A 339,594-nucleotide genomic window follows, 5' to 3' on the forward strand; every position below is an offset into this window, starting at 1 on the left:
ACGCCCATCGCGACGGCGAGGACCACCACCCAGCCGGGCAGCCGCTGGGCGCTGTGCACCAGCCACGAGGAGCGGCCCGTGCTGATCCAGTGAAGAGTGCCCAGGAGCCTGCCGCCGACCACGACGACGGGCAGCACCCACACCGTGGTCAGCAGGACCGCGCTCAGCAGGCCCAGCGGGCTGATGGTCTGCACGAGCAGGAGCAGCGTCTGGGTGTCCTGCTTGCTGGCGTACCACAGCCGCATCACCAGCAGGACGATCGGGAACACCGGCAGCAGCGTGAGGAACCACTCCTGGTTCCTCGGCGCGTCCCTCACCCGCGCGTCGGGTTTCAAGGGGCGGAGGGACAATCCTGGACGGGGAGGGTCCGCTCCCACGGCCAGCGGCGCACGTCCGGGGGAAGCGCGCACGGCTGCCGCGCCTGCGCCACGTCCACCCCCGGGTTGGCCGCCAGCAACGGCCGGATGTGTTTCTCGTACGCCTCCTCCCACATCTTGTTCTCCGGATCGGCGTAGGAGCGGTAGAGCGCGAGGTCGACCAGGGTGCGCAGCGCGCCGTTGGAACCCGCGTTCACCGCCCACATCTCCGTCTTCTCCAGCGCGATGTCGTGGTGGCGCAGCTTCCTTCCCGGTTCCGCGACGAACCCGGCCAGCAGGGCCGCGTCGGTGGTCACCGCGTCGGCCGTCCTGTTGGCCGCGAGGCCGTCCGCGAGACGGTCCACGCACTTGCTGATCAGGAGCTCGGCGATGGGATCGACCTTGATCGCCTTTTTCAGCTCGACCAGGGAGGTCGAGGTGCCGAGCGAGCAGACCCTCTTGCCCTCGAGCTGTCCCAGGGAGGCGACGTTGTCGTCGGGGTAGTCGGCCCTGGTCACCACCGACTGCTCGGTGTAGAGGTAGGGCGTCGAGAAGCCGACGGAGGGGTCGGTCCTGCGTTCCGGCGTCACGCTGAAGGTCGCCACCACGAGGTCGACCTTGACGAACGCGCCGTCCGTGTCGCGGGCCTGCATGCGCGCCCTGTCCTCGGTCTCGATGGACAGGAAGTCGACCTGGTCGGGCCGGAAGCCCAGATCCGCCGCGATCATGTAGGCGATGTCGATGTCGAAGCCGGTGAAACCGGTCTCGCCCGGCTTCCGCAGGGCGATGCCCGGGGTGTCCTCCTTCACGCCGATCAGCAGCCGGTCCTTGTTGAGGAGCCCCGCCTTCTCCCGCAGCTCGGCCTCGGTGGGAGGCCCGCTCACCCACGCGACGGACACCCCGACCACGACCGCGGCGAGGACCAGCGCGATCCAGGCGGCCAGCCGGAAGCGGCGGAATCTGCGGCGGCGGGGCGGGCCGGACGGTCCGGGCGGGCCGATCGGCGGCCCTGGGCGGGGGCCCTCGGCGTCCGCGTCCTCGGACCGCGCGTCCCGGTCGTACCGGTCGTCGTCCCACCGGTCACGGTCATGGTCATACCGGTCGTCGGGCCGCCGGTCGGGCTCGTGTCGGTCGTCGTCCCAGCGGTCGCGCTCGTAGGGCCCGCGGGAGCGCCGCCCACGCCCGTACCGGTCGTCGTCCCACCGGTCGGAGTCGTGGCGGTCGGGCTCGTGGCGGTCATCGGGCCACCGGTCACGCTCGTCGCCCGGCCGCCGGTCACGCCCGCCCGCGGCCCGGTCCCGGCGCTCGCCGGTGGGCGGCTCCCCGGTCCCTCGGCCGATTCGCCCGCCGGGAACGTCACCCGCCGGCTCGCCGGCCGCGCGGCCGGGCCGTGCCTCACGCTCGTCACCGGCCGGGCCGCCGGTCTCCTCGCGGGAGGAACCGGTCTTGCCACGGGAGGAGCCGCTCTCCCCGCGGGAGGACCGGCCCCGCTTCGCGGGAGGCTCGGAGGGCTCGGGAGGGGAGGACACCCCCTCCGGCCGCTCTTCCCCGTCCGCAGGTTCCTTCGCCATGACACCCCCGGACTCCGCTTTTCTGGGCAGGTTATGTCGTCATCACCCACGGCGGGAGCCTCTTCATCAAGAAGTGATCAAACACGGCCTTCTTGATACGGAAAGTCCGATTCGGAGCTTTAACGGTCAGACGGCGAGAAGGCGGTGAATTCCCTCCCCGCGCAGTTCCTCGGCCTCCCCCGAGTGGACGACGTGCCCGGCGTCGAGAATGAGGAAGCGGTCGGCGAGGCGGAGCGCCAGGTCCAGATACTGCTCGACCAGCAGGAGCGACAGGCCGGTGGCGTGCAGCCGCTCGATCGCCTCCTCGATCTCGATGATGATCGACGGCTGGATGCCCTCGGTGGGCTCGTCGAGGATGAGCAGCTTGGGCCGGGTGACCAGGGCGCGGGCGATGGCGAGCTGCTGTTGCTGCCCGCCGGACAGGAATCCGGCGCGCCGCTTGAGCAGCGGCTTCAGCCGCGGGAAGGTCTCCAGGGCCTCCTCCAGCGCCTCCTGCGGCCCCTTGGCGGCCTCCAGCGTGACCTGGAGGTTGCCGAGCACGCTGAGCTGGGGGAAGGTCTCGTGCCCCTGGGGGACGTACGCCATGCCGAGCCGGACCCGCTCGTGGGGCGGCAGGCGCGTCACGTCACGCCCCTCGAAGACGACCGACCCCGAGGTGGCGGGCAACACGCCCATCACGGTGTTGAGCAGGGTCGTCTTTCCCACCCCGTTGCGGCCCATCACGCACATCAGCTGCCCGGGTTCCACCTCCAGGGAGACCCCGAACAGCACCCGGGCCCTGCCGTACCCCGCGTCAAGTTCCCGTACCGACAGCATCGCTGCGCTTCCTTCCGATGTAGACCTCCTGCACGCGCGGGTCCTCGCGGACCTGGTCCACCGATCCCTCGATCAGTACCTTGCCCTCGTGCAGGACGGTGACCTGCGAGGCGTACCTGCGCAGGAACTCCATGTCATGTTCGATCACGATCACCGTGTGGTCGTTCGCCACGGACGTCAGGAGCTCGCCGGTGCGCTCCCGCTCGTCCTTGGACATGCCGGCCACCGGCTCGTCCAGCAGGAGCAGCTTGGGGCGCTGGGTGAGCAGCATGCCGATCTCCAGCCACTGCCGCTGCCCGTGGGAGAGCACCCCCGCGGGCCGGTCGGCCAGTTCCTTCAGGCCGGTGGTCTCCAGGGCCTCGGCGACGGCGTCGGAGACACCTCGCCTGCGCCGGGCCAGCGACCAGAGCGGGCGGCGGAAGGACGCGGCCAGGTCGAGGTTCTCCAGGACGGTGAGCTCCTCGAAGACCACCGAGGTCTGGAAGGTCCGCCCGACGCCGAGCCGGACGATCCGGTGCTCGCGCAGGCCGGCCAGGCTGCGCCCGTCGAAGACGACCTCGCCGGTGGTCGGGCGGGTCAGGCCGGTGATGACGTCGATGAGCGTGGTCTTCCCGGCCCCGTTGGGGCCGATCAGGAATCGCAGCTCCCCCTTCTCGACCGTCAGGTCGACGCCGTCGATGGCGCGGAAGCCGTCGAAGACCACCGACAGCCCGCGTACCTCGATCATCGGGCTCATCCGACCTCCTCCATCACTCTCGTACCGGGAGCGTCCGCGGGCGGCGGTTCGGGGTCCGTACGGCGCCTCGACCTGCGCGCCCAGGCGTCGCGCGCCGACGCCGCCACGCCGAGGATCCCCTTGGGGGCCAGGGTCATGACGAGGATGAACAGCGCGCCCTGCAGGTAGAGCCAGCCGTCGGCGAACTGCTCGCTGAAGGACGTCTTGGCGTACCCCATCACGACCGCGCCGAGGATCGCCCCGGCCAGCGCGAACCTGCCGCCCACCGCGACCGCGACGACGAGCTCGAGGGAGGGCACCACGCCCAGCAGCGCGGGCGAGATGATGCCGACCACGGGCACGAACATGGCCCCCGCGAGCCCGGCCATGCCCGCCGACAGCGCGAAGGTGACGGTCTTGACCCTGGCCGGGTCGTAGCCGAGGAACCTGACGCGGTCCTCGCCGTCCCTGATGGCGACGAGCAGCCGCCCGAAGCGGCTTCTGACCAGCTGGCGGGCGCCGAGGTAGAGCAGCCCGGTGACGATCGCGACCGCGAAGTACAGCCCGCGCTGGGTGGAGTCGGCCGCCAGGTCCTGGCCGAACAGGTCGTAGAAGTTGGTCAGGCCGTTGGTGCCGCCGGTCAGGCCCTGCTGGCCGACGAGCAGGATGACGAACGCGGCGGCGAGCGCCTGGGTGAGGATCGCGAAGTACGCGCCGCGCACCCGCTGCCTGAACACCAGCAGGCCCAGCACCGTGGCGATCGCCATCGGCCCGACGACGACCATGGCCAGTGCGAACACCGGGTTGGCGAACGGTTTCCACAGGGCGGGCAGCTGCTCGACCCCGCTCCACACCATGAAGTCGGGCAGGTCGCCCTGGGCGTCCACCAGTTTCAGGTGCATGGCCATGGCGTAGCCGCCGAGCCCGAAGAACACGCCCTGGCCCAGGACGAGCATGCCGCCCTGCCCCCAGGCCAGGCCGATGCCCAGGGCGATGATCGCGAAGCAGAGGTACTTGGCCAGCAGGCCGAGGCGGAAGGGCTCCAGCAGGAGCGGTGCGACCACCAGGGCCAGCACGGCCACCACCGCGAAGACCCCCGGTCCCTTGAGTCGTGCGAGGTTCATGTCAGCGCCCTCGATCGGAGTACGAACAGGCCCTGCGGCCGGAACTGGAGGAAGGCGATGATCGCGGCGAACACGATGACCTTCGCCAGGCTGGCGTCGCTCCAGAACTCGGCGTAGGAGTTGAGCAGGCCGAGTCCCGCGGCGGCGATGACGGCGCCGCGCAGCTGGCCGAGCCCTCCGGCGACGACCACCAGGAAGGCGTCGACGATGTAGTAGGTGCCGAGGGCGGGTCCGACGGGGCCGATGAGGGTGAGGGCCACTCCGGCGACCCCGGCCAGGCCCGAGCCGATGAAGAAGGTGCGCTGGTCGACGTGGGCGGTGTTGATGCCGCTGACCGCGGCGAGCTGCCGGTTCTGCATCACCGCCTGCATCCGGCGGCCCTGGCCGGTGCGGTTCATGTAGGCCCAGACGCCGACGACGGTGGCGACGGCGAGGGCGAAGATGAACAGCCGGTTGTACGGCAGGGAGGCGATGCCGCCCTGCAGCCAGGTGGGCGCCTGGACCTGCACGTTGGGCGCGCCGAACAGGTCGCGGGCGAGCTGCTGCAGCACGAGGCTGACGCCCCAGGTGAGCAGCAGGGTGTCGAGCGGGCGGCCGTAGAAGTGCCGGATCGCGGTCCGCTCCAGGATGAGCCCCATCAGCCCGGCGACCAGGAAGGCCACGGGCAGGGCGACGATCACGGCCATCCGGCCGGTGAGGTCCTGGAGCAGGTAGGCGGTGTACGCGCCCGCCATGATGAACTCGCCGTGGGCCATGTTGATCACGCCCATCTGGCCGAACGTGAACGTCAGGCCGAGGGCGATGAGAAGCAGTACGGCGCCGATGGACAGGCCGATCGGGAGCTGGTTGAGAAACGCCTCCACCGAAGGTCCCCTTCCTACGAGTGTTTGGCTCCGGGGCGGGCCGCGCCGCATTGTGGGTGCGTCACGGTGCTGCCCGTGATCTGGTCACGGCCCGGCCCGGAGCCGGTCTGAGAGGGGGTCAGCCGTTGGCCAGGCCGCTCGCCCAGGGGTAGCCCTTGAGGTAGGGGTCGGGCTTGATCGGCTCGCCGGAGTTCCAGACCTCCTTGATGAGGCCGTCGGGCTGGATCACCCCGATTCTGGCCGTCTTGTACATGTGCTGGTTCTCGCCGTCGATGGTGACCTTGCCCTCGGGGCGCTCCAGGGCGATGCCCCCTGCGGCCTTCCTGACGGCCTCGACCTCGACGGACCCGGCCTTCTTGGCGGCCTCGGCCCAGAGGTAGACGGCGTTGTACCCGGCCTCCATCGGGTCGGAGGTCACCTTGTCGGCGCCGTACTTGGCCTTGAACGCGGCGACGAACTTCTCGTTGGCCGGGTTCTCGGTGGTCTGGTAGTAGTTCCAGGCGACGGGGTGGCCGGCGATGTTGTCGACGCCGATGCCCTTGACCTCCTCCTCGGCGACGCTCACCGACAGGACGGGCATCTGCTCGGCGGTGACCCCGGCGCTGTTGAGCTGCTTGAAGAAGGCGACGTTGCTGTCGCCGTTGAGGGTGTTGAAGACGGCGTCCGGTTTGGCCTGGACGACCTTGTTGGTCAGCGTGCTGTACTCGGTGTGGCCGAGCGGGGTGTACTCCTCGCCGAGGATCTCCATCCCGTTCGCCGCCGCGTACGCCTTGATGATCTTGTTGGCGGTCCGCGGGAAGACGTAGTCGCTGCCGACCAGGAAGATCTTCTTCTTGCCCTGTTCCTTGAGGTAGTCGAGGCCGGGGATGATCTGCTGGTTGGTGGTCGCGCCGGTGTAGAAGATGTACGGCGAGCTCTCCAGGCCCTCGTACTGGACCGGGTACCACAGCAGGGCCTTGCTCCGCTCGAACACCGGCAGCATCGCCTTGCGGCTGGCGGAGGTCCACCCGCCGAAGGTGGTGGCGACCTTGTCCTGGCGGATGAGCTTGGTGGCCTTCTCCGCGAAGGTGGGCCAGTCGGACGCTCCGTCCTCCACGACGGGGATCAGCTTCTTGCCGAGCACGCCTCCGGCGGCGTTGATCTCCTCGATGGCGAGCAGTTCCGAGTCCCGGACGGTCACCTCGCTGATGGCCATGGTGCCGCTGAGCGAGTGCAGGATGCCGACCTTGATGCCGTCCTCACCGCCGCCGGCGGAGGCCGCGCTCGTGCCCGAGGGGGCTTCGCCTCCGCAGGCGGCCAGCGCCGTGGCCAGCGCCGCGACGACGATCCCGGAGCGCCATGCTGTGTTCCTCAATGACTTTCCTCCTTGCCGGTACGGCCCCCGCACCGATCTATCTGCCGTCAAGGTGACTGAGTGAGGTTTCCCGCCTAGTTCGTGATTGTTAATTGCGCTTTACCGGGACTTCACCGCCGTGACAGGACGCGGCGGCGCGGACACCACACCATTTTTTATCCCGACATATCACCAAATTTCGTGATATCTGCTTCGGAATGCGGCGGCATACCCGCAGGAAAGAGCGCGCCGAGGAACGCTTCTTCCCCGTTCGCACCACTCGCGGCACCTGGAAACCGGCACGACATCGACGCGCAACATCATGGAAACCGCCGGTTCCTATGGTCCGGGAATGCGGCTCACACCACACGAGCAGGAACGCCTGCTCATTCACGTCGCCGCCGGTGTCGCCCGCGACCGCAGGTCACGGGGCCTCCGGCTCAACCACCCCGAGGCCACCGCGATCATCGCGTCCTTCCTCATGGAGGGCGCCAGGGACGGGCGCACCGTCGCCGAGCTGATGGACGCGGGCCGCAAGGTGCTGTCCCGCGACGACGTCATGGACGGGGTGCCGGAAATGCTGTCTTCGGTGCAGATCGAGGCCACCTTCCCCGACGGCACCAAGCTCGTCACCGTCCACCAGCCCATCCCGTGAGCCCCGGCCGACCCCGTGAGAACCAACCACCCGCCCACGTCGGCCGACCCCGTGAAAGCCGGCCACCCGCGCACGCCGGACGGTTCCGTGAGAACCAACCGCCCGCGCACGCCGGGCGGCCCGCGACACCCTGCCGCACCCCAGGACTGCCGCACCCCCAGGAACGGTGAACGCCGATGACACCCGGTGAGATCCAGTACGGCGACGCCCCCATCCCGCTCAACCCGGGCCGCGAGCGCGTCACCGTCCGCGTCGTCAACACCGCCGACCGGCCGATCCAGGTCGGCTCGCACTACCATTTCGCCGCGTGCAACCCCGGCCTGGAGTTCGACCGCCAGGCGGCCTGGGGCACCCGGCTCGACGTCCCGGCCGGCACGGCGGTGCGCTTCGAGCCCGGCGTGGAGCGCGACGTGACCCTCGTGCCGATCGGCGGCCTGCGGATCGTCCCCGGTCTCCGCCCGGAGTGGGCCGGACCTCTCGACGGGAGCCCCCGTGTTCATTGAACGATCCCGCTATGCCGCGCTCTACGGCCCCACCACCGGCGACCGGATCAGGCTGGCCGACACCGACCTGCTCGTCGAGGTCACCGAGGACCTGTCGATGGGCCCCTCGGGGGCGGGCGACGAGGCCGTCTTCGGCGGCGGCAAGGTCATCAGGGAGTCGATGGGCCAGGCCAGGACCACCAGGGCCGAGGGCTCGCCCGACCTGGTGATCACCGGCGCGGTGATCCTCGACCACTGGGGCGTGGTCAAGGCCGACATCGGGATCAGGGACGGCCGCATCGTCGCCCTCGGCAAGGCCGGGAACCCCGACACCATGGACGGCGTCCACCCGGACCTGGTCATCGGCCCCTCGACCGAGATCCTCGCGGGCAACGGGAAGATCCTGACCGCCGGGGCGATCGACTCCCACGTCCACCTGATCTGCCCGCAGATCCTCGACGAGGCCCTCGCCGCCGGGGTGACCACCATCGTGGGCGGCGGCACCGGGCCCGCCGAGGGCACCAAGGCCACCACCGTCACCGGCACCTGGTATCTCGCCCGGATGCTGGAGTCGCTCGACTCCTACCCGATCAACGTCGCGCTGCTCGGCAAGGGCAACACGGTCAGCAGCGAGGGCCTGCTCGAACAGCTCCGCGCCGGGGCCTCGGGGTTCAAGCTGCACGAGGACTGGGGCACCACCCCCGCCGCCATCGACGCCTGCCTGTCGGTCGCCGACGCCACCGGCACCCAGGTCACCATCCACACCGACACCCTCAACGAGGCCGGATTCGTGGAGTCGACGCTGGCGGCGATCGGCGACCGGATGATCCACGCGTACCACACCGAGGGAGCGGGCGGCGGCCACGCGCCGGACATCATCCGGGTCGCCTCCTACGGCAACATCCTGCCGTCCTCGACCAACCCGACCCGCCCGCACACCGTCAACACGCTCGACGAGCACCTCGACATGCTGATGGTCTGCCACCACCTCAACCCGTCCATCCCCGAGGACCTGGCGTTCGCCGAGTCCCGGATCCGGCCGTCCACGATGGCGGCCGAGGACATCCTGCACGACATGGGGGCGATCTCGATGATCGGCTCGGACTCCCAGGCGATGGGCCGGGTGGGCGAGACGATCATCCGTACCTGGCAGACCGCGCACGTGATGAAGCGCCGCCGCGGCGCGCTGCCCGGCGACGGCCCGGCCGACAACCTCCGCGCCCGGCGCTACGTCGCCAAGTACACGATCTGCCCGGCCGTGGCCCACGGCCTGGACGGCGAGGTCGGCTCGGTGGAGACCGGCAAGCTGGCCGACCTGGTCCTGTGGGACCCGGCCTTCTTCGGCGTCAAACCGGACCTGGTGGTCAAGGGCGGTGTCATCGCGTACGCCCAGATGGGCGACGCCAACGCCTCCATCCCGACCCCGCAGCCGGTCATGCCGCGCCCGATGTTCGGCGCCGCCCCGGTCACCGCCGCCGCCACGTCGGTCCACTTCGTCGCCCCCCTCGCGCTCGAGGACGGCCTCGCCGACCGCCTGGCCGTACGCAGGCGCCTGCTGCCGGTGGCCGACGTCCGCCGCAGGGGCAAGGAGAGCATGCCGCTCAACGGCGCCATGCCCAGGATCGACGTCCACCCCGACACCTTCGCCGTCAGCGTCGACGGCGAGGTGATCGAACCCGCCCCCGCCGAGACCCTGCCCATGACCCAGCGCTACTTCCTGTTCTGACCGGCCCCCGATCGACCGCCGCGCCGTCTCGTCCGGCCGGTCTCGTAGAGCCGGTCCCGTCCAGCCGGTCCCGTCCAGCCGAAAGGGGAACCCGTAGCGCATGAACGCCGCGTTGCTGCTCCTGGCCGACTCCCGGCTGCCCGCCGGGGGTCACGGCCACTCCGGGGGCGCCGAGGAGGCGGTCAGGATCGGCGCGATCCACGACCTTCCCGGCCTCGCCGCCTTCCTGCGGGGCCGCCTGGCCACCGCGGGCCTGGTGACGGCCGCCCTCGCCGCCGCGGCCTGCGAGCTCGGCGCGGCCCACCTCTCCGCGGGCCCCCCGCCCCCGGCGGACGGCCCACCGGCGGAGGTCCCCGCGCGGGCGAACGGCGTCGCCCCCGCCCTCACTCCCGCGAACGGTCCCGCTCCCGCGAACGGCTCGTCCCCCCGTCCGGAGACGGGCCGTTCCGAGTGGGTACGGCTGGACGCGGAGGCCGACGCCAGGATCTCCTCTCCCGCCCAGCGGGAGGCGAGCCGCACGCAGGGCAGGCTGCTGCTGCGTACCTCGCGGAGGATCTGGCCCTCCCCGGTGCTCGACACCCTGGCCCTGGCCGTGTCCCAGGGCGTCCACCACCCGATCGCGCTCGGCGCGGTGGCGGCCGTGGCCGGGTGCTCCCCCGCCGAGGCCGCCCTCGCGGCGGCCTACACCTCCGTCACCGGACCCGCCACGGCGGCGGTGCGACTGCTGGGCCTCGACCCGGTCGCCGTCCACCGCCTGCTCGCCGATCTCGCCCCGGCCCTGGAACGGGTCGCGGCCACCGTCTCCACCGGGGAGGCCCCGCGTTCGCGGAAGCCCTGGGGATCGCAGGAAGCGGAGGGGTCGCGGGAGTCGTGGGAGTCGTGGGAGTCGTGGGAGTCGTGGGAGTCGTGGGAGTCACTGCCCGCGCACGCCGCCCCCGCGCTCGACCTGCTCGCCGAACAGCACATCCGCGCAGATCTGAGGCTTTTCGTCTCCTGACGACCACCTGGAAGGACGGTGACCCCCCATGGGCGCCAACCACGACGACCACCATCACGCCGCCGACCCTCACGGACGAGCGCTGCGCCTGGGCATCGGAGGGCCCGTCGGCAGCGGCAAGACCGCGCTGACCGCGGCCCTGTGCCGGACGCTCGGCCCCTCGATGCGCCTGGGCGTGGTGACCAACGACATCTACACCACCGAGGACGCCGACTTCCTGCGCAGGGCGGGCGTGCTCGACCCGGAGCGGATCGTCGCCGTGCAGACCGGGTGCTGCCCGCACACCGCCATCCGCGACGACATAGCGGCCAACCTCGACGCGGTGGAGACCCTGGAGGAGCGGTTCGGCCCGCTCGACCTGGTGATCGTGGAGAGCGGCGGGGACAATCTCACCGCGACCTTCAGCAGGGGCCTGGCCGACCGGCAGATCTTCGTGCTGGACGTGTCGGGCGGCGACAAGGTTCCGCGCAAGGGCGGCCCGGGCGTGACGACGGCCGACCTGCTCGTGGTCAACAAGACCGACCTGGCCCCGATGGTCGGCGCGGACCTCACGGTCATGTCGCGCGACGCGGCGGCCGTACGGGAGGGCAGGCCCGTGCTGTTCACCTCGATCAGGGAGGATCCGAGCGCGCACGCGGTCTCCGAATGGGTCACCGGCCTGGTCGATTCCTGGTCCCACGAGCACTCCAACGCCTGATCCCATGCCCGTCACCGACTCCGTCCCGACCCCCGGCCGCGCGCCCGCGCCTGTCCACGACGACGCCCCCACGCCCGCACGGCCCGTACGGCCGGAGCCGGGACCTGCCGGGCGGCGGTCGATGAGGGCGCGGGCGGCGATCGTCACCCGACGGGACTCCGGCGGCCGGACCGTCCTCGCCACGATGCGTTCGAGCCCGCCGCTCACGGTGCGGGCGACCGCGCCGGGCCGAGTGCACCTGGTGTCCACCGCGGCGGGTCCGCTGGGCGGCGACGACCTGGCCCTCGACGTCGAGGTGGCGCCGGGAACCGCGCTGGAGGTGCGGTCGGTCGCGAGCACGCTGGTGCTGCCCGGCTCCGCGGGGGCCGAATCGGTGATGACGATCACGGCCAGGGTCGGCGCGGGCGCCTCGCTGCGGTTCGCGCCGGAGCCGACGGTGCTCGCGGCGGGCTGCCTGCACCGCACGGTCGTCCGGCTGGACCTGGCGGAGGACGCGCGGGTGCTCTGGCGCGAGGAGATCGTCTTCGGCCGGTACGGCGAGCGGCCGGGACGCTGCCACTCGCGCTTCGACGCCGTCCTCGGCGGGGTGCCGCTGCTCCGCCAGGAGTTCGTGGTGGGCGACCCGGACATCGACGGCAGCTCCGCCGTCTACGGCGACGCCCGCTGCGTGGGCAGCACCCTGATCACCGGACGGGCGCCGGAAACGGTGGTCGGGGACGGCTGGGCCGTCCTTCCCCTGGCCGGCCCCGGCACCCTGGTCTCCGCACTCGGCCGGGACGCCGTCGAGCTGCGGCGACGGCTCCGGCACGGCGAGGAGGCGACCACCCTTGACGGCGCGGGGCCGGACTCCTGGTCGTGGAACCGCCCCTGAGGGGACGGAGCCGGGCGCTCAGTCGTAGAAGCCCAGGCGGCGGAGCTGCTTGGGGTCGCGCTGCCAGTCCTTGGCGACGCTGATGCGCAGGTCGAGGTAGACGCGGGTGCCCAGGAGCGCCTCGATCTGCCGGCGGGCGCGGCTGCCGACGTCCTTGAGCCGGGAACCCTTGTGCCCGATCACGATGGCCTTCTGGGACGGGCGCTCGACGAACATGTGCGCGTAGATGTCGAGGAGGTCGTCGCGGCCCTCTCTCGGCATCATCTCGTCGACGACGACCGCGATCGAGTGCGGCAGCTCGTCGCGCACGCCCTCCAGGGCCGCCTCGCGGATCAGCTCGCCCACCAGCACCTGCTCGGGCTCGTCGGTGAGCTGTCCCCCCTCGTACAGCGGCGGGCTCTCCGGGAGGCGCTGGACCAGCACGTCGGCCAGCACGTCGAGCTGCTCGCCCGACTGCGCGGAGACCGGGACGATGTCGTCGAAGTCGGCGAGCTGGGAGATCGCGAGCAGCTGCGCGGCGATCTGCTCGCGGGTCGCCAGGTCGCACTTGGTGACCACGGCGACCACCGGGGTCTTCCTGATGCCCGCGAGCTTCTCCGCGATGAAACGGTCGCCCTTGCCGATGGGCTCGTTGGCGGGCACGCAGAAGCCGATCACGTCGACCTCGGTGAGGGTGGAGAGCACCAGGCTGTCCAGCCGCTCGCCCAGGAGCGTGCGCGGCCGGTGCAGGCCCGGCGTGTCGACGATGACGAGCTGGGAGTCGGGGCGGTGCACGATGCCGCGGATGGCCCGGCGGGTCGTCTGTGGCTTGGAAGAGGTGATCGCCACCTTCGTGCCGACCAACGCGTTCATCAGCGTGGACTTGCCGACGTTGGGCCGGCCGACGAAGCAGGCGAAACCGGCATGGAAATCAGCAGCTGAGGAACTCACGTCAACCATTGTCGCCGATGCCGGGCTCAGCTCTGACGCGGTGTCCCGTCGGGACCGGCCACGAGCACGGTCTCGCCGCCCAGTTCGCGGACCGCCCGTGTGTCGGCGTCGGAGGGACCGTCACCCGCCGTGACCAGCGCGGCGGCCTCCAGCGACTCCGCTCCGCTGGACACGGCCATCGCCACGGCCACCTGGAGCGCCGACAAGGTCAGCGACGGCAGTGCCACGTTGGTCGCCGAGTAGGTCCGGCCGGTCTCGTCCCGCACGGCGGCCCCCTCGGCGGCACCGTTGCGGGCACGGGCGGAACGGGCCAGCACGATGATCTTCTTGTCCTCGGGATCGAGGGTCGCGTCACTCACGGCACAAGGGTATTCAGCTCCCGGCCCTCACGGCGACCCGGCCTCGCCCAGGCGTAGATCCACTTCGAACAGCGGCACCCCGGCGGCCTCACCCGGACGGTGCTCACCCGGACGGTGACCTCCCAGAGGGTGGCCCCTTCACCGGACGGTGGCCTCACGCGGCCCGGACGGTGACCTCTCACGCGCCGGCCTCACCGACCAGCAGGCGGGCGAGCTGCCCGGTACGCGCGGCGTCGACGTCCCTGACCCCGGCGTGCACCAGCGAGATCAGGGTGTGGCCGCTGAGGGCGAACACCAGGTGGATCTCGTACGGGTATCCGTTCAGCCTGCCGTTCAGCCGCCTGGCCTGCACCCCGTCGCCGACCGGGCCCAGGTCCAGCTCGGAGACCCTGAAGGCGGTGCCGCGCCCGGCGACGGGGGCCCGCGCGACCGGGCAGCCGCCCAGCGCCTCGGCGAGCTCTCCGAAGTGGAGCGCCGCGTCGTCACCGTCGTAGGAGGCGAGGCCGAATCCGGCCAGTTCCCCGACCCCGTCGCCCTGGTAGGTCACGGCGGCCCGCGCTCCCAGCGCCCGCTTCGGCGGCCTGCCTCCGGCGGCGTCGAGGACGAGCCTGCAGTCCTCGTCGACGGCCTGGAAGGGGGCGCGCCAGCCGTTGCGCGGGCGGGCCGAGAACCCGTCCGGCAGGTCCCGGGTCTCGCTGAGAACCCCCCGCAGCCGGTTCAGCTCCGCGGCGCGGTCCGTGGCGCCGCCGGGCCCCGCTTCACCGCCACACCCAACTGAAACTCCTGATAAAAGCCCACATAACACCGCAAAAACGACAAAATTCGTTCCCCGTGTCATGAGCATTCCCCCGATGTCATGGGCGAGGCGTCCCGTCCCCACCGACTCGCTTTCTTCCCCGTCGGCAAAAGCGGCAATCATCCAATAAACGCCTAAGGGTGCCCTCAACCACATTTCACGGTCGAGAACACCCTTGAGCGAGTGACGCAGAACAGCCTCGGAGCCCTGCGTGACTCTGTCTCCCCCTGAAGCCGATCCCTCGCACCGCGAACCCCTCCGGGCGCCGGGATCTCCTTCACCGGCCCCCGCGCGACCGGGTGCCGTGGGAGAAGCATCGCGCACCCCGCTTGCAGAAGGCTTGCGGGCGGCTTGGCAACGGATCGCCCACCGGATCCGCCCGTCCCGGGCGATCCCCGGGCCGGTACGGCGGTCCGGGAGCCCTCACTGGTCGGCGGAGGCGGAGACCGAGTCGGGCTCGGCGGGAACGGCCCTGGTGACGAGGACCGTACCGATCCGGTTGCGGCGGCCGGCGAGGCTCTCGGCCGTCAGGCTGAGACCTTCGACCACCGCCTGGGAACCGGCGATCGGCACCCGGCCCAGCGCGTGCGCCAGCAGCCCGCCGACGGTCTCGACGTCGTCGACCTCCAGCTCGATGCCGAACAGGTCCTCCAGGTCGCCGACCGGGAGCCTGGCGGTCACCCGGACCGCGCCGCCCTCCAGCGGCTCCACCCTGGGCGCCTCCTGGTCGTACTCGTCGGCGATCTCACCGACGATCTCCTCCAGGATGTCCTCGATGGTGACCAGGCCGGCCGTGCCGCCGTACTCGTCGATGACGATGGCCTGGTGGATCTGGCGGGCCTGCATCTCGCGGAGCAGCTGGTCGATCGGCTTGCTCTCCGGCACGTAGGTGGCCGGGCGCATGAGGGACTCCACCGGCTCGGCACGCCCGTCGTCGCCGGTGTCCTGCACCCGGCGCGCGATGTCCTTGAGGTAGGCGATGCCGATGACGTCGTCCTCGTTCTCGCCGACCACGGGGATCCGCGAGAAACCGCTGCGCAGGGCGAGCGACAGGGCCTGGTTCAGCGTCTTGCCGCGCTCGATGAACACCATGTCGGTACGGGGCACCATGACCTCGCGGACCAGGGTGTCGCCGAGCTCGAAGACCGAGTGGATCATCTCCCGCTCGTCGGGCTCGATGACCCTGCGCTCCTCGGCCAGGTCGACCAGGTCGCGCAGCTCGGCCTCGGAGGTGAAGGGCCCCTCGCGGAAGCCCTTGCCGGGCGTCACCGCGTTGCCGAGCAGGATGAGCAGCTTGGGCAGCGGCCCGAAGATCCGGGTCAGGCCGTACACCAGGGGCGCGCTGGCGAGCGCGATCGGCTCCGCGTGCTGGCGGCCCAGCGTGCGCGGAGAGACCCCGACGATCACGTAACTGACGACGATCATGACGGCCGCCGCGGCGGTGTAGGCCCAGCCCTGGTCACCGAGCCAGTCGATGAACAGCAGCGTGGCGATCACCGTGGCGACCAGCTCGCAGCTCAGCCGGAGCAGGAGCAGCAGGTTCAGGTAGCGCGGCGGGTCGGCGACGATGACCTGCAGGCGCTCCGCGCCCCGGCGGCCGTCGCGGACGAACTCCTCCGCGCGAACCCTTGAGATGCGGGTCAGGGCCGTCTCCGCGCTGGCGATCAACCCGCCGACCACGACGAGGACGACGGCCGAGAACAACCACCCGTTGGCGAAGTTCACCGCTGGGGGCGCACCTCCCGCCACGACTCCAGAAGCTCGGCCTGCAGGCCGAACATCTCTTTGTGCTCCTCGGGTTCGGCGTGGTCGTAGCCGAGCAGGTGGAGGATGCCGTGCGTGCACAGCAGCTCCAGCTCGGCCTCGGTGCCGTGCCCGGCCTCGGCCCCCTGCTTGGCGGCCACCTGCGGGCAGAGCACCACGTCGCCGAGGAGCGCCGGGTCGGTGGGCGCGTCGCCCTCCTGCCTGGCACCCGCGCCGGGACCGGGACGCAGCTCGTCCATCGGGAAGGCGAGCACGTCCGTGGGGCCCGGCTCACCCATCCACTGCTCGTGCAGCACCGACATGGCCTCTTCGTCGACGACCAGGATCGACAGCTCCGCGAGCGGGTTGATGCCCATCCGCTCCAGCACGTGCCCCGCCAGCGAGACGATGAGCCCCTCGTCGATCTCGACGCCGGACTCGTTGTTGACCTCGACGCTCATCGGCCGTTCACCGCTCCCCGCCCGCCGCGCGACCGGTTCGTGCCACGCGACCCGATCCGCTTCCCGCGCCGGAGTCGCTCCGTGCTCATCGCTCGCCCACCGCTTCTCGACCGGCCGCCGGCCCGTCCACTCTCATGATCTCCCCCGGGGGCGCTGCTTGACCACGCCCTTGATCTGCTCCACCGCGCTGCTCTGGCGCTGCGTCTCGTCGTAGCGCCCGTATGCGTCCACGATGTCTCCCACCAGCTTATGCCGCACCACGTCGGCACTGGTCAGGCGACTGAAGTGGATGTCGGAGATGCCCTCGAGGATGTCCTGGACGACCCTGAGGCCGCTCTGGGTGCCGTTCGGCAGGTCGACCTGGGTGACGTCACCGGTGACGACGATCTTCGAGTTGAAGCCCAGCCTCGTCAGGAACATCTTCATCTGCTCCGGCGAGGTGTTCTGCGCCTCGTCCAGGATGATGTAGGCGTCGTTGAGCGTACGGCCGCGCATGTAGGCCAGGGGGGCGACCTCGATCGTGCCCGCGGCCATCAGCCTGGGGATCGAGTCGGGGTCGAGCATGTCGTGCAGCGCGTCGTAGAGCGGGCGCAGGTAGGGGTCGATCTTCTCGTAGAGCGTGCCGGGCAGGAAGCCCAGCCGCTCGCCCGCCTCGACCGCGGGGCGGGTGAGGATGATCCTGTTGACCTTCTTCTCCTGAAGTGCCTTCACCGCCTTCGCCATGGCGAGGTAGGTCTTGCCCGTGCCGGCCGGTCCGATGCCGAAGACGACGGTGAACTTGTCGATCGCGTCGACGTAACGCTTCTGGTTCACGGTCTTCGGGCGGATGGTCCGGCCCCGCGAGGAGATGATGTCCAGGGAGAGGACCTCGGCGGGCCGGTCGGAGGTCATCCGCAGCATGGCGATGCTGCGCTCGACCGCGTCGGCCGTGAGCTGCGCGCCCCCGCGGACGAGTTCGGACATCTCCTCGAAGAGCCGCACCACGGTGCTGCTCTCCTCGGGGCTGCCGGTGACGGTGATCTCGTTGCCCCGGACGTGGATGTCGGCGCGGAAGGCGCCCTCGATGACGCGCAACAGCTCGTCGCGCGAGCCCAGCAGGCTGACCATCGACTGATCGTCCGGAATAACCACCTTCGCCTGGGTCCGGCTGGCACCCCGGGACCGCGGCGGCGTTCTGCTGGAATCGTTTGTCTCGGACATGAGCGGGCCTTACGGCCTGTTCGCCTCCAGATATAGGCGCGGAACTTCAACGCCATGCTAGCCGCGATCGCCGGGATCGCGCCTACCGGTTTTCAGCCGGGCGGCCACTGCAGGCCGCGCCCGCCGAGCACGTGTCCGTGCACGTGGAAGACGGTCTGGCCGGCACCGGGCCCGGTGTTGAACACCAGCCGGTAGCCCGACTCGGCGACCCCCTCACGCAGGGCGACCTCGTGCGCGGCCTTGATCACCTCGTCGGCCAGGCCGTGGTCGGCGGCGGCCAGGGCGGCCGCGTCCCGGTAGTGACCCTTGGGGATCACCAGCACGTGGGTCGGCGCCTGGGGATTGACGTCGCGGAAGGCCAGCGCACGATCGGTCTCGTAGACGATCTCCGCGGGAATCTCCTTGGCCACGATCCTGCAGAACAGGCAGTCGGCTTCGCTCACCATGACAGGCACCATACCGCCGAGGACGTTGCGAATCGGTGATGGTTCCCGTCCGCAAACAAAGATCCGCCCGGATATGGTGGGTGTGCAAAACTTCAACCACGACAGCCCTTTGCGCGCAGCAATATATGGCCGCCTGGCGAGGACACGACTGGGTCATGCCCCCTAATGAACCGGAAGAGCGTAAACCCTCTGGGAAGGCCAAGCGTCCCACTGATGTGACCACCGAGACCCTCGTGGCCGACAGGTCGCTCGGGGCGGTGCCCGTCGGATGGGATGCCGACATGGCCGTTACCGCGCTCTACAGCGCGCACTATCGGTCTCTTGTCCGTCTCGCCGTCTTACTCGTCCGCGACATGGCAACCGCGGAGGAGGTCGTGCAGGACGCGTTCGTCGCCATCCATGGCGCCTGGCGTCGACTGCGCGACACCGACAAGGCACTGGCCTACCTGCGACAGTCGGTCGTCAACCGATCACGTTCGGTGCTTCGGCATCGGGCGGTCGTCGAGAAGTACGCGCCCAAGGGCATGCCCGACGCGCCGAGCGCCGAGAACGGGGCGATCGGCGAGTTCGAGCGTTCCGCCGTCATCGAGGCGCTCCGCGGGCTGCCCGCACGCCAGCGGGAGGCCCTGGTGCTGCGCTACTACGGAGACCTGTCCGAGGCGCAGATCGCCCATGCGATGGGCATCAGCAAAGGCGCGGTCAAGAGCCACACGGCTCGCGGCATGGCCGCCCTACGAACCTCACTGGAGCAACTGTCATGACCGACTCCCCGGATGAGTACGGCGAGCTGCTTCGCCGCGCGCTCAGCGCGGAGGCGAACTCGGTCGTTCCCTCCCCCGACGGGCTGGAGGTGATCCGCGGCCGCATCGAGCGGCGCGGGATCCGCCGGCTGGTGTGGTGGCGCGCCGGGGCCTCCGTCGCGGGCGCGGTCCTCGTCGCGGCGACCGTCGTCATGGTGGTTCCCCAGTTCCGCGAGGAGGTGGGCCGCCAGGTGAGGGTCGAGTGGATCAAGTTCGCCGAGTCGACCCCTCCCGTCGACGGGTCCGCCACCTCACGTCCACCGGCGCCCTCCTCGCAGCAGCCGTCCGACCCCGCCCCGCTTCCGGCCGCCAGCAAGTCGGACCCCGGCGCCACCATGCTCTCGCCGAGGCCCGCGCCGTCCAGGAGCGCGGCGCCCAGCGCGCGGCCCACCTCCAGGCCCGACCCGGCGACGACGGCTCCCAAGCCGACGCCGACACCGACGCCCACCTGCCCCACCCCCCTCGACAGCCCCACCGTCGAGCCCAGCGGGGTCTTCAGGAGGTGCGAGGAGATCGAGGCGACACCGACGCCGGCGAAGACGAGGCCGGCTCCCTCGGAGAGCCCGTGCTCGCCCGACGAGTGCGCGCCCTCGGGCGACGCCTCGCCCCCCATGCCGACGGAGGCGAGCACCCCGATTCCGATCCCCACCCAGAGTTAGCACGGTGACCGGTCACGGCGGCCCCTGACCGGTTCTCTCCTCCTCACCCGCTCGCGGGGGCGGGTTCCCGGAGGCCTCACGGACGCCTCCCGGTGGTCTCACGCTTCCCGGGGCCTCACGACACCGCTTCCCGGCGCCTCACGCTTCCCGAGGCCTCACGACACGGATTCGCCGGGACCGGCCGACCGCCGAGGGCGACCGGCCGCACACCGGCGGGATGTCACCAGCGGCCACTGCGCGTCTGGAGCACCGCCGCCGCCACGACCCCTGCGGTCGAGGTGCGCAGCACCGTCGGCCCGAGCAACGCCGGCACCGCCTTGGCCTCGCGGAACGCGGCGATCTCCTCGCCCGAGACCCCGCCCTCGGGGCCGACCACCACGACGATGTCGCCGCCGGCCGGAAGGGGCAGGCCGGACAGCGGGGCGGCGGCCTCCTCGTGCAGCACCACACCCAGCGCCGCCGCCGACAGCAGGCCGGCGACCTTCGCGGTGGACGCGAGCTCCGTCACCTCCGGCAGGTGGAAGCGGCGCGACTGCTTGCCCGCCTCGCGTGCCGTGGACCGCCAGCGGGCCAGCGCCTTGGCCGCCCGCTCGCCCTTCCACTGGGTGACACACCTCGACGCGGCCCAGGGAACGATCACATCGACCCCCGCCTCGGTCATCATCTCCACGGCCAGCTCGCCCCGGTCGCCCTTGGGCAGGCCCTGGACCACGACCAGGCGCGGCGACGGCACGGGCACGTCGCGGCGGCGCAGCACCTCGACCCGGAGCGAGTCCCTGCCCGCCTCGGTCACCACGCACTCGGCGACGGAGCCCGCCCCGTCGGTCAGGTCGAGCCGCTCCCCCGCCCGCAGCCGCCGCACGGCCGCCGCGTGGCGCCCCTCGGGACCGCCGAAGACGAACTCCGGCCTGGCCAGGTCGGCGGGTTCGGCCAGGAAGACCGGGACGGTCATGGGCCGTCGGAGCCGGACGGGCCGGGACGCCACGCCCCGGAGCCGGCCCGGCCCGGGTGACACGACCCCGGGACGGCCGGGGCGGGACGCTCCGGCCGGAGGTGGGCCCGGCCGCGGCGCGACCGGGCTCGGGCCGGGTCAGCGGCCATTGAAGGCGTCCCGCAGGCGGGAGAAGAAGCTCTGCTGCCCGGGGGCGAACTTGCCCGGCGGGCGCTCCTCGCCGCGGAGCCTGGCGAGCTCCTTCAGCAGCTCCTCCTGCTCGGCGTCGAGGCGGGAGGGGGTCTCCACGTTCACGTGGATCAGCAGGTCGCCGCGGCCGGTCTCGTTCAGGCGCTGCACGCCCCGCCCGTAGAGCGGAATCGTCTGCCCCGACTGCGTGCCGGGACGGATGTCGAGCTCCTCGGCGCCGTCGAGCGTCTCCATGGTCAGGATGGTGCCGAGCGCGGCCGCGGTCATCGGGATCTGCACCGTGCAGTGCAGGTCGTCCCCGCGCCTCTCGAAGATCTCGTGGGGACGCTCGACGATCTCCAGGAACAGGTCGCCGGGCGGACCTCCGCCCGGGCCGATCTCGCCCTCGCCGGCGAGCTGGATGTGGGTGCCGTCCTCGACGCCGGCCGGGATGCGGACCTTGATGGTCCGCCGGGTGCGGACCCGGCCGTCGCCGGAGCACTCCTGGCAGGGGTTACGGATGATCGACCCGAAGCCGCCGCACTGGGGGCAGGGGCGGGAGGTCATCACCTGGCCGAGGAAGGACCGGGTGACCTGGGACACCTCACCCCGGCCGTGACACATGTCACAGGTGTCGGGGTGGGTGCCGGCCGCGGCGCCCGAACCCGTGCAGACCTCGCAGACCACGGCGGTGTCGACGACCAGCTCGCGGGTCGTGCCGAAGCCCGACTCGCGCAGGTCGAGCTCGACCCGGATGGTGGCGTTGCGCCCGCGCCGGGCACGGGAGCGGGGACCGCGGCCACCGCCGCCACCCGCCGCGCCGAAGAAGGCGTCCATGATGTCGCTGAACGGGAAGCCGGCACCGAAGCCCCCGGCCCCCGCGCCGCCGCCCGAGGCGAACGGGTCGGCACCCATGTCGTACATCTGCCGCTTGCTGGAGTCGGACAGGACCTCGTAGGCCTGCGTGATCTCCTTGAAGCGTTCCTGGGTCTCGGGGTCGGGGTTGACGTCGGGATGCAGCTCGCGCGCCAGGCGCCGGTACGCCTTCTTGATCTCTTCCGCACTGGCGTCACGGCGCACCCCGAGGGTGCCGTAGTAGTCGCTCTTAGCCACTTTTCGTTGACCTCTTATGATGCAGCCAGGATCTGGCTGACGTAGCGTGCCACCGCGCGCACCGCGCCCATCGTGACCGGGTAGTCCATTCGCGTCGGGCCCAGCACACCGAGCCGGGCCAGTTGCTTGTCCCCAGAACCGTATCCGGCGGCGACGATGGACGTGCCCTGGAGTCCGGTGTAGGGGTTCTCCGAGCCGATCCGCACGGTCAGCGCCGAAAGGTCGGAGGTCTCACCGAGCAGGCGCATGAGCACGACCTGCTCTTCCAGAGCCTCCAGCACGTCGCGGAGCCCGACGGTGAAGTCGGCTCCCGCGAGGTTGGCGGCTCCGGCGAAAACGATCTTCTCATCGTGCCGGTCCACCAGGGACTCCAGCAGCACTGACAGGATAGTGGCAGCGAGCGGCCGGTCTTCCGGGGGCAGCCGCTCCGGCAGGTCGGCGACCTTGTCGGGGACGCTGGTGAGCCCGCACCCGTCGAGGGAGGCGTTGAGCATCGCGCGCAGATGGGCCACGCGCTGCTCGTCGACGACGTTGGGCAGCTCGACCACGCGCTGCTCGACCCTGCCGGTGTTGGTGATGAGCACGAACATCAGCCGGCGCTCGCTCAGCGGCACCAGCTCGACGTGCCTGACCGTCGAGTGGGTCAGCGTCGGGTACTGCACCACGGCGACCTGCCGGGTGAGCTGGGCGAGCAGCCGCACCGTCCGCATGACGACGTCGTCGATGTCCACCGCGCCCGCGAGGAAGCTCTCGATGGCCTTGCGTTCCGCGCTCGACAGGGGTTTCACCTGCGAGAGGCGGTCGACGAAGAGCCGGTAGCCCTTGTCGGTGGGCACCCGGCCTGCGCTGGTGTGGGGCTGGGCGATGTAACCCTGCTCCTCCAGCACCGCCATGTCGTTGCGGATCGTCGCCGGGGACACCCCCAGGTTGTGCCGGTCCGCGAGGGCTTTCGAACCCACCGGCTCGTTGGTGGACACGTAGTCCTCGACGATGGCGCGGAGCACGGCGAGCTTGCGGTCGTCGACCAACGTGGTCACCTCCCTGCCTGCGTTCAGAGGGAAACACGAGGTTTGGCACTCTGTGTTCCCGAGTGCCAAGTGTACGGCCCCGGTGCGTAAGGCGCGATAAGCAAGAGCCGCGGATGATGACGGCAAGCCGTTGTCAAGTCAACTGCTATCGCGATCCAAGCGGCACCCACCAGAATTCGGGCATGTCCAACGATTTCGGTTCTTATCCGGGTGACGCCCCCCGCGGCCCCGGTCACGGCGGCCCCCAGCAGCCGTATGGCCAGCAGCAGTACGGCCAGCAGCAGTACGGCCAGCAGCCCCCCTCGTACGGTTACGCGCCTCCCGGCTACGGCGCCCCGCAGGGACCGCCGCCCCCCGCCGGGAAGATCAAGCCCGGCATCGGGTGGATCGTCGGTGTCTGGCTGCTCGCCCTGGTCAGCATCATCGTCGGCATCGGCGGCTTCGCCGGCGGCCTCATCGGCGTGGTCACCGACGCGGCCCCGACGCAGACCTTCGCTCCCGGCCAGGCCACGACGGTCACGATCGACCCGGCGGACAAGCCCGCGATCTACGTCGCCACGGGCGGGCCCACCCGGTTCGAGTGCACGCTGAAGGGCGGCACGGGCACCCCCAGGCTGCAGAAGCCGGACCTCCAGCAGACCGTCGCGGGGTCCGACGGCGTCACCTGGGAGATGGGCCTGCGGGTCGGCGTGGACCGGGCGGGCGACTACCAGGTCCAGTGCTCCGCCGAGCCCGCCGAGGGCACCAGGTTCGGCGTGGGCAAGGAACTCGCCGCCGAATCGCTGGTGGGCGGGGTGATCGCCCTGTTCGTGATCCCCGGCGTCGGGATCCTGCTCGCCATCGTCGTGACGATCGTCGTACTGGTGAAGCGGAGCAACGCCCGCAAGCGCCGGGCCGCCGCGGTGCCGGCGGGACAGTGGGGACAGCCGGGACCCTACGGCAGGTGACGGTGGTGTTTGCTAGCGTCCCACCTGATCCCCGGCGAGAGAGGGTGGGCGGTCGGTGATGTACGAGCGTGACGTTCTGGCGGGAGACTGGCGGCGCCCGCGCAGGGGGACGATCCCCCAGGTGCCCGCGGAGCTCGACCTGGTCGTCGAGGACGCCGACGGCGGCTTCTGCGGCGCCGTGGTGGCCTGCGACAAGGAGGCCGTCACCCTGGAGGACCGCTTCGGGCGCCGGCGGGTGTTCCCGCTGGAGCCGGCCGCGTTCCTCCTGGAGGGCAAGGTGGTGACGCTCGTACGGCCCGTCGCGGCACCGCGCGGTCCCCGGCGGAGCGCGTCGGGTTCCATCGCGGTGGAGGGCCTGCGGGCGCAGGTCGCCAAGGAGAGCCGGATCTACGTGGAGGGCGTGCACGACGCCGCGCTCGTGGAGAAGGTCTGGGGGCACGACCTGCGGGTCGAGGGCGTGGTCGTGGAATACCTGGAGGGGGTCGACCACCTGCCCTCGATCGTCGAGGAGTTCGGCCCGGGGCCGGGGCGGCGGCTGGGCGTGCTCGTCGACCACCTGGTCCCCGGTTCCAAGGAGAGCCGGATCGCCGCACGGGTCTCCTCCCCGCACGTGCTGATCGTCGGGCATCCGTTCGTGGACGTCTGGCAGGCGGTCAGGCCGCACGTGCTGAAGATCCCTTCCTGGCCGTCGGTGCCGCGCGGCGTGCCCTGGAAGGAGGGCGTCATCGCCGCGCTGGGCTGGAACGTGGAGCCCGGCGCCGCATGGCGCCACATTCTCGGATCGGTCACGACATATGCCGATCTGGAGCCCGAGCTCCTCGGCCCCGTCGAGGAGCTGATCGACTTCGTGACGGCTCCCGGCGAGGACGGCCAGGCCGTCTGACCCGTCAGGGCCGTCAACCCATCAGGAGGGGACATGAGCGAGAACCCCGAGGACCCGCCGGGCGACGACCGGACGCGGCGCATCGGCGATCCCCCGCCCGGCCACACGTGGCCTGGCCAGAGCGCCCCGCCCCCCGGCCAGGGCTACGGACAGCCGAGTCAGGGCTACGGACAACCCGGCCAGGGGTACGGACAACCCGGCCAGGGGTACGGACAGCCGGACCAGGGTTACGGACAGCCCGGTCAGGGGTACGGGCAGCCGAGTCAGGGGTACGGGGGCTACCCGCCGCCCGCCGCCCCGTACGACGCGGGCGGCTATCAGGGCGGCCCCGCGGGCGGTCACCAGCCCGGACACCCCCAGTACGGCGCGTACGGCGCGGCACAGGGATACGGCTACCAGGCTCCGCCGGGCACGTACGGCCCGCGGCCCGGCAGCGACGACACCACCATGTCGATGCTCGCCCACCTGCTGGGGCTGCTGACCTCCTTCATCGGGCCGCTGGTGCTCTATCTGGCGAAGAAGGACGAGTCGCCCTACGTGCGCGACCAGGCCGCCGAGGCGCTCAACTTCCAGCTCACGGTGCTGATCGTCTACTTCGTCTCCTGGGTCCTGGCGTTCGTGCTCATCGGTTTCGTGCTGATGTTCTTCCTCTGGGTCGCGTCGATCATCATGACGATCGTCGCCGCGGTGGCGGCCAACCGGGGAGAGAGATACCGCTATCCGATGAACATCCGCTTCGTCAGCTGACCTGTCCGGACCCGGGGTGGGGCCTCAGGTGAGATCGCGGACCAGGGCGTCGGCCAGCAGGCGGCCGCGCAGGGTGAGCACCGCGCGGCCCGCCTTGAACGGCTCCACCTCCAGCAGGCCGTCGGCCAGCGCGCGGGCGACCACCGGGGGACGTTCCAGCTCCTCGAGCGGGAAGCCCCGGGCGAGCCGCAGCTCCAGCATCAGCCGTTCCACCGCCCGGTCCTGGGGGCCCAGCACCTCGCGCGCGTGCGCGGGCGAGATGCCCGCGGCCAGGCGCTGGGCGTAGGCGGCGGGATGCTTGACGTTCCACCAGCGGGTGCCGCCGACGTGGCTGTGCGCCCCGGGGCCGACGCCCCACCAGTCGCCACCGGTCCAGTAGAGCAGGTTGTGCCGGCAGCGCCCGGCCTCCGAGGTCGCCCAGTTGGACACCTCGTACCACTCGAACCCCGCCTCGGCCAGCATGGCGTCGGCGATCAGGTAACGGTCGGCGGCCACGTCGTCGTCGGGCATCGGGAGCTCGCCGCGCCTGATCCTGGCGGCCAGCCTCGTCCCGTCCTCGACGATCAGCGAGTACGCGGAGACGTGGTCGGGGCCCGCCTCGATCGCCGCGGCCAGCGACGCGCGCCAGTCGTCGTCGCTCTCCCCGGGCGTGCTGTAGATCAGGTCGAGGTTGACGTGGTCGAACCCCGCCTCCCTCGCCTCCCGTACGGCCCGCGCGGGGCGGCCGGGGGTGTGGCGGCGGTCCAGCACCTGGAGCACGTGCTCGCGGGCGCTCTGCATCCCGAAGCTCATCCGGTTGAACCCGCCGGCGCGCAACTCCGCCAGGTAGGCGGGATCCACCGACTCGGGGTTGGCCTCGGTGCTCACCTCGGCGCCGGGGGCGAGCCCGAACTCCTCCTCGATCGCCCGCAGGATCCGTACGAGGTCTCCGGCGGGGAGCAGGGTGGGGGTTCCCCCGCCGAAGAACACGGTCTCGACGGGGAGGTGCGCGGCGCCGAGGTTGGCCCGCGCCCGTCGCACCTCGTCGACGGCGGTGTCCGCGTAGTCCTTCTGCGACGCGCCGGGACCGAGCTCGGACGCCGTGTAGGTGTTGAAGTCACAGTAACCACACCGGGTCACGCAGAAGGGGACGTGGACGTAGAAACCGAAGGGGCGATCGCCGAGCCCGGCGAGCGCGCTCTCCGGGAGCTCGCCCGAGGCGGGCGCGGGGTCCCCGTCGGGAAGTGTGGATGGCACGCCCCAAGTCTGCCGCCTCCTCCGCGATGCCCGGTACGCCGGGGATCCGGTGCTCAAAGACGCCGAACGGCTCGGGGCTCAGGGACGCCGAACGGCTCGGGGACCAGAAACGCCGGACGGCCCGGTGCTCAGGGAAGCCTGACGGCCCGGGGCCGGACCACCGGAGGAGGACCCCGGCCCCGCGGGCCTGTCCGATCGACCCGGCCCCGTGCCGCGGGCGGGAACCGCGCTCCGCCGGATCGCCTCCCGCGGCCCTCCCGGGCGTCAGATCTCGTGCTCGTCCCGCACCGGCAGGCCGTACCGCCGGGCGAGGGGGTTCCACAGCTTCAGAAAGGCCCGTTTGGCGGTGGTCGCCTCGCCGGAGAAGGCGAGACCGCGCCGGTAGTCGTCGTCGCCGCTCCAGGCGCGGCTGCACCCGGCCTCCTGGCGGGTCCCCCAGGCGAGGAACGCCTCGTCGGCGTTGAACGAGGCGGTCAGGGCCCTGGTGAGGCGCGCCTTGACCGCGTCGCCGCCGTCGAGCTCGCCGGTGCCCAGCGCGTCGACCTGGATCACCTGCTCGCGGCGGGCGGCGGTGATCCGCTGGAGCGTGGCGAGCCCGGTGGCGGTGCCCTCGCAGGAACGCAGCTGGTCGAGGGCCGAGCCGAGACCCGATCTGGAGCCGCCGCTGTCGGCGAGCAGGGCGTCGAGGACCCTGGCCTGGGTCTCGGCGTCCTGGGGCCCCTGAGGAGCGCGCCCCGCCGGGGGTGCCCCTGCCTCGGCCTCCGCCCGGTCGCCGGTCGTCGCCGCCCGGACGCCACCCGCCACGGACGTCCCGCCGTCCCGCGGGGTGAGCCAGAAGGACCCCGCGGCGGCCAGCGACATCGCGAGGACCGTGGCCGTCGCCACCAGTGGCCAGACCTTGCGGTCCCCTCGGGGCGGCCGGTCCCGGCCTCGGTCCGGCGGCGGTGCCGGAGCCCGGTCCTCCGCCGGGGGCCGCCAGGGCCGCTCGTCCCGCTGGAGGGGACGCTCGTCCGGGGGGAGATGCTGCTGCCAGTCGGCGGGGTCCTGCCGCCACTCTTCCGGCGGGACCCTGGTCCCGCCGGCGGGAACGTCCCGCGAGGGTTGAGCCGGTGGGAACCGGGCCGGTGAGGACTGATCCAGCGGAGGTCGCCCCCCCGTCGACGCCCCGCACCTGGGGCATCGCGACAGCCCGCTCACAGGGGTGCCACATCGGTTGCAGAACGCCTGCTGCTCCATGCCTTACCAAGTTAGCCGAAGCATCCCGCCGTCCACCGGTCAAAACGCCGTTGGCCGTTGACGGCCAGATCCCGCAGGTCTACGATCCGGGAAAACTTAAAGGAAAGTTTCCTATAAGTTACTTATTTCAAGCAGTGGAGAAGCCCGTGCAGAGACTCCTCCGTAAAGTGCTCGCGGCAGCCCTCGCCGCGGGTCTCGCGGCCGTGGCCGTGCCGGCCACGGCCCAGGCCCAGACCCCCCGGGAGCACGGTGACCGCTACAAGCGGGTCGCCTACTTCATCCAGTGGGGCGTCTACGGCCGCAACTACCACGTCAAGGACATGGAGACCAGCGGCGCCGCCGCCAAGCTGACCCACATCAACTACGCCTTCGGCTTCGTCAACGCCGGGGGCGACTGCTACTCCCCCGACCCGTGGGCCGACTGGCAGCGCCCGGTGCCCGCCGAGCAGAGCGTGGACGGCGTCGCCGACGCCGAGGGCCAGGCGCTGAACGGCAACCTGAACCAGCTGAAGAAGCTCAAGGCCAAGCACCCCGGTCTCAAGGCGCTGATCTCCCTCGGCGGCTGGACCGGTTCGAAGTACTTCTCCGACGCGGTGCTGACCCCCGAGGGCCGCGCCAAGCTGGCCTCCTCCTGCATCGACCTGTGGCTCAAGGGCAACCTGCCCGGCACCGCGGCCGGTACCGGGGCGGGCGTGTTCGACGGCATCGACCTCGACTGGGAGTGGCCCGGTTCCTCCGGCGAGGTCGGCAACATCATCCGTCCCGAGGACAAGCGGAACTTCACGCTGTTCGTCACCGAGCTCCGCCGCCAGATGAACGAGTTCGACCGGCGCACCGAGCTGACCGCCTTCCTGCCCGCCGCCGCCGCGAAGATCGACGCGGGCTTCGAGGTCCGCGACGTCTTCAGGCAGCTCACCTTCGCCACCATCCAGGGCTACGATCTGCACGGCTCGTGGGAGACCGTCACCGGCCACAACGGCAACCTGTTCAACGACCGGCGCGACCCCAACCCGGTGAAGTACAGCGTGGACCAGACCGTCCGCGACTACCTGACGCGCGGCGCGCCCGCCAAGAAGATCGTGGTGGGCGTACCGGCGTACGGCCAGGGCTGGACCGGCGTCACCGGCGGGAAGAACGGCCTGTACGGCACCGCCACCGGGCCCGCTCCCGGCACCTTCGCCGCCGGAAGCGAGGACTACAAGATCCTCGTGAACAAGCCGGGCAAGCGCTACCGCGACCTGCTGACCGGGTCCGTGTGGCTCTACGACGGCAACGAGTTCTGGTCCTACGACGACCCGGCCTCGCTGCTCCAGAAGGCGGCCTACATCCGCCTGAAGGGCCTCGGCGGCTCGATGATGTGGTCCATCGACCAGGACGACACCAAGGCGTCGCTCACCTCGGCGCTCTACAGCGTCCTGCGCTGAGCGACCCCCTCATACCGGGCGAGGCCGCAGGATCTGGGTCACCAGCGGCCTCGCCCGCACGTTTCCCCTCCCCGGGCACCCGTCCCCCGGGCGCCGTTCACGACCCGGCCCCCGGGCGCCGTTCACACCCGTTTCCCGGTCGCCGTTCACACCCGGCCGAGCCGGTGCGGGGGCGGTCCGGGGCGGACCCGGGCCGGCCTGGGGGGAGTGCCTACTTCTTGGCCTTGTCCGTGGAGGACTCGGTGGACAGCGCGGCGACGAACGCCTCCTGGGGCACCTCGACGCGGCCGACCATCTTCATCCGCTTCTTGCCCTCCTTCTGCTTCTCCAGCAGCTTGCGCTTGCGGGAGATGTCGCCGCCGTAGCACTTGGCGAGGACGTCCTTGCGGATGGCGCGGATGTTCTCCCGGGCGATGACCCGGGCGCCGATGGCCGCCTGGATCGGCACCTCGAACTGCTGCCTGGGGATGAGCTCGCGCAGCTTCTTGGCCATCTCGACCCCGTAGGCGTACGACTTCTCCCGGTGGACGATGGCGCTGAAGGCGTCCACGGCCTCGCCCTGGAGCAGGATGTCGACCTTGACCAGGTCCGACTCCTGCTCGCCCGAGGGCTCGTAGTCCAGCGAGGCGTAGCCGCGCGTACGGGACTTGAGCTGGTCGAAGAAGTCGAAGATGATCTCACCGAGCGGCATGGTGTAGCGGATCTCGACGCGGTCCTCGGACAGGTAGTCCATGCCCTGCAGGTTGCCCCGGCGGTTCTGGCAGAGCTCCATGATGGCGCCGATGAACTCCGAGGGGACGAGCACGGTCGTCTTGACCATCGGCTCGAAGACCTTCTCCACCTTGCCGGTGGGGAACTCCGAGGGGTTGGTGACGACGACCTCCTTGCCGTCCTCCATGATCACCCGGTAGACCACGTTGGGCGCGGTGGAGATGAGCGAGAGGTTGAACTCGCGCTCCAGCCGCTCGCGGACGATCTCCATGTGGAGCAGGCCGAGGAAGCCGCAGCGGAATCCGAAGCCCAGGGCCGCGGAGGTCTCCGGCTCGTAGTCCAGGGCGGCGTCGTTGAGCTGGAGCTTGTCCAGGGCCTCGCGAAGGTCGGGGTAGTCGTCGCCGTCGATCGGATACAGGCCGGAGAAGACCATGGGCTTGGGGTGCTCGTACCCGCTGAGCGCCTGGAGGGCCGGCCGCGTCACGGAGGTCACCGTGTCACCGACCCGCGACTGGCGGACGTCCTTCACGCCGGTGATCAGGTAGCCCACCTCGCCGACACCCAGCCCCTTGTCGGCGATCTTCGGTTCGGGCGAGATGACGCCGATCTCCAGCGTCTCGTGGGCCGCGGTGGTGGACATCATCAGGATGCGCTCGCGCTTGCCCAGATGACCGTCCATCACCCGGACGTACGTGATCACGCCGCGGTAGGTGTCGTACACCGAGTCGAAGATCAGCGCGCGGGCGGGCGCCTCGGCGTCGCCGACCGGGGCCGGGACGTTCGCCACCACGTGGTCCAGCAGTTCGCGGACGCCGATGCCGGTCTTGCCGGAGACCTTCAGCACGTCCTCCGGCTCGCAGCCGATGAGGTGGGCGATCTCCGCGGCGTACTTCTCCGGCTGGGCGGCGGGCAGGTCGATCTTGTTGAGCACCGGGATGATCGTCATGTCGTTGTTCATGGCCAGGTAGAGGTTGGCCAGGGTCTGCGCCTCGATGCCCTGCGCGGCGTCGACCAGCAGGATCGCGCCCTCGCACGCCTGGAGCGACCGGGAGACCTCGTAGGTGAAGTCGACGTGCCCGGGGGTGTCGATCATGTTGAGGACGTAGTCGGTGTCCCCGACCTTCCACGGCAGCCTGACCGCCTGCGACTTGATCGTGATGCCGCGCTCGCGCTCGATATCCATCCGGTCGAGATACTGGGCGCGCATGGAACGGTCGTCGACCACTCCGGTGATCTGCAGCATTCGGTCGGCGAGCGTCGACTTGCCATGGTCGATATGCGCGATGATGCAGAAGTTGCGGAGCACAGCGGGGTCGGTCTGGCCAGGCTGAATGCGCACCGGGGTCCGTTTCAACAGATTGATGACGATCACACGGCTGGCATGCCAGCCGTCTTCCATGGTGACATGTCCGGGTGATTGCCCGGACCAGAGCACGGCGCGGCCTGCGGTTCCTCGCTATGGTGGCGGCCCTGCTCCTCGCGCTTCCAGGGGTGGCCGTGGCCACCCTCACCCTGCAGTTTACCGGGACACCCGCCCCATGGGCGAAGACGACCGGCCACGACGCCCTGTGGCTGGGCCACGCGTGGGTCGACGGCCGCAAGACGGCCGACGACGTGCGCACCCTCGCCGCCCGGCTGCGAAAGACCGGGATCAAGGACGTGTACGTCCATTCTGGCCCGTTCGACCCGGACGGGACACTACCTGTCAGCAAATATCCGAAAGCGGCCGACTTCCTGAAGTGGTGGCGCGAGGAACTCCCCAAGGTCAGGGTGTCGGCCTGGCTCGGCCAGAAGGTCGACGGCGTCCTGGACCTCGACGACGCGGCCTCCAGGCAGCGCGTCCTGGACGGCGCCCGCGCGATCACGGCGCTCGGCTTCGACGGCGTCCACTACAACTTCGAGCCGATCGGCGACGGCGACACCGACTTCCTCGACCTGCTCACCCGGACCCGCGCGATCGTGGGCGGCGGCCTGCTCTCCACCTCGACCCCGCAGATCGAGCCGTTCCCGCTCGTCCGCCCGGCCGCGCGCGCCGCCATCGGCCACGACAAGTACTGGTCACCCGACTACTTCCGCCAGGTGGCGAAGCTCACCGACCAGGTGGCGATCATGACCTACGACTCCTACCTCCCCTTCCCCTCCGTCTACGGCGGATACGTCGTACGGCAGGGCTCGCTGGCGCTGGAGCTCGTCCCCGAGGAGAAGACGGTGCTGATCGGCGCCCCGGCCTATCACGACCACAACGTCTCCTGGGCCGACGCGGCCGAGAGCGTCGAGAAGGCGGCCAGGGGCGCCCGGCTGGCGCTGACCTCGTACGGCAAACCACGCGAGCGGTTCGGTCTGGCGCTCTACGTCGACTTCGCCGCCACCAAGGAGGACTGGGCGGAGTACGAGAAGTTCTGGTTCAAGCCGTGAGCATTCCGGTCCGAGCCATCACGACCACACGCTAAACTGATCAGGCATCCTTCTGCCCGGCCTGTTGATTTGAGTGTCGGCCACGGCAGTTGGTAGCCTAGTCAACTGCGTGTGGCGCGCCCTCTCTGCCCGCGCGCCCCATCCAACGACATTCACCGAGGCTTCTTCGTGGCGAACATCAAGTCCCAGATCAAGCGCAACCGGCAGAACGAGAAGGCCCGGCTGCGTAACAAGGCTGTCAAGTCTTCCCTGAAGACGGCCATCCGCAAGTTCCGCGAGGCCGCCGACCAGGGTAACGTCGAAGAGGCCGCCGTGCTGCAGCGCGCCGCCTCCCGCCAGCTGGACAAGGCCGCCAGCAAGGGCGTGATTCACAAGAACCAGGCCGCCAACCGCAAGTCGGCGATCGCCCAGCGCGTCGCCACCCTGTCGGTCGCCAAGTAGCTCCACGTTTCGCGAACGCCGCACCCCTCGGGGATGCGGCGTTCTTGCGTTTCAGGCCGGCTCTCCCCGGTGCGCCCGGCACCGCCTTCCCCCGGTGCGCCCGACGCCACGTCTTGCGTCTCAGGCCGGCTCTCCCGGAACGAGGCCGGCTCTCCCGGAACGCCTAACGCCCCGTGCGGCTGGCGACCACGGTCTGGACCATGTGCTCCAGCGCGTACGCGGGGTCGGCTCCGCCGCCCTTCACCTGCGCGTCGGCGGTGGCGGCGGCCTGGATCGCGCGGGCGAGACCTTCGGGGCCCCAGCCTTTCAGCTGCCGCTGGACCCGGTCGATCTTCCAGGGCGGCATGCCGAGATGGCTGGCGAGCTGGCCGCCCCGGAGGTTGCGGGGCGCGCCTCCCACCTTGGCCAGCGAGCGCAGGCCCCCGGCGAGCGCGCTCACCAGCAGGACCGGTGCCGTACCGGTCGCGAGCGCCCAGCGCAGCTGCTCCAGGGCGTCGCCCAGCCGTCCCTCGACGGCCGAGTCGGCCACGGTGAACCCGCTGACCTCGGCCCTGCCCCGGTGGTAGCGCGCGACGGCGGCCTCGTCGATCGTCTTGCCGGGGGTGTCGAAGGCGAGCTGGCTGCACGCCGCGGCCAGCTCACGCAGGTCGTTGCCCACGGCGTCGAGGAGCGCGGCGGCGGCGTCGGCCCCGATGGTGCGTCCGGCACGCTTCAGCTCCGCCTTGACGAACGCCAGGCGCTCGGCCGGCTTGGTCACCTTGGTGACGGAGACCACCTGGGCTCCGGCCTTCTTGACCCCGTCGACCAGGGCCTTCCCCTTGACACCTCCCGGGTGGACGAGGACCAGCACGGTCTCGTCCGCCGGGTGGGCCGCGTAGGAGACGACCTCGGCGATGACGTCCTTGCCGAGATCCTGGGCCGAGCGGACGACCACCACGGATCTGTCGCCGAACAGTGAGGGCGACGTCATGCGGGTGAGCTCTCCGAGCTCCATCTTCGAGCCGGGCAGATCGTGCACCTCGGCGGTCGGATCGGCGGCCTTGGCCGCCGAGGTCACCTCGCTCACCGCGCGGTCGGCCAGGAGTTCCTCGTCGCCGAGTATCAGGATCACGGGTGCCGGATCGGTTGCCGCCATGACGAGCAGCATGCCACGTCCCGGCGACCGGGTGAGCCGTCGGCAAGTCGTTCGCAATCGGAATGCAGGTGCCGCGAGGCACTCTGGGAACAACACAGGAGGTGAGAACCATGACAAACTCCACTATTCGCCGCTACGCCTGCCCACGCTGCGGAGCGTCCCTCGACGAGGGTCCGATCATGTACCGTTGCGCGCGCTGCAGCCGGTCGGTCTACGCCGCCGACGTGGACACCGAGTTCCGCCGCCCGGCCAGAACCGGGAGCTGACCCACACTCCCCGGGCAGAACCGGGATCCGGCCCGTACCGCCCGGCCGGAACCGGGACCCGCCCCGCACCGCCCGGCCAGAACCAGGACCCGGCCCGTACCACCCGGCCAGGACCAGGACCCGCGCCGCCCGGCCGGAACCGAGGCCTGACCCGCGCCGCCCGGCCAGAACCAGGACCCGGCCCGTACCGCCCGGCCAGGACCGGGACTCGCCCCGCACCGGCCCCGCCCATCCGGGCCGTGCCCCATGGGACGCCCGCCAACGGGGTCGCGCGCCCTCGGGCGACGACCGCCAGAGCCCCCTCGCGGACCACCACCGCGAGGTCTCCCGACAGGTCCGTCCGGTAGGCGCGCATGCCGAGCCGGTGCAGCGCGGTCAGGGTCGACGGGGCGGGGTGGCCGTAGCCGTTGTCCGCCCCCACACTGATCAGAGCGGCACGGGCACCGGAGGCGGCGAGGAAGGCCGGGTCGTACCTGCCAGAGCCGTGGTGCGGGACCTTGAGGATCTCGGCGGGCGGCAGGCCGCGCCGGAGCAGCTCCGCCTGGGCCTCGGTCTCGATGTCTCCGCTGAGCAGAGCCGCCCCCGCGGCCCAGCGGACGTGCACCACGACGCTGGCGTTGTTGACGGCCGCCCCCTCCCCCGCGCCGGGCGGGGGGTCCTCGGCCACCGGGCCGATGACCGTGAGCTCCGAGGGTCCGAACCGCCAGCTCGCACCGGGCCTCGCCGCCCACTCGACCACGTGGCGGCGGGCGAGATCGGCGCTCAGCCTCACCCCATCGCGCTCTCCGGCACCGTGCGGGGTCACAATGACCGCTCCCACGGCGCGCCCGCGGAAGACGCCGTCGAGACCGCCCACATGGTCGAGGTGCGGATGGGTGAGAATGACCAGCGGCACCTCCCCGATCCCCATGGAGCGCAGGCAGCGGTCCACCGGCACCGGGTCCGGTCCCGCGTCCACCACCACGGCCCGCCCCGGCCCCGCCGCGACGAGCAGAGCATCCCCCTGACCGACGTCGCAGGCCACCAGTAACCATCCGCGAGGCGGCCAGCGTGCCACGATCGGCGCGGCCACCGTCACGGCCAGGACCAGCCCGGCGAGGGCCGCCAGGGCGACCAGGCATGGCCGCCGGTGCCGCAGCACCAGCACGGCGAGTGGCACGGCACCGGCCAGCAGGAGCAGGCCGGTGACGCCGCCCGGCCACGGGATCACGCCCAGCGGGAGCGCCGCGATGTGCTCGGCCACCTCGATGATCCATCCGGTGGCCAGCCCCGCCGGCCGGACCAGCAACTGGGCGAGCCCCATGTGCAGGGGCGCGACCAACGCCACCGCGAAACCGAGCAGGGTGGCGGGGGCCACGGCCGGGCCCGCGAGCAGGTTGGCCGGGATCGCCACCGGTGCGAGCTGTCCCGACATCAGGACCAGGACGGGGGTGACCGCGACCTGGGCGGCGGCGGCCACGGCGGTCGCCTCGGCGAACCATCGGGGCATACGGGCCGAGAGCCGGTCGCGCCAGCCCGGGGCGAGGACCAGGATGCCCGCGGTCGCCGAGACCGACAGGGCGAAGCCGTAGGAGCGGGCGAGGTCGGGGACGAAGAAGACCAGCCCCAGGACAGTCGCCGACAGGGCCGCGACACCGTCGCGCGAGCGGCCCGTGCCGAGGGCGAGGGCGGCGACCCCGCCCATCAGGAGGGCCCTGAGCACGCTGGGCGAGGGCCGGGCGACGACCGCGAAGGCGACCATGGCCGCCATCGCCAGCACCGCACGCGCCGCGAGAGGCAACCCGGCCACCCTGGCCAGCGCGACCGCCGCCCCCGCCACGACGGCGAGGTTCGCGCCGGAGACCGCGAGAAGATGGCTGAGGCCCGCCGCCTTGAAATCGGCTTTGACCTGCTCGTCCATCCGGGACACGTCGCCGACCACCAGGCCGGGCAGCAACCCGCGCTGCGCCGGCGGCAACACGCCGGCCGCCTCCCGCAATCCCGACCTGAGTGCCCCGGCCGCGCGCTGCTCCCAGGAGGGCCCGCTCAGGACTCGCGGTGCTCCCCTGACCAGCACCACCGCCGTGAGCAGCTCTCCGGGGTCGGCCCGGCCGAAGCGCCCGCTGACCTCCACCCGCTGGCTGGGCAGCAGGGAGCGCCACCCGGTGCCCGAGACGAACAGCACCACCGGAGCCCGCAGCGCCACCCTGCCCGCTCCCGTCCCGACCGACTCGACCCGGGCGGGCACCACGAAACTCTCGCGCGGGAAAGGCCCTCCCCTTCGGTTCGTCTCCCGGGGATCGTCGGTCACCACCACCTCGGCCACCGCCGAGGCGTTCCTGCTCGCGAGCTCGGCGACCGGCCCCGTACCGGCCGCGTGCACCCGGAAGGCCACCGACCCCGCCACCGCGGCAGCGCATCCCAGGACCGCGATCGCGGCGTTCCGCCGGCCCGTCGCCCCCTGGGCCCGGGTCAGGACGGCAACGGCCAGGGCGCCCGCGGCCGTGAGACCGGCCGCCACCGCACCGGTCGCGGCCGAGCAGCCCAGCAGGACGAGGGCGGTCATCCATGAGGCCGCCGCCGGCAGGACCAGATGCGTGGCATGTGTGCGCCACTCCTTTCCTGAACCGTCCAGGACTCCCAGCCCCCCGGACCCGCCGAGGGGCGCGGAGCCGCCGGAGCCGCCGGCCGTGGCGAACCGCGTCACTGCCCTCCTCGCGGCCGAGGTGTCAAACACGGGCCCTGTCCCGCATCTCGGCGTACTTCCGGTCACCTATCCCGCTCACGTCGCGAAGCTGCTCGACGGAGCGGAAGCCGCCGTGTGCGTCGCGATATTCGACGATGCGCCGGGCGAGCACCTCGCCCACGCCCGGTAGCTCCTCGAGCTGCTCGGGGGTGGCGGTGTTGAGGTCGACGACGGCGGTGGCGGGATCCGTCGGATTCACCGGAGCGGGCGCCGCCGCGACGGCGGCCGTGCCGGAAAGGCCGACGACGATCTGCTCGCCGTCGACGAGCCTGCGCGCGAGGTTGAGGGATCCCGTGGCGGCCGCTCCACGGACGCCCCCGGCCTCCCGGAGCGCGTCGGCGACCCGTGAACCGCCGGGCAACGTGATCACCCCGGGCCGGCGGACCTTACCCGTCACGTGAACGGTCAGCTCCGCGACCGGCGTGGACTCCCGCCGCGAGACGGTGACGGGCGCCGACAGCGGTGACCCGGCGATCGGCGTCGGCGGGGCCAGGGGCTCGGGCTCCGGCTGGGACCGCCAGGCGTACAGACCGCCCGCGACGGTGGCCACCAGGGCGACGAGCAACAGGAGGCGCAACCCCCGGCGGTCAGGACCGAGCGCGACCTTCTGGGTGGCCACGACCTTGCGAAGCGCCTCGAAGGACGGGGGGATCGGCGCCGAACGCATGCGCGCGGCGGGACCGTCGTGGACGACGACGTCCTCCGGCTCGCCCTGACCGCCGGCCCGCGCATGCCTGCCCTGGCACGGCATGCCGGCCGGGCGGCACGGCGTGGGCACCCGGCCGGGTGATCCGCCCCCGGTCAGGGTCCGCAGTCGCGACTCGGCTTGGAACCGCTCGGTGTTCTGGCCTGTGGTCCGCACCCGCAGGACGTTACGGAGACGGCAGGCGGCGCACTTTCGCCGAATCTCGTTCTGGGGATAAGGGAACAGCCGGCGGATCGCGTACCGGAGCGCGGGAACACAGACCGGCCTGATCAGCGTGCAGGCCAACGAAACGAGCCATCAGAGCGAGCCGTCCAGGCAGATCACCGCAGCGGAGCACCGAAGCCGGGTACCTCGGCGGACCTCACGGGTCGGTGGACACCAGGGGCTCGCCCGCGGAGACGGTGACGCCGAGCATGCCCGGACCGACGTGCGCGCCGATCACCGAACCGACCTCGACGACGATGACCCTGGCAAGGGCGGGAATGCGCCGGTGCAGTCGTGCGGCCAGGGTGTCCGCGCGGGACCGGGCGGCGAGGTGCTGGACGGCGACCTCCACCGGGCCCGTGCCCGCGGCCTCGACCGCGAGGTCTTCGAGGCGGGCGATGGCCCGGCTCGCCGTACGGACCTTCTCCAGAGGAACGATCGCGCCGTCGGAGATGTGCAGGATCGGCTTGATCATCAGCGCCGATCCGAGGAGGCTCTCCGCCGCGCCGATCCGGCCTCCCCTGCGGAGATACTCCAGGGTGTCGACGTAGAAGAAGCTGCGCACCGACTCCGCGCGGCGGCGGGCGGCGTCCGCCACCTCGGTCCGTGTCGCGCCCGCCGCGGCGGCGCTCGCGGCGGCGAGGACGGGGAACCCGAGACCCATGGCGATGGACCTGCTGTCGACGACGTCGACCGGGACGGGGGAATGCTCGGCCCCCGCCCGGGCGGCCTCGACCGTACCTGACATCTCCGCTGAAAGGTGGATGGAGACGATGCCGGTCGCGCCCCGGGCCGCCGCCTCGTTGTAGGCGTCCGTGAAGCGGCGCGGGGCGGGCATGGAGGTCGTCACCTGGCCTCGTCCCCGCAGAATGTCGCCCATGCTCGCATCCTCGATCCGCGGCATGTCGTCGAGCGGTCTGCCTCCCACGATCATCTGGAGCGGCACCACGACGATTCCCCGGCGGGAGATCTCCTCAGGCGGGAGGTAGGCGGTGGAGTCCGTGACGACGGCGACCGGTGGAGACATGCCCAGAGGTTACGTGGTGGAGATCACGCGAAGGAGACGGGATCGGCCTTTTCCCCAGGTGAACGACTTCCCTGGTGAACGACGAGGAGCCCTTCGCGAACGGAGGGAAGCCGCGGGCGCGAGAGAAACGGCCGTCCGAGGGGAGTGGCCCGCCGGAAGGAGGGATCGTCGTAAGGGAGGATCCCGCGGGCGAGGGTTCCGGGAGCGGAACCCCCGAGGGGGAGACCTACTGGACGGGGGTGCCGCCGCGCCAGACCCGGCGGGGCTTGAGGCCGAAGGCCCAGGCGAAGGCGCCCTCGTGGTCGGCGTCCCACTGGACGATGTCGGCCAGGCGGCCGGGGGCGAGAACGCCGCGATCGGGGGCGCCGAGGACCGTGGCACCACCGAGGGTGGCGGCTCGGAGGGCGTCGCCGACGCTCATGCCGAAGGCCGCGACGGCGAGGCTGATGACCAGGGACATCGAGGTGATGCCGCAGTGGCCCGGGTTGTGGTCGCTGCCGAGGGCCACCGTGACCCCCTGGGCCAGCATCCGGCGGACCGGGGGCAGGCTGCCACGCTGGAGGGCGGTCCCGGGGCAGACCACGGCGGGGACGCCGTAGCGGGCCAGTATCGCGATGTCCTCGTCGGTGGTGTGGTGAAGCAGGTCGGCGGAGGCGCAGCCGAGTTCGGCGGCGAGCTGGACGGCGCCGCGCCGGGTGTAGGCGCCGGCGTGCAGGCGTGGCAGCAGGCCGACGTTGCGTCCGGAGGCCAGGACCCAGCGGGCCTCCTCCGCGGTGAAGTGGCCCTCGTCGCAGTAGACGTCGACACCGTCGGCTCCCGCCGCGGCGGCGTCGGCGCACCAGGCGCCCACGGCCTCGACGTAGTCGCGCTGGCGGCCGAAGTATTCGGGCGGGACGACGTGCGCGGCCATGAAGGTCACGTGCACCCGCGGCATCATCGGCTCTTTCTCCAGCTCGCGCAGGAGTCGCACGTCGGCCAGCTCGCCGTCACGGGTGAGGTGGTAACCGGTCTTGGCCTCGATGGTGGTGGTGCCGCTGAGCAGCCAGTCGCGGAGTCGCTCACGGACGCCGTTGCAGAGCGTCCAGGGGTCGGTGCCACGGGTGACCGTAACGGTGGAGCCGATGCCGCCGCCCGCCGCGGTGATCGCGGAGGGGGTGGAACCGCTGGAGCGCATCGCCATCTCGGCGTAGCGGTTTCCCGCGTAGACCGGATGGGTGTGCGCGTCGATCAGGCCGGGAGTGACCAGCGCGCCGCCCAGGTTCTCGACATGGTCGACGTCGACGATGTCGTCGACGACACCCGGCACGCTCTGCGGAAGATCCGCGGCGCGGCCGACCCAGGCGATCCGGTCGTTGTGGACGAGGATCGCCGCGTTGCTGAACACGTCGTTTCCGGTCCAGAGCCGGCCGATGTTGGTCAGGAGGCGGACCGTCATCGCATCACCGCCTTGTGTTCAGGGGAAGACACCTGGAGGAGGACCTCAGCCGGACGGGGCGAGCCGCCCCGGACGTCGCCGGGCACCGTGCCCTTCAAGCCCGCTGTGAGTCCGGACGGCATCGGGGGGTCTCCTGCTCTCATCCGCGTATCCGCTGTGCGGCGACAGTATCGCCGAGATCATGATCGGGCGATTTCAGTTCAGTTACGTTATTTCACAAGTCGGCCCGCTGTACAGGCTAATTGGGAAGAACGCCGCCCCTCCGCGATCGCACCTCACCAGCCGGCTCGACGATCACGCGTGGCGTTGAGCAACTTTCCACAGCTCAGACTACTTCTTCATCGCCCGTAACAGTAGTCACCAGAGCAACTTGCGTCATAACATCTCGCTAGATTTGCCTTATGGTAGCAATCCAAACCTTGGGCGACCACTGTCACTTTTGAGGCTTTTGTACGTTTTCGCCCTCTTGTAGTGCAGCCATCTCCGGCCTTCTGGTGCAAGTTTCACCATTGAAACGCCGTTCGCCACCACTCTAAGCTGACATCCACAAGGCTCGCCCCTCGGCCCTTCTTCCCCCCCGAGGCCCCCTACGGCCCCCCAAGGCCCTCCCGCGGCCCCCGTGCGACCCCTGCGCTCACCCGCGATCTTCCGGGGCTCCGCGCGGCACGGCACCGCACCCTGAGATCACCCGCGACGCCCGTGATGTGATACGGCCGCACCGGCCGCCCGACCCGGTCGCCCGCCCTTTCGAAACTCTGGCGACAAGCGGCTCACCCGGCCCTCGAAAAAGGTCGTAAGCAGAACGTGCCCTGTAGCCTTTCGTGCGAGTTGTCTCCAGGTCGTACGCATGGGAGTTGCCTTGTCCGTCCACGCGGACGCCGGTCGGCGTCGCATCGAAGAACTTTTCCAGGAGCACGAAGCGCGCGTCCTCAAGCGCTGGCTTGAGATCGCCCGTTCGTCCACCGGCGGCACCGGCAATCAGGCGGATCGCGGAGGTCTGTCCGACCAGTTGGGCGAGCTCTACCAGGCGCTGCGCCAGTCGTTCAGCGACTCCGGCGACCTCAGCGACCTGCGCGGCCTGCTCGCCGAGCTCTCCCGTGACCGTGCCCGCCAGGGTTTCACCCCGACCGAGACCGCGGTCGTGGTGTTCGGCCTGAAGGAGGCGCTCTACGAGATCGTCGAGGAGGACGGCTCGCCGGAGGCCGTGCGAGGTTTCATCTGGTTCTCACGGGTAATCGACGACCTCGGGCTCTTCACCATGGAGAGCTACGCGGCGGCCAGGGAGAAGATCATCATCGATCAGGCGGAACAGCTGCTCGAGCTGTCCACCCCGGTGGTCAAGCTCTGGGAAGGCATCGTCGCGGTGCCGCTGGTCGGCACGCTCGACTCGGCCAGGACCCAGGTCGTCATGGAGAAGCTGCTGCAGACGCTCGTCGACACCGGCTCCGAGCACGCGGTCATCGACATCACGGGGGTGCCCGCCGTCGACACCGAGGTCGCCCAGCACCTGCTCAAGACCGTGGTGGCGGCCCGGCTGATGGGCGCCGAGTGCGTGATCTCCGGCATCCGCCCGCAGATCGCCCACACCATCGTCACCCTCGGCATCGAGTTCGGCGACATCGTGACCAAGGCCACCCTCGCCGACGCGCTGGCCCACACGCTGCGGGCGAGCGGGGTCAAATTCGTCAAGGGCGGGGAGTCGCGCATCGCGGTACGGACGGTGGAGAGCTGATGGATCGCGTCCCCATCCTCAAGCTCGGCGACATCCTGATCGTCTCCATCCAGATCGACCTGCAGGACATGAGCGTGCTCGCGCTCCAGGAGGACCTGTCGGAGAAGGTGGTCGAGACCGGCGCGCGAGGGGTGATCATCGACATCACCGCCGTTGAGATCGTCGACTCCTTCATCGGCCGGATGCTGGCCACCATCGCGGCGATCTCCCGCATGCTCGACGCCGAGACGATCGTCGTCGGCATGCGCCCGGCGGTGGCGATCACCCTCGTCGAGCTCGGCCTCTCCCTCGGCGGCGTGCGCACGGCGCTCAATCTCGAGAAGGGCGTCGCGATGCTGAACCAGATCGAGAGCTCCCAAGCCTCCACGGCCGCCTGGTGACGACCGTGGAGGAGTTGCCCATCAACGTCAACGGCGACGTCGTGCTGGTCCGCCAGCACGTCAGGACCGTCGCCGTGAACGTGGGCCTGTCCCTGGTCGACCAGACCAAGGTGGTGACCGCGGCCAGCGAGCTGGCCCGCAACGCCCTGGTGTACGCGGGAGGCGGGCAGGTGCGCGTCGAGGTCGTCCACAAGGGCATGCGGCGGGGCCTGCGGATGGTGTTCAGCGACAACGGGCCCGGCATCCCGGACATCGAGCAGGCACTGACCGACGGATGGACGACCGGCGGAGGCCTCGGCCTCGGCCTCAGCGGCTCCCGCCGCCTGGTCGACGAGTTCGACCTGGAATCGACTCCCGGTGAGGGCACGTTGATCACGGTGACGAAATGGGCGCGCTGATCCACTCCCAGCACGACACCTGGGTACGGGCGGAGGACGCCAGCGCGATCGGCGCGCTCCGCCGTACCGCCGTGACGCTCGCGGAGATCCGCGGGTTCAGCGAGGAGGACACCGGGCGGGTCGCCGTCGCGGTGAGCGAGGCCGCGTCGAACCTGGTCAAGCACGCGACCGAGGGGATCATGCTGATCCGCCCGCATCCGGAGCTGGACTCGGCCGTGGAGGTCCTCGCGATCGACCGGGGGCCGGGAATGCGGGACGTCTCGCGCGCCCTGCGCGACGGCTACTCCACCACCGGAACGCTCGGCATCGGGCTGGGCGGCATCGCCCGGATGGCCAGCGGGTACGAGGTTCACTCGATACCCGACCGGGGCACCGTGCTCGGCATGTACTTCGTCGCGCAGGGCGCCCCACGTCCTGCGTGCCGGGTGAGCGGCCTGACCCGCCCGATCGGCGAGGAGACCGTCTGCGGCGACGCGTTCGTGATCACCGAGGAGGGCACCACCGCGACCGTGATGCTCTGCGACGGCCTGGGCCACGGTCCCGCGGCCGCGCAGGCCTCCCAGGAGGCGGTACGGCTGTTCCTGCGGCACGCCGGCCTCGCCCCGGTCACCGTCCTGGAGCGCATCCACGCCGGCCTCGGCCACACCAGGGGCGGCGCGGTCGCCGTGGCCCGTATCGACGGCGCCGCGGGCACGGTGAGCTTCGCCGGCCTCGGCAACGTCTCCGCGTGGATCGCCCACAACGACGGCCGTCAGGGAATGATCTCCGTCCCGGGCATCGCCGGGCACAAGGCCAGGACCCTGCGCCAGTACGAGTACGCGCTGCCCCGGCACAGCGTCGTGCTGCTCCACTCCGACGGCCTGACCGAACGCTGGGACGTCACCTCCTATCCCGGGCTCGTCACGCGCCTCCCCTCCGTCGTCGCCGGCACGCTGCTGCGTGATGCCGGCACCCGCAGGGACGACGCCTGCGTGGTCGCCGTCAGGCCGGGCGTATGACCGGGGACGAGCTGATCCGGATCCACGTCCAGGACGACCAGGACGTCTTCGCCATGCGCAAGCTGGGTCGCGAGGTGGCGGAGAGCGTGGGGCTGGAGGCCCAGGACCAGATCCGGGTGGCCACCGCGCTGAGCGAGATCGGCAGGGAGTTCGTCGAGGCGGGCGCCGGCGTCTCCGTCTCCTTCCGGCTGGAGCGGGACGCCCTGCTCGTCGCGGTCGACTTCTCGGCGAAAACCGACTTCCGTCCCTCGGACGGCGTGACGCTGGCGGGGCGTCTCGTCGACCTCATCGAGCTCGATCCCGCCGAGGGAAGAATAAGCATGGTCAAACGGCTCCCGCAGGGCCGCAAGCCGAAACTTTCGGCCGAGGAGATCCGCGCCAGGATCGCCGCTTCGGCGCCCACCACCGCCCTCGACGAGCTGCGCAGGCAGAACAGCGAGCTCGCCGAGACCCTGGAGGAGGTCCTGCAGCTCAACACCGAGCTGCAGGAGACCAACCAGGGGGTGCTGGCGCTCTACAACCAGCTGTCCGAGGAGCTGGAGGAGACCAACCGCGGCGTCGTGGCGCTCTACGCCGAGCTGGACGAGAAGTCCGCGCAGCTCCGGGTGGCGAGCGACGCGAAGAACCGGTTCTGGACCACCGTCAGCCACGAGCTGCGCACCCCCCTCAACTCGATCATCGGCCTGGTCCGCCTGCTGGTGGGACCGGGCGGGGATCCGCTGGCCGCCGAGCAGCTCCACCAGATCAACCTCATCGGCTCCTCGGCGGAGACGCTGCTGTCACTGGTGAGCGAGTTGCTCGACATGGCGAAGGCCGAGGCGGGGAGACTCGATCCCCAGCCCTCCATGGTCGATCTGGTGGCCCTGGCCGAGCGGCTGCGCATGACGCTGCACCCCACCACCGGCGACGACGGGGTGACGCTCACGATGGAGGTCTCGCAGGCGCCGCCGGAGATGCTGGTGGACGAGGTGATGCTCACCCGGATCCTGCGCAACCTTCTCTCCAACGGGCTGAAGTTCACCGAGCGCGGCGAGGTCAAGCTGGAGGTGAACCTCGACGCGACCACCCAGGACCTGGTCTTCACTGTGACCGACACCGGGATAGGCGTGCCCGAGGAGCACCTGGAACGCGTCTTCGAGGAGTTCTTCCAGGTTCCCGGGCCGATCCAGGTGCGGAGCAAGGGAACCGGGCTCGGCCTGCCGTACGCCCGGCGGCTGGCGGAGGCGCTGGGCGGCGCGCTGCACCTGGCCAGCGTCGCCGGGTCCGGCACCACGGCCACCCTGAGGCTGCCCTACCGGCACGACGGGACTCCCGTGGTCGGCCGGGTGCTCGTCGTGGACGACGACGAGGAGTTCCGCGCCACCGTACGCCGGATGCTCACCGGGTTCGCCGCGCACATCGACGAGGCCTCCGACGGGCTGATGGCCCTGGAGATGATGACGGAGAACCCGCCCGACCTCGCGCTGGTGGACCTGCTGATGCCCCGCCTCGACGGCACCGCGCTGATGTTGCGGATGTCGGACGACGAGCGGTTGCGCGAGGTTCCGGTGGTCGTCGTGACCGTCGCCACGTCGCGCCAGGTCCCGGAGAGGGCACACATGATGATCTCCAAGCAGGGGCTCCGCCGCGACACCCTTCTGGAGGCCATCGGAAGCGCCCTCGGACACGTCGATGGGTGACAACGGGGCGACGGTACTCGTCGTGGACGACACCCCGACCAAGCTGTACATCCTGTCGAGCTGGCTGCGACGCTCGGGGCACCAGGTCGTGCAGGCCACCGGCGGCGTGGAGGCGCTCGTCAAGGTCAGGGAGCTGCGGCCGGACCTCGTGGTCCTGGACGTGCGGCTGCCCGACATCAGCGGCTACGAGGTCTGCGAGCAGATCAAGGCGGACCCGGCGACGTCCTCCATCCCGGTCATCCAGATCTCCGGGGCCGCGATCACCCCGGCCGACCGGGCGCAGGGCCTCGAACGCGGGGCCGACGCCTACCTGGCGGAGCCGGTCGAACCGGACGAGTTCGCCGCGACGGTCGAGGCCACGCTGCGCTACTACCGCGCCCGGAAGCGGGCCGAGCTGATGGCCCTGCGGCTGGCCGCCCTCACCGAGGTCACGCTCTCGATGAACTCCGCCGAGACGTTCGACGAGCTCCTCGCCACGGCCGTCGAGGGAACCTCACGGATCCTGGGCAGGCAGGCGGGCACGCTCGCCCTGCCCCCCGACGGCCGGACCCGCAGGTTCTCCGCCTTCCCCTCGAAGGCCTCCGTGACCAAGGTCGCGGCGTCGGACACGCTGCCCGGGCTGAGCGCGATGTCCCTGGGCGCCGCCGCCGGTACGCAGGTCTTCACGGTGCCGGCCGCCGATTGGCTGAAGCTGATGCCCGACGCGACGCTCAGCGGCGACGTCTCGGCCGTGGTCTGCCGCACCAAGCTGGGCAGGCCTCCCGTCTACCTCGGGGTGGAGGGGACATCGCCACTCGACGCCGACGAGTCCAACGTGCTGCGCCAGCTCGGTCAGGCCCTCGCCCTCGCCGTCGACGCGCTGCGGGCGTACGCCGAGGAGCACGCGATCGCCCTCACCCTGCAGCGCAGCCTGCTGCCGACGCGGATCCCCGAGGTCCCCGGGCTCGCGATCAGCTGGCGGTACCAGCCGGCGGTCGACAACGTCGAGGTCGGCGGCGACTTCTACGAGGTCCTGCGGATGGGCCCGCGGGTGCTCATCGCCATCGGCGACGTCCAGGGACACTCGCTGCTGGCCGCCACCGTCATGGCGGAGCTGCGCCACGCGCTGCGCGCCTCCGTCATCGGCACCTCGGACCTCGGCGCGTCGATGGCGCTGCTCAACGAGGTGCTGCGGCGCTACCACCCCGGCATGACCGCCACCGTGTGCCTGCTCCTGCTCGACCCGGCGACCGGGGAGATGGAGATCGCGAACGCGGGGCACATCCCGCCCTTGTTCATCGCGGACGACCGGGCCGGCTATCACCGCCTGGGCAATCTCCTGCTGGGGGTGGCCGCGGAGACCTACCGGGTCGACCGGGTGAACGTCCCCGAGGGAAGCTCGGTGCTGATGTTCACCGACGGGCTCATCGAGGACCGCGACAAGCTGCTCGACGAGAGCCTGGAGATCGTGCGGCACCTGGCGGAGCGGGTTGAGGAGGACCAGGAGGTCTTCTGCGACCGGCTGATCGAGCGGTTCGGCGCCAGGGAGGACGACGTGGCGCTGGTGATGTTCCGCCGCGGGGCCCGTCGCTGAAACCCTCGGAAAACCTTCGAAACCCTCGGAAAACCTTCGCCGTACCGTCCCGGAGGGGACGGTACGGCGTGCCGGAAGGGCGGGTCAGACGGCGGTCTCGACCGGCTTGGCGGTCTTCTCCAGCTCGGCGAAGAGGCCGGGCAGGACCCTGGCGTGCAGGACCGTGCCGTCCCCGGTGTGCTCAACGCCGAGGACCTCACCCTCCTTGTGCGCCCGGGAGATCAGGTCGCCGCGATCGTACGGCACGAGAAGCCTGACCTCCTGGTCGAAGCGGGGCAGCTCCCGCTCGATCACGGCCCTCAGCTCGTCGAGCCCGGCACCGGTGCGGGCCGAGACCACGACGGTGCGACTCTCCTTCGCGGTCAGCTGGGCCAGCACCACCGGGTCGGCGGCGTCGGCCTTGTTGATGACCACGATCTCGGGGATGTCGCGGGTGCCCTCGATGTCGCCGATCACCTCGCGCACGGCGGCGAGCTGCGACTCGGGGTCGGGGTGCGAGCCGTCGACCACGTGCAGGATCAGGTCGGCGTCGCCGACCTCCTCCAGCGTGGAGCGGAACGCCTCGACGAGCTGGTGCGGCAGGTGCCTGACGAATCCGACGGTGTCGGCCAGCGTGAACAGGCGGCCGTCGGGCGTGTGCGCCCTGCGGACCGTCGGGTCGAGCGTGGCGAACAGGGAGTCCTCGACCAGCACTCCCGCGCCGGTCAGCCGGTTCAGCAGCGAGGACTTGCCCGCGTTGGTGTATCCGGCGATGGCCACGGCGGGGACCTCGCGCTGCGTGCGCCGCGAGCGCTTGGTCTCGCGGGCGGTGGTCATTCCGCCGATCTGGCGGCGCAGCTTGGCCATCCGCTCGCGGATCCGGCGGCGGTCCAGCTCGATCTTGGTCTCACCGGGACCGCGACCGCCCATGCCGACGCCGCCCGCGGCGCGACCGCCGACCTGGCGGGACAGGTTGCCACCCCAGCCTCGCAGGCGCGGCAGCAGGTAGTTGAGCTGCGCGAGCTCGACCTGCGCCTTGCCCTCGCGGCTCTTGGCGTGCTGGGCGAAGATGTCGAGGATCAGCATGGTCCGGTCGATGACCTTGACCTTGACGATCTCCTCGAGCTGGCGGAGCTGGCCGGGGCTCAGCTCCCCGTCGCACACCACGGTGTCGGCGCCGGTGGCGGAGACGATGTCGGCGAGCTCCTGTGCCTTGCCCGAACCGATGTAGGTAGCGGTGTCGGGCTTCTGCCGGCGCTGGATCAGTCCCTCCAGCACTTCCGAACCCGCGGTCTCGGCGAGGAGCTTCAGCTCCAGGAGGGAGTTCTCGGCGTCGATCGCCGTTCCGGAGGTCCAGACGCCGACCAGGACGACCCGCTCAAGCCGCAGCTGGCGGTATTCGACCTCGGTGACGTCTTCCAGCTCCGTGGAGAGGCCCGCCACCCGGCGGAGTGCCTGGCGCTCGGCCAGATCCATCTCGCCGTTGTCGAGCAGGTCGTCGAATCGGTCGATGTCCAGCGGCTCACGAGTGTCTATGTCGTCGCTCCATTCAGATGGTTGGTGCCTGTGCGTTCTTCTCATATGAGTGAACGCCCGAACACCCCGGGTCTCTTCCCCCCGATGGTGCCACGGGAACCCCTACGTCATCACCTGGTTATCACCACTTCGTCCCCGAGGGGCCCAGGCGCCCCGATCGGGCGCCGGGGAACGCCCCGGGACCGCGGCGTCAGGGAAGCAGGACCTGGGCGTCACCGGAGCCGGTCTTCAGCGTGACCTTGCGGGGCGAGGCGGGGTCCTTCGTCACCTCCACGGCCCTGTCGCCGGAGCCGGTCTCGGCGGTGACGTCGTAGCCGCCCTGGGGAAGGTACGCGACGACGTCGCCGTTCCCGGTCTCGATCCGCACCCCCTCGGGCGCGGCGGAGAATCTCGCCTCGACGTCGCCGGAGCCGGTCTCGGCGGTGAACCGCTTGGAGGTGAGGCTGCCGGCCTCGATGTCGCCGGAGCCGCTCACGGCGTTCACCTCCCCGGTCAGCCCGCGCATCGTGATGGTGCCCGAGCCGGTGTCGAGCTTGGTCGTGAGGCCCCGCGGGATCTCGACCTTGTAGTCCACCGTGCAGTTCCCGCGGCACTCGTCGCGCAGGGTGAGCGTGCCGCCGTCCACCGGGTGCTTGGGGGCGGGCTTGTCGCCACGCCAGTGGATGGTCTCGGTCACGTGGACGGCCGGCCGGTCCGACTCGGTGACCACGATGTCGCCGGAGCCGGTGGCGACGTCCAGTTTCGTCAGCTTGGCGGTGACGTCGTAGGAGACGACCTCCTGCTGCCGCTCGCGGAAGTCGAGGGCGAAGTCGCATCCCGAGAGCACGAGCACCGACCCCACGACCGCTCCGGCGACGAGCATGTTCTTCCTCATGCGCTCAACCCTCGATTTCCCGGGAAGCTCTCGCTCCCCACGTGCGACCGGTCCGTTCTCCCCCTCTGCCGAGGGCGCTGACCTCACTCTGTCCGAGTCCGCCTCCCAGATCATCGGGGACCTCCCCGAGCGAGCCCTGAGGAAGACCCTGCCTTTGACCCGCCACCGACCCTCAAGTAGCGTCGATTCCACAATTCAGAATTACTTTTCCACCCTGCGGAAAATTGCACGGAAATGAGGGACTCATGGACGGTGTGGAGATCGGCGGCCCCATCCAGGACCGCTTCGACGAGATCCTCACGCCGGAGGCACTGGCCTTCGTGGCCACCCTCCAGCGCGAGTTCGACGGCCGGCGCCTGGAGCTGCTGGAGGCCCGCCAGGCCCGCCAGGCGGAGCTGTCGGCGGGCGGCACCCTCGACTTCCTGCCCGAGACCAGGCACGTGCGCGAGTCCGAGTGGCACGTCGCCCCGCCCGCGCCCGGGCTGGTGGACCGCCGTGTGGAGATCACCGGCCCCGTCGACCGGAAGATGACGATCAACGCGCTGAACTCGGGTGCCAAGGTCTGGCTGGCGGACTTCGAGGACGCCAACGCCCCCACCTGGGAGAACACCATCAGCGGCCAGCTCAACCTGCGCGACGCGCTCGACCGGACCCTGGACTTCTCCGCCGGGGAGAAGAGCTACGCCCTCAAGCCGGACACCGAGCTGGCCACCATCGTGGTCCGTCCCCGCGGCTGGCACCTGGACGAGAAGCACCTCACCCTCGACGGCAGGCCGTTCTCCGCCTCCCTCGTCGACTTCGGCCTCTACTTCTTCCACTCGGCGCAGCGGCAGATGGCCAAGGGCAAGGGCCCGTACTTCTACCTGCCGAAGATCGAGTCGCACCTGGAGGCCCGTCTCTGGAACGACGTCTTCGTCAGGGCCCAGGAACTGCTCGAGATCCCCCAGGGGACGATCCGGGCGACGGTGCTCATCGAGACGTACCCGGCCGCGTTCGAGATGGAGGAGATCCTCTACGAACTCCGCGACCACTGCGCGGGCCTCAACGCGGGCCGCTGGGACTACCTCTTCAGCGTGATCAAGAAGTTCCGCACCCGCGGCCGCGAGTTCCTGCTGCCCGAGCGCAACGCCGTGACGATGACCGCGCCGTTCATGCGCGCCTACACCGAGCTGCTGGTCAGCACCTGCCACCGGCGCGGGGCCCACGCCATCGGCGGGATGGCCGCGTTCATCCCCTCCCGCCGCGACCCCGAGGTCAACAAGGTCGCCCTGGAGAAGGTCACCGCCGACAAGACCCGCGAGTCCGGCGACGGCTTCGACGGCTCGTGGGTGGCGCACCCCGACCTCGTGCCGATCTGCCGCGACGTCTTCGACGCCGTCCTCGACGACCGGCCGAACCAGCTCCACCGCCTGCGCGAGGACGTCTCCGTCTCCGCCGCCGACCTGCTCGCGGTCTCCAAGACCCCCGGCGACATCACCGAGGCGGGGCTGCGCAACAACGTGGACGTGGCGCTGCGCTACCTGGCCGCCTGGATGGGCGGGCAGGGCGCGGTGGCGATCCACAACCTGATGGAGGACGCGGCGACCGCCGAGATCTCCCGTTCCCAGATCTGGCAGTGGATCCACAACGGCATCGAGCTCGCCGACACCGGCGCCGTGGTGACCAGGGAACTGGTCGAGAAGATCATCGACGAGGAGCTCGCCAAGATCGAGGCGGAGCCCGGCTACGACGGGACCCTCTACGGCCAGGCCACCGCCCTGTTCAAGGAAGTCGCCCTGGACGACGACTTCGCGGAGTTCCTTACTCTCCCGGCGTATGCGCGTATGCCGTGACATGACCATTCCGACGGTGAGGAATCCTCATCCCCTGGCGGGGATTCCTCACTCCGGGCGGCCACCGGGGGCGGATGCGGACGCCGGACCGAGTGGATACTTTGCGTGCATGAGCGATGACAGGAACGGCGAGGGAGCCGGCCAGGGCGGGTACGAAGCGCTGCTCGACGCCGTCAAGCGCGAGATCATCGGCAGCAGGGGGCGGGTGGCACTGCTCACCACCGACACCGAGCTGATCCGGCAGTACTGGCGGATCGGCCGCCACATCCTCGACCGGCAACCGGACGACGAGTGGGGCAGGAAGGTGGTGCCCCGGCTCTCGGCCGACCTGCGCGGCGCGTTCCCCGAGGCGATGGGTTACTCGCGGACCAACCTCCTCTACATGAGGGCCTTCGCGGCCGCCTGGCCCGACTCCGTCCCGCAGACGGCGCGGCCGATTCCCTGGGGTCACCACATCGTCCTGCTGGATATGCTGGACAACAGGGCGACCAGGGAGTTCTACGCGCGCAAGACCGCGGACGAGGGATGGGCCAGGGGCGTCCTGATCACGATGATCAAGGGCCGGCTCCACCTGCGCATCCGCCGCTCCCCGGCGGGGCCCGTCCGCGTGCCGCCCTCCCCCGACTGCCGGGTGTCGCAGCGGGCGGCCGGTGAGCCCCGCTTCGCCGGTCTCGTGGACGAGGGCCCCAGGCACGGCAGGAATGCCGGCGCCGCCGCGCTGAGCGAGAATTCGAGACGAGGATGACGAGGGTGCCGTCCTCGATCGGCCGATGGACGCCGGCGGGCACCGGCGGCGCCGGACCGCCGGGCACGCCGGAGGAGGAACGATGTCGACGAAGACCCTGGACGAGCCGGCCCGCAGGTTCGAGGAACTCCTCGGACCCGGGTCGGTCATCACCGATCCCGTACGGCTGCGCACCTACGAGTGCGACGGGTTGACCCACCACCGGGTCACCCCCGGCGTCGTGGTGCTGCCCGAGAGCACCGAGCAGGTCGCGGCCGTGGTGAGGATCTGCAACGAGTACGGCCTGCCGTTCGTGGCCAGGGGCGCCGGGACGGGACTGTCGGGCGGCGCCCTGCCCCGGGCCGACGGGGTGCTGGTCGTGACCTCGAAGATGCGGCGGATCCTCTCCGTCGACCTGCCGAACCGGCGGGCGACCGTGGAGCCGGGGGTCACCAACCTGGCGATCACCGAGGCCGTCCGCGACCTGGGCCGCTACTACGCGCCCGACCCCTCCAGCCAGCAGGTCTGCACGATCGGCGGCAACGTGGCGGAGAACTCCGGCGGCGCGCACTGCCTGAAGTACGGCTTCACCGTCAACCACGTGGTCGGCCTGGAGATCGTCACCCCCGACGGCGACATCGTCGAGCTCTCCGACACCGACCCCGGCTACGACCTGCTGGGCGCGTTCGTCGGCTCGGAGGGCACCCTCGGCATCGCGACCAAGGTCGTCGTACGGCTGAGCAGGCTGCCCGAGTCCGTCACGACGCTGCTCGCGGCGTTCGAGGACATCGAGCGGGGCGGGCAGGCGGTGTCGGCGATCATCGGCGGCGGCATCGTGCCCGCCGCGATCGAGATGATGGACGCCCTCGCGGTCGAGGCGGCCGAGGCGGCCGTGGCGTGCGCCTATCCCGAGGGCGCGGGGGCGGTGCTCATCGTGGAGCTGGACGGCCCCGCCGAGGAGGTCGCGCACCAGTTCGGCGAGGTGACGCGGCTCTGCCGGGAGAGCGGCGCGTTCGAGATACGGGTCGCCGACGACCCGGCGGAGCGGGCCGCGATCTGGCGGGGCCGCAAGTCGGCGTTCGCCGCGGTGGGCCGGATCAGCCCCGCCTACATCGTCCAGGACGGCGTCGTCCCCCGGACCGCGCTGCCCGGGGTGCTGGCGAGCATCGACGCCCTCTCCCGCGAGTACGGCATCAGGGTGGCGAACGTCTTCCACGCCGGTGACGGCAACCTGCACCCGCTGGTGCTGTTCGACGACGCGGAGCCGGACGCGGGCGAGAGGGCGGAGATCGTCTCGGGGAGGATCCTCGACCTGTGCATCGAGCACGGCGGCTCCATCACCGGCGAGCACGGTGTCGGCGTGGACAAGTCCCGATATATGACCAAAATGTTCTCCGAGGACGATCTCAACACCATGCAGCTGGTGCGCTGTGCCTTCGACCCCCGCGGCCTGTCGAACCCGGGCAAGATCTTCCCGACCCCCCGGCTGTGCGGCGAGGTCCCCGGGGTCCGCAAGGGCGTGCACCCGCTGGTCGAGTCGGGACAGGCGGAGCACTTCTGATGGGAGCACCTTTGGAGGCGCTGCGCGAGACGGGCGTGACGATCAGGGAGGCGACCGCCGACGACGCGGTGGGCGGGGTCCGGCCGCGCTGGGTGGCCCTGCCGGAGAACACCGGGGAGGTCGCCGCGCTGATGCGCGTCTCGGCCGCGCACGACCTGGCCGTGGTCCCGGTGGGAGACGGCACCAAGCTCGGCTGGGGAAACCCTCCCGAACGGTGCGACCTGCTGATCGACACCTGCTGCCTGCTCCTGGGGACCGGGGCGGGGGTAGAGCACTCCTCGGGCGACCTCGTGGCGCGGGCCGGCGCGGGGCTCCCCCTCGACGTCCTCAACGACACGCTCTCGCGATCGCGGCAGGAACTCGCCCTGGACACCCCGCTGGGCGCCGGCACGGTCGGCGGCACGCTCGCCACCGCGGTCGCCGGACCCCGCAGGTTCCGCTACGGCACCGCCCGCGACCTGCTGATCGGCATCACGGTCGTGCTGGCCGACGGCACGATCGCCACCTCGGGCGGCACCGTCGTCAAGAACGTCGCGGGCTACGACCTGGGCAAGCTCTTCACCGGCTCGTACGGCACGCTCGGCGTCATCACCGAGGCCGTCTTCCGCCTCCACCCGATCCCCGCCGACCGCCGCTGGGTCACCGTGGACCTGCCCGCCTCCGTCGGGCCGGGTTCCCCCGAGGCGAAGGACGCGCCGGCCGCGCTGTCCGCGCTGGTCGCCGAGCTCGCGGCCTCGCAGGCCGAGCCGAGCGCCGTCGAGCTGGACTGGCCGGACCTCACCGGCGGGCCCACCGTGTCCGCGCTCGTCGAGGGGGTGGCGGCCGTCGCCCGGGCCGAGGCCGTACGCAAGACGATGGACGAGTGCGGGAGCGCGCGGATCACCACCGAGGCGCCCGGCTGGTGGACGGCGCCGCCCGACGAGGAGGTGCTGCTGGAGCTGCGGGTCCCGCCCGCCGCCGCGTACCCGGCGCTGCGGGCGGTCGCCGCACGCGGGCTGCCCGCGCGCGTGCGCGGGTCGGTGGCCTCCGCGGTCCTGCTGGTCGCCCTGCCGGAAGATGTCGGAGAGGCGGAGCTCGCCGGGTTCGTGACGGGCGTGCGCGACGACCTCCGGCGGCTCGGCGGCGGGCTGACGGTGCTCGCCGCGCCCGCCGCCCTCGCCCGCGGGATCGACCGCTGGGGCCCGTCGGGCGCCCTGCCGCTGATGCGACGGATCAAGGAACGGTTCGACCCCGGCCGGAGGATGTCCCCCGGCCGGTTCGCGGGAGGGATCTGACGTGGACCCTGAGCTGATCAACGACTGCGTGCACTGCGGGTTCTGCCTGCCCTCGTGCCCGACGTACGTCCTGTGGGGCGAGGAGATGGACTCCCCGCGCGGCCGGATCCACCTGATGAAACAGCACGTCGAGGGCACCCCGCTGACGCCGGAGATGGCCGGGCACTTCGACGCGTGCCTGGGGTGCATGGCGTGCGTGACCGCCTGCCCGTCCGGGGTGAGGTACGACCGGCTGATCGAGCAGACCCGGGCCGAGGTGGAGCGGGTGCACGTGCGGGAACCGGACGACAGGGCACTGCGGGCGCTGGTCTTCCAGCTGTTCCCCTATCCCCGGCGGCTGCGGGCGATGCGGCTGCCGCTGCGGCTCAGCGCCGGGCTGCGCCGGGCGGTCGCGCCGAGGCTGGAGCGGATCAACCCGTCCCTGGCGGCGATGGCCGACCTCGCTCCCCCGGCCGCCGCCAGGGTGCGGCTGCCGCGCAGGGTCGCGGCGCGGGGCTCGCGCAGGGCCACGGTCGGGATGCTCACCGGCTGCGTGCAGGGGGAGTTCTTCCCGCAGGTCAACGAGGCCACGGCCCGGGTGCTCGCGATGGAGGGCTGCGACGTGGTGATCCCGCCCTCGCAGGGCTGCTGCGGGGCGCTGTCGCTGCACTCCGGCCAGGAGAGGCAGGCCCTGCGGTTCGCGAAGCGGACGATCACCACCTTCGAGCGGGCGGGCGTCGACACGATCGTGGTCAACGCCGCCGGCTGCGGGTCGACGATGAAGGACTACGCGGAGATCCTCGAGGGCGAGGGCGGCGACTGGGCGGACAGGGCGCGGGCGATCAGGACCGTCGACCTGGCGGAGTATCTCGTCGCGCTCGGCCCGGTGGCCGAGCGGCATCCGCTGCCGCTCACCGTGGCCTACCACGACGCCTGCCACCTGGCCCACGCCCAGGGAATACGGTCGGAGCCCCGCAAGCTCCTGGAGGCCGTGCCCGGCCTGGAGCTGAGGGAGATCGCCGAGTCGGCGATCTGCTGCGGCTCGGCGGGGACCTACAACCTGTTCCAGCCGGAGACCGCGAGGGACCTCGGTGACCGCAAGGCGGAACGGGTGCTCGCCACCGGCGCCGACCTGCTGGTCTCGGCCAACCCCGGCTGCACCATGCAGATCGCCTCGGCGATCCGCCGCCGGGGCGCCGAACCCGTCCCCGTGGCGCACACCGCCCAGGTCCTCGACGCCTCGCTGCGCGGACTGGCGAGGGTGCCGTGAGCGGGGGCCTTCCAAGCGGCAGGGTCCCGGTGAGCGGGGGTTTCGTGAGCGGGGGTCTTCCAAGCGGCGAGGTCCCGGTGAGCGGGAGTTTCGTGAGCGGGGTCCCGGTGAGCGGCCCGCCCGGCCGGTGCGGGATCGAGGGGGGCGTATGAGCGCGGTGCAGTCGGTCGACCGGGCGCTGGACGTGCTGGAGGCGCTGGCCGAGCGGGGCGGCGAGGCCGGGCTCTCGGAGATCGCGGCCGGCACCGGGCTGCCGTACGGGACGATCCACCGGCTGCTGCGCACGCTGCTCGCCCGGGGCTACGTACGCCAGGAGTCCGACCGCCGCTACGCCCTGGGCGGCGCGCTGGTGCGGCTCGGCGGGGTGGCCGAGCGCATGGTCGGCGTGTGGGCGCAGCCGTACCTGACGAGGCTGGTCGAGCTGTCGGGCGAGACGGCCAACCTGGCGGTGCTGGAGGGTGACTTCGTGGTCTACGTCGCCCAGGTGCCCTCGCCGAGGCGGCTGCGGATGTTCGCGGAGGTCGGCAGGCGGGTGCTGCCGCACAGCACGGCCGTGGGGAAGGTCCTGATGGCCGGCAGGGCGGACACCGAGGTGGCGTCGCTGGTCGAGCGGACCGGCATGCCGCGCAGGACCGCCAACACGATCACCGACCTGCCCGGGATGCTCGCCGAGCTGGAGCGGGTGCGAGAGCACGGGTACGCGATGGACCTGGGCGAGGAGGAGCTGGGCGTGCACTGCCTGGCGGTGGGCGTACGGGACGGGGCGCGGACGATCGCCGCGCTGTCGGTGTCCGGACCGGCCGAGCGCATCACCGCGCTCGACCGGCGCGACCTCGCCGAGGGCATGCGCAGGATCGCGCACGACTTCGGCGCCGAACTGGGCCCGGTCATGCCCGGCCGGGCGGACCGCACGTCGTGAGCCGGTCCCCCGCCCCGGCGGGTACGGCGTGAGGCGACCGCGGGAACGTCCGGCGACGGCGGCGGGACGAGGACTCCGGGATACGGCGTGAGGCGACCGCGGGAACGTCCGGCGACGGCGGCGGGACGAGGACTCCGGGGTACGGCACACCTTCCGCCTGGGCTCCCCGGCCGTCCGTCTCCGGCGGCCGCCGCCGGACGAGGGTCCGGGCGCCGGGGTCAGCGGCCCTGGGGGGTGATGTTGAGGTCGCTGCCCTGCGGCACCGGGACCACGCTGACCTGCCCCTTCTGGATGGCCTGCCAGAGCACGGCGCCCTGCGGGCCGAGGACCCTGACCAGGTCCTTGATCGATTCGATCTCGGTGCGGACCTTGGCGTTGCGCTGGGTCTGCGCGATGTTCTCCGCCTTGGCCGCCTGCTCCGAGGCGAGCGCGGCGACCAGGGCCTCCGGCGGCTCGGGCTTCTGGATGGTGAGGGAGATGTCACCGCACTGCCCGCTGCCCGCGTAGTTCTGGTTGCAGAAGTAGTCGCCCCCGGCCGTCGCCTTGATGAACTCCCTGGCGAGCTGGCCGACCCGCGCCTCCCACGCCTGCTTCACCTTCGGGTCGTTGAACAGGCCCCGCCACTCGAACTCCTGCGAGGCGGCGTCCATCGCGCGGTCCAGCGGCACCCGCATGTAGATGTTGAGCATCCGCCGCCAGCCGTCGGACGACTCGCCCTCCTCGTAGTAGGCGCGGAACTTCAGCCCGATCTTCTCGTGGAACTGCTGCAGCGTCCTGCAGTCGGTGTTCAGCGTGAACGTCGCCACCCCGGACACGGTCATCTCCACGTTGTCCTTCGAGACGACCGACAACGGCTTGGACTCGGCGTCGTCCGCCCCGGAGAAGTCGAAGGTCCGCTGGCCGAACGGGTAGGAGTATCCGTTGTCGCCGGGGCCGAGGAGCGTGGCGCCGCTGGAGGGGTTGACGCACCTCTCGAACTTGATGGCCTCGAAGACGCCGCCCGCGTAGTGCAGGACCACCTCGTCGGGCTGGGTGCTCACCCGCGAGCACGCGCTGAGGGCGAACCCGGAGACCACCAGCAGGGCGACCGCGAAAAGGAACCCCTTCAGCAACAGCCGCCTGCCGCCACCGGCCTTCTGAGCGCTCATCATCTCTCCCTTTGCACCCGTTTCGTGAAGGCGGATCCTAATGGCGGCCGATCACGGGCAGTGGAGCCTCCGGCGACTCGACACCCAAGGGAGACATGTCCGTCTATGGAACCCTGTGACGGTGACCGGCGGAGTAGGGGGTGAGAGCGCGGACGCGCTCCGGAAGGATTCCCCTTGATGACGACTGGACGAAGCGGGTGGTGACACTGGGTCTCCCCCAGCGGGCCGGAGCCCTCCCGCCGCCCACGCCCGCCGGCGACGCGACCGCCGCGACCGACGCGACACTGATCGGGGAGTCCCTGGCGGACCCCGACAGGTTCGCGGGACTCTTCGACCGCCACGCCGACGAGATCCACCGGTACGTGGCGCGGCGGCTGGACGACGTGACCACGGCCGACGACGTGACGGCCGAGACGTTCCTCGTGGCCTTCCGCAAGCGGGCCCGGTACGACCTCGGCCGCGCCGACGCCAGACCCTGGCTGTACGGGATCGCCTCCAACCTGATCTCCGGCCACCGCAGGTCGGAGACCCGCAGGCTGAAGGCGCTCGCCCGGCAGGCTCCCGAGCGCCCTGCCGGGTTCGAGGACCGCAGCGCCGAGCGCGTCACCGCCGACCGGCTCAGGCCCGCCCTCGCCGCCGCGCTGGCCGGGCTCGGCTCCGCGGAGCGGGACCTGCTCCTGCTGGTGGCCTGGGCCGACCTGACCTACGAGGAGGCCGCGCAGGCGCTCGGCATCCCGATCGGGACCGTCAGGTCCCGCCTCTCCCGCACCCGGACCAAGATCCGCCGCTCCCTGGAGTCGCACAGATGAACGATGACGAGATCCAGCTGGTGGCCTCCGTCCGGCCCGACGCTCCCCCGTACGACGCCGAGGCCAGGCAGGCGGCCCGGCGGGGGCTGGCCGCGGCCGCCGCGCCGCGGGCCCGGGGTTGGCGGCCGCGGTGGCGCGGACCGTACGCGATGGCGCTGGCCGGGGCGCTCGCGGTGGCGGTGGGGGCGACCGCGATCACCCTGGCACGGGCTCCCGGCGGTTCTCCGGGCCCCGCGGAGGAGGTCGTGGTGACGATGCCGAAGATCGCCGCCGTCTCGGCGAGCGAGGTGCTCGACAGGGCGGCGCGGGCGGCCGTGAGGACGGACCTGGCGCCGCGTGACGACCAGTTCGTCAAGGTCGAGTCGGAGACGATGTACGGCTCCTTCAGCGGCGAGGCGACGAACGCGGAGACGGGTGAGGCCGGCGGGGAGACCCGCTACCTCTACCGGACCAAACGGGCCATCTGGCTGTCCGCCGACGGCACCAGGAACGGCGTGGTGCGGATCGAACACCTGGAGCCCAAGGCCTACCCGGGCTGGCCGATCCCCGAGGTGGCGTACGAGCGGACCGGCGTCGAGACGCTCCCGCTGGTGAACTGCGGGAAGGTTCCCGAGTACATGCGCACCGACCACGCGGCGCTCAAGAGGCTCCCCGCCGACGCGGAGGGGATGCGCGCCCACCTCTACACCGGCGACCGGGGCGGCAGCTCCAAGGACGAGGCGGCCTTCACCGCGGCGGGCGACATGCTCAGGGAGACCTACATGCCCCCGGCGCAGCGGGCGGCGCTGTTCAAGGCGGTCGGCACCATCCCCGGGGTCGACGTCACCGAGCGGGCCGAGGACGCGGCGGGACGCCAGGGGATCGGCGTCGGCAGGATCGGCCTCGACGGCGTCAGAGAAGATCTGATCTTCGACGCGAAGACGTACGAGCTGCTCGGCGAGCGCGGGATCGTGGTCGACGAGAAGGCCGCCAGGTCTCCCAAGGGCAGCCTGGTCGCCTCGACCGCCCAGCTCTCGGTCACCGTGGCCGACGAGGCTCCCGAGGTGGAGATCACGGACGCGGACAGATGCGGCTGACGGCCGCCCTCCCGGTCCCGCCCGCACCGCGGGCCCGGGGTTCCCTGCGCCGCTGACCGGCCGGACGGCGCGCGCCCGGGGCCTCCGGTCCTCCGGCCCCGCCCGCCGGCCGGACGGTGCGCGGGACGGGCCCGGGGTTCCCGGCCCCGTCCTTCGGGGTCAGGTGTGAACGCTGTGGACGGGTGATCCGTCGGACGCGCAGCGGACCTCGACCTTGATCTCGTCCTCCTCGGTCTCGAACTCGACGCGGGCTCGGGCGGCGGGCCCGCGCTCGACGTCGTCGGCCTGGAATCCCTGGGCGGGGCTCCAGGACCGGAGGGTGACCAGGCCGTTCTCGCACCGGGCGATGACCTTGCCGCCCACCGTGGTGATCAACCGGCTCTTGCCGGGCTCCGCGACGGGTGTGGCGGTGGTGGTGACGGTGACGGTCGGCTCGGGGGTGGGCCCGGCGGGATCCGGGGTGCCCTCGGCGGGAGGAGCGGACGGGGGAAGGGCACTGGGCAGGGACGAGGCGAGGGCGAGCGCCTCGTCGACCTCGGCGGCGGAGAGCGGCCGGAGCCCGGTGTCCGTCAGCGGCTCGCTGAGCCGGTCGATCACCGCCACCCCCACTCCGATCGCGATGAGCCCGGTGATCAGCCATCCGGCCACGACCAGGGAAAGACGCTTGCGCATGCCCTCACTGTGCCACCGGAAACGATAAGACAACGCTAAGGAGCGACTAACCCGCTTTTGACGCGGTACGGAAGAGGGCTAACGTGGCGGCAAATGTCGAACGTGCTGCTCATCGAGGACGACGTCGCGATCCGCACCTCCCTCACCCGGGGCCTGCGCGACCGCGGCCACGCCGTGTCGTCCGCCCCCGCCGCCCTCGACGGCCTGCGGCTGGCCGTCGAGGAACGCCCCGACCTGGTCGTCCTCGACCTCGGCCTGCCCGACATGGACGGCCTGGACCTGCTGCGGATGCTCCGCGCGGTGAGCCGGGTCCCGGTGATCGTGGCGACCGCGCGGGACGGCGACGCGGAGATGGTCAGGTTGCTGGACGCGGGTGCCGACGACTACGTGGTCAAGCCGTTCAGCGCGGCCCAGCTCGACGCGCGGATCCGGGCGGTGCTCCGGCGGATGGCCGGGGAGAGCCGCGCCGACAGCGCGGTCACCGTCGGGGGCCTGCGGATCGACCCGCGTACCCGGGAGGCGACCCTGGACGGGACGCCGCTGGATCTGAGTCCCCGGGAGTTCGACCTGCTCCACTACCTGGCGGCCAGGCCCGGCGAGGTGGTCACCAAGCGGGAGCTGCTCACCCACGTCTGGCAGATCCCCTACGGCGGGGCCGACAAGACGGTGGACGTCCACCTCTCCTGGCTGCGCCGCAAGCTGGGCGAGACGTCCCAGGAGCCCCGCTACCTGCAGACCGTCAGGGGGGTCGGCGTGCGACTGGCCGCCCCGGCATGAGGCGCTGGCTGACCCTGCTGGTCGCGGCGACCACCTCCCTCGTGCTGATCGCGCTGCTGGTCCCGCTGGCCCTGCTGGTCCGCACGGTGGCGGTGAGCGGGGCGGTCAGCGAGGCCGAGAGCGAGGCCGAGTCGGTGGCGGTCGTGGTCGGCGCGGTGGACACCGAGACCCTGCGGCTCACCGCGGAGCAGGCCGAGCATCCGGTCACGGTCTTCCTCCCCGGTGGCGAGGTGGTCGGCGATCCCGCCCCGCGCTCCACCGCCGTGGAACTGGCCTCCCGCGGTCGCAGCGTCACCGCCGCCGCCCCCGGCGGGCGGGAGATCCTGGTCGCGGTCCAGGGGGCACCCGGGGGTACGGCGGTGGTCCGGGTGTTCCTGGACGACGGCCGCCTGACCAGGGGCGTGCCCCAGGTCTGGGCCGGGCTGGCGGCGCTCGGCCTGGCCCTGGTCGGGCTGGGCGTGCTGGTCGGCGACCGGCTGGCCCGCGCGGTGATCAGGCCGATCACCGCGCTGGCGGGGGTGTCGCACCGGCTCGCGGCGGGCGACCTGTCCGCCAGGACGGTGCCCGACGGCCCTCCTGAGGTGCAGGCGGTCGGCGTCGCCCTCAACCACCTGGCCGAGCGCATCACCGGCCTGCTCGCGGAGGAGCGGGAGAGCGCCGCCGACCTGTCCCACCGGCTGCGCACCCCGCTGACCGGGCTGAGGCTGGAGGCGGAGTCGCTGGCCGACCCCGAGGAGTCGGCCAGGATCGAGGCGAGGGTGGACGCCCTGGAACGCGCCGTCACCTCGGTGATCACCGAGGCCAGGCGGCGGGTGCGTGAGCGGGCCGAGTGCGACGCGGCGGCGGTGACCGGGGCGCGGGTCGCGTTCTGGTCGGTGCTCGCCGAGGACCAGTCGCGGCACTTCACCCTCGACCTGGCCCCCGGCCCGCTGCCGGTCAAGGTCGCCGCGGACGACCTCGCCGCCTGCGTGGACGCCCTGCTCGGCAACGTGTTCGCGCACACGCCGGAGGGGGTCTCGTTCTCCGTACGGCTGGAGGCGACCGGCGGCGGCGCGCTGCTGACCGTCGCCGACGCCGGTCCCGGCTTCGCCACGCCCGATCCCTCGCAGCGCGGTGAGAGCGGTGCCGGGTCGACCGGTCTCGGCCTCGACATCGCCCGCCGGACGGCGGAGTCGGCGGGCGGCTCGCTGTCCCTGGGGGCCTCCCCCGAGGGCGGGGCGAGCGTGGTCCTGTTCCTGCCCGCCGTCACGCCCTGAGGCCGGGGGCGGAGGCTAGTCCCGCTCCTGCTGGAGGAGGTTCATCACCATGATCACTCCATGGGGTGACATGTCGTCGGTGTGCAGGCGGGAGAGCTCGACGTTGAGCCGGGCGGGGCGTCCCCTCCGGTTCACGCCGTCCAGGGTGACGCCGTCGCCGCGGCCGTTCCCCGGCTCGGGCCCCGTCTCCAGAATCCGCTGAGCCCTGGTCAGAAGCTCCCCGACGGGGAGGCCGATGTCGAGGGAGGCCAGCCGGCAGCCGATCGCCTCGTCGGCGCGGAGCCCCCACAGCTCCTCGGCTCCCGGGCTCCAGACCAGCACCCGCATGTCGGTGTCGATCACGGCCACGGCGTCGCCGAGGCTGCGCACCACCGAGGAGACGAGGAGGGTGGCCCGCTTGAGCTCGTCACTGCGGGAGTTGAGGGTGTCGTTGATCTGCTGGAGCTCGTCGTTGGTCGACTGCAGCTCCTCGTTCATCGTCTCCAGCTCCTCGTTCGTGGACTGCAGCTCCTCGTTGGTGGTCTCCAGCTCCTCGTTCGTGGACTGCAGCTCCTCGTTGGTGGTCTCCAGCTCCTCGTTGGTCGACTGGAGCTCCTCGTAGGCGTGCTCCAGCTCCCGGTTCGTCTGCTCCAGCCGGTCGCGGAGCTGGCGGTAGCGCGTCACGTCGTGGAAGGTGACGCCGACGCCGACCAGCTCACCGCCCGGTTCCAGGAGCGGGACGACGGCGATGTCGAAGACGCTCGGCTCCGGCGTGTTCGGCCGGTGCCAGCTGACGTCCTGCAGCTCGGCGACGCGCAGGTCCAGCTCCACCTGCTCGATCACCGAGCGGAGCTCGACCGGCCGGTAGGACACCTCCAGGTCCTGGAACGGCCGCCCGATGTCGCGGGGGTTGAGGTTGAAGAGCAGCTCGGCGCGCGAGTTCGCCAGGGCGAGGTTCCTGGAGCGGTCGAGCGCGATCTGCGCGACCGGGCCGGTGGCGAGCGCCGCCGCCTGCAGCACCGTGTGCCGCACGTACGGCCGGGCCTGCGACACGCCGGCACCCGGGGCCCAGGTGGTCCGGCTGCCCGGCGGCGGCGATCCGATCTTCTTGAACAGCCTCATCCTGAGGTTCACCGGCTCGAACCTGTCACCGTGGTTCAGCAGCATCTCCGCCTTGCCCAGGAAGAGGTAGCCGGGGTCGGAGAGCGCGAAGTGGAACCGGCGCACGATGCTGAGCTGGGTCTCGCTGTTGAAGTACATCAGCGTGTTGCGGGCCAGCAGGAGGTCGACCCGGGAGATCGGCGCGTCGCGCGTGAGATCGTTGCGACCGAAGATCAGCTGGCGTCGCAGGTCGCGCCGGAACCCGAAACCGGCCTCCACCGACTCGAAGTAGGTCTGGCGCAGATCTTCCGGCACCTCTGCTAGCTGCCGCTCGCTGTACACGGCCGCCCGCGCCGTCTGGAGGGCCTTCTGGTCGAGGTCGGTGGCGTATATCTTCACCCGCTCGCGGAACTCGTCCATGCCGAGCTGCTCGGCCAGCACCATCGCGAGGCTGTAGGCCTCCTCGCCCGTCGCGCAGCCGGCGCTCCAGACCCGGATCACCTTGCCGGGCCCCTTGCTCGCCAGCAGGCTGGGGATCACGGTCTCGCGGAGCGTCTGCCAGGCGGCCGGATCACGGAAGAAGGCGGTGACGTTGATCAGCAGGCTGTCGAAGAGCCGGTTGAACTCCTCGGGTTCCAGCTCCAGATAGTCCCGGTACTCACCGTAGTCACGGAGCTTGAGCGCCTCCAGACGCCTGCTGATGCGGCGCATGAGGGTGGTGCGCTTATATCCCGTGAAGTCGAAGCCACGCGTCTCCTTCAACATGAGCAGGAGGTCGTCGAATTCACGTTCGTCGCCGAGCATCACACTGCCAGCCTAGGCCCGTCACCGACCGCTACGTGAGGGCAAGGGTGTCCCCGGTGCCGCCGATGCGGCTTTGTAGCATTCGCATCGTCTCCAGTGCCTGCCTGGTCTGCTCCGCGTCCTCCAGCAGGCGCCGCGACGAGTGGCTCCTACCCTGGGCCTCCGCGCGCTCCTGCATGCGCTCCAGCATGCGCAGCCGCTCCTCCAGCCGCAGGGTCGCCGTCCACAACGCCCGCTCCACGGCCTCGGCCTGGCTCGCGGCCATGCCCTGCGGGGACCATCCGTGCCCCACCCGGCAGCCGTAGTGGGCCTCGCCGCCGTTCTTCGCCTCGTACACGGGCCCGCCGCACTCCGGGCAGCTCAACCCGGTGAGATCGCCCCCGTACGGGCCGATCTCACCGGATAACAGGTAGAGGGCGACCTCTTTCTCGATGCCCGGATCCTTCACGACCTCGTCCTCGACGGTCGTGCGGCTCTGCCGCACGACCCACTCGGCGATCTCCTCCACCGGGAACGCCTCCGCGCTCCGTGCCGCGGCCAGGGCGGCGCGGGGCATCCCGTCGAACGCGCTCTGCCGGGGGTCCTGGACGACGACCGCGCCGAGATGGCGTTCCACCACGGCGCACCCCCTCGCCCCGTCGTCGAGCGTGCCGCTCAGCACCACGGCGAGCGTACGGGGACCCGCGTCCAGCGCGGCGCTGAGGAACAGCGGGTCGGCGGCCGGCCGGTGACCGTTGTAGCGGGGGCCGCGCGAGAGCCTGATCTCGCCGTCCTGGACCATCAGGTGGCGGTCGGGAGGCGCCACGTAGACCCGGCCGTGCCGCAGGGACTCGCCGTCTCCCGCGGTGGCGGCCTCCAGCGGCCCGGCCCGGTCGAGGATCCCCGCGAGACTGCTCCCCGCCCGGGGGGGCAGGTGCAACACCACGAGGACGGAGGCGGCGAGATCGCCGGGCAACCGCGCGAGCAGGGCGCGCAGAGCCTCGACACCGCCGGCCGAAGCCGCGACGACCACCACATCACGCCCGCTGGAACCTGCCACATTTAGCTTCTATCCCGTCGGGACCCATTCATACTGGGGAACCGTAGGATTGTCGGCGGGGCCTCAGTAAAGACCCTTGAAGGGTATGGCCAATATGGATATGTCGGTGTACGTCATTCACCAATATGGTGACACGGCTCTGGTGGCCGTGATGGGCGAGATAGACGCCTTCAACTATCGGCTGCTGGAGTCGGAGCTGGAGTCGCTCATGCTCGGAGGCGCACGACATATCCTCGTGGACGCCGGGGAGCTGCTCTTCTGCGACGTCAGCGGGGCCCGGGCGCTGGAGCGGATTCACGAGGGCCTCCGCGCGGCCGGAGGAGAGCTGTTCGTCGTCCCCTCCCCGACCGTGATCCGGCTGTTCACCGTGCTCTGGGGAGCGCAGGAGCCCGAGCACCCCGGCCTGGTCGACACCTCCGGCATGGACGATTTCCCCGAGGTCCCACCGGTCCCCCCGCGGCACGTCCCGGCCCTGCGGCGCATCGGCGGCAGGCGCCGCACCCGCCGGGACACCCCCCGGCGCGCCGGGATCCCCGACGCCGAGAAGCCCTCCCCTCGGGAGACCGGCCCGCCGGAACGCACCTCCTCCTGGGAGCGGGAGAGCACGACGCTCCGAGGGCGCATCGCGTCCCTCAGGGAGAGCACGCAGCCCCGGGCCGAGCCGGACGCGGGACACCCGCCCGCCGAACGCGCGGCGCATCCGGCGCTGGAGAGGGCCGCGCGCCTGAGGCGGGAGGCGGCGGCACGCCTGGAGACGCTCCACCTCCAGACGCAGACGACCTGCGCGACGCTGGCCGAGATCCACGACCGGATGGCCGCCCTCCAGGCCGGGCTGGACACCCACCTCGCGATGCGGGCCGCGGTGAGGCTGGCCTGCGAGAACCACGTCAACCTGGCGAAGGCGGATCGGGCGCGCGAGCTCGCCGTCTCCCTCCCCGCCGGGTCCGCCTGAGGCGCGCCCCGGCAGGGGGGCCGAGCGAATGATCAGGCTCCTTCGCGGTTATCCGCGGCCATGCCGGAAAGCATGATGTCGTGACTTTTCCACTCCCCTGAGGGAGAGGAATTCCGCTGAGCCGCTACCGCGGCTCCACGAAGGGCGAGCCGTATGGCGGGCGATCCCGAGATCCACGACAGCTCAGAGGCCCACGACGAACCACAGGACGAGCGTCGCGAGGCCCGCAGGGAATGGAGCGAGCGCACTCGCGAGCGCATCGCCCAGGCCGGTGAGCGGGCCGGGCAGGCCGCCGAGCGCCGGCACGAGCTCGCCCGCGGCGAGACCACGCCGATCTCACCCGACCTCCCGTCGCCCCCGTCCCCGTCGTACGCCGCGTCCCCCGCACCCCCCTCGTCTCCCGTGTCCCCCGACTCACTCTCGCCCTCCGAGCCGCTCTCGTCGCACACCGAACGGACGGACCGGGCCGACGCCCACCTGGGAAAGGCGCGCCTGCGGGCCGACCAGGCCAGGGAGCGCGCGGTGGCCGGATACCGGTCGGCGGCCCAGGCCCACCGGAACGCGGCCGCGAGCCACGACCGGGCCGCGGCGGCGGGAAGCGGGGACGCGGAGACCCACCGGCTCCAGGCGCTGACGCATCGCCGCCAGGCCGCCGCCGACGAGCACCGGGCGTCCACGGCCGAGCGGGCGGGTCCCGATCTCCGGAAAGACGACCCCGGGCGGACCGGCCCCTGATGCGGCCCGCCTGAAGTGGCGTACGAAAACGGGCCGGAATTCGGCGACGGGCCGAACTCGCCTTTGGTTAACGGTTTCTTAGCGCGCCCCTAGCAAAGTCTCCACAAATCTTGGCATATGACACGAATTGCCAAGATTACTGTCGGAACCCTCGCAGCCACCGCCCTCTTGATCGGTGGAGGCGGCATCGCTCTCGCCGCGCAGACGGACGGCGCGGCGATCACCGCCACCGCGGCCGGCACCGGTACGACCGGTGCGACCGCGACCGGCGCCACGGGTACGGCCACCGCACCGGTCACCACCTCGGCGGGCATCTCCTCCGGCAAGGCCGTGCAGATCGCCAGGAAGCGCGTTCCCGGCGCGCGCGTCAGCAAGGTCGAGCGCGAGTGGGAGCACGGCCGGCGGGCCTGGAAGGTCGAGCTGCACAAGGGTGCCTGGGAGTACGACGTCTACGTGTCGGCGAAGACCGGAAAGATCATCAAGTTGAAGCGCGACTACGACGACTGATCAGCAGGACTTGAGAACGCCCTCCATGGCGTCCTTCTCACCGGACGTCACCCACAGGTCGTACTTGACCTTCACCCTGATCTGACGCTCGACGTAGGGGCACCGGTAGGCGCGGCGCGGCGGCAGCCAGGTCGCCGCGTCTCCGGCACCCTTCTGGCCGTTCAGCGGCCCGTCCACGGCCAGCAGGTTCAGCGGGTCGTTGGCGAGTTCCTTCCGCTTGGACGCGGACCACTGCTGGGCGCCCTTCTGCCATGCGTCGGCGAGCGCGACCACGTGGTCGATCTGCACCGCCATGCTGGTCCGCGTCCCGCGCTCGAACTTGATGGTCTTGCCGCTGTACGGATCCTCGAGAATTCCGGACTGCACGACGCAGCCGTCCTCGCCCTTCTTGAAGACCTCTTCCTTCAGGTCGCGAATGAGAATGTCGTTGCGGGTGTCACAGCCGTTCCCGTCAACGTCCGACCACGCGGAACCGAATTCGTCGCGGTCGAACCCGGTCATCGAGGCGCGCCCCTTGACCTGCAGTTTCTTCAAATCCTTGAGCGCCTCGGACGCGGACTTCCCTCCGCCGGAGGACTGCGCCCCGTCGTCCACGCCTCCGCCCGGCACCGGGCCGCAGCCCGCCACCGTGAACGCGATCGTCGCGACGACCACACCTCGTACCAGCGCAGCCCGCACCATGCCACCTCTCACGCGCGTCATTCTCTGAAGCGGCAAATTACCCCAGATAACGTCCTCAATCTTAAAAGCCTCAAGCAGTCTTTGGGGGAACGCAAGAATTTCCGGCCCATCAATCCACGCCTTAACGACATATACCGCGTGACCTGCACAAAGACGCTCACAGGCGCGCCACGATCACCGGACCAGGTGATCGGTTCCCGGAGATCAGGTGATCAGGATCCCGCCGTCGACCGGGATCACCGCACCGGTGACGTACGAGGCGGCGTCCGAGGTGAGGAAGATCGCGGCGGCGACGAGCTCGGCCGGATCGCCGGGGCGCTTCATCAGCACCCGGTGCTCAAGGTGCCAGTTCAGATAGCCCTCGGCGTACTGGTCGGTCATCTCCGAGGCGAAGAAACCCGGCTCGAGGCAGTTGACCCGGATGCCGCGCCGTCCCGTCCACTGCTGGGCGAGATCGCGCGTGAGGCCGACGACCCCCGCCTTGGAGGCGCTGTAGGCGGCCTGCGGCAGCCCGGCGGTCGTCTCGCCCAGGATGCTCCCGACGTTGACGATCGAGGAGCCCGGCCGCATGAGCCTGGCGCAGGCCTGCGCCATCCAGTAGGTGCCGTGCAGGTTGACGTCCACGATCTGCCGGAACTGCTCGGGCGTCTCCTTCAGCGCCGGGACCGCCGAGCCCGCACCCGCGTTGTTGATCAGGATGTCCACCGCGCCCAGCTCGGCCACCGCCGCCTCGGCCAGCGCCTGGCAGTCCTGCGGCCTGGTCACGTCGGTGGCGAGGGCCACGCATCGTCTGCCGGTCTCCTCGACCAGGGCGCGGGTCTCCTCGAGGCGGTCCTTCCTGCGGGCGCCGATCACGATGTCCGCGCCCGCCTCGGCCAGGCCCCTCGCGAACGCGACCCCCAGCCCCGAGGACGCGCCGGTGACGATCGCGACCTTGCCGTCCAGCCGGAATCGTTCCAGCATCCGGATTCTCCTTCGTCCGCCCAATGCGCCGAATGAGATTCTAGGGACCGCGACGAGAATCGCCCGTGAGGGGTCTCCTCACGGGCGAGGCGTTGTCCTGTGCCGCCGACGGCGCGAGCGGTTCACGGACGGTACGGCTTCCCGGGCTCCGAGACGGTCAGGCGGGCGCCGCCCCCTTCCGGGGGCCGGACGACGCCACGGACCGCCGGGCGCGGCCGTGGCGAGCCGTCCTACAGGCCGTACTCCTTGGTGATCCTCTCGTGCCGCTCGACCTCAACGTCGACGGCCTTGGCCAGGTCGAGCCAGGCCAGCGGGTGCACCCAGCGCTCGGTGGCGTCGTCCAGGAGCGCGTCGAGCTCGACCGGGCTGACGTCCGGCGGGACCGCGATCCAGCCGAACACGCCGGGCAGCGGCTCGCCCGAGGTCGGGTGGTTCACGGTGTAGTTGTCGTCGCTGTAGACCCACATCGGCCAGCCGCGCTCGGCCATGACCTCGTTGAACTCCGTCCAGTCGGCCTGGCTGGGAGCGGCGCCGTCGAAGAACCAGCTGGTGTAGCCGCCCGGACGGAGCATGCTGACCGCGGCGAAGGGCGGGACGAAGTTCTCCTGCTCCTCGGCGCTCTCCGGGATCGGCTCGAGCAGCTGCGGCTCGAAGACGACCAGGTCACCCGCGTTGTACTCCATGCCGGGAGGCTGGGGGATGGCCAGGCGCGCCGTCGCGGGGCCGGTGCGCACGCTCAGGACCTGGCGCTGGCTGCCGTCGGGGGCGGGAAGGATGATGCGCACCAGGCCCATCTCCTCCTCGATCGGCCCCTCGCTCGACTTCAGCGGCATCCCGATCTTGGCGGCGCCCAGGCGGACGGTCTCCCAGTCTTCGGCGGCCGTCGCCATGACGACCATCCGCCAGACGTCCTGCTGCTCGATCTCCCCGGAGTCGAGGAGGTCGCGCAGGATGCCCGCGCCCTTGGCGTTGTCGCCGAGCTGCTGCACCGCGGCCGACCACAGGCGGGCCGCCTCGATGCCGGCGCCCGCGGCGGCCGCCGCCTCTCCCTCGGCCGCCGCCTGCTCCCAGCGCTCCCGCGCGGTGTACAGGCGGCCCAGGGCGAGGTGGCGCTGCGCGGCGGGCAGCCGCTCGGCCATCTGCTCCAGGCGCTCGTCCTGGCGCGCCTCGATCAGCAGGCCGCTGAGGTACGCGGCGTCCTGCGGGTCGGCGTTCTCGATGTCGCCGGACTCGACCAGCATGGTCCAGTAGATGTCGGCGCCCCTGGCCGGGTAACCGAGGAAGCCCAGCGTGGTGGTGTGGCGCCGGGTGGCCTCCACGTCACGGCCGGACAGCGGGGTCAGCCAGCCCACCCAGCGCTCCGGGTCGGCGTTGAAGCCGTCGGCGGCGTCGAAGGAGCCGACCAGCTCGGACTCGGGGCCCGGAGCCGGAAGCGGGGTGGCCTCGTCCGCGGCGGCGCGCAGCTCGGCGATCCGCTTGGCGATGTCGCCGGGGTTCCTGAGCTCGCCGGCCGCCGACTCCGCGAGGTCGGCCAGGAGGCGCGCCTGCCAGAGTCCCTGGCGTGCGACCGCCAGGTGCCCCGCGACGAGCGACAGCTCGACCCGGGCGCGGTAGCCGCCCATCATGGCGAAGTAGTCGATCCACTGCTTGAGCACCCGGCCCAGCTGCCAGGTGTTGGTGATCTGCGCCGTTCCGGCGAGCGCGCGGATGGCGTAGGACCACTCCACCCAGACGCGGGGGTGGTCACCCACCACGTCGAGGTCGGGCAGCGCGTCGACGGACTCCTGCACCCGATCGAGGGTGGCGAGCACGAGCGCGCGGAGCACTCCCTCGCGGTGTTCCTTGGCCACCGGGTCGTCGGGCTTGAAACCGGTCGCGGCGTCGAGCGCGGTGAGCGCGTCCTCGGCGCGGCCGGCGGCCAGCAGCGCGCGGGCCGAGGCGGCCCCCAGCTCCCAGCTCGCCTCGCGGCCCGCGCCGCCCAGCGCCGCCACCGCGGCCTCGGCGTGCGAGACGGCCTCGTCGACACGGCCCGCGTCGATCAGCGCCGCGACGTAGTGCTCGGCGACGGAGGCGAAGGCCAGCGAGTCCGGCCCGACGTCCAGCGCCGAGAGCGCGGCCAGCCGCTCGGCGGCGTAACCGGGACCGTCGGCGTTCGCCTGCGCGACGGCCAGCGCCACGACGGCACCGGGCACGGCCGGGCACTCTCGCACGTCCTCCCGCTTGGTGAACTCCACCAGCGTCTCGGCGTCGGCGATCGCGACCGTCCCCTGCGCACGGTCGCCGACGCGGCCGATCAGGTGCCAGTAGCGGGCGTAGAACTCCAGCCAGGGCAGCCGCAGGTTCTCCGCCTGCTGCGCGATGGCGGGCGCGAGCACGTCGAGCTGCGCGTACCGGCCTTCCAGCGCCTGCGCGGGCACATCTCCGATCGCCATAGCCAGACCGGTGTTACCTGCTTCATGCAGTTGCCGCTGGGTGTCGCCCACCCAGGCCCAGATGTCCACGTCCATGAGACGTCAGTCTGCCAGGTCGGCGAGCATGCCCCAAACGGCTTGGGCGAACCCGCACAACCCCGAGGCCTCACGGTATGGACCCACGCACGTGCGGATGAGCGCGGACCCGCCGTGCTCGACGTCCGCGGGGCACCGCGGGGTCACGGAAGATTCACCCGTGCGCCCCGTGGCGTGACCTCCGCGGACACGACACGCCCACGGCGAACGCCGCGCGGGTCGGCGGGGGATCCGAGGTCCCGCGCACGCCTCGGAACGTGACCTCACCGGACACGACCATAAGGAGGCGGCAGGTGGCACGCACAGCTCAGAGAGTGACCTCACCGGACACGACCGGGAGGAAACGACAGGTGGCGCGCACGGCTCAGAGCGTGACCTCACCGGACGCGACGAGGACGGCGGGACCCGCCAGGTAGCTGGTGTGCTCGTCGAGGGTGACGGTGACGGTGCCGCCGAGCACCTCCACCGCCCAGGTGCCGCTGGTCTCACCGGCCAGCCGCGCGGCCGCCACGGCCGAGGCGACGGCACCGGTGCCGCAGGACCTGGTCTCGCCCGAGCCGCGCTCGAAGACCCGCATGACGACCCGGCGCGGGCCCACCGGATTGAGCAGCTCGATGTTGACCCCCGCCGGGAACACCTCGGGGTCGAACGCGGGCTGGTGGCTCAGGTCGAGCTGGGCCACCGGGTCGCCGATGACGCAGGCCAGGTGGGGGTTGCCCATGTCGACGTGGAGTCCCTCGTACTCGTGGCCCGCGACGGTCGTGCGGCTCGCCCCCAGCACCCGGGGCGGGCCCATCTCGACGGTCACGTCACCCGTCTCCGCGAGCCGCACCCGCTTGACGCCCCCCCTGGTCGCGATGCCGAACTCCCCCGGCGCGGCGAGGCCCGCGTCGACCAGGTATCGGGCGAAGACACGCGTCCCGTTGCCGCACATCTCGGCAATGCCGCCGTCGGCGTTGCGGTAGTCCATGAACCACTCGGCCTCGCCCGCCTGGCCGGACACCTCCGGGCTGAGCTTCGTCCGCGTCACGCGCAGCACGCCGTCCGCGCCGATCCCCGCGCGCCGGTCGCACAACGCCGCCACGAGCGTCGCGGACAGCTCCAGCTCACCGTCCGGGTCGGGGAGGATGACGAAGTCGTTCTCGGTGCCGTGTCCCTTCGCGAATCGCATGGGACCAACTCTATCCAGGCACGCGTCCGCCCCCGCCGCCCCGCCCTGCCCCGCCGCCCGGCCGGTCTCCGGGCCGGGGAGCGGTCAGCCGCGGATCGCGGCGAGCGCGCGGCCCAGGAGGTCCGGTTCCCGCTGGGGCAGCCAGATCACGCGGGGATCGCGGCGGAACCACGACTCCTGACGGCGGACGAACCTGCGCGTCGCCCGTACCGTCTCCTGCTTCGCCTCCTCCTCGGTGCACTCACCGCCGAGGAAGCTCAGCACCTGCGCGTACCCGAGGGCGCGGCTGGCCGTACGGCCTCCGGCGAGCCCGCGCGCGGCCAGTTCCCTGACCTCGTCCACCAACCCGGCCCGCCACATGTGCTCGACCCGTGCCTCGACCCGGGCGTCCAGCACCTCCCTGGGCACCTCCACCCCCAGCTGGACGCTGTCGTAGACGGCGTCGTACGACGGCATCGTGGCCGAGAACGGCCGCCCGGAGATCTCGATGACCTCCAGGGCCCGGACGATCCTGCGCCCGTTGCCCGGGAGGATGGTCTCGGCGGCCTTCGGGTCGCGCTCGCGGAGCCGCTCGTACAGCGGGCCGGGGCCGCTCAGGTCGAGCTCGGCCTCCAGCCGGGCACGCACCTCCGGGTCGGTGCCGGGGAACTCCAGGTCGTCCAGGGCGGCCCGCACGTACAGCCCGGATCCGCCCACCAGGATCGGCACGATCCCCTTGGCCCGCAGGCCGTCGATGATCGGCCGGGCCAGCGACTGGTACTCGGCCACGCTGGCCGCCCTCGTCACGTCCCAGATGTCCAGCAGGTGGTGAGGCACCCCCCTGCGCTCCTCCACGGAGAGTTTCGCCGTCCCGATGTCCATTCCTTGGTAAAGCTGCATGGAGTCGGTATTGATCACCTCGCCCCCCAGTTCGAGGGCGAGATCCACGGCCAGGTCGGACTTTCCGGCCGCGGTCGGGCCGACGACGGCGATGACGGGTAGCTGAGGCACGGGGTAAGTCTGCCAACTACCCGGGTATGGGTGAGAAACGATGCGTCCTCGCATCGGAATTGGGGGATTCACCATGTCGATCCTCGACAAGGTCAAGCACATGCTGGGTGGCAGCGCCAAGACCGAAGAGCTCGCCAAACAGGGCATCGACAAGGCGGAGCGGATCGCCAAGGAGAAGCTGGGCGGAAAACACGCCCGGCGCATCGACACCGCCGCGCAGAAGGCCAGGGAGATGGCCGACAAGATCGACGAATCGGACACCAGGCCCCCGGGTACGACACCCGCGCCCGAGCGGGACGACAGCACGTCCGGACCCGGCCGGCCCGGCACGACACCCGCGCCCGGCCGCGCCACGCCTCCCGGACGGGACGACAGCACGTCCGGACCCGGCCAGCCCGGCACCACGCCACCGCCCTACGGGCCGTAGGCGGTCGGCGAGGCCGATCGCAGGTCCCGGTCAGTCCCAGTCGAGCATCGGCTGCAGGTAGCCCTCCAGGGTGAGCAGCCGGCGCTTCGACTCCACGCCGTCGCCCCCGCTGAACCCGCCGAGCCCGTTCCCGGCGACCACCCGGTGGCACGGCACGATGACGGGGACCGGGTTGGCTCCCATGATCGACCCGATGGCCCGCGCCGGCACACCCGTCCCGCTGCGGGCCGCCAGCTCCCCGTAGGTCACCACCTTGCCGTACGGAACCGTCTCGTAGAGCGTGCCGAGCACCCTGCGCTGCACCGGCGAGGTCAGCCGCCAGTCCACCGCGACCCCGAAGACCTTCAGCCTGCCCGCGTAGTAGTCGCCCAGCTCGCCGAGCACGGCCGCCGTCCTGCCGGGGTCGTCCGCCTCATCCAGCCCCAGCCGTTCGAGCAGGCGGGCCCTGAACCGGGACGGCTCTCCCCAGCCCACACTCGCCACACCGTCCTCGGTCACGGCGACGGCCATGTCCCCCAGCGGTGTCGGAACGCTCCCGAACGCCACGCTCCCCGCCATCGGCCTCCGCCCCCTTCGCGAACCCGTCGTCCCCGGCGCCCCGGGCACCGTCCTCTCCCGCCACCGTAACCGCCCCGGGCGGGATCACTCCGTCCAGCGGGCGGCGAAGTAGCCGACGCCGTAGGGCGCGTCGTCGTAGAGGATCTCACCGCGCAGGGCGCTCCCGCACCCGCCGAGGACCTGCAGGGCCGCGCGACCGGCGACCCACAGCTCGGCGGCCTCGCCGGGGTCGAGCACCGGGACCTCGCCGCGGGCGAGCGCCTCGACGATCGCCCTGTCGTACGGTTTCGCGCGAGGGTCCAGGTATCCGGGGGACTTCTCGGTGAGGCGGGCCGAGCCGTCGGCCATGACGAGCATCGCCACGCGACCGGCCGTGGCCGCCAGACGCTCCCCCAGGGCCGCGCACTCCCCCGGAGCCGCGTCGAAGGAGATCGCGTGGAATCCCGAGGCGGTCAGGCGCTCTCCTTCGAGGAGCCGGCGGCCGATCGTCAGGGACAGCGGCAGGACGGGCTCCCCCTCGCCGCTCCGGACGTCGACGCCCCAGGGCGCGAGGCTCCCGGCGGAGTCCGCGCCGTACGCCGCGGTCCGGTCCGCGCCTCCCACCACCACGATCTCGTCGGCGCCGGCGTCGCGCAACGCCCCGACCGCGGCCGCGCAGGCCGCCCTGAGGTCGTCGAGCTCCGCGGCCGCGGTCCCGGCCAGCTCGGGGACCAGCAGCGGGGGATGCGGGCACACGGCCGCGGCGACAAGCACCTCGCCAGACTAACGGAGCCCTGCCGGCGCGGCCCTCTCCGGGAACCGCCCCGCCGTCTCGCCGTCTTGCGTCGTCGTGTCTCGCGTCGTCGTGTCTCGCTGTCTCGCGTCGTCGCGTCGTCGCGTCGTCGCGTCGTCGCGTCGTCGCGTCGTCGCGTCGTCGCGGCTCGTATTTCGCGGCTCGAGGCGAGAACGGCCGTGCGGGACAACGGCTCGCGGGATGCCGGAACGCGGCGGGGCACGGTGATCCGCTCACCGTGCCCCACGTGCCGAACGTGTCCGGCGGGCCGGAGACGTGCGGCTTTCCGATCTCGGTCAGTAGCCGCCGATGGGCCCCTGGGGATGCACGTAGCCGGCGGGGTCGTCGGTGCTGGAGTCCTGCGGCCGCTGACTGCTCTGCGGCTGCTTCGACGGTTTGTCCTTCGAAGGGCTTCCGGCGGCCGACTCGGCTCCGGGCTCGCCCTCGTCCGCCCCACCGGTGCCGGCGCCGGCACCGGAGTCGGCGCCGCCTCCGGCGGACGTGTCATCGGCTCCGGAGGCGGCGTCCGCCCCCTTCCCCTTCTCCGGCTTCCGCTTCGTGGCCTGCGGCGGGCTCTGGTCCGGCGCGGGCTCCTGGGACGCCTCCTGGGCACTGTCCGGCGCCGGCGGCACCCGGGGGTCGTCGCCCCCGGCGTTCATGAAGGCGAAGACCGCACCCCCGCCCAGGAGGGCGGCGGCGAGGACGGAGAAGACGGCTATGGCCAGGCCGTTCATCCGCTGGGGCTTGCGCTTGCGCTTGCGAGGCTTCTTGGGCCCGTCGGCCGGGCCGACGAGGATCTCTGGCTCTCCGGGACTGCCCGGAGATGGAGGGACGTGCATGAGGAAGAACTCCCTGCGGCTCTCGGGGGGAAACCTCCACGGCTTCCGAGGGTGCCGAACCACAGTAGTCACAGCAGGGAAATGCTCGCACACCAATCACAGGCGAATCACGAAATATCGTTCTTCAGGGAAGTCGCGGCGACCCCGCGCGCATCCCCCCTGGCAGGGACGGCGGTGTCGCCGGAATCGCCGCCGCCATCGGGGATTCCGGAAATTCGATCATGGATTCGCGCCACGTGGAGGGGTGCCTTCGAAAAAGCGCCCGGAAGATCTCGGCCGAAGGGAGAAACTCGGGAGAGACGCTTCCGGGCGCGGCGCCCGAGGGGCGGGACCTCAGGAGACGGAGCAGCCCGAGGTCTCCGGGAGCGGGGCGGGACGGCCGATCGAGGGCATGCCCAGCATGACCCCGGGACCGGCTCCGGCCGGGGCGCCCTGGCGGGCCTCCCAGGCGTCGCCCGCGCGGGTTCGGCGGAGCCTCAGCGCGGGACCGTCGGCGACCAGGTGGTGCGGTGCCGCGTACGTGACCTCGGCGCTCACCACGTCACCCGGGCGCGGGGTCTCGGCACCGGGGGTGAAGTGCACCAGACGGTTGTCGGGGGCCCGCCCCGACATGCGGTGGGTCGCCTCGTCCTTGCGGCCCTCGCCCTCGGCGACCAGCACCTCGAGCGTCCGGCCGACCTGCTTCTTGTTCTCCGCCCAGGAGATCTCGGTCTGCAGGGCGACGAGCCGCTCGTAGCGCTCCTGCACGACCTCCTTGGGAACCTGGTGCTCCATGGTGGCGGCGGGGGTGCCGGGCCGGATGGAGTACTGGAACGTGAAGGCGTTGGCGAACCGCGACTCGCGCACCACGTCGAGGGTGGCCTGGAAGTCCTCCTCGGTCTCGCCGGGGAAGCCCACGATGATGTCGGTGGAGATCGCCGCGTCGGGCATCGCCGCGCGGACCCGTTCGATGATACCCAGGTAGCGCTCGGCCCGGTAGGAGCGGCGCATCGCCTTGAGGACACGGTCCGAGCCCGACTGCAGCGGCATGTGGAGCTGGTGCATCACGTTGGGCGTCTCGGCCATCGCCGCGATGACGTCGTCGGTGAACGCCGCCGGGTGCGGGCTGGTGAAGCGGACCCGCTCCAGGCCCTCGATGTCGCCGCAGGCCCGCAGCAGCTTGCCGAAGGCCAGCCGGTCGCCGAACTCCACGCCGTAGGTGTTGACGTTCTGGCCGAGGAGGGTGATCTCCAGCACACCCTGGTCGACCAGGGTGCGCACCTCGTTGAGAACGTCGCCGGGGCGGCGGTCCTTCTCCTTGCCGCGCAGGGCGGGCACGATGCAGAACGTGCAGGTGTTGTTGCACCCCACGGAGACCGACACCCAGGCGGCGTAGGCGGACTCGCGCTTGGTCGGCAGCGTGCTCGGGAAGGTCTCCAGGGACTCCTTGATCTCGACCTGGGCCTCCTGCTGGACGCGCGCCCGCTCCAGCAGCACCGGCAGCGAGCCGATGTTGTGGGTGCCGAACACCACGTCCACCCAGGGCGCCCTGCGGACGATCTCCCCCTGGTCCTTCTGCGCCAGGCAGCCGCCCACGGCGATCTGCATGCCGGGGTTGCCCACCTTCGAGGGGCGCAGGTGGCCGAGGTTGCCGTAGAGCTTGTTGTCGGCGTTCTCCCGTACGGCACAGGTGTTGAACACGACCACGTCGGCCGTCTCCCCCTGGGCGGCCGGGACGTATCCGGCGTCCTCCAGGAGGCCTGACAGGCGCTCGGAGTCGTGCACGTTCATCTGGCACCCATAGGTACGGACCTCGTACGTGCGGGCGCTCTCCACGGTGGCAGTCATCTCACGACAAGGGTAGGCGCTCCGCCGAACCTTCAGGTACGCCCCCAACCTCTCGAACTCCAGGTAATCGATCAGTCACTCAACGTCAATTCTCTCGCTAAGCTGGGACTCCAAAGCCGCATGCGAGAATTAGGACTCGACCGACAGCTGAGAGTGGTGAGCCACGGTGGCGATGCTCGTGCAGACCTCGGAGGCCCCGGTGAAGGCCAAGAAGCCCGTGAAGAAGCCGCGCAAGAAGCCGCAGAGCACCGCGGTCCCGGCGGCGGGCTTCTGGGAGACACCCGGCGAACTCGGCATCGACGAATGGTTCGAGCTCAACTCCCGCGATGACGGCGGCCGCTACGAGCTCATCGACGGGAGCCTGATCGTGTCTCCTGCCCCATCCGCCCAGCATCAGTGGATCGGCGACCGGCTCCGCCGGTTCCTGGAGGACTCCGCCCCCGAGGAGTTGATGGTCGTCACCGGCACCGGGCTCCTCCTGGACTCCCGGCCGGGCGTCATTCCGGACGTCATGGTCGTGGAACGGAAACCGATTCGCGACGGCGCCCAGGTCGTCGACCCGGAATGGGCTCACCTCGTCGTGGAGATCGTCTCCAGGTCCACCACGGCCGTGGATCGGATCATCAAGCCGGTGAAGTACGCGGAGGCCGGGATCCCTCACTTCTGGCGCGTCGAGATGAAACCGTTCCGGGGGCAGGGCGCCGACGAGCTTCCGGTGATCTTCACGTACGCCCTTGACGAGAACGACGACTATCAGCTCATTCACCGTGTCGCCACCGGAACGGCCGTGAACCTGACGGAACCGTTCGCGTTCAGGGTTGACCCCGAGGCCCTGAGCAGGATTTGATGATCAAGGTGTGAGCAGGCCGTGATCTGATCGGTACCGCAGGGTTAGCCCCAGGTGCCCTTTACAGAATTACCTTGTCCACCATGACGGAGAACGGGGACAAGACTCCTCTGGTCGTGCTCGAAGGCGTCAACAAGCACTTCGGCAGCCTGCACGTCCTTCGGGACATCAATCTGACGATCTCCCGCGGCGAGGTCCTCGTCGTCATCGGCCCATCGGGCGGCGGCAAGTCGACCCTCTGCCGGACGATCAACCGGCTGGAGGCGATCGACGAGGGAACCATCACCTTCGACGGGCAGCCGCTCGCGGCCGAGGGCAAGACCCTGGCCAAGCTCAGGTCCGAGGTCGGGATGGTGTTCCAGTCCTTCAACCTGTTCGCGCACAAGACGATCCTCGAGAACGTCACTCTCGGGCCGATCAAGGTTCGCGGCATCGCGAAGGGCGAAGCGGAGCGGCGGGGCATGGAGTTGCTGGAGCGGGTCGGCATCGGCGCCCAGGCGTCGAAGTACCCCGCGCAGCTCTCGGGAGGTCAGCAGCAGCGCGTGGCGATCGCCCGCGCCCTGGCCATGGACCCCAAGATGATCCTGTTCGACGAGCCGACCTCGGCGCTCGACCCGGAGATGGTCCAGGAGGTGCTCGACGTCATGATCGGCCTCGCCCAGGAGGGCATGACGATGATGGTCGTCACCCATGAGATGGGCTTCGCCCGCCGCGCGGCGAACCGCGTGGTGTTCATGGCCGAGGGTCAGATCGTTGAGGAGAACACCCCCGAGGAGTTCTTCACCAACGCCAGGACCGGCCGGGCCAAGGACTTCCTCTCCAAGATCCTCACTCACTGACGGCTCTGCTCATCCCTGATATGTCCCTGATGAAAGACGAGGTAGCAAGAATGCGTGTACGTCGTATTGGAGCCGTGGTGATCGCAGCCGCGGCGGCGATGGCCGGTCTGACCGCGTGCGGCGACGACGCCGGCGGCGGAAGCGACAAGTTCGTGGTGGGCATCAAGGTCGACCAGCCCGGCCTCGGGCAGAAGCAGCCCGACGGCTCCTTCAAGGGGTTCGACGTCGACGTTGCCCGGTATGTCGCCAAGGAGCTCGGCTACACGGACGACAAGATTGAGTTCAAGGAGGCCATCTCGGCCAACCGCGAGTCTTTCATCCAGCAGGGCCAGGTCAACGCCGTGATCGCGACCTACTCGATCACCGACGACCGCAAGAAGAAGGTGGCCTTCGCCGGCCCGTACCTGGTCACCGGCCAGGACATCCTGACCCGGGCGGACGACACCACGATCAACAGCGTCGAGGACCTCAAGACCAAGAAGGTCTGTGGCGCCCAGGGCTCCTCCTCCCCCGCCCGCCTGGTCGAGAAGTTCGGCGACGAGTGGAAGAGCGGTTTCCTCACCGAGCAGCAGGGCTACGGCGCCTGCCTGCCGCTGCTGGAGAACAAGCAGGTCGACGCGATCTCCACCGACGCGACGATCCTGGCCGGCTTCGCCACCCAGTCCCCCGGCAAGTTCCGCCTCGTCGGCAAGCCCTTCTCCGAGGAGAAGTACGGCATCGGCCTGAAGCTGGAGGACAAGGAGACCCGCGAGAAGGTCAACGCGGCCGTGGAGAAGATGTTCAAGGACGGCGCCTGGAAGAAGGCCATCGACGCCAACTTCGGCGAGTTCGGGAAGTTCTTCACCACCCCGCCGGCTGTCGAGCGCTACTGATTCGGTCACACCTCGGCCGGGGCGTACGGACGCCCCGGCCTGTGACCTCTGGAGGGATGAGTGCAGGCACTCTTCGATGAGTTCCCGATCATTCGGGACGCTTTCTGGTTGACGATACGGCTCACCCTCGCCAGCGGGCTGGTGGCGCTCGTGCTCGGGACGATCCTCGCGGGCATGCGGGTGAGCCCGCTGCCGATCCTGCGCGGGATCGGCACGGCGTACGTGAACGTCCTGCGGAACACCCCGCTGACGCTGGTGATCGTGTTCTGCGGGCTGGGCCTCGGCCTGGTCCTGGACGTCTCGTTCTCCGAGAGCCTGTCCACCAACTACCTGTGGCTCTCCATCATCGGACTGTCCGCCTACACGGCGGCGTTCGTCTGCGAGGCGATCCGGGCCGGGATCAACACGGTCCCGGTCGGCCAGGCGGAGGCGGCCCGCGCCATCGGGCTCACGTTCGGCCAGAACCTGAGGCTGATCGTGCTGCCCCAGGCGTTCCGCGCGGTGATCGCCCCGCTGGGCAGCATCCTGATCGCGTTGACCAAGAACACCACGATCGCCGCGGCCATCGGGGTGGGTGAGGCGTCCCTGACCATGAAGACGCTGTTCGAGGCGCACGGCGACGCGGTCATCCAGATCTTCGCCGGGTTCGCGCTGGGCTTTTTGATCCTGACCCTGCCGACCGGACTGCTGTTCGGCTGGCTGGCCAAGCGCCTGGCGGTGGTCCGATGACCGCGGTCACCGCCGAGCGGCCCCCGGCGCGCAAGCGGCGCGCCGAGAGCTCGGAGAACGTCAGCGTCCTGTACGACATTCCCGGCCCCAAGGCCCGGGTACGCAACAACGTGCTCACCGTGCTGGTCGTCCTCGCCGTGCTGTTCGCGGTGTACGTGATGGTGACCAAGCTCGGCGAGAAGAACCAGCTCAACGCCGAGTTGTGGACGCCGTTCCTGCGCGGCGACGTGTGGATCAACCTGATCCTGCCCGGCCTGGTCAACACGCTCAGCGCGGCCGCGGTGGCGGCGCTGATCGCGGTGCCGTTCGGCTTCGTCTTCGGCATCGGCCGGCTCTCGGCGAACGCCTGGATCCGCCGCGCCTCGGGTGCCGTCGTCGAGTTCTTCCGGGCGATCCCGCTGCTGATCATGATCTTCGCGGTGATGTTCGGCGGGAGCGCGGTCTTCGGGCTCACCGTGACGCCCTTCTGGGCGGTGGTGATCGGCCTGGTCCTGTACAACGGCTCGGTGCTGGCGGAGATCGTACGGGCGGGCATCCTGTCCATCCCCCGGGGGCAGAGCGAGGCCGCGCTCGCGGTCGGCCTGCGTCCGGGCCAGGTGATGCGGATGATCCTGCTGCCGCAGGCGGTCACGGTCATGATGCCGGCGATCGTGGCGCAGCTGGTGGTGCTCCTGAAGGACACCGCCCTGGGCTTCATCGTGTCGTTCGAGGACCTGCTGAACGCGGGGGCACGCGTGCTGCCCTCCAACTTCAACAACATCATTCCCGCCGTGATCGTCATCGCGATCATCTACATCATCATCAACGTGATGGTGGGCGCCGTCGCCACCTGGCTGGAGAGGCGGAGCCGTCGCAGCAGGAAGACCGCGGCCAAGCCGATCGCCCGGCCCGACTCGCCGACGGCGGTCGAGGGCGGCCTCGGAACTCCCACCACCCCGGCTCCGTAAAAACACGGCGGCCTCGTACAAACACGGCGGCCTCGCAGGAACACGGCAGCCCAAGGGCGGTCACCGGATCCGGTGACCGCCCTTTCGCGTGCCGGGCGGGCGAAAACATCCGCAGGCCGGCTTATGGCGGAGACCGGACCAACGGCCCTCATCTCATCATTCCCCTCGATCTCACGGCCCGCGCGGTTCACCGGCGGCATATCTCGGGTGACGCGAGCGTGATACCGGCGACACGCGGCGGGTTATCGGGCAGGATTGCGCCATGTCCCCCGAGCAGGTCGTCCTGCCGTACGCCACCTGGCCGTCGCCGGTCTCCACCTCCGACGTGGCCCGTTCCGGGCTGCGCCTCGGATACCCGACGGTGCTCGGCGAGGAGGTCTGGTGGACCGAGGACCGTCCCGCCGAGGGCGGGCGGACCACCATCGTGCACCGGAGCGCCGACGGCGCCCAGCGCGAGCTGCTGAGCGCGCCCTGGAGCGCCAGGACCAGGGTCCACGAGTACGGCGGACGCTCGTACGCCGTGGTGCCCGGCCAGGGCGTGGTGTTCGCCAACTTCGTCGACCAGCGCCTCTACCTGCTGCCCACCGGTGGCGAGCCCAGGCCGCTCACGCCGGAGCCCGAGGAGCCGGCGGCCCTGCGCTACGCGGACCCGGTCCTCCACGACGGGCAGATCTGGTGCGTCAGGGAGCGCCACGACGGCGGCCGGGTGAGCCGGTCGATCGTGTCCGTCCCGCTGTCCGGCGAGGGCGAGCCGCGCGAACGGGCCGGCGGGCACGACTTCTACGCCTCCCCCGCCGTCTCCCCCGACGGCGAGCACCTGGCCTTCGTCTGCTGGGACCACCCCCGGATGCCGTGGAACGGCACCGAGCTGTGGATCTCCCGGCTCGCCGACGGCACGTCCTGGAAGGTCAAGGGCGGCATCTCGGAGTCGGTGCTCGCCCCGCGGTGGCGCGACGAGCAGCACCTCTATCTGGTCTCCGACTGGTCGGGCTGGTGGAACCTCTACCTGGTCGGGATCCACGGCACCTCGGCGAAGGCGCTCCACCCGGCGGAGCAGGAGTTCGCGGGGCCGCTGTGGCAGCTGGGCGCGATGCCGTACGCGCTGCTGGACGACGGGAGCCTCGCGGTCCTGCACGGATGGGGCGACCTGCGGCTGGGGGTCCTCGACCCGGACAGTGGTGTGCTGAGCGACCTGGACGTGCCCTACGACGGCTGGGAGGTGGTGCTGGCCACCGACGGGCGCGCCGTGGTCGGGATCGGGTACGGCGCGGCGCTGCCCCGGTCGATCGTCCGGATCGACACCGTGACCGGGCGGGTGGAGGAGCTGCGCCGGGACGTCAACGAGCTGCCCGACCCCGGTTACCTGCCGCGCGCCAGGCCCGTGGAGTTCGAGAGCCGGTTCGGGCGCGAGGTGCACGCGTTCCTCTACCCCCCGTCCAACCCCGTGGCGCGTGGCGAGGGCCCCGCGCCGTATGTCGTGTTCGTGCACGGCGGGCCGACCGGGAACAGCGTCGGCGCGCTCGATCTGGAGAAGACGTTCCTCACCAGCAGGGGCATCGGCGTGCTCGACGTCAACTACGGCGGCTCCACCGGCTACGGCCGCGTCTACCGCGAGCGGCTGCGCGGTCAGTGGGGCGTGGTCGACGTCGAGGACGCGATCGCCGCGGCCGAGTGGCTGGCCGCGGAAGGGCTGGGCGATCCGGCGCGGATCGCGATCCGGGGCGGTAGCGCGGGCGGCTGGACGGTCATGGCGGCCTGCTGCGCGTCCGACGCGTTCGCCGGAGGCGTCTCCTACTACGGCGTGAGCGGGCTCGCCAACTTCAGCGCGACCACCCACGACTTCGAGTCGCGCTACGTCGAGTGGCTGATCGGCCCGGAGGACCCCGCCCTGTACGCCTCGCGCGAACCCGTCGGCCGGGTGGCGGGGGTGAGCTGCCCCATGCTGCTCCTCCAGGGCCTGTCCGACCCGGTGGTCCCCCCGGCGCAGTCACAGGCCTTCGCCGACGCTCTCGCCGAGCGCGGCGTTCCCTGCACCTACCTCACGTTCGAGGGGGAGGCCCACGGCTTCCGCCGCGCCGAGACCCGTAGCGCGGCCCTGGCCACCGAACTCGCCTTCTACCAGCAGATCTTCCATACCTGAGCGAGAGGCCGGGTGAACCGGCGGATCGCCGGACGGATCAGCGAACCGGGCGGATCGACGTGCTCCCCGGTTGGCCACGTACTCCCCGGTTGAGCGGGCTGGTCCGGCGGGTTGGGCGGACCCGGCTGGTCCGGCCGGTTGGGCGGACCCGGCTGGTCCGGCCGGTTGGGCGGACCCGGCGCGCAGCGGGTCCGGCCGGTAGGAAGGGTTCAGCGGGCGAACTCGGTGGCCCGCGATTCGCGGACGACCGTGATGCGGATCTGGCCGGGGTAGGTGAGCTCCTCCTCGACCTGCTTGGCGACGTCGCGGGCGATCACCTGGGCCTGGATGTCGTCGACCGCGTCGGGCTTCACCATGACCCTGATCTCCCGGCCCGCCTGCATGGCGAAGACCTTCTCCACGCCCTCGTAGGAGGTGGCGATCTCCTCAAGACGCTCCAGCCGCTTGACGTAGGCCTCCAGCGACTCGCGGCGGGCGCCGGGACGGCTGCCGCTGATCGCGTCGGCGGCCTGGGTGAGGACGGCCTCGACGGTCTTGACCTCGACCTCGTTGTGGTGGGCCTCGATGGCGTGGACGACGTCCTCGTGCTCGCCGTATCGTCTGGCGATCTCGGCGCCGATGAGCGCGTGGCTGCCCTCGACCTCGTGGGTGAGGGCCTTGCCGATGTCGTGCAGGAGCGTGCAGCGCTTGAGCAGCGTCGTGTCGAGCCGCAGCTCGGCCGCCATGATGCCGGCGATGTGGGCCGACTCGATGAGGTGGCCGAGCACGTTCTGGCCGTAGGAGGTGCGGTAACGGAGCTGGCCGAGGAGGGTGACGAGCTCGGGATGCATGTCGGTGATGCCGAGTTCCACCAGGGCGTCCTCGCCCGCGCGCACGCACAGCTCCTGGACCTCGGCCTTGCTGCGCTCGTGAGCCTCCTCGATGCGCTGCGGATGGATGCGGCCGTCGAGGACGAGCTTCTCCAGGGTGAGCCGCGCGGTCTCGCGGCGGACCGGGTCGAAGCACGACAGCAACACGGCTTCCGGCGTGTCATCGATGATCAGGTTGACGCCGGTGGTCGACTCGAAGGCCCGGATGTTGCGGCCCTCACGGCCGATGATGCGCCCCTTCATCTCGTCACCGGGCAGGTGCAGGACGCTCACCACGGACTCGGCGGTCTGCTCGGTGGCCACCCGCTGGACCGCCAGCGTGACGATCTTGGTGGCGCGCTTCTCGCCCTCCTTGCGGGCCTCCCCCTCGATCTCCCTGATGATCAGCGCGGCCTCGCGCTTCGCCTGGTTCTCGATCTCCCTGACCAGCTCGGCCCTGGCCTGGTCGCTGGTGAACCCGGACACCCGTTCCAGAATGGCCTTGCGCTCCTCGGCGACCCGCTCGAGATCCTCGCGACGGTCGGCCAGCTCGGTCTCCGTCTCGGCGAGCTTGCGGGCCCGGTCGGCCTGGCGCCTGGCCTCCTCGTCGAGACGCTGCTCGCGCTCCGCCAGCCGGTTCTCCCTGCGTTCGAGGTCGGACCGGAGCTCCTTGAGCTCGTACTTCAGGATCTTGCCCTCGGCCTCGGCCTCCTTGCGCATCTCGGCCGCAGCCTCGATCGCCGTCTCCGACTTGCGCAGCAGCTCTCCGGCGTCGTCCTTGGCCTTCGCCCGGATGTCGGCGGCCTCGCGCCTGGCCTCCTCCAGGTGGGCCTGGACCTCGGCCTCCTGCTCGGGCGTGGGGCCCTTCGCGGCCCCGGCCCCACCGACACGACGCAGCAACACGACCAGCACGGCTGTCATCACGGCGAGAGCCATAACCGCCACTGTCAACATGACGACCACGACCGGATCCATGCGCGCCTCACCTTCCTCGCGTCGCAAATATCAGGCACACGAGGGGTCACACGCACGGCACGGAAAGCCCGAGAGACGGCACCGTCGGGACAGAAGTGAACCCAGAGGGAACCACCCACCGGCTGTTCCCGCCGGTCCGCCGTCCCGTCCTCATCCGCCAAGCCTGCTTGTCCGTATTACACCGCTATGACAATCCGCGCTGCGCGGAGTAACTCCTCACTGCCGTTGAGATTAAGCGTCAGAGAGGTAACGAGCAAGCAAAGACCCGCTGTCAAGCTGCTTTGGACTAGTCGAGTGGATAGCCCTGATCCTCCGCGAATGGCGACGTTTCCGCCCCTTCGTCCTCCAGCACTTCGCGGATCACGCGAAACGCCAGGCCGGGGCCGTACCCCTTGCGGGCGAGCATGCCGGCAAGCCTGCGGGTCCTGACCGCGGGCTCCAGACCCCGGGTCGAGGAGAGTTTGCGCCGCACAAGGCGACGGGCGGTCTCCGCCTCCTCCTCGGGATCGAGCCGATCCACCGCTTCCTTCACGGTCTCCTCGTCCACCCCTCGGTGGCGGAGCTCCGAGGCGAGGGCCTTTCTGGCGAGACCCCGCCCGGCGTGACGCGAGCTCACCCATGCCGCGGCGAACGCCTCGTCGTCGATGAGCCCGACCTCGGAGAAGCGCTCCAGCACGGCGTCCGCCGCCTCCTGGGGCACCTCGCGCTTGCGCAGCGCCTCCGCGAGCTGGGCCCGGGTGCGCGGCGCCATGGTCAGCAGCCGCAGGCAGATGCCTCGCGCAACCGCCTGCGGATCGGATCCGGCCCCCCGGCTCGTCGCGGACCCCTCGGCCGGCCCGTCGGACCTGCCACGCCCACCGAAACCGTCACGTCCGCCGGACCTGCCGCGTCCGACGGGCCTGCCGGATCCGCCAGGCCCGTCGGATCCGTCTCCATCGGATCCATCGAACCGGTCAGATCCTTCGAACCGGTCAGGAAGAAAGCCCGGGGTGGCACTCCCGGACCGCCGCCCACGCCGTGAGGCACGCTTCTTCCGGCCTCGCGGCCCGTCACTCGCCGGGTCTGCGGCTTCCTCGCGAAAGCCTCCCTCCGAGGCGGACGGACCGTGGTCGCGCCCGCGCCGGCCCGATGAACCCGCCCGAGGTTCGTCGGGCCAGGCTCCCCAGTCTCTCGGCCCGGCCTCGCCGGCCGGACCGGAGTCAGGTCCCGTGGTCATCGATCAGCCCGGATTCAGGCGTCACCCGGCTTGGGGGCGGCGGCCTTGGAACCACGACCGGACGCGGCGGGAGCCGAAGCGGCACCGGACGCGCGACCGGACGCGGCGGCGGGGGCCGAGGCCGCGGGGACGGGCGACGGGACGGCCGGGCTGTCGACGCGCGGGCCGACGCCGAGCTTCTCCTTGATCTTCTTCTCGATCTCGTTCGCCATGTCCGGGTGGCTCTTGAGGAAGTTTCGCGCGTTCTCCTTACCCTGACCGAGCTGGTCACCCTCGTAGGTGTACCAGGCGCCGGACTTGCGGACGAAGCCGTGCTCGACGCCCATGTCGATCAGGCCACCCTCGCGGGAGATGCCGACACCGTAGAGGATGTCGAAGTCGGCCACGCGGAAGGGCGGGGCCATCTTGTTCTTGACGACCTTCACCCGGGTGCGGTTGCCGACCGCCTCGGTGCCGTCCTTCAGCGTCTCGATGCGGCGGATGTCGAGGCGGACCGAGGCGTAGAACTTCAGCGCCTTTCCACCGGTCGTGGTCTCGGGCGAGCCGAACATGACGCCGATCTTCTCGCGGAGCTGGTTGATGAAGATCGCGGTGGTGCCGGTGTTGTTGAGCGCGCCGGCGACCTTGCGCAGCGCCTGGGACATCAGGCGGGCCTGGAGGCCGACGTGGCTGTCGCCCATCTCGCCCTCGATCTCGGCCTTGGGCACCAGGGCCGCGACCGAGTCGATGACCAGCAGGTCGACGGCTCCGGACCGGATCAGCATGTCGGCGATCTCCAGCGCCTGCTCACCGGTGTCGGGCTGGGAGACGAGCAGCGCGTCGGTGTCGACGCCCAGCTTCTGGGCGTACTCCGGGTCGAGCGCGTGCTCGGCGTCGATGAACGCGGCGATGCCGCCACCACGCTGGGCGTTGGCCACCGCGTGCAGGGCGACCGTGGTCTTGCCCGAGGACTCGGGACCGTAGACCTCGACGATGCGGCCGCGCGGGAAGCCGCCGATGCCGAGGGCCACGTCGAGCGCGATGGAGCCGGTGGGGACCACCTCGATGGGCGCCCGGGTCTCGTCGCCCAGGCGCATGATCGAGCCCTTGCCGAACTGCCGCTCGATCTGAGCGAGTGCGGTCTCAAGCGCCTTCTCGCGGTCGTTAGCTGCCATGGGAGCCCCCTGAAGGGTCGCGGGTTGGATCGGTTGCCAGAAAGCTACGGGGTGCCGCCGACAATTTCGGAAGGGCACGCCAAGAGTGGTGGCTTGTTCAATATAGCCGAACGACTGTTCGATCGCCGCCCGTTGGCACCATACGTTGCGGGAGTCTCGAACCGCCGCGGAGTCCTCCCCCGCACGACCGGGCGCGGCCGGGCAGGCCGCCAGGCCACGGCTTCGGGAGATGCGGACCCCATCCGGGAGGAGACATTTCCAAGAATTGCCCAGGACCTGTTGTAACCGGGTTGACCTGGAGTGATCCTGAGGGGAAACGACCCGAGGTGCCCGACGTGCCCAACACGTTCACGCAGCAACGTCTAGCCCATCTCGATTCCCTCGCCGCCGAACTGCGACAACGGGGGCTGGCGAGCCGCACCCTCGGAGGCGCCGCCCCGGTGCTGTGGGTGTGGCATCCGGACAGCCGCCGGCAGACCATCGTCTTCGCCACCCCGGTCAGGGACGGCTGGCTGTTCCTGTGGGCGCCGGACGGTGAGGAGAGCGCCGACGATCCCGCGCGGGCGGCCGACTCTGTGGAGAAGCTCCTCGCCCCGCTCACGGAACCGTCCTGACCGGCCCTTCCGGCTCCCCGGCCCTTCGAAGGGCCCCTCGGGCCTTCCCCCGACCCCTCTGATCTTTCACCGTGGGCTCAGGGCTTTCACGAGCTCTTGAGCTCTTGAGCTCTCGGGCTCTCGGGCTCTCGGGCTTCCACCGTGGCCTCAGGCTCTCCGGCCTTTCACGCTTCCCGGCCGCCCTCCGCGCTCTCCGCTCACCGGACCGCGTGCTTAGCGGCTCTCAGCGGAGCCCGGGCGCGACGTCGGTCACCCCGCACACGGCGTGCCAGACCTCCTTGGCTCCGACCCCCTCGGCCAGCGCCTGGATCACGGTCCGGCCGCCGAGGTCGGCGATGACGTAGTCGCGGGCCCACGACTCGGCGTACTGGTCGCCGAAGTGTGACTTCATCCGCTTCCAGAAATCCGATAGACGCATGCCCCAAGTATGGATCCCCTCCGCCGTGCAGCGACCCACCCCGGCGCGCCGCCGGGCCGCGGGCCGCCCGCGTCCCGCGCTCCCGGCCGCCGCCGGACGGGGCGAGCCGTAGACGGAGCAGGCGAGACGGCAGCGGGGGCGAGGGCCGGGGGCGGGGGGCGGGGGGAGCGTCGCAGGCGAGGACAGGGGGCGAGGGCCGGAGCGGCCGGAGGCGGAGGAGAGGCGTCAGAGCACGCGGGAGCCGTACATCTCGCCGAGGGGGTCGGCGAGCAGTTCCAGGCGGGCCCCGTCGGGGTCGGCGAAGTAGATCGACGCGCCGCTCTCGACCTGGTGCGGAACGCCCGCCGCCTCCAGCTTGCCCCGCAGGCGCTCCCACGTGGAGGGATCGACGGAGATGGCGACGTGGTGGAGCCCGCCGAGGACCTCCTTGTAGGGGCCGAGGTCCAGGTCGGGGAAGTCGAAGAAGGCGAGCAGGTTGCCGTTGCCGATGTCGAAGAAGAAGTGGTTCGATCCCCGGTAGTCGCGGTTCTCGAAGATCTCCGTCAGCGGGAACTCCAGAAGGTCCTGGTAGAACGCGATCGTCGTCTCGACGTCGGAGGAGATCAGCGCGAAGTGGTGCAGACCCCTCGCACTGCTCGGCGGGCGGTGCGCCCTGAGGTGCTCCGCCTTGATCCGCTCGCGTGTCGCCTCGATGGCCTGATGGTCGATGCTCACCGTTAGCTCACCACTCAATACGTCGTGTGTTCGTCAAAGCCATGTCCTCGACGGCAGGGAGCCAACCTATCCCGGACGTCACGTCATGGTGGCGAATGGTCACCGTCCCGGCGAACGCCGCGGATCCGGTCTCCCGCGGGGGCCGCGGCACCGGTGGGCCACGCGTCCGCAGGCGATGCGCGGACCGGCTGCTCCCGTCCGCCACCCGGTCATCGGCCGGGCGCCGGCCGGGCGGTGACGGGTTCTGTCGGTGGGGCCGTGCAGTATGGGCGGTGAGCCGGTCGGTCGTCCGGACCGGGAGCTAGGGGGCGGCGATGAGCGAGACGGCGAGCACGGGCGGGGCGCTCGATCACTTCACCCGGATGACCAGGGACTGGTTCACCGGGGCGTTCGCCGCGCCGACCGCCGCGCAGGAGGGGGCGTGGGCGGCGATCGCCCGGGGTGACAACACGCTGGTGGTCGCGCCCACCGGATCCGGCAAGACGCTGGCCGCGTTCCTGTGGTCGCTCGACCGGCTCGCCTCCTCCGCTTCCGGCTCCCCCCTGGACGCCGGATCCTCCGGCACGGACCCGACGGCCGGTACGGGTGGCACCGGTGGTACGGACGGTACGAGCGCCCGGGGCGGGCGAGGGCGTTCGCGGGGGGACCGGGGGGACGGCGAGCCGGTGAGGCGTTGCCGGGTCCTGTACGTCTCGCCGCTCAAGGCCCTGGCGGTCGACGTCGAGCGCAACCTCCGGGCGCCGCTGGCCGGGCTGAGGCAGACCGCGCGGCGGCTCGGGCTCCCGGTGCCGGAGATCTCGGTGGCGATCCGGTCCGGGGACACCGCCCCCGAGGAGCGGCGGCGGTTCGCGACCCGGCCCTCCGACATCCTGATCACCACCCCCGAGTCGCTGTTCCTGTTGCTCACCAGCCAGGCCCGCGAGGCGTTGCGCGGCGTGGAGACGGTCATCGTCGACGAGGTGCACGCGGTGGCGGCCACCAAGCGCGGCGCGCACCTGGCCCTCAGCCTGGAGCGGCTCGACACCCTCCTGCCCCGGCCCGCCCAGCGGATCGGCCTGTCGGCGACCGTCCGGCCGGTGAGCGAGGTGGCCGCCTTCCTGGGCGGATCGCGCCCGGCGACCGTGGTCCAGCCGCCCTCGGAAAAGGAGATCGAGGTCGAGGTGGTCGTCCCGATCGAGGACATGACCGAGCTCGACACGCCTCCCGCCCCGCCCGCCCCCGACGACGACCGCTGGCTGACCGAGACCCCGGCCAGGCGGTCGATCTGGCCGCACGTGGAGGAGCGGCTGTTCGAGCTGATCGGAGACCACAGCTCCACGATCGTGTTCGCCAACTCCCGGCGCCTGGCCGAGAGGCTGTGCACCCGCCTCAACGAGCTGGCGTGGGAGCGGCGGGAGACCGGCGAGGAGCCGGCCGGGCAGGACGCGGGGGCGGGGGCGGAGCCGGTGCACTGGGCCGAGGGGTTCCCGGTCCCGCCGGCCTCCCTCTCCACCCCGGCGGAGACGATGGCGCAGGCCGGCGCGACCAGGGGGGTCGTCCCGGAGATCGTGCGGGCCCACCACGGTTCGGTGTCGAAGGAGGAGCGCTCCCAGATCGAGGAGGCGCTCAAGTCCGGGCGGCTGCCCGCCGTGGTCGCGACCTCCAGCCTGGAGCTCGGCATCGACATGGGCGCGGTCGACCTGGTGGCCTGCGTCGGGGCGCCGCCGAGCGTGGCGAGCGGCCTGCAGCGGATCGGCCGGGCCGGGCACCAGGTGGGAGCGGTCTCGCGTGGCGTGATCTTCCCCAAGTACCGGGGGGACCTGGTCCAGACGGCCGTGGTGGCCGAGCGGATGAGGAGCGGGGAGATCGAGGACCTGCGCTACCCGCGCAACCCTCTCGACGTGCTCGCCCAGCAGATCGTGGCGATGACCGCGCTGGACGAGTGGACGGTCGACGAGCTGGAGGAGGTCGTGCGGCGGGCCGCCCCCTACCGGACGCTGCCCAGGAGCGCGCTGGAGGCGACGCTCGACATGCTCGCCGGCCGCTACCCGAGCGAGGAGTTCGCCGAGCTGCGGCCGCGCATCGTCTGGGACCGGGTGACCGGCACCCTGCGGGGCCGCCCCGGAGCCCAGCGGCTGGCGGTCACCAACGGCGGCACGATCCCCGACCGGGGGCTGTTCGGCGTGTTCCTGGTCGGGGAGAAGTCCTCCCGGGTGGGCGAGCTGGACGAGGAGATGGTCTACGAGTCGCGGGCCGGGGACGTGTTCGTGCTGGGCGCGACCTCCTGGCGGATCCAGGAGATCACGGCCGATCGGGTGCTGGTCACGCCCGCCCCCGGCCAGCCGGGCAAGCTCCCCTTCTGGCACGGCGACACCGCCGGGAGACCGGCGGAGCTGGGCAGGGCCATCGGCGCGTTCCTCCGCGAGATGTCGGCGGCGGGCGCGGACGCCGAGCCGGGAGGTGGGCGCGCCCCGGGCGCGGGGACGGGAGGCGCGGGAGCGGAACGCGCCGAAGCGGGAAACGGGATGGCGGAGAACGCGAGACCGGGGGGCGCGGCGGCGGGGGGCACCGCGCGTGAGGGGGCCCTGGAGAGGATCAGGGCGGCGGGGCTGGACGAGTACGCCGCCGCCAACCTGCTCTCCTACCTGGCCGAGCAGCGGCAGGCGACCGGCTACGTGCCGGACGACAGGACGTTGCTGGTCGAGCGGTTCCACGACGAGCTGGGCGACTGGCGGGTGGTGGTGCACTCCCCGTACGGGGCGCGGGTGCACGCGCCGTGGGCGCTGGCGATCGGGCGGCGGCTGCGGGAGCGCTACGGCGTCGACGTGCAGGCCCTGCACTCCGACGACGGGATCGTGCTGCGCATCCCCGACACGCTCTCCGATCCCCCGTCCGACGTCGCGGTCTTCGACGCGGACGAGATCGAGCGGATCGTCACCGAGGAGCTGGGCGGTTCGGCGTTGTTCGCGGCGCGGTTCCGCGAGTGCGCGGGGCGGTCCCTGCTGCTGCCGCGCCGCGTGCCGGGCAGGCGGTCGCCGCTCTGGCAGCAGCGGCAGCGCGCCTCGCACCTGCTGAGCGTGGCGGGCCGCTACGGGTCGTTCCCCGTGGTGCTGGAGACGATGCGCGAGTGCCTTCAGGACGTGTTCGACGTGCCGGGGCTGGTCCGGCTGATGCGCGACATCGAGGCGCGGCGGGTCCGGCTGGTGGAGGTCGAGACCGACAAGGCGTCGCCGTTCGCGGCGTCGCTGCTGTTCAACTACATCGGCGCGTTCATGTACGAGGGCGACGCCCCGCTGGCCGAGCGCCGCGCCCAGGCGCTCGCGCTCGACACGACCCTGCTGGCCGAGTTGCTGGGCCAGGCGGACCTGCGCGAGCTGCTCGACCTCGACGTGATCACCGACGCCGAGCGGGAGCTGGCCCGGCTGGACCGGCCGCTGCGCGACGCCGAGGACCTGGCCGACCTGCTCCGCTCCCACGGCCCCCTGGTGGCCGAGGACGTCGGCGTGCGCGAGGGCGACCCGGCGTGGCTGACCGTGCTGGAGGGCTCCCGGCGGGCCATCAGGGTGCGGGTGGCGGGGCAGGAGCGGTGGGCGGCGATCGAGGATGCCGCCCGGTTGCGCGACGCGCTCGGCGTGCCGCTGCCCGTCGGGGTTCCGCACGCGTTCCTCGAGCCGGTCGACGACCCGCTGGGCGATCTGCTGGCCCGGCACGCCCGTACGCGCACCCCCTTCCTCGCGAGCACCGCCGCGGCCAGGTTCGGTCTCGGTCCCGCGGTCGTCACCGACGCGCTGCGCCGCCTGGCCGCCTCGGGGCGGCTGGTGAGCGGGGAGTTCCGGCCGGGTGGCCGGGGCGAGGAGTGGTGCGACGCGGGGGTGCTGCGGATGCTGCGCCGCAGGTCCCTGGCCAGGCTCCGCAAGGAGGTGGAGCCGGTCCCCCCGGAGACCCTGGCCGCCTTCGCGCCCGCCTGGCACGGCATCACCGGCGCCCCGCAGCGGGGCAGGCCGCCGATCGACGCGCTGGTGGGAGCGATCGAGCAGTTGCAGGGCGCGTCGGTGCCCGCGTCGGCACTGGAGACGCTGATCCTGCCCTCGCGGGTGCCCGGGTACGACCCGTCGTTCCTGGACGAGCTGACGGCCTCCGGCGAGGTGATCTGGGTGGGGCAGGGGTCCCTGCCGGGCGGCGACGGCTGGGTGTCCCTTTACTTCGCCGACACCGCGCCGCTGCTGATGCCCGGCCCCGCCGACATCACCCTGACGCCGGTGCACGAGGCGGTGCTGGAGGTTCTGGGCGGTGGGGGCGCGCTGTTCTTCCGCGAGCTGGGCGGCCGGGCCGGCGCCCTCCTGGCCGGTGCCGTCCCGGACGACCGCGCCCTGTCCGCCGCCGTGTGGGACCTGGTGTGGTCGGGCCGGATCACCGGCGACACGCTGGCGCCGCTGCGTGCCGTCCTCGGGACGGGACGCCCCGCGCACCGCCCGGCCCCGACCCGGCGACGGCGGGCGGTGCTGCCGACCAGGAGCGGCCCGCCCACGGTGGGCGGGCGCTGGTGGGCACTGCCCGCCCTCGCGGAGGACGCCACCCAGCGCGCCCACGCCCAGGCCGAGGTGCTGCTGGAGCGGCACGGCGTGGTGACCAGGGGTGCGGTGACCGCCGAGCGGCTGCCGGGCGGGTTCGCCGCCGTCTACCAGGTGCTCCGCGCCTTCGAGGAGAGCGGCCGGTGCCGCAGGGGTTACTTCGTGGAGGGGCTGGGCGGCGCCCAGTTCGCCCTCCCCGGTGCCGTCGACCGGATGCGCGCCACGTCCCCCTCCCCCACCCACCCGGACACGGCACCGGCGCTCGACCCGTGGAGTGCGCCGAAGCCGGAGAGGGCTGGGGGGGACGCCCGGCGGGCGGTGGTGCTGGCGGCCGCCGACCCGGCCAGTCCGTACGGGGCGGCCCTGCCGTGGCCCGCGCATCCCGGGGAGGTGTCCCACAAGCCCGGCAGGAAGGCCGGTTCCCTGGTCGTGCTCGTCGACGGGCACCTGGTCCTCTACGTCGAGCGCGGTGGCAAGACCCTGCTGTCCTTCTCCGGCGACGACCGCCTCCGGCCCGCCGTCGACGCCCTCGCGCTCGCCGTGCGCGACGGTGCGCTGGGCAAGCTGACCGTCGAGCGGGCGGACGGCACCGCCATCAACGACTCCCCCCTGGGCGCCGCCCTGGAGGCCGCCGGTTTCCACCCGACTCCCAGGGGCCTGCGCCTGCGGGCCTAGTCGTACTGACCTGGGAGGTCGGGTACGCGGCCGGCGGATGGCGGCCACCGAGCGCGGTGTGTGCTCGGTTCGTCTCGACCACCGGCCTCCCACGGCTCCGGCCTCGCCGGACTCGCCGTTCTTGCTCCTCGCCTCCCGGCCGCAGCGAGGGACCGAAGCACAGCGGGGACCGTTCTGTTGGGCGCTCTTGGCGGACGTCCTCGTTCCGGCGAGCCGGGCCGCCATCGCGCTGCCGGGTTCGGAAAACTGTCGGTGCCCGCCACTACGATCCCAGCCGTTCGCCATTCACTCACGCGAAGGAGCCGTCCCATGGGGTCCAAGCTCAACCCTTACATCGCTTACAACGGGAACGCGCGGCAGGCGATGGAGTTCTACCAGGGGGTCTTCGGCGGCGAGCTGGAGATCATGACGGTCTCGGAATTCGGCTCACCCGACTCGCCCGACGCCGACAAGCTCATGCACGCCCGGCTCGACACCCCGGACGGCTACACGCTGATGGCGTGGGACGCGCCGGAGAGGGTGCCCTACAACCCGGGCAACAATGTTGCGGTTTACCTCGGAGGCGACGACGGCGACGCACTCCGCGGCCACTTCGAGAAGTTGTCCTCTGGCGGCACCGTGGCGATGCCCCTGGAGAAGCAGGTCTGGGGTGACGAGGCCGGCACGCTGGTGGACCAGTTCGGGATCACCTGGATGTTCAACATCACCCAGCAGCAAACCTGATCGACCACGGAGCCGACGCGCTCGGAGTCTCGGACCGGTCCCCGCGGAATCCCTCAGGTCCTGTCGCCGGCGGCCCCGTCTGACGCAGTAGTCGGTCAGCCGGCCGGTCCCGAGGCCGACGGGAGGCGCGAGCGGATCCACGACCACCTCGAACGCTCCTTCCACCCCGGTGCGTCCCGGCCGGGGTGGAAGGAAGGTCCGGGGTGGAAGGAAGGTTGTTCCCCACCGCCCCGGGGCGCGCCGGCACTCCAGCGACACTTCGCGATCACGCTTGGAATCGGCGCCGGTGTGGCAACGGCGGGCGAGGAGCCTGGCCGAGTTGATATGCTGACCAGCAGATTTTTGAGCCTTCCCAGCCGGGTCCAGCCCGCCGGGGAGGCTTTTTTCATGCCCGGATCCGGCCAGACTCCGATGACCGCGGCACGTAATCACACGAAGACGTAAGGATGATCATGACTTTTGCCACTCCCGCCGCGGCGGCGGGGACCTGGAACCTCGGTGATCTGACCATCAACCGGATCGGGTTCGGCACGATGCGCCTGACGGGCAGCGTCGCCTTCGGCCCGGGCGTCCCCGGCGACCGCGACCGCTCGATCGCCGTGCTGCGCCGCGCGGTCGAGCTGGGCGTCGATCACGTGGACACTGCCGCGTACTACTTCTCACCGCACCTGGCGGCCAACGAGCTGATCCGCCAGGCCCTGGCCCCCTACCCGGACAACCTTGTCATCGCCTCGAAGGTCTGGCCGTCCCGGGACCCGTCAGGCGCGTGGTCGTGGGCCGCCCCAGAGGAGTTGCGCGGCCAGGTGGAAAAGAATTTGCGCGCCCTCGACCGCGACCATCTCGACGTCGTCAACCTACGTATCCCACCGAGCAGGCGAACCGGCTCGATCGCCGACCACTTCGGCGCACTGGCCGACCTGCGCACCGCCGGCCTCGTCCGCCACCTGGGTGTCTCCAACGCCACTTCCGCGCATCTGGCCGAGGCTCAGGCCATCGCGCCGGTGGTCTGCCTGCAGAACGCCTTCGGCGTCGGCGCCCCGCCCAGCGAGCAGGAGCTCCTGCGAAGCTGCGCCGAGCAGGGCATCGCGTTCGTGCCGTTCTTCTCGATCGCCGGCGCCGGGCGCGAGACGGGCGCCGGCGGCACGGAGCACGAGGAGGTACTCGCCATCGCCCGCGCCCGCGACGCCACCCCCGCGCAGATCCGGCTGGCCTGGACGCTGCATCAGGGACCGAACGTGCTGGCCATCCCGGGCACCGGCAACCTGGAGCACCTGACGGAGAACGTGGCCGCCGCGGCGCTGCGGCTGTCGGACGACGAGGCAGCCCGCCTCGCCTCCCTGGGTTAGGGCCCACCGGCAAGGCTACGCGCACGCCTGGCCCGCGACGCGGGCATCTCCCGGTATCCGGTGACACTTCGCGATCACGGCTGGGATCTGCGCCGGTAGTGGCAACGCCGGGCGGTGGCCTGATGGCGTCGGCGCCATTGCGACCAGTGCAGTACCTGCCGACCCCGGCCCGGGTCCGCGGAGCAACCGCCCACTTCATCATCGACCCGGGCGAATGCGAAGGTCGGCGGTCAAGCGGCAAGCCAACCTCACCGACGTCGTGCTCCGCGCCCTGCCCGACTCGGGCACCCACCGCCACACCGTCGACGTGACCTACCGGTCAGCGTGGGCGGCTGAGGGCGGCCTCGGCCAGATCCGCCCATTTCTCGACCGAGGAGTGGGGCACGACCACCCAGTCCTTTATCGTCCTGCCCCGCCCCGAGGGATCGAACAGGGACGCCCCGGCCAGCTGGAGCGCGGCTGTGTGTTCGGGGGTGTCCCTCACCAGCCGGAACACCATCGCGCCGTCGCGCTGCAGGCTCGCGAACACCTTCCCCGCCTGGTCTTTCAGCGCGGGATTCCCCATCATCCTGGAGATCCCCACACCCAGGTCGGCCAGCTCGGCGCCGACCTGTTTGAAATCCTCTTCCGCGCTCATCGTCAGTCGATCCCAAACTCCATGGCGACATGGTCGAGCGGCTCGTCGTGATCGGGGCTCTTCGCGCGTGACGCGCTCGCCTCGGCCCCGCCTTCCGGCAGCACGGCGATCAGGCTAGCCGTCCTGGCGGCACCGATCAAGGCCGGACGCGGGGTGCCGACCGTGCCGAGCAGGCGCCGCGGCGCCGCGGGGCCGGCCGGGCACGCCGCCAAAAAAACCTGGTGCGCCCGCACCCCGTGGTCGAACCGGCGCGACCGAGCCGACCAGATGGGCCGCCAAGCGTCCGAGCAGTGCGGGAATCGGCTGCGGACGCGTCGGCCCGATCGCCCCGCCACGCGGGAAACGTGACCGTTTCCACTTGTGTTCTCACGGTGGAAGAAGTGTCGGCCCGCACGTCGGATTGCGTTTACCCAGTAATTCTGCGCCACCCTGCGCTGCACCGGACCGATAGGCGGCGAGGTCCGGTCCAATGTCTCGAAGTCAAGCCCTGCAACGGAAACTCCGCGGCGGGAAAGAATCGTGAACCATATTGTGGGATAAGGATCACGGCCCATATTGTGGTATTCAGCGGCGCCGGCGGGGGCGATTTCTCGAAGAGAATGCAGTGCCGTCCTGACAGTGCGTGATCGCCGCACGGTTCAGGTTTTTCTCGGAGGTTCTCATGACTGATCTGACATTTTGTTCCGCCGGTGAACTCGCTGCCGCCGTCGCGGCGAAAGAGGTGTCGAGCGTCGAGTTGCTCGACCACTACCTGTCCCGTGGAGAGCGGTTCGGTCCGCAGGTGAACGCCATTGTCGCCCTGGACGTGGAAGGGGCGCGGGCCGCGGCGCGGGAAGCCGACCGCGCGGTCTCCCACGGCGAGCCGCTCGGTCGCCTGCACGGCGTCCCGGTGACCGTGAAGGACAGCCTGGAGGTCGCGGGCATGCGGACCACCGGGGGCACGACCCGCTGGGGACACCACGTCTCGACGCGGGACGCCGAGTCGGTCGAGCGGCTCAGGGCCGCGGGAGCGATCGTGTTCGGCAAGTCCAACCTGCCGGCCGACGCCCGGGACTACCAGACCTTCAACGAGATCTACGGGACCACGAACAACCCGTGGGACCCGGCCCGCGTTCCCGGCGGTTCGTCGGGCGGATCCGCCGCGGCGCTCGCCGCAGGGCTGACCGGTCTGGAACTCGGCGGCGACACGGCGGGCTCGATCCGGGTGCCCGCCCACTTCTGCGGCGTCTACGGGCTGCGCACGTCGTACGGGATCGTGCCGAGGTTCGGCAGCGTCTCCGGACACGCCCCCGGGACGCTGGCGGAGTTCGACATGGCGGTGCTCGGCCCGCTCGGCAGGCACGCCGACGACCTCGACCTGGGTCTCGACGTCCTCGCCGGGCCGGACCGCGACCTCGCCCCGGCGTGGCGGCTGGAACTGCCCGCCTCCCGGTCGGAGGCGCTGCGGGGGTTCCGGGTCGCGGCATGGCTCGACGACCCGTTCTGCCCCGTCGACGGCGAGGTGGTCGCGGTCATGCAGGCGGCGCTGGAAGCGGTGCGCGCCGAGGGCGCCGTCGTGGTCGAGGGCGGGGGCCCGGTCGGGCTCGCCGAGACGATGGCCCTCTTCTGGCCGTTGCTGATGGCGCAGAGCGGGCTGATCGAGCCGGAGGAGTCTTACGCCGGGTTGGTGGAACTCGCCGCGGCGGAGGGGGCCGCGGGCGGGTTCGCGTCGGATCAGACCGTCCGCTTCCGCGACTGGCACGCACTCGACGACCGCCGGCAGCACTCCCGTCGCCGCTGGGCCGAGTTCTTCGACGACGTCGACGTGCTCCTCTGCCCGGCGGCCCCGACCGCCGCCTTCCCCCACGACCAGAACCCCGACCTCGGCCGGGCCGGCCGGACCCTGCGGATCAACGGCGCCGACCGCCCGTACCTCGACATGTTCACCTGGACGACGCCGGCGGCGCTCAACCACCTGCCCGCCGCGGTGGCGCCGATCGGGACGACCCGGGAGGGCCTTCCTGTCGGCATCCAGGTGATCGCGCCCTACCTGCATGACCGCACCGCGGTCCGGTTCGTGCAGCGCCTCGCCGAGGTGATCGGCGGATTCCGCCGCCCGCCGGGATTCTGAACGCCGTCACCGGCCCGCCTCGAGCGGGCAGGCGGGCCGGTGAGCGGTGTTCCAGGCTCGGCACGTACGCGCGGACGCGCGCGGGCGGGCGCCGGGGGGACAGGATCGCGGACGCGCCGGAGGTGGATGAGCCCTTCGGCCGGGAATCAGGGCTGGAGCCGGACGGCCCGCCAGCCGTCCTCGGCCAGTTCGTAGCGTAGCCTGCGGTGCAACCGGGACGAGGCCGCGGCCCAGAACTCCACCGCGGTGGGTTCCAGGCGATAACCGGCGAACCGGTCGGGCCTCGGCAGCGGTTCCCGGAGTAGGGCCAGGCGCTCGGCCTCCTTCAGCACCGCCTCCGGATCGTCCAGGGAGTCGCTCTGCCAGGAGGCGGTGGACATGGGGAGCAAGGGGGCGGGCCTGGCCGCCCAGAGCAGGTCGGCCTCGGCCGCGCCGAGCCGTACGACCGGACCAGAGAAGATCAGTTGCTGGGCGGTTTCCCGCCAGTAGAGCAGTCCGGAAGCCCAGCCGTTCTCGGCGATCTCCCGGCCCTTCTGGCTGGTGGCGTGGGTGACGAAGAGCAGGCCGCGCCGGTCGAGCTCCTGCACGATCACCGTCCGGCTGGAAGGACGGCCGCGGCTGTCGGCGGTGGCCAGGGCCAGCGCCTTGGGTTCGCGCACGCCGGCGTCGACGGCGGCCGCCAGCCATCGGCCCGCCAGCTCCAGCGGCTCGGGCGGCGGGGAGCCGTACTCCGGGAAGTCCAGGTCCGTGGGGCCCGTGAGACTTTCGTATCGGCTAGACAAGGATCACTCCTCTGGCCACGGGTGCGGCGGCGCCGGAAACCAGGGTCCGGCCGCTCTCTTCGGCGTGGGCCCGCATCAGGGAGGGGCGGCCCATCTCGACGCCCTGGTGGATCTCGATCCACGTGTCGAACCCGACGCGGCCGTGCCGTCCCAGGTGCAGGGCGAGCGGGCCGGCCGCGGAGCCGGTGGCCGCGTCCTCCTGCACCCCGTACGCCGGGGAGAACATGCGGCTGCGCCAGTACGTCCCCGATCCGGCGAAACAGTTGGTCGCCATGTCCTCGAAGGCCGCCAGCGCCCGATGGTCGGGGCGGAGCCCGGCCAGCGCCTCGATGCTCGGCAGGCCGACGAAGACGTGGCGCGGTCCGTTGACGTAGATCTCGACCGGGAGGGTGGAGCTCTCCAGCCCCAGCGCCGCCAGCAGTTCCTCCTCCCGCGCGAACCCCGCGAAGGTGGGGATCGGCTGTTCCATCGTCGCCGCGACCACCGCGTCGCCCTCGCGCACCAGGTCGAAGGGGATGACGCCCATCTTGGTCTCCAGCCGCAGCCGGTCGCCGTCGAAGAACTCGCCGAGTGCGACCGCGGTGCCCAGCAGCGGATGGCCCGCGAAGGGCAGCTCGTTGACCGGGGTGAAGACGCGGACGTGGTAGTCGCCGTCCTCGCGGGCGGGCAGGACGAAGGTCGTCTCGGAGAGGTTCATCTCCTTGGCGATGGCCTGCATGCGGTCGGCGGTCAGGTCCTCGGCGTCGAAGAGGACGGCGACCGGGTTGCCGGACAGCGGGGTGTCGGTGAAGGAGTCGACAACCACGTAGGGATGCGTCATGAGTCCTCTTTCATCGGCCTCATGGCGAGGTCGTGGTGTTCGCGGATGACCCGGGCAAGCTCGGTCATGATGGCATCGCCCTTCTGATCAGGGAGGAGAGGATGCGCGGGCCGTTGCGGGTGAGCACCGACTCGGCGTGGAACTGGATCGAGGCGAAGTGCGCGCCGCGCAGGGCGTGGATCTCGCCGTTTTCCGGATCGAGGCAGAGCTCCAGGTCTCCCCTGTCCTCGGCGTCCGGGCGGGCGGCGAAGGTGTTGTAGAAACCGACGCGCTCGGTGGCTCCGAACAGGTCGATCGTGCGCGGCGCTCCCTGGTTCGGTACGGCACGGCGGCCCAGGGGGAAGCCGAGCGCCCGGGAGAGCACCTGGTGGCTGAGGCACACGGCGAGGAAGGGGGTCTGACCGTCCAGAAGCTCGCGAACCGCCCGGTCCAGGTAGGCGATCTTGGGGTGGGTGAGGTCGCGCGGGTCGCCCGGGCCGGGGCCGAGCACGATGAAGTCGTGGCCGCTCAGGTCCGGGTCCTCGTCGTAGCGGCGGACGGTGACCGCCATGCCCAGGGAGCGGAGCTGGTGGTCGAGCATGGAGGTGAAGGTGTCCTCCGCATCGATGATCAGTGTGCGCACCCCGGTGAGGTCCCGGCCCTCCGCGTCGCCGTGCCCGAGCCAGAAGCCGGAGATGTCGCTGTTGCGGCGGGCCAGGGCCGCGCGGACGTCGGGATGGCGGCCGAGCCCCGTCCTGGTGCCGGGGGCGAGTGCGGCCAGCAGCCCGGCCACCTTGGCACGGGTCTCGGCGATCTCCGACACCGGGTCGGAGTGGCGCACGAGGGTTGCGCCCACCCCGATCCTCGTCTCACCGCGAGCGTCGACCTCCGCGGTACGGATGAGGATCGCCGAGTCGAGCGTCCGCGCGCCGGCGGCGTCGCGGCCGATCAGAGCCATGGCGCCGCTGTAGTAGCCCCGGCTGTGCGGCTCGTAGCGCTCGATGACGCGGCAGGCGTTCTCCAGCGGGCTGCCGGTGACGGTCGGGGCGAACATGGATTCGCGCAGGATGTCGCGGACATCCCAGTCGCTCGTGCCCTCGATGTAGTACTCGGTGTGCGCCAGGCGCGACATCTCCTTCAGCCGCGGGCCCGCCACCCGCACGCCGGGCGCGCAGAAGCGGGTCATCATCTTCAGCTCCTCGTCGAGGACCATGTAGAGCTCCTCCGACTCCTTGCGGTCGGCCAGGAAGTCCATGAGGTCGCCGAGCTCGGGGCCGGTGGGCGGATAGCGGTAGGTGCCGCTGATCGGGTTCATCGTCGCCACGCCGTCGCGCAGCGTCAGGTGCCGCTCGGGGGTGGCGCCGACGAAGGTGCGCTCTCCGGTGTGGACGAGGAAGGTCCAGTAGGCGCCCGACTCCATCTCCAGCAGCCTGCGGAACAGGGCCAGGGCGTGGGCGGGCGTGTAGTCGTCGATGGTGGTGACGAAGGAGCGCTTGATGACGAAGTTGGCCCCCTCGCCCTCACCTATCGCCTCCTTGAGCACCCGGCGGACGATTTCGGCGTACTGGTCGTCCGAGACGTCGAACTCGCCGCCCGTGGTGGAGATGGGCCGGTCGGGAAGGCGGGTGAGCGCCTGGCCGGCCGAGATGACCTCCTGGTCCGTCACCTTCATCGCCAGCAGGGGCACGCCGTCGTCGGAGCAGGCGTAACCGCGCTCACGTATCTGCCGGAACGGGATGATCGCCAGCACCTCGTGCCACGGCCCCTCCCGGGCGGGCGCCTGGTCCTCCAGGGGCAGGTCGGCCAGGCGCGTCACCTCGGTCACCTCGCCCAGCAGCACGTCGACCGTACCGGGCGCGCCGGACTCCGGCCGGTGCAGCAGGGCGAAGGCGGGGGCCTCGCACAGGCGGCTCAGCAGGTCCGTCATGGCCAGACCTCCTTCGCGGTGAGCAGTACGGCGCAGCGCTCGGCGGCGTAGGTCAGGGCCAGCCGGTGGTAGTCGGGCGAGAAGTCGGCCACCGCGTCGGCGACCAGGAAGGTCTCCAGGTCGTGGGTGAAGGAGTCGACCGCCGTCATGAGTACGCCGACGTGGGCGTACACGCCACAGACGATCAACTGGTCGCGCCCGGCGGCACGCAGCCGCTCCAGCAGGTCGGTGCGGGCGAAGGCGCTGTAGCGGAACTTGGTGAACTCCCAGTCGCCCGGCGCCGGGGCGAGCTCGTCGGCCATGAGCCGGTCCTCCGGGGCGCGGCGCATGCCGGATCCCCAGAAGTCCTTGAGCAGGCCGCGTTCCTCGTCGGTCATCGAGCCCGGCTGGGCGGTGTAGGCGACGGGCACGCCCTGCGCGGCGCTCTGCTCGCGGAGCCGGGCGACGGCCCCGACGAGTTCTTCGCGCATCAACGGCGAGAAGGGCTTGAGGAAGTAACGCTGCATGTCGTGAATGAGCAGGACCGCGCGAGCAGGGTCGGGAGTCCAGCGGGCGGTGTTGCGGGGCAGGTCTCCTGCCGTGGGCAGCGGGTAGGGGGTGATCGGGGGGATCCCGGGCATGATCGTCCTCCATCGAGGGTCCGGTGAGTGCCCGGGGCGCCAGTCGCTCCAGGCGGAGATGACCTGTACGGCCTGTCAGAGGGTTGAGAAACGAGTCACACGTCGTGGTGTTGCGCTCCCTCGCCTGGTCGAAGCGGCTCTCGTCGGCGACGCCGTCCGAGGCGGCCTCCAGGTGGAGCCCGCCCGGCACGCCGCCGGCCGGGACGAAGGCGTGCGCCTCGCGCCGGAGGGTCTCCGCCGGGCGCGTCTTGTGGCTGTCCGGAGCGCGCACGGTGCTGCCGCGCATCGGGTGACGGAGTCGGGTGACAGAGTCGGATGACCCGGTGCCCGGACCGGCGCGCCGCCACGACCGGCGGAGACAGACGCGAGGCGGCCAGGTCGGTGCCCGTCCGGGCGATGGGCCGCAGGCGGCCGGGATCGCGGCCCAGCCGCTCACAGAGCGCGGGCGTCCACCCCGCCGCGCTCGCGTGCGATGTGCTCCGCCGTACACTCCGCCGGATCCTCCGCGCGGTCGCCCGCCTGCGGAACCAGGGTCCGCCCGGCGGCGAGCACGCCGCGCGCGTCACCCGCCCGAGCCGGTGCCGGCCGGTCGGCCGGCACCTCGGTCACCCGGCGGACCTGCGCGGGGTTGTCCCGGACCGGCTGCCGCGGCGTGGCGCTGAGCTGGATGTCTGCCGTCGTCCGAGCTCCGCTCAGGTCGGGATGCCCTCGCGCCTGACCTGCGGCACCGGGATGCCGAGCGCGCGCAGCTGCTCGAAGGGGTTCATGAACTCGCGCTGCCGCTTGATCAGGCCGTCGGCGAGCTCGAAGGAGTGAAGGAAGTGATTCTCATACCGTCCTTCCGGGTAACCGGGGAATCGGATGGCTCCTACCCCGTCGCACTCGACCCAGAAGAAGTTCGGATCCTGCGTCTCGAAGATCTGGATGTTGATCCACACCCAGTCGGGAAAGCATTCCAGCGACCAGACCGCGTGCGCCGCGAGCCGATCTTTCCCGTTGATGACTATCGGCTTTCCGGTGTCGTTCGTCCAGAGGCCGCCGACGCCGTCTTCGGTGAACAGCAAATGGCGCTTGAGCCGATCCTGGCCGGTCGTGTTCATGTATTTCTCGACCGTGGCCCGGTTTTTCCGGCGAAGTTCAGCGTGGTCGTCATTCCACATGACTTTCCCTTTCCCTGCCCATTGACTGCGGTGTTCGGAAGTCATATTCCGGCCTTGTCGGAGACCGGAACCTTGCGGTGGTGCGACTTCTTGGTCGGCCGCGCGGTCCGGCCAGAACGGTTGACCGCCGTGGCCGTCCGGTGGACCCGGGCCGGGGCGTCGGGTCGGACGGCCCCGGGCGCGGGCGGCGGCGAGTGTCTCAGGACCGCGCGGCGACGGCTTCGACCTCGAACAGGATGTCGGGCATGGCCAGGCCGGCGACCCCGATGACGGTTTGCGTGGGAGGGCTGTCGCCGCCGCCCTGCACGACCTTGGCGATCGCCCCGAGCTTGTCGAAGTCGAGGTTCACCACGTACGTCCTGAGCTGGACGACGTGGCCGAGGTCGAGCCCGTGGGCGGCGAGAGCGACGCCGAGGTTGCGGAACGCCTGCCGCACCTGCTCGGTGAAGTCGGTCGAGACGACCGCGCCGTCGGCGCCCGATCCGTACTGACCCGAGACGAACACCAGCTCCGTGCCGGCCGGGGTGGCGGCGGTGTGGCTGTAGCCGAACGGGATCGGGTCGTGCAAACCGTCAGGATTGACGATGGTGTGTGGCACGTGCACTGCCTCTCTTGTGTGGCCGGGTGTTCGTGTCCTGGTGATCGGCCGGGCGCGATCGGCGTGCTCCGCGACGGCCCGCGCGACCGCTTCCGGTGGCCGGCCCGGACGTCGCCCCGGACATGCCGGGCGGCGGCCGGTGGGTCGGTGTGGCCCCGGCCGGCCGGCCCGATGTGTCAGAGCAGCCGGAGCTGGGGACGGTAGATGTCCAGCCAGGTGCTCAGATCGAGTACTCGCTCGATGCCGTTGCGGACGTCGATGGGCATCGTGACCGACTCCTGCCGCGCGACACCGTCCAGCCAGCTGCGGTCGACAAGATCGAACACCGGATCGTCGGTCGCGAGCAGTTCCTTGGCCTGCTGCAGCAGGACGCTGGTGTAGAGCGGGTCCCGGGTGGCCGGGTAGGGCGCCTTCGCCCGGTACAGCACCGACTCGGGGAGCAGGTCGGCGCTCGCGGCGCGGAGCAGGCTCTTCTCCCTGCCGTCGAAGGTCTTCAACGACCACGGGGTGTTGTAGACGTACTCCACGAGCCGGTGGTCGCAGAAGGGGACCCGGACCTCCAGCCCGACGGCCATGCTTATCCGGTCTTTCCGGTCCAGGAGCATTCTGACGAACCGGGTCAGATGCAGGTAGGAGATCACCCGCATCCGCCTCTCGTGGTCGGTCTCACCGTCGGCCCGCTCGACCTCGGCGACCGCGCCGGCGTACTGGTCGCGAATGTAGCCGGGCAGGTCGAGGGCGGCGGTGATCTCGGCGTTGAACCGGTCGGATACCTGGGCTCGCGCGCCGGTCACGAAGACGGCCATCCACGGGAAGGTGTTCGCGGCCTGCACCTCGGGCTGGTGGAACCAGTTGTACCCGCCGAAGACCTCGTCGGCGGACTCCCCGGACAGGGCGACCGTGGAGTGCTCACGGATGGCCTTGAACAGCAAGTACAGCGAAGCGTCCATGTCGCCGAGGGTGAGCGGGCTGTCCCGAGCGGTGATCACCGCGCGGCGCACCTCCGGATCGGCCATCGCGGAATGCTTGAGCATGATGTTCTGATGCTGCGAGCCGACGTGCTTGGCCACTTCACGCGCATAGGGGGCGTCTGGCGTGCCGCGCAGCTCGTCGCCGACGAAGTTGTCCGTCTGCCCGACGAAGTCCACCGCGAAGCTGCGCACCTGCTCTCCGTGCTCGGCGAGCTGGGCGGCGGCCAGTGCGGTGGTCACGCTGGAGTCCAGCCCACCGGAGAGCAGCGTGCAGCGCGGCACGTCGGCGACCAGTTGACGGCGCACGATGTCCTCGAGCAACGAGCGCACGGTCTCGACGCTGGTCTTCCGGTCATCGGTGTGCTCACGGGTCTGCAGGGTCCAATAGCGACGTTCGCGCAGGCCGGCACGGTCGACGATGACCAGGCCACCGGGTGCCACCTCGCGCATCCCGCACCACAGCGCGCCTCCGGGCGGCTGCGTGAAGCTGAACAGCGCACGCAGGCCGTCGAGGTCGATCGCGCGGTCCGCCAGCGGATTGGCGAGGATCGCCTTCGGCTCGGAACCGAACAGCACCCCGTCAGCGGTATTGGAGTAATAGAGCGGCTTGATACCCATCCGGTCGCGGATCATGACGAGCTTGTCGGCCCTGGCGTCCCAGATGGCGAAGGCGTACATGCCGTTGAGCCGTTCGGCGACCGCTTCGCCCCACTCCAGGTAGCCGTGCAGCACCACCTCGGTATCGCTACGGGTCCGGAACCGGTGACCACGGCGGAGCAGCTCACTGCGGAGCTCGGCGAAGTTGTAGGCTTCGCCGCTGTAGGTGATCGCCACCTCACCGTCGTCGGTACGCACCGACATGGGCTGGCTGCCGCCTTCGATGTCGATGACCGCCAGTCTCCGGTGGCCCAGCACCGCGTGCCGATCAAGCCAGGTGCCTTCGGCGTCCGGTCCCCGGCAGGCCATGGTCGCCGTCATCGCGTCGAGGTCCGCCTGGTGCCCGGTCAGATCTCGATCGAACGAGACCCAGCCAGCAATTCCACACATAGTTTTACCCTTCTACGTCTCATGCGTACTGTGCAGGGCACGGGTCAAGATCGGGGTCGATCGGTGCGCCAGCCGGAGCCGGCGCGCTCGTAACGCAGCTTCTGACGCAACCGGGTCGGGTCGGCCTGCGAGAACTCGACCGAATCCGGCTCAAGCAGGTAGCCCAGCCAGGCGGCCGGGCGCGACAGCGCCAAACCGGTGCGACCCAGCTGCAGGGCCCGCGCCCGCCAGGTGGTCCACAGAACATCGGATTCCGCGTCGGGCAACGCGTGGGTGGGACCGGTGACGATCACCTGCCGGCCGTCCTCGCGCCAGTACAGCACGCCCGACGCCCAGCCCGTCTCGGCCATGTCGCGGCCCTTGCGGCTGCCGGCACGGCTGGCGAACACCAGCCCCGTGTCGCGGACCGCGAGCACCCGCACCATCCGGTTGGAGGCGTGGCCGCGGGCATCGGCGGTGGCCAGCGCCAGCGCGCCAGGCTCGCGAACGGCGTGCGCGACCGCGCTGTCGAACCAGGCCTGGACCAGGTCCATCGGTTCGGCGGGCGGGGCGGAGAACTCGAAGGCCTCCAGGGCCGGGTTCGGTACGCTCACGGCGACTTCCCGGCCGGCTCGAAGGCCAGGCCGAGATCGACCAGCCGACCGGAGTGGGCACCTTCGACGATGGCCTCGACGTCGGTCGCCATTCGGTGGGTCGGCGGGTATCCGATGAGCTCGGTGGCCCGGTTCGGCGGCATCGGCACCGTGAGGTCTGCCGTGGACTCCCACAGCATCACCGCGCCCCAGCGGTTGGTCAGCCGATCGGAGATCCAGAACTTCAACCGCAGCCCGTGAATCTGCGCCCACGGCGCCACGCCCTCTTCTCGCAGATGGGCGCGCAGGGAGTCGATGGTCTGGTCCGACCTGGAGAGATCCCACCAGGAGATGGTGGCTTTCATGCGTTCAATGCCTCCTTGGTCACCGTCAGTGGCGTCAGGCGCGGTGAGGACGCGCGGCCCGTCCTGGGGCACATCGGTTCGAGGGGGAACCACATCGAGCCGAATGCGACCCGCCCAGGACGCGCACCTCCCCCGCGCCTGGCATCCGGGCTGACCCGCATCTCGCCGACGCCGGGACACTCGGGGTGCGCGGCGCGTGCGAGGGCCACATGGGTGTTGTGGAAGCCCGCCCGTTCCGGCGAGCCGTACAGGTCTGTTTCGCACTGGATGCCCTGGTTCGGGACCTTCCGATGACCGGATGTCGCCGGTGAACGGCTCTCGAACCGTTCACCGGCACACCGGCCTGTGCGTACACCCCGCAGACGATCAGCCGGGCGCGGCCGCGCCAGGAGGTCCGAGCGGAGAAACGCCCTGTGGCGCCACGTGGTGAGCACCCTGCCCGCCGTGATCGGAGCGAGGCCCGGCACGATCTTTCCCCGGGCCGGTCCGTCACCCGCGCACGCCAGGCCGAGACCGCGGAAACGGCCCGGCTGGGGGTTGAGCCGCGGGTCACGGAGCGCCGTGCGCTTCTCCCCGATCCGGGCCGTGCGCTTCTCCCCGATCCGGTAGGCGCCGTACCGGGCCCCGGCACATTCGGTCACGTCGTCATTTTGGGCATGGCGAATTGAGCCCCCGTTTGTACAGCTGGTTGAGCTCCCGTTTGTACAGCCGACTCACCGGCCAGCCGGCTGAGCACAAAGAATGACCAGCCGGCTGAGCACAAAGAAGACGAGACCGCCGAGGCGGTCCGGTCAGTGGTGCCGCGTCTGCTGCGCGCCGCCATGGGGCGGGTACGGGTTATCCTGAACGTACAGCCATGTGCCGTCCGGCTGCTCACTCACGGTGTCGCAGAAATTCCCGGTGAAACTTTCGCGGGTACCGTCGGGCGCGGTCTGCTCCAAGGTGTAATCACCCATGATGGCCGCCGTGCGGCCACGCACCTTTCCGTCCCATCCGCGCTTTCCTCCCGCCTCCACGGTTTGGAGGGGATTGACTTTGAGAATCGGATTCGACTTGAACCAATCGACGTACATCGCCCGGATTTCCTTGTGGCCCCTGGCAATTGTTCCGTCATACAGGACAACCGCCGCTTCGGGCTCATGGAGAGCGATGATTCCGTCCAAGTCCTTGGCCTGAATCCTCTCGCCCAAGATCTTCAGCAGCTCGGCGGGGGACTTGGCACCGGACAGCGCCTTGACGCTGGTGCCGGCATGCGTCGCGGCGTGGGCCGGCGGATGGGGTTCCTTCACCGCCGACGGAGCACCCGTCGCCACGGACACCTGGGCGGCGGTGGGACCGACGGGATAGCCAACGACCAGCAGAAGGGCTGTGGTGACGACCGATAATTTGCAGACGACTCTCTTCATGTCAGCTCCCTGAACTAGAGGTGGCGGCATGGGGAAATGAGGCGTCTTGCTGCGATGCTTGAAGCCCCCGTTTTGCCGCCCGGTTCTAAGATGCCCGGACCCCCGTCCGTTTTGCCGTCCGGATTGACGATGCCCGGACCCCGCCCGTTTCGCCGTCCGGATTGACGATGCCCGGGTCCCCACCCGTTTTTTTCCGTCCGGATCGACGTTAAGGACCAGATAACACTCTGGAGGTGGCGCCTGTCAACGGTGAAAAGATGAGAAATCACGGGCTGAGCGTGCGATTCGGACATTGAATAGGAGCTGGTACTACAACACTGGAACCAGGACGGCTACGGGTTTCCGGACCTAGCGATTTTGGACTTCCGGACCCGCCCGATCATCCTTCGCGTGACCATAAACACATGACGTCGAAAGGTCGGCGAGCCACGTTCGAGGAATGACTACACACCGTGCGTGCGCCACAGAAAGGGAGTCCGCCGATGACCTCCCTCTCGAACCCCCAAAGTATCCGGGGCGTCACTCTTCGCATGACGTCGTGATCACCGTGAGTACGGCGAAGCCGATCCGAAGGCGAAGAAGGACGCGCGGCCCCGGACCGCGGCGGTGACCCTACCCTCCCCGGACGGCGCGGCGGAACTTCTCGAGGCGCTCGTGCAGGGTGCGTTCCCCGCCGTGCCGCGTAGGACGGTAGTAGTCCTTCCCCACCAGCGCGTCCGGCGGGTACTGCTGCTCCAGGACTCCGTCGGGATCGGCATGGGGGTAGCGGTAGCCGACCGAGTTGCCCAGTTTCTTGGCGCCTGAGTAGCGGCCGTATCGAAGGTGGGCGGGCACCGCGCCGACGGCGCCCGCGCGGACGTCGGCCATGGCCTCGTCGATCGCGACGATCATCGAGTTCGACTTCGGCGCCGTCGCCAGGTGCACGGTGGCCTGCGCCAGGGCGAGGCGGGCCTCGGGCATCCCGATCAGCTCGACGGTCTGGGCCGCGGCGACGGCGGTCTGCAGCGCGGTGGGGTCGGCCAGCCCCACGTCCTCACTGGCGTGCACCACCAGCCGCCGCGCGATGAACCGCGGGTCCTCCCCGGCCACGAGCATGCGGGCCAGGTAATGCAGGGCGGCGTCGGGGTCCGAGCCGCGGATCGACTTGATGAACGCGCTGATGACGTCGTAGTGCTGGTCGCCCTGCCGGTCGTAGCGCACGGTGGCCTCGGTGACGGCCCGCTCCACGGCCGGCACGTCGATCACCGAGCCACCCGTGGCCGCCACCCCGTCAGCGCTCGCCTCCAGCGCGGTCAGCGCGCGGCGGGCGTCGCCGGCGGCGAGGCGCACCAGGGCGTCCTCGGCCTCGCCCGACAGGGAGACCGCGCTGTCGAGGCCGCGCAGATCCGTCACCGCCCGGCGCAGCAGCTCGCGGACCTCGTCCTCGGTCAGAGACTGGAGCTGCAACACCAGCGACCGGGACAGCAGCGGCGACACCACCGAGAACGACGGGTTCTCCGTGGTGGCCGCCACGAGCAGCACGAGACGGTCCTCAACGGCCCCGAGCAGCGCGTCTTGCTGGGTCCTGGAGAAGCGGTGCACCTCGTCGATGAACAGTATGGTCTGCTGGTCGTGATGGTCGCGGCGACGGCGCGCGTCGTTGATCACATCGCGTAGTTCCTTGACGCCGCTGGACAGCGCCGAGAGGGCGACGAAGTGCCGGGTGCCGACGGTGCCGAGAAGGCGCGCGATCGTGGTCTTCCCGGTGCCGGGCGGGCCGTAGAGCACCACCGACGCCGCCGCCCCGCCCTCCACCAGCCGCCGCAGCGCCGCGCCGGGACGCAGCAGGTGCGTCTGGCCGACGACCTCGTCGAGCGTGCGCGGCCGCATCCGCACCGCCAACGGCGCGGTCGCCCGCACCCGCTCCGCAGGCGGAGTGTCAGACGGCGCCAACTCGAACAGTCCTTCCGCCCCGGCGGTCACCGCTCCCCCCTGCGATCGGCACGGAGTACGCCTCGGGGCCGGGGCCGGGGCCGGCCGCCGGCGGCGTGGCGGTGTGGCTCGGCCCGCCGAACCACCTGATCGGCCGGCCGCGCCCTGAAACGGTCGACGTCCTCCAATATCTCGACCAGGTAACGGTCGTCGATGAAAAAGCCGTGGGTGTTGGCAGGGATAAGGTCGGTGGTTAATACTCTGCTGGACACGCGCGTGGGACCTCCTTCTGTAGGTTCGTAGCTCATGATGGGACCCTAGTCTGTTGTCATTTACAACGTGGCCAGGACGCGAACGGCCAAGAACTTTCCAGTTCAAGGATTCCTGTGCATCGGGTGGACGTGCACTGGGTGAAATCAACCGGGTCGCCGTGACGCCTTGATGATGACGGCGTCGACGGGCAGGCGGACGGGCCGAATGAAAGAGTGTTGACAGGATGGTCCGAGATGGGATCGCCGGGGGCGTCGTCGACAAACTCTTCGGCCTTGTCCGTCGAAGCCGGCCGGCCCACGATTACCGGGAGCACCGATCGATCGCCGATGCGACGTAGCCGAACCCCGGCCACGACGGGAGACGCATGAAAAAGGCGGTCCGGGCCTGATCGGACAACTGCGCGCTGAAACACCGATTCAGCCGCCCACCGGTTCGCACGCTTTTCCCGGCCAGGATCGCGGCGCGGGCCGAACAGCCCTTGACCAGGCCATTCATCCCTTTCCGGCACGCCTGCCGGCCCACTGGCGCCACCCTCGGCAACGGCGTGACGGGCGGTGAGGATCTTGTTCAACCGGATCGTCGTCTTCCGGCGCCTGTCCTTGATCGGTACTGTTAGAAAAATCTGTCGTAAGGTCGGGAGGTCGGAATGACGGTCGACGTTCAAACGACTCGGAATGTGATTGAGATGATCACCGGGGGGTGGAGGGCGCAAGCCCTCTATACCGCGGTCAAACTCGGGCTGCCGGATCATATCGAAGCCGGCCGGACCACCTGCGGCGAACTCGCCAAATCGACCGGGGCGAAGGAAGAGGGCATTCACCGCCTGATGCGACTTCTGGTGGCCATGGGCGTATTCGAGGGCAACGGGCGGACCGGTTATCGGAATACCCCTATGAGCGCGGCATTGCTCGACGATCCTCAGTCCCTGCGCGACATGTGCCTGCTCCACGGCGAGGAGTACTATAACGCCTGGGGTCACGCCCACCACGCCATCAGCACGGTCGGTTCGGGTTTTGAGGTTGCCTACGGCCAGTCGTTTTACACCTATCTCGGTCAGGACAAGGACACCGCAAAGCGTTTCCAGCACACCATGAACGCCGGAAACATGTTCTTCGACCAGGTGCCGGAGGTCTTCGACTTCTCCGGCAAGAGGGTCGTGGACGTGGGCGGAGGGGGCGGGCACCTGCTCACCGCGATCCTGGGCGCCACACCCGATGCCAGGGGCACGCTCTTCGACCGCGAGCACATGATGCCCGCGGCGCGTGAGCACCTGGCCACCACGGTCGGGCTGGACCGTGTCCAGCTGGTCGGGGGTGACATGTTCAAAGCCGTCCCGGAGGGTGGGGACGTCTACGTTCTCTGCCGGGTACTGGCAGGCTGGGAGGACGACGCGGTCGTCGAGGTCTTCGAGAACTGCCGGCGTGCCATGGCGGACTCCTCGTCGCGGCTGCTGGTCATCGATCGTGTCGTCGTGGACGAGGACTCCACCGTGCTGCCCGCCCTGTGGGATCTGCACCTCCTGATGACGACCGGTGGCAGGCACCGCACTCTCGACAGGTTCGAAGAGATGCTGAACCGGGCCGGCCTGGACGTCGAACGGGTCGCCGAGCTGCCCATGGAGACAACCGCCATGATCGCGGCGCCACGTCCTTCGGCGTAACACCGAGGTCGTTGTTCCTCGCCGATCCCGCGGCGGACGATGGCGACGCTGCCTGGGGGACAGCCACCGCCGCGGGAACGGGGGCCGTACGCCCGCGTGCTTCCAGGCCACCGCCGCCACGAACTTCAGGAGTCGGGTCAACGCGTCACAGCGGGAGCAGGTGCTCAACCGCGACGGGGTGCTGCTCGGCCAGCCGCTGAGCGATCAACGAGCGATGGCAGGCCTCGGCGTCGCGCTCGACACAGAGCAGCGCCGCGGTCCCGGTGCTCGACACCGCCGACACGATCGGCACGAGGTCGGCACGGTCGAGGATCTCGGTGGTGTAGCGGCGGGTGTACTCGGCGGCGAGTTCGCGGCGCGAGCGCTTGCCGACCCCTTGACGGTCATCCTCGGCGTACTGGAGCTGACGCAACTCCGTGGTCGGAGCGAGCTCGAGGTGGTGCTCGTAAGCGATCCCGGCACGAGCGAGAGCCGCCTGCAGCCGGAGTGAGTTCGCCCAGGCGTACTCAGAGCCCCGGACACCACGGCGCTGGCGTACATCGAGCAACAGACGGACATCCGCCTGCCGCAGCCGTCGCAGAAAGGACTCGCCGTCGAAACCGTAGACACCGATCGTCGCCATCTTGAGCACCGGAAATCACCCACCTGCCTACTGATCGTGCCGCCTCCGGCACTGCTGCCGGAGGCGGCGGTGTCGCACCACCGCCGGAGGGCGGCGGTGTCGCACTGCTGCCGGAGGCGGCGATGTGGTGCTACGCGACGGCGGTTCCCTCGAGCTCGACCAACAGGTCGGGGATCGCCAGCCGTGTCACTCCGAGCATCGTGGTGGACGGCGTCACCCTGGCGGCGCCCAACCGCGCCGCCAGCACGCCGTAGTGCTGGAAGAGGCGATCGACGTCGGTGGTGTAGACGTTGAGCCGGACGAGGTTCGCGAGGGACATGCCGGCCTCGCTGAGTACGGCCTCCAGGTTGTCCAGGCTCAGCGCCAGCTGTGCCTCCATGTCATCGGTATGCTGGGGCTTGCCGTCGCCGCTCATCGCGGTCTGCCCGGAGATGTACAGGGTCCGGGTGTGGCCGGAGACGACCTCACCCTGGTTGTATCCCAGCTCCGTCGACCATGTCCACGGATTGACCGCCGTTCGCTCCACTGCCACATTCGCTCCATTCGATTCGTCGACACCACGCATGTCGATCGGCTCGGTAGCCGACGTCTTTTCGGTCGCGTTGACGAGCCTCCCAAATAATCACGACACCTTGTGTCGTATATCGCGGTTAAAGTTCTTGCATGCGCGCCGACCGGTTGGTCTCGTTGGTGCTGCTGCTGCGGCAGCACGGCCGGTTGTCCGCGGCCGCGCTGGCCCGCGAGCTTGAGGTCTCCACCCGCACCGTGCTGCGCGACATCGAGGCGCTGTCCGCGGCCGGCGTCCCGGTCTACGCCGAACGCGGCCGGCACGGCGGTTTCGCGTTGCTGCCCGGTTTCCGGACCGAGCTCACCGGGCTGAACCCCGACGAGGCCCTGGCCCTGCTGGTCGCCGGATCGCGGCGCGGCGCGCAGGCGTTCGGCCTCGGCTCGGCGCTCGCGTCGGCGATGCTCAAGGTGGTCGACGCGCTGCCCGAGGGCTATCGGGACACCGCGGCCGGCGCGGCCGAGCGGCTGCTCATCGACCCGGAGAGCGACCTCCTCTCGCGCCGACTGGCCGCCGAGGAGGTGCCCGACACCGTAGCGGCCGAGGTCCTGCGCGCGGTGTTCGCCGGACACAGGCTGCGCATCCACTACGCGGCCGTGGACCAGGTCCCCAAGTGGCGCACGGTGGACCCGATCGGGCTGGTCACCATACGCGACCGGGGCTACCTGCTGGCCACCAGATCCGGCGCGGACCGCACCTACCGGCTGTCTCGGGTCCTGGCCGCCGAGGAGCTCGACGAACCCGCGCAGCGACCGGACCGGGTCGATCTGGACCGGGCCTGGCAGGAGCGCAGCACCCGGTTCCGGGCCGGCGGCGACCAGGTCACCGTGCTGGTACGGGTGGACCCGGCTCGGCGCGAGGACCTGCTGGGCACCGCGCTGGCCGTCCTCTCCGAGGAGACCGATCCGGACGGCCTGCTGCGGCTGGAGGTGACCTTCCAGGATCCGAGACACGCCGAATGGGCGCTGTGGCAGCTCACCACGAACGCCGAAGCCCTGGCCCCGCAGTGGCTGCGTGACTCCCTGCGCGACCGCGCCGTCGCGATCGCCGCCCGCTACGGGGTGTCGTCCTGAGAGTCGGGGATGCGGATCGTCTCGGCGACCTCGGTCAGGCGGGCGCGGGCGTAGATTCCGGTGATGGACGAATTGGACGCCAGGTTGCACCGGATCGGACAGCACCCCTTCCGCGCGAGGTTCCGGCTGCGTGGCCGGGACCGCGCGGTGGTCGACCTGCGCGGCATCACAACCGTCCGCAGACACGCCGAGGAGCTGATCGGCCGCAGGCTGGCCCCGGCCGAACCGCGCAACGACGGCCGTCAGACGCCCTACCGCGGGCATCCCGTCTTCGTCGCCCAGCACGCCACCGCGACGTGCTGTCGCACCTGTCTGGCGCGCTGGCACGACATCCCCGCCGGGCACGAGCTCGACGACGCCGAGCGCGGCTACGTCGTGGAGGCGATCTGCCGGTGGATCACGAATCAGTACGCCTCCCACCCTCCGCCGCAGTGACACCCGCACGCGCCCCGGCCGCCCGATCGCCGGCAGGGGCTGTTCCACCGGCGCCGTCCGAGCCTGTCTCCGTCGCCGGAAGATCAGCGATACCGTCCCCGGACGCGGCGGCCGGCTGACCGCCCGCGCCGCGGTGTCATCTCCGGGCCGAGATCACCTCGGCGACCGGCTCGTCACCCTCGCTTTCCTGACGCTCGCGCTCCTGACGCCTCTGGATGGCCTGGAAGCCGACCAGGTCGTCCGGGAGCGCGTCGGGGACGTCCGTGTCGAACCTGGACAGCGTGCGGGTCCGCATCGCGACCAGCGCCGTGGCCGCGATGGCGACGGCGAACAGCACGTACATCAGGCCGACGCCCCGGCCCTCGCCGGTGCCGAGCACGAGACCGGCCGTGCCGGCCAGCGGCCCCCCGGGGACGAGCAGCGGTTCGAACAGCTTGCTGCCGTACGGGGCGACCAGCCCGAAGCCGACCGGCAGGGTGGACCAGGCGATGAGCGTGTTGAGCGCGATGACGCGGCCGTGGAAGCGCTGCGGCACCTTGACCTGGATGATCGTCGCATAGACGCCGTTGAGCATGGTCAGCCAGAACGACATCCCGAAGGCGCCGGCCGCGATCAGGATCAGGTTCTCCTGCAGGCCGGTGACCAGGCAGAAGAGGCTCAGCACCAGGGTGGAGAGCATGACGCCGCGCAGCCGGTGCCGTCGCGGGCCTCCCCAGACGGTCATGGTCAGGCCGCCGAGGAAGACCCCCAGGCCACCGAAGAAGGAGATCCAGCCGACGTCCTCCAGCGTGGCGAAGCCCAGGACCAGCGGCGAGATGAGCAGGAACAGCGGGGACAGGAAGATGTTCAGCACCGCGAAGAAGAACAGCATGCCGCGGAAGCCCCGGTTGCCCCAGGAGAACTTCCAGCCCTCGACCATCTCGGCGACCAGCGACTCCCTGCGCTTCCACGCCATGGTCCTGGGGAAGCGGACGAAGACCAGCACCCCGATCGCGAAGACGTACGAGACGACGTCCAGGACGAGGATGCCCTCCAGCCCGATCACGGCCATCAGTCCGACCGCGGCCAGCGGGACGACCAGCTGAGCGGTGCCGGTGACCATCTGGACCACGCCGTTGGCGTGGCCGAGGAAGCGCTTGGGGACCAGCTGCGGGATGGCGGAGTTGTAGGCGAGGCGCTGGAAGGTCAGCGCGACCGACAGCAGGACCAGGAGCGGGTAGATGTGCCAGATCTGCAGGTTGCCGGTCCACAGCAGCACGCCCAGTGCCAGCTGGGTGCCGAACGCGCCGAAGTCTCCGGCGAGCATGACCCTGCGCCGGTCGTAGCGGTCGACGAGGGCACCGGCCAGGGGGGACACCAGCATGCCGGGGACCAGCGCGAGGACGGAGAACAGGGCCATCATGGGGAGGGAGCCGGTGGTGATGTAGATCCACAGCGGGATGGCGAACTCGGTCAGCGACGACCCGACGATCGAGACGAGCTGTCCGGCCGCCACGGCGGCGAACCGCTTCATGCTCGGCTGCGGGCCGGAACGCGCCGGGGGGTCCACCGCGGCCGGGTGTCCCGTCCCCGGTGGAGCCCCGCCCGTGCCCGGACCGGCAGGGGCGGACGTCTCCGCCTCCGTACCGGGAAGAGCGGGCGCGGACGTCCCCGGACCGGTGGAGGCGGGCGCGGCCGGTCCCGGACCGGTGGAGGCGGGCGCGGCCGGTCCCGCACCGGTGAGCGCGGGCGCCGCCGTCGCCGGGGCGAGCTCCGCGAGGGCGTCCTGGGTGGAGACGCCGCCGAGCCACCAGGTGGACCGGTGGGTACGGGCCAGCTTCGCCGTGTCGCGGGAGGCGATGGCCCGGTGGGTGCCGGTGACGATGGCGGCGAGCTCTTCCGCCCGATATTTCAGGAAAAAGTGCCCGGCCTCGTCGAGGACGACCACGGCCGTGGAGTCGCTCAGCAGGTGCCACTCGCGGTAGCGCTCCTGGTGGAACTCGGTGGCCGGGTCGCGGTCGCCCACCACCGAGATGATCGGCGCCCCGAGCGGCTCGACGCCCTCCTCGAAGAGGCGGGTGAAGTAGCGTTCCGCCTCCCTGGTGCCCTTGCGACGGTTGTCGATCACCAGTTTGAGCTGGTCGGGCTCCAGGTCGTCCACCTCCAGACCGGCGGCCCGCAGGGCGTTGGCCCAGATCTGGTCGCTGCGCAGGCGGTCGGTCAGGTTCGACAGCTTGGCCAGCACCGAGGCGGGACGGGCGAAGGGGAAGACACCGCCGAAGTAGATCGCCTCGATCGGGCGGCCCATCTCCTCCAGACGGCGGGCGATCTCCACGATCAGCATGACGCCGAGCCCGCAGTGCCCGTACAGCGCGAGCGGGCCGCGGACGTCCTTGAGGATCTCCTCCACGCAGTCCCGCGCGACCTCCCCCACCGGCCTGGTCTCCTCGACCAGCCCCATCTCCTGGCCGGGGACGGCGACCGCGTGCAGCGCCCAGTTCTGCGGCAGCGCGTCGGCCAGCGGCTGGTAGATGGCCGCGCTGCCGCCGCCGTACGGCACGCAGACCATGGTCGCGGTGGCCGCGCGGGGCGGGGTGAGCCGGTGCAGCAGCATCCGCGGGCCGTCGTCGGCCGTCTCGACGAGCCGCGCGAGCTCGCGGACGGTCCGGTTCTTGAACAGGTCCAGGATCGTGACCTGGCGCCCGCCTTCGGGAATGGCTTTCCGAAGGCGGGCGACCACCTGTGCGGCGAGCAGCGAATGACCACCCAGGTCGAAGAAGTCGTCCAGCACGCCGACCTGGACCAGTCCGAGCACCGTCGCCCACACCGCCGCGATCGCCTCTTCGAGGGGCGTCTCCGGCGGGACGAATCCGGCTTCCTGGTCGGGTCGCGCCTCGTCGGGTTCGGGCAGCCTGGCCCGGTCGACCTTGCCGTGCGACTTCAGGGGTAGCTCGTCCAGCCAGACGAACCGCCCGGGGATCATGTACTCGGGGAGCCGCTCGCCGAGCCGTGCCCGCAGCTCGCTGACGCTGACCCGCTCCCCCGCGACCTCGCCGACCACGTACGCGACCAGCCGGTCCGCGCGCAGCTCGACGACGGCGTGCGCGACTCCCGGCTCGCCGGCGAGAACCGACTCGATCTCCGACAGCTCCACCCGGTAGCCCCTGACCTTGACCTGCAGGTCGCGGCGGCCGAGAAAGCACAGGTCGCCGGAGGGCAGCCAGCGGCCGAGGTCGCCGGTCCGGTACATGCGGGCGCCGGGCCCGCCGTACGGGTCGGGCAGGAACCTCTCGGCGGTCAGGCCGGGGCGTCCGAGGTAGCCGCGGGCGAGCCGGTCGCCGCCGAGGTAGATCTCGCCGGTCATGCCGGGCGGGACCAGCCTCAGGTGCTCGTCGAGCACGTAGACCCCGGCGCCGGGCAGCGGCCTGCCGATCGGCAGGTTCAGTGCCCGTTCGTGCTCGCCGGTGACGGCGTGGGTGGAGATGCCGACCGTGGCCTCGGTGGGGCCGTAGTGGTTGACCACCGTGGTGTGCGCGGTCAGCTCGCGCGCCCAGCTCCACCTCGAGGCCTCGCCGCCGAGGACGAGGAGCTTGCGCGGGAGCAGCTCGGAGGGGTCGTCGACCGCGCTGAGCAGCGAGGCGAGGTGGGAGGGGGTCATCTTCAGGTAGTCGGTGCCGCTCAGCAGCCCGGCGAGCTCCTCGGCGGGGGCCTGGGGGTCGGCCAGGTGCAGCTCTCCGCCGGTCATGAGCGACAGGTAGAAGATCGTCACCCCGAAGTCGAACGAGAGCGACTGCAACAGCGTGTAGACCGCGCCGGGCTCCACCTCGAAGCGCTCCGCGACCCCGGCGAGGTAGTTGAGCACCTGCCGGTGCTGCACCCCGACGCCCTTCGGCCGCCCGGTGGTGCCCGAGGTGTAGATCACGTACGCGAGGTGGCCGGGCGAGACCTCAGGGGGCTCGAACCCGGTCTCGTCCAGCGCCTCGGAGTCCAGGCAGATCACCGCGACGCCGGGAACGCCGGGAAGCAGGTCGCGCAGCGCGGAGGTGGTCAGGACGGCGACGGCCCCGGCGTCGGCGAGCATGTACCCCAGCCGGTCGCGGGGCTGCTTGGGATCGAGGGGCACGTAGGCGCCGCCGGCCTTCAGCACGCCGACGACGGCCGCGGCCAGGTCGGTGGACTGTTCGAGGAAGACGCCCACCCTGGTGTCGGGGCCCACGCCGTGACGGTTCCTCAGCAGGGCGGCGATCCCGGTGGAGCGCTCGTCGAGCTCGGCGTACGTCAGCGAGCCGCCGCCCGCCTTCCCGGAACCGGAGCCGCCAGGCGCCCCGGACGCCGGACGCGAGCCGCCACCCGCCGCGGACGCCTTCCGCGGGCCGGAGCCGCCGCGCGCCGCGGGCACCGTGCCCGGGCCGGGCGAGCCCTCGTGGACCACGGCCGTCGCGCCGGGGGTGAGCGCGGCCTGCGCGGTGACGAGGTCGTGCAGCAGGTCGTGGCCGGACGGCCGCAGGGCCGGTCCCGTGCCGAAGCCCAGCACCAGCTCCCGCTCGTCGCCGGAGAGCAGCGACAGCTCCCCCACCCGCGTGTCCGGGTCCGCCACGATCGAGCGCAGCAGCGTCTCGAAGCGCGCCGCCAGCAGCTCGACGGTCTCCGGGTCGAACAGGGCGGTGCTGTAGGCGAGGTGGCCGGCCAGCCCGCCGTCCGGGCTCTCGAACAGGTAGAGGCCGAGGTCGAAGCGGGTGGTCCTGGCCGGGAGCGTGAGGTAGGAGACGCGCCCGTCCTCCTGGCCCGCCTTGAAGTTCTGCAGCGCGAAGGTGACCTGCGCGAGCGGCGACCGGCTCACGTCGCGGACCACGTTCAGCTCGCTGACCAGCTGGTCGAACGGGAGCTCCTGGTGCGCGTAGGCGTCCAGCGCGGTCTCGCGCGTCCGGGCCAGGAAGGCGGTGAACGACGGGTCGTCGGCCAGGTCGGCGCGCAGGACCAGGGTGTTGACGAACATGCCGACGACCCCGTCCAGCTCGGGCAGCCCGCGCCCGGCGACCGGGGAGCCGACCGCGAAGTCCGTCTGCCCCGAGTAGCGGGCCAGCAGGACCTGGAAGGCGGCGAGCAGCGTCATGTACGGCGTGGCACCGGCCGCGGCGCCCAGCTCGGCGAGCCGCCGGGTGAGGTCCGCGTCCACCCGGACGTCGAGGGCGGCTCCCTCGTGGCGCTGCTCGGCGGGGCGCGGCCGGTCGACGGGCAGCTCGATGGCGGGCAGCCCGGCGAGCCGGTCGCGCCAGTGGTCGATCTCGCGGCGGTGGTCGCGGCCCCGCTGCCAGAGGGCGTAGTCGCCGTAGCCGACCGGCGCGGCCGGCGGGGTGGCGCCGTCGTGCAGGGCGAGCAGCTCGCGGATGAGCAGGTCGCTGGACCAGCCGTCGATGACGGTGTGGTGGGCGGCGATGAGGAGGACGTGGTCGTCCGGCGCGATCCTGACCAGCACGGTGCGAAGGAGCGGGCCGCGCTCCAGGTCGAACGGGACGGCGAGGTCGGCGTCGAGCAGTTCGATCGCGGCGTCCACGCCGTCCGCCTCGACGACGCGCAGCGCGGCGGGACCCGGCTCGTCGATGACCAGCTCGGGGGTGCCGTCGTCGGTGGTGAGGAACCGTGTCCGCAGGGCCTCGTGGCGCGCGACGATCTCGTCCAGCGCCCGGCGCAGCGCGCCGGCGTCCAGGTCCCCGCGCAGGCGCACCGCGACGGGGACGGTGTAGGTGGTGGTGCCCGGCCGGTACTGCTCCAGGAACCACAGGCGTTCCTGGGCGTGGGACAGGGGCGGGACGGTTCCGGGGGCGCGGCGGGCAACGGTGGCCCGCGCCTCTCCCCGGCTCTTCAGCCGCCTGGCCAGAAGCGCCTTCTTGGCGTCCGACAGCGTTGTCTCGGTCACGCGTGTAACTCCGTCCGGAGGGCCGCGAGGAAGAGCGCGGCGTCCCTGCCGTTGATCAGCCGATGGTCGTAGGCGAGGCCGATGTTGGCGACGGTCCTCGAGGTCACCGTGCCGTCCTCGGCGAGTGCCGGTTCGGGCTGCGGCGAGGTGATCGCGAGGGCGCAGACCGTACCGGGGAAGATGAGGGGGATCGCGAGGACGACGTCGGCGTCGGTGTGCAGGGTGACGGCGATGTTGGCACCGGTGAGGTCCTTCTCACGGAAGTCGCCCTCGGTGGCGGCGAGCCGGTAGCGCATGAGCGCGTCGGCGATGGCCTTGAGCGAGCCGGTGTCGTGGACGACCGGCACGTACAGGCCCTCGCCCATGTCGAACGTGACGCCGACGCGCGGGGCGTCGGCCGGATGCGCCCGGTCCCCGTCGAGCGAGGCGAAGAACAGCGGGAACGCGGGGTGCAGCGCGGCCACGGCCTGGACGAACAGCTCCGCGAGCCCGACCGGCCTGCGTACCTCCCTGCTCAGCCCCCTGGCCCGCTCCAGCAGCGGGCCCACCTCGAACCTCACGACGGTGTACGCGGCGGGGATGGTGCCGTGCGAGGTGGTGACGGCGCGCGCGACGGCCCGCTGCACCCGCGAGAGGCGGTGCGCGCCCACGTTCACGACCGGTTCCGGCACGTCCTCCAGCACGTCTCCCGGCACGGCCTCCCGCACGTCCTGCCGGGTGTCCTGCCCCGCGCCCTCCCGCGCGTCCTCGCGCACGTCGGAGGCCGTCTGCCCGGTACGGCGGGAGGCCACGGCCTCCACGTCGGCCCTGCGGACGACGGTCAGCCCCAGGGACGCGACCTCGGCGAGGGAGACGCCGAGCTCCTCCATGGCGGCGCGGGCGGGAGCGGTGACGACCGGCTCCGCCACCGGCGCGTCCTGCTGCCCCACCGTCTCCGCGGGGGCCACGACCTCGGGCACGTCATCGGACACGGAGGCGGGCGCGGGGGCGGGCGGTGGGGCCGCCTCGGCGGTGACGCGGGCGAGGAGCGCGCCGGGAGCGATCCAGGTGCCGAGGGCGGCGGCGTGGTGCAGGTAGCCGGTCTCCCCCGACTCCAGCTCGTCGGCCGCCTTGGAGGTCTCCAGGACGGCGATCGGCTCCCCGGCGATGACGGGCTTGCCGTTCCCCACCAGCCACTCGACGATCAGGTACTCGGTGTCGTTGTTGTTGAGCTTGGGGACGTGGATGTCAGCCACGCAGGGCCTCCCGTACGGCGTGGTGGATCGTGGACTCCCCGGCCAGGACCTCGTTCTCCAGGTGCGCGGCGGTGGGGATGACGGAGGCTCGCGAGTGGACGAGGCGGACGGGCCCGCGCAGGCGACCCCAGAGGCGGGCGTGCAGCAGGTGGGCGACCTCGCTGCCCCAGGTGCCCCCGGCGGTGCTCTCCTCCGCGACCAGGACGACGTCCCCGAGGTGGGGCAGGAGCGCGTCGGCGTCCAGCGGGTAGAGGCGGGAGGGGACGAGCAGCCGGACCGAGATCTCCTCCTCCATCATCAGGGAGCGCATCGCGCCCAGCACCCGGTGGACCATCCCTCCTGGGGCGATGACCACGCAGTCGGGACGGTCGCCCGCGTCGCGGATGTCCACCATCGCCAGGTCCCCGTCGCGGCGCGTCAGGAACAGCGGGTCAACCCGCTCCATCTGCCGGGTGTAGAGGACCTTGTCCTCGAAGAACACGCACGGCTCGCCCCGTTCCAGCATCGCCGCGAACACCGCGCGGTTGTCGTGGAAGGGGGACATCTCGTACAGCGACAGTCCCGGCATGCCGACGAAGTGCTTCTGCAGGCTCTGGCTGTGCGTGGGACCGTAGCCCCGGCCGCCGCCGGTCGGGCAGCGCACCACCATCCGCAGCGGCAGCCGCCTGCCGTACATCGACACCGACTTGCTCGCGAAGTTGCAGAGCTGGTCGAAGGCGAGTGCCACGAAGTCGCCGAACATGATCTCGGCCACGGCCGTGTTGCCGGTGAGCGCCAGTCCCGCCGCGACGCCGGTGAGCGCGCCCTCGCTGATCGGGGTGCCGATCACCCGCTCGGGAAAGCGGGTGGACAGCCCCTTGGTGACCTTGAAGGCGCCGCCGTACGGGTCGAGGATGTCCTCGCCGAGCACGTAGGCGGTGGGGTCGTCGTCCAGCAGCCCGTGCAGGGCGGCGTTGAGGTTCTCCGCTACGCGCACGACCCCTCCCATCGGGAGGGCGGGCGCGCGGCCACCTCGTCGGCGACGGCCTCGACCTCGGCCTTGACGGCGCCGTCGAACCGGTGGAAGTGCTCGGGATGGTCGTGGGCGTAGCGGGCGTACCAGTCGTTGTCCCTGGCGGCCCGTACGACGTCGGCCGGGCGGATGTCGTCGCCCTTGCTGTGCGGCCCGAGGCGGTGGGTGACGAACTCGACCACCAGCGGCTGCCCCTCGCGCACCCGCGCGATCTCGCGTTCCAGTGAGAGGCGGATCTCGTTGACGTCGCTGGAGAGGACCGGCCGGTGCGGGATGCCGAAGGCCGCCGCCCGGCCGGCCACCGTGCCGGCCATCTGCGCGGAGGTCGGGGTGGACTGGGCGATGCCGTTGTTCTCCACCACGACGAGCAGCGGGAGCTTCCAGAGCGCGGCGAGGTTCAGCGCCTCGTAGACCGCGCCCTCGCCCCAGGTGCCGTCGCCGATGTGCACGCAGGCCAGGGTGCCGGGTTCGGAGCGCTTGAGGTGGAGCGCGACCCCGGCGGCGACCGGCATGCTCTCGCCCTGCACGCCGGTGGACATGTAGCGGTCGCGGTGGATGTGCTGGCTGCCGCCGACGCCTCCGCAGACCGCACCCTCCCTTCCCATGATCTCGGCGAGCAGGCCGTGCGGGTCGCGGAACCTGGCCAGGTAGTGGCCGTGTCCCCGGTGGTTGCTGAAGACGTGGTCGGCCGGGCCGAGCAGGGAGCGCAGCGCGACCGGGACGTACTCCTGGCCCAGGCAGGTGTGCGTGGTGCCGTTGAGGTCGCCCCTGCCGTACAGCTCCAGGAGCTTGAGCTCGAAGTGCCGGACCAGCAGCAGGAGCTCCAGGTCTTCGTCGGCGAGGGGGGAGAGACGGAGGCCGTCGAGGGTCTCAGTCATCGCCGAGTGAATCCACGATCCCGGCGATCGTCGGGTTGTCGAAGAAGGCGTCCAGGGAGACCTCGATGTCCAGGCGCTTGCGCATGCGGGCGATGATCTGCGTGATGGTGAGGGAGTGGCCACCCAGATCGAAGATGTCGTCGTCATCGGCGATCGGTGAAATGCCCAGTACTTCTTCCCAGATCTCGCGCACCTGGTCGGTCAGCGTGGTGACGGAACCCATCTCGTTCTCCAGAATTTCGTGCAGTGACAGGTCAGGGTCATGCATGGCGCGTTCCAGAAGGAGACGCAGGTCGTCGGCGACCCGGGCGGCGTCGGGCACCGTCTCGGGATCGTGACGCAGGCTGATCCGCAGCCCGCCGGGGCCGTCCACGCACTGCAGGTGCAGCGCGCCGCGTACCGCGTGGTTGAAGACGGTCCACTCCACCGACGTGTCGAGCCCGGCGAACACCGGGTCCGCGTCGCGGCGGGTGCGGTAGCTGACGGAGACGGGGACCAGCGCGGCGTGCGGCCGGAGGCGGGGCATCGCCCGGGAGAGCGGCACCTGGCGGAACCGGTAGACCTCCCGCAGCTCGGCGCGCAGTGCGGTGGCGAACTCGCGGAAGGTCGCCTCCGGGGACGGGCTGGAGGCGACCGGGAGTTCGTTGACGAACAGGCCGATGTGGCCGGCGGCCTCGGGAGGCCGGGTGGACAGGTCGACGGCGGTGGTGACCGCGGAATTGCCGTAGCCGAGGAGCAGGGTGTGCAGCGCGGCGAGCAGCACCTCGAACCGGGTCAGGCCGGGAGGCTGCGTGGGTGAGGAGGAAGAGGGGGTCGAAGACGGAACGGACACGGAAGGGGAATCCGAAGACGGAACGGACGCCGAGGAAGAGCCCGAAGACGGAACGGACGCCGAGGGAGGATCCAAAGACGGAACGGACGGCGAGCGGGGCGTGATCGACGGATCGACGGTGAACCGCAGCACCCGGCCCTCGCCCGCCCGCCGGGATCGCAGCGCGCGGCCGAGTACGACGGTCTCACCCGGATCGCGCCAGCGGGGCTTCCAGAACTCCCGCGCGCCGGGAAGCAGGGCGGCCACCCGGTCGCGCTCGGCCCGGCCGTGGTCGATCGCGGGCAGCGGGGGCGGCGGCTCGCCGTTGTAGAAGGCGGCCAGGTCGCGCACCAGGATGTCCTTCGACTGGCCGTCGAAGACCAGGTGGTGGGCGACGAAGAGGAGCAGGTGCCGCCCGGGGCCGATCCCGAACAGGGTGAACCTGGCCAGCGGCCCCTTCTCCAGGTCGAATTCGCGCAGGATCTCCTCCCGCACCGCCTCCTGTACGGCCCGCCCGTACCGCTCGCCGCTCTCACCGTCCTCGCCGCTCTCGGACGAGGAATCCGGCGGGGAATCTCCGGCGACGGCATCGGAGTCGACAGGGCCGGAGGAGATCGACACCTCGCGTACCGGGACCTGGGCGCCGGGCACGAGCCGCAGCTCGGTGTCCACCTCCGCCACCACGCTGCCCAGCATCGGGTGCCGGGCGGCCACCGCCGCGCAGGCCGCCAGGAGCGCACCGGTGTCCAGGTCGCCGCGCATGTGGACGAGTATCGGCATGTGGTAGGCGGCGCCCCCGCCCACGGTCTGCTCGGTCACCCACATCCCCTGCTGGGTGAACGTGACCTCCGGCAGGCCCGCGGACGCGGGTCCGGGCACGGGCTCGGAAGCGCTCGCGGGCACGGGTCCGGACGGGCTTTCCCGCGGCGCCCCGGAGGTGTTCCCGGACGGGACCCCGGCCATCACGCGCCCTCCATCGTCCGGCGCAGGGCCTTCTTGTCGACCTTGCCGCCGGCGTTGCGCGGCAGGGCGTCGACCGTGATGACGTGCGCGGGCAGTTCGTGCGGGGCCAGGCGGTCCTTGAGGAAGATCCGCAGGTCCTCGGGCGTGAGGGGTTCCCTGGTGGCGAGGGCCACGGTGACGACGGTTCCGAGCACGGGGTGCGGGACCCCGAACGCGGCGGCCTCGATCACGGCCGGATGCCGGTAGACGACCTCCTCGACGTGGATCGTGGAGACCTTGAAGGCCCCGGACTTCACCACGTCGCTCTCGCGGTCGACGAGGTAGAGGTAGCCGTCGGCGTCGATGTAGCCGAGGTCGCCCATCCGCACCCAGCCGTCGCGGAAGGTCCCGCTGCCGGGGTCGCCGTAGTAGGCGCGCGGCGCCGCGGGAGATCGCATCCATACCTCCCCGGTCTCCCCCGGCGCCAGCGGTTCCCCCTCCGCGGTGGCGATCCTGACCCGTCCCCCGGCGATGGCGCGGCCGACGCTTCCCGGCCGGTCCGGGTCGAACATCATGATCGTCTGAGCCGGGGCGGCCTCGGTCGAGGTGTAGTAGTTGGTGATCGTCGCGTTGGGGAAGGCCGTGGTCAGCGCCTGGGCGACGGCCGAGGGCAGCGGCGCGGCGGCCGAGCCGAGCAGCAGCACGCTGGACAGGTCGTGCCGTTCGGCCACTTTCGCGTTGATCAGCTCGATGGCCATCGCGGGGACCAGGAAGACCGTCCCCGCGCGGTAGGACTCGATCAGCGAGGCGAAGCGGGCCGGGGTGAAGCGCGGCAGCGTCACGACGGCCGGCCGGGCGTCGAGCGCGTTGATCAGCATCGCCTGCCCGGCGTTGGTCCCGATCGGGAAGGCGTGGACGAGATGCCGGGAGTGCGCGAACGGGCGGCGCTTGGCACCGCAGCCGTAGGCCAGATTGGCATGGGTCGCCGAGACGCCCTTGGGACGGCCGGTCGTACCGGAGGTGTAGAGGATCTGGGCGAGATCCCCGGGCTCCGGGGGCTCCGGAGGCGCGATATCGGCCATCTCATAGGACGTTTCGACGTTCAGGCCGTCGACCGTGGCGCTCCAGCCGATCTCCGGCACGGCGAGGCCCGCGGCGTGGACGACGCCGGTCGCCCGGCAGTTGTCCAGCATGAAGCGCAGGTCGTCGAGGGTGAGGCGGTCGGAGAGCGGTACGGCCACCGCTCCGGCCGCCAGGACCCCGCAGAACGCCACGGCGTAGTCGGCCCAGTCCGCGGCGCCGAACACCAGGCCCACCCGGTCGCCCCGGCCGACACCGCGCGTGACCAGGCTGTTCGCGAGCGCGACGGAACGCTCGTGCCACTGGCGGTAGGTGAGCTGAGCCGAGCCGTGCACGATCAGCGCGACCTCGTCGGGGTCGGTGAGGGCCCGGTCTCCGAGCAGCTGGGGGACGGTCAGGTTCACCAAGTGAACCTCCCATTAAAGATCGGATGTATATGCCCTTGGTGTGTGCGGACACCGAGGGCACTACAGGAAAGAATCTTTACTATTTAAAATCGAGCGTCAGTCTTACATGATCGTAAGGGGTGCGCAAGACTTTGGGGAGAGGTTCACAGAGGCAACAAAACCCACGCGAAAGTGACCCTTGCGCCCTCAGGGCGAAGGTGTAACACTGACGACCGCAGAACTAACTGAAAGGTTTCTTTCCAGAAAGAGACCCTTCCCGATGCCCGCCCAACTGGTCATACGTGCACAGAGCGGGCCTTTTGCGTACTAACCTCCAGCGCGATTGCGTGAAATAACGGGCCCGCGGCCGAAAAAGGAGCCCTGCGTGTTCCCACCGGAGACCGTTTCGACCGGCCAATCAGGGATGGAATACCCCCTGTCGTACGGCCAGCAGCGGCTTTGGTTTCTCCACCGGCTTGATCCAGGCGACTCCGCCTACAACACCTCCTATGTTTACAGGTTGAAAGGTCGCCTTGACAAGATTGCCCTGGAGGCCGCTTTCACCGCGGTGGCGGCCCGGCACGAGAGCCTGAGGACCCGGTTCCGCGAGGTCGCCGGGGAGCCCGTGGCGATCGTCGAGCCGCCGTCACCGGTGACGGTCCATCGGCTCGCCGTCCAGGGCGAGCATGAGGTCGCGGCCCTGGTCTCGGCGCTCACCAACACGGCCTTCGACCTGGCCGCCGCACCGCCGTTCCGCGTCTCGCTGATCGAGCTCGGCCCCGCCGACCACGTGCTCTGCGTCGTCCTGCACCACATCAACGGCGACGGCTGGTCGCTGAACGTGCTCCGCTCCGAGGTGGCCACCCACTACGGGAGCCGGGGCACCGCCCCGCTGCCCGAGCTGCCCCTGCAGTACGGCGAGTACGCGCGCGCCCTGCGCCCCGCGGACTCCGATCTCCGCTGGTGGACCGAACGGCTGGCCGGGGTGCCGCCCCTGGAGCTCCCTGCGGACCGGCCGCGTCCCGCCCGGCGGACCGGCGCGGGCGCCGAGGTCGAGTTCCGGATCTCCTCCGACGTGGCCGCCTCGATCGGCGACCTCGCCCGCCGCGCCCGGTGCACGCCGTTCATGGTGCTGCTCTCCGCCTACCAGGTCCTGCTGCACCGGCACACCGGCCAGACCGACTTCTGCGTGGGCACCCCCTCGGCCGGCCGCGGCAGCACCGAGCTGGAGACCATGATCGGTTTCCTCTCGACCACGCTGGCCCTGCGCTGCGACCTGTCCGGCGACCCCACCTTCGAGGAGCTGCTCAGGCGCACCCGCAGGGTCGTGCTGGACGGGCTCTCGCGGCAGGACGTCCCCTTCGAGCGCCTCGTGGTGGAGCTCGACGTGGAGCGGGATCTGAGCCGCACGCCCCTGTTCCAGACCCTGTTCGCCTTCCACACCCACGGCGACCTGGCCGATCCGCTTCCCGGCCTCGACGTCACGGACTTCCCCAACGGCTGGGCCCGCGCCAGGCTCGACCTGTCGGTGGACATCTACCACGGCGACGACGGCGAGCTGCACGGCACCGCCATCTACAGCACCGAACTGTTCGACCGCGAGACCGTGGAACGTTTCGTCGCCCGCTTCCAGGAGCTGCTCGCGGCCGTCGTGGCGGACCCCGGCTCCCCGGTGGGCGCGCTGCGGATGCTGCCGGACGCGGAGCTCGCCCGGCTGGAGGAGTGGAACGACACCGCGGCCGAGCTGCCCGAGGTCACCCTCGTCGACCTGCTGCTCGAACAGGCCGCGGCGACCCCCGGCGCGGTCGCGGTACGCGCCACGTCCGCTCACGCCTCCACGCCCGCTCACGCCTCCACGTCCGCGACCGCACCGGTGAGCGCGCCGGCCGACGGGCCGGCGGACGGGGCCGGCGTGCGGGAGCTGACCTACGCGGAACTGGCCGGGCGGGCGGCGGAGCTGGCCGGGCGGCTGGGCGCGGCCGGGATCGGGCGCGGCTCGCTGGTCGCGGTCCGGATGGAACGCGGCACCGACATGCTCGTCGCCCTGCTGGGCGTGGCGATGAGCGGCGCGGCCTACCTCCCCGTCGACCCCGACTACCCCGAGGCGCGCGTCGCGTACGTGATCGAGGACTCCGCGGCGGCGCTGGTGCTGACCGGCCTCGACGACCTCCCCCCGGTGACCGGCACGGTGACCGGCATCGCGACCGGCACGGTGACCGCCGCGCCCGCGCGGCCGCTTCCCGGCGACACCGCGTACGTGCTCTACACCTCGGGATCCACCGGACGGCCGAAGGGCGTGGTGGTCCCCCATCGGGCGCTGGCCAACTTCCTGCTGGCGATGCGCGACCTGGTGCGGTCCTCGCCGCGGGACGTGTGGCTGGCACTGACCTCGCTGTCGTTCGACATCTCCGCCCTGGAGCTCTACCTGCCGCTGGTGACGGGCGGGCGGGTGGTCGTCGCCGACGCGGAGACGGCCCGCGACGGGGTACGGCTCGCGCGCCTCGTCGGGGACGAGGGCGTGACGCACGTCCAGGCGACGCCCTCGGGGTGGCGGGTCCTGCTCGCCGGGGACCTGCCGCGCGTGGTGGGGCTGACCGGCGGCGAGCCGCTCGCCCCCCGTCTCGCCCGCGAGCTGCGTCCCCGGGTGGACCGGCTCGTCAACGTCTACGGCCCGACCGAGACCACCGTCTGGTCCACGGCCTGGGACGTCCCCGAGGACCCGGGGGAGATCGTCATCGGCCGCCCGATCGCCAACACCGTCGTCCACGTCTCCGACCCCGGTGGCGGGCCGTGCCCGATCGGGGTGGCCGGAGAGCTGCTCATCGGCGGCGAGGGGGTCGCCACCGGCTACCTGGGCCGCCCGGCCCTGACCGCGGAGCGCTTCGTCCCCGGTCCCGGCGGCTCGCGGCACTACCGGACCGGAGACCGCGTCCGCCTCCGCAACGACGGCACCCTGGAGTTCCTCGGCCGGACCGACAACCAGGTCAAGCTCCGGGGTCACCGCATCGAGCTGGGCGAGATCGAGGCCGTGCTGGACGCCTGCCCCGGCGTGCGGCAGGCGGTCGTCGCGGTGCGCGGGGACCGGCTGGTGGCCTTCGTCGTGCCCGCCGTGCCCACCTCGTCATCAGAGGTGGAGACGGAGGGCGCGGGAGCGCTGGACGGGCTCGGGGAGCGCGCCGCGCGCGAGCTGCCCGGCTACATGGTGCCCAGCGTGTTCGTCGAGGTGGAGGCGTTGCCGCTCACCCCCAACGGGAAGATCGACCGCAACGCGCTTCCCGACGTGGACGCGACGCCCGCACGGGACGCGATCGCTCCCCGGACCCCGGGCGAGCGGATGGTCGCGCAGGTCTTCGCCGAGGTGCTCGGAACGGCGGAGGTGGGCGCGTACGACGACTTCTTCGCCCTCGGCGGGCACTCGCTGCTGGCCACCATGGTCACCGCGCGGCTGGCGGCGCTGTCCGGGACGGAGGTGCCGGTCCGGGAGGTGTTCACCCGGCCGACGGTCGCCGGGCTGGCGGAACTGATCGCGACCGCGTCCGGCGGGAGGAGCGACGGGCCGAGGCCGAGGCCCGAGGGAACCGTACCGCCGCTCTCCTTCGGCCAGGAGCGGCTCTGGTTCCTCAACCGGCTCGACCCGGACGACGCGTCGTACAACATGTGCCTGGTCAGGCGGCTGCGCGGGCCGCTGGACCGGGAGGCGCTCGCCGGGGCGCTGGCCGGGACGGTCGCCAGGCACGAGAGTCTGCGCACCCGTTTCCCCGAGGTGGACGGCGTGCCGGTCGTGGTCGTCGACCCGCCGGGTCCCGTGACCGTCGAGGAGGCGGACGCGGCGGGCGAGGCCGGGGCGCTGGAACTGGTCGCGGCCCTGACCAACGCGCCCTTCGAGCTGGGCGCCAGGCCGCCGCTGCGCGTCACCCTGATCAGGGTCGCCGAGGACGACCACGTCCTGTGCGTCGTGCTCCACCACATCCTCGGCGACGGCTGGTCGCTCAACCTCGTCTTCGACGAGGTGTCGCGGCTGTACTCCGGTGCCGCCGCCCTGCCGCCGGTCCCGCTCCAGTTCGGTGACGTCGCCCTCTGGCAGCGCGGGCGCGACCTCGGCGACCTGCTCGGCTACTGGCGGGACAGGCTCGCCGACCCCACCCCGCTGGACCTGCCGGTCGACCGGCCGCGCACCTCCGGGGCCGCCAGGCGCGGCGACGTGGCGAGCGTCCGGCTGGACGCGGCGGAGGCCGCCGCCCTGGCCCGGCTGGGCAGGGAGCACGGCGCCACCATGTTCATGGTCCTGCTCGCCGCCTACCAGGTCCTGCTGTCGCGGCACACCGGGCACGACGACATCCTGGTCGGCACGGCCACCGCGGGCCGGGACCGGGTCCAGCTCGAACCGGTCGTCGGCTACCTCAGCGACACCCTGGTCATGCGCGGCGACCTGTCGGCCGACCCCACCTTCGCCGATCTGCTCCGCGAGACCCAGATCGGCGTCCTGGACGCCTTCTCCCACCAGGGCGTGCCGTTCGAGGAGCTGGTGACGGCCCTGAGGGTCGAGCGCGACCTGACCCGCACGCCGTTGTTCCAGACCATGCTCATCCTGCACACGCAGGACTTCGCGCAGGCCCCCGACGCCTTCGCGGGACTCACCACGACGGGGTTCGAGCACGGCATGCGGCAGGCCAAGCTCGAACTGATGCTGGAGGCCTGGCACAACGAGCACGAGTTGGCGCTCAGCTTCGTCTACGACGCCGAGCTGTTCGACCGGGCCACGATCGAGGCGATGGCCGCGCGGTTCCGCCTGCTGCTCACCGCGCTGCCGGCCGCGTCCGGCGACCGGGTCTCCGAGCTGCCGCTGCGCACCGGCGACGACGACGTCCTGCTGCGGCGCCTGTCGCGGGGCCCCGAGCGACCGCCCGCTCCCCCGGTGCCGGACCTGTTCGCGGCGGCCGTACGGGCCACGCCGGGCGCGGTGGCGATCGGATGCGGGGACACCACGCTCACCTACGCCGGGATGGACGCCCGCGCGGACGAGCTGGCGGCGCTGCTGCGCGGGCGGGGCGTCATGCCCGGCGACGTGGTCGGCGTCTGCCTGGACAGGTCGCCCGACGCCGTCGCGGCCCTGCTCGCCGTCTGGCGGGCGGGGGCGGCCTACCTGCCGCTCGACCCGGACCACCCCGCCGAACGGCTCGCGTTCATGCTGGACGACAGCGCCGCCTCCCTCGTCCTCACCACGGCGGGCCTGGGCGACCGGCTGCCTCCCGGCACGCCGCGCGCGCACGCGGACGAGAGCCCCCTGCCCGCCGGCCATGCGGCCCGTACGGACGGGTTCCCCCTCGTCCCGGTGAGCGCCCCGGTGCCCGGCTCGGCCGCCTACGTGATCTACACCTCCGGGTCCACCGGAACGCCCAAGGGGGTCGTGGTCTCGCACCGCAACCTGGCCTCCCGCGTCGGGTGGATGCGCGAGGCGTACGGGCTGCGGCCCGACGACCGGGTGGTCCAGTTCGCCTCGCTGAGCTTCGACACCCACGCCGAGGAGATCTATCCGGCGCTGGCCGCCGGGGCCCGGCTGGAGCTGCTGCCCGGAGGCGGCGTCACCCTGCCCGACCACCTCGACCGGGTCACCGTGCTCGACCTGCCCACGGCGTACTGGCACGCGCTCGTCGACGACATCGGCGCCATCGCCTGGCCGGCGACCCTGCGGCTGGTGATCCTCGGCGGCGAGCAGGTGCACGAGGCCGCCGTGATCCGCTGGCGGGAGCGCTTCGGCGACCGGGTGCGGCTGGTCAACACCTACGGCCCGACCGAGGCGACGATCATCGCCACCGCCGCCGAGCTGGACGGCTCCCCCGGGCGCCCGCCCATCGGCGTCCCGATCGCCGACACCTCGATCCTGCTCCTGAACGGCTCGGGCGAGCCCGTGCCGCCGGGGGCACCGGGCGAGCTGTGCGTCGGCGGGGCCGGGGTGGCCGTCGGCTACCTGGGCAGACCGGACCTCACGGCCGAGCGCTTCCCCACCCTTGACGACCCCCTCGGCGACTCCGGCGATCCCGATGCCCCCGGTGTTCCCGGTGTTCCCGGTGTTCCCGGCGGGGAGCGGATCTACCGGACCGGCGACCTGGCGCGCTGGCGGGCCGACGGGCGGCTGGAGTTCCTCGGCCGCCTCGACGACCAGGTCAAGGTCCGCGGCTTCCGGATCGAGCTCGGCGAGGTCGAGGCGCGGCTGCTGGCCCACCCCGGCGTCGGCCAGGCGGCGGTGGCCGTGCACAGGGAGACGCTGGTCGGCTACGTCGTCGGCACGGCCGCGGGAGACGAGCTGGCCGGATACCTGGCCGGGACGCTGCCCGCCTACATGGTCCCCGCGCTCTGGGTGAGCCTCACCTCGCTGCCGCTGACCGCGAACGGCAAGCTCGACCGGGCCGCGCTGCCCGCGCCCGAGGCCGGGCCCCGGACGAGGACCGCCCCGCGCGGCGACGCCGAGGAGCTGGTGGCCGAGATCTTCGGCGAGGTGCTGGGCATCGAGGAGATCGGCGCCTTCGACGACTTCTTCGCGCTGGGCGGGCACTCGCTGCTCGCCACCCGCGCCGTCGCCAGGCTCCGTGCCGCCGTCGAGGTGGACGTGCCGATCCGCACCCTGTTCGCGCGAAGCACCGTGGCCGACCTCGCGGCGGCGGTGGAGGAGCTGCTCGTCGCCGAGCTGGCCGAGATGTCCGACGAGGAGGCCGAGCGCCTCATGGGAACCGGGAGCTGAAGATGGGTCACCGCGTCGTGGTCAACCACGAGGAGCAGTACTCGATCTGGCCGGACGGCCGGGACCTCCCGGACGGCTGGCGTGAGGAGGGCGTCTCCGGCACCAAGGAGGAGTGCCTCGCCCACATCGACCGTGTCTGGACCGACCTGCGCCCGCTCAGCGCGAGAAGGACGTGAGATGCACGGCGACTGGATCCGGATCCCGGCGAGCGACGCCGGAGACCGCACGAGAGGGGCTGGCAATGGTTAGGGAACGGCTGGCGGAGATGGTGGCCTCGGCCTCCGACGGGGCCGTCACGGCCAAGGAGGCGCTGGCCGCCACGGTCCCGCTGTCCGCGCTGGGGGTCACCTCCCTGGCGCAGATGCGGCTGATCGACGCGGTGGAGACCGAGTTCGGGGTGGAGATCGACCTGTCGGGCGACGGCCTCGACCTGCTGGACGACCTCGACGCGCTGGCAAGGCACATCGACGAGGCGCAACGCGCGCACTCCTGACCTCACTTCCGAACGGGGGAAGCACGTGACTCCTCCGCTCCCTGAAAGGAGCGGCTTTTCGTTAAGCCGCTTGCGCGACGTCGCGAAGGGCAAGCCCTGCCCTGAGGATGTTGGTTGCCGCGTTCACGTCGGCGTGCGCGACGTGTGCGCACCGCTGACAGTGAAACTCCGCTTGGGTGGGACGGTTCTCCTTCGCGCGATGCCCGCAACGGGTGCACGTGCGGGAGGTGTTGGCGGGGTTCACCACGATCAACTCCTTCGCGGCGCTTTCAGCCTTCGAGCGGAGGATCGTCAGAAACACCCCCCAACCCGCGTCCAGGATGCTCCGGTTGAGGCCGGACTTGGCCGCCACGTTGCTGCCAGGCGCTTGGAGCGTGCCGGACGCCGAGCGGGTCATGTTCGCGATGCGCAGGTCTTCACAGGCGATGACGTCGTAGTCGCGGACCAACGCGAGTGCGGCCTTGTGCGCGCCGTCGAGGCGTTGACGGCGGACCGTGCCGTGCAGGGCGGTGACGCGGGCCACCGCCTTACGGCGCCGTGTGGAGCCGCGTTTCTTACGGGCGAGGTCCCGCTGGGCGGCGGCGAGGCGCTCGGCGGACGCGGCCAGGTGGCGCGGGTTGGCCAGGTGCTCACCGTCGCTGGTGGTGACCAGCGAGGCCACGCCCAGGTCGATCCCGACGGATGCGCCGGTGGCGGGCAGCGCCTCGGCGGGCACGTCGTCACACGACAGCACGACGTACCAGCGGGAGCCTTCCCGCTTGACACCGATCGTCTTGACGGTGCCGCGCACCGGCCGGTGCCGGTGGACGCGGATGTGGCCGACGCCCTGGAGACGGACGAACGTCACGGTGGGGTGTTCGGGCTGGGAGTTCCACCGGCAACCGTCACCGTCCTTGGGCCATTCGACGGTATCGAACCGGCCCTTACCCTTGAAACGGGGAAACCCCGGAGTGCGCCCGGCCTTGACGCGAGCGAAGAACGCCTGAAACGCCTTGTCCAGGCGGCGCAGCGTGGCCTGCTGGGAGGAGAACGACCACCGGCCCTGACCGTCCGGGTCGTCGGTGCGGATGTGTTTCAGGTCGGCGGACTGGTCACCGTAGCGGATGCTCACCTTCGCCTTGGCATAGGCGGTGCGGCGGTGCTCCAGCGCGGCGTTGTACAGAGCGTGGTGATCATCCAGGCAGGCGATCAACGCGGCGCTCTGGCGGACAGTGGGGCGCAGCAGGAACTTAAACGACCTGCGCACCACACCACCACCCTCGCTCGAACCTTTGTTCCCACCGTATCGAATAGCGGAAAGAGGCGACGCGGAATGCGCGAACCTGTCAGGTCACTACACGCTCGGGCCTGGATGGCCCTCCGGCTCCCGATTCCCCCGTCGCTTAAAGGCGACGGTCCCCTCGGGAGAAACTGATGGACATCCGGTTCTCGGGGGGCCGATCGGAGACGGCACCGCTGACCTGGGGGCAGCGGGCCATCTGGGACACGATCCGGAAGACGGCGCCGGACGACCACTACTTCAACTTCGGCCGCGTGCTCGCCGTGCCCCGCCGGGCCAGGCCGCTCACCGTGGCGGGGGCCGCCGAGGTCCTGCGCGCGCTGGTGGAACGGCACGAGTCCCTGCGCACCAGGCTGGGCGAGGCGCCGCGCGGGAGCGCCGGCCGCGCGAACGGCACGGAACCGTACGGGAAGGTCGTCCACACGAGCGGCGCGGAACCGTACGGAGGCGGCGCCCGGGAGGGCGGCGGCGCGGAGCCGTGGCAGGTGCTCGCGACCGGCGGTTCCATCCCGGTCACCGTGTCGGAGGGCGGCGACCCCGAGCGGCTGCGGGACACGCTGGCGGAGACGGCGTTCGACTACGGGAACGAGTGGCCGCTCAGGATCGGGCTCGTCGTCGACCGCGACGAGGTCACCCACATCGTGCTCGTCTTCTGCCACCTGGCCGCCGACGGCCTCGGAGCCGAGGTCGCGGTCACGGACCTGCGGCTGCTCCTGCTGCGCGGCTCCGTACCCGGGCCGCCCCCGCCCTCCCCGCTGGAGCTGGCCCGCTGGCAGGGCTCGGAGCAGGGCCTGAAGGTCGCGGCGGTGGCCGCGGAACACTGGGAGAGCGAGTACCGGCGCATCCCCCCGACCATGTTCGACCGGCGGGCGGGCGTCCCCGCGGATCCGCCGATCTGGCGGGCGCACCTCGTCTCCCGGGCGATGGACCTGGCCGTGCGGCGGATCGCCGCGCTGAGCGGCACGAGCACCTCGACCGTTTTGCTGGCCGCCGCGGCCACGCTGACCGGAAGGGTGACCGGCCACGACGTGAGCGCGATGCTGCCGATCGTGGGCAACCGCTTCCGCGGCGACACCGTCAACGCGGTCACCACGCTCTCCCAGGAGGGCCTGTTCGTGCTGGACCTGCGCGAGGGTGGCTTCACCGAGCTGCTGCGCGCGGCCAGGCCCGCCGCGCTGCGCGCCTACCGGTCCGCCTACCACGACCCGGACGACCGGGACCGGCTCACCGAGCGGGCCGGCCGGGAGCGGGGTGTGAGAGTCCACCCGTACTGCTGCTTCAACGACATGCGCTTCACCGACCGGGTGGACGCCTCCCCCGACGAGCGCAGCGTGCGGCGGGCCCTGGACGAGACGACGCTCACCTGGCCGCTCAGCCAGGAGCGGCTCAACTGCCGGTTCTGCCTGCACGTGACCGGCGAGCCCGGCGGGCTGGGCGTCTCGCTCACCGCCGACACCGGCCATCTCCCCCGCCCCGCCATGGAACGCTACCTGCTCGATCTGGAGTCGCTGCTGGTCGAGGCCGCGTTCCGCGAGGTGCTGGAGCCGGTCGGTTGAGCGTCCCGCCCAGCGTCGAAGCGGGCCGGCCGGACGCCCGGTCCGGAACCGGCCGGCCGAGCACTCTCCCCAGGACCGGAGCCGGTCGGCCGGACGCCCTTCCCGCGGCCGGATCCCGGGGGCCGTACGCCGGAGGTGCCCGATGACGGTCCACGCCTACGCCGAGTCGACGTCCTGCGTCCAGGGCGGCGCGCTCCGCTTCCACCTCGCCCGCGCCTCCCGCGCCCCGCTGCGAGGCTCGGTGCTGGTCGAGGACGTCGCCACCGAGGTGGCCGTACTCGACGGGGAGTTCACCGACCCGGTGTGGACGCTCGAGGTCTCCGCGGGCTGGTCCAGCTCGCTCTACCGCGCGGTCTTCACCGCCGACGAGGAGAGCAGCGAGGTCTACTTCGTCGTACGGGCCGCCCGTCCCCGCTCGCCGATCCTGCTGTCGATCCCGTTCCCGACCTGGCAGGCCTACAACCGGGCGGGCATCCCCGGCGAGTCCATCTACTGGAGCGAGCAGCCGACCCGCGCCTCGCGGGTGTCCTTCGACCGGCCGGGCGGCGGGCCGCCGCCCGAGCGCTGGGAGGAGGGCATGATCCGCTGGCTGGGCCCGGCCGGGTACGACGTCGACCACTGCTCGGCCCTGGACCTGCACTCCGGGCGCGAGCTGCTCTCCGGCTACCGGCTGCTGATGGTCAGCGGGCACGACGAGTACTGGTCGGCGGGGATGCGCGACAGCGTCGAGGAGTTCGTCCGCCGGGGCGGCAACCTGGCCGTCTTCTCCGGCAACACCTGCTGGTGGCAGTTCCGGCTGGAGGACGACGGGCGCACCATGGTCTGCTACCGCGACGCGATCGCCGACCCGATGGCCGCCGTGGACCCGGCCCTCACCACGGTCGAGTGGTCCAGCGCGCCGGTGAACCGCCCGGAGAACGGCCTGACCGGGGTCAGCTTCCGGCGCGGCGCCGGGACCTGGGGGCCGTACATGCAGCTCATGCACGAGGAGTCCTACACCGTCCGCTTCCCCGAGCACTGGGTGTTCGAGGGCACCAAGCTGGGCGAGGGCGACACGTTCGGCAAGGGCGCGATCGGCTACGAGACGGACGCCTGCGACTTCGTCGAGGAGGACGGCGTGCCGGTGGCCAGCGGGCGCGACGGCACCCCGCCGTCCTTCGTCATCCTGGCCACCGCCGACCTGCGGCACTGGCACCGGTACGGCCAGGGCGGCATGGCCACCATGGGCGTCTTCGGCCTCGGCGCCGGGACGGTGTTCACCGCCTCCACCGTGAACTGGGGCAACACCCTGCACGACCCGGCCGTGGACCGGATCACCCGCAACGTGCTGGACCGGCTGTCGGTGCGCGCGGGCGGCTGGGAGACCATCGGCGGCGCGGACGAGGTCGGCGCGCTGACCGTGTTCGGCTCCCTGCTGTACGGCGCCACCTCCGGCGGCTCGCTGCTCACCCGCGCGGTCTCGGACCAGAACCTGCGCTGGCGCCCCGCGGGGACCGCCCCCGCGCTGGTCGCCCTGGCCACCCCCAGGGAGGCCACCGCCGTCCACCCGATCGGCCTGTACGGTCTCACCGCCGACGACCGGCTCGTCTTCCGCGACCCCGGGCACGGCTGGGTCACCCTCGCCGACGGACCTCGCGGCGGGGTCGGCCTGGGCATGGTGAACGGCGAGCTGTTCGCCGCCGCCGCGGACGGCCTGTGGCTGTTCGACCCGGAGACCTCCGCCTGGAGCCTGGTCGAGGCCGCCGCCGGAGCCGGGGCCGTGGCGCTGGCCGCGATGAACGGCCGGCTGTACATGGCGGACGCGGACGGCCGGATCCGCACGCGCCTGCCGGTGGCGACCCCGGCCGGATGGACCGACCTGTGCGACGCGGGCGGCTGCACCGTGCTGACCGGCCACGCGGGCACCCTGATCGGCACCGCCCGCGACCGCCCCCTGCTGCGGCGCGCGAACTTCCTGGAGGAGGCGGCCTCCGGCAAACAGGCGGCTCTCCCGGGACAGGGGGCGCCCGCACCGTGACCCGTTCCCCGGGAGCGAAGGCGTTCAGGTCGCGGTGGAGGTCCCGGTGAGCGCCGGGTAGTCCTTGAGCTCGATGTCCGTGGCGAACATGTCCGTCATCCTGAGCATCGACCACAGCAGGAACCGGCTCTTGAACAGCCGGTTCCGCATCCTGATCCCCCGCCGCGTCGCCGGGGCGAGAAAGGAGCCGGCGCCGCCCTGCCGGGCCACCTTGGCGTAGCCTCGGAAGGCCTCCTCGTACGCGCGGAACGCGGTCCGGTGGTCGCCACCGGCCGTCGCGAGCTCCCCGGCCAGCACGTACGCGCCCACGACGGCCAGGCCGGTGCCGAAGCCGCCCAGGGTGTTGCCGTAGGCGGCGTCGCCGAGCAGCACCACCCGGCCCCTGGCGTAGTGGCCGATCCTGACCTGGCTGATCGAGTCGAGGTAGAGGTTCCGCGCCTCCGGCAGCCTGGCCACCAGCTCGGGGACCCGCCAGCCCATGCCCCGGTAGGCGTCGGCCAGGATGCGCTTGTGCCGCTCCACGTCGTAGCGGTCGTAGTCGAGCCGCTCGGAGGCGAAGACGAAGAACGCGGGTGACTTGGGTCCGCCGAGCGCCACCATCCGGCCGGGCTCGTTGTACATCCCGCCGCCAGGACCCGTGTCGAGGTCGGCCAGCGCGTAGTAGTACCCGAGGAAGCGCACGTGGTCGGACTCGGGACCGAAGGCGAGCCGCCGCACGTTGGAGTGGATGCCGTCGGCGCCCACCACGAGGTCGAAGGTACGCGGCGCGCCGCGCTCGAAGGTGACGTGCACGCCGCCCGCCGTGTCGGTCAGCGAGGTGATGGAGTCGCCGAAGACGTACTCGCAGCCCTCCTCGGTCCTCTCGTACAGCAGGGCGGCGAGGTCGCCGCGGAGGATCTCGACGTCGCCGCCGGTGAACGCGCCGGGCAGGACCGCCAGCGGCCTGCCGTCCGCGTCGACGATGGTCTGGTCGGTCCCGCCGGTCTGACGCCGCCGCACCTCGCCGAGGATTCCCATCCGCTCCAGCACGACGCGATGGGTCTCGCCCTTGAAGTCGACGGCCTGGCCGCCGGGGCGGAGCGCGGGCGCCCTCTCGACGACGGTGACGGCGTGGCCGGAACGGCTCAGCCAGTACGCGAGCGCGGGTCCCGCGATGCTCGCACCGGAGATGAGGACCGTGGTGTTCTTCATGTTCACGAGCGTCGAGGGGGGCGCTGACAGTTCGCCGACCATCGGCTGACAGCCGGACGCCCTCAGCGCCGAGCGCCGTCAGCCGCCCTCGGCGTCGAGCCCTCGGCCGTTCCCGACACCGGGCGCTTTCGGCTTCAGCCGTCGCCCGCGCCGCCCGCATCGAGCGCATCGCCCGCGTCATCCGCGTCGAGTGTGCCGTCCGCGTCGAGTGTGCGGTCCGCGTCGTCCGCGTCATCCGCGTCGAGTGTGTCGAGTGCGTCGTCCGCGTCGAGCGCCGCGAGCACCTCGTCGCGGCGCATCGCGGCCCCGCGGGCGTACGCCGACGCGAACGCCTCCGCCCCGGCGAGGTCTCGGGCGCCCGCGGTGACCCGGGCGACGTCGCGGTCACCGGCCACGGCCGTCCCGCGCAGCGCCACCGCCATGCCGAGCAGCAGCGCCGCCCGGGTCCCCGCCCCTTCGAACGCTTGTGTCCCCGCCCCTTCGAGCAGGGCGGCTCCCGCCAGGCCCTCGACGGCGTCGGCGAGGTCCATCGCCAGTGGCGACCTGCGCGCGCGGGCCCGCGCCCGGCGATGGTGGAGCAGGGCACCGGCGCGATCGCCCTCGGCCTCGGCCAGCCGTCCCAGCGCGGTGAGCGCGCGCGTCCGCACCGACTCCGCGCCGAAGGCCCCGGTCTCCGCCCCTCGAAGCGCCAGGCCGATCCGGCGACGGGCCTCGGCGGGATCACCTTCGAGCCGCGCGATCTCCCCCAGCCCCAGATGCGTCACGGCGGGCACGTCCGGCATGCCCGCCTTCCCGGCGAGTTCCCCGGCGCGCCCGTGGTCGGCGGCAGCGGCGGCGAGGTCACCCTCGCGTACCAGCGCCTCGGCCCGGTGCCCCAGCATGTCCGCGGTCTCCTCCAGGGCCCCGAGCTCCTCCAGCAGCTCCAGCGCCTCCCGCCACAGGTCCCGGGCGCGCGCCCACTCCCCGCGCCGGCCCGCGACGAGGGCCAGCCAGTCGAGTCCCTGGGCCGTCCCCCAGCGTTCCCCCAGGGACCTGAAGCGCTCCAGCACCTCCTCCAGCTCCCGCTCACCTCCGGCCGGATCGCCGCCGAACACCTTCAGCAGGGCGCGGCCCAGCCCGGCCAGGGCCAGGCTCCACGGATCGGAACCGAACAGCCGGTCGGTCTCGGGCCCGGCCGGCGGCGTCGACCTCGGCGGCCCGGCGGACATGCCCCACAACGCTTCGGCGAACGGGTACCGCAGCGGCCGGTCCCGCGACCGCATGATCGCCTCGGCCCGTTCCCAGTGTTCCGGCAGCGCTCGGGGTACGGCGTGTGCCACGCACATGACGTACTCCTCCTCCAGCCCGGGGAGGGGACGACCGGTCGCCTCGAGCAGCTCGGCCGCCGCCTCCCCCGCGTCGCCGCGCCGGCCGCCCAGCCACCAGTACGCCGCCAGCGCGGCGACCAGCCGCAGTCCCGTCTCCCTGTCGTCGCGCACGGCCCAGCGCAGCGCGGCCGTCAGGTTGTCGTGCTCGGCGGAGAGCCTGGCCAGCCACCGGAGCTGCTCGGCCCGGCGCAGGTGGGGATCGGCGCGCCGGGCCAGGTCGAGGAAGTGGCGGGCGTGGCCGCCGCGCAGGCGGTCCTCCTCGCCCGCCTCCACCAGCCGTTCCGCGCAGAACAGCCTGATCGTGTCGAGCATCCGGTAGCGGTCGCCGTCCGCCACGACCAGCGATCTGTCCACCAGGTCCGCCAATAGCCCGGCTGCGTCCTCCACCTCGCAGACTCCCTCGGCCGCCTCCAGGGACGCGCTTCCCGCGAACACGGCGAACCGCCTGGCCAGCACCTTCTCACCGGGCGAGAGCAGGTCCCAGCTCCACTCCACCACCGCGCGCAGGGTCCGGTGGCGGGCCGCCGCCGTGGGGTCGCCGCGCGACAGCAGCCGGAACCGGCCGTGCTCCTCCAGGCGCGTGGCGATCTCCTCGACGGTGAAGGAGCGCAGCCGCGCGGCCGCCAGCTCGATGGCCAGCGGCAGCCCGTCCAGCGCCGCGCAGATCCGGACGACCGTCTCCACGTTGGCCCGCCGCACCTCGAATCCCGGCCGTACGGCCGCCGCCCGGTCGGCGAACAGCCGCACGGCCGGACAGTCCAGGGCTGCGGACGGCGAGGAGTCCGGCGGCGGGGTCTCCAGCGGTGCCAGCGGCACCAGCGTCTCGCCGGTGATGCCGAGGGGCTCGCGCCCGGTGGCCAGCACGGCCAGCCCGGGGCACTCGCCCAGCAGCCCGCGGGCCAGCGTGGCGGCGGCGTCGTTCACGTGCTCGCAGTTGTCGAGGACGAGCAGCAGGTCCCGCCCGCGCAGAGCCGCCACCAGGTGCTCCACCAGATCGGCCGGGCGCGGCGCGTGGAACCCGGGCTCGCGCAGCCCGAGCGCGCCGAGCACCGCGCGGACCACCTGGTCACCGTCACCTGCCGTACCGTGACCACCGGACGGGCCGAGACCACCGCGCAGAACGGGACCGCCAGGCGGAACGGGACCACCTGCCGTACCGGGACCACCGGGCGGAACGGGACCACCGGACGCGGCGGAGCCGCCGAGCGGGGCGGGGCCGCCGAGCGGGGAGAGGTCGACGAAGCACACCTCCCGCCGCCCGCGTCCGGCCGCCTCGATCGCCAGCCGGGTCTTGCCGATGCCGCCGGGCCCGGTGATCGTGACCAGCCGCGAGTCGCGCAGCGCGGCGATCCGTTCCAGCTCCCGCTCGCGTCCCACGAAGCTGGTGAGCTGGGCCGCGAGTCCCCGTCGTGCCGGTGGCGCGGGCCGCTCGGCGCGCAGGACGGCCAGATGGATCGCGGCGAGTTCGGGTGAGGGATCGGCGCCGAGCTCCTCGGCGAGCAGCCGCCTGGTCTCCTCGAACACCGTCAGCGCCTCGGCCTGCCGCCCCGCCGCCCGCAGGGCGAGCATCAGCTGCCCCGTGAGCCGTTCCCGCAGTGGATGCGCGGCCACCAGCCGCCGCAGCTCCGCCACCGAAGCCGCCGAAGTCACCGAGCCGCCCTCGGGAAGGGCCGACTCCGCCTCCGCGAGATCCTCCGTCGCGGTCAACCGGAGCTCCTCCAGCCGGTCCGCCCACGCCCGCCCGAAGGGCAGGTCGGCCAGCGCGGGCCCGCGCCACAGGGCGAGCGCCTCCCGCAGCAAGCCGCCGGCGGCGGCGTGACGCCCCTCCGCCAGCAGCCGCCGCCCCTCGCGGGCCAGCCGTTCGAACCGGTGGGCGTCGACGTCGTCGGGATCGGCCACGAGCCGGTAGCCGGTCCCGTGGAACTCGATCACCTCGGCGGGCAGGCTCCGGCGCAGCCGGGAGACCTGGGCCTGCACCGCGTTGGCGGCACCGGCCGGGGGATCGTCACCGTACTGGCCGTCGATCAGACGCCGTACGCCGACCACCCGGCCCGCGTCGAGCAGCAGCATCACGAGCAGGGCACGCGGCCTGGGCCCGCCCACGGAGATCTCCTCACCGGTGGGGGACCGCACCTCCAGGGAACCGAGGACGCCGAACCGCATGGCCTCGATTGTCCCTCACGCCTCCGGCGAGAGACGGACGCCGCGGGCGGCACGAGGCCGCGGTTCCCCGGGATGCGGGACGGCCTGCCGGTTCACCGGCCGGATCGGAGAAGGGGTGAGCGAGCCCGATGGAGGCGCCGGTGGTGGTCAGCCGGCCGACGGTGCCCGCAGCTGCTCACGATGCGCCCGGTTCACGGCCATCAGCCCGTCGAGCGCGTCGCGGGTGCGGATGAGGTCGCCGATGTGCGCGGAGAGCCGGTCGCGCTCCTGCGCCATCCGTTCCAGGGCGGCGTCGGAGTTCTCCGTGCTGGGCGATTCGGTGCACGGGAGCAGTTCGGCGATGGTGCGGCTGGACAGGCCGGCGGTGTACAGGCGCTGGATGAACGCGACCCGCTCGACCTCGTCGTCCGTGTAGTGCCGCTGTCCGCTGGCGCTGCGGGTGCTGGTGAGCAGCCCCTGCTCCTCGTAGTAGCGCAGCGACCGGACGCTGACCCCGGTCCGTGACGCGAGCTCGCCGATGCGCACATCGTCCTCCCGGTGTGATCTGCGACACAGGGCTTGCCTCTGACATGGATGTGAGCTTCTAGCGTACTCGCCGTACCCGCGATCCGGGATCGACGACCATGGAGGACGACGTGACGACCCTTTTCGACAACTACCGGCTCGGCGACCTGACGCTCCCCAACCGGATGGTGATGGCCCCGATGACGCGAGTCCGGGCCGCCGCCGGCGGGCTGGCGACGCCGTCGATGGCGGCGTACTACGCCCAGCGCGCGACGGCCGGGCTGATCGTCTCCGAGGGCGTGCAGCCGAGCCTGATCGGACAGTCCAACCCGGGCACGCCGGGACTGCACACCGATGAGCAGGTCTCCGCGTGGCGCCCGGTGACCGCCGCCGTGCACTCCAGCGGCGGGCGGATCTTCGCCCAGCTCATGCACGGCGGACGGGTCTCCCATCCCGATACCACCGGCATGCAGCCGGTCGGGCCCTCGGCGGTCCCGGCCGTCGGCGACGTGTTCACCCCGTCGGGGCCCCGGCCCGCGCCGACGCCGCGCGCCCTGGACACCGCCGAGGTGCCCGAGCACGCCGAGTCCTACGGCCGGGCCGCCCGCCGGGCCGTCGAGGCCGGCTTCGACGGCGTGGAGTTGCACGGCGCGAACGGCTACCTGATCTCACAGTTCCTCTCGTCGAACGCCAACCTGCGCACGGACCGCTACGGAGGCTCGGTGGCCAGCCGGATCCGGTTCGCCGTCGAGGCGGTGTCCGCGACCGCCGAAGCCGTCGGCGGGGCCAGGACCGGGATCCGCCTCTCCCCGGGCGGGACGTTCTGGGGGGTGCGGGAGACCGATGTCCCGGAGCTGTACACCGCGCTGCTGACCGAGCTGGCCCGCCTCGACCTGGCCTACGTCCACCTCGAGGCCACCGCCGACGAGGACGTGCTGATCGGGCTGCGCCGCGCGTGGCCGGGCACCCTCATCATGAACCCGGTGCTGCCGATGGGCCCGAAGCAGACCGGACGGGCCGAGGCCGACCACTGGCTCGGGCTGGGCGCCGACCTCATCAGCTTCGGCCGCGGGTTCCTCGCCAACCCCGACCTGGTCGAGCGGCTGCGTACCGGCCTCCCCATCGCTCCCGTCGACGAGGCGACGTACTACCAGGGCGGCGACGCGGGCTACCTGACCTACTCGACGTACCAGCACACCGCCTGACGCCAGCCGGATCGCGCGGCCTGCTCCACCGATCGATCATGACGGTAAACGGGTGGCCTCTCCCGTGCGGCCGGGCCCATCCTGTCCGCCATGGAAGAACCGAAGCACAGGATCCGGGCGGTTCACAGCGCGTCCACGATCACCGTCTACCAGGCCTACACTCCGGAGATCGGTCTCCCCGCCGCTCGTCTCGGCCGCTTCCCGGCCACCTGGAAACGAGACCGGATGACGTGGGTCAAGCCATCGTTCCTGTGGATGATGTACCGCTGTGGCTGGGGCAGCAAGGAGGGGCAGGAGACCGTCCTGGCCATCGAGATCACCCACGAGGGGTTCGAATGGGCCCTGCGCCACGCGTGCCTGTCACACTACGAGCCAGGGCTTCACCCCGACCGGGCCACCTGGAAGCGGCGATTGCGGCAGGCGCCGGTCCGGGTGCAGTGGGACCCCGAACGCGATCTCCACCTGCGCCCGCTGCCCTACCGCTCCCTGCAGCTCGGCCTCTCGGGCGAGGGCGCTCGCCGGTACGCGGACGAGTGGACGGTCGCCATCACCGACGTCACCCAGCTCGTCCGCGAGATCCACGCACTCCTGCGCGAGGGCGAACCGGAGGCCGCGGCCCGGCTCCTGCCCGAGGAGCGTCCCTACCTCGCCGGGGACGAGCTTCTGGCTCACCTACGTCCGTAAGCGCGGCGGCGCAGGCCCCCTGGATCCCACACCGCCGCACCGGACTCGACCGGTCCGGCCAGGCCGGTTCTCCGTGTCCCCCGCCTCCATGGAGTCGGATGGACCGTCACCGGCTTCTTCCCGATCCGGCCGATCAAGCAAGGGCCTGCCGTGACGAGATCGAGATGATCACCCGTGATGATCGGCGCATGAAACGCATGAGCGTCGCGCTGGTGTTAGCCGGCCTGCTGAGCATCGCGATTCCCGGCGGCGCCGTGCACGCGGCTCCCGAATCGACGTCTCTCGACTCCGTCGTCAAAGCGATCAAGAAGCAGTTCGCGAAGAAGAGCAGCGTGCGCTTCTCCGTCAAGTGGCGTGGCGGACCCCCACCCATCTGGGACATGAAGGCGTCCGGCGCGTACCGCTTCAGGGCTTCAGGCGTGTACGCCGCCGACACCACGACGATCACCCAAGATCCGGAGGGAACAGGCCGGTCCCGGGCGATCAGCATCGGCCGGGAGTTCTGCTCACAGGCCTACGTGCGTTCCAATGACGGTAACTACGTCTGGAAGTCACCGTCGGCGGTGGGGAGATGGACCTGCGCGCGGAACCTGGCCGGGGTCATCTGGGGGGAGGACCTGATCAACGGGATCAACCCGGGCTTCCTCAAACTGGTCGCCGCCCACGGCGCGACCAGCGCCGACGGCGGAACGTTCGAGGGAGTGAAGACGACCCTCCACAGCGGCACGGTGACGGTTCCCGGCCTGGGCGAGAGACAGGCCGGGATGTACTTCAGGACCGAGGAGGAAGAGGGGGCATCGTGGAACGAGCCGATCACCTGGAAACTCTGGGTGGGCCCGGACAACCTGCCGAGACGTTTCCACGCCATCATGAGGTTCACCCCGAAGTACGTCGGCGATGAGGTCGAGACCATGACGATGAACATCATCTATCGAGGATGGGGAACCCCCGTAAAGATCACGGCCCCTCCCGAGCGCCTCATCACCGTCGACTGATGATCGACACCCCCTATGAAAGCCTCGCTCTCACCTGTCCGCCGCGAATGGCGCCATGAGTCGACCGGCGTCGGTGACCACGCGGGTGGTGTCGATCCACCTGGCCGGCAGCCCCGCCGTCGGCGGGTGATCACCGCCCAGCACGATCCCATGACACCGCTGCCCGGCGGTGCCGTACGAGGTCAGATGGAGATCGGGCCGTAGAGGGCGACCGGGGAGCCGGTGGTCATGGCCCAGTAGCGGTCGCCGTAGGACCAGTGCCACCACTCGGTGGGGTAGTTGACCAGTCCGGCCGCCTCCATGGCGACGCCGAGGAGCTTGCGGTGGTGGCGCGCCTCGGGGGACAGCCCGGGGGCGTCGGTGTAGCAGGCGCCGTCGCTCTCCTCGGGGGTGGCGTTGAGCCGGGTGCCCATGTCGAGCTCGGTCCCGTCGTCGGCGGCCAGGGTCAGGTCGACCGCGGCTCCCGCGGTGTGCGGGGCGATCTCGACGGGCGACACGTAGCGGCTCGCCGCGGCGCGCAGCTCCGCGGGCGACATCTCCGGATGCAGCGCCCGCAGCTCCGCCGAGTATCCGTCGAAGATCTCTTTCTGTGTCGCCGGTGGCCGGTATCCCTCCACGACCAGCAGCCGGTATCCCCCGGGAAGCTGCGCCTGCGCCTCCTCCAGCCTGGTCAGCAGCCCGAGCCTGAGATGGGCGAAGGCCCCCTCGGGGTCGGCGAGCCGCTCGTCCGTCCGCAGCCGCCCCCGGACGTCGACCAGCCGCTCCCCCGACTCCTCGACGGGGATCGCGGCGACTCGGGCATCGGAGATCAGAACGATGTCAGGCATGGTGGCAATTCTTCCCCAAGCGCCACAGTGCGCAGACCCCGCTCACGGGGAACGGGAGTGCCGGACCGTGCCCGCGCCTGCGATCGGGCCCATGCCCGGACAATCCGATACGCCGCTCCGGCCCGGGTCTCATCACGACGGGACCCGGGCCGGTCCCGTCCGCGCGGGACGTCAGATCGTGTCCGAGAACACCTGCTCACGGGCCTGCTGCAGCGCCGACACCAGGGCGCCGCGCAGTACGGGGTTGCCCTGGACCCGCGAGACCACGACCTGGGGCTGGCTGGGGCAGACCCGGGCGACCGCGTCCTGCACCCTGGCGGCGAGCGCGTCTCCCCCGGCCCTGCCGACGTCGCCGCTGAGCACGATGAGTCCGGGGTCCAGGACCACCGCGACGGCGGCGACGCCGACGGCCAGCCGCCCGGCCAGCTCGTCCAGGAACGCCTCGGCGCCCTCCGCGACGGCCGTACGGACGTGTTCTCCCACGGAACCGGCGTCGGAGTCGCCTCCGGAGGCCCCCGAGGCCCCGGAGGCGGAGACGGAGGTGCCGATGCCGTGGGCGTTCGCGAGCCCGGTCACGGCGTCGCCGCCGACCAGGCGCTGGAACGAGCCCGACTGGGGCTCGCTCACGTCGGTGGGGAGCGGCTCGCCGGGCACGGGGAGCCAGCCGATCTCGCCCGCGCCGCCGGTGAAGCCGCGGTGCAGCCGCCCGCCCAGCATGACGCCGAGCCCCTGCCCGACCCCCGCCCAGACGAGCACGAAGTCGTCGACGCCCAGCGCGGCCCCGTACGCGCGCTCGGCCAGCGCGGCCAGGTTCACGTCGTTCTCTATCGTCACCGGGACCCCCAGGTCGCGGCGGAGCTCGGCGAGCACGCCGTTGTGCCAGGAGGGCAGGTCGAAGGAGAAGCGCACGTCGCCGGTGCGGGGGTCGACGACGCCCCTGGTGCCGATCACGAAGGCGCGCAGCCGGTCGGCGCCGATGCCCGCCGACGCGCACGCCTGGCTCACCGCGCTCCGCACCAGCCGTACCGGGTCCTCGTGCCCGCTGGGGTCGACGGAGACCTCGGCGACGAGGGTGCCGGTGATGTCGGCGATCCCGGCGCTGATCCTGTCGGGCAGCACGTCGAGCCCGGCCACGTACGCGCAGGAGGGCACCACCCCGTAGAGGGCGGCGTTGGGGCCGCGACCGCCCGCCTGCTCGCCGACCACGGCGACGAGGTCGCGCTCCTGGAGCCTGGAGAGCAGCTGACCCGCGGTCACCTTGGACAGCCCGGTATGTTCTCCCAGCTCAGCCCGGGTGAGAGGGCCGCTGGACAGCAGGAGTTCCAGTGCCGCGCGGTCGTTGAGCCGGCGCAGCAGCCGGGGGGTCCCCGGGCGTGTGGGCAAGGTCGTCCTCCCCGTCACGATCCGCTAACGATCGTTTCTTTTAAGAAAGTTTCTTGTTAGTTTAACCCTAGTCAGCCCGCAGGCAAGCGATCGGAACCGCGGGTTGCGGTAGTTCCGACCGCTCCCAGTGAGTGCAGAGGGTCGCGGGGACCCCGGCCATAACAGATGAGCGCAAACCCCGGCGAAAGCCTGAAAGGGAGAACTCCAGTGAAGTTCGCGAGAATCGCCACCACGACGGCAACCACCGCCGCCCTCGCCCTGGGTCTCGCCGCGTGTGGAAGCAGCGAGCCGGCACCGGCCGCCGAGAACCAGGCGTCGGCGCCCGCCGCGTCCGGTCCCAAGTTCGCGGGTCAGACGCTGACCGTCTGGCGCCTCGGCGCTCCCGACGAGAAGCAGAACAAGCTGATGGCCGACCTGAACGCCAAGTTCAAGGAGACCACCGGCGCCGACGTCAAGCTCCAGTGGGTGCCCTGGCCCGACGCGCAGGCCAAGTGGACCGCCGCGCTCGCCGGCGGCGAGGGCCCCGACGTCACCGAGTTCGGCAACGACCAGGTGGCCGCGTGGGTCGCGCAGGACGCGCTGACCGACATCACCGACGTCGTCAAGGCCACCCCCGACTTCCAGCAGATCCCGCAGAACCTGTGGGGCTACGAGACGGTGGACGGCAAGATCTACGCCGCCCCGTGGGGCGGCGGCACCCGCGCCGTCCTCTACCGCAAGGACTGGTTCGAGGACCTGAAGATCGAGGTGCCCAAGACCTGGGAGGACCTCGTCGCGGCGGGCAAGAAGATCGTCGCCGAGAAGGGCAAGGACGTCGACGGCTTCGCCTTCAACGGCGGCTCCGACGCCAACATGTCGCTGTCGCCGTTCGTCTGGTCGGCCGGCGGCGACTTCGCCGCCTTCGAGGGCGGCAAGTGGACCGGCAAGCTGACGGAGCCCGGCTTCAAGGAGGGCTTCCAGTACTACACCGACCTGGTGACCAAGCACGGCGTCTCGCGCAAGTCCGCCCTGACCCAGAACTCGGTGGACATCGCGACCCGCTTCGCCAACGGCAAGGTCGGCATGTACGTGACCGGCGGCTGGGACATCACCACCATCAAGGAGCAGAGCGGCGGCAAGGTCGACGACGCGAAGATGGCCTTCTTCTCACTCCCGGCCAAGGACGGCAGCGGCCCGGCCCCGGCCTTCCAGGGCGGCAACGACATCGCCATCTGGAAGGACACCAAGAACGTCGAGCTGTCCGCCGAGTACGTCAAGCTCGCCGCCGGCAAGGAGTTCGGCACCCGCTACGCCAAGGAGGGCGGCCTGCTGCCGCTCTACCCGGAGGCTCTGACCGAGTACGCCTCCGACCCGGTGCAGGCGCCGTTCGCCGAGACCTTCAAGGTCGCCAAGGGCTTCCCGAACGACACCAACTGGGCCGAGGCGAACGACACCAAGGCGGTCCTGCAGAGCGCGGCCCGCTCGGTCATCGAGGGCAAGAAGGACGTCGACACCGCGCTGGCCGACGCCAACAAGGAACTCGAAGAGATCCTGAACCAGTAACCATGGCGAACACCTCAACCATCGCCCGGGACGGGGGCACCCCCTCCGTCCCGGCGCGGGGGCCCCGAGGCGCCACGCCCCCGCGCAGGTCAGGCGGGCTGCCCGCCTGGGTCGTCCCCTACGCGCTGCTCGTCCCCGGCCTGCTCGTCATCGCCGGCCTGCTGCTCTACCCGCTGTACCAGATGGTCGTCATGTCCTTCCAGAACGTGGGACTGCGGCAGATCCGGGGAGTGCCGGCCGAGTCCGTCGGCTTCGAGAACTACCAGAAGCTGGTCGAGTCAGAGCTGTTCTGGACGTCGCTGCGCAACACCGTCGTCTTCGCCGTCGTCACGGTGGCGGCCACCCTGATCCTCGGCACGCTGGTCGGCCTGCTCCTGCACAAGCTGGGCAAGAAGATGTCGACCTTCCTCATCGTCGGCATCATGGCCGCCTGGGCCACCCCGCAGATCGCCACCGCGATCATCTGGCGCTGGCTGTTCGACGCGGAGTCGGGCGTCATCAACTGGCTGCTGAACGCGCTGCCCGACTGGTTCTCCTCCCTGCTGTTCGGCCGTTCCGACTGGACCGGCGAGCCGTGGCTGAACGACGCGTTCACCATCTACGTCGTGCTGATCATCGCGGTGGTCTGGGCGTCGTTCCCGTTCATCGCCGTCTCGATCCTGGCGGGGCTGAAGAGCATCTCCCAGGAGCTGTACGAGGCGGCCAGGGTGGACGGCGCCTCCGCGTGGCGGATCTTCTGGAAGATCACCTTCCCGCTGCTGAAGCCGGTCTTCGCGGTGCTGACGGTGCTCTCGGTGATCTGGGACTTCAAGGTCTTCACCCAGCTGTTCGTGCTGGCGGGCGGTACGTCCAACCGGGAGGCGTTCAACCTGTCGCTGTTCGCCTTCACCCAGGCCTTCAGCGCACCGCCCAAGATGGGCATGGGCGCGGCCATCGCGGTGGTGCTGACGCTGATCCTGCTCGTCATCACCTTCTTCTACGTCCGCCAGATCGTGAAGACGGAGGACGTGCGATGACCACTTACGACACGCGGGCCCCGCGAAAGACCCCTCGGGGAAATCCCAAAACGCGCAGGCGGCTCGGCCGGATCGGCCTGAACACCACCGCCGTCGTGGTGTTCCTGTTCGCGGTGTTCCCCGTCTACTGGATGGTGACCACGGCTTTCAAGAGCAGCGAGCAGATCTTCACGACGGACTTCATCCCGTTCCCCACCGACCCCACGCTCGAACACGTGAAGCGGGTCTTCACCGAGGGCGTCGCGGGCCACTCCATCTGGCAGTATCTGCTCAACAGCTCCGTCGTGGCCGTCGGCACCGTGCTCATCGGCGCGGTGTTCTCCCTGCTGGCGGCGACCGCGGTGGCCCGCTTCCGGTTCCGCGGGCGCACCTCGTTCCTGATCCTGCTGCTCATCGTGCAGATGGTCCCCGGCGAGGCGCTGCTCATCCCGCTGTTCATGATGGTCAGGCGGGCCGGGTTGTACGACCAGTTGCTCGGCCTCGTCGTGGTGAACGTCGCCATGACGCTGCCGTTCGCCATCTGGATGCTGCGCACCTTCGTCGCGGCGGTGCCCAAGGAGCTGGAGGAGGCCGCCTGGATCGACGGCGCCAGCCGGTTCGCCACCTTCTGGAAGGTGCTCTTCCCGCTGGTGGCCCCCGGGCTGGTGGCGACCAGCATCTTCTCGTTCATCACCGCGTGGAACGAGTTCGTGTTCGCGCTGACGCTCATCGGCGACCAGGGCAACTACACCATGCCCGTGGCGCTGCGCTACTTCGTCAGCCAGCGGTCGGTCGACTGGGGCGCCATCATGGCCGCCTCCACCTTGATGACCATCCCGGTCATCGTCTTCTTCCTTCTGGTGCAGCGGCGGATGGTCTCCGGACTCGTCGCGGGTGCCGTCAAGGGCTGATCCCATCGGTGCTGGTACGGCACGCACCCACAAGGCGCGGGCCGTACCAGCCCTGCTCTGTTTTGCTTGCTTACATCCATGTCCGACACCCCCCTACATCTCAGGTAAGGAACACCTACCGCCATGTCTGAGTTCATCGCGGATCGCGGCGATCAGGGGCTGCGTCGTCTCGCGGCCGGCACGCTGCTCGCCGCGTTCCAGGGCACCGAGGCACCCGAGTGGGTCCTGCGGGAGCTGGAGAACGGTCTCGGCGGCGTCACCCTCTTCGGTTTCAACGTCGCCGACGCCGCACAGCTGTCCGCTCTCACCTCCCGGCTGCGCGAGGCCGCCGATCCGGTCATATCGCTGGACGAGGAGGGGGGTGACGTCACCCGGCTCGCCTACCACGTCGGCAGCCCGTACCCCGGCAACGCCGCCCTCGGCGCCGTGGACGACGTCGAGCTCACCCGGCGGGTCTACCGGTCCATCGGTGACGACCTGGCCCGCTGCGGCGTCAACCTGGACATGGCCCCCTCCGCGGACGTCAACACCGCCGCGGACAACCCGGTGATCGGCACCCGCTCGTTCGGGGCGGAGAGCGCGCTCGTCGCCCGGCACACCGTCGCCGCGGTCCACGGCCTGCAGTCGGCGGGAGTGGCCGCCTGCGTCAAGCACTTCCCCGGCCACGGCGCGACCCGACAGGACTCCCACCTGGAGGTCCCGCTCGTCGACGCCTCCGTGGAGCTGCTGCGCGAGCGCGAGCTGGTGCCCTTCCGTGCCGCGATCGACGCCGGGACCAGGTCCGTCATGACCGCGCACGTCCGCGTGCCCGCCGTCACCGGGACGCTTCCCGCGACACTCTCCCCCGCCGCCCTGACCGGCCTGCTCCGCGGCGAGATGGGCTACGAGGGTGTGATCGTCACCGACGCCCTCGACATGAAGGCCGTCACCGCCGCGTACGGTCTCGCCGGGGGTTCGGTGCTCTCCCTCGCCGCCGGGGCCGACCTGCTCTGCCTCGGCCCGATCCCCACCGAGGACGACGTCCGCCGCATCGTGGACGAGATCGTCGCGGCCGTCCACGACGGACGGCTTCCCGCGGCCCGCCTGGAGGCGGCGGCCGAGCGGGTCGCCGCCCTGCGCGGCTGGTTCGGCACGCCCCGCACCGGTGAGGCCGAGCGGGACGTGATCGGCCTCACCGCCGCCCGCCGCGCGGTCAGCCTCACCGGCTCGGCGTCTCCCCTGGTCGACCCGCTGGTGGTCGAGGTGGACACCCCGCCGACCATCGCGGTCGGCGACGTGCCGTGGGGCTTCACGCCGCTGCTGCCGCAGGCGGAGGTGCTGCGGGTCAAGCCGGAGGCGGCCGACGTGGCGGACATCCTGGAACGTGCCTCGGGCCGGTCCCTGATCGTCGTCGTCAAGGACGCCCACCGCTACGAGGCCAGCCAGTCGGTGGTCTCCGCGCTGCTGGCCGCCCGCCCCGACGCCACGGTGGTCGAGATGGGCCTGCCGATCTGGCGCCCGGAGGGCGTCACCTACCTGGCCACCTACGGCGCCGCCCGCGCCAACGCCCAGGCCGCCGCCGAGCTCCTCGGCGTCTGACGGCACCGGCCACACCCCACGGCCCGTCCCGCCGCCCGGAGACACCGGGCCGGCGGGACGTACCGGCGACGGCACGGCCCGCTCCCGCGAGAACCGCGGGGGCGGGCCGTGCCGTCGCTCGTTTTCTCGCCGGAACGCCGAGAACGGCCAGGACGGTCAGGACGGCCAGGACGGTCAGGACGCTGTCAGGGACGGCGCGCAGGACGTGTTCGCGGGCACCAGGCCGTAGCGGCCGGCGACGGCCCGGATCTCCGCCCTGAGGGCGGCCGGCGGGCGGTCGCCGAAACGTTCCAGGTACGCCGCGACCTGCGCGGGGTCGTCGCGCAGGAACGGGAAGTCGGTGGCGACCATGTGCCGGATCGCCAGCAGCGGGACCGGGCTGCCCAGCGGCAGGAAGGCGGGGTTCCACAGCCCCGCCTTGGGCGGCGGGCCGGGGTAGAACTCCCCGATCATCAGCCCTTCGGAGACGTATCGCGACTTGAGCGCCTCCTGGGCGTGGTCGATCACCGCGGCGGCCTCGGAGTCCGGCAGGTCGGGGAAGAGCACCAGGATCGTCCGGTACTGCGCGGACACTCCCGGCGTGGCGGGCAGCCTCGGGAACCAGTCGCGGTAGCCGGCGAGGGTCTCGGCCGCCTCGGGCCCGCCGGGCCGCCCGGGGCGGACCGCCAGGTAGAAGGTGCCGCGGTCCAGCGCGGTCTGGGCGTACGGGCAGACGGGCCCCTTCCTGCCCAGTTCCTCGTGGGGGCGGCAGAGATACTCTCGTGCCCAGGTGACGATCTCCCTGAGCGGGGTGCGGTGGCGCAGGACCAGATCGTGGTCACCGGCCAGATCGGCGGTCTCCAGGAGGACGCGAGAAGGGTCTGCGGGATCGGTCAGCATGGTGGTTCGCCCTTCCGGGTGTTTCGCTGTGCGAGACGTGCGCGACGTGCGAAATGCGAGAGGCGTACGAGACGTGCGACAGACGGAACGGCGGCGAGCAGCCCGGCGACGGCCACCGCCGCCCCCGCCCCGCGCAGGAACGTGTCCTGCCGCCGGGCGCGGGCGAGCGCGTCCGCGTACGGGACGGTGGTGTGGGAGATCATCGTGTAGAGCGGGACCCACCGGCCGGGGAACGCCCGGGCGAGCAGCAGGTCCGCCTTCTTGCGCAGCAGGTGCAGCGGGGAGCGGAGCCGGTCGCGCAGCTCCACGAAGTTCTGCTTGGAGAGCTCGTCGAGCACGTCGGTGTGCGGTTTGCGCAGCCGCTGGTACTCGGCGAAGGCGGCCCCGAGGTCTCCGGGGTGGTCGCCCACGCAGCGGTCGAGGACCGTGCAGTCCTCGAGCGCCGAGTTCATGCCCTGGCCGTAGAAGGGGTAGACGGCGTGGCAGGCGTCGCCGATGAGCGCCACCCGGCCGCGGTGGTGCCAGGGCGAGGTGCGGATCGACACCAGGTGCCCCACCGGGTGCTCGGCGTACTCCTTGGCCAGGTGGGGCATCAGGTCGGGCGTGTCCGGGAAGCGTTCCCCGAGGAACTCCCCGGGATCGGTGATCTCACCGAACCGCTCGACGGGCAGGAAGAGCGTGCCGGTGAGCGAGTTGTCGCGGTTGGGGTGGGCGACGATGAGGGCGTCCTCGCCGGGCCAGACGTGCAGGGCCTCCAGCCTGGTCCTGGCCGACCCGTCGCCGGCGGCGGGGATGGTGAGTTCCTTGTAGCCCCACTCCAGGATCTCCTGGCGGTGCTCGGCCCGCAGCCCGTGGTGCATGTGCGCCCGCACCTGCGAGAACGCGCCGTCCGCGCCGATCACCGCGTCGCCCGCGACGGTGCTCGCCACCCCGGTCTCCTCGTGGACGAGGCGCGCGGCGGCCGTCTCGCGGTCCAGGCCGGCCAGCCGGTGCCGGAAGTGGAAGGTCACCCCCGGCTGGGCCTCGGCGTGGTCGACGAGCGTGGTGATCAGGTCGCGGCGCAGGACCGAGTGGAGGATCTCCCCCTCGTGCGCGCCGTAGGGCTGGAACGGCACCGCGCCGCCGGGCAGGTGGATGGCCCGGCCGCGCATCGGGACGGTGAGCGGCCACAGGGTGTCCATCAGGCCGATGTCGGTGAGCGCCGCGATGCCCCTGGCCGACAGCCCGAGGTTGATCGACCTGCTCTCGTCCTCGTCGAGCAGCCGGGGGTCGGCCCGCCGCTCGTAGACCTCCACCCGGAAGCCGCGCCTGGCCAGGTAGCAGGCGAGGAGGGTCCCCGCGGGACCCGCTCCGATGACGGTGATCTTCATGTGGTCTCCAGGCGGGCGACGAGCAGTTCGTTGGGGCCGTCGACGTGCCGCCGCTCGATCCGGCCGAATCCGGCGCCGGACAGCCAGGCGGCGATGTCGGCGAAGGAGTGGATCCCGCCGCCCTGGGTGGTGGCGAGGTTGAGGCCGAAGGCGCGGACGAACGCCTCGGCCATCGGGGGCGTGCCCTCGGGCAGGTCGGCGAAGGTCTCCAGCACGACCACCGCGCCGCCGGGGCGCAGCGCGCCCGCCACCCTCCTGAACAGCGCGCGGTTGCCCGCCTTGTCGAACCCGTGACAGAGGTTGAACAGCAACGCGGTGTCGTACCCGGTGCCGAGGTCGGCGGCGGGGCCGGACAGGTCGCCGGGGAGGGCGGTGACGCGGTCGCCCAGCCCGGCCGCCTCGATCCTGGCCCGGCCGCCCTCCAGGGCGTTCGGCAGGTCGACGATCGTCGCGGTGAGCCCGGGGTGCGCCCGGCAGAACGCGACGGTGTAGCGGGCGTGCCCGCCGCCGACGTCGAGCAGGCGCTCCCCGGGGTGGGGCGCGGCCGCGGCGACCAGCGGGGCGAGCCCGGCGGCCATCCCGTCGAGCATGCTCTGGAACTCCGCCAGCGTCCCTGGCCGTTCCTCCAGCCAGGCGTAGAAGTCGGCCTGGGGCGCGCCGGTGCGCACCGACTCCTCCAGGCCGTCCCAGAGCTCGGCCAGCACGTCCTGCCAGAAGGCCAGCGCGGGGGCGTAGCTCCACGGGCTCCGCCGGTCCAGGGTGCCCGCGGCCATCGGGCTGTTGCCGTACACCCCGCCCGGCGCCCGGTCGAGGTAGCCGAGGGAGGCGAGCGCCTCCAGCAGCACGGCGAGCCCGGCCGGGTCGGTGCCCGTCCTGGCAGCCAGCTCCGTCACGGGCAGCGGGCCGGGCATGAGCGCCTCGAAGACCCCCAGGCGCTGGGCGGCCCCCGCCGCCCGGAACGCCATCGCGCCGATCAGGTCGACATGGGGACCCGGCGCCCCGCGGAGTTCCTCAGGGTCGAGATAGAGCGGCATCGCTGTCTCCTTGCGCGACGTGCGCGACATCGGTTCCCGGGCCGGCCTCACCGCGTCCCGCGGCGGGTTCCGCAGGGGCGTGCACGTCCTCGGCGTCGGGCAGTTCGGACTCCACCTTCCGCAGGCGCGGCTGGAGGTAGGCGAGCGGTGCGAGCAGCACCAGGCACAGGCCGGTGATCAGGAAGATCGCCGCGATGCCGCGCCCCTCGCCCGTGCCGATCACGGCGCCGAGGGTGCCGGAGAGCGCCCCGCCGGGGGCGAGCATCGGCTCGAAGACCCGGTCGGCCAGCGGCCCCGCGGCCAGGTAGGTGAGCACCGTGGCGGTCTGGGTGAGCGCGCGGACCGTGCTGAGCACCCGGCCCAGCGCCGCGGGGTCGGTCTTGACCTGCAGCACGGTCATCCCGGTGCCCTGCACGAACGGCAGCGTGAACAGGAAGGCGGGCGCCACCACCGCGATCAGCCAGGGCGAGGGCGCGAGGCTGTGCAGGGCGAGCAGCGCCCCTCCCAGCGCGACGAACACCGCGACGCCGCGCACCCGCCGCCTCGGCCCGCCCCACGCGCTCAGCACCAGCCCTCCGGCGAAGACCCCCGCGCCGCCCGCGAACATCAGCGCCCCCAGCACCGCGGCCGACCCGAACGACAGGATCAGCGGCTGGACCAGCACCCCGGACATCCCGAAGAACAGGTTGTACGCGGCCAGCACCACGACCAGCTGGAACAGCCCGCGCCTGGCCCGCAGGTGGCGCCAGCCGAACAGCAGGTCCCCGCGCAGCGGCTCCGGCGCGGCCGCGGCCCCGGGGCGGGTGACCTCGCGCGGCAGCCGTACGGCGAACATGACCACCCGGGTGACCAGGAAGGTGACCAGGTCGATCACGACCACGCCGGTGACGCCGACCGTGACCAGGAGCGTTCCCGCCAGCAGCGGAGCCGCGATCTTCACCGAGTCCGCGACCTGCATCAGGCCGTTGGCCCTGCCCAGGTGCCGCTGCGGCATGATCAGCGGCATCATCGCGTGGTACGCGGCCATGTGGAAGGTCCCGAACACGGCCCCGGCCACCGTGATCACGTAGACGTGCCATACCTCCGGCGAGCCGAGGACGAGCAGCAGCGCGAGGGCGCCGGTGACCGCGGCGGCCCCGGCGTCGGCGACCATCAGCATCCGCCTGCGGTCCCACCTGTCGGCCAGCGACCCGGCGAGCGGGGAGAGCAGCACCTCGGGCAGCACCGCGCACAGCATGATCAGCACGAACTCGGTGGCCGAGCCGTTGCGCTGGTAGACCCAGACGCCCAGCACGAACCCCGTCAGGCTCGACCCGATGATCGACAGCAGTTGCGCCGCCCAGATGACGACGAACCGGCGTATCCCGTCATGCACGGTTGTCTCCCGGGAGGACTCCGGTGACGATGTGGTCACCGAGATAGAGGTCGAGCAGCTTCCCGTCCGCCGGAGGGCAGACCAGCCCGGCGGCGGCGAGGATCTCCTCGGTGGCCGAGCAGTCGAAGGACGGGCCGGGCAGCGTGCCGTACTCGGCGAAGAACGCCGGGTAGGGAGCGATCGGCAGGTCGTCGCCGAGCTCCAGCCGGTCGCGGACCAGCCGCCGCCATCGGACGCCCGGCATGAGCCGTACCGGCAGGCCGTGCTCGCGCAGTCCCTCGGCGAGTTCCTCCGAGGTCAGCACGCGCGGGTTGTGGTAGTGGAAGTCACCGGTGGCCCGGCTCGTCGCCAGGTGCACGATCGCCGAGGCGACGTGGTCGACCGGGGCCATGTCGATCCGTTCCCCCTCGGGGACCGCGCCGAGGCGGGCGCAGGTCGCGAAGAGGCGGCCCAGGAAGTCGCCGGGCGCCGACCGGCCGGTGCGGCTGTCGGCGGAGACCCTGGCCGGACGGTGGATCGCGACCGGCAGCCCCCTCTTCCTGGCGGCGTCCGCGAGCCGGTCGGCGACCCACTTGCTCTGGTCGTAGCCCAGGTGCAGGGGGCCGGGATCGGGCAGCGGGTCGTCCTCCCTGACCGTGCGCTCCCCGGGGGTCAGGTGCACGCCGAGCGTCGAGACGAGGTGGACGGGGGTGGTGACGCGGCCGGACGCGGCCAGCCGCAGGACCTCCAGGACGGCGTCCACGTTCGCCCGGCGCAGCCGCCGGTAGGGCAGCGCGAAGTTGACCAGGGCCCCGTTGTGCAGGATCAGGTCGGCCGAGTCCGCCAGCTCCGCGAACTCCCCGGCGGGCAGGCCGAGTCCCGGCAGGCCGAGGTCCCCGGCGTGCGGGACGATCCTGCCGTCGAAGCGCTCGTCCCAGAGCCCGTACCGGTCGAGGTTGTCACGCAGCCGCCCGGCCGCGCCGTCGCCCCTGACCAGGCAGTGGACCTCGGCCCCGGTGGTGCCCAGCAGCCCGGCGAGCAGGTACGCGCCGAGGAAGCCGGTGGCGCCGGTGAGCAGCACCCGGCGCGGCGGCCCCTCGGGGACCGGCGCCCCGGTGTACGCGATGTCGCCGGGCAGCACCGCCTCCGCGTACAGGCCCACGGCGGCCGGGGTCCACGCCCCGGGAGCGGGGAGGCCGATCCGCTCGTCCACCGCGGCGGCCAGCCCCGCCAGGTCGGTCGCGGCGAAGAGCGCGGTCATCGGGACCGGCACCCCCAGCTCCGCGGCGATCCTGGAGACGATCTGCGGCGCCAGCAGCGAGTGCCCGCCCAGGTCGAAGAAGTTGTCCCCGCGACCGGGAGCCACCTTGAGCACGTCGGCCCAGATCCCGGCGATGACCCGCTCGGTCCCCTCCCGCGGCGGCTCGTACGGCGGGGCCTCGCCGTCCGCGTCCGGCTCGGGCAGCGCCCGCAGGTCGACCTTGCCGTGCGAGGTCAGCGGGAGCGCGGGCAGCGTGACGACCGCGCCGGGCAGCATGTAGCCGGGAAGCCGTCCGGACAGGAAGGCGCGCAGCTCGGCGACGGTGAGCCGGTCCCCCACCAGGTAGGCGACGAGCCGCCGGGTGTCGGCGGTGACCACGGCCTCTCGGACGCCGGGGTGGGCCAGGCAGGCCGCCTCGACCTCTCCCGGCTCGATCCGGTTGCCGTGAATCTTCACCTGCCGGTCGGTGCGCCCCAGGAACTCCAGGTTCCCGTCGGGCCGGTATCTGCCCAGGTCGCCCGTGGCGTACATCCTCGCCCCCGGCCGGGGCGAGAACGGGTCGGGCAGGAAGCTCCCGGCGGTCCGCCCGGGACGGCCCAGGTAGCCGCGTGCCAGGCACTCGCCGCCGATGTGGATCTCGCCCGGCACCCCGATCGGGGCCGGGTTGCCGTGGCGGTCGAGCACGTAGACGCGGGTGTGCGGCAGCGCGGTGCCGATCGGCAGATGCGTGGCCGTGCCCAGCTCGGCGCCGTCGATCGTGCGGTACGAGGCGGCGCAGACGGTCGCCTCGGTCGGGCCGTAGTGGTTGTGGAACGCGACCCGGCCGCCGGTCAGCGCGGCCCAGGCGCGCAGGCGCTCCACCGGGACGCCCTCGCCGCCGACCATCATCGTGGTGATCGGGGCGGTGATCTCGTCCAGTTCCTCGACCCACTGCTGCCACAGCGCCGAGGCGGTGTCGACCATGGTGATCGAGTGCTCCGCGCACAGGGCGGCGAGGGCGGGACCGGTCAGCGTGGCGGGAGCGGGGTGCAGCACCAGCGCGGCGCCGCTGATCAGGGCGGGGAAGACGTCCCCCGCCGAGGCGTCGAAGCTGAGCGGCGGGACCGTCAGCACCCGCTCCCCCGGCCCGAACCCGTGCAGGTCCCTGAACGACCGGGCCAGGTGGGACAGCGTGCGGTGACCGACGACGACCCCCTTGGGGCGCCCGGTGGATCCGGAGGTGTAGATCACGTAGGCGGCCCGGTCGAGGTGCCCCGGCGCGGGCTCGCGCGCCGCCACCTTCTCGGCCGTCGTGTCGTCGTCGGCACGCGGACCCTCGAGCCTCTCGACCGTCGTGTCGTCGGCACGCGGGCTCTCGAGGCCGGGATGCCCCAGGCCGGGCTCGGGCGCCGCCGCCCCTCCGGTGGAGCCGCCGTCCGTCCAGCGAGCCAGGTCGGCCCGGCTGACGACCGGCCCGGTGAACCCGGCGAGCTCCGCCCCGTCCGCGATCACCGCACGCGCGCCGGAGTCGGCCAGCAGGTACGCCAGGCGCTCGGCGGGCTGTGCCGGATCGAGCGGCAGGTAGGCGGCGCCCGCCTTGAGGACGCCCAGCAACGCCACGATCGCCTCGGGCCCGGCGGCGAGCGCCAGCGCGACCAGCGCCTCCCCGCCCTCGGTGGCACCGGAACCCGCCGGCCGCTCCAGCAGCGGCCGGAGCCGGTCGGCCACGGCGTCCGAGGCCCGGTCGAGTTCCCCGTACGTGAGAACGGCGCCCGCCTCGCCGGGAACGCCGGGAGTGATCACGGCGGGGGCGCCGGGGGTACGGGCGGCCTGCCGGACGATCAGGCGATCGAGGAACTCCCCCGCCCCGTGAACGGACCGAACCGGCCGGACCGGACCGTCCGAGAGCACGTCCCCCGGATCCCAGGCCGGACCCTCCGAGAGCACGTCCCCCGGATCCGGCGCCGCTGCGCCGCCGAGCACGACCGCGCGCTCGGCGGCGGGCAGGATCTCCAGCCGCGACAGGCGGCGGCCCGGGTCGGAGACGATCGAGCGGAACAGCGTCTCCAGCTGCGCGCCCATCCGCTCCACCGTGGACCGGTCGAACAGGCCGGTGTCGTAGGCGAACATCAGCTGGACGTGCGCGGGATAGACGATCACGTCCAGGGAGAGGTCGAACTTGGCCACGGCCAGGCCCGACGCCACCGGCTCGGTGCGGATGCCGTCGAGGTCGAGCGATCCGGCGTCCGGGTTGCCCAGCATCAGCATCGTCTGGAACACCGGCGTCCTGGCCGGGTCGCGGTCGACGCGCAACTCGCTCACCACGTGCTCGAACGGGACCGAGGCGTGACCGTACATCGTGAAGGCGCGCCGCCGCACCCGCTTGAGCGTCTCGCGGAAGGTCGGGTCGCCCGCCAGGTCCGCGCGGAGGGCGAGGGTGTTGATGAAGACGCCGAAGACCTGCTCGAACTCCTCCTCGGCGCGGCCCGCGACGGGGGTGCCGACGCAGAAGTCGTCCTGACCGGTGTAGCGGGAGAGCAGCACCTGGTAGGCGGCCAGCACGGCCATGAACGGCGTGCACCGCTCGGCCCGCGCCAGCCCGGTGATCCCCCGCCACAGCTCCAGCGGGATCCTGCGGACCACCAGGCCGCCCTCGGTGGTCCGCACGGCCCGGCGCGGCCGGTCGGTGGGCAGTTCCAGCACCGGGACGCCGTCGAGCTCGCGCGCCACTTCGGCGACGTCCACCGGATGCTCGCGCTGCCCGCGCACGTAGTCGGCGTACTGCCGTGCGGGCGGCGGGAGGGGGGACGGCAGCCCGAGGGTGAAGGCCGTGTACAGCGACGCCAGCTCCCCGAACATGACCTGCTCGATCGACCAGGCGTCCCCGGCGATGTGGTGCACGACGACCAGCAGGACGTGCTCGTCGAACCCGGTACGCACCAGGGTCGCCCTCAGCAGCGGCCCGTTGACCAGGTCGAACGGCCGGTTGCTCCGCTCGGCGAGCAACGCCTCCAGCGCCCGCTCCCGCGCAGTCCCCGCACCCCCGTCCGGCGGACCGGGCGACGAACCGCGCCGCGTCCCGTCCGGCGAACCGTGTCGCGTCCCGTCCGGCGGACCAGGCGGCGAACCGCCCGATGGCCCGTCCAGGCCGTCGTCCGTCCCCCGCTCCGGCGTCCCGTACGGCGGCTCGCCGGTCAGGTCGAGCCTCTCCATGACCAGCGGCACGGGATCCAGGACCGTCGCGGACGGGAGGCCCCCGACCTCGGGGAAGACGGTCCGCAGCGCCTCGTGCCTGGCCACGACCTCGCCCAGCGCCCGTTCCAGGGCGCCGGCGTCGAGCGACCCGATGAGCCGCTCGCAGACGACCATGTTGTACGTCCCGTCCCCGGGAGTGAGCCGGTCCAGGAACCACAGGCGCTCCTGGGCGTACGAGAGCGTGCTCACGCGACCTCGCCCCGCAGACGCGTGACCTCCTCGGCGACGCCGGCGATGGTGGGGTTGTCGAAGAAGACGTCCAGGGACATCTCCACGCCGAGCCTGCGGCGGGTCCTGGCGATGATCTGGGTGATGGTCAGCGAGTGACCGCCGAGGTCGAAGAGGTCCTCGTCCGGCCCGATGTCGTCGAGGCGGAGGATCTCCTGCCAGATCTCCCGCACCTGCGCGGTGACCGGATCCTCCTCGGCGGGGGGTTCCGTCACGTTGCCGGGGGCCGGGACGAACAGGTCGGTCACGGAAGGCTCCTCATGGGGAGTGGGGTGGGGTGGCTCCGCCAGATCCGCGACCTTCGCGCGGGGTTCCGCGGAGATGGCGCGCAGCAGCGCGCGCAGGTGACCCGCGATCCCGGACACGTCGTCGTGGCCGATCGCGGCGGGGTTGAAGCGGAGGCCGAGGGTGAGGCTCGGGCCGGCGTCCACGGCCTGGATGTGCAGCGCGCCGTGGGCGGCCCCGTTGAAGACCGTCCACTCCACACCCGCCCCGACACCGGGGAACTCCGGGACGGCCGCCCTCCTGCGGTAGCTGAGCAGGACCGGCGAGGAGGGCGGATCCGGCGGCGCGTGCCGGAACCGGTACATGGCGCGCAGCTCGGCCCGGACCGTGCGCAGGTGGCCGGGAAACCCCTCGTCGAGCTCGGGGTGCGGGACGAACGGCACCCGTGCCACGAACGGCCCGATGCGGTCGCGCGTCTCGCGGGTGCGGGTGCCGAGGTCGAGGGCGAGCGGCGACGCGGAGGTGCCGTACCGTCGCAGCAGCACGCCCACGGCCGCCAGCAGCAGCTCGAACCTGGTGGCGCCGAGCACCGCGGCGGCCTCGGTGAGGGCCCCGGACTCCGGGCCGCCGAGCACCATCTCGACGATCTCCCCGGGACCGGTGCCGTGCGGGACGGCGCGCAGGCCGGGCAGGACCAGCTCCGCGGGCGCGCGGTCACGCTCCCTCCAGAACTCCTCGGCGCCGTCGGGCGGTGCCGGGGACACCCAGCCGTCCACCCCGCAGCCGCCGGGCCGGTCCGCCCGCCCGGACGGCGGGCCCGGTGACGGCCCGTACGGCTGCGGCACCGGGCAGGACGGCGACGCCGGCCCCGGCAGGGCGGCCCGCGCGAAGTAGGCGTCGGCCAGGTCGCGGATCAGGACGTCCTTGGAGCCCGCGTCGAACACCCGTCCGTGCGCCGTGAAGAGCAGCCTGACGCGCTCTGGACCCATCGTGACCAGCGTGAACCGGGCGAGCGGGCCGCGCTCCAGGTCGAACGGGCGGGCGGCCTCGGCCGTGGCGACCCGGGGATAGCGCTCCGGGGTCGACTCCGTGCGGGTGACCCTGACGCGGCCGAGCACCGGGTGCCTGCCGGCCACGGCGGCGCACGCTCCCAGCAGCGCCGGAACGTCGACGGGACCGTTCAGGTGAAGCGCCAGCGGGATTCCCCGCAGGTCGAAGGGGGCGTGCGACATCCTGTCCGTCTCCCTCGTGGGTGACTCACCTCGGGCAGGCGCCGGGGGCTGCGTCGCCCCTGACATGCGGTCCTGACAAAGAATTATTAGGAAAGTTTCCTGTCTATTTACGCAATCCGAATGCTACACATGTGGTACGCCTGAGACAAGCGACTTGCCACGAACCGACCTGGAGGCTTCGATGATCGTTCGCGGTGGCCGGACGAGCGGCCCGAGCGGCGTGAGCCCCGAACTGGCCGGGCTCGCCGACACCGTGCTGCAACCCGGGTTCGTGGGCGTGGAGGTGCCCGACTGGCTGCGCAGGCGGCTCGCCGAGGGACTCGGCGGGGTTGCGCTCTACTCACGGAATCTTGTGGACAGCGAGCAGATCAGGGCACTGACCGCCGCGCTGCGCGCGGAGAACCCGGACGTGGTGATCGCCACCGACGAGGAGGCGGGCGACGTCACCCGGCTGGAGGCGCTCACCGGCAGCTCGCGTCCTGGCAACCTCGCGCTCGGCGCGGTGGACGACCCCGGGCTGACCGAGCGGGTCGCCCGCGAGATCGGGCTGGACCTGGCCGCGGCGGGCGTCACCCTCAACTACGCCCCCGTGGTCGACGTCAACTCCGACCTGGACAATCCCGTCGTGGGCACCCGCGCGTTCGGCGCCGACCCCCGGCTGGTCGCCCGGCACGCCCGCGCCTGGGTCACCGGCCTCCAGTCGGCGGGGGTGGCCGCCTGCGCCAAGCACTTCCCCGGCCACGGCGCCACCGCCGTCGACTCGCACGACGACCTGCCGACCGTCGCCTCCTCGGCAGAGGAGCTCGCCGCCACCACGCTCCCGCCCTACCGGGCCGCCATCGAGGCCGGGGTACGCGCCGTGATGACCGGCCACCTGCTCGTCCCCGCCTACGACCCCGACCACCCCGCCACCATGAGCGGCCGCATCCTGGCCGGGCTGCTCAGGCAGGAGCTGGGATTCGACGGGCTGATCGTGACCGACGGCGTGGAGATGCCCTCGGTGGCCGAGCGGTACGGCGTGACCGGGGCGGCGGTCCGCGCCCTCGCCGCCGGGGCCGACGCGATCTGCGTGGGCGGCGAGCGCAAGGGCCCCGGGGTGGTCGGCTTCATGCGCAACGCCATCATGGGCGCGGTGGCCGACGGGACGCTCCCCGAGGAACGCCTGGCCGAGGCCGCCGCCCGGGTCCGGCGCCTCGCCGCCTGGTCGGCGGAGCGACGGCGGGCGGCCGGCGAGACGGGCCCGGCCGGTGAGCCCGCGGGGCTCGACGCGGCCAGGCGGGCGCTGCGGGTCCGCGGCGACGGGCTCCCGCTGCCCGCCGCGCCCCAGGTGATCGAGTTCGTCTCCGAGACGAACATCGCCGTCGACCGCGCCACCCCGTGGGGCGTCGCCGCGCCGCTGGCCGAGCTGCTGCCCGGCACGACGGCCCTGCGGCTCGGCTCCGGCGACCCGGTCCCGCCGCCCCCCGAGGGGCGCCCGCTGGTGATCGTGGTACGCGACGCCCACCGGCACGCCTGGGTCACGGACCGCCTGGGCGCCCTGCTGTCACGGCGTCCCGACGCGATCGTGGTGGAGATGGGCCTGCCGGGTCCGGCCACCCCGGGCGCCGTCCACATCACCACCCACGGCGCCACCACCGCCTCGGGCCGGGCCGCCGCCGAGCTCCTCTCGGGCCGCCGTGGGACGTGACCTGCGGCGCCGTGGGCGGGTCAGCCGTCGAGGACCCACACCAGCTCGTGCTGGAGGGGACCCGGCATCGCGAGGAACTCCCCGTGGTCGCAGGCGAGCGGCGCGATCTGCGAGGCGTACGCCAGGACCGCGCGCCGCTTGAGCGCCCACTCCTCCCCCTGCAGTCGCGGCCGCGGCCTCGTTCCGAGGCGGTACCGCCCGGCGAGCGCGCGGACCGGCGGCCTGTCCGCCAGGGCCCGCCCGGCCGCCGGGCTCCCCCACTCGCGTACGGCGGCGGCGTAGGGCAGGTCGGCGTAGGCCCAGAGCTCCAGGGCCTCGACCTTCTCCAGCGCGTCGAGCGCCCGGTCGCGCACGGCCTCGTGGTCGGCGTTGCCGATCCCCATCGGGACGAGCACGCGCGTGCGCGGGGTGACGTGCCCGGTGAGGAACGTCTCCAGGTCGTCCAGCGGGAGCCGGGCCGCCGGCACATCCGGATTGTCCAGCACCACCTGGTCGACACCGAGGATCTCGCACGCCCGCGCGTCCTCGGCCCGCCGCTCGCGCGCCGTCTCCTCCGCCGAGGCGAACCCGCACAGCCGGTCCCACGCCGAGAGCACCCCGCCGGGCGCGCCGCCCAGCACCGTGACGATCACCGCGCCCCCCTCGCGGCGGGCGAGCAGTCCCGCCACCGACAGCACCGCGTCGTCGAAGTGCGGCGAGACCACGACCGTCTCCCAGCTCATCGCCGCCACCCCGCCCTGGCCAGGACGAGACCGCGGCTGCCCCGCTTGCGCAGGTAGGCGAGCCCGTCGCAGACGGACTCCAGGGTCGGCGGCGCGAGCTCGACGCGCTCGGCGACCCGCCAGGTGGACTGCTCGCGCAGCCAGGGCCAGATCCGCTCGTTGAGCTGACCGCTCTCCAGCGCGACGAGGAGCAGGTCGGTCGGCAGCCTGTCGAGGAGCGCCAGATCCTGGTCGTAGTAGAGCATCTCGACGAGCAGGTACGCCGCCGCCTGGCGCTCACCGTGGTCGGCGAGATCCTCCAGGCTGTCCGGGAGCACCTCCACGCCCGGCTCCGCCCGCTCGGTCAGGCGGGCGCGGAAACCGGCGTTGGGCTCGGTGGCCTGGACCCGGTATCCCTTCCCCGCCAGCCGCCGGGTGAGCTCGCCCTGGCACGCCCCGACCTCCACGATCGGCCCGTCCTGGGGGGAGCACCAGCGGGCGGTCCACGCGGCGGTCGCGTCCAGCCGGGCGGCCTCGTAGGCCGAGCGCCCGAACTCCCACGGGTCGTCGGCCACCGCGGCGTCGTCCCCGAGGCTGGAGATCAGCGCGTACAGGCGGTTGGCCTGCGCGGCGCTCGCGGTGAAGAACCTCTCGACGGCCGGCACCCGGTCGGTGGTGACGAGCCGGTCGGCCACCCGGCTGCGCAGCAGCTCACCGGCGCGCCGGTTGATGAAATCGATCTTCGCCTCGGCCTCGGCGCCGGTGATCGCGGTCGCCGTACCGGAGATCGTCTGCAGGAAGGGATTGTCACCGACCGAGCAGGTCACAGCCGGTAAGGACAGCGAGGAGGGCGAGGAGGACGGAGACGCCGAGGACCCGGGGAACGGTGACACGGCGCGGGAGACGATCCAGCCGAACCGGGCCCTGCGGATGCGGTGGTCGGCGGGCGAGTGGGTCCAGATCTCATCGGGCGCCGGCGCCGCGCCGAGCAGGGCGGCGACGTCGGCGGGGACGGGCAGCTCCGCGGTGTTGCCCCCGGGCTCCACCAGGGGTCCGAGCAGCTCCAGGCGCTCCCGGAGCGACAGCCCTCCCGGCAGGGTCACGCTCGCCCTCGCCTGCCCGACGACCACCAGGACGTCCTGGTCGGCGTGGTCCCGCAGGACGGAGACGAACTCCAGGGCGACGTCCTCGGCATGCAGCACAGCGATGACAGCCGTCATTTGTCCCCATCCCCGATCACGGAAAGATGTCTTTTTCATGACATTTCCGCGCCAGCATAGGGGATCTTGCCCGCCGCGCGACGGTCGTTCGCCGAGAAGGGTCCCCGGCCCGCCGGACATCCCGGATCCGGGGCTCAGGAGGTGAAGATCTCCTCCCTGGCCTGGTCCAGGGCGGCGATGACGGCCCCGCGCAGCACCGGGTTGCCGCCCACCTCGCTCGCCACCACCTGCGGCCGGACCGGGCAGCTCCTGGCCACCGCCTCCTCGATCCTGGAGGTGAGCTCGTCGCCCCCGGCCCTGCTGACCTCCCCCGCGAGCACCACGAGCCCCGGGTCGAGCACGACGCACACCGACGCCACCCCCAGCGCCAGCCGCCCCGCGATGTCGTCGATCAGGGGCTCTCCCCGCTTGCCCGCCGCGACCGCCGCCGCGACGCACTCGGCTGCGCTACCTCCCTCGAAGCCGTACGTCGCGGCGAGCTCGGCGACCGCCTCGGCGCTGACCAGGGACTGCAGGCCCCCGGCGAGCGACGGCAACCTGCCGGGCACGGCCCGCACGTCCTCGGCCAGCGGCACCCCCGGCACCGGCAGGTAGCCGATCTCGCCCGCGCTGCCGGAGCGCCCCCGGTGCAGCCGCCCGCCGAGCACGACGCCGAGGCCGATGCCGCGGCCCACCCACAGCAGCACGAAGTCGTCGACCTCGCGGGCGGCACCCAACGTGCGCTCGGCGATGGCGACGAGGTTCACGTCGTTCTCTATCCTGACGTCGCGGCGCAGGTCACGCGCGAGCGCCTCGTGGATGCCCTCGTGCCAGCCGGGCAGGTCGAAGGAGAACCGCACGTCGCCGGTGCGGGGGTCGACCACGCCCGGGGTGCCGATGACGACCGAGCGCAGCTTGGAGAGCGCGACCTTGGCCGACCGGCACGCCTTGACCACCGCGTTGTGCACGAGGGCCACCGGATCGTCGTGCCCGCTCGGCGCCACCCGCACCTCGGCCACGATCTCCCCGTGGATATCGGCGATGGCGGTCGTCACGAATTCCGGGCCGACGTCCAGACCCGCCACATAGGCCGAGGAGGAAATAATCCCATAAAGCGCGGCATTGGGCCCGCGACCCCCCGCCTGCTCCCCCGCCACCTCGACCAGCCCGCGCCCTTCCAGACGGGCGAGCGTCTGCGACGCCGTCACCTTGGACAGGCCGGTGAGCTCGCCGATCTGCCCCCGCGTCAGCGGCCCGGAGGCGAGCAGCAGCTCCAGGGCGGCCCTGTCGTTGATCTCCCTCAATAGCCTGGGCACGCCAGGACGTCGCTCCATACGCATGCTCTCTTGTTCGCCGCTTCCCCGTCGCGATACTTTCAATGAAGAATAACGCTTCTATTCTTAATAAGGCTTCCTGATAGTTTAGCGCCGCCCGGGCGCCACGGCGGGCTACCGGGACCGCCCCGGCCGTGTCGCGCCCCTGCTCATCGCCGTTTCGCCGCCACCTTCGGCACGCCCATCACCGCGATGCCCGGAAATCAAGGGCTTGCGACGCCGGCCCGGCGCGTGGAACACTCCCCAAAACGGTAAAGGTTCTTTTCAGTAAGACCCTTGCCGTCAGGTGGCGAGGCAGGTTTCGACATGGACACCGTCATCACGATCCCGGCCGAATACACGGGTCCGCGGACCCGGCAGGGGCCCGTGACCATGGGCCAGGCCAACATGGCGCGTTGCGTGCTCCGCGACCCGCCGCTCCACATGAACTTCCGCGTCACCAAGCGCCTCCCCGAGGGAACATCCCTGTCCGCCGTCACCGAGGCGGTCGGACGCCTGCTCTCCCGGCACGAGGGACTGCGGGCCACCATCCACTCGGACGTCCAGGTCGTGTCCGGCTCCGGCCTCCTGCCCGTCGAGGTGCACGGCGCGGGAACCGGGCTCCTCGACGAGGTCGCCGAGGAGGTGGGCCTGCGGATGCAGGGCACCCGGTTCGACCTGCGGAACGAGCTCCCGATCAGGGTCGCCGTGATCACGGATGGGGAGGCGCCCCGTCTGGTGGCCTTCGTCCTGCCCCACACCTCGGTCGACGCCATCGGGCTGGCCACCGTGATGAGGGAGTGGGAACGCCTGATCCGGGGGGTCGCCGTCCCGTCACCGTGCCCGATACAGCCGCTGGACCTCGCGACCGCGGAGGGCACTCCGGCCGCCCGGCGCCGGAGCGAGGCCGCCCTGCGGCACTGGGAGAACGGGCTCAGGCGGGCACCGCAGTCGATGTTCGCGATCGACGATGCGGCCAGGGCCGACGCCGACGCGATCCGGCCCCGGCTGCGGGTCCGCTCGGCGGTGGCGGCCAGGGCGCTGGACGCCGTCGCGAGCCGCACGGGCGCCAGCCGTTCGGCGATCACGCTCGCCGCCCTGGGGGTCCTCATCGGCGTGCGCACCACCCAGCGGTCCTGCGTGATCGCGTCGCTGGCGAGCAACCGGGTACGACCCGAGCTGCGCGACTACGTCGGGCCACTGGCCCAGGACGCGCTGATGACCGCGGACCTCGACGTCTCCACCTTCGACGAGGCGATCCGCCGCTTCCGCGCCGCGTCCCTGTCCGGATACCAGCACAGCCGTTTCGACTCCGTCGCCCTCTGGGAGGTGATCGAGGCCGTCAACGCCGAGCGCGGGGTGGACTTCGCCCGCGACTGCGTCTTCAACGACATGAGCGGCGTCACCGTCCCCGAAGCCGAGCCCGGGCCGTCCGCCGAGGTCGAGTGCGACTGGCTCCCGGCGGCCTCGCTCCCCGCGCACCTCGCGCTCTGGGCCAACCGGCTGGAGGACGTGGTCGACCTGACGCTCTGGATCGATCCACGGGTGATGAGCCGGGCGGAGGCGGAGGGCTTCGGGACCGGGATCGTCCGGCTGCTGATCGCGGCCGGAGCCGGGGACGTCCAGACTTCCGACATTTCGGAAATATCAGGAATTTCACCTATCGAGCGCGGTCCGGAGTGGATCTACACCGATTCCTGCTGGGTGGACCTCGGCGCGGTGGAGCGGCTCGTCGGTGAAGCGGTTCAGGGACGCCCCCACCTGGTGACGCACGACCCGGAAGGGCGTCTGACCTGCCACGTCACCTCCGGAACCCCCGAGGAGATCCGCGTCGCCTGCCTCGCCCTGCTGCCGGGCCGCACCTCCGCGATGGCACCTCACCGCTACGTCGTGCACGCGCCGGAGCCCACCGGCGCGTCGCTCCACGGGCCCGTCGTCACCGAGGGCGACGGGCGCCACTCCGTCTCCGTCGGCCCCGCGCGCGTAAGGAACCAATAGCAGGCGGGATAATCGGTTACATGCGCCTATCCGCTCGTGTCGACTATGCCCTCCGTGCCGCCGCCGAACTCGCCGCCGCGGGTGACGGCCCTACCACGGTGGGTGAGCTGGCCAAGGAGCAGGACATGCCTCCCAAGTATCTTGAGAACATCCTGCTCCAGATGCGCCGCGCCGGGCTGGTACGCGGCCAGCGCGGCCCCGAGGGGGGCTACGTGCTGGCCCGCCCGCCCGCCGAGATCAGCCTCGCCGACGTGATCCGCGCCGTTGACGGCCCGCTCGCCAACGTCAGGGGGGAGCGGCCCGAGCACGTCGGCTACCGGGGCCCCGCCGAGTCGCTGCAGCAGGTCTGGATCGCGCTGCGCGCCAGCGAGCGGGCGATCCTGGAGGAGGTCACCCTCGAGAACGTGGCCACCGGAGCCCTCCCCGACCGGGTCCGCAGCCTGTCGGCCGACCCCGCGGCCTGGGACTGACCATGCCGGTGCGGCCGCCCACGGGAATCCGGCCGGCCCGGTCCGCGCGGAACCGGCCCGCGTCCCGGAACCGGCCCGCGTCCCGGGAGGGGCGCCGTGCCCGAGGGTGACGTCATCCACCTCTCCGCCCTGCGGCTCGGCCGGGCGCTCGACGGGCGGGTGCTGACCCGCTCGGACTTCCGCGTGCCGCGTCACTCCACGGCCGACCTGACCGGGCGCGCGGTGCTGGAGACCGTCTCGCGCGGCAAGCACCTGCTCACCAGGGTCGAGGGCGGGCTGACCGTCCACACCCATCTGCGGATGGAGGGCAGCTGGCAGGTCTCACCCGCGGGGCGGCGGCTGCCCGGGGGCGACGTCGTCCGCCTGGTGCTGGCCAACGAGCGATGGCAGGCGGCGGGGGTGCGGCTGGGCATGGTCGACCTGGTCTCGACCGCGGAGGAAGAGCGGCTCGTCGGGCATCTCGGACCCGATCTGCTCGGGGAGGACTGGGACGAGGCGGAAGCCGTGCGACGGCTGGCAGGACGGCCTGAGACGAGCATCGGGGTCGCGCTGCTCGATCAGCGCAACCTGGCGGGAATCGGCACCATCTATCGCGCCGAGACGCTTTTCCTCGCCGGAGTGTCGCCATGGCGACCCGTGGGAGCGGTTGAGGACCTGAGAACGATCGTGTCGATCGCGTGGCGACTGCTGGACGCCAACAAGGAACGCCCGAGCAGGACGACGACAGGCGACCTCCGTCCGGGACGGAGCACCTGGGTCTACGGCAGGGCCGGGCGGCCTTGCCTGCGCTGCGGGCGTCGGATCAGTCGTGGGGAGATGGGCGCACAGCCGCAGGAACGGCTGATCGTCTGGTGCCGTCACTGCCAGCCGGAAGAACCGACCGGCTAGGCGGCGACCATGTCGTTGACCTCGGGAAACACGGAATCAGGCACGGTTTCGGGAATCGGCAGACGCTCCCGTTCGGGGACGTCTCCCGCCAGCACCGGAGCATGCTGCAGCTCGGCCAGGGCGAACTGATCGGAAACCTCACGGAGAACCTGTGAAAGCGGCACGCCCAAGGCACCGCAGATCGACGCGAGCAGCTCTGAAGAGGCCTCCTTCTGACCACGCTCCACCTCGGACAAATAGCCGAGAGAAACCCGAGCCAGTGTGGACACCTCACGCAGGGTGCGACTCTGCCGCACCCTCAGCCGCCGCAGCACGTCACCGAGCAGCTGACGCAGCAGGACCATCTGTCGCTCCCTCCCCGGCGCGGATGTCTTCACGACACTCCGCGCTATCGGTTCGTGCCGCCCGTTCTTCGAACGCGACCCTTGGTACATACTCCTCGCCGTCATCATCGCTTGACCTTTACCTCACTCACCGTTCCACCGTACCTGTATGGACCGACAACGCGGCAGACCATGTGGAGCATGTTCGCTGGGGACGTAACGCGGTAATCATCCTGAATGTTCCCTCACGTTCGTCTCCAGCACACCTCGGAGAAGGTCCACGGCCTCGTTCACGGTCATCTCCCGGATCTGGTCTCGCGTCCCGGCGAGCTGCGGATCACGGTGCCATACCCGCCCGTCCGGTCCGCTAACGGCGAGATGCACGGTGCCCACCGGTTTACCGTCCTGGGGGTCCGGGCCGGCCACTCCGGTGGCCGCCAGTCCGTACGTGGCACCGGTGAGGAGGCGCACCCCGTCGGCCATGGCGGCGGCGACCTCCGGGTGCACCGCCCCCTCGCGGGCGAGCAGGTCCGCGGGGACGTTCAGCAGCCGGTGCTTGAGCTCGGTGGCGTAGGAGACGACCCCGCCCAGGAAGGCCGCGGAGGCCCCAGGGGGGCCGGTGAGGGACGCGCAGACGAGCCCGGCGGTCAGCGACTCGGCCACCGCCACCGTCTCGCCCCTGCGGACGAGAAGGGCGAGGACCTCGGTGGCCGCGAGCAGGTGCCGGCTCATACGGCCCGCCCCGTGCCGCGGCCCATGCCGTCCGCCCTCACTCGGCCCGCCTTCATAGGGCCCGCGCCCGCTTCGCGACCTGCCGCAGCTTGATCGCCCGGATCACGTAGTCGAGACCGGTGGCGACGGTGACCAGCGCCGCCGCGCCCATCACGATCCAGCGGATCAGGTCGGGCACGCCCGGCCAGATGTAGGAGACGATCGCGGCGATCTGCAGGACGGTCTTCACCTTGCCGCCGTAGCTGGCCGGGATGACGCCGTGCCGGATGACGGCGAACCTCAGCGCGGTGACGCCCAGCTCCCTGCCCAGGATCACGACGGTGACCCACCAGGGCAGCTCCCCCAGCACCGAGAGGCTGATCAGGGCGGCGCCGATGAGGGCCTTGTCGGCGATCGGGTCGGCGATCTTCCCGAAGTCGGTGATCAGGCCGTAGCGGCGGGCCAGCTCGCCGTCGAGCAGGTCGGTGAGCGAGGCCACCATGAAGACCACCAGTGCCGCGGCCCGCCAGCCGGATCCCGGCAGGAAGAGGCAGGCCACGAAGAACGGAACCATCGCCAGCCGTATCACCGTCACGACGTTGGCGATGTTCCAGGCGCTCACCTTGGGGCGCGCGGATGCCGAGGTCGAGTCGGTGCCGGTCTCTGGCGTGTTGGTCATACGCTCTCCCGGCCCGGCGGCGCGCTCATGGGGCCGCCTTGATGCGGGCGATCAGGTCGACCCCCTCCGAGTCGACCACGACGGCCCGGACGATCTGGCCGGGGACCAGCCCGATGCCCTGGACCGTTACAGAACCGTCGACCTCGGGCCCCTGGTGGGCGGCACGGCCCTCGTAGCCGCCGTCGCCCAGGTCCTCCTCGATCAGGACGTCGACCTCGGTGCCGATCCGTTCCTCGGCCCGCTGGGCCATGAGCTCCTCGGCCAGCTCGGTGAGCGCGGACACGCGGGCGTCGACGACCTCCTGGTCGAGCTTGCCGGGCAGCGAGGCCGCCTCGGTGCCGTCCTCGTCGGAGTAACCGAAGATGCCGATCACGTCGAGCCTGGCCTCCTCCAGGAAGCCCACCAGCTCGCCGAACTCCTCCTCGGTCTCGCCGGGGAATCCCACGATGAAGTTGGAGCGCACCCCGGCCTCGGGGGCGTGGGCGCGGATCGACTCCAGCAGGTCCAGGAAGCGCCGGGGGTCGCCGAAGCGCCGCATCCGGCGCAGCACCGGCCCGCTGGCGTGCTGGAAGGACAGGTCGAAGTAGGGGGCCACGCCCTCGGTCGAGGCGATGATCTCCAGCAGCCCCGGGCGGAGCTCGGCGGGCTGCAGGTAGCTGACGCGCACCCGCTCGACGCCCTCGGTCGCGGCGAGGGAGGGCAGCAGCTTCTCCAGCGCCCTCAGGTCGCCCAGGTCCTTGCCGTAGGAGGTGGAGTTCTCGCTGACCAGCACCAGCTCCTTGACGCCCTGCTCGGCCAGCCAGGCGGCCTCGCCGAGGAGCTCCTCGGCGCCGCGCGAGACGTACGCCCCGCGGAAGGCGGGGATGGCGCAGAACGTGCAGCGCCGGTCGCAGCCGGAGGCCAGCTTCAGCGAGGCCACCGGGCCGTCGCCCAGGCGCTTGCGGAGCGGCCGGGGGCCGCTGGCGGGGGCCAGGCCCTCGGGCAGCTCACCGTGGCCGGGAATGGCGGTCTTGGGGGCGGCGGCGCGTTCCACCGGCGAGATGGGCAGCAGGGTCCTGCGGTCGCGGGGACTGTGCGGGACGAGCGACCTGCCCGCCAGCACGTCGTCGAGGCGCGTGCCGATGTCGGTGTAGTCGTCGAAGGAGATGACGGCGGCGGCCTCGGGGAGCGCGTCGGCGAGCTGGTCACCGTAACGCTCCGCCATGCAGCCCGCGGCGACCACTTTGGCACCGGAGTCGGCCGCGGCGAGCAGCGTGTCGATGGAGTCCTTTTTCGCCGAGTCGATGAAGCCACACGTGTTGACGACGACGACATCGGGGTCGTCGTCGCCCAGCTGCCAACCGGCAGCCTCAAGACGAGCGGCGAGTTCCTCGGAGTCGACCTCGTTGCGTGCGCAACCAAGCGTGATCAGCGATGCGGTTCGGCGGGATGACATGGTGAACACTACGGTATCGGGAGTTGGCCACTACCCGATGCACCTCCCCCCATTCAGGCACCGCCGCACCCCCCGCCCCGCCCCGGACGCCCCGCCACCGGGACGGCCCAAACGCCCGGCCGGACCCCGGCGCCGGCGGGCGTCCGGAGAGGGCCCGCAGAGGGCTCCGACGGCCTGACCTAGCGCTTCTTGGTGGCGGGAGCCTCGTAGGAGCGGTTCACGACCTGCCCCCGGCGGCCGGGGGCGCCCAGGTCCTTGCCGTTCACCTTCAGCAAGACGGCTCCCCCGTCGCCGAAGGTGACCCTCATCCCGGTCTTCGCCTTCCAGGTCGAGGTCTTGCCCGCCGCGAGCGTTCCCGAGAAGAGACGCCGGCCGCCCGCGTCCTGCACGTCGAGCCAGGAGGTGCGCTTCGCCCTGACCTGGAGGACGACGATGTCGCGCCGCCTCTCCTCGGCCAGCGACGAGGCCCGGCGCGGCGAGTCGGGGCCGGGACCGGCCGAGGGCGGCGGCGCGGCGGGCACCGGCATCGGGCGCGGGTCCGCCACGGGAGTGTCGCCCCCGCCCATGGTCCGCACCACGCCGAAGATGACCACGATGCCCAGAGCGACCGCCATGGCCGTCGTCCAGTTGGGCGAACGGCGCTCGCGGATCTTCAGCGGCATGTCGGCCTGGAAGACGCTGGAGGCCCGCACCGGCAGCGGCACGCCCCCGTGCTGCTCGTCGTAGCGGTGCACCAGCGCCTCGGGATCGAGGTCGACGATCTTGGCGATGTTTCTTATATGGCCCCGCGCGTAGAAATCTCCTCCGCATTGGGAGAAGTCATTCCTCTCGATTGCCTGGATGAGCACCTCGCGAATGCGTGTCCGCGCGCTCAACTGCCCGACGGTCATCCCCTTTGACCGCCGGGCATCCGCCAGATCGCTTCCAATGCCCATGGCGCACGCCTCTCAGCCCCCGACGTTGCGTAGCGATACCTATTCAATCAGTAACCGCGTGGAGGATGCGCGGCGGGGGTCCCATTCCCGCACGGCGCCGTCATCCCCGGGCGAGCCGGTTGTGGGGGCGGTATTCCCTGATATGTACCGGCACTTCCCGGTACGGGCGGCCGGAGCCCCCGTACGGCCCCCGTCAGCCTCCGCGCAGGTCGGCCAGCAGGCCCGGAAGCTCGTCCGGCTTGACCATGACCTCTCGCGCCTTCGACCCCTCGCTGGGCCCGACGACGTTCCTGCTCTCCAGCAGGTCCATCAGGCGGCCCGCCTTGGCGAAACCGACCCGCAGCTTGCGCTGGAGCATCGAGGTCGAGCCGAACTGGGTGGTCACGATGAGCTCGGCCGCCTGGACCAGCAGGTCGAGGTCGTCGCCGATGTCCTCGTCGATCTCCTTCTTGGCGGTCGCCACGGCGGCCACGTCGTCGCGGTACTCGACCGCCATCTGGGCCTTGCAGTGCCCGACGATCTCGCCGATCTCCTTCTCGGAGACGAAGGCGTTCTGCAGCCGCATGGGCTTGCTGGCCCCCATCGGCAGGAAGAGCGAGTCGCCCTGCCCGACGAGCTTCTCGGCGCCCGGCTGGTCCAGGATGACCCGGGAGTCGGCCAGCGAGGAGGTGGCGAAGGCGAGCCGGGAGGGCACGTTGGCCTTGATCAGGCCGGTGACCACGTCCACGCTGGGGCGCTGGGTGGCGATGACCAGGTGGATCCCGGCGGCGCGGGCGAGCTGGGTGATGCGGACGATGGAGTCCTCGACGTCGCGCGGGGCGACCATCATCAGGTCGGCGAGCTCGTCGACGATCACCAGCAGGTACGGGTAGGGCTGGTAGATCCGCTCGCTGCCCGGGGGCGGCACCAGCTTGCCGGCGCGGACCGCCTTGTTGAAGTCGTCGACGTGCCGGAAGCCGCTGGCGGCCAGGTCGTCGTAGCGGCGGTCCATCTCCCCGACGACCCACTCCAGGGCCTCGGCGGCCTTCTTGGGGTTGGTGATGATCGGCGTGATCAGGTGCGGGATGCCCTCGTAGACGCTGAGCTCGACCCGCTTGGGGTCGACCAGGACCATACGGACCTCGTCGGGGGTGGCCCGCATCAGGATCGAGGTGATCAGCCCGTTGACGCAGACCGACTTTCCCGCGCCGGTGGCGCCCGCGATGAGCAGGTGCGGCATCTTGGCCAGGTTGGCCACTATCGTGCGCCCCTCGACGTCCTTGCCGAGCCCGACGATCATCGGGTGGTGGTCGGCCTGGGCGACCGGGGAGCGCAGGATGTCGCCCAGCGAGACGAGATCCTTGTCGGTGTTGGGGATCTCGACCCCGATCGCCGACTTGCCGGGGATCGGGGACAGGATCCGGACATCGGCCGACTTGACCGCGTACGCGATGTTCTTGGTGAGGGCGGTGACCTTCTCGACCTTGACCGCCGGGCCGAGCTCGATCTCGTAGCGCGTCACCGTCGGCCCCCGGGTGAAGCCGATCACCTGGGCGTCGATGGCGAACTGCTCCATCACGCTGGTCAGCGCGTTGACGACGACGGTGTTGGCCTTCGTCTGCGGCTTGGGCGCGGTGCCCGGGCGCAGCAGCTGCGACTCTGGCAGGGTGTACGGGCCCGCCTGGGGCGACAGGACGAGCTGCTCGACCTTGCGCGGGGCGGGGGTCGGCTCGGGGGGCGCCGACGACTCGGCCCTGACCACCGCGTCGGCCGCCTCCTCGTCCACCAGGCCGGGCACGATCTCCGGGGAGTGCCCGGAGGGGCCGCCGGGGGTCTCGGCGACCAGGGGCGTGTCGTAGGGCTTGACGTGGTCGCCCAGCTCGCCGCCCTCGGGCTCCGACTTCTTGCGGGTGGAGGGCTTCTTCCTGGACACCCGAGGCGTGGGGGGCAGGTCGCGGTTGAAGAGCATGTGCCGGATCTCGGCCAGCCGCTCGGGGACCCGGTGCACCGGCGTCGCGGTGATGACCAGGATGCCGAAGCCCGACATGATCAGCAGCAGCGGGATGGTGATGAAGGACGGCAGGATGCTCGCCGGGGGCGCCGAGACGATGAAGCCGATCATCCCTCCGGCGGCCGACACCTTGTCCATGCCGTCGGAGCTGCCCCCCGAGGGGTACGGCGTGCCGTGGACGACGTGCACGACGCCGAGCACGCCGATGGTCAGGGCGGACCAGCCGATGATCATCCGGCCGGTGTCGGCGTTCTGGTCGGGGTGGCGCAGCAGCCGCCAGGCCAGCAGCATGAGAAGGATCGGGATCACCCAGGTCAGCGAGCCGAAGACGCCGCGCATGACGCCGTCGACCACGGTGGAGACCGTGCCGGTGTTCTTGCGCCAGGTCATCGCGGCCAGCACGACCGCCCCGGCGAACACCGCCAGGCCGAGCCCGTCGCGACGGTGCACGGGGTCGAGCTCGCGCGCGTTCTGCCCCAGGGCCCGCGCCGCGCTGCCGATGCCCCCCGCCAGGAGCATCCAGATGCCCATGAACAGCTTGCCGATCATGATGAGCACCCAGCTGATCGGGTCGTGCTGGGGCGAGGGCCTGCGGGCCTGACTCGCGCTCCTCCCCCGGCCGGCGGGCGCCCGCCTGGCGGGGGCCGTACGGGCCCGGGAGACGCCCGAACGGCCGGAGGACCCCTTGCCGGGGGGCTTTCCTGAGGAGCCTTTAGACGTACGGGTGGCCATGTTAGGGAGGTTAACGAGACGGGTGGTGGATTGCGCGCCGACTCGCCGCAGCCGCCCGACCCTCGCCGACGTTTCACAAGATCGGTCGATACTTCGTGAACAGTGATGCGCGGCACTAAAGGTCCCATTGGTCTGCTGGAAAGCGTCTTCCATTCCATGTATTGACATTGCGTTTCATGTAGTAGAACCTCCTCACCAACAGGGCGTTGGGAGGAGACACATGTCCGCACTCGACTGGTCCGTTCTGGGCGCGTACTTCCTTGTCATGATCGGTATCGGCGTGTGGTCGAAGCGCCGCATCAAAACCGTGATCGACTTCTTCACCGCCGGGGGCCGTATCCCCTGGTGGCTGTCCGGCATCTCGCACCACATGTCGGGCTACAGCGCGATCATGTTCGTGGCGTTCGCGGCCGTGGCCTACAACTACGGGCTCGCGATGTACGTCTGGTGGGCGCTGACGATCGGCCTCGGCGTCGGGATCGGCGCCTTCGTGTGGGCGGCCCGCTGGAACCGGCTCCGTTCCAGGCACGGCGTGGTCTCCCCGCTGGAATACCTCGCCCGGCGCTACAACCTGCCGACCCAGCAGGTGCTGGCCTACAGCGGCGCGCTGCTGAAGGTCGTGGACATCGCGGCCAAGTGGGTGGCGATCGCCATCCTACTCAGGGGCTTCGCGGGCATCCCGATCCAGTGGGGCATCCTGATCACCGGGGCCGTCACGCTGGTCTACATCACCGCCGGAGGGCTGTGGGCGGACGTGCTCACCGACTTCGGGCAGTTCGTCATCCAGGGCGTCGCGGGCGTCGCCATGTTCGTCGCGATCATGGCCCAGCTGGACGGCGTCGCCACCCTGTGGACCATGTGGGACAGGCTGCCCCCGGGCCACGGCGACCCGTTCGCCGGGCCGTACACCACCACGTTCTTCCTCGCGATGCTCTTCATCAAGACCTTCGAGTACAACGGCGGCATGTGGAACCTGGCCCAGCGCTACATGGCCTCGCCCTCGGGTTCGGCCGCGAAGCGCTCGGCGCTGCTGTCCAGCGCGCTGTGGCTGGTCTGGCCGCTGGTCCTCTTCATCCCGATGTTCGCCGCGCCGCTCATCGTGCCGGGCCTGGCCAACGCCGAGGAGGCGTACGTACGGCTGGCGCAGACGCTGCTGCCGCAGGGCCTGATCGGGCTGGTGCTCGCGGGCTTCTTCTCGCACACCATGGCCATGGTCGCCTCCGACGCCAACGTGATCTCCTCGGTCATCACCAGGGACATCGCCCCGGTGATCGTCCGCAAGGTGCGCGAGCTGTCGGCGCGGGCCGAGCTGACCTTCGCCCGGGTGACCACGTTCACCTTCGTCCTGATCAGCATGGTGATCGCGATCTCGACCGAGGGTCAGGGCGTCGTGCTGAAGATCGTCGTCGACCTGGTCGCCGCGACGATGGGACCGATCTCGATCCCGCTGATGCTGGGCATGCCGCCGTGGTTCAAGCGGAGCGGCCCGACCGCGGCCATCGTCTCCTGGGCCGCCGGCCTGGGCGTCTGGGCGTACGTCAAGTGGATCATCGAGTCCAAGGACACGGCGATGGTCGTCGGCGTTCCGCTGGTCACCTCGCTGATCCTGTACGTGGCGATCGGGTTCCTGAAGCCGGAGAACCGCGAGGACCGCGACGCGCTCGTCGACTCCCTGTCCACCGAGCCCGGGTCCACCGACCCGGAGCAGCACCAGCGGGCCGGAGCGGTCGGCTGACGCCCTCCCCCGGTACGGCGTGGGCCCCCACGGCGTGGAGTGCCCCACGCCGCGGGCCCGCACGGCACGGCGTGGATCCCCGCAACGTCGCGGGGCCTCGACGAGGGCCTCCACGGCGCGGCGGCCGCGCGGCTGCTCCCGGGCGCGGCGGGCTCCAGGACCCGCCCGCCCGGGAACATGCTCCTTCCACCGGGAGGGGAGGGGAAACACGCGGACCGGGAATTCAGCGGGTCCGGGAGCCGGCCCCCCGCCGGACCCCGGCTGCTCGTCGGACCTCGGCTACTTGTCGGACTCCAGGACGCCGCCGTTGGCCACGTCCGACTTCTCGATCTCGGTGAAGACGATGCGGACCGCCTCGCGGCGCGCCTTCAGGATGTCCACGGCCGCCTCGGTCAGCGCCGCCACGAACTCGCGGCGCTGGTCGAGGGTCCGGCCGGACAGGAGTTCCACGGTGATGTTCGGCATGCTGAATCCTCCAGGTCAGATTGTTGCATAACATGACATCACATTCCATTACATGGAACAACTGAAGGGCGTAGCCATCTTAGCAATAGAGACGCAGGCGGATCGGCTCAGCCGTTGAGCGCCGGGGCGGCGGGAGCACCGGGGGCGCCGAGGGCGGCGGAGACCTCGCGGGCCGCGGCGACGACGTCGGGCGCGAACCGCTCCAGGTCCTCGTGGCCCATGTCCATCGCGAGGGCGGAGATGGAGATGCCGCCGAGCACCTGGCCGGTGTGGTCGAAGACCGGGGCGCCGACGCAGAGGATGCCGGGCAGGTTCTCCTCGTTGTCGACCGAGTAACCGCGGGACCGTACCAACTCGAGATCGGCCAGCAGGGCCTCCGGCGTCGCCAGCGTGGTGGGGGTCGGGGCGGGCATGCCCGTACGGGCGCAGATGGCGCGGACCTCGTCGGCGCCGAGCTGGGCCAGGACCGCCTTGCCGATCGCGGTGCAGTGCAGGCGCAGGCTCATCCCGACGCGGGAGGGCATCTGGTAGGGCCGCCGGCCCTCCAGCTTGTCGACGTAGACGGCCTCGTCCCCGCTGCGGATCGCGAAGTGCGTGGTGTAGCCGATCCGCTCGTGCAGGGCGTTGAGCGCGCCGGAGGCCTGGCGGGCCGGGTCGAAGCGGTTCATGACCCGGCCCGCCAGTGTGAGGATCCGGGGACCCGGCTCGTAGCCGCCCCGGCCGTCGGCCCGCGCGAACCCCCACTCGACGAGCGACTGGAGGATGCGATGGACGGTCGACTTGGACACGCCCGTCGCGGCGGCTATGTCGGTCACGCGGTGGTGCTCGGCGATCGCCTCCAGCACCGCCAGCGCCTTGTCGATGGAACTGCCTTCCCTGACCACGATCGTGAGCCTACTGGTCAGCGTGCCAACCAGCCTCCGTCGACCGCCAGCAGGTGCCCGTTGACGTAGTCGGAGGCGCCGGAAGCCAGGAAGACGGCGGCGCCCACGAGATCCTCGGGCCTGCCCCAGCGCCCGGCGGGGATACGGCCCCTGATCTCGGCCTCCCGCGCCGGGTCGTCCCAGAGCCGTTCGGTGTTGCCGGTCCTGATGTAACCGGGGGCGATCGCGTTGACCTGCACCCCCGAGCCCGCCCACTCGCAGGCCAGCGCCCGCGTGAGACCGGCGACACCGTGCTTGGCCGCGGTGTAGCCGACGACGTTGACACCGCCCTGGAAGGACAGCATGGAGGCGATCATGATGATCTTCCCGGAGCCCCGGGCGAGCATCCGCGCCCCCAGGACCTGGCTGAGCAGGAAGACCGCGTCCAGGTTGACGTCGAGCACCTCGCGGAAGGACTCGTGGGAGTGCTCGGCGGCCGGGGCCCTGCGGATGATCCCGGCGTTGTTGACCAGGACGTCGACCGGGCCCAGCCGCCCGGCCGCCTCGGGGACGGCCCGCGGGTCCGACAGGTCGAGGATCCACCGGGAGACCTGCCTGCCGGTCTTGCGGACCTCCGCCTCGACCTCGTCCAGGTCGTCGTCGCGGCCGTGCAGCACGATGTCGGCCCCCGCCGCCGCCAGGCCCACGGCGAGGGCCCGGCCGATCCCGGTCCGCGCGCCGGTGACGAGCGCGGTCCTGCCCTCCAGCGAGAACATCAGCGCAGCTCGCCGATCTCGACCTGCTCCATGTCCTCGAAGGCCTGGTTCTCCCCGCCCATCGCCCAGACGAAGGAGTAACTTCTCGTGCCGAAGCCGCAGTGCACCGACCAGGGCGGGGAGACGACCGCCTGACGGTCGGCGACGACGAGGTTGCGCGTCTCGTCGGGCCGTCCCATCAGATGGATCACCCGCTCGCCGGGCGGCAGGTCGAAGTAGAGATAGACCTCGGTCCTGCGCTCGTGGGTGTGGCAGGGCATGGTGTTCCACATGCTGCCGGGCTCCAGCACCGTCACGCCGAGCACGAGCTGGCAGCTCTGGATGCCCTTCGCGTGGACGTACTTGTAGATCGTCCGGTCGTTGGAGCCGTCCTGGCCGCCCAGCCGTACCGGCTCGGCGTCCTCCAGGGTCGCGGCGACCGTCGGGAGGGTCGCGTGGGCGGGGGTGGAGACCAGATAGAACGCGCCGCCCTCGAAGACCACCTCGCGGGCGCCCCTGCCGGCGTAGAGGCACTCCTTGGGGGCCAGGGGGTACGCGGTGCCGTCGACGGTCACCGTGCCGGGCTCGCCGATGTTGACCACGCCGAGCTCGCGGCGCTCCAGGAAGTACTCCGACCTGAGCGGGTCGGGGCAGTGCAGTCTCAGCGGCCCGTCACCCGGCAGGGCTCCGCCGACCACGATGCGATCCTCGTGGGAGTAGAGCAGCCGGACCTCTCCGGGCACGAAGAGCTGTTCCACCAGGAACCGGCGGCGCAGCCAGTCGGTGGTCGCCCCGGTGATCTGGTCGGGTGCCGTGGCGTACCGTACCTCCATCGCCCCTCCATTGTTCTATTACATGAAATTAGAAGCTGCTACATAGAACACTGTGAGCATACAACGGCCCCCTTCCCCGCGCACTCACCGCAATTCCCGCCACGCGCGGGCACCTGGAAAACGATCCCGGAAACGAGAACTTTTCCCGCCGGAGCCGGGTCCCACATAGAGACCACGTAGGGAATCGCCGCCGAGCGGACCACCGAGCAGACGGGAAAGACCGATGACGACTGGCATGGCACGGACGACGATCCGGCTGGTAGCGGCCGGAACGGTCGCGGGCACGGTCCTCGCGACCGCCCTCGCTGGCGGCATCGCCCTCGCCGAGACGGGCGGACCGGACGGAACGGGCGAGACGGGAAGGACCGCCGCGGGAATCCCGAGGAACTTCCTCCTGCACGAGCCCCAGGCCCGCAAGCCGGTGAGGTATCCGGGCGAGGAGAAGTGGACCATCAGCGACAGGCTGGGAGCGAACCTGGAGGTCAACCCGTGCGGCCTGCGCCGCCCCGCCGATCGCGGCCGGGTGGCCATGCGGACCGTCGACTACCAGGCCCCCGAGCACCACTCCGGCGAGCAGCTGGTGATCTACCGCTCCACGGCCGCCGCGCGCGGGGCGCTGGCCGGTCTTCTCAAGCAGGTCGAGAGGTGCGCCCGCGTCAAGTCCGAGGGCACCGTCACCAGGACCTGGGCCGAGCCCGTCCGGGCCGGGGACCGGGCCGTGCGGATCACCCTCCAGGGCTACGACGCCAAGGGCGTGCACCCGGTCATCGGCGGGCAGCGGGCCGTCGTCGTCCGCGAGGGCCGGGCCCTCGCGATCTACCTGCTGGCGGGCGAGTACGGCAAGGTGCGCGGCTCCGACTTCACCCGGCAGCTGAAGGACGCCAGGAAGATGGCGGCCAAGGCCTGCTCCCTGCGCGGCGTCTGCTGACCGATACGGGAGCGGCGTCCGCCGACCGATACGGGAGCGGCGTCCGCCGACCGGTACGGGAAAGGCCCGGCGGGCCGGCGCGCGCCCGCACGACGACGGGCACGGCGCGGCAGGGCCGCGCGGGACGGGGCGGGCCGCGCCGAGCCGGGCGGCCCTGCGGCCCGTACGGCGACCGGTGCGGCCGCCGTACGGTGCGGAGGTCAGACCTCGACCACCACGGGGATGATCATCGGGCGGCGGCGGTAGGTGTCGCTCACCCAGCGCCCCACGGTCCTGCGGACCACGCGGCGGACCTGCTGGATGTCCACCACCCCGTCGGCCGCGTTCTCCTGCAGGGCCCTCTCGACCTGCGGCAGGATGTCGTCGAACATGGCCGGGTCGATGCCGGATCCCCTGGCGTGGATCTCCGGGCCGCCGGCGAGCTTGCCGGTGGCGGTGTCGACCACGATGACGATGGAGATGAAGCCCTCCTCGCCCAGGATGCGGCGGTCCTTCAGCGCGAAGTCGGTGACGTCGCCCACCGAGGTGCCGTCCACGTAGACGTAACCGGCGGGAACCGCGCCCACGATCTTGGCCCGGCCGTCGACCAGGTCCACCACGACGCCGTCCTCGGCGATCACGATGTGGTCGTCGGGCACCCCGGTCAGCGCGGCGAGCTTGGCGTGCGCCCGCAGGTGGCGCCACTCGCCGTGCACCGGCATGAAGTTGGACGGCCGCGTCAGGTTGAGCACGTACAGCAGCTCACCGGCGGCCGCGTGCCCGGAGACGTGCACCTTCGCGTTGCCCTTGTGCACCACGCGGGCGCCCCAGCGCGACAGCCCGTTGATCACGTTGTTGACCGCGGTCTCGTTGCCCGGCACCAGCGAGGAGGCCAGCAGGACCGTGTCGCCCTCGGCGATGCGGATCGGGTGGTCGCGGTTGGCCATGCGCGACAGCGCCGCCATCGGCTCGCCCTGGGACCCGGTGCAGATCAGCACCACGTCCTCCGGCGGCCAGCCCTCGATCTCCTTGGAGTCGACGATCAGGCCCGGCGAGACCCTCAGGTAGCCCAGGTCGCGGGCGACGCCCATGTTGCGCACCATCGAGCGGCCGACCAGCGCGACCTTGCGGCCGTGCTTCTCCGCCGAGTCGATGACCTGCTGGACGCGGTGGATGTGGGAGGCGAAGCTCGCCACGATCACGCGCTTGCCCGCGGTGCGGATGACCTCGTCGATGACCGGCGCGATCTCCCGCTCGCTGGTGACGAAGCCCGGCACCTCGGCGTTGGTCGAGTCGGACATCAGCAGGTCGACGCCCTCGGCGCCGAGCCTGGCGAACCCGCCCAGGTCGGTCAGCCGCCCGTCGCTGGGCAGCTGGTCCATCCGGAAGTCGCCGGTGTGCAGGACGATGCCCGCGGGCGTCCTGATCGCGACGGCCAGCGCGTCGGGGATGGAGTGGTTGACGGCGAGGAACTCGCACTCGAACGGCCCGAACCGGTGCCGCTCCCCCTCCACGACCTCACGCTTGGTCGGCTGGATCCGGTGCTCGGTGAGCTTGGCCTCGATCAGCGCCAGCGTCAGCCTGGATCCCACGATCGGGATGTCGCGGCGCTCGCGCAGCAGGTAGGGCACGGCACCGATGTGGTCCTCGTGCGCGTGGGTCAGGACCACGGCCTCGATGTCGTCCAGGCGGCCCCGGATGTATTCGAAGTCGGGCAGGATCAGGTCGATGCCGGGCTGGTCGGGCTCGGGGAACAGCACCCCGCAGTCGACGACCAGCAGACGGCCTTCGTACTCGAACACGGCCATGTTGCGGCCGATCTCGCCGAGACCGCCCAGCGCGACGATGCGCAGGGCACCCTCGGGCAGCGCGGGCGGCAGCCCGAGTTCGGGATGGGGGTGACTCATCCGGCCACACCTCTCTCAGAGGTCTCACATGCGACGGAGGCCCTCGTGGGCAGCAGGACTACTCCCTCGCCGAGCACTCCGTCCCCCAGCGGACCGACGTGTCTTCTTTCTCGCAAACTCTCGTTCCTCCCGATGCGGCCGGTGAGGGCCGCGGTGCTTTATCTCATGTCACAACTTCGTCGGGCAGCTTCACACCGCCCGCGATCAAGTCTTCGCGCAGCCTCGTGAGCTGCTCCCGGGTCGCCTCCACCAGAGGCGGCCGCATCGGCCCGGCGGGCTGTCCGACCAGGGACAACGCCGCCTTCGCCATGATCGCGCCACCGGCCTGCATCATGATCCCGGAGACCACGGGAAGCAGCCTGCGGTGGATGGTGAGCGCGCCCGCGACGTCCCCTGAGCGGTACGCCTCGATCATCGCGGCGATCTCCGCGCCCGCGACGTGGCCGATCACGCTGACGCACCCCACGGCCCCCACCGACAGCCACGGCAGGTTGAGCGTGTCGTCACCCGAGTAGTAGGCCAGGCCGGTGGACGCGATGATCTGCGATCCCTCGAACAGGTCCGCCTTGGCGTCCTTCACCGCGACGATCCGCTCGTGCCCGGCGAGCCGCGCCAGCGTCTCGCTCCGGATCGGCACGCCGCTCCGGCCGGGAATGTCGTAGAGCATGACCGGCAGGGCCGTCGCGTCCGCCACGGTGGTGAAGTGGCGGTAGATCCCCTCCTGGGGGGGCTTGCTGTAGTACGGCGTCACCAGCAGGAGACCGTGCGCCCCGGCGCGCTCGGCGGCTTCGGCCAGCCCCACGCTGTGGTGGGTGTCGTTGGTCCCGGCTCCGGCGACGACCGTGGCGCGGTCGCCGACCGCCTCGACGACGGCGCGCAGGAGGCGCTCCTTCTCGTCGTCCGTGGTCGTCGGGGACTCCCCCGTCGTGCCGCTCACGACGATGCCGTCGTTACGCTGCTCGTCCACCAGGTAGGTGGCGAGGCGCCCCGCTGTCTCGTAGTCGACCGCTCCGTCACTCGTGAACGGTGTGACCATCGCGGTCAGCATGCGGCCGAAGGGGGCGTCGGAGGTTCCAGTTGGCGCTGCCATAGACCGAACGCTACCTGGATCCGCTGAAACGGTGGACCCCGCCACCCCGCCTAACCTCCGTCCACCGATGGGCCCAAGAGCGAACATCCCCCCGAGGTGCCCGCTGCACACCGTACACGCGGATATACACCGCCGCCGCGACGGACCCCGGCCGACGCTCCGCGCGGGCCGCTCCGGTCCTGCCGTACAGGGGGCGGAACGGCGACCGGGCCGGGTGTCCCGGGCGGCGGGAGGGCCGCAGTGATCGGGACGCGGATCCGGGCGGTCTCCGCCGACGGGGGTGAGGCCGGTCACCGCCGGGAGGAGGGAGGCGAGGCGGCCGGAAAACGCCATTCGCAGGCCTCATGCCCGATTACGTGAAATAACGAGAACTTTGTCCGCTTTGGCGGCGGCAAGGACGTCCTTGAACGAGAAAGAGGCCGCCGATATGTGCTCGGGGGTACACACATCGACGACCTCTACCGTTGAATCGGCGATCCTTACGCGGGCGTTACAGGGTCTCTGAGATATTTTTGGCCACTTCTGGGAGCGGCGGTAAAGTTGGAGCTCCAAATCGGAGCCATTACCCTGCGTTGTGCATTGAATACGACAGGATGGGACAACGCCCCAGACCCCCAGGGATGGACACGTGGCAAGCTCCGATCCTGTCTACCTGCGCGTCGTCGCCGACATCCGGCGCCAGATCGTCGACGGCTCCCTTCCCCCCGGCGCCCCGATCCCCTCACGCGCCCAGCTGACCAGAAAGTACGGCGTGGGCGAGACCGCCGCCCGGCACGCGCTGCGCGTGCTCGTCGCCGAGGGCCTGATCGTCGGCCGCGTCGGCTCGGGTCACTACGTACGAGAACAGCCGGTGCTGCTCCCCCTGCACCGATGGCGTTTCCACGACCACCACGCCCCCTTCGGCGCGGACATCCAGTCGCAGGGCACCCGGGCCACCTGGGACTGGCGGGCCGAGCCCACCGGCGCCACCCCGGACATCGCCCACCGCCTCCGGCTGGACGAGTCGGCCCCGGTCACCCGCACCCACTACGTCTTCCGCGGCGACGGCAAGCCGATCCAGCTGGCCACCTCCTACGAGCCCGCCGAGTTCGGCGAGACCGCGGAGGAGAGCCCCCGGAGCCTGATCGCCCGCCTGTCGGCCATCGGCGTCAAGGTCACCGAGATCGTCGAGCAGGTCTACACCCGCGTCCCGCAACCGGCCGAGAGCGACGCCCTCGCCCTGCCCGCGGGCGTCCAGGTCCTGCACGTCGAGCGCACCCACTGGGCCGGAGACCGCCCGGTGGAGACCAGCGACATCGTCGTCCCCGGCGACCGCTTCCGCCTCGTCTACACCCACCCGCTGCACCCCTGACCCCCCTGCACCCCTGACCCCCCTTGCACCCCTGACGCCTGCCCCGAAGGCCGGCACCTCCCTGCGGCGCGGCGGGCGAGGGCGTTTCCGCGCGGCCGGGGGCGGGTCCTCACCGTCTGGTGACGCGGCATCCGCCTCCGCCTCCGCATCGCGGCATCCGCGCGTCGCCCGTCGCAGAAGCCCGGGAAGTCCTGCAAGCCCTGGGAAGCCCTGCAAGCCCCGGGAAGCCCTGCAAGCCCTGGGAGCCGGAAGGACGCCCGCCGGCTCGCGACGCCATGCCGGGCAGCGAAACGGTCATAAAGCTTTAAAATTCCCTTCAGTCCCAATACCCCCTCTGGCCGCACGTGTGGCTGATTCTCGGATGGAACCGATCATTCGACCATGATCCGGTCACCTGACAGATCAGCCACGAAGAGGGACAACAGATGCGTAGATGGCGTGCGGCCGCAGTGATCGCGACGATCGGTGTCGCGATGGGGGCGCTGTCCGGGACGGCGGTCGCCGACGGGCACGGCGACGGCGACAGGCACCACCGCCGCGCCTTCGACCTGCAGGCCCACCGGGGTGGGCTGGGACTGGTCGTGGAGAGCACTCTCGCCTCGTTCGCCAACGGGCTGGAGGTCGGGGTCAGCACGCTCGAACTCGACGTGCAGATCACCGAGGACGGCAAGGCGGTCGTGACCCACGACCGGCAGATCAACGGCAAGAAGTGCCGGGACACCGCCCCCGCGTTCGACGGCGACCCCGAGTTCCCCTACGTCGGCAAGTTCATCAACACGCTGACCCTGGCGCAGGTCAGGACCATGGACTGCGGCAGCCAGACGCTGCCGGAGTTCCCCGGCCAGCGGCCGGACCCCGGAGCTCGGATGCCCCTGCTGAGCGAGGTGTTCGACCTGGTCAAGCGCTACCGCGCGCACGACGTCATGCTCAACGTCGAGACCAAGGTCGAGGCCGGGGCGCCGCAGCAGACGGCCCCCAGGGAGCAGTTCGTCCAGGTCACCGCGGCCGAGATCCGCAAGGCGGGGATGCGGCGCCAGGTCACCATCCAGAGTTTCGACTGGGGCTCCCTGATGCGGATGCGCCAGGTCGACCGGAAGCTGCCTCTCGTGGCCCTGACCAACCGGGACTTCCTGCAGACCGGGCAGCCCGGCGCGTCCCCCTGGCTCGGCGGGATCGACATCGACGACTTCGGCGGCGACCCGCTCAAGGCGATCAAGTCCTTCGGCGCGACCGCCTTCTCCCCCGTACACGGCACCCCGCAGAACGGGAAGATCACCGACCCCGGTTACCAGCCCTACGTCACCAAGGAGATGGTCGACCAGGCGCACCGCCTCGGCATCAAGGTGATCCCGTGGACCGTCGACGACGAGCCGACGCTGAACAAGCTCATCGACGACGGCGTCGACGGCATCATCACCGACTACCCCGACCGCCTGCGGAAGGTGATGTCGGAGCGCGGTTTCAAGCTCCCCCGGCAGTACTCCCTCAGGTAACCCCGGCCGGAATGTCGGCGCCACCTGGTACAACCGACCTGGTTTCCCGAGCCGGAGGTGCCGATTGCGCGTCAAGGACATGCCCGCCAACGACCAGCCGCGCGAGCGCCTCCTGGCCGGCGGGGCGACCGCGCTGGCCGACCGGGAGCTGCTCGCCCTGCTGATCGGCTCCGGCAGCCGGGGCACCAACGCGATGGAGCTGGCCTCCCACCTGATCGCCCACTGCGGCGACCTGCACGGCCTGGCCCGCTCCGACGCCCACCGCCTGATGCGGGTGCCGGGCATCGGCCCCGCGAAGGCCGCCCGGGTCATCGCCGCCTTCCATCTCGTACGGCAGGCGCAGGCGGAGCCCGAGCGCCGCCGCGTCACCTGCTCCGGGGACCTGGCCGCCGTGGCGGCCCCGCTCCTGCGCGGCCTCAGCCACGAGCGCGTGGTCGTCGTGGTGTGCGACCCGAGCGGCGCGGTGACCCGCAAGGCGATCGTGAGCGAAGGCGGCAGCGACCACGCGCCCGCCCCGGTCCGCGAGATCATGAGCACCGTCCTCACCTCCGGCGGTTCCTCCTTCGGCCTGGCTCACAACCACCCCAGCGGCTCCCTCGACCCCAGCCCCGCCGACCTTGAGGTCACCGCCCGCCTGCGCGACGCCGCCGAGACCGTCGGCCTCCGCTTCCTCGACCACCTCGTCGTCACCGACACCGCCTGGCGCCGCATTCCCCCGTGACAGGAGAACCGGGCCCGCGTTCCTCCGTGACAGGAGAACCGGCGCCGCGTTCCACCGTGACAGGAGAGCCCGTGACGTGAGACGGAGCCCGGCAGGTGAGTGTGGGAAGGGACGCCTGCCGGGCCGCTGTCCGGTGGTCCCGCACCGGACCCTCCGACCGATGCGGGACCACCGCCCGACCTCCCTGGACGACATGGCCTCCTTCAGGGGGTCGGGGGCTTTTCGCGGGCGCCGGTCCGGAGTCGTCCTCCTCCCGGCGCCCGATCGTCAGTGGGCGGCTCCCATCAGGAGCCGAAGCCACAACTCCTGTGTCCGCTTGGCGACCACCCAGGGCGACTCGTGCACGACCACTCCCTTTCTCGCCCGTTCCGTTCGCCGTACGAACATCAGCCCGCCCGCCTGACAGAGCTCGTAGAAGGTGGGCAGACAGTCACAGGTGTGCTCCTTGATCCGCAACCGGTCGGCCCTCGGCCGCTCGGGCCTCCAGTCGATCGGCTCGTATCCCACCTGCAACGGCGCCACGTGATGCCCGTGATGCCGCCCGACCGGCACCCCCGCCACCACGAGGACTCCCATCCCCCACGTGCTCACCGAGTCACCTTAGTTCACCCACTCACTACTGGTCTAGGTCACCTATCTATTCGTTTGCTAGGTGTCTTATTTGTGGGTATACGTACCTTACGGTCTATGATGCGGGCATGCTTGACCGCGAAGGCCCCGTCCCGGTCTACAAACAGGTCGCCGAAATGATCCGTGCGCGCATCGAGACGGGCGATCTCGGCCTCGGCGAGGCTGTGCCCAGCGAGACGGAACTCGAGGTCGAATACGGCATCGCCAGGACGACGGCACGTCGAGTCGCGAGGGAGTTGCGCGAGCAGGGTCTGGCGTACACGGTCCAGGGAGAAGGAACCTTCGTCGGCGAGCCCGGGACCCCACGGCCAGAGGACCAGATCCCCATATATCAGCAGATCGCAGCCGATGTACGGCGTCAGATTCAGTCGGGCGAGCTACGCCCGAACCGGCGGGTGCCCAGCGAGAAAGAACTCATGCAGAAGCACGGCGTCGCCAAGGCCACCGTGCGCCAGGCGATGGCGTTCCTGCGCGACCAAGGCTGGGTCTTCACCGTGTCGTATCGCGGCACATACGTGTCGCCCACCGAGGACTGGCCCGAAGCGACAAAGTAGCAGCTATGCCCACAAACCCATCCCTATAGGTTTAGCACTCGTATCGGCCGGTTGAAGGCCGTCTCCAATGCAGCGCCTACATGTCACTACCGGAGAAAAGGCCGGCAGCGCGCACACAAGGACGCTGTTCCCGGACGAACGATCACGGGTGAGGGCGGGAGCGGAGGGCTTCCAGGGCGCGGTCGGCGTGGGCCTCCATCGAGCTCTCGCTGTGGATCACTTCCAGGAGGCGGTGGTCCACGTCGATGACGAAGGTCATCCGCCGGGTGAGGAAGGGGCCCACCGCGACGGTGCGGCGGGCGCCGAGGCGCCGGGCGACGGTGCCGTCGGGGTCGGAGAGCAGGGGATAACCCAGCTGGTTGGCCTGGGCGAACCTCGCCTGCCGGTCGACCTGGTCGCGGCTGATCCCGATCCTGGTCGCCCCCACGGCGGCGAAGTCGGCCGCCAGGTCGCGGAAGTGGCAGCTCTCGGCCGTGCATCCGGAGGTCATGGCCGCCGGATAGAAGAAGAGCACCACCGGCCCCTTGGCCAGGAACTCGCTGAGCCGCCTCGGCGTGCCCGTCTCGTCGAGGAGCTCGAAGTCCTCGACCACATCTCCCACCGCGAGGCTCACGCCCACGAGTCATCTCCTTATGTCATCGGAGGATCTCCGCTCGCCTCCGGCCGTCGTGATCGGCGAGAGTGGAAGTCGGAGTCCCAACCTCATTTCTAAGCGATTCACCGGCCGAGTGACAGGCCCAACCGACCCACCCTGGAATATCCGCTCTCGTCCCGCGAAAACCCCGTGAACCGACCGCGAATCACCGCTGCCTCTCAGCGATTCTGAGGACCAAAACCCCATACGTGTAGATTTACGACAAAAAGTGCGAGAAGTGTGCATACCGGAGCGACCGCATCGGCCCAGGGTGGCGCGAAGCGCAGGAGCAGGGACGCGCAGAGCGCACCGAGGACGAGAGCGACGACGATGGCGGCGCGACACCGGTTGTCGGTGGACCAGCCCGACGCCGAGGTCTCGAACAGCGAGGTGAGGGTGCCCGTGACGAACGTCGCCGTGATGCCTGCGAGGTTGACGCGACGGGCCGCCGCGGCCTGCATGCCCATGGCGCAGGATCCCGCCCCGATCAGCGCGAGGATCGCGACAGGGCCGGGCGCGCCCCCGCCGAGCGCCCAGCCGGCGAGAAATGCGCTCTGGAGGGCCAGGTCGGCCCACAGGAGCCTGATGACGGCCAACGGCCACAACACGTTGCCCTCGTGACGCCCAGGCATCGTGAAACCGATGAGCAGCCCCGCGTAGAACCCCGCGCAGGCGAGTCCGGAACGCAGCGCGTGAAGCACCCAGTCCTCGCGGCCGGCGAGGGCGAAGAGGATGAGATTGCCGCTCATGTTCGCGGTGAAGACACCACCGAGCCCGAGGAAGGCGATCGCGTCCGTCGCCCCCGCCGCCAGCGTCAGCAACACGAGGGCGACATGACTTCGCCGTTGGACGGACCTCGTCCCAGGCGTCCGTATCGGACCGGACGCGGAAGCCGGATCGGGAGCGGGCGCGGAAGGCGGGCCGAGGGGTGTAGAAGGGTCCTCTCCCTCACCGCGAGTCATGGGGCTGATCGGCCATCTGCCATCCTCCGAGGGTCATGCGGTTACACGCATGGTGAATTTTCCCAGCTCGGAGCGGTTTCACCCGGCTTCCCGCCTTCGAATGCGAGTGATACGACGCTTCCTATCGAATCGGCCTCATGCTCGCGGGGGATCGTCCTATCCTGGTCGCATGCCGTACATCGAGGATCGGATCGACCCCGTCGAATCCGACATCGCTGAGATCAAAAGCGACATCGCAGCGATCAAAGCCGGGCAGAGCGGTATGGAACTGAAGCTCAACCGCGTATCCCAGGACGTCGCCGAACTCAAAGCCGGGCAGATCGAGATCCGCGACCTGCTCGCTCGCGTCGTCACGCGGCTGGAGGGCGTGGCCTCGTAGCCCGCACGAGACCCGGACAGCGGCGAGCCCCGGCCCAAGGAAGGCCGGGGCTTTCGTATGTCCGCATCCGCCCGCGCCGACGCCACATCAGGGTCGCCATCGCCGAGAGGAACGGCCAGGTGGCCGGCCGGCCCGTCGCGCCGGCTCGGCGGGGGGCGGGTCAACCCACCAGCGACCGGGCGTAGAACTGCGCGGGGTCCGCCGCGAGCGAGGCCTTCACGTAGCGGCTCGTGTCATCGACCAGCACCTCGATCGCACCGGACCGCACACCGTCGAGGCTGGCTCGGGCGACGTCCAGCGGGTCGATCTTCGGGATGTCGTAGCCGGCCATCATGTCGGTGTCGGCGGCTCCGAGGTGCACGCCCTGCACCAGGGTCTTCTGACCGGCGAGCTCGAGGCGAAGGCCGTTCGTCATGTTCCACTCGGCGGCCTTGGCCACCGAGTAGGCGCCCGCTCCGTCGGAGGCGAACCACGACAGCGCCGACAGGATGTTCACGATCGCCCCGCCGCCGTTCGACGCGAGAACCGGCGCGAACGCGCGGATCACGCCGAGGGTCCCGAAGAGGTGCGTGTCGAGCTCGAGCCGGATCGTGTCGAGATCGCCGGTCAGAAGGTTCGTGCCAGTCGTGATGCCGGCGTTGTTGACCAGCAGGGTGACATCTGGGGCAGCGGCGGCCGCGTCCGCCACCGACCGCGCGTCGAGGAGGTCGAGGCGCAGCGCCTCGACCCGCGGGTCGGACACCTCGATCAGCTCGGGGCGGCGGGCCGTGGCGTAGACCTTCGCGGCGCCGCGCGCGAGCAGCTCGTCGACGAAGCGGCGGCCGATGCCGCGGTTGGCCCCGGTGACGAGTGCGATCGAGCCGGTGACATCCATGGGGGTTCCTTTCGATCCGTGACGGACGCGGTCGCGTCCGCCCTCTGCCGCGTACGGTAAGACTTGACGTTGACGTCAAGGGCAAATCGGGCGCGGCGACGGATGCCGCCGGTCGAGACGAGAGACGAAACCGGAGGGTGGGCGCATGCGGATCGGTGAGCTGGCCGGCAGGGCGAAGGTGAGCACGCGCGCGCTGCGCTACTACGAGGAGCAGGGCATCCTCAGCTCCGAGCGCACGCCGAGTGGCCAGCGGCTCTACGCGGACGCGGCGATCGACCGGGTGCGGCTCATCCGGCAGTTGTACGCAGCCGGGCTCAGTAGCCGCACGATCGAGACCATCCTGCCCTGCGTCGATGCCGGGCACGCGGAACCCGAGGTGATCGAGATCCTGCGCGCCGAACGTGCCCGCATCACCGCGAGCATCGCCGAGCTGGAGGAGGCGGGGCGGAGGCTGGATCAGGTGATCGAGCACGCCGTGCACCCGGATCCGGAGCACTGCCCGGCACTGCGCGAGCGGCCGGCCGCGGGGAACACCGAGAACGCCGGGACCACGGCGACGCGGGAGGGGTCCGGAGTCCGTACGGGCTCTAGAACACCGGGATGATGTCCTCCGGGTCGAGGGCGTCGACCTGGACGCCGTCGATGTCGAGTTCGGGGATGGCGGGGAACTCGATGCCCCAGCGTTCGACGATGACGCGGATCCTGGCCATGGCCACCCGCCAGTTGTCGGCCTGTTCCTCGTACGAGAGCACGCCGAGGCCCGCGTCGCGGGCGTGGTCCATCAGGACGCGGTGGTTGTGCAGGAAGTACGGCGGGAGCTCCCAGAAGCCGCCGGGAGGCTCCCAGAGGATCATCGAGAGGAAGACGAAGCCCGCGCGCAGCTGGCGGGTGATCAGGGAACGGGTGTCGTCGGTGAGGCCCGGCCACTCGTTCTCCAGGATGGTCATGCAGATCTGCAGGTGGCGCGACTCGTCGCGGCCGATGCGGTGGAACATGTCGCCGAAGACGGGGTGCCTGGTCGCGGTGGCCATGCCCCGGAACAGGGTGGACGCGGCCATCTCCCCCATCATGAAGCTGGTGAACAGCACCGACAGGCTGTATCTGCCGACGGCGCCGCTGTAGCCCGTCCAGTAGCGGCCACCGTTGTGATAGAGCCAGCCGATGTTGTTGTGGGCGGCCTTCTCCAGGTCGGTGGCGGGGGTCCAGCCGAGTGGCCCGCCCGGCCAGAGCCTGGCGATGGTGCGCTGGCAGCACTCCTCGTGGTTCATCTCGTCACGGGTGATCGAGAAGAAGCACTTCCTGACCGGGTCCTCCTCGTGCTTCTCGAACGCCTGGATGGTGGCGCGGGCGAAGACGGCCGGGCCCGAGGCGTCGAAGTTGGCGAGCACCGAGAACCAGTACATGATCCCGAGCCGCTGCTCGTGGGTGAAGTCGCTCGCCCTGAGATCCTCCCAGGGCAGGTCGGCCGGGTTCCAGACCGTGCGCTTGGACTTCTCGTAGATGGCGGCGAGCTTCTCGGTCTCGACCCGCCACTCCATCGGGTAGATGTTCGGCTGGGGGATCTCGGGAGCGGGCCAGAAACCGCCCTCGGGAATCGTCAGGTCCGCCATGGCCACACCCCCCTGTGACAGCTTCGTTTCACATCTTGCGCCTGTATGTCACGTCTTTCAAGGACGCCCGGGGGTCCGGCCCGGCGCGCCCCGCTCCGGAATCCGCCCCGCTCCGGAATCCGCCCCGCTCCGGGATCCGGCACGGGAACGACGGCCTCAGGAGCGGGCCCGCTGGGTCAGGGCGACGCATGCGAGGACGGCCAGCGCCGCCGCGATCGTGACCGGGCCGAAGAGCTCGCCGAGCAGCAGCCAGGCCCACAGCAGCGTCAGCAGCGGCTGGGCGAGCTGGGTCTGCCCGGCGCGGGCGATGCCGCCCATGGCCAGGCCCGCGTACCAGGGGATGAAGCCGAGGAACATCGAGACCAGGCCGACGTACGCGAACCCGGTCAGTGAGGCGGCGGTGGGCCGGAGGTCGGTGGTGAGCGCGAGCGCGACGGTGATCGGCACGGTCAGCGGGGTGGCGAGGACGAGGGTGTGGGAGATCACTCGCCAGCCGGGGGTCGTACGGGCCAGGCGCCCGCCCTCGGTGTAGCCGACGGCGGCCGACAGCAGCGCGCCGACGAGCAGCAGGTCGGCCCCGGTGACGTGGCCGCCGCCCATGCTGAGGGTGAAGGCGGTGATCGACACGGCCCCGAGGCCGCAGGACACCCAGAACAGCGCCCTGGGCCACTCCCCCGCCCGCAGCACCGCGCAGGCGGCTGTGGCCGCGGGCAGCAGCCCGATCACCACGGCGGCGTGCGAGGTGGAGGCCCCGGCGTAGAGCGCCAGGCCGCTGAAGAGGGGGAAGCCGAACACCACGCCCGCCACGATGACGCCGTACGACCGGAGCTGGGACCTGGGCGGCAGCAGCGGCACCCCGGCCACGAGCAGGAACGCGGCGGCGGCGACGGCGGCGACGGCGGCCCGGCCGACCGCCACCAGGTAGGGGTCGAAGCCCTCCATCGCGAAGACCGTCGCCGGGAACGACCCCGAGAACGCCAGCACCCCGAGCCCGGCCAGCAGGGTCCCCCGCCACGCCCTGCCCGGCGCCCCGGGCGGCACCGCGCCGGCCGGCCGCCGGTCGTGACGCGCCTCCCGCGGAGACACCACCCGCACTGGCGAGACCGCACCCGCCGCTATCCGATTTGGTACGATAGCGCTACTCTTTTCACTCATGAATGACGATAGCAGTATCGTCCGGCTCACCGCCACGCTCCGTGAGGAGGTGTCGCGGCTCCGTCCGGGCGACCGGCTGCCGTCGAGCCGGGAGCTGGTCCGGCTGCACAACGTGAGCCCGGTGACCGTGTCGCGCGCGATCGGCAGGCTCACCGCCGAGGGACGGGTGATCACCAGGCCCGGCAGCGGCGCCTACGTGGCCCCGGCGATCACGCGGAGCGGCGACAGCGCCGACATGTCCTGGCAGACGGTGGCGCTGGGCGACAGGGTGGTGGACGACAGCGAGGTCAGCGGCCTGCTCACCGCCCCGCCCGAGGGGGTCATCCCGCTCACCGGCGGCTACCTCAACCCGATCCTGCGACCCTCCAGGGCCCTGTCGTCCGCCGCCTCCCGGGCCCTGCGCCGCCCCGACGTCTGGGCGATGCCGCCGCTGGCCGGTCTCCCCGAGCTGCGCAGGTGGTTCGCCCAGGAGCTGGGCGGCGACGTCACCCCCTCGGACGTGCTCATCGTCAGCGGCGGGCAGGCGGCGCTCATCCACGCCTTCCGCGCCCTCGCCGCCCCCGGCACCCCCGTACTCGTCGAGACCCCCACCTACCCCGGCGCGCTCGCGGCGGCGCGGGCCGCCGGGCTCCGCGCGACGGCCGTGCCCGTCGACCGCGACGGGGTACGGCCAGAGCTCCTCGCGGAGGCGTTCGCCGTGACCGGCGCGCGGGTCTTCCTCTGCCAGCCGACCCTGCACAACCCCACCGGCGCGACCCTGCCCCTGGAGCGCCGCGAGCAGGTGCTGGCGATCGCCCGCGCCGCCGGGGCGTTCGTGATCGAGGACGACTACGCCCGCTACTTCGCCACCTCCCCCGCGCCTCCGCCGCTGGTCGCGCTGGACGCCCACGGCACGGTCGTGCACATCAACTCCCTGACCAAGGTCCTGTCGCCGAGCCTGCGGGTCGCCGGGGTCGTCGCCCGGGGGCCCGCCGCCCGGCGCCTGCGGGCGAGCCAGCTCGTGGAGTCGTTCTTCGTGGCCAGGCCGCTCCAGGAGACGGCGCTGGAGTTCGTCGGCTCGCCCGCCTGGCGACGTCACCTGGCCGCGCTGGGCACCGAACTGGCGCTGCGCAGGGACACCCTCGCCGCCGCCCTGACCGCCCGGATGCCCGGCGCCGGGATCCACCTCGTCCCCCGTGGCGGCCTGCACGTGTGGGTACGGCTCCCCGAGGACCGGGACGAGGAGACCGTGGTGGAGGCCGCCAGGAGGGCGGGCGCCCTGGTGAGTCCCGGGCGCATCTACTACCCCGCCGAGCCGCCGGGCCCGCGCATCAGGGTGACCCACTCGGCGTCCGTCCACACGGCCGAGCTGGTCGAGGGCGTACGCAGGCTGGCGACGGCCCTGGACACCTCCTGACCGCGCCCGACCCGTCCTCCGACGTGACCGGTCCCGTTTTCTCCCACCGGTCCCGCTTTCTCCCACAGGACCTGAACGGCCCCTGGCCGCCTGGTCACCCTCGCGGGGGTTCGGGGGCGCCCCCTGCTCCCGAACCCCCGCGAGAGCGGTCAGGCGGCCGCGAAGACCTCGTGGTGGGTGACCGTGAGCTCGCGCTCGACCAGGAAGCGGTCGTCCTCGTCGTAGAAGACGGCACGCGACGGATCGTCCCCCGCGAAGGCGATGATCGCCTCCCACGACTCCCAGAGCGAGGTCAGCAGGAACTCGGCCCGCTCCCCCACGTCCCGGCGGGTGAAGCACACACCCAGGTTGCCCTCGGTCGAGGTGTAGCCGACGTATCCCGTGGCCAGCAGGTATCTCTCACAGGCGGCGGCGTCCTCGGCGCGGGTCCAGCCTCGCCACACCCTCATGATCATGGTTTCTCCTCCGGTACGACGCGCGCCTGCCGGTCTCCCTGAACGCGAGATAGACCAGGTACCACATGACGACCTCCCTGAAACACCATCTATGACCTTATGAAGGTGTCGCAGAGAACACAACCCCCTAATGGCGTACAGTGGTTGCGAAAAGGGAGGAGGTAAGCGACGACATGGGCGACCCCTCCGAGCTGGTGATCGACTTCGTGAACACCTACGACGTCGAGGATGAGGCCGACTCGATCCCCTCCCCGGCCGCGCTGACCGCCTGGCTGGCCAGACGGGGCCTGATCGGCCCGGGAGACACGGCCACCGAGACGGATCTGGCGACGGCCGTCGAGCTCCGCGAGACCCTCCGCGAGGCCCTCCGCCACAACCACGACCGGCCGGGCAGCGGTGATCACGGCCCCGGGCCGTCGCGGTCCTTCGGCGCCCTCCCGCTGCGCGTCGCCCTGACCTCCGGCGGGCCGGTGCTCGAGCCGGTCGCGACGGGGGTGCCCGGCGGCCTAGCCGGGATCGTCGCCGCCGTGATGGGCGCCCACTCCGGCGGGATGTGGCCGCGCCTGAAGGTCTGCACCGAGAGCACCTGCCAGTGGGCGTTCGTCGACTCGTCCAAGAATCGTTCACGCTCGTGGTGTTCCATGAGGGTCTGCGGCAACCGCACGAAGACAAGGGCATATCGGGCCCGACGGCAGACGGAGCCGGGTTCACGTCATCTCTGAGTCGGATTCCCCGATACGGTGTAAGAGCCTGCCTCACGGATCCACCCGCCTGATGCCCGCTCGCGTGGCACGAGATCCACGAGACAGCGCGTTTCGAGGCGACGGCAGACGGCAGAGAAGGAGCGGGCCGAGATGGCAGACGTAGGCGTGCGGGCGGCTCGGCACGAGGATGTCGCCGCGGTGACGGGCACCCAGATCCGCGCGTGGAAGTACGGCTACCGGGACTTCCTTCCCGAAGGACCGCTGGAGCAGATGACCGGCCCGGCGGCCGAGAAGATGTGGCGCCAGCAGTGGGAGGACGCGATCACCTCGCCGCCCAGCCGCCGGCACCGCGTGCTGGTGGCCGTGGAGCAGGTCGTCCTCGACACCGACGCCTTCCCGGCGCTCGGTCCCGGCGGCATCGAGGCCATGGCCGCGCTGCAGGGCGCGGAGAAGGTCGCCGGTCTGGCCTCACACGCCCCGGCGGAGGATCCCGACCTCGACCCGACCACCGCCGGGGAGATGCTCACGTTCCTGATCGACCCCGACCACGTCCGGCGCGGCCACGGCAGCCGGCTGCTGAACGCCACGGTCGACTACCTCCGTGACGACGGTTACCACACCATCGTGACCTGGGTCTTCGCCGACAACTACGCGGTGCTCGGCTTCCTGGAGTCCGCCGGGTGGGGCGCAGACGGGGCCGAGCGGGTCATCGACATGGGCCGTACGGTGCGGATGATCCGCCTGGCGACCGACATCAGCTAGAGCCGGAGAGGAACCTCGCAACACCATGGCCACCCCGAGCCAGTGGATCGCCGGAGCACGTCCGCGCACCCTTCCCGCCGCCGTCGTCCCCGTCGCCGTCGGCACCGGAGTCGCGATCGGATACGCCGGGGGGGTGTGGTGGCGGGCCCTGCTGGCCCTGTTCGTGGCCCTCGCCCTCCAGGTGGGCGTCAACTACGCCAACGACTACAGCGACGGGGTGCGCGGCACCGACGAGGACCGGGTCGGCCCGATGCGCCTGGTCGGCTCGCGTGCCGCCTCGCCCCGCCAGGTCCTCACCGCGGCCCTCGCCTGCTTCCTGGCCGCCGCGGTGGCCGGGCTGGTGCTCGTCGTGGCCACCGGGGCCTGGTGGCTGCTGCTGGTCGGCGCGCTGGCGATCGCCGCGGCCTGGTTCTACACCGGCGGCTCCAGCCCGTACGGCTACCGGGCGCTCGGCGAGGTCTCGGTCTTCGTGTTCTTCGGCCTGGTGGCGGTGACGGGCACCACGTACGTCCAGCTCGAGTACCTGCCGTGGCTCGCGGTGGCGGCGGCCGTCCCGGCGGGCCTGCTGGCCTGCGCGATGCTCGTGGTCAACAACCTGCGCGACATCGTGACCGACGGACCGGCGGGCAAGCGCACCATGGCCGTGGTGCTCGGCGACCGCCGCACCCGCGTCCTGTACACCCTCTGCCTGGTCCTGCCCCTGGTGATCGCGCCCGCGCTGGCGCCGTGGCGGCCGTTCGCGGCGCTGGCGCTGCTCGCCGCCCCGCTCGCCGTCGCCCCGGTGAAGGCCGTACGGGCGGGCGCGACCGGTCCCGCGCTCATCGCCACGCTCCAGCAGACGGGCCGCTTCCAGCTCGTCTACGGCCTGCTGCTCACCATCGGCCTGGCCCTCTGAGCCGGGCTCTCCGAGCCCGGCCCCCTGGCCCAGCCGCTCTGAAGCCCCCCCTGAAGCCCAGCCACTCTGAGCCCGGCTCCCCGAACCCGACCTCCGAGTTCGCCGCCGAGGCCTGACTCCCCGATTCCCGTCGGATCAGAACATCGATCGGGAAGCCGCGTGACCATTCCCGCCCGGATCGCGTCTGGTCTGTTGTGACCATCACAAGAACGCGGGGGGCATCATCATCGAGGAGCTGTACCGCGAGCACTGGGCGCTCGTGTGCGGGTTCCTGTTACGCCGCACCCGCGACCCCCACCTCGCCGAGGACCTGGCCCAGGAGACGTTCGTCAAAGCGACCAGGGCACTGCTCGGCCGGCGCGGCGGGAACGCGGCCGCGTGGCTGCTCACCGTCGCTCGCGACGTCCTGGTCGACCATGTCCGGCGCCACCGCCGCGAGCCGGCCCTGCCCGACTCCGACGAGCTCGGCGTGCCCGCGCTGCACGTCGAGTCGCTGGACGTGCGCGACGCCCTGGATCGGCTGCCCGAGCAGCATCGCAGGCTGCTCACCCTGGTCTATTTCGAGGGCTTCTCGCTGGTCGAGGTGGCCGCGATGACCGGCAGGAAGCACGCCACGATCAAGACCGCCGTGTGGCGGGCCAGAGCCGCCTTCGCCGACATCCACGGAGTTCCCCATGACTGAAGCCGAGCTGCCGCCCATGCCCGACTTCGACCCCAGGGCGACCCGCCGGGCGGTCCGGCGGGGCCTCGCCCGTACCACGATCATGGTGCTGGCGGCGCTGATCGTCCTTGTCCCGGTGGCGACTGTCGGCTCCGGCCTGATCCAGCGGCGCGGCGACCGGGAGGAGCGCGTGACGGATGTGCTCGGCACCGCCTTCAAGATCTATAACCCCGGTTACGGCATCGAGGTCCGGAGCTGGGGTGCCACCACGCCGCTGTCGATGTCGTTCACCGTGGCCGTCAATCCGATGCGGGCCGTCGGCGGGTTCGTCGCCGGCTACGGAGGCGTGGGACACGTCATCACCCAGGACTTCTTCGGCCACGTCGGCAGGCTGCTGCTCGGCAACGGCGCCCACACCACCCTGAGCATGGCGCTCGTCAACCTGAGCACCGGCAACCAGCCCAGGCGGCATCGCCCGACAAACCAAGATCTTCATCGGCCTTCTAGGCGCGCGGCCGGACCACACCGGTCTCGTAGGCGTACACCACCGCCTGGACCCGGTCCCGCAGTTCGAGCTTCGTCAGCACCCGGCTCACGTGGGTCTTCACCGTTCCCTCCGACAGGAAGAGGTGGTCGGCTATCTCGGCGTTGGACATGCCGCAGGCGATCAGCGTCAGCACCTCCCGTTCCCGCTCGGTCAGGACACCGGGATCCGGTACCGCGGGCGCCGGAGATCCGCTCCCCGCCGGGAGGTAGCGCTCCAGCAGGCGGCGGGTCGTGCTCGGCGCCACCACCGCGTCGCCGGCCGCCACCACGCGGATCGCGGAGAGCAGGTCGGCGGCGAGCGTGTCCTTGAGCAGGAACCCGCTCGCCCCGGCCCGCAGTGCGGCGTACACGTACTCGTCGAGATCGAACGTGGTCAGGATCAGTACCCGCGTCGGGCCGCCGTCCGCGTGGATCCGCCGGGTCGCCTCGACGCCGTCCACCTCCGGCATCCGGACGTCCATCAGCACCACGTCCGGCCGCAGTTCGCGGGTCATCGCCGCCGCCTGTGAACCGTCGGCCGCCTCACCGACCACGGAGACGCCGGGTGCCTGCTGCAGGATGAGCCGGAAGCCCATCCGGACAAGTGCCTGGTCGTCCGCGAGCAGCACCCGGATCATGCGTGCGACGCTTCGATCGGCAGTGTGGCGCGCACCTCGAAGCCTCCACCCGGAAGGGGGCCGGCCCTGAAGTGCCCGCCCAGCAGGCGGACCCGCTCCCGCATGCCGCCGATCCCGTTGCCCGGCCGGGTCCCGCGGACGGGAACCGCCACGCCGTCGTCGGCCACGCGGATGTCGAGCGCCGATGCGGCGTACGCCAGCACGACGGAGGCGGATGCGCCAGGTCCGGCATGTTTCATCACGTTGGTCAACGCCTCCTGCACGATGCGGTATGCCGAGAGGTCGAGCGGTGCGGGCAGCGCCGCCGCGACGCCTTCGATGTCGAGCCGTACGCCGGTACCGGTTCGCCGTACCTGGTCCACGAGGGCGGGCAGGTGCGCGAGTCCGGGCTGCGGGTGCCAGGCGTCGCCGACCTCGCCCAGCGCGCCGAGCACGCGGCGCATGTCGGCGAGCGACTCGCGGCCGGTGTGCACGATCGCCGCGAGCGCCGCCCGGGTCTCGGCCGGCTCGGCGTCCAGCGCCGCCGCCCCGCCCTGGGCCTGGATCACGATGAGCGACAGGCCGTGCGCCACGACGTCGTGCAGTTCCCGGCTGATCCGCCCGCGCTCGGCGGCGACGGCGAGGGCGCCCGACTGCTCGCGCTCGCGCTCGAGGTCCCGCGCCCGCGCGGCGAGCTGGTCGAGATACGCGCGCCGGGTGCGGGTCCCGGAGCCGGCCGCCCACCCGGCAACCAGCAACGAGCCGAGCACCACCGGGCCGCTCCACCGGGCCGCGCCGCCCGGACGGTCACCGGCGACGAACTCGACCCGGCCGGGAGCCGAGTGGGTGACCTGGAAGGCGAGCACCGGAAGGCCGGGCACCAGCCGTCCGCGCAGCGCGTACGCGCCGCTCCAGCAGGCGAGGGTCAGCAGCAGGCCGGCGAGTGCGGCCGCCGACACCGTCCGCGACCGATGGACGCCCACCGCGTACAGCACGATGAACAGGCAGCCGTCGACGACTCCGACGGGTCGGCCCTGGAACAGGTGCGCGGCCGTCGAGAGCGTGCAGATCACCAGCATCGCCACCGGCCATCGGTTGCGCAGGCCCACCGCGACCAAGGCCGCGAGGGTGGCGGCCCACCAGGGCACATCGTGCTCCGGCGACTGGCCGGACAGCAACGCCACGGCGAGCAGGCCGGCAGCGGGTGCCGCCTGGCGTACCGCCCACCGCGTCTGTTCTCCCATGACCATCCGAGGGTACGGTCTCTTGACCGGGCGACGCGTCTGTCTCCGGACGGAGTCCGCGTACCTCCTGCGACAGACCGAAGTCGCGACCCGGCGCCGATGCCGGCGGCGGATCGCGAACCGCAGGCTTGCCCGCATGACCACACATCGAACCTCGCGGCGCGCCGCGCTCGGACTGATCGGCGCGGGCGGACTGCTCGCCGTGAACACCATGCCCAAGGCCGCCGAAGCCGGTGACAGGGCGCCCGGGAAGCCGGTGCCCGCCGATCTGCTCCCGGGCGGGGCGCTCGACAGGCTGATCGCACAGCGGGCGGCCGCCGACCAGTACTCCGGTACGTACCTGCTCCTGCGCAACGGCCGCCCGGTTCTGTCGCGCAGCTACGGCATGGCCGACAGGAGCCGCTCGCTGCCCAACAAGCCGGACACGATCTTCGGGCTCGGCTCGATCACCAAGATGTTCACCGGCATCGCCGTCTCACAGCTCGTCCAGCAGGGCAAGATCGCATACCACGAGAAGCTCGGAACCTACCTGGACGGCTTTCCCGCCGAGGTCGCCGGCACCGTCACGGTGCACCAGCTCCTCACCCACACCTCGGGCATGGGCGACATCTACGGTCCGGTCAACGGCCCGGTCATCCAGGGCTGGTCCAGCGAGGCGGAGGTGACCGCCGGGCTGCTGCGCCTGGTCCGCAAGGCCCCGCTCGGTTTCCCGCCCGGCACCTCGCATGTGTACAGCAACGCCGGCTACGTCACGCTGCAGTTCATCGTCGCGGCCGTCTCCGGCCAGACCTTCTACGACTTCGTACGGCGGCACGTCTTTCGGGCGGCCGGTATGACGAGCACCGACTTCTACGATCGCGACCAGTGCCGGAGCAGCCGGCGGATCGCCCATCCGTACGCCCCGCAGGACCCTCGGGCGGGCGGGCCACGCGTCGACCACCTCGAACGCGTGGAGTTCCTCGGCAACGGCGCGGGCGGCGCCTACTCGACCGCGGCGGATCTGGTCGCCTTCATGACGGCGCTGACCGGAAACAAGCTGCTCGACGCCCGGCACACCTGGCTGGCGACGAGCCCGAAGAACCCCGTGCCCCCGCAGGGGCCGCCGCCGGCCGGAAAGCCCCCGCAGTTCCTGTTCGGATGCTACGGACCCAGCGCCACCCTGACCGGCGGCCACTGGATTCTCGGCCACAACGGCGGCAGCAGCAACGGTGTCTCCACCGACCTGGCCTGGTACCCGGACGACGGCTACCTGGCCATCGACCTGTGCAACTACGAGGGCGGCATCACGAGGGACGTCGACAGCCTCTGCAAGCAGCTGATCACCCGGTAGCCGCGATCGTACGGGCCGGTGACCGTGCCGACGGGTTCCGGTGTCAGGTATCGGCGCGGCGAGGTCTTCGAGATGCCGATCTCGGCGGCGATCGCGCCGAGGCCGGCGCCTTGGGCCTTGAGCGGTCGGACGACGTCACGTCCCCGGTGATCATTCGAAGAAGCAGGGAAGCGACTCGAGCACCGCGACGTCGGCCGGCGGAAACCGGTGCGGAGGACCGACGGAACCCTCCTCGTTCGCTCGCAGGTGCCGGTCGACGAAGCGTTGCGTTCTGCGAAGGACCGTGGCGCACTGAGCGGCTGTGATCTGGCCCCGGCAAAGGGCGTCGGCGAGCTCGTCGAGGTCCAGGACGTGGTAACGATCGGCGCCGGGTGGCACCAGGAAGTCGACGTAGAGGTCATGGACGACAAGGCCGGCCTCGGTCGGTTCGACCTCGACCAGGTCGATGTACCACCAGCCCTCCACCGGGCCCTCGAACGCGACCGGCCTGGTCAACTGGATGCCCTGGTCGAGCAACAGGAAGCTGCGATCGACGGTCGGCCGTCCGGCCACTTGATACTCGGGCAGGAGGCGCGCGTCGTAGGCGACGACCTCTCCGATCCGCCGGCCGGGGCACCGCTGACCTGTTCGGTGAAGGACCCAGACATTCTCGACGAGCGGCGTCGCGGTCACCTCGCGCCCCTCCTGATGAGCCGGCCAGGTTCGGCCGTCACAGGTGACCTCTGAGGGCCCGGGTGAGGTTGAGGAGAGCGATGGCGTTTTCGTCCTCGTGGATGGCCCGCGAGGGCTCGACACGGCTGGCGACGCGGCGGAAGAAACATGAGCGGCATGATCACAGCTCACCGGGCCGGCACGCAAAGGCGTTTCCGCTGATGATTCCGGTCATCCATCTCGCACCTGACGACGGAGTCCCACGCTCGCCGCGGCGGCTACGGCCTGATGACCTGTCGGCACGTCGAGCGGCTCCATCCGGCTCCACGTGCCGAGGCCGGTCCGAACCGTCGGATTCTGCTTCATCACGGACCTTGTGGTGAGGGCGACGACGTCGGAGGCCGGTGAGGTCACCGCCGGGCTGATCGGACCGGTAGTGGTCAGCGGCGTCGTCGCGGCAGGGGCGGCGCCGAGGCCCGGCCCTCCGATCCGCCGGACCGGCCTCGTCACAGGACGCGGCGCATCACGACGCGGGGAGCGATCTCGATGCCCAGCTCGCGCTCGTGGCGCACCAGCTCGACCATCTCCGGCCCCCACTCGGCGGGGTCGAGCACGGAGAAGCCGCGCCGGGCGTACCAGGGCGCGTTCCAGGACACGTCGCGGTAGGTCGTCAGCGTCACGGCGGCGAAGCCGGTCGAGGCCGCGTGCTCGCAGACGGCCTCCAGCAGGCGCCCACCGGCACCCCTGCGCCCGTGGTCGGGGTGGACGGCGAGCTGGTCGAGGTGGACCTGCCCGTCGACCAGGCCGAACAGGGCGAACCCGATCGGCGGGTCACCCGCGACGAGCACCCGGGAGGGATCGTCGGCCTCCTCGACCATCGTGGTCCCCGGCGGGAAGGTGATCCCCACCTGGGCGAAGACCCCGTCGGCCGCCAGCTCCACCGCCACCAGCCCGGCCAGCTCCTCCGGCCGCGCCCAGCGGACCTCAGTCGAAGTCGAAGATGGAGTGCTTGTCATAGAAGTGGAGGATATAGCGGCACCGCTCGCAGATCATCAGGGTCAACCGGTGCGAGGTGATACCCCAGCGGCTGTCGAGCCTGCCCTGCTCCTGCTGGAACGCGGTGCCGTGACAGAGCGGGCAGGCGAGCTCGGAAGGCGTCATGGTCGTGCAACGAGCGGCGCAAGGCCCGGGGTTCCGGAGACGGCGGAACCGGCGGGCCCGGCGGGTCACGCGCTAGAGGTCGAGAAGGTGCTCCAGGCCGACGGTGAGGCCGGGGAGTTCGCGCACCCGTCGCACGCCCAGGAGCACGCCCGGGGTGAACGACGAGCGGTTCATGGTGTCGTGGCGGATGGTGAGGATCTCGCCGTCGCCGCCCAGGATGACCTCCTGGTGGGCGATGAGCCCGGCGAGCCGCACCGCGTGCACGCGGACCCCGTCGACGTCCGCGCCGCGCGCGCCGTCGAGCTCCGTGCTGGTGGCGTCCGGCATCGGCGCCGACCCCGCCTTGCGCCGCGCCTCGGCGACCAGCTCGGCCGTACGGCGGGCGGTGCCCGAGGGCGCGTCGGCCTTGTTGGGGTGGTGCAGCTCGACGATCTCGGCCGACTCGAAGTAGCGGGCCGCCTGCTGGGCGAAGTGCATCATGAGCACGGCCGCGATGCCGAAGTTGGGGGCGATCAGCGCGTTGACGCCGGGGTTGGCGTCCAGCCAGCCCTTCACGGTCGCCAGCCGCCCCGCGTCGAAGCCGGTGGTGCCGACCACCGGGTGGATGCCGTGGGAGACGCACCATTCGAGGTTGCCCATGACGACGTCGGGGTGGGTGAAGTCGACCACCACCTCGGCGCCTTCGAGCTCCTCGATCGGGTCGCCCTGGTCGACGGCCGCGACCAGCTCCAGATCGTCCGCCGCCTCGACGGCCCTGCACACTTCGACACCGACGCGCCCTCGGGCGCCGAGAACTCCAACCCTGATCACGGGCCCAAGGCTATACCGAAGGCCCCCTGGACGACGGACGGCCCCGGCACGGGAACGCCGGGGCCGCGCGTACGTGGAATCGGGAAGGACCATCACAGGACGACGGACGGCCCCGGCGCGGGACCACGGGGGCGCTCGTACGCGGAGCCGGTGAGGACCGTCACGGAACGACGAACGGCCCCGGCGCGGGAACGCCGGGGCCGTTCGTACAGGAGTAGTGAAGGAACCGTCAGCCGGCGACGACCGCGCTGAAGTCCCTGTCCTCCTTGTAGGGGCCGATGACCGCGAGGGACATCGGGCGGGTGAGGACGTCCTGGGCCACCTCGGCGATCTGCTCCGGGGTCACCGCGTCGATCCTGGCGAGCAGGTCGTCGACCGAGAGCAGCTCGTCGAAGACCAGGTCGCCCTTGCCGATCCTGGACATCCGGGAACCGGTGTCCTCCAGGCCGAGCACGAGACCGCCGCGCATCTGGCCCTTGCCGCGGACGATCTCCTCCTCGGTGATGCCGTCGGCGACCACGCGGAGCACCTCCTCGCGGCAGATCTTCAGCACGTCGTCGATCTTCGACGGCAGGCAGCCGACGTAAATGCCGAACTGGCCGGTGTCGGCGAGGGCGGAGGTGTAGGAGTAGGCCGAGTAGGCCAGGCCCCTCTTCTCCCTGATCTCCTGGAACAGCCGTGAGGACATGCCGCCGCCCAGCGCCGCGTTGAGCACGCCGAGCGCGAAGCGGCGCTCGTCGGTGCGGGTCAGCGCGGTCGTGCCGAGGACCAGGTTGGCCTGCTCGGTCGGCCGGTGCACCACCCGCGTGCCGGAGCGGAGCTCGACGCCGGGACCCGACACGCGCGGGGGCACCGGCGAGGCGTCCCCGCCCAGGGCCCCGGCCCGCTCGTAGGCCGCGGCGACCAGGGCCACCACCTGCTCGTGGTCGACGTTGCCCGCCACCGACACCACGGTGTGGGTGGGCAGGTAGTAACGCCGGTAGTACTCGGCGATCCGGTCGCGGCTGACCGCGGTGATCGAGTCGACCGTGCCGAGGATCGGCCTGCCGACCGGCGTGTCACCGTACAGCTCGGCGGAGAACTGCTCGTGCACCACGTCCGAGGGATCGTCGTCGTGCATGGCGATCTCCTCCAGGATCACGCCACGCTCGGCCTCGACGTCCTCCTCGCTGATGAGCGAGGAGGTCACCACGTCGGCGAGCACGTCGATCGCCACCCGCAGGTCCTCGTCGAGGACCCGCGCGTAGTAACAGGTGTACTCCTTGGCGGTGAACGCGTTGATCTCGCCGCCGATGCCCTCGATGGCCGCGGAGATCTCCAGGGCGTCCCGCGTGGGCGTGCCCTTGAACAGCAGGTGCTCGAGGAAGTGGGAGGAGCCCATGTGCTGGGGGGACTCGTCTCTCGATCCGATGCCGACCCACATGCCGACCGCGACGGAACGCACGGTCGGCATGGACTCGGTCACCACCCGGAGCCCACCGGGAAGGACGGTGCGCTTCACGACCCCGGCGCCGTCCTTGCCGGGGTGCAGAGTGGTGGTGATCACGAGTTGCGGTCTTCCCCTCCGCCGCCACCGCGGTTGCCGCCACCGCCACCACCGTTGCTGCTGCGGGTGCGGGTGCGGCGGGGCCGCTCCTCGCGGGGCCGCTCGTCGGCGGCGGGCGCCTCGGCGGCCGGAGCGGCCGACGACGGCTCGGCGTCACCGGACTCGGCCCTGGCGGCGGCCTCCTTCTCGATGACCTCGACGGGCACCAGGGAGAGCTTGCCGCGCGAGTCGATCTCGGCGATCTCCACCTGGACCTTCTCGCCGACGTTCATGACGTCCTCGACGTTCTCGATGCGCTTGCCGCCGTGCAGCTTGCGGATCTGGGAGACGTGCAGGAGACCGTCCTTGCCCGGCATGAGGGAGATGAAGGCGCCGAAGGCGGCGATCTTGACGACCGTGCCCAGGTAGCGCTCGCCGACCTCCGGCATGTGCGGGTTCGCGATGGCGTTGATCGCCGACCTGGCCGCCTCGGCGGACGGGCCGTCGGTGGCGCCGATGTAGATGGTTCCGTCGTCTTCCAGGGTGATCTCGGCGCCGGTGTCGTCCTGGATCTGGTTGATCATCTTGCCCTTCGGGCCGATGACCTCTCCGATCTTGTCCACCGGGATCTTGATCGTGATGATGCGCGGAGCCGTCGCGTTCATCTCCGCCGGGGAGTCGATGGCCTCCTGCATCACGTCGATGATCGCCAGGCGGGCACCCTTGGCCTGCCGCAGCGCGGCCGACAGCACCGAGGCCGGGATGCCGTCCAGCTTGGTGTCGAGCTGGAGGGCGGTGATGACGTCCTTGGTGCCGGCGACCTTGAAGTCCATGTCGCCCATGGCGTCCTCGGCACCGAGGATGTCGGTCAGCGTGACGTACTGGTCGCCCTCGTTGATGAGGCCCATCGCGATGCCCGCGACGATGCCCTTCAGCGGGACGCCCGCGTCGAGCAGCGCCATCGTCGAGGCGCAGACCGAGCCCATGGAGGTCGAGCCGTTGGAGCTCAGCGCCTCGGAGACCTGGCGGATCGCGTACGGGAACTCCTCGCGCGCCGGCAGCACCGGCAGGAGCGCCCGCTCGGCGAGCGCGCCGTGACCGATCTCGCGCCGCTTGGGCGAGCCCACCCGGCCGGTCTCACCGGTGGAGTAGGGCGGGAAGTTGTAGTTGTGCATGTAGCGCTTGGTGCGCTCGGGGTTGAGCGTGTCGATCATCTGCTCCATGCGGAGCATGTTGAGCGTGGTGATGCCCAGGATCTGGGTCTCGCCGCGCTCGAACAGGGCCGAGCCGTGCACGCGGGGCACGATGTGGACCTCGGCGCTGAGCTGCCGGATGTCCTTGACGCCGCGGCCGTCGATGCGGACGCCCTCGGCGATCACGCGCTCGCGCATGAGCTTCTTGGTCAGCGACCGGAACGCGGCGCCGATCTCCTTCTCGCGGCCCTCGAAGTCGGGGCCGACCTTCTCCAGCACCAGGGCCTTGACCCGGTCGAGCTCGGTCTCGCGCTCCTGCTTGCCGGCGATGGTCAGCGCGGCGGCGAGCTCGCTGCGCACCGCGCCGGTCACGGCCTCCAGGACGTCGTCCTGGTAGTCGAGGAACAGGGGGTACTCGGCGGTCTCCTTGGCGGCGACCTTCGCGACCTTGGCCTGCGCCTCGCACAGCACCTTGATGAACGGCTTGGCGGCCTCGAGGCCCTGCGCAACGGTCTCCTCGGTCGGCGCCACGGCACCCTCGGCGACCAGCTTGAGCGTGTCGCGGGTGGACTCGGCCTCGACCATCATGATCGCGACGTCGCCGTCGCCCAGGACGCGGCCCGCGACCACCATGTCGAAGGTGGCACTGGCCAGCTCGGTGTTGGTCGGGAAGGCGACCCACTGGCCCTCGATCAGCGCGACGCGGACGCCGCCGATCGGGCCGGAGAACGGCAGCCCGGCGAGCTGGGTGGACAGGGACGCGGCGTTGATCGCCACGACGTCGTACAGGTGCTCGGGGTGCAGCGCCATGATGGTGGCGACGACCTGGATCTCGTTGCGCAGGCCCTTGACGAACGAGGGGCGCAGCGGCCGGTCGATCAGGCGGCAGGTGAGGATGGCGTCCTCGGAGGGACGGCCCTCACGCCGGAAGAACGAGCCGGGAATGCGGCCCGCGGCGTACATTCGCTCCTCGACGTCCACCGTGAGGGGGAAGAAGTCGAGGTTCTCCTTGGGATTCTTGGACGCGGTGGTCGCGGAGAGGACCATCGTGTCGTCGTCGAGATAGACGACGGCGGAACCCGCCGCCTGGCGCGCGAGCCGCCCGGTCTCGAACCGGATGGTACGCGTGCCGAATGAGCCGTTGTCGATGACGGCTTCGCTGCTGTGGACACCCTCCACGGGGGACCTCCTTGTTTCGGTCGCCCGCGTCCGGCCAGACGCACGTGTCGCGCCTGGTTCGTCGTGTTGCCGGCTCCCCGTAGGTGCAGCGCCGGTCTTCGATCGAAGCGCCCGGTTCCGTATGGCTTGTGCCATGATGACCGGGGGCCACTACCGAGGACCGGCCCTCCGACGCCGTGGGGCGCGCTTGCTTGCGGACGCGGGGCACTGTCTCGGCTATTCAGTTTGCTCACTGGGACGGCGTCTTCGTGGCGCGACGCGCCGACACCGTCCCGTATGAGATGAGGGAGCGGCGCGAACGCCACTCCCTCACAACACTATCGGCGCAGGCCGAGCCGCTCGATGAGCGAGCGGTAGCGCGCGATGTCCTTGCTCTGCAGGTACTTCAGCAGCCGGCGACGGCGGCCGACGAGCAGCAGCAGGCCACGACGGCTGTGGTGGTCGTGCTTGTGCACCTTCAGGTGCTCGGTGAGCTCGCTGATGCGCTTGCTGAGCAGCGCGATCTGCACCTCGGGGGAACCGGTGTCGGTCTCACCCTTGGCGTAGTCACCGATGATCTGCTTCTTTGCTGCGGTGTCGAGCGACACTTTTCTCCTTGAACCTCTGCGGGCACGCGCAATTCCGGCTCCCCGAACGACCGTGCGTGCCTACAGTCGCCGTGGCGAGATCAGCACCGGGATCATTGACCACCGGTTACAGAGCTGACATGCCAGGTTACCACCGGCTCCAAGGCCCTCGCACATCGTACGAAAGCCCCGGCGAGCCCTGCCCGGGAATCCCGGCGGGACCGGGGAAGCGGGACCGGAGGGCCGCGTGGCGCGAGGTCCGTGTGACACGAGGGTCAGGCGGGACCGGACGACAGCAGGCGGTATCAGGCGGTATCGGGCGGGAGAGGTCAGCTCGTCAAGCGCCGCACCTCGTCCACGTCGGCGTGGATCTGCGCGACGAGCGCCTCGATCGAGTCGAACCTGGTGTTGCCGCGCAGCCTCGGCCCGAAGTCCACGGCCACGTGCGCGCCGTAGAGGTCGAGGTCGTCGCGGTCGAGCGCGTACGCCTCGACCGTGCGGGGCACGCCCTCGAAGGTCGGGTTGGTGCCCACCGAGATCGCCGCGGGCCAGCGCTCGCCGCCGTAGACGGCGGGCAGGTTCCCGGTCGAGACCCCCTGCAGCCAGCCGGCGTAGACGCCGTCGGCGGGGATCGCGGTGAACTCCGGCGACTCCAGGTTGGCCGTCGGGAAACCGAGCTGCCGCCCGCGCTGGTAACCGCGGACGACCACGCCCTCGACCCGGTGCGGGCGGCCGAGCGTCTGTGTGACCGCCTCCATGTCCCCGGCGGCGATCTGCTCGCGGATCCGGGTGGAGGAGATCGTCTCCCCCTCGCTGACCAGCGGGACCGCCTCGGCCACGAAGTCGTACTTCTCCCCGAGGGTGCGCAGCGTCTCCACGTCGCCGGAGGCCTTGTGCCCGAAGCGGAAGTTCTCCCCCACCACGACCCCGGCGGCGTGCAACCGGTCGACGAGCACGGTCTGCACGAACTCGTCCGGGCTCATCCGGGAGAACTCCAGCGTGAACGGCAGGACGCACACCGCGTCGACGCCCAGCCCCGCGAGGAGCTCGGTGCGGTGCCTGGCCGTCGTCAGCCTCGGCGGGTGCGTGCCGGGCCGCACGACCTCCTCCGGGTGCGGGTCGAAGGTCACCACCACCGAGGACACCCCGAGACGCCCGGCCATCGCGACGGCACGGGTCACCATCTGCTGGTGCCCGCGATGAACGCCGTCGAAGACGCCGATGGTGATGACGGACCTGCCCCAGTCTTCGGGCACGTCGTCCAATCCGTGCCAGCCTCGCACCGCAGCCTCTTCCCTCGTAGCGGATGAACCCCTAAAGACTGCCATGCTCTGAGTCCTTCTCCCCAATCGGGGAGCCCCTTGGCCGGGGCCCGCCGCCGGCCACGCGGTACCCCGGAGGACTTCACCGGACTTCGAAGGACCTCAAAGGACTTCGCAGCACCTGAAAGGACGAGCTGGACAGGCGATGACAGGCGTCCCGTCAGGGGACGAAGACCGCCAGGGACTTGGCGATCTGGCCGTGCTCCTCGACCAGCGCCACCAGGGTTCCGTCGGGGCCGAACACCCCGATCGGCCCGCTTCCCAGGCCCAGCGCGGGCAGCCTCCCGCCGTGCGCGACGGACGCCGCCTCCTCGGCGGTCACGTCCCGGCGCGGAAAGGCCGCCGCGACCGCGTCGGCCATCGGCAGGATCACGCACTCGGCGGCGAGCCGCTCCAGGGTGTGGGCCGCCGACAGGTCGTAGGGGCCCACCCGGGTACGGCGCAGGGCGGTCAGGTGGCCGCCGACCCCCAGGCCGGCGCCCAGGTCGCGGGCGAGCGCGCGGATGTAGGTGCCGCTGGAACAGGACACCGAGGCGTCGACGTCGACGAGGTCACCGTGCCGGCGTACGGCGGTGATCTCGAACCCCGACACGGTCACCGGGCGAGCCTTGAGCTCGACCTCCTCGCCCGCCCTGGCCCGCTTGTAGGCCCGCTCGCCGTTCACCTTGATGGCGCTGACCTGCGGCGGGATCTGCATGATCGGGCCGGTCAGCGTCGCGACGCCCTTCCTGATCTCCTCCTCGGCGACCTGTGCCGCCGGCGCGGTGGCGATGATCTCACCCTCGGCGTCGTCGGTGTTGGTGGTCTGGCCGAGGCGGATCGTGGCGTCGTAGCCCTTCTCGGTGAGCGCGAGGTGGCCGAGCAGGCGGGTGGCCTTCTCGACGCCGACCACCAGCACGCCGGTGGCCATCGGGTCGAGGGTGCCGGCGTGGCCGACCTTGCGGGTGCCCGCGATGCCGCGGAGCTTGGCCACGACGTCGTGCGAGGTCCACTCGGCGGGCTTGTCGACGATGATCAGCCCGCTCGGCGGCGGGGTGCGCTTGGCGCGAGCCGTACTCATTTCGGTCCTTACAGGCGTGCCGGCAAGGATTCACACGTGCCGGGAAGGGTTTTACAGCAGGGCCCGGAGACTCGCGATCGTCTCCTCGACGGGCTGGTGGGAGGTGAAACCCGCCGCCTTGGCGTGCCCGCCGCCCCCCAGCGCGGCGCTGACGCGCGAGACGTCCACCCCGCCCTTGGAGCGCATGGAGACCTGCCAGGCGCCGTCGTCGTCCTCCTTGAGGATGGCGGCGACGTCCGCCTGGTCGGTACGCCGGATCACGTCGATGATCCCCTCGATCTCGTCGTACGGCAGCCCGTACGCGGCGCGGTCGGCGCGGGTGACGAACGTCCACACCAGGCCGCCGCCCACCTCGGGCTCCAGCCGCACCCTGTCGAGCACGGCGCCGAGCACCTTCAGGTAGCCGAACGGGGAACGGTCCCACAGCTCACGGGCGATCTTCTCAGGGTCGAGCCCGGTGGCCAGCAGCCGGGCGGCCATGGCGTGCGCGTCGGGAGTGGTGGAGGAGTGCCTGAAGGAGCCGGTGTCGGTGACGAGCCCGACGTACAGGCAGGTCGCGATCTCCCTGTCGACCGGCAGGCCGAGCCGGTGGATCAGCTCCTCGGCGAGCACGGCGGTGGCCGCGGCGCCGGGATCGACCAGGTTGAGGGTGCCGAACCCGGTGTTGGACGGGTGGTGGTCCAGCACGACCAGCTCGTGCGCCTTGGCCGTGTTGCCGGTCAGCACGCCGAGGCGCCCGACGGTGGGAACGTCGAAGGTGACCATCACCTCGGGCGCGGCCGGGTAGTGCGCGGGATCGGCGAGCAGATCCTGCCCCGGCAGGAAGCGCAGCAGCCTGGGCACCGTGAAACGCCGGTCACCGAAGGAGGCGGTGACCCGCTTGCCCGCCGCGCGCAGCGCGAGCCCGACGCCCAGCATGGAGCCGAGCGCGTCGCCGTCGGGCGAGACGTGGCAGGCCAGCGCGACCTCGTCCGCGGCGGAGATGAGCTCGACGGCCCGGGCCCAGTCTTGATCGGACACCGGGCCGTCGTCGCGCAGGTCGGGCGTCACGTCGCGGAGTGTCCCGCGCGTTCCGAGGACTCGTCTTCCTCGTCCCCGGAGTCGTCGCCGTCCTCCCGGTCCTCGGGCTTGCGGTAGGGGTCGGCGTCCCCGGCGTGCGAGGCGCCCTCGGCCCGCTTGGCGATCTCCACGTCCCTGGCCTTCGCCTCGGCGAGCAGGTCCTCCAGATGGCGGGCGGTGTCGGGAAGCGGGTCGTGGGTGAACGTCAGCGTCGGGGTGTGGCGCAGGCCCGTCTGGCGGCCCACCTCCGAGCGGATGAGCCCCTTGGCGCTCTCCAGGGCGGCGGCGGAGTCGGCCCGCTCGGCCTCGGAGCCGAACACGGTGTAGAACACCGTGGCCTCGCCCAGGTCGTTGGTGATGCGCGTGTCCGTCACGGTCACGAACCCCAGCCTGGGGTCCTTGATGCGGCGCTCCAGCATCTCCGCCACGATCTGCTGGATCCGATCGGCGATCTTGCGTGCGCGTGCGGCGTCCATAGCTCCCCCCTTCTCACGGGGAGGGCCGGTGGCGGTAGGGGTGCTTCCGCCGACCGGCCGTCTCCGTATCTAGTCCTCGTCCTCGTTGTAGAGCCGGTGTCTGGCGGACAGCAGCTCGATCTCCGGGTGGAAGGCGATCAGTCGCTCGCAGTCGTCCAGCACCGCACCGCAGTTGGCGGCGGTGGAGGAGACGACCGCGATCCCGATCTCGGTACGGCGATGCAGATCAAGATGGCCGGTCTCCGCGACGGCCACACCCGGGAACCGTCGCTGCACCTCGGCGACGATGGGACGCACCACCGAGCGCTTCTGCTTCAGCGAGTGAACGTCGCCGAGCAGGATGTCCAATGTCAGGGCACCTACATACATAGTGGGTCACTCGCCACGGTTGTCACCGTGCCACGGGGCGGGGGCCCCGCCCACCGGCCGCGCACCCGAGGGGCACTCGGGTGGCACGGCCGGCGGAACGGTTCCTTCGCCTGTCGGGGCATCAGGCTCGCGGCTTCTCCCGCATCTCGAAGGTCTCGATGACGTCATCGATCTTGATGTCGCTGTAGCCGACACCGATACCGCACTCGAACCCTTCGCGGACCTCGGTCGCGTCGTCCTTGAAACGGCGCAGCGAGGAGACGGTGAGGTTGTCGGAGATGACGACCCCGCCGCGGATGATCCGGGCCTTGCTGTTGCGGACGATCGTGCCCGAGCGGACCAGAGCACCGGCGATGTTGCCGATCTTCGGCACCTTGAAGACCTCGCGGACTTCGGCGGTGCCCATCTGGACCTCTTCGAACTCCGGCTTGAGCATGCCCTTGAGGGCCGCCTCGATCTCCTCGATCGCCTGGTAGATGACCGAGTAGTAGCGGATGTCGACGCCCTCGCGCTCGGCCAGGTCGCGCGCCCTGACCTCGGGACGCACGTTGAAGCCGATGATGACGGCGTTGTCGTCGGCGACCGCCAGGTTGACGTCGTACTCGGTGATCGCACCGACGGCGCGGTGGAGCACCCGCAGGCGCACCTCGTCGCCGACGTCGATCTTGAGCAGCGCGTCCTCCAGAGCCTCGACGGAACCGGAGACGTCACCCTTGATGATGAGCTTGAGCTCGTCGACCTGGCCCTTCTCCATCTCGCTGAAGAGCTCTTCGAGGGTGCGGCGACGGCCGGACTTGGCCATGTCCGCGATGCGCTTGCGCGCGGCGCGCTGCTGGGCGATCTGGCGCGCCATCCGGTCGTCGGTGACGACGATGAAGTTGTCACCGGCTCCCGGCGTCGCGGTCAGACCGAGCACCTGCACCGGACGGGACGGGTCGGCCTCCGGGATCGCCTCGCCCTTGTCGTCGAGCATCGCCCGGACGCGGCCGAAGGCCTCACCACAGACGATCGAGTCGCCGACGCGGAGCGTGCCGCGCTGGACCAGCACGGTCGCGACCGGGCCGCGGCCCTTGTCGAGATGCGCCTCGATGGCGACGCCCTGGGCGTCCATCGTGGCGTTGGCCCTCAGGTCGAGCTCGGCGTCCGCGGTGAGCAGGATGGCCTCGAGCAGCTGCTCGATGCCGATCCCGTTCTTGGCGGAGATGTCGACGAACATCGTGGTGCCGCCGTACTCCTCGGCGACCAGGCCGTACTCGGTGAGCTGTGCCCGGACCTTGCCCGGGTCGGCGCCCTCCTTGTCGACCTTGTTGACCGCGACGACGATCGGCACGTCGGCCGCCTGGGCGTGGTTGAGCGCCTCGACGGTCTGCGGCTTCACACCGTCGTCGGCCGCGACGACCAGGACGGCGATGTCGGTCACCTTGGCGCCTCGGGCACGCATGGCGGTGAACGCCTCGTGGCCCGGGGTGTCGATGAAGGTGATCTTCCGGTCTTCGCCCTCGTGCACGGTGGCGATCTGGTAGGCACCGATGTGCTGGGTGATGCCACCGGCCTCCCGCGCCACCTCGTTGGTGTTGCGGATGGCGTCGAGCAGCTTGGTCTTACCGTGGTCGACGTGACCCATGACGGTCACCACCGGCGGGCGCGCGACCAGGTCGGACTCGTCGCCCTCGTCCTCGCCGAACTCGATGTCGAAGGTCTCCAGGAGCTCGCGGTCCTCCTCCTCCGGGCTGACCACAAGCAGGTTGTAGTCGAGCTCGGCGGCCAGAAGCTGGAGCGTCTCCTCGTTGACCGACTGCGTGGCGGTCACCATCTCGCCCAGGTGCAGCATGATCTGCACCAGGGACGCCGGGATCGCGCCGATCTTGTCGGCGAAGTCCGACAGGGAGGCGCCACGCGACAGGCGGATCGTCTGCCCGTTGCCGCGGGGGGCCTGCACGCCGCCGATCGCCGGGGCCTGCATGTTGTCGAACTCTTGACGCCGCTGGCGCTTGGACTTGCGACCGCGGGTCGGGCGTCCTCCGGGACGGCCGAACGCGCCCGCGGTGCCTCCACCGCGACCACGGCCACCGCCGCCGGGACGGCCGGCGAAACCGCCGCCACCGCCACCGGGACCACCGGTTCCGGTGCCGGGACGGCCTGCGCCGCCACCGCCACCCGGGCGACCGGCGAAACCGCCGCCGCCACCGGGACGACCGCCGCCACCGCCGGGACGGCCCGCGCCGCCACCGGGACGACCGGCACCCGCACCGCCGCCGGGACGGCCTGCGCCGCCACCGCCGCCGGGACCGGCGGGCCGGCCCTGGGGCATCATCATCGGGCTGGGACGCGGACCACCGGGACGCGGGCCGCCGGGGCCGCCCGCACCGCCGCCGGGACGCGGGCCACCGGCACCGGGACCCGGACGCGGGCCGCCGGATCCGGGCGGGCCGGAACGGGCGCCGGGCGGACGGGGACCCGCGTTGTCGCGGTCCTGACGAGGACCGCGGTCCTCGCGGGGACCGGGACGCGGCCCCCTGTCGCCGGGACCGCCGTCACGGCCGGGGCCACCGGGACCACCGGGGCCGCCGGCACGCGGCGGACGGGCCTGGCCCATGCCGCTGGCGTTCGACGAGAACGGGTTGTTGCCGGGGCGCGGGCCACGCGGGCCCGGACGCGGGCCGGGCTTGGGCGCACCGGCGCCGGGGGCACCGGCACCGGGCCTGGGGCCCGAAGGCGCCCCACCCGGACCGCCCGCCGGACGACCGCCCTCGGGACGCGCCTCGGGGCGCTGGGCGGGACCCGGACGCGGAGCGGGCCTGGGACCCGGCTTGGGACCGGGGCCGGAGGCCGCCGGACGCGCGCTGTCTGTGCGGGGTGCCTCGAAACGCGGGGCCTGCACCTGCGGCGGCTGCTGACGCGGCGGCTGCGGGGGCTGGACCGGCGGAGCCGGGGGGACGACCGGCGGGGCCGCCTGCGGCGCGGGGGCCGCGGGACGAGCCGGTGCGGGACCCGGACGAGGACCCGGCCTGGGGGCCGGTCCCGGCTTGGGGATGGATGTCGACGCCGTGGAGGCGCCGTTTGGCTGGCCGTCTCCCGGCCGAGGTGCCGCCTGAGGCGGCCTGGGGCCTCTGCCCCTGTCGGACGAGCCCTTGCTGGGGCCGCCCAAAGCTTCCGTGAGCCTGCGGACTACCGGTGCTTCGATAGTCGAGGACGCCGAACGCACGAACTCGCCCATCTCCTGGAGCTTGGCCATGACGACCTTGCTCTCCACACCGAACTCCTTGGCGAGCTCGTATACCCGGACCTTCGCCACTGCACTCCCTTGTCTCGGCCCGGGAGGCGGTGCCGCCGGACCGTCGTTACGTTGACGTACTCATCGCCGCATGCTCATCAGGCGCTCATAGCTATCTGACCAGCCCATCAAATCGGCGTCCTACATGACAGTCGGTAACCATTTCACCCGATCCTTTCATCGTGTTGCTCTTCCAGGTGGCCACGCAGCCGCGACAGGTCGAGCGATTCCGCGACGCGAAAAGCACGCGGAAACGCTCGGCGACGCTCTGCGAGTTCGAGACAGCTCAAGGTGGGATGCAGTGAAGCACCACGACCTTGGAGCCGTCTTCGCAGGTCAGGGACGATAACGCCCTCGACCACCACCAGGCGGAGCAGCTCGGAGGAAACCGTGCGAACCCGGCACCCCACACATGTTCTCAGTGGGGCAGCCTGGCCACCATATTCCAGCTTACCGTGTGGGCGCATCTGCGGGACCGGCCGCGTCCCCCGGCTGGGTGTCGGGACGGATGTCGATCCGCCAGCCGGTGAGGCGGGCGGCCAGCCGGGCGTTCTGGCCCTCCTTGCCGATGGCGAGGGAGAGCTGGTAGTCCGGCACGGTCACGCGCGCGGCGCGGCCGTCGAAGTCGATCACCTCTACGTGGGAAACGCGGGCCGGAGACAGCGCATTCCCCACGAAGTCCGCGGGATCCTCCGACCAGTCGATGATGTCGATCTTCTCGCCGTGCAGCTCCGTCATCACGTTGCGTACCCGCGAGCCCATCGGGCCGATGCAGGCGCCCTTGGCGTTCACTCCTGGGCGCCGCGACCTGACCGCGAGCTTGGTGCGGTGACCGGCCTCGCGGGCGACGGCGGCGATCTCGACCGTGCCGTCGGCGATCTCGGGCACCTCCAGCGCGAAGAGCTTCTTCACCAGGCCGGGGTGGGTGCGCGACAGGGTCACCGAGGGGCCCTTGTGGCCCTTCTTGACCTGCACCACATAGCAGCGGATGCGGTCGCCGTGGACGTACTCCTCGCCCGGGACCTGCTCGCTGTGCGGCAGCACCGCCTCGATCTTGCCCAGGTCGACCAGGACCACCCGCGGGTCCTTGCCCTGCTGGATGACTCCCGCCACCAGCTCACCCTCGCGGCTGGCGAACTCACCGAAGTTGATCTCGTCCTCGGCGTCGCGCAGCTGCTGCAGGATGACCTGCTTGGCGGTGGTCGCGGCGATGCGGCTGAAGTTGCCCGGGGTGTCGTCGAACTCCCTGAGCACCTCCCCGCTCTCGTCGTCGAGCTCGGCGGCGAAGATGGTCACGTGCCCGGACTTGCGGTCGAGCTCGGCGCGCGCCTTGGCCGCCGCGCCCTCGCTCCGGAAATATGCGATCAGCAGCGCGTCCTCGATCGCCTTGACGACCAGGTCGAAGGAGATGTCCTTCTCCCGCTCCAGGCTGCGCAGGACGCTCATGTCGATGTCCACGAGGCTTCCCCCTTAGCCCTCGTCGCCGTCTTCGCCGTCGTCTTCGGCGTCGTCGAGCCGGCGGAATTCCACCTGCACCCGTCCTCGGGTCAGGTCCTCATAGTCGATGCGGCGCGGCGCGCCGTCGACGTCCAGCTCCACGCCGGTCTCGTCGGTGGCGACGATCCGGCCCTCCACGGCGCTGCCGTCCCTCAGGTCGGCCTTGACCAGCCTCTTCACCGCGCGGCGCCAGTGGCGCGGCTCGGTGAGGGGGCGGTCGACTCCCGGAGAGGAGACCTCGAGCACGTACGGGGTGGCCCCCATCGCCTCGTCGGCGTCCAGCGTCGCGGAGACGGCGTGGCTGACCTCGGCGACGTCGTCGAGGCTCACGCCCCCGTCACGGTCGACCACGACACGCAGCAGCCGCCGCTTGCCCGCGGGGGTGACCGTGACGTCCTCCAAGTCGAGCCCTTCGGCTCCGACGACAGGTTCCAGAAGCTCTATCAGGCGGTCGCGGGATGTGGCGCTGCCCATGCCGACCTCCCATTGTCACGATCTCAGCCGGGCGGACCTCGCCCATGCGATTAACCAGCCTATCCACACCAGGGCGTGGAAACAGCGCCACTCGGTGTGGCGGAGCCGTCCGAGAAGCGAGGTGAGTGCCATTATTCCAAGCCCGTACGATGCTAAGTGCGTCAGCTGCCGACACAGAACCGGAGGTCGTCGTGCGTTCCGTCTCCCGGCGCGCCCTGCTGAGGGGCGGCGCTCTCGGGGTCGCGGCCGTGACGGTCACGGGATGCGCCGCCGAGGAGCGGGTGCCTCCCGCGGCCGCGCCGCCCGACCCCGAGACCCTGCTCCTGCGTGAGCTGATCGCGGGCAAGGAGCGGACCGTCGCCCTGTACGCCTCGGCGGCCTCGGCCCGGCTCGAGCCCTTCAGGCAGCGGCACGAGGCCCATCTGGCCGAGCTCCGCCGCCGCCTCCCGCCCACGCCGCCCGCTCCGGCCGCGACCCCGGCGCCCACCCCTTCGCCCTCCGGGAGCACGACCCAGGGCGGCAGCCCCTCGGTACGGACCCTGCGGGACCTGGAACGCAGGGCCGCGGCGCTGCGTACCCGCCAGATCGAGGGGGTGTCGCCCCCGCTGGCCCAGTTGCTCGCCTCCATCGGCGCCTGCGAGGCCGCGCACGCCGTGGCCCTGTCGAGGTCCCTGTGAGAGGCGCTGTGAGAGGCGCCCGGGGGGCCGGGGCCGATCAGGGGCTCGGCGCGGCGCTGGCGGCCGAGCACGCCGCCGTGTACGCCTACGGGGTCCTCGCGGCCAGGACCACGGGCAGGCTCCGCGTGGCGATGACGACCGTCTACAACGCCCACCGCGCCCGCCGCGACCAGCTCCGCACCATGACCATCGCCGCGGGCGGCACGCCCGCCGAGCCGAAGGCTGTCTACGAGCTCCCGGCCACGCCGTCGAGCGCGGCGCAGGCGGTGGAGCTGGCCGTGCTGGTCGAGCGGGGGGTGACCGGCGCCTACCTGGAGCTGGCGGCGTCCCCGGACCCGGCCCTGCGCAAGATGGCCGCGCTGGCCATGCAGGAGTGCGCCGTCCGCTCCTACAGCCTGCGCCCCGAGATCGAGGCCTTTCCCGGCATGCCGCCCCGGACGGCCTCCGAACCCGCCGCCACCCCCACGGTGGCCCCGTCCCAGTGACTTTTCCCGCCGTTTTTCCCGGGTGACCGCCTCCCGGCGAAAGGACGGAAACCGGACTGGTCAGCGCGGAAAACGATCTCTCCCGGAGGCTCCCGGATTCGCGAGCCACGATTCGAACCCGCTTTCAAACATGTTTGCACCGTGTCTGCCGGGTAGCTGAATCTCGCGAAAAACGCCTGAGGAGGAAGCAATGGGCTGGGGATACCGGAAATCCATGAAGTTCGGTCCGTTCCGTCTTAACCTTTCGCGGAGTGGAGTGGGTCACAGCTGGGGAAACCGCGCCTTCAGGGTCACCAAGACGGCCGATGGGCGCCGCACTCTGAGCGTCAACCTTCCCGGCGGCTTCCACTGGCGTAAGACGCTCAGCGGCAACGGCAGCCGTCGCTGATGGGCATTACCCGGGAACCGTTCGCGAACGCCGCTCGTTCTCATGACACGACGCGAGATTTCGGGGAGTCCGGGGAGAAGGCAATGGGCTGGGGATACAGGAAGTCGATCAAAGTCGGTCCTTTCAGGATCGACCTGTCCCCGCGAGGGGTCGGCCACAGCTTCGGCAATCGCCGATTCCACGTCAGCAGAACTCCTGACGGCCGCAAGTACGTGACCGTCAACCTGCCGGGCGGGTTCCACGTGGGCAAGGCGATCGGCCGGAGCTCCCGGCGTCACCAGCACTACCACTACTGACGCGGGGCCATATACCTGAGAGAGCGGCCCGCCCCTTTCCGAAAGGGGCGGGCCGCTCTCGCGCGTTCCGGGTGACCCGTCTTTCAGGGACGGATCTCAGGGGTGGACCGCTCGCCGGCCTCCGCCGGTCTCCGCAGGTCTCAGGGGCCGCGGACGACCGGAGGGTCATCCCCGGCAGGGCATTGCGGACGACCGGAGGATCATCCCCGGCAGGCCGCCACGACACGCTCCACGGCCTCGGTGAGCGGGATCTCCTCCTTGGCGCCGGTGGCGCGGTCGCGCAGCTCCGCGACGCCCTGGGTGAGCCCCCGGCCGACGATCAGGATCGTCGGCATGCCGAGCAGCTCCGCGTCCTTGAACTTCACCCCCGGCGAGACGCCGGGGCGGTCGTCCACCAGGACGCGCAGCCCGCGGCCCTCCAGCTCCTCGGCGATCCGGGTGGCGGCCTCGACCTGGCCGTCCTTGCCGGTGCCCACGACGTGGACGTCGGCGGGGGCGACCTCGCGGGGCCAGACCAGCCCGAGCTCGTCGTGCCTCTGCTCGGCCAGCACCGCCACGGCCCGGGAGACACCGATGCCGTAGGAGCCCATGGTGACGCGGACCGGCTTGCCGTCGGGGCCGAGGGCGTCGAGTTTCGCGGCGTCGGCGTACTTGCGGCCGAGCTGGAAGATGTGGCCGATCTCGATGCCGCGGTCGATGGACAGGCCGGAGCCGCAGACCGGGCAGGCGTCGCCCGCGCGGACCTCGGCGGCCTCGATGGTGCCGTCGGCGACGAAGTCGCGGCCGGCGACGACGTCGGCGGCGTGCTTGCCGGGCTCGTTGGCGCCGGTCACCCAGGCGCTGCCGTCGACCACGCGGGGGTCGACGAGGTAGCGGATGCCGAGGTCCTTGAGCACCTGGGGGCCGATGTAGCCGCGGACCAGGCCGGGGTGCTTCGCGAAGTCCTCGGCCTCGAAGATGGCGGGCTCGCCGGGGGCGAGGGAGGCCTCCAGCCGCTTGAAGTCGACCTCGCGGTCCCCGGGCAGGCCGACGACCAGGGTCTCGGTCTTGCCCGAGCCGGGGACGGTCACCTTGACCACGATGTTCTTGAGCGTCTGGGCGGCGGTGACGCCGAGGCCGTGGTGCTCGTTGACGTGATCGACCAGTGACTCGATGGTCGGGGTGTCGGGGGTGTCGAGCACCCGCATCGCGGGCCGCTCGCCGGTGATCGCGGGCGGCGCGGTGGTGACGACGGCCTCCGCGTTGGCCGCGTAGCCGCAGTTGTGGCAGGCCACGAAGGTGTCCTCACCGGTGGCGGCGGGGGCGAGGAACTCCTCGGAGGCCGAGCCGCCCATCGCTCCGGACGTGGCGAAGCAGATCTTGTACGTGATGCCGAGCCGGTCGAAGGTCTTGATGTAGGTCTCGCGGTGGCGCTCGTAGGAGCGCTTGAGGCCGTCGTCGTCGAGGTCGAAGGAGTAGGAGTCCTTCATGATGAACTCGCGCCCGCGCAGGATGCCGGCCCGGGGGCGGGCCTCGTCGCGGTACTTGGTCTGGATCTGGTAGAGGGTCACCGGATAGTCCTTGTAGGAGGCGTACTCCCCCTTGACCATGTCGGTGAACATCTCCTCGTGGGTGGGACCGAGCAGGTAGTCGGCCCCCTTGCGGTCCTTGAGGCGGAAGAGCGTGTCGCCGTACTCGGTCCAGCGGCCGGTCGCCTCGTAGTACTCGCGGGGCAGCAGGGCGGGGAAGAGCACCTCCTGGCCGCCCATGCGGTTCATCTCCTCGCGCACGACGCGCGTGACGTTCTCCAGGACCGTCTTGCCGAGCGGCAGCCAGGAGTAGACGCCGGGGGCGACACGGCGGACGTAACCGGCGCGGACGAGCAGCTTGTGGCTCGGGACTTCCGCATCTGCCGGGTCGTCCCTCAGCGTTCGAAGAAACAGCGACGACATGCGCAGCAGCACGGCTACTCCTAGTTGGCGAGGTTCGGTGCCCTACAGGCTATCGAGTCCCGCAAGCCGATTGTCGGCGGTCGGCCGCTTCCGAACCCGGCGGTGAGAACTCAGATCCCGGTGCGGTGAGGACTCAGATCCCGGTGAGGAAGACGAAGTACGAGGCCCCGAGGACCAGCGCGATCAGCGCGGAGCAGACCCGGTCGCACCCGCGTCCCAGCGAGGTCAGCATTCCCAGCGCGATCACGATCACCACCGCGACGCCCCACGGCCAGAAGCCGGAGACGTGCTCGGGGCCGCCGGGCATCGCCTTGTCGATCCCGTCGAACAGGGCCAGCCCGGCCGCGCCCCCGGCCGCGACGTCCCCCCAGCGGTCGTAGCGCTTGGCGAGGTAGGAAAAGACGCCGATGGCGACGAGGTTCGCGATCAGGAGGTTCATCGAGGCGCCGTCGCCGCCGAGGCTCAGGAGCCAGGTGTTCTTCTCGAAGATCGTGGCGGCCAGGAGCGAGAGGATCGGGCCGAACGCGGCCAGCACGCTGGAGAGGACCGCCCAGCCGAAGCCGACCGCCGTCCGCCCCATGACGACGACGAACAGGAGGTAGGCGTACGGACTGTAAAGCGCGTACAACAGCTCGGGCCCGTAGGCCAGCAGCGCTCCGACGCCTCCGAGCAGCATCCCCATCAAAAGGGAGAGGACCATGTGCCGGAGAATGGCGCGATCCCGGCGGTCTCCGGCGACAAAGTCAAGCGTGTAATTACGTTCTGCCAAAGCCACTGATCCCCCGATCACATTTGCTAGTGGCTATCAGTAGTGTATCTGACCTGGGGAAACATCTCGAACACGTCAAGTTTTACAAAGCAAGCGAGCGCTTGATAACAGCGAAGTGGACGAGCGTTTGATTAAGCCGTCGCCGCGGTCCTTCCAAGCACCTTCTCCGGGGAGCGGACCGATCTCCGCGAGGCCGTCCGACCCTTTCCCGCCGGGCGTCCGGACGCCCGGCGGCCGGTTCGCCGCACCGGACGCCGCCCGGATGAGCGGGCCTCGCCCGCCGCCTGGACGACAACCCCCGCCAGGCGACGCCGGCGACTCGGCCGCTCCGGGGCGTCAGCCGCCGAGAAGGATCTCCCAGGGGTGGCGGGAGGTGGTCCTGCGGGTGGTGTCGAGCGCCTCACCGAGGCGGCGCAGACCGGCCCTGCCGCGGAAGCGCTCGCGGTGCACGGGGTCGACGGCGCGCAGGACGAACGGGACGCCCATGACGTCCAGGGTGGCGTCACCCGCCGTGGCGGGACCGGAGCGGGTGACCAGCGCGCCGGGGCAGCCCGGATCGCGGACGTGCCTGGCCAGGACGGCCGCGATGTCGGCCGCGCCGGGGCCGTCGCGCCACTCGATGTGCCAGCCGTGGTCGGCCCCGCGCCACCAGGTCAGGTCGCGGCAGGACTCCATGAGCTCCGACTCTCCGGCGAGCGCGGCCATCACCCGCCCGAACGCCTCGTACCGGAGCCCGCACGAAGGGCGGCTCTCACCGGACATCCCGGGTATGCCGGGGACGCCAGGAACCTCGGGAGAACCAGGAGAACCGGGAGAACCTGGGGAGACGGAGGAGCCGGGAGCGCGTCCTGTCCGGCGGGGTCCTCTCGCGTCCTGAAGCGGACTGTCCTTCGGACGCCGGGCGTTCGCTTTGCGGCGCTTCTCCGCTCCTGAACTCACGAGAACCAACTGTGATCCGCCGGGCTTGTCCCCGCAAGTGCCGATCCGGCATCTGGCCTCATGCCACAGGGCGGGCTGACCGGTCGTCGCCGACGCGGGCCGGGGCGGCGGCACGCACGGGCCGGGCGGTGAACTGGGCGTCGGCCTCCCGCTGCAGGTCGTCCAGATCGCCGAGATCCGCGGGCGGCACGGCGTCCGGCAGTTGTCCCTCCATGAAGCGCAGCCGACGGTCACGCCAGCCGAGGATCACCCAGACCAGTTGCAGCAGGCCGCTGAGGACGACCAGCAGCGCCAGGCCACGGCCCGGCCCGGTGCCGATCACGGAGCCGACCGTCGCGGCGAGGGCCCCGCCGGGTTCGAGCAGCGGCTGGACGTGACGCTCGGCCAAGGGCCCCATGACCAGGTAACCGAGCGGCATCGTCATCATCATCGTCATCATGAAGAGGGACAGCACCCGGCCCTGCAGTTCCAGACCGACCTTCGCCTGTACCAGCGCCAGCCAGTGTCCTTCGGCGATCGAGTCACAGAACCAGATGGTGAACAGGCCGATCGCGGGGAGGTACGGGTTCTCGATGCCGGTGACGAACATTCCCACGCCGGACACGCCCAGGGCGACGATCAGTCCGGTGGCCCTGCGGGGAGTGCCGCCCCACAGGCCCATGACCAGGCTGCCGCACAGGGCTCCCAGACCGCCCGCCGCCAGCGTCACGCCGAGCATCCCGGTGGACTGCTCGGTCAGCAGCATCGGGACGACGACGGAGAAGCCGATCATGTAAAGGACGTGGTGGACGACGAAGAACCGCATGGCGCGGAGCAGGGGCGGTCGCCGGGCGATGTAACGCCAGCCGTTCGTGATCTCCTTGAGGAAGCTCTCGTCGCGGTGGCGGAAGAGCATGTCGGGGAACCGGACCGCGAGCAGGGCCGAGGCCCCCACGAGGAAACTGAGCACGTCCAGCGCGACGACGCCCTCGATGCCGATGACCCCGATCAGGCCCGCGCCGATCATCGGTGCGATCACCGCTCCCAGGCCCATGCCGAGATGGGTGATCCCGTTGGCGTGGCCCAGATAGCGTTTCGGCACCAGCTGCGCCACCGCGGCCACGTAGGCCGGACGCTGGAAGGCGCCGGCCACCGAGGCGACCGACACGACGAGATAGATGTGCCACATCCGTAGTCCGCCGGCGAACACCAGCAGGCCGAGGACTCCCATCGCCAGGGCCGCCGCGGAGTCGCTGATCAGCATGACGCGCCGGCGATCCCATCGGTCGGCCACCGCACCCGCCACCGGCCCGGCGACGATTCCCGGCAGGATGCCGATCGCGTTGATCAGCGTGAATTCCGTGAGTGAGCCGGTTTGCCGGTAGACCCAGATGCTCAGGACAAGCGTGCTGAGGCTGCTGCCGATCATTGAAACGAACTGGCCGAGCGCCACCAGCGCGAACCGGGACAGGCCGGGCGCCGTTCGACGGGGTACGCGGCCGCGGGCCGGTGGCGGATCCACGGGCTCCCGTCGGACCTCCCGCCGCGGCGCGTCTTCGCCCAGCCGGCGTTCGGCGTGCTCGACCAGGGCCCGGGCCAGCGGCTCCGCATGGGTCTTCACGAAGAAGTGGCCGGCCCGGGGCAGCACCGCCAGCTCGACGGCGTCGGCGAAGTGCCGCCACTCGTGGTGGCGTTCCTCGTACAGCTCCGTGACGCGATCCCGGGAGCCGACGACACTGAGCACCGGTGCCCGAAGCCGCGCCTGCCCGGCACCCCGGTAGGCGGCGGTGAAGTACTCCTCGGCGTCCCGGGCGTCGTGCCGGACGTTGCGCAGCACGAACTGTTCCTGCTCGGGGCTGTCCAGATCGGTGAAGCCGCCACGCGCACGGAGGAAGGAGGCGTACTCCCGGTCGGAGGTGAACCGGTCGGTCGGGACCAGCCTGTGGAACCAGTCGAAGAACCGTCCGGGCAGCCGGGCGGTGGGGAAGCTCGCGCCGAGACCGACACCGACCACCTCGACGCCGGCCTCCTCGGCCCGCCGGGCGGCCTCGATCGTGATCGCGCTGCCGAGGCAGTGACCGTACAGCAGCACCGGTCCGGACAGCGACCGGAGCTCGCCGAGCATGAGTTCGGCCACGTCGGCGGCGGGCAGCAGGGGCTCGTCCGGCCGGCTCTGGTCGTGGCCGGGAAGTTCGACCGCGTAGAGGGACCAGTGAGCGGGAAGCGCCTCCGCCAGGGGTCGGTAGGAGATCGCGCTCCCGCCGGAGTAAGGGATCGCCACCACCGTCACACCACCCGCCGCCTGATCGGCGTCGGAGGAGGTCAACCGGTGCAGCAGTCGCCGCGGTCCCGCGTCGGGCTCCGCCGGCCGCTCGTCGAGCAGGGTCGCGAGGCCGCGTACGGTGGGCTGCCGGTACAGCTCCACCAGTGCCAGGGAGGGGGCGACGCGCCGGACGAGCCGCAGCGCGCTGAACGAGTCGCCCCCCAGGGAGAAGAAGGAGTCGTCGATGCCGAAATCGTCGATGCCCAGCGTCTCCGACCAGATGGCCGCGACGCGACGCTCGGTGGCCGTCCTCGGGGCGGTGCCGGCGGAGGTCGCCTCCGAGACCGGCGGCGCCGGCAGCGCCCGCCGGTCGAGTTTGCCGTTGGGAGTGAGAGGCAACCGGGGCAGCACGACCAGCCGGGTGGGCACCATGTGGACCGGCAGGCTCGCGGACAGGGCCTCGCGGACCGCGGCCTCGGTGACCTCACCCCCCGGCCGTGGCACCACGTACCCCACGAGCTGGGCGATCCCCGAGGGCAGCGGGTGCACCGCGGCGGCGGAGGCGAGCACCTCCGGCAGCCCGGCGAGTGCGGTCTCCACCTCGCCCAGCTCGATCCGGTAGCCGTTGACCTTGACCTGGTCGTCCAGGCGGCCGAGGAAGTCGACGTTCCCGTCCCGGTGGTAGCGGGCGCTGTCCCCGGTCCGGTACATCCGGGCTTCCGGTTCGTCGCCGAACGGGTCGGAGACGAACCGCTCGGCGGTCAGTTCGGGCCGCTCGTGGTAGCCGAGGGCGACGCCCACTCCGCCGAGATACAACTCGCCGACCACGCCGGGAGGGAGGGGCCCGCCGTGCGCGTCCAGGATGTAGACGCGGTTGCCGGGGAACGGCCGGCCGATCGGCAGCGGCGCGTCAGGCGAGAGGCCGGCGGCGTCGCCGTCGAAGTAGACGTTGTCCACCGTCACCTCGGTCACGCCGTAGGCGTTCACCACCCGGTTGCCGGGACCCACCAGCCGCCGCGCCTGCCGGTACTCCCGCACCTGCCACTTCTCACCCCCGCCGATCAGCAGCCGGACGAAGTCCAGGCTCTCCCCGGCCGCCTCGACGTGCGCGAGCAGGTTCCGCAGCACGGCGGGCACCAGCTCCGTGGAGTCGACCTGCTCCCTGCGCATCAGCGCGTACAGCTCCGCCGGGTCGAGCAGCACCTCGCGCGGCACGACCACGAGCCTGCCGCCGGTGCACAGCGCGCGTAGCGTCTCGCCCACGAACATGTCGAAGGAGAAACTGGCGGCCTGCTGGTACGTCCAGCCCGGCTCGAGGGCGTAGGCGTCCTGCCACATGGCCACCGCGTGGACGAGGTTGGCGTGGGTGACGACCACTCCCTTGGGCCGGCCCGTGGAACCGGAGGTGTAGATGACGTAGGCGGGGTCGGCCGGTCCCGCCGCCGCCTCCAGATCCTCGCCGTCCTCGGCGAGGATCCGCTCCGCATCCCGGTCCAGGGCGACGACCGCCACGCCCTGCGGCGAGGGCGCGGCGGGCAGGTCGATCCTGGTGACGAGCGCGGTCGCGCCGCTGTCCTCCACCATGTAGGCGAGCCGGTCCGTCGGGTAGGCGGGGTCGAGGGGGACGTACGCGCCGCCCGCCTTGAGCACGGCCCACATCGCGGCGAAGAGTTCGATGCCCCGGTCAAGACAGATCGCCACGCGTACCCCGGGGCGCACTCCGTGCCGGCGCAGCGTCCGCGCGAGCCGGTTCGCTCGCTCGTTCAGCTCTCGGTAGCTCACGGTCGCCGGGCCGGAGGTGAGCGCCGGCGCGCCGGGGGCCGACGCCGCGCATCGCTCGAACAGCTCGTGAACGGTGTCCGCCACCGGCGGCCGGATCGCACCGTCGTTCCACTCCCGCAGGATCCGGTGCTGCTCGACGGGGGTGAGCAAAGGCAGCCGGCTCACCGGCGTGGCCGGTGCCCCGGCCGCCGCCCGCAGCAGGGTGAGCAGGTGGTCGACCAGGGCGTCGACGCGTTCGGCGTCGAAGAGCTCGGTGGCGTAGTCGACGGTGAGGACCGGTCCGTCCAGCGGGAAGTGCAGGCCGAACGCGAGATCCACCATCATCGCGGCCGGCGGCTCGTCACCGGCGTACCTCATGAGCGGGCGGCGCGGGGCGGGGGTGTTGTGCACGGTCACGCTGATTCCGCTGAGCCGGTTGACCTTGCCCGTCTGGGTGGTGCCCGCCCGCGCCTGGCCGATCGCCGCCATGATGTCCGGCAGCGGCAGGTCCTGGTGCTCCAGGTCCCGTACGACGGACTCCACGACGCGGGAGAGCAGGTCGGCGAAGGTGGGATCTCCTGCGACGTCACCGCGCAGCGGCAGGATGTTGAGGGCGGCGCCCACCAGGTTCTCCAGGTCGACGTCGTCGCGTCCGGCGACCGGTGCCAGCACCGTCACGTCACCGCGTCCGGTGTACCTGCCGATCACGGCCTGCACTCCGGCCAGCAGCACCATGAAGAGGCTGGCGTGGTGTTCCCGCCCGCAGGAGCGGAGCCGGTCGAGCAGAGCGGGCGAGAGCTCGCGGGAGATCCGCTCGGCCGCGAAGGACCGCACGGCGGGGGCCGGCCGGTCCGCCGGGAGCTCCATGTCCAGGTCGGCGTCGGCGAACCGGTCCTGCCAGTAGGCGGCGAGCGAGGTGTCGGCGGCCCTTGACTCCTTGCGGAGACCGAGCTCCGGCAGCCTGTCCGGCGGGGTCTCGACCGGCTCGCGGCCTTCCGCCAGGTCGTGGTACAGCTCCGCCAGCTCGTCCGCGAGCACGCCGGCCGACCAGCCGTCGAAGCAGAGGTGGTGGACGACGAGGAACAGTTCGTCGTCGCCGCCGGTTCGCAGCAGCACCATGCGGGCCGGCGGGCCTTCCGCGAGGTCCATCGGCTCCCGCACGGCCTGGCGGCGCACCCGCTCGGCGCCCGACGCCCGCTCCTCCCGCGGCAGGTCCCGCAGATCGATCTCTGTCAGAGGCACGGTGCCCGTGGGGTCGACGACCATGACGGGTTCCCCGTCCTGGAGCGGGAAGCGGGCCCGCAGCGCGGGGTGCCGGCGGACCAGCTCCGCCAGGCACGCCTCGATCAGGTCCGCCCGTGCCGCGCCGTCCCATCCGTACCGGATGCCGAGGGTGTACGCCGGCAGTTCGGCGCTCAACTGCTCGGTCATCCAGAACGTCCGCTGCAGCCCCGTGAGCGGCAGCACCCGAGTGCCCTCGGCCGATCCCCGCTCCGGCGTGTCCAAGGCGACGCGGGGATCCCGCGGCACCTCGGCCGCACGGACCGCGGCCACCACTTCGGCGAACGTCGGGGCGGCGTACAGCTCGCTGAGCGTCAGCTCCGCCCCGTACTCGTGGCGAAGCCTGCTGATCATGCGGATGGCGTGGAGCGAGTCGGCTCCGAGCGCGAAGAAGTCCTCGGCGGGACCGACGCCGGTGACGCCGAGCAGGCTCTCCCACAGTGCGCGGACGCGTGCCTCGACCGTGTCCCGCGGACCGGCCTCCCGGCCTGCCATCCCGTCGGGGGCGAGCGGTACGGCCGCCAGCGCGGCCCTGTCGACCTTCCCCTGGACGTTGAGGGGGAAGGAGGCGTGCAGGGAGATCACGGCCGGCACGAGATAGTGCGGCACCTCCTCACGCAGGCGCCGCCGCACCTCGGTCGCGTCCGGGCCGCCGGCGTCCGCGACCAGGTGGCCCACCAGCCGCGCCTGCCCGTCGCTCTCGTCGACCAGCACCACCGCGTCGGCGATGCCGGGAATCCCGCGCAGCGCGGCCTCCACCTCGGCGGGCTCCACCCGGAAGCCGCGGATCTTCACCTGCCGGTCGAACCGGCCCAGATACTCCAGCGTCCCGTCGGGAAGCCGTCGCACGCGGTCGCCGGTGCGGTACTCGGGCGCTCCTCCCGGACCGGAGACGAACCGCTCCGCGGTCAGCTCGGGCCGGTGCAGGTAGCCGGTGGCCAGGGCGGCGCCGCCGATGTACAGCTCGCCCGGCCGGCCGTCGGCGGCCTCGGCGCCGTGCGGCGTGACGACCCGGCAGGTCACCCCCGGCAGCGGGAAGCCGATCGGCACCGGGTCGTCGCCGCGCCAGGACGTCAGGTCGGCGGCGGTCGCCGTGACGATCGCCTCGGTCGGACCGTAGGTGTTGAGCAGCCGCACGTGCCGGCGGACGCGCGCGTGCCAGCGCTCGACGGTCCGCGCGTGTGCGGCCTCCCCACCGATGATCACCATGCGAACGCTCGCCGGCAGCGTCGCCTCTCCCCTGTCGATCGAGGAGACGATCTCCCTCCAGTAAGCCGTGGCCAGGGGGAGCACGGTGACGCCCAGGTCGGCACAGCGGTCCAGGAACAGGTCGGGACGGCTGATCATGTCGCCGTCGCGTACGAGGACGGCCGCGCCCGCGGTCAGCGCGGGAAAGATCTCCTGAACGCTCGCGTCGAAGCTGAGCGAGGCGAACTGGAGCACGCGGTCGTCCCGCGTGATGCCGTACTCGTCCCGGGCGGCCCGGCAGAAGTGCGACCAGCCGCGCCGGGGCACCACGACGCCCTTGGGACGGCCGGTGGAGCCGGAGGTGAAGATGACGTAGGCGGTGCCGTCCGGGGAGGCGGCGTCGACCGGCGGCGGGACGGTGGCCGGGCCCGCCTCCCCCAGGCGCAGCACCGGCGTGCCGGTGGGCAGGGGCGGATCGGCGTCCATCGGCACCAGCACGGCCCGGGGCCGGGTGTCCTCCAGCATCAGGGCCAGCCGCGCCGCCGGATAGCCGGGATCGAGCGGCACGTAGCCGGCACCGGCACGCAGCACCGCCAGCATCGCGGTCACCGCCGCTCGTCCGCGTGGCAGGCACAGCCCGACCAGATCGCCGGGTTCGACCCCGGAGCCGGCCAGCGCGCCGGCCATGCGGTCCACCTCGGCGACCAGTTCCGCGTACGTCGCCTGGCCGGTCGCGTCGATCAGCGCCGGCGCGTCGGGCGCTCTGCGCGCCTGTTCCCCGATGGCGGCGAGCACGTCGAAGGGCGGGCCCTGCGACGCGGCGGCGAGATCGGAAGGTCGTTCCGCCGCCGTCGGGCCGGCGATGCGCATGTCACTCATGCCTTGCCCTCCCGCCTGCGCAGGGCCGCCCAGAGGGTGCGGTAGAAGTCCAGGTAGGTGCGCTCGACGTGGACGGCGTGGAGCCGGGTCTCCTCGTGCCGCCGGGGTAGCCGGTTGATCGGCACGCTCATCGCGGCGTGGTGCTCGATGTGCAGGTTGTTGCCGTTGGTGAACCAGGTGCTCAGCCGGCTTCCCCTGATGGACCGGGTGTTGCGCAGCACGTCGGTGCTCTCGGTGTCGCAGAGGATGTGCTCGGGCAGTTCCACGAGGAAGTGCATCGGAACGGCGAGGAGGAGCGGCAGCACCCACAGCCGCAGCGGGTACTCGCCGTACCCGGCCACGGTGACGCAGAGCGCGACCAGGACGGCACCGCCCATGACGAGGTGATCGACGACGATGCGGCGGCGCATGGTGGGACTGACCGGCCCGAACCCGTACGTCCAGCGTCCCGTGGCGGCGAGCGCGACCTCCCACAGGACCGTGCCGAGCCGCCGGTAGTCGAACAGCCCGCGTACCAGGTGCGACACGGTCAGCGGGGTCCGCGTGTCGAAGCCGAAGAACTCGGTGTCCTGGGGAGTCCCGAGATGACGATGATGTTGCAGGTGACGCAGACGGTAGTGGCTGTAGACGACGAACAGGGGAATGCCCAGCGGGACGCCCGTCAGCCGGTGCGGCCAGGACCCGCGGAACGCCGAGTGGTGCAGGCACTGGTGCTGCAACTCGACGGCGTGCGTGTATGCGGCGGCGAGGATCACCACGCCGAAGACGATCAACGGCGGCTCCGGGCGCAGCGCGAGGACCGTCCCCACGGAGGTCAGCACCGCCAGCGCGACGAGCTTGGCGACGAAGATCCGCTGGTCGTCCCGGTTCACCTTGGTGCGTGCGAAGAGCAGCGCGGGGCCGCCTTCGGTGGTTGCGGTCATCATTTCCTCGATCAGGTGCGGTCGTCGGGGTTGGTCAACGTCCGCTGAGCAACACGACGTGGGTTCCGGACAGCGAGCCCGTCACGCGGGCGTGCGCGAGCAACCCGGCGAGGGCGACGGCCCCGGCCGCGGTGGGGTTCGCGCCGTACGGGACGAGCGCGGCCCTGGCCTCGATCAACTCCTCGTCCCCCACTCCGAACACCTCGCCGCCGGTGTCGGCGATGGCCGCCATCGCCTCGGGCCCCTGCAGGGCATGCCAGTTGACCAACGGCTGGTTGTGATCGGATGTCGTGACGGCGTCCGGCGGCAGCGTCCGGTACTCACCCGGCCAGCTGGTCACCACCGGGTTGTTGCCGGCGGAGCACACGCCGTTGATCACGCTGGGCCAGCCGAGCGCTCGCATCCGGCGATGGACGGCGATGGTCGTGGTGCCGTTGCCCACCGGAATCCACAACGCCGCGAGCGGCGCGTCGAGCGCCTCACGCAACGCGGCCACCACCACGCCGTGTCCCTCGAACACCGCGTCCATGTACGGACCGTCCACGTTGCCGTCGACCGCGTCCTCCTCCTCGGCCAGCCTGCGGGACGCGTCCACCGCCTCCTCGTAGCCGCCGCGCACCGCGACGACGTGGGCCCCCGCGTCGCGCATCCACGCGCCGCCGTCGCTCCAGCCCTCCGGCAGGACGACCGTGCAGGCCATACCGGCGGCGTGGCACGCCATCGCCATCGCGCGACCGTAGTTGCCGCAGGTCGCGATCACCACGCGCCGGTACCCGTCGGCGGCGGCGCGGGCCACCACCGCGCGGGCCGCCGGCTCCTTGTGGCTGCCGGAGGCGTACCGGCTCTCGTCCTTGATCAGGATGCGGGCTCCGGGGACGAGGCCCGTGGCGTCGATCAGCGGGGTGCCGTACGCGTCCGTGGGCGCGCCGGCGTACGTCGGAGTTCTCGTGAACATGCGTCTCCTCGGACAGGGGGTTCGTACAGGAGGGAAGAGAGCGAGCCCTGATCGCGGGAAGGGCCGGGACCACGTCCCGTTCCCGCTCGGGAGCGCCGGCGTCAGCAGGTGGGGAGGGCCGGATGCGCGGGTGCCGCTCCCCCTCCGCCCACCGGCGAGCGCTCCTCGTTCGCGAGATGCCCGGTCCCGGCGGGGAACTCCTGGGCCACGGCGTCGATGGGTCCGGAGAGCGCGCCGGCCCGGTCGACCAGGCCGGTGTGGCTCAGCACCCCCGAGGCGTCCAGAACCACGGGCGTGTCAGGGGCCTGGCGGGCTTTCGCCTCGACGGCCTCCAGGATCCATCGCGCGCCTCGCGAATCGGAGAGGAAGTCTCCCGAATCGGAGGAGAAAGGACGAGGGGCGGGAGGTACGGCGGGGACGGCGTCGTCCCGAACCGGGGAGAGCATGGTGCGGTCGGCCTCTCGTCACGGAACTGGACCGCCTGCGCACGCAGGAGTGATCACAAGCGGTAACGCGACACCGGCCATGTACACAGGAGTGATCACAGGCGGTGACGCAGCAGCGATCCTGCTCTCGCCCGATGAACGAGGAAGGTCGCGAACGTGATGATCCAGCCGACGCCGAATGACATTTGGATCACGTGCCCGCCGTTCCCCCGGCGGGAACGGCGGGGGAACGGCGGGTGAATCGATCATGTCGGCGCGTGAGTCTGGCAGGTTGCCCCGGGGTGATACAGAATCAAGCAGGGCATCGCGTTCATGACATCCAACGCCGGGGAGGCGACATGTCACTGCGAGTCGCGATCGTGGGGTCAGGACCCGCCGGGATCTACACCGCCGAGGCCCTGACGAGACAGGCCACCGTGCCGCTCAGGGTGGACGTCCTGGAGCGGCTGCCGACTCCGTACGGGCTTGTGCGCTACGGGGTGGCCCCCGACCACACCTCGATCAAGTCGATAGCGGGTTACCTGCGCGGCGTGCTGGAGCTTCCCGAGGTGCGGTTCCTCGGTGGGGTCGAGCTGGGCAAGAACGTCGACGTCACCGACCTGCTCGACTGTTACGACGCCGTGGTCTACTGCACCGGCGCGATGGTGGACCGGCGGATGGGCATTCCCGGCGAGGACCTGCCGGGCAGCGTGGCCGCCACCGACTTCGTCAACTGGTACTGCGGCCACCCCGACATGCCCGCCGACCGCTTCGTCCTCGACAGCCCCGAGGTCGCGGTGATCGGCGTGGGCAACGTGGCGGTGGACGTGGTGCGCGTACTGGCCAAGACCGCCGAGGAGCTGCGCGCCACGGACGTGCCCGAGGAGGTGCTGACCCGGCTGGCCGCCAGCGAGGTGAAGACCATCCACATGATCGGACGCCGGGGACCCGAGCACGCCAAGTTCACGTTGAAGGAGCTCAGGGAGCTGGGCGAGCTGACCAACGCGGACGTGCGCGTGCGGCCCGAGGAGTGCGTGGCGGACGTCACGACGGCGTCCCGGCAGGTCCGGGGGAACGTCGAGGTCCTGCGGAGCTGGACCACCCGCGCCCCCGTGGGCCGCCCCCGGCGGCTGGACGTGCGGTTCTGGATGCGCCCGGTGGAGATCCTCGGCGAGGAGCGGGTGGAGGCGCTCAGGCTGGAGCGCACCCGGCTGGTGGACGGCCGGGTCGTCGGCACCGGCGAGTTCGAGACCCTCCCGGCCGGCATGGTGCTGCGCTCGGTCGGCTACCAGAGCGTGCCGCTGCCCGGCGTCCCCTTCTCCGAGACCACCATGACCGTGCCGAACGAGGCCGGCCGGGTCCGCGACCGCGAGTACGTGGCGGGCTGGCTCAAACGTGGCCCCACCGGTGTGATCGGCACCAACAAGTCCGACGCCGCGGAGACGGTCCGCACCCTCCTCGCCGACCTGGCCGGCCGCGATCCGGTACGCCGCGCGGACCTGGACGACCTTCTCGCCGCCCGGGGAGTCTCGCCGATCACCTACGAGCACTGGCTGTCCATCGAGGCGGCCGAGGAGGCCCTGGCCAGATCCCTCGACCGGGGCGAGCGGGTGAAGCTCCTCGGCCTCGCCGCCATGCTCACCGCCTGCGATCGGGAACCACGGCCGGGAAGCGACCTGGGGACCGGCTGAACCGGCCGGACCTACCGGACCTCCCGGACCGGCCGGACGCCGGGGGCGGCCGGTGACCGGGACGCGTCCGCACCGGCGTGCCCGCCCGGACCCGCGCGCCCGGCCCGAACCGGCCCCCGTTCGAACCAGCACGTCCAGGAGGAGCACCAGCATGCGCGTCACGCTCGCCGACCCGTCCGCCCTGATCCCGGGTTTCGAGGAGACCCATGACGATCAGATCCTGCTGTACCCGTACTGGCCGGTCGAGTGGCAGCCCGTGCACACGGTCTACGTCCCGGCCGACCGGTTCGACGCCGGGACGACGCGGGAGTGGGGTGACGCCGCGCTGGGGCTGTTCCGCCGGCACCTGTCCGAAGGCGACCTGGCCGCGATCCTCGGCACCACTCCCGGTGTGTCCCCCGCCGCGGGCGAGGACCTCGCCGGGACCGTGCACGGGAAGGTGGCCGCCAAGCTCGCCCGGGAGCCCGTCGAGGACCTCCGGGTCGACTTCGAGGACGGCTACGGGACGCGTCCCGAGGAGGAGGACGGCCACGTCTCCGCCGCCGCCGAGGCGATCGCGGCCATGCACGCGGCCGGGACGCTCCCCCGCCGCTGGGGGCTGCGGGTGAAGTCGTTCTCCGACGGCGACCCGGTCCGCGCCCTGCGGACCCTGGACGGTTTCCTCACCGGCGTGATCGATCGGGCCGGACACCTTCCCGAGGGGTTCGTCGTCACCTTCCCGAAGGTGTTGATGAGGGGATACATGCACCAGTTCGTCGACTTTCTCGACGCGCTGGAGGACGGGCTGGGCCTCGGTCCGAACGCGCTGAGATTCGAGCTCCAGGTGGAGGCGCCGCAGACCCTGATGATGCTCCACGCGGGCCTGACGACCTCCCTGTGGGGGAGGCTCGCGGCGGCGCACTTCGGCGTCTTCGACTACACGGCGAGCTGCGGCCTTCCCCCGCACGAGCAGCGGCTGGACCACCCCGCCTGCGACCACGCCAGGCACGTCATGCAGACGGTCTTCGCCGGGACCGGGGTCGAGCTGTCGGACGGCTCGCTGGCCGCCTCCCCCGCCTCGGACGACGGGCGTGACGTGCGGGCCCTGTGGCGGCGTCACGCGGAGCTGGTCGGGCGTTCCATGAACCACGGCTTCTACCAGGGCTGGGACATGCACCCCTCCCACCTGGTGAGCCGGTACGCGGCGGTGTACGCCTTCCACCTGTCCCGGTACGGGGAGTACGCCCACCGGGTGCGCGCCTGGGAGGAGCGGCGCGACGCCGGGGAGGGCGTGATGGACGAGCCCGCCACGGTCAAGACCATGGCCGCCGCCCTCCGCCGCGCCGACCTGGCGCTGGGCACCGACCACACCGACCACGGGGAACGGCCGGTCTCTTGAGCAGGGCGCCGGCGCGTTCGGCCCCGCCGTGGACGCCTCGGGTGGCGGAGCCGGACGCCCTGGCGTCACCGGTGGGTCCGCCGCCCTCGGGTTGTGGACCGGGTGGCGTCCGGTGCCGGGTCGAGCCCGCCTGATGTCCCCGGTCAGGGCGATCTCGGAGCTGCCGGACGGGCGGCATAATCTGAGCCCAGTTCGCACTATCTGGGAGAGTCATGACGAGTAGGTTCACCGAGTTGACCGTTGACTGCCACGATCCGGAGAGGCTCGCGGTTTTCTGGTGCGAGGTCCTGGACTTCAAGGTGATCGACAGGAGCGAGGGCAAGGTCGAGATCGGCTCCTGGGTGCCGACCGTCGAGGATGTCCGGGCCCGCCAGATGCCGCCCACTTTGCAGTTCATCCGGGTGCCCGAGGGCAGGACCGTGAAGAACCGGCTCCACCTCGACGTCAGCCCGATCGACGTCAGCACCGAGGACGAGGTGACCAGATTGCTCGGCCTCGGCGCCACCAGGACCGATGTGGGCCAGGGCTCGGACCGGAACTGGGTGGTCATGACAGACCCCGAGGGCAACGAGTTCTGCGTCCTGCGCACCTTGGCGCCGTAGGACCAGGCCACGAGCGGACACCCGCACCCCGTCGCACACCGCAGCCGTCACGTTGCCGGGAAGACCTTGATGCCGGGAAGACCTCGGCGGACCTCAGTCGGTCTCGGCGGGCCTCAGTCGATCAGGGCACGCCACTCGCGGACCCGGCGGACGTCGACCGGGTCCGACCAGGACGCCCGCACGGCGCTGCCGACGTGGAAGGCCCGCACGCCGTACTCCATCAGCACCCCGACGTGGCCGGGCCGGAGCCCGCCGCCGGCCATGATCAGCGGGCCGTCCCCGGCCTCGCACCGGGTCTTGAGCAGCGGCAGCCCGTCCGCCACGCCACCGGGCGCACCCGAGGTGAGCACGGTGGCGAGGTTGGGCAGGAGGCGGACGGCGCGCCAGCTCGCCTGGGTGTCGGCCGCGTGGTCCACCGCCCGGTGGAAGGTCCAGGGCAGCGGCGCGACCGCGTGGATGAGCGCCTCGGTGGCGGCCAGGTCGACCGCCCCCGCCTCGTCGAGGAAACCGAACACGAACCCGGCCGCGCCCGCGTCGGCGAGGGCCCTGGCATCGCGGCTCAGGGCCTTCAGCGACTCGGGCGTGGCCAGGAACGAGGCCTCGCCGCGCAACATCACCATCTGCGGCAGCGCGCACTCCTTGGAGATCGCCGCGACCGTTTCCGGTGCCGGGGTGAGCCCGTCGGAGGCCATGTCGGCGACGACCTCCAGACGATCGGCGCCGCCCGCCTCCGCGGCGACGGCGTCGCGCACGTCGAGCGTGATCACCTCAAGCAAGGATCCGGTCATGAATGGAGGCTATCGGATGGCTTTGTCCTGGGATCGCCGTGGTTCAGACATGCTCGGGGACGGACGACCCGCGCCGATCCGAGATGGGCAGCGCGAGGCCGGACGCGCGAGCGCGCAGACCTCCCGGTCGCTGGAACAGGGCACCGGAGGCACGATGCGGCAGGTCGACCGTGCGGAGATGCGTGAAACGCTGTCCCCGATAGTAGCCCTGCAACCTCGGGTTGTCCTTGGAGCAGTCAAGCCGGAGCCATCTTTTTCCCAGGGTGAGGACCCGCAGGCCCGCCCAGTCCAGGAGCGCCTCCCCCAGCCCCGTGCCCGCGTGGTCGCGCGCCACGGCCAGCTTGTGGACGTAGAGCGCCGAGCCGGGGTCGTCCATCCGGGTCCAGAACTCGGGGTCGGCGTGGCCGTCCAGGGCGACGGTGGCGACGGGGCCACCCGGCCGGCCCGGCCCGTCCCCCCTGTCCAGCAGGTACAGGACGCCCTCGCCGATCAGCGGGGTGATGCGCCCGGCGGGGAACCCGTCGGCGGGCCACTGCCGCACGCCGCGGCGGTTCAGCCACCCGGCGGTCTCGGCGAGGAGCGCGAGCACCCCGTCGAGGTCACCTTCGGTGGCCCTGCGCAGCGTGAACGGGCGCGTGGCGGTGGGACTGGCGGTGTTCGAGTGCATGGTTCATCCCTTCGTTGCTTTCGGTACACGAGTTGACACGGAGCGTGTCCATGTGATGGCGCACGGCGTCCATGCCGGGCTAGGCGGATGCCTAGGGGCCTGAGGCGAGCGGTGAGACCGCGATCGGGAGAGCCGGCAGGGCGAGGCGCGCCGGGGCGAAAGGCGCCTGCGGGAGATGCGGACAGCGGCCCGCCGGGGCGAAAGGCTCCGGCGGGAGGTGCGAACAGTGACCCGCCGGGGCGAAAGGCGCGAGGAAGCGGGAAGAACCGCCCGCCGGGGTGAAGGGCGCGGAGAAGCGGGAAGAACCGCCCGCCGGGGCGAAAGGCACGGAGAAGCGGGAAGAGCGGCGTCTAGCCACCCGGCGGACGCGGCCCGGTGCTCGCCCGCGGCGCGGGCGGAACGAGGGCCGGCCCGTCAGGGCGGTCACGGAGACGTCAACGGCTTTCCAGCTCGTACCGGATCAGGTGCTTGTCGGCGGGCAGGACCGACACCGCCACGCGTACGGGGGTGTCGTCCTCGTCGTAACCGACCCGGATGTAGACGACGACCGGGGTGCCGAGCTGGAGCTGGAGCCGCTCGGTCTCCGCGCTGTTGGGCATCCGCGCCCAGATGTCGTCGACCACCCGCACCTGCCGGTGGCCGAGTTCCTCCAGGACCTTGTTGGCCCCGCGCACGATGTCGCCGGGCCGGGTGATCTCGGAGTCGGCGACCAGGGCCAGGGGGAAGTAGGAGTCGTTGGTGTTGTACGGCTGGCCGTCCACGAAGCGCAGCCGGCGGCGGACCACGGCGAGCTCGTCGTCGGACAGCTCCAGCCTGCTGGCGATCTCCTCGGCCGGTTGCACGATCGAGACCTCGATCTCCTGGCTCGGCGCGCGTCCCTCGCGGGAGACGGCCCAGGCGAAGGCCTCCAGGGTCTCCTCGCGCCGCGGCTGGAGCTCGCGCTGGGGGTGCATGAGCAGCGGGCGGCGCTCCCTGACGACGGTGCCCCTGCGAGGGGTGCGGGTGACCAGGCCCTCGTTCACGAGCTCGCCGAGGGCCAGCCGCACGGTGTTGCGACTGACCTGGTGGGCGAGCATGAGTTCCGCCTCGGTCGGCAGCTGATCCCCCGGTCCGAGCGCACCGGAGTAGATGATCCTCCGTAGGTCGGAGGCCACCTGTTGATACAGCGTTGACCGTGCCATTAAGTCCCCTTTGTGCCAACAAAACTAGACGATCTGGTTCTAGCGGGGAACAGCCCCTTGACCCAACCTCCCAAGACCCGCATCATCCAATCGTTGGTACAAATCCATCGAAAGGTCAGCGAGGGGGTGGAGACCGGTGCTGTCGGTCCGCACGGATACGCCGTACCTGCCCTGGCGCGATCCCCGCGAGGCAACACGTTTACTGCGTTACGCGTTGCACCGCCAGGGATTCACCCACACCTACCAGAGCAACGGAAACGGCATGTCGGTGCTCTCGGTGCTGACCGATCTAACTGTCTGGTGCAAGAACGGGCTGTTCGTCTGGAACGAGGACGGCGTCGAGTCGTCCCACCCGGCCGACGACCCGGTGGGAGCGGCCCGCCTCATCTCACGGCACTACCGGCGGCCCGCCCCCGACGGCGACCTCTCCGAGGAGGACGCGGACCAGCCGGCCCGCGTCCTCACCACCACAGACTCCGAGCGCGACTAGCAGGCCGAGGACCCCATCCCTCGCCGGGGTCCTCCGCCGCCGCGCCCGGGGCGGAACGCGTCCTGGCGGGTCCCCCACGCCCGCCAGGGCGCGATTCCCATCGCGGGAACGCGTCCACGGGACGGGACCCGCCAAGGCGTGACCGCTCGCCTGCCCACCCCCCGCCTCCGGCGGCGAGCGGCCCGCCGGGGACGGAAGACGTGAGACCGCCGAGGGAAGACAATTAACCTCATGCGGTTCGGGATCCTGGGCACCACGCGGGCGTGGCACGACGGCGCCGCCGACGCCGGTGACGCCGGCAATAACACCGGCGGCGAGGTACGCGTCGGCGGGCCGGCCCGGCGGGCGCTCCTGGGCCTGCTGCTCGCCCGCGCCGGCGAGGTGGTGACGGCCGACCTCCTGCTCGACGACCTCTACGGCTCGAGGCCGCCGGGAGGGGCGGCGCACGCGCTGCAGTCACAGGTGTCCCGGCTCCGCCAGGTCCTGGGGCGCGAGGCCGAGATCGAGGCCGTCCCCTCGGGCTACCGGCTCGCGATCGATCCCGCCGACCTCGACGCCCGCCGCTTCGAGCGGTTGTCCGACGAGGGACGCCGGGCACTGCTCGGCGGAGACCCGGCGGGGGCGGCCGCGCTGCTGCGGGAGGCCCTGGACCTGTGGCGGGGGCCCGCGCTCGCCGACGCCGCGGACGCCCCCTCCGTACAGGCCCTGGTGCTGCGGCTGGAGGAGCGCAGGCTCGGCGCCATGGAGGACCGGATCGAGGCCGACCTCCGGCGGGGCGAGCACCGGGCCGTGGTGCCCGAGCTGCAGGAGCTGATCGCCGGGCACCCGCTGCGGGAAAGGCTCAGGAGCCTGCTCATGCGCGCCCTGCACGCGGGCGGCAGGCAGGCGGAGGCCCTGCTCGCGTTCGAGGAGACGCGGCGGCTGCTCGCCGACGAGCTCGGCGCGGATCCCTCGGCCGAGCTGGCGGCCGTCCACCGGGAACTACTCAGGGGCGAGCGGCCGTACGAACCGCCCGCGCCGCCGGCGCAGCTGACCAGCTTCGTGGGCCGCGCCGAGGACCTGGCCGAGGTCACCCGGCTGCTCGGAACGGCGCGCCTGGTCACCCTGCTCGGCCCCGGCGGGGCGGGCAAGACCAGGTTGTCGATCGAGGTCGCGAGCGGGCTGCCGGACGTCTGCTTCGTCGAACTCGCGGCGCTGCGCGACGGGCGGCAGCTGCCGCAGACCCTGCTCGGCGCGCTCGGTCTCCGCGAGAGCGGGCTGCTCACCGTGCCCGAGGAGACGGAGCCCGTCTCCCGGCTGGTCGCGGCGCTGGCCGAGCGGCCGCTGCTGCTCGTCCTCGACAACTGCGAACACGTCGTCGAGGCGGCCTCGAACCTGGTCGCGCGGCTGCTCGCCGGATGCCCGGAGCTGCGCGTCCTGGCGACGAGCCGGGAGCCGCTCGGCATCACCGGCGAGAACCTGTGGCCGGTCCGGCCGCTCGGCCCGTCCCCCGCCGCGCGGCTCTTCGCCGACCGGGCCTCGGCCGTGCGCCCCGGTTTCGCGCTGGACGAGGCAGGAGCGGAGATCGTGCGGCGGATCTGCCACGACCTCGACGGCCTGCCGCTCGCCATCGAGCTCGCGGCCGCCAGGGCCCGCACGTACGAGCTTCCCGAGCTCGCCGCCCGCCTGGACGACCGGTTCCGCCTCCTGTCGAGGGGCAGCCGCACGGCAGACGCCAGGCACCGGACGCTGCGCGCGGTCGTGGCGTGGAGCTGGGACCTGCTGTCCGGAGCCGAGCAGGTGATGGCCAGGCGCCTGACGGTCTTCTCCGGCGGCGCGACCGCCGAGGCCGCGGCGCGGGTCTGCGGGGTGCCCGACGCCGAGGACGTGCTGGACTCCCTGGCCGACAAGTCCCTGGTGGAGGTGGGCGGCGGGCGCTACCGGATGCTCGACACGATTCACGCCTACTGCGCCGAGCAGCTGGAGGCGGCCGGGGAGGTCGAGGCCCTGCGGCGCGCGCACGCGGACCACTTCCTGGAGCTGGCGCGGGAGGCGGACCCCCACCTGCGGCGTGCCGAACAGCTCCGGTGGCTGGAGATCCTCGTCGCGGAGCACGCCAACCTCCAGGCGGCGCTGCGCTGGGCCGTCGAGGCGGAGGAGATCGAGCTCGCCCTCGCACTGTTCGCCTGCTTGTCACCGTATTTCTGGATGCGCGGCATGCGGACCCTGGCGACGGCACCGGCGGTCGCGCTCCTGGACATGATCGGTGACAGCCCGCCCCCGGGACTCGGGGACGGGTACGTGCTCTGCGCCCTGGCGGCGGCGGCCGGTGACAGCGGCCGGGAGGCGTGGAAGCGCCACCGGGCGACGGCCGAGGCGGTCGTCGTCGACCCCGGCAGGCCGCACCGCCACCCGATCGTCACCTTCCTCTGGCCGATGATCAACTCCGGCGAGGAGGATTCGCGGGTGGCCCTCGCGGTGATCGACCGCGGACGGGCGGGGGACGACCCCTGGGAGAGGGCCGTCGTCCACCTGCTGTGGGGATACCCGCAGCTCGCGGCCGGGGAGCCGGCGCGGGCCGAGGACGAGTTCACCTCGGCCGCCGACGCCTTCCGCTCGCAGGGCGACCGATGGGGGACCTCGCTCGCCCTGGACGCGCTGGCCGGTCTCGCGGCCCTGCGCGGCGATCCCGGGAAGGCGATCGTCCTGACCGACGAGGCCCTCGCCCTTACCGAGCGGCTCGGCGCCCGCGAGGACATCCCCGACCTGCTGTGCAACCGGGGCGACTACCGCGTCCAGGCCACCCGGGCCGGAAAGGACTCGGCGGGTACCGGCCTCCGGCGGGCGCGCGCCGACTACGAGCGGGCCGCCGAGATCGCCCGCCACGCGGGCAGCCCCACCTACCTGGCCGCGGCGCTGCGCGGCCTCGGCGACATCGCGCGGCTGGAGGGCGACCTGGCCGGGGCCCGCCTGCTGTACGAGCAGGCGCTCGACCGGTTCGAGACGCACTGGGTGCGGAGCGCGGGCAACCGGACGAGCGCGCTCTTCGGGCTCGGCAGGATCGCCGAGACCTCCGGCGATCTCGGCGAGGCCCGCGCCCTGTACCGGCGGGCCGCCGAGGTTGCGGCCGAGACGGGGGCGATCACCGAGGGTGCCCGCCCGATCGAGGCCCTCGCGGGAATCGCCCTGCTCGAAGGGGACGCCCCCGGCGCCGCCCTGCTGCTCGGCGCGGCCGTCGCCCTGCGGGGAGCCGCCGGCGAGGACGACCCCGACGTGTCCCGTACGGCCGCCGCCGCGCGGGCCGCGCTGGGCGAGACGCCGTACGAGGCCGCCCGGCGCGAGGGGGCGCGGCTGTCCGGGGTGGACGCGCTGCGCCTGGCCGGTGTCTCCGAGACCTCCCTCCGGAACTCACCGGTCAACGGCCTCGCCGGCCCCGGGCCGGTCCTGCCCGGCTGACCGGCCTGCGACGCGCAGGTGCACGGGTGCACGGGTACGCAGGTGCACTGGTGCGCGGGTGCGCGGGTGCGCGGGTGCGCGGGTGCGCGGATCACCGCTCACCGCTCACGGTGGGCCTCCGGTGAAAGCGGTGAGCTCGCGGTGATCGGGCGGTGAGCGCCTCCGGACAGGCTCGCCCCATGAACACCACACCGCGGCTCAAGAACAAGGACATCCTGATCTCGGGGGCCGGCGTCGCCGGTCCGGCGCTGGCCTACTGGCTGCACCGCCACGGCTTCACCCCCACGATCGTGGAACGGGCGCCCGGCGTCCGCGACGGCGGCTACGCGGTCGACTTCCGCGGCGAGGCGCACCTCACCGTGCTCGCCCGGATGGGGATCCTGGACGACATCCGGCGCGAGCGGACGAACATGGGCGCGATGGCGTACGTCAACGGCGCGGGCAGGAAGATCTCCAGCATGCCCGCCGACGTCTTCAGCGGCGACCTGGAGATCCTGCGCGGCGACCTGGCGCGCATCCTGTACGAGCACACCCGCCACCACGTCGAGTACGTTTTCGACGACTCCGTCACCTCCCTCACCGAGGACGCCGAGGGCGTGCGGGTCACCTTCGAGCGTGGTGAGCCGCGCCGGTTCGACCTGGTCGTCGGGGCCGACGGGCTGCACTCCAACGTCCGGGCGCTCGCGTTCGGGCCGGAGTCGCGGTTCGTGAAGGAGATGGGCCTGTACTGCGCGATCTTCACCACCGCCAACCACCTCGGGCTCGACCACACCGGGCAGCTCTACAACACCCCCGGCAAGCTCGTCGGCATGTACAGCGCCCGGGGGAACACCGAGGCGAAGGCGGCGTTCTACTTCGGCTCCCCGCCGCTGAGCTACGACCGCCGCGACACCGGGCAGCAGAAGAAGCTCCTCGCCGAGGCGTTCGCCGGCGTCGGCTGGGAGGCCCCCCGGCTGCTGGACGCGATGTGGGACGCCCAGGACTTCTACTTCGACTCGATCAGCCAAATCCACATGGACAGCTGGTCGGCCGGCCGGGTCACGCTGCTCGGGGACGCCGCCTGCTGCGCCTCGCCGCTGTCGGGCATGGGCACCGGCCTGGCCGTGGTCGGCGCCTACGTCCTCGCCGGAGAGCTGGCCGCCGCGGGTGGCGACCACCGCGCGGGCCTCGCCGGCTACGAGGAGGCCATGCGCGCGTACGCGGCGGGATGCCAGAAGTCGGGCGACGGGGTGGGCAGGTGGATGGTTCCCGAGAGCCGGTTCATGGCCTGGTTCGTCAACCAGAACTACAGGCTCCTGCCCTACGTGCCGTGGAAGGGACTGATCGCCAGGAGCATCCGGCGGACGGCGAACGCCATCACCCTGAAGGACTACGAGCGTTGACCCGGCCGAACCTCACGCCACCGGCGAACGCCCTCGTTCGCCGGCGAACCTTGAACGAGACGCGCGCCCGGGGGCGCGGGACGGGCCGGTCAGTCCCGGTCGCCGAGGTCCAGGCGGTCGGCCAGGCCGGCGGCGGTGAAGGCGGCGACCAGCTCGTCGCGGCCCTCGGTGAAGTGGGCCCAGCTGTCGTAGTGGACGGGGACCACCCGGCGGGCGCCGAGGATCCTGGCGGCCTCGGCGGCCTGCGCGCTGTCCAGGACGATCGGTTCGCCGTCGAAGAGGACGGGGAAGCGGGGAGCCCCGGCGAAGAGGACGGCGGTGTCCACGGGGCCGAAGCGTGCGGCGATCTCCTCGACCAGGCCGAGGGAGGCGTTGTCGCCGCTGACGTAGACGGTGGGCATTCCTTCGCCGGTCAGGACGAAGCCGACCACCTGGCCGAGGATCGCCTCGACCTCCTCGCGCGGTCCGGGGCCGTGGAGGGCGGGAACGCCGGTGACGGTGACGGTGCCGCCGCCGGGGCGGTCCAGCTCGACCGGCTCCCAGTCGGACAGGCCCCTGGCTCCGTTTCCCAGGCGCCGCCCGCCGTCGGGGGTGGTGAGGGTGAGGGGGACGTCGGCGAGCAGGGTCCGGCCGGAGATGTCGAGGTTGTCGGGGTGCTCGTCGTGGGAGAGCAGGACCACGTCGATACGGCCCAGCTCGGCGGGGGTGGCGGTGGAGGGGGCGGTCTTGACCAGGAGCGGGCCACCCGGCGTCTGGTAGTCGCCGGGGGCGTCGAAGGTCGGGTCGACGAGGAAGCGCAGGCCGCCGTACTCGAAGAGGGCGGTCGGCCCTCCGAAGACGCGAACGGAGAACCGCTCGCCGGCGGGGCTGGTGGCAGACATGTGGGAAGTCCCTTGCGGATAGAGGGTGGTGCGGCGTGCCCGGGTTCCGAAAAGCTCCGCGAAGGCCGTCCGACCGGGCCCGCCCGTAACCAGATCCACTCTGCCAGGTCGCCCTCCACGTAAGCCGAAGGGCACGGCCGGAGTCGGTCAAAAGCACGGGCCGGGAGGATCCGCCGGCGAAGCGGACAGGGCCGGATCCGCCGCGAGCCCCCCGAGAGGTGCCGCGGCGGATTCATGACCGCTTCCCACGCGTTCAGGCCCGTCAGGCCCCCCGACCGCGTCGATCCCGGCCGCGACCGTGCCATCGGTCACGCGGATCGCCCTACCAGCGCGAACCGCTCAAAACCGTGCGGCGTCAGGTGGTGGCGCGGGCGGCCTTGTGGATGAGATCGGCCACCGCGCCGGGTTCGGAGACGGTGACGGCGTGGGAGGCGTCGATCTCGACGATCGTGGACTTCGCCCGCTTGGACATGAAGCGCATGGATTCGGCGGGGATGGCCAGGTCCTGCCTGGTGACCATGCTCCAGGATTTGATGGTCTTCCACGCGGTCTTGGTGGCCTTGTCCTCAAGGGCCCCGGCGGCGATGGGGCGCTGGGTGACGGCCATCAGGTCGGTGGTCCGGCGCGGCACGTCGGCGGCGAACACCGCGCGGAACTCGTCCTGCCGGATGTAGAGGTCGTCCGCCGTGCCACCGTCCGCGGCGGGGAACGGGACGGTTTTGAGGGCGTCGCCGAGCTCGCCGCCGGGGAACCTGGCAGCCAGCTCTGCGGTGCTCTCGCCGACCTCGGGCTGGAAGCTCGCGATGTAGACGAGGGCCTTCACGTCGCGGTCACCGGTGGCGGCCTCGCTCAGCACGGTGCCTCCGTACGAATGGCCGGCGAGGACGATCGGGCCGTTCACGCTGTCCAGGACGCTGCGGAGGTACTGCGCGTCGTGGCGCAGGCCGCGGAGCGGGTTGGCCGGGGCGATGACCGGGTAGCCCTTGCGCCTGAGGTCGGCGATCACCCCGTTCCAGCTGGAGGAGTCGGCGAAGGCCCCGTGGACCAGCACGACCGTGGGCTTGATCGAACCCGCGTCGGCGGTGGCGGCACCACTGGAGAGGAGCGCGGCGGCGAGCACACCGGAGGCGGCGGCCGCGCGCTTGAGGTTCGTCCTGAGATTCATGGGGACTTTCCTTCCGTTCCGCGGAGGTGTGATCAGCGGGTGGTGGCGCGGGCCGCGGCGTCGATGAGCTCGGCGACGGCGTCCGGGCGGGAGACGGTGACGGCGTGGGAGGCGTCGATCTCGACGGTCGTCGACCCCGCCCTCCTGGCCATGAAGCGCATGGATTCGGCGGGGATGGCCAGGTCCTGGGTGGTGACCATGGTCCAGGACGGGATGGTCTTCCAGGCCGCCCCGGTCGCCTTGTCCGCCAGCGCGGTCGCCTCGATGGGCCGCTGCGTGGCCGCCATCAGCTCGGCCGTCTCCGGGGCGACGTCGGCGGCGAACACCGCGCGGAAGCTGTCCTGCCGGATGTACAGGTCGGTCCCCGTGCCCCCGGCCACCGGGTACGGCACCGGGTGGAGGGCGGGGCCGAGCTCGCCGCCGGGGAACCTGGCCGCCAGGTCGCCGGTGCTCTCGCCGACCTCGAGGGTGAAGCTGGCGATGTAGACGAGCGCGACGACGCCGGCGGCACCGTCGGCGGCCTCGCTCATCACCGATCCGCCGTACGAGTGGCCGGCGATCACGATCGGACCGGTCAGGCTGTCGAGCACGCTGCGCAGGTACCCGGCGTCCTCCCGCAGCCCGCGCAGCGGGTTGGCGACGGCGATGACCGGGTAGCCGCGGCGTCTGAGGTCGGCCACCACGCCGTTCCAGCTCGCGGACTCGGCGAAGGCGCCGTGGACCAGGACGACGGTGGGGGTTCCTGCCGCGACGGGCTCGCGGGACGTGGTGCTCATCGGGGTTTCCCTTCGGTACGGAGAGCGGCGGCTGCCGTTCCGGAATGAAATATGCAATATATTGCTAACACTGTCAACGCGGCGGCCCGGTTGAAGTTTCCCGCTCGGTGTGTGCAATATATTGCATGCCCATCCCGCAGAACACCCCCGCCATCGACCGGCACCTGCTGCGCGACAACGTCTACCAGCGCCTGCGCGACGCCATCGTCGACGGCAGCCTCGCGCCCGGCGAGCAGCTACGCGACGTCGAGCTGGCGGCCTGGCTCGGGGTCAGCCGCACCCCGGTCCGCGAGGCGCTGCTGCGTCTCGCGGAGGCCGGGCTGGTCGTGGCCCAGCCGGGACGCTCCACGACGGTGAGCTCGCTGAACCTGCGCGACGTCCGCGAGGCCCGCGACGTGGTGGCGGCGATGCACGAACTCGCCGTCCGTGAAGCGGTGGGCGCCCTCACCGAGGCCGACCTCGACACGATGCGCCAGGCCAACGACCGGTTCCGCGCGGCGATCGAGCAGGGCGACGTCGAGGCGGCCCTGCGCGCCGACGACGAGCTGCACGGCATCCCCGTGCGAGTGGCCTCCAACCGGGCCCTCACCTCGGTCCTCGACCAGTTCACGCCGGTGCTGCGCCGCGCCGAGCGGCTGCGCTTCTCGTCGCTGGGCGGGCGCGCGTCCCTCGCCCGGCACGACAACCTGATCCGGCTGTGTGCCGCCGGAGACGCGGACCAGGCGGCGGCGGTCGCCTTCGACACCTGGCGCACCCTGCCGGCCACCGAGGAGTGAGCATGACCCTGTCCGACTTCCCCCGCCACCCGCTGACCTTCGGACCGAGTCCCGTCCACCCGCTGCCGCGACTCACCCGGCACCTCGGCGGGGCGTCGGTCTGGGCCAAGCGCGAGGACTGCAACTCAGGGCTCGCGTACGGCGGGAACAAGACCCGCAAGCTCGAGTACATCGTCCCGGACGCGCTCGCCCAGGGCGCGGACACGCTGGTGTCGATCGGCGGGTACCAGTCCAACCACACCCGCCAGGTCGCCGCCGTCGCCGCGTCGCTGGGGCTGAGGGCGGTGCTGGTGCAGGAGAACTGGGTCGACTGGCCCGACTCCGTCAACGACCGGGTCGGCAACATCATGCTGAGCCGGATCATGGGCGCCGAGGTCAGGCTCGACCCGGCCGGCTTCGGCATCGGCTTCAAGGACTCGTGGAACCGGGCGATCGAGGACGTGAGGGAGCGCGGCGGCACGCCGTACCCGATCCCGGCGGGCGCCTCCGACCACCGGCTCGGCGGGCTCGGGTTCGCGAACTGGGCGTACGAGGTGGCGGAGCAGGAGCGCGAGCTGGGCGTCTTCTTCGACACCGTCGTGGTCTGCGCGGTCACCGGCTCGACGCAGGCCGGCATGATCGCCGGCTTCGCCGCGCTCGAGGAGGCCGGCGGCCGGCCGCGCCGGGTGATCGGGATCGACGCGAGCGCGAAGCTCGAGGAGACCCGCGAGCAGGTCGCCCGGATCGCGAGGGCCACGGCCGAGCTCATCGGCGTCGGCCGGCCCCTGCGGGACGACGAGATCACGATCCTGGACGGGTGGGCCGGCGACCTGTACGGGATCCCGGTGCGGTCGACCCTGGACGCTATCCGGCTCACCGGCGAGCTCGAGGGAATGATCATCGACCCGGTCTACGAGGGCAAGTCGATGGCCGGTCTGATCGACCTCGTCACCGGCGGGGAGATCCCCCGCGACGCCACCGTCCTGTACGCGCACCTGGGCGGCCAGCCGGCGCTGAACGCCTACAGCGGCCTGTTCACCGGCACCCGGAGGCTGACCTGACGCCGGTCACGGCTCACGGCCCGACCTCTCCGGAACCGCCCGCGCCGTGGCCGGCGAGGACCGCCGGCCGCCGGGGGCGCCTCAGCTGGGGCCCCCGTTCGCCTGGAGGTTCTGGCCGGTGAGCCGGCGCCCGTCGGGACCTACGAGGAAGGCCACGACGTCCGCGATGTCCGAGGGCTCGCCGAGGCGGGCGAGCGGAGGGTGGAGATGTCGACGATACGGCCGCCGTCGCGCATGTGCCTGGCGGCGTGGCGGATGGTCAGGAAGGCGGCCTTGGCGTTGACCGCCCCGGCCCCCTCCGCCTCCCGCGGTCCCGGGTCCCCGCCGTCGAGCCTATGATCGGCCGGCGCGGTTGTCGACGCCTTTCCGTCCTTCCGCGACGCCATGCCGCCCCCCGAACCGGGAGCGGGACTGAACAGGCTCATTGGTACGTTCCACATCCGTGATGCCGTGGATCTGGCGGATTCCCGGTCCCGCGACCTAACCTGCCCACCATGACCACCGATGGGCGCTCGGCGCACATTCTCGACGTCCTGATCACCGAGTTCGGTGATTCCATCAAGCGTGACCCCGCGGCCTTCCGGCGCAAGTTCCGGAAGATGGCCGCCTCGCCCTTCGCCTTCTACCGGGGCAGCGCCTGCCTGTTCTACGCGGACATGACCGGCGCGTTCGCCGACGACGCCTTCCTGGACGAGCAGACGCGGCGCGTCTGGATCCACGGTGACCTGCACGCCGAGAACTTCGGCACCTACATGAACGCCTCGGGCGTCCTGGTGTTCAACGTCAACGACTTCGACGAGGCCTACGTCGGCCCGTACATCTGGGACCTGCGGCGGTTCGGGGCCAGCGTCGCGCTCATCGGGTACGCCAAGGCGCTGTCGGACGACGTCATCGGCGAGCTGGTGACCGAGTTCGCCCACTCCTATCTCTCCGAACTGCACGGCATCTCGGACGGCGGGGACGACGCGATCGGCTCGCTGACCCTCGACACCACGAGCGGCGTGCTCCACCGGGTGCTGCAGCTCGCCCGGCTGAACACCCGGGTGGCGCTGCTGGACCTGGAGACGACCGTCGAGAACTTCGACCGCAGGTTCGCCGTCATGGACGGCCGCCATCCGGTGGACCAGGAGACCCGCGAGGCGGTGGAGGTGGCCTTCCGCGACTACCTGACGACCCTTCCCACGGTCTCCGGGATCGAGCACAAGATCAAGGACTTCGCGCTGCGCACCGGCATCGGGATCGGCTCGGCCGGGCTGCCCTCGTACAACATGCTCCTCGAGGGCCACACCCAGGCCCTGGAGAACGACGTCATCCTCTACATGAAGCAGGCCCAGGTGCCGGCCGTGGCGCGGCACATCACCGACGAGAAGGTGCACGGCTACTTCAAGCACCAGGGCCACCGCACCGCCGAGTCGCAGCGGGCCCTGCAGGCGTACGCCGACCCGTGGCTCGGCCACACCACGCTGAACGGCGTCGGCCAGCTGGTCGCCGAGGTCTCCCCCTACTCCGCCGATCTGAACTGGGGCGACGTCAACGAGCCGGACGAGCTGGCCTCGGTCGTCCGCGACCTGGGCCGGGCCGTGGCCAGGATGCACTCGGTGGCCGACGACGAGTCCAGCCACGACCTGGTCGACTTCTCCACCGAGGACGCGATCGTGGCCGTGATCGGCGGCGACACCGAGGGCTTCACCCGCACTCTCGTCGACTTCGCCCACGCCTACGGGGCACGGGCCAGGACCGACCACGGGCTCTTCGTCGACCTGTTCAGGAACGGCCGCCTGCCCGGCCTCTGACTCCGGCCGCCCCGGCCTCCGCGGGACACCTCCCCGGCGCGGGCACGCCGTCCGTGCCCGTCCCGGCGCTCACCGCCGCTCCGCCTCGACCTCGCCCCGGGCGGAGGCCGAGAGAGCCTCGGCGTGGTGGCAGGCGACCTGGGCGGCGGCCGAGGACGGCAGGACGGGCAGCGGCCGTGACACGCACAGCCCGTCGACCCCCGTCCCGGCCGCCGCGCCCGAGGCCAGGACCTGGCAGCGCGGGTGGAAGCGGCAGCCCCGCGGGATCCGGGTCGGGTCCGGCGGCTCGCCGCCCAGCACCACGGGCGACGGCGACTCCGGCAGGACCGACAGCAGCGCCTGGGTGTACGGGTGCGACGGCGCGGTGAGGATCCGCTCCACCGGTCCCGACTCGACGATCCTGCCGAGATACATCACCGCGACGCGGTCGGCGATGTTCCAGGCCAGCCCGAGGTCGTGGGTGACGACCAGCGCCGACAGGCCCAGCTCGTCGCGGAGGCGGAGCAGCAGCGCGAGGATCTCGCCGCGCACCGACGCGTCCAGCGAGGCCACCGGCTCGTCGGCGACCAGCACCCGCGGGTCGAGCGCGAGGGCCCCGGCGATGACGACGCGCTGGCGCTGGCCGCCGGACAGCTCGTGCGGGTAGCGGTTGAAGAACCGTTCGGGGGGCCGCAGCCCGGCGCGCGACAGCGCCGACGCGACCCGTTCCTCCTCCGCGGGCAGGCGGTGGATGCGCGGCCCCTCGGCCACCGCCTCGTAGACGGTGTGCCGGGGGTTGAGCGATCCCGTGGGGTCCTGGAGCACGAGCTGCACCTCGCGCCGGTGGGCCCGCAGCGCGCGCGAGGAGTAGGCCAGCGGGACCCCGCCGTACAGGACCGACCCCGCGGCGGGCCGCTCCAGGCCGAGCAGGGTGCGGGCCAGCGTCGTCTTGCCGCAGCCGGACTCGCCGACCAGCGCGACGATCTCTCCCTGGTCCACGACGAGGTTCACCCCGTCCACCGCGCGGGCGCGGCGCCCTCGCGAGACGAACTCCACCCGCAGGTCCCGCGCTTCGAGCAGGGTCATCGGGTCTCCTCGGGGACGCGGACGTGGACGCACGCGGCGGTGTGCGACGCCCCGGCGCGGCCCGTTTCCGTGCGGTCCGCTCCGGTACGGCTCACCGGCCAGAGCTCGACCGGCTCCGACGCGCACGAGACGAGCGACACCGGGCAGCGGGGATGGAAGGAGCACCCCGTGGGCAGGTGGGCCGGGTCGGGCGGGTCGCCGCCCAGCCCGCTGGGCGCCATCCTGGAGGCGGGGTCGCCGACGGTGGGGAAGGCCCCGGCCAGCGCCCTGCCGTAGGGGTGCCTGGCGTCCCGGAAGACCTCGCGAGAGGGACCGGACTCGACCACGCGGCCCGCGTACATGACCGCCAGCCGGTCGCACGTCGCGGCCAGGACCGACAGGTCGTGAGAGATCATGATCAGGCCGATCCCGTGCTCGGCGATGAGCGAGCGGATCAGCGAGAGCACCTGCGCCTGGATCATCACGTCCAGCGCGGTCGTCGGCTCGTCGGCGACGATCAGGCGCGGGGAGCAGGCGAGCGCCATCGCGATCATCACGCGCTGGCGCTGCCCGCCGGACAGCTCGTGCGGGTAGCCGCGCGCCCGCCAGGCGGGCAGGCCGACCTGCTCCAGCAGCTCCGCCGTCCTGCGCCGCGCCGCCGCGCCGGTCGCCATGCCGTGCACCCGCAGCGGCTCGGCGATCTGCTCGCCGATCCTGCGCACCGGGTTCAGGGCGTGCTGGGCGCCCTGGAAGACCAGGGAGGCCGAGGCCCACCGGACCGCGCGCAGCCGCCCCCAGCTCATCGTGAGGACGTCCTCGCCGTCCAGCAGGATCTCCCCGGACACCAGCGCGTCCCTGGGCAGCAGCCGCAGCAGCGACATGGCCAGCGTCGACTTGCCCGACCCCGACTCCCCCGCCACGCCGAGGGCCTCGCCCTCCGCCAGGGCGAGCGAGACGCCCCGCACGGCGGGGACGTCCCCGGTCGCGCTCCGGTAGGTCACCGCCACGTCACGCAGTTCGAGCAGGGTCACGAGGCCTCCCGAAGGCTCGGGCCGGACACGGCGGGGGTCCCCGGAGGCCGCGGGCCGAGTACGGTCACGAGTCCTCCCTCGGGTGTGGATCGAGTACGGTCACGAGACCCCCCGAAGGCGTGGGTTGAGTACGGTCTCCAGGGCGCGCCCGCAGAGGGTGAACGCCAGGACGACCAGGACGATGCACAGGCCGGGCGGCAGCACGTACCACCAGGCGCCCGAGGTGGCCGCCCCCCAGTCGTAGGAGCCGCGCAGCATGCCGCCCCACGACACCTGGCCCGAGTCGGCGCCCAGGAAGGCGAGGGTGGACTCGGTGACGATGGCGCTGGCCACCGTGAGGGTGGTGTTGGCCAGGACCAGCGGGGCGACGTTCGGCAGCACGTGCCGGGTCATGACGTGCCAGTGTCCCGCGCCCAGCGCCCTGGACCTCTCGATGTAGGGCCTGGCCTCGACCGCCAGCGTCTGGGCCCGGATCAGCCTCGCCGTGGAGGCCCAGGAGGTCACCCCGATCGCCAGGATGATCGTGGACGCGCCGCCGCCGAGGACGGCCGCGAGGACCAGGGCCAGGACCAGGGCGGGCAGCACCAGGAACCAGTCGGTGACGCGCATCAGCACGGCCGAGGCCCAGCCGCGGAAGTGCCCGGCCGCGATGCCGAAGACCGTACCGATCACCATGCTGAGCAGCGCCGACATGAACCCGATGAGCAGCGAGACCCGCGAGCCCCACAGGAGCATGAGCAGGACCGAGCGGCCGGACTCGTCGGTGCCGAGCGGGAAGTCCACGCTCGGCGGCGCCATCTTGGCGCCCGTCGCCCTGGTCACGTCCATCCCGGACGGGTCGGTGACCAGCGGCGTGACGAGGGCCGCCAGGACGGCGACCAGCAGGATGGCCGCACCGTACAGCCCGGCCCTGTTCCGGGCGTACGCGCGGCAGAACCGCACGAGCGCGGCGCGACGGCGCGTCCTGGCGATCGCGCGCGGCGACCCGGCGCCACCGGCCGCGCTCGGGGTTCCGGCCGCACCGCCGATCACGCTCGGGGTTCCGGTCGCACCGCCGGTCGCGTTCGGGGTTCCGGTCGCACCGCCGGTCGCCTCCCTCTCCCCCGGACCTTCCTGCCTCGTGTCCTCCTCCCTCGTGCTCACGCCGACCTCACCCTCGGATCCAGGACGTGGTAGACCACGTCGGCCAGCGTGTTCATGACGATCACCGCGACACAGACGAGCATGAAGGTCCCCTGCATGACCGCGTAGTCGGGTCCCTTGATCGCCTCGACGAACAGCAGGCCGAGGCCGGGCCAGGAGTAGACGAACTCCACCGAGACCGCGCCGCCGACCACGAAGCCGATCTGCATGAAGACCAGGGTCACCGTCGGCAGCAGCGCGTTCGGCACCGCGTGGCGGCGCCGGACGTCGTCGTCGCGCAGGCCCTTGGCGCGGGCGGTGGTCACGTAGTCCTGGCCGATCTCGTCGAGCAGCGAGGAGCGCATGACCAGCAGGTACTGCGCGTAGACGACGGCGACCAGGGTGAGGCACGGCAGCACCAGGTGGTGGGCGACGTGCAGGAGGTAGAGCGGCCCGTCCGGCGCGTCGACGTCCTGCATGCCCCGGGTGGGGAACATGCCGGGGATCGGCCCCATCCCCGCCGCGAGGACCATGAGCAGCAGCAGCCCCAGCCAGAAGGTCGGCACCGACCACAGGGTCAGCGCGGTCCCCGTGGAGAAGCGGTCGAACCGGCCGCCGTGGTGCCAGGCGGCCCTGGTGCCCTGCCACATGCCCAGGCCGACCGCGACGGCCAGCCCGGTGCCCACCAGCAGCAGCGTGGGGCCCACCCGGTCGCCGATGAGCTCGGCGACCGGCCTGCGGTACTCGTACGAGGTGCCGAGGTCCAGCCGCAGGGTCCGCAGCACGAAGTCCAGGAACTGCTCGCCCAGCGGCCGGTCCAGGCCCATCTGCCGCCTGAGCAGGGCGAGCTGCTCCGGGGTGACCGGCACGTCGCGGGTGTAGGCGATGGTGGGGTCGCCGGGGATCAGGCGGAACAGGAAGAACGTCGCGACGATCACCAGCCCGATGCCGAGCAGCGCCCCGCCGAGCTTGACCAGCGCGTAGCGCGCCACGCTCCGGCGGGCACCGCCCTCCTCGTGACCGTCCTTTGGCGACGTCTTCGTCAGCTCGCCCGGTGGTGTGCTCATCGGCCGCTACTCGCGGTCGTCGGCGGTGGCGCGGCGCCGCCGGGTGAAGAGGAGGATCCCGGCTCCGGCGAGCACGGCCGCACCCGCCGCGACGGCCAGGACGACGCCCCCCGCGGAGTCGTCGCCGGCCGGGGCCGCGCGCTCCACCGCCCGCAGGGAGTAGACGGGCCAGTAGCCGCTCCCGCCGTACAGGATGCCCTTGTCCTCCGGGATCGGGGTGATGGAGGCGATCCGGTCCTTGCGGTAGACCTCCAGGTTGTTGGGGTAGTAGAGCGCGATGACGGGGGCCTCGGTGTAGAGCCGCTCCTGCATCTGCTTGATCAGGCCGACGCGCGCGGCCCGGTCGAGTTCGGCCAGCTGCGCCTGGTAGAGCCTCTCGAACTCCTCGTCGCAGAAGAACGACTCGGTCCCGCCTCCCTCGCCGCTCGCGGTGGGCCGGCGGCTGCACAGGTGGGTGGCCAGGATCTCCTCGGGGTCCGGGTTGACCGACCAGCCGCTGATCGCGATGTCGTAGAGGGCGGTGCCGCCCGTCTCCTCGGTGAACTTGTTGGCGTCGAGCTTGCGGGTGGTGATCTGGATGCCGATGTCCTTGAGCCAGCCGGTGACGAACTGGGCGAGCTTGTCCTCGACGGGGTCCTCGGTGTGGATGCTGAAGCGCATCTCCAGCTTGCGGCCTCCGCCGGGCATGGTCCGGATCCCGTCGGCGCCCTTGGCGTACCCGGCCTCGTCGAGGATGCGGTTGGCCTCGGCCTGGTCGAAGGTGACGGCCTTGTCGCCCGCGGCCCTCCAGAAGAACTCCTGGTACATCGGCGGGATGATCGAGCCGTCGGCCGGGACGGCGAGCCCGTTCTGCACCTGCGCGACGAGGGTCTTCTTGTCGATCGCGTGATGGATCGCCCTGCGCACCCTGGCGTCCTTCAGCGCGGGGTGCCCGTCGCCGATCGGCTCGCCGCCCGCCGTCTCGGCGCCCGGGTTGAGCTGCAGGTAGCCGGCGCGGCGGCCCTGGGTGTTCCACTGCACGAGGTTGGTGTCACCCGCCAGGGCCTGGAACTGCGGGGGCGCCAGCCGCCCGATCCAGTCGATGTCGCCCTTCCTCAGCCCGGCGACGGCCGCCTCGGGGTTCTCGTAGAAGATGACGTGCAGCTCGTCGATCTTGGGTGCGCCGCGCCAGTACGACGGGTTGGCCTTGAGCTTCACGTAGTTGTTCTTGCTGTGCTCGACGGGGATGTAGGGCCCGCTGCCGACGGCGGGGTAGGTCTCGTTCTCGAAGGTGCCGATGTCGGGCACGCCCTCCCACACGTGCTTGGGCACGATCGGGATCGGCAATTCCAGCATCGAGGCCTGCGGCTTCTTGGTCCTGATGACGAGGGTCCGGTCGTCGGGCGCCGTCACGGTGTCGAAGTTCTCGACGGCGGGGCCGTTCGCCGTCTTGGCCGCGTCGTCCGTCATGATCTTGTTGAAGGTCCACGCGGCGTCCCCGGCGGTGACCGGCCGGCCGTCCGACCAGGTCGCCCCGGATCGGATCGTGAAGGTCCAGGTCAGCTTGTCCGGTGACGTCTTCCACGATTCGGCGAGGTCGGGGCCGGGCTTCAGGGTCTTCGAGTCGGACACCGTGAGATAGCCGTACGTCCAGCGGTGGATCGACGTCGAGATCAGCCGGACCGCCAGGAACGGGTTCATCGAGTCCATGCTCTGTATCGCGCCCAGCCGGACGATCTTCTTCGCCGGCTGGGGCGCCCGCGCGGCCGGGACGTGCCGGGCGGGAGACCCCTCGAGCGCGAGGGCCCCGGAAGGCGCGGGGGGCGCGGAACGTCCCGGAGGTGACGCGTGCGCCACGGGAAGTGTCGTCGCCGACAGCGCCATCGACAGTCCCAGGCCCAGCACCGCCAGGCGCGCACCCGTTCTGAGCATGCCGTACCCCACTTCCGGATCGGTGACTCCCTGACAACGAAGGCACACCATACGAACGGCGCGTGTCAACGAGGGGTGGAAGATTGTTTCACTCTCGTTTTATTTGGCGACATTATTTTTCAAGTCTTCCGGTACAAAACGCCACGAAAGGGATTACGAGCAAGAAAAAGGATGCCCGGCGCGCGGCACCGACCGGTTGGTATGGACGGGGTCGCCGGGGGTGCGGCATGCTACAGAACATGACTCTGTTCTCGGTGGAAGGCAAGACCGTCGTCGTCACGGGCGGGTCCCGGGGAATCGGCCGGATGATCGCGGCCGGGTTCGTCGACGCGGGGGCCACGGTTTACATCTCCTCGCGGAAGGCGGCCGAGGTCGGCAAGACGGCCGCCGAGCTGGGGTGCACCGCGATACCCGCCGACCTGTCCACCGAGGACGGGGTGTCCGCGCTGTTCGAGGCCGTGGCGGAGCGCGAGTCCCGGCTCGACGTGCTGGTGAACAACGCCGGGGCGACCTGGGGCGCGCCGCTGGAGGAGTATCCCGAGCAGGCCTTCGACAAGCTCTGGGGGATCAACGTCAAGGGCGTGTTCTACCTGACCCAGCGGTTCCTGCCGCTGCTGCGCGCCGCCGCGAGCCCGGAGGACCCGGCCAGGGTGATCAACATCGGCTCGGTGGACGGCCTCCGGGTGCCGACGATGGAGAACTACGCCTACTCGGCGGCCAAGGCGGCCGTGCACATGCTCACCCGGCACCTGTCCCAGCGGCTCGCCAGGGAGTCGATCACCGTCAACGCGATCGCCCCGGGGCCGTTCGAGTCGAAGATGATGGCCTTCGCGCTCGACGACCCGGAGATGCGCGCGGCGGTCGCCTCCCACGTCCCGATGGGCAGGATCGGCAGCCCCGAGGACATGGCGGGCACCGCGATCTTCCTGTCCTCGCGCGCCGGCGCCTACCTCACCGGGGCCGTGATCCCGGTCGACGGCGGCATCTCCGGCCACGCGTAGGCGCCCCGGCGACGGGGAGGCCCGTCGGCGGGAGGGGGCTCGGACGGCCCGGGAGACGCTCCGGCGGAAGAGGACTTTTCGTCTGCAAAGCTCTCATTACCTCCTTATAGAACAAAAGCCTCAAAAGCGCCACCCGTAACACAAGCGTAAAATTTCCCCCCTTGCCGTCATTTCTTTCAGATGACAGCTTTACCTCATGCTGAAGCGTTTCAAGGTGATGGCACCGGCCGTACTGGCCGTCGCCATCGCCCTCCCCGCCGGAGCCGCCCAGGCGGAACCCACTCCGGCCGCACCCTCCGTGACCACCTGTGACGCTACCCAGACTCCCCCCGCGTACAACGGCAAGGTGCCGACGCCGAAGAGCGTTCTCGGCTTCGAGCTCGGCGAGCGAGAGGTCACCTCGGCCGAGTCCGACACCCTGCTCACCGCGATCGACAAGGCCAGCGACCGGGTCGTCTCCGGCACGCTGGCCACGAGCGCCGAGGGACGCCCGCTGAAGTACGCGATCGTCGGCACCTCGCACAACATCAGGAACCTGCGCGCGATCGAGACCTCGATCAAGCTGCTGCGCAACCCCCTCACCCCCGCCTCCGCGGCGAAGGTCCTCGCCAGGAACACGCCCGCGATCCTGTGGATCGCCGGAAACGTGCACGGCGGCGAGGAGAGCGGCACCGACGCGGCGCTGAGGACCCTGCACGACCTGGCCGGACGGGACGACTGCGCGGCGAAGCGCATCCTGGACAACGCCGTCGTGGTGATCCTGCCGACGCAGAACCCCGACGGCCGCGAGGCCGACACCCGGCGCAACGCCTACTCGTTCGACATGAACCGCGACTGGTTCGCGCGGACCCAGCCGGAGACCGACGGCAAGATCGAGCTGATGCGCAAGTATCCGCCGCAGCTCTTCATCGACGCCCACGAGATGGGCGGCACCGAGTACTTCTTCCCGCCGAACGCCGACCCGTTCTACCACGACATCGCCGAGCCGACGATCGACTGGATCAACAACACCTACGGCGCCGCGATGATCGACGAGTTCACCCGGCGCGGCATCCCGTTCTTCAACCGCGACGTCTACGACATGTTCTACATGGGCTACGGCGACACGGTCCCGACGACCGGGTTCAACGCGGCGGGCATGACGTTCGAGAAGGGGAACGCCTCCCCGATCGCCGCCCGCGCCTTCGAGCAGTGGCTGACCCAGTGGGTCTCGCTCTCCGCGGCGGCGGCCAAGAAGACCGAGATCCTCACCACCTGGCACCGCATGTACGCCGACGCGCTCAAGCAGGGCCTCGACGGCAAGCTGGAGCCGAACCAGGTCTACAACCCGGGCAACGAGGTCATCACCCAGGTTCCCGACCGCAAGGTGCGCCACTACTTCCTGCGCGCCGACGACCCGGCCAAGAAGGCGGAGACCGAGCTGATCGTGCGGCGGCTCCAGCGCATGGACGTCCAGGTGTTCAAGCTCACCCTGCCGCTGACGGTCAAGGACTTCAAGGCGTACGGCAGGCCCGAGGCGAGGACCACCCTGCCCAGGGGCACCTACTGGATCCCGATGGCCCAGGGCCAGAAGCACTGGGTCCAGGCCATGCTGAACGAGGACACCTACACGCCGTTCCCGTACTTCTACGACGTGACCGCGTGGAGCCTGCCGCTGCTCGGCAACGTCTCGGGCGGGTCCTCCGGCCAGGTGCTGCTGCCCCTCGCGACGCCGGTCCGGCCGGTGGACGCCCCGCCGGCCAAGGTGACCACCTCCCGCAGGATCGGGGTCCTGCAGTTGTCCGGCGGCACGGCGCAGAACGCCGCCGAGTCCTCCGGCTGGCTCCGGCACCGCCTCGACCGCGACTGGAAGCTGCCCTACACGGTGCTCACCCCGGCCGACGTCGCCGCGGGCAAGCTGACCGGGCTGGACGTGGTGCTCGTGCCGGACGGCTCGGCCAACGCGGCCAACACCACCCTCGGCGACGCCGGGCGCGCGGCGCTGCGCGACTGGGTCGGCGGCGGCGGGCGGTACGTCGGCTGGGCGGGCGGCACCCAGCTGGCCGTCCTGGCCGGCATCTCCGGCGTGACGCTGTCCGAGCCGACCTCGGACATCCCCGGCACGCTCTTCAGGACCACCGTGGCCGCCGGCCCGCTGAGTGAGGACGTCGGGCCGAGCGTCATGCAGTTCTACGCGTACGACCTGGTCATGCGCGCCGCCGACCCCGCACACGTGGTGTCCTCCTACCCGGCCGCGAACTCGCCCGACTGGTTCCAGTCCGGTTTCGCGCTGGGCGCCGAGGAGCTCGGCGGGACGGCGGCCGCGGTCGACGAGCCGGTGGGTGACGGTCACGCGGTGCTGTTCGCCGCCGAGCCGAACTTCCGCGCCTTCACCGACGGCACGGCGAAGATCGTGTCCAACGCGATCACCGCCGACCTGCCGTCCGCCTCCGCGCGGGCGCGGGCGCTCGCCCCCGCTCCCGAGGCCTCGCGGGCCGCCGCGGCCATCCCGGACCTCGGGTCGCCGATCCGCGTCACGGTCCCCGCGTCCGACCGCGACAAGGTCGCCGCGGCGCTGAAGGGCTTCGGCGCCACCTGGACCGAGCAGCCCGCCACCGGCGGGGCCGTCCGGTTCACGATCGCCAACCCCGAGGAACTCGACCTGCACGAACACCCCTGGGCCAGGAAGCTCCCCGGCGCCCTGCGCACCGCCGGGGTCTCCCCGCTCGCGGTGGTGATGCCGCAGTAACACTTCTCGTCAGCGGTGCGGCGCGCGTCCTCTTCCCCGGGACGCGCGCCGTCGCGTTTCGTGGCCGTCGCGTTTCGTGCGGGACGGTTCCTCATGCGGGACGGCTCAGAGCGCCTCGGCCAAGGCGCGGGCCAGGCTGGCGGCGGCGCCGGGCGCGTACCGCAGGAACAGGTACGGCTCGGTGAGCTCGGCCTCGATCAGAGCCGGACTCCCGTCGGCCAGGCGGACCAGGTCCACCCGGGCGTAGAGCACCTCGGGGAACTCTCCGAGCACCCGCTCGGCCAGCGCGAGCTGGTCGGGCTCGGGGACGCGGAGCGCCCCGTGGTCGTTCCCCTGTCCCGGCCTGCTCGCGCTCTCCACCAGCATCGCGTTGCGCCGGACGGCGTGACTGAACCGGCCGCCGAAGTACAGCAGCGAGGTCTCCCCCTCGGTCTCGACCATCTCCAGGTACGGCTGGATCATCGCGGTCCGCCCCCCAGCGGCCAGCCGGGCCGCGTGGGCCTCGGCCTCCTTCCGGTCACCGGTCCTGATCGTGTCGCGGGCTCCCGCCGAGACCGAGGGCTTGACCACGTACTCGTCCAGGACGGGAAAGTCCACGACCTCCCCCGGCCCGGCCCAGTAGGTCGGGATGGACGGCACGCCCAGCTCCCGCAGGTAGGTCTTGTCGGTGTTGCGCTCCAGCACGGCCGCCGGATTGAGCAGCCGCGTGACCGACTCCGTCCGGTGGGCCCACGCGAGGAACTCCGCCCGCCGCTCCACGTAGTCCCAGGGCGTGCGGACCACGACGGCGTCGAACGCGGCCCAGTCGACCTCGGGATCGTCCCACCGCACGATCCGCCCGGCGATCCCCTCCTCGGCCCACGCCGCGACGGCGACCTCCTTCTCGTCGTCGCCCCCGTCCGGGTCGGCGAAGGTCACGTACGCCACGGAAACACCCACGGAAATCTCCTACGTCAGCACCAAATCAGTAGAAGGCACCTTACCCAGAGGCGTATGCCGGGCCATGGACCGGATGCCGCCCGTCGGCGGAGACCTCGCAGGCCGTTCTCAGATCGCGGACAGGTCCGCGACGATGTCCGCCGCCGGCGCGTTCCGTGCCCGGTTCCAGGAGGTCCCGGCCCACAGGTGCAGCGTCTCGGCGTCCCCGCCGGCCGCCGCGGCGCGGCGCAGCGGCGTCGTCAGGTGGTGGAGCTGTGGATAGGCCGCGGGCGCCCGGCCGGAGTACTCCGTCATGAACCGGTTGACCAGGCCGCGCGCCGGGCGCCCGGTGAAGGCCCTGGTGACGGCGGTGCCCGTGAAGCGAGGGTCGGCCAGCGCCGCGCGGTGGACCGCGCCGGTGCCGCTCTCGGGACAGAGCAGGAAAGCGGTGCCCGCCGCGGCCGCGACCGCCCCCGCGGACAGGACCCGGGAGACGTCGGCGGCCGAGGCCACGCCTCCGGCCGCGACGAGGGGCAGCCGTGACACCTCCCGTACCCGGGACAGCAGGTGCTCCAGGCTCATCGCCTCGGCGTCCGCGTTGGCGAACGACCCGCGGTGTCCACCGGCCTCCTCCCCCTGGACGCACAGCATGTCGGCCGCCGAGGCCAGCCGTGCCTCGGCCTCCGAGGTCACCGTGACCACCACGGTGCTCCCCTTGCGGCGGAACGCCTGGATCAGCTCGTCCTCCGGGCAGCCGAACGTGAAACTCACCACCGCGGGCGGATCCGCCAGCAGATCTTCGACCTTTGCCGTGAAGTCGTCATCGCCCCCGCGCGGGACTCCCAGGGTGGCGCCCAGCCGCTGCGCCTCCCCCTCGATGACCCGCGCGTAGGCGTCGATCTCGTCCTGGTCGGCGTCATCGGCCGTGGGCATGAACACGTTCATCCCGAACGGGCGGGACGTGAGCTCACGCGTCTGCTTGATCTCCTGGCGCATCTGCTCGGCCGTCTTGTAGCCGGCCGCGAGGAACCCCAGGCCACCGGCCTCGGACACGGCCGCGACCAGTCCGGGCGTGGAAGCCCCGCCGGCCATGGGAGCCTGCATGACCGGCAACCTGGACGGCCACGACACCGGATCGGACATGGCTTCTCCTCCCCCAACGCCCTTGAGGCATTGCCGTAACCGCCACAACCGCCACGACGGCGAACGGGGCCGGACGGCTACACCACCGGCGATCTCCATCAGCTCTGAAAGCCTATGCCACCGCCCTGCGCCACCCCACAAGCGAGTCCCCGGGCAGCCCCAGGTCAGGCGTCCGGCATGCTCCGCCGGGTGGCCGGCGTGGCGGGCGGGGCGGTCCGGCCGGGACCGGATCACGACCTCGCGATCCGGATCCCGAACAGGGCCTAAGCCCCGCGGACCGGTTCCGGGTCCGGGGCCTCGACGAGGAGCTTGGCGACGGCGTCGCCGATGTCGGCGGGGTCCCAGCGGGCGCCCCGGTCGGCACGGGGACCGTGCCGCCAGCCGTCGGCGAGGGAGACGCTCCCGCCCTCGACCTCGAAGACCCTGCCGGTGACGTGCCGGGATCCGGCCGAGCCGAGCCAGGCCACCAGCGGCGCGACGTTGGCCGGGTGCGCGGCGTCGAAGCCGTCCGCGGGCCCGGCCGCCGTGGTGAGGGCCCCTTCGGTCATCCGGGTGCGGGCGGTCGGGACGATCGCGTTCACCGTGACGCCGTAGCGGCCGAGTTCCGCCGCGGCGACCTGGCTGAGCGCCACGACGCCCGCCGTGGCCGCGGAGTGGTTGCCCTGGCCGACGCCGCCGAACAGCCCCGCCCCTGAGGAGGTGTTGATCACCCTGGCGTCCACCGGGTCGCCCGCCTCCGACCGCTCCCGCCAGTGGGCGCCCGCGTGCCGCAGCGGCAGGAAGTGGCCCTTGAGATGGACCCGGACCACGTCGTCCCAATCCTGCTCGGTCATCGAGACCAGCATCCGGTCACGGACGAACCCGGCGTTGTTGACCAGGACGTCCAGCCGCCCGAAGGCGCTCAGCGCCGTCTTGACCAGGCGGGCCGCGCCACCCCACTCGGTGACGTCGTCACTGCTGGCCACGGCCCGGCCGCCCAGGTCGCGGATCTCCTCGACCACCTCCAGGGCCGGGCCCGCGGATCGCCCGTCGCCCTCGCGGCCGGTGCCGAGGTCGTTGACCACGACCCTGGCCCCCTGCCTGGCGAACTCCAGGGCGTGCTCCCTGCCGATGCCGCGCCCGCCGCCGGTCACGATCACCACACGCCCGTCACAGATTCCGCCCATGCCAGGCCCCTTTCGCCGCGATCATGCAGAGTTTCCCGGCTGTTCACCTTTCATGTCTAGATGCGATCTTCAACCCGTACGGCGAAGCCGTGAGGGCCGGAGTCGTCAGTTCACGGTGAGCCCGCGGGCGGCGAGGATCAGGGCGGCCTGGGTGGGGCTGACGACCGCTCCGCGCAGCGACCGCAGCCGGGTGTCGTCGACCTCACCCAGGTCGGCGCCGCGCAGGTCCGCCTTGGTGAAGACCGTCTCGACGATCCGGGCGCCGATCATGCGGCAGTCCTCGAACACGGTCTTGGTGAAGTCGCAGCCCGACAGGTTGGCGTCGTCGAAGCGGACGCCCCGCAGATGGAGGTCCCGCAACGAGCAGCCGGTGAGGTCGGCCAGCGCCAGGTTGGACCCGTCGAACCGGTAGCCGGTGCCCCGGCAGGCGGACAGCACCGCGCCGATCATGCGGCAGCCGGTGAAGGTGACGTCGGTGAGCAGGGCCAGCTCGAAGCGCGCGCCCGACAGGTCGACGTCGGTGAAGGTCGCGTCGACGAGCTCGGCGTTCGCGAACCTGAGCCCCGCTCCCCCGCCGCCGGAGAAACGCGCCCCGTCCAGGTCCGCGCGGCGGAAGTCGGCCCCCTCCAGCACGCACTTCTCGAACGAGGCCTCCACCAGCGACGCCCCGGCGAGGTCGGCGCCGGTGAGATCGCACTCCCTGAACACGTAGGGCCCGTCACCGGTCAGATGATCGCCGAGCGAGAGCCCCGCCAGATCGACCCCGTGGATCTCCCGCTGGCCCGCCAGCAACTGTGCCGCATCCATCCCGCGATTCAAGCAGCCCGCCCCGACAGAATCCCGGCCGCCGTACTCCGGGCGGGACCCGCCCGGTCAGGCGGTGCCCGTGTCCCCGGCGAGGAGCTCGGCGGCGGCCTGGCCGCAGACGCGGGAGGCCCCGTGGGTGGCGACGTGGACGGCACCGAGGTCGGAGCGGCCCGGCAGTCCCATCTCGACCACGACGGCGTCGGCGCGGGCGGCCAGCAGGTGCCGGAGCGCGTCGGCCTGCCAGGGGTGGCGGTGCGCGTCGCGGACGACGATGACCAGGGGGCGCTCGGCCGCCGCGGCGAGCACGGCCTCGATGGCGCCTCCGGTGGCCGTGGCGGCGGCCAGCCGGGTGACCGTGGTGCCGGGCAGGAGCTTGCCGAGCGGCTCGCCGACACCCCACGGGGTGTCCTTCTCGATGGCGAGGTTCATCTCGGGGGCGAGCTCGACGACGTGCGGCGGGGCGGGCAGGGGGAACACCGCGGCCGAGGAGCGGCGGGTGGTCCGCAGCGCCCGCCGGGCGGCGGCCAGGCCGATCGACGGGGTGCCCGGACCGCCGGGGAGGCCCGGATGCACGCTCCGGCGGGCGGTCGTGGTCCAGAGGGCGAGCTCGCAGACGCGCCGGGAGGCGTCGGCGAGCCGCTCCTCGGAGAGCCTGCCCTCGATCACGGCGTCCACGATCGCGTCGCGGATGCCGATCGCGGTCTCCTCCCCCGCGTGCTCGCCTCCCACGCAGATCGCGTCGGCGCCCGCGGCGACGGCGAGGACCGAGGCCCCGCCGATGCCGTACGGGCCGGAGACGGCGGCCATCTCGATGCCGTCGGTGACGATGACGCCCTCGAAGCCGAGCTCGACCCTGAGCAGGTCGTGCAGGACCGGGCGGCTGAGGGTGGCGGGCATCGCGGGGTCCAGGGCGGAGACGAGCAGATGCCCGGTCATGACCGTGCGCACCCCCTGCTCGACGGCCGCGCGAAAGGGCCGCAGCGCCACGTCGTGCAGTTCTCCGAGGGGAGCGGGGACGAGAGGCACGCCGTGGTGGGAGTCGACCGAGGTGTCGCCGTGGCCGGGGAAGTGCTTGGCGCAGGCGGCCACCCCCGCCGACTGCATGCCCCGGATCCAGGCGGCGGTGTGCCGGGCGACGAGGTCGGGGTCCGCGCCGAAGGAGCGCAGGCCGATCACCGGGTTGTCGGGATTGGAGTTCACGTCGGCAGAGGGGGCGAAGTTGAGGTTGACGCCCGCCCGGGCCAGGTCGCGGCCGAGGTCGGCGGCGAGCTCCTCGGTGAGGCCGGTGTCGTCGACCACGCCGAGGGCGAAGCTGCCGGGCCGGGTGCTCCCGCCCGCGGCCTCCAGGCGGGTGACCTCGCCCGACTCCTCGTCGATGCCGACCAGGACCTGGGGGTTCTCCTCCCGCAGCGCGGCCGTGAGATCGGCCACCTGGGAGGGGGTGGCGATGTTCCTGGAGAACAGCACCACCCCGGCCAGCCCCTCGCCGAGCCGGCGCCGGAGCCAGTCGGGCGGGGACTTGCCCTCGAAGCCGGGAAAGACGACCGTCTCCGCCAGGCGGAGCAGCTCTGGGCCGCGCTTCATTCACCCCTCCTCGCCTGACGGCCGGTCGGCGTTCCTGCCGAAGACGCGCAGACACCACGTTGTACCGGACCCCTGGGGAAAGCGCTCCCACAGCGGCTTTGCGCAAATCTAATAGGAAAGTTTCCTAATTGCTAGTGGGCTGACCATAGGCCTTCGGCTCATGATTTTGCAGATCGGGACGATGGACGGGTTCGAGGCCCGCTGGTACGGAGCCGGGAACGAGAGCCGCCCGCGTGCGGCGGGACCCGCCACCGTCCCGCGGCGGACGCGGCGGACCGTCCCGCGGCGGACGCGGCGGGCGTTCGGTCAGGGCCGGCGACGGGAACGAGCCGGGAACGGGAACGCGCCGGCGCGTTCCGGTGAACAAGCGATTGCGCAAGGGCTCATAATGGGGGCGTGAACACGCGAAAGAACTCCGGCGGCGCGACCACCACCCCGGTCAGGCGCCAGGGCGGGACCAGGCGCGCGGCCACATCCGGCCCCGCCTCGGAGCGCCGTGACCATCTCGTCAAGCTCGCCGCCGAGCTCTTCGCCCGCAAGGGTTTCCAGGCGACCACCGTCCGGGAGATCGCGGAGGAGGCCGGCATCCTGTCCGGAAGCCTCTATCACCACTTCGACTCCAAGGAGACGATCGTCGACGAGGTGCTGACCACCTTCCTCGACGACCTCGTGGGCCGTTACCGCACCGCCCTGGACCAGAACGGCGACCCCCGCACGATCCTCTCAGAGATGGTGCGCATCGGGTTCAGCACGCTGGAGCCGCACCGCGCGGCGATCACCGTCATGCAGAACGACTGGAACTACCTGAGGTCCCTGCCCGGCGACCGTTTCGACTACCTGGTCAAGGCCGAGGACGAGGTCGAGCGCATGTGGGTCGAGCAGATCAGGCTCGGCCAGGCCGACGGCCTGTTCCGTGCCGACGTCGACCCCAAGCTCACCTACCGCATGATCCGCGACACCATCTGGGTGGCGGTGCGCTGGTTCCGCCCGGGAGGCCGCCTCAACACCACCGGCCTCGCCGAGCACTACATCACCGTCCTGTTCGACGGCCTCGCGACCGGCGAGCGGAGTAGCCAGAAGGCATGACGCCCGCGGAACCGGCGCGGCGAGCGGCGCGGCCTGTGAGAATCAAGCGTCCGCGAAGCGAACGGGAAGTGGTGGGCGAGCATGGAGATACTGCAGAAGGCCGTGCGAACGGCGCTCACCGACGTGGCCGACCCCGCCAAGGCCCCGGTCATGCAGGCCTACATGAAGTCGTCGATGCCGTTCCTCGGCGTGCAGGCCGCTCCCCGCCGCGCCGCGCTGAAGCGGGTCTTCGCCGACTACCCCGTCGACACGGCCCCCGCGTGGCGGGAGGCGGCGCTGGCCCTGTGGCGCGGGGCCGAATACCGCGAGGAGCGTTACGCGGCGATCGAGCTGACCGGCTTCCGCCTCTATCGCGCCTTCCAGACGCTCGACGCGCTGCCGGCGTACGAGGAGATGATCGTCACCGGAGCCTGGTGGGACTACGTCGACGAGCTCGCCGTCCACCGCGTCGGCGGCCTGCTCGCGGCCTTCCCCGACACCATGCGCCCCCTCATGCTCCGCTGGGCCCGCGGCACCGACCTGTGGAAGCGCCGCACGGCCATCCTCAGCCAGAACCGCTTCAAGTCCGCCACCGACACCGGCCTGCTGTACGCCTGCATCGAGCCGAGCCTGTCCGACAACGACTTCTTCGCCCGCAAGGCGATCGGCTGGGCCCTGCGCGAGTACGCCAAGACGAACCCCGGCGAGGTCGTCCGCTATGTCGACCACACCCGCATCAGCGGCCTGAGCCGCCGCGAGGCCCTGAAGAACCTCCCGGCCCGCTAGTGTCTCCCACGCCTGGAACCCACCTCGGGCGTCAAGCGGGGAGCCACGGGTCTCCTCGCCCCTTTTCCCGTGTGAACGACTGTTCCCGTGTGAACGACTGTTCCCGTGTGAACGACTGTTCCCGTGTGAACGACCGCGAAGACGGTGATTCCGAGCCTCACCGGCTGTGACCTTGTTCTAAGATCCGCCGGCCTTCAGGATCTCTGCGACGATCACGAAACTGATTCCCATGATTCCGCTGACCGACGCGACGACGCCGATGGGCAGACCGCTTTTACTCTGTGTTTCCATGTGTCGCAGAATGGCCAGCGCGACAAAGCAGACCAGCATCGACATCATGCCGGCCGCTGTCATCCCTTCGAATCCCGGTGCGACGAGAAGAACCACGCCCCAGATCGCGACGACACCGACCACGGTGTAGGGAGCGAACCTCAGGAACACGCCCCTGTCCGCCGTGTTCCGCCGAGCCTGTGCCTTCATGTTCCGAAACCGCTGCGCCCGCAGCCGCTTTTCTCTCTTGTTCAATCGCTGTTTCGGCTTGTTCACACGTTCTCCTCCGCGCCGCAGAGTCGCCCCACCGTGAAACGGCCTACACCGGATTTTGGTTCCGATCATGTGGTGTCAGGAATTCCTGTACAGCACCGGAAATCGGCTTCGTACGCGATCGGCTCACCTGCGGCCCGCCCCGCGTGCGGAACCCTGATCCCGGCCTCGGCTCCCCGGCCGCCGTGACAGGTGGTGGCCTCGACGCCTTCGCGGGGGTGGCGGCAGGCGGTGGCCCGGGACACTCGATGATCACGGCCGAGCTCGGGGATGTCGCCCTCGCCACGAAATCGGCGCGGCACCGTGTCGAGGGTGCCGCGGAGGGCCCCGGCGGGGTGGGGTGCCGCCGGAGCCCCGGCGCGGGCTAGCTGATCTTGAAGGGGTCCCCGTAGACCTTCCAGGACAGCGGGGTGTCGAGGTCGAGGTTGCCCTTGTTGAGGAAGACGCGCTGGGCGGTGTCGACGCGGCTGGTGTCCTCGTGGGCCTCCTCGGCCTTCATCGCGACCTTGCGGGCGTCGAGGAAGGCGTGCAGATATCTCGTCTCGTCGCCGCCCTGGGCGGGGGGCTTCGCCTTCTTCAGGGCGTTCCTGCGGATCGCGCCGAAGCTCTGGGGGTCGGTGCCCCCGCCGTGCATGACGATGGCGTCGTAGTAGGCGAACTGCCCGAGGGCGCGCAGGCCGTCCTTCCTGGCCTGGTCGACCGCGGGGTTGAAGTAGACCCGGTCGCGCTCGTCGTTCTGGGCCTGCTGGAAGACGGTGTCCTTGGCGGCGGTGGCCCAGTCCCTGGTGTAGTTCGGATCGAGGCCCTTGTGGGAGTCGGTGCCGTCGACCTTGCGCAGGGCGGGGAGATACTTGGCGAGCACGTTCCCCGGCTTGAGCCGGGTGTAGCGCTCGACGAGGTCGAGCATGTCGCCGGTGCCCGAGCAGAAGCCGATGATCCCGGCGGTGTAGCCGCGGCCGTCGTCGATGTCCTCGATGTACTTGTACTGCGCCTTCCAGTTCAGCGAGGAGTTCTCGGCGCTGGACACCAGCCGCATGGCGATGTCCTTCTTGCGCGGGTCGGTGAGGTCGACCGCCGCGGAGGACACGGACAGCCCGGCGGGCGCCGCCGCGGACCCCGCAGCGGGGGCGAGAGCGACGGTGTGCCCGGCGCCGGCGGAGGCGATCAGGATCGGGACGGCGACCGCGACCACGGCCGAGGCCGGCAGGAGACGCGTGGTGCGGCGGCCGGGGCGGGGGTTCGACGAGAAGGGCACGTGTCTCTCCAGGAAAGGGGATGGAGGAACGCCCGGAGGCTCCCCGGGGAGGAGAACCCCCTCCAGGGCAGGAGGGCGGTTCCGTGAGGGCTCTCCGGGATGGGGGCGAAGGCCGCGGGCGGACAGAGGATACGGGGTGGAGAAGGTGACCCTCGGTGAGGCGACCCGCACCACTCGTTAGGAAACTTTCCTAACGAACCTACTCCTCACCACTCCCCACCCGTCAACCCGTTCGCGCCGGCCCAACCTGAAGGCACCCTTATGAAAGGCTCAAGCCTTACGGGAGGCTCAAGCGGTCACTACTTGAGCGCGCCCGCGGTGAGGCCCTTCTGGATCTGGCTCTGGAAGAGCGTGTAGACGATCAGCATCGGCAGGATGGCCATGCTCAGCGCGGCGAACAGGGCCGACCAGTCGGCGTCGTAGCCCGCGGCCGTGGAGATGTCGGCGATGCCCTGGGTGAGCACCCACTTGTCCCGGTCGGAGTTGAGCAGCACCAGGGGCAGCTGGTACTGGTTCCACTGGCCGAGCACGTTGAAGATGGTCACGCTGACGATGCCCGGCTTCGCCATCGGCAGCATGATCTGGAAGAACACCCGGGCGTGCGAGGCCCCGTCCACGAAGGCCGCCTCGGCCACCGCCCCCGGCAGCGTCCTGAAGAACGCCGCGAGGAAGAAGACGGTGAAGGGCAGCGAGTACGCGATGTAGACGAGTATCAGCCCGCCGTGCGTGTTCAGCCCGATGAACGGGCCGATCACCGGGACCGTCCCCATGTTCTGCACGACGAAGAACAGCGGGGTCAGCGCCAGGTAGACCGGGAAGGCCAGGCCGGAGACGAACAGCAGGTAGATCGTCCGGTTGCCCCGGAACCGGTAGCGGGCCAGCACGTACGCGGCCATCGAGCCGAACAGCATCGTGCCGAAGGTGCCGAAGGCCACCACGACGATGCTGTTGATCATGTACTGGCCGATGTGCGCCTGCTCCCAGGCGCGGGCCCAGTTGTCGAGGCGCAGGGAGGCCGGTAGCGACCAGGCGTCGCCGAAGATCTCGTCCTCGCTCTTCACCGACGCGAGGAACGTCCACACGATCGGCACGACCACCAGGACCGTCCAGACCAGCAGCGCGACGTGCGTCAGGGCCGACAGGGGGCCCAGGCGCCTCCTGCGCTCCTCGCGGGCCAGGGCCCTGCTCGGGGAAATCACGACGTCCGCCACTAGAACTCGATCCGCTCACGCCGCGACAGGCGCAGGGCCAGCGCCGCGAACCCGATGGTGAAGAAGAACAGCACCACGCCCATCGCGGAGGCGTAGCCGAACTTGAAGTACTGGAAGGCGGTGCGGTAGATCTCCGCCGCCATCACGGTCGTGGAGTGGTCGGGGCCGCCGTGCTCGGCCGTCATCACCCACACGATGGCGAAGACGTCCAGCGCGGCGATGCCGAGATAGACCCAGCCGACCTGGATGGTGTCCCACAGCAGCGGCAGCGTGACCCGCAGGAACAGCTGCGGCCCCCCGGCGCCGTCGATCGCCGCCGCCTCGAACAGGTCGCGCGGGATGGAGGCGATGCCCGCCGAGAAGAGCACGACGTAGAAGCCGACCGCCTGCCAGACCAGTACGGCGAGGATGGACCAGAACGCGACGTCGGTGCTGGACAGGAAGCCGATCGGCTCGAACCCCAGGGCGATGAGCGGCGCGTTGAGCATGCCGCTGCGGTCGGGCCTGAAGACCTGCTGGAACAGCACGGCGACCACGGCGACGGCCAGCACCTGGGGGAAGAAGAACACCACGCGGTAGAACTTCGACCCCCAGATGCCCCCGGTGCCGCCCCGCCCGCCCGCGTTGAGCAGGAAGGCGAAGAAGAGCGCGATCCCCAGCGTGAGGATCGGCATCAGGACCAGCAGGACCAGGTTGTGCCTGACCGCCTGCCAGAACACGTTGTCGGCCAGCAGCCGCTGGAAGTTCTCCAGGCCCACGAGGCGCGGGCTCGCGTTCACCCCGCGCCAGTCGGTGAACGCGATGTAGAAGGCCTGCGCGTAGGGCGCGATCACATAGATCAGGTAGAGCGCCACCGGGATCGCGAGGAATCCCGTGACGAACCGTGTCCTGCCGTGGTTCATCGCCGGCCTGCCGTTCCCCTCGGTGGCGCGCCGCCGCCCGCCGGCGCCGTCCCCCCATGGTTCATGACCTGGTCGCCCTTCCCGGGACGGCTCGCCGTCCCGTCCCGCCGTGCCCGGTGGCCGGCCGGCCGTCCCCCGGCCGGCCCGCCGCCGCGTGCCGTCGTCACCGGCTGAACTTCTTCACCGAGGAGTCGTCCTTGATGGCGTCGGCCTTGCGCTGCGCGCGCTCCGCCCACTGGTCGACGGTGAGCTTGCCGGCCATGAGCTGCCCGGTCGCGGCGGCCACCTCGTCGTGCAGCTCGACGTACCACTTGCGGAACAGGAACCAGACGGCGTTGTCGCCCGCCGCCTCCAGCGCGGCCGAGGCGCTCTTCAGGCCGGGCTTGAGCGTGCGTCCCTCGCCGGCGCCCTTGACGACCGTGAGGGTGGAGACCATCTCCATGAACTTGCCCGCGCCCTCCTTGGAGAGCATGGCACGCATGTACTCCAGGCCCGCGCGGGGATTGGCCGACTTCGCCGGGACGACGTACTCCTCGCCCGGCTGGGCGTGCAGGGTGCCGTACGGGAGGGCGTCGGAGGAGCCGAAGTCGGGGAGCGCGAACATCGCGTAGCCGAAGTCGGCCGGCGTGGAGTCCTTCTGCTCGTTCTCCAGCCAGGAGCCGCAGGGCAGCATCGCGACCTGGCCCTTGTTGTGCGCCGTCTGGGTCTGGACGTGGTCGAGCCCCGCGGTGCCCTGCAGCAGGTACTTCGAACCGATCTCGACGAAGGCCTCCGCGGCCTGCCTGACCGGCTCGGCCTTCCAGGCGCCGTCCTGGAGGTTGTCGATGTTCTTCAGCACGTCCTTGCCGCCGATCTTCGCGGCGAGCGTGAGGATGGTCTCGTAGATGTAGAACGGGTGCTTGCCCGCGTAGGTGAAGGGCGCCATCCTGCCCGACTTCTTGATCGTCTCGCACAGCGCCAGGAAGTCGGCCCAGGTCTTGGGGACCTGCCAGCCCTCGGCCTCGAAGAGCTTCTGCGAGTACCAGATGCCCCAGACGGTGTTGGCGTAGTTGAGGACGTACGGCTTGCCGTCGTAGCTGCCCAGCTCGATCGCGTTCGGGTCGATCGTGTCGCGCACCTTGACGGCGGGGTCGTCCCAGCTCGGCGCGTCGTACAGCGGCGTGAGGTCGGCGAGCTGGCCGTCCTGGACCAGGGCGCCGAAGTCCATCGCGTTGGCGCCGGAGTTGTTGACGAACTCCGGCGGGTTGCCGCCGGCGAAGCGCGGCTGGAGGGTCTTGGCGACCTCCTTGGTGGCGTTGTGCTTGATCTCCAGCTTGGGGTACTTGGCCTTGAGCAGCGGCTCGTGGACGCCCGTGGCGTAGGCGTCGCCGAAACCACCGTCGAAGATCCAGATCTCCAGGGGTCTGTCCTCGACGAAACCGAGCGGGTTGGCCGCGCTGGTGACGCCGACGGCGGGCGTCGAGGACGCGGCGCCGCCGTTGCCCGCGGGGGTGGCGCACGCGGACAGGACCGGCAGGGTGAGGCCGGCCAGGGCCGCGCTGCGCAGGAGCTCGCGCCTGGATAGCTGGGTCATGCTTCCTCCTGGAAGTGGCCTGGGAGTGGAAGGCGGTGGTCAGGCACCTCGCCGGATCCTTCCGGCGTAGCGGTTCTCGAGAGCGCGGTTGTGCTCGTCGCCGCCGGTCACGTTGGCGGAACGGTAGATCGGCGGGGTCAGGCCCGCCTCGGTCAGGCCGCGCACCACCTCGGCCACGACCATCTGGGCCAGCAGCGCCGAGGTGATCGTGGACACCGCCCCGAACGTGCCGCCGTCCTGGAGCGGGAGGACCGCGTCGCCGTACGGGGCGCGGTTGTCGAGCACCACGTCGGCGAGGTCGAGCAGCTTGCGGCCCGAGGGGTGGCGGGAGGTCATCGCGGTGCTGTGCTGCACCGACGTCAGGGCGATCAGGTCGTGCCCGTGCTCCTTGACGATCGAGGCCAGCTCGACCACCGACCCGTTCACCCCGGAACTGGAGATCAGCACGAACACGTCACGCGGCTCGACGGGGGCCAGGTCGTAGATGCGCCGGGCGACCGAGGGGTCGCGCTCAAGCTCGCCGGCCGTCCCGAGAAGGATGCCGACCGGGGCGTCCCCGTACAGGACGACGTCGCGCAGGGCGAGACGGTTGCTGGGCACCAGGCCGCCCGCGCGCCCGGCGATCTCCATCGCGATCGCCTCGGAGTGGCCCGAGCCGAACGCCTGGATCACGCCGCCGCCGTGCAGGGACTTGACGATCAGCGCCGCCGCGTCCCCCACCGCGGCCGCCTGGGTCCTGGACACCTCGTCCACCAGTGCCTTGATCTCGTGAACGTACTCGGCCGCCCCGATCTCCACGGTCAGCTCCTCTCCACGCGATGGCTCTCCAGAGCCCGGATCGTCAATTCGAAGGCCTCGTTCGTCTGCTCGTAGGTGCGCTGCGCGACCGCGACGTAGACGGTGTCGAGGACGAAGAGCTGGGAGTGGACGGCGGCCAGGCCGCCCAGCCGGAAGGTGGTCTCGCGGCTGGCGGTGGTCAGCACCAGGTCGGACAGCTCGGCCAGCGGGGAGCGGGCGAAGGAGGTGACCGCGACGGTCAGCGCGCCCCGGTCCCCGGCCTCGCCGAGGGACTCCAGCACCTCGCGGGTCCGGCCCTGGTGGGAGATGCCGATCGCGACGTCGCCCTCGCCGAGCAGCGCGGCGTCGGCGAGCGCCTCGTGGGCGTCGGCGTGGCTCCAGCAGGGGACCCGGATCCGGCGCAGCCGCCCGCCCATCATCAGGGCCACCGCCCCGCTGGTGGAGACCCCGAAGATGAGGACGCGGCGGGCCGCGACGATGGCCTCGGCGACCTTGGCGACGGTGCCCGCGTCCAGCTGGGCCGCCGTCTCCTGGATGAGCCGGGAGTCGGCGGCGGCCATCACGCCGATCGCCGCGTCGAGCGGATCGGTGGGGCCGATCTCGTGGCCCACCCCCGCGTCCCAGTTGGCCTGCGCGGCGCGCCCGTTCTCGGTGGCCAGCGCGACCCGCAGGCCGGCGTACCCGGCGAAGCCGAACACCCGGCAGAAGCGGGTCACCGTGGCGGGTGAGCTGCCGCTCCGCTCGGCCAGCGTGATGATCGTGGAGCGTGCCGCCTCGGCGGGGTCGGCCAGGATCGCCTCCCCCACCCGGCGCAGTGCCTCGGGCAGCGCGGGCGTCTCGGTCTGTATGCGTCCGAGCGCGCCTGCGGCCACAAGCATTCCTTTCATCGAAAGTCATCTGGGTGAAAATTATTCTCAAGTCAAGCTCGCGTCAAGGCCGTCGGGGGCACGGCTGGAGACGCGGTTGGAGGCACGGCCGGGACACAACGCCCGCGGCGCCGTGGCTTGGGAAAAAAATTCCGACAACCTTCGGCGCCCGTCGAGCGTCGTTCCTAACAGAGGTTCCAGAAAAGGAGCCGCCCGACGGAGGCGAACCCCACGATGACTCGACGTCCGGCCGACACGCCGCACCAGGTCCCCAGCGCGCACGTCCACGACGAGCTGGCCGCCAGGCGCGCCCGGCGCGCCAGGGACCAGAGACTGCGCAACGACCCGCACATCCGGCTGCTGGAGCGCGAGCACGGCGTCCGCTTCACCGTCGAGGAGCTCCAGGCGGCGGACCGCCAGGCCCAGGAGCTGCTGGCGCCGCTCCGCCAGGAGCCGCCCCTCGACGAGGAGACCCGGTCCCTGCAGCTGCTCGTCTGGCGCCGTCTGGGCCCGAGGGGGTTCCAGGGGTTCATGCAGGAGCTGGAGGAGATGGAGGCCGAGCTGGCCAGGGCCCGGCACGACGGCTGGGGCGACATCAGCTAGGCCTTCCCCCTCCTCCCCCCGGCGGGTTCCCCCACCCCGGCAGGCCCCCGCGCCCGCCGTCGCGGTCTCACCCGATCACGGTGACGCGACCACCCCCAGGCGAGCGATCGATCGCTCACGTGCGCGGTAAAGTGGAGGGAGATCCACTTTCACGCGTTAGGCCACCATGCTCCATCAGCGACTCCAGCCCTCCACGCCGTACGCCGCCCTGGTCTTCGACTGCGACGGGACCCTCGTCGACACCGCCGCCGCCAACGAGAGCGCCTGGCGGACCGCGCTGGCCGGATGGCAGGTGGACCTCGACCCCGCCTGGTACCAGGCCCGCACCGGCCTGTCCGCCGACCGCCTGCTGGCCGAGCTGGAGACCGAGACCGGAGCCGAACTCGACTACCAGGCGGTGCGCGCGGCGGCGCTGGACGCCTACCAGTGGCTGATCCCCACGGTCACCCCGCACCAGACGGTCAGCGCGGTCGCGCAGGCGCACCGGGGACGGGTGCCGATGGCCGTGGCCTCGGGAGGCGCCCGCCAGGCCGTGGAGGAGACCCTGCGCGTCACCGGCCTGCGTCCCCTCTTCGACGCCGTGGTCACCAGGGACGACGTCCGCTACGGCAAGCCGGCCCCCGACGTCTACCTCCTCGCCGCACGCCGCCTCGGCGTCGCCCCGCACGCCTGCGTCGCCTACGAGGACACCGACGAGGGGGTGGCCTCCGCCCTCGCCGCCGGGATGACCGTCATCGACGTGCGCCCCTCGCTCCGCTAGAACGCCCTCCCCCGGCCCCGCTGGAACGCTCCCCCCGCTGCGCCGGGCACGCCCCCGGCGGCGCTCGCGGCGCGGCAGGGGCGGCTCGCGGCGCGGCAGGGCACGGTAGGGGGACGGTAGGGGGCCACCCCCGAATTGGCTACCTGTACTATCCAATGATGCGGATATCCGAGCTCAGCGCCGCATCGGGCGTGCCCATCCCGACGATCAAGTACTACCTGCGCGAGGGCATGCTTCCCGCCGGGGAGCAGATCTCGGCCACCAGAGCGCGCTACGGCGAGGACCACCTGCGCAGGCTGAGGCTGATCCGGGCGCTGCTGGAGGTGGGACGGCTGTCCATCGCCTCCATCGCCAAGGTGACGGCCGCCGTCGACGACGAGAGCCTGGACCTGCACCGCGTGCTCGGCACCGCGCAGTACGCCATGGCCCCGGCGGTCGAGCCGCACGTGTCCGGCGAGGAGTGGGCGCGCGCCCGCGCCGAGGCCGACGCCATGATCGCCGATCTCGGCTGGCAGGTGGACCCCGAGGCCCCGGCCCGCGACGAGCTGGCCCAGGCCGTCCTCACCCTCGGCCGGCTCGGCATGCCCGCCGACGGCGAGGCCCTGCGGCCCTACGCCGACGCCGCCCTGCGGCTCGTGACCGAACACGAGATCGGCACCATCCCGCTCGACGGCCCCCGCGAGGCCGCGGTCGAGGCCATGGTCCTGGGCACCGTCGTGCACGGCAGGGTCCTCGACATCATGCGGAGACTCGCCCACGAGTCGGTCTCGGCCCGCGTCTTCGGCGCTTCCTGACCCACATAGGACACTGCCTCACACAGGACAAAGGGGATTCAAACCACCTGGAGCAATAATCGGTCTCCCGTGTGACACATGTCTCCATCGTTCCAATCGTCCCGCGAAATGGCAGCTCACAGCCCTGAAACAAGGGTGTGCGGATTTCCAACACGGCCACTGCCTGCTCATATAGGGCTGGGTAACACCCTGTTCACATACGGGCAACAGCTGCGAAATCGCGACTTGCGAATCTTTGGGGGCAGCAGATCCCTCCATCCCCAAGGACTCCGCCGATGACCTTCAAGGCTGAATACATCTGGATCGACGGCACCGAGCCGACCGCCAAGCTTCGTTCCAAGACCAAGGTGATGGCGGACGGCGCGGAGCTCCCGATCTGGGGCTTCGACGGGTCCAGCACGAACCAGGCCGACGGCTCCTCCTCGGACCGCGTGCTCAAGCCGGTGTTCACCTGCCCGGACCCGATCCGCGGCGGCGACAGCGTGCTGGTGCTGTGCGAGGTGCTCAACATCGACATGACCCCGCACTCCAGCAACACCCGCGCCGCCCTCGTCGAGGTCGCCGAGAGGTACGCCGACCAGGAGTCCTGGTTCGGCATCGAGCAGGAGTACACCTTCTTCAAGGAGGGCCGCCCGCTCGGCTTCCCGATCGGCGGCTTCCCGGCCCCGCAGGGTGGTTACTACTGCGGCGTCGGCGCCGACGAGGTCTTCGGCCGCGAGATCGTCGAGAAGCACCTCGACTACTGCATCGAGGCGGGTCTGGCCATCTCCGGCATCAACGCCGAGGTCATGCCGGGCCAGTGGGAGTTCCAGATCGGCCCGGCCGGTCCCGTCGAGGTCTCCGACCACATGTGGATCGCCCGCTGGCTGCTCTACCGCACCGCGGAGGACTTCAACGTCGCCGCCACCCTGGACGCCAAGCCGGTGAAGGGTGACTGGAACGGCGCGGGCGCGCACACCAACTTCTCCACCAAGGCGATGCGCGAGGGCTACGACCCGATCGTCACCGCCTGCGAGGCCCTCGCCGCGAACGCCCTGGAGCACGTCAAGCACTACGGCTCCGGCATCGAGGACCGTCTCACCGGCCTCCACGAGACCGCCCCCTGGAACGAGTTCAGCTACGGCGTCTCCGACCGCGGCGCCTCGGTCCGCATCCCGTGGCAGGTCGGGGTGGACAAGAAGGGCTACATCGAGGACCGGCGTCCGAACGCCAACGTCGACCCCTACCTGGTCACCCGCCTCATCGTGAACACCTGCTGCTCCGCTCTGGAGAAGGCCGACCAGGTCTGATCCCGGCCGACAGACTCGAAGGCCGCGGACGCCCTGCCGGGGGCGTCCGCGGCCTTCGGCATCCCACCCCCCGGCCCGCCTCCTTCCACCCCTTCCCGGCCGGAACCGGAACCCGAGCTCAAGGTCGCCGGTGTCCGGACCCCCGGCGGGCGAATCGGCCGGCGGGACCACCGGCGAGACGGCCGGGCACGGCGAGGGCGAGCAAGCCGGAGATAGGCAAGACGAGACGTTCCGACTCGCTGAGTGGTACATTCGGGCACGTGAAAACACCGAACCCGGCCCGTCGCAGCGAGCAGTCGCGCCAGGCCATTCTGAGTGCCGCCTTCGACCTGGTCGCCGAGTCCGGATACGCCAAGCTGACGGTGGAGGCGATCGCCGCCCGCGCGGGGGTGGGCAAGCAGACGATCTATCGCTGGTGGCCGTCCAAGGGCGCCGTTTTCGTCGACGCCGTTCTCGCCATGACCGGGGACGAGAAGGGGCACTTCGCGCTGCCCGACACCGGCGACCTCGGCGCCGACCTCCGCGTCGTGCTGCGGGCCATCGTCGACGAGTACAACGACTCCAAACTCGACACGATGAGCCGGGCGATGACCATCGAGGCGTTGAACGACCCCGCGATCAACACCGAGATCATCGAGCGGATCATGGGGCCGCACCTGGAGGCGACGAGGGAGCGGCTGCGCGCCGCCAGGCGGGCGGGCCAGGTGGCCGAGGACGCGGATCTGAGCGTGGCCGTCGAGCTGCTGTACGGGCCGATCTACCACCGCTGGATGCTGCGCACCGCACCCCTCACCCACGAGTACGCCGACACGGTCGTGGAGTTCGCCCTCAGGGCCCTGAGGGCGGGATAGCGGCGATCGGGAGCGCGGACCGGACCGAAATTACCGGGCACGCCACCCGCGCGGAGCGGGCCCCGGCCGCCCGGCGACCCCCGCCGGGAAGCTCGCCGGTCCGGGCGGGGTCCGGACCGGTGCCGGCTCCGGCGCGTGATCGTCTCCAGGCGTCTGAGCACGCACGATGAATCCGCCGGACCAGAACGAAAGTAAAATGTTTCCACGGGGAGCGCTCCCTCGCCCCGTTCCCCCAGTTCCGCGGGCCGGCACGAGTTCACGTCACGAAAATCCTACAAAACAGGTGCTTTAGGACAGCGCTAAACGGGTACCTCGCGCCGTACCATAACTGCGATGCGGGACGTAGTGGAGCAATTACAGCGCCTGGGCATGTCGGGCTACGAGGCCAAGGCGTACGTCACCCTGGTCGGTGCCGGGCAGCCCCTCAACGGCTACGAGGTCGCCAAACGTTCGGGCGTGCCGCGCAGCACCGTCTACGAGACGCTCGGCAAGCTGGTGGCCAAAGGGGCGGCCTACGAGTTACGCGGCTCCGACGACGCCACCGACTACCTGCCGCTGCCGCCGCGATCCCTGCTGGAGCGCATGCGCAGGGAGTTCACCGACTCGATCGAGTCGCTGGAGGTCTCGCTGCCCGCGATCGTGGCGCCGCCCAAGGCCCACCTGATCCACAACCTCAAGGACGCCGGGGCGCTGCTCGCCCGGGCCGAGGACGTGGTGGCCGGGGCACGCGGTGACCTGTTCCTGTCGATCTGGCCCGAGGAGATGGGACTCCTCTCCTCGTTGATCAGGCGGGCGGTCGAGCGCGGCGTCGAGACCTCGGTGATGCACTTCGGCGCGGCGCGGGAACCGGTCGGCGACCTGTACGAGCACCGCTTCCCCTCCCCCGGCGCCGTCCCCGAGGGCGAGGGGGGCGCGAAGGAGGACCCCGACCACCGGCTGCTGGTCGTCGCCGGGGACCGGCGGGAGGCCCTGATCGGCGGCTTCGCCGGCGGCACCGCGTGGGGCGTCTACACCGAGGACCCGGCCGTCGTCGCGATGGCGGTCGATTACGTCAGGCAGGACATCGCCCTGCAGATCGTCGCCGACCGGGTCGGGCACGAGACCATGCGCGAGATCCTGTCCACCGACCCCGGCCTCAGACGCCTCCTCGCGGACCGCGACCGTCCGGCCACCCTGCTGCGTGCCGCCGGAGTACCCGGTCACCGTCCCTACGGTTCCCCTCCGTCCCCTGGGACCCCCGCTCCCCACGACCACGCCTGACAGATGTTTGGTTTAACACTGATGTGACATCCTTCGAAGAGATTGTCTCCATATCGGATGTCTCCATATCGGGGGAAGGCAGGACATGGAAAAACCGGTCATCATGACGGTCGACGACGATCCCGGCGTGTCCCGTTCCGTCGCCCGGGACCTGCGGCGGCGCTACGGCCACTCCTACCGCGTCGTCCGGGCCGACACAGCGGCCGACGGCATGGCCAGCGTCCGCGAGCTGCGGCTGCGGGGCGACGACGTGGCGGCGATCCTCGCCGACTACCGGATGCCCCAGATGAACGGCGTGGAGTTCCTGGAGCAGGCCATGGACCTGTATCCCTACGCGCGCCGCGTGCTGCTGACCGCCTACGCCGACACCGAGGCCGCGATCCAGGCGATCAACGTGGTCGACCTCGACCACTACATGCTCAAGCCCTGGGACCCGCCGGAGGAGAAGTTCTACCCGGTGCTGGACGCCCAGCTCGACGCCTGGCAGCGGACGGACCGGCGCGAGTCCGACGAGCTGCGGGTGGTGGGCGCCCGCTGGTCGGCCCCGTCGTACGAGGTCAGGGACTTCCTGTCGCGCAACCAGGTGCCCTACCGCTGGATGCTGGCCGACTCCCCGGAGGGCGCCGAGCTGCTCGCGGCGGCCCAGGAGAAGGCGGCGGGGGAGAAGGCGGCCGTCAGCCCGGCCAGGCTGCCGCTGGTCATCACCGGCGACGGCACGAAGCTCGTCGCGCCGAGCCCCGCGGAACTGGCCCAGGCCGTGGGGCTGTCCACCGCCCCGGCCACCGACTTCTACGACCTGATCGTGATCGGGGGCGGCCCCGGCGGGCTGGGCGCCGCGGTCTACGGCGCCTCCGAGGGGCTGCGGACCGTGATGGTCGAGCAGCACGCCTCGGGCGGGCAGGCGGGCCAGAGCTCCAGGATCGAGAACTACCTGGGCTTCCCGGACGGCGTCTCCGGCGCCCAGCTCGCCGACCGGGCGCGGCGCCAGGCCGCGAAGTTCGGCGCCGAGCTGCTCACCGCCCGCACGGTCACCAGCCTGGAGGTCAAGGGCCGGGCCCGGGTGGTCGGCTTCGCCGACGGCGGCACGATCGCCGCGCACACCGTCATCCTGGCCACCGGCGTCTCCTACCGGCGGCTCAACGCCCCCGGCCTGGACGACTTCATCGGCTCCGGCTGCTACTACGGCGCGGCCCTGACCGAGGCGCCCGAGTGCGCGGACCGCGATGTCTACATCGTCGGCGCCGCCAACTCGGCCGGCCAGGGCGCGGTCTACCTGTCGGGGTACGCCAGCAAGGTCCACCTGATCGTCAGGGGTGAGGGTCTGGAGCGGACCATGTCGCACTACCTGATCGAGCAGATCTCGCGGATCCCGAACATCGAGGTGCACACCGAGACCGAGGTGGTCGGCGCCGAGGGCGAGGGCCACATGGAGCGGATCACGCTGAAGGGCCCCGAGGGCGAGCGCACCGTCGAGGCCGAGTGGCTGTTCGTCTTCATCGGCGCCCAGCCGATCACCGACTGGCTCGGCGACACCATCGAGCGCGACGCGAGAGGCTTCGTCCTCACCGGCCCCGACCTGACCGCCGACGAGAACAGGCCGCGCAACTGGCCGCTCCGGCGGGAGCCGTACCACCTGGAGACGAACGTGCCGGGGGTGTTCGCCGCCGGCGACGTCCGGGCCGACTCGATCAAGCGGGTCGCCTCGGCGGTCGGAGAGGGCGCGATGGCCGTGGCGCTCGTCCACCGCTACCTGGAGAAGACATGACCGCCCCGGACCAGGTCCCTCCCGGCGCCCACGAGAAGGGGAACATGATCGACATCGACGTGCTCCGCGGGCTGTTCCTCTTCGAGAAGCTCGACGACGACAAGCTCCGGTGGCTCGCGAGGTACGGCGACGAGGAGGAGTACGACGCGGGCGAGGCGATCGTCAAGCAGGGTGATCCGGCCGACTGCTTCGCCGTGCTCATCGACGGCGAGGTGGTGATGATCACCGAGACCACCGCCGGGCCGGTCACGATGACCCCGAACTCGCAACCCGGCGTCTACGGCGGCGCGGTCCTGGCCTACCTGGGCGACCGCGCCCCGGCCACCTACGGCCATACGCTGCGCGCCACCAAGCCGACGCGCATGTTCATGCTTCCGGCCAGGAAGTACGGCATGATCATGGCCGAGTGGTTCCCGATGGCGGTGCACCTTCTGGACGGGGCCCGGCTGGGCGGGATGGCCCAGCGGGAGTTCATCGACCGGCGGCAGCGGCTGACCGCGCTCGGCACGATCACCGCCGGGCTCACCCACGAGCTCAACAACCCGGCCGCGGCGGCCGTACGGGCCGTGGACGACCTGCGGGAGAAGGTGAAGAGCACGCGCAGGAGGCTGGCCACGCTGGCCGAGGACGGCATCGAGCCCCAGCGGCTGCGCGCCCTGATCGACCTGCAGGAGGCGTGCGCCGCCAGCATCTCCGAGCCGTCGCCCCGCTCCCCGCTGGAGATCTCCGACGCCGAGGACGAGCTGGCCGACGCCCTGGAGGAGGCGGGGGTGGAGGACGCCTGGGAGATCGCCTCGCCTCTGGTGGCGGCCGGGTTCAAGGTCGCCAAGATGGACAAGATCCGCGAGGCGCTGGGCGAGCGCTACCTGGACGAGGCGATGCACTGGCTGTCGGAGGCCATCGAGATCACCCAGATGCTGAACGAGGTGACGGACTCGACCGAGCGGATCTCCTCCCTGATCGCCTCCGCCAAGCAGTACTCCCAGATGGACCGGGCGCCGTACCAGACGGTGGACGTGCGGGAGCTGCTGGACAGCACCCTCACCATGTTCCGCGGCAAGATCCCGCCGGGGATCACCATCGCCACCGACTACGACCCCGAGCTGCCGCCCATCCCCGCCTACGCCGGGGAGCTCAACCAGGTGTGGACCAACCTGATCCACAACGCGCTGGACGCGATGGCCGGCACCGGCATCCTGACCGTCCGCACCCGGCTCGAACACGACACGATCGCGCTGATCGAGATCTGCGACACCGGCCCCGGCGTCCCCGAGGCCCTGCGCGAGCGGATCTTCGAGCCGTTCTTCACCACGAAGGCGGTCGGCGAGGGAACCGGGCTCGGCCTGGACATCTCCTTCCGCATCGTCGCCGGCCGCCACGGAGGCGACCTGCGCGTGGAGTCGGAGCCCGGCGACACCCGCTTCCAGGTGCGTCTCCCCCTCACCGAGTCGGCCGAGTCCACCTGATACCGGCGGCCGGCACCTCCCGCCCGGCGGCGGGGGTGCCGCCCGACGTCCACGACGTCCGGAGGCCCTGGCCGTCATGGAAGCCGCGCGCGTCCAGAAGCCGCGGACGTCCAGAAGCCGCGGACGTCCAGAAGCCGCGGACGTCCAGAAGCCGCGGACGTTCAGGAGCCGTGGACGCCGCGGGAGATGTCCATCAGGCGGGCGAGGACGGCGCCCCCGGAGACGCGGACACCGTCGTGCTGCCACTCGTTGGTCACCCAGGTCCGCAGGTTGCCCACCGCCCGCGCGGTGCGCATGGACAGGCCCTCGTCGACGTACATGTCGTCGTAGTAGACGGCGGCGGCCACCGGGACCCTGTTGGCGGCCAGCCGGACGGGATCGTAGAGGGCCGGCCAGCCGGTGGCCGTGGCGAGGATCTCGGCGGCGCCCTTGAAGGGGCGGAGCGCGGCGATCTCGTCGAACATCCACGGGTAGATCATCTCCCCGGTGGGCAACGTCGTCGCCGCGTCCTCCTCGAACTCCTCGGGCAGCAGCCGGTGCGCGGCCCAGCCGGTGGCGGCGCCCTGGGCGTAGATCGACTCGTGCAGGACCGCGTAGAGCGGGTTGCCGACGAAGCCGGTGGCCATCATGACCTCGTACAGGAACAGGTCGGAGAGCCTGTCGCCGGTCCAGGCCTCCTCCAGCACCCAGTGCAGGTATTCGGCCCCGTCGCTCATGCCCAGGCACATGCCGAGGGTCTGCAGGCGGCGCACGGTCAGCACGTCGCCGTCGGGGAGGAGGACCTCGTGAAGGCGCAGGTGGCCGGCTATCGCGTCCAGACGGCCCGAGTCGTGCGGGTAGCGGGCGAAGTAGCGGCTCACCTTGTCGCGGACGCGCGGGTAGGTGCGGGAGTAGACGTCGTCGGCGGTGGCGTCGAGCCCGGACAGGCCACCGGTCACGTAACAGGCGGCCAGGCCCTCGGGAGCCCGGGAGAGGTAGGTCAGCGTGATGAAACCGCCGTAGCTCTGACCGAGGGTCTCCCACGGCCGGTCGCCGCAGAGCTCGCGCCGGATCAGTTCGGCGTCGGCCACGATCGAGTCGGCCCGGAAGTGCCCGAGGCGGGCGGCGAGCTCGGCGTCCGTGCCGCGCGCGGTCTTCGCGGTGATGGGGGTGCTGCGGCCGGTCCCCCGCTGGTCGAGCAGGAGGACCCGGTGGGTCTTCAGCGCGTGCCCCAGCCACCCGTCGGCGGCGGCCGGGCGCGGTGACTTGCCCCCGGGACCGCCCTGCAGGAAGAGCAGCCACGGCAGGTCCTCCCCCTGCCGCGCCGGGTCCACCGCCTCGCGGGCGAAGACCTCGATCGTCTCGCCGCCGGGGTCGGCGTGGTCGAGGGGGACGGTGAACACGTGGTCGGTGAGCGCCACACCGGGCAGAAGGACAGTCACCCACGGAAAGCTATCGGACCCGGATGCTCGCTTTCGCCCCAGGTGGAGGACGGCAACCCTGGGCGCGCCCCAGGTGGGGGACGGCGACCCCGGACGCGGAACCGTTCGCCGCGTCGGAGGCGAGCATGGCGACGACGCGGCGGCGGGCACCGCCCGCCCACCGGGGGCTGTCCGCCGGATCCGCCCGGTCCCTGTGCGACCGGGGTTCCGGACATCAGCAGGGGAAGGACGGTGTCTCGGAGTTCGGCGGTGGTCTGGCAGATTCGTTCGTGAGCCGCGATCTTCTCGTTCAGGGCGCCGAGTGTCCTGCCTATCGAGCGCTGTACCGGGAGGGGGGGCGAGCGCGACGGGAAGCGCACCCAGCGCTCTGGTGCTGATGTTGGGCACGGCTGTTCCCGTGCCGTTGCGGGCGAACCAGTTCTGAACAGATGGATGGCTCAGGTAGTGACTGAGGTAAGACGGGTCGACCGATGGGCCGGGGCGAAGTCTGATGATTCCCGTACCGATCACCCACCCTTCCTGTTCCGCCGTTACCAGGGCGTGCTTGCCGACACCCCCGGTTCGTACGCACACGACGTCTCCGGCCATGAGCCGGTAGGAAGGCAGTTTCGCGGCGGCCTCCTCACCGATCCCGTCGGGGATCCCGGTGAATCTGTCGTCGGCGATGTTCCTCGGCTTCATCACGGCGACGGGACCGCCGGAGTCCGCCGGGGTGGAGGATCCCGCCTTCAGCTCGCAGATCTCCTCGAGCCTGACCTCGGTCCAGCCGTCAGGCAGTTCCCCGATGAGTGAACTCACCATCCGAGCCTCCTCAGCTCGTATTCGGCTCTCGTGTCCGCCTCCACCGCCCGTACGTGCAGGTCGTCGAGTTTCCTCAGCAGGGCTTCGACCGTCCGCCCGTCGCCGGACACGGCCGCCGGAAGCGGCATGACGTGTTTGCGGGGATTCAGGTTGTAGTCCTGATCACGAATGTCCCTGATCGGTACGGACGCGGCCGGCGCGGAGTCCGGTTCCTCACCGCGCCGCCGGCGGGCGACGATGTCACCGATCTCCCGGATGTCGTCGGCACCGAGTGCCCGCCGGGTACGGGTGACCATCCGCCCCGTGTGCGAGGCGTCGACGAAGAAGACCTCCTCGCGCGACTCGGTCGGAGGCGTCAGCAGCCAGATGGTGACGGCGACGGCCGTCGAGGAGAAAAGCTGGGGTGGTAACGCGATCACCCCTTCGACGCAGCCGCCCTCCACCATGCCCGCGCGGATCGCCCGTTCTCGCTCGTTCTCGGAGTAGGCGGCGTTGGGTGCCATGACGACGGCCGCGCGTCCTCCCCGCGCGAGCAGGCGACCGCGTGCTGCAACCAGGCGAAGTTCGCGTTGTGGGCAGGCGGTGCCCCATAGGGCCACCATCCGCGGTCAGGGTCGCCGGGGTACCAGTCGCCCATGTTGAAGGGCGGGTTGGTGACGACGTACTCGAATCGCGACCGGGGATACGGATTCCAGAGTTCGTGAACCGGACGAGTGGCGAGGTCGGCGTCCACTCCGTGGAGCGTGAGGTTCATCCCGGCCAGCGTGAGAGTTCGCCCGTCGGAAGTCTCGCCGCGTACCGAGGAAGGCGGCCGGCCGCTCGCCTCCCGGACACGGGCCGCCGCTGCGACGAGCAGTTCGCCCGTCCCGCAGGCCGGGTCGTGAATCGCTTGTGGCAGGTCCGGTGACAGAACCTCGACCAGTGCGCGTACCACAGAGTCCGGTGTATGGAAATTTCCGCTTTTGCGACCTTCCAGTAGCGCGAAGTGTCCCAGCAGCCCGTGGAAGACCTCCGCGCCCCCGCGTCGGCCGACCGCCTGATCGACCGCGTCGGCGATGCCGGCGAGCCTGCGACCGGACCGGTTGAGCGTCCCGAAGCCAGACCAGTCGAGCATCCATTGGTTCGGCAGGACCGCTTCGACCTCTGCGCTCAGGCGTGCCAGGGCAATCGGGCCGTGCCCTTCCCGGAGATCACGTGTGACCGCGTCCCAGCTGCCGCCCCTCCGCACACGCAGATAGACGAGGATGAGTACAAGATCCCGGTACTGGGCCGGGTCCACGGGGCCGCGCAGCCTCATGAGCTTCTCCCACAGGACGTCTTCCTCGTCGGAAGGACCGGGAGGCGCGCCGGAAGGTGCGGGCACGGGCACGGGCCTCTCCTCGTCGGAACGCATGGCCAGGTTCCGACGAAAACGAGTGCCGTATGTGGAACCGGCCGGTTCTCCGACCATGAGCGCGTTGCTCGCGATCACGCGGCGATCGAGCAAGGCGCCGATGACCGACCTCTCGAAAAGCTCCTCGCCGCCGATCGAGACGGGCGAGGGGAAGTCGCGGTGACGGCGTTCCCAGTTGGTCACGGCCGGACGTCGCACCTCCGCCAGCCGGGCTATGTCGGACCGGGACACATAGCCGTCAGGCCTGTTCGTCGCCATGGTCCTCCTTCGGCCTCCGGGCGAGGATCTCAGGCACCCGGTCGAATCGCCGCAGCCATGGCGCGACCTCGGGTTCCAGGTAGCCGAGAAGACGATAGATCTTGGCGTGATCGGCCGCCAGGTGCCGATGGTGGATGGGCTCGTGGTGCATGATCCTGTTACGGAACAGCACCATCGCCTGGAGGTTGTCGCGCAGTTCGCCGCGACGGCCCGAATAGTGCGGGAAGGCCCTGTGCAGCGCCGGCACCCAGAAGTGCCGGTCGTAGGCCTGGCTCAGGAGCGGCACCCAGAAGCCGAACGGCAGTTCGGCGAGCACGTCGTCGGCCGTGAAAGGAATGCCGCTTCTACGACTTCTGCGATCCAGGTCCTCCCGGGCTTTGGCGATCTTGCAGACGTCATGATTCCGCAGCGGTGCCACCCCCCACCAGTCGGCCCGGCCGTAGCGGGCGCGGAGCTGGTCATGCTCCGCGTTCCGCAGCCCTGTCTCCAGGCAGTGCAGGGGACCGTAGAAGGCCTCCGACACCTCGACGTTCCAGTGGTACAGCTGCCAAGCCCGCATGACATTTCGTCCGGAGACGTCGAGGTAGGGCGTGAAACGCGGCGTGGAGAACACCCGCTGAAACCATTCAGGCAATTCGGAGGTCACGACCGCTCTCTCTGGGATCAACCGTTGGGGGCCGGCGGCGCCGGGTAGAGTGGACGTGTAAGCCCCGGGTCCGCCTCTGCTTCGCATGCCGCCCGGGGCACGGCTTTTCCCACGTCGGCTCGGGCTATCGCCGCCCTGGGCGGGCCTGGCGTCCCGAAGATCTCCCTGTCGCGGACGGCGATATCTCCGTACCTGCCGACCCGCAAGCGCAATGCAGTACAAAAACTGTTAACCCCTCTCACGGAGATTTCCGGGAGAAGGTCCTCCAGATCGCCCACGACGGAGGCGACCGCTCCGCGCCTGACAGAACTCCGACCCCGCGACGCGCCCTACGGCCGTGATCTTTCGTGGACCGCGACAGGACCCGGCTCCCGAGAGGCGGGCCTCGCAGGAGGCCCGAAGCCCCTCCGGCACGGATCGGCACTGTCCGTAACCTGGGAAACGACTCGATAACACCATCTTGACGCAGACGGAGCTTTGCCCCTTATATTTCAATATGAATTAAGCCTCGAAGTTGAGCGGTCACCACTCCTCGTGAGCGCTGACAAAGCGCGGGAAGGTGACTCGATGCGCAGAGAGCATCGGCTGGGCACCGGCTGTACGCTGCCCCGGTGCCCGGCCACCGATCGTCGTCCCGGCGCTGCTCGCCAGGCGACACATCCGCGTAACCACGCAAGGAGCGATCAAGGGATGACCCAGACCGACGACCGGACCGGCACCGGCCTGGCCCTGTTCCCGCCCGCTTTCCGCTGGGGGGTCGCCACCGCCGCCTACCAGATCGAGGGCGCCACCGCGGAGGACGGCCGCACCCCCTCCATCTGGGACACCTTCTCCAGGACGCCCGGCCGGGTACACCTCGGGCAGACCGGCGACGTCGCCTGTGACCACTACCACCGCTACGCCGAGGACGTGGCCCTCATGAGGGACCTCGGCGTCGACACCTACCGCTTCTCCATCTCCTGGCCCCGGGTCAAGCCCGACGGCACCGGGCCGGTGAACCCCCGCGGCCTCGACTTCTACGACCGGCTGGTGGACACCCTGCTGGCCGCCGGGATCGACCCGATGGCCACGCTGTACCACTGGGACCTGCCGCAGACCCTGGAGGACGGGGGCGGGTGGACCGTGCGGGACACCGCCCACCACTTCGCCGGGTACGCGGAGGCGGTGTACGACCGGCTCGGAGACCGGATCAAAACCTGGACCACCCTCAACGAGCCGTGGTGCTCGGCCTTCCTCGGGTACGGCACCCGCGACCAGGCTCCCGGCCGCGCCGAGCCGGCCTCGGCCTTCCTCGCTGCGCACCACCTGCTGCTCGGCCACGGCCTGGCGGCCCGTGCCCTGCGCGCGGCGGGCGCCGGGGAGGTCTCGGTCACGGTCAACCTCACCCCGGTGTCCCCCCGCGACCCGCAGGACCGGCACGACCTCGCGGCGGCCAGGCTCGTCGACGGCCTGCACAACCGGATCTTCCTCGACCCCATCGTGAACGGGCGCTACCCGGCCGACATGCTGGAGCACACGGCCCGCTTCACCGGCCTGGACCACATCCTCGACGGCGACGAGGAGCTCATCGGCGCCCCGATCGACTTCCTGGGGGTCAACTACTACGCGCCGACCTACGTCGCGGCGAGGGTCGGCACGCCCTCCTCCGACCGCTTCCCCGGCACCGAAGGCGTCGAGCACCCCGACCCCGGCCTGCCGGTGACCGCCATGGGCTGGCCCGTCGAGGCGGACGGCCTGCGCAGGCTCCTCGTGCGGCTGGCGCGGGACTACCCGTCCACCCCGCTGATGATCACCGAGAACGGTGCCGCCTACCCCGACTCCGCCGAGGACGGCAGGGTGGCCGACGCCGAGCGCGTCGACTACCTGCGCACCCACCTGCTCGCCGCCCACCAGGCGATCCAGGAGGGAGCCGACCTGCGCGGCTACCTGGCCTGGTCGCTGATGGACAACTTCGAGTGGGCCTACGGCTACGACAAGCGGTTCGGGCTGGTCCACGTCGACTACGACACCCAGACGCGCATCCCCAAGGACAGCGCCCTGTGGTACAGCGGGGTCATCGGCAGGAACGGGATCTGACCCGGGAATCCCCGACATCACCGAACGCGGATGCTCCCCGCCCCGGCAAGGGGGCGGGGAGCATCCGCGCCCGCCACCTCGTACGGCCGGTCACCGCGGCCGGCGCCGGGGCGGTCCCGAGGGGCCGCCCCTCCCACGTCACGCGGTGATCGCCAGCAGTTCCGGGTCCACCGGGTGGCGCAGCGGCCGGCCCGCCAGCGCCAGGAGCACCTCCTCCACCGCGTACGCCCCCAGCCTGGCCAGCTCGTTGCCCAGCGCCCCGGCGACGTGCGGGGTGAGGATGACGTTGGGCAGGTCCCACAGCACCGAGTCGGCGGGGACGACCTCGGGCTCGGTCACGTCGAGCACCGCCGACAGCCTGCCGGTGACCAGCTCGGCGACGAGCGCCCCGTGGTCCACCAGGGAGCCCCTGGCGGTGTTGACGAGCGTCGCGCCGTCGCGCATCGCGGCCAGGCGGGCCGCGGTGACCATCCCCGTCGTGGCGTCGGTGGCGGGGGCGTGCAGGGAGACGATGTCGGCGGCGGCGAACAGCTCGTCGACCCCGACCAGGCGGGCGCCGAGCGCCCGCGCGCCCCGGACGTCCAGGTACGGATCGGCGATCAGCACGTCCAGGTCGAAGGGGGCGAGCAGTTCCGCGACCCTCCGGCCGATCCTGGAGGCCCCGACCAGGCCGACCGTCCTGCCGTAGTTGCCGTAGTCCCCGTAGTCGCCGTGGTCGTCCCGCCCCTGGTACAGGCGAAGGTCCTCCCTCCTGTCCCGGTACTCGCGGGCGAGCGCCAGGACGGACTTGCCGGTGAGCAGGATCATCGCCACGGTGTACTCGGCGACCGGCAGGGCGTTGGCCGAGGCGGCCGAGCTGACCGGGATCCCCCGGGCGAACACGGCCCGGCCGACGTGGCCCTTGACGCTCCCCGCCGCGTGCACGACGGCCCGCAGGCGCGGCGCGTGCCGCAGCACGGGCTCGTCGATGAGCGGGCAGCCCCAGCCGGTGACCAGGACCTCCGCCCGCTCCAGGCGCGCCCGCGCCTCGTCGGTCCCGAAGTCGGTGAGCGGCGCCGCCAGGTCGGCCTCGGCGACCGCGCGGAGGCGGTCGGCGACGCCGGGGGGGAACAGACGGGCGGGCAGTCCCGGATACATCGCCGGCACCACCGACGGCGGGCCGGCGGTCACCGGCCGGCCCAGATCAGGCCCCGCCGGGTGAGCTCGTACACGGTGGGGTGCCGCAGGTCCTCCAGCCGGTGGCCGACGGCGGAGAAGAAGACCTTCCCCCTCCCCCACCGGCGGGTCCAGACGACGGGCATCGGGGTCTCCGGGGAGACGAACCGGGTGCTGGCGAGGACCTCGTTGTGGGCGTCGGTGAGCATCCAGTACTGCTCGGTCTCGACGGTGAAGTCGTCCAGCCCGGCGACGATCGGGTGGCCGGCGTGCGCGGGGTCGATGACGACGTCGTAGGTGAGGAAGTCCGCGGGGTGGTGCAGGAAGAGCCCGCCGACCATCCGCAGGTAGTCGTGGCTGCCGTCGAAGGTCGCCACCAGGCCGCCGTGCCAGCCGGCGAAGCCGGTGCCCGCGCGGACCGCGGACACCAGTCCCGCCTCCTGTTCCGCCGTCAGGACGCCGCCCGTCCAGCACTGCACGATCAGGTCGGTCCCGGCCAGCAGCGGCCCGTCGGCGTAGACCTCCAGGTCGTCGGCGACGGTCACCTCGAAGCCCGCGGCGGCCAGCTCGGGGACGAACAGCCCGGTCGCCTCGACGGGGACGTGTCCCTCCCAGCCGCCGCGGACGACCAGCGCCCTCCTCATCGCCGGCCGGCCGGGTCGCTCGCCCACTCGGGCAGGGTGAGCGGGGTGCGCTGGACCCCGATCCACTGGCGCCTGGTGAAGCCCGGCATCTGGTTCTCCGCCCCGTGACGGGCGTGCGCGTCGTTGACGTGGACCTCGCCCGCCCGCAGCCGCTCGGCCACGTCCATGCCGCGCATCAGGTCGGCGGTGAACACCGAGTCCATCATCATCGGGTGCCGGTTGGCCAGCTCGACGGCCTCGTCCTCGGAGTCCACCACCGTCACCGGGATGACCGGCCCGAAGATCTCCTCGGTGAACGCGGGCATGTCCGGGGTCACGTCGGCCAGCACGGTGGGGCGGTAGAACAGCCCGTGGTAGGTGCCGCCGGTGACCAGCCGGGCGCCCTTCGCGATCGAGGGCGCGACGATCCGCTCGTGCAGCCGGTCCCGCTGGCCCTCGCTGATCAGCGGCCCCAGGTCGGTGTCCGGCGACATCGGGTCGCCCAGGCGCAGCGCCTCGACCCGCCTGGTCACGGCCTCCAGGTAGCGGTCGGCGACCTCGCGCACGACGATGTGCCGGCTGGAGCTGATGCACGTCTGCCCCTGGAACTCCAGCGAGGCGATCATGGCGTGGGAGGCGGCCAGCTCGACGTCGGCGTCCTCCAGGACGATGAAGGCGTTGTCGCCGCCCAGCTCCAGGCGGATCGCGCGCAGGTCGGTGGCCGCGGAGGCCGCGACGAGCAGGCCGACCTCACGAGAGCCGGTGAAGTCCAGCAGGTCCAGCCCCCGGTGCTCGGCCAGTGCCCAGCCGGCCTCCGGACCGTCCCCGGTGACCACGTTGAACACCCCGGCGGGCAGCCCGACGGCCTCGGCGGCCTCGGCCAGCACGTGGCCGCCGATCAGCGGGGTCAGCTCGGCGGGCTTGAGCACGATGGTGTTGCCGAACGCCAGGCCGGGCGCGACCATCCGCATGGCGAGGTTCATCGGGTAGTTCCACGGCGTGATGACGCCGATCACGCCCAGCGGCACCGCGCGCGACAGCGAGAGCTTGCCCGCCTTGTACGGGGGCAGGATGTCCCCGGCGTTCTCGGTCGCCTGGACCGACGAGATGAGGAGCTGGCGGATGCTCGTGCCCACCTCGTCCTCGGCCTTGGCCCGCACCCCGCCCGTCTCGCGCACGCTCAGCTCGACCAGCTCCTCGTAGCGGCCCTGGAGGTGCTCGGCGAGGGCCCGCAGGTATCCGGCCCGCTCGGGCGCCGAGAGGGCCGCCCAGGCGGGCTGCGCGGCACGGGCGGCGGCGACGGCCCGGTCGACGTCGGCGGGACCTCCCAGCGCGTACGTGCCGATCCGCGCGCCGGTCGCCTTCTCGTGCACGGGGGCGGCGCCTCCCGAGGAGGCATCATGGAACGTCCCGTCGATGTACAACCTGCCCACAGCCATCCCCTAACTTCATCATCACTCTTAGTACAGAATGCAAAATAAGTGCTGAACGGAGGCGGCGTCAACAGTCCCGGGGACACCGTGAGGGCGGTCGCGGCGCCTCGTCCCCGAGGTCAGACGGGTGCGTGCCCGGCCGCCGCCGGGGTCGGGGGCGGGGGCGTGACGCGGCCCGCGGGGCGCACCGCGTGGCTGCGCAGCAGGAAGTCCTCGACGACCAGGGTGGCCGCGCCCAGGGCGACCGCCTCGGCTCCGAGCCTGCCCAGCTCGATCGACGCCTGCGAGAAGGGCAGGGGCAGGGCGTACCGGGCGGCGGCGGCGCGGATCTCGGGAAGGAACCTCCGCCCGAGGAGGGATCCGGCCCAGCCGCCGAGGATGATGCGCTCGGGGTTGAAGAGGTTGATCAGGTTGGCCAGCCCGGCCCCCAGGCAGCGGACGGCCTCGTCGAGCGCGGGCTGCGCCAGCGGGTCGGCGAGGAGTTCGGCGAAGACCCTCTCCTCGTCGTCACCCCCCAGGTCCCTTCCCGCGCCGGCCAGGATCGCCTCGGCGCCGATGTAGGCCTCCAGGCAGCCCTGGCCGCCGCAGCGGCAGGGGCGCCCGTCGAGGACGATCTTCGTGTGGCCCCACTCGCCCGCGCCGCTCGCCGTTCCCCGGTAGGTGACGCCGCCGTTGATGATGCTCGCCCCGGCTCCCGTACCGATGAAGGTCATGACCAGGTGCTGGGCGCCCTTGCCCGCGCCGAACCAGAGCTCGGCCTGGCCCGTCGTCTTGACGCCGTTGTCGGCGAAGACCGGGAGCGAGGTGCCCTCGCGGATGAGCGCGCCCAGGGGTACGCCGTCCCAGCCGAACGCGCGGGCGTGGATGAGCAGGTCGGAGCCCTGCTCGGCGACGCCGGGGACGCCGAGGCCCATGCCGAGCACCTCGGACTCGGTGACTCCGGCGTCGGACAGGACCGCCTGGAGACCGTCGAGGATGTGCCGGGCCACCACGGCCGGTTCGTGATGGCTGGGGTCGAGGGCGAACTCCTTCCTCGCCCGCTCCTCCATCGCCAGGTCGTACAGCTCCACGCGGACGCGCGTCTCCCCGACGCCCACCCCGACCACGTATCCGTACGAGGGATCGACCTTGAGCATGATCCGCGGTCGCCCGCCGTCGGAGTCGACGGAACCGGTCTCCACCACGATGCCGTCCGTGATGAGGTCGCCGATCACGTTGCTGACCGTGGCGGCGCTGAGCCCGGTGAGCTGGGCCAGGTCGTGCCTGCTCAGCTCGCCGGCGAAGTACAGCGTCCACAGGACCACGGACCGGTTGCCCTTGCGCACGTCACGAAGGGTCCCCCGCTGTGGACGGCTCATGCTTCTCCCCCGGGGAATTAATTTCAGGTGTTAGTACAACTACTCTAGTCACTGCCGGACCTGGCTTTTCTGCCACGCTCCCACCTGGCGGGGCACGGCCCGCCCGTATCGCGCGTGAGGAGAGTTTCCCAGGTCGCGCCGCGCGTCGCCATGCCCGGCGGCACCGTGAGGCCGGCGGGCGGGGAACCCCTGGTCTCCTGGGCCCCGACGGCTCCGGTTGTTAGGCTCGGCCACCAAGCAAGTGCTCACTCCAGAGCACGGGGACGGGCGAGGACGGGCGATGGCGGCAGACGGCGGGACCGAGGGTCGTGTGGGGACGTACGGGCACTGCGACCCACGCTTCTCGCGGGTACGGGAGGTGTTCGACGCGCACTTCGCCGGCGGCGAGGAGCTGGGCGCGGCGTTCGCGGTATTCCTGGACGGCGAGCCGGTCGTGGAGCTGTGGGGCGGGGTCGCCGACCGCCGCAGCGGGCGGGCCTGGGAGCGCGACACCCCCGTGCTGGCGTACTCGTGCACCAAGGCGATCACCGCGACGGTCGCGCAGCTGCTGGCCGAACGCGGCCTGCTCGACGTCACCGCCCCGGTCGCGGACGTCTGGCCGGAGTTCGCGCGGCGCGGCAAGGAGCGCGTCACCGTCGAGCATCTCCTCACCCACCAGGTGGGGCTGCCCGTGATCGAGGAGCAGGTCCCCGTCGAGGAGTTCGAGGACCAGGCCGCCATCGCGGACCGGCTGGCCGGGCAGGAGCCGATCTGGGAGCCGGGCACCGCGCACGGATACCACGCGCTGACGTACGGGTTCCTGGTCGGCGAGGTGGTCCGCAGGGTGTCGGGCAAGTCCGTGAGCGAGATCGTGGCCACCGAGATCTCCGGCCCCCTCGGCCTGGAGCTCTGGGTCGGCGCCCCGGACGACGTGGCGGCGCGGGCGGCCCGGCTGTCCGCCGGGGATCGCCCCGCTCCCCCCGCCGCCCCGCCCGCCGCCTCGCCCGTGGAACCCACGGCGCCAAAGCTGCCGGGACAGGGGCCGGGAGACCCGGTCTACGAGATGGCCAGGGCCTCGCTCGACAAGGACAGCCTGCTGAACCGGGCCCTGGGCAACCCGCCGATCCACCGGCTGCGGGGCGGCGCCAACCACCCGGTCGTGCTGCGCGCGGGCTGGCCCGCGATGGGCGCCGTCACCACCGCGCGGGGCCTGGCGGGTTTCTACCGCGACCTGGTGGCCGGGCGGATCCTGCGCCCGGAGACCCTGCGCGGCGCGACGCGCAGGAGGGTGAACGGCCCGGACAGGGTGCTGTTCCTCGACAGCTCCTTCGGCCTGGGCTACATGCGCCCGGCGCTGACCTTCCTCACCCCCGCGAGAGGCGCGGAGACCGCGTTCGGCCACACCGGAATGGGCGGGTCGCTGGGCCTCGGCGACGTCGAGCACGGCCTGGGCCTTGCGTACACGATGAACAGGATGGCGGGCGCCGCCTCGGGAAACCTGCGCGCCTACCGCCTGGCCGAGGCCGTCTACGAGTCGCTCCCCGGCGCCCACCCGGCCCGCTGACCCCCGCCGATCCCCGGCCTCCCCGGCCTCCCCGGCCCGCCGCCCGCCGCCCGCCGCCCGCCGCCCGCCGCCCGCCGCCCGGGCACGATCGGCTATCGAGCATGGCCCCAGCGTCACCCTTCGCGAAAGTTAACCAACCGTGACAACCAACCACAGGGGTGAGACCGTCGAACAAGTCGACGGCACTCGGAAGGGGACGGGATGGTTCCGGGATACCGCGAGGTTCGGGAACTCGGCGTCGGCGGAGGCGGGCGCGTGGTGCTGGCCACGTACGCCCCCACCGGCGCCTACGTGGCCATCAAATACCTCAACGCGACCCTCAAGGACGATCACCGCTTCCTGGCGCGCTTCCGCGCGGAGGCGCGCGTCATGGTGGAGCTGCAGGACCCGAACGTGGTCCAGCTCTACGAGTACTACGAGGACGTGCTCGAAGCCGCGATCGTGATGGAGCTGGTCGACGGGGTCGCGCTCAGGCGGATCCTGTCCGAGCACGGCAGCACGAGCCCGGAGGCGGCGCTGACCGTGCTCAAGGGCTCGCTGCTCGGCCTGGCCTTCGCGCACGCCGCCGGCGTCGTGCACCGCGACTACAAGCCGGAGAACGTGCTGATCCAGGCCGACGGGGGCAGCAAGCTGGCCGACTTCGGCATCGCCGCCCACGTCGGGGAGGCCGGGATGACCGCCGGCACCCCGGCCTACATGGCGCCCGAGCAGTGGGAGGGGGCGCCGGCGAGCGCGGCGACCGACGTCTACGCGGCCACATGCGTGTTCTTCGAGTGCCTCACCGGGCGCAGGCCCTACCTGGCCGACCACCGCCTCGTGCTGATGCACCGCCACCGGCACGAGGCGATCCCGGTGGAGGGGGTCCCCGGCTCGGTACGCGGACTGGTCACGCGGGGCATGGCCAAGAACCCGGCGAACCGGCCGCAGAGCGCGCGGGCGTTCCTGGAGGAGCTGGAGGCGGCGGCGCTGGCGGCGTACGGGCCGGAGTGGGAGCAGCGCGGGCGGCGGCACCTGGCCGAGCTCGCCACGCTGCTGGCACTGGCGTTCCCGCTGGCCAAGCCCGCGCCGAAGGCCGCCTCCTCGGTCGCCCAGACGGTACTCGGCCGGGTGGGGCGGGCGCGCCGCCCCCGGCTGGGCCCCAGGACCCTGGCCGGGCTGGGGGTGATCACCGTCGCGATGACCGCAGGTGTGATCGCGGCCAACCGGCCGCAGGACCGGCTCTCCGCCGACACGATCTTCACCCCGCCGCCCAGTTCCGCGATGATCGAGGAGACCCCCGCGCAGCGGCGGCGGAGCCAGGTGTCGGCGCCTCCCGACCCCTCCGCCGGGCCGGCCCGTCCCTCGGGAAGTACCGCCGCCAGAAGGCCCGGATCCTCCTCGAACGGCGTGAACCCCGGCCAGATCACCTCGCCCCCGTCACCGGTGCCCACCCGGACGAGGGTCTCCCCGCCCACCGCTCCTCCCTCGCCTCCCTCGCCGACCGGCTCGCAGCCGCCGCCCCCGATGCCCACACGCTCGCGAACCGCCGCCCCCACCCGCCCGCCCGCGCCCGTACCCACATCCACCCGATCGCCGGCACCGGAACCCACCGGAACGGGGGCACCGGGGCCCGTGCACACGGTCAGCGGCCTGAGGATCGTGGGAATCGACTCGCTCGGGACCACGATCGGCTTCCGGGCCTCCACCACGGGAAAGGTGGCGGTGACCGTCACCTTCGCCGAGGGGCCCGATCCCGACCGGCTCGGCCGGGCGGTCCCGCGCACCTCGGTGATCGGCGGGCTGAAGACCTACTCCCACACCGTCCCGCACGACTTCACCGTCCCCGCCTGCGAGCAGACCCTCTACCGCCGGGTCACGGTCTCCACCGTGCCCCGTTCCCCGGGCGGGGCGGTCAGCCTCACGGAGAGGGTCAGCGGCGAGACGTGCGCGCCGTCCACGGTCTCGATCACCTCCTTCGACGGCACCACGGTCGGCTTCCGGGTGAAGGCTCCCAGCACCTGGCCGGTGACCGTGCGGATCGGGTTCGTCCAGACGATCGGGGACACGCGGGAGACGTTGACCAGGAGCATGCGGGAGCTGGAGCTGTCCGGCGACACCGAATACGAGCGGGAGGTGACCGGGAGGTTCGCCGCCCTGCCCCGGTGCGGGGGGCACGCCACGCGGGTGGTGGTGCTCAACACCGACCCCACGGGCGACTTCCCCACCCGGAAAGTCCGGATCGACCTGCCCCCCTGCGCCCCCGGCCCGGGCACGAACCCGGACCCGGACCCGGGTCCGGAAACGACCCCGGAGACGGGCCCGGACACCGGACCGACCCCGGAGACAGGCCCGGACACGGGGCCGGCCCCGGACACGAGCACGGACCCGGGCCCGCGCGAACCCCGGGACTCGGAGAGCCCTCCCGGGAACGGGCCCGCCCTGGTGGACATCGACCTGGGCGGCCTCCTCGACGGCGTCCTGTGAGGTGATCGAGACCGCGCCTGCCCGGTGAGCGGCGACCACCACCGGACCGGACCCGCCTGCCGGCGGAACCCCCGGCCCGGGGCGGGCCACCGGTCCACGCCCCCGCCGGCGCCTGCCCGGGTCACGGGACCCGGGCCGGGGGACACGCGCGGGGAAACGGCCTGCACATAGTGTGGATTGTGCCGGCGGGATCCGGACATACGGCGATCCGCTTGCCGAAGCCGGCGTGAGGCACTGATGGATGAGGTGGCATCGGCCGCCCCGAAGCGGTGGCAGGCGACGGATCTGCCCCCCGAGGTGACCAGTTTCGTGGGGCGTCGGCACGAGATGGCCGAGGTCAAGCGCCTGCTGTCCGGGGCACGCGTGGTGACCCTCACCGGCCCCGGCGGGGTCGGCAAGACCCGGCTGGCCCTGCGCGTCGCCGCCGACGTCCAGCGGGCGTTTCCCGACGGGGTGTGGCTGGTCGAGCTCGCCGGGCTGGAGAACCCGGAGCTGCTCACCGATTCGGTGAACGAGGCCCTGGCGATCAGGGACGTCTCCCACCGGCCCCCCGTGGAGGTGCTCATCGACCACCTGCGGGAGAAGCGGGCTCTGCTGATCCTCGACAACTGCGAGCATCTCCTGCGGGCCTGCGCCGTACTGGCGGGAACCCTCGTCCGCGCGGCCCCCTCCCTGAGGATCCTCGCCACCGGCCGGCAGGCGCTGGGCATCTCCGGCGAGCAGACACTGGTCGTGCCCACCCTGCCGCTGCCGCCGCCACCGGGCTCCGGCGGCGGGCCGCCCGCGGAGCCGGCGGCCCGGTCGGAGGCGGTACGCCTGTTCACCGAACGGGCCACCGCCGTCCTGCCGGACTTCGCGCTCACCGAGGCCAACCGGTCCGCGGTGGAGGAGATCTGCCGCCGGCTGGACGGCATCCCGCTCGCGATCGAGCTGGCGGTCGTGCGGCTGCGCGCCCTGTCCCCCGAGGAACTGCTGGCCCGGCTGGACAACCGGTTCCGACTGCTCACCGGCGGCTCGCCCGCGACGCTGCCCCGCCAGCAGACGCTGCGCGCGCTGATCGACTGGAGCTACGCCCTGTGCACCGAGAAGGAGCGGCTGCTGTGGGAGCGCGTCTCGGTGTTCACCGACGGCCTGGACCTCGAGGCGGCCGAGGCGGTCTGCTCGGGGGACGGCATCGACCGCCAGGAGGTGGTCCACCTGGTGATCGGGCTCGTGGGCAAGTCGATCCTGATCCGGGAGGACCTTCCCTCGACGTCCGCGGTGACCCGCTACCGGCTGCTGGAGACGATCAGGCAGTACGGCAGGGAGAGGCTCGTGGCCTCGGGGCAGGAGAACGCCCTGCAGCGGCTGCACCGCGACCACTACCGGCGGCTGGCGGCGGAGGCGTACGCGGAGCGGTTCGGCCCGCGCCAGGTGTCCTGGCTGGGCAGGTTGAACCTCGACCACGCCAACCTGCGCACCGCGCTGGAGTACTGCTTCGGCGAGGCCGGGGAGACCTCCGCCGCTCTGGTCATGGCCACCGACCTGCTCTACCACTGGACCACGAGCCACTACCTCAGGGAGGGGCGCCACTGGCTGGACCTGAGCCTCCTGTGCGGTACCGGCTCCGACGAGGTCCGGGGCCGCGCGCTGTGGTCCAACAGCTGGCTGGCCGTCATCCAGGCCGACATCGTCTCCGCCACGACGATGCTGGAGGAGGCCAGGAAACTCGGCGGGCGTCCCGGGCAAGAGCCGATCCTGGCCTACGTCGCGCTCTACTCGGGGATGATCGCCATGTTCCGGGGGGACGTCGATCTCGCGATCAGCCTGTACGAGGAGGCGGTGACGCGCCACCGCGCCGACGACGACCCGGCGGGCCAGGCGCTGGCGCTCGTCCGGCTCTGCCTCGCCTACTCCTTCCGGGGCGACTGGCCGAGCGCCGTCTCCGCCGGCGAGAAGTGCATCGCGCTGTGCGACGCCCACGAGGAGGGCTGGCACCGGGCGTACGCGATGATGGCGCTCGGCGTCGGGGTCTGGTGCCAGGGCGACGCCCCGCGCGCCACGGAGCTGGAGAAGGAGAGCCTGAGGTTCAACCGCTCACTCGACGACCTTCTGGGCGTCGGCGTCAACGTGGAGGTGCTGGCCTGGATCGCCGCCGCGGACGGCGACCACCGGCGAGCGGCCAGGTTGCTGGGGGTGCTGGAGACGGCCTGGCAGGTGATCGGGGCACCGCTGTCCGGTTACGGGCACCTGACGCGCTACCACGACGAGTGCGAGGAGCGCACGCGCGAGGCTCTCGGAAAGCAGGCCTTCGACACCTTGGTCAGGCAGGGCTCGAAGATGCGGTGCGACGAGGCCTTCGCCTTCGCCCTCGAAGAGGAGGCGCCCCGCGGCGAGCCCTCCGGCGAGGCCGAGGAGCCGTCGCCGCTGACCCGCAGGGAGACGGAGATCGCCAAGCTCGTCGCCCAGGGGCTGAGCAACAAGGAGATCGCGGCCTCGCTGACGATCGCCCAGCGCACCGCGGAAGGTCACATCGAGCACATCATGACCAAGCTCGGCTTCCACTCCCGGGCCCAGATAGCCGTCTGGACCGGCGAGCGCATCCGGAACGCGAGCGGGAACCGCACGCCCGACGCCTGACGGGCAGGACGGAGACGGCGCTCAAGCTAGGACGCCGGAGCCGACGAGTGCGATGATCCCGTCGGCTCCGGCGCCCGGCTGGAACCGGGTCGGGGAACTCGGCTCCGGCCTTCGGAGGTGGTCTGTGGCGCCGGCCCTCGGAGGGCCGGGCGGGGGCCCGGGGCGGTGGTCCTGCGGCCCGTGGCCGGGGTTGTGCGATTCTGTGCGCCCGGGGCGGCGCGGCCGGGCTTTCACGGCCGGGGCCTCCGGGCGGTTCTCCGGGGCGGCGCGTGCGGCCGGTCTCGCGCGGCCGGTCTCGCGCGGCCGGCTCTCGGCGTGTACGACCGGCCCGGTGGCCGGCCGTCGCGGAGGCGGCGCGTCGATCGACCTCGCGCTCAGGCCTCGGGGGCGTTCGCGACGAGCTCGAACCAGACGGCCTTGCCGTCGGTCGTACGGGCACTGCCCCAGCAGCAGGACAGGAGCTCGAGCAGGTGCAGCCCTCGTCCCCGCTCCTCGTCGTCGCGTGCCCGGCACACGCGGGGCAGGCGGGAGTCCGGGTCCGCGTCCTCGACCTCGCAGCGCAGCAGGCCGTCCTGGAAGGAGAGGGCGAACCTGATGGTTCCTCGCGAGTGGCGCAGCGCGTTGGTCATCAGCTCGCTGACGAGCAGCTCGGCAACCGTACTGTGCTCCTCGTGCAGTCCCCAGTCCGCCAGGCAGGCGCGGGTCAGATGGCGTGCCTGGGGCACGGACGCCGACTCGGGTGCGAAGGAGCACGACGTCTCCAGGCCGTACGGCGTTGCGAGAAGAGCGTTCATGAGCGTTCACCTACGTGGTCGGCGGTTGCCTCGGCCGGACGTGGTTCGCACGCGCGTCCGCCGCCGGGGACCTCGGGCCGCCGCGGGGCCGTCCGCCCGCATGGCGTGTCCGGTCCCGATCCGGCGGGCACACGTGACGGGATCATGCCGCCTGCCCCAAGGAGACGCGGTGCAGAGGCATGCCGTGGACGGGAGTGCTGCGACCGTCAGGCAGGAGCGCTCCGGTGTCTTCGAAGACCACCACGCCGTTGCAGAGCAGGCCCCACCCCTGCTCGGGGTGGAAGGCCACGAGGGACGCGGCTTCGTGATCGGGTGCGCTTGCGACTGGGCAGCGCGGCTGGTGTTGACACATGGCTCGTACCTTTTAACCTTCGCTGGTTGCTGTTGAGCCTTTCCTGGTGTGACCAGCATCTCTCAGCGCCCATACGTGCATAGCGGGGTAAATACCTATATGTCTACCCATTTCGCCGAAAGGTAAAGAAACCGGACGCCGACGCAAAGAACGATCGGCAAGATCGAACGGGGCGGATACGGCGGTCCAGGCCCCGGTCGCGGCGATCCGGTAGATCTTTTTACCGGACGGTTTACCATCGGAGATCATCCGTAACCCTCCCTGACGTCGTCTTTTGGCCACATACGTGACATCGAGCGACTTGACGCTCCCTTTAGCCTGTCGTGACCTGTCCTTGGGGCCGGGTAACCTCCCTCGTCACGGAAGACAACTGGCCAGTGGTGCCGCCACACGCGTCCCTCCACACCCCCGGTGGGCTCGCGTGAACGCGCCGTCGCTCAACCTCGTCTCCCGGTGGCCAGGTCGCGAGGCGGAGCGACCATGCCCGCACGGCCGCCGGGGGTCCCCCGAAATCCTCAATGACACCTGAGATGCGCAAGTTCGTCGAGCTGCTGGAGAGCCAGCTCGGATACTCCGAGAAGAGTGGCGGCTACACCAAGTTCGGTGACTGGTACGGCAAGAACGTCGAGTTCGACGCCGACTACACCGCCGCCCCCTGGTGTGACATGTACCTGTCGTGGGCGGCGGAGAAGCTCGGCTACCAGGAGTGGATCGGCCAGTTCGCCTACACCGTCCACCACGCCCAGTGGTTCCGGCAGCAGGACGCCTGGAGCACCGTCCCCAAGCCGGGGGCCATCGTCTTCTTCGACTGGAGCGGCTCGAACAGGATCGACCACATCGACCACGTCGGGATCGTCACCGGGGTCGAGGGGGGCAGGATCCACACGATCGAGGGCAACATCGACGGCGGGATCGCCAAGCGCAAGGAGCGCGACACCGGCAAGGTCGTCGGCTACGGGTACCCGGAGAAGATCAAGGCCCGGCTGGACCGGGAGGCGACCGAGAAGCAGACACTCGTCAAGCCCGCCGACGCGGCCGGGGACAACGCGGTGGTGATCGGTCCAGGACTCGACCTGCTCGCCGTACTCCCCGCCCCCGTACCCGCGCGGGAGACCCGCGCGCCCGCCGGGCCGGGCAGGCCCGAGCCCGCCCCCAAGCACGCCGGGACGACCGGCAAGGCCGGGAAGGACGGCGGGGACGTCAAGGCCGCCGCCGGGAACGACGGCAGGACCGTGTCCGGGGGGAACCCCGCCCCGAGCGCCCCGCGGAGCGACCGGACGACCGCGAAGGCGCCGGCCAGGACCCAGGCACCGGCCTCCGCCGGCCGCACCTCGCCCGGCAAGCACGCCAAGGCCTCCACCGCCGGCACCAGCGCGCTCGCCGTCACGCCCACCGCCACCGTCCGCGACCTCGCCACGCCCGCCCCGGGGTTCGACACCCCCGCCGTACTCGCGCCGGTTCTGCTCGCCGCGGTCGCGATCCTCGCGCACGGCAAGGCCCGGCAGTCGAGGGTACGGCTCCTCGCGACCGCCTCGGGGCGTACCGCCCCGGCTCTCTCCCTCTCCCCCTCGCCCCGCAGGACCCCGGGCCGCCGCCGCGCCCCCGGCCGCCGCCGCATGCCCAGGAACGCCCCCGCACGCGACCTCTCGTACGCACCGCCCCCGGCCCGCGACCTCGTGGAGAGCCTTGTCTCCCCCGAAGCCGAGAACCTCTTCACCGCACCCCACAGGCCCGGCTCCCACACCCCCGCGAACGCGCCCGCCCCGGCCCGGGGGTCCGTCACCTCTCGGGAACCCGTTCCCGAGAGCACGTTCGCCCCGGCCTCGAGCACCGTGTTCCCCTCGGTCACGACCTCCGTCGCCCACGTCGAGGAGCCCCGCGTGCCGGACCGTCGCGACGACCGCCCCCGCGCCCCCTACCGGGGCAGGCGTCGCCTGCACGAGCATGCCGTGGTGGAGTCGTCGACCTTGGTCCAGGACTCCCCGCCGCGCGGCCGCCGCCACCGCCGGGCCGACCCGATGGTCACCACCGCCATCCCGGTCGTCCCCGCCCGTTCCGCCCGTCCTGTCCGTCCCACCGCGTCCGCCCGCTTCGCCCCGGCCGCCCGCCCGGTCACCGAGCCCAGAGCCGCCGCTCCCATCCCAGCGGCCCGGACAGGTCAGGGCGATCCGGCCGGTCCGGCCATCACGGCCCGCTCTGCCGCGCCGCCCACCGAGCCGGGCGACATCCTGGTTCACAGCGGCTACCGGGGACGCCGCCGGGCGGAGGCGCTGGTCTAGCCGTCCTCGACCTCTGTGGTCAGTACAGCCGGCCCCTTCCGGGAAGCCGTCCCGGCCTCGTCGGGGCGAGCCCGCTCAGCGCCGCTCGGGCGGGCGCCCCATGGTGCGGCGCAGTTGCTCCAGCTCCGCCTCCAGCCCGGCGATCCGGGTGTTGGCCCCCGGGCCCCCCGAACCCCCCGGGCCTCCCGGCCCACCCGGACTCCCGGGACCCCCCGGGCCCCGCTGGGGCTGCGGCGGGCCGTAGGGCGAGTGCGGGTGGACTGCCCGGGTGTCCTCGGACGCGGCCGGGAGCGGGTAGGGCGCCCGCTGCCGGTGGTGCTGCGGCGCACCGTACGGCTCCTGCTGCCCGTAGGGCGGCCGGCCGTACTGGCCCGAGTAAGCCTGCGCCGGGTGGCCGGGCTGCGCACCGTACGGAACGGGCGGGAACGAGGCCGGCCCATTGGCGCGGCGCCTGCCCCGGGCGACCGAGGCGAGCGTACCGATCACGAACAGGGTGATCAGGCCACCGCCGCCCCACAGCAGCCACGGCAGGATCGGCGTGCCGCTCTCGTCCTTGCCGGCGGTGATGGCCTGCTGGGAGTCGCTGACGTACTTGGCGACGTACGGGTGGTTCGGCTGCAGCGCCTGCGTCTCGCGGAACTTGGGCAGCGCGTCGGAGTACCGGTTCTGGAAGAACAGGTCGAGCGCCTCGTTGTAGGCCTTCGTCGTCGACGACTCGGCCGGCTTGATGTTCTTCTCGTTCAGCTTCTCCTTGACGATGCTGACCGGCAGCACGAAGCTCTCACCCTCGGTGGAGCCGCCGTCCTGCTGGATCAGGCCGCCGACGAGGATGCCGATGACCCTGCCGTCCTTGCTGAACACCGGACCGCCCGAGTTGCCCGGGTAGGAGGGCGCCTGGGTCTGGATGTACGGCACCCCCTCGGGGGTCTGGCGGGCGGCGTTGTAGGGGCCCTCGGTGAACGCCGGATCGAGCTTGGACTCCAGGTTGAAGATCGAGGTCTGCGTCACCGTACCGGGGAATCCGCTGATGTAGAGGGTGTCGCCGACGCGCACGTCGGAGTCCTCGCCCAGCGGCACGGTCGGCAGGTTGCTCTGCCCGTTGGCCTTGAGGATCGCGACGTCCTTGCCCGGGTAGACGGTGCCCTTGGCGACCAGCTCGATCGGCACCGTCTTGGTGGTCTTGTCGACACCGCCGCCCGGCAGGCTCTGCAACAGCGAGAGCGAGCTCTTGACGTTGCGGATCTTGATGTTGTCCGCGTTCCAGACCTGGAAGATCTTCGTCGCCGTCCTGAGGATCTCCTCGTCGGAGGCGATCTCACCGAGGTCGGCCACCAGGTCGGCGGCGTCCTTCTCGTTGATCTTCGTGAGGGCCTGGGCCGCGAAGGTCCGCGCCAGCTCGGTCTCCTCCTGGCCGACGCAGTGCGCCGCGGTGACCATGTAACCGTCCGGCGTGACCCACCAGCCGGTGCACAGCCCGCCCGCCGTCGCCTCGACGACCCGTTCCCGCCCGCCGGGCGAGAAGTAACGGCCCGGATCCTTGGCCATCTGCTGGACGACCCAGCGGTAGATGCTGTTCTCGTCGGAGGAGATCTTGCCGCTCTGCACGGCGTCGACCCCCTGCTGGGTCAGGGTCCTGATCGCCTCCAGGTTCGCCTCGGGCGTCGGCACGGCCACGTCGGCCGTGTAGGACACCGAGGTCAGCTGGACGGCCGGATGCGTCCTGGCCGCCAGCCACGTCCCGACGGGGACGTCGACCTCCTTCGGCTTCGCCGCCGCGGTGCCCGGCAGGGCCAGCGTGCTCGCCAGCACCAGGCCCGCGACGGCGCTGATTCTTCCCCACATCTTCGCACTCTCCCCAAACTCGCTTCCCGGGCGAGAGCATGGCGGAGGCCGCTTGGGGAGGACTTGGAAGCGACTGGGACACCGACGGCGTTCCCGGCGGCACGGGGCGGAGGCCCGCTCCCGTCAGCCGCGGCCGGCGCCGACGAGTTCCCTGCGCGGCCCCTCCGGCCTCTCCGGCCCCTTCCTCTCCTCGTCCTCCTCGTGGCCCTCGACGGAGAGGTCGGGCAGGATGCGGTCCAGCCAGGCGGGGCACCACCAGTTGGCCCTGCCGAGCAGGGCCATGGTCGCCGGGACCAACAGGCCCCGGATGATCGTGGCGTCCACCGCGATGGCCACCGCCAGGCCGACACCGAAGATCTTGACCATGGGGTCGGGGTAGGCGACGAACGCGACGAAGACCGCGACCATGATCAGGGCGGCGGAGGTGATGACCCTGCCGGTCGACCCCAGCCCCTCGGCCACCGCCCTGCGGTTGTCGCCGTGCTTCATGTACGCCTGCCGCACGGCGGTGAGCAGGAAGACCTCGTAGTCCATCGACAGGCCGAACAGGATCGCGAACAGCATCAGCGGGATGTAACTGTCGATCGGCACCGTGAAGAACACCGTGCTCAGATAGGAGCCGTCCGCGCTGACCGGCGTGTCCATGCCGACCAGGCGGCTGCCCAGTCCCAGGGAGAAGACCAGCGAGAGCGCGCCGAACGCGGCACCGAGGGAGACCAGGTTCATCAGCGCGGCCTTGATCGCGACGACCGGCGAGCGGAACGCCAGGAGCAGCAGCAGCGCGCTCAGCAGGACCACGACGCCGACGACCAGGGGCGTGCGTCCGGAGATCCTGTCACCGGCGTCGGCCATGCCGGCGACCTGCCCGCCCACGTGCACCTGGGCTCCCTCGACGTCGAGCGCGCGCACCGCCTTGACCACCTCGAGCGCCCGGGGGTCGCCGGGGGCGTAGGCGGGGATCGCCTGCACCAGCGCCGCCGTACCGCCCCTGTTGAGGACCGGGTCGCCGACGTGGACCACTCCCTCGACGTCCGCGACGCGCTCCTTCAGGTTGCCCAGGACGGCCGGGGCCGGCTCCCGGTCGACGACCCTGGTGTCCAGGTCCGCCACCACGACGAGCGGGCCGTTCATGCCGGGCCCGAACCCGGCCTGCAGGAGCTCGTACGAGCGCCGCGTGTCGGTGCCGCGGTCGGCGTAGCCGTTGTCGAGCGTACCCAGCTTGAGGGCGAGCGCGGGCGCGGCCAGCGCGCCCAGGAGGGCGACGCTGAGCGCGAGCACGCTCCACGGCCGCCGGGCCACCCAGTTGCCCAGCGAGGCCCAGCCGGAGGAGCCGTGGCTGCCCCGCCGCCCCGTGAACGGCAGGCGCAGCGCGTTGACCCGGTGGCCGAGCAGGCCGAGCAGCGCGGGGACCAGCGTGACCGAGGTGACCACCGCGCAGACGACCGAGATGCCGGTGATCCAGCCGAGCGTCTGCAGCAGGGGGAAGCCGGCGAGCATGAGCGCGCTGAGCGCGATGATCACGGTGCCGCCGGCGAACACCACCGCGCCGCCGGAGCCGGCGGCCGTCCGGCGGACCGCCTCGGGGACCGGCAGGCCGTCGGCGAGCAGCTTGCGGTGCCTGCTGAGCAGGAAGAGCGCGTAGTCGATGCCGACGCCGAGGCCGATCATCGTCGCCATGATCGACGCCTGCTTGGGCACGTCCACGATGTGGCCGAGCAGGCTCACCACGCCGAGCCCGGTCGCGATGCTGATCAACGCGGTGAAGATCGGGATCATCGCGGCGACCAGGGTGCCGAACGCGAGCAGCAGCACCAGCAGCGCGCAGACCACACCGATGATCTCGCTGGTCCCGGTCTTGATCTCCTTGTCCGCCGGGCTGCCCGAGGACGCGGGGACCGCCTCGATGCCCGCCGCCCGTGCGGGTTCGGCCGCCGCGGAGAGGAGCTTGGTGGTCTCGGCCAGCTTGGCGGTGTCGTTCCCCTCCAGCTTGATCGCGATGATGCCGATCTCCAGGCTGGGTGCGAGACCGCCGACCTGGTAGGGGGACTTCACCTCCTTCACGTGCGGCACGTCGCGGATCCGGTCCACGGCGCGCTCCACCGCGCGCTTCCTGTCCTCGGAGATGAGGGGGCCGTCGGGCGAGTAGAGAACGATCTGGGCCGAGCTCCCCACCCCGTACCCGGGACCGAAGCCGTCCTTCATCAGGTCGACGGCCCGCTGTGCGTCGGTGCCGGGAATGCTGACGTCGTTGCTGACCGGGCCGGGGAAGAACACCGATCCCGCCGTCAGCAGCGCCGCCGCGACCACCCACAGGGCCAGGACGGCCTTGCCGTGCCTCGCGCACCAGCTTCCCAGCCGCCCCAGCAAACCAGACATCGGTGACCGCCCCGCTTTGAGTGTCAAACGTCCTGAAAAGCCGTACTGTACGCTCGTACAGAACCTACGGTAAAAGAGTAGGGGGACAAATCCGGAAATGCTCTAGGTGACGTGGGACTGAGACGATGACCACACTCGAGCACGGGCACGACACGCGTGAGCGGATCCTCGACGCCGCCCGCCAGCTGTTCGCCGAACGCGGCTACGCGGCGACCTCGCTCGCCGACATCGCCTCCGCCGTCGGCCTGACGAAGACGGCCGTCGCCTACCACTTCCATCCCAAGGACCGCCTGGCCACGGAGCTCATCGCCCCCGCCGGCCAGGACATCGTGGCCCTGATCGAAGACGACTTCGCCGACGACCGCGCCTTCGCCGAGGCCCTGGTGACCTTCACGGTCAGGCACCGGGCGATCATCCGGCTGATCATGGAGGACATCAGCGGCGCCGACGACGCGCCCCCCGGCTCCCCCGGCGAGGCCATCCGCGCCTTCCGCGACGCGATCTACCGCCGCCTGGCCGGGCCCGACCCGGACCCCGCCCGCCGGATCTGGGCCTGGGCCGTCCTCGGCTCGCTCCAGTCGGTGGTCAAGACGATCGATCTTCCCGAGGAAGAGGTCAGGAAGACCCTCCTGGCCATGGTGCTGGCCTCCCTCTGAAGCATCCCTTCCCGGGCTATCGGCGTCTCGTCATCCCGGACGCCTCACCCGGAAGGGGCGGCCTCCCCGGGAACGGGCGCCGGCGGGACCGTGGGATCGGGAGGCTCGGTGCTCTCCCCCGGCCCCGGTCCGGGTCCGGGTCCGCTCTGGCCCCCGACACCGATAGTGATCACGATCGTCGCACCGGGCCTGGCGCAGGTGCCGGGCGCCATGCTCTGCGCCAGCACCACTCCGTCCTGGCCCGCGCCGGTGACCAGCCGCGCCCGCGTCCGTACGGCGAACCCCGCCCCGGCGAGGGTGTTGGAGGCGTCGGTCGTGCTCTGGCCGGCGACCGGCGGCACCGGGACGCCGTGCCTGGAGACGACGAGTTCCACCGCGCTCCCCGGGGAGACACGCCTGCCCGCGCCGGGGGTGCTGGCGAGCACCCGCCCGGCCGGCTGGTCCGAGCAGCGCGTGCCGACCCCGCCGACGACCAGCCCCGCCTGGGCCAGCGCCGCCTGGGCGGCTCTCCTGGCGAGGCCGACCAGCGTGGGCACCTGGGTGCCGCCGGAGACCTGCAGGTCGACCCTGCCCCTCTTCGGCAGCGCGGTCCCCGGCGCCGGGCTGCTCGCGAGCACCTCACCGAGCGGCCGGCCGGAGTTGACCGCCTTGACGGCCCCGGTGACCAGCCCGGCCCGTTTGATCAGGCGCGCCGCCTCGGAACGATCCAGCCCGACGAGCGCGGGCACGACCACCGTGGCGACGGGGGGCGGCAGGGGGGAGGATTTGACGCCCTCCGCGCGCGGGGGCTTGGCCGGGACCGTCGGCGGGGCCGGGAGCGGTTTGATCGGAGCGCTCGCCCTGCCCTCGTGCGACGTGGTGTCGTCCTGGGGGGTGGACTCCACCGCCGGGACGACCGGCGGGACGGGCGCGCCGCCCGGCGCGACGCCGCTCAGCGCCGGGACCAGGACTCCCACCAGCACGGCGGCGCTGATGAGCAGCGCGCCGGAGACCGCGACCGAGGCCCTGGTGGCCGCCTGCCCGGGGTGGGTCCTGGGCTCGTCGAAGTCCTCGCCTCCGGCGGGGAACGCGCGCCCGCCGGGCCTCGCGCCCGCCGAGGACGCGCCGCCCGGTTCACCGGTCCCGCCGAGCCCGGCCCGCCGGCCGGTCCCCGTCGTGCCCCACCGGCCGGAAAGGCCCGTGGCACCGGGCTGAGCGGAGAGAGCCGAAGGGCCGGAAAAGACCGCAGGGCCGGAGACGTCAGGCCCGCCGGGCGCGGGCGGGAATCCCGGCACCGGCGAGGAGCGGGACTCGATCACCGACCGGCCCCCGTCGTCGCCGAGCAGCGCGAGCAGCAGCTCCCTGCTGGTGGGGCGGTTGCGGGGATTCTTGTCCAGGCAGTCGACCACCAGCGCGCCGAGCAGCCCGTCGAGACGGCCCAGCTGCGGGGCCGCGGTGAGGATCCGGTTCAGGACGGCCGCGATCGAGTCCTGCCCGAAGGGCGCGTGGGCGTTGGCGGCGAAGCACATCGTGGCACCCCAGGCGAAGACGTCGGCCGCCGGGTTGATCTCGGCGCCCTCCACCTGCTCGGGCGCCATGTAGGCGGGGGTGCCCGCGCCGCGCCCGCTCTGGGTGGCCGCGGCGTCCAGTGCCCTGGCCAGCCCGAAGTCGATGACCCTCGGCCCGTCGGGACCGAGCAGCACGTTCTGCGGCTTGAAGTCGCGGTGCACGATCCCTGCCCGGTGGATGGCCGCCAGCGCGGTGGCCGTGCCGATGGCCAGGCGCTCCAGCCTGCCTCCCTCGCGGGGCCCGCTGACCGCGACCTCGCGGTGGAGCGACGGGCCGTCGACGTACTCGCTGACGATGTAGGGGCGGTCGCCGTCCAGCCCGGCGTCGATCACCTGGGCCGTGCAGAACCGGGCCACCTGCTTCGCCAGCTCCACCTCGCGCAGGAAGACCTCGGGGTCCTCCCCCACCGAACCGTGCAGAAGCTTGACCGCGTAGGGCTCGGAGCCGGTGTCGGGGCGCACCCCGACGTAGACCACCCCCTGCCCACCCTCTCCGAGACGCCCGATGATCTCGTACTCACCGAGCCCCGCCGGATCCCCCGTTTTGAGCGGCTGCGCATACGGCACGCGAGCCTCCCCTCGCCGCCACCCTTCTCACTCAAGAAGAAGCATCGCCGACAGTCAACGGGAATGAAGGTCTTGTCTTCCTCACCGTGACACTCATGTGATGCTCAGGCCAGGGCAAGGCATAACACATCCCCCGAATACGCGGCCGCCTTTTCTTCCGGCCCACCGTGCCGTTTTCTCCTCGCCCTCCTTCTCACGGCTCTTTCCCCCTTCCCCCCTCTCCCTCCTTTCCCCCCTTTCTCTTTTTTCCCGTCCTTCCCTTCGCCGCCCGTCCCGCACGAACCGTCCTCCTTCTCACGGCCCTTTCCCCCGTCCCCCCTGACCTCTCCTCCCTCCGCCTCTCGCCCCGCACGGACCCCCGCCCGGGCGGGAACCGCGAGCCGACCCGGTAGCCTGGCGAGGTGCTTGAAGCGATCAAAGCCACCCGTTACGTGACACCGCTGCGCGAGGGCGGCTCACTGCCCGGGATCATGGAGGCGGACGACCTCGGCACCCACGTCGTGAAGTTCCGCGGTGCCGGGCAGGGTCGCCGGGTCCTGGTCGCGGAGATCGTGTCCGCCGGGCTGGCCCGGCGCCTGGGATTCCGTACGCCCGAGCTGAAGGTGATCGACGTCGATCCGCAGCTCGGCGCCCGCGAGCCCGACGAGGAGATCCAGGACCTGCTCAAGGCCAGCGAGGGCAACAACCTGGCGGTCGACTTCCTGCCGGGCGCGCTGGGCTTCGAGCCGCTGGCCTGGCCCCCCGAGGCCGGGTTCGCCTCCCGCCTGCTCTGGTTCGACGCGCTGATCCACAACGTCGACCGGAGCTGGCGCAACCCGAACCTGCTCCTGTGGCACGGCGACACCTGGCTGATCGACCACGGCGCGGCGCTCTGGTTCCACCACAACTGGCCCTCGGCCAACCCGTTGCGCGACTTCGACGCGAGCGACCACGTGATGGCGCCCTTCGCCACCCGGATGCCCGAGGCCGACGCCGAGTTCAGCGATCTGATCACCAGAGACCTGCTCGACGGGGTGGTGGACGAGGTCCCCGACGAGTGGCTGGAGGACGAGCCGGGGTTCGACGGGGCGCAGGCCGTGCGGCAGGCGTACGTCGAGCACCTGCTGGCCCGCGCCCAGGGACCGCGCACCTGGCTGCCACGGCCCTCGGGTCAGGAGCCCCGTCAGGACCAGGAGAGGAAGACCGGCTCGGTGGGCGCGTTCTGGAAGGACAACCGGTGAAGGACGTCTACGAGTACGCGGTCATCCGGGTCATCCCCCGCGTGGAGCGCGGCGAGCTGATCAACGCCGGCGTGCTGCTGTACTGCCAGCCCCGCGGCTACCTGTGCGCCCGGGTGGAGCTGGACGAGGCGCGCCTGCGCGCCCTCGACACCGGGGTGGACCTCGACGGGGTACGGCACGCGCTCGGCGCCTACCAGCGCTCCTGCGGCAGTGACTCGGGACCCCTGACCGGGGAACCGCTGGGCAGCCGCTTCCGCTGGCTGACCGCTCCGCGCAGCACGATCGTGCAGACCGGCCCGGTCCACGCCGGCCTCACCGCGGATCCGGAGACGGAGCTGGAGCACCTCGTGACCCGGCTGGTCCGCAGCCCCTGAGTCCGGGCCTCACAGGAGGCCTGGCAGGCCTGGCGGAGAGACCTCAGAAGAGCACCGACATGAAGGTGCCGACCTCGACGAAACCGGCCCTGCGGTAGGCGGCCCTGGCGGGGGCGTTGTAGTCGTTGACATACAGCGACACCACGGGGGCGAAGTAGTCGAGCGCGTGCTTGATCACCGCGGCCATCCCCGCCACCGCGTGGCCGCGCCCTCGCATGTCGGGGTGGACCCAGACGCCCTGGATCTGGCAGGCGTGCGGCGTCACCGCACCGATCTCTGCCTTGAAGACGACCTTGCCGCCCTCGATGCGGGCGTAGGACCTGCCGATCCTGATCAGCTCGGCGACCCTGGACCGGTAGAGGGCGCCGCCGTCCCCGAGCTCCGGGGAGACGCCCACCTCCTCGGTGAACATCGCCACGCAGGCCGGAAGCAGGATGTCGAACTCCTCGGGCCGGACGCGGCGCACCAGCGGGTCGGCGGGGACGGGCGACGGCTCACCGGTCACCATGACCGGCTGTGCCCAGCGGATCGCGCGGGCGGCTCCCCAGTACGGCTCCAGCCGCTCCCAGAGCACCTCCACCGCGTCCGCCGGGCCGACGATCGAGGAACAGCGGCGGCCCTGCTTGCGCGCGCGATCGGCGAAGGCGTAGACGGCGTCCGTACCGGCGTTGACCGGAACCAGGTTCGCCCCGGCGTAACAGATGGAGGTCAGGCCGCCGCGCGGCCCGAACCCCCACATCTGGCCACCGAGCCTGGCCGGATTGAGCCCGACCGAACGGACCCTGGAGGCGACGAAGACATTGCCGACGGGGTCGGTGTCGAGAAGCGCCAGGACCTCGTCTCGATCGTTGTCGTCGAGCACGCGCGACGCCGTTGTGCGCAGCATCACGTGCTCAGCCTACGCGACCCCCTCGAATTTGGCAGGAACCAACACAGAGCCTCTCATCTACCTGCTTTGGTCACCTCGTCCTGCCGTGTGCCCGGCGGGAACGCGGACGGTCGCGGGGGCGACCACCGGTACGGGCGCGGGGATTCCCGGGCACCGGGCGTCCGGCGTGCCGGAGCTCTGGCGACCGCCGGGAAGGGTGCCCTCCCTGAGGTAGGCGGCCAGGCGCCGGTCGACGCAGGCGTTCCCGTTGAGCGCGACCCCGTGGTTGCCGCCGGGCACGGCCAGCAGCCGCGAGCGGTGGAACAGGGCGCGCATCCGCACCGCACCGGCGTACGGGGTGGCGGCGTCGCGCTCGCCCTGGATCAGCAGGACCGGCGGCAGCTTGGCGTCGTCACGGATCTGCACGGGCCTGCCCGCCTGCTGCGGCCAGAACGCGCACGGTGCGTTGTACCAGGCGTTGGGCCAGGTGAGGAAGGGCGCCTTGGCGTTGGCCTTGGTCATGTCGGCCCGCCAGCGCGCCCAGTCGCGCGGCCAGGCGGCGTCGCGGCACTGCACCGCGAGGTAGACCGCGTAGCTGTTCTCGTCCTTGGCGTCGTTCACCGCGTGCTTGCGGTAGGTGTTGACCAGGGGCGTCGCCTCGCCCTTCTTGACGTAGGCGGAGAAGGCCTTGGCCAGCTGCGGCCAGACGGCGTCGGAGTACCCGCCCAGGGTGTAGACGTCGTCGAGCTCGCTCGGCCCGACCACCCCTCCGGCCGGGCGGTCGCCCAGCCGGTCCCGCATGGCGTCCCAGGCGAAGGAGACCGCCCTCTCGGTGGCGCCGAGCCGGTAGACCGGGTTGTGGCGGGCGATCCACTTCAGGAAGTCCTCGTGCCTGTCCTGGAAGGCGATGCTCTGGTCGAGGTTCGAGCGGTACCAGATGCCGCGCGGATCGACCACGCTGTCCAGGACGAGCCGCTTGAGCCGGTCGGGGAAGAGCGTCGCGTAGACCGCGCCGAGGTAGGTCCCGTACGAGTAACCCAGGAAGCTGATCTTCGACTCGCCGAGCGCCGCCCTGATCACGTCCATGTCCCTGGCGGAGTTCTCGGTGGTCATGTGCGGCAGCATCCAGCTCCACCGCTCGCCGCACGCCTGGGCGTACTTGCGGGCCCGGGCGATCAGCACGCTCTCGTCGCGCCTGGTGACCGGCACCTGGTCGGGGCGGGGCGCCTCGTAGTACTTCTTGGGGTCGACGCACCTCAGCGCGGGCTCGCTCGCCCCCACTCCGCGCGGGTCGAACCCGATCACGTCGAACCGGTCGGCCAGTCCTTCGGGAAGACCCGCCGCGACGCCCCTGACCAGGTCCCGGCCCGACGCCCCGGGACCACCCGGGTTGACCAGCAGCGCGCCGAGACGGTCGTGGGTGGCCTTCCCCCTGATCCGGTTCAGGGCGATGCCGATGGTCTGGTGCGGGTTGGCGTAGTCGAGCGGCACCCTCACGGTGGCGCACTCCATCGGGTTGTCCACCCGTCCGGCGGGAGCGGGCACCGCCCCGGTCACCGGGGTCGCCCCCTCGCAGGGCCCCCAGACCAGCCCCTGTCTCTCCTGGGCCACCGCCCCCTGCGGCACCCCCACCGCCGCGGCCAGCATCGCGATGCTCGCGGCGATCCCGACGACCCTCTTCTTCACTGTGTGATCCCCCTACTCGTACGGCAGAGGCGATGGTCTCCCGGGGGCGGCGCGACCATCCGGAACACAGCCGGATGCCTGGCAAAGTGTAGTCAGATGATTGCTAAGTGTAATGACACGAGGTCGGGCGTAGACATCGAGCGGGATGTCGCGGAAGAGCCCGTCCGCCCCGGTATCGGGTCACGTGTGGGAACCTCACGAAAGGGCCGGTCCACTCCGGTATCAGGTCACACGCGGGGACCTCACGGAAGAGCCGGTCCGCCCTGGTATCAGGTCACGCGCGGGAACCTCACGCAAGGGCCGGTCCACCCCGATACGGAGCCGGCGGAGGGGAGGCCGCCACACGAAGCAGCCCGCACCCCGGCGCGATACCGGGGGCGGGCGGAAATCCCTCCGGCCGCCCGGCCGGAGGGATCAGAGGATCGAGCGGTCAGCTGACGACGACCTGGGGGCCGGGGGCGTCGTCGTCGAGGTCGACCTCCACGCCCATCTCCTCGGCGAGGCGCAGGGCCTCCTCGATCAGGGTCTCCACGATCTGCGACTCGGGGACGGTCTTGATGACCTCGCCCTTGACGAAGATCTGGCCCTTGCCGTTGCCGCTCGCGACCCCGAGGTCGGCCTCGCGGGCCTCGCCGGGGCCATTGACGACACACCCCATCACCGCGACGCGCAGCGGGACCTTCAGCCCTTCGAGCCCCGCCTGGACCTGCTCGGCCAGGGTGTAGACGTCGACCTGGGCGCGCCCGCAGGAGGGGCAGGAGACGATCTCCAGGCCGCGCTCGCGCAGGTTGAGCGACTCCAGGATCTGGTTGCCGACCTTGACCTCCTCGACCGGAGGAGCCGACAGCGACACGCGGATGGTGTCGCCGATGCCCTCGGCGAGCAGGGCGCCGAACGCGACCGCGGACTTGATCGTGCCCTGGAAGGCCGGACCCGCCTCGGTGACGCCGAGGTGGAGCGGGTAGTCGCACCGGGCGGCGAGCAGGCGGTAGGCCTGGACCATCACGACCGGGTCGTTGTGCTTGACGGAGATCTTGATGTCGCGGAAGCCGTGCTCCTCGAACAGCGAGCACTCCCACAATGCCGACTCCACCAGCGCCTCGGGGGTGGCCTTGCCGTACTTCTGCAGGAGGCGGGGGTCGAGCGAGCCGGCGTTGACGCCGATCCGGATCGGCACGCCGCGCTCGCCGGCCGCGCGCGCGATCTCACCGACCTTGTCGTCGAATTTCTTGATGTTGCCGGGGTTGACCCGGACCGCCGCGCAGCCCGCCTCGATCGCGGCGAAGACGTACTTCGGCTGGAAGTGGATGTCGGCGATCACCGGGATCTGCGACTTCCTGGCGATGATCGGCAGCGCGTCGGCGTCGTCCTGGGAGGGGACGGCGACCCTGACGATCTGGCAGCCCGAGGCGGTCAGCTCGGCGATCTGCTGGAGCGTCGCGTTGACGTCGGCGGTGACCGTGGTGGTCATCGACTGGACGGAGACCGGCGCGTCCCCGCCCACGGGGACGGAGCCGACCATGATTTGACGGGATATGCGTCGCTCGGCGATCGGCCTGGTCCTTACGGACGGGATTCCGAGAGCAACAGAAGTCATTTTCAGCCCTTGAAGTGTCGACGACACTCATCAGTCTAGGCAGTCCCGGTGAGCTCGCGTGCCCGTATCCGTGCCCAGGAGTCGGCATCGAGGACCTCGGCCACCGAACCGGCCTCGGTCACGGTGTGCTCGGAGACCACCGCCGCCACGGTGTCGACGATGCCGAGGAACGGCAGCCGCCCGGCCATGAAGGCCTCGACGCAGACCTCGTTGGCGGCGTTGTAGACGGCCGGGGCCGTGCCACCGGCCGCGCCGACGTGGCGGGCCAGCGCGACGGAGGGGAAGGCCTCGTCGTCGAGCGGCTCGAACGTCCAGGTGTGGGCGGTGGTCCAGTCGACCGCGGGGGAGGCGTCGGCGACCCGCTCGGGCCAGCCGAGGGCGAGCGCGATGGGCAGGCGCATGTCCGGCGGGCTGGCCTGGGCGATGGTCGAGCCGTCGACGAACTCCACCATCGAGTGGATGACCGACTGCGGGTGGACGACGACCTCGATGCGGTCGAAGCCGATGTCGAAGAGCAGGTGGGCCTCGATGACCTCGAGGCCCTTGTTGACGAGTGTGGCGGAATTCACCGTGATGACCGGCCCCATCGACCAGGTGGGGTGGGCGAGGGCCTGCTCGGGGGTGACGTCCGCGAGGTCCGCGCGCGACCTGCCGCGGAAGGGCCCGCCGCTCGCGGTGACGACCAGGCGGCGCACGGCGGAGGCGTCGGGGCCGGTGGGCCCGGCGGCCCACAGGCACTGGGCCAGCGCGGCGTGCTCGGAGTCGACCGGGATCAGCTGGCCGGGTTTGGCCAGGCGCTTCACCAGCGGCCCGCCGACGATCAGCGACTCCTTGTTGGCGAGCGCGAGCACCCGGCCTGCCTCCAGCGCGGCCAGCGTGGAGGTCAGCCCCAGCGCCCCCGTGATGCCGTTGAGGACGATGTCGGCGGGCAGGGCGGCGGCCTCCGCCACCCCCTCGGGCCCGGCCAGCACGCGCGCGCCCGCCCCGTACGCGGTCAGGGCCTCGCGCAGCTCCGGCACGGCGGAGGGATCGGCGACGGCGACCACGTCGGGCCGGAACTCGGCCGCCTGTCTGGCGAGCAGGTCGATCCGGCCGCCGTAGGCGGCCAGCGCGGCCACCCGGAACCTGCCGGGGTTGCGGGCGATGACGTCGAGGGACTGGGTCCCGATGGACCCGGTCGAGCCGAGCAGGATGACGGAACGGACGGTGTCTGGCTGCACCGCCCCATTCTCCCGGCTCGGGCCGCGCTGTCGAATCGGTCGTGGCGGGCCGTACCACTCATGATCAGACTGGATCATGGCGAAAATCTGTTAGACATGAAACACGGGATAAAAGTCAGTATTTAAGTCCGAATTTCGTCATATCAATAGTTGTAAAGCCTGAGAAATGCGTACGTACGGCGCACTAGCTTCCCGGAACAGCAACAGGCCCTCGGGAGGTACATATGCGGCGCAAGGCACGGCTCGTCCCTATTCTCACCGCCATCGCGGGAAGCACCCTGCTCTCCACGACGATCGCGCACGGCGCCACGGCGGACGCCGGCACGGGTGCCACAGCGGGCACAGCGGGCGCTGCGAACGCTGCGGGCGCGGGCGGGGGCGGCGTCACCTCGGCGCGGACCTCGGCGCGGGCCGTTCCCCAGCCGGTCGAGAAGGAGGCGGCCGACACCAGGAAGGAGCAGCAGACCGTCCAGCGCTACTGGACCGAGGCGAAGATGGAGGCGGCCCGGCCGCTCGCCGCCCTCGTCCCCGAGAAGGACGGCGCCCGGCTCACCGCCGGGGCGATCGCGGCCCAGGCCGCGGCCGACCCCGTCTCCGTCCCCGCGACCGAGCCCGACGGCGACGCCGTCACGGCCACCAAGGGTTCGGCGGCCGTCCGGGCCTCCACCGGCGCGGCGTGGACCCGCGGCGGGGCGATCGTCAAGACCGCCGGACGCGTGTTCTTCACCTACCAGGGCCGCAACGCCTCCTGCTCCGCGAACGCGGTGACCAGCGAGAACAAGAGCACCGTGATCACGGCGGGGCACTGCGTGAGGATGGGCGGCGCCTTCCACGGCAACTGGGTGTTCGTGCCGGGGTACGAGAACGGCAACCGGCCGCACGGCACCTGGGTGGCGACCACCCTCTACACCACCCCGCAGTGGAACAACAGCGAGGACGTCAACCACGACGTGGCCTCGGCCGTGGTGGCCCCGCTGAACGGCAGGTCGCTGACCGACGTGGTCGGCGGCCAGGGCGTCTCCTTCAACCAGGCGCGCCGCCGGCAGATGCACTCCTTCGGCTACCCGGCGGCCGCGCCGTACAACGGCTCCAGGCTGATCTACTGTGCCGGGCGGGCGTTCGACGACTTCCTGATGTCCCGCGACATCGGGCTGAACTGCAACATGACCGGCGGGTCGAGCGGCGGGCCCTGGTTCCTCGACTTCAACGAGAGCACCGGCCTGGGCACCCTCAACTCGGTGAACAGCTTCAAGTACGCCTTCGCCACCGGCTGGATGTTCGGCCCCTACTTCGGGACGGAGGCGCAGGCCGTCTACGAGGCCGCCCAGACCACCGGCACCCCCTGATATTCACCAGAAGTAATCACAAGAACACCCCTCGTAGTGCAAACTCGGGTTTCATGACCTCAAGCCTCCCCCTGCTTGCGGCCGCCCCGCTCGTCGCCGGGTTGCTGAGCGCCCCGACGACCGGCGCGACGGCCACCTGGCAGACGGCCACCGCGTCCGGGCAGCGGGCCGTGAAGACCCTCGTCACACCATTCGCCCAGAAAACAGGCTCGGCGTCCGGCATGCCGGACGTCGTCGGGCACGCGACCGCTCCCACCGCGTCGGAGCGGGAGCGCGTGCTCGGTTACTGGACCCCCAGCCGGATGGCCTCGGCGCTCCCCGTCGACCGGCTCGCCAAGGTCACCGGGATGCTCGGGCGGCTCTCCGCCGCCGGGCAGGGGGTGGTCCCCCGCCGGAGCCCGCACGGCGCCGCGTCCCGCACCGCGGGCGCCCGCTGGACCTCCGGCGGGGTGGTGGGGCGCACTACGGGGCGGGTGTTCCTCACCATCAAGGGCAGCGACTTCGTGTGCTCGGCCAGCTCGGTCAAGAGCGCCAACAAGGACCTGGTGGTGACCGCCGGGCACTGCGTCAAGGACGGCACCGGCGCCTGGGCCGACAACTGGACCTTCGTCCCCGGCTACAGCAAGGGCCGCCGCCCGTACGGGCAGTACACCGCGCGCCGCATGTTCGTCGCGGGCCCCTGGTCGCGCGAGGGCGACGACAGCCACGACATCGGCATGGTGGCGGTCAACACCAGCGGCGGCAAGCACCTCGGCGACGCCGTCGGCGGCCAGGACATCGCCTTCGGCGCCCCCAGGGGGCGCCTCGCCAGCGGTTTCGGATTCCCCGCCGACTCGCCCTACGACGGCGAGCACCTGGTCTACTGCGCGGGCCCGCTGCGCGAGGACCCGAACGGGCAGACCGGCGACCAGGGCATGCGCTGCGACATGACCGCCGGATCCAGCGGGGGTCCGTGGCTGAGCGGTTTCAACGCCTCCACCGGCCGGGGCACGATCGTCTCGGTGAGCAGTTTCAAGTACAGCGACGACCGCCACACCATGTACGGCCCCTACTTCGGCGACTCCGCCAAGACCCTCTACGCCACGGCCTCCGCGTCGTGACCCCGGCGCGGAGGCGGCGCGTCGTGATCCCGGCGCTGAGACGGCGCTCGGGACGCGGCCGGTTCTAAGCGGCCGGTTCTAAAGGGTCAGGCCGGTGAGCACCATGACCTTCTCGTAGGTGAAGTCGGCGATGGCCGAGCGGAGACCCTCGCGGCCGACCCCCGAGTCCTTCACCCCTCCGTAGGGCATCTGGTCGGCACGGTACGACGGCACGTCACCGATGATCACACCGCCGACCTCGAGCTCCCGGTTCGCCTTGAAGGCGTTGTCGAGGCTGCGGGTGAACACCCCGGCCTGCAGCCCGTACCTGGAGTCGTTGACCGCGGCGAACGCCTCGTCCACCCCGGCCACCTTCTGGACGACCATCACGGGGCCGAAGACCTCCTCGCGGGAGACCTTGGCGTCGGCCGGTGCGTCGGCGAGCACGGTCGGCGCGAAGGCGGCGCCGTCGCGGGTGCCGCCGGTCAGCAGGCGGGCCCCCGCCGAGACGGCCTCGCCGACCCACCGTTCCACGCGCTCGGCGGCGTCGGCCGACACGAGCGGGCCGACCTGCGTCTTCTCGTCGGCGGGGTCGCCGGTGACCAGGGCCTCGACGGCCGGGACGAGCCGGGCCACGAAGTCGTCGTGGACCGACTCCTCGACGATCACGCGCTGGACGGCGATGCAGCTCTGACCGGCCTGGTAGTTGGAGAACAGCGCGATCCGCGAGGCGGCCCAGTCGAGGTCGGCGTCGGCGAGCACGACCGCGGCGGCGTTGCCGCCCAGTTCCAGGGTCACGTGCTTGCGCGGGACCCGGTCGATGATCGCGTACCCCACGGGGGCCGAGCCGGTGAAGGAGACCACCGGCAGGCGCGGGTCCTCGACCAGCGCGCCGGCGCTGTCGTTGGACACCGGGAGCACGGAGAACATGCCCTCGGGCAGGTCGGTCTCGGCCAGGATCTCGCCCAGGACCAGCGCGGAGACCGGCGTCGCCGGGGCGGGCTTGAGGACGATCGGGGCCCCGACGGCGATGGCGGGGGCCACCTTGTGCGCCACCAGGTTGAGCGGGAAGTTGAACGGGCTGATGCCCAGGATCGGGCCGTACGGGACTCGCGAGACGTAGGCGAGGCGGCCGGCGGAGGCGGCCTCGGTGTCCAGGCGCACGGTCTCGCCGCCGAGGCGGCGGGTCTCCTCGGCCGCGAACCTGAAGGTGGAGACCGCGCGGGCGACCTCGCCACGGGCCCAGAAGATCGGCTTTCCGTTCTCGGCGGTGATCAGGGCGGCGATCTCGTCGGCCCGCTCGGCCAGGCGGCGCGAGACGTGCGCGAGAGCCTCGGCCCGCACGTGGATCGGGAGCGCGGCCGCCCGTTTGCTCACGGCCGCCGCCGCGGCGACGGCCTCCTCGACCTGGCCGTCGGTCGGCACGGAGCAGACGGCGACGACGCGGCCGTCATGCGGGTTGGTCACGGTGAGCTCGGCCTCGCCCGTGGCGGGGCGTCCGGCGAGCCAGAAGGGGCGCACGTCCATGCTCCGACGCTATGTCACCGGCGCGGAGGCGGCCTTACTCCACTCCGCACAACAGCCCCGTGGCGGCACACCGTTCCGCATAAAACCCGCTCCCCGCCCCCTGTAACGAAAACAGGGGTATTCGGGGATATTCCTTACAGGTGCCGGTTTGAATGATCCCGGGCGTGGCTAGGTCACCGGATGGACGATGAGAGTGGAAGGGCGTGGGCGCATGACCTCCTCGGCGCCGCGCGGCCTTCAGGGTGCCTATCTGATCGGTGAACGGGCGTCCCAGGACCAGCTTCGCGCCAGGCTGCTCGACGTCGCCAGCCAGTTGCTGGTCACCGTCGGGCCGGAGAGCCTGTCGATGCGCCGCATCGCCACCGAGGCGGGATGCTCGACGACCGTCATCTACACCATGTTCGGCAGCAAGGAGGGCCTGGCCGAGGCCCTGTACCTGGAAGGCTTCGAGCGCTTCCGGCGCCGCCTGGAGGCCGTCCCCTCGCGCAAGGACGCGCTGGAGCACCTCATCGCCCTGGGCCCCGCCTACCGGGAGGCCGCGCTGGACGAGCCCGGCTACTACGCCCTGATGTTCGAGCGCGCGATCCCCGGCTTCGTGCCGAGCGAGCGGGCCAGGACCCTCGCCCGCGCGGCGCTGAACATCGTCGACCGGGTGATCGCCGACTGCATCTCGGCCGGATACATCGTCCCCACCCAGCCCAGGAAGATCGCCGACGCCGTGTGGGCCGCCGCCCAGGGCGCGATCAGCCTGGAACGTGCCGGGCACCTGCGCGACGGCAACACCTACGACACGGTCACCTACGCCGTCATCTCCCGCTACCTGGTCGTCGACCGCCACCGCTCCTGACGGCGCGCTCCGGACGGGGGCTCCGGCCACTTCCATCCCGGCCCCGTCCCGGGTCCCCGGGCGCGGCCGTCATCTGGCGACGGCCAGGGCGACCCAGAGCTCGGCGCGGACCGCGGGATCCTCGAGGTCGCGGCCGACCAGCTCCGCGACCCGGCGCATGCGGTAGCGCAGGGTGTGGCGGTGCACCCCGAGCCGCTGCGCCGCCGCGTCCCAGTGGCCGTTGCAGTCCAGGTAGGCGCGCAGGGACCCCAGCAGGTCCGCGCGCGAGCCGGACTCCCTGAGCGGGGCGAGCAGCGCCGAGGAGAACGCCTCCGCCACGTCGGCGTCGAGCAGGGAGAGCAGTCCCTGGCCCGCCAGGTCGGCGAAGCGCACCACCCGCGCGGTGCCGTGCCCGGCCGCGGCGAGCGCCCGGCCGGCCTGGTCGAGCCCCGCGCGCAGGTCGCCGAGACCGACCGGGTCGCCGACGCCGACGAGGCCGTGCTCGCCGAGCGCCGCGGCCACGGCACCGGCCCGCGAGGCCGGGACCAGCAGGACCACCCTGTCACCGCCGGCGTCGCCGTCGGCCGCCGCGAACTCGCTCCCGGCGGCCTCCAGCAGCGCCTCCGGCTCGCCGGCGCAGGCGATCACCACCAGCGGCCCGCCGTCGAGCCGCTCCCCCAGCCGCTCCAGCGTCTCGCGCCCGGCGTCCGCCTGCCCGGCCAGCAGCAGCCGCAGCACCGCGGAGCGGACCCGGTGCTCGGCGGCCAGGTGCTCCCCGCCGTGCTCGACGGCGAGCGTCAGCAGGGACGCGGCGGCGTTGACCACGGTGTGCGCGACCGGGGTGAAGGACCGGCCGGTGCCGACGGCGAGGAACCCCCTGACGCGGCGGGCCCCGAGGGGCCGCACGATGACGTGCTCCTCGGGTGAGGAGAGCGCCACGCTCGCGGGGGCGCCCTGGCTCGTGATCCTCCTCAGCCGCTCCAACTCGGGGCCGAGGTCTCCGGCGGCCGCCGCCGCGCCCCTGCCCGCCAGGTGCCGTACGGTCCCCGCCTCGTCGAGCAGGATCGCCCAGCCGCCCAGCTCGCGGGCCAGGCGGTCGATCACCGCGCGCGGGCCCTCGGGGCGCAGCGCGGCGCGGGTGAGGCGGCCCTGGGCGGCGAAGGCGTTGCTGAGCTCGTCGTACTGCTCGGCGGCGATCAGCTCGCTGACCGTCTTGCCGATGGCGACGAACGGGGTGTCGCGCGGCACCTCGACCAGCGGCAGCCCGGCCCGCGCGGCGGCCTCGACCAGCGCCTCGGGGATCGTCTCGTGCCCGAGCCCGACGCCGAACCCGAGCCCGGCGACCCCCCTGGCGACCAGGCGCTCGACGTAGGGACCGGCGTTGCCGGCGTCCAGGCGCATGCCCGTGGTGAGGACGAGCTCGCCGCCCTCCAGGAACGGGGTGGGGTCCTCCAGCTCGCTGACCGCCACCCAGCGCACCGGCCGGTCGAGCGCCTCCCGCCCGGCGAGCACGACGAGCCCGAGCGGCAGCCGCCGCATGACGGTGCTCAGCGTCGGCGCCACCACCACCCCCGTTTTATACGTTATGTCTATTCTGCTCCCTGCAATTTTGCCATAGTGCATCATCGGCACACCGGCATTCGCGACATAGCTTCACATCATGAGCACCGTCACCGAGGGCGGCCCCTCGCTTCCGCAGGAGCGCCGCCTCGTCACCGAGATCCCCGGCCCGAGGTCCCGCGAGCTGCTCGCGCGCAAGCAGGCCGCCGTGCCCCCGGGCATCGGCACCACGCTGCCCGTCTTCGTGACCCACGCCGGGGGCGGTGTCGTGGTCGACGCCGACGGCAACTCGCTGATCGACTTCGGCTCCGGCATCGCGGTGACCGGTGCCGGCAACTCCGCCCCGCGCGTCGTCGAGCGGGTGCGCAGGCAGGTGGCGGACTTCACCCACACCTGCTTCATGGTCACGCCGTACGAGTCGTACGTGCGGGTCGCCGAGAGGCTCAACGAGCTCACCCCCGGCGACCACGAGAAGCGCACCTTCCTGCTCAACAGCGGCGCCGAGGCCGTGGAGAACGCGGTCAAGGTCGCCCGGCACGCCACCGGCCGCCAGGCGGTCGTCGTCTTCGAGCACGGCTACCACGGCCGGACCCTGCTGACGATGACGCTGACGGCCAAGAACATGCCGTACAAGCACCGCTTCGGCCCGTTCGCCCCCGAGGTCTACCGGGTGCCGCTGGCCTACCCGTTCCGCTGGCCCACCGGCCCGGAGAACTGCGCCGAGGAGGCCGCGGCCCAGGCGATCGACCAGATCACCAAGGAGATCGGCGCTGAGAACGTCGCCGCCGTGGTGATCGAGCCGATCGCGGGCGAGGGCGGCTTCATCGAGCCCGCCAGGGGCTTCATGCCGAGGATCCTGGAGTTCTGCCGCGCCAACGGCATCGTCTTCGTCGCCGACGAGGTCCAGACCGGCTTCTCCCGTACCGGCCACCTGTTCGCCTGCGAGGACGAGGGCATCGTGCCCGACATCATCGTCACCGCCAAGGGCATCGCGGGGGGCCTGCCGCTGGCCGCCGTCACCGGCCGCGCCGAGATCCTCGACAAGGTCCACGCAGGCGGCCTCGGCGGCACCTACGGCGGCAACCCGCTCGCCTGCGAGGCGGCGCTGGGCGTGCTGGAGAGCATCGAGGCCGACGACCTGACCGGGAAGGCCCGCCGCATCGGCGAGACCATGCTCCCCCGGCTGCGCGCCATGGCGGAGCGGAACCCGGTGATCGGCGACGTGCGCGGCCGGGGCGCCATGATCGCCATCGAGCTGGTCGTCCCCGGCACCAAGGAGCCGCACCCCACGGCGGCGGGCGAGATCGCCAGAAGGTGCCACGCCGAGGGCCTGGTCGTGCTGACCGCGGGCACGTACGGCAACGTGCTGCGCTTCCTGCCGCCGATGGTCATCCCCGACCACCTCCTGGAGGAGGGGCTCGCGATCCTGGAGAAGGCCGTGAACGAGGTCTGATCGTTTAGAACGCACCAAAAGGGGCACCCGGCTTGATGTCGAGTGTCCCTTTTGCCGTTATACGGCTCGCATGTAGGCCGTGATTTAACCCCCGCTTGGCATCCGCCACAGCGATCACGGGCTGCGACCGCGTTATAACGGTTCCGATAAGAAAGTGCGCGATCAACACAGGAAACGTGTCGACGTCCTCCCCACGGCCGAGCCACGGGAGAAAACAAGGGGTCACCACGCTGGAGGTATTTAGCATGAACTGGGGGCCGCCCAGAACGGCACACGTCACGATGACCTTCGATCCGGAAGGGCTGACCCGCACCCAGCGTGAGGGCGACGCCTGCGTGGCCTGCCACAAGAAGTGGCCCCGCCCGCGGATCAGGATCGGCCGCCTTCCCGACGGCACAGCCCTCTTCGCCTGCCCGGAGTGCGCCGACGCGCTGCTGCCGCAGCAGGACGACACCCGCTCCCTTCCCCGGCGCGCGGCCTTCTTCTGACCTTCCCGAACCGCTGATCCTTCCCCGGACCCCGAACCTCCCCGGACCGCCGGTGCGGGCCTGCGGGCCCCGCGCCGGCCACGAGACCGGCTCACCCGGCGGCCCGCAGGAAGCGACCCACCCGGCAGCCCGTCCGAACCGGTCCGCTCCGGTAGTTTCTCCACATCGAAACATCGAAGCAGCAGAGCAGTGGAGCACCGGAGGGCGCCCGCACGCCCGGGTCCGAACCGCCGTACGGCCGGGGACGGCACCCGCGCCCCGCGGAGGGCGAGAACCCTCCCCCGCGCGGACGGATGTCGAGACCGGCTCCCCCGCTCCGACCTGCCTGTGAGAGGCACCCGCACCGGGCGCCGCGAGCACGAGGAGCGAGACCGTGAAGTACATGCTGCTGATCTACAGCAACACCGCGATCTGGGAGACCCTCTCCAAGGAGGAGCTCGACGGCCTGATGGGCGAGGCCGACGCCCTCATGAAGGAACTCGCCGACTCCGGGGAGTGGGTCGGCGGGGAGGCGCTCGCCGATCCGTCGCAGACCAGGACCGTGCGGGTGCGTGACGGCGTCCCCGCGACCACCGACGGGCCGTTCCTGGAGGCCAAGGAGCACCTGGCCGGATACTGCGTGATCGACTGCGAGACCCCCGAGCGGGCGGCCGAGATCGCCGCGCGCTGGCCGGACGCCCGGCTGTGCGCGATGGAGGTACGGCCGATCATGGACGGGGCAGGCACCGAGGCGTGACCGTTCCCACCGAGGCCGAGGACCTGCTGCGCGAGCTCGCGCCGCAGGTCCTCGGCGTGCTCGTCCGGCGCTACGGGCACTTCGACGCGTGCGAGGACGCGGTGCAGGAGGCGCTGCTGGCCGCCGCCCTGCAGTGGCCCGAGCAGGGCCTGCCGGACAACCCCCGAGGCTGGCTGATCACGGTCGCGTCCCGCAGGCTGACCGACGAACTGCGCAGCGAGTACGCGCGCAGCCGCAGGGAGAACATGGTCGCGGCGCGGGCGCCCGCCGACGAGTTCCTGTCACCCGCCGCCGACGCCGAACCCACCGGCGAGCGGGACGACACCCTGACCCTGCTGTTCCTGTGCTGCCACCCCGCCCTGACCCCCGCCTCGCAGATCGCGCTCACCCTGCGGGCCGTCGGCGGTCTGACCACCGCACAGATCGCCCACGCGTTCCTCGTCCCCGAGACGACCATGGCCCAGCGCATCAGCCGGGCCAAGCAGCGGATCAAGAGCACGGCCATCCCCTTCGCGCCGCCTCCCGAACACGAACGGGCCGAGCGGCTGCGGGTGGTCCTGCACGTGCTCTACCTGATCTTCAACGAGGGCTACACGGCCACCTCGGGTCCGGACCTGCAGCGCCGCGAGCTGACCGGCGAGGCGATCAGGCTCACCCGCGCCGTTCACGGACTGCTGCCCGACGACGGCGAGGTGACCGGGCTGCTCGCCCTCATGGTGCTCACCGACGCCCGGCGGCCGGCACGCACCGGCCCCGGTGGCGCGCTCATCCCGCTCGCCGAGCAGGACCGGAGCCTGTGGAGCGGGACGTCGATCGCCGAGGGGGTGGCGCTCGTCACCGACGTGCTGGCGCGGGCCCCGCTCGGCCCGTACCAGCTCCAGGCCGCGATCGCCGCGGTGCACGCCGAGGCGGTGCGCGCGGAGGAGACGGACTGGCCGCAGATCCTCGCGCTGTACCAGCTGCTCGAACACCTCGCCCCCAACCCGATGGTCACGCTGAACCACGCCGTCGCGCTCGCGATGGTGCGGGGCCCGAAGGCCGGGCTCGCCCTGCTCACGACCCTGGAGGCCGACGACCGGATGGCCGGGCACCACCGTTTGCACGCGGTGCGCGCCCACCTGCTGGAGACGGCCGGCGACCACGAGGCCGCCCGGGCCGGCTACCGGGAGGCCGCGCGGCGCACCACCAGCCTTCCCGAGCAGCGCTATCTGGAAGGCAGGGCCGCCCGGCTGGCGCGGCCGGGCCCCTAGGTGGCCTTTACGAAGTAAGCCTTCGAGCAGGAGGGAGAGGGCGTCAGGTAAGCCTTCGAGAGGGACGGAGAGGGCGTCAGGTAAGCCTTCGAGAGGGACGGAGAGGGCGTCAGGTAAGCCTTCGAGAGGGACGGAGAGGGCGTCAGGTAAGCCTTCGAGAGG

General features: G+C 71.5%; 288 protein-coding genes and 1 pseudogene (1 of these 289 cut by a window edge). 119 read left to right on the plus strand and 170 right to left on the minus strand.

The window, feature by feature from the left end; all coding sequences use genetic code 11:
* The 7 genes from AB0G15_RS00260 to urtA all read right to left on the minus strand — a co-directional run.
* Window positions 1-335, minus strand: partial view of a hypothetical protein gene (locus AB0G15_RS00260; protein WP_362834225.1) — the 5' portion only. 778 nt of this gene lie to the left of the window's left edge; only the first 335 of its 1,113 coding nucleotides appear in the window; it begins with the start codon at window positions 333-335; its stop codon lies beyond the left edge, outside the window.
* Window positions 332-1,927 carry a transporter substrate-binding domain-containing protein gene (locus AB0G15_RS00265; RefSeq protein ID WP_362834226.1) on the minus strand — a complete coding sequence of 532 codons (1,596 nt, stop codon included), beginning with the start codon at window positions 1,925-1,927 and terminating at the stop codon, window positions 332-334. Before AB0G15_RS00265 ends, AB0G15_RS00260 begins: the two co-directional genes overlap by 4 nt.
* Window positions 1,928-2,053: 126 nt before the next feature.
* Window positions 2,054-2,743, minus strand: a complete 690-nt coding sequence (urtE, locus tag AB0G15_RS00270) for an urea ABC transporter ATP-binding subunit UrtE (RefSeq protein ID WP_362677310.1) — start codon at window positions 2,741-2,743, stop codon at window positions 2,054-2,056.
* Window positions 2,721-3,470, minus strand: coding sequence for an urea ABC transporter ATP-binding protein UrtD (urtD, locus tag AB0G15_RS00275; RefSeq protein WP_362834465.1), 750 nt, complete (start codon window positions 3,468-3,470; stop codon window positions 2,721-2,723). The genes urtE and urtD overlap by 23 nt, the downstream gene beginning before the upstream one ends.
* Before the next feature lie 5 nt (window positions 3,471-3,475).
* On the minus strand, window positions 3,476-4,582 hold the full coding sequence (urtC, locus tag AB0G15_RS00280) for an urea ABC transporter permease subunit UrtC (RefSeq protein ID WP_362834227.1): 1,107 nt from the start codon (window positions 4,580-4,582) through the stop codon (window positions 3,476-3,478).
* The gene (gene urtB / locus AB0G15_RS00285; protein ID WP_362677314.1) at window positions 4,579-5,445 is read right to left on the minus strand and encodes an urea ABC transporter permease subunit UrtB; all 867 of its coding nucleotides are present in this window, start codon (window positions 5,443-5,445) and stop codon (window positions 4,579-4,581) included. The genes urtC and urtB overlap by 4 nt, the downstream gene beginning before the upstream one ends.
* Window positions 5,446-5,563: 118 nt before the next feature.
* Complete coding sequence (urtA, locus tag AB0G15_RS00290) at window positions 5,564-6,799, minus strand: urea ABC transporter substrate-binding protein (protein ID WP_362834228.1); 1,236 nt, start codon at window positions 6,797-6,799, stop codon at window positions 5,564-5,566.
* A 331-nt stretch (window positions 6,800-7,130) separates the two neighbouring features.
* Between urtA and AB0G15_RS00295 the strand changes: the two genes are divergently transcribed.
* The 6 genes from AB0G15_RS00295 (at window position 7,131) to AB0G15_RS00320 (ending at window position 12,206) form a co-directional block, all read left to right on the plus strand.
* On the plus strand, window positions 7,131-7,433 hold the full coding sequence (locus tag AB0G15_RS00295) for an urease subunit gamma (RefSeq protein WP_362677318.1): 303 nt from the start codon (window positions 7,131-7,133) through the stop codon (window positions 7,431-7,433).
* Between the two features lie 176 nt (window positions 7,434-7,609).
* Window positions 7,610-7,936 (plus strand): urease subunit beta, encoded by a 327-nt coding sequence (locus AB0G15_RS00300; RefSeq protein ID WP_362677320.1) that lies wholly within the window; start codon window positions 7,610-7,612, stop codon window positions 7,934-7,936.
* Window positions 7,926-9,641, plus strand: a complete 1,716-nt coding sequence (locus AB0G15_RS00305; protein ID WP_362834229.1) for an urease subunit alpha — start codon at window positions 7,926-7,928, stop codon at window positions 9,639-9,641. The genes AB0G15_RS00300 and AB0G15_RS00305 overlap by 11 nt, the downstream gene beginning before the upstream one ends.
* 100 nt (window positions 9,642-9,741) lie before the next feature.
* Entirely contained in the window at window positions 9,742-10,638 is an 897-nt protein-coding gene (locus AB0G15_RS00310) for an urease accessory UreF family protein (RefSeq protein WP_362834230.1), read from the plus strand.
* A 28-nt stretch (window positions 10,639-10,666) separates the two neighbouring features.
* Window positions 10,667-11,335: an urease accessory protein UreG gene (gene ureG, locus AB0G15_RS00315; protein WP_362834231.1), complete on the plus strand. Its 669-nt coding sequence runs from the start codon at window positions 10,667-10,669 to the stop codon at window positions 11,333-11,335.
* Between the two features lie 4 nt (window positions 11,336-11,339).
* Window positions 11,340-12,206: an urease accessory protein UreD gene (locus AB0G15_RS00320; RefSeq protein ID WP_362834232.1), complete on the plus strand. Its 867-nt coding sequence runs from the start codon at window positions 11,340-11,342 to the stop codon at window positions 12,204-12,206.
* A gap of 18 nt (window positions 12,207-12,224) precedes the next feature.
* On the opposite strand, the gene era is transcribed toward AB0G15_RS00320, so the two are convergent.
* The 7 genes from era to AB0G15_RS00355 all read right to left on the minus strand — a co-directional run bounded on the left by era (window position 12,225) and on the right by AB0G15_RS00355 (window position 18,138).
* Window positions 12,225-13,145 (minus strand): GTPase Era, encoded by a 921-nt coding sequence (era, locus tag AB0G15_RS00325; RefSeq protein WP_362834233.1) that lies wholly within the window; start codon window positions 13,143-13,145, stop codon window positions 12,225-12,227.
* A 17-nt stretch (window positions 13,146-13,162) separates the two neighbouring features.
* Window positions 13,163-13,495, minus strand: coding sequence for a cytidine deaminase (locus tag AB0G15_RS00330; RefSeq protein ID WP_362677333.1), 333 nt, complete (start codon window positions 13,493-13,495; stop codon window positions 13,163-13,165).
* A 178-nt stretch (window positions 13,496-13,673) separates the two neighbouring features.
* Complete coding sequence (locus AB0G15_RS00335) at window positions 13,674-14,300, minus strand: hypothetical protein (protein ID WP_362834234.1); 627 nt, start codon at window positions 14,298-14,300, stop codon at window positions 13,674-13,676.
* A gap of 414 nt (window positions 14,301-14,714) precedes the next feature.
* A complete protein-coding gene (locus tag AB0G15_RS00340; protein WP_362834235.1) occupies window positions 14,715-16,016 on the minus strand; it encodes a hemolysin family protein in 1,302 nt (433 codons plus the stop codon).
* A complete protein-coding gene (ybeY, locus tag AB0G15_RS00345) occupies window positions 16,013-16,495 on the minus strand; it encodes an rRNA maturation RNase YbeY (protein ID WP_362677339.1) in 483 nt (160 codons plus the stop codon). Before ybeY ends, AB0G15_RS00340 begins: the two co-directional genes overlap by 4 nt.
* Before the next feature lie 132 nt (window positions 16,496-16,627).
* On the minus strand, window positions 16,628-17,695 hold the full coding sequence (locus tag AB0G15_RS00350; RefSeq protein WP_362677341.1) for a PhoH family protein: 1,068 nt from the start codon (window positions 17,693-17,695) through the stop codon (window positions 16,628-16,630).
* Window positions 17,696-17,787: 92 nt separating this feature from the next.
* Complete coding sequence (locus tag AB0G15_RS00355; protein WP_362834466.1) at window positions 17,788-18,138, minus strand: histidine triad nucleotide-binding protein; 351 nt, start codon at window positions 18,136-18,138, stop codon at window positions 17,788-17,790.
* A gap of 284 nt (window positions 18,139-18,422) precedes the next feature.
* Here AB0G15_RS00355 and AB0G15_RS00360 point away from each other — a divergent pair, with 284 nt between their 5' ends.
* Entirely contained in the window at window positions 18,423-18,902 is a 480-nt protein-coding gene (locus AB0G15_RS00360; RefSeq protein WP_043655278.1) for a SigE family RNA polymerase sigma factor, read from the plus strand.
* Window positions 18,899-19,600: a hypothetical protein gene (locus AB0G15_RS00365; RefSeq protein WP_362834236.1), complete on the plus strand. Its 702-nt coding sequence runs from the start codon at window positions 18,899-18,901 to the stop codon at window positions 19,598-19,600. Before AB0G15_RS00360 ends, AB0G15_RS00365 begins: the two co-directional genes overlap by 4 nt.
* Before the next feature lie 220 nt (window positions 19,601-19,820).
* Here AB0G15_RS00365 and AB0G15_RS00370 read toward each other — a convergent pair whose 3' ends face one another.
* The 3 genes from AB0G15_RS00370 to hrcA form a co-directional block, all read right to left on the minus strand.
* Window positions 19,821-20,552: a 16S rRNA (uracil(1498)-N(3))-methyltransferase gene (locus AB0G15_RS00370; protein ID WP_362834237.1), complete on the minus strand. Its 732-nt coding sequence runs from the start codon at window positions 20,550-20,552 to the stop codon at window positions 19,821-19,823.
* 138 nt (window positions 20,553-20,690) lie between these two features.
* A complete protein-coding gene (dnaJ, locus tag AB0G15_RS00375; protein ID WP_344742687.1) occupies window positions 20,691-21,833 on the minus strand; it encodes a molecular chaperone DnaJ in 1,143 nt (380 codons plus the stop codon).
* Between the two features lie 14 nt (window positions 21,834-21,847).
* Window positions 21,848-22,861, minus strand: a complete 1,014-nt coding sequence (gene hrcA / locus AB0G15_RS00380; protein ID WP_362677952.1) for a heat-inducible transcriptional repressor HrcA — start codon at window positions 22,859-22,861, stop codon at window positions 21,848-21,850.
* A 182-nt stretch (window positions 22,862-23,043) separates the two neighbouring features.
* On the opposite strand from hrcA, the gene AB0G15_RS00385 reads away from it, so the two are divergent.
* The 3 genes from AB0G15_RS00385 to AB0G15_RS00395 are packed head-to-tail and all read left to right on the plus strand — an operon-like array spanning window position 23,044 to window position 25,438.
* Window positions 23,044-23,808 carry a hypothetical protein gene (locus tag AB0G15_RS00385; RefSeq protein ID WP_362834238.1) on the plus strand — a complete coding sequence of 255 codons (765 nt, stop codon included), beginning with the start codon at window positions 23,044-23,046 and terminating at the stop codon, window positions 23,806-23,808.
* Window positions 23,809-23,866: 58 nt separating this feature from the next.
* Window positions 23,867-24,691: a DUF3097 domain-containing protein gene (locus AB0G15_RS00390; RefSeq protein ID WP_362834239.1), complete on the plus strand. Its 825-nt coding sequence runs from the start codon at window positions 23,867-23,869 to the stop codon at window positions 24,689-24,691.
* A 33-nt stretch (window positions 24,692-24,724) separates the two neighbouring features.
* A complete protein-coding gene (locus tag AB0G15_RS00395; RefSeq protein WP_362834240.1) occupies window positions 24,725-25,438 on the plus strand; it encodes a DUF4870 domain-containing protein in 714 nt (237 codons plus the stop codon).
* 24 nt (window positions 25,439-25,462) lie between these two features.
* On the opposite strand, the gene hemW is transcribed toward AB0G15_RS00395, so the two are convergent.
* Together hemW and AB0G15_RS00405 are read right to left on the minus strand one after the other, a co-directional pair.
* Entirely contained in the window at window positions 25,463-26,674 is a 1,212-nt protein-coding gene (gene hemW, locus AB0G15_RS00400; protein ID WP_362834241.1) for a radical SAM family heme chaperone HemW, read from the minus strand.
* Window positions 26,675-26,938: 264 nt separating this feature from the next.
* Window positions 26,939-27,559 carry a hypothetical protein gene (locus AB0G15_RS00405; protein ID WP_362834242.1) on the minus strand — a complete coding sequence of 207 codons (621 nt, stop codon included), beginning with the start codon at window positions 27,557-27,559 and terminating at the stop codon, window positions 26,939-26,941.
* Window positions 27,560-28,056: 497 nt separating this feature from the next.
* On the opposite strand from AB0G15_RS00405, the gene AB0G15_RS00410 reads away from it, so the two are divergent.
* Complete coding sequence (locus AB0G15_RS00410; RefSeq protein WP_362834243.1) at window positions 28,057-29,334, plus strand: glycoside hydrolase family 18 protein; 1,278 nt, start codon at window positions 28,057-28,059, stop codon at window positions 29,332-29,334.
* A gap of 211 nt (window positions 29,335-29,545) precedes the next feature.
* Here the strand turns inward: AB0G15_RS00410 and lepA are convergent, their stop codons facing one another.
* On the minus strand, window positions 29,546-31,384 hold the full coding sequence (lepA, locus tag AB0G15_RS00415) for a translation elongation factor 4 (protein ID WP_362834244.1): 1,839 nt from the start codon (window positions 31,382-31,384) through the stop codon (window positions 29,546-29,548).
* Window positions 31,385-31,458: 74 nt separating this feature from the next.
* Here lepA and AB0G15_RS00420 point away from each other — a divergent pair, with 74 nt between their 5' ends.
* Together AB0G15_RS00420 and rpsT are read left to right on the plus strand one after the other, a co-directional pair.
* Window positions 31,459-32,460, plus strand: a complete 1,002-nt coding sequence (locus tag AB0G15_RS00420; protein WP_362677363.1) for a hypothetical protein — start codon at window positions 31,459-31,461, stop codon at window positions 32,458-32,460.
* 168 nt (window positions 32,461-32,628) lie between these two features.
* Window positions 32,629-32,901 (plus strand): 30S ribosomal protein S20, encoded by a 273-nt coding sequence (gene rpsT, locus AB0G15_RS00425; protein WP_344742697.1) that lies wholly within the window; start codon window positions 32,629-32,631, stop codon window positions 32,899-32,901.
* A gap of 163 nt (window positions 32,902-33,064) precedes the next feature.
* Here the strand turns inward: rpsT and holA are convergent, their stop codons facing one another.
* From holA to hutI, 5 genes are all read right to left on the minus strand, one after another.
* Entirely contained in the window at window positions 33,065-34,036 is a 972-nt protein-coding gene (holA, locus tag AB0G15_RS00430; RefSeq protein WP_362834245.1) for a DNA polymerase III subunit delta, read from the minus strand.
* A 177-nt stretch (window positions 34,037-34,213) separates the two neighbouring features.
* A complete protein-coding gene (locus AB0G15_RS00435) occupies window positions 34,214-36,988 on the minus strand; it encodes a ComEC/Rec2 family competence protein (protein WP_362834246.1) in 2,775 nt (924 codons plus the stop codon).
* Between the two features lie 22 nt (window positions 36,989-37,010).
* Window positions 37,011-37,889 carry a ComEA family DNA-binding protein gene (locus AB0G15_RS00440; RefSeq protein WP_362834247.1) on the minus strand — a complete coding sequence of 293 codons (879 nt, stop codon included), beginning with the start codon at window positions 37,887-37,889 and terminating at the stop codon, window positions 37,011-37,013.
* A gap of 205 nt (window positions 37,890-38,094) precedes the next feature.
* Window positions 38,095-38,964, minus strand: coding sequence for a DegV family protein (locus AB0G15_RS00445; RefSeq protein ID WP_362834248.1), 870 nt, complete (start codon window positions 38,962-38,964; stop codon window positions 38,095-38,097).
* 226 nt (window positions 38,965-39,190) lie between these two features.
* Complete coding sequence (gene hutI, locus AB0G15_RS00450; protein ID WP_350974555.1) at window positions 39,191-40,399, minus strand: imidazolonepropionase; 1,209 nt, start codon at window positions 40,397-40,399, stop codon at window positions 39,191-39,193.
* Window positions 40,400-41,246: 847 nt separating this feature from the next.
* On the opposite strand from hutI, the gene AB0G15_RS00455 reads away from it, so the two are divergent.
* From AB0G15_RS00455 to AB0G15_RS00480, 6 genes are read left to right on the plus strand one after another with little or no spacing between them, the layout of a single operon-like run.
* Entirely contained in the window at window positions 41,247-42,131 is an 885-nt protein-coding gene (locus tag AB0G15_RS00455; protein ID WP_362834249.1) for an STAS domain-containing protein, read from the plus strand.
* Window positions 42,131-42,511, plus strand: coding sequence for an STAS domain-containing protein (locus tag AB0G15_RS00460; protein ID WP_362834250.1), 381 nt, complete (start codon window positions 42,131-42,133; stop codon window positions 42,509-42,511). The genes AB0G15_RS00455 and AB0G15_RS00460 overlap by 1 nt, the downstream gene beginning before the upstream one ends.
* Window positions 42,508-42,909 carry an anti-sigma regulatory factor gene (locus AB0G15_RS00465; protein WP_362677378.1) on the plus strand — a complete coding sequence of 134 codons (402 nt, stop codon included), beginning with the start codon at window positions 42,508-42,510 and terminating at the stop codon, window positions 42,907-42,909. Before AB0G15_RS00460 ends, AB0G15_RS00465 begins: the two co-directional genes overlap by 4 nt.
* Window positions 42,897-43,907 carry a SpoIIE family protein phosphatase gene (locus AB0G15_RS00470; protein ID WP_362834251.1) on the plus strand — a complete coding sequence of 337 codons (1,011 nt, stop codon included), beginning with the start codon at window positions 42,897-42,899 and terminating at the stop codon, window positions 43,905-43,907. The genes AB0G15_RS00465 and AB0G15_RS00470 overlap by 13 nt, the downstream gene beginning before the upstream one ends.
* A complete protein-coding gene (locus AB0G15_RS00475) occupies window positions 43,904-45,586 on the plus strand; it encodes an ATP-binding protein (protein WP_362834252.1) in 1,683 nt (560 codons plus the stop codon). The genes AB0G15_RS00470 and AB0G15_RS00475 overlap by 4 nt, the downstream gene beginning before the upstream one ends.
* On the plus strand, window positions 45,579-47,159 hold the full coding sequence (locus tag AB0G15_RS00480) for a fused response regulator/phosphatase (protein WP_362834253.1): 1,581 nt from the start codon (window positions 45,579-45,581) through the stop codon (window positions 47,157-47,159). Before AB0G15_RS00475 ends, AB0G15_RS00480 begins: the two co-directional genes overlap by 8 nt.
* 84 nt (window positions 47,160-47,243) lie before the next feature.
* Here the strand turns inward: AB0G15_RS00480 and hflX are convergent, their stop codons facing one another.
* Window positions 47,244-48,614, minus strand: coding sequence for a GTPase HflX (hflX, locus tag AB0G15_RS00485; protein WP_362834467.1), 1,371 nt, complete (start codon window positions 48,612-48,614; stop codon window positions 47,244-47,246).
* Between the two features lie 250 nt (window positions 48,615-48,864).
* Window positions 48,865-49,548 (minus strand): DUF4097 family beta strand repeat-containing protein, encoded by a 684-nt coding sequence (locus AB0G15_RS00490; protein ID WP_362834254.1) that lies wholly within the window; start codon window positions 49,546-49,548, stop codon window positions 48,865-48,867.
* A 245-nt stretch (window positions 49,549-49,793) separates the two neighbouring features.
* On the opposite strand from AB0G15_RS00490, the gene aceB reads away from it, so the two are divergent.
* The 6 genes from aceB to AB0G15_RS00520 all read left to right on the plus strand — a co-directional run bounded on the left by aceB (window position 49,794) and on the right by AB0G15_RS00520 (window position 57,107).
* Window positions 49,794-51,380, plus strand: coding sequence for a malate synthase A (gene aceB, locus AB0G15_RS00495; protein ID WP_362677388.1), 1,587 nt, complete (start codon window positions 49,794-49,796; stop codon window positions 51,378-51,380).
* Window positions 51,381-51,489: 109 nt separating this feature from the next.
* Window positions 51,490-52,125 (plus strand): DUF1016 N-terminal domain-containing protein, encoded by a 636-nt coding sequence (locus AB0G15_RS00500; protein ID WP_362834255.1) that lies wholly within the window; start codon window positions 51,490-51,492, stop codon window positions 52,123-52,125.
* A gap of 82 nt (window positions 52,126-52,207) precedes the next feature.
* Entirely contained in the window at window positions 52,208-53,665 is a 1,458-nt protein-coding gene (locus AB0G15_RS00505; protein ID WP_362834256.1) for an FAD-linked oxidase C-terminal domain-containing protein, read from the plus strand.
* The gene (locus AB0G15_RS00510; protein ID WP_362834257.1) at window positions 53,665-54,939 is read left to right on the plus strand and encodes an FAD-binding oxidoreductase; all 1,275 of its coding nucleotides are present in this window, start codon (window positions 53,665-53,667) and stop codon (window positions 54,937-54,939) included. The genes AB0G15_RS00505 and AB0G15_RS00510 overlap by 1 nt, the downstream gene beginning before the upstream one ends.
* Before the next feature lies 1 nt (window position 54,940).
* Window positions 54,941-56,188 carry a heterodisulfide reductase-related iron-sulfur binding cluster gene (locus AB0G15_RS00515; RefSeq protein ID WP_362834258.1) on the plus strand — a complete coding sequence of 416 codons (1,248 nt, stop codon included), beginning with the start codon at window positions 54,941-54,943 and terminating at the stop codon, window positions 56,186-56,188.
* Between the two features lie 148 nt (window positions 56,189-56,336).
* The gene (locus tag AB0G15_RS00520) at window positions 56,337-57,107 is read left to right on the plus strand and encodes an IclR family transcriptional regulator (RefSeq protein WP_362834259.1); all 771 of its coding nucleotides are present in this window, start codon (window positions 56,337-56,339) and stop codon (window positions 57,105-57,107) included.
* A 218-nt stretch (window positions 57,108-57,325) separates the two neighbouring features.
* On the opposite strand, the gene AB0G15_RS00525 is transcribed toward AB0G15_RS00520, so the two are convergent.
* Window positions 57,326-58,255: a hypothetical protein gene (locus AB0G15_RS00525; RefSeq protein ID WP_362834260.1), complete on the minus strand. Its 930-nt coding sequence runs from the start codon at window positions 58,253-58,255 to the stop codon at window positions 57,326-57,328.
* A 200-nt stretch (window positions 58,256-58,455) separates the two neighbouring features.
* Between AB0G15_RS00525 and AB0G15_RS00530 the strand changes: the two genes are divergently transcribed.
* Both AB0G15_RS00530 and AB0G15_RS00535 read left to right on the plus strand, forming a co-directional pair.
* On the plus strand, window positions 58,456-59,064 hold the full coding sequence (locus tag AB0G15_RS00530) for an RNA polymerase sigma factor (protein WP_362834261.1): 609 nt from the start codon (window positions 58,456-58,458) through the stop codon (window positions 59,062-59,064).
* The gene (locus AB0G15_RS00535; protein WP_362834262.1) at window positions 59,061-60,140 is read left to right on the plus strand and encodes a CU044_5270 family protein; all 1,080 of its coding nucleotides are present in this window, start codon (window positions 59,061-59,063) and stop codon (window positions 60,138-60,140) included. The genes AB0G15_RS00530 and AB0G15_RS00535 overlap by 4 nt, the downstream gene beginning before the upstream one ends.
* A gap of 159 nt (window positions 60,141-60,299) precedes the next feature.
* Here the strand turns inward: AB0G15_RS00535 and AB0G15_RS00540 are convergent, their stop codons facing one another.
* Entirely contained in the window at window positions 60,300-60,812 is a 513-nt protein-coding gene (locus tag AB0G15_RS00540) for a hypothetical protein (protein ID WP_362834263.1), read from the minus strand.
* Window positions 60,813-60,905: 93 nt separating this feature from the next.
* Here AB0G15_RS00540 and AB0G15_RS00545 point away from each other — a divergent pair, with 93 nt between their 5' ends.
* Entirely contained in the window at window positions 60,906-61,589 is a 684-nt protein-coding gene (locus AB0G15_RS00545) for a response regulator transcription factor (RefSeq protein WP_362677408.1), read from the plus strand.
* Window positions 61,586-62,845 carry a HAMP domain-containing sensor histidine kinase gene (locus AB0G15_RS00550; protein WP_362834264.1) on the plus strand — a complete coding sequence of 420 codons (1,260 nt, stop codon included), beginning with the start codon at window positions 61,586-61,588 and terminating at the stop codon, window positions 62,843-62,845. Before AB0G15_RS00545 ends, AB0G15_RS00550 begins: the two co-directional genes overlap by 4 nt.
* A 15-nt stretch (window positions 62,846-62,860) precedes the next feature.
* On the opposite strand, the gene AB0G15_RS00555 is transcribed toward AB0G15_RS00550, so the two are convergent.
* Window positions 62,861-64,729, minus strand: coding sequence for a CheR family methyltransferase (locus tag AB0G15_RS00555; RefSeq protein ID WP_362834468.1), 1,869 nt, complete (start codon window positions 64,727-64,729; stop codon window positions 62,861-62,863).
* Window positions 64,730-64,760: 31 nt separating this feature from the next.
* Entirely contained in the window at window positions 64,761-65,768 is a 1,008-nt protein-coding gene (locus AB0G15_RS00560; RefSeq protein ID WP_362834265.1) for a chemotaxis protein CheB, read from the minus strand.
* 85 nt (window positions 65,769-65,853) lie between these two features.
* Here AB0G15_RS00560 and AB0G15_RS00565 point away from each other — a divergent pair, with 85 nt between their 5' ends.
* The 3 genes from AB0G15_RS00565 (at window position 65,854) to AB0G15_RS00575 (ending at window position 67,962) form a co-directional block, all read left to right on the plus strand.
* Entirely contained in the window at window positions 65,854-66,720 is an 867-nt protein-coding gene (locus tag AB0G15_RS00565) for an STAS domain-containing protein (RefSeq protein WP_362834266.1), read from the plus strand.
* Between the two features lie 153 nt (window positions 66,721-66,873).
* On the plus strand, window positions 66,874-67,455 hold the full coding sequence (locus AB0G15_RS00570) for a hypothetical protein (protein WP_362834267.1): 582 nt from the start codon (window positions 66,874-66,876) through the stop codon (window positions 67,453-67,455).
* A 117-nt stretch (window positions 67,456-67,572) separates the two neighbouring features.
* Complete coding sequence (locus AB0G15_RS00575; protein ID WP_362834268.1) at window positions 67,573-67,962, plus strand: PepSY domain-containing protein; 390 nt, start codon at window positions 67,573-67,575, stop codon at window positions 67,960-67,962.
* Here AB0G15_RS00575 and AB0G15_RS00580 read toward each other — a convergent pair whose 3' ends face one another.
* From AB0G15_RS00580 to miaA, 5 genes are all read right to left on the minus strand, one after another.
* Window positions 67,963-68,655: an HNH endonuclease family protein gene (locus AB0G15_RS00580; RefSeq protein WP_362834269.1), complete on the minus strand. Its 693-nt coding sequence runs from the start codon at window positions 68,653-68,655 to the stop codon at window positions 67,963-67,965.
* A 192-nt stretch (window positions 68,656-68,847) separates the two neighbouring features.
* Entirely contained in the window at window positions 68,848-69,606 is a 759-nt protein-coding gene (locus tag AB0G15_RS00585) for an SDR family oxidoreductase (RefSeq protein WP_362834270.1), read from the minus strand.
* Window positions 69,607-69,836: 230 nt separating this feature from the next.
* Window positions 69,837-72,113, minus strand: coding sequence for a tetratricopeptide repeat protein (locus AB0G15_RS00590; RefSeq protein WP_362834271.1), 2,277 nt, complete (start codon window positions 72,111-72,113; stop codon window positions 69,837-69,839).
* Between the two features lie 364 nt (window positions 72,114-72,477).
* Complete coding sequence (gene dapF, locus AB0G15_RS00595) at window positions 72,478-73,284, minus strand: diaminopimelate epimerase (RefSeq protein ID WP_362834272.1); 807 nt, start codon at window positions 73,282-73,284, stop codon at window positions 72,478-72,480.
* An 84-nt stretch (window positions 73,285-73,368) separates the two neighbouring features.
* Window positions 73,369-74,274, minus strand: a complete 906-nt coding sequence (gene miaA / locus AB0G15_RS00600; RefSeq protein WP_362834273.1) for a tRNA (adenosine(37)-N6)-dimethylallyltransferase MiaA — start codon at window positions 74,272-74,274, stop codon at window positions 73,369-73,371.
* A 73-nt stretch (window positions 74,275-74,347) separates the two neighbouring features.
* Here miaA and AB0G15_RS00605 point away from each other — a divergent pair, with 73 nt between their 5' ends.
* Window positions 74,348-74,701 carry an antitoxin gene (locus AB0G15_RS00605; RefSeq protein WP_362834274.1) on the plus strand — a complete coding sequence of 118 codons (354 nt, stop codon included), beginning with the start codon at window positions 74,348-74,350 and terminating at the stop codon, window positions 74,699-74,701.
* A 30-nt stretch (window positions 74,702-74,731) separates the two neighbouring features.
* Here AB0G15_RS00605 and AB0G15_RS00610 read toward each other — a convergent pair whose 3' ends face one another.
* The 4 genes from AB0G15_RS00610 to miaB form a co-directional block, all read right to left on the minus strand.
* On the minus strand, window positions 74,732-75,259 hold the full coding sequence (locus AB0G15_RS00610) for a methylated-DNA--[protein]-cysteine S-methyltransferase (RefSeq protein ID WP_362834275.1): 528 nt from the start codon (window positions 75,257-75,259) through the stop codon (window positions 74,732-74,734).
* 84 nt (window positions 75,260-75,343) lie between these two features.
* Window positions 75,344-76,012 (minus strand): hypothetical protein, encoded by a 669-nt coding sequence (locus tag AB0G15_RS00615; RefSeq protein WP_362834276.1) that lies wholly within the window; start codon window positions 76,010-76,012, stop codon window positions 75,344-75,346.
* Between the two features lie 315 nt (window positions 76,013-76,327).
* Window positions 76,328-76,870 (minus strand): hypothetical protein, encoded by a 543-nt coding sequence (locus AB0G15_RS00620; protein WP_362834277.1) that lies wholly within the window; start codon window positions 76,868-76,870, stop codon window positions 76,328-76,330.
* A 333-nt stretch (window positions 76,871-77,203) separates the two neighbouring features.
* The gene (miaB, locus tag AB0G15_RS00625) at window positions 77,204-78,697 is read right to left on the minus strand and encodes a tRNA (N6-isopentenyl adenosine(37)-C2)-methylthiotransferase MiaB (RefSeq protein WP_362834278.1); all 1,494 of its coding nucleotides are present in this window, start codon (window positions 78,695-78,697) and stop codon (window positions 77,204-77,206) included.
* A 172-nt stretch (window positions 78,698-78,869) separates the two neighbouring features.
* Between miaB and AB0G15_RS00630 the strand changes: the two genes are divergently transcribed.
* From AB0G15_RS00630 to AB0G15_RS00655, 6 genes are all read left to right on the plus strand, one after another.
* The gene (locus AB0G15_RS00630) at window positions 78,870-79,544 is read left to right on the plus strand and encodes a Uma2 family endonuclease (RefSeq protein ID WP_362834469.1); all 675 of its coding nucleotides are present in this window, start codon (window positions 78,870-78,872) and stop codon (window positions 79,542-79,544) included.
* A gap of 83 nt (window positions 79,545-79,627) precedes the next feature.
* Complete coding sequence (locus AB0G15_RS00635; protein WP_362834279.1) at window positions 79,628-80,383, plus strand: amino acid ABC transporter ATP-binding protein; 756 nt, start codon at window positions 79,628-79,630, stop codon at window positions 80,381-80,383.
* A gap of 74 nt (window positions 80,384-80,457) precedes the next feature.
* On the plus strand, window positions 80,458-81,255 hold the full coding sequence (locus AB0G15_RS00640) for a glutamate ABC transporter substrate-binding protein (RefSeq protein ID WP_362834280.1): 798 nt from the start codon (window positions 80,458-80,460) through the stop codon (window positions 81,253-81,255).
* A gap of 60 nt (window positions 81,256-81,315) precedes the next feature.
* Window positions 81,316-81,984: an amino acid ABC transporter permease gene (locus AB0G15_RS00645; protein ID WP_362834281.1), complete on the plus strand. Its 669-nt coding sequence runs from the start codon at window positions 81,316-81,318 to the stop codon at window positions 81,982-81,984.
* Window positions 81,981-82,931: an amino acid ABC transporter permease gene (locus AB0G15_RS00650; protein ID WP_362834282.1), complete on the plus strand. Its 951-nt coding sequence runs from the start codon at window positions 81,981-81,983 to the stop codon at window positions 82,929-82,931. Before AB0G15_RS00645 ends, AB0G15_RS00650 begins: the two co-directional genes overlap by 4 nt.
* Window positions 82,932-83,193: 262 nt before the next feature.
* Window positions 83,194-85,071 carry a prolyl oligopeptidase family serine peptidase gene (locus tag AB0G15_RS00655; RefSeq protein WP_362834283.1) on the plus strand — a complete coding sequence of 626 codons (1,878 nt, stop codon included), beginning with the start codon at window positions 83,194-83,196 and terminating at the stop codon, window positions 85,069-85,071.
* Between the two features lie 209 nt (window positions 85,072-85,280).
* On the opposite strand, the gene rny is transcribed toward AB0G15_RS00655, so the two are convergent.
* The 3 genes and pseudogenes from rny to recA all read right to left on the minus strand — a co-directional run.
* A complete protein-coding gene (gene rny, locus AB0G15_RS00660; RefSeq protein WP_362834284.1) occupies window positions 85,281-86,855 on the minus strand; it encodes a ribonuclease Y in 1,575 nt (524 codons plus the stop codon).
* A 325-nt stretch (window positions 86,856-87,180) separates the two neighbouring features.
* The gene (locus tag AB0G15_RS00665) at window positions 87,181-87,645 is read right to left on the minus strand and encodes a regulatory protein RecX (protein ID WP_362834285.1); all 465 of its coding nucleotides are present in this window, start codon (window positions 87,643-87,645) and stop codon (window positions 87,181-87,183) included.
* 632 nt (window positions 87,646-88,277) lie between these two features.
* Window positions 88,278-89,264, minus strand: a pseudogene (recA, locus tag AB0G15_RS00670) (recombinase RecA); the annotation flags it as partial.
* A 335-nt stretch (window positions 89,265-89,599) separates the two neighbouring features.
* Here recA and AB0G15_RS00675 point away from each other — a divergent pair.
* Window positions 89,600-89,878, plus strand: a complete 279-nt coding sequence (locus tag AB0G15_RS00675) for a hypothetical protein (RefSeq protein WP_362677457.1) — start codon at window positions 89,600-89,602, stop codon at window positions 89,876-89,878.
* A 223-nt stretch (window positions 89,879-90,101) separates the two neighbouring features.
* On the opposite strand, the gene AB0G15_RS00680 is transcribed toward AB0G15_RS00675, so the two are convergent.
* Window positions 90,102-90,296: a DUF3046 domain-containing protein gene (locus AB0G15_RS00680; protein WP_362834286.1), complete on the minus strand. Its 195-nt coding sequence runs from the start codon at window positions 90,294-90,296 to the stop codon at window positions 90,102-90,104.
* Window positions 90,297-90,521: 225 nt separating this feature from the next.
* The gene (locus AB0G15_RS00685) at window positions 90,522-91,010 is read right to left on the minus strand and encodes a VOC family protein (RefSeq protein WP_362677461.1); all 489 of its coding nucleotides are present in this window, start codon (window positions 91,008-91,010) and stop codon (window positions 90,522-90,524) included.
* Between the two features lie 314 nt (window positions 91,011-91,324).
* On the opposite strand from AB0G15_RS00685, the gene AB0G15_RS00690 reads away from it, so the two are divergent.
* From AB0G15_RS00690 to AB0G15_RS00700, 3 genes are all read left to right on the plus strand, one after another.
* A complete protein-coding gene (locus AB0G15_RS00690) occupies window positions 91,325-96,235 on the plus strand; it encodes an ATP-dependent helicase (protein ID WP_362834287.1) in 4,911 nt (1,636 codons plus the stop codon).
* A 309-nt stretch (window positions 96,236-96,544) separates the two neighbouring features.
* The gene (locus AB0G15_RS00695) at window positions 96,545-96,958 is read left to right on the plus strand and encodes a VOC family protein (RefSeq protein ID WP_362834288.1); all 414 of its coding nucleotides are present in this window, start codon (window positions 96,545-96,547) and stop codon (window positions 96,956-96,958) included.
* 452 nt (window positions 96,959-97,410) lie between these two features.
* Window positions 97,411-98,304, plus strand: a complete 894-nt coding sequence (locus AB0G15_RS00700) for an oxidoreductase (RefSeq protein WP_362834289.1) — start codon at window positions 97,411-97,413, stop codon at window positions 98,302-98,304.
* Window positions 98,305-98,623: 319 nt separating this feature from the next.
* On the opposite strand, the gene AB0G15_RS00705 is transcribed toward AB0G15_RS00700, so the two are convergent.
* Both AB0G15_RS00705 and AB0G15_RS00710 read right to left on the minus strand, forming a co-directional pair.
* Window positions 98,624-98,941 (minus strand): hypothetical protein, encoded by a 318-nt coding sequence (locus AB0G15_RS00705; RefSeq protein WP_362834290.1) that lies wholly within the window; start codon window positions 98,939-98,941, stop codon window positions 98,624-98,626.
* Window positions 98,942-98,943: 2 nt separating this feature from the next.
* Complete coding sequence (locus tag AB0G15_RS00710) at window positions 98,944-99,174, minus strand: hypothetical protein (protein WP_362834291.1); 231 nt, start codon at window positions 99,172-99,174, stop codon at window positions 98,944-98,946.
* A gap of 428 nt (window positions 99,175-99,602) precedes the next feature.
* Here AB0G15_RS00710 and AB0G15_RS00715 point away from each other — a divergent pair, with 428 nt between their 5' ends.
* Entirely contained in the window at window positions 99,603-101,051 is a 1,449-nt protein-coding gene (locus AB0G15_RS00715) for an amidase (protein ID WP_362834292.1), read from the plus strand.
* Between the two features lie 146 nt (window positions 101,052-101,197).
* Here AB0G15_RS00715 and phzG read toward each other — a convergent pair whose 3' ends face one another.
* The 4 genes from phzG to AB0G15_RS00735 form a co-directional block, all read right to left on the minus strand.
* Window positions 101,198-101,833 carry a phenazine biosynthesis FMN-dependent oxidase PhzG gene (gene phzG / locus AB0G15_RS00720; RefSeq protein WP_362834293.1) on the minus strand — a complete coding sequence of 212 codons (636 nt, stop codon included), beginning with the start codon at window positions 101,831-101,833 and terminating at the stop codon, window positions 101,198-101,200.
* Window positions 101,826-102,653: a PhzF family phenazine biosynthesis isomerase gene (locus AB0G15_RS00725; protein WP_362834294.1), complete on the minus strand. Its 828-nt coding sequence runs from the start codon at window positions 102,651-102,653 to the stop codon at window positions 101,826-101,828. Before AB0G15_RS00725 ends, phzG begins: the two co-directional genes overlap by 8 nt.
* 64 nt (window positions 102,654-102,717) lie before the next feature.
* Complete coding sequence (locus AB0G15_RS00730; RefSeq protein ID WP_362834295.1) at window positions 102,718-104,559, minus strand: anthranilate synthase family protein; 1,842 nt, start codon at window positions 104,557-104,559, stop codon at window positions 102,718-102,720.
* Window positions 104,556-105,179, minus strand: coding sequence for an isochorismatase family protein (locus AB0G15_RS00735; RefSeq protein WP_362834296.1), 624 nt, complete (start codon window positions 105,177-105,179; stop codon window positions 104,556-104,558). Before AB0G15_RS00735 ends, AB0G15_RS00730 begins: the two co-directional genes overlap by 4 nt.
* An 83-nt stretch (window positions 105,180-105,262) precedes the next feature.
* Here AB0G15_RS00735 and AB0G15_RS00740 point away from each other — a divergent pair, with 83 nt between their 5' ends.
* Window positions 105,263-105,472, plus strand: a complete 210-nt coding sequence (locus AB0G15_RS00740) for a hypothetical protein (RefSeq protein WP_362834297.1) — start codon at window positions 105,263-105,265, stop codon at window positions 105,470-105,472.
* A 139-nt stretch (window positions 105,473-105,611) separates the two neighbouring features.
* Here AB0G15_RS00740 and AB0G15_RS00745 read toward each other — a convergent pair whose 3' ends face one another.
* The 8 genes from AB0G15_RS00745 to AB0G15_RS00780 form a co-directional block, all read right to left on the minus strand.
* Window positions 105,612-105,788: a hypothetical protein gene (locus AB0G15_RS00745; RefSeq protein ID WP_362834298.1), complete on the minus strand. Its 177-nt coding sequence runs from the start codon at window positions 105,786-105,788 to the stop codon at window positions 105,612-105,614.
* A gap of 83 nt (window positions 105,789-105,871) precedes the next feature.
* Window positions 105,872-106,339 (minus strand): PhzA/PhzB family protein, encoded by a 468-nt coding sequence (locus AB0G15_RS00750; protein ID WP_362834299.1) that lies wholly within the window; start codon window positions 106,337-106,339, stop codon window positions 105,872-105,874.
* Between the two features lie 199 nt (window positions 106,340-106,538).
* Window positions 106,539-106,907 carry a Rid family hydrolase gene (locus tag AB0G15_RS00755; protein WP_362834300.1) on the minus strand — a complete coding sequence of 123 codons (369 nt, stop codon included), beginning with the start codon at window positions 106,905-106,907 and terminating at the stop codon, window positions 106,539-106,541.
* 206 nt (window positions 106,908-107,113) lie between these two features.
* Window positions 107,114-108,955 (minus strand): asparagine synthase (glutamine-hydrolyzing), encoded by a 1,842-nt coding sequence (gene asnB, locus AB0G15_RS00760; protein WP_362834301.1) that lies wholly within the window; start codon window positions 108,953-108,955, stop codon window positions 107,114-107,116.
* A 44-nt stretch (window positions 108,956-108,999) separates the two neighbouring features.
* A complete protein-coding gene (locus AB0G15_RS00765) occupies window positions 109,000-109,548 on the minus strand; it encodes a pyridoxamine 5'-phosphate oxidase family protein (protein ID WP_362834302.1) in 549 nt (182 codons plus the stop codon).
* On the minus strand, window positions 109,545-109,892 hold the full coding sequence (locus AB0G15_RS00770; protein WP_362834303.1) for a hypothetical protein: 348 nt from the start codon (window positions 109,890-109,892) through the stop codon (window positions 109,545-109,547). Before AB0G15_RS00770 ends, AB0G15_RS00765 begins: the two co-directional genes overlap by 4 nt.
* Before the next feature lie 791 nt (window positions 109,893-110,683).
* Window positions 110,684-111,298, minus strand: coding sequence for a hypothetical protein (locus AB0G15_RS00775; protein WP_362834304.1), 615 nt, complete (start codon window positions 111,296-111,298; stop codon window positions 110,684-110,686).
* 612 nt (window positions 111,299-111,910) lie between these two features.
* The gene (locus tag AB0G15_RS00780) at window positions 111,911-113,230 is read right to left on the minus strand and encodes a replication-associated recombination protein A (protein ID WP_362834305.1); all 1,320 of its coding nucleotides are present in this window, start codon (window positions 113,228-113,230) and stop codon (window positions 111,911-111,913) included.
* Between the two features lie 898 nt (window positions 113,231-114,128).
* Between AB0G15_RS00780 and AB0G15_RS00785 the strand changes: the two genes are divergently transcribed.
* Entirely contained in the window at window positions 114,129-115,142 is a 1,014-nt protein-coding gene (locus AB0G15_RS00785; RefSeq protein WP_362834306.1) for a methyltransferase, read from the plus strand.
* A 145-nt stretch (window positions 115,143-115,287) separates the two neighbouring features.
* On the opposite strand, the gene AB0G15_RS00790 is transcribed toward AB0G15_RS00785, so the two are convergent.
* The gene (locus tag AB0G15_RS00790; protein WP_362834470.1) at window positions 115,288-115,764 is read right to left on the minus strand and encodes a DUF488 domain-containing protein; all 477 of its coding nucleotides are present in this window, start codon (window positions 115,762-115,764) and stop codon (window positions 115,288-115,290) included.
* A 130-nt stretch (window positions 115,765-115,894) separates the two neighbouring features.
* Entirely contained in the window at window positions 115,895-116,290 is a 396-nt protein-coding gene (locus AB0G15_RS00795) for a RidA family protein (RefSeq protein ID WP_362834471.1), read from the minus strand.
* A 137-nt stretch (window positions 116,291-116,427) separates the two neighbouring features.
* Between AB0G15_RS00795 and AB0G15_RS00800 the strand changes: the two genes are divergently transcribed.
* Both AB0G15_RS00800 and AB0G15_RS00805 read left to right on the plus strand, forming a co-directional pair.
* Window positions 116,428-117,402 carry a WYL domain-containing protein gene (locus tag AB0G15_RS00800; protein ID WP_362834307.1) on the plus strand — a complete coding sequence of 325 codons (975 nt, stop codon included), beginning with the start codon at window positions 116,428-116,430 and terminating at the stop codon, window positions 117,400-117,402.
* Between the two features lie 63 nt (window positions 117,403-117,465).
* Entirely contained in the window at window positions 117,466-117,837 is a 372-nt protein-coding gene (locus tag AB0G15_RS00805) for a DUF4186 domain-containing protein (RefSeq protein ID WP_362834308.1), read from the plus strand.
* A 136-nt stretch (window positions 117,838-117,973) separates the two neighbouring features.
* Here AB0G15_RS00805 and AB0G15_RS00810 read toward each other — a convergent pair whose 3' ends face one another.
* From AB0G15_RS00810 to AB0G15_RS00835, 6 genes are read right to left on the minus strand one after another with little or no spacing between them, the layout of a single operon-like run.
* Window positions 117,974-123,733: an amino acid adenylation domain-containing protein gene (locus tag AB0G15_RS00810; protein WP_362834309.1), complete on the minus strand. Its 5,760-nt coding sequence runs from the start codon at window positions 123,731-123,733 to the stop codon at window positions 117,974-117,976.
* Window positions 123,730-124,968 carry a 2-oxo acid dehydrogenase subunit E2 gene (locus AB0G15_RS00815; RefSeq protein WP_362834310.1) on the minus strand — a complete coding sequence of 413 codons (1,239 nt, stop codon included), beginning with the start codon at window positions 124,966-124,968 and terminating at the stop codon, window positions 123,730-123,732. The genes AB0G15_RS00810 and AB0G15_RS00815 overlap by 4 nt, the downstream gene beginning before the upstream one ends.
* On the minus strand, window positions 124,961-125,944 hold the full coding sequence (locus AB0G15_RS00820; protein ID WP_362834311.1) for a transketolase C-terminal domain-containing protein: 984 nt from the start codon (window positions 125,942-125,944) through the stop codon (window positions 124,961-124,963). Before AB0G15_RS00820 ends, AB0G15_RS00815 begins: the two co-directional genes overlap by 8 nt.
* The gene (locus tag AB0G15_RS00825) at window positions 125,935-126,858 is read right to left on the minus strand and encodes a thiamine pyrophosphate-dependent dehydrogenase E1 component subunit alpha (protein ID WP_362834312.1); all 924 of its coding nucleotides are present in this window, start codon (window positions 126,856-126,858) and stop codon (window positions 125,935-125,937) included. The genes AB0G15_RS00820 and AB0G15_RS00825 overlap by 10 nt, the downstream gene beginning before the upstream one ends.
* The gene (locus AB0G15_RS00830; protein ID WP_362834313.1) at window positions 126,851-128,632 is read right to left on the minus strand and encodes a condensation domain-containing protein; all 1,782 of its coding nucleotides are present in this window, start codon (window positions 128,630-128,632) and stop codon (window positions 126,851-126,853) included. Before AB0G15_RS00830 ends, AB0G15_RS00825 begins: the two co-directional genes overlap by 8 nt.
* Window positions 128,632-130,095, minus strand: coding sequence for a class I adenylate-forming enzyme family protein (locus AB0G15_RS00835; RefSeq protein ID WP_362834314.1), 1,464 nt, complete (start codon window positions 130,093-130,095; stop codon window positions 128,632-128,634). Before AB0G15_RS00835 ends, AB0G15_RS00830 begins: the two co-directional genes overlap by 1 nt.
* 406 nt (window positions 130,096-130,501) lie before the next feature.
* Here AB0G15_RS00835 and AB0G15_RS00840 point away from each other — a divergent pair, with 406 nt between their 5' ends.
* From AB0G15_RS00840 to AB0G15_RS00850, 3 genes are all read left to right on the plus strand, one after another.
* A complete protein-coding gene (locus AB0G15_RS00840) occupies window positions 130,502-136,816 on the plus strand; it encodes an amino acid adenylation domain-containing protein (protein WP_362834472.1) in 6,315 nt (2,104 codons plus the stop codon).
* Between the two features lie 2 nt (window positions 136,817-136,818).
* Window positions 136,819-136,992: an MbtH family protein gene (locus AB0G15_RS00845; protein ID WP_362834315.1), complete on the plus strand. Its 174-nt coding sequence runs from the start codon at window positions 136,819-136,821 to the stop codon at window positions 136,990-136,992.
* Between the two features lie 65 nt (window positions 136,993-137,057).
* Window positions 137,058-137,309, plus strand: coding sequence for an acyl carrier protein (locus AB0G15_RS00850; protein WP_362834316.1), 252 nt, complete (start codon window positions 137,058-137,060; stop codon window positions 137,307-137,309).
* Between the two features lie 61 nt (window positions 137,310-137,370).
* Here the strand turns inward: AB0G15_RS00850 and AB0G15_RS00855 are convergent, their stop codons facing one another.
* Window positions 137,371-138,558, minus strand: a complete 1,188-nt coding sequence (locus tag AB0G15_RS00855; protein ID WP_362834317.1) for a transposase — start codon at window positions 138,556-138,558, stop codon at window positions 137,371-137,373.
* 164 nt (window positions 138,559-138,722) lie between these two features.
* On the opposite strand from AB0G15_RS00855, the gene AB0G15_RS00860 reads away from it, so the two are divergent.
* Window positions 138,723-140,144, plus strand: coding sequence for a hypothetical protein (locus AB0G15_RS00860; protein ID WP_362834318.1), 1,422 nt, complete (start codon window positions 138,723-138,725; stop codon window positions 140,142-140,144).
* 142 nt (window positions 140,145-140,286) lie between these two features.
* On the plus strand, window positions 140,287-142,161 hold the full coding sequence (locus tag AB0G15_RS00865) for a N,N-dimethylformamidase beta subunit family domain-containing protein (RefSeq protein ID WP_362834319.1): 1,875 nt from the start codon (window positions 140,287-140,289) through the stop codon (window positions 142,159-142,161).
* A 24-nt stretch (window positions 142,162-142,185) separates the two neighbouring features.
* On the opposite strand, the gene AB0G15_RS00870 is transcribed toward AB0G15_RS00865, so the two are convergent.
* The 3 genes from AB0G15_RS00870 to AB0G15_RS00880 form a co-directional block, all read right to left on the minus strand.
* Entirely contained in the window at window positions 142,186-143,352 is a 1,167-nt protein-coding gene (locus AB0G15_RS00870; protein ID WP_362834320.1) for an FAD-dependent monooxygenase, read from the minus strand.
* 134 nt (window positions 143,353-143,486) lie between these two features.
* Window positions 143,487-146,882: a BTAD domain-containing putative transcriptional regulator gene (locus AB0G15_RS00875; RefSeq protein WP_362834321.1), complete on the minus strand. Its 3,396-nt coding sequence runs from the start codon at window positions 146,880-146,882 to the stop codon at window positions 143,487-143,489.
* 147 nt (window positions 146,883-147,029) lie between these two features.
* Window positions 147,030-147,407, minus strand: a complete 378-nt coding sequence (locus AB0G15_RS00880; RefSeq protein WP_362834322.1) for a MerR family transcriptional regulator — start codon at window positions 147,405-147,407, stop codon at window positions 147,030-147,032.
* Window positions 147,408-147,517: 110 nt separating this feature from the next.
* Here AB0G15_RS00880 and AB0G15_RS00885 point away from each other — a divergent pair, with 110 nt between their 5' ends.
* The 3 genes from AB0G15_RS00885 (at window position 147,518) to AB0G15_RS00895 (ending at window position 150,270) form a co-directional block, all read left to right on the plus strand.
* Window positions 147,518-148,591, plus strand: a complete 1,074-nt coding sequence (locus tag AB0G15_RS00885; protein WP_362834323.1) for an alkene reductase — start codon at window positions 147,518-147,520, stop codon at window positions 148,589-148,591.
* A 90-nt stretch (window positions 148,592-148,681) separates the two neighbouring features.
* Window positions 148,682-149,275, plus strand: coding sequence for a DUF4291 domain-containing protein (locus AB0G15_RS00890; protein WP_362834324.1), 594 nt, complete (start codon window positions 148,682-148,684; stop codon window positions 149,273-149,275).
* A gap of 188 nt (window positions 149,276-149,463) precedes the next feature.
* Window positions 149,464-150,270, plus strand: coding sequence for a hypothetical protein (locus AB0G15_RS00895; protein WP_362834325.1), 807 nt, complete (start codon window positions 149,464-149,466; stop codon window positions 150,268-150,270).
* Window positions 150,271-150,452: 182 nt separating this feature from the next.
* On the opposite strand, the gene AB0G15_RS00900 is transcribed toward AB0G15_RS00895, so the two are convergent.
* Together AB0G15_RS00900 and AB0G15_RS00905 are read right to left on the minus strand one after the other, a co-directional pair.
* Window positions 150,453-151,097 (minus strand): M15 family metallopeptidase, encoded by a 645-nt coding sequence (locus tag AB0G15_RS00900; protein WP_362834326.1) that lies wholly within the window; start codon window positions 151,095-151,097, stop codon window positions 150,453-150,455.
* A 171-nt stretch (window positions 151,098-151,268) separates the two neighbouring features.
* Window positions 151,269-152,480 (minus strand): ROK family transcriptional regulator, encoded by a 1,212-nt coding sequence (locus AB0G15_RS00905; protein ID WP_362834327.1) that lies wholly within the window; start codon window positions 152,478-152,480, stop codon window positions 151,269-151,271.
* A gap of 207 nt (window positions 152,481-152,687) precedes the next feature.
* Between AB0G15_RS00905 and AB0G15_RS00910 the strand changes: the two genes are divergently transcribed.
* From AB0G15_RS00910 to AB0G15_RS00925, 4 genes are all read left to right on the plus strand, one after another.
* Window positions 152,688-154,022: an extracellular solute-binding protein gene (locus AB0G15_RS00910; protein WP_362834328.1), complete on the plus strand. Its 1,335-nt coding sequence runs from the start codon at window positions 152,688-152,690 to the stop codon at window positions 154,020-154,022.
* A 2-nt stretch (window positions 154,023-154,024) separates the two neighbouring features.
* Window positions 154,025-155,038, plus strand: coding sequence for a sugar ABC transporter permease (locus AB0G15_RS00915; RefSeq protein WP_362834329.1), 1,014 nt, complete (start codon window positions 154,025-154,027; stop codon window positions 155,036-155,038).
* Window positions 155,035-155,928, plus strand: coding sequence for a carbohydrate ABC transporter permease (locus AB0G15_RS00920; protein WP_362834330.1), 894 nt, complete (start codon window positions 155,035-155,037; stop codon window positions 155,926-155,928). The genes AB0G15_RS00915 and AB0G15_RS00920 overlap by 4 nt, the downstream gene beginning before the upstream one ends.
* A 123-nt stretch (window positions 155,929-156,051) precedes the next feature.
* Window positions 156,052-157,506: a glycoside hydrolase family 3 N-terminal domain-containing protein gene (locus tag AB0G15_RS00925; protein WP_362834331.1), complete on the plus strand. Its 1,455-nt coding sequence runs from the start codon at window positions 156,052-156,054 to the stop codon at window positions 157,504-157,506.
* 174 nt (window positions 157,507-157,680) lie between these two features.
* On the opposite strand, the gene AB0G15_RS00930 is transcribed toward AB0G15_RS00925, so the two are convergent.
* Genes AB0G15_RS00930 through AB0G15_RS00955 form a run of 6 tightly spaced genes read right to left on the minus strand, consistent with a single transcriptional unit; the run spans window position 157,681 to window position 168,323 of the window.
* On the minus strand, window positions 157,681-158,385 hold the full coding sequence (locus tag AB0G15_RS00930; RefSeq protein WP_362834332.1) for a DUF6875 domain-containing protein: 705 nt from the start codon (window positions 158,383-158,385) through the stop codon (window positions 157,681-157,683).
* The gene (locus tag AB0G15_RS00935) at window positions 158,379-159,755 is read right to left on the minus strand and encodes an NAD(P)/FAD-dependent oxidoreductase (RefSeq protein ID WP_362834333.1); all 1,377 of its coding nucleotides are present in this window, start codon (window positions 159,753-159,755) and stop codon (window positions 158,379-158,381) included. Before AB0G15_RS00935 ends, AB0G15_RS00930 begins: the two co-directional genes overlap by 7 nt.
* Window positions 159,752-160,789 (minus strand): methyltransferase, encoded by a 1,038-nt coding sequence (locus AB0G15_RS00940; protein ID WP_362834334.1) that lies wholly within the window; start codon window positions 160,787-160,789, stop codon window positions 159,752-159,754. The genes AB0G15_RS00935 and AB0G15_RS00940 overlap by 4 nt, the downstream gene beginning before the upstream one ends.
* Complete coding sequence (locus AB0G15_RS00945) at window positions 160,767-162,164, minus strand: MFS transporter (protein ID WP_362834335.1); 1,398 nt, start codon at window positions 162,162-162,164, stop codon at window positions 160,767-160,769. Before AB0G15_RS00945 ends, AB0G15_RS00940 begins: the two co-directional genes overlap by 23 nt.
* Complete coding sequence (locus tag AB0G15_RS00950; RefSeq protein WP_362834336.1) at window positions 162,157-166,827, minus strand: amino acid adenylation domain-containing protein; 4,671 nt, start codon at window positions 166,825-166,827, stop codon at window positions 162,157-162,159. The genes AB0G15_RS00945 and AB0G15_RS00950 overlap by 8 nt, the downstream gene beginning before the upstream one ends.
* Window positions 166,824-168,323, minus strand: a complete 1,500-nt coding sequence (locus AB0G15_RS00955) for a condensation domain-containing protein (protein ID WP_362834337.1) — start codon at window positions 168,321-168,323, stop codon at window positions 166,824-166,826. The genes AB0G15_RS00950 and AB0G15_RS00955 overlap by 4 nt, the downstream gene beginning before the upstream one ends.
* 181 nt (window positions 168,324-168,504) lie before the next feature.
* Between AB0G15_RS00955 and AB0G15_RS00960 the strand changes: the two genes are divergently transcribed.
* Window positions 168,505-170,010 (plus strand): glycoside hydrolase family 3 N-terminal domain-containing protein, encoded by a 1,506-nt coding sequence (locus AB0G15_RS00960; RefSeq protein WP_362834338.1) that lies wholly within the window; start codon window positions 168,505-168,507, stop codon window positions 170,008-170,010.
* A 20-nt stretch (window positions 170,011-170,030) separates the two neighbouring features.
* Here AB0G15_RS00960 and AB0G15_RS00965 read toward each other — a convergent pair whose 3' ends face one another.
* The 3 genes from AB0G15_RS00965 to AB0G15_RS00975 all read right to left on the minus strand — a co-directional run bounded on the left by AB0G15_RS00965 (window position 170,031) and on the right by AB0G15_RS00975 (window position 173,244).
* Window positions 170,031-170,732 carry a PIG-L family deacetylase gene (locus AB0G15_RS00965; RefSeq protein WP_362834339.1) on the minus strand — a complete coding sequence of 234 codons (702 nt, stop codon included), beginning with the start codon at window positions 170,730-170,732 and terminating at the stop codon, window positions 170,031-170,033.
* Window positions 170,729-171,931, minus strand: a complete 1,203-nt coding sequence (locus tag AB0G15_RS00970) for a hypothetical protein (RefSeq protein ID WP_362834340.1) — start codon at window positions 171,929-171,931, stop codon at window positions 170,729-170,731. Before AB0G15_RS00970 ends, AB0G15_RS00965 begins: the two co-directional genes overlap by 4 nt.
* A gap of 134 nt (window positions 171,932-172,065) precedes the next feature.
* The gene (locus tag AB0G15_RS00975) at window positions 172,066-173,244 is read right to left on the minus strand and encodes an ROK family protein (protein ID WP_362677546.1); all 1,179 of its coding nucleotides are present in this window, start codon (window positions 173,242-173,244) and stop codon (window positions 172,066-172,068) included.
* Window positions 173,245-173,550: 306 nt separating this feature from the next.
* Here AB0G15_RS00975 and AB0G15_RS00980 point away from each other — a divergent pair, with 306 nt between their 5' ends.
* From AB0G15_RS00980 to AB0G15_RS00990, 3 genes are all read left to right on the plus strand, one after another.
* On the plus strand, window positions 173,551-175,221 hold the full coding sequence (locus tag AB0G15_RS00980; RefSeq protein ID WP_362834341.1) for a condensation domain-containing protein: 1,671 nt from the start codon (window positions 173,551-173,553) through the stop codon (window positions 175,219-175,221).
* Window positions 175,222-175,241: 20 nt separating this feature from the next.
* A complete protein-coding gene (locus AB0G15_RS00985; protein ID WP_362677550.1) occupies window positions 175,242-175,691 on the plus strand; it encodes an Rrf2 family transcriptional regulator in 450 nt (149 codons plus the stop codon).
* Window positions 175,692-175,787: 96 nt separating this feature from the next.
* Window positions 175,788-176,579 (plus strand): DNA-formamidopyrimidine glycosylase family protein, encoded by a 792-nt coding sequence (locus AB0G15_RS00990; RefSeq protein WP_362834342.1) that lies wholly within the window; start codon window positions 175,788-175,790, stop codon window positions 176,577-176,579.
* On the opposite strand, the gene AB0G15_RS00995 is transcribed toward AB0G15_RS00990, so the two are convergent.
* The 6 genes from AB0G15_RS00995 to AB0G15_RS01020 all read right to left on the minus strand — a co-directional run bounded on the left by AB0G15_RS00995 (window position 176,576) and on the right by AB0G15_RS01020 (window position 183,384).
* A complete protein-coding gene (locus AB0G15_RS00995) occupies window positions 176,576-176,923 on the minus strand; it encodes a helix-turn-helix transcriptional regulator (protein ID WP_030904158.1) in 348 nt (115 codons plus the stop codon). The two genes, AB0G15_RS00990 and AB0G15_RS00995, sit on opposite strands and share 4 nt — an antisense overlap.
* A gap of 207 nt (window positions 176,924-177,130) precedes the next feature.
* Entirely contained in the window at window positions 177,131-177,634 is a 504-nt protein-coding gene (locus tag AB0G15_RS01000) for a nicotinamide-nucleotide amidohydrolase family protein (protein WP_362834343.1), read from the minus strand.
* Between the two features lie 52 nt (window positions 177,635-177,686).
* On the minus strand, window positions 177,687-178,292 hold the full coding sequence (pgsA, locus tag AB0G15_RS01005) for a CDP-diacylglycerol--glycerol-3-phosphate 3-phosphatidyltransferase (protein WP_362677556.1): 606 nt from the start codon (window positions 178,290-178,292) through the stop codon (window positions 177,687-177,689).
* A gap of 25 nt (window positions 178,293-178,317) precedes the next feature.
* Window positions 178,318-179,727: a 30S ribosomal protein S12 methylthiotransferase RimO gene (rimO, locus tag AB0G15_RS01010; RefSeq protein WP_362677558.1), complete on the minus strand. Its 1,410-nt coding sequence runs from the start codon at window positions 179,725-179,727 to the stop codon at window positions 178,318-178,320.
* 179 nt (window positions 179,728-179,906) lie between these two features.
* Window positions 179,907-180,662 carry a RodZ domain-containing protein gene (locus AB0G15_RS01015; protein WP_362834344.1) on the minus strand — a complete coding sequence of 252 codons (756 nt, stop codon included), beginning with the start codon at window positions 180,660-180,662 and terminating at the stop codon, window positions 179,907-179,909.
* 193 nt (window positions 180,663-180,855) lie between these two features.
* Window positions 180,856-183,384, minus strand: coding sequence for a DNA translocase FtsK (locus AB0G15_RS01020; RefSeq protein ID WP_362834345.1), 2,529 nt, complete (start codon window positions 183,382-183,384; stop codon window positions 180,856-180,858).
* Window positions 183,385-183,604: 220 nt separating this feature from the next.
* Between AB0G15_RS01020 and AB0G15_RS01025 the strand changes: the two genes are divergently transcribed.
* Window positions 183,605-185,119 (plus strand): sodium:solute symporter family protein, encoded by a 1,515-nt coding sequence (locus tag AB0G15_RS01025; protein WP_362834346.1) that lies wholly within the window; start codon window positions 183,605-183,607, stop codon window positions 185,117-185,119.
* A 279-nt stretch (window positions 185,120-185,398) separates the two neighbouring features.
* On the opposite strand, the gene AB0G15_RS01030 is transcribed toward AB0G15_RS01025, so the two are convergent.
* The 4 genes from AB0G15_RS01030 to kduI all read right to left on the minus strand — a co-directional run bounded on the left by AB0G15_RS01030 (window position 185,399) and on the right by kduI (window position 188,035).
* Entirely contained in the window at window positions 185,399-185,584 is a 186-nt protein-coding gene (locus AB0G15_RS01030) for a tautomerase family protein (RefSeq protein ID WP_344745492.1), read from the minus strand.
* Window positions 185,585-185,691: 107 nt separating this feature from the next.
* Entirely contained in the window at window positions 185,692-186,468 is a 777-nt protein-coding gene (locus tag AB0G15_RS01035; RefSeq protein WP_362834347.1) for an IclR family transcriptional regulator, read from the minus strand.
* 17 nt (window positions 186,469-186,485) lie between these two features.
* On the minus strand, window positions 186,486-187,223 hold the full coding sequence (locus AB0G15_RS01040) for an SDR family oxidoreductase (RefSeq protein ID WP_362834348.1): 738 nt from the start codon (window positions 187,221-187,223) through the stop codon (window positions 186,486-186,488).
* Complete coding sequence (kduI, locus tag AB0G15_RS01045; protein WP_362834349.1) at window positions 187,223-188,035, minus strand: 5-dehydro-4-deoxy-D-glucuronate isomerase; 813 nt, start codon at window positions 188,033-188,035, stop codon at window positions 187,223-187,225. The genes AB0G15_RS01040 and kduI overlap by 1 nt, the downstream gene beginning before the upstream one ends.
* A 223-nt stretch (window positions 188,036-188,258) precedes the next feature.
* Between kduI and AB0G15_RS01050 the strand changes: the two genes are divergently transcribed.
* Window positions 188,259-188,963: a hypothetical protein gene (locus tag AB0G15_RS01050; protein ID WP_362834350.1), complete on the plus strand. Its 705-nt coding sequence runs from the start codon at window positions 188,259-188,261 to the stop codon at window positions 188,961-188,963.
* Window positions 188,964-189,163: 200 nt separating this feature from the next.
* Here the strand turns inward: AB0G15_RS01050 and AB0G15_RS01055 are convergent, their stop codons facing one another.
* Both AB0G15_RS01055 and dapA read right to left on the minus strand, forming a co-directional pair.
* Entirely contained in the window at window positions 189,164-190,849 is a 1,686-nt protein-coding gene (locus AB0G15_RS01055; protein WP_362677575.1) for a ribonuclease J, read from the minus strand.
* A gap of 163 nt (window positions 190,850-191,012) precedes the next feature.
* Entirely contained in the window at window positions 191,013-191,939 is a 927-nt protein-coding gene (dapA, locus tag AB0G15_RS01060) for a 4-hydroxy-tetrahydrodipicolinate synthase (RefSeq protein WP_362834351.1), read from the minus strand.
* Window positions 191,940-192,567: 628 nt separating this feature from the next.
* On the opposite strand from dapA, the gene AB0G15_RS01065 reads away from it, so the two are divergent.
* From AB0G15_RS01065 to radC, 3 genes are all read left to right on the plus strand, one after another.
* The gene (locus tag AB0G15_RS01065) at window positions 192,568-193,290 is read left to right on the plus strand and encodes a GntR family transcriptional regulator (RefSeq protein ID WP_362677579.1); all 723 of its coding nucleotides are present in this window, start codon (window positions 192,568-192,570) and stop codon (window positions 193,288-193,290) included.
* Window positions 193,291-193,715: 425 nt separating this feature from the next.
* Window positions 193,716-194,783, plus strand: coding sequence for a glycerophosphodiester phosphodiesterase family protein (locus AB0G15_RS01070; RefSeq protein ID WP_362834352.1), 1,068 nt, complete (start codon window positions 193,716-193,718; stop codon window positions 194,781-194,783).
* A 64-nt stretch (window positions 194,784-194,847) separates the two neighbouring features.
* Window positions 194,848-195,504, plus strand: coding sequence for a DNA repair protein RadC (gene radC, locus AB0G15_RS01075; protein ID WP_362677583.1), 657 nt, complete (start codon window positions 194,848-194,850; stop codon window positions 195,502-195,504).
* Window positions 195,505-195,771: 267 nt separating this feature from the next.
* On the opposite strand, the gene AB0G15_RS01080 is transcribed toward radC, so the two are convergent.
* Entirely contained in the window at window positions 195,772-196,095 is a 324-nt protein-coding gene (locus tag AB0G15_RS01080; RefSeq protein WP_362834353.1) for a hypothetical protein, read from the minus strand.
* 107 nt (window positions 196,096-196,202) lie between these two features.
* Here AB0G15_RS01080 and AB0G15_RS01085 point away from each other — a divergent pair, with 107 nt between their 5' ends.
* Window positions 196,203-196,688, plus strand: a complete 486-nt coding sequence (locus AB0G15_RS01085) for a GntR family transcriptional regulator (RefSeq protein WP_362834354.1) — start codon at window positions 196,203-196,205, stop codon at window positions 196,686-196,688.
* Window positions 196,689-196,830: 142 nt separating this feature from the next.
* On the opposite strand, the gene AB0G15_RS01090 is transcribed toward AB0G15_RS01085, so the two are convergent.
* Window positions 196,831-197,307, minus strand: a complete 477-nt coding sequence (locus AB0G15_RS01090) for a peroxiredoxin (RefSeq protein WP_362834355.1) — start codon at window positions 197,305-197,307, stop codon at window positions 196,831-196,833.
* A gap of 194 nt (window positions 197,308-197,501) precedes the next feature.
* The gene (locus AB0G15_RS01095) at window positions 197,502-198,146 is read right to left on the minus strand and encodes a YoaK family protein (protein WP_362834356.1); all 645 of its coding nucleotides are present in this window, start codon (window positions 198,144-198,146) and stop codon (window positions 197,502-197,504) included.
* Between the two features lie 307 nt (window positions 198,147-198,453).
* On the opposite strand from AB0G15_RS01095, the gene AB0G15_RS01100 reads away from it, so the two are divergent.
* Window positions 198,454-198,663, plus strand: a complete 210-nt coding sequence (locus AB0G15_RS01100) for a hypothetical protein (protein ID WP_362834357.1) — start codon at window positions 198,454-198,456, stop codon at window positions 198,661-198,663.
* 160 nt (window positions 198,664-198,823) lie between these two features.
* Here the strand turns inward: AB0G15_RS01100 and AB0G15_RS01105 are convergent, their stop codons facing one another.
* Window positions 198,824-199,537 carry an SDR family oxidoreductase gene (locus AB0G15_RS01105; RefSeq protein WP_362834358.1) on the minus strand — a complete coding sequence of 238 codons (714 nt, stop codon included), beginning with the start codon at window positions 199,535-199,537 and terminating at the stop codon, window positions 198,824-198,826.
* 145 nt (window positions 199,538-199,682) lie between these two features.
* Between AB0G15_RS01105 and AB0G15_RS01110 the strand changes: the two genes are divergently transcribed.
* A complete protein-coding gene (locus AB0G15_RS01110; RefSeq protein WP_362834359.1) occupies window positions 199,683-200,141 on the plus strand; it encodes a MerR family transcriptional regulator in 459 nt (152 codons plus the stop codon).
* On the opposite strand, the gene AB0G15_RS01115 is transcribed toward AB0G15_RS01110, so the two are convergent.
* Together AB0G15_RS01115 and AB0G15_RS01120 are read right to left on the minus strand one after the other, a co-directional pair.
* The gene (locus AB0G15_RS01115) at window positions 200,125-201,147 is read right to left on the minus strand and encodes a hypothetical protein (RefSeq protein WP_362834360.1); all 1,023 of its coding nucleotides are present in this window, start codon (window positions 201,145-201,147) and stop codon (window positions 200,125-200,127) included. The genes AB0G15_RS01110 and AB0G15_RS01115 overlap by 17 nt on opposite strands.
* A gap of 156 nt (window positions 201,148-201,303) precedes the next feature.
* Window positions 201,304-202,242, minus strand: coding sequence for a DMT family transporter (locus AB0G15_RS01120; RefSeq protein ID WP_362834361.1), 939 nt, complete (start codon window positions 202,240-202,242; stop codon window positions 201,304-201,306).
* Window positions 202,243-202,300: 58 nt separating this feature from the next.
* Between AB0G15_RS01120 and AB0G15_RS01125 the strand changes: the two genes are divergently transcribed.
* The gene (locus tag AB0G15_RS01125; RefSeq protein WP_362834362.1) at window positions 202,301-203,698 is read left to right on the plus strand and encodes a PLP-dependent aminotransferase family protein; all 1,398 of its coding nucleotides are present in this window, start codon (window positions 202,301-202,303) and stop codon (window positions 203,696-203,698) included.
* Between the two features lie 149 nt (window positions 203,699-203,847).
* Here the strand turns inward: AB0G15_RS01125 and AB0G15_RS01130 are convergent, their stop codons facing one another.
* On the minus strand, window positions 203,848-204,153 hold the full coding sequence (locus AB0G15_RS01130; RefSeq protein ID WP_362834363.1) for a hypothetical protein: 306 nt from the start codon (window positions 204,151-204,153) through the stop codon (window positions 203,848-203,850).
* A gap of 173 nt (window positions 204,154-204,326) precedes the next feature.
* Here AB0G15_RS01130 and AB0G15_RS01135 point away from each other — a divergent pair, with 173 nt between their 5' ends.
* The 4 genes from AB0G15_RS01135 (at window position 204,327) to AB0G15_RS01150 (ending at window position 207,196) form a co-directional block, all read left to right on the plus strand.
* Entirely contained in the window at window positions 204,327-204,875 is a 549-nt protein-coding gene (locus AB0G15_RS01135; protein WP_362834364.1) for a CGNR zinc finger domain-containing protein, read from the plus strand.
* 132 nt (window positions 204,876-205,007) lie between these two features.
* On the plus strand, window positions 205,008-205,619 hold the full coding sequence (locus tag AB0G15_RS01140) for a GNAT family N-acetyltransferase (RefSeq protein WP_362677609.1): 612 nt from the start codon (window positions 205,008-205,010) through the stop codon (window positions 205,617-205,619).
* A 25-nt stretch (window positions 205,620-205,644) separates the two neighbouring features.
* Complete coding sequence (locus AB0G15_RS01145) at window positions 205,645-206,514, plus strand: 1,4-dihydroxy-2-naphthoate polyprenyltransferase (RefSeq protein WP_362834365.1); 870 nt, start codon at window positions 205,645-205,647, stop codon at window positions 206,512-206,514.
* 235 nt (window positions 206,515-206,749) lie between these two features.
* Window positions 206,750-207,196 carry a sigma-70 family RNA polymerase sigma factor gene (locus AB0G15_RS01150; protein ID WP_362834473.1) on the plus strand — a complete coding sequence of 149 codons (447 nt, stop codon included), beginning with the start codon at window positions 206,750-206,752 and terminating at the stop codon, window positions 207,194-207,196.
* 482 nt (window positions 207,197-207,678) lie between these two features.
* On the opposite strand, the gene AB0G15_RS01155 is transcribed toward AB0G15_RS01150, so the two are convergent.
* Window positions 207,679-208,338, minus strand: coding sequence for a response regulator transcription factor (locus AB0G15_RS01155; RefSeq protein WP_362834366.1), 660 nt, complete (start codon window positions 208,336-208,338; stop codon window positions 207,679-207,681).
* The gene (locus AB0G15_RS01160; protein WP_362834367.1) at window positions 208,335-209,561 is read right to left on the minus strand and encodes a sensor histidine kinase; all 1,227 of its coding nucleotides are present in this window, start codon (window positions 209,559-209,561) and stop codon (window positions 208,335-208,337) included. Before AB0G15_RS01160 ends, AB0G15_RS01155 begins: the two co-directional genes overlap by 4 nt.
* Before the next feature lie 136 nt (window positions 209,562-209,697).
* Here AB0G15_RS01160 and AB0G15_RS01165 point away from each other — a divergent pair, with 136 nt between their 5' ends.
* Window positions 209,698-210,891: a serine hydrolase domain-containing protein gene (locus tag AB0G15_RS01165; protein ID WP_362834368.1), complete on the plus strand. Its 1,194-nt coding sequence runs from the start codon at window positions 209,698-209,700 to the stop codon at window positions 210,889-210,891.
* 150 nt (window positions 210,892-211,041) lie between these two features.
* Here the strand turns inward: AB0G15_RS01165 and AB0G15_RS01170 are convergent, their stop codons facing one another.
* From AB0G15_RS01170 to rimP, 16 genes are all read right to left on the minus strand, one after another.
* The gene (locus AB0G15_RS01170; RefSeq protein WP_362834369.1) at window positions 211,042-211,563 is read right to left on the minus strand and encodes a DUF402 domain-containing protein; all 522 of its coding nucleotides are present in this window, start codon (window positions 211,561-211,563) and stop codon (window positions 211,042-211,044) included.
* A 485-nt stretch (window positions 211,564-212,048) separates the two neighbouring features.
* The gene (locus tag AB0G15_RS01175; RefSeq protein WP_362834370.1) at window positions 212,049-212,558 is read right to left on the minus strand and encodes a GNAT family N-acetyltransferase; all 510 of its coding nucleotides are present in this window, start codon (window positions 212,556-212,558) and stop codon (window positions 212,049-212,051) included.
* Window positions 212,527-212,703 carry a hypothetical protein gene (locus AB0G15_RS01180; protein ID WP_362677621.1) on the minus strand — a complete coding sequence of 59 codons (177 nt, stop codon included), beginning with the start codon at window positions 212,701-212,703 and terminating at the stop codon, window positions 212,527-212,529. The genes AB0G15_RS01175 and AB0G15_RS01180 overlap by 32 nt, the downstream gene beginning before the upstream one ends.
* Before the next feature lie 72 nt (window positions 212,704-212,775).
* Window positions 212,776-213,513 (minus strand): 4-hydroxy-tetrahydrodipicolinate reductase, encoded by a 738-nt coding sequence (gene dapB, locus AB0G15_RS01185; RefSeq protein WP_362834371.1) that lies wholly within the window; start codon window positions 213,511-213,513, stop codon window positions 212,776-212,778.
* 229 nt (window positions 213,514-213,742) lie between these two features.
* A complete protein-coding gene (locus AB0G15_RS01190) occupies window positions 213,743-215,056 on the minus strand; it encodes a pitrilysin family protein (protein WP_362677966.1) in 1,314 nt (437 codons plus the stop codon).
* Complete coding sequence (locus AB0G15_RS01195; RefSeq protein ID WP_362834372.1) at window positions 215,056-217,410, minus strand: polyribonucleotide nucleotidyltransferase; 2,355 nt, start codon at window positions 217,408-217,410, stop codon at window positions 215,056-215,058. The genes AB0G15_RS01190 and AB0G15_RS01195 overlap by 1 nt, the downstream gene beginning before the upstream one ends.
* A 317-nt stretch (window positions 217,411-217,727) precedes the next feature.
* Window positions 217,728-217,997, minus strand: a complete 270-nt coding sequence (rpsO, locus tag AB0G15_RS01200) for a 30S ribosomal protein S15 (protein ID WP_030904195.1) — start codon at window positions 217,995-217,997, stop codon at window positions 217,728-217,730.
* A gap of 308 nt (window positions 217,998-218,305) precedes the next feature.
* Complete coding sequence (locus tag AB0G15_RS01205) at window positions 218,306-219,259, minus strand: bifunctional riboflavin kinase/FAD synthetase (RefSeq protein WP_362834373.1); 954 nt, start codon at window positions 219,257-219,259, stop codon at window positions 218,306-218,308.
* Window positions 219,260-219,458: 199 nt separating this feature from the next.
* Window positions 219,459-220,358, minus strand: a complete 900-nt coding sequence (gene truB, locus AB0G15_RS01210; protein ID WP_362834374.1) for a tRNA pseudouridine(55) synthase TruB — start codon at window positions 220,356-220,358, stop codon at window positions 219,459-219,461.
* Window positions 220,359-220,409: 51 nt separating this feature from the next.
* Window positions 220,410-221,408 carry a bifunctional oligoribonuclease/PAP phosphatase NrnA gene (locus AB0G15_RS01215; protein WP_362834375.1) on the minus strand — a complete coding sequence of 333 codons (999 nt, stop codon included), beginning with the start codon at window positions 221,406-221,408 and terminating at the stop codon, window positions 220,410-220,412.
* Entirely contained in the window at window positions 221,405-221,893 is a 489-nt protein-coding gene (gene rbfA / locus AB0G15_RS01220; RefSeq protein ID WP_362834376.1) for a 30S ribosome-binding factor RbfA, read from the minus strand. Before rbfA ends, AB0G15_RS01215 begins: the two co-directional genes overlap by 4 nt.
* Window positions 221,894-221,962: 69 nt before the next feature.
* Window positions 221,963-222,262 carry a DUF503 domain-containing protein gene (locus AB0G15_RS01225; protein WP_329091737.1) on the minus strand — a complete coding sequence of 100 codons (300 nt, stop codon included), beginning with the start codon at window positions 222,260-222,262 and terminating at the stop codon, window positions 221,963-221,965.
* A gap of 121 nt (window positions 222,263-222,383) precedes the next feature.
* Window positions 222,384-225,557 carry a translation initiation factor IF-2 gene (infB, locus tag AB0G15_RS01230; protein ID WP_362834377.1) on the minus strand — a complete coding sequence of 1,058 codons (3,174 nt, stop codon included), beginning with the start codon at window positions 225,555-225,557 and terminating at the stop codon, window positions 222,384-222,386.
* 143 nt (window positions 225,558-225,700) lie between these two features.
* Entirely contained in the window at window positions 225,701-226,003 is a 303-nt protein-coding gene (locus AB0G15_RS01235; RefSeq protein ID WP_362677636.1) for a YlxR family protein, read from the minus strand.
* Window positions 225,987-226,982, minus strand: coding sequence for a transcription termination factor NusA (nusA, locus tag AB0G15_RS01240; protein ID WP_350972934.1), 996 nt, complete (start codon window positions 226,980-226,982; stop codon window positions 225,987-225,989). The genes AB0G15_RS01235 and nusA overlap by 17 nt, the downstream gene beginning before the upstream one ends.
* Window positions 226,983-227,006: 24 nt before the next feature.
* The gene (gene rimP / locus AB0G15_RS01245) at window positions 227,007-227,507 is read right to left on the minus strand and encodes a ribosome maturation factor RimP (RefSeq protein ID WP_350972788.1); all 501 of its coding nucleotides are present in this window, start codon (window positions 227,505-227,507) and stop codon (window positions 227,007-227,009) included.
* Window positions 227,508-227,698: 191 nt separating this feature from the next.
* On the opposite strand from rimP, the gene AB0G15_RS01250 reads away from it, so the two are divergent.
* From AB0G15_RS01250 to AB0G15_RS01265, 4 genes are all read left to right on the plus strand, one after another.
* Entirely contained in the window at window positions 227,699-228,184 is a 486-nt protein-coding gene (locus AB0G15_RS01250) for a hypothetical protein (protein WP_362834378.1), read from the plus strand.
* Between the two features lie 8 nt (window positions 228,185-228,192).
* On the plus strand, window positions 228,193-228,669 hold the full coding sequence (locus AB0G15_RS01255; RefSeq protein ID WP_362834379.1) for a ferritin-like domain-containing protein: 477 nt from the start codon (window positions 228,193-228,195) through the stop codon (window positions 228,667-228,669).
* A 190-nt stretch (window positions 228,670-228,859) separates the two neighbouring features.
* Window positions 228,860-229,057, plus strand: a complete 198-nt coding sequence (locus AB0G15_RS01260; protein ID WP_329091724.1) for a DUF4236 domain-containing protein — start codon at window positions 228,860-228,862, stop codon at window positions 229,055-229,057.
* Window positions 229,058-229,140: 83 nt separating this feature from the next.
* Window positions 229,141-229,353: a DUF4236 domain-containing protein gene (locus AB0G15_RS01265; RefSeq protein ID WP_350972796.1), complete on the plus strand. Its 213-nt coding sequence runs from the start codon at window positions 229,141-229,143 to the stop codon at window positions 229,351-229,353.
* A 200-nt stretch (window positions 229,354-229,553) separates the two neighbouring features.
* On the opposite strand, the gene AB0G15_RS01270 is transcribed toward AB0G15_RS01265, so the two are convergent.
* The 7 genes from AB0G15_RS01270 to AB0G15_RS01300 form a co-directional block, all read right to left on the minus strand.
* A complete protein-coding gene (locus tag AB0G15_RS01270) occupies window positions 229,554-231,296 on the minus strand; it encodes a proline--tRNA ligase (RefSeq protein ID WP_362834380.1) in 1,743 nt (580 codons plus the stop codon).
* Between the two features lie 121 nt (window positions 231,297-231,417).
* Window positions 231,418-231,984, minus strand: a complete 567-nt coding sequence (locus AB0G15_RS01275) for a hypothetical protein (RefSeq protein ID WP_362834381.1) — start codon at window positions 231,982-231,984, stop codon at window positions 231,418-231,420.
* Window positions 231,985-232,389: 405 nt separating this feature from the next.
* Window positions 232,390-232,815: a hypothetical protein gene (locus AB0G15_RS01280; protein ID WP_362834382.1), complete on the minus strand. Its 426-nt coding sequence runs from the start codon at window positions 232,813-232,815 to the stop codon at window positions 232,390-232,392.
* Window positions 232,816-233,050: 235 nt separating this feature from the next.
* Window positions 233,051-240,343: an amino acid adenylation domain-containing protein gene (locus AB0G15_RS01285; protein ID WP_362834383.1), complete on the minus strand. Its 7,293-nt coding sequence runs from the start codon at window positions 240,341-240,343 to the stop codon at window positions 233,051-233,053.
* A complete protein-coding gene (locus tag AB0G15_RS01290) occupies window positions 240,340-241,269 on the minus strand; it encodes a fatty acid desaturase (protein ID WP_362834384.1) in 930 nt (309 codons plus the stop codon). The genes AB0G15_RS01285 and AB0G15_RS01290 overlap by 4 nt, the downstream gene beginning before the upstream one ends.
* A gap of 31 nt (window positions 241,270-241,300) precedes the next feature.
* A complete protein-coding gene (locus AB0G15_RS01295; protein WP_362834385.1) occupies window positions 241,301-242,221 on the minus strand; it encodes a pyridoxal-phosphate dependent enzyme in 921 nt (306 codons plus the stop codon).
* 101 nt (window positions 242,222-242,322) lie between these two features.
* Window positions 242,323-242,511: a hypothetical protein gene (locus AB0G15_RS01300; RefSeq protein WP_362834386.1), complete on the minus strand. Its 189-nt coding sequence runs from the start codon at window positions 242,509-242,511 to the stop codon at window positions 242,323-242,325.
* 494 nt (window positions 242,512-243,005) lie between these two features.
* Between AB0G15_RS01300 and AB0G15_RS01305 the strand changes: the two genes are divergently transcribed.
* The 3 genes from AB0G15_RS01305 to AB0G15_RS01315 all read left to right on the plus strand — a co-directional run bounded on the left by AB0G15_RS01305 (window position 243,006) and on the right by AB0G15_RS01315 (window position 246,317).
* Window positions 243,006-244,337, plus strand: a complete 1,332-nt coding sequence (locus AB0G15_RS01305) for an FAD-dependent oxidoreductase (protein ID WP_362834387.1) — start codon at window positions 243,006-243,008, stop codon at window positions 244,335-244,337.
* 151 nt (window positions 244,338-244,488) lie between these two features.
* Window positions 244,489-245,715 (plus strand): aldolase, encoded by a 1,227-nt coding sequence (locus AB0G15_RS01310; RefSeq protein WP_362834388.1) that lies wholly within the window; start codon window positions 244,489-244,491, stop codon window positions 245,713-245,715.
* 212 nt (window positions 245,716-245,927) lie between these two features.
* Window positions 245,928-246,317: a VOC family protein gene (locus AB0G15_RS01315; RefSeq protein ID WP_362834389.1), complete on the plus strand. Its 390-nt coding sequence runs from the start codon at window positions 245,928-245,930 to the stop codon at window positions 246,315-246,317.
* Between the two features lie 113 nt (window positions 246,318-246,430).
* Here AB0G15_RS01315 and AB0G15_RS01320 read toward each other — a convergent pair whose 3' ends face one another.
* From AB0G15_RS01320 to AB0G15_RS01330, 3 genes are all read right to left on the minus strand, one after another.
* Window positions 246,431-247,105 (minus strand): copper homeostasis protein CutC, encoded by a 675-nt coding sequence (locus AB0G15_RS01320; RefSeq protein WP_362834390.1) that lies wholly within the window; start codon window positions 247,103-247,105, stop codon window positions 246,431-246,433.
* A 43-nt stretch (window positions 247,106-247,148) separates the two neighbouring features.
* The gene (locus tag AB0G15_RS01325) at window positions 247,149-247,772 is read right to left on the minus strand and encodes a GNAT family N-acetyltransferase (protein WP_362834391.1); all 624 of its coding nucleotides are present in this window, start codon (window positions 247,770-247,772) and stop codon (window positions 247,149-247,151) included.
* Between the two features lie 434 nt (window positions 247,773-248,206).
* Window positions 248,207-248,953, minus strand: coding sequence for a GntR family transcriptional regulator (locus tag AB0G15_RS01330; protein WP_362834392.1), 747 nt, complete (start codon window positions 248,951-248,953; stop codon window positions 248,207-248,209).
* Window positions 248,954-249,089: 136 nt separating this feature from the next.
* Between AB0G15_RS01330 and AB0G15_RS01335 the strand changes: the two genes are divergently transcribed.
* The 3 genes from AB0G15_RS01335 to AB0G15_RS01345 all read left to right on the plus strand — a co-directional run bounded on the left by AB0G15_RS01335 (window position 249,090) and on the right by AB0G15_RS01345 (window position 254,260).
* The gene (locus AB0G15_RS01335) at window positions 249,090-249,443 is read left to right on the plus strand and encodes a hypothetical protein (RefSeq protein WP_362834393.1); all 354 of its coding nucleotides are present in this window, start codon (window positions 249,090-249,092) and stop codon (window positions 249,441-249,443) included.
* A 231-nt stretch (window positions 249,444-249,674) separates the two neighbouring features.
* Window positions 249,675-252,878, plus strand: a complete 3,204-nt coding sequence (locus AB0G15_RS01340; RefSeq protein ID WP_362834394.1) for a BTAD domain-containing putative transcriptional regulator — start codon at window positions 249,675-249,677, stop codon at window positions 252,876-252,878.
* Between the two features lie 179 nt (window positions 252,879-253,057).
* Entirely contained in the window at window positions 253,058-254,260 is a 1,203-nt protein-coding gene (locus AB0G15_RS01345) for an FAD-dependent monooxygenase (protein WP_362834395.1), read from the plus strand.
* Between the two features lie 89 nt (window positions 254,261-254,349).
* Here AB0G15_RS01345 and AB0G15_RS01350 read toward each other — a convergent pair whose 3' ends face one another.
* From AB0G15_RS01350 to AB0G15_RS01360, 3 genes are all read right to left on the minus strand, one after another.
* Window positions 254,350-255,141 carry an MBL fold metallo-hydrolase gene (locus AB0G15_RS01350; RefSeq protein ID WP_362834396.1) on the minus strand — a complete coding sequence of 264 codons (792 nt, stop codon included), beginning with the start codon at window positions 255,139-255,141 and terminating at the stop codon, window positions 254,350-254,352.
* Window positions 255,142-255,496: 355 nt separating this feature from the next.
* Entirely contained in the window at window positions 255,497-256,306 is an 810-nt protein-coding gene (locus tag AB0G15_RS01355) for an alpha/beta hydrolase (RefSeq protein ID WP_362834397.1), read from the minus strand.
* A 32-nt stretch (window positions 256,307-256,338) separates the two neighbouring features.
* Window positions 256,339-257,082 (minus strand): alpha/beta hydrolase, encoded by a 744-nt coding sequence (locus AB0G15_RS01360; RefSeq protein WP_362834398.1) that lies wholly within the window; start codon window positions 257,080-257,082, stop codon window positions 256,339-256,341.
* A 125-nt stretch (window positions 257,083-257,207) separates the two neighbouring features.
* Here AB0G15_RS01360 and AB0G15_RS01365 point away from each other — a divergent pair, with 125 nt between their 5' ends.
* Entirely contained in the window at window positions 257,208-257,858 is a 651-nt protein-coding gene (locus AB0G15_RS01365; protein WP_362834399.1) for a GntR family transcriptional regulator, read from the plus strand.
* Between the two features lie 2 nt (window positions 257,859-257,860).
* On the plus strand, window positions 257,861-258,898 hold the full coding sequence (locus tag AB0G15_RS01370) for a 1-aminocyclopropane-1-carboxylate deaminase (RefSeq protein ID WP_362834400.1): 1,038 nt from the start codon (window positions 257,861-257,863) through the stop codon (window positions 258,896-258,898).
* An 81-nt stretch (window positions 258,899-258,979) separates the two neighbouring features.
* Here AB0G15_RS01370 and AB0G15_RS01375 read toward each other — a convergent pair whose 3' ends face one another.
* Together AB0G15_RS01375 and AB0G15_RS01380 are read right to left on the minus strand one after the other, a co-directional pair.
* The gene (locus AB0G15_RS01375; protein ID WP_362834474.1) at window positions 258,980-259,054 is read right to left on the minus strand and encodes a hypothetical protein; all 75 of its coding nucleotides are present in this window, start codon (window positions 259,052-259,054) and stop codon (window positions 258,980-258,982) included.
* Complete coding sequence (locus tag AB0G15_RS01380; RefSeq protein WP_362834401.1) at window positions 259,039-259,323, minus strand: hypothetical protein; 285 nt, start codon at window positions 259,321-259,323, stop codon at window positions 259,039-259,041. Before AB0G15_RS01380 ends, AB0G15_RS01375 begins: the two co-directional genes overlap by 16 nt.
* A gap of 69 nt (window positions 259,324-259,392) precedes the next feature.
* On the opposite strand from AB0G15_RS01380, the gene AB0G15_RS01385 reads away from it, so the two are divergent.
* Entirely contained in the window at window positions 259,393-260,691 is a 1,299-nt protein-coding gene (locus tag AB0G15_RS01385; protein WP_362834402.1) for a DUF2252 domain-containing protein, read from the plus strand.
* Between the two features lie 69 nt (window positions 260,692-260,760).
* Here the strand turns inward: AB0G15_RS01385 and AB0G15_RS01390 are convergent, their stop codons facing one another.
* The 5 genes from AB0G15_RS01390 to AB0G15_RS01410 form a co-directional block, all read right to left on the minus strand.
* Window positions 260,761-261,756, minus strand: a complete 996-nt coding sequence (locus tag AB0G15_RS01390) for an ABC transporter ATP-binding protein (RefSeq protein WP_362834403.1) — start codon at window positions 261,754-261,756, stop codon at window positions 260,761-260,763.
* The gene (locus AB0G15_RS01395) at window positions 261,753-262,766 is read right to left on the minus strand and encodes an ABC transporter ATP-binding protein (protein WP_362834404.1); all 1,014 of its coding nucleotides are present in this window, start codon (window positions 262,764-262,766) and stop codon (window positions 261,753-261,755) included. Before AB0G15_RS01395 ends, AB0G15_RS01390 begins: the two co-directional genes overlap by 4 nt.
* Before the next feature lie 99 nt (window positions 262,767-262,865).
* Window positions 262,866-263,795, minus strand: coding sequence for an ABC transporter permease (locus AB0G15_RS01400; RefSeq protein WP_362834475.1), 930 nt, complete (start codon window positions 263,793-263,795; stop codon window positions 262,866-262,868).
* A gap of 110 nt (window positions 263,796-263,905) precedes the next feature.
* Window positions 263,906-264,955: an ABC transporter permease gene (locus AB0G15_RS01405; RefSeq protein WP_362834405.1), complete on the minus strand. Its 1,050-nt coding sequence runs from the start codon at window positions 264,953-264,955 to the stop codon at window positions 263,906-263,908.
* Window positions 264,956-264,961: 6 nt separating this feature from the next.
* Window positions 264,962-266,866 (minus strand): ABC transporter substrate-binding protein, encoded by a 1,905-nt coding sequence (locus AB0G15_RS01410; RefSeq protein ID WP_362834406.1) that lies wholly within the window; start codon window positions 266,864-266,866, stop codon window positions 264,962-264,964.
* A 239-nt stretch (window positions 266,867-267,105) separates the two neighbouring features.
* Between AB0G15_RS01410 and AB0G15_RS01415 the strand changes: the two genes are divergently transcribed.
* Window positions 267,106-267,867: an SDR family oxidoreductase gene (locus AB0G15_RS01415; RefSeq protein WP_362677700.1), complete on the plus strand. Its 762-nt coding sequence runs from the start codon at window positions 267,106-267,108 to the stop codon at window positions 267,865-267,867.
* Window positions 267,868-268,063: 196 nt separating this feature from the next.
* Window positions 268,064-270,595 carry a M14 family zinc carboxypeptidase gene (locus AB0G15_RS01420; protein WP_362834407.1) on the plus strand — a complete coding sequence of 844 codons (2,532 nt, stop codon included), beginning with the start codon at window positions 268,064-268,066 and terminating at the stop codon, window positions 270,593-270,595.
* 105 nt (window positions 270,596-270,700) lie between these two features.
* On the opposite strand, the gene AB0G15_RS01425 is transcribed toward AB0G15_RS01420, so the two are convergent.
* The 5 genes from AB0G15_RS01425 to AB0G15_RS01445 form a co-directional block, all read right to left on the minus strand.
* A complete protein-coding gene (locus AB0G15_RS01425) occupies window positions 270,701-271,534 on the minus strand; it encodes a hypothetical protein (RefSeq protein WP_362834408.1) in 834 nt (277 codons plus the stop codon).
* Between the two features lie 108 nt (window positions 271,535-271,642).
* A complete protein-coding gene (locus AB0G15_RS01430; RefSeq protein WP_362834409.1) occupies window positions 271,643-272,656 on the minus strand; it encodes a nitronate monooxygenase in 1,014 nt (337 codons plus the stop codon).
* A gap of 263 nt (window positions 272,657-272,919) precedes the next feature.
* Window positions 272,920-273,822: an SDR family oxidoreductase gene (locus tag AB0G15_RS01435; RefSeq protein ID WP_362834410.1), complete on the minus strand. Its 903-nt coding sequence runs from the start codon at window positions 273,820-273,822 to the stop codon at window positions 272,920-272,922.
* Between the two features lie 105 nt (window positions 273,823-273,927).
* Window positions 273,928-274,629 carry a pentapeptide repeat-containing protein gene (locus AB0G15_RS01440; RefSeq protein ID WP_362834411.1) on the minus strand — a complete coding sequence of 234 codons (702 nt, stop codon included), beginning with the start codon at window positions 274,627-274,629 and terminating at the stop codon, window positions 273,928-273,930.
* Between the two features lie 66 nt (window positions 274,630-274,695).
* A complete protein-coding gene (locus AB0G15_RS01445) occupies window positions 274,696-276,213 on the minus strand; it encodes a glycoside hydrolase family 3 N-terminal domain-containing protein (RefSeq protein ID WP_362834412.1) in 1,518 nt (505 codons plus the stop codon).
* Window positions 276,214-276,609: 396 nt separating this feature from the next.
* Here AB0G15_RS01445 and AB0G15_RS01450 point away from each other — a divergent pair, with 396 nt between their 5' ends.
* Window positions 276,610-277,299, plus strand: a complete 690-nt coding sequence (locus AB0G15_RS01450) for a TetR/AcrR family transcriptional regulator (protein WP_362677742.1) — start codon at window positions 276,610-276,612, stop codon at window positions 277,297-277,299.
* Window positions 277,300-277,380: 81 nt separating this feature from the next.
* Entirely contained in the window at window positions 277,381-278,064 is a 684-nt protein-coding gene (locus AB0G15_RS01455) for a DNA alkylation repair protein (RefSeq protein WP_362834413.1), read from the plus strand.
* 177 nt (window positions 278,065-278,241) lie between these two features.
* Here the strand turns inward: AB0G15_RS01455 and AB0G15_RS01460 are convergent, their stop codons facing one another.
* The 7 genes from AB0G15_RS01460 to AB0G15_RS01490 all read right to left on the minus strand — a co-directional run bounded on the left by AB0G15_RS01460 (window position 278,242) and on the right by AB0G15_RS01490 (window position 285,233).
* Window positions 278,242-278,610: a hypothetical protein gene (locus tag AB0G15_RS01460; RefSeq protein WP_362834414.1), complete on the minus strand. Its 369-nt coding sequence runs from the start codon at window positions 278,608-278,610 to the stop codon at window positions 278,242-278,244.
* Window positions 278,611-278,971: 361 nt separating this feature from the next.
* Window positions 278,972-279,862: a chitosanase gene (locus tag AB0G15_RS01465; RefSeq protein WP_362834415.1), complete on the minus strand. Its 891-nt coding sequence runs from the start codon at window positions 279,860-279,862 to the stop codon at window positions 278,972-278,974.
* Window positions 279,863-280,161: 299 nt separating this feature from the next.
* Entirely contained in the window at window positions 280,162-281,061 is a 900-nt protein-coding gene (locus tag AB0G15_RS01470; RefSeq protein WP_362834416.1) for a carbohydrate ABC transporter permease, read from the minus strand.
* A gap of 11 nt (window positions 281,062-281,072) precedes the next feature.
* Complete coding sequence (locus tag AB0G15_RS01475; RefSeq protein WP_362677752.1) at window positions 281,073-281,975, minus strand: sugar ABC transporter permease; 903 nt, start codon at window positions 281,973-281,975, stop codon at window positions 281,073-281,075.
* 163 nt (window positions 281,976-282,138) lie between these two features.
* A complete protein-coding gene (gene ngcE / locus AB0G15_RS01480) occupies window positions 282,139-283,548 on the minus strand; it encodes an N-acetylglucosamine/diacetylchitobiose ABC transporter substrate-binding protein (RefSeq protein WP_362834417.1) in 1,410 nt (469 codons plus the stop codon).
* A gap of 39 nt (window positions 283,549-283,587) precedes the next feature.
* Complete coding sequence (locus tag AB0G15_RS01485) at window positions 283,588-284,346, minus strand: SIS domain-containing protein (RefSeq protein WP_362834418.1); 759 nt, start codon at window positions 284,344-284,346, stop codon at window positions 283,588-283,590.
* Window positions 284,347-284,348: 2 nt separating this feature from the next.
* Window positions 284,349-285,233: a MurR/RpiR family transcriptional regulator gene (locus AB0G15_RS01490; protein WP_362834419.1), complete on the minus strand. Its 885-nt coding sequence runs from the start codon at window positions 285,231-285,233 to the stop codon at window positions 284,349-284,351.
* A gap of 213 nt (window positions 285,234-285,446) precedes the next feature.
* On the opposite strand from AB0G15_RS01490, the gene AB0G15_RS01495 reads away from it, so the two are divergent.
* From AB0G15_RS01495 to AB0G15_RS01530, 8 genes are all read left to right on the plus strand, one after another.
* Window positions 285,447-285,815 carry a hypothetical protein gene (locus AB0G15_RS01495; protein WP_362834420.1) on the plus strand — a complete coding sequence of 123 codons (369 nt, stop codon included), beginning with the start codon at window positions 285,447-285,449 and terminating at the stop codon, window positions 285,813-285,815.
* A gap of 166 nt (window positions 285,816-285,981) precedes the next feature.
* The gene (locus tag AB0G15_RS01500) at window positions 285,982-286,575 is read left to right on the plus strand and encodes an HAD family phosphatase (protein WP_362834421.1); all 594 of its coding nucleotides are present in this window, start codon (window positions 285,982-285,984) and stop codon (window positions 286,573-286,575) included.
* A 158-nt stretch (window positions 286,576-286,733) separates the two neighbouring features.
* Complete coding sequence (locus tag AB0G15_RS01505; protein WP_362834422.1) at window positions 286,734-287,369, plus strand: MerR family transcriptional regulator; 636 nt, start codon at window positions 286,734-286,736, stop codon at window positions 287,367-287,369.
* A 275-nt stretch (window positions 287,370-287,644) separates the two neighbouring features.
* Window positions 287,645-288,658, plus strand: coding sequence for a glutamine synthetase (gene glnII / locus AB0G15_RS01510; protein WP_362834423.1), 1,014 nt, complete (start codon window positions 287,645-287,647; stop codon window positions 288,656-288,658).
* Window positions 288,659-288,918: 260 nt separating this feature from the next.
* A complete protein-coding gene (locus AB0G15_RS01515) occupies window positions 288,919-289,509 on the plus strand; it encodes a TetR/AcrR family transcriptional regulator (protein ID WP_362834424.1) in 591 nt (196 codons plus the stop codon).
* A gap of 333 nt (window positions 289,510-289,842) precedes the next feature.
* Window positions 289,843-290,769, plus strand: coding sequence for a helix-turn-helix domain-containing protein (locus AB0G15_RS01520; protein WP_362834425.1), 927 nt, complete (start codon window positions 289,843-289,845; stop codon window positions 290,767-290,769).
* Window positions 290,770-290,854: 85 nt separating this feature from the next.
* The gene (locus AB0G15_RS01525) at window positions 290,855-292,534 is read left to right on the plus strand and encodes an FAD-dependent oxidoreductase (protein ID WP_362834426.1); all 1,680 of its coding nucleotides are present in this window, start codon (window positions 290,855-290,857) and stop codon (window positions 292,532-292,534) included.
* Window positions 292,531-294,000 carry an ATP-binding protein gene (locus tag AB0G15_RS01530; protein WP_362834427.1) on the plus strand — a complete coding sequence of 490 codons (1,470 nt, stop codon included), beginning with the start codon at window positions 292,531-292,533 and terminating at the stop codon, window positions 293,998-294,000. Before AB0G15_RS01525 ends, AB0G15_RS01530 begins: the two co-directional genes overlap by 4 nt.
* Before the next feature lie 161 nt (window positions 294,001-294,161).
* Here AB0G15_RS01530 and AB0G15_RS01535 read toward each other — a convergent pair whose 3' ends face one another.
* From AB0G15_RS01535 to AB0G15_RS01550, 4 genes are all read right to left on the minus strand, one after another.
* Window positions 294,162-295,421: an alpha/beta fold hydrolase gene (locus AB0G15_RS01535; RefSeq protein WP_362834428.1), complete on the minus strand. Its 1,260-nt coding sequence runs from the start codon at window positions 295,419-295,421 to the stop codon at window positions 294,162-294,164.
* Between the two features lie 794 nt (window positions 295,422-296,215).
* Window positions 296,216-296,725 (minus strand): N-6 DNA methylase, encoded by a 510-nt coding sequence (locus AB0G15_RS01540; protein WP_362834429.1) that lies wholly within the window; start codon window positions 296,723-296,725, stop codon window positions 296,216-296,218.
* Window positions 296,638-297,873, minus strand: coding sequence for an N-6 DNA methylase (locus AB0G15_RS01545; protein ID WP_362834430.1), 1,236 nt, complete (start codon window positions 297,871-297,873; stop codon window positions 296,638-296,640). The genes AB0G15_RS01540 and AB0G15_RS01545 overlap by 88 nt, the downstream gene beginning before the upstream one ends.
* Complete coding sequence (locus AB0G15_RS01550; RefSeq protein WP_362834431.1) at window positions 297,854-298,519, minus strand: hypothetical protein; 666 nt, start codon at window positions 298,517-298,519, stop codon at window positions 297,854-297,856. The genes AB0G15_RS01545 and AB0G15_RS01550 overlap by 20 nt, the downstream gene beginning before the upstream one ends.
* Before the next feature lie 690 nt (window positions 298,520-299,209).
* Between AB0G15_RS01550 and AB0G15_RS01555 the strand changes: the two genes are divergently transcribed.
* Window positions 299,210-300,595, plus strand: coding sequence for a GH1 family beta-glucosidase (locus AB0G15_RS01555; RefSeq protein ID WP_362834432.1), 1,386 nt, complete (start codon window positions 299,210-299,212; stop codon window positions 300,593-300,595).
* A 138-nt stretch (window positions 300,596-300,733) separates the two neighbouring features.
* Here AB0G15_RS01555 and AB0G15_RS01560 read toward each other — a convergent pair whose 3' ends face one another.
* The 4 genes from AB0G15_RS01560 to AB0G15_RS01575 all read right to left on the minus strand — a co-directional run bounded on the left by AB0G15_RS01560 (window position 300,734) and on the right by AB0G15_RS01575 (window position 305,164).
* On the minus strand, window positions 300,734-301,732 hold the full coding sequence (locus AB0G15_RS01560; RefSeq protein ID WP_362834433.1) for a hydroxyacid dehydrogenase: 999 nt from the start codon (window positions 301,730-301,732) through the stop codon (window positions 300,734-300,736).
* Window positions 301,733-301,761: 29 nt separating this feature from the next.
* Window positions 301,762-302,421, minus strand: coding sequence for a ThuA domain-containing protein (locus AB0G15_RS01565; RefSeq protein WP_362834434.1), 660 nt, complete (start codon window positions 302,419-302,421; stop codon window positions 301,762-301,764).
* On the minus strand, window positions 302,391-303,806 hold the full coding sequence (locus AB0G15_RS01570) for an aldehyde dehydrogenase family protein (RefSeq protein WP_362834435.1): 1,416 nt from the start codon (window positions 303,804-303,806) through the stop codon (window positions 302,391-302,393). The genes AB0G15_RS01565 and AB0G15_RS01570 overlap by 31 nt, the downstream gene beginning before the upstream one ends.
* A gap of 119 nt (window positions 303,807-303,925) precedes the next feature.
* Window positions 303,926-305,164 carry an ROK family transcriptional regulator gene (locus AB0G15_RS01575; protein ID WP_362834436.1) on the minus strand — a complete coding sequence of 413 codons (1,239 nt, stop codon included), beginning with the start codon at window positions 305,162-305,164 and terminating at the stop codon, window positions 303,926-303,928.
* 280 nt (window positions 305,165-305,444) lie between these two features.
* On the opposite strand from AB0G15_RS01575, the gene AB0G15_RS01580 reads away from it, so the two are divergent.
* From AB0G15_RS01580 to AB0G15_RS01590, 3 genes are all read left to right on the plus strand, one after another.
* Entirely contained in the window at window positions 305,445-306,707 is a 1,263-nt protein-coding gene (locus AB0G15_RS01580) for a serine hydrolase domain-containing protein (protein WP_362834437.1), read from the plus strand.
* Between the two features lie 201 nt (window positions 306,708-306,908).
* Complete coding sequence (locus tag AB0G15_RS01585; protein ID WP_362834438.1) at window positions 306,909-309,170, plus strand: protein kinase; 2,262 nt, start codon at window positions 306,909-306,911, stop codon at window positions 309,168-309,170.
* A gap of 237 nt (window positions 309,171-309,407) precedes the next feature.
* Window positions 309,408-311,789: a LuxR C-terminal-related transcriptional regulator gene (locus tag AB0G15_RS01590; protein ID WP_362834439.1), complete on the plus strand. Its 2,382-nt coding sequence runs from the start codon at window positions 309,408-309,410 to the stop codon at window positions 311,787-311,789.
* 374 nt (window positions 311,790-312,163) lie between these two features.
* On the opposite strand, the gene AB0G15_RS01595 is transcribed toward AB0G15_RS01590, so the two are convergent.
* Both AB0G15_RS01595 and AB0G15_RS01600 read right to left on the minus strand, forming a co-directional pair.
* Window positions 312,164-312,583, minus strand: a complete 420-nt coding sequence (locus AB0G15_RS01595; RefSeq protein WP_362834440.1) for an ATP-binding protein — start codon at window positions 312,581-312,583, stop codon at window positions 312,164-312,166.
* 142 nt (window positions 312,584-312,725) lie between these two features.
* On the minus strand, window positions 312,726-312,935 hold the full coding sequence (locus tag AB0G15_RS01600; protein ID WP_362834441.1) for a DUF5999 family protein: 210 nt from the start codon (window positions 312,933-312,935) through the stop codon (window positions 312,726-312,728).
* Window positions 312,936-313,465: 530 nt separating this feature from the next.
* Here AB0G15_RS01600 and AB0G15_RS01605 point away from each other — a divergent pair.
* Window positions 313,466-315,214, plus strand: coding sequence for a CHAP domain-containing protein (locus AB0G15_RS01605; RefSeq protein ID WP_362834442.1), 1,749 nt, complete (start codon window positions 313,466-313,468; stop codon window positions 315,212-315,214).
* A 75-nt stretch (window positions 315,215-315,289) separates the two neighbouring features.
* Here the strand turns inward: AB0G15_RS01605 and AB0G15_RS01610 are convergent, their stop codons facing one another.
* Both AB0G15_RS01610 and AB0G15_RS01615 read right to left on the minus strand, forming a co-directional pair.
* Window positions 315,290-317,056: a serine protease gene (locus AB0G15_RS01610; RefSeq protein WP_362834443.1), complete on the minus strand. Its 1,767-nt coding sequence runs from the start codon at window positions 317,054-317,056 to the stop codon at window positions 315,290-315,292.
* A gap of 123 nt (window positions 317,057-317,179) precedes the next feature.
* A complete protein-coding gene (locus AB0G15_RS01615) occupies window positions 317,180-319,432 on the minus strand; it encodes an MMPL family transporter (RefSeq protein WP_362834444.1) in 2,253 nt (750 codons plus the stop codon).
* A gap of 125 nt (window positions 319,433-319,557) precedes the next feature.
* On the opposite strand from AB0G15_RS01615, the gene AB0G15_RS01620 reads away from it, so the two are divergent.
* Window positions 319,558-320,088 carry a TetR family transcriptional regulator gene (locus AB0G15_RS01620; RefSeq protein WP_362834445.1) on the plus strand — a complete coding sequence of 177 codons (531 nt, stop codon included), beginning with the start codon at window positions 319,558-319,560 and terminating at the stop codon, window positions 320,086-320,088.
* 44 nt (window positions 320,089-320,132) lie between these two features.
* On the opposite strand, the gene AB0G15_RS01625 is transcribed toward AB0G15_RS01620, so the two are convergent.
* Complete coding sequence (locus tag AB0G15_RS01625; RefSeq protein ID WP_362834446.1) at window positions 320,133-322,202, minus strand: PASTA domain-containing protein; 2,070 nt, start codon at window positions 322,200-322,202, stop codon at window positions 320,133-320,135.
* A 401-nt stretch (window positions 322,203-322,603) separates the two neighbouring features.
* On the opposite strand from AB0G15_RS01625, the gene AB0G15_RS01630 reads away from it, so the two are divergent.
* A complete protein-coding gene (locus tag AB0G15_RS01630; RefSeq protein ID WP_362834447.1) occupies window positions 322,604-323,422 on the plus strand; it encodes a HipA family kinase in 819 nt (272 codons plus the stop codon).
* Window positions 323,419-323,796, plus strand: a complete 378-nt coding sequence (locus tag AB0G15_RS01635) for a DUF3037 domain-containing protein (RefSeq protein WP_362834448.1) — start codon at window positions 323,419-323,421, stop codon at window positions 323,794-323,796. The genes AB0G15_RS01630 and AB0G15_RS01635 overlap by 4 nt, the downstream gene beginning before the upstream one ends.
* A 43-nt stretch (window positions 323,797-323,839) precedes the next feature.
* Here the strand turns inward: AB0G15_RS01635 and AB0G15_RS01640 are convergent, their stop codons facing one another.
* The 4 genes from AB0G15_RS01640 to dxr form a co-directional block, all read right to left on the minus strand.
* Window positions 323,840-324,682, minus strand: coding sequence for a GNAT family N-acetyltransferase (locus AB0G15_RS01640; RefSeq protein ID WP_362677973.1), 843 nt, complete (start codon window positions 324,680-324,682; stop codon window positions 323,840-323,842).
* 60 nt (window positions 324,683-324,742) lie between these two features.
* Entirely contained in the window at window positions 324,743-326,350 is a 1,608-nt protein-coding gene (locus tag AB0G15_RS01645; protein WP_362834449.1) for an alpha/beta hydrolase, read from the minus strand.
* A gap of 430 nt (window positions 326,351-326,780) precedes the next feature.
* Window positions 326,781-327,947: a flavodoxin-dependent (E)-4-hydroxy-3-methylbut-2-enyl-diphosphate synthase gene (gene ispG, locus AB0G15_RS01650; protein ID WP_362834450.1), complete on the minus strand. Its 1,167-nt coding sequence runs from the start codon at window positions 327,945-327,947 to the stop codon at window positions 326,781-326,783.
* 35 nt (window positions 327,948-327,982) lie between these two features.
* The gene (dxr, locus tag AB0G15_RS01655) at window positions 327,983-329,167 is read right to left on the minus strand and encodes a 1-deoxy-D-xylulose-5-phosphate reductoisomerase (RefSeq protein WP_362834451.1); all 1,185 of its coding nucleotides are present in this window, start codon (window positions 329,165-329,167) and stop codon (window positions 327,983-327,985) included.
* 224 nt (window positions 329,168-329,391) lie between these two features.
* Here dxr and AB0G15_RS01660 point away from each other — a divergent pair, with 224 nt between their 5' ends.
* Window positions 329,392-330,513, plus strand: coding sequence for a peptidase (locus AB0G15_RS01660; RefSeq protein ID WP_362834452.1), 1,122 nt, complete (start codon window positions 329,392-329,394; stop codon window positions 330,511-330,513).
* A 53-nt stretch (window positions 330,514-330,566) separates the two neighbouring features.
* The gene (locus AB0G15_RS01665; protein ID WP_362834453.1) at window positions 330,567-331,613 is read left to right on the plus strand and encodes a hypothetical protein; all 1,047 of its coding nucleotides are present in this window, start codon (window positions 330,567-330,569) and stop codon (window positions 331,611-331,613) included.
* 78 nt (window positions 331,614-331,691) lie between these two features.
* Here the strand turns inward: AB0G15_RS01665 and AB0G15_RS01670 are convergent, their stop codons facing one another.
* Window positions 331,692-333,119: an aldehyde dehydrogenase family protein gene (locus AB0G15_RS01670; protein ID WP_362834454.1), complete on the minus strand. Its 1,428-nt coding sequence runs from the start codon at window positions 333,117-333,119 to the stop codon at window positions 331,692-331,694.
* A gap of 211 nt (window positions 333,120-333,330) precedes the next feature.
* Here AB0G15_RS01670 and AB0G15_RS01675 point away from each other — a divergent pair, with 211 nt between their 5' ends.
* Window positions 333,331-333,966: a TetR/AcrR family transcriptional regulator gene (locus tag AB0G15_RS01675; RefSeq protein WP_362834455.1), complete on the plus strand. Its 636-nt coding sequence runs from the start codon at window positions 333,331-333,333 to the stop codon at window positions 333,964-333,966.
* 69 nt (window positions 333,967-334,035) lie between these two features.
* On the opposite strand, the gene AB0G15_RS01680 is transcribed toward AB0G15_RS01675, so the two are convergent.
* Window positions 334,036-335,514, minus strand: coding sequence for a PucR family transcriptional regulator (locus AB0G15_RS01680; RefSeq protein ID WP_362834456.1), 1,479 nt, complete (start codon window positions 335,512-335,514; stop codon window positions 334,036-334,038).
* Window positions 335,515-335,605: 91 nt separating this feature from the next.
* Here AB0G15_RS01680 and gabT point away from each other — a divergent pair, with 91 nt between their 5' ends.
* The 4 genes from gabT to AB0G15_RS01700 all read left to right on the plus strand — a co-directional run bounded on the left by gabT (window position 335,606) and on the right by AB0G15_RS01700 (window position 339,432).
* Window positions 335,606-336,958: a 4-aminobutyrate--2-oxoglutarate transaminase gene (gene gabT / locus AB0G15_RS01685; RefSeq protein ID WP_362834457.1), complete on the plus strand. Its 1,353-nt coding sequence runs from the start codon at window positions 335,606-335,608 to the stop codon at window positions 336,956-336,958.
* Window positions 336,959-337,203: 245 nt separating this feature from the next.
* The gene (locus tag AB0G15_RS01690; protein ID WP_362834458.1) at window positions 337,204-337,446 is read left to right on the plus strand and encodes a hypothetical protein; all 243 of its coding nucleotides are present in this window, start codon (window positions 337,204-337,206) and stop codon (window positions 337,444-337,446) included.
* Between the two features lie 382 nt (window positions 337,447-337,828).
* Window positions 337,829-338,182 carry a YciI family protein gene (locus AB0G15_RS01695; RefSeq protein ID WP_362834476.1) on the plus strand — a complete coding sequence of 118 codons (354 nt, stop codon included), beginning with the start codon at window positions 337,829-337,831 and terminating at the stop codon, window positions 338,180-338,182.
* On the plus strand, window positions 338,179-339,432 hold the full coding sequence (locus tag AB0G15_RS01700; RefSeq protein WP_362834459.1) for a DUF6596 domain-containing protein: 1,254 nt from the start codon (window positions 338,179-338,181) through the stop codon (window positions 339,430-339,432). Before AB0G15_RS01695 ends, AB0G15_RS01700 begins: the two co-directional genes overlap by 4 nt.
* The last annotated feature ends 162 nt before the right edge of the window (window positions 339,433-339,594 follow it).

Source organism: Streptosporangium sp. NPDC023825, assembly GCF_040639575.1.
Classification (GTDB): Bacteria; Actinomycetota; Actinomycetes; order Streptosporangiales; family Streptosporangiaceae; genus Streptosporangium.

What these genes read in the sequence shown, in the direction of transcription:
- kduI (WP_362834349.1), bottom strand. Translation starts at nt 188,035, where the DNA reads ATGGAGGTACGGTACGCCACGGCACCCGACCAGATCACCGGGGCGACC.
- AB0G15_RS01490 (WP_362834419.1), bottom strand. Translation starts at nt 285,233, where the DNA reads ATGAAAGGAATGCTTGTGGCCGCAGGCGCGCTCGGACGCATACAGACC.
- AB0G15_RS01110 (WP_362834359.1), top strand. Translation starts at nt 199,683, where the DNA reads ATGCGGATCGGTGAGCTGGCCGGCAGGGCGAAGGTGAGCACGCGCGCG.
- AB0G15_RS01665 (WP_362834453.1), top strand. Translation starts at nt 330,567, where the DNA reads ATGACCTCAAGCCTCCCCCTGCTTGCGGCCGCCCCGCTCGTCGCCGGG.
- AB0G15_RS00985 (WP_362677550.1), top strand. Translation starts at nt 175,242, where the DNA reads ATGCGCCTATCCGCTCGTGTCGACTATGCCCTCCGTGCCGCCGCCGAA.
- holA (WP_362834245.1), bottom strand. Translation starts at nt 34,036, where the DNA reads ATGGCGGCAACCGATCCGGCACCCGTGATCCTGATACTCGGCGACGAG.
- AB0G15_RS00860 (WP_362834318.1), top strand. Translation starts at nt 138,723, where the DNA reads ATGGACATCCGGTTCTCGGGGGGCCGATCGGAGACGGCACCGCTGACC.
- AB0G15_RS00805 (WP_362834308.1), top strand. Translation starts at nt 117,466, where the DNA reads ATGGACGAATTGGACGCCAGGTTGCACCGGATCGGACAGCACCCCTTC.
- AB0G15_RS01540 (WP_362834429.1), bottom strand. Translation starts at nt 296,725, where the DNA reads ATGGCACCCAACGCCGCCTACTCCGAGAACGAGCGAGAACGGGCGATC.
- AB0G15_RS00750 (WP_362834299.1), bottom strand. Translation starts at nt 106,339, where the DNA reads ATGTGGAATGACGACCACGCTGAACTTCGCCGGAAAAACCGGGCCACG.
- AB0G15_RS01455 (WP_362834413.1), top strand. Translation starts at nt 277,381, where the DNA reads ATGGAGATACTGCAGAAGGCCGTGCGAACGGCGCTCACCGACGTGGCC.
- AB0G15_RS01140 (WP_362677609.1), top strand. Translation starts at nt 205,008, where the DNA reads ATGGCAGACGTAGGCGTGCGGGCGGCTCGGCACGAGGATGTCGCCGCG.
- AB0G15_RS01305 (WP_362834387.1), top strand. Translation starts at nt 243,006, where the DNA reads ATGTCACTGCGAGTCGCGATCGTGGGGTCAGGACCCGCCGGGATCTAC.
- AB0G15_RS00955 (WP_362834337.1), bottom strand. Translation starts at nt 168,323, where the DNA reads ATGTCGCACGCCCCCTTCGACCTGCGGGGAATCCCGCTGGCGCTTCAC.
- ybeY (WP_362677339.1), bottom strand. Translation starts at nt 16,495, where the DNA reads ATGAGCGTCGAGGTCAACAACGAGTCCGGCGTCGAGATCGACGAGGGG.
- AB0G15_RS00975 (WP_362677546.1), bottom strand. Translation starts at nt 173,244, where the DNA reads ATGGAGCGACGTCCTGGCGTGCCCAGGCTATTGAGGGAGATCAACGAC.
- AB0G15_RS00895 (WP_362834325.1), top strand. Translation starts at nt 149,464, where the DNA reads ATGAAACGCATGAGCGTCGCGCTGGTGTTAGCCGGCCTGCTGAGCATC.
- AB0G15_RS01595 (WP_362834440.1), bottom strand. Translation starts at nt 312,583, where the DNA reads ATGAACGCTCTTCTCGCAACGCCGTACGGCCTGGAGACGTCGTGCTCC.
- ngcE (WP_362834417.1), bottom strand. Translation starts at nt 283,548, where the DNA reads ATGACCCAGCTATCCAGGCGCGAGCTCCTGCGCAGCGCGGCCCTGGCC.
- aceB (WP_362677388.1), top strand. Translation starts at nt 49,794, where the DNA reads ATGGACGGTGTGGAGATCGGCGGCCCCATCCAGGACCGCTTCGACGAG.
- AB0G15_RS00680 (WP_362834286.1), bottom strand. Translation starts at nt 90,296, where the DNA reads ATGCGTCTATCGGATTTCTGGAAGCGGATGAAGTCACACTTCGGCGAC.
- AB0G15_RS00875 (WP_362834321.1), bottom strand. Translation starts at nt 146,882, where the DNA reads ATGCGGTTCGGCGTCCTCGGTTCCCTGGAGGTGCGGTCCCCCACCGGT.
- AB0G15_RS01420 (WP_362834407.1), top strand. Translation starts at nt 268,064, where the DNA reads ATGCTGAAGCGTTTCAAGGTGATGGCACCGGCCGTACTGGCCGTCGCC.
- AB0G15_RS00265 (WP_362834226.1), bottom strand. Translation starts at nt 1,927, where the DNA reads ATGGCGAAGGAACCTGCGGACGGGGAAGAGCGGCCGGAGGGGGTGTCC.
- AB0G15_RS01525 (WP_362834426.1), top strand. Translation starts at nt 290,855, where the DNA reads ATGGAAAAACCGGTCATCATGACGGTCGACGACGATCCCGGCGTGTCC.
- nusA (WP_350972934.1), bottom strand. Translation starts at nt 226,982, where the DNA reads ATGAGCGTCCTGCGCAGCCTGGAGCGGGAGAAGGACATCTCCTTCGAC.
- AB0G15_RS01325 (WP_362834391.1), bottom strand. Translation starts at nt 247,772, where the DNA reads ATGCACTCGAACACCGCCAGTCCCACCGCCACGCGCCCGTTCACGCTG.
- AB0G15_RS01590 (WP_362834439.1), top strand. Translation starts at nt 309,408, where the DNA reads ATGGATGAGGTGGCATCGGCCGCCCCGAAGCGGTGGCAGGCGACGGAT.
- AB0G15_RS01585 (WP_362834438.1), top strand. Translation starts at nt 306,909, where the DNA reads ATGGTTCCGGGATACCGCGAGGTTCGGGAACTCGGCGTCGGCGGAGGC.
- AB0G15_RS00575 (WP_362834268.1), top strand. Translation starts at nt 67,573, where the DNA reads ATGACACGAATTGCCAAGATTACTGTCGGAACCCTCGCAGCCACCGCC.
- AB0G15_RS01145 (WP_362834365.1), top strand. Translation starts at nt 205,645, where the DNA reads ATGGCCACCCCGAGCCAGTGGATCGCCGGAGCACGTCCGCGCACCCTT.
- AB0G15_RS01180 (WP_362677621.1), bottom strand. Translation starts at nt 212,703, where the DNA reads ATGACGCCTTCCGAGCTCGCCTGCCCGCTCTGTCACGGCACCGCGTTC.
- truB (WP_362834374.1), bottom strand. Translation starts at nt 220,358, where the DNA reads ATGAGTACGGCTCGCGCCAAGCGCACCCCGCCGCCGAGCGGGCTGATC.
- AB0G15_RS00505 (WP_362834256.1), top strand. Translation starts at nt 52,208, where the DNA reads ATGTCGACGAAGACCCTGGACGAGCCGGCCCGCAGGTTCGAGGAACTC.
- AB0G15_RS01660 (WP_362834452.1), top strand. Translation starts at nt 329,392, where the DNA reads ATGCGGCGCAAGGCACGGCTCGTCCCTATTCTCACCGCCATCGCGGGA.
- AB0G15_RS01695 (WP_362834476.1), top strand. Translation starts at nt 337,829, where the DNA reads ATGCTGCTGATCTACAGCAACACCGCGATCTGGGAGACCCTCTCCAAG.
- hutI (WP_350974555.1), bottom strand. Translation starts at nt 40,399, where the DNA reads ATGACGGTCCGCCTCCTGACCAACATCGGCCGGCTCTGGACCGGAAAC.
- rny (WP_362834284.1), bottom strand. Translation starts at nt 86,855, where the DNA reads ATGGCTCTCGCCGTGATGACAGCCGTGCTGGTCGTGTTGCTGCGTCGT.
- AB0G15_RS01670 (WP_362834454.1), bottom strand. Translation starts at nt 333,119, where the DNA reads ATGGACGTGCGCCCCTTCTGGCTCGCCGGACGCCCCGCCACGGGCGAG.
- AB0G15_RS01430 (WP_362834409.1), bottom strand. Translation starts at nt 272,656, where the DNA reads ATGTCCGATCCGGTGTCGTGGCCGTCCAGGTTGCCGGTCATGCAGGCT.
- AB0G15_RS01495 (WP_362834420.1), top strand. Translation starts at nt 285,447, where the DNA reads ATGACTCGACGTCCGGCCGACACGCCGCACCAGGTCCCCAGCGCGCAC.
- AB0G15_RS00605 (WP_362834274.1), top strand. Translation starts at nt 74,348, where the DNA reads ATGTCGATCCTCGACAAGGTCAAGCACATGCTGGGTGGCAGCGCCAAG.
- AB0G15_RS01520 (WP_362834425.1), top strand. Translation starts at nt 289,843, where the DNA reads ATGCGGGACGTAGTGGAGCAATTACAGCGCCTGGGCATGTCGGGCTAC.
- AB0G15_RS00730 (WP_362834295.1), bottom strand. Translation starts at nt 104,559, where the DNA reads ATGACGGACCTGCTGAGCCGCCTGTGCGAGGCCCCCGCCTTCGCCCTG.
- AB0G15_RS00610 (WP_362834275.1), bottom strand. Translation starts at nt 75,259, where the DNA reads ATGGCGGGGAGCGTGGCGTTCGGGAGCGTTCCGACACCGCTGGGGGAC.
- AB0G15_RS01275 (WP_362834381.1), bottom strand. Translation starts at nt 231,984, where the DNA reads ATGGTCCTCTCCCTTTTGATGGGGATGCTGCTCGGAGGCGTCGGAGCG.
- AB0G15_RS00395 (WP_362834240.1), top strand. Translation starts at nt 24,725, where the DNA reads ATGAGCGAGAACCCCGAGGACCCGCCGGGCGACGACCGGACGCGGCGC.
- AB0G15_RS01040 (WP_362834348.1), bottom strand. Translation starts at nt 187,223, where the DNA reads ATGTTCTCGCTGGAGGGCAGGACCGCGCTCGTCACCGGCGCGCGGACC.
- AB0G15_RS00630 (WP_362834469.1), top strand. Translation starts at nt 78,870, where the DNA reads ATGCTCGTGCAGACCTCGGAGGCCCCGGTGAAGGCCAAGAAGCCCGTG.
- dapF (WP_362834272.1), bottom strand. Translation starts at nt 73,284, where the DNA reads ATGCGATTCGCGAAGGGACACGGCACCGAGAACGACTTCGTCATCCTC.
- AB0G15_RS01675 (WP_362834455.1), top strand. Translation starts at nt 333,331, where the DNA reads ATGACCTCCTCGGCGCCGCGCGGCCTTCAGGGTGCCTATCTGATCGGT.
- AB0G15_RS01055 (WP_362677575.1), bottom strand. Translation starts at nt 190,849, where the DNA reads ATGAGTCACCCCCATCCCGAACTCGGGCTGCCGCCCGCGCTGCCCGAG.
- rimO (WP_362677558.1), bottom strand. Translation starts at nt 179,727, where the DNA reads ATGTCATCCCGCCGAACCGCATCGCTGATCACGCTTGGTTGCGCACGC.
- AB0G15_RS00965 (WP_362834339.1), bottom strand. Translation starts at nt 170,732, where the DNA reads ATGAGCTGGGAGACGGTCGTGGTCTCGCCGCACTTCGACGACGCGGTG.
- AB0G15_RS00825 (WP_362834312.1), bottom strand. Translation starts at nt 126,858, where the DNA reads ATGACTGAGACCCTCGACGGCCTCCGTCTCTCCCCCCTCGCCGACGAA.
- AB0G15_RS01445 (WP_362834412.1), bottom strand. Translation starts at nt 276,213, where the DNA reads ATGAAGCGCGGCCCAGAGCTGCTCCGCCTGGCGGAGACGGTCGTCTTT.
- AB0G15_RS01315 (WP_362834389.1), top strand. Translation starts at nt 245,928, where the DNA reads ATGACGAGTAGGTTCACCGAGTTGACCGTTGACTGCCACGATCCGGAG.
- AB0G15_RS01345 (WP_362834395.1), top strand. Translation starts at nt 253,058, where the DNA reads ATGAACACCACACCGCGGCTCAAGAACAAGGACATCCTGATCTCGGGG.
- AB0G15_RS00980 (WP_362834341.1), top strand. Translation starts at nt 173,551, where the DNA reads ATGGACACCGTCATCACGATCCCGGCCGAATACACGGGTCCGCGGACC.
- AB0G15_RS00665 (WP_362834285.1), bottom strand. Translation starts at nt 87,645, where the DNA reads ATGGCGCCGCGCACCCGGGCCCAGCTCGCGGAGGCGCTGCGCAAGCGC.
- AB0G15_RS01135 (WP_362834364.1), top strand. Translation starts at nt 204,327, where the DNA reads ATGGGCGACCCCTCCGAGCTGGTGATCGACTTCGTGAACACCTACGAC.
- AB0G15_RS00935 (WP_362834333.1), bottom strand. Translation starts at nt 159,755, where the DNA reads ATGAAGATCACCGTCATCGGAGCGGGTCCCGCGGGGACCCTCCTCGCC.
- AB0G15_RS01015 (WP_362834344.1), bottom strand. Translation starts at nt 180,662, where the DNA reads ATGGGCATTGGAAGCGATCTGGCGGATGCCCGGCGGTCAAAGGGGATG.
- AB0G15_RS00295 (WP_362677318.1), top strand. Translation starts at nt 7,131, where the DNA reads ATGCGGCTCACACCACACGAGCAGGAACGCCTGCTCATTCACGTCGCC.
- AB0G15_RS00310 (WP_362834230.1), top strand. Translation starts at nt 9,742, where the DNA reads ATGAACGCCGCGTTGCTGCTCCTGGCCGACTCCCGGCTGCCCGCCGGG.
- AB0G15_RS00925 (WP_362834331.1), top strand. Translation starts at nt 156,052, where the DNA reads ATGTCTGAGTTCATCGCGGATCGCGGCGATCAGGGGCTGCGTCGTCTC.
- AB0G15_RS00460 (WP_362834250.1), top strand. Translation starts at nt 42,131, where the DNA reads ATGGATCGCGTCCCCATCCTCAAGCTCGGCGACATCCTGATCGTCTCC.
- urtD (WP_362834465.1), bottom strand. Translation starts at nt 3,470, where the DNA reads ATGATCGAGGTACGCGGGCTGTCGGTGGTCTTCGACGGCTTCCGCGCC.
- AB0G15_RS01580 (WP_362834437.1), top strand. Translation starts at nt 305,445, where the DNA reads ATGGCGGCAGACGGCGGGACCGAGGGTCGTGTGGGGACGTACGGGCAC.
- AB0G15_RS00365 (WP_362834236.1), top strand. Translation starts at nt 18,899, where the DNA reads ATGACCGACTCCCCGGATGAGTACGGCGAGCTGCTTCGCCGCGCGCTC.
- AB0G15_RS00520 (WP_362834259.1), top strand. Translation starts at nt 56,337, where the DNA reads ATGAGCGCGGTGCAGTCGGTCGACCGGGCGCTGGACGTGCTGGAGGCG.
- AB0G15_RS01030 (WP_344745492.1), bottom strand. Translation starts at nt 185,584, where the DNA reads ATGCCGAACATCACCGTGGAACTCCTGTCCGGCCGGACCCTCGACCAG.
- AB0G15_RS00320 (WP_362834232.1), top strand. Translation starts at nt 11,340, where the DNA reads ATGCCCGTCACCGACTCCGTCCCGACCCCCGGCCGCGCGCCCGCGCCT.
- miaB (WP_362834278.1), bottom strand. Translation starts at nt 78,697, where the DNA reads ATGACTGCCACCGTGGAGAGCGCCCGCACGTACGAGGTCCGTACCTAT.
- AB0G15_RS00930 (WP_362834332.1), bottom strand. Translation starts at nt 158,385, where the DNA reads ATGCTGACCGATCCCGCAGACCCTTCTCGCGTCCTCCTGGAGACCGCC.
- AB0G15_RS01600 (WP_362834441.1), bottom strand. Translation starts at nt 312,935, where the DNA reads ATGTGTCAACACCAGCCGCGCTGCCCAGTCGCAAGCGCACCCGATCAC.
- glnII (WP_362834423.1), top strand. Translation starts at nt 287,645, where the DNA reads ATGACCTTCAAGGCTGAATACATCTGGATCGACGGCACCGAGCCGACC.
- AB0G15_RS01415 (WP_362677700.1), top strand. Translation starts at nt 267,106, where the DNA reads ATGACTCTGTTCTCGGTGGAAGGCAAGACCGTCGTCGTCACGGGCGGG.
- AB0G15_RS00585 (WP_362834270.1), bottom strand. Translation starts at nt 69,606, where the DNA reads ATGCTGGAACGATTCCGGCTGGACGGCAAGGTCGCGATCGTCACCGGC.
- AB0G15_RS01640 (WP_362677973.1), bottom strand. Translation starts at nt 324,682, where the DNA reads ATGCTGCGCACAACGGCGTCGCGCGTGCTCGACGACAACGATCGAGAC.
- AB0G15_RS00870 (WP_362834320.1), bottom strand. Translation starts at nt 143,352, where the DNA reads ATGAAGAACACCACGGTCCTCATCTCCGGTGCGAGCATCGCGGGACCC.
- AB0G15_RS00960 (WP_362834338.1), top strand. Translation starts at nt 168,505, where the DNA reads ATGATCGTTCGCGGTGGCCGGACGAGCGGCCCGAGCGGCGTGAGCCCC.
- AB0G15_RS01020 (WP_362834345.1), bottom strand. Translation starts at nt 183,384, where the DNA reads ATGGCCACCCGTACGTCTAAAGGCTCCTCAGGAAAGCCCCCCGGCAAG.
- dapA (WP_362834351.1), bottom strand. Translation starts at nt 191,939, where the DNA reads ATGGCAGCGCCAACTGGAACCTCCGACGCCCCCTTCGGCCGCATGCTG.
- AB0G15_RS01500 (WP_362834421.1), top strand. Translation starts at nt 285,982, where the DNA reads ATGCTCCATCAGCGACTCCAGCCCTCCACGCCGTACGCCGCCCTGGTC.
- era (WP_362834233.1), bottom strand. Translation starts at nt 13,145, where the DNA reads ATGGTTGACGTGAGTTCCTCAGCTGCTGATTTCCATGCCGGTTTCGCC.
- AB0G15_RS01235 (WP_362677636.1), bottom strand. Translation starts at nt 226,003, where the DNA reads ATGCGCCCACACGGTAAGCTGGAATATGGTGGCCAGGCTGCCCCACTG.
- AB0G15_RS00525 (WP_362834260.1), bottom strand. Translation starts at nt 58,255, where the DNA reads ATGAGCGCTCAGAAGGCCGGTGGCGGCAGGCGGCTGTTGCTGAAGGGG.
- pgsA (WP_362677556.1), bottom strand. Translation starts at nt 178,292, where the DNA reads ATGACCAACACGCCAGAGACCGGCACCGACTCGACCTCGGCATCCGCG.
- AB0G15_RS01390 (WP_362834403.1), bottom strand. Translation starts at nt 261,756, where the DNA reads ATGACCCTGCTCGAAGCGCGGGACCTGCGGGTGGAGTTCGTCTCGCGA.
- AB0G15_RS00390 (WP_362834239.1), top strand. Translation starts at nt 23,867, where the DNA reads ATGTACGAGCGTGACGTTCTGGCGGGAGACTGGCGGCGCCCGCGCAGG.
- AB0G15_RS00455 (WP_362834249.1), top strand. Translation starts at nt 41,247, where the DNA reads ATGGGAGTTGCCTTGTCCGTCCACGCGGACGCCGGTCGGCGTCGCATC.
- AB0G15_RS01115 (WP_362834360.1), bottom strand. Translation starts at nt 201,147, where the DNA reads ATGGCGGACCTGACGATTCCCGAGGGCGGTTTCTGGCCCGCTCCCGAG.
- AB0G15_RS00770 (WP_362834303.1), bottom strand. Translation starts at nt 109,892, where the DNA reads ATGAAAGCCACCATCTCCTGGTGGGATCTCTCCAGGTCGGACCAGACC.
- AB0G15_RS01545 (WP_362834430.1), bottom strand. Translation starts at nt 297,873, where the DNA reads ATGGCGACGAACAGGCCTGACGGCTATGTGTCCCGGTCCGACATAGCC.
- AB0G15_RS01160 (WP_362834367.1), bottom strand. Translation starts at nt 209,561, where the DNA reads ATGGGAGAACAGACGCGGTGGGCGGTACGCCAGGCGGCACCCGCTGCC.
- AB0G15_RS00370 (WP_362834237.1), bottom strand. Translation starts at nt 20,552, where the DNA reads ATGACCGTCCCGGTCTTCCTGGCCGAACCCGCCGACCTGGCCAGGCCG.
- ispG (WP_362834450.1), bottom strand. Translation starts at nt 327,947, where the DNA reads ATGACTTCTGTTGCTCTCGGAATCCCGTCCGTAAGGACCAGGCCGATC.
- AB0G15_RS00690 (WP_362834287.1), top strand. Translation starts at nt 91,325, where the DNA reads ATGAGCGAGACGGCGAGCACGGGCGGGGCGCTCGATCACTTCACCCGG.
- AB0G15_RS01330 (WP_362834392.1), bottom strand. Translation starts at nt 248,953, where the DNA reads ATGGCACGGTCAACGCTGTATCAACAGGTGGCCTCCGACCTACGGAGG.
- AB0G15_RS00570 (WP_362834267.1), top strand. Translation starts at nt 66,874, where the DNA reads ATGGCGGGCGATCCCGAGATCCACGACAGCTCAGAGGCCCACGACGAA.
- AB0G15_RS00540 (WP_362834263.1), bottom strand. Translation starts at nt 60,812, where the DNA reads ATGCGCAAGCGTCTTTCCCTGGTCGTGGCCGGATGGCTGATCACCGGG.
- AB0G15_RS01000 (WP_362834343.1), bottom strand. Translation starts at nt 177,634, where the DNA reads ATGAGCCGGCACCTGCTCGCGGCCACCGAGGTCCTCGCCCTTCTCGTC.
- AB0G15_RS00475 (WP_362834252.1), top strand. Translation starts at nt 43,904, where the DNA reads ATGACCGGGGACGAGCTGATCCGGATCCACGTCCAGGACGACCAGGAC.
- AB0G15_RS01050 (WP_362834350.1), top strand. Translation starts at nt 188,259, where the DNA reads ATGACGACTGGCATGGCACGGACGACGATCCGGCTGGTAGCGGCCGGA.
- AB0G15_RS01070 (WP_362834352.1), top strand. Translation starts at nt 193,716, where the DNA reads ATGCGTAGATGGCGTGCGGCCGCAGTGATCGCGACGATCGGTGTCGCG.
- AB0G15_RS00650 (WP_362834282.1), top strand. Translation starts at nt 81,981, where the DNA reads ATGACCGCGGTCACCGCCGAGCGGCCCCCGGCGCGCAAGCGGCGCGCC.
- AB0G15_RS00785 (WP_362834306.1), top strand. Translation starts at nt 114,129, where the DNA reads ATGACGGTCGACGTTCAAACGACTCGGAATGTGATTGAGATGATCACC.
- AB0G15_RS01555 (WP_362834432.1), top strand. Translation starts at nt 299,210, where the DNA reads ATGACCCAGACCGACGACCGGACCGGCACCGGCCTGGCCCTGTTCCCG.
- hflX (WP_362834467.1), bottom strand. Translation starts at nt 48,614, where the DNA reads ATGGATCTGGCCGAGCGCCAGGCACTCCGCCGGGTGGCGGGCCTCTCC.
- AB0G15_RS00655 (WP_362834283.1), top strand. Translation starts at nt 83,194, where the DNA reads ATGTCCCCCGAGCAGGTCGTCCTGCCGTACGCCACCTGGCCGTCGCCG.
- AB0G15_RS01310 (WP_362834388.1), top strand. Translation starts at nt 244,489, where the DNA reads ATGCGCGTCACGCTCGCCGACCCGTCCGCCCTGATCCCGGGTTTCGAG.
- asnB (WP_362834301.1), bottom strand. Translation starts at nt 108,955, where the DNA reads ATGTGTGGAATTGCTGGCTGGGTCTCGTTCGATCGAGATCTGACCGGG.
- AB0G15_RS00695 (WP_362834288.1), top strand. Translation starts at nt 96,545, where the DNA reads ATGGGGTCCAAGCTCAACCCTTACATCGCTTACAACGGGAACGCGCGG.
- AB0G15_RS00995 (WP_030904158.1), bottom strand. Translation starts at nt 176,923, where the DNA reads ATGGTCCTGCTGCGTCAGCTGCTCGGTGACGTGCTGCGGCGGCTGAGG.
- AB0G15_RS01265 (WP_350972796.1), top strand. Translation starts at nt 229,141, where the DNA reads ATGGGCTGGGGATACAGGAAGTCGATCAAAGTCGGTCCTTTCAGGATC.
- AB0G15_RS00350 (WP_362677341.1), bottom strand. Translation starts at nt 17,695, where the DNA reads ATGTCCGAGACAAACGATTCCAGCAGAACGCCGCCGCGGTCCCGGGGT.
- AB0G15_RS01290 (WP_362834384.1), bottom strand. Translation starts at nt 241,269, where the DNA reads ATGATGACCGCAACCACCGAAGGCGGCCCCGCGCTGCTCTTCGCACGC.
- AB0G15_RS00510 (WP_362834257.1), top strand. Translation starts at nt 53,665, where the DNA reads ATGGGAGCACCTTTGGAGGCGCTGCGCGAGACGGGCGTGACGATCAGG.
- AB0G15_RS01165 (WP_362834368.1), top strand. Translation starts at nt 209,698, where the DNA reads ATGACCACACATCGAACCTCGCGGCGCGCCGCGCTCGGACTGATCGGC.
- rbfA (WP_362834376.1), bottom strand. Translation starts at nt 221,893, where the DNA reads ATGGACGCCGCACGCGCACGCAAGATCGCCGATCGGATCCAGCAGATC.
- AB0G15_RS01610 (WP_362834443.1), bottom strand. Translation starts at nt 317,056, where the DNA reads ATGTGGGGAAGAATCAGCGCCGTCGCGGGCCTGGTGCTGGCGAGCACG.
- AB0G15_RS01155 (WP_362834366.1), bottom strand. Translation starts at nt 208,338, where the DNA reads ATGATCCGGGTGCTGCTCGCGGACGACCAGGCACTTGTCCGGATGGGC.
- AB0G15_RS01340 (WP_362834394.1), top strand. Translation starts at nt 249,675, where the DNA reads ATGCGGTTCGGGATCCTGGGCACCACGCGGGCGTGGCACGACGGCGCC.
- AB0G15_RS01605 (WP_362834442.1), top strand. Translation starts at nt 313,466, where the DNA reads ATGCGCAAGTTCGTCGAGCTGCTGGAGAGCCAGCTCGGATACTCCGAG.
- AB0G15_RS01560 (WP_362834433.1), bottom strand. Translation starts at nt 301,732, where the DNA reads ATGTATCCGGGACTGCCCGCCCGTCTGTTCCCCCCCGGCGTCGCCGAC.
- AB0G15_RS00865 (WP_362834319.1), top strand. Translation starts at nt 140,287, where the DNA reads ATGACGGTCCACGCCTACGCCGAGTCGACGTCCTGCGTCCAGGGCGGC.
- urtE (WP_362677310.1), bottom strand. Translation starts at nt 2,743, where the DNA reads ATGCTGTCGGTACGGGAACTTGACGCGGGGTACGGCAGGGCCCGGGTG.
- AB0G15_RS00940 (WP_362834334.1), bottom strand. Translation starts at nt 160,789, where the DNA reads ATGCCGCTCTATCTCGACCCTGAGGAACTCCGCGGGGCGCCGGGTCCC.
- AB0G15_RS00565 (WP_362834266.1), top strand. Translation starts at nt 65,854, where the DNA reads ATGGCCAATATGGATATGTCGGTGTACGTCATTCACCAATATGGTGAC.
- AB0G15_RS00790 (WP_362834470.1), bottom strand. Translation starts at nt 115,764, where the DNA reads ATGGCGACGATCGGTGTCTACGGTTTCGACGGCGAGTCCTTTCTGCGA.
- AB0G15_RS01320 (WP_362834390.1), bottom strand. Translation starts at nt 247,105, where the DNA reads ATGACCGGATCCTTGCTTGAGGTGATCACGCTCGACGTGCGCGACGCC.
- AB0G15_RS00590 (WP_362834271.1), bottom strand. Translation starts at nt 72,113, where the DNA reads ATGGACGTGGACATCTGGGCCTGGGTGGGCGACACCCAGCGGCAACTG.
- AB0G15_RS00715 (WP_362834292.1), top strand. Translation starts at nt 99,603, where the DNA reads ATGACTGATCTGACATTTTGTTCCGCCGGTGAACTCGCTGCCGCCGTC.
- AB0G15_RS01575 (WP_362834436.1), bottom strand. Translation starts at nt 305,164, where the DNA reads ATGAGCCGTCCACAGCGGGGGACCCTTCGTGACGTGCGCAAGGGCAAC.
- AB0G15_RS01100 (WP_362834357.1), top strand. Translation starts at nt 198,454, where the DNA reads ATGCCGTACATCGAGGATCGGATCGACCCCGTCGAATCCGACATCGCT.
- AB0G15_RS00705 (WP_362834290.1), bottom strand. Translation starts at nt 98,941, where the DNA reads ATGAGCGCGGAAGAGGATTTCAAACAGGTCGGCGCCGAGCTGGCCGAC.
- AB0G15_RS01285 (WP_362834383.1), bottom strand. Translation starts at nt 240,343, where the DNA reads ATGAGTGACATGCGCATCGCCGGCCCGACGGCGGCGGAACGACCTTCC.
- AB0G15_RS01360 (WP_362834398.1), bottom strand. Translation starts at nt 257,082, where the DNA reads ATGAGCACCACGTCCCGCGAGCCCGTCGCGGCAGGAACCCCCACCGTC.
- AB0G15_RS01260 (WP_329091724.1), top strand. Translation starts at nt 228,860, where the DNA reads ATGGGCTGGGGATACCGGAAATCCATGAAGTTCGGTCCGTTCCGTCTT.
- AB0G15_RS00850 (WP_362834316.1), top strand. Translation starts at nt 137,058, where the DNA reads ATGGTTAGGGAACGGCTGGCGGAGATGGTGGCCTCGGCCTCCGACGGG.
- AB0G15_RS01125 (WP_362834362.1), top strand. Translation starts at nt 202,301, where the DNA reads ATGAATGACGATAGCAGTATCGTCCGGCTCACCGCCACGCTCCGTGAG.
- AB0G15_RS01355 (WP_362834397.1), bottom strand. Translation starts at nt 256,306, where the DNA reads ATGAATCTCAGGACGAACCTCAAGCGCGCGGCCGCCGCCTCCGGTGTG.
- AB0G15_RS01380 (WP_362834401.1), bottom strand. Translation starts at nt 259,323, where the DNA reads ATGAGCCTGTTCAGTCCCGCTCCCGGTTCGGGGGGCGGCATGGCGTCG.
- AB0G15_RS01280 (WP_362834382.1), bottom strand. Translation starts at nt 232,815, where the DNA reads ATGTCCGGTGAGAGCCGCCCTTCGTGCGGGCTCCGGTACGAGGCGTTC.
- AB0G15_RS01370 (WP_362834400.1), top strand. Translation starts at nt 257,861, where the DNA reads ATGACCCTGTCCGACTTCCCCCGCCACCCGCTGACCTTCGGACCGAGT.
- AB0G15_RS00490 (WP_362834254.1), bottom strand. Translation starts at nt 49,548, where the DNA reads ATGAGGAAGAACATGCTCGTCGCCGGAGCGGTCGTGGGGTCGGTGCTC.
- AB0G15_RS00635 (WP_362834279.1), top strand. Translation starts at nt 79,628, where the DNA reads ATGACGGAGAACGGGGACAAGACTCCTCTGGTCGTGCTCGAAGGCGTC.
- AB0G15_RS01175 (WP_362834370.1), bottom strand. Translation starts at nt 212,558, where the DNA reads ATGACAAGCACTCCATCTTCGACTTCGACTGAGGTCCGCTGGGCGCGG.
- AB0G15_RS01385 (WP_362834402.1), top strand. Translation starts at nt 259,393, where the DNA reads ATGACCACCGATGGGCGCTCGGCGCACATTCTCGACGTCCTGATCACC.
- AB0G15_RS01130 (WP_362834363.1), bottom strand. Translation starts at nt 204,153, where the DNA reads ATGATCATGAGGGTGTGGCGAGGCTGGACCCGCGCCGAGGACGCCGCC.
- AB0G15_RS01350 (WP_362834396.1), bottom strand. Translation starts at nt 255,141, where the DNA reads ATGTCTGCCACCAGCCCCGCCGGCGAGCGGTTCTCCGTTCGCGTCTTC.
- AB0G15_RS00300 (WP_362677320.1), top strand. Translation starts at nt 7,610, where the DNA reads ATGACACCCGGTGAGATCCAGTACGGCGACGCCCCCATCCCGCTCAAC.
- urtC (WP_362834227.1), bottom strand. Translation starts at nt 4,582, where the DNA reads ATGAACCTCGCACGACTCAAGGGACCGGGGGTCTTCGCGGTGGTGGCC.
- AB0G15_RS00555 (WP_362834468.1), bottom strand. Translation starts at nt 64,729, where the DNA reads ATGCTCGGCGACGAACGTGAATTCGACGACCTCCTGCTCATGTTGAAG.
- AB0G15_RS00385 (WP_362834238.1), top strand. Translation starts at nt 23,044, where the DNA reads ATGTCCAACGATTTCGGTTCTTATCCGGGTGACGCCCCCCGCGGCCCC.
- AB0G15_RS00550 (WP_362834264.1), top strand. Translation starts at nt 61,586, where the DNA reads ATGAGGCGCTGGCTGACCCTGCTGGTCGCGGCGACCACCTCCCTCGTG.
- AB0G15_RS00970 (WP_362834340.1), bottom strand. Translation starts at nt 171,931, where the DNA reads ATGACGGCTGTCATCGCTGTGCTGCATGCCGAGGACGTCGCCCTGGAG.
- AB0G15_RS00620 (WP_362834277.1), bottom strand. Translation starts at nt 76,870, where the DNA reads ATGCACGTCCCTCCATCTCCGGGCAGTCCCGGAGAGCCAGAGATCCTC.
- AB0G15_RS01615 (WP_362834444.1), bottom strand. Translation starts at nt 319,432, where the DNA reads ATGTCTGGTTTGCTGGGGCGGCTGGGAAGCTGGTGCGCGAGGCACGGC.
- AB0G15_RS00500 (WP_362834255.1), top strand. Translation starts at nt 51,490, where the DNA reads ATGAGCGATGACAGGAACGGCGAGGGAGCCGGCCAGGGCGGGTACGAA.
- AB0G15_RS01530 (WP_362834427.1), top strand. Translation starts at nt 292,531, where the DNA reads ATGACCGCCCCGGACCAGGTCCCTCCCGGCGCCCACGAGAAGGGGAAC.
- AB0G15_RS00775 (WP_362834304.1), bottom strand. Translation starts at nt 111,298, where the DNA reads ATGAAGAGAGTCGTCTGCAAATTATCGGTCGTCACCACAGCCCTTCTG.
- AB0G15_RS01025 (WP_362834346.1), top strand. Translation starts at nt 183,605, where the DNA reads ATGTCCGCACTCGACTGGTCCGTTCTGGGCGCGTACTTCCTTGTCATG.
- AB0G15_RS01085 (WP_362834354.1), top strand. Translation starts at nt 196,203, where the DNA reads ATGCTTGACCGCGAAGGCCCCGTCCCGGTCTACAAACAGGTCGCCGAA.
- AB0G15_RS01475 (WP_362677752.1), bottom strand. Translation starts at nt 281,975, where the DNA reads ATGAACCACGGCAGGACACGGTTCGTCACGGGATTCCTCGCGATCCCG.
- AB0G15_RS00480 (WP_362834253.1), top strand. Translation starts at nt 45,579, where the DNA reads ATGGGTGACAACGGGGCGACGGTACTCGTCGTGGACGACACCCCGACC.
- AB0G15_RS00445 (WP_362834248.1), bottom strand. Translation starts at nt 38,964, where the DNA reads ATGTCTCCACCGGTCGCCGTCGTCACGGACTCCACCGCCTACCTCCCG.
- AB0G15_RS00890 (WP_362834324.1), top strand. Translation starts at nt 148,682, where the DNA reads ATGGAAGAACCGAAGCACAGGATCCGGGCGGTTCACAGCGCGTCCACG.
- AB0G15_RS00535 (WP_362834262.1), top strand. Translation starts at nt 59,061, where the DNA reads ATGAACGATGACGAGATCCAGCTGGTGGCCTCCGTCCGGCCCGACGCT.
- AB0G15_RS00735 (WP_362834296.1), bottom strand. Translation starts at nt 105,179, where the DNA reads ATGCCCGGGATCCCCCCGATCACCCCCTACCCGCTGCCCACGGCAGGA.
- AB0G15_RS01295 (WP_362834385.1), bottom strand. Translation starts at nt 242,221, where the DNA reads ATGTTCACGAGAACTCCGACGTACGCCGGCGCGCCCACGGACGCGTAC.
- AB0G15_RS00900 (WP_362834326.1), bottom strand. Translation starts at nt 151,097, where the DNA reads ATGCCTGACATCGTTCTGATCTCCGATGCCCGAGTCGCCGCGATCCCC.
- AB0G15_RS00845 (WP_362834315.1), top strand. Translation starts at nt 136,819, where the DNA reads ATGGGTCACCGCGTCGTGGTCAACCACGAGGAGCAGTACTCGATCTGG.
- AB0G15_RS01410 (WP_362834406.1), bottom strand. Translation starts at nt 266,866, where the DNA reads ATGCTCAGAACGGGTGCGCGCCTGGCGGTGCTGGGCCTGGGACTGTCG.
- rimP (WP_350972788.1), bottom strand. Translation starts at nt 227,507, where the DNA reads ATGGGCAGCGCCACATCCCGCGACCGCCTGATAGAGCTTCTGGAACCT.
- AB0G15_RS00725 (WP_362834294.1), bottom strand. Translation starts at nt 102,653, where the DNA reads ATGACGCATCCCTACGTGGTTGTCGACTCCTTCACCGACACCCCGCTG.
- AB0G15_RS00920 (WP_362834330.1), top strand. Translation starts at nt 155,035, where the DNA reads ATGACCACTTACGACACGCGGGCCCCGCGAAAGACCCCTCGGGGAAAT.
- AB0G15_RS01440 (WP_362834411.1), bottom strand. Translation starts at nt 274,629, where the DNA reads ATGGATGCGGCACAGTTGCTGGCGGGCCAGCGGGAGATCCACGGGGTC.
- gabT (WP_362834457.1), top strand. Translation starts at nt 335,606, where the DNA reads ATGAGCACCGTCACCGAGGGCGGCCCCTCGCTTCCGCAGGAGCGCCGC.
- AB0G15_RS00545 (WP_362677408.1), top strand. Translation starts at nt 60,906, where the DNA reads ATGTCGAACGTGCTGCTCATCGAGGACGACGTCGCGATCCGCACCTCC.
- AB0G15_RS01505 (WP_362834422.1), top strand. Translation starts at nt 286,734, where the DNA reads ATGCGGATATCCGAGCTCAGCGCCGCATCGGGCGTGCCCATCCCGACG.
- AB0G15_RS00700 (WP_362834289.1), top strand. Translation starts at nt 97,411, where the DNA reads ATGACTTTTGCCACTCCCGCCGCGGCGGCGGGGACCTGGAACCTCGGT.
- AB0G15_RS00470 (WP_362834251.1), top strand. Translation starts at nt 42,897, where the DNA reads ATGGGCGCGCTGATCCACTCCCAGCACGACACCTGGGTACGGGCGGAG.
- AB0G15_RS01365 (WP_362834399.1), top strand. Translation starts at nt 257,208, where the DNA reads ATGCCCATCCCGCAGAACACCCCCGCCATCGACCGGCACCTGCTGCGC.
- AB0G15_RS00915 (WP_362834329.1), top strand. Translation starts at nt 154,025, where the DNA reads ATGGCGAACACCTCAACCATCGCCCGGGACGGGGGCACCCCCTCCGTC.
- AB0G15_RS00800 (WP_362834307.1), top strand. Translation starts at nt 116,428, where the DNA reads ATGCGCGCCGACCGGTTGGTCTCGTTGGTGCTGCTGCTGCGGCAGCAC.
- AB0G15_RS00840 (WP_362834472.1), top strand. Translation starts at nt 130,502, where the DNA reads ATGGAATACCCCCTGTCGTACGGCCAGCAGCGGCTTTGGTTTCTCCAC.
- AB0G15_RS01105 (WP_362834358.1), bottom strand. Translation starts at nt 199,537, where the DNA reads ATGGATGTCACCGGCTCGATCGCACTCGTCACCGGGGCCAACCGCGGC.
- AB0G15_RS01405 (WP_362834405.1), bottom strand. Translation starts at nt 264,955, where the DNA reads ATGAGCACACCACCGGGCGAGCTGACGAAGACGTCGCCAAAGGACGGT.
- AB0G15_RS01225 (WP_329091737.1), bottom strand. Translation starts at nt 222,262, where the DNA reads ATGTATGTAGGTGCCCTGACATTGGACATCCTGCTCGGCGACGTTCAC.
- AB0G15_RS01620 (WP_362834445.1), top strand. Translation starts at nt 319,558, where the DNA reads ATGACCACACTCGAGCACGGGCACGACACGCGTGAGCGGATCCTCGAC.
- AB0G15_RS01435 (WP_362834410.1), bottom strand. Translation starts at nt 273,822, where the DNA reads ATGGGCGGAATCTGTGACGGGCGTGTGGTGATCGTGACCGGCGGCGGG.
- ureG (WP_362834231.1), top strand. Translation starts at nt 10,667, where the DNA reads ATGGGCGCCAACCACGACGACCACCATCACGCCGCCGACCCTCACGGA.
- AB0G15_RS01690 (WP_362834458.1), top strand. Translation starts at nt 337,204, where the DNA reads ATGAACTGGGGGCCGCCCAGAACGGCACACGTCACGATGACCTTCGAT.
- AB0G15_RS00830 (WP_362834313.1), bottom strand. Translation starts at nt 128,632, where the DNA reads ATGGCCGGGGTCCCGTCCGGGAACACCTCCGGGGCGCCGCGGGAAAGC.
- AB0G15_RS00360 (WP_043655278.1), top strand. Translation starts at nt 18,423, where the DNA reads ATGGCCGTTACCGCGCTCTACAGCGCGCACTATCGGTCTCTTGTCCGT.